A 461373-nucleotide genomic window follows, 5' to 3' on the forward strand; every position below is an offset into this window, starting at 1 on the left:
ACGGCGCGCTGCCTTACGAGCTGCGCCAGATCGCCAACCGCTTTCCGGTCACCCTCTACACCGGCAACGACTGCCCGCCCTGCACCTCTGCGCGCAATCTGCTCACGTCGCGGGGAGTTCCGTTCACCGAACGTACGGTGTCGAGCAATGAAGACATTGCAGCCTTGCAAAGGCTGAGCGGCGGCACGGGCCTGCCGTTTGGCACCATTGGCGGGCAACAGCTTGCGGGTTTTTCCGAGGGAGAGTGGGTGCAGTATCTGGACGCTGCCGGCTACCCCAAGCAATCTGCATTGCCGAGAAATTACCGCCAGCCAGCGCCCACACCACTCGTGGCCGTCAAGGCGGCGGAGCCCGCAGCCGCGGCTTCGTCGGCACCCCCAGCGCCCCCAGCACCATCGCGGGCCCGCCCCCCTGCACCCATCAACGACGGACCATCGCCCAGCAACCCTGCAGGCATCAGGTTCTAGACGGCACGCGGGCGCATTCATTGCGCCGCTGCGTCGCCCCACCGCAATCGGTAACCTATGGCGCCCCATCGCCACACGCGCTCCGGGGCTTTACGTACAAAAATAGGGGCAAAAGAAAAAGCACCTATGGCAGCTCTGCCATAGGTGCTTTACTCATTTCATGGGGTGGTAGGACGTACAAGATTCGAACTTGTGACCAACGGATTAAAAGTCCTCAAAATATAGTGTTTGCTCATGTTGAGCTGCGTAGATACAATCTATAAAAATCAACAGCTTATTGCATGAATTCCTCTCAATACTGTTGATTTTTACATGGCGATATTTCTGCGATACGCCTACAGATTGCCTACAAATTTTCGGAGGCGCTATGAGTGGACAGAAAAGCCGAGTACGTCTTACCGCTGGCCGAGTGGCTGACTTCGTATGCCCGGCAGGTAAGTCACAGGCGTTTCTGTGGGATACCGACACCCCCGCCCTCATGCTGCGCGCCACACCCACCGGGCGCAAAACCTACGCCTTTGAGTCCCGCTTAAACGGAAACACTATCCGCGTGACCATCGGCACGGCCGCCGAATGGAGCCTCGAAGCCGCCCGCACCAAAGCCAAATCGCTAAAGATGATGGTTGACGGTGGCACCGACCCGCGAGAAGTTGAGCGGCAGCAGCAAGCCACACAGGCCGCACAGAAGGCCGCCGCCGCTGTAAAGGCAGTTACGGTGGGCGAGGCATGGGCGGCATATCTGTCAGACCGCCGTGCGCACTGGGGCGAACGCCACTACCAGGACCACGAGAAGCTGGCACGGGCTGGTGGGGTGAAGGCAGTACGCGGAACGCGCGGGCGCGGCGTGACCATTGCCGGACCGCTTCACCCGCTTATGGGGATGCCCCTAAAAGACCTGACGGCACCGGTTATTGAGGGATGGGCCGCCACTCAGGCGAAGACGCGCCCTACCCCTGCCCGTCTTTCATGGCGCCTTCTGCGCGCCTTCATGGCATGGTGCGCAGAGCATCCGCAGTTTTCCGCCGTGGTTCCAACACAAAACCCAGCCAAGACCCGACGCACACGCGACGCACTGGGCAAAGCTGGAGTCAAGCAAGACGCCCTACTGCGCGAACAACTGCCCGCTTGGTTCACCGCCGTGCGCAACATCGGCAACCCCACCATTGCGGCATACCTTCAAGTTCTCCTGCTGACAGGTGCACGCCCGGGCGAAGTGTTGGCGCTCCGCTGGGAGGACTTGAACACCAAATGGCGAGGCTTGACCATCCGCGACAAGGTGGAAGGCGAGCGAGTCATTCCATTGACGCCATATGTTCACCAACTGCTGGCTGCCCTGCCCCGCCGTGGCGAATGGGTCTTTTCTGGCGCGGCGCGCGAAGCAGGGAAATCCGCGCAACCCATCGCGAAGCCTCACCGCGCCCACGCAATGGCCTGCCAAGTGGCGAGCATTGACGGGCTGACCTTCCATGGCCTGCGCCGCAGTTTCAAGAGCCTCACTGAGTGGCTTGAAATACCTGCCGGAGTGGTGGCACAGATTCAAGGTCACAAGCCGAGCGCGACAGCCGAAAAGCACTACACCGTTCGCCCGCTTGACCTATTGCGCCTGCACCACGAGCGCATCGAGGCATGGATTCTGGAACAGGCGGGAATTTCTTTTGACGCCGAAATGGAACCAGGCGCACTCCGGGTCGTGGCAAGTTAAACGCGAAGCCCTGGCGCGTTCCATCCAGGGCAAAGACGGGCCGCAAAGGTGGTGGAACACCGATGTAGCCCTAACCAAGTTCAAAACGGAGCTTTGAAAATGGCTGAGCTAAATATATCGCACAAGGAATTAAGCAACCCGGACACTGATTTGGGGTTACAGGCGTTCAGCGATTGGCGCGTGTTCGCCGTCTCCGATGAGTACGAGGGCCGAAACAGTGCCCGTGTCTATGGTCCTGGTGATTTCGATGTGCATCAGTGCGAAGACGGGCCGACATTTATTGTTGTAGGCGCACAGGTTGCGGATGAGAGATTGCGACGCCACGAGCCATCACTGTATGCGCGATACGGGGTCACTCTAGGCCAGCTAGAACGGGCACGCGGAGGGGCCTTGGTTTCAATAAGAACTCAAAAACCATCAACCTGGGGTGCGCTTATTGCCCGCCAATAAGGGCGCAGCACGACTAGAAAACAGGCGAGCGACAAAGGTGGTGACACACCGAGGTCGCTCTAACCAAGCCAACCTATTTCGGAGGTCAACATGGCTAATTCGATTGTCACCCAAGGCGCCCTGCCAATTTCGCCTCGTAGCGGTGTGGTGCGCACGGAGGGGCACTACTTTGACGCCTTTGAGGGCACCGTGACTGCCCTGGTCAACGCTGGATTCATTGCATCCGCTCAGCTTGAGCCCCAAGCGAGAAGAGCACATGGCTACACGGCTTTTCTTCCTAGCGGTGAGCCTTGCCCGCCTGGCAAGAAGGCATGGCGCATCCCGGGGTATCGAGCGATTCGCCAGCGTGAGGACGGCACGATTCGCCTTGAAATCACTGTCTCAAAAGAAGTGCAGGCGGAACGCAGAGCCGCCAAGCGCGCCCAAGAATACGAAGCTGAACAGGCTCGAATCAATGACGACATAGAGCAGCGGGGCCATCTGTTCCGAGGCTGGGAGTTAGCCCAATTCGTTGGCAGCCGGGGGGAAAGCTGGGAGGGCACCAAGACGCAATTGCAGGCCGCTGGGTTGGGGGTTGGTATGCAGTACCCCGGCGAGCCAGGGGCAAAGAAACAGGCGCTGTTCCGTTGTCCTCTTGGCTTTGAATTTCGTGTCTCACTACCACTAGACCGGGCAAAGGCTGCAGCGGGTATCTATTTGGCATTGAGTGATTTCGCGCCAGGGGAAACACAAGAGCAGAGGCGCGAGGTTCGTCAGGCCATGAAGAAATCGAGCAAATCGAACGCTGAGTTCAGGGCGGGGCGTGCCGATTTTGCCGAGCTGGCACTCAAGCTAATTTGGCGTGAAGTGTTCTGTAAGGCGGATGGCTCTATTCGGTTTGACCTACCAGAAGAAGGGACGATATATGCCAGCCTTGGCGAAGCCTTCCAGGCGGTGCGCGATGCAATCAAGCAAGCGCCCATCGTCTCGGATGCACAGCTTGAGGCAGCTCTAAGGGCCAAGGTTGGGGCAGCAGCGGCTAGAAACGACTCTGTGCTGCAGGCAGTGCTTCGCGAAGCCATGAAGCCAAGCATTCCAGCGCCTTTATCGGATGCAGGCTGAGGTGTGCCATGTCAGCCGAAAAGTTACTCCAGCGGCCAATTTATGGCGGCGCTTTTGGTGACGATGGCCGCTATGCCTTAGCTAGCGTTCCCTGCGTTTCTAGGGGCCTGGCGCCGCATAGACTAGGTTTGCCCCAGCTAGGCCCGCGAACCGAAGAGCGGGACTCCCTGCCCGCCTGCTGGGGCTCTTTAACAGGGTTGCACTTAGGGAGTGCATCGCGTGATTTCCGTCGAAATTCCCGCTCCATATCTATCTCTGGAGCACTTGGTTTCTGCCATCGCGCAAGCTGTGGCCCGGGCCAGCAGAAGCTCTGCCGAGCTGGTCAACATCGAAGAGGCTGAGGCATTCGCAGCGGTTACATGGGAGTCGAAGCTGCGCGCTCTGGCGGAGTCTCGCGCAATCAAAGGACACCATCGTGAAAGCCTCTCTGCTGATGAGTGGGTGTTTCTCGATGTGGAGCGCGATGCCTTCTTTGTGGATGACCTAAACGCCTGCAAGCAATTGTCCGAGGCGGGTTTGCGATTTGTTGTTGCGGAAGACCAGAGGGAGCGCGCTGAATTCACCGCGTTTTTTATCGAGGCGACAAACAATGATGCCGAAATCAATTGGCAATACTGGATTGACCAGATGCCGACAATCTCGGCGGGCGAGGCCGCGCGCTTAATGGCTGGTCTAGACCCTGACCTTTACGCGGACCTCCGTAGCCGCCCAGTCCCAAAGAACAACGTTGATGCGGCTTGCAAGAGGGCCACCAACCTTGAGAGGTTAGCTACAGCGGAGAGCAGAACCCGGGCAACACCCGATGAGTGGCTGGAGTGGGCACGGGAGCGGCAATTCCAGGTGCATTGCGGATTCGAAATGGCGGTTGAAGACAAGCGCGCAAGGGAAGCACTTGAAGCAGCGTTCAATGCGTTGCCTAAAAAGGAGGCCGACTACTGGAGGAGCGCGCACCCGGTCGATGATGGACGCCGCCTAGTGACATTCAAACTCGCGGGACTGGAATCAGCCCAACACTTCTCGTTGGCTTCTTTCGTAGAAGACGTGTCCAGCCGAATAGCACGCTGGAAGGATGGCACCTATGCAATTGCGGAAGCCGCTCAATTGATGGCGGACGCAGGGAGCAACATCGATGCTGAGGCGCTCTGCGAACAGATGGAGGCCGCAGTGCATGCTGGCCCGCTTAAGTTCAGAAAGAATGGGATTCCGCTGTCGAAAGGTGACATTCCCAAGGGACGCCTTTGGAATCGGTTTGTGGAAGAAGCCGACGTAAACGAATGGCTCGCGTCCATTGGTGCGCGATACCGGCTGCACTACCCATACGCCCCCCGTGTCCAGTACCAACACCTTCTGTTTCCTCGTTTGCTTCCGGTCAGCGAATGGCGCGGCGGCATGCTTGCCGATGTGGATTTGGTGACACTGGAAGAGGCCGCACAGTTTGCAAGTAAGCACGCAGGTGTTGAGGTCTCGACCGGTGACATTCTTAGGGCCTCTGCCAGAGGACAAATACCGCTTCGTGCGGTCGTGCATCGCCAAGCGAAAGTGCAAAAATTCGATGGCGGCGTTTACTGCAACAGAGGGCAGGACAATGAGAACGTCATCTCCAAAGGCAGCATTCCCACCTTGCCGCTGTCAGCGTGCCAGCAATTGGCAAACACCCAACGAGCATCTTGGCGCACCTTCGACGGGTTTGATGAGATAGATGGCGAGTTGATGAGGTTCACCAAGGGGCTTCTGACAAGCGATGAACCGGACTTTGAAACCAGCCTCGATGACTGCCGGGTGCTGGGCGCTGACGTGCATGCATTAGCTGATGCATTTGTCGATTCTGAGAAGGAAGAATCACCCCAACCTGAGCCTAGCGCGCCAGTGATGGCGGCCAAAGAGCGCCAGGCCCAACGTTGGCAACTTTGTATCGAGGCAGGGTTAAAGATGCCCCAGGATACGTACTCGCATCTGCCTCGCGGAATTGGCGAAATTGCGAAACGGTTGGGGGTCAAACGCCAGTCACTGTCAGACGATTTGAACGCCCATAGAGAGCGAATTTTCGGCAGGTAATAGGCAGGCATCCGGCAGGCGCCTGCCTGCCGAAGTGTGAGAAGAATAGGCATCCATGTTCAACAAACCCGAGGGGTTTTGAAGTGGCTGCAAAGACTATTCAACTAACGCCATTGGCTCAGGAGGCTCGCTCAGCGTTGCCAACCCCTGAAGCCGCTGTGCATCTGAACCGCGCACAACAAACGCTGCGCCTCTGGGCGATGCGCGAGGATGGGCCAGTACGACCACTGCGCATCAATGGCCGCCTGGCCTGGCCTGTTGACGAGCTTCGGCGCGTGCTGGGGGTGACGCAATGATGGCCGCCCTGCTCTATCTCGCCATGCGTTTGCGTACATGGAGGGCCGCCAAATGAAAACGCCCGACCCCACCAAAGCAGAATCGAGCGCCCCGAGCAGCGCAAAGTTTACAGGCACTGACAACCCGCGTCACCTGCGCGCAATCGACGCCCTCCTGCGCCGTCCAATCCCCCGTGAAGCACTGGACCGCGTTGCAGGTGCCAGCAACTCGCCAGAGCTTGTTGCAGAGCTGCGGCGCCGTGGTCTGGAGATTCCATGTGAGCGCATCAGCTTCACCGACCGCGACGGCAAAGAGTGCCGCCCAGGTGTCTACAGCCTGACCAAAGCTGACCGCCGAAAAATCTACCAGTGGATGGCACGCCGCATCCGTGGAGCTGGCGGACATGGCAAACGGGCGCTCTAAAAGCAGCAAGGGCGATTCAGGACGGGATTCCGGGGGCTTCATAGCTCTCCCGTGGTCCGTCCTGGATTGCCCCGCCTACAACCGTCTATCCATGCACGCACGCGCCTTACTCCTGGAGGTGGCCCGGCAATTCGTCCGCGACAACAACGGGCGGTTGCTGCTCTCACGGGCTCACATGCAAACCAGGGGCTGGAAGTCGGCAGACATGCTGAGCAAGGCTAAACGCGAGCTGCTGGAGGCGGGATTCATCTACGAGACGGTCAAAGGCCAGCGCCCCAACAAGGCGAGCTGGTACGCCGTCACATGGCGAATGCTGGACAGACACCCCGGCTACGACATGGGCGCGGTTGAGGGCTTTGTGCGTGGTGCGTATCGCAATGCGAGCGCATCCAAAAACACAACCCTTAGTCCGCCCCACGGTACAGGGAGGCTTTCCATAGTACCGCCCCACGGTACAGGCGAGCCCCTCTCTGTACCGCCCCACGGACCTATGAGGGCCAGTTTTGATGCCCTCTCTGTACCGCCACACGGACACCATCTAGATATGCCATCTGCAGTTGCAAGTTAGGCAGCAAAGGAACAAGCATGCAACCCAAATTGACCCACCACCACCTGACCGCCGAAGAGGTGAACGACGAGCACGGCCAAGCCATCTTGTTAACGCAGCAGGACGGAATCGAAGAGCCGCACTCCGTACTGGTGCACCCCTGGCAACTGCGGGCGGTCTGCGAAGAGTTCGGAATCGTCGCCAGCGATGAGCAGGCCGCAAAGACTATCCGCACCCTGCAGCGGCGCATGACGAGCCTCCTAGGCCGTATTGAGCACCTTGCCGGGTGGATGACGAACCACAGCGACCAGCGACATGCGGACCTCACCTACGAGATAACGCTTTTGCAGGCGCTCCAAGACCTCGCCAGCGAATGGTGCGGAGACTTTGCGGACAACGTGCGGACACATTGCGGACAGGATGCGCAGGCCTCTTTGCGGGGTGGAGCCGCGCCGCAGCAACCCGGTTTGCCAGGTCTATAAGGAGTGCGCCATGAATGACCATGCACAGCAAGTAGAGCGGGCCTTCCGGTTTGGCTTCACCTCTGGCATAGCGGCTGCAGCTTCAAGGCTGACGCTGACGCAGCAGCAACTTAAAGCGATGGAGGTGTGGCACTCGCGGCTGCAGGGGTGGCGAGATGAGCCTGTCGAGTACCCCGAAAAGCGCTGGCCGGATATTGATGAAGGGGCCGGACGATGACCAATAGACCACCACCGCCTGAGTGCCTAGCCTTTGGACGATATGCCGCCGCGCCGATGGAAAAGTCCCAGCGACCACGAGGCCGCCCAAAGACCAGGACGGACGAGCACTACGCAACCCTACATGCGGATTACCAGCGCATCAGCGAGTGGTTTACAGCCTATGTCGGCAGACCAGCGAAGTCGGATGCCGAACTGCTGGAGACGTACTTTGGAGAGCACTACGAGCGCGAGGGCCTCAGGCGCAGTCGAGCATCTGCCAACGACTTCACGGGCAGGATGAAGACGCTACGCAACGAACTTTCTCGCGCCCGTACGTGGTGGCGTACGTCTCCGCAAAGTTCGCGCGCCATTCGAGACGACTCGGTGCGGGTGCCGTTTCGCCTCTAGCTGAAGCTGCAGTTAGTTGTCTACCAATATTCCCAAGAACTCGGGTTTTTGTGGGATGAGCAGCGCTCCAAACTTGCGTGCAAGCAAGACCAAAGAAGGGCCTAGTAATGCACGCAAGTACAGCTATGGAAGCATGTGGCACCCGTATTCTCCGGTTGCCTGACACTGTCAAAAAGACTGGGCTATCGAAGTCCGGCATTTACCAACGCATCCGCGCCCGCACTTTCCCTCAGCCCGTGAGGTTGGGTGCGCGCGCGGTCGGTTTCGTGGAACGCGAGGTTGATGCATTCCTGTCTGAGCTGATGGCGAACAGAACCAATGCCGAGGGGGCTCAACGATGAGCGACGAAGCGCAGGAAGTGCAAACCGTCTGTTCGGCACGCGAGCGTGTTGAACGACTGGAGGCGGCAATGATGGGAATACCCCAAACCGATTGCCCAGTCCGGCACCACTTCGCCCCCGGTGTTTATGCCCGCGAAATCACTATCCCGAAAGACACTGTGCTGGTGGGCGTGGTTCACAAGCGCGACAACCTCGTGGTGCTGTCTGCTGGTCGGCTTCGACTCGTCACAGATGACGGCGCGGTGGAAATCTCTGCTCCGCATACGCACCTGTGCAAGGCAGGCACCAAGAACGCCGCAGTGGCACTGGAGGATTCGGTATGGACCAACTTCTTTGCCACCGATGAGACCGACACCGACAAGCTCGTGGAGCTGCTGACGGAGTCCACGGCCGCCGAATTGCTTGGCGGGTCCAAAAACAAACAGTTGGCCGCCAACCGCGCAGCCGCAATTTCGCAGGAGTAACCCATGTCATTTGCAGCAATCGCAGGGCCCGTTGCGGGCGCAGTCGTTGGCGGTCTCATGTCTGATGGCGGAGGGAGCTCGCAAACCGCGTCCAAGACCCCTTGGGAACCGGCTATCAAGCCCCTGACCAACTCGCTTGAGACGGGCCGGGCCCTGGAGCGCTACTACCAGCAAAACCCGTTCAACCAGATGCAGCGCACTGGGTATCAAAACCTGTATGCGGACCTAGACCAGTTCCGCAACCAGATTCAGCCTGGGTTGGTGCAGTTTGCGAACGGGATGATGCAGTCCGACTACCAGCGCGGCCCCCGCCAGTCGCAGATGGAGGCGATGCGCGGCGGTGGCGGGATGGGCGGTGGTATGCAGATGGGCAACACCCGCCCGCAGATGATGAGCCAAGGCCAGGACGGCAGCTATGCACCGCAAGGTGGCATGGCTGGTGCGATGGGGGGTATCCCGCAGGGGCAAGGCGACTGGCGCACAGGTAGCGGCGTATCGGCTGCCTATAACGGCATGCCTCAGTCTGGCGGGCAAGGCTCGCCCGGTGGTCTGCTGTCCGCGCTGGGTGGCATCAACCAAACGGGCATGGGCAATTTCCGCGACGGCCCCGGAATGGCACAGGCGCAAGGCGCAATGCCGCAGGGCCTGCTTGGCGCAGCGCAAGGCGTGTTCCAGGCTCCACCACAAGGTAATTACGGCCCGCTCAACTTCACCGAACTGAACCCCTTCACATCGGCCAACGGCATCCCACCGGCCCCGGTGGAAGTCGCCAAGCCCAAGCCCACGGCGGATGAAGAAGAGCTTGAGCGCCAGCGCCGCCTGATTGAAATGAACAACCGCTTCGGGGGTTAAACATGGCCGGACTACTCGATTCAGGCGGTCAGGGTGGGACTATGGCGTATCAGGGCTCCAATTCCTCAAGGCCTGCTGGCAAACATCCCACAAGGCCCATTCCAAGCCCCGACACCCGGCAGCTACGGCCTGTTGGATTGGGTGCAAAACAACCCATTCACCGCAACCAACGGCATCCCTGCGACCCGTGTAGCGGAGAAGCCGACCGACAAATCCCCCGAAGACCTAGCCCGTGAAGAGTGGGAACGACGCCGCATGTCGGGAGAGGGCTACCGAGGCGAAGGGGCCTAAATCGAGCCCCTCGGCCTTGCTAAAACAATGAATATCAATGCGCGGCCTGTCCCGCTGGGGGTTTGATGAAAACGGAGAAGTTGGCAAAGCAAGCGCCGGTAAGCGGGAAAGACGTTCTCCAAGTCGCGGGCCGTGCAGGGGTATCGCAAGAGAGGCAGCTGGCAGACCTAGGGGCTGATGGCATCGTCTCCAATGCGATGACCGCCAGGGCTTTCCTGACCCCCTCACAGCCCAACCTTTCTATTACCGAGCTGGTAGCAAGCGTGCAGGCCCACGGCGAGAGGGTGAACAGCAACGACCTAGCCGCAGCAGAGCAGATGCTGGTGGCTCAGGCTATCGCTCTGAATTCCATCTTTGCCGAGATGGCGCGAAGGTCAGCCCTCAACATGGGCGACTATTTGGACGCCACGGACCGCTATATGCGGCTAGCTCTCAAGGCCCAAGGCCAGTGCCGCGCCACGTTGGAGACCCTGGCCGCCATCAAGAACCCGCCTGTAGTGTTTGCCCGTCAAGCCAACATCGCCCACGGTCCGCAGCAGGTGAACAACGGAGTAGCCCCCGGGCGGACGCAAGGGGCCCCGGCACACGCATACGAGCAAACGGGAATCAAGTCAAACGAACTTTTGGAGATAGAAGATGGCAAACGGCTGGACGCAGGAGCGCAGGGAACGGCAGGCCTTGCTAATCCGAAGTTGGCAGCCGTGGGCACAGTCAACAGGTCCAAGGTCGGCCGAGGGACGCGCCAGAGCAGCGCAAAACAGCTTTAAGCACGGCGCCAGGTCAGCAGAGGCGCGGGCGCTTTTTAAGGCCTTGGAAGGGTTGAGGGCCTAGGCTGGCTGGTTGGGGTGGAACGTTCCGCGCGCGTGCGCGAGGCTGAGCGCTTTGAGTGAGTGATTGGCTCATCTGCAAGTGCCCCGTTTTTGGGGGAGTTGCATGGGAAAAACGGGGGAGTTATCGGGCAAAGCTGGTGAGGTGGGCGGAGCAGCCGTGTATGGCGGAGTTTCTACACTTTGCAGCCGAGAGATGGGCGCGTAACATGAAAAAGTCGAACCAGAAAACCGGAGGGAAAGTGGCTATCAACATGTTCGCAGGAGCGCGGCGTATTGCACTCGCATTCGCCGGGCTATGGGTGCTGGGCTGCGTAGCCTATGCAATCTTCTCCGAGCCCTACGTTTCCCTCAAGTACTCCGTTGAGACTTACGGAGCAACGCCGACCCCCGCTGAATCATGTAATTCCAAGGACGCTCGCAAGTTCACAACTGTGGATGCGCCCAACGATGCGCGCGTTGATGTCACGTTTTGCTTCGTTTCCAGCCCTGCAGATGATGGCAGCCCCCTCATACCCTTCCGGCAAGTTGTATCAAGCTCAAATCCTGAAGCGGCACGCGTGTACGAAGCTCGAAAGGAAGCTCTACGGCGTGGCGCGCACGATGATGCAGCGCGACTGACGCAATATCTCCTGAGCATGCCAATATCCCCATGGGAGCCTCAAACGGTGTGGATGGCAAACGAGTATGACAAAGATGTGCGCGCATACATGGATGGCATAGCGGGCGCCTTTCGCCTTCAGCAAAGCGACCTTGAACGGGTACAGCAGGTTAAGCGTCAAAAGCTCCTAGACCAATGGATGCAAGCCCTTCAAATACTCTTCGGCGGCCTCGCAGTTGGTTGGGCTCTCACCGCTCTCATAGGCTGGATTGCCCGTGGCTTTCTGGGCATACCGCGCGGCAAAGACCATCGCCCTGCATAAAGCGACCTTCGAAAGGAATTCGACATGATGAGAAAGGCTGCGCTTCTTCTTGCGGTAACGTACTCGTTGACCGCCTGCGGCTTGGGGGGGAATTACGCGAGCGAGGTGGGCTGGCGTGAGGGTGGCAAGGAGCGTTGGAACATCTCCGGGGATTTCTCGTCCCTCGATGAATGCCGCACAGCCGCTATCTCTGAATACAACAGCATCAATGCTCGGAACCCCGGACAGGCTTTTTCGTGGGCCTGTTTGAAGAAAAATTCAGACGGCAGCTACGCGAGTCGCCATCGTTAAAAAGGCAGTCGCTCGGACCGGCAGCGCGCCGCCAATTTCAAGCAATTGCCTACAGATTGCCTACAAGCAACACTAAAAGAAAAACCCCGCTACCTTATCGATAGCGGGGTTTCTTTATAGGGCTTGGTAGGACGTACAAGATTCGAACTTGTGACCAACGGATTAAAAGTCCGCTGCTCTACCAACTGAGCTAACGTCCCAACCTGTTGCGAACCATCGTATCGATCGCTGCAAAGCCTTGAATTATAGCGTCGTTTTCAGACCGTTTTTGAAACCGATGCAAGTTTGTCGAGGACCCAGCCGGCTGCACACTGCCCAAACGTTGCGGTCACAGACACTACTGAGCCGTACCCATGACAGTTCAGAGAACCGTCGCCGCCAATATTGCAGGAGGCGTCGGGTGGGGCAACGGGTTCCCGGCTGAAAACGCAGGGAATACCCATTCGCTTGCCGTCACGCGGCGCCCTGTGGTGCTTGCGAAGCTGGTAGCGCACTTGCGCCAGCAGCGGGTCATGGGTGGCGTTGGCAAGATCATCTATGTCCACCTTGTGCGCATGCCGCTTTCCGCCCGCTGCCCCCACCGCGATGTGAGCCACGCCTTCCGATTTCGACCATGCCGCCATGGCGACTTTGGCCTTGACCTGATCGCATGCATCAATGAGTGCATCCACCGGCGCTGACATCAATCCAGGCCAGTTATCAGGCTCCACAAATTCTTCAATGCAGTGAACGACGCAACCCGGATGGATTTGCGCAATGCGCTCGCGCATGGCGTGGACCTTGGCCTGGCCCACGGTTTCAGATACTGCGTGGATCTGGCGATTGATGTTGGATTCGGCGACGTGGTCGAGATCGATCAGCGTGATCTGGGCCACGCCGCTGCGCGCCAAAGCCTCGGCAGCCCAGGAGCCCACGCCGCCGATGCCCACCACCGCCACATGCGCGGCGCGAATACGAGCGGCACCACTGACACCATACAACCGCTGAAGCCCGCCGAATCGCCGTTCCAGTACCTCATGCACCCCAGGCGCATCGCCAGCCACAAGAGACATACCGTGCTTTACTTGAGGCGAGAAAGGCGCTCTTTGGCAGCCACTGCAGCTTCGGATTGGGGATAGGCACGCACAAGGTCTTCGAGGGTCTTTCGCGCAGTTCGTGTCTCTTTGAGTTCAATCTGGCAATTGGCAATAGACAACGCAGCCTCTGGCGCACGGGCGTGATCGGGCGCATCGCTCAACATTTGCCGGAAGTTACCGATGGCGCCCTTGTAATCCCTGGTGGCGTACTGCGCATTCCCAAGCCAGAAGCGGGCGGAAGGCGCAAAGCCACTGCGTGGATACTGTCTCAGAAAGGCGGAAAACGCATTTCCCGATTCCGCGAACTTGCCGGAGCGAAAAACCGCCAGAGCGGAATCGAAATCACGTTTTTCGGACGGGTCGGCCTGGAACTCGCGCCCATCCACCGTCACGGTCACAGGCTCAAATTGCCGCAGCCGCTCATCGACGCCCTGCGCTATGTCCTTTTGTCGCCGCTGTAACTCACCTACGTCGCGCAACAGCTGCTCGTTTTGCCCATGGAGCCTGGCCTTGTCCGCGCGCAGGGATTCAATCTGCGTCTGCAGATCGAGCAGACCGCGCCGCAGCTGTGCGTTTTCTTCAGCAAGCTTGCGAAGCTCATCAGAAGAACGCTGCTGAGAAGCCTGCAACCCATCCACGCGTTGCCGCATCTCCAGGATGGCCCGCCGGGCCTCGCCATCTTCAAATATGGCGGCATGCGCCGACGACAATGTCGCCGCCAGCAATGCCGCCATCGCCAGCGTCTTCACGGGAAAGCCGACCACTGCGGAGCGCATCAACGGTACGACAGTTCAGCGCGACGGTTCTGGGCGTGCACATCTTCCCCTGTGCCCTGTGCTGCAGGTTTTTCTTTGCCAAAGCTCACCGCTTCGACCTGACCATCCGGCACCCCAAGCAGCGCCAAAGAGCGGCGCACGGCCTCAGCGCGTTTTTGGCCCAAGGCAAGGTTGTACTCGCGCCCCCCGCGGTCATCGGTATGGCCCTCGATCATCACCTTGCGGTTGGGTGCCGCCTTGATGAACCGGGAGTGGGCCTCGATCAGCGACTGAAACTCGGGCTTGATGACGTAGCTGTCGTAGTCGAAGTACACGATGCGAGCCACACCCACGGGGCCGGCGCCATCACGACCGGATTGCCCCAGGTCCACACCTGCCACACCGCTTTGCGCCGTGTTGCCGGAATTGGCTCCGCCACTGGCACCGCCCATCGTGGACGTTGCGTTCTTGTCTTCCACCGGCACATCGTCCAGCTTCACGCCGGAGCTGCAGCCCGCCAAAAAGGCCGCAACGGTAAGGGCAAGGGTAATGCGTTTGATCATCCAAAATTCTCCTGAAAGCTTGATAACTGAAATTGCCGAAAAGTTCATTGCTTCTGAAACGGGCCCCAATCCGGTTCACGGATATCGCCTGCCTGGCCTGCAAGGCGGGCCTTGATCTTGCCGTCCAGCGTGGTCGTCATGAGTGCTTCGCGCCCCTGCTGCTGAGTGGCATAAACAATGAGGCGGCTGTTGGGTGCAAAGCTGGGGTTCTCGTCGGCCGTCGTGTCTGTCAAAGCCGTCACGTTTCCGGAGGACAGCTCCATCACATGCAGCTTGAAGGCTCCACCCACGCGGGAGATATACGCCAGCCACCGTCCATCCGGGCTGATGCTGGGCGAAATGTTGTAGGTGCCAGTGAACGTGACACGTTCTGCATTGCCACCGGATGCCCCCACCCGGTAGATTTGGGGAGCACCGCCACGGTCGCTCACAAAAAAGATGCTTCGACCATCACTCGAGAACACAGGCTCGGTGTCGATACCGGGGCTCTGCATGAGCCTGCGGGGTTCCCCGCCGTTGGCATCGATCGTGTACAACTGCGAGCCGCCGTCCCGGCTCAGGGTGACTGCAAGGGACCGGCCATCTGGAGCCCACGATGGAGCACTGTTGGATCCGCGGAAGTTCGCTATGAGGCGACGGCGCCCAGTTGCGACGTCATGCACGTACACCACGGGCTTGCGGGACTCGAACGACACGTATGCCAACTGTCCCCCGGTAGGCGACCACGCCGGTGAGATGATGGGTTCGGGGCTCGACAGCGCCGACTGTGCATTTTCTCCATCGGCATCTGCCACCCACAGGCTGTAGCGAGGGCCGATCTTCGTCACGTAGGCAATGCGGGTGGAAAATATTCCCCGCTCACCGGTGAGTTTTTCGTAGATGAAGTCGGCGATTCGATGCGACACCAGACGCAAGTCGCCCTGTGTCACGACGAAGCTTTGTCCGCCCAGGTCCTGGCCCTTGACGACATCCCACAGCCGGAACCGCACATCAAAACGTCCGTCGGCCAGGCGGGTAACACTTCCGGTTGCCAGCGAATCAGCATTCCTTTGCCTCCACAACGCCACATCCGGTCTGGACGTTTCGTCCAGCACCGCACCTGCCGCATCAATGGCGCGAAACTGCCCGCTGCGCTCAAGGTCGGCCTGAACGATGGAACCGATTTTTTGAGGAGATTGAGCCTCGCCCCGGAATGGCGCGATAGCAATGGGCAACTGGGTCAAGCCGACCCCAGTCACTTCCACCCGGAATTGTGCGAAGGCTGGTATGGCAGGGGAAGCGATGATCGCTGCTATCAACTGGCGGCGCGAAGGCAAAAGCCCAGCGGCAGGGAAAGTTTTTGAAGGGTTTCGATCTATGGTCATTGGCATCCAGCAGTGGCCGAACAAGTGCCGAAGGGCAAACCCGAATGTTACACACACGCGCAGTGTCCCTGTGACAAACTGTGCCGACCCAAATGGATTCAAGAGCTGGTGGCCGGTGGCCACTTCTTGCTGCACCAACCCTACAATCCGGGCCACATGCAAGCCACCGATCAGGGCGCCAGCGCCCCACCTGCCCCCCCTACCAATCTCAGCCTGACAGCACGGTTAAAGCGGCTGTCCATCTACTTTGGCAACCAGCGACTTGCATGGACCGTGGCCATCGTCGCGACACTGGTGGGCGCTATTACCGAGCCTTTGATACCCGCGTTGCTGCAACCTCTGCTGGACAAGGGCTTTACCCAGGGCACGCTGCAACTCTGGGTGGTGCCGGTCGCAATTCTGGGGGTTTTTCTGGTGAGGGGGATCGCCCAGTTTGTCGGGCAGTATGCGCTGGCGCGCATTGCCAATGAGGGCATGCTGACGCTGCGCCAGGCACTGTTTGATCGGGTTTTGGCTGCGGAAATGGGGTTGTTTGCACGCCAGTCGGCCAGTGCGCTGTCCAACACGGTGGTCTATGAGGTTCAGACCGGCGCCACGCTGCTGGTTCAAGCCCTCCTGGGGCTCTCGCGCGACGGATTCACCCTGATCGCCCTGCTCGCTTATCTGCTTTACCTCAACTGGCAGCTCACGTTGATCGTAGCGGTCGTCGTACCCGGGGTGGCCTGGATCATGAAAACCCTGTCACGCCGGCTGTATCACCTGACCAAAAGCAGCCAGCAGGCCACGGACGAACTGGCCTATGTTGTGGAAGAAAACGTGCTCGCGCACCGGATGGTGCGGCTGCATGGTGCACAGGCGGGCCAGGCTCAGCGATTTGCCCATCTGAGCCGCAGCCTGCGGCGCCTGGCGATCAAATCCACCATTGCCTCGGCAGCCATGACCCCGTTGACCCAGTTGCTTGCCGCGGCTGCGCTCTCCGTGGTGATCTGCATTGCACTGTGGCAAAGCCGTGGAGCGGTGGACACCAAAGACGTGACGGTGGGTGGGTTCGTCTCGTTCATTACTGCCATGCTCATGCTCATCGCGCCAATACGGCGGCTGGCGGATGTGGCAAGCCCCGTGACCCGGGGCGTGGCTGCACTGGAACGGGGACTGGGCCTGCTGGGCAGTACCGGGGCAGAAACTGGCGGTACCTACCGCACACCCAGGGTGCAGGGAGAACTTACCCTTCGCAACGTGTCCGTGTCGTTTGGCCCGGATCACGCGCCTGCCCTGGACGGGGTGAGCCTTCGGGTAGCCCCGGGTGAAATCGTGGCACTGGTCGGCCCGTCTGGCGCAGGCAAAACCACGCTGGTCAACCTGCTTCCTCGCTTCGTCATGCCCGCGTCCGGCACGGTGGAGGTGGACGGTCGTGTCCTGACCGACTGGGACCTCGGATCGCTGCGGTCACAGTTCGCGATGGTGAGCCAGGACGTTGTAATGTTTAACGACACAATCGCAATCAATGTTGCACTTGGAAATGTGGTTGACGAGCGTCGCGTTCTTGAATGCCTTGCTGCGGCCAATCTGGCAGAGCATGTGGCGGCTCTGCCTCGGGGCATCCATACCGTTGTAGGGCACAACGCCACCCAGCTTTCAGGGGGGCAGCGCCAGCGTTTGGCGATAGCACGGGCGCTCTATAAAGACGCGCCCATCCTCATCCTGGATGAAGCGACCTCTGCGCTCGACACCGAATCTGAACGCCTGGTGCAGGAAGCCCTGCAGCGCCTCATGCAAGGGCGCACGACCCTGGTCATTGCGCACCGCCTGTCCACCATAGAGCACGCGAACCGCGTGGTTGTAATGGAGAGAGGTCGCATTGTCGAGCAAGGGACGCATGGCGAGCTGATGGCGCAAAGTGGGCTGTATGCGCGCCTGCAGACGCGTACGTCCTCGGCACCATCCATCGCTGCCGACTGAATCGCATGACGGCAGGCCCCTGCGTTGGCGCCTCGCCTACCACCTGCCCCGGTTGGGCTGGCGTCGCCGGATGGCCGCAGCAATTTTTTCGGCTGATTCGGTCCGGCTCACGCGCGTGGCAAAGTCCACTGCGGTCAGCCCCAGCTGGTTTTTGAGCGTGGGATCCGCCCCTTCGTCCAGCAGAAACTGAACTGCCTCGTTGGAGCCGTAGTGCGCTGCCATCATCAGCGGTGTGGTGCCATTGGGAGAGGCGGCGTCAATGTAGGCATGGTTTTCCAGCAGCAACGCGATGATGGTGGTGTGCTGCGGCGTGCCCGCTGAGGCGGCGTAGTGCAGCGGCGCCCAGCCGGTCTTGTTGACATCTGCACCGCGAGCGATGAGGGCCTTCACTGCTTCCACATTCCCCTTGATCGCAGCCATCATCAGCGGGCTCTCATCCTGGGCATTGCGGGCTTCCACATTGATCGTTCGGGATGCCATCAACGCTGCGAAGGCCTTGGTCGAACCTTGCTGCAGTGCAATCACAAGACCCACCTGTCCTTTGGGGTCGCGCGTGTTGGGGTCGAAGCCCCGGCGCAGCAGTGCGTTGATCGTGCTGGCGTCATCACGCAGGATCGCCACAAAAAAATCCTCATAGGCACCTGCCAACGCACGCGTTGCCAGCACGCCCACCGCCACGGCCGCCAGGGCAGAACGTCGGTGCAAAGTCATGACATCACCCCCTTGAACAAGGTGTTGAAATTGTGACTGGTAGCCTCGGCCACAGCCTCCAGTGAAAGGCCCTTGGTCTGCGCCACTTGCCGGGCTACATGGGGCACATAGGAAGGGTTGTTTGTCTTGCCACGATATGGCACAGGCGCCAGATAGGGGCTGTCGGTTTCGATCAGTGTGCGATCGAGCGGCACAAAGGCCACCACGTCGCGCAGCTCCTGCGCGCTTTTGAAGGTGACGATGCCCGAAAACGAAATGTAGTACCCCAGATCCAGCGCCGCGCGCGCGACTTGCATGGATTCCGTAAAGCAGTGAAAGACGCCACCCGCCCGGTTACCGGGGCCGTCCTCACCCTCCTCGCGCAGGATGGCGAGCGTATCGTCCGATGCACTGCGGGTGTGGATGACCAAAGGTTTTTCGCATATTCGCGCTGCACGGATGTGGTTGCGGAAACGTTCCCGCTGCCACTCCAGATCGGCAATGCTCCGCCCGCCTTTGCGGTCTTCCATGCCGTAGTAGTCGAGGCCCGTTTCGCCAATGGCCACCACGCGCGGCAGGGCGGCACGGTCCAGCAGGTCCTGCACCGAGGGTTCGGCGATGCCTTCGTTGTCAGGGTGCACACCCACCGTGCTCCAGAAATTGTCGTGCGCCATTGCCAGCGCATGCACGCCCTCGAACTCTTCCAGCGTGGTGCAGATGCACAGGGCACGGTCGACGAGCGCTTCGGCCATGGCCCGGCGGATGGCGGGCAACTGGCTCACCAGCTCCGGAAAATTCAGATGACAGTGCGAATCAGTGAACATGCAGTTTCAAGTTAATCGATTGTGAGTGCTGCGGCGTATCGTCAGTTCCGGCGCAAGGCCCGGGTGAAGATACGCCATTCGCCCGATCGTCCGGGCCACCCATGAAAAATGCCGACCCGCCTGCGCGGGTCGGCACCGATGCGGAGCCGGGCTCAGATGGTCTGGGTTGGCCGGTCAGACCCGAGCGATGTCCCCAGCAGCTCCTCGATCTTGGCCTTGAGCTGGCGCGACTTTTCGTCCTTGGGAAACTGGATGCCCACACCCTGCGTGCGATTGCCCGCAGCACGCGCCGGAGTCACCCAGGCCACACGGCCGGCGACCGGATAGCGTTGCGTGTCGTCCGGCAGAGTCAGCAATACATAAACATCATCGCCCAGCTTGTAGTCCCGCTGGGTAGGCACAAAAATGCCCCCTTCAGAGAAAAAGGGAATGTAGGCTGCGTACAAGGCCCCCTTTTCCTTGATGGCCAGCTGCATGACGCTGGGGCGGGGGGCGGTGGATGGACTGCTCATGAATAAATGGTACGGCTCAGTGCCTTGAGTGTAGGGTGTTTCGCGCCTGGGCGACAAGGGCTTCGAGCATGAGACCCGCATTGAAAGGATGGTCTGCGGTACGTGCTTCCCTGGCCAGCGCGCGCGACCAGCGTGTCAAGGCACCCAACGACGGCAAGACCTTGGGCAGATCTGCAGCCGCGAAGTAGCGCGGCGCTGCGCCCACGCTGGCCGCAAGAAGGTCATGGCAAAGTTTCTGCAGCGCATCGATCACCTGCGCGGGCGACCAGTCTCCCAGCGCCGTCACGTCACCCCTGGCTACCGCCTGCGGCAGGGACGACCAGGCTTGCGGGCTGCGACCTGAGCGCGCCAGGGCCAGTGCATCTTCAGGCCGCCCGCCTGCGGCACGCAGGAAGGCCGCCGCAGGCTCCGCTTCAATGCCCTGCCCTTGCAGCCACTGCAGCATCTGGTCGGTGGCGGGCCAGACCATGGTATGGCCCAGACAGCGGCTGCGGATGGTGGGCAGCAGCTGGTGCGCCGCCTCGCTCGCCAGCACAAAGCGCACGTCGCCCGGCGGCTCTTCCAGGGTCTTGAGCAGCGCGTTCGCCGTGACATGGTTCATCTGCTCGGCCGGGTACACCAGCACTGCCTTGCCCTTGCCACGCGCTGAGGTGCGCTGCGAGAACTCCACCGCATCGCGCATCGCCTCCACCCGGATCTCGCGGCTGGGCTTGCGCTTCTTGTCGTCGATGTCCGCCTGGGCTTTTTCTGACAGGGGCCAGCCCAGGGCCATCATCTGCACCTCCGGCATCAGTACACACAGGTCGGCGTGGGTGCGCACATCCATGGCGTGACAACCTGTGCACTTGCCGCACGCGCCCTGCGCTGTGGGTGCATCGCACAACCAGGCGCGCACCAGCTCCAGCCCCAGGGCGTACTGCCCCAGGCCCGACGGGCCCTGCAGCAGCCAGGCATGGCCCCGCTGGGCGAGCAGGCTGGTGCGCTGCGCGGCAATCCAGGGGGCCAATGCAACGGCCGGCTCGCTCATCGCGGGCCTCCTTGTGCAGCCACCATGATCGCCAGCCAGCCTTTGCGTACGAACACGCTGGTGAGCTGCTGCCACACGCGGTGGCGGTCTTGTGCAGCATCAAGCCGCGCAAACCGCTGCGGCGCAGCAGCGGCCCGGTCGGCATAGCCTTGGGCCACGCGGCGAAAGAACTCCACCGGCTGGGCTTCGAAACGGTCAGGCACGCGCGCGCCGGCCAGGCGCCCGGCCGCCACCTCGGGGGCCAGGTCAAACCACACCGTCAAATCCGGTTCACGCATCATATTGGCCTGTGGCGCAAGCCCAGTCTGCGCAAGACGCTCCAGTATTGATAGCACTTCAAGATCAAAACCACGCCCCGCACCCTGGTAGGCAAACGTGGCATCGGTGAAGCGGTCGCACAGTACGACATCGCCCCGCGCCAGAGCGGGCTCGATCACGTTGCGCAGGTGGTCACGGCGGGCCGCGAAGATCAGCAAGGACTCGGTGAGCGCATCCATCGGGTCGTTGAGGACCATCTCGCGCAGCTTTTCCGCCAGCGGCGTACCGCCCGGCTCACGGCTGACGGTGACAGATCGGCCCTGCGTCCGAAAAGCTGCAGCCAGCCCCTCGATGTGCGAGGACTTGCCTGCGCCGTCGATACCTTCAAAGGTGATGAACAGACCGGGTCGTGACATGGATGTCCTGCTTGAATCTACTGCTGCCCGCGCTGGTAGCGGTTCACCGCACGGTTGTGCTCGTCCAGTGACTCGCTGAAATGGCTGGTGCCGTCGCCCCTGGCCACAAAATAGAGAGCGCGGGTGGCTTGCGGCTGCACCGCAGCCAGCAGCGAAGCCTTGCCGGGCATGGATATCGGGGTGGGGGGCAGGCCAGCACGGGTGTAGGTGTTCCATGGCGTGTCGGTCTGCAGGTCGCGGCGGCGCAGGTTGCCGTCAAACTTCTCGCCCAGGCCGTAGATCACCGTGGGGTCGGTCTGCAGCAGCATGCCAATGCGCAGGCGGTTGGCAAACACGCCCGCGATCTGGCCCCGGTCGCTGGCCTTGCCCGTTTCCTTTTCGACGATGCTGGCCAGAATCAGCGCGTCGTCGGCCGACTTCAGGGGGGAATCCGCAGCGCGCTGTGCCCAGGCGGCTTCGAGACGTCGGTCCATGGCATGCATGGCACGGCGCAACAGGGCGATGTCGCTGGAACCCTTCGCGAAGGTGTAGGTATCGGGAAAAAACCGCCCTTCCGGGTGCACACCGGGGCGGCCGAGCTGCGCCATCAGGGCTTCATCGCTCAGGTTGGCCAGTTCGCGCTTGAGCTGATCTTCGCGGGCCAGCGCCTGGCGCACCTGCCGCCAGTTCCAGCCCTCTACCAGCGTGATGGCGCGCAGGCTCTCTTCGCCGCGCACCAGCTTTTGTAGCAGGCTGCGGGGGGTGGTGCCGGGGGGGATTTCGTAGTTGCCGGCCTTGATGGCGCGGTCCTGGCCCGAGAAGCGGAACCACGCATAAAGCATGCGCGAATCCACCCGCGCGCCGGACGCCACCACGTCGCGCGCAACACCGCGCGGCGTCGTGCCGGGCTCAATGGCGAGCTCCAGCGGCTCGCCCGCTGCAACGATGGGCTGGTGCAGCCACCAGAAGGCAGCGCCGCCGGAGCCGATGACCAACAATGCGATCAGAACCAGAAAACGTCTCACAACCCTGCTGCCTGTATGAATGGGACCGGGCATCATAATTCAGCGATGACCTACTCCCTGAACGGCATTGCCCCCCTCTCTCACCTGGGCGTCATTCGCGTGGAAGGCGAAGACGCTGCCAAGTTTCTGCACGGCCAGCTCACGCAGGATTTCGCCCTGCTGGGCATGGACGAGGCCCGCCTGGCGGCCTTTCTGTCGGCCAAAGGCCGCATGCAGGCCAGCTTCATCGGCTTCAAGCGCAGCGCCACCGAGGTACTGCTGGTCTGCAGCCGCGACCTTCTGCCCGCTGTGCTCAAACGGCTGTCCATGTTTGTGCTGCGTGCCAAGGCCAGGCTGACCGATGCCACGGCGGACTATTCGCTGTACGGCGTTGCCGGAGATGCCATCAACGCCGTGGCGGGCGGCGCACACGCTGCCTGGCACAAGGCCGATGCAGGCCGTGCGAGTGTGGTGCACCTGTACCCGGCAGATGGCCAACCGCGCGCGCTCTGGGTGGCACCCACGTCCGAACCAGCGCCCGCGGGCCCAGCGCTGGATGCATCGTTGTGGCTCTGGAGCGAAGTGCGAAGCGGCGTGGCCACCCTGACGACGCCGGTGGTCGAAGCATTTGTCCCACAGATGCTCAACTACGAATCGGTGGGCGGTGTGAATTTCAAGAAGGGCTGCTACCCCGGCCAGGAGGTGGTGGCGCGCAGCCAGTTCCGGGGTACGCTCAAGCGCCGCGCCTACGTGGCCCACACTGCGGCGGCCGTGGAGGTGGGGGCCGAGGTGTTCAGCACCTCAGACCCTGACCAGCCCTGCGGCACCGTGGTGCAGGCGGCACCTGCACCGGACGGCGGCTTTGATGCCATTGTCTCGCTCCAGATCGCTGCGGCCCAGGAGCAGAGCCTACAAGTGGGCGCCCCCGCCGGTGTCCCCCTTGCCCTGCTGCCCCTGCCCTATCCGTTGCTGGAAGATATTTAAGCCAAAATGGTCTTCAGCGCTTACTGGTAAAGCGCGAGCAGCTATGTTTTCAGGAGCAATACTACAGCTGTCGCGACATCGCGATGTGCGCAATACCAGCCTCTTCCCACGGGTCGCCCGCTGCGGCAAACCCGGCGCGGCGGTAGAAGCCCTCGGCGCTGCGCTGGGCGTGCAGCTGCACCTCGGTATCGCCCCGGGCACGCGCGGCGGCGACCAGGGCCTCCAGCAGTTCCCGCCCCCACTGGGCACCGCGCACTGAACGGTCTACAGCCATCCGGCCGATGCGCGCCACACCGGGCGCCTGCTGCAGCAGACGCCCTGTGGCCACGGGCATGCCCAGGCGGTTGTAGACGACCGCGTGTCTGGCGGTCGCATCCAGCGCATCGGCCTCGATGTCGGGCGCAATGCCCTGTTCACGCACGAACACCTCTGTGCGCAACCGGCTCGCATCCCGGCCCAGGGCGTTCCAGTCGCCCGTCTTGACTTCAGCCATCTCGGCGCCCGCTTCGAAGCTCTCAAAAATGGCCCGCAGCGCGGGGGGCACGGGGCGCGAGGTTTGCGTGGCCGGGTCGGCAAACACGTAGATCAGCTCGCCGGACACCAGCAACTGATCGCCCGCGAAGATACCCGCCTGGAACAGGCTGGACGAAGTGCCCACCCGGGCGCAGCGCAGCCCTACGTCCAGGGTATCGTCCAGCCGCGCCGAGGCGTGGTATTCCACGGTGGCTTTCTTGACGTACATCTCGCCGCCCAGGGTCTGCATCCCCGCTTCATAGGGCAATGCCAGCGCACGCCAGTAATCGCTCATGGCCGTGTCGATGTACATGAGGTAGTGGGCATTGAAGACGATCTTTTGCATGTCCACTTCGGCCCAGCGCACGCGTAGGCGGTGGAAACAGCGGAAATCAGTGCGTTGCATGGTTTTCTTTCTCACTCCATTTGAAATGCCTGGCGCAGCGCACGGGCGGCGTCTGCGTGGGCCTTGCGCGCTTCGGGAATGGCGCGCCCCATCTTGATGAACTCGTGGGTGACACCGCGGTAAATATCGAGATCAACGGGCACACCCGCCAGCCGCAGCTTGTCGGCGTAATCGATGCCCTCATCCACCAGGGGGTCGCATTCGGCCAGGCCGATCCAGGCCGGCGCAACGCCCTCCACGTCCGGCGCCAGTAGAGGCGCAAAACGCCAGTCTTCGCGTTCCTCTCGCGTGGTCACATAATTCCCGAAGAACCAGCTGATGGCGGGCTCCTCCAGCACCAGCCCCCGCGCGAAGGTGGCGTGGGAAGGCGTGTCCTGGTGCGCTGCGCACCCGGGGTAAATCAGCAGCTGCAGTGCCAGGGGCAGGTTCGCATCGCGTGCCAGGATGGCATTGACGGCAGCCAGCGTGCCGCCCGCGCTGTCGCCCCCTACGGCAAGGCGCTGCGGGTCTGCACCCAGGCTTGCGGCGTTGGCGGCAAGCCATAGCAGCGCATCCCACGCATCGTTGCTGGCCGTGGGAAAGCGGTGCTCCGGCGCCAGCCGGTAGTCCAGCGACACCACCATGCAGTGGCCCAATCGCGCCAGTTCACGGCACAGGATGTCATGTGTGGCAATGCTGCCAATGGTGAATCCCCCGCCGTGGGTGTAGAGCAGTAACGGCAGCCCCGTGTCGGTGGTGGGGGCATACAACCTCGCAGGCAGTGCGTGGCCGTCGCGGGCAGGAATGTGGAAGTCTTGCACGCGCGCCAGAGGCGCCTTGGGCACTTCGAGCACGTCGGCGCCCGCCTGGTAAGCGATACGCGCATCGTGCGGGCTGCGGGTGTGCAGCGGGGGATGCCCCGCACGCGCCATGCGTTCGAGCACGCTGCGCATCTGGGGGGTGAGACGGGTGTGGTGGATGTGCAGGTCGGTCAAGGGTCAAAGTCTCGGCAATTGAAAGGCTTTGGCCCGCAGGGCGCGGGCCGGCACGCACAGCGCTACGTGAAAGAAAGGGGCTCGATCGCCTTGCCCGGCAGGAGCGGCGAGAAGGTCTCCAAAAGGCCTGCGGCCGTCGCATCTTTCAGGCAATGCGCCTGCGCCTTTGTCGCAAATGCGACGACTAACAGGGCCGCCGTCAGGGTTTGCTTCGTTTTCACCCGTGTCTCCTGCTTATAAAGTGGGCTGTCGACATGTTCTCTTCTGTACGCCCGCGGGCTATCGTAAACGCTGGCACTTTCATTCACACATCCTGTTGCACCATGGCTTTCATCTACTACGTCACCCAGATCCAGTTTGAATTCGGCGCGGTCAAGCTGCTCAAGCAGGAATGCGAACGCGTAGGCATCACGCGCCCGCTGGTGGTGACGGACCCTGGCGTGAAAGCCGCTGGCGTGTTACAGAAGGCGCTGGATGCACTGCCCGGCCTGACCGTAGCGGTGTTCGACCAGACCCCGTCCAACCCCACCGAAGCCGCCGTGCGCGCCGCGGTAGAGATGTACAAAACCCAGGGCTGCGACGGACTGATAGCCGTGGGCGGCGGCTCGGCCATCGACTGCGCAAAGGGCATTGCCATTGCCGCAACGCACGAGGGCCCGCTCACCCACTACGCCACCATTGAAGGCGGCTCGCCGCGCATCACCGAGCGCGCCGCACCGCTGATCGCCGTGCCCACCACCAGCGGCACGGGCAGCGAGGTGGCACGCGGCGCCATCATCATCGTGGATGACCACCGCAAGCTCGGCTTTCATTCGTGGAACCTGGTGCCCAAGACGGCGATCTGCGACCCGGAACTCACGCTGGGCCTGCCGCCCATGCTGACGGCAGCCACCGGCATGGATGCAATTGCGCACTGCATGGAAACCTTCATGTCGGCCGCGTTCAACCCGCCAGCCGACGGCATTGCACTGGACGGCCTCACGCGCGGCTGGGCCCACATCGCACAAGCCACCCAGAACGGCAGCGACCGCGACGCACGCCTGCACATGATGAGTGCCAGCATGCAGGGCGCCATGGCCTTCCAGAAGGGCCTGGGCGCGGTGCATTCGCTGAGCCACAGCCTGGGCGGCGTGAACCCGCGCCTGCACCATGGCACTCTCAACGCGATGTTCCTGCCCGCTGTCATCCGCTTCAATGCAGCGGCCGAATCCGTGCAAAAGGAAAAGCGCATGGAGCGCATGGCGCACGCCATGGGGCTGGGCAGTGCGGGCGACATCCCCGAAGCCATCCGGGACATGAATGCGCGCCTGGGCCTGCCCACCGGTCTGGCCGCCATGGGCGTGACTGAAGCGATGTTCGACGACATCATCAAGGGCGCCATGGCCGATCATTGCCACAAGACCAATCCCCGCGTCGCCACGCCGCAGGAATACCGGGACATCCTCAGCCAGTCGCTGTAGTGCCCCCCCACTCGTAGCCGACGCCAACGACCCTGCGTGTGGTTGGGGTCGGCTGCGCGCAAACCTGGCGCGCATTCCAGCGCCGCCCATACCGTCGGTGGCCGACCGGGCCGCAAAAAAGCCCCACCCGGCTCAAGGCCGTGGCGCGCAACGCGCTAGACTCCGCCACACAATAATTAATTAATTAAACAAATTCTTACCCTGGGGTGGGGGGGGGAAGGGCGGCCGTTCATGCGCATCGGAAAACTCAGCACGTGGCTCCTGCGGGGTACCTATCCCCGGCTCTATGGCGCCATCGTGCTCATCATCCTTTTGGTCAGTGCTGTGCGCTATCACTACCTGGTCGCCACGGAGACCGACGAAGTCCGTCGCCACGCCAGCAGCGAACTGCGCCGTGTGGGCGATGCCCTAATGCCATCGCTGGCAGACCTTCCACCTTCAGACAACGCAGCACGAGATCGGCTTCTGAACGACGCACTGGTGCGGTTTGGCCCGGTTGTTGAATCGCTGTCCTGGCAGCTGCCGGGCGCACCCGCCAGCGTGGCTACGGTGCCGCGATCACTCCCGGCAGCACCCGACTGGTTCACCGGCTGGGTAGACATCGATCCGCCCACCCAGCAGTTCGGGCACGGCCTGCCCGGCGGTCAATCGGCGCGCCTCACCGTGACGTTGCAGGCCGCGCCACTGATCAACCAGGTGTGGAAAACCGTGGTGGTCCAGGGGCGCATCTCCGCGATCAATATCTTCACCATCCTGTTTCTGCTCACGCTGCTGCTGCGCGCCAATGCGCGCACATTGCGCCGCCTGACCGAGGCGACCGACGCTTTCCGCCAGGGCCGCCTGGACACGCGTATGCAAATGACCGGCACGCTGGAGTCGCGGGCGATGGCCGCCGCGTTCAACGACATGGCGGGCAAAATCCAGTCTCTGGTCCTGTCGCTGCGTGAAACCCAGCAGCAGCAAAGCGAGCAACTGCACTTCACCCGCCAACTGATTGATGCCCTGCCGCTGCCGGTATTTGTGCGCGATGCCGATGGCGCCTACCTGGACGTCAACCGCGCCTGGAAGCAGCTGTTCCATGTGCCCGCGGGTCCGGGCAATGCGCAATCGTCCAGCATGGCCTATCCGCCGGAGCTCTCGCCTGAACGCTCTTCGCAGATCGCCCAGGCGCAGGACAACGAAATCCGCATCTACCCGCCGCACCAGCAGGCCCCCAGGGACATGGCGTATTTCGAGGCGCCGTTTACCACCACGCGGGGCAAGCTGGGCGGCACGATCGGCACCCTGGTCGACGTGACCGACCGCAAGCGGGCCCAGGAGGCCCTGCGCGCCGAAAAGGAACGGGCTGAAGTCACCCTGGCTTCCATCGGCGACGGCGTCATCACCACCGACCTCCATGGGCGTATCGAAACCATCAACGAGGCCGCCCAGCTCATGACCGGTTTCACCGCCGACCAGGCCCTGGGACGGCAGCTCGACGATGTCTTTCGCCTCCACGAAGACCAGGGCAGCCTGAGCGCCAGCGCCATGGCGGGGCGCGACACCGTGACCGGCGCCCTGCAGCCGACCACCCACGAAGTGCTGATCCACCGGTCCGGCGAGCGCTATGCGATCGAATACACGGCATCAGCGATCCGCAAGGGCACCAGCGAAGCCGTGGGCTGTGTGCTGGTTTTCCGCGACGTCACCGAAACCCGCAACCTGCGCCACCAGATCTCGTGGCACGCCCGGCATGACGCGCTCACAGGCCTCTATAACCGGGCCGCACTGGCCGAGCGCCTGACCCATGCCATTTTCGTGGCGCGTCAACAGGGTTCGCTGCTGGCGGTTTGCATGCTGGACATCGACCACTTCCAGGTGGTCAATGACACCCACGGCAACCGCGTGGGAGACCGCCTGCTCAAGGAAACCGCGCGACGACTGGAGGCCTTCCTCTCGCCGCCGGATGTGACCGCCCGGATGGGGGGCGACGAATTCGTGCTGCTGCTCGGCGCACTGCCCGACGTGGCCGCCGTCGAGGCGCGCGTGGCCATGCTGATGGAACAGCTCGCCGCCCCCTATGCCATCGACGACCGACTTCTGCACACCACGGTGAGCGTGGGCATTGCCGTGTTTCCGCAGGACGACGCCAACCCCGACACCCTGCTGCGCCACGCCGACCAGGCCATGTGCCAGGCCAAGAGCTTTGGCCGCAATCAGCTGCACGTGTTCGATGTGCAGCACGACCACGCCGTACAAACCCAGCACACCCGCCAGACGGGCGTGGCGCGCGCACTGCACGCCGGCGAGCTGGTGCTGCACTACCAACCCAAAGTCAACCTGCGCACCGGCGAGATCCTGGGCCTTGAAGCCCTGCTGCGCTGGCAGCACCCCGAGCATGGTCTGGTGGGGCCGCAGCACGTATTGCCGCTGATCGAGGACGTAGAACTCCAGGTGGAGCTGGGCGAATGGGTTCTGCGCCAAGCCCTTGCCCAGATGCGGCAGTGGACCGATGCAGGCATGCTCTGGGAGGTCAGCGTGAACATCGCCGCCACGCACTTTCACAAGGTCAACTTTGTGGAACGGCTCAAGGACATCCTGCAGACCTGCCCCGAAGTCTCGCCGTCCCGGCTGGAACTGGAAATCCTGGAATCCGCCGCCCTGCAGGACATGCAGTACATGCGCCACATGATGCAAAGCTGCCAGGCGCTTGGAGTCCGGTTTGCCCTGGATGACTTCGGCACCGGCTATTCATCGCTTTCTTACCTCAAGCGCCTGCGGGCGGACACGATCAAGATCGACCAGACTTTCGTGCAGGGCATTCTGGAAGACGGGGACGATCTCACGCTGGTCAGCGCCATCATCGCGCTGGCGGGAGCCTTCGGGCGGCATGTGGTGGCTGAGGGCGTGGAGACACCCCAGCAAGCCGCGAAACTGCTGGATCTCGGCTGCGAGCGCGCGCAGGGGTTCGGGATTGCCCGACCCATGCCAGCGCACGAGGTGCTGGCGTGGGCGCGCGAGCACAGCGCCCGCCACGCCTCCAAGGTCATTCAGACGGCAGCCAAGCGGCCTGCTTCACTCTGACGCCGGCAATTACAGCGGGTCAACAGCCTTCATATCCGGCCGCTCCAGCCACTCCGCCCATTCCTGTGCCAACTGCTGGCTGGCCCGTGTCGCCGCCCGCCATGCCTTGGCGCGGGACGCGCTATCGGCGCCGTAGTGGGTGAAATCGTTGCGGTCGGGAAGTTTGCCATTAGGCAGGGTGCGTACCCAGTCAGGACATGGGGACAACACCACCATGCTGTCGAGTGCAGCGGTGGATTTGTGGCGCCACTTGAGGCTTTTGTCGAGCCAGCCGGGCACCACGCGGTGCTGGAAGTGGGGGTACAGCACGAGGCTGCCCATTGCGCTTGCGGCTCCCAATTTCAGGTCATTTTTGCCTTCAGCGCTTGATGGATAAGCGCTTGCAGCTATCATTTTTGCACTTTCACCATGCTGCTTTCCGTAGGCCAGGTGCAGGTGATAGTCGGTAATGCCCCCGTCCCAGTACGCGCCGGGCGGCGCTCCCGGGATGTTGTGTACGGCCTGCAGCACAAACGGAATGGAGCAGCTCGCTTGCAGGGCCTGCATGAAGTTGTCCGCCGTGAGCCCGACCTGACGGGTGCGGTAGTCGGTGGTGGCAAATGGCAAGGCCGCACCGGCGGAGGAAAACACCACGCGCTCCAGCCAGGCGCCCATGGCCTTGCGGTGCACGGTGTTGGTGAGAAAAGCGCCCAGATAGCCCAGGGGCGTGGCGACACGGTGTTCGCGGCCCAGCAAATGCCGCCCGCGCGACGTGACGATGTGCAGGTGGTAACGGGAGTGGTTCAGCACCTCGCCGACACGCCCGCCATAGAACGCCTCCAGGTTCTGCCCGAATCGCTCGCTGACATGGGCCGCCGTGGGGCGCGTCTTGCCGGGAGGAAGCTCGTAGTCCTGGTGGATGTAGTCGTGCTCCAGGCGCTCAAACGCCGCCACGGACGCATCCAGGCACGCCGTGGCCATGCGCCATGCGCCAATCGAAGCGCCCACCAGATGAACCGGCTGTTGCGAGCGCGGCAGCCAGTCGCCAAAGATGAACCGGTCGAGCGGTCCGAGGATGAGGCCTTTGGGCCCGCCGGCGGCGGCAGGGATGACCGCCACATCAGACGGCTGCAGGCCGCGTTGTTCAAGGTGCTGGCGGGCGACGGGGCCGGCATGGATGCGCAGGGCTTTCATGGGCGGCATTGTCGCAGTGCACGGCGCCGTGCTGTGCTGTGGCATGGCCCAGGCAGGGCTGCACTCGCACCCCCTGCCCGGCTCACACCACGTAGTCTGCGACTTCCGGTTTGGCCGTCCAGTCAATCGGGTCTTGCTGAAGCACCATGTCGATGTCCAGGCCCAGAGGCAGCCCCACCTCTGCCGGGAAGGAAACCGCCAGCTCCTTCTCGCCCAGCTCGGCCTCACGGGCGCGGGCGCGCCAGGCGGCGAGGTGGATGACACCCGCCAGGGGCTCGTAGGCATTGTTGTCAAACGGTGCCCCCTGGTGCTGCATGGCGTCCACCAGCACTTCCGGCAGGCGCCAGCGGCGGGCCAGGCCGGCGGTGACATGGCCGAAGCTGTAGCCAAAGATGCGTTGTTCGATCTTGCCCCGCCGCATGTCGAACGGGGCCACCAGCGTGTTGACCGACTGGGCTTTTTCCGGATCGGCCAGGTGGATCACCAGCTCACCCAGCGCGTGCAGCAGCCCCGCCGTGTAGGCAGTCGTCTGGTTTTGCAGCGTCAGCCCTGCCAGGGACCGCGCGAGCTTGGCCGTGTTGAGGCTGTAGCGCCAGAACTGCTGCATGTTGACCCCGGGCACCGAACGCGAGGTGGTACCCAGCGGCGCCGTGGTGACCAGCGAACGCACCTGGGCCGTCCCCAGCAAGGCCAGCGCCTCGGGGATGTTGGCAATCTGCCGGGGCACCTGGAACGTGTGGGAGTTGGCCAGCTCCAGCAGCCGCCCGGCGAGTGCCGGATCCGAGCCAAAGAGCTTGTTCAGGCGGCGCAGGCTGGGCTCTTCATGGGCCAGCTCGCTCATCAGCAGCGCCACGGCGCGCGGAAGGCTGGGCAGGGCCACGGGTTCGGCCAGCAGTGCGTTCAACTCCATGGGGTGTGGGCGCGGGGGTTAAGGTGCGGCGATTATGGCCCCCACACCCCACCGTCACTATCGGTTCTTCGCCTGTTGCAACTTCGCAAAAGCCGACGCCATGGCCGACTGCTGCACAGGCTCGGGCCCCCGGCGCTGGGGTTGCGCATAGCCTCTGCCTGCGCCTTCAAACCGGTTATCGCGCAGCGCGCCCCGTTCACCGCCCTGGCGTGGTGGTGCATCCCCCAGCTTCATCGACAGGCCGATGCGCTTCCTCTCCACGTCCACCTCCATGACCTTGACCTTGACGATGTCGCCGGTCTTGACCACTTCGCGCGCATCGTTCACAAACTTGTGCGCCAGCTGGCTCACATGCACCAGGCCATCCTGGTGCACGCCCAGGTCGATGAAGGCGCCGAACTGGGCCACGTTGCTCACCGTGCCCTCCAGGATCATGCCTTCCTTCAGGTCCTTGATGTCCTCCACGCCGTCGTTGAAGCGCGCCACCTTGAAGTCCGGGCGCGGGTCGCGGCCGGGCTTTTCCAGCTCGGCCAGGATGTCCCTGACGGTGATGACGCCGAATTTTTCGTTCGCAAACAGCTCGGGCTTCAGGGTCTTGAGCATGTCGGCGCGGCCCATGAGCTCGGCCACGGGCTTGCCGGTCTTTTCCATGATCTGCTCGACCACAGGGTAGGTCTCGGGGTGCACGCCGGTCATGTCGAGCGGGTTCTCGCCATCGCGAATGCGCAAGAAGCCCGCGCTTTGCTCAAAGGTCTTGGCGCCCAGGCCCGCCACGTCCATCAGCTGCTTGCGGCTCTTGAACGCGCCATTGGCCTCGCGCCAGCGCACCACGGCCTTGGCCACGCTGCCCGACAGACCCGATACGCGGCTCAAAAGCGGCACGCTGGCCGTATTCAGGTCCACGCCCACCGAGTTCACGCAGTCTTCCACCACCGTGCCAAGGGTGCGCGCCAGCTCGCTCTGGTTCACGTCGTGCTGGTACTGGCCCACGCCGATGCTCTTGGGGTCGATCTTGACCAGCTCGGCCAGCGGGTCCTGCAGGCGGCGGGCGATGGAGGCGGCGCCGCGCAGGCTCACGTCCACATCGGGCATCTCTTGCGAGGCGTATTCGCTGGCGGAGTACACCGAGGCACCGGCCTCGCTCACCACCACCTTCTCAATGGCGTGGCCCACCTTGGCGGCCATCTTGATGAGGTCAGCGGCCAGCTTGTCGGTCTCGCGGCTGGCTGTGCCGTTGCCAATTGCAATCAGGTTCACACCGTGCTTTTCCACCAGCTTGGCCAGGGTGAACAGCGAGCCGTCCCAGTCGCGCTTGGGCTCGTGCGGGTACACCGTAGCGGTCTCCACCAGTTTGCCCGTGGTGTCCACCACGGCCACCTTCACGCCCGTGCGGATGCCCGGGTCCAAGCCCATCACCACACGCGGGCCAGCGGGCGCGGCCAGCAGCAGGTCGCGAAGGTTGTCGGCAAACACCTTGATCGCCACCTTTTCTGCGTCGTCGCGCAGGCGGGCAAACAGGTCGCGCTCGGTCGAAAGGCTCAGCTTGACGCGCCAGGTCCAGGCCACGCATTTACGGATGAGGTCATCGGCCTTGCGGCCCTGGTGGCTCCAGCCCAGGTGCAGGGCGATCTTGCCTTCGGCGAGGCTGGGCTTGCCGGGCTCCGGCTCGACGGGAAGCACCAGCTTGGCTTCCAGGATCTCCAGCCCGCGCCCGCGGAACACAGCCAAGGCACGGTGGGATGGCACGCGGCCAATGGGCTCGTCGTAGTCGAAGTAGTCGCGGAACTTGGAGACCTCGGGGTCGTTCTCGTTCTTGGATTCGACCTTCTTGCTGCGCAGCAGCCCCTCGGCCCACAGCCATTCGCGCAGGTTTTGCACCAGTGCCGGGTCTTCGGCCCAGCGCTCGCTGAGGATGTCGCGCACGCCATCGAGCACAGCGGGCACGGTGGAGAAGTCTGCACCCGGCTTGCCATCGTCCAGCACTTCGGGCGGCTTGGTGAACGCGGCGGCCTCTACAGCAGGGTCCAGCGCAGGATCGGCAAACAGCTTGTCGGCCAGCGGCTCGATACCGAACTCGCGCGCGATCTGTCCCTTGGTTCGGCGCTTTTGTTTGAAGGGCAGGTAAATGTCTTCCAGCTCCTGCTTCGTTGGAGCAGCGGCGATGGAGGCGCGCAGCGCGTCGGTCAGTTTGCCTTGCTCGTCAATGGCCTTGAGCACGGCCACGCGGCGGTCGTCCAGCTCGCGCAGGTACGACAGGCGCGCCTCCAGCTCGCGCAGCTGGATGTCGTCCAGTCCACCCGTCACTTCCTTGCGATAGCGGGCGATGAACGGCACCGTAGCGCCGCCATCCAGCAGCTCCACGGCTGCGCGCACCTGTTGTTCACTAACCCTGATTTCTGCGGCCAACTGCCGGATGATCTGCTGCATGTGTGGGCAAACTCTCTGAGACTCAGTCAAAACGAACAAAAACGCGAAGCGCGGGAGTTTGCCACAGCGCTTGCGACCATCGCCGCCCCGCCCCGAAAGCAGGCCGCGCTGTCTAGAATGCACAGCCCAAGCCTTCAGGACCCACCCGCTTGTACCCCTCCATGCAGCCCCTGCCTTTCCCCATCCGCACGGAATGCCCGCCGGGCGCCTGTGTCTGCGACCGGGATGCGCTGCTGCAATCCCCGAACGCCGACGTTGATGCCCGCATCCTGCAGCTCACCCAGGCCGAGGAGAAAAAGCTGCTGCAGCGGCTGGAGAACATCACCAGCCTTGCCGACCTGCGGCGCCTGCAAGACCGCATGGAGCAGCAACTGGGCTTGCGCCTGACCATTGCACCCAGCCCGAATGAGGTGCGCACGCTGCGCGGCATCACCATCCTGGTCCATGAGCAGCGGGGCCTGTGCCGCAAGACACGCCAGGCCATCCCGGCCGCCATCAAGAAGGGCATGGACCAGCGGCCGGAGATCACGTACGAGCTGTTGAACGAAGGCGGGCTGTTCTCCGGGCTGTAACGCTGCGCTGCCCCGCCCCCTGACCTATCGCAACGCACCGCATGCAAGACGACCTGTTCGGCACCGATGTCCCGAGGCCCCCTGCACCCGAGCGGCGGCCCATCCTGCCCGCCCAGGCCGATGCCGCTGAGGCTGAAGCTGAAGCTGCTGATCTGGCCAAAGCGCCTGCCCGGCGCAAACGCTCTGGCCAGGTCACCGCCATCACGCCCGACGATGCACTTCGTGCGCTGGCAGCCGCCCTGCCCCCACGGCTGCGCCTGGGCACGTCCAGCTGGAGCTACCCGGGCTGGCAAGGGCTGGTGTGGGAGGGCGAGCATTCCGAGACGCAGCTGTCCAAACAGGGCCTGGCGGTGTATGCCCAGCACCCGTTGATGCGCACGGTGAGCATCGACCGCAGCTTTTACCGCCCGCTCACCGTCAGCGAGTACGAACGCTATGCCTCGCAGGTGCCCGACGACTTCCGGTTTGTGGTGAAGGCACCCAGTGTGGTCACGGACGCCCTGGTGCGCAGCGAAGTCGGCCGGGGCCGCCAGGCCAACCCGGTATTTTTGAGCCCCGAACTGGCGCGCAGCGAGTTCGTGGAGCCCGCGCTGCAAGGCCTGGGGCACAAGCTGGGCGCGCTGGTGTTTCAGCTCAGCCCCCTGCCGCTGGCGCAGCTGGACCGCATGCCCCTGCTGCTGGATCGCCTGCGCGCCATGCTGCTCGTACAGCCCGCACTGACGCGGCTGGCACCCGATGGCGTGATCGCTGTGGAGGTGCGCGACCCCGAATGGCTGACCCCCGACTTTGCGGCGGTGCTGCGCGAGACCGGCGCCACCTACTGCCTGGGCCTGCATGCCAAGATGCCCCCGCTGCCGCAACAGCTGCCCCTGCTGCGCGCGCTGTGGCCCGGCCCGCTCGTGTGCCGCTGGAACCTCAACCCCGTGCATGGCCCGTATGGATATGAAGAGGCCGAGCGCCTGTACACCCCCTATGACCGCCTGCAACACCCTGACCTGCCCACCCGCGCCGAGCTGGCCAGCGTGGTTGCGGGCGTCACCCGGCGGGGGCAGAACGCGTATGTGGCGATCAGCAACCACGCCGAGGGTTGCGCGCCGCGCACGGTGCGTGCCCTGGCCGAGGCCGTTGCGGCCGCCACTGCAGCGGGGCGCTGAACTCCGCGTGTAGGACGCGGATCACGCTCGCCGAAACGGCGCGCCGACATCGCCGGCAAGCGCGTCCCGGCACCATGGCAACAGATTCACTTGGGTGTATTGCCATGAACCTGCCTCAAAAAATTCAAGATATCAAACAGTGGGACGACGCACGCCCCGGTTTCGTCGGTGAGCACTGGTTGGTGCTGGGCGCCGGTGTACTGCTAATGCGCCGGGCCGGCCGCAGCCGGGGCCTGGTGGGGCGCTTGCTCGGCCGCGCAGTCGGTGGCGCATTGATTGCCCGTGCCGCGTCGGGGCGCGACGGGGTCGCAAGCAAGCTTGCGCGCGTGGCGTCGGCAGCGGGTGGTTTGCCCCGTCCTGCGGGGCGCGCCGGCAAATCTGGCAGCTGATCCGACGCCATGGAAACCCGCTGGCCCGACATGCTGTGGGTGGTGCGCCACGGCCAAAGCGCAGGCAATGTGGCGCGCGATGCAGCCGAGCTTGCACGGCATCACACCATTGACATCGCATGGCGCGACATCGATGTGCCGCTGTCAGAACTGGGGGAGCAGCAGTCGGCTGCACTGGGCGAATGGTTTGGCCAGGCGCTGGTGCACGAACAGCCGCAGGTGATTTTGTGTTCGCCGTACGTGCGCGCCGTGCAGACAGCGAGGCTGGTGGCGCAGCACAGCCGCCTGGAGCACGTAACGCTGCGCCTGGACGAGCGGCTGCGCGAAAAGGAGTTCGGCATTCTGGACCGGCTCACCAAGTGGGGCATCGAACAACACCATGCCCAGCTGGCCGAACAGCGGGCCCATGTGGGCAAGTTTTACTTCAGGCCACCCGGTGGCGAGAGCTGGTGCGACGTGATCCTGCGCCTGCGCAGCCTGCAGGAAATGGTGACGCGCGAATACGCAGGGCAGCGCGTACTCATCGTGGCGCACCAGGTCATCGTCAACTGTGTGCGCTACTTGATCGAGCAGATGGACGAGCAGCAGATTCTGGACATCGACCGCCAGGGCGACGTACCCAACTGCGCCGTCACCACTTACCGCGCCCTCCGCACTGCCGAGGGGCGCGCCGATGCAGGCATGCAGCTGGTGCAGGCAAACTTTCTGGCGCCGCTGCGCAATACCCGCACCCCCGTGACGCGCGAGCCCGACGCCGCGGCTGCTCCCAAGCCTTGACGCATGGCCTCCCCCGCCCCACGCACACCCCGCCCCCGGGCCTTGACCGAGGCCTTGCTGCGCCGCTGGCCATTGCCGGCGCCCGGCGACGATGCCGACAAGGAGCAGCGCGGCCATGTGCTGGTGGTGGCCGGCAGCCACGAGATGCCCGGCGCAGCGCTGTTGGCTGCCGTTGCGGCCCTGCGCGCCGGCGCTGGCAAGCTGACGGTGGCGGCGCCCGAGCGGGTGGCGCAAGGCCTGGCACTGGCCATACCGGAAGCGCGCGTGATGGGCCTGGCCGAAACCCGCGCTGGCGGGTTTGCTGCGCGCGACTGCGAGCGTCTGGGCCCTCTGGCCGATCGCGTGAGCGCCGTGGTGCTGGGCCCGGGCATGCTGGACGAGGCCCGCAGCGTGGCGTTCGTGCGCGCAATGCTGCCGCTGTTTCGGCAGAGCACGGTGGTGCTTGATGCACTTGCGATGTCGGTGGTGCGCGACGCCCTGCCGCTCACACAACCCGTGGTGATGACGCCGCACGCCGGCGAAATGGCCCACCTGACCGGCGACACCAAAGAGGCCGTACTGGCGCAACCGCTTCAGGCCGCGTTGGCTGGCGCCCGGCGCTGGGGCGCTTGTGTTGCCCTCAAGGGCAGCACCACCTTCATTGCGCAGCCCGATGGAACCGCTCTGCGTTTTGCAGGCGGAACACCCGGCCTGGCCACCTCGGGCTCCGGCGACACGCTGGCCGGGCTGATCGGTGGACTGGCCGCGCGCGGCGCCGCCCCCCTGCACGCATGCGCCTGGGGCGTTTGGCTGCATGCACGGGCCGGCATTGCGCTGGCGCAGGACCAGGGCAGCCTTGGGTACCTGGCACGGGAGCTTTCGGCCCAGGTGCCGGCCCTGATCCACGCGCTGGCACCCCGCCCCGGCGGCGGGTTACGCAGGGGTTGATGCGGCCAACACCGTACCAAACAAGTGCCAAAAAGGCCTCCGACGCTTGATGGATAAGCGCCAGCAGCTATCAAATAAATAGTGAAGGCATCAAGATGCCTTGTGCGTCGCGACCGTGCGCCGGGCCGGGTCGCGTGCGAGGGTGATCCAGCACAGCACCACCCCCAACAACGCGCCAGTGGCCATGCCCACCACCATGGGCAGCGGTTTGCCATTGGCAAACAGGCCGACAACGCCCATGGCGGCTGCGCCGGTCAGCATCTGCAGGGTGCCCAGCAGGGCGGATGCCGTGCCGGCGATCGCGCCATGCTTTTCCAGCGCCAGCACCGAGGTGGTGGGTATCACCAGCCCCATGAGCGCGCTGGCACCAAAGTACAAGCCGATCAGCACCGCCAAATCATCACCGCCCGCCAGGTAGTACAGCAGCAACGACGCCATCACCGCGCCCGAGGCCGTGGCCGCCGCCTTTACCACCCGCACCATGCCAAAGCGCCCACCCAGCGTGGCGGTGAACTGGGAGGCGCCGATGAACGCCGCCGCGTTAACCCCAAAAGCCAGGCTGTACTGCGTGGGCGTAAGCCCATAGTGGTTGATGAGCACAAAGGGCGAGCCCGCCAGATACACAAAAAAACCGGCCATGGCGCAGCCGCCTATGAACACCAGGCCCAAATAGTGCCCGTCGCGCAGTAGCAATGCATAGGCGCGCAGGGCTCCACCCAGGCTGCTTTCCACGCGGTCGGCCGCAGGGCGCGTCTCCCGCAGGCTCCCCCACACCAGCGCCAGCCCCGCCACGGCGGCCACGGCCACCACCCAGAACACACCGCGCCAGCCGGTCAGCGCAATCACCCCGCTGCCTGCGAGCGGCGCCAGGATGGGTGACACGCTGAACACCAGCATCAGCAGCGACATCAGGCGCGCCGCTTCGGTGCCCGTGTGCAGGTCGCGCACCACCGCGCGCGGTATGGCCATGCCCGCCGCCGCCCCCAGCCCCTGTACGAAACGCAGGGCCACCAGCGTTTCGATGTCTGTCGCCAGCGCGCAGCCCACACTGGCCAGCGTGAACACGCCCAGGCCAAAGTACAGCGGCGGCTTGCGCCCCACCATGTCGGAAATGGGGCCATAAAACAGCTGGCCGACACCGAGCGCCAGGAAAAACGCCGTCAGGCTCCACTGCACGGCGCCCACAGATGCCCCCAGACTGGCGCCAATGTCGGGCAGAGCGGGCAGGTACATGTCGATGGCAAACGGCCCGATGGCCGAGAGCAGGCCCAGGATGAGGGCCATTTTGAGAAAACGGGAAAATTGCATAGCCGTCCATTGTCGCCACTTCGGCGCGTTTCATTCGGGTAAACCCTGAATGAACAGCCGCTGCGGCTGGCGCAGCGCGGATGCCCGCAGGCTTCAGTCAGGCGCCACCACAATGCAGTTGCGGCCAGACTGCTTTGCCTGGTACATCGCACGGTCGGCGCGGCGCACGAGTTCTTCGGGGGCCTGATCACGCTCCGGCACCACAGTGGCCACGCCAAAGCTCACCGTCACTATGCCAAACGGGGCGCCATAGTGCGGCAGGGCCAGCGACTGCATGGCGTGCTGGATCTTGCGCGCCACTTCCAGGGCCGCCGGCGCGTCGGAGGCGGGGAGCAGCGCCACAAACTCCTCGCCGCCAAAGCGCGCCACCAGGTCGCCATCGCGGCGCCCGCCCGTTTGCGCCAGGGTCAGGGCCAGGGTCTGCAGGCATTTGTCTCCGGCCAGGTGGCCGTAGTGGTCATTGAAGTGCTTGAACACGTCCACGTCCAGCATGATGAGCGAGAGCGGCGTGCGCGCCCGTTGGGCCCGCGCCCATTCATGCGCCAGGGTCTGGTCAAAATGCCGACGGTTGGCAATGCCGGTGAGCCCGTCGGTGTTGCTGATCAACTGCAGGCGCTGGTTCGCCTCGGCCAGGGCCTGGGTGCGCTCCTCCACCAGGGCCTCTAGCTCCAGGTTGCGCTGCTGCAGGCGGCCTACCGGAAACACCTCGCCTTCACGCGCCAGGCCGTAGGGGATGGAAAAGCTGCTGTGCGCAATCTTCCAGTCGCCGCCCTCATGGCGAAACACCAGCACCAGCCGCACGGTCTCGCGGGCAAACACTACGTCAGGCATGGGCAGGTGGATGTGGAAAAACGCGGTGCCAGCCACCACGTCATCGCTCAGCTCCTGGGGGAAGAGGTCCACCACGTCAATGCCGATGCGCCCGGGCACCTGGGCAAAGTCCTGCAAGGTGACGTCCACCCAGTCGCTACGGCTCTTGATCAGCTGGTCGCTGCTGCCCGCAAAGCCGCTGAAGTTGTCGCTGAAGCGGGTGACCAGCCTCGCATCCCGTGCGGCATACATCTCGATGTATTCGTCGAACAGCAGGCGGACCAGCCGTTGGCGTTCTGGGGACATGGGAGGACTCCTGGCCAGAGGCTCAAACAGGTGCTTTCAGGAGACTGTCGGACTTGAAGCGTCGATAGCTCCATAGCCAGCTATGAGGCAAAAGGACGGTGAAAAACGGACCGCTGCGGCCGATTTGCAGCCGATGACGTCCAAGTCCGACAGCCTCCGAGCGATAAAACTGAATGTAACACCGGCAACAGGACACCACTTCGTTCTGGGTGCAGCCTGCAGCATGCAAAGCCCACAGGTCGCACGCGCCCAGCTATGTGCGTTGCCAGACAGTGGCACGGCTTGCAACCTTCCAGACTCTGCGCAACAGGGCCACGCACCCTGACAACACGCCGCAAGGCGAGCCGCCCCCATGGAAGGGGGAGGCGCAACAGGGCTCGGCATATGGGTAACCACCAAAAACAGTTCCTGTGGGGCAAGGCCCTCACCACCTCCTGGCCATCCACTGCGCAACTGCAGCGCTGGAACCATATCACCCGCGCCGTGCTTGCGCAGTGGGTGCGCCCCTGGGCAACTCAGGCTCCAACGCATGTGCCTTACCCGGCGCACGCCCTGCATTCAAGGCCCGGCGCCGGCTTCACAATGCCAGACTGTGTCGCCGCGCTGGAGGATATGCACCAGGCCCTCCAACGGGAGACCGCCCAGCGGCAGGAGCTGGAGCGTGCCATCCATGGAACCCGCAAGGCCCTCGCCCAGGCCGAAGCCGACCTGGCCTGTGTGCGCGGTGGTGAGCGCCAGGCGCGCCACCTGGCCATGCACGATGAGCTGACCTCCCTGCCCAACCGCCGCCACCTGCTGCAGCAACTGGGACACGCCCTGGCGCAACGCGGGCCCGACCACCCAGGGCCTGCGGTGATCTATATCGACCTGGACCACTTCAAGGCTGTGAACGACACCCATGGACACGGTGTGGGCGACGAGGTGCTGCGCATCACCGCCGCACGGCTGAGTGCAGCGGTGCGGCAAGGTGACCTGGTGGTGCGTCTGGGTGGCGACGAATTCGCATGCCTGCTGCATGGTGTGGCCGACGCCGTACCGCTGCGCCAGCTGTGCACCAAGTTGCTGGGCGCCGTCTCCCGTCCCATGAAGGTCGCCGACCTGCAATTGCTGGTGCGCCCCAGCATCGGCGTAGCCATGTGCCCCCAGCACGGCACGGTGGCCAAGGACCTGCTGGCCTGCGCGGATGCAGCCATGTACGCGGCCAAGCGCGAGCGGCGCGGGTTTGCGTTTTACGGCGAAACCGCATGACCCCGAAGCCCGCTGCTCCAAAGTAAAAACGCCACATGGGTGCGGTTACGAACAGACCACCGCCGCGCGCCGTGGAACAGTACAAGCACCGGCCACCACCAGGGTGACCGCCTTCCAAAGGACTGTTTCATGCGCCATCCCACACCCCGCCAACTTTCAGGCGCCCTGTTGGGGGCGCTTGCTGTGATGTCGCCGCAGGGATGCAAGCGCATCGAGATGGCCACACCGAAGGTACCGGCAAAGCCCTCCCCGACGGCCTACGTGGACGACAGTGTGCTGACATCCCGCGTCCGTGCCGCACTCCTGCGCTCGCCAGTGGTGAACAGCTTCAACATCGGCATTGAAACGCACGAGGGGGTGGTTTTGCTCAGCGGCATGGCGGTGAACACCACGCAGATCGATCTGGCCGTGTTTGTGGCGCAAACCGTTCCAGGGGTGAATTCTGTGGACAGCTTCATGTTCTCCTCGGGCTTGGCCGCCGCTGAAACCACCGAGAAGGCCTACAGCGTCGACCCGGGCGGCCTGACGGCCACACGCCCCCCGGGCCAAATTCCGCCCGTTGAGCGATCGGGCCGAGGGGGGCAGCCTTCAAACACCCCCACCCCGGTGATCTCGGTGAGTCATCCGCTCTCCGCAGACAACTCGGTCACCCCAGAGAAGGCGCACCGCCCGTCCCGCTGGGTTGGAATGGCACACCGAGTGCTGGGCATTCGCAGCATTCAGGATGAGCTGTTGATCAAGCCATAGACTGCTTCGGGGCCATCGACCACCGGGTGCACCGTGCGTCAGCGCTTGGCCGTCATCAACCGCTGGTAGATCTGCTTGTCAGCTGCGTAGCAGCTGCAGGCCTGGGCCTCCAGCGCCTGACGGTCACGCACCGTCAACTCGCCACGGTGGTAGGTAATCAGCCCGCTGTCCTGAAAATGGCTGGCCGCCTCCGTAACGCCCACCCTGCGCACGCCCAGCATCAGCGCCATGAACTCCTGGGTCACGTGAAAACACTCCGAACGCGATCGGTCCTGGCTCATCAACAGCCAGCGCGCCAGGCGCGGCGCAATCGGGTGGTAGCGCTGGCACGCTGCCGCCAGCGTCTGCTGGTGCAGGCGCGCCAGCAGACAGGCCTGGAGCAAGGCTTCCAGCTCGGGAATCGCTTGAACCTGTACCCGCAGCTGCCGGGCGCCGATGCGCCAGCTTGATCCAGCCCCCTGCACCAGCGCCCGCCAGGGTGTGGGAGCCAAGCCCAGGATCAGCTCCGAGCCCAGCATGGCCTCGGCTCCCACCATGCCGACTTCAAGCGGGGGGTGGCTGTCCACATCGATCACCAGAGACAGGAAGCCTTCCACGGGAAAGTGGGCATGTTCCAGCGGCTGGCCCCGCACGCTCAACTCTGCGGAAAGCACCAGCTCGAACGGCTCGCAATGGTCCAGCAGCTGCTGGCGCGCAGCAGGAGACAACTGTTGAAGAAGGATGTTTTCGGGGCGGTGCATCAGGGAGTTCCAGGGGTCGGCCAGCGCCGCACTGAAAAGCGGGGGCGTCATGACAACCTCGCAGGGGCTCGCCCAGCACAGGTCTGGGCGCAGTGTGGGCGCCCCTTTGCACCGTGACTGTCTGCCAGCGCACACAGCGCGCCGCGCGCGGCAGGCTAACTTGCAACGCCCTCGGGCAGCAACCGGTCGTACTCCTTCTTGACGACGTCGTAGCACTCGCAGGTGCGCCCTTCCAGGCCCGGTCGATCCAGCACATTGATGTGGCCGCGGGCATAGCTGATGAGCCCCGCGCGCTGCAGTTTGAGGGCCGCTTCGGTCACGCCCTCGCGCCGCACGCCCAGCATGTTGGCAATCAGCTCCTGCGTCATCACCAGCTGGTTGCTTTGCAGGCGGTCCAGACTCAGCAGCAGCCAGCGGCACAGCTGCTGGTCCAGCGAGTGGTGGCGGTTGCACACGGCGGTTTGTGCCATCTGGGTAATGAGCGCCTGGGTGTAGCGCAGCAGCAGGTGCATCACCGGCCCGGAGCGCTCGAACTCGTGCTTGATCACCTCGGCACGCAGGCGGTAGCCCGACCCGGCACTTTGCACCACCGCACGGCTGGGCGTGGTGCCACCGCCCATGAAGATCGAGATACCCACCAGGCCCTCAAAGCCCACCACCGCAATCTCGGCCGAGGCACCGTCCTCCAGCACGTACAGCAACGACACGATGGCGTTGGTAGGGAAATACACATACGGCATGGTTGCGCCGGATTCGTACAGCACCTGCCCCAGTGCCAGTTCCACCGCCTCCAGCTGAGGCAGCCAGCGCTGCAGGTCCGCCTGTGGCAAAGCGGCCAGCAGCTGATTCTGAAGGGGAGAGTTGGATCGTTTGATGGTGGCACCTTGTGGAACGCGGGGCGCACCACCATCGCGGTGGTGCCTGCGCCGCTGGGCAAGCAGCCAATGTGTGATGCCGCGCCCCTCGGGTCTGTACGGTATTGCACATACACACATTTACCAAATGACTTCTTCCCAATCGTGCTCCACGACGCATGCAACAGCGTCTGCCTGCGCACGGACAGGAATCACACCAGCATGAACCGCAGCATGCCCCCACCGCACCAGCGTGAGCTCTGCGCCCGGCCAGTGCGATGGCAGGCAGGAGCACAGAGCAGCTCCTGCGCACCCATCGTTTTCAAGGCGGCGGCAACAGGCCAGTTAAACAGGTAGTTACCAATCAAACAGCGATGGTGTTCCACCCGGGCACGCGCCTTCAATCTGCAGCATGCGCAGCTTGGTCAGCGCGCCGCCTCCGGCCGAAAAGCCGCCCGGCCGGTCACCCGCAGCCAGCACCCGGTGGCACGGCACTACGGGCGCAAACGGGTTCAGGCCCAGCGCCTGCCCCACGGCGCGCGACAGGCCCTTAGAACCTGTTCAAAGTCTTTTTGGAGATTGCATTGGAGTGCAATCGGGATGAGTGGACGCTTCGGTTGCGCCGCATGGGCTCGTGCCCATGCAAGCAGCAGGGGCGTCCAATCACCCGATTTCACTCCAACCCTTCGGGCAAGTGCCGTGCCGGGCGGTCTGCGGCGTTGCGGCGCTTGCCGATAGCACGGGCTATCGGCGGCGCCCCGCGCCTAGCAACCCATCCCGGCAAGGCGCTTGTGCAACTCCAAAAAGACTTTGAACAGGTTCTTACTGCCGATCTGTTGGGCCACCTCGCCATAGGTGCGCGTGCGGCCCGGCGGTATGGCCCGGGCAATGGCATACACCTGCTGGTGAAACGGCGAAATGCCGGACATGTCGAGCGGCACCTCGCACAGGTCGCGGGGGTGCCCCGCCAGCAGCGCCTGGATGCCTTCGATGGCACTGCGCACGGTGGCGGGGGGCTCCCCAGACTGCGCGCAGTGTGAATGGCTGCGCAGCAAACGCGCCCGGGTCGCCTCGGCATCCGCCTCGGGCAATTGCACGGCCACGATGCCGCCAGGGCCCCAGGCAATGCCGCAGGTGCCGATGGCAGTGTCGAACAGCGCATGGCCGTGGCCAGGGGCGGCATCAGGCACAGTGCGGGCCCCTCCTTGCAAGCTTGGTGTTGACTACTTTTTTTATAGCTGCCAGCGCTTACCGGATAAGCGCTAGAGGCCAATTTTTCTCATATTTTCGGCACCAAAGCCTGCGCGTGCGCCATCAATCGGCCCGCAGCGCCGCGCGCAGTTGCGCGCCCAGCTCGGGCTTGGCGGCAAACGGGTCGGTGGGGTTGCGGCCCATCATCACGTCTTCCATGCGCGTCTGCACCGAGGCCAGCGCTTTTGGGTGGCTGTAGATGTAGAACTGGCCTTGGGCCGCTGCGTCGAACACTTTTTGCGCCACCTCGGCGGCAGTTACCTTGCCGCTGCCCACGGCCTTGTCGCTCATGGCCTGGCCGATGAGCTGGCTCTTGGTGGGCTTTTCGACCGCCATGTCCTGTGGCCGGTTGCGGTGGCTCTGGCTGATACCGGTGGGCACAAAGAAGGGGCACAGCACGCTGGCGCCGATCTGGTCAGTGACCAGCGACAAATCCTGGTACAGCGTCTCCGACAGACTGACCACTGCGTGCTTGCTCACGTTATAGATGCCCATGTTGGGCGCCGCCAGCAGGCCCGCCATGCTGGCGGTGTTGATGATGTGGCCGCGCCAGGCCGGGTCGGCCTTGGCCGCTGCCAGCATCATGGGCGTGAACAGGCGCACACCGTGCACCACGCCCCACAGGTTCACGCCCAGCACCCATTCCCAGTCCTTGACGGAGTTCTCCCACACCAGCCCGCCCGCGCCCACACCCGCGTTGTTGAACACCAGGTGCGGCGCGCCAAAGCGCTGCTGCACATCGGCGGCCAGCTGCTCCATCTGCGCGGCGTTCGATACGTCCACCTTACGGGCCAGCACCTGGCTGCCTGCGGCCTGCATCTCGGCAGCGGCGGCGTCCAGCGCGTCCTGCTGCACGTCCACCAGCACCAGGTTCATGCCCATGCGGGCGCCTATGCGGGCACATTCCAGGCCAAAACCCGAGCCTGCGCCGGTGAGGACGGCTGTTTTGCCAGCAAAGTTTTCAATCATGTTTTTGTCTCCTTGAATTAACTGGGGGTTTAATTGATTTTTTCAGGGCGCGCCAAGAGCGTCTCTTTGGCCGTTCGCCCTGAGCCTGTCGAAGGGCTGGCTCCCGAGGAGTGCCCCGGCTTCGACAAGCTCAGCCCGAACGGCCGGGGGGACGGATGCGGCGCTATCTCTTGCGAAGCGCAAGCGATGCGAAGTGGGCCCGTCAGGCCACAACCGCCCGCAGCACATAGCCGATGCGCGGAAAGTGCACATGCACCGTCCCCGCGCGCGGGTCGGTACGGCGCAGCGTGTAGCGGGTGCGGGTGGCAGCAATCAGCTCGCCCTCGGTGGGCTCCGTGCCAAAGCTCTCGGCGGAAATCGTGACCTGGCTGCCCAGCGGGATGCCGTGTTCGTCCTGGAACACGTCGTCCATCAGGGGCAAAGGGTCCATGCCTGCAGCCACCGTGATGGCGTCCTGAGCGCTGAACTTTTCCATGCGGCCATGGCCCAGCGCTGCGATGCGGTCCATCCACTCCAGCACGGCGGGGGTGGCGGCAAAGATGTCGGCCATCACCGGCACACACTGGCGCGTGAACCACAGCGGGTGGTAGGCGGCAAAGTCGGCCAGGCAGGGCTCGGCACCAAACAAAAAGTCGTGCTCCTCGGCCATGTGGGCGATGCGGCGCAGGTACGAGCGGTAGGCAGCCGTCGCGTCGGCCGGTCGCAGGCGCTGCATGCCCGCACTCATCTCGCGGCGGTCTTCGCCAAACACTTGCGCGGCGGCTGGCGGCAAGTTGGCAAACAGCACCGCAGCGCCTTTGGGCTGCAGGTTGTAGGCCATGGCGGCCCAGAACAGCGTGCTATCCGCCCACTGTGCAAACACACGCGCCACGCCTTTCAGGTGCGGCGGGTACAGCACGGGCTCGGGCTGTTCATGCTCCAGCACGTCGCAGATCAGGGCCGAGTCGCAATAGATGTCGGCACCGATCTGCAAGAACGGCGTCTTGCGGTAACCCCCCGTGAGCGCCACCACATCGGGCTTGGGCATGACGCTGGGGATGATCACGGACTTCCACGCCAGCTGCTTGAAGCCGAGCACCGCGCGGATCTTTTCGGAGAACGGCGACGAGGGGTAGTGGTGCAGGATGAGGTGGGACATGGGTTACTCCTCGGAAGATTTACGAAGTGCCCGCTGGAGCTGACACTGGTGACAACGTGTGATCCTGGCGCAGCCAAAGCCAGCGCCCCCGCGCAAGGGCCGCCAAGCTGCGTGTGCGGCGCTTCGCTTGTGTGCGCTGGGGGCGTCCCCCTCCCGACTCACGCAGTGAGTCGAGAGAGGGGGAAGGCGCGAAGCGACTCAGGGGGAGCTTCATGTCGGGAGCGCGCGGGCCAGGATGGCGTCAAGGTTGACACCCGCGCCCAGGGTGCCAAAGCTGTAGCCCCAGTCGCCGGAGAGGCGCGAGTCGCAAAACGCGCGGAACACGGCGCCGGGCGCACTGCGCAGCAGCAGGGCCGCCTGTACGGCCAGCGCCACATCCTGCGCGAGGCGCCGGGCCTCGGCTTCGGTGGTCATGGCGTCCACGCGCAGGGGCAGTGCGCCGGCCAGGCGGTCCAGCGCCGGGTGGGCGCCGCGTGCGGGTGCCAGTTCGGCCGCCAGCGCGGCAGCGGTGTCGGCGCGGCGCACGGCGCGCATCAAATCCAGCGCCATGATGTTTCCCGCGCCTTCCCAGATGGAGTTGAGCGGTATCTCGCGGTAGATGCGGGCCATCACGCCTTCGCCGCCCTCTTCCACATAGCCGTTGCCGCCCAGGCATTCCATGGCCTCCTGCGCAAACACGCTGCCGCGCTTGCACACCCAGAACTTGGCAACGGGCGTGAGCAGGCGGGCCATCAGCGCCTCGTGTTCGCTTTTGTCTTTGTGGTCAAAAGCGCTTGCAAGCCTTATGGATAAAGCGGTGGCCGCTTCACTTTCAAGAGCAAGGTCTGCCAGCACATTGCGCATCAGCGGCTGGTCGATGAGCTTCTTGCCAAAGGCCGATCGCTGGCGCGTGTGGTGCAGCACAATGCTGAGCGCCTGCCGCATGAGGCCGCTGGTGCCCAGGGCGCAATCGAGCCGCGTCATGGTGCCCATCTCCAGGATCTGCGCTACGCCCCGGCCTTCCTCGCCCACGCGCCATGCCACGGCGTTGATAAATTCAACCTCGGAGCTGGCATTGGCGTGGTTGCCCAGCTTGTCTTTCAGGCGCTGGATGCGGATCGCGTTCACGGTGTCGTCCGGCAGCACGCGCGGCAGGAAGAAGCAGGTGAGCCCGCCGGGTGCCTGCGCCAGGATCAGGAACGCATCGCACATGGGGGCCGAGAAGAACCATTTGTGGCCGGTGATGCGATAGCGCGCGCCCCAGGCATCGTCGCCATCGTGCACAGCCTGTGTGGTGTTGGCGCGCACGTCCGATCCACCCTGCTTCTCGGTCATGCCCATGCCCATGGTGAGCGCGGATTTCTGCGAGAACAGCGCCAGGCGCGGGTCGTACTGCGTGCTCGCCAAACCCTTGCTCCAGTCCGCCCAGATCGCTGAATTGCCTCGCAATGCCGGGGTCACGGCGTAGCTCATCGACACGGGGCACAACACCGAGGGCTCGGCCTCGGTGAACAGCATGAAGCCTGCGGCCCGCTCGGTATGCGCGTAGCCCGTGTCCTGGCGCGACCACGGCGTGGCGTGCAGACCGTGGCGCAGTGCGGCACCGATCAGCGCGTGGTAGCTGGGGTGGAACTCCACCACGTCGGTGCGATGGCCGAAGCGGTCGTGCGTGCGCAGCTGGGGCTTGTGGGTGTTGGCAAGGCGCGCATGGGCCTGCATGTCTGCCGATCCCATCTCTGCGCCCAGCGCCGTCAGGCCCGCCAGCGGCAGGCCGGGGGCATGCAGGCGCAAGGCATCCTGCAGAGGCTGGTTGGTAGTGAACAGGTTTACATCGGCCCAGGGCGTGCTCTGGTTGAACACCTCGTGGGTGCGGGCGAGGGAGGCAACAGGCGTCGGCGTCATGGCAGCTCCTTGCGGCGTGTACCGGGTCACGCGCTTTTCAGCATCTCGATATGGGGGATGTCGTCTTCCAGGTATTCGTCAGAGACAGCCACGAAGCCGAGGCTGCCGTAAAAAGCCTGCAGATGCGCCTGCGCGCTGATGCGGATGCCCCGCCCCGGCCACGCCTGGCTGCAGCGGGCAATGCCCTCGGCCATCAACGCCCGGCCGGTTCCGTTGCCGCGGGCCTCCCTGGCGATAACCACGCGGCCAATCGAAGGTTCGGGATAGTTCACCCCGGGGTCCACCACCCGCAGGCAGGCTTGCAGCACGCCCGACTCGTCGTACCCCAGCAGGTGGTACGACTGCTTGTCGGCCGCGTCCGGGTCCTGGTAGGGGCCCTGCTCCAGGATGAAGACCTTGCAGCGCAGGGCCAGGGCGTCATGCAGCGCATGCACGCCCAGGTCATCAAAGCGGGCCCACACCCAGCGGAGTGTCATCAGATCAGCTTCACCAGTTGCTTGCCAAAGTTCTTGCCCTTGAGCAGGCCCAGGAAGGCTTCAGGCGCGGCGGCAATGCCCTCGGCCACCGTCTCGCGCGGGCGCAGCTTGCCGGTGCCCACCAGCGTGCCCAGTTCCTTCAAGGCCTCGGGCCAGACTTCCATGTGCTCGCTCACGATGAAGCCTTCGACCTTCATGCGGTTGATGAGGATGAGCGCCGGGTTCTGCAGCGGCAGCGGCTGGCCGTCGTAGCCGGCAATCATTCCGCACACGGCCACGCGGGCAAAGGCGTTGGCGCGCAGCAGCACGGCGTCGAGGATGTAGCCGCCCACGTTTTCAAAGTAGCCGTCGATGCCGCTGGGGCACGCTTCCTTCAGGGCCCTTGACATGGACTTGAGGTCGCCGTGTTCGCGGTGGTCAATGCACGCGTCAAAGCCCAGTTCTTCCACAGCGTACTTGCACTTGTCCGGCCCGCCCGCAATACCCACCACGCGGCAGCCGCGCGCCTTGGCCAGGGCGGCAAAGGCGCTGCCCACGGCGCCGGTGGCGGCGCTCACCACCACGGTTTCGCCCGCCTTGGGCGCAATGATCTTGACTAGGCCGTACCAGGCTGTCACGCCGGGCATGCCCACGGCACCCAGGTAGTGCGACAGCGGCACATGGGTGGTATCTACCTTGCGCAGCGCGCCCACGGCATTGCCGTCGACCACGCTGTATTCCTGCCAGCCGCCCATGCCCACCACCTTGTCGCCCACGGCGTATTTGGGGTTCCTGCTCTCGACCACCTCGCCCACGGTGCCGCCGATCATGACCTCGCCCAGGCCCTGCGATGCCGCGTAGCTCTTGCTCTCGTTCATGCGGCCGCGCATGTAGGGGTCCAGGCTCAGGTAGTGGTGGCGCACCAGCACCTCGCCGTCCTTGAGCGCGGGCGTGTCCACGGCCACCAGCCTGAAGTTGCTGGCCACGGCTTCGCCCTGGGGGCGGTTGTCGAGAACGATTTGTTGGTTGCGGGGCATGAAAGGCTCCTTCAATGATGTATTTTGCTATTGATTACATAGCTGCTCGCGCTTATGGATAAAGCGCCAGAGGCCAATTTGACTTGATAAATCCGGGTCAGTCGGTGGAAATCACCTTGAGTCCGTTGGCGCTGCGGCCATCCACCGGCAGACGCCGCACGTACTTGAACGTGCCGGTGGCATGGCAGCACACCTTGCCTTGTGCGTCGTACACCGTGCCCTCGGTAAACGCCATGGTGGCCGTGCGGTGAATGAGCCGTCCCTTGGCCACCAGCGGCCCGCGTGCAGGCTGCATGAAGCTGGTCTTCATCTCGATGGTGACCACGCCCATGTCGGGCGTCTCGCTGCGCGCTGCCGTGGCCATGGTCACATCCAGCAGCGTCATCGACGCGCCGCCGTGGGTCACATCAAAAGAATTGAGGTGCTCGGGCCTGGCCTCGTAATGCAGCTCGGACTCACCGCCCTCCATGCGGTGCAGGGTGAAGCCGAGGTGGCTGACAAAGGGGATTTCGACACCGAAACTTTTCAAGGGATTTCCTCAGTGCACATACTCAAAACGGGCGCGCCCCAGGCGAGGGACGCAGAGCAAGGGCCGCCCCGCAGCGATTGCGTCGTCCCCCTTCCCGGCGAAGCCGAGAGAAGGGGGAAGGCGCGAAGCGCCTCAGGGGGATGTACCCTGCCTACCCTCCCGTGACGATACTCACCCCGCCATCCACCGCCAGCCACTGGCCGGTGATGTGCTTGCCTGCATCCGACGCGTAGAGCGCGCACAGGCCCTTCAGATCCTCATCATCGCCCAGGCGGCCCAGCGGGGCGTGCGCAGCCAGCGCCTCTTCGCCCATGGCCTTGAGCGTACCCACCGTCATCTTGCTGGGGAAGAAGCCCGGGCAGATGGCGTTGACGCGGATGTTGTACTTGCCCCATTCGGCCGCCAGTGCACGGGTGAAGTTGATCACCGCGCCCTTGGAGGTGTTGTAAGCAATGGTATTCATGCCCTTGGGGTTGCCACCCAGCCCGGCGATGGACGCCACGTTGATGATGCTGCCGGTGCGGCGCGCGATCATGCTGTGCTTGGCAATGTGCTGACTCAGGATGAAATAGCCGCGCACGTTCAGGTTCATCACCTTGTCCCAGGCGTCCACCGGGTGGTCTTCTGCCGGGGCGCCCCATGCCGCGCCCGCGTTGTTGACCAGGATGTCCACATTCCCCATGCGCTCCAAGGTTTCATCGGCCAAACGGCGAATGTCTTCTTCCTTGGCGCAGTCGGCTGCAATCCAGCGTGCATCGATGCCCGCGGCCTGCAGGTCGGCTGCGGCCTCCTCCAGGTCGGAGGCCTTGCGCGAGCTGAGCATGATCTTTGCGCCCGCCTCGCCGAGCGCGTGCGCCAGCTGCAGGCCCAGGCCGCGCGAGCCGCCGGTGACCAGCGCGGTCTTGCCGGTGAGGTCAAACAGTTGTTGGATGGTGCGGGTCATGGTGAAAGTCTCCTTCGGTTCTTGGGGTCGAATTGATGGCGGGGGCTGCCCCCCGCGCTGGATGATTGTGCGGTGCGATGCGGCGCTTTGTGTGGCCGGGGTGTCCGGCAGGCGACTACGGTCGGGCGTCGGTGTGCAACCGGGCCCGCACCGCAATCAGCACCACACCCAGTGCGGCCACCAGCCCGCCGCCCACGATGAGGACCCAGCCCAGCGCATCGTCGGTGCGCGCCGTGGCAATGCCCAGAATCAGCGTAAGCAGGCCGCCGTAGATCAGTACCCAGATCAGCCGATGCAGGCGCTGCAGCGTTTGAAGCGCAGCCATCAGAACGCCTCTTCCGGGAAGGCCGCGCAAGTGGCGTCGCGCGTGCTCACCACCTGCAGCCAGGCGCCGATCTTGGGCAGCTCGTAGTTAAAGAAAAACTGCATGGCGCCCATGCGGCCCACGCTGGCAGGCTGCGCCAGTGCGGCATCGGCCTGAAGGGTGGAAAGCGCCACGTCGAGCCACACCCAGGCCAGCACCGTGTGGCCAAAGGCCTGCATGTACGGCACGGCGTTGGCCAACGCGTCGGCGGGCTGGCCCGTGGCCCAGGCGGCCTTGGTGGCCGCACCCACTTGCTGCAGCGCCTGGCCCAGCGCGTTGGCATGGGCGGCCAGCGCGGGCACCTGGATGGCGCGCTCGATGGTGGCGTTGATGCGCCCGGCCAGCAGCGTGAGGCCGCGCCCGCCTTCCATCAGCACCTTGCGGCCCAGCAGGTCCATGGCCTGGATGCCGTGCGTGCCCTCGTGGATCATGTTCAGGCGGTTGTCGCGCCAGTACTGTTCCACCGGGAAGTCGCGCGTGTAGCCGTAGCCGCCGTGGATCTGGATGGCCAGGCTGTTGGCCTCCAGGCACCACTCGCTGGGCCAGCTCTTGGCAATGGGCGTGAGCACCTCCAGCAGCAGCCGGGCTTCGTCGGCCGTGGCGGCGTCACCCGTGGCCTGCTCGTCCACCAGGCGGGCGCAGAACAGATTGAGCGCCAGGGCACCCTCGCCGTACGACTTTTGCGCCAGCAGCATGCGCTTGACGTCGGCGTGTTCGATGATGCGCACCTGGGGCTGGGCGGCGTCCTTGACCACGGCGGCAGCGCCATCCTTGGGGCCCTGCACCGGGCGACCCTGGGGGCGGTTTCTGGCGTAGTCCAGGCTGGCGTAGTAGCCCGCCAGGCCCAGCATGGTGGCCGCCATGCCGATGCCAATGCGCGCCTCGTTCATCATGTGGAACATGCAGTGCAGGCCCTTGCCGGGCTGGCCCACGAGGTAACCCACGGCGCCCGCCTCACCATCGACCGGGTACTTGCCCTCGCCAAAGTTGAGCAGCGTGTTGGTGGTGCCGCGCCAGCCCAGCTTGTGGTTCAGGCCTGCCAGCGCCACGTCGTTGCGCACGCCGGTCAGGTTGCCGTCGGTGTCCACCAGCTTCTTGGGCACGATGAACAGCGAGATGCCTTTGGTGCCGGGCACCAGCTTGCCGTCGGGGCCCGGGATCTTGGCGAGCACCAGGTGGATGATGTTCTCGGTCAGCTCGTGTTCGCCGGCCGAGATCCACATCTTGTTGCCCTTGAGGCGGTAGCGCGGGCCCAGCGGGTCATTCTCAAAGCCCTCGCCATCGGGCACAGCGCGCGTGGCCACATCGCTGAGCGACGAGCCTGCCTGCGGCTCCGACAGGCACATGGTGCCCGAGAAGCGGCCGGAGAACTCGTTGAGCGCAAACACCCTCTGCTGCGCCTCGGTGCCGTGCACCATGAGCAGATTGGCATTGCCCACCGTGAGCAGGCCCGAGCCCATGCTGATGGACGCCACGGCAAAAAAGCTGTTGGCCGCCGCCTCTACCGTATAGGGCAGCTGCATGCCGCCAATTTCGTAGTCCTGCGCGGCGCTGAGCATGCCCGAGGCGGCATAGGCCTTTTGTGCATCGTGCGTGCACTGCGGCAGCGTGACCTTCTCGCCATCAAAGTGCGGCTCCTGTGTGTCCACCGTGCGGTTGAAGGGGGCGTATTTCTCGCGCGCAATGCGCTCGCAGGTGTCGAGCACGGCGTCAAACGTGTCGCGCGAGTGGTCGGCAAAGCGGCTGCGTTCCTGCAGCTTTTCGGCCTGCAGCCAGCCATACAGAAGGAATTCGAGGGTGGAGCGTAGGGTGGTCATGCGGCAAATTATGGGTGGGAGTCACCGCAATGGCATGTCCGCTGCGTGACGCCCCGCCCGCTCCTAGGAACTGAGCTGCGCCCACAGCTTGTCCAGCCGCTTCACGCTTACCGGCTGGGGCGTGCGCAGCTCCTGCGCAAAGAAGCTCACGCGCAGCTCTTCCAGCAGCCAGCGCAGCTCCTGCATGCGCGCATCCACGGCGCCCTTGCGCTCGGCCACCAGGCGCCAGTAGCGCTGCTCTTGTGGGCGCAGTTCGGCTAGTTTGGCGGCGTCGCGGGCGGGGTCGGCGCGGTATTTATCCAGCCGCAGGGTGATGGCCTTGAGGTAGCGGGCGTAGTGGGCCAGTTGCGCCCACGGGGCCACGGCAATGAAATTCTTGGGCACCAGGCGTTGTAGCTGCTGCTGCGCGTCGGCCGTGGCTTCGGGCGCGTTCTTGGTGTCCTTGATCTTGCGGGCGGCGGCTGCGTATTCGGTGAGGATGGTGGCGGCCAGGCGGGCCACCTCGTTGGCGATCAGCGTGAGGCGGCCCCGGCCCTCTTCCACGCGGCGCTTGAAGGCGAACTCGTCGGTGGGCAGCGGGTCGAGCAAGAAGGCGCGGTCCAGCGCCACGTCGATGATCTGGGTGCGCAGCTCTTCCTGGGTGCCACCGCCTGTCCCGTCAGGCGACCGCCCGACTTGCATGTAAGCCACGGCCATCTTCTGCAGGTCGGGGATGTTCTTTTCGAGGTATTTGAGCGCGTCCTTGATCTGCAGCGCAAACAGGCGGCGCAGGCCCGCGCGGTGTTTGGCGGCGGCGACTTCGGGCTCGTCAAAAACCTCGATGGTCACGGCGTCGCCCCCGTCGATGAGCGCCGGGAAGCCGATCAGCGTCTGCCCGGCCTTTTTGATCTCCATCAGCTCGGGCAGCTCGCCAAACGTCCAGGTGGTGTAGCGCTGGCCTGCGGGGGTCGAGGGGGGGACGCTCGCAGGTGTCGCGGTGGCGGACGCTGCCCCCTTTACTCCTGATTTGGTAGCTGCTTGCGCTTTACCATCAAGCGCTGGAGGCATTTTTGACTCATTTTTTTCACCCTCTGCCGCCCCGCCACCGAGCTTGAGCCCTGCCAGCGCCTGGAATGCACCGCGCGCCTTGGCGCCCCATTCGGCCTTGAGCGCGCCCAGGTTGCGGCCATGGCCCAGCTGGCGGCCGTGCTCGTCCACCACGCGGAAGTTCATGAACAGGTGCGGGCTGAGCATGTCGAGCTTGAAGTCCGCCCGCTTCACGTCGAGCGAGGTCTCGTCGCGCACCTGCTTGAGCAGCACATCGGTGAGGCTGCCGGTGCCAAAACGTTCGGGCGCGCCCAGCAGCGCGGCCAGGCGGGTGGCGGACTCGGGCAGCGGCACAAAACGGCTGCGCGGGCGCTGGGGCAGGCTCTTGAGCAGCGCCTGGATCTTGTCCTTGAGCATGCCGGGCACCAGCCATTCGCAGCGCTCGTCGCTCACCTGGTTGAGCACGAAAAGCGGGATTGTCACAGTGATGCCGTCGCGCGCATCGCCGGGCTCGTGCAGGTAGCTGGCGGCGCAGTCCACACCACCCAAGCGCACCGTGCGTGGGAAGGCGTTGGTGGTGATGCCCGCGGCCTCGTGGCGCATCAGTTCTTCGCGGGTGAGCTTGAGCAGATCGGGCTGCTTTTTACTTTCGTCGCGGTACCAAGCCTCAAAGCTGTGGCCGCTGCATACCTCGGGCGGCAGCTGCTGGTCGTAGAAGGCGTAGATGAGTTCGTCGTCCACCAGCACGTCCTGGCGGCGGGACTTGTGCTCCAGCTCTTCGACCTTGGCGATCATCTTCTGGTTGGCGGCCAGAAACGGCAGCTTGGTCTCCCAGTTGCCACCCACCAGCGCTTCTCGGATGAACACCTCGCGCGCGGCGTGCGGGTCTACCTTGCCAAAGTTCACGCGGCGGTTGTTGTAGACCACGATGCCGTAGAGCGTGGCGCGCTCCAGAGCCACCACTTCGGCAGACTTTTTCTCCCAGTGCGGGTCGAGCAGCTGCTTCTTGAGCACATGCCCGCCAATCTGCTCCAGCCACTGCGGCTCGATGGCGGCAATGCCCCGGCCGAACAGGCGCGTGGTTTCCACCAGTTCCGACGCCACGATCCAGCGGCCGGGTTTCTTGTTCAGGTGGGCGCCGGGGTGTTTGTAGAACTTGATGCCGCGCGCGCCCAGGTACCAGTCTTCCTCGTCGCTCTTGGCGCCCACGTTGCCCAGCAGCCCGGCCAGCATCGACAGGTGCAGCTGCTCGTAGCTGGCGGGCTGGGTGTTGATCTGCCACTTGTGCTCGGTGACCACCGTAAGCAGCTGGGTGTGGATGTCGCGCCACTCGCGCAGGCGGCGGATGCTGATGAAGTTCTGGCGCAACAGCTGCTCGTACTGGCGGTTGCTGAGTTTGTGGGTCGCAGCGGGGACGGCGGCGGGTACAGCAGCAGGCGCTGCGGCAGGACTGCCCCCGCCACTGCGCTGCGCCACCGGCAAGTAGGCCTGCGAAGGCGCTTTCTGCGCGGCCATCGCCTTCTGGGCACGGGCCGATGGCAGGCTGGGCGCCCCGCCCCGGGCCTCGTTGATCCACTTCCACAGCTTCAGATAGCCGCTGAACTCGCTCTTGTCGTCGTCAAACTTGGCGTGCGCCTGGTCGGCCTGCTGCTGCGCCTCCATGGGGCGGTCACGCACGTCCTGCACGCTCAGTGCGCTGGCGATGATGAGCACCTCGTCCAGCGCCTTACGGTCGCGCGCCTCGATGATCATGCGGCCCACGCGCGGGTCCAGCGGCAGGCGCGACAGCTCCACGCCCATGGGGGTCAGCTCGTTGGCGTCATCCACGGCCCCCAGCTCGGCCAGCAGCTGGTAGCCGTCGGCAATCGCGCGGCCCGAGGGTGCCTCGATGAAGGGGAACTGCGTCACATCGCCCAGGTGCAGCGACTTCATGCGCAGGATGACGCCTGCCAGCGATGAACGCAGGATTTCGGGGTCGGTAAAACGGGGGCGGCTGTTGAAGCCGGCCTCGTCATACAGGCGAATGCAGATGCCGTTGGCCACGCGCCCGCAGCGGCCGGCGCGCTGGTTGGCGGCGGCCTGGCTGACGGGCTCGACCAGCAGCTGCTCCACCTTGCTACGGAAAGAGTAGCGCTTGACGCGCGCCGTACCTGCGTCAATCACATAACGAATGCCGGGCACGGTGAGCGAGGTCTCGGCCACGTTGGTCGCCAGCACGATGCGGCGGCCCGTGTGGCCGTCAAAAATGCGGTCCTGCTCGGCCTGACTCAGCCGGGCGAACAGCGGCAGCACCTCGGCATTGCGCATCACGGGCTGGTGCGACAGGTGCTTGCGCAGGTGGTCGGCGGCCTCGCGGATCTCGCGCTCGCCGGGCAAAAACACCAGGATGTCACCCGCCGCATTACCCTGCCAAAGCTCGTCCACACCATCGGCAATGGCTTCGTTCAGGCCGTAGTCGCGGCTTTCTTCAAACGGGCGGTAGCGCTGCTCCACCGGAAAGGTGCGGCCCGACACATAAATGATGGGCGCCGGACCTTTGGCGGATTCGAAATGCTTGGCAAACCGGTCGGCATCGATGGTGGCCGACGTGACGATGACCTTGAGGTCCCGCCGGCGCGGCAGGATCTGGCGGATGTAGCCCAGCAGAAAGTCGATATTCAGGCTGCGTTCGTGCGCCTCGTCGATGATGATGGTGTCGTAGGCCTTGAGCAGCGGGTCGGTCTGCGTCTCGGCCAGCAGGATGCCGTCGGTCATCAGCTTGACGGAGGCATCGCGGCTCAAGCGGTCCTGGAAGCGCACCTTGAAGCCCACCACGTCACCCAGCGGGGTCTTCAATTCTTCGGCAATGCGCTTGGCCACGCTGCTGGCGGCAATGCGGCGCGGCTGGGTGTGGCCGATGAGCTGGCCTTTTTGACCCGGCTTCGCGTTGCACTTGCCCCGGCCCAGCGCCAGCGCAATCTTGGGCAGCTGCGTGGTTTTGCCCGAGCCGGTTTCGCCGCACACGATGACAACCTGGTGCCGGGCAATGGCCTCCATGATCTCGTCGCGCCGTGCAGAGACGGGCAGGGATTCCGGGAACTCGATGTGCAGGGGGGTGGGAACTGTGGACGCAGTCAAGGCAGCAACTTCATAGACAATCGCGGATTATCCCAGTCCTGCTGCCTACCGTTTCCCGACCGCCACCCCCCACCATGTCTGCCGTTTTCAACTTTACCTTCGTCCCCTGGTTCCGGTCGGTCGCGCCCTATATCCACAAGTTCCGCAACCAGACCTTTGTGATCGGGCTCACGGGCGAAGGCATTGCGGCGGGCAAGCTGCACAACATTGCGCAGGATCTGGCGCTGATCCAGGCCATGGGGGTGCGCATCGTGCTCGTGCACGGTTTTCGCCCGCAGGTGAACGAGCAGCTGGCGGCCAAGGGCCATGCTGCCAAGTATTCGCACGGCATCCGCATCACCGACTCGGTGGCGCTCGATTGCGCCCAGGAGGCGGCTGGCCAGTTGCGCTACGAGATCGAGGCTGCCTTCAGCCAGGGCCTGCCCAACACGCCCATGGCGGGCGCCACGGTGCGGGTGATCTCGGGCAACTTCCTCACGGCCCGGCCCGTGGGCATTGTCGATGGCGTGGATTTTCAGCACTCGGGCGTGGTGCGCAAGGTGGATGTGGGGGGCATCCAGCGCACGCTCGACATGGGCGCGCTCGTGCTGCTGTCGCCGTTTGGTTTTTCGCCCACCGGCGAGGCGTTCAACCTGGCCATGGAAGAAGTGGCCACCAGCGTGGCCATCGAGCTGCGCGCCGACAAGCTGATTTTCATGACCGAGGTGCCCGGTATCCGCATGCAGCCCGGCGAACCGGCGAGTGAAGACAACCCCATTGACACCGAACTACCGCTGGCCGCTGCCCAGGCCCTGCTGGCCAAGCTGCCCATTGCGCAGCATCCCACCGACACGGGTTTTTACCTGCAGCACTGCGTGAAGGCCTGCAAGGCCGGCGTGGAGCGCAGCCACATCATCCCCTTCGCGCTCGACGGATCGCTGCTGCTGGAGGTGTATGTGCACGACGGCATCGGCACCATGGTGATCGACGAAAAGCTTGAAGAGCTGCGCGAGGCCACGATTGACGACGTGGGCGGCATCTTGCAGCTCATCGAGCCGTTTGAGAAAGACGGCACCCTGGTCAAGCGCGACCGCACCGAGATCGAACGCGACATCGCCAGCTACACCATCATCGAACACGACGGCGTGATCTTTGGCTGCGCGGCGCTCTACCCCTACCCCGAGGCCAAGACGGCCGAGATGGCCGCCGTGACGGTGTCACCGCAAAGTCAGGGCACGGGCGACGGCGAAAAGCTGCTCAAGCGCATCGAGCAGCGCGCGCGCCTGCAGGGGCTGGACAGCATCTTCGTACTCACCACCCGCACCATGCACTGGTTCATCAAGCGCGGCTTTCAGCCCGTGGACCCGGACTGGCTGCCCGATGCGCGCAAGCGCAAGTACAACTGGGACCGGCGCAGCCAGGTGCTGGTGAAAAAGCTCTGAGCCTCTTGTTCCGCCCCCCAACCGCTCACGCTGAGCCTGTCGAAGCGCTGTGGAAGGCTTCGACGAGCTCAGCCCGAACGGTTCTCGGCGCGCGGCGAATCAGGTCCCACCCTCGGTGAGCCCGCTGCTACCCCTGCCGGGCCGCAACAATAGCCCTCGCCACCTGTGCAATCGCCGCATCGCGCTGCTCCGGCTTGGCGGTGGACCGCGTGAGGTAACAGGTCACCAGCACTGGGGCGCCTCCGCCGGGAGGCCACATGACCCCGATGTCGTTGGCCGTGCCGCTGTCTCCCGCCGTTCCCGTCTTGTCCCCCACCTTCCAGCCCGGCACACCCGCGCGCAGGCGCTTGTCGCCCGTGCTCGTCTCTACCAGCCAGCGCTGCAGCCAGGCGCGCGACGGTGGCGTAAGCACATCGCCCAGCACCAGTTTTTGCAGGGTCTGCAACATGGCCAGCGGCGTGGTCGTGTCGCGCGGGTCGCCCACAGCCGCCTCGTTCAGCGTGGGCTCGGTGCGGTCCAGCCGCGTGATGCTGTCGCCCAGTGATCTCACAAAGGCCGTGAACCCAGCCGGCCCGCCATGGCGCGCCAGCAAGACATTGGCGGCGGTGTTGTCGCTCAGGCTCACGGTGGCGGCGCACAGCTCGCCCACCGTCAACCCGCCCCCATCGCCCGCGCGGGGGCCGCTGACGGGCGAATACGCCACCACATCGGCCACCGCGTAGTGCACGCGGGCATCCAGCCGCTCTCTGCCCTGGTCCACCAGCGCCAACATCCAGCCCGCCAGCACCGCCTTGAAGGTGCTGGCCATGGCAAAACGCTCGTCCTGGCGCCAGCCCAACTGCAGGCCCGAGCCCATGTCCAGCATGGCCACGCCCAAACGGCCCTGGGCGGTGCGTTCGATGTTGGCGAGCGTCTCGTTCCATTCGCGGGTGGTCTTGTTGCGGCCCGCTGCGTTGCTGGTAGCCGCGCAACCCCAAAGAGGCATGGTGGTAGCGGCCATCAAACCCAAGGAAAACTGTCGTCTTTGCATAAGAAACTGGAGGTGAGTTGAGACAAGGTCCGAACGATACGGAGATCAAGCCCCCAGCACCATCGACAATAATTGCCGCCAGCCCCCTGAAAAACTTATGCATCTCCCGCTCAATGCCCTGCGCGCGTTCGAAGCCTCGGCGCGCCACCTCAACCTCACGCGGGCTGCCCAGGAGTTGCACGTCACGCAGACAGCGGTCAGCCAGCACATCCGCAAGCTCGAAGACCGCCTGGGCAAGCCGCTGTTTCGCCGCCTGCCGCGCGGGCTGGCGTTGACGGACGAGGGCCAGGCGTTGCTGCCTGCGGTGACCGAGTCGTTCGCCAGCCTTGAGCGCGCCCTGGAAAAACTGGGCGACACCCGCCCGCGCGAGGTGCTGACCGTGGGCGCCGTGGGCACCTTTGCCGTGGGCTGGCTGCTGCCCCGGCTGCGCGACTTTCAAGAGGCCTGCCCGTTTGTGGACCTGCGCTTGCTCACGCACAACAACCGGGTGGACATGGCGGGCGAAGGGCTGGACTACGCGATCCGCTTTGGCGACGGCGCCTGGCACGGCACACATGCCGAACGCATCATGGACGCGCCGATGTCCGTGATGTGCACCCCGGCCCTGGCCCACAGCCTGCGCACCGCCGCCGACCTGGCACGGCAACCGCTGCTGCGCAGCTACCGCACGGATGAATGGGCTGCATGGTTCGAGGCCGCAGGCGCGCCCTGCCCGGTGCTGCGTGGCGCGGTGTTCGACTCGTCCCTCACGCTGGCCGAGGCGGCGGCGCAAGGCGCGGGCATGGCGCTGCTGCCGGTGGCGATGTTCACACGCGAGCTGCAGCAAGGTCGGCTGGTGCAGCCCTTTGCACTGGAGCTGCACCGCGGTGCCTACTGGCTCACGCACCTGCAGTCGCGCCCCGTCACGGGGGCCATGGCAGCGTTCAGTGCGTGGCTGCAAGCGCAGCAGGCGAAAACAGCCGCAAAAATACCATAGAAATTGGCCTTTCACGCTTGTTGGTAAAGCGCAAGCAGCTATTAATTCAATAGCAAATCAATGGCAATCGGGTTTCAGCCTCGCACCGCCAGCGCCAGCGCCAGGGTATCCGGCGGCACCTCGTCCACCTGGGCAGGCTCCAGGAACTCGCGCCCGTACCGTTCGTACACACGCTCCCGCACGAACACTTCGAACAGGTCCGGGTCGATATGCCCGTTGTCACGCATCCGGCACATGATGGCGATGGCCTGCGACAGGGTCATGCCGCTCTTGTACGGCCGGTCTGCGGCCGTGAGGGCCTCAAAGATGTCGGCAATGCCCATCATCCGGGCCTGCAGCGACATCTGGTCGCGGGTGAGGCCGCGCGGGTAGCCCTTTCCGTCCATGCGTTCGTGGTGGCCGCCTGCGTATTCGGGAACGTTTTTCAGATGCCGCGGCCAGGGGAGCGTCTCCAGCATCTTGATGGTGGCGACGATGTGGTAATTGATGGTGTCGCGCTCGGCCTGGTTCAGCGTGCCCGAGCGGATGGTGAGGTTCTCCACCTCCTCGGCAGAGAGGAAACTGGTCTGCACGCCCTGCGGGTTGCGCCAGTGGCGCATGGCGGCAATGTCGCGCACGCGCTGCTGGTCTTCGGGGCGCATGGCCTCGGTGCCCGCGTTGCTGCGGCGCAGAAATTCGCGGTCTTCCTCCAGCGCATGGATCTCGTGCTGCAGGGCCTGCAGCTCCTGCCCCTCGGCACGGGCATCCACCACCGGGCGCAGCGCCAGCTGGCGGCGCAGGGCGGCCAGTTCGGCGTCGCGCTTCAAGACTTCAAAGCGCGTGTCCACCAGGCCGATGCGGTCGTACAGTGTTTGCAGCTTGGTCGCCTTGTCCACCACATGCACCGGCGTGGTGATCTTGCCGCAGTCGTGCAGCAGGCCGGCCATCTTGAGCTCGTAGCGGTCCCGGTCACTCATGCGAAAGCCCGCCAGCGGCCCCTGGTTGGTGGCATTCACCGCCTCGGCCAGCATCATGGTGAGGGCGGGCACACGCTGGCAATGGCCACCGGTGTAGGGCGACTTTTCGTCAATGGCCAGGTTGATCAGGTTCACAAACGACTCGAACAGGCGTTCGAGCTGCGTGATGAGCAGCCGGTTGGTGAGCGCAATCGCAGCCTGCGAGGCCAGCGACTCGGCCAGGCCCTGGTCGGCCTCGGAGAACGTGGTGACCTCGCCGGTCTCCCAGTGCCGCGCGTTGATGAGCTGCAGCACGCCGATCAGTTCGTGGTCGTGGTTCTTCATCGGCACGGTCAGAAACGATTGCGAGCGGTACCCCGTGCGCGCATCGAAACTGCGCGTGCCTGAAAAATCAAAGCCCTCGGCGCAGTAGGCGTCGGCAATGTTCACCGTGCGGTCGTGGATGGCGGCATATGCGGCCACCAGCGAATCGTTGGGGCTGCCATCGGCGTTGCGCAGCGGCAGGTGCGGAAAATCAATCGGCTTGCCCGTGGTGCCGCCCAGGCGAATGTCCAGCGAATCGGTGCGCAGTATCTCGAACTTGAGCGACTGGCCGTCCTCCGTCACGCTGTAGAGCGTGCCGCCATCCGCGCCGGTGATGGCCCTGGCAGCCTCCAGAATGTTCTCCAGCAGGCGGTCGATGTTGCGCTCGCGCGAGAGCGCGGCCCCGATGCCATTGAGCTGCTCCAGGCGGCGAAACAGGTTGAGGGAGGGTTCCTGGGCCATAAGACACCTTGGGTGCGTGTTGGGGACTCCGGCATCGTAACGAAAGTGACCGCTATCATCACCCTTCTTTGCTGCTCTTCGCCCCCATTTCGTGGACTCGGTCACACCCCGCTACCTCACTGTTGCGCTTTACCTGTTTGTCGACCTGCCCGACTGCGCCACGCTGCGTGCGCCGCTGCAGACCCTGTGCGACGAGCGCGGCGTGCGCGGCATGCTGCTGCTGGCGCCCGAGGGCATCAACGGCACCATTGCGGGCGCACCCGATGATGTATTGGCCGTGCTGGCCTGGCTGCGCAGCGATACCCGCTTTGCGAAGCTGCAGCACAAGGAGGCCCCCACCGACCGCCAGCCGTTCTACCGCATGCGCGTGCGGCTCAAGCGCGAGATCGTGACCCTGGGCGTGCCGGGCCTGAACCCCGCGCGCAACGCCGGCACCTATGTGAAGCCTGAAGACTGGAATGCGCTCATCGACGACCCCGGCGTGGTGGTGGTGGACACGCGCAACGACTACGAGGTGGGCATCGGCACGTTCGCGCGCGCCATCAACCCGCACACCAAGAGCTTCGCGGAGTTTCCGGCCTGGGTGGAACGCGAGAAACAACCCGGCGGCGTGCTGGCGGGCAAACCGCGGGTCGCCATGTTCTGCACTGGCGGCATCCGCTGCGAGAAATCCACCGCGCTGCTCAGGTCGCAGGGGTTCGACGATGTGTTCCACCTGGAAGGCGGCATCCTGAAATACCTGGAAACGGTGCCGGAAGAAAACAGTCGCTGGCAGGGCGACTGTTTTGTGTTTGACGAGCGCGTGTCCGTGGGCCACGGCCTGGCGCCGGGGCACCACCAGTTGTGCCGGTCCTGTCGCATGCCGCTGGGCGAAGCCGAGCTCGCATCACCCCACTACGTGCGCGGCGTAAGCTGCCCCTACTGCCACGGCACCCGCACGCCCGAACAGGAACGCGCACTGGCCGAACGCCAGCGCCAGATGGACCTGGCGGAGCAACGCGGGCAAGCGCACCTGGGCGCACGGCAACCCGGCGCACCCGCGCGGGCCGCCGCCTGCGATGTGGGCGGGTGTGAGGGCGAGCCCGCGTGAACGCTGCCCTGCCCGTTCTGTACTCCTTTCGCCGCTGCCCGTATGCCATGCGCGCCCGGCTGGCGCTGGCTGTCAGCGGGCAGGCCTGCGAGCTGCGCGAGGTGGTGTTGCGCAACAAACCCCAGGGCTTGCTGCAGGCATCGCCCAAGGCCACCGTGCCCGTACTGGTGCTGGCAGATGGCAGGGTGCTGGACCAGAGCCTGGACATCATGCAATGGGCGCTGGCGCAGCGCGATCCTGCGCACTGGCTGGCCCCCAGCGAAGGCACCGAGGCCGACATGCTGGCGCTGATTGAAGAATGCGACAGCCGGTTCAAGCAGGCGCTTGACCGCTGCAAGTACCCTGCCCGCTATCCCGCATCAGATGCTGCTGTTGCGCGAGTACAGGCTGTGGAGTGGCTGCAGGGCCTGCAGGCGCGGCTGGTTCGGCACAACTTCCTGTTTGGCCGCCATGCGGCGCTGGCGGACATGGCGATTGCACCTTTCGTGCGGCAGTTTGCCGGCATCGATGCCAGCTGGTGGCAGGCACAGCCCTGGCCGCACCTGCAGGCCTGGCTGGCACAGTGGCAGTCCAGCCACCTCTTTGAGAGCGTGATGCACAAACTGCCCGCCTGGATCGATGGCACCGCAGGTGTGCCATTTCCGCACCCGCCGACCACGGACTGACCCACAATGAAAACCATCGACGAGATGCTGAACCTGGATCTGCTCACCCCCGATCAGCACCTGCAGATCAGCGCATGGATTGCCCGCTCTTCATCGCCCGAAGAGATATTGCAGATGCCGGCGCCCCTGTGGCAGGCCGTGGAGCGGGCCAGCCAGACCATGGGCATCCACGAAGACCTGATGCGCCCGCCCTCGCTGGACGCAGGCGACCTGGTATTGGGCTGACCGCAACCGGTCGGGCAAAACAAAAGGCGCTCGGGTGAGCGCCTCGTTCAGCACGTTCGTGGCAACCGTGGCACCAGTGAAATCAGGCCACCGAATACCCAGAACCGCCTGGGCGCCCGCCCCTGACGCCGCGCACCACAAGCGCCAGCAGCACCACGGCAAACGCCACAAAACACAGGAACGACCAGTTGGCTATCGAGCCGCCCAGAAAGGTCCAGTCAATCGCAGCGCAGTCGCCAGAACCTCGGAAGATCATGGGAATGGCGCGGCTGATGGGGTAGTTTTCAATCATTCCGTAGAAGTCACGACCGCAGGTGGCGATTTCGGGCGGGTACCACTGCAGCCAGCTCTGGCGGGCCGCCACAAAGGCGCCGAAGCCGGAAGACAGCAGCGCCAGCGCAGCCATGGTTATCCACCAGCCTTTTTGGCCTCTGGCGCTTGCCAGGGCTGTAAAGATTGCTACACCGATGAGAGCATAACGCTGCACGATGCACATCGGGCAGGGCTCCAAGCCCACCACGTGCTGCAAATACATGCCAAACGCCAGCATGGCCACGCAGGCCACACTGATCAGCGCCAGCACGCGGCGCGGGGCCTGATCGATCCAGTTCAACACCATCATTCCTCTCCCTCATCCAACAGTAGCCGCGCAGGGCATTGCCTCTGAAACCGTCACAGCCCAAACGCGCGGACGGCCAGCAAGGGCCGCCCCGCAGCAAAGGCCGTCGTCGCCCTCAGGGGGAAGACGCAAAGCAGCTCAGGGGGAGTCAAATCCCAGCGGCGTGATCCAAGAACACTCGGGCGCGGCGCGGTGTGACCACCAGCGTTTCACCCTCTTTGAAACCCATTTCCTTGAACTGCTGCGCAGGGATCTGCGCTTCGATCAAGTGTTCAGGGGACGCATTGTCCGCTGGTTTGTGGTCGCCTTCGGGAATAAGTTCCAGCCGTGCAATCGGGCCCACCACGATAGCGCGGCTCAGTTGCGCAACGATGCCGCGCGGACGGCCTTCGGCGTCGAGCCCGGCGCCGGGTGAGTAGCGCTCCACGTCCAGATCGTGCGGGCGCACATAGGCAAACGCCTTGGTGTCCTGCGTGGTGGCATGCTCGGGCGAGTCGATCTGCATGCCATCCAGATGCACCAGCCCCTCATGCGCGCGGCCATGGAACAGGTTCACGTCGCCCAGAAAGCCGTACACAAACGGGCTGGCGGGCTGGTCCCACACCTGCTGGGGCGAGCCGCTTTGCTCGATACGCCCCTGGTTGATCACCACCACGCGGTCGGCCACTTCCAGCGCTTCTTCCTGGTCGTGCGTCACGAAGATGGAGGTGACATGCAGCTCGTCGTGCAGGCGGCGCAGCCAGCGGCGCAGTTCTTTGCGCACCTTGGCATCGAGCGCACCAAAAGGCTCATCGAGCAGCAGCACCTTGGGCTCCACGGCCAGCGCGCGGGCCAGGGCAATGCGCTGGCGCTGGCCGCCAGACAGTTGCGACGGGAACCGCTCGGCCAGCCAGTCCAGCTGCACGAGCTTGAGCAGGTCCATCACCTTCTGCTTGATCTGCGCCTCGCTCGGCCGCTCCTTGCGGGGTTTCACGCGCAGACCAAAGGCCACGTTCTCGAACACGGTCATGTGGCGGAACAGCGCGTAGTGCTGGAACACAAAGCCCACGTTGCGCTCGCGCACATGCACGTCGGTGGTGTCTTCGCCGCTGAAGTGGATGGTGCCCACGTCGGCCGTCTCCAGCCCCGCGATGATGCGCAAGAGCGTGGTCTTGCCGCAGCCCGAAGGACCGAGCAACGCGATGAGTTCGCCCGACGCAATGTCCAGGCTCACGTCCCGCAGCGCATGAAAGTCGCCAAACTGCTTGCTGACGTTACGGATTTCAATGCTCATGGTGTTCTTCTTCCTTCAAACGCCAGCGGGCGCGGGGCGCTCGGGGGGCAATTCGGCAGCGGCTTTCAGTGCCTGCTCGTTGCGGTGTTCGGCAATGGTCTTGATGACCAGCGTGACCAGGGCCAGCAAGGCCAGCAGCGAGGCTGCGGCGAACGCGGCGACCGACTGGTATTCGTTGTACAGAATTTCAACGTGCAGCGGGATGGTGTTGGTCTGGCCCCGGATGTGGCCCGACACCACCGACACCGCACCAAACTCGCCCATGGCGCGGGCGTTACACAGAATCACGCCGTACAGCAGGCCCCATTTGATGTTGGGTAGCGTGACGTACCAGAAGGTCTGCCAGCCGGTTGCGCCCAGCACGATGGCCGCCTGCTCCTCGTCGTTGCCCTGCGCCTGCATCAACGGGATCAGCTCGCGCGCGATGAAGGGGAAGGTCACAAACACGGTGGCCAGCACGATGCCGGGAACGGCAAAGATGATCTTGATGTCATGCGCCTGCAGCCAGGGGCCAAACCAGCCCTGCGCGCCGAACATCAGCACGTAGACAAGGCCAGCAACCACCGGCGACACCGAAAACGGCAAGTCCACCAGCGTGGTCAAAAACGCCTTGCCCCGGAACTCATATTTGGCAATGCACCAGGCCGCTGCCACGCCGAACACCAGGTTCAGCGGCACGGCTATGGCGGCAGTGATCAGCGTGAGCTTGATGGCCGACCAGGCATCGGGCTCGCGCAGACCTTCGAGGTACGCGCCAAAACCCTTGCGCAGCGCTTCGGCAAACACCGCGGCGAGCGGCAACACCAGAAACAGCAGCATGAAGGCCAGCGCGATCCCGATCAGGGTGTAGCGCACCCATGGCGACTCGGTCGTTCCCGCCTGTGTGCGGCGCACGGTTCTTGTAGCAGCCCCGCTCATGCTGGTGCCCCCGCGTGGCGGCGCTGCCAGGCCTGCAGTGCGTTGATGATGAGCAGCAAGACAAACGAGATGACCAGCATCACCGTGGCCACCGCAGTGGCGCCCGCGTAGTCGTACTGCTCCAGCTTGCCGATGATGATGAGCGGCGTGATTTCAGACACCATGGGAACGTTGCCCGCGATAAAAATGACCGAGCCGTATTCACCCACCGCCCGCGCAAACGCCATGGCAAAGCCGGTCAGCAGCGCAGGCGTGATGGACGGAAGGATGACTTTGGTGAAAGTTTGCAAGCGCGTGGCGCCCAGGCAGGTGGCGGCCTCTTCCAGCTCTTTCTCGGCGTCTTCGAGCACGGGTTGCACCGTACGAACCACAAACGGCAGGCCGATAAAGATGAGCGCAATCACGATACCGGCGGGCTTGAACGCCAGCTGAATGCCCATGGGCTCCAGAATCTGGCCGATCCAGCCATTGCCAGCCAGCAGCGCGGTCAGCGAGATGCCGGCCACCGCGGTGGGCAATGCAAAAGGCAGGTCCACCAGGGCATCCACGATCTTCTTGCCCGGAAACTTGTAGCGCACCAGCACCCACGCGATCAGCAGGCCAAACACCAGGTTGACCAGCGCAGCAATGAACGAAGCGCCAAATGTGAGCTTGTACGACGCCACCACCCGGGGTGAGCTGACGGCCGCCCAGAACTCGTCCCACGTGAGCGTAAAGGTCTTGAAGATCAGCGCCGACAGCGGGATCAGCACAATGATGCTGAGATAGAAAAGTGTGTAGCCCAGCGTGATGCCAAAGCCTGGCAGCACGCGCTTGGGCGCACGCCGGCCGACCTGGGCAGAGGCCCGCAAGGCCCCCTGCCCGGCCGCAGAGGTCGCAGCAGTCATGTCGGCTTACTTGGTGCTGTAGATCTTGTCGAACTGGCCGCCGTCATTGAAGTGCACCTTCTGCGCTTCGGTCAGCGAACCAAAATATTTGGACACCGTGAACTGCTTGAGCGGCTTGAACGTGGCGGCGTGCTTCTTGAGCACGGCTTCCGAACGCGGGCGGATGGCGTGCTTGGCGGCGATCTCCTGGGCTTCGTCGGAATACAGGTAGTCAAGATAAGCCTTGGCCAGCGCGCCGGAGTTCTTCTTTGCCGTGGTGCGTTCAACAATCGCCACGGGGTTCTCGGCCACCACGCTCACCGAGGGGTACACGGAGTCCACCTTGCCCGCGCCGAATTCGCGGTCGATCGACACCACCTCGGATTCAAACGTGATGAGCACGTCGCCAATGTTGCGCTGCAAGAAGGTGGCGGTGGCGTCGCGCCCGCCCTTGGCCAGCACCGGCACGTTCTTGTACAGCTTGGCCACGAACTCGGCGGCCTGCTCGTCGGTGCCGCCCTTTTCGCGCACGGCGCCCCAGGCGGCCAGATAGGCATAGCGGCCGTTGCCGCCAGTCTTGGGGTTCACCACGATCACCTGCACGCCGGGCTTGATGAGGTCGTCCCAGTCCTTGATGCCCTTGGGGTTGCCGTTGCGCACCAGAAAGAGCATGGTGGAGGTGGTGGGCGATGCGTCGTGCGGAAACTTCTTGGCCCAGTCCTTGGCGACCACGCCGCTGTCGGCCAGAAACTGCACGTCGGTGGTGGTGTTCATGGTGACCACATCGGCGTCCAGCCCGTCACGCACGGCGCGTGCCTGCGCGCTGGAGCCTGCGTGAGACTGGTCAATCTTCACATCCTGGCCCGTGGTCTTCTTGTAGTGCGCCGCGAAAGCAGCGTTGTAGTCCTTGTAGAACTCGCGCGCCACGTCGTACGACACATTGAGCAGCGTGTTCTGCGCCGCAGCCAAACCACTGGTGGCCAGGGCCACGGTGGCCAGAAGGGTCTTGAGTTTGAGGGAAGTCGTCATGGTGCGTCGCCTGATGAAAAGCTGGAGATGGCGGATTGTGCAGAGCGCTTCTTAAAACTCAAAAGAATATATTCTTGTTAATTAATCGAAATTTCGAATATAGACCGTACACCAGACGCATTCACCACCGCCCCGGAGGATCTGCGGCGCTCGATATTTCCAAGCAAAAATGGCCTCTAGCGCTTATCTGTATTGCGCTAGCAGCTATCAATTTAGGATCAATCCAGGTGCAACCGGGCTACAACGCCACTGGCGATGCGTGTACGGCAGAGGGCGACACGGCCGCTGCGCCTGCAGGCTGCTCGCCCTCCAGCGACTGCAGCAATGCCCAGCCCAGCGGCCATTCGCCATGGCCGGAGTCGATGTTGATATGCCCGGCGTTCTGCATGCGCACGAACTCGCTGCCCCAGGCGCGGGCATAGGCGCCTGCCAGGCGAATGGGGCAGTACGGGTCGTTGCTGCTGGCCACCACGATGCTGCGGTACGGCAGCGGCGCATAGGGCACCGATGCAAAGTCGCTCAGGATGGCCCGGCGCTCCGGGTCGGCCGGGGCCACCAGCAGTGCACCGCACACCCGGGCTGCCGCTGCAGGCCCGAGGTGGGTGGTGGTGATGCAGCCCAGGCTGTGGGCCACGATCACCACGGGGTGCGGCGCAGCGAGCACGGTTTTTTCAAGTTGCCCCACCCAGGCGGTGCGCTTGGGGGTGATCCAGTCATCCTGCACCACGCGTGTTGCGCGGGGCAGCCGTTCGGCCCACAGGCTTTGCCAGTGTCCGGGGCCCGAGTCGCGCCAGCCGGGGACGATGATGATGGATGCGGTAGTCACAGGCTCAGCATTCTGGGAGCCCGCCTTTAAAACCCAAACGACTTAATTCTTTTTATTTAATCGCCAAATCATCTAAACATGCCCCGCCAAGCCGTCTGTGGAAAAAATGCGACTCTTCAATGAACAAAAAAACTTTGTTGTCGATTTTGCGACCAAACAGTACAATCTCGTAACCAAATGCAAACATTCGTGGTGAGCAATGGGCTCTCTGGCGCGGTGTCTGCAAGCGACTTCTGTTCGAGACATCTATTCAAGGCACACCTATGAACACCTGGAAAATCAGCCATCGCCTCATGGCGGCCTTCGGCCTGGTCATCGTGGCTTTGCTCGGCATGTCGATCTACAGCATGCTCATAGCACGGGGGATCGACCGGGCACTCACGGCCAACGCCACGCAAAACGCCGTCATCCAGCGCGCAGCCATCAACTTCCGCGGCTCTGCACACGACCGGTCCATCGCGGTGCGCGACGTGGTGCTGGCGCCCAGCGAAGACGCACGCCGGGCCGAAGTCGAAGACATCGCCAGGCTGGCGGACTTTTACGCCAAGTCGGCCACGCAGCTTGAAGCGGTGCTGCAAACCGCCAAAGACGTCCCGCCCGAAGTGGGCCCGATGGTGCAGGCCCTCAAAGACATCGAAACGCGCACGGTGGCCACCACCAACAAGGTCGTGGCCCTGATGCAGGCAGGCGACCGGACGGGCGCCGAAGCCCTGCTCTGGTCTGAAGCCAAGCCCCAGTACGAACAATGGCTGGCCGCCGCCAACAAGCTGATCGACTATGAAGAAGGCCGCATCATCAAGAACAGCCAGACGGCCAACCAGGACGCTAACCAGTTCACCGGCGTGATGCTGGCCATCACCTTGCTGGCCGTGCTGATCAGCGTGGGCGCCACGGTGATGGTTTCGCGCAGCATCGGCCGCGAACTGGGCGCAGAGCCCAGCGAGGTGCGCGCCGTGGTGCAGGCCATTGAGCAGGGTGACCTCACGGTGCCTGTGCAGGTCAAGGCGGGCGACACCGGCAGCGTGATGGTGGCGGTGCGCGACATGCAGCAGCGTTTTCATGAACTGGTCTCCGCCGTGCGGGACAACATTGGGCAGCTGCGCGCTACCAGCGACGACATCAGCAGCGGCAACCAGAACCTGGGCCACCGCACCGAACAGGCCGCCAGCAGCCTGGAGCAGACCGCCGCCAGCATGGAAGAGCTGACCGCCACCGTGCGCCAGAGTGCCGACTCCGCCCGCCAGGCCAACCAGCTGGCCACCACGGCAGCGGGCACCGCCGCCAAGGGTGGCGAGGTGATGCAACAGGTCGTGACGACCATGCAGGACATCCACCACAGCAGCCAGAAAATTGCGGACATCATTGGCGTGATCGATGGTATTGCTTTCCAGACCAATATCCTGGCCCTCAACGCGGCGGTGGAGGCTGCCCGCGCGGGCGAGCAGGGGCGCGGCTTTGCCGTGGTGGCCACCGAAGTGCGCAGCCTGGCGCAGCGCAGTGCCGAGGCCGCCAAGGAGATCAAGGCGCTCATCCAGTCCAGCGTGGAGAAGGTGGACTCTGGCACCCAGCTGGTGGCCGATGCCGGTGTGACGATGAACGAGATCGTGCAGGGCGTTCAGCGGGTGACGGGCATCATTGGCGAGATCAGCACTGCAGCAGCCGAGCAAAGTGACGGCATCTCGCAGGTCAACGTCGCCGTCACGCAGCTGGACCAGATGACGCAGCAAAACGGCGCGCTGGTGGGCGAAAGCTCGATGGCCGCCGAAAACCTGCGCCAGCAGGCGCAAAGCCTGGCAGACCTGGTGGCGGTGTTCCATGTCGCCGGCGGTACGGCTGCAGGCCAGGCCCAAACGGCACCGCGTGCTGCACGCCAGGGCACAGGCACTGCCCTGCCGGTGCCGCGCACCCGGCGCCTGGCGCACTGAATGTGAATGCCCGGGCCCGGGCGCGATGAGCCCGCCCGCAGCGCAATGTTCAGGTGTGCGACCCGGCAGGCCCATCACCCGGTGCGTCTTGCAGCAGTTGCTCCAGCCGCCGGGGGTAGTTGTTCAGAAAGTCCCGGGTCACCGCAAAGTGCTCGGTGTCTTCAAACGCCACTTGCGCCAACCCCGTGCTGCCAAACCGGATGATCCGGGCGTGGGGATAGGACAGCAGGATGGGCGAATGCGTGGCGATGATGAACTGCGACTTGTCCTGCACCAGCTGGTGGATGGCCGAGAGCGCGGCCAGCTGCCGTTGGGGCGAGAGAGCCGCCTCCGGCTCGTCCAGAAGGTACAGGCCCTGGCCCCTGAACCTGTGGATGAGCAGCGCCATAAAGGCTTCGCCGTGCGAACGCGCATGCAGTGACCTGCCTCCATAGCTCTCCAGGTAGCCCACCTCGTCCATGAACGTCGCCACATTGAAAAAGCTCTCGGCCCGCAGAAAGTAGCCATCGCGCGGTTTGCGGAAGCTGCGCGCCAGCCGCAGCACCTCATGCAGCGGCGACACCGATTGCGTCGTCGCCAGCTGGAAGTTGCGGGTACCACCTTCAGGGCTGTAGCCCAGCGCCAGGGCAATGCCTTCGAGCAGGGTGGATTTGCCAGAGCCGTTTTCTCCCACAAAGAACGTTACATCCGGATGGAACTCCAGCAGCCCCAGCTCCCGCACGGCGGGGATGCTGTAGGGATAGGCGTCGTAGTCCACCTCGGCATCAGGGCGGATGCGAACGCTCTGCAGATAGGGTTTGGCGGCAAGCATGGACTGCATGCTAACGGGCGCCAAAGGATCAGCTCCCGGCGTTCAGCTCCGGCACCGGCAACTTTTTTCGCGGCCTTTTAACCCCGTTGGCCGGCCCCGTTCGTTTCACCCAGCACCAACACCCATTGCCTGACTGGAGCCGCCATGAAACACCGTTTGCTCACCATCACCGTCCAGACATCCATCACAGGGCTGGCCGCGTTGCTGGCACTGGCCTGCCTGCCCGCCCACGCCGTGGGCCACCTGGCGGATGTCACCATTGTTGACCGCGACACCGGGGCCACGCTGCCGGTGCACTATGCCCGTGGCGAGTACTGGGTGGCAGGCCGCCCGGGCGCGCGCTACGCCATTACCGTGCGCAACCGGCTGGGTGAGCGCGTGCTGGCGGTGCCTTCGGTGGATGGTGTGAACGTTCTCAGTGGCGAAACCGCCGCGTGGGACCAGCGCGGCTATGTGTTTGCGCCCCATGAGCGCTACCAGATCACGGGCTGGCGCAAAAGCGCCAGCGAGGTGGCAGCGTTTGAGTTTGCCCCCATTGCCCACTCGTACGCAGCGCGCACGGGACGCCCTGCGCACGTGGGGGTGATCGGGGTCGCGCTGTTCCGTGAACAGCCGCCGCTGCCACCGCCGTCCGTCGCGCCTGCACCGTACAGCCAGCGGGGGCGCGGTGACAGCGGCGCGGACGGGGACGATGGCGCCAATGCACTGGACCGCCTGCGCGAGGAACCCGCGCAGGCAGCGCCCGCCCCGTTGTCCCGGGCCGAATCTTCAGCGCGATCGCACTCTGCCGAGAGCGCAGCCAATGCAGCGCCCCTGCCATCCGCCCGGCTGGGCACGGCACACGGCCAGCGTGAGACATCCGTGGTCACGCACACCACCTTTGCGCGGCTGCACAGCCACCCCAATGAAGTGATCAGCATCCGTTACGACAGCCGCGAAAACCTGATTGCCAGCGGCGTGATCCGCGAACCCGCCGCCCGGCTGCATGTGCCCCGCGCGTTTCCGCTGTCGGACCCGTTTTCGTATGTTCCCGACCCGAGGTAGCCCGTGCAAGCGCCTGCAACACCTGCGCCTGCCGGTGCATGAGGGCCTCGCATAATGCGCGGGTGCCGCCCCCCAGCTCCACCGCACCCGCAGACGATGGCGACGAAACGCTGATGCTGCGCTACGCCCGGGGAGACATGGCTGCGTTTGACACGCTGTACGCCCGGCACGAACTGGCGGTATGGCGGTTTGTGTACCGCAGCGTGAAAGTGCAGGCGGTGGCGGACGACCTGCTTCAGGATGTGTGGTTTGCGGTGGCGCGCCATGCGCGAACCTATGAAGCCAAGGCGAAGTTCCGCACCTGGCTGTTCACGTTGGCCCACCACCGGCTGGTAGACCACCTGCGCACCGCCAGGCACCACACCAGCCTGGACGCAAGTGGCGACGACGACTTGCACAGCCTGGCGGACACGCTGATGGCCGACTCGGGCTTCGGCCCCGTGCGACAGTTGCAGTCGCGCGAACAGGCGGTGGCGTTGATCACGGCAGTGGAGAACCTGCCTCTGGAACAGCGCGAAGCCTTTTTGCTGCAGGCGGAAGGCGATCTGAGCGTGCAGGAGATTGCCGAGGCCACCGGCGTCCAGTTCGAAACCGCCAAGAGCCGCCTGCGCTACGCGCGGGCCAGCTTGCGGCTCCAGCTCAAGGAATTTGCACCATGAGTGCGCCAGGCGACGAACTGTTACGCCGCTACCACGAGGCCAGTGCAACCGAAGCCGCCCGCCCGGGTGCGCATGTGCGCGATGCCGTGCGCGCGCACGCGCAGATGCTGTCAGCCGCCACTGCCGCCGCCGCCCCGCCCCCGGCCCCTGGACGCGCCGCCGCCAACCAGTCGCGCTGGAAGCTCTCGGCCCTGGCCACGGTGGCCGTGCTGGGCCTCGCCGGGCTGCTGATGCTCCAGTTCGAGCGCGGAACGCCCGAAGAAAAAGAAATCACCCACGGCCCGCGCCGGGCTGAGATGCCGGCGCCTGTGCGCGTGCCACCCCCCTCCCCCGCGCCGACGACCGACACGGCGGCGAAGCGGGGCGCCGAACCGCCAGCCGCGAGTGCGCAGCCGGGCACAGCCCCCGCACCCGCCAAGCCTTCGGCCCCAGCCATGGCCGCCAGGCCGGCTCCTGCGCCTTCTCCAGCGCCAGCTGGTGCGCCAGCCACCGCTCCAGAGCCTTTCGCCCAGTCGCACAGGCGTTCGACCGGTGAAGAGGGCCCTGCCGAGAGGCGGGCCCCGCCGTCCAAGGAATCGGCGGCACCGGCTGCGGACGCTGCCCTGGCCGAATCCGCCCGTGCAGCGGCGCCTGCGCCCACCGCCAACATGGCATCCCGCGCACCGCTGTCGCGCGGTTTGCACGACGCGGCGCGCGCGGGCAACGCCCCCCAGGTGCGCAACCTGGTGCGCCAGGGCGCGGCGGTGGATACGCGCGACAGCGCGGGCAGAACACCGCTGATGCTGGCAGCTATGCATGGCCAGACCACCACCGTTCGGCAACTCCTGGCGCTCGGCGCCAACCCCGCGCTGGTGGATGCGGAAGGCCTGAACGCGGCCGAGCAAGCCCGGCTGCGGGGCCACGCAGCCATTGCCGAACTGCTGGACGGGGCGCGGTGATCGGGTGAAGTCTTAGAACCGCACAGCCTCGAATGCGGGGTGCAACGCGTCGATCCAGTGGTCCAGCTCGTCCTGCGTCACATCCAGGTGGTCCATGCAGGCATGGCCGTGTTCCTGCCATTCGCGCGTGGGCGGCAGGTTGTCGTGGTGGTTGACCAGGAACTCGGCCAGCAGGCCCACGGCCACCAGGTGGCGCACTGCGGGCGCAAAGCGCTCATCGGTGAGGCACGCAAAATCGTGGTGCAGCCAGATGGCCTGGGCCACGTCGCCCGGCAGATGCCAGGTGCGGGCCACGATGGCGCCCATTACTGCGTGGTCGGTGCGGTGGCTGGCGTTCTCGGTCTGGGTGAAGGTGCGGTCCTTGCGGGCCAGGGCCTCGGTCACCGTACCCGCATAGCCGCGCACGGCCTTCACCAGCACCGGCATACCCACGTGGCAGAACAGCCCGAAGCTGTAGCCCAGGCCGGGGTCAAAGCTGTAGAGCTGGTGACCGATGTGTTCGCACGCAATGGCCCTGCGTTGCGAGCTCTCCCAGAAATGCTCGAGCAGCGGCGACCGCACCTGCAATGCGTTGCGCGTGATGAAGGCCGACAGCAGCTCCACCGACGGCTGCAGCCCCAGCACCGTGAGCGCCATGCCCACCGTCTGCACGGGCTGGGTGAGGCCATAGAGCGGGCTGTTGGCCAGCCGTATCACCGCGGCGGCCAGCGCCACGTCCGAAGAGGCCAGCTGCTCCAGCGCGGCCGCATCCAGCTCGGGTGCCGCCACGATCTGCTGCAGACGCAGCAGCGACTCGGGGCACGGCGGGACCACGATCGCCCGCACGGCGGGGTGGATGCGGGCTTGACGGATATCGGCGTCAACGGGGTGTGGAGCGGTCACAAGGAATTTCCGGACGACCCGCTGTGGTGAACACCCGGACTGCCCGCACAGTTGCAATTGGTTGCATTGTGGCGGCAAAAAGCGCGGGGCTGGTGGTACCCGCGCCCGGCAGCGGACTTTGCACGTGCGGGCGCGAGAGCTCTTGCTACCCGGTAAGCCGCAAACGGCCGCTCAGTCCACCGTCCACCGCCGCTCAGATGTCCGCGCCGTCCAGCCCTTGCAGGGCCTGGCGCGTGCTGAGGCTGCTGCGCCCCGGCGTTGCCTCGCCCAGAAAGTCCAGAAAACGCCGCACGGCGGGCGACAGCCCCCGGCGCGACGGAAACACCGCGTGCACGATGGCGGTGGCAGGGCCCCAGTCGGGCAACACGCGCACCAGCTTGCGCGCGCGCATTTCTTCATGGCACATGTAGTCGGGCATCCAGCACACGCCCGTGCCCGCCACGGCGGCGAACTTGAGCGTGAGCAGGTCGTCGGCCACATAGCGCGGCGTGTGGTGCACCACCTGTTGCACGCCGCCCGGGCCTATCAAGTGCCAGGTGGAGCGGCCGTCGGGGGCCGACATGGCGATGCTGTCGAGCTTGGCCAGGTCGTCCAGAGTCTCTGGAGTGCCCTGGCGGATGAGCAGCTCGGGGCTTGCCACCAGGATCTGGGTGGTGGTGTCCAGCCGCTTGACCACCATGCTGCCGCTGTCGTCCACCGAGGCGCGCACTCGCAGCGCAACATCGATGCCCTCCTCCACCAGGTTCACGGCACGGTTGCTCACCAGCATGTCGATGCGCACCTCGGGGTACTGGGCCAGAAACCGGGGTATCAGCTCGGCCACTACGGTCTGCGCCAGTGTGACCGGGCAACTCACGCGGATGGTGCCGCGCGGCTTGGTCTGCACCTGGGCCACCGTGTCCGCCGCGGCCTGGGCCGACTCGCGCATGGCCTGGCAGTGGCGCAAGTAGGCCTCGCCCACTTCGGTCAGCGAGAGCTTGCGGGTGGTGCGCTGCAGCAGGCGCACGCCCAGCTGGGTCTCCAGATCGGACACCCGGCGGGACAGCCGGGACTTGGGGATGCCCAGGGCGCGTCCGGCAGCGGCAAAACCGCCCCGCTCCACCACTTCGGCGAAATACAGCATGTCGTTGAGGTCTTGCATGGCGATCACTGTTCTATGGGTAGAACAATCTATCGCAATTTTGCCGGCTTATCAACAAAACCATGCCTTAGCACAATCAACCCATCGCCACATACGGTGGCCTTACACAGACCTCGGAGAACTTCATGCAACTGCTTCACATCGACTCTGCCATCACCGGTGACCAATCCGTTTCCCGCCAGCTCACGGCCCAGATCGTGGCCGCCTACAAGGCCAGCCACCCCGACACCCAGGTGAGCTACCTTGATCTTGTAGCCAATGCGCCTGCCCACTTCACCATGGACGCCATGGCGCCCCGCACGGGCCAGACCGACGGCCTGAGCGACGCGCAAAAGCGTGAGAACGCCGTGTCTGAACAGCTGGTCAGCCAGTTCCTGGTGGCTGACGTGGTGGTGATCGGCGCGCCGTTCTACAACTTCAGCATCCCCTCGCAGCTCAAGGCCTGGATCGACCGCCTCGCCCAGCCTGGCCGCACGTTCCAGTACACCGCCAACGGCCCGGAAGGGCTGGCCAAGGGCAAGACGGTCATCGTCGCCTCCACCCGGGGCGGTGTGTATTCGACCAGCGAAGGCGGCCAGGCCATGGAGCACCAGGAGAGCTACCTGAAGGTGGTGTTCGGTTTCTTCGGCATCACCGACGTGCGTTTTGTGCGCGCCGAGGGCGTAGCCATGGGCCCCGATGCCAAGGCCGCCGCCCTGGCCTCGGCCCATGTGGACATCACCACCCACACCAGCGTGGCCGCCAACCAGGCCAGCGTGTCGCAGGCCGCCTGATCTCTGGCCAAGCCTGACGACGGCGCGCTCGCGCGCCATCACCCGACCCGGCCCTGCGCCGGGTTTTGCTTTTGAACGACGAAAATTCAGGTAAAAACAGCCTCCAGCGCTTATCCATAAAGCGCCAGCAGCTATTACAAGCATAGCAACTGCAGACACCATCCCCGACTGCAGCGCGGGGCTGCAACGGCAGACGCCAGTGTTGATGGGGGATGATGCCGTGGTCATCATCCACGGAGAACCCCGCCATGACGCCTGCATCCCAGGCTCTCAGCGTGGACGAGCGCATCAGCGCCGCCATCGCTCCCTATGCCGATGTCGTGTCGGGCGCCATTTTTTATGCCGTGCCGGTGGGCGGCACCGAGTTTCCGCTCATCGTGGGCTGGCTCATCGTGGCCGCCGGGGTGTTCACCCTGGCGTTTCGCTTCATCCAGTTGCGCGGTTTTGGCCACGCCATTGCCGTGGTGCGCGGGCGCTATTCCAACCCGGCCATGGCGGGCGAGGTGACGCCCTTCCAGGCGCTGACCACCGCCGTCTCAGGCACCGTGGGGCTGGGCAACATTGCGGGCGTGGCCGTGGCGGTCAGCCTGGGCGGCGCGGGCGCCACGTTCTGGATGATCGTGGCCGGGCTGCTGGGCATGGCCTCCAAGTTCACCGAGGTGACGCTGGGGGTGAAGTACCGCAGCGTAGACCCCACCACCGGCGCCGTTTCGGGCGGGCCCATGCGCTACCTCTCCAAAGGCCTGGCCGAACGCGGGCGCCCGGTGCTGGGCAGGGTGCTGGCCGTGTTCTTTGCCGTGTGCTGCGTGGGCGGCGCCCTGGGCGGGGGCAACATGTTCCAGGCCAACCAGAGTTTTCAGCAGGTGCTGGGCGTGACGGGGGGCGCAGACAGCGTGCTGGCCGGCCGCGGCTGGGTGTTCGGGCTGGGGCTGGCGGCTCTGGTGGGGCTGGTGATTCTGGGCGGCATCCGCTCCATTGCACGGGTGACCGAGGCGGTGGTGCCCTTCATGGCGCTCACCTATATGGGCGCGGGGCTGGTGGTGCTGGCGCTGCATGCCGATCAGCTGGCGTGGGCGGCGGCGCAAATTCTGCAGGGCGCGTTTTCAGCCGAAGGCGTGGCCGGTGGCGTGCTGGGTGCCATGGTGCAGGGCTTCAAGCGCGCGGCGTTCTCCAACGAAGCGGGGGTGGGCTCGGCGGCCATCGCACATTCGGCGGTGCAGACCGACCAGCCGGTATCCCAGGGGTACGCCGCACTGCTTGAGCCCTTCATCGACACGGTGGTGATCTGCACCGTGACGGCGCTTGTGGTGATTGTCACGGGCCATGTGGACGCCGGAGGGCTGACGGTGGCGGCGGGCGATGCGCGGGGCGTGGCCCTGACATCCGCTGCGTTTGCCAGCGCCGTTTGGTGGTTTCCATATGTGCTGGCGCTGGCCGTGGTGCTGTTTGCGTTCTCCACCATGGTCACCTGGTCGTACTACGGCCTGCAGGCCTGGGCCTACCTGCTGGGCGACCATGCCGTCACGGGGCTGGTGTTCAAGCTGCTTTTTCTGGCCTGCGTGGTGGCCGGGGCCAGCATGGGCCTGGGCCCGGTGATCGATTTTTCGGATGCCATGATTTTTGCCATGGCGCTGGCCAATGTGGTGGGGCTGTACTTCCTGCTGCCCGTGGTGCGCGACGAGGTGCGGCGCTACGAGGCCGGGGTGGCGTCAGGCGCCATCCGGCGCCACTGAACTGGCCGTTGCGGCCTCGCCTGCCTCGACCCGCTGCAGCCAGCGTTCGGCCAGCAATGCCGGCGTGAGCGCAGGGGCAAACAGCCAGCCCTGAAACCGCTGGCAGCCCATCCTGACCAGCAGGTCGAACTGCTCCTGGGTTTCCACCCCTTCTGCCACCACCTCCAGGCCCAAGGTGCGGGCCAGCGCGTTGACGGTGGCGCAAATCTCGCGGTCGTTCACGTCGTGAACGATGTCACGCACGAAGATCTTGTCGATCTTGAGCTCGCCCACGGGCAGGCGGCGCAGCTTGATGAGGGACGAGTGGCCGGTGCCAAAGTCGTCAATCGACAAGCCAAACCCCGCGTTTTTGAGGTCAAGCGCAATGCCGTAGAGCGATTCGTCGAGCAACTGCGATTCGGTGATCTCCAGCACCAGGCCGGCGGGTGGCACGCCGTGGCGTGCGGTCAGCGCGAGCAGCGCCTGCGCAAACCCGGGCTCGCGCATCTGGATCGTGGACACGTTGACCGAAATCACCGGCACCTGCCAGCCCCCGGCGCGCCACTGCGCCACCTGCTGGCAGGCGGCCTCGAACACCCACAGGCCGATGGGCACGATGAGCCCCCCTTCTTCGGCCAGCGGGATGAACTCGTCGGGTGGCACCGCCTTGCCGTCCACCGACCAGCGCAGCAGCGCCTCGGCGCCCACCGTGTGGCGCTGCTGGTCAAGCTGGGGCTGGTACACCAGCGTGAACTCGCCCCGCTCCAGCGCGCTGTGCAGGCGGCGGCGCAGCTCCAGCCGGCTGCGCGTGACCTCCGTGAACTCCTCGATGTAAAAGCGGTACGAGCCCCGCGCTGCGCTCTTGGCGGCATGCAGTGCCGAATGCGCATGGCGCACCAGCTCCACGCTGTTGGCCGAATCATCCGGGAACAGGCTGATGCCCAGGCTCGCGCCCATGTACTGCGCGCCCACTTCCGACAGCTCCCAGGGCTGCGCCAGGCCTTCCAGCAGCGTGGCCGCCAGCTGCGCCAGATCGGTGCGCGACGCAGGGCGCAGCAGCATCACGGTGAACTGGTCATTGGCCAGCCGCGACACCAGGCCCTGCCCCGCCAGCAGCTGGGTAATGCGCTGGCCCACCTCGCTGAGCAGCGCGTCGCCCACCCGGTGGCCGTAGGTTTCGTTCACGCTCTTGAAGTGGTCCAGGTCGATCAGCATCAGCGCCACGCGGCGGTTGGCGCCCTGCGTATGGCGCGCGGCCTCGGCCACGGCGCGCTCCAGCGCATCTTCAAAGTAGCGGCGGTTGGGCAGCCCGGTGAGGGCATCAAAATGCGCCACGCGGTACAGCTCTTCCTCGTTGCGCAGCACGGCGGCCTCGGCCGTGCGCAGGCGGTTGAGCAGGCTCACCACAATGGTCTGGCGCAGTGCAGCCAGCAGCAGCACCAGCAGGCAACAGGCAAGGATCAGCGCCTGGACCCCGGCCCGCCCCTCGGGCGCCAGAAACAGCAGCACCAGCGTGATGGCCGCCAGGGTCATGGACACCAGCGGCACGTAGTTCATGACCCGGTCACAGCGGCGGCGGAAGTCCGCATCTTCGGCGGTGTCAAAACCCAGCCAGCGCGCGCCCCAGCCCAGCGCCACGGCCGACAGGCTGAAGCTGGCGTTGAACCACATCCCGGACTGCAGCTGGCCGCCGATCACCATGAGGTTCCAGTGCATCCAGCTCAGGCCGTAGCCCAGCAGGCCCGCCAGCACCAGCAGGTGCGAGCGCGTGACGCGCACCCCCACGGTGGGTATGGCCAGCGCCGTGACACCGGCGGCGGTGAGGAACCCGGCCGGATACAGCACCAGCACAGCACCCACCGCCAGCGACCGCACGCCCTCGGCCGGCAGGTAGACCACCAGCGTGAAGGCCAGCGCCGCCAGCACCGCGCCGCCAAAGTCCAGCGCCGCAGGGTAGGCGCGGTCGCGGGACAGGCGGGTGAACGTGGCGCGGATCACGGTGGCCGCCAGCAGGGGCCCGCCAAGCAGGAAGAATGCGTCCGCAGGGGTTGGAAACGGATTCCAGTCCAGGGCCACCTGCAGGTTCCACACCATTTGCCCCACCGCCACCAGCAGGGCAAACACCAGCAGGCCGGTGTGCACCGTGCGCTGGCCAGGGGGCGCCTGCACCCAGCCGCGCCAGGCCCAGTAGGCCGACAGCCAGAACGCCAGGCTCCACGAGGCGTTGTCCAGAAACACCCGCACGCTGGCATCCGGCATTCCCAGCGACGCGGCAAACATCAGCGTGGCTGCGCCCAGCCAGACCACTGAGAGGATTCGTTCCGCAAGGGACATGGGGCGCCGTGGGGTGGGATGTACTGTGCGAAATGCTACAGAACGTTAACACTCCCATTGTGTCTGCAAGCGCAGCCCGCTGCATCACCCGGCCCCGGCACGGGGCACTGCGTTACCCCATCGCTATAAAATTAATAGCTATTGGCGCTTATTGCATAAGCGCCAGGGGCCGATTTGTTTAAAACTGCCTTTATTGGCGGCACTGTTCAGGCTTGCGCCCTTGCAGGGTGCGCCTGCCCGCAGGCTCAGAACCCCGGCAGCACCGAGCCCTTGAACTCGGTCTGGATGAACTTCTTCACCTCTTCCGACTGGTAGGCCTTGAGCAGCTTGGCCACCCAGGGCTTGTCCTTGTCGGCCTCGCGCACGGCGATCAGGTTGACATACGGCCCCTTGGCGTTTTCCTGCGCAATCGCGTCCTTGCCGGGGTTCAGGCCGGCCGACAGCGCGAAGTTGGTGTTGATGGCCGAGGCGTCCAGGTCATCGAGCGAACGCGGGAGCTGCGCGGCATCCAGCTCCACAAACTTGAGTTTCTTGGGGTTGCTCACCACATCGAGCGGCGTGGCTTTCAGGCCCGCGCCGTCGCGCAGCTTGATCAGGCCCTGGTCCTGCAGCACCAGCAGCACGCGGCCGCCGTTGGTGGGGTCGTTGGGGATGCCGAACTTGGCGCCTTCCTTCAGGTCTTCGAGCTTCTTGACCTTCTTCGAATACAGGCCGATAGGGAAGTTGACGGTGTAACCCACCGACACCAGCTTGTAGCCACGGTCCTTGACCTGTGCGTCGAGGTAGGGCTTGTGTTGGTAGCTGTTGGCGTCCAGGTCGCCCGCGGCCAGCGCGGCGTTGGGCTGCACGTAGTCGCTGAACTCGATGACCTGGATCTTGAGGCCGTCTTTCTCGGCCACCTTTTTCACCTGCTCGAAGATCTGCGCGTGGGGGCCGCCCGTCACGCCCACCTTGATGGGCTTGTCCTGGGCCATGGCGCCAGTGGAGACAGCGGCAGCAGCGGCCAGGGCCAGGGCGGATTGCAGGAGAAGGCGCTTGTTGTTGTTCACAGGGAAAACCTTTCGTTGAGAGATGGCTCGCATCCTAGGGTTTTCCCGATAGAACCGGAACAACTAAGTTTTCATTTCATTACAACTCATTCGAATAAGAAGACAAGACCCGTGCACCTCACCCCCCAGCTCATGAGACTGGCGCGCGCCCGGCGAGGGCAGCCGAGCAAGGGCCGCCCCGCAGCGAGGGCTGCGCCCCCCTTCCCGAATCGCGCAGCGATTCGAGAGAAGGGGGAAGTGGCGCAGCCACTCAGGGGGATGTTCCAAGTCACCCCCGCAGCGCCACGTTGTTGAGCTTGTCCAGCCGCTCGGGCCAGGTGCCCTCCACCGTCGCGCCCTGCAGCAGGATGCGCGTCCAGGCGACCCAGGCGTCCCACTGCACGCGCTTGTCCCACGCATTGCCCCAGGCGCTGAACAGGTGCAGCGCGCTCTCGGCGGCGGCCCCGGCGTCGTCCTTGCGGCCGGCGGACAGATACAGCTGGGCCAGCACCATCTGCGGCTCGCCCACCCAGGGGTTGTGGCGCACGGCGCTTTCCAGCACGCCGGTGGCCACGTCCAGGTCCACCAGGGGCTGGTCCTGCTGGATGACGGACCAGTACAGCGACGTGGCCGCCGCCTCGTTGGCGGCAGACAGGTGCTGCGTGCAGTTGTCAAACACGGGCGGCATGGGCAGCAGCCCCTTCAGCCCCGGGTGCTGCAGCGCCTTGGCCAGCCCGTTGATCTGGTGCACCATGCGCCCCGACGGCCGCATGGGCCCGGGCCAGAGCGATGCGGCCCAGTGCGCCTTCTGGTGGCGGTGCTGTACCTCGGGGAAACGCGAGAAGATGTCGTCCTGCCAGCTGAACCACTGCTCGATGGTGTCGGCCATGCTCACGATGATGAAAGCCGCCACCTCGCAGGGCGTGAGCACGTGGTTCGCGCCGTCTTTTTGCAGCACCAGGCTGCCATCAGCCTCCAGCGCGTGGGCCAGCACCTTCTGCACAAACTGCGTGCGCGACTGGGTGCAGAACAGGTAGACCAGGTGCTCGGCCGACTCGCCCGCAATCTCGCGCACCCGGGCGCGTTCCTTGGCGGGGTCGAACTTCACCAGGTCCACAAACGCATTGCCGTATACGCTGTGCAGCAGGCCCAGCAGGCGCACATCACGCGGTTGCTGCCACACCGTCAGGGTGCGTGTTACGCCCACCAGGTGGTGGCGAAACGTGCCCGCCTTGTGCCAGTCCTGGCCCACATTGCGCGCCAGCACCATGGGCAGCACGGGGGCCAGTTCAGCGTCGCGGGCGAGCCAATCGTCGTCCAGCAGCGGCATTGCGCGGGCAAACAGTTCGGTATCCAGGGGGTGCAGGGGCAGGCTCATGAAAATCGTCTCCGGTTTTGCTATGGGGTGCGCGGGCCGGAGCGTGTGCAGAGGCCCGCATGCGTGCAAGTATCGTGGCTTGCCCCCTTCCGCTGCTGCGGGTGTGGTATCGGCATTCCAGAATCTGAATGAAAATCGACTCCAGGACATAACCATCTTGCGCAGATAGCTATACTTTTAGTAGCATTTTCTGCCATGTGGCATCTCAGCCCATGGGCCGTGTCACCACGGAGCGCCACCAACATCAGGCGCTTCCCACCCGCTTCTGCGCGCCCATTGCCTATATTTCTACATTCGTTGTAATATCGAACCATGAATGAAACCGACGTCATCCGCGCCCTCGCCGCCCTGGCGCATGAACTGCGCCTGCGTGTCTTCCGCGCCCTCGTGGTCGCAGGCGAGGCGGGCCTCACACCTGGGGCCCTGTCCGAACAACTGGGCATTGCCTCCAACACCCTGTCTTTTCACCTCAAGGAACTGGCCAACGCCGATCTGGTGACCCAGGAGCGCCAGGGCCGCAACCTGGTCTACCGCGCCGCCTACCCCGCCATGAACGGTCTGCTGGCCTACCTGACCGAGAACTGCTGCCAGGGCACCACCGCATGCCTGGCGGACGACGACGCATCCTGCAGCTGCTGAACACCCCTCCCCCCACCGAAAGGAAGAAGCCACCATGAAGCGATTCCATGTCCATATGCACGTGAGCGATCTCAGCCAGAGCATCGCGTTCTACTCCCGCCTGTTCGCCGCCCCGCCCACCCGCGTCGAAACCGATTACGCCAAGTGGATGCTGAACGACCCCCGCGTGAACTTCGCCATCTCCACCCGGGGCGCAAAGACCGGGCTCGACCACCTCGGCTTTCAGGTGGACGACGCCGATGAACTGGCCGAACTCCGGGCCCGCGCCCAGTCGGCCGACATGGCTCTGCTGGACGAAGGCGCCACCACCTGCTGCTACGCGCGAAGCGAAAAACACTGGGTGACCGACCCCGAAGGCGTGGCCTGGGAGCACTTTCACACGCTGGGAGACATCCCCTTGTTCAATGAGGCTGCAGCACCCAAGGATGCGGCAGCCGCCTGCTGCGCTACCGGCGCAGCTACCACCAACATTGAAGCCACCCCCGCTCACAAGGCCGCATGCTGCGCCCCTGAGGCCACCCCTTCCACCCGCTGCTGCTGACGGGCGCCGCAAAACTTGCAGAGACACGGATCTCCAGGGGTGCACTTCCCTGCAGGTCCGTGCTGCATCGGCCTTGGGGCGAGGGTGTGCGGCTGTGTCACCGAACCGTCACGCAATACATCAATAATTCAACGATCATCGAATCAATTCATCCCTCAGCCCTCAGGAACACCCCAATGAAAGTAGGCATCAACGGCATGGGCGGCATTGGCCGCCTGGCGCTGCGCGCCGCCCTGGGCGCAGCCCACCGCCCCGGCAGCGACCCACGGATCGACAACCGTCTGCAGGTGGTGCACCTGAACGAAATCAAGGGCGGTGCGGGTGCCACGGCCCATCTACTGGCATTTGACACGGTGCAAGGCCCCTGGCGCGCAGCCATTGGCACAACGGGCGACGACATCATCCGCATCGACGAACAACAGCTGTCCTTCAGCAGCTACGCCACCCCGGGCGACATCCCCTGGGGCGAACTGGGCGTGGACGTTGTACTGGAATGCACGGGCAAATTCCTCGCCCCCGAAACCCTGCAAGGCCACCTCGACCGCGGCGCCAAGCGTGTGATCGTGGCAGCGCCCGTGAAGACCGGGAACGTGCTCAACATCGTGGTGGGCGTCAACCACCACCTCTACAACCCGGCCCGCGACCACATCGTGACGGCCGCATCGTGCACCACCAACTGCCTGGCGCCGGTGGTGAAGGTGGTGCATGAAAACCTGGGCATCCGCCACGGGCAGATCACCACCATCCACAACCCCACCAACACCAACCTGGTGGTGGACGCACCCCACAAAGACCTGCGCCGCGCCCGCAGCGCCATGATGAGCCTGGCCCCCACCACCACGGGCAGCGCCACGGCCATTGCACTCATCTACCCGGAACTCAAGGGCAAGCTCAACGGCCACGCCGTGCGGGCACCGGTGCTCAACGCGTCGCTCACCGACTGCGTTTTCGAGCTGAGCCAACCCACCACCGCCGAGGCCGTAAACGCCCTGTTTGCAGCTGCGGCAGCGCAAGGCCCACTGGCAGGCATCCTGGGCTATGACGAGCGCCCCCTGGTCAGCGCCGATTACGCGGGCGACACGCGCAGCTCCATCGTCGATGCGCTGTCCACCATGGTCACCGATGGCACGCTGCTGAAGGTGTACGCCTGGTACGACAACGAAATGGGCTACGCCTGCCGCATGGTGGACCTGGCCTGCCACATGCAGGACGTGGGCATCTGACTACCATGACCAGCACCTTGACGCCCGGCCCGCAAGCCCCCGCGCCCGCAGGCAACGCCGCCGCCCGCAACTACGCCATCGTCACGGCCGCGTACTGGGGCTTTACGCTCACCGACGGCGCGCTGCGCATGCTGGTGTTGCTGCACTTTTACCGCCTGGGCTATTCGTCGTTCACGCTGGCGTTTCTGTTCTTGCTGTACGAGGCCGCAGGCATTGCCGCCAACCTGATCGGTGGCTGGCTGGCCACGCGCTACGGCATTGCCCGCATGCTGGCCGTGGGCCTGACCACGCAGATCATCGGTTTTGCGCTGCTGTCCGCGCTCAACCCCGAGTGGACTGCCGCGATGTCGGTGGCGTGGGTGGTAGTGGCGCAGGGCATCTGCGGCGTGGCCAAGGACCTGACCAAAACGGCCAGCAAGTCGGCCATCAAGATCACGGCCAGTCAGGCCAAGGACCAGGGATCTGGCCAGCTCTTCCAATGGGTGGCATGGTTTACGGGCAGCAAGAACGCCATGAAGGGCGTGGGCTTTTTCCTGGGCGGGCTGCTGCTGGACCTGCTGGGTTTTCGCGGCGCACTATGGGCCATGGCTGTGCTGTTGGCGCTGGTGCTGGTGGGCGTGGTGCTCTTTGTGCCGCCCCTCATGGGCAAGGCCAAGGCCTCCAGATCCGCCAGGGAGCTGTTTGCCAAAAGCCCCGCCATCGACCTGCTGGCAGCCGCGCGCGTGGCGCTGTTTGGCGCGCGGGATGTGTGGTTTGTGGTGGGCGTGCCTGTGTTTTTGTACGCCTCGGGCTGGACTTTCACCATGGTGGGCGGCTTTCTGGCCGCGTGGACCATCGGCTACGGCCTGGTGCAGGCCCTGGCGCCCCACATCGTCAAGCGCAGCCCCGATGGCCTGAGCGCCGAGGTGCCCGCCGCACGCTGGTGGTCTGCCGCGCTGGCCATGGTGCCGGTGGCGCTGGCCATCGTCGTCTACCTGCAAGTGCCCCACCTGCAATGGGCGGTGGTGGCAGGGCTCGCGGTGTTCGGCGTTGCGTTTGCCGTCAACTCGTCGGTGCACTCGTACCTCATCCTGGCCTATGCGGGCAGCGAGAAAGCGGCCGAAGACGTGGGCTTTTACTATGCGGCCAATGCGGCCGGCCGGTTCATGGGCACGTTGCTTTCAGGGTTGCTGTACCAATGGGGGGGCCTGCTCTACGCGCTGATCGGGTCTGCGGTGATGCTGATCATCTGTTGGCTGGTGACCCTGGCGCTACCCTGCACGCTGGTGCGCCCTGCAGCAGCCCCGGCTTCACTTCAAGGAGACACCGCATGACCGACCTGGAAGCCGTCAAAGCCCTGGCCGCACTGGCGCAGGAGTCCCGCCTGCGGGCGTTTCGCATGCTGGTGGTGGCAGGCCCGCAGGGCGCCACACCCGGCCAGATGGCCCAGGGGCTGTGCATATCGCCCACCTCGCTGTCGTTTCACCTCAAAGAGCTCACACACGCCGGGCTGATCACGCAAGAACGCGACGGCCGCAACCTCGTCTACCGCCCCCGCATCGACGCAATGAACCAGCTGCTGGGTTTTCTGACCGCCAACTGCTGCCAGGGTGAGCCCTGCCTGGACGACCCAACCACAGCAGTGCAGTGCACCGCCTGCTGACCTGCCCACCACCGACCACCTATTCCAGGAGAGACCTTCCATGTCGTATCGCGTCTTCAATGTTCTCTTCATCTGCACGGCCAACTCGGCGCGCAGCATCATGGCCGAGGCCATCCTGAACCAGCTGGGCGCCGGGCGCTACCGTGCCTACAGCGCGGGCAGCCAGCCTGCCGGGCAGGTGAACCCCTACGCTGTGGAACTGCTGCAGCGCAACCGCTTTCACACCGACGGCCTGCGCAGCAAGCACTGGGACGAGTTCGCCCGGCCGGGCGCACCTGCCATGGACTTTGTGCTCACGGTGTGCGACAACGCCGCCGGTGAGGTCTGCCCCGTGTGGCCCGGCCAGCCCTTGTCTGCCCACTGGGGCGTGCCCGACCCCGCCGCCGTACAGGGCAGCGAAGAAAACAGGCAGCGCGCCTTCAGCGAAGCCTTCATCACGCTCAACCGCCGCATCACCATCTTTCTGAGCCTGCCGTTTGACAAGCTCGACAGGTTGTCGCTGCAAAGTGAGCTGCGCCGCATCGGTACCGAAAAGGGCTGACAGGCCCGGCGCGATGGCGCAACCTCCGGGGCCTGGCTGCGTCATGCTGCCGGGCCTTCTGACCTTTCAGACCCGCCCCACCCATCAACCACACAACAACAAGGATTCACCATGGGATTGTTTGAACGTTTTCTGAGCCTCTGGGTGGCCCTGGGCATAGGCGCCGGGGTGGGCCTGGGCCTGGCGGCGCCGGGCCTGTTCCAGGCCGTGGCCGCGGTGGAAGTTGCGCACGTCAACCTGGTGGTGGCTGTGTTCATCTGGGTGATGATCTACCCGATGATGATCCAGATCGACTGGACCGCCATCAGGGACGTGGGCAAGAAGCCCCAGGGGCTCATGTTGACGCTGGTGGTCAACTGGCTGATCAAGCCCTTCACCATGGCGGCGCTGGGTGTGTTGTTCTTTCAGCACCTGTTTGCGCCCTGGGTGGATGCGCAATCGGCCAGCGAGTACATCGCGGGCATGATCCTGCTGGGTGTGGCGCCCTGCACCGCCATGGTTTTTGTGTGGAGCCAGCTCGTCAAAGGCGACGCCAACTACACGCTGGTGCAGGTGTCGGTCAACGACATCATCATGGTGTTTGCGTTTGCGCCCATAGCCGCGTTTTTATTGGGCGTGACCAACGTCACCGTGCCGTGGCAGACGCTGCTGCTGTCCACCGTGCTCTACGTGGTGCTGCCCCTGCTGGCCGGCATGGCCACCCGCCACCTGCTGCTTGGGCGATCACGCGAATCCCTGGCGCAGTTCGTTGCGGCGCTCAAACCGTGGTCCATCGTCGGGCTCATCGCCACGGTGGTGCTGCTGTTCGGCTTTCAGGCGGGCACCATTGTGGACAAGCCCCTGGTGATCGGGCTCATTGCCATCCCGCTCATCCTGCAGAGCTACGGCATCTTCTTCATCACCTGGGTGGGCGCGCGCTGGCTCAAGCTGCCGCACAACGTGGCCGGGCCCGCGTGCCTGATCGGCACGTCCAACTTCTTCGAGCTGGCGGTGGCCGTGGCGATATCGCTGTTTGGCCTGAACTCCGGCGCTGCGCTGGCCACGGTGGTGGGCGTGCTGGTGGAGGTGCCGGTGATGCTGTCGCTGGTGGCCATCGTGAACGCATGGCGGCCCCGCACCCAGGGCTGATGATGCGCCCCGCCTACCGCGCGGGCTCCATCTGCGGGCGCACCAGCCGCACGGGCAGCTTGCTGGCGCGCGCCACGTCGCCCCGCGCCTCGCCGGTGGCCATGTTGACGGCCCAGCCATTGAGCAGGGCCATCTGGCCGGCGCTGTCACCCTCACGGCTCTGGCGAATGGTGTTGTAGTTGTACTGGTTGCCGCGCACGCCGCTGACGTTGGCGGTGGATGACCAGTACCACAGGTCAGGCGCCGCCGCGAACAGCCGGGCGTCTGCGCCCGCCGCGTTGTGGGCCGCCTTGCCCACCAGCCGCTGCAGCTCTGCAGCGCGCGGCAACCGCCAGGCCACGCCCTCGGCCTGCCAGCGGGCGGTGGCCAGCGCCGTGGCTTCGGCACGGTCCAGCAAAAGGGGTTTGCCGGTGCAGGTGGTGCCGTTCCACTGCATGCCTTCCACACAGCGTGGCCACGCCAGTTGTGCCCGCACGTCGATCACATAGGCGCCATCGTCCGACACACGCCAGTCGGCGCTGCCTTGCTGCTGTGGTGAGGCAACCGCCGACAAAACCCACAGGCCGCCCACGACCGCAGCCAGAGAACGCGCCGGGCGAAGCCGGGGCCGGTATTTCAAAAGGAAAGAGCGGGCGAGCGGTACGGAAATAGGGAATGCAGAGGCCATCGTGGTGCGCAGGTGTGAATTGCCGAGTACAACCCCAAAGCCTAAACCCGTCTTGCGCAACGCGCCACCACGGCAGATCAAGCCCGGGGCCCGGCGGCGGTTGGTATAACCCCCGCATGAGCACCCCCGCCGCACCCATCTCGCTGGTCCGCGCCCTGGAAGAGCGCGCCTTCAACGCCTGGCCCGCGCGGCAGAACGTGTTTCACCGGGGGTGGCTGCTGCGCATGTCAGGGGGTTACACCAAGCGCGCCAACTCGGTGAATGCGCTGGTGCCCGGCGCGCCGTTTGACGGGGTGCGCGAAGCAGCTGCGGCGCTGTATGCGCGGCACGGGCTGCCCACCGTGTTTCGCCTGTCGCCCCTGGCCCCGCCCGAGGCTGACGAGGAACTGGCCGGCGCTGGGTACCGGCACTTCGACCCCTCGCTGGTGCTGCACCGCCCCCTGGCCCTTGCGCAACTGGGCAGGCCCGACGACGGCGTGGTGGTGACCACCACGCCCCCCGATGCGTGGCTGAACGGCTTTGCGGCCGCCAATGGCGTGGCGCCCCACCACCGGGCGCTGCAACGCAGCATGCTGGACGCCATTGCCCACCCCACCGCGTTTGCGCTGCTGCACGCACAGGGCCTGGCCGTGGGCTTTGGGCTGGCCGTGCTGGAACGCGGCGCTGTGGGCCTGTATGACCTGGCGGTGGCGCCCGAGCACCGTGGCTGTGGCCGCGGCCAGGCCCTGGTGCAGGCCCTGCTGCACTGGGCCGCCCAGGCAGGCGCCACATCGGCCTACCTGCAGGTGCGCACGCAAAATGCGCCGGCGCTGCGGCTGTACGAGGGGCTGGGATTCAAGGAGGCGTACGGCTACCACTACCGGGTGCCAATTTGATTCAAATCGGCCTCAAGCGCTTATGCATCATGCGCCATAAGCTATCAAAACAATAGCAAACGCAGTACCATTCACCGGTGGCTCAGCCTGCGCACCGCCCAGTCGCCCAGGCTCTGCACGGCCTGCACAAAGAAGATCAGCACCAGCACCACGGCCAGCATGATTTCGGGCAAAAAACGCTGGTAGCCGTAGCGGATGCCCAGGTCACCCAGGCCGCCGCCGCCAATGGCACCGGCCATGGCCGAGTAGCCGGTCAGGCTCACGAACGTGATGGTCAGCCCCGCCACGATGCCGGGCAGCGCCTCGGGCAGCAGCACCTTCCACACGATCTGGCCGGTGGTGGCGCCCATGGCCTGGGCGGCTTCGATCAGGCCCTGGTCCACCTCGCGCAATGCCGATTCAACCAGCCGCGCCACAAACGGTGCGGCGGCAATCGTCAGGGGCACCACGGCAGCGGCCGTGCCGATGGAGGAGCCCGTGATGAAGCGCGTGAACGGGATGATGGCCACCAGCAGGATGATGAAAGGCGTGGAGCGCACGGCATTCACCAGCCAGCCCACCAGCTTGTTGAGGGGGCCGTTTTCCAGCACCCCGCCGTGGTCGGTGAGCCGCAGAAAGACGCCCAGCGGCACGCCGATGAGGCCACCCACGATGCCCGAAATGCCAACCATGACCAGCGTTTCCCACAGCGACGAGGCAAACAGATCCAGCATGGCTGGCGTGAAGTTGTCCAACATGATTGAAGTCTTCCTTTCAGCCTGCCACGGCCACTTCTTGCACCTCGACACCCCCGGCACGCAGGTGCGCCACGGCACCCCGCACGCTCTGGGCCTCACCGCTGGCATACACCGCCAGCGAGCCAAAGGTTTCGTCCTGGATCTCGTCCACCTGGCCGTGCAGGATGCTCATGTCCACACCAAACTCGCGGATCAGCTGCGACAGGATGGGCTGGTAGGCGCTGTCACCCGCGTACGACAGGCGCAGCAGCTGGCCGGTGCGGCCTGTGCTCAGTTGGCCTGCGAGCTTGCGCACATGGCCGAGCACGCTGGCGGGCAGCTCCTGCGGCAGGATCTCGTCGATCAGGCTTTTGGTGATGGCCTGCTGCGGGCGGGTGAACACGTCCAGCACACGGCCCTGCTCCACGATGCGGCCCGCTTCAATCACGGCCACGCGGTCGGCCACCTGCTTGATGACCTGCATCTGGTGCGTGATGAGCACCACCGTCAACCCCAGCTCGCGGTTGACCTGGCGCAGCAGGTCGAGGATGGAGCGCGTGGTCTCCGGGTCCAGCGCCGAGGTGGCTTCGTCGCTCAGCAGCACCTTGGGGCGGCTGGCCAGCGCACGCGCAATGCCCACACGCTGCTTTTGCCCACCGCTGATCTGCGCCGGATAGCGGTCGGCCAGGGCAGACAGGCCCACCAGCTCCAGCAGCGGGTTCACCCGCGCACGGATGGCGGCCTTGTCCATGCCCGCCAGCTCCAGCGGCAGCGCGGCGTTGTCAAACACGGTGCGCGACGACAGCAGGTTGAAGTGCTGGAAGACCATGCCGATCTCGCGGCGCGCCTCGCGCAGTTGGGCGTCGTTCAGCTGGGTCAGGTCCTGCCCACCCACGATCACCTGGCCCGTGGTGGGCCGGTTGAGCAGGTTGATCACCCGCACCAGCGAGCTCTTGCCCGCGCCGCTCTTGCCGATGATGCCGAACACTTCGCCTGGCTGGATGTTGAGGTCGATGCCGCGCAGGGCCTCGACCGGGCCTTGTGCGCCCCGGTAGGTTTGGGTGATACCCCGTAAGTCGATCATGAAAATGCCACAGCGCCGCCCAGGGCAGGAGCCTGGCTGCGGCGCGCAGTGTCTGTGGATTGGGATGCCGGACTGTATCGGCGATTAATAAGAACACAAACGATCAAAAAATCGGGTGTTTAGACATCGAAGTTATTTGAAACGTGATAGCTACGCCAAATAACTTGCAAATCAATAGCTGCCAACGCTTGTCCATCAAGCGCTGGAGGCCGATTTGGCTTGTATTTATGCGGTCATCAAGCTGCGCCCGTTCCGCGGGCGAAAGGTACAGCCCCCGGGAGCGTCAGCGTCCCTGCCCCATCGCTGCATGCACCTTGGCCACCAGCGCCTGCGCATCAAAAGGCTTCACCAGCAGTTCCATCTGCACCCCCAGAAACTGCGGGGTCATCGCGGCCTGCTCGGCATACCCGGTCATCAGGATGATCTTGATGGCGGGAAACTTCTCACGCGCGTAGTCGGCCACCTGGCGCCCGTTGGGGCCGGGCAGGCCCACGTCGGACACCAGCAGGTCAAAGTGCACGGCGCACGACAGCAGGGCCATCGCGGCGCTGCCATGGGCAGCCTCCATCACCTGGAACCCCATGTCGCGCAGCAATTCAACAGTCAACGCGCGCACCGTGTCATCGTCCTCCACCACCAGGATCGAATCGGGGCGGCGCGCACCCGAGAGCGGTGTGATCGGCTGCGCAGGCGCGGGCTCGGCCTCCTGCACCTGCGACCGCACGAAGTACAGCGCCACCGCGGTGCCCTTGCCCTCCGCGCTGTCCAGGACTGCAATGCCGCCCGACTGGCGCATGAAGCCGTAAATCATCGACAGCCCGAGCCCTGTGCCCTGCCCCAGCGGCTTGGTGGTGAAAAACGGGTCGAACGCCCGCGCGATCACGTCGCCTGTCATGCCGATGCCGGAGTCGCGCACCGTGATGCGCACATAGTCACCCGGGTCCAGCCCGGGGATGGCCGCCACCAGTGCGGCGTCAGCCTGCACGTTGTCGGCGCTGATGTGCAGCGCGCCACCACCGGGCATGGCATCGCGGGCGTTGATGGCCAGGTTGACTACAGCGCTCTCGAACTGGCCGGCATCCGTCAGGGCAGGCCACAGTGATTGCGGCAGTGACAGATGCAGGGCGATGTTCTCGCCGCAGGTGGACTTGAGCATGGACTCCAGACCGCGCAGCGATGCACCGAGATCCACCGGTCTGGAGTCCAGCGGTTGCCTGCGCGAAAACGCCAGCAGCCGCTGCGTGAGCCCCGCCGCCCGCTTGGCCGCGGCAAGCCCCGAGTCGATATAGCGCCCCACTTCGTCGTGCCGCCCCTGGGCCATGCGCTGGCGGATGATCTGCAGCGGCAGCACGATGCCCTGCAGCATGTTGTTGAAATCATGGGCAATGCCACCGGTGAGCTGGCCCACAGCCTCCATCTTCTGGCTCTGGCGCAGGCGCTCTTCGGCGTTGCGCAAGGCCTCCTCGCGCAGGTGTTCCTCGGTGGTGTCCCGGCCCACGGCCTGGATGAAGCCTTCGCTGGGCACGGCCGTCCAGGCGATCCATCGCTCGCCCCCGTCGCGGTGACGGTAGCGCGCCACCATCTGTCGGCGTTCGGGCTCGCCGGCCAGCCGGGCCATGGCGCCGGCCACCATGTGCATGTCGTCGGCGCAGGCGAACGCGGCCAGGGGATGGCCTACCGTCTCTTCCTCCGACCAGCCCAGGGTCGCCGTCCAGGCGGGGTTGACTGCGGTGATGGCGCCATCGAACCGGGCCACGAGCAAAACATCTTCGGACAACTGCCACAGCCGGTTGCGGTCGGCGGTGCGCAGCGCCACCTGTTCTTCCAGCGATGCCGCCACGTCCCGCCACTGGCGCAGCGCGTGGAACTTGCTGGTGGTCTCGACCACCGTGTCCAGCATACCCACGACCACGCCAGTGTCGTCACGCACGGGGCTGTAGCAAAAGGTGAAGTAGGCGATTTCCGGTTGGCCGAAGCGGTTGATTTCCAGCTCAAAATCTTCAATGAACGTGGCCTCGCCAGCGAAAGCCTTGTCCACCAGAGGCTGGATGGACGGCCATGCCTCGCTCCACACTTCGGAGATCGGGCGGCCCAGCCCTTCGGGTTTGCTGCCCACGATCGGGAGGTAGGCGTCGTTGTAGAACAGGGTGCGCTCTGGCCCCCACGCCAGACAGGCCGGGAAACGCGAGGACAGCATGGTCTCCACCGCAAACCTCAGCACGAAGGGCCACTGCGCAATGGGCCCCAGCGGGGTGCTCGACCAGTCGAAGGCCCGCACCCTTGCACTCATGGCGCTTTGAACATGGGGAAACGCCAGCACGGCGGGCGATGGGTCGGTCATGGCAGTGGGTCCCGCAAGGTGAACGCCGAGTCTACAGGCGCAGGCAGCAAGGCCCCGGGCGGCGCCCCACGCCGTGGCGCGGCCAGCATGCGGGCCGATCAGCCCGCCACGGGGGCCCGCGCATGCACCTTGCGCGAAACCATGTAGCCCAGCACCAGCATGCCCAGCGCGGCCGCGGAAAACACCGGGGGCAGCCAGCCACGGTCCACGCTGAAGGCCACCACCAGTACGCCCGTGGACTGCCCCAGAAAGAGCAGGCTTGCAAACAGCGTGACGGCCGTGCCCCGTGCCTGCGGCGCCATCTGCGTGGCCTGCACCTGCAGCGTGTTGTGCAGCATGTAAAAGCCCAGCCCCGCCAGAAAACTGCCGAGCACCGCCCACGCCACGTCGGGCGCCCAGGCGAGCAGCAGCAAACCCAGCGCAATCTGCGAAGCCCCTGCCAGCGCCAGGCCCCGCTCGCCCAGCAGCGCCAGCCAGCGCCGTGCAAACACGCTGTACACCAGGCCACCCACGCCATACAGCACCATCACGCCGCCCGCCGCCGAAGCCGACAGCCCGAAGCCATCGACCATGCGGGCCGGCACAAAGGCCAGGGTGCCAAAGGCCAGCGCCCCTTCCAGGGCCACCACCGTGAGCACCCAGCGCACGCGCGGCATGCGCAGCAGCGCCGCAGTGCTGGCCATGTAGGCCGCCATGGAAAACGCAGCGGCAGCGGCGGTACTGGGCGAGGGGCCGTCGCGGTGCGTGTCGCCCGTTCGGGCATGGCGCAGCAGCAGCGCTGCGGCGGCAAAGAACATCACCGCCAGCACCCCGAACGCAGTGCGCCAGCCCAGCGTCTCGGTGGCGAAGCCCCCGAACCACTGGCCCGCCATCATGCCCGTCACCGTCGCGCCCATCAGGCGGGCCAGCGTCTCCTGCCGCTGCTCATATGCCACCTGGTCACCGATCCAGGCCATCGACAGCGGAATGATCCCGGCAGCCGCCGCCCCCATGGCCGCGCGTGACACCACCAGCACCGTGAAAGTGGGGGCCAGTGCCGTCAGCGCACTGAACAAGGCACAGGCTGCGGTGGCTGCAATGATGACGCGCACCTTGCCCAGCATATCGCCCAAGGGGCCATACACCAGTTGCAGCACGCCATAGGCTACGGCAAAGGCCGCGATGACAGCCGAGGCATCCCCCGTGGTGACCTGGAACTCCCGCGACAGCTCCACCAGCATCGGGTCGCACACCCGCATCGACGCCATGCTGCAAAAAGCAGCCAGGCCGACGAGGCGCAGCATCATGGAATGAGCGGGGGTCATGGCGGGCACCAGGGCGCCAGGGGGTGACGGAGCGGACGCAGCGCTGCGCGCCGTGTCGCCCTGATGGCTATCGCCGCACCTGCAGCGCGCCAGGGTTGACGATATTGGACGGCGTGCCCTTGATGAAATTCACCACGTTGTCAAACGCGGCCCCGAAATACAGCTCGTAGCTGTCTTGCTCCACATACCCGATGTGCGGCGTGCAGATGCAGTTCTCCAGCCGCAGCAGGGCGTGGCCCTGAAGAATGGGCTCGCTCTCGAAAACGTCAACCGCCGCCATGCCCGGCCGACCCCGGTTGAGCGCCGCAATCAGGGCGTCGGGCTCAATCAGCTCTGCCCGCGACGTATTGACGAGCAAGGCGGTGGGCTTCATGCACGAGAGGTCCTCCAGGGACACGACGCCACGCGTTTCCTCGGTCAGGCGCAGGTGCAGCGAAATCACGTCGCACTGCGAGAAAAACTCTTCCCGGGTGGTGGCCGCCTGGAAACCATCGGTGAGCGCCTGCGCCCGCGAGGCTTCGCGGCCCCACACGCGCACGTTCATGCCGAAAGCGCGCCCGTATCCGGCCACCAGCTGGCCGATCCGGCCATAGCCCCAGATGCCCAGTGTCTTGCCACGCAATACCGTGCCCAGACCGAAATTGGGGGGCATGGACGCCGTCTTGAGGCCCGACTGCTGCCACGCGCCGTGCTTGAGGTTGGAGATGTACTGGGGCAGCCTGCGCATCGCCGCCATGACCAGCGCCCACGTCAATTCGGCAGGCGCCACGGGCGATCCAACGCCTTCCGCCACCGCGATGCCGCGCTCTGTGCAGGCAGCCACGTCAATGTGGCTTCCCACTTTTCCGGTCTGCGCAATGAGCTTCAGGCGGGGCAGCTTTTCTACCAGCTGGCGGGTGATGTGGGTGCGTTCACGCACCAGCACGATGATGTCGGCGTCCTTCAGACGCACTGAAAGCTGGCCCAGCCCCTTGACCGTGTTGGTGTACACCTTGGCCGTGTAGGCATCGAGCCTGGAGGCGCAGTGAAGCTTGCGCACTGCATCCTGGTAGTCATCGAGAATCACGATATTCATGGCGGTATTGTGCCTTGGCAGGTTCTGCCCTCCCGGAGAGCAAGGCCTGTGCCACCATTTCAGAAAGCAGCGCCGCCTGCGCCCCCGGATGCCCCGTGGCCAGCGCGGGCCGGGCCCGGCTGGGTAAACTTCGCCCCCGGGCCGCGCACGCCACTGCGGCGTACCCGATGGAGTGCACACCTGGCCCGCTCACCCGCAGGCCGGGTTGCCGAGACAGGCAGCGGCGACCTCGCTGAACCGGATTTTTACCTTGGACACTACCCTTTCGCAGCAACCGTACAGCCCCTGGCGCATGTCCGTTGCGCCGATGATGGACTGGACGGACCGGCACTGCCGCTACTTTCACCGGCTGCTGACCCGCCAGACCCTGCTGTACACCGAGATGGTGAACGCGGGCGCCATCATCCACGGCGGCACCGAGCGCCACCTGCGCTTCAACGCTGAAGAGCACCCCGTGGCGCTGCAGCTGGGCGGCAATGAGCCCGACAAGCTGGCCGAAGCCGCGCGCCTGGGCGCGCAGTGGGGCTATGGCGAAATCAACCTCAATTGCGGCTGCCCCAGTGACCGCGTGCAGCGCGGCGCGTTCGGCGCCAGCCTGATGAAGTCGCCCCAGCTGGTGGCCGACTGCGTAAAGGCCATGAAGGACGTGGTGGATGTGCCCGTCACCGTCAAGCACCGCATTGGCATCGACAAGGTGGAGGACTATGGTTTTGTGCGCGACTTCATCGGCACCGTGGCCGACGCCGGGTGCTCCGTGTTCATCGTGCATGCGCGCAACGCCTGGCTGCAGGGTCTCTCGCCCAAGGAGAACCGCGACGTGCCGCCTCTGCGCTACGAGGTGGTGCACCGCCTGAAGGCCGAGTTTCCCCAGTTCACCATTGCGATCAACGGCGGCATCACCACGGATGCAGTGGTGCAGGAACAGCTCACACACCTGGACGGCGTGATGATTGGCCGCGAGGCCTACCACAACCCCTGGTGGCTGGCCCGCTGGGACCAGCTCTACTACGGCGGCGCCCCCTGCCCCCTGACCCGCGAAGAGGTGGAGGTGGCCATGGTCGAATACATGGAACGCGAAGCCGCCCAGTACGGCACGCCCTGGCCCCATATTGCCCGCCACATGCTGGGCCTGCGCCACAGCCTGCCCGGCGCCCGCATCTGGCGTCAGGTGTGGAGCAACCATCTGCTCAAGGACCGCCCCGCGCGGGAGGTGCATGCGCTGGCAGTGCAGTCGTATGCCCGCGACGTACCCGAACTGCAGGCCGGGCCCAGCCCCCAGGCTGCAGCGGTTAGCTGAGCCGGTCCAGCCACGCGGCCAGCGGCTCTGGCCGACCGAAGAGATAGCCCTGCAGGCAGTCGCACTGGCTGTTGATCAGGAAATCCGCCTGCGCGCGGGTCTCGACCCCCTCAGCCACCACCCGCAGTTTCAGGTGACGGGCCACCGACAGGATGGATTGCACGATGGCGGTGTCGTTGGGATCGTCCGGGGTGTCGTTCACAAAGCTCTTGTCGATCTTGAGCTCGTACAGCGGCAGCCGCTTGAGATAGGCCAGGCTGGAATAGCCCGTGCCAAAGTCGTCAATGGAAAACCGCACGCCCAGATTCACGATCTCGGTCATTCGGGCGATGGTGTCGTCCAGATTCTCGATGAGCAGGCTTTCCGTCACCTCCAGGATCAGGTGGGCGGGGTTGGCGCCGGTGTGGGCCAGGATGTGCCGAACGCGGTCCACAAAGTCGTCCTGGCGGAACTGCCGCTCGCTCACGTTGACAGACAGCGACAGCGTGCGCCCGCTGGCCTGCAGGCGGGCCAGGGTTTCGCAGGCCTGCTGGATCATCCAGTCGCCCATGCGCAGGATGAGCCCCGAGGCCTCGGCGATGGGAATAAACCGGTTGGGCGGTACATTGCCCCGCACCGGGTGGTTCCACCGCATCAGCAATTCGCCGCCCACCACGTTTGCGGCTGCGTCCACCTGGTTTTGCACGAACACCGCCAGCTGGCCTTCGGCGTGCGCATTTTTCAGGTCCTGCTCCAGGGCCAGCCGCTCCTGCACGTCGGCCTGCATGGCCGCTTCGTAAAAGCGGATACGGTTGCGGCCCAGGTCCTTGGCGCGGTACATGGCGGTGTCGGCCTCACGCAGCAGATCCTCGGCGTTTTCGCCCCGCTCGGGAAACAGCGTGATGCCGATACTGCCCGTGGTGCTGTACACGTGCGTGTCAATGGTGTACGGAGCCTCCAGCGACACGCGAATTTCCTCTGCCACCAGCAGCGCCGCGCGCCCTGCCGATTCCATATCGGATGCCACGTTGTTCACCAGGACCACAAACTCGTCGCCGCCCAGGCGTGCCACCGTGTCGCCGGGGCGCACCTGGCGCTTCAGGCGCTGCGCCACCTGCATCAGCAGCGCATCGCCCAAGGTATGCCCGCGGGCGTCGTTGATCTGCTTGAAGTTGTCGAGGTCGATGTACAGCACCGCACCCACATGGGCGGCCTTCAGCGCGCTCTGGAGCGCGTGCTCCATGCGGTCGAGCAGCATGCGCCGGTTGGGCAGCCCGGTAAGGGCGTCGAAGTACGCCAGCTGGTGCGTGCGCGCCTCGGCCTGCTTGCGTTCGGTAATGTCGCGCGAGAGCGCAATGAACCGGGGTTCACCATCCGGCTGGGCGCTTTGCTTGCGGGCAATGGACAACTCAAACCAGTGCGCCACGCCACCGACCTCCAGCCGGTACTGGTGACCTGCCGAGTAGCCCGTGTGGTGGGCAGCCTCCAGCGCCGCATGGCAACCCGCTGCCGCTTCCGGGGGCACCACCTCGGTGATCAAACGGCCCAGAAACATCTCGGGGGGCATGGTGAGCATGTCCATGCGTGCCGTACGGCAGTGGTGTATGCGTCCATGCACGTCCAGCTCGAAGAGCAGGTCGGGGATGGCGTTGAGCGTACTTTCCAGGTCGTCGCGCGTGGCCCGCAGCTCTGCCGTCATGCTGCGGGCAAGCGCCACCGCCCGCTCGCGCCCGGTCGCCAGCAGCCAGGCAAACCAGGCAAGAACCAGGCTCAATACGGTGCCCGCCAAGGCAACGGGGTGGTGGCCCACTACCTGGTAGCGCAGCGAAAAAGCGGGCAGGGGCGCCATCTGCAGCGTCCAGCGGCGCCCGCCGATATCGAGAACGCGCGTTGCCTGCAGCCCTCCTGATTCCAGCCCGGCAGCGTTGGGGGCGGTTTTGCTGAAGATGGGGGTATCGGATGCGCTGCGATCGGGCGTGCTGTCCAGAATCTGCAGGCCGATGTCCGCGTCGAACTCGCCGGACATGCCGCCCAACACATCGGCCATGCTGAACGGGGCGGACACCCACCCCGCAATGCCCGATCGCCTGCCCTCCAGGGTCTGGGTGTTGGCCGCAGGGTCATACATCGGGAGGTACATGACCAGCCCCGGACTGCCGTCCTGCATGAGGGTGATTGGCCCCGAAAGGGCCAGCTGCCCGGTATCGCGCGCGCGGTCCAGGGCCTCTTTGGCCACGGGAATGGTCAGCACGTCGAACCCCAGGGTCTTGAGGTTGTCGTCCTCCAGCGGCTCGATGTGGGTGATGGGGGCATACACCGCCCGCTCGCCTGCAGGCCGCACCGTGTAGCCCGCAAAGCCGCGTTGCTGCATGTCTTCAGTGTGCGCTGCAAGGGCAGATGCCGGCAGCCGCAGGATGAGCGACACGCCTCGCAGGCCCGGCCGTGTTTCACGCAGCTGCAGGGCCTCTACATAGGCCTGGAACTCCTCCCGGTCAATGCGCTCGGAGCCCTCGAAGTACCCCTTGACGCCCCGCAGCACCACCTGGTAGGTGGTCATCCGGTCCTTGAGGTTGTATGCAATCTGGTCGGCCGCCGTCTGGAAGTTCTGATCACGCTGGGCGAGCGCGTTGCGCTCCTCGCTTTGCCAGTACAGGAACGTCAGCCCCAGGGTCAACACGGCAATCAGCGGCGGAAGCACGCGGGCAAGCCAGCGGTGGCGCCCGGCATCCGGAACGGCGGCCGGGGGCACGGTAGCTTGGGCTGTCGCGCCGGAGTGCTCGGCGCCCTCGCGGGAGTAGGGTGTCATCGTTTGCTGGGTGCTGTCGCGCTCGCGGCTGCGAGGTCAAACTCTGGCAGTGGAAATACCGGGCCATTATGAGCACGATCCTGCCCTTCCCCGAAGAAGAACTTGCCCGCACCCCAGCAGTCTGAATGCGAAGGGTACTTTTTGCGCCCGCCGTTGGCTTGTATATGCTCTGGACTGCAACGGCGCCGAACTCTGACCCGCAACCCACCCTCCGCACCACACGACAAGACCCGGCATGGCATCGCTTGACTTTGACCTGGAAGCCACCCACTTTCGCACTTTCTATGGGCAGCACGCTGCATCGCTGGAGGCCGCCTGCACAGCCATCACGGCCATGGTGGCCGCGGCCGTGTCCGAGGTGGGGGGCGTCGATGTGGCAAAGGTCGAGGGTCGCGTGAAGGATGTGGACGAGTGCATCCGCAAGTTTGTGCGCAAGTACCGCCCGGCGCTGGAAGAAAGCAACACGCCCTACGACATCCAGAGCTACATCACCGACCTGATCGGCGTGCGGGTGGTGTGCCTGTATGAGGACGAACTGGAAAAAGTAGCCCAGATCGTGCGCGCGCGCTTTGCGGTGATCGATGTCACCGACAAGGTGACCGCCGTGGAGAGCACGGAGGCATCGTTTGGCTACAAGGGCCTGCACCTGGACCTCAAGCTCAGTGCAGCAGAACGGGACCTGCCCCAGCACGCCGCCTATGCGCATTGGCCGTTCGAGCTGCAGGTGCGCACCATCATCCAGGATTCATGGAGCGTTCTGGACCACAAGATCAAATACAAGAAGTCCATTCCAGGGCAGCTCAAGCGGCGCATCAACGTGCTTTCGGCCCTGTTTGAACTGGCCGACCGCGAATTTCGCCAGATCCGCGACGCCACGGCGGCCGAGCTGCTGCAGGCTCCGGATGAAACCGCAGAGCCGCTGCCGGATGCAGCGGTGGATATTCACCCCCATAGCCGGGCGACTTCGGGCAGCAGCGAGCTCAACGCCTTCACGTTCCTCAAGATCGCCACGCATTTCTTCAAGGATTTCGAGTTCGAGCCCAGCAAGGTGGACGGTTTTGTGGACGATATCCAGGTCTGGTCGCCCGGCATGACGCGCGCGCGCTTCAACAGCCTGATGCGCGAAACCATCGGCGTCGTCAAGCGCTACAAGCAGCATTTCGAGGAACTGAACCCTCTGGGCAGCTTCAACCCGTACACCGTGATCCGGCACTGCCTGTACCTCAGTAACAAGTCAGCCTTCCGTCCGGCCCTGAGAAACTCGGCACGCGAATCGTTTGAGGCCTGGCTGCAGGAACAGGGCGAACACAGATCGCAATAAATGGTCAAAAACGGTTCTGGCGCTTACCCAACAAGCGCCAACAGCTATATTACTTATAGCAAATTTCGAAGATGAACCGGTAGGCAACTCCTCAGGCTCGCGCATGGAACCTGTCGCCCATGCGACTTGCCATTGGTGGTTGTACTCCATGCGCTTGTTACCAAGTGCTGCTATATTGCACTGCAACATAACGGAGTTTCGCCCATGCTGTATCACATCTACGAAACCCAGCGCTCCCTGATGGAGCCCTTCACCGATTTCGCCCAGGCTGCTGCCAAGCTGTTCAGCAACCCGCTGTCCCCTTTCAGCGAGACGCCGCTCGCACAGCGCATGTCCGCCGGCTACGAGCTGCTGTACCGGCTCGGCAAGGACTATGAAAAGCCCGCTTTTGGCATCCACTCGGTGGATGTGGATGGTGTCGGCGTGGCAGTGCATGAGCGCATCGAAGTGGACAAACCATTTTGCGAATTGCGCCGCTTCAAGCGCTTTTCGGACGACCCCGCAACCCTGGGCAAGCTCAAGGTGCAGCCCGTGGTGCTGATCGTTGCCCCCTTGTCGGGCCACTACGCCACCCTGCTGCGCGACACTGTGCGCACCATGCTCAAGGACCACAAGGTCTACATCACCGACTGGAAGAACGCACGCCTGGTACCCTTGAGCGAAGGCGAGTTCCATCTGGACGACTATGTGAACTACGTGCAGGAGTTCATCCGCCACCTGCAGGGCACCTATGGCAACTGCCACGTCATCAGCGTGTGCCAGCCCACCGTGCCGGTGCTGGCGGCCGTATCGCTGATGGCCAGCCGGGGCGAGACCACACCCCTGAGCATGACCATGATGGGCGGCCCCATTGATGCACGCCGCTCCCCCACCGCCGTGAACAACCTGGCCACCAACCGCAGCTACGAGTGGTTCGAGAACAACGTCATCTACCGCGTGCCCGAGAACTTCCCCGGCGCGGGGCGGCGCGTGTACCCCGGCTTCCTGCAGTACACCGGCTTCGTGGCGATGAACCCCGACCGCCACGCCACCAGCCACTACGACTACTTCAAGGACCTCATCAAGGGCGACGATGCCAGCGCCGAGGCCCACCGCAAGTTCTACGACGAGTACAACGCCGTGCTCGACATGGACGCGGACTACTACCTGGAAACCATCCAGACCGTGTTCCAGGACTACAAACTGGTGAACGGAACCTGGGACGTGCGTTCCCCCGACGGCAAGCTGGAGCGCGTGCGGCCCCAGGACATCAGCACCACCGCCGTATTCACGGTAGAGGGCGAGCTCGATGACATCTCTGGCTCCGGCCAGACCCATGCAGCGCACGGCCTGTGCAGCGGCCTGGCAGACAGCGAGCAACGCCACCTGGAGGTCAAGGGCGCGGGCCACTATGGCATTTTCAGTGGCCGCCGTTGGCGCGAAGTTGTCTATCCCCAGGTGCGCAGTTTCATCCTCGAACACGACAAGCCGCAATCCAGAGCCGCCCTGCCCGTCGCCGAAACACCCGATGACAGCCCGCCCCGTCGTGCTGTGGCCCCCAGCGCGCGCCTGCAGGGCGCCAAGGCGGCCGCAAAACCGGCCGCAAAACCGGCCGCAAAACCGGCCGCAAAACCTGCTGCCAAACCGGTCGCGAAAAACACCGCCAAGGCAGACACAAAGCTTGCAGCCAAACCGGCAGCTGGCGTAGCCACACGCTGGGTGACGCCTGTGCCCGCCAGCAACGGGGCGGTCGATTCGGCTGCGCCCGCCGCTGCGGATCCGGCGCCAACGCCCAAAGGCTCGCCCTCCGCGGCAGCGCCCACCGCCAGCCGCCGCGCTGCGGCCCGCAAGGCTTGACCCCCCCCGACCCGACCATGGCTGCGCGCGCAGCCCTCTCGGAGCTGGCAGCACGGATTGACGCGGCCCTGCCGCAAACACAGTGCACGCGGTGTGGCTACCCCGACTGCGCGGCATACGCCCACGCGATTGCCGACGAGGGAGCGCCCATCAACCTGTGCCCACCGGGTGGCGCCGAGGGCATCGCCCGCCTGGCATCGATCACGGGGCAGGCGCCCCTGCCACTGAGCGCTGAACACGGAACAGAAGGCCCCAGGGCGGTCGCCTGGATCGATGAAGCGTGGTGTATTGGCTGCACGCTGTGCATCAAGGCCTGCCCCACCGATGCGATCGTGGGCTCAAACAAACAAATGCACACTGTCATCGAGCCCTATTGCACCGGGTGCGAGCTGTGCATCCCGGTCTGCCCCGTGGACTGCATCCAGCTCGACAACGTCAGCGGCTCGGCCACGGGGTGGACGGCATGGTCCAGCCCCCTGGCGCTGCAGGCCCGCCAGCGCTATCAGGCCCACCGGGAACGCGTACCGCTAACGCTGGTGGAGGAATCCGATGACGACCTGCCAGCCCCAGAAGGGGTACAGCAGGAGGCCGCCAGCGGCGCCGCTGCCCGGCAGGCCGTCATCGCTGCGGCCCTGGAACGCGCCCGCCAACGGCGGGCCGAAGGGCCGCGCTAAAAAAAGCTGGCGGCGTGGCCTGCCTGCACGCCCCGATCAGTTCCTGAACGCCAACGCTGCTCCACCCGGGAGCCCCAGCGAGTCCCGCTTACTTTGCGGCGAGCTTCTTATACACACCGCAGCCTGCGTAGAGGTCACCCACGCGGTGAACGTACGACATCTTGGTCTGCACCGCCCCCGTCGCGGGGTTCGTGATGTCGTATTCCACCCAGCCCGGCTCACGGTCTGCCTGGGCGACGATGTCGCTCACCAGCCGGTCGCCGGCAATGCCGGGAATATCCTGAACGCGGGTGCCCACCTTGGCGGGGTTGCCGCCGAACGCCAGGTAAGTGCCTGCCGTGTCGAGCACAAACACGTACATGTCGCGGTCGTGGTACGGCTGGTTTTTGTCCGTGATGCTTCTCAGGAACTGATCGCGCGATGTGCTCTTCGAGAGCGCTACGGCCCGGCCCACCAATGCCACGGCCTCCTCGGCCGTGCCTTGCTGCAGGCGGAAGGCAGACACCGCGTGCGACAGTGTGGAGGCACGGCTTTCGAGGGCCTCGGCCTGTTGCACCGCATGCCCCACCATCTGGGCGTTGTGCTGGGTGATCTGGTCCAGCTGCTGCACGGCGGCGCTGATCTCGCGCAGCCCGGTGCTCTGCTCTGCACTCGAGCCCGAGATCTCGCTCATGCTGGCAGCAACGCTCCGGATGCCTCCCGCCATGTCGGTGATCCCCTGGCCGGCCGAGCGGATGAGGCCGGCGCTGGTTTCCACCTGACTCACCGACGCTCCGATCAGTTCGCGGATTTCGTGCGCCGCATCACTGGACCTTTTCGCCAATGTACGCACTTCGGCAGCCACCACGGCAAACCCGCGGCCTTGCTCGCCCGCCCGGGCAGCCTCGACGGCGGCATTCAGGGCCAGGATATTGGTCTGGAAGGCAATGCTGTCGATCACACCGATGATTTCACTCATCCGGCGTGCGCCCTGCTGAATAGCCTCCACCGACTGCACCGCACGGGCCATGGCCTGTGCGCCCACCTCGGCGGCATCGCGCACCTGCGCGGCCCGGGCATCCGCACCCTGGGCGGTCTGCGCGTTGTTCTCCACGGCCGACGACAGCTGCTCCACGCTCGCTGCGGTCTGCTCCAGATTGGCAGCCTGCTGCTCGGTACGGTCGGCCAGGGAGCGGTTGCCCTCGGCAAGGCTTTGCCCGGCATGGGCCACCAAAGCCGCATTGCTGCGGATGTCGGCCACCATCGCGGAAAGCGTGATGACCATGCGGTCCAGCGACCGCGCCATATCGGCCACCTCGTCGTGCCCGAGGTCGCTGCGCGGTTGCGCGCGCAGGTCTCCTCCCTGGGTCATCACGATGGTGCGCGCCAACCCGGCCAGATCCGCCGAAAGACTCAGATGCAGCACCAGCAGCGCGTAAGCCACTGCCAACGCGCACAATGCGACGCCCCACCAGGGAGCGCCCAGGACAGCCGCAGCGAGGGCTGCAACCATGGCAAGGCCCAGCGAAATCAGCTTTCCGGGCAGATGCAGCCTGCGCATCCACCACAATCCCGGACGCAACGGTAGGAATCCTGACATCGTGTCTCCTCTTATCGTTTTACCAAATAACCAAATGTAAGCAACTGCACTTACGGCGGATTGACAGAAAACCGCAGCCAATGGCTGGCAAATGTCCCGCTCTGTCCCCACCGGAGCGCGCAGCCCCTCGCCCCACCCTGCCCCACCCTCTGCAGCGGGGCCATCACCCATAATGGCGCCCCATGAATCCCCTGCTTTCCCAACTCCAGCCTTACCCGTTCGAGCGCCTGCGGCAGCTGTTTGCAGGCATTACCCCGCCAGCGGCGTACAGCCCCGTCAGCCTGGGCATGGGCGAGCCCCGCCATCCTACCCCGCAGTTCATCAAGGATGCACTTTGTAACAACCTCGGCGGATTGGCAAGTTATCCCGCTACAGCCGGCGAACCCCGGCTGCGCGAGGCCTTCAGCGGCTGGCTCCACCGTCGCTACGCCGTGGCCGTGGACCCGGCAACGCAGGTGCTTCCCGTGAATGGGTCGCGGGAAGCGCTCTTTGCGTTTGCCCAGACCGTCATCGACGCATCGGGGGGCCAGCCACTGGTGGTGTGCCCCAATCCGTTCTATCAGATCTACGAAGGCGCGGCGCTGCTGTCAGGCGCCGCGCCCTACTACGCGCCCAGCGACCCGGCACGCAACTTCGCCGTGAACTGGGACACGGTGCCCGATACGGTGTGGCAACGCACACAGCTGCTGTTTGTGTGTTCGCCCGGCAACCCCACGGGTGCGGTGATGCCGCTGGTCGAATGGGAGAAGCTGTTCGAACTGAGCGATCGCCATGGTTTCGTGATCGCTTCGGACGAGTGCTACAGCGAAATCTACTTCCGCGACGAACCACCGCTGGGTGGCCTGCAGGCCGCCCGCCAGCTCGGCCGCAGCGACTACAAGAACCTCATCTCCTTCACCAGCCTCTCCAAGCGCAGCAACGTGCCGGGCATGCGCAGCGGCTTTGTCGCCGGGGACGCGGCCTTGATCAAGGCCTTCCTGCTGTACCGCACCTACCACGGCAGCGCCATGAGCCCCATCGTGCAGGCCGCCAGCATTGCCGCATGGAACGATGAGCAGCATGTGGTGGAAAACCGCGCGCTGTACCGCAAGAAGTTTGCCCAGGTCACGCCGCTGCTGGCGGGCGTGATGGATGTAGCGCTGCCGGATGCCGGTTTTTACCTCTGGGCCAAGGTTCCAGAGCAGCTCGCCATGGACGACGCCGAGTTCGCGCGTGCGCTGCTGGCTCAATACAATGTCACGGTGCTCCCTGGCAGCTACCTGGCGCGCGAGGCCCAGGGCAGCAACCCCGGCGCCCAGCGCGTGCGCATGGCCCTAGTGGCCGAAACCGAAGAGTGCGTGGAGGCTGCCTTGCGCATCGTGCAATTCATCCAGTCCCGTACGCCCTGATTTCCGATTCCTGATCCACAGACTGACAGACAACAACATGACCCAACAACTGCAAACCCTCATCGACAACGCCTGGGACAACCGCGCCAGCCTCTCGCCCGCCGCCGCACCCAAAGAGATACTGGACGCTGTCGAGCACGTGATCGCCGAGTTGAACAACGGCACGCTGCGCGTGGCCACGCGCGAAGGCGTGGGCCAGTGGACCGTGCACCAGTGGATCAAGAAGGCCGTGCTGCTGTCGTTCCGCCTCAAGGACAACGAAGTCGTCAAGGCCGGTGACCTGGGCTTTTACGACAAGGTGCAAACCAAGTTTGCCCACCTGACGGAAGAAGAAATGAAGGCCACCGGCGTGCGCGTGGTGCCCCCCGCCGTGGCCCGCCGTGGCAGTTTCATCGCCAAGGGCGCGATCCTGATGCCGTCGTACGTGAACATTGGCGCCTATGTGGGCGAAGGCACCATGGTGGACACCTGGGCCACCGTGGGCTCATGCGCGCAGATCGGGGCCAACGTGCACCTCTCTGGTGGCGTGGGCATCGGCGGCGTGCTGGAGCCCCTCCAGGCCGGCCCCACCATCATTGAAGACAACTGCTTTATCGGTGCCCGCTCCGAAGTGGTGGAAGGCGTGGTCGTCGAAGAAAACTCCGTGCTGGGCATGGGCGTGTACCTGGGCCAGAGCACCCCCATCTTCAACCGCGCCACGGGCGAGATTAGCTATGGCCGCGTACCCTCGGGCTCGGTGGTGGTCAGCGGCAACCTGCCCAAGACAGCCGCCAATGGCGCGCCCTACAGCATGTACGCTGCCATCATCGTCAAGCAGGTGGACGCGCAGACGCGCTCGAAGACCAGCATCAACGACCTGCTGCGCGACTGACCGTTTGCAGGCAGGGGGCGGGCGGCCGCGCCTGCCCGCCGAGACACCGACGACAGATACCGACACCAAGAGGGAAACACCATGAGCACGATGGAGCGGATTCTTCGCCTGATGAGCGAAAAGAAGGCATCAGACGTCTACCTGTCGGCCAATGCCCCGGCGCTGATCAAGATCAACGGCGAATGCATCCCGATCAACAACCAGATACTGCCACCCGACGCGCCGCGCAACCTGCTCTCCGAAGTGGTCCCCCCGGACCGCATCGAAGAACTGGAGGAGACCGGCGAGCTCAACATGGGCGTGCCGCTCAGTGGTGTGGGGCGTTTCCGTATCAGTGCCATGCGCCAGCGCGGCAGCTATGCGGTGGTGATCCGTTTCATCTCGCAGCAGATTCCCGAATTTGACTCGCTGGGCCTGCCCCCGGTCATGCGTGATCTGATCATGGAGAAACGCGGGCTGATCCTGATGGTGGGCGCCACCGGTTCAGGCAAGAGCACCTCGCTGGCGTCGATGATCGACACCCGCAACGAAGCGCTCACGGGCCACATCCTCACCATTGAAGACCCGGTCGAGTACCAGTTCAAGAACAAGAAGTCCATCGTCAACCAGCGCGAGATCGGCAGCGACACCCAGTCGCTGCAAACCGCCCTGAAAAACGCGCTGCGCCAAGCGCCAGACGTGATTCTGATCGGCGAAATCCGCGACCGCGAAACCATGTCGGCTGCCATTGCCTACGCCCAGTCGGGCCACCTGTGCCTGGCCACGCTGCACGGCAACAACAGCTACCACGCGCTCAATCGCATCTTGTCGTTCTATCCCGTCGAAGTGCGTCCGACCATGCTGGGCGACCTGGCATCCGCCATGAAGGCCATCATCTCGCAACGCCTGGTGCGCACCGTGGACGGCAGCCGAGCCCCGGCGGTGGAGGTCATGCTCAACACCAAGCTGGTGTCCGACCTGATCGAAAAAGGCGATTTCTCCGGCGTGAAGGAGTCGATGGAGAAATCCATGGCCGAAGGTTCTCAGACCTTTGAGGAAGCGCTGGCCAAGCTGATCATGGACTCCAGGATAGACCGCAAGGAAGGCATGGCTTACGCCGACTCGCCCACCAACTTGATGTGGCGCCTGCAGAACGACTTCTCCCTGGCCGCCAACGCAGCCAAGGCCCAGAAGGAAGCGCGCGACACCCCAGATGACGCGCCTTCATTTACCGAAATCGTGCTGGATGTTAAACCCGCGGCTTGAAATGCCCCTGAGCCGCCTCCTGCGGCGCCGCCCCCCTGGGTGCGACGCCCACGCTGCGGGGCGGCCCTTGCCAGGCGTCTCTCGCTCAGGCCGCGCTGGTACTGACGCATCACCCGATGATCACAGCTGATTGCTCACCCCCCATTCCCCCGAATCCCCATGTCCCGCACCCTGCACCTGGCTGAACAGCTCATCTCTCTGCCTTCCATCACCCCCGAAGATGCAGGCTGTCTGGATCTGCTGGCCGCGCGGCTGGCTCCACTCGGGTTTGTGTGCGAACGCCTGGACAGCGGGCCTGCGGATTTCCGGGTGAGCAATTTATGGGCAAAAAGGCCTGCAGCGCTTGCTGGTAAAGCGCAATCAGCTATCAAAACCATAGTATTCGCAGGCCACACCGATGTTGTGCCTACGGGCCCGTTGAACCAATGGAGCAGCGACCCGTTTGTACCCACCCACAAGGACGGCAAGCTTTATGGCCGTGGCGCCAGCGACATGAAAACCTCCATCGCCGCTTTCGTGGTGGCGGTGGAGGAGTTCCTGGCGGCCACGCCCGATCCACAGATGGAGCTGGCGTTTCTGCTGACCAGCGACGAGGAAGGCCCTTCGGTAGATGGCACCAAGGTCGTGGTCGAGCAACTCAAGGCCCGCGGCGAAAGGCTGGACTACTGCATCGTCGGTGAGCCCACGTCGGTGGAGAAAACCGGCGACATGATCAAGAACGGGCGGCGCGGCACTCTGAGCGGCAAGCTCACCGTGCGCGGCATCCAGGGGCACATTGCCTATCCGCAACTGGCCCGCAACCCCATTCACCAGGCCCTGCCAGCCCTCGCCGAATTGGCTGCCACCGTGTGGGACCAGGGCAATGCGTTTTTCCCACCCACCAGCTGGCAAATCAGCAACGTGCACGGCGGCACGGGTGCCACCAATGTGATCCCGGGCGAGGTCGTGATCGACTTCAACTTCCGCTTCTCGACGGAATCCACGGCCGAACGCCTGCAGCAGCGTGTGCATGCCGTGCTGGACCGCCATGGCCTGGAATACGACCTGCGCTGGACGCTGGGCGGCCAGCCGTTTTTGACAACCCCCGGCGAACTGGTGGACGCCGTGCAGCAGGCCATTGCCGCAGAGACCGGGCTGACCACCGAACTCTCCACCACGGGCGGCACGAGCGACGGCCGTTTCATCGCCCAGGTGTGCCCCCAGGTCATAGAACTCGGCCCCCCCAACGCCAGCATCCACAAGATCGACGAGCACATCGTCGTGGCCGACATCGAACCCCTCAAGAACATTTACCGCCGCACTCTGGAAAACCTGCATGCACAGGCTCTGGCGGCACGCGGGGTACCGGCATGAACGCACCCCAACACCCCCCCACGCTCGCGGGCGATACCGTGGGTGCCTTGGTCGAATCGGGTGCGCAGTGCCTTGCGGCGGCCGGTGTGTCGTTCGGCCATGGCACCACCAATGCCCACGACGAAGCCGCCTGGCTGGTGCTCTGGCGCCTGGGGCTACCGCTGGACAGCGATCTGTCAGATGCTCCAAATTCCATACAAAAACAGCCTGTAGAGCTCGCCGATCAAGCGCGAGTAGCTACACTTTTTGAAGAGCGCATCCGCACCCGCAAACCTGCCGCCTACCTCACCCAGGAGGCCTGGCTCCAGGGCGTGCCGTTCTACGTGGATGAACGCGCCATCGTGCCGCGCAGCTTCATTGCCGAGCTGCTGGTGGATGGCGGGGCCGACGAGTACCTGAGCGACCACACCCACCGGGTGCTGGACCTGTGCACCGGCAACGGCAGCCTGGCCGTGCTGGCCGCCATGGCCTGGCCCGAAGTGCAAGTGACCGGCGCTGACATCTCGCCCGACGCCCTGGCCGTGGCCCGTATCAACGTGGACAGACACGGCCTGCAAGACCGCATCGAGCTCCAGATCTCTGACGGGCTGAGTGCCCTGCCCGGCCCCTGGGACCTGATCCTGTGCAATCCGCCCTATGTGAACGCGGCCAGCATGGCCGTTTTGCCCGCAGAGTACCGTGCCGAACCCGAGCTGGCCCTGGCCGGAGGCAACGATGGCATGGACTTTGTGCGCCAGCTGTTTGCCGCTGCGCCGGCCTGCATGAGCGAGGACGCCGTGATCATTCTGGAGATCGGCAACGAGCGCGCGCACTTTGAAGCTGCCTTCCCCCAACTGCCGGTTTTCTGGCTGTATACCAGCGCGGGGGAAGACCAGGTTTTGCTGGTGACCCGGCAGGCGCTGGCCGCTCAAACCCGGCTCACGGCACAATAGAGGGTTGCGCGCCACTGCGTTGCTGCATCCGTGGCACGGATTGCGGCAGCCCTGGCCCCTGCTTTTTCTCACGCCACCCGCCCAGTGCGGGTGCGCTTTTTTCTGAGTTCCGGATGATCACCCTCAAGAACGTTACCCTGCGACGCGGCGCCAAAGTCGTGCTCGACAGCGTGTCCACCACCATCAACCCCGGCGAAAGCGTCGGCCTGGTGGGGCGCAATGGCGCGGGCAAGTCGAGCCTGTTTGCCTTGCTCAGCGGCAAGCTGCACGAAGACGGGGGAGATTTTTACATCCCCACCAGCTGGCGCATGGCGGAAGTCGCGCAGAACATGCCCGAGACCGACCAGTCGGCCACCGATTTCGTGCTGGAGGGCGACACCCGCCTGGCCGAAGTGCAGCAACAGCTGGTGGACGCCGAGGCCAGCGATGACGGCATGGCCATCGCCCATGCCTATTCGGACCTGCACGACGCTGGCGCACACGACGCCGTGGCACGCGCGCAGGCACTCATTCTGGGCCTGGGCTTTCGCGTGAGCGAGCTCGACCAGCCCGTCAACAGCTTCTCGGGCGGCTGGCGCATGCGCCTGCAACTGGCGCGCGCGCTGATGTGCCCCAGCGATTTGCTGCTGCTGGACGAGCCCACCAACCACTTGGACCTGGACGCCCTGGTCTGGCTCGAAGCCTGGCTCAAGCGCTACGCGGGCACCATGATCGTGATCAGCCATGACCGCGAGTTTCTGGACGCCATCACCAACGTCACCCTGCAAATCCAGCAAGGCGAGTTGAACCGTTACGGTGGCAACTACAGCAAGTTCGAAGAACTGCGTGCCCAGCAGCTTGAACTGCAACAGGCCAGCTTCTCCAAGCAGCAGGAGAAGATGGCCCATCTGCAAAAGTTCATTGACCGCTTCAAGGCCAAGGCCAGCAAGGCCAAGCAGGCGCAAAGCCGCGTCAAGCAGCTCGAACGCATGGAAAAGATTGGCCCCGTGCTGGCCGAGGCGGACTTCACCTTCGAGTTCAAGGAACCCGCCAACCTGCCCAACCCGATGCTGGCCATCAGCGATGCCTCGTTCGGCTATGTGGACGACGAGGGCGTGCCCACGACCATTCTCTCGGGCGTCAACCGCTCGGTGCTGGCGGGCCAGCGCATCGGCATTCTGGGTGCCAACGGCCAGGGCAAGTCCACGCTGGTCAAAACCATTGCCCGCACCATGAAGCCCCTGGGCGGCAGCGTGACCGAAGGCAAGGGCCTGAACATCGGCTACTTTGCCCAGCAGGAACTCGACGTGCTGCGCCCCAGCGAGAACCCGCTGGAGCACATGATCCGCCTGGCCAAGGAACTGGGCCCCGACGCCAAGCAACCCAGCCGCGAACAAGACCTGCGCAGCTATCTGGGCACGTTCAACTTCACGGGCGACATGGTCAAACAGGCCGTGGGCACCATGAGCGGCGGCGAGAAGGCGCGCCTGGTGCTGGCCATGATCGTGTGGCAGCGCCCCAACCTGCTGCTGCTCGACGAGCCCACCAACCACCTCGACTTGGCGACCCGCGAGGCCCTGGCCATGGCGCTCAACGACTTCGACGGCACCGTCATGCTGGTCAGCCACGACCGCTCGCTGCTGCGCTCGGTCTGCGAAGACTTCTGGATGGTGGGCCGGGGTGTGGTGGGCCCGTTCGATGGCGATCTGGACGACTACCAGCGCTATCTGCTCGAAGAGTCCAAACGCCTTCGCGAAGAGGCACGTTTGGCAGAGCAAACCCAGCCCCCGGTGACAGCCGGGGCCTCTGCCAAGGCAGTTGCAGCGGCTGCACCCGCTGCTGTCGCCGCGCCCGGCCCTGCGCAGACATCCACCCCGCCGGCACCGCGGGATGGCCGTGAACAGCGCAAGCTGGACGCCCAAGCGCGGCAGCAGCAGGCCGAAAAAACACGGCCGCTCAAGAAAGAGCTGGAACAGATCGACAAGCGCCTGGCTTTGCTGGCCACCGAGAGGGCAGCGCTGGAGCACAAACTCACGCAGACCCTGCCCCCAGCCGAGATCGCCGAATGCGGTCGCGCCCTGAAGGCGGGCCACGAAGAGACGGCGCAACTGGAAGACCGTTGGCTTGAAATTTCGACCGCGCTGGAAGAAATTTCGACAGCAGCGGTCAGCTAGAAATGTAATCGCATGTAATTGACTACATGATTTTTTGGGCTCTTTCGCTTATGCAGCAATGGTTTTTAGCTGCAATATTCATAGCGATTGCCGCCATGAATACCCGGGCACTTACGGTTGCATTTTTTTGCGAAACGCTGTCAACGGACCATTGATGGACCGCGTTGTTGGTACATCACAGGAGTTTTCCAGCATGAATACCACCGCAATCTTGTCCGCTTGGCCCGAAGACGAACGCGACCGCAAGCGCGCTCCCGCCCGCTTCTGAAGGCGTGGCTGCCCAGAGCAGCCCCTTGCGCCAAATCACGGATCCTCTCAACAAAAAACCCCGCATCGCGGGGTTTTTTGTCGTCCGGGAAAAGAGGTTGCAAAACCCGCTTCCCGATCCGCGGACCGTCAGCCCATGTGGAGGCCGCCGTTGACCGAGAAATCCGCCCCGGTGGCGTAACCGCCCTCCTCCGAAGCCAGCCAGGCGATGATGGAGGCGATTTCACTGGGTTCACCCAGGCGTTTCACCGGCACGGTGGCAACGATCTTTTCCAGGACGTCGGGACGGATGGCCTTGACCATGTCCGTGCCGATGTAGCCCGGGCTCACGGTATTGACCGTCACACCCTTGGTGGCCAGTTCCTGAGCCAGAGCCATCGAAAAGCCGTGCATGCCGGCCTTGGCAGCAGAGTAGTTGGTCTGGCCCGCCTGACCTTTTTCGCCGTTCACCGAGCTGATGTTGACAATGCGGCCCCAGCCTTTTTCCACCATGTCGGCCACCACCTGCTTGGTGACGTTGAACATGCTGTTCAGGTTGGTTTCGATCACAGCATCCCAGTCTTCGCGGGACATCTTGAGGAACATGCGGTCACGGGTGATACCGGCATTGTTCACCAGCACGTCAATCGTGCCGTGTTCGGCCTTGGTCTTGCTGAACGCCTCCACGGTCGAGTCCCAGTCGCCCACGTTGCCCACCGACGCATAGAAGGTGTAGCCGAGCGCCTTTTGTTCTGCCAGCCACTTGGCATGGTCACGGGTGGGGCCACATCCGGCAATGACCTTGAAGCCCTCCTTGTGCAGGCGTTGGCAAATGGCGGTGCCAATGCCACCCATCCCGCCGGTGACGTACGCAATTTTCTGGCTCATGTGATTTCTCCTTGTAAGTGGCTTGCTCGGCTACCACTTTAACGAAGAAACGCCGCGTTGCCGTGAAGGTAAACACTGAACCCTGCGCTTTTTGACGCAACATGCTGTGTCACGAGCCTGACACCCGGCGACGCTAAACGCGTGCACATCACCCGTGTTGGGGCGACAACGGCAGGGTCTCCCATCCGGGCTTGGCAAACAGATAACCCTGCTGATAGCGGATGCCCGTCGAGCGCAGGTAAGAAGACTCGGCCGCTGTCTCGATGCCCTCGGCGACGATATCAATCGACAGTCGCTGGCACACCAGAGCAATGCCACACACGATGGCCTGGCGCACCGGGTCCTGGTCGATATTGCGGATGAGCTCCATGTCGATCTTGAGCACATGGGGCTGGAACTGCACCAGCATGTTCAGGCCGGCGTAGCCCGCGCCAAAATCGTCAATGGCAGTCATCAGCCCCTGGCGGCGGTACTCGTTGAAGATGGATTTCAGATGGGGGCCATTGGTGACCTGTTCGCCTTCAGTCACCTCGAACATGATGCGGTCGTGCGGAAACCGGAACTCCTTGGCGGCCTCCATCGTGGCCCGGATGCAGGTCTCGGCGCGGTACACGGCATTCGGCAGGAAGTTGATGCTCAGACGGCAGCCCGGCATCGCGGCCAGCCCCAGACGGGAAGCCAGTTCAATGGCCTTCACACGGCAGGCCTGGTCAAACCGGTAACGATTGCCGTCATCCACCCACGACAGCACGGTGCCAGCGGATTCGCCATTGACGCCCCGCACCAGCGCCTCGTAGGCAAATGGACGATCCAGTTCCAGGTCCATGATGGGCTGAAAGGCCATCGTGAACTCGAACGGGAGCTGCGTCTTGTCACGACAAGATTGGCAGCCCACGGGTTCGAAGGGTTGGGCAAAGATGGTCGCTGTCATGGAGAAACATGGTAACGCATCATTACAAGGCAGCGGCCTCGCATTGCTACGCAGACCATATCCCCGGATGCGGCTCCTGCGACTACAGCACAAAGACCGCCACCGCCCCGGCCAGCCGGTCAGCCTGACCCTTGAGTGTTGCGGCAGCTGCAGCCGACTCCTCAACAAGTGCGGCATTTTGCTGCGTCATCTGGTCAAGCAGGCCGATGGACTGGTTGACCTGCGCTATGCCCGAAGACTGGTCTCGGGCTGCGGTGTGAATCTCACCCATCCTCGCGCTCACACGTTCGACCGATCCCACAATTTCGGCCATGGTCCGTCCGGCGTCATCAGCCAATTGCCCTCCCTGTGACGCCTTTTGCACTGAAGCGCTGATCAAGCCCGAGATCTCGCGCGCTGCTTGCGCTGAGCGCTGGGCCAGCCCGCGCACTTCCGTGGCCACCACCGCAAATCCGCGCCCCTGCTCGCCAGCACGCGCAGCCTCCACAGCCGCATTGAGGGCAAGGATGTTGGTCTGAAACGCAATGGAATCAATCACGCCCGTGATGTCGGCAATGCGGGCTGAGCCTTCGTTGATATCGCGCATGGTACGCACCACCTCGCCCACCACATCCCCACCGCGCCGGGCTACACCTGCCGCCGACACCGCCAGCGTATTGGCCTCAGCGGACGCAGCGGCTGTCTGGCCCACGGTGCCTGTCAACTGTTCCATGCTGGCAGAGGTGGCTTGCAAACTGCCGGCTGCATGTTCGGTGCGTACAGACAGGTCTTGCGCTCCGCTTGCGATTTCTTCGCACGCCACGGCCATACCGGCTGCGGCCTGCTGTACGGTGACAACCGTCTCGTGCATGCGCTCCAGGGCCTCTTTGAGGGCTCGCCCGCCGGGTGTGCGGACTACCAAGTGCGACATATCCAGGCGGATGCGATCGCCCTGCGCCAGCGAAGAGGTCAGGCGTCGCAGCTCAGTGGATTCCTGCACCGTGCGGCCCATCTTCACGGCCAGGACAACCTCCAGCACCGTCTGGATCACCACATACAGTGCGTGCAACATGACCTGTGCCAGGTTGGGGGAAGTGACGCAATACAGGCCAAACCCGGCCGCCTGAAGACGATCAAACACCACGTGGTGCACAGCAAACAACCCTGCCGCCCAGACGATGGGGCGCCAATCGAGGTACACCAGCAACAGCGCCAGCGTCACGAACACACCGAAATGGAACTCCAGCATCCCCCGGGCCAGCTGGATATGCAGGGCCACCAGGCTGACCTGCACAAACGACAACACCAGACGCGACGCCAGCGTGCCACGAGCCACCGCATACGCCACAGCAGCGATCGCCCCCAGCACCAGCACTGAGGTCAGCGCCAGCATCGATTCCACAAACTGCACGCCCAGCGCGATGGCTGCGAGCGAACTCAGTGCAATCGCAGCCAGGATGACACGGTCACCCAGCAAGGCGCCAGGGTCCGGACCACCAGACGGTTCCGAGAAATCCGCTGGGTGGGCAGAAAAAATAGACATTTAGAATCAATTTGTTACCAATATGGTTGAATCATAAACCATACGGTAATTTTTTGACTGCCTATTTATTTTTCTGACAGCGGGCAATAAAAAAGCTGCATGTCACTGCAGCTTCTTCGGTGCAACCGGTGCCGCTGGATCACCAACGCGGCACAGGCGTCACCCAGGCAAACCCCGTACGGGGGCCTTTGACTCAGCGTTCCACCGCCAGCGAGACGCCCATGCCGCCACCGATACACAGCGCGGCCAGGCCCTTCGTGGCATCGCGGCGCTGCATTTCGTGCAGCAGCGTGACGAGAATGCGGCAACCGGATGCGCCGATGGGATGGCCAATGGCAATGGCGCCACCATTCACGTTGACCTTGGCGGGGTCAATCGCCAACTCCTTGTTCACGGCGCAGGCCTGGGCCGCGAAGGCTTCGTTCAGCTCGAAAAGGTCCACATCGGCGGCGTTCCAGCCAGCACGCTGCAAGGCCTTGCGCGAAGCAGGCACGGGGCCCATGCCCATGGTGGCAGGGTCCAGGCCGCTGGTGCCAAAAGCGGCGATACGGGCCAGGGGCTTGAGGCCCAGGGCCGCCGCTTTTTTTGCGGTCATGACCACCACGGCCGCAGCACCGTCGTTCAGCCCCGAGGCGTTGCCGGCCGTCACGCTGCCCGCCTTGTCAAACGCCGGGCGCAGGCCCGCCAGGGCTTCGGCGTTGGTCTTGCGGTTGAGGTATTCGTCGGTATTGAAGAGGATGGGGTCGCCCTTCTTCTGGGCCAGGCTCACGCCCACGATTTCATCCACAAACCTGCCGGCATCCTGTGCAGCGGCAGCCTTTTGCTGGCTGGCCAGCGCCAGTGCGTCCTGCATGTCGCGGGTGATGCCGTACTGCTTGGCCACGTTTTCAGCGGTAATGCCCATGTGGTACTGGTTGTACACGTCCCACAGGCCATCCACGATCATGGTGTCCACCAGCTTCCAGTCGCCCATGCGCTGGCCGTCGCGCGAGCCCGGCAGCACGTGGGGTGCCAGGCTCATGCTTTCCTGGCCGCCGGCCACCACGATCTCGCTGTCGCCCCAGGCCACGGCCTGTGCCGCGAGCATCACAGCCTTCAGGCCCGAGCCGCACACGGCATTGATGGTGAGGGCCGGAGTTTCCTTGGCCACACCGGCTTTCATGGCCGCCTGGCGCGCCGCGTTCTGGCCCACACCGGCTGTCAGCACCTGGCCCATGATCACTTCGCCGATCTGGTCAGCCTGCAGCCCGGCACGTGCGATGGCTTCGCGGATCACGATGGCACCCAGCTCGGTCGCGGGGGTCTTGGCCAGTGCGCCGCCAAATTTGCCCACCGCGGTGCGGGTGGCTGAAACGATGACGATGTCTTCCATGGAAAGTCCTTTCGGGGTGGTTCAGTGCGGAGCGGCTTCGCGCCCCGGCGGGATGCGAGCTGATTCTCGCAGCCCTTGTGGAGACTTATAAGTCAGGACTTTTGCTTAACGTAGCGACCGGGCGCAGGTTCGATGGCCTTGAACTTGGTGCCCTTGCCGTAGGTTTTGGGCGCTGCAACCTGCTTGCCGGCATGGCTCTTGAGCCAGCCTGACCAGTCCGGCCACCAGCTGCCGGGGTGTTCTGTCGCACCGCCTAGCCATTGGTCGAGTGTGGCGGGCAGCTTGCCGTCCGCACGGATCCAGTGGCTGCGTTTGCCCTTGGCGGGCGGGTTGATCACGCCCGCAATGTGGCCCGAAGCCCCCATGACGAATCGCTTCTTGCCCGGCAGCACCTGCGTGGACGCATAGGCAGCGTTGATGGGCACGATGTGGTCCTCGCGCGAGCCGTAGATATACACCGGCAGGGTCAGGCTGGACAGGTCCATCTTCTCACCGCACACGGTGAGCTTGCCCGGCTTCACCAGCTTGTTTTCGAGGTAGAAATTGCGCAGATACCAGGCGTAGAACGGCCCGGGCAGGTTGGTGCTGTCGCTGTTCCAGTAGAGCAGGTCGAACGGCGGTGGCGTCTCGCCCTTGAGGTAGTTGCCCACCACGTAGTTCCACACCAGGTCGTTGGGGCGCAAGAAGCTGAAGGTGGACGCCAGGTCCTGCCCCTTCATCAGGCCGCCATTGCCCATCTGCATCTCGCGGAACTTGACGAAGGCCTCATCGATGAACACGTCCAGAATGCCCGTGTCGGTGAAGTCAATCAGCGTGGTGAGGAAGGTGACACTGGCCACGGGCTCGTCGCCGCGCGCTGCCAGCACGGCCAGCGCGTTCGACAGGATGGTGCCGCCCACACAAAAGCCCAGCGCATTGATCTGCTCGGCGCCGGTGATGTTCTGCACCACGTCGATGGCGGCCATGGCGCCGTCTTCCACGTAATCGTCCCAGGTCGTGTGGGCCAGGCTGTCGTCGGGGTTGCGCCAGCTCACCACAAAGGTGCGGTGGCCTTGCTCCACGGCGTAACGGATCAGCGAGTTCTCGGGCTGCAGGTCCAGGATGTAGAACTTGTTGATGCAGGGCGGCACGAGCAGGAAGGGCCGCTCATACACCTTGGCGGTGAGCGGCTTGTATTCGAGCAACTGGAAAAGCTCGTTCTCGTACACCACCGCGCCTTCGGTGGTGGCCACGTTGCGGCCCACCTCGAACAGGCTTTCGTCGGTCATCGACACATGGCCCTGCGTGATGTCGTGCAGCAGGTTCTGCATTCCCTTGGCAATGCTCTCGCCCTTGGTCTCGATGGCTTTTTTCTGCGCTTCGGCATTGAAGGCGAGAAAGTTGCTGGGCGCCATGGCGGCCATCCATTGCTCCACGCCGAACCGGATGCGCGCCTTGGTCTTTTCGTCGGCCTCCACGGCGTCGGCCAGGCCCATCAGGGTGCGGGCGTTGAGCAGGTAAGCGGCGGCAGAAAACGCAGCCACAGGGTTGCTGGCCCAGCCCTCGCCCGCAAAGCGCTTGTCCTTGACCTCGGGGATGCCCTGCAGGCCCTGCGCCCAAAGCTCCTGGGCATCCTTGAGGTATTGCTGCTGCAAGGCCTGCAATTTGTTCTGTGAGAGTTTCAGCGGAGCCGCGGCAGGTACTTGCGTGCCCAAGTCCAGTTTCTGAAACGATTGCAGGGCCTGCGCCCAGCTTTGCCCGAAAATCTTCTGGAACTGCTGAGCGCTCTCGGCCCACGGTGATTCAGAATTCATTCTCTTACCTCGATGGTTGATCGCTTGCAGCGGCAGGGGCTCGGCCCGCTGGTTTTTCCGGTCCATTGTTGCCGACGCCACCGCGCGTGGCAACGGATTCCCACGCTTGCACTGAACACGACAAACCAATGTACCTCATCGTTATTACCTGGGCTTACGTGACGCTCATGATGGCCGTGGCCGAAGCCACCAGCCCGCAGGGCACCCTGCTGGGCGCGCTGGTCACGTTTGCGCTTTACGGGCTGCTGCCCATGGGCATTCTGGTGTACATCCTGGGTACGCCCGGCCGCAAACGCAAGATCAAGGCGCGCGAGGCGGCCGAGCAGGCGGCCCACGACGCAGAACAGGCGGCGCTCGCGGCCCAGCAGGCTGCCGGCCCGGACTCAGCCGAGCCAGATACTGGCGGCCAGGCGCCCGCTGCCCCCCAGGGCCACGCTGTCGCGCCGGTGCGAAAAGAACCGTGACGCGTTGGCCACGGTGCACCATGGGGGCGTGCTGTCGTTGCCATATACACCCTGGATCCCCAGTGCCCGCAGGCGCAGGCGGGCCAGGGCCGGCAGATCGCACAGGAATTTGCCCGGTGCGCCCGCGCGGTGCACAAAGCAGTGCTGCGCGGCCGGGTCGGTGTCGCAAAAGGCGGCGCGCACCTCGGCCCCCACTTCAAACGCCTGCGGGCCGATGCAGGGCCCCAGCCAGGCCAGGGTGTCCTGCGCGACTGGCGTGGCAAGGCTTGACTCCGGGATACCGGGTTTTGCTTCGTATTTGATAGCTGTTGGCGCTTTACCATCAAGCGCCAGAGTACTAAAACGTTCAAAAACCGCCTCCAGAACGCCCCGGCCGTGCGCACCCGCCAGTCCACGCCAGCCCGCGTGCGCGGCGCCTACAACAAGTCCCGAGCGGTGGGCCAGCAACACGGGCAGGCAGTCGGCCACCATGATGGTGCAGACCACTCCCCGGGTGCTCGCGACGCACGCGTCGGCCTCGGTACCGTCGGGTGTGGAAGGCTCCAGGCAGACCACGCCATTGCCATGCACCTGGCTCAGGAAGACCGCGCGCGCACCGGGCGTGTGCGCCTGCAGCGCCGACTGCAGGATGCCGCGATTGGTCTGCACGGCCTGCGCGTCGTCGCCGACGTGGCTGCCCAGGTTCAGGCTGTCGAACGGGGGCAGGCTTGCGCCCCCATGGCGGGTGGTGCACACAGCGTGCACACCGGTGGGGGCTGGCCAGTCGGGCACCAGCCAGTCGTGCAAGGCAATCTGCCCAGGCCGGGCCATCAGGCCTCGCTGTCGGGGCAGGCCGAGGGCTGTGCTTGCTGGAAGGCAGGCAGCGCCATGCACGCGTTGAACGCACCCAGGGTCAGCGGCAGTCCGTCCAGGGGCACGTTGAAGCGCTGGGCATTGAAGATTTGCGGCACCAGGCAGCAGTCGGCCAGCGTGGGCGTGTCGCCCCAGCACAGCACCGAGGGCGGCAGGCCCAGGGCCGCGCGCTCTTGCGCGAGCAGTGCCAGCTGGCGCTCGAAAGCCTCCAGCCCGCTGCGCACCCAGTGGTGGTACCAGGCGTTCTTGGCGTCTTCCGGCACTTTCAGCTCCCGCACCAGGTACCTGAGCACGCGCAGGTTGTTCAGCGGGTGAATCTCGCACGCCACCATCTGTGCCAGGGCCCGCACGCGCGCGCGGGCCAGGGCGTCGGCCGGCAGCAGCGCAGGCGTGGGGTGGGTTTCGTCCAGGTATTCGATGATGGCCATCGACTGCGCGAGGGCCGCCCCGTCGTCCGTGACCAGCGTGGGCACCAGGGCATCCCCAATGCGGCTGGCATAGTCAGCGGCCTGGTGTTCGCCTTTGACGAGATGCACCGGCACGTAGTCATACCCCAGTCCCTTGATCTGCAGCGCGATGCGCACACGGAACGAGGCGGAGGAGCGGAAGTAGTTGTAGAGCTGCATGCAGGGATCTGTGGTGAATGGAAGGAAGGTGCCTGGGCGCTCGACCCCGACTGCGCAACGGAGGCAGCAGGAGGGGCGCCGCTGGCGCGGCCATCAGGCGCCGGATGTGCCCGCCGGGTCCTGGTGGTTGTAGACGATTCTGGACAAAAGCTCCATCAGGACCGCACTCTCCTGTGGGGTCAGCGGTGCCGTCAGGCGCTCCTGCACTCGCTGGGCCGCGTCGCGCATCTGAAGGGCAGCCACTTCGCCTTCCGGCGTGATCCACAGCAGCTTGCGGCGGCGGTCGCGGGTGTCGGGCTCGCGCCGGATCCAGCCGCGCTTTTCCAGTCGCCCGATCACCGACCCCGAGGTGGCCGCATCAAAGGCGACGCGCGATGCCAGCGTGACCTGGTCTTCCCCCGGACGGGCCAACAACTCGTGCAGGATGGCGAACTGCACCGGTGTCACATCAAACCCTGCGGTCTCTTCCATGAACAGCGCCACGGTACGCTGGTGCGCACGGCGAACCAGATGGCCGGGCGTGTTGTGGAAATCGAAGCTCTTTGCCATGGGCGCGAGTGTAGCGCCCGCAGCAGGCCGCCCCTGCCCATGGCACACTGCCACGCAGTGCTTGACCAATCACCCATGAAAGGCTGACATGAGCTACGTTTTTCCTCCCGCACCCGTGGCCAGCGTGCCGGTTACGGGCAGCAACGACCGCTTTCCCGTGCACCGCATTTACTGCGTGGGGCGCAACTATGAAGAGCACGCCAAAGAGATGGGCTTCACCGGGCGCGAGCCCCCCTTCTTCTTCATGAAACCGGCCGACGCACTGGTGGTGGTAAATGCCGGAGACACCGGCCAGCTGCCCTACCCCAGCCTGACCGCCAACCTGCACCATGAGATCGAACTGGTGGTCGCCATTGGCAAGGGGGGCAAAAACATCCAGGCCGCCGATGCGCTGAGCCACATCTTCGGCTATGCCGTGGGCCTGGACATGACACGCCGCGACCTGCAGAACGACATGAAAAAGCAGGGCCGCCCCTGGTGCATCGGCAAGGGCTTTGACGCCAGCGCCCCCATCGGCCCCATCACCCCGGCAGCCCAGGCGGGTGACGTGGCCAAGGCCGACATCTGGCTGCAGGTCAATGGCACAGACAAGCAGCGCAGCACCGTGGCCCAGCTCATCTGGAACATCGCCGAAACCATCGAACACCTGTCGGCCGCGTGGGAGCTGCAGCCCGGCGACCTGATCTACACCGGCACCCCTGAAGGCGTGGGCGCGGTCGTGCGCGGGGATGTGCTGGAAGGCGGCGTATCGGGCCTGGGCACGCTGCGCCTGAGCGTGGTGTAGCGCCGGGCACGCTCAGGCGCGCCGCCATATACTCACTTTTTAATAGCTGCTAGCGCTTACGCCATAAGCGCTAGCGCTCTATTTCATTCAAAACCCTGCATGACCCACCGCAGCCCCATCAAACACTGCCGCGAATGTGGCACCGCCGTGGTGTACCGCCTGCCAGACGACGGGGACACCAAGCCGCGCGCCGTCTGCCCCGAGTGCAACACGGTGCATTACGAAAACCCGCTGAACGTGGTGGGCACCGTGCCTGAGCTGGCCGACGGGCGAATCCTGCTGTGCAAACGCAACATCGAGCCGCGCTGGGGCAAATGGACGCTGCCCGCAGGTTTCATGGAACTGGACGAAACCACCGCCCAGGGTGCCGCCCGCGAGACCGACGAAGAGGCCGGCGCGCAGATTGAGATGGGCCCGCTGTTCAGCTTGCTCAACGTGCGCCGCGTGGGTCAAGTGCACCTGTTCTACCGCGCGGCCTTGCTCAGTGACCAGTTCAATCCCGGCTACGAAACCATCGAAGCGCGCCTGTTCACAGAAGAAGAAATACCGTGGGACGAGCTGGCTTTTCGTACAGTGAAGCAAACGCTTGAGGCGTATTTCGCCGACCGCAGGGCCGGCCAGTTCGGGCTGCACTGCATCGACGTGGAATAACGCGCCGCCACAGCCTGCGGCCGGCGGCGGCCATACGCACTGGCCCGTGTTCGCTCAGTGCGACAAAGGCAAAGGAATGGCTTTCCATCCTGAGTGGTTGAAATGACTGCCATAGGTGTTGAGTGCCTGGGCCACCTTCACCACCCCTTCCGCGCGCGCCTTGTCGCCTTCCTTGCCTTGCGCGGCATCCACGCCGCCCAGAATCTCGCCGATCACGATGTGCAACTGGGCATCGGCCTGGGGTTCGAGCTTGCAGTTCTCCACGATGTACGCGACCTGTTTGGAGACTTCCGCGCCAAAGGCGTCGTAGTCGGCTGCCTGGGCCTTGCCCGCGTGGGCCAGCGCCAGCGTGCGGTTCACGGCCTTGTGCATGGCATTCATGCCCTGGCGCAGCGGGGCATCGATGTGCCATTTCTTGCCCGCATTGAGTTCGATTTTCTGGGGCGCGGTCGCACCGTGGTCATGGGCACTCGGGCTGGCAGCCAGCGTGGCAAACGGCAGGGTCAAGGCGGCGGCGAGCACAAGGTACAGAGGGGATTTCATGAGAAGACTCCGGTAGGTTGAACAAAAAGGGCCGGCAATTGCCGGGCCTTGTTGCTTCAAACGAAGAGTGATCAAAAATGTTCCAAGTATTTGCATCTTTTATTGATAAAACCTTTGGCTGCCACGCCCCTCAGCGGCTACGCCCAGGCATCAATCGCGGTGCAGAAGTTCCTCTTCAGTGGATTCCTGGGCATAGCGGCTGAGCAGCAGGGTCATCAGGCGGGCACGCTGCCCCTCGTCGAGCAGCGCGCGCTCCGCCAGCAGTTGCGCAATCACGCGTTGCTGCTGCACGTCCTGCAAGGCGGCAATGCGGGCCTGCTCTGCGTCGATGGCGCCGCGCTGCGGCGGGTCGGCAAAAATGTGACGCACCAGCGCCTCGCGGTGGCGCCGGATCTCGGCCCAGTTCGCGGTCAGATCGCGCAGGAAGTCGGGTTCGAGCTGTTGCCAGCGCAGGCGCTGCTCGGCACTCAGTTCCAGGTAATCTGGCAGGTTCACGGGACTTTTCCGCACGGCATCCACACTCGACTGCGGTTGCAACAGGTGCATGGCAACGGCTACAAGGATGCCCGCGTTCAGGGCCAGCGACACGGCCAGAAGCCATGCGGGTACGCTGCGGCGGTTCATGGCATTCCTTTCGAAAGACGACAGAGTTCTGCGGCGGCGCACAGGCCACCCGGCGGCACCGGATCGAACACCCGCACCAGACCGGCACCCGGTGCAATGGCAGCACCGCCGCCCAGCAGCAGGCCGCCCAGCCAGATGCCCGACGCCAGCGCCAGTCCGCCAGCCAGCCCTGCCGGCATCCAGCCCAACCAGCCGGCCCAGGTAGGCCCTGGACGCGACGCGCGCTGGCGGTCACGCAAGCGTTGGTTGAGTCGATCATTCAGTTGAGCAGTCAGATCAAAGCCCAGCTGGGGCGACGGCATGGCGCGCAGGCTCTGCCCCAGGGCGGTAATTTCATCAAGCCGGTGCTGGCACACCGGGCAGCCCGCCACGTGCTGGCTGAAGCGGGCGCGTTCGGCGGGTTGCATCATGTCGTCCGCATAGGCAGACAAGTCGGCGTGTCGTGGGCAGGTCATGGCGAGGTCTCCATTCAGCGCGGCATTTTTTCCAGCAGTCCAGCGCGCGCCCGTGCAATGCGCGACTTGACGGTGCCGGTGTTCAGGTTGAGCACGGCGGCAATGTCGTCATAGGACATTTCTTCGATTTCCCGCAGCAGCAGGATCTCGCGGTGTTCGGGGGGCAGGCGCGCCAGGGCTTTTTCCAGTCCCTGGTAGCGCTGCGCCGTCTCCAGCACGGCATCGGGTGGCGGTGCGGGGTTGGGGTGGCTGGCGGCTTCGTCTTCGTCCCAGGGCACAAAGTCCACGCGCTTGCCCCGCCGCAGCCAGTCAAAAGCCAGGTTGCGGGCAATGCGAAACAGCCAGGTGCTCAGCCGGGCATCGGGTGTCCAACGCGGCAGTGCCTGGTAGGAATTCAGGAACGTTTCCTGCGTCAGCTCCAGTGCGTCGTCAGGCGACCGAGTAAGCCGTACCAGAAAGCGGTAGATACGATCCTGAAACCGCACCACCAGCTCGGAAAACGCCGCGCGGTCGCCCCGCTGTGCGTGCGCGGCGCATTCTTCGTCATCGAGGTGGCTGAAGATTCGCATGGTTGAACAACTGCTTCAACGCGCAGCGCACCAGAATGTTCCCTCTATTTTTTTCATTCTGGACCTGGCGCCGCTCGCGCCCGCATCTTGGCATGTACCCGAGCACGGAGGCAGGCCCAGCGACCGGTCGAGAGCGGCTCATGAAACCCTAGAACCGCAACACCGCGAGAGCCCACCTTTTTGCCGAAAGCAGGGTATGGGGCCGACTTTCGAGTGTGGTGGTTCACCTGTCGGATGCCACGCGTGGCAAGAACTCTGCGGCCCCTGTCAACGACTGCATCGCGCCCTCTGGGGAGACACGGCGTCGGCATCGAACACCATGCAGCGGCAGTGTCTTCTACGCCGATCAACGGTTCAACCGCCCACTCGCCAACCCGTTATTGCGTTGGCACGGCGGGCGCCAGGGGCGCAAGAGGGGTGACGACGACCGGCGCGGGGGGCGCAGTGGGCTGCCGCGGCACATACGGTGCATCGTCCGTAGTCACCGGGGGCAAGGTGCCTGGCGGGGGCATTGGTGGTGCAGAGGGGGTATCACCACTACTGAACAGCCCACGAATCCATTCGCGCATGCTGCCCAGCGACGTGTCCGCTGGGGGCGGCACGTCGAATTCATCCACAAACCGCTCGCTGGCATTTATCACCTTGGCGCGCAGCCCCTGCTGCATGAATTCGCCCACCATGGGCAGTGCGCTGCGTGCGCCCTGCCCCCAGTAGTCGCTGCGCAGCGTGATGCGGCCATCATTGAAGCCCGCCCAAGCGCCCGCCACCACGCGCGCGTGCATCAGGATGAACCAGCCATCGGTGTTGTCCTGCGTGGTGCCGGTCTTGCCCGCCACGTCGGCCTGGATGCCGTAGCGCGTGCGGATGGCCGTGGCCGTGCCTTTGTCCACCGCGCCACGCATGGTGTTGCGCAGGGTTTGCGCCGCACGCGCGTCAAACACCGGCGCGGGCGCGGAGCTGGCGAAGGTCTCCAGCACCTTGCCATGGCGGTCCTCGATGCGGGTGATGAGCACGGGCTCCACATAGCGGCCCAGGTTCACGATGGAGCTGTAGGCCGTCACCATTTCCTTCAGGGTGACCGGGCTCGTGCCCAGGGCCAGGGACGGCACCTCCTCCAGCGGCGACTGGCGCACGCCCAAAGCCCGTGCCACCTCGGCCACACGGGCCGGTCCCACCTGCTGCATCACCTGGGCGGTGATGGTGTTCTTGGAAAGCGCCAGGCCATCCGCCAGCGTCATGGGCTCATCGCTGGGGGCGCGGCCATCGGTGGGGCGCCACACGCGGCCGCCGCCCAGCGGGATCTCCACGGCCGAGTCCATCAGCGTGTCGTTGGGTGATGCCCCGTTGGCAAACGCCGCGCCATACACAAACGGCTTGAACGTGGAGCCCGGCTGGCGCCGCGCCGCCTGCACATGGTCAAACGGGTCTTGCGCAAAGTCGCGGCTGCCCACCCAGGCGAGCACATGGCCGGTCACCGGGTCCTGCGCAAGAAAACCCGCCTGCACACGCGTCTTCTCGGTGCGCAGCCTGCGCAGGAAGGCCTCGTCGGCCAGGAGGGTCTGCAGCGCGTCTTCAGGCGCCTCGCCCTTGTCCAGCGCCGCACGGTACTCCGCGCTCTCGCGCACCAGCGTCTGCACCAGCTCGTTGCCCGGGCCCCAGCCATTGCGCTGCGACCAGGCGGTGTCGGCCACGCCCTGCAGCTGCTGGCCGTGGCGTGCCACAGCACGGTTGGCGATGGCCTGCAGGCGCGAATCAATGGTGGTGCGGATGATGAGACCATCCGCATACAGGTTGTAGCCCCGGCTGTCGGCCCAGTCCAGCAGCTGCTTGCGCAGTTGCATCGCAAAGTGCGATGCCGGGCCCATGACCTCGGTCTGCCGCTCGAAGTTGACCCCCAGCGGGCGCACCTTGAGCCGCTCGAACTGGTCAGCCCCGAGCTGGCCGCGCTTGACCATCTGCGACAGCACCGTGTTGCGCCGCGCCAGCGCCCGCTCGGGGTTGAGCACCGGGTTGTAGTAGGCCGTGCCCTTGAGCATGCCGATCAGCGTGGCGCTTTCCAGCACGTTGAGCTTGTCGGCCGACTTGTCGAAATACGTGCGGGCGGCCATCTCGATGCCGTAGGCGTTGTACAGAAACGGTACGGTGTTGAGGTAGGTCTCCAGGATCTCGTCCTTGGTGTACGAGGCCTCGATCTTGACGGCCGTGATCGCCTCCTTGAGCTTGCGCGTGAGCGCCTGCGGGAACACGCGCGAGCGCCCGATCTCCTCGGGAAACAGATTGCGCGCCAGCTGCTGCGTGAGGGTGGAGCCGCCCTGCGGATCGCCCCGCAGCGTATGCACCACCGACGATGCCGTGCGCTTCCAGTCCAGCCCGAAGTGGTCGTAAAAGCGGTGGTCTTCGGTGGCGATGAGGGCTTTGACCACGTTGGGGGATATCTGGTGGAGCTCCACCCATTCGCGGTTGGCCCAGCGGTATTCGGCCAGCAGCTTGCCGTCCACCGACACGAGCTGCGCGGGTAGTTCGCTCTTGGCCTTGCGGATGTCGCTGATGCCGGGCGTGAAGGGCACCAGCGCCAGCGCGTACACCAGCAGCGCCACGGGCACCATGGCCAGCAGCCAGCAGCCGCTGCGCAGCGACAGCAGGCGCTGCGGCCGGCGGAAAACGAAGGCCAGTGCGCCGCGCACCCGGGCCCACAGTGCCTGCGCTGAAGAAGTAGATGTCATCAGAAATTGAATAAAAAATGCCGCTGACGCTTATCAGTAAAGCGCAAGCAGCTATCAAAATAATAGTTCATCAGCCCATGAACCTCTGAAGCTGCGGCAGGCTGGCCTGGGCGGCCCGGCGGCCTTCGGCAATGGCCTCGCTTGAGCGGTGGAAGTCGAGCAGCCCCAGGTTTGCCAGCGCGGGCGCAACGATGACTTCCGGCGGGTCGCCCGCCATGCGGCTGCGGGTGATGCGCATCTGCATGATGTTGACACTGGTCATCACCACATCCAGCACGGAGGGCACCGGCACCGGCCGGGCCACGGGCGCCGCCGCGCCGGCATCGGGCGTCCAGAACTTCAGGCGCCGCACCCAGTCGACATTGCGGGTCGGCTCGGGCACGGGCTCCGGGGCAGCGGCACCGGCAGCGTCTGCCTCCAGCGCCTCGGGGGCGGGCGCCTCGCGCACCACGGCCAGCGGCCGCATGTGGCGGTGCAGGATGTCGGAGTTCAGGTCCACCGCAATCACGATGTCGGCCCCCATGGCCCGGGCCAGCGATGCGGGCACCGGGTTGACCAGGCCACCATCCACCAGCAGCCGCCCGTCGTCGCGCACCACGGGCGTGAAAAGCCCCGGCAGCGCGATGGAGGCCCGCACCGCATCGGCGATGGAACCGTGGCGCAGCCAGACTTCGGCGCCCGAGTGCAGGTCGGTGGCCACGGCGCCAAACGGCATGGGCGAGCGGTCAATGTCGAAGTCCGCAAAGTTGCGGCGCCAGAAGGCAATGAGCTTTTCGCCCTTGAGCATGCCCCCGGTGATGTTGAAGTCCATGAACCCGAACACGTCGCGCATGCCCAGGCCCTGCACCCATTCGGTGAACCGCTGCAGCTCGCCGGCCGCGTAGGCGGCCCCCACCAGCGCGCCAATCGACGAACCACAGACGATGTCGGGCCGGATGCCCTCCTCGTCCAGCACCTGCAGCACGCCGATGTGCGCCCACCCACGCGCGGAGCCGCTGCCCAGGGCCAGGCCCAGCCGGGGAGCGCGCCGGGCCAGCGCCATCACTGCGCCCCTTGGGGAGTTGCCAGGTCCGCGTGACCCGCCAGCAGCGCGAGCATGCCGGCTTCGTCCAGCACCGGCACGCCCAGCTCCTGCGCCTTGGCCAGCTTGCTGCCGGCCTCTTCGCCCGCCACGACATAGCTGGTCTTCTTGCTGACCGAACCGGCCACTTTGGCGCCAGCGGCTTCCAGCATGTCCTTGGCGGCGTCGCGGCTCAGGGTGGGCAAGGTGCCGGTCAGTACCACGGTCTTGCCCGCCAGGGTCTGCGGAGCGCGCTCGGCCACCGGGCCTTCGGGCCACGTCACGCCGCAGGCGCGCAGTTGTTCGACCACTTCGCGGTTGTGCGGCTGCTGGAAGAAGGTGTGCAGGCTCTGTGCCACCACGGGGCCCACATCGTTCACCTCCAGCAACTGCTCCACGCTCGCATCCATGATGGCGTCGAGCGTGCCGAAATGCCGCGCCAGGTCCTTGGCCGTGGCCTCGCCCACATGGCGCAGCCCCAGGCCAAACAGAAAACGCGGCAAGGTGGTCTGCTTGGATTTTTCGAGCGCGGCCAGCACGTTCTGGGCCGATTTTTCGGCCATGCGCTCCAGCGCGATGAGGGATGTAAGGCCCAGCCGGTACAGGTCGGGCAGCGTGCGGATCACGTTGGCATCCACCAGCTGGTCCACCAGCTTGTCGCCCAGGCCCTCGATATCCATGGCGCGGCGCGCGGCGAAGTGCAGGATGGCTTCCTTGCGCTGCGCGGCGCAGAACAGGCCGCCCGTGCAGCGGTGGTTGGCTTCGCCCTTTTCGCGGACCACATCGCTACCGCACACGGGGCAGGCTGTGGGCATGCGGAAGTTGGGCACATAGCCCGTGCGCTTGCCCGGCATCACGCCCACCACCTCGGGAATCACATCGCCCGCGCGGCGCACGATGACGGTGTCGCCCACGCGCACACCCTTCTTGCGGATCTCGAACAGGTTGTGCAACGTAGCATTGGTAACGGTGACGCCCCCTACAAACACGGGTGCGAGGCGCGCGACAGGCGTGATCTTGCCGGTGCGGCCCACCTGCACATCGATGCCTTCGATCTTGGTGGCCATCTCCTGTGCTGGGTACTTGTGCGCCACAGCCCAGCGTGGCTCGCGGGTCTTGAAACCCAAGTCGCGCTGCAGCTGCAGCGAATTGACCTTGTAGACCACCCCGTCAATGTCGTAGGGCAACGCATCGCGGCTGGCGCCCACCTGCTGGTGAAACGCTACCAATTCCGTAGCACCTACCGCAATCTGCACCTGCGCTGCAACTGGAAAACCCCAGGACTTCAGCGTCTGCAGCATCTCGTAGTGCGTGCGGAACACCGGCCCGCCATCGCCGGGCGGCGTGATGGCGCCCAGGCCATAGGCAAAAAAGCTCAAGGGGCGCTGGGCGGTGATGCCGGAGTCCATCTGGCGCACCGCACCCGCAGCGGCATTGCGCGGGTTCACAAAGGTCTTGCCGCCCTGCTCCCGCTGGCGCTCGTTCAGCGCGTCGAAGTCGGCGCGGCGCATGTAGACCTCACCACGTACCTCCAGCAGCGGCGGCACGCCGTCAGGCAAAGTCAGCGGAATCTGGCGGATGGTGCGGATGTTGTGCGTCACATCCTCGCCCACCTCGCCATCACCGCGCGTGGCGGCCTGCACCAGGCGGGCGTTTTCGTAGCGCAGGCTCATGGCCAGGCCGTCGAACTTGGGCTCGGCCACATATTCGATGGCAGGGTCCGATTCCGACAGGCCCAGCTCGCGCCGCACGCGGGCATCAAACGCCTGCGCGCCAGTGGCTTCGGTGTCGGTTTCGGTGTGGATGCTGAGCATGGGCACCGTGTGGCGCACAGGGGCCAGGCCCTCCATCACCGCACCAATCACGCGCTGCGTGGGCGAATCGGGGGTGATGAGGTCGGGGTGCGCGGCCTCCAGCGCCTGCAGTTCGCGGAACGCGCGGTCGTATTCGGCATCGGGCACCGTGGGTTCGTCCAGCACGTAGTACTGGTGCGCCCACTGGTTGAGCTGGTCGCGCAGTGCTTTTATTTTGATAGCTGGTGGCGCAATATCCACGGGCGCTGGAGCCGAAAAAAGATCCAGATTGTCGGTCATGGCCGCACCGGCGCTCAGCTGAAAAGGCGCCGCGCCAACACCGACCCCGCCGACAGATCGCGTCCATCCAGCTGGTCGTACAGCAGCTCCAGGTCTGCAGCGATCGGGTCCATGGCCATGGCGGGCAGCGGCGTGCCGTTCTGGTCGCACAGCACGCCGTCCATGGTTTCGCACAATGCGGCCCCCACGTCGCGCAGGCGGGAAAAGGGCTGCTCGGTGCGGTGGACCTGGGCGACGTCCAGGCTCAGCGTGATGTCGCGGATGGCGGACTGGTCGGGGTCGTCGGCCAACGCGGCTTGCGTGTCGTAACCCAGCGTGAGCAAGGGCGGCAGGCCCTGGGTGCCGGCAGGCAGCACCAGGCGGCCGGGCATGGCGCCGGGCACAAAACCCAGGCGGGCAGCGTTCTGCTGCACGTAGCCGGGGCTCCAGGCAGCCTGGCGGGCGCGCAGCATGAACATGAGCTGGGCATCGTGGTCGCTGGCGAACTGGTCGAGCTCACGGGCGCGGGCCACTTCCTGCAGCATGTCGGGGAAGTCGGGGGCGGCATTGATCGCGTCGGCAAAGGCCTGGGCCTTGACCACGAACTCGGAGAACTCGATCTCGTTGAGTGCGCCCATGCGGTTGGCCAGCTGCACCCCCGCCTGGAACGACTGGTAGCGCTGGCCGGGGGCCGGGGTTTCCCACTGCTGGGTGGCTTCGTTCAGGCCTTCGATGGCAAAGGGCTTGCTGCCCGCGCGGCGCGTGGGGGGCAGCGCGGCCAGGGCGGCGTCGCCCGACACCACGTGCTCGGGCTGCAGTGAGGCGATCACGTCGATGAGCGGGTCCAGCCCCGGGCGGCGCTCGGGCGAAAACGGGGGCACGGGCAGTTGCAGGGCATCGGCCGCGTCCACATTGTGTTCGGACGGCTCCGGCCCCCGGTCCAGGCCATGGAACTCGCCGGACGGCATGGACCCGGCCGCGCCTGCGTCAAAGCCGGGCTCCAGGCGCTGGGCGGGCTCCGCCGCCGGGTCGTGCTCTGCGGGCAGGGCACGCTTGGGCGCGTTGCGGCGCGAGGTCCAGGTGTTGTAGGCCACGATGAGGGCCAGCACCAGGCCGCCGATGATGGCCAGACTCAGTTGCAATGTGCTCATAAAGAAAGATTTTCAGCTATGCGTTGCGCTGTGCACGCCCGCTGCCGTCGCAACTGGCGCAACCCATGCCAGGGACGCCTAGCAAGGGCCGCCCCGCAGCGAGGGCGTCGTCCCCTCGGGGGGAAGGCGCGAAGCGACTCAGGGGGGCTCTCATAGTTCCGCCATGGAGAGGGCCGATTCCATATCCACGGCCACGATGCGCGACACGCCCTGCTCCTGCATGGTCACGCCGATCAGTTGTTCGGCCATTTCCATCGCGATCTTGTTGTGGCTGATGAACAAAAACTGCGTGCCCTTGCTCATGCTGGACACCAGCTTGGCATAACGCTCGGTGTTGGCGTCGTCCAGCGGCGCGTCCACCTCGTCCAGCAAACAGAACGGCGCGGGGTTGAGCTGGAAGATGGCAAACACCAGCGCGATGGCCGTGAGGGCTTTTTCGCCCCCCGACAGCAGGTGGATGGTCTGGTTCTTCTTGCCGGGTGGCTGGGCCATCACCTGCACGCCGGAGTCGAGGATTTCGTCGCCCGTGATGATGAGCTTGGCCTGGCCGCCACCGAACAGCTCGGGGAACATGCGGCCAAAGTGCGCGTTCACGGTGTCGAACGTGCCCGAGAGCAGCTGGCGCGTTTCGCCGTCGATCTTGCGGATCGCGTCTTCCAGCGTGTTCATGGCCTCGGTCAGGTCGGCGGTCTGCGCATCAAGGAACACCTTGCGCTCGCTGGCGAGCTTCAATTCATCCAGTGCGGCCAGGTTGACGGCGCCCAACGCAGCAATCTCGCGGTGCAGGCGGTCGATTTCGCTCTGCAGGCCGCCGATGCGCACATTGCCTTCCTCGATGGAGCGGGCCACGGCTTCCAGATCGGCCTGGGCGTCTTGCAGCAAGGTGGTGTACTGCTCCAGGCCCAGGCGCGCGGCCTGTTCCTTGAGCTGGAATTCGGTGATGCGCTGGCGCAGTGGGTCGAGCGCGCGCTCCAGCTGCATGCGGCGCTCGTCGCTGGCGCGCAGCTTGGTGGTGAGGTCGTCGTATTCGCTGCGCTGGGCGGCCAGTGCCTTTTCGCGCTCCATCTTCACTTCGAGCGCGGCCTGCAGGCCGCCCTGCGCGGCGGCGTCGGACAGGCGGGCGAGTTCGTCGCGCGCACGCTGCTCCTCGTCGGCCAGGGCCTTGGCCTGCTGCGTGGCGGTTTCGATGGAGCGGTTGAGTTCACCCCGGCGCGCCTCCAGGCTGCGTTGCGAGAACGTGGCCTCCTGCGCCTGGCGCTCCAGCGTGCGCTGCTGTTCGCGGCAAGCGGTGAGCTTGCGCTCGGCTTCGATGACCTTGTCGCCCAGCTGGGCCTCGCGCTCCTGGCTGTCGGCCAGTTGCATGTCCAGCTCTTCAAAGCGCGCCTCGGCGGCCACGCGGCGTTCCTGCAAGTCGGCCAGCTGGGCTTCCACCTCGGCCAGGTCGCCGTCGATTTGCTGGCTGCGCGCGCGGGTCTGCTCGGCCAGCTGCGTGAGGCGCAGGGTTTCGACCTGCAGCTCGTGGGCGCGGCTCTGGGTTTCGGTGGCTTCGCGGCGTGCGGCCACGAGGCGCTGGGAGGCGTCAGCATAGGCCGCCTCCGCGCGGACCAGGGCCGTGCGCGATTCTTCGGCGATCAGCGCCTGCGCGCGCAGCTCTTTTTCGAGGTGCTCGATCTCCTGCGCGCGGGCCAGCATGCCGGACTGCTCGGAGTCCTGTGCATAAAAGCTCACGCTGTGGGCGCTGACCGCATGGCCCGTGGGCACAAACACCACTTCGCCGGGCTGCAGCGAGCTGCGGCGGGCCAGAGCGTCGTCCAGCGTGGGCGCGGTGTAGCAGCCCTGCAACCAGTCCACCAACACGGCACGCAGGCCCGCGTCGTTCAGGCGCAGCAGGTCCGACAGGCGGGCGTGGGGTGACGATGTTTCGGGGTGGCCCGCAGCCGGGGCGCTGTAGAAGGCCAGGCGGGCGGGCGGCGCATCGTTACCGCCGGACCCTAAAAAGCCGCGGACCATGTCCAGGCGCCCTACTTCCAGCGCGGCCAGGCGCTCGCGCAGGGCCGCTTCGAGCGCGTTTTCCCAACCGGGCTCGATGTGGATGCGGCTCCACAGGCCTTGCAGGCCGTCGAGGCCATGCTTGGCGAGCCAGGGGCGCAGCTTGCCGTCGGTCTTGACCTTTTCCTGCAGCGCCTTCAAGGCCTCCATGCGGGCAGACAGGTCGGCCTGGCGGGCGCTTTCGGCATTCACAGCCTGCTGGCGGGCGCGGCGGTCGTCGTCCAGCTGGGGCACGGACTCCTGCAGTTCGTGCAGTCGGGCTGCGGTGGTTTCGGCGATCTCTTGCGCTTCTTCGAGCTGCTCGCGCAGGTTGGTCAGGCGGGCTTCGTCGGGCGCGGCCAGCGCGTTGCGGTCGGTGCGCAGGCGCTCAAAGCGGGCGTCGAGCTGGCGGCTTTGCTCGTCAAAGCTGCGCTGCTCGGCAGCGAGCACGCCAATCTGCTGCTGCACCTGCACCACGGCAGTCCGTTGCTCGGCCGTGCGGCTTTGCGCCTGGCGGAGGGCCTCTTCCAGGTCGGGCAGCTGCATGGCCTGCTCTTCCACCTGGGCGGCCAGCATCTCGGCGCGTTCTTCGGCGTCCACACCGGCACCGGCCAGGTTTTCGAGCTCAATATCGGCCTCTTCCTTGCGGGCCTGCCACTGGGCGATCTGCTCGGCCAGCGTGACCAGGCGCTGCTCCACGCGCTGGCGGCCTTCTATCACGTAGCGGATCTCGGCTTCGAGCTTGCCGACCTCGGCCGTGGCTTCATAAAGCTTGCCCTGGGCCTGGTTCACCTGGTCGCCAGCGGCGTAGTGGGCCTGGCGGATGGTTTCGAGATCAGACTCCACCGCGCGCAGATCGGCCATGCGCGATTCCAGGTCGTTCACGGCCTGCAGGCCGTCGAGGCGCACCTTGTTCTGCTGCTCCTCGGCCTCGGCCCGCTTCAAAAACCACAGCTGGTGCTGCTTGAGCGTTGCGTCGGCCTGCAGGGTGTTGTACTTGGCGGCGACCTCGGCCTGCTTTTCGAGCTTTTCGAGGTTGGCGTTCAGCTCGCGCAGGATGTCTTCAACCCGCGTGAGGTTCTCGCGCGTGTCCGACAGGCGGTTTTCGGTCTCGCGGCGGCGCTCTTTGTACTTGGAGACACCGGCCGCTTCTTCGAGGAACAGGCGCAGTTCCTCAGGGCGGCTTTCGATGATGCGGCTGATGGTGCCCTGGCCGATGATGGCGTAGGCACGGGGCCCCAGGCCCGTACCCAGGAACACGTCCTGCACGTCACGGCGGCGCACGGGCTGGTTGTTGAGGTAGTAGCTGCTGGTGCCGTCGCGCGTGAGCACCCGGCGCACGGCCACCTCCCCGTACTGGCCCCATTGGCCGCCCGCTCGGTGGTCGGAGTTGTCGAACACCAGCTCCACACTGGCGCGGCTGGCCTGCTTGCGGGTGGTGGTGCCGCTGAAGATCACGTCCTGCATGCTCTCGCCACGCAGCTCGCTGGCCTTGCTCTCGCCCAGCACCCAGCGCACGGCATCCATGATGTTGGACTTGCCGCAGCCGTTGGGCCCCACCACGCCGACCAGTTGCCCGGGCAGCATGAAGTTGGTGGGTTCAGCGAACGACTTGAAACCGGAAAGCTTGATCGAGGTAAGACGCACGGGTCAGATGGCGGATAAAAGCAGGTGGGACGCAGGGGTCATACCGGGCGCCGGTGCGCAGTCCCGGCGCTAAACACTCCGGCTGGGCCGGGTGTGGACAAGGCCGGAATGATACCGCGCCGCCTGCCCGATCCCAGGCCCCGGGCGTGGTGGAAGGCCTCTACCGCCGTTCATCACTCAAAAAACCAGCAAAAACAGCTTTTAGCGCTTATCCAATAACAATTGGATGCTATCAATTTTGGGTATATACCGCACCCAAATTCAGGGCAGTACACACACCTGGTTACGCCCGCCGGACTTGGCCTGGAACAGGGCCTCGTCTGCGCGGGCGACCGCCTGGGGAAGGTGCTGCAGCGCAGAGATCTCGCACGCGCCAATGGAAACGGTGAGCTGCTCGGGATCGGTGATGCCCTCTACCGCCCGGCGCAGTTTTTCGGCAACCTTCAGCGCGTCGGGCAGCGCGGTTTGTGGCAGGCACACCAGAAACTCCTCGCCGCCCCAGCGGATGATTTCGTCGCCGCGCCGCAGGGCGTCGGTCAGCACCCGGGCCACCGCCTGCAGGGCCTTGTCGCCGGCATCGTGGCCAAAACGGTCATTGATGCTCTTGAAACGGTCCAGATCCATGAGCAGGATGGACGAGGCGGGCTCGAACAACGAGGCGCGGTACACGCGCCGGTCGATCAGGTCGACCGCGTGGCGGTTGAGCAGCCCGGTGAGCGCGTCGTGGTAGGCGGCGCGCTGCAGTTCCTGGCGCTCGGCGGCCACGGTCATGAGCGAGCCGAACAGCTCGGCCAACCCCGCAAACAGGCTCACGCCGACTTCGTCAAAGTAGCCGTCGCGGTCGGCATACAGCACAAAGATGCCGCTGTAACCATTGAAGGTGGAGGCAATGGGCAAGGCCAGCACGTGGTGGATTCCATGGTGGCGCGCGGCCTCGCGCCAGGGCCCGAACAGCGAGAACTGTGACACCGTGAACGGGCCCGCCGCCTTGCCGTCCAGCGTCGAGAAGGCCGGGCCCATGCGGGTAAGCAGGTTGCGCTCGATGGTCAATGACTCGGCATAGGCCGCAGCCTGGCCGGCGTACACCTGCGGGCGAAGGGTCTGCGTGTCGGTAGGGCCAAACCAGGTCCAGGCCAGACGGATGTGGCTGGTGACATCCACGATGGCCTGGCACACCCCCCGAATGATCTCCAGCTCGCTGCGCCCCAGGATCAGCTTGGCCGAACGCCTGAGCAGCATCTCGGCAATCACCGACCGCTCGCGCTGGGCGTCAAAGGCCTGCGTGGATGACGCCGGGGGAACCGTCACGGGCTGGGGAGGATTCTTGAAAAACATGGCAGGGGCAGCGGGGCAGCGAACGCATCATAGGTGGCACTGCCAGGCTGCGGGTCTGAAGGGTTTCCAGCGGCGCGTTGCCACTCACGCGCCACTTGCGGCGAAGCGCAAGTGCTTCAGGCTCCAGCCTGCACAGGGCTGCCATCTACTGCGCCATTGGTACGGCGCACCAGCGCCTCAAAATCGGCCACCGGCACAGGGGGGCTGAGCAGGTAGCCTTGCCAGGCGTGGCAATGGTGGCGCTCCAGAAACTCGCGCTGGGCCTCGGTCTCCACACCCTCCGCAATCACGCGCAGGCCCAGGCTGGTGCCCAACGCCACCACCGTGCGCGCAATCGCTGCATCGTTGGGGTCGGTGAGCACGTCGCGCACAAAGCTCTGGTCGATCTTGAGCTGGTCCAGCGGCAGGCGCTTGAGGTAGCTCAGCGACGAGTAGCCCGTGCCAAAGTCGTCAAGCGAAAAGCCCACGCCGTAGCCCTTCAGCTGGCCCATCTTGTCGATGGTGTCTTCCACGTCCTGCAGCAGCAGGCTTTCGGTCATCTCCAGCTTGAGCTTCTGGCCCTGCGCGCCCGAGCTGGCCAGTGCGGCCAGCACCTGGGCTACAAAGCCGCTCTGATGGAACTGGCGCGGGCTCACGTTCACCGCCAGGCCCAGCCCTGCCAGGTCAGGCTGCGCGGCCCACTGCGCCAGCCGTGCGCAGGCAGCCTGCAGCACCCACTCCCCCAGCGGCAAGATCAGCCCGGTCTCTTCGGCCAGCGGAATGAAGTGCGCCGGGGAAACAAACCCGTCACGCGGATGGCGCCACCGCAGCAGCGCCTCGGCACCCGTGATCCGGCCGCGGTCGATCTGCGGCTGGTAATACAACTCGAACTGGCCCTGCGCCAGCCCGATGCGCATGTCCAGCTCCAGCGCGGCGCGGGCGCTCACGGCAGCCTGCATCCTGGGGTCGTAGAACCTCAGGGTGTCACGGCCTGCATCCTTGGCCTGGTACAGGGCGAGGTCAGCGCGTTTGAGCAGTTCGTCCACAGTCTCGCGCATGTCGCTGAAGATGGTGACGCCCATGCTCAGCGAGCTGTGGTGCGCGACACCGTTGATGATGTAGGGTTCTCGCAGGGCGGCCAGAATGCGCTGGCCCACCTCTTCCGCACGGGCGGCTGCTTCCTCCGGGTTGTCGCCCAGGTCTTCGAGCACCACCACGAACTCGTCCCCCCCCTGGCGCGCCACGGTGTCGTCCTCGTGAACGCAGCTGCGCAGCCGGTGCGCCACCTGCTGCAGCAGGGTGTCGCCACTGTCGTGGCCGCGGGTTTCGTTCAAGGTCTTGAAATTGTCGAGATCGAGCAACAGCACGGCACCACTGCGGTGGTGACGGGCACTGGTGGCCAGCGCCTGCTGCAGCCGGTCCATCAACAGCCTGCGGTTGGGCAGGCTGGTGAGGGGGTCGTAGTAGGCCAGGTGCTTGATTTCCTCCTCGGCCGCCTTGCGCTCGCTCAGATCCTGCAAGGTGAGGAGGTAGCCGCCCACCTGCTGCACGGCCGAAATCTCCACAGCCCGCTTGATGCCGTCTGCGCACCAGATGGCGTATTCCGCCGCAGGCACCACGCCGTCAGACGCCGCCGCTTTGTGGGTTGCGGCCTCCCACAGCGCACGCATGGTTTCGCGCTCGCCCACGTTGGGGAAGGCGCGCTGCCACCAGATCTCCACATCGGGCACGGCAGCCTCGGTGTAGCCGCAGATCTCCACATAACGCCGGTTGCGAAAACTGATGTTCCCGTCGTCCTGCACCAGGCAGACCCCCATGGGCAGGCGCTCAAGAATCGCGCGCAGCCGCAGTTCGTTGGTGCGCAGATGGTCTTCCATGCGCTTGCGGGAGGTGATGTCCTGCACCACCGCGATGTGGTGGTCAGGTGCCGCCCCTGGCACCCACATGGGAGATACGGTCAGATCCGCCCAGACCTCATGCCCTTGCCGGTGAATCAGGCGTTGCTCCACCCGGTACTGGGGTGTCTCGCCTTTTCTCAGCAAGGCCAGCTGGCGGGCGTCGGTGGCTTCGTCAGCGGGGTGAGTGATCGAATGACTGCTCAATGCCAGCATCTCGTCGGGGGTGTAACCAAGGATGTCTGCAAAGCACTGGTTGACACGCAGAAAGCGTCCGGTTGCGGTGTCGAGCAACGCCACGCCCACGCTGGCCTGGTGGAACAGGGCGTGAAAACGTTCCTCGCTTTGCTGGCGCGCTTCGTCCGAGGCATGCGCACGCGCCAGCGCCAGCGTGCGCTGGCGCACCAGCAGCGCCGCCGTAGTGCCCAGCAGGATCGACACCAGCGCACCGGCCAGGCCGATGAGCGCGGGCAGGCGGGCCTCTGTGGCCGAAAGGAAGGACTGGGCAGGGTGAAACGTCAGGCGCCAGAGCCGGTCGTGGACCTTGACGTCCCGCACATACGGTTCGGCGCCCGGCAGCGGCTGTGCGGACTGTGCCAGCAGGGGCCGCATGGTGGTATCGGTGGTCCCGGCCCGCACGGACCCATGGTCGGCAATGGACACGGCAATCCCGCGCAGCAACCCCTGCCCGCCCAGCACCTGCACGAGGTCGTACACACGGATGGTGCTCGCCACCGCCCCCAGAAAGCGCGGCTCCGGGGTGCCCGCCGTTGGGTCGAACACCGGCACGCGGATCACAAAACCTGCTCTGTGCGTTTCCTCCTGGATCAGATCGAACGGTGCCGAAGCGACAGTGCGCCCGCTGTCCCGGCTGTATTGCATGGCTGCCAGATTGGTGGGCTGCGCGCTGATATCCAGGCCGAGCACGCTTTCATTGCCCACCATGGGCCACAGGTACTCGGCAACGAAATACTCGGTACGTTCGCCGGGCGGGCGGATGGAAAAATCCGGAAACCCTTGTGCCGACAACGAGGTATCGGCCCGCACCCGCGCCTCATATGCGGCCCGCTCTGCGCCCGGCACCCACCGCGTGAATGACAGGTTGCGCACAGCCGGAAACCGTGTACCCACGTCCAGGTTGCTGGCCACACGGTCGAACTCGGCACGTGTGAGGTTCGGATTGACGGTAAAAAGGCCTCGCAACCCGTAGACAACTTCGGTGTTGCCCTCGATGCGCTGGCTCAACGCATCGGAAAAGGCACGCGCCTCCTGGATGAAGCGCGTGCGCTCGACGCCGGCCACGGACTGGTACTGCTCCCACGCCAGCCAGGAACTCACCGAAACCCCGAGCGCAGCTACCCCCAGCCCGACAAGCCAGTGCCGGTATCGACCGTTGTGCGTCAGTGGGGCCATGGCGTTTGGCGGGTTGGCAAAGACATGCGGTATCAGAACGGCCTTGGCAGAAATGCAGGAGCAATGGGCGGCGGCGGCCGACACGCGATCCGTCGCAGCGCGAACGCGCAGGATAGCGGCATTCCAACATGCTTTGAAACCAGCGCCGGTACAACAACCGGTTACCAATGAGTTATTTGGTGGAAAGTGCATTCAGCGCCACACGGTCGACATTGCGAGGGCAGTGCCCTGCAAAGCCCTGACTGTGCAGTGCGCCACCTGAGTTCCCATAAAAACCGCTTGCAGCGCTTTTCCAGCAAGCGCGACATGCTATCAATACAGAAGCATAAATCTCTGAGGACAGAAACCCCTTGGCCTGCGAGCTGCGCCCGGGCCGCACAGACAGGGGGGCACACGGCACAATGGCCGCTTCATGCACGTTGTGCGCGCCCCCATGCAAAGCATTCTTCCCCAGAACCTCGTAGACATCCTGCTCGACGCTGTGTGCGTGGTTCGGCCCGACAGTTCCATCGTGTACGTCAGTCCGGCTTTTGAACGCATCTTTGGTTACGCCCCGGAGGAGGTCATCGGCAAGCGCATGCTGGACATGGTGCACCCGCACGATCTTGCGGCCACGCAGCGCCAGGCCAAGAGCGTGACCGAGGGCCAGATTCAGCTGCAGTTTGAAAACCGCTACGTTCGCAAGGACGGATCGATTGCCCACATCCGCTGGACGGCGCGGTGGCTGCCCGAGCACCAGGTGCGTGTGGCAGTGGCACACGACTTCACCGAACGCAAGTTCACCGAGTCCATGCACGAGGTGATCTACGCGATCTCTGAAGCCGCCCACACCACGCAGAACCTGCAGGCCCTGTTCGAGCACATCCACCAAATCATTGGACGGCTGTTGCCGGCAAGCAATTTTGCGGTGGCTCTCTACGATGCGGGCAGTGGAGCGCTCAGTTTCCCGTACCACGTGAGCGATCACGGCCCGAACCCTGCCCCGCTGCGCAGCGTGCAGGACGCGTTGTGCGCCGAGGTGATCCGCAGCGCCAACACGCTGTTTCTGACACCCCACGCGCGTGAATTGCGCGATGCGCTGCGCGGGCACCTACCCCCAGACCAAGCGCCCCTGTACTGGCTGGGCGTTCCGCTGCACACGCAAAAGGGCCCCATTGGTGCCCTGGTTCTGCAAAGCTTTACAGAACAGGCGCGCTACACCGAGAAAGACAAGGAGCTGCTGCAGTTCGTATCCACCCAGGTCGCGGCCGCGATTGAGCGCAAGCAGATGCTGGAACGCCTGGAGCACATGGCGCAGTACGACCAGCTCACGCACCTGCCCAACCGCCAGCTGTTTCTGGACCGCCTCAAGACCGCACTGGCCCGCGCCCGGCGCGACAAGAGCCTGCTGTCGCTGCTCTTCCTGGACCTGGACGATTTCAAGCAGGTGAACGACACCCTGGGCCATGCCATGGGAGACCTGCTCCTGCAGCGTGTGGCCCAGCGGCTGCTGGAATGTGTGCGCGGCTCCGACACGGTGGCACGGCTGGGGGGCGACGAGTTTGTGGTGCTGCTGGAAAGCGGCCATGCCCGCGAGCACGCCGCCGCTGCGGCCGAGAAGATCCTGGCGGCCTTTGGTCAACCGTTTGACCTGGAGGGCATCCGTCTCAGCATCCGGCCCAGCATTGGCGTGGCCATCTATCCCGACCATGGTGGTGAAGAGCACCACCTGCTGGGGCATGCCGACGAGGCGATGTACCTTTCCAAGAAAAGCGGCGGCAACCAGGTGCGCGTGGCGCCGCCGCCGGCCTGAGAAGCGGTAACGAAGCCGCAATGCCCCCAGTGGGCCGAGTGATACACAGGCAGCACGGGGATTGCGCCTCATGGACAATCCGGGGCTTCCACACCTGCCCCACCGCCATGCTCTACAACGCCCTTCAGCTCGTCCATGTCCTTTCCATCATCGTATGGATTGGCGGCATGGTTTTTGCCCATTTCTTCCTGCGCCCCGCAGCGCAGTCGCTGGAGCCGCCACAGCGCGTGCGGCTCATGCACGATGTGCTGGGCCGCTTCTTTGCGGCCGTGAGCGTGGCTGTGGTGGTGGTGCTGGGCAGCGGCCTGTGGATGATCGGCCGCGTGGCCAAGCAGACAGTGCAGGCTGGCGGCAGCTTTGCAATGCCGCTGGACTGGACCATCATGGCCGCGCTGGGCATTGTGATGATGGCGCTTTTTGGCCACATCCGTTTTGCGCTGTTCCGCCGACTGCAGCGTGCGGTGGCGGCCTCGGACTGGGCCGCCGGTGGCAAGGCACTGGGCAGCATCCGCACGCTGGTGGGTATCAATCTGGCACTGGGCGTGGTGATTGTGGTGGTCACGTTGCTGATGTAGGCCCGCGGGGGGCCGTGCCGGCCCTGCTGCAGTTGCGGACAAGCGACTGCTGACACACCGTGTCCGCAGGCCTCCTCTACCATCGCAGCGCTGAGGAGCCCTGCCACGTGTTCACGTATTTCGAGAGTCGCTTACCCCCCTACCCCCCCGCCGAACCCACCCTGCCGCCCAAGGCCTTCATGGCCTTCGTGTGGGACGGCACCCGTGGCCTGCGCGGCTACGTGGCCGCCATGGCGGGCCTGTCTGCCGCCATTGCCATCTATGAAGCGCTGCTGTTTGCGGTGCTGGGCCATGTGGTGGACTGGATTGCCACCACGGCCCCGGGCGCCCTGTGGGCCGAACGCCGGGGCGCGCTGATAGGCATCACCGCGCTGCTGCTAGCCTCGGTGGTGCTGGTGGCTGTACAGACCAGCGTCAAGCACCAAGTGCTGGCCATCAACTTCCCACTGCGCTTGCGCTGGAACTTTCATCGCCTGATGCTGGGCCAGAGCATGGCGTTCTACGCGGACGAGTTTGCGGGCCGCATCACCACCAAGATCATGCAGACGGCCCTCGCCGTGCGCGACATGATCTTCACCACCACCGACGTGGTAATCGGCATGGGCATCTACCTCGTCACCATCCTGGTATTGCTGGCAGGGTTCGACGCGCGGCTGCTGGTGCCCTTTGCCGCGTGGATGGTGGCCTATGGCCTGGCCTGCTGGTACTTTGTGCCGCGCCTGGGCAAGGTGGGCAAGGCGCAGGCCGATGCGCGCTCGGTGATGACCGGGCGTATCACCGACGCGTACACCAACATCGCCACCGTCAAGCTGTTCTCGCACACGCGGCGCGAATCCGAATTTGCGCGTGCCGCCATGGACGCGTTCAAGCTCACCGGCTATGCGCAGATGCGGCTGGTGAGCCGGTTCGAGATCGTGAACCACATCCTCGTGGTGGCGATGATTCTGGGCGCCTGTGGCACTGCGCTGTGGCTGTGGTCTGCGGGCAAGGTCGGTGCCGGGGCCGTGGCGGCCGTCACCGCCATGACGCTGCGCGTCTCGGGCCACGCCCATTGGGTGATGTGGGAGATGACCACGCTGTTCGAGAGCGTCGGCACCATCCAGGACGGCATCAACACGCTGACCCGGCCGCGCACGGTGGTGGATGCGCCCGATGCCCAACCACTCGTTGTGACCCAGGGTGAGGTCCGCTTTGAGGACATGAGCTTTGCCTACGGCAGCGGCCCCGGCGCCCGCCCGGTCATTGACCAGCTCAATCTGACCATCCGCCCCGGCGAAAAGATCGGACTCATCGGCCGCTCGGGCGCGGGCAAGTCCACGCTGGTCAACCTGTTGCTGCGCTTTCATGACGTGCAGTCGGGCCGCATCCTTATCGACGGGCAGGACATCGCCCACGTCACGCAGGACAGCCTGCGCCGCAATATCGGCATGGTCACGCAGGACACCTCGCTGCTGCACCGCTCCATGCGCGACAACATCCTGTACGGCCGCCCCGACGCGAGCGAGGCCGACCTGCACAAGGCCGCCGAGCGCGCCGAGGCAGCAGATTTCATCGCCTCGCTGACCGACCTGCAGGGCCGCACGGGCTACGACGCCCATGTGGGCGAGCGCGGTGTGAAGCTCTCGGGCGGCCAGCGCCAGCGCGTGGCCATTGCGCGCGTGATGCTCAAGGACGCGCCCATCCTGCTGCTGGACGAGGCCACCAGTGCGCTCGACTCCGAGGTCGAAGCCGCCATCCAGCAAAGCCTGCACAGCCTGATGCAGGGCAAGACCGTGATCGCCATTGCCCACCGCCTGTCCACCATCGCCGCCATGGACCGCCTGATCGTAATGGACGCGGGCCGCATTGTGGAAGAAGGCACGCACGCACAGCTGCTGGGCCAGGGTGGCGTGTATGCGCGGCTGTGGGGACACCAGAGCGGCGGGTTCCTGGGCGAATCGGAAGAGGACTGACGTCGCAGGAAGGGGACTTGAGCCGCGTGGGCGACTCACTGTCGCGCAAGCGGCTGTGCAGCTGGTGAGTTATCCCTACGGTGGCGGTTTTCAACTACCGGATGGAAAGGCCTCGATGATCAAAGTCACCGCCCTGTACCGCTGGCGCGAGGGCGCCACCTTCAACCACGACTACTACCACGGCGAACACATGCGCATTGCCCGCGCGGCACTGGAGCCGCTGGGCCTGGTGCGGCTGGAGAGCGACCGCGTGCTCTACCCCGGTGAGCCCCGCCCCGGCCAGGTGGTGGCGCTGACCAATGCGTTTTTTGGCAACCTGACGCAGGCGCAGACCGCTGCCAAACAGACAGCGGCGGTGCTGATGGCCGACGTGCCCAACTACACCAACATTGCGCCAGAGTCGTACATCGCGCAGCTGAACGAACACAGCTTGACCACGGCGGCATAGAAACCCGTGCAATGTAATGGCGGCAGTAGAATTTCGAGCAAAATTAGCCTCCAGCGCTTACCCATAAAGCGCCAATAGCTACAAATACAATAGCATTTTTTGCGAATCTGCAGCCCGATAAAACCCGCCCGCCATGACGCCTGAAACGCCCTTGTTCCCCACACCACTGCTCATGCTCACCCCCACCGGCGACCAGCTCAAGGCCGCGCGCACCGCTGCGGGCCTCAGCCAGGCGCAGGCGGCCCAGCTGATGGGCTACCCGCTGCAAACGGGCAGCCGGGGCGGCGTGCAGTCGCGCACCTGGCAGGCGCTGGAGAGCACGTCCGACGAGCGCAACATGCAGGGGCCGGTGTTTGCCATGTTTCTGCTGCTCACCGGGCAACACCCGGAGTTCGTGCTGGCCCCGCGTGCACCTGTGGCCAATGCGGCCGCGGCCGATGGTTGAACGCAGGCCGGGCGAGGCACCGTCCGGGCAGTCTCGCGCCCTGCGCACCCGCACCCGCTCCCGCCCCACACCAGGGGCGCCATGCTGGCGTGTCCAGCCCTTTCTTTATGGCCTTCTCTGCCCCTTCTGACATGACCACCACTTCCCAGCCCTGCATCCTTCAAATCGGCCGCGCGCCCCTGCCTGCGCTGGAGGCCGAACTGGCCGCGCACTACCAGGTCACGTGCCTGGCCGACCAGCCCGACGCGGCGGCCTTTCTGGCCGCGCACGGCGCGCAGTTCACCGGCGTGGTGACAACAGCCGCCATCGGGCTGCGGGGCGATGTCATGGCCGCGCTGCCCAACCTGCAGGTGATCAGCAGCTTTGGCGTGGGATTTGATGCGCTGGATATCGACACCGCCAGGGCCCGCGGCGTGCAGGTGGGCTACACGCCCGGTGTGCTCAACGACTGCGTGGCCGACATGGCGTTTGCGCTGATGCTGGACGTCTCGCGCAACATTGCCGCCAGCGACCGTTTCGTGCGCCAGGGCGCATGGCCGCAGGCGCGTTTTGGCATGGGCTCCCGGGTATCGGGCAAGCGCCTGGGCATTGTGGGCATGGGCCGGATCGGCCAGGCCGTGGCCGAGCGTGCGAGCGGTTTCCGCATGGAGGTGGGTTACCACAACCGCCGTCCGGTCGAGGGCTGCCCGCTGCCCTGTTTCGATGCGGTGACGGCGCTGGCGCAGTGGGCCGACTACCTGGTGCTGACCGTGGCCGGGGGCGCCGGCACGCGCCACCTGGTGAACGCCGATGTGCTCAACGCCCTGGGCCCCAAGGGCTACCTGATCAACGTGGCGCGGGGCAGCGTGGTGGATGAGGCAGCCCTGGTCGATGCCCTGACCGAGCGGCGCATTGCCGGTGCCGGGCTGGATGTGTTTGAAAACGAACCCACCGTGCCCGCCGCGCTGATGGCGCTGGACAACGTGGTGCTGACCCCGCACACCGCCAGCGCCACACACGAAACCCGCCGCGCCATGGCAGACCTCGTGCTGGAGAATCTGCACGCCTTCTACGCCACCGGGGCGGTGCGGGTGCCGGTGCCAGGCACAGGTCGCCCGACCTGACGCTTGCTGCGACGGTCGGTCAGGCAGGGGCTCGTCCGGTCACTCACATCGACAGCGGACTGCTTCTCTCTCCGTAGCCTCTGCGGCAACAACCGATAGGCCTCAACACCGCGCTGGCGAGTGCAAGGGTTTCAGAATTCCGCCTCAGCCGGCGGTGCGTTTCATCTCTGCCAGCTTGACCAGCACCTGCAGCGCATGGTTCAGCGGCGTCGGCACGCCCAGGGCCGCGCCGCGCTGGACCACATAGCCGTTCAGGTGGTCGATCTCCGTGGGTTTGCCCCGCGCCAGATCCTGCGCGGTGGACGAATACTGCCCGGGCATGGTGCTGGCAATGCCGCGCACCGCCGCCTGCACATCGCCCGGAATCGTCACCCCGTCGGCCGCCGCCACCGCCAGGCATTCGGCCACGATGTCGGCAATTACCTGCGTTACGCCGGGCACCTGCACCAGCGGGCCATAGGGTTGCTGCGACAGGGCCGACAGCGCGTTGTAGGCGCTGTTGAGCACCAGCTTGACCCAGAGCGCACCGCGCACGTTGTCGGACACCTGTGTGGGGATACCCGCCGCCGTGAGCTGGCGGGCCACCTCGTCGCTGCGCGGCGAAGGCGCAATCACCAGCTCACCCCGGCCATGGTGCACCACATGCCCCGGGCCGCCCATGGCGGTGGCCACGTACACCACGGCGGCCGCCACGGGGTTGCTGGCGTCCAGCACGGCGCGCACGCGCTCGTCGTTGTCCACGCCGTTCTGCAAGGTCAGCACCAGCGCGCCGGGGGCCAGGTGCGGGCGTATCTGCTGCGAGGCGTTTTCAGAGTCGGATGACTTCACGCAGAACAGCACCACGTCTGCGCCGTGCACCGCGCTGGCCTCGGTACTGGCCGCCAGGGGCACCTGCACATCCATCGCCGCCGTCTGCAACCGCAGGCCGTGCTGGCGCACCGCCTCCATATGTGCGGGCCGACCGATGAGGGTGACAGCATGGCCCGCACGGGCCAGCAAGGCACCAAAGTAGCAGCCCACCGCCCCGGCGCCCATCACGGCGATGCGCAGCGGAGGGTGGGCGGAGCTGGTGGCGGCAGGCAACGAGGATTCAGGCATGGTGCAGTGCAACGAAGAGATGGACGTGGATGGATGGTATTGCCCCGGCCAACGGGCCCGGGCATGCAACCCTGCGGATCCCTTGCAACCCCGGCCTGACCGCTGGCAGCCGTGGCCCGCCAAACGACAGCGCGCGGCAAGATTTTAAAAACCATCAAACACGGCCTCAGCGCTTTACCACCATGCGCCATTAGCTATGTTTTATATAGCATTTTGGAGGTCGCAGACCCACTGCCTGCTTCCATCCCACAACGCGTGTCGGAAAACCCTGACCATCCCGCAAGCGCGGCGCCTGCGGTTTTTGCAAAAGGCCCGCCCAACAATGCATTCACCTCAACCCACAACAAGGAAATGCCATGTCACTCTCCCTGATTCTGCTGATTGTCCTGATCCTCATCCTGGTCGGCGTGCTGCCCACCTGGGGCCACAGCCGCTCCTGGGGCTATGGGCCCAGTGGCGGTATCGGGCTGGTGGTGCTGATCCTGGTGATTCTGCTGCTCATGGGCCGGATATGACCGGCAACCCGGGGCTCCTGCAAGTCAGGAGCTGACCGTTCACAGCAGCCACTGACAGCAAGATGCCAAAAGCACAAAAGCGACCATTCCGGTCGCTTTTGTGCTTTGTGGGCGCCGGCGTAGCAGCGCGGTAATCATGCTTGCCGTGGGCCGCTCTGTGCCGAGCCAAATGCGGTCGTCAAGGCTGCGAACTCCTGCCGTGCCACGGTGCCGTCTGCGTTTCCGGCGTTGTCCATGAGCTGGAGCACGGTCTGCGCAAAATCGCTGCCGGCCTGCGCGCCCCGGGTTTTCGACAGACCCTGAAGGAACTCGTCCTGGCCAATCCTGCCATCGTTGTTGGTGTCAAACCCCGCTACCAGTTGATCTTTTTGCGCCTGAGTGGCGCCAAAACGCTCGAGCAGCGTCTGGAAGTCCTCGCGGGACACTGAACGCCCGTGCATGCTGCCCACCCCCATGCCTGAAGGCAGTGCGCTGTTGCCTGTGCCTACCGCCACGCCTTTGCCCGCCATGCCGGCCAGCGACGCTGCCTCGGGACTCAAGTGCAGGAACGAGGATGGCCCCGGGGTCTCCTCGCCATTGCGGCGCGCGGCCTGCGCCTTGCCCGGGCCCGCGGTAGCTGCGTTGAAGATCATGGACGCAACCGAGCTGACCAGACCGGAAATAAGAGGTGACATCGCTTTGCTCTCCCGAGGGGCGACAGCGCCACAGCAACACGTGAACGCAAGCGTTTCACGGGTGGCGGCTTCGCCCCATATGCGCAGGTTACCCGGCGCTTGCTGCGGTGGCGGCCGGATAACAGGGCGCTTTGCGCCCTATTTCAGACCGCCGGGGGCGCAGTGGGGGCGCCAGATGGCGGTGCTCCATTCGATCAAACGCCGCCGCCCGTGGGCAGGATCACCCGCACTCGCGTGCCTCCTGCCTCCCGTTGCAGGATCTGAAGCTCACCCCCCGCCAGTCCGGCCCGGGTGTGCATCCCTTTCAGGCCGAAACCCGTCCCTCGGGTGCTTTCGGGGTCAGCATCTGCAGCAGGCATCCCCAGGCCGTTGTCACACACCTCCCAGAGCCAGAGTCCGGCGTGCGCGATGTACCGGGCGGACACAGACACCTCGGTCGCACTGGCATGCTGCAGGATGTTGCTCAGGGCTTCCTGCGTGATGGCGACCAGCTGGTCCGCGCTGCCTGCGTGCGGCAAACGGGGACCCGGGGGTATGTCAACGTCCCACAACATGCCGATTCCCCGCTGGTCCAGCACTGGCTGTATGCGGTGGCGCAGGCGGGCCATGCGGTCGGCCAGCGTGTCCTGCGCTCCATCCATCGAGTCAACGACGAGGCGCAGGTCCAGCAGGCATGTTTCAAGCACTGCACGGATGTCACGCGCACGCGGCTGATCCCTGTCGAGAAGGCCCATGGCATTGACAAGCTGCGAACCCAGGTGGTCATGCAGATCCCTGGCAATGCGGCGGCGCTCGGCCATCAGCTCGGCGCTGGGGCGAACGTTCAGGCGGGGGCGCCATTGCATGGCCCTGGGGAGCTGTACCAGCAGCAATGCCCCAAGCCCCATCGAGACCCCCACCACCGCAAGCTCCCACCACCGCTGCCCTGATGTGCCCACCGCCCCTATCCAGTGAAAGGCAATCGCAATCAACGCAAGCTGCAAAACCCAGATGCCGACGCACACCATGGCAAACCAGGGAGGACGGGTGCGAAACATGGCTCGGATTTATGCGCTGGACAACGGCTGCGCGTGGACGGCCAGTACGGCCAGGCCTGGGTTCAGAAGAGCCCCCGCAACGAGGCAAAGCGTACGGCCTGGGCGCGGGTGCGCACCTGCAGCTTGCGGTAGATGTTTCGCAGGTGGGTATTGACCGTCATGCAGCTGATAAGCAGGCGCGAGCCCACTTCCGCGCTGGTGTAGCCGCTGGCCACCAGGCGCAGGATTTCTTTTTCCCGCGCGGACAAACGGTCTGCCTCATCGGGCTGTCTGCGCTTGTTTTCTGCGGAGTTGGTGCGGTCAAACCGCTGGAGCAGCCGGCGCGCAAGGTTGGGCGTGATGGAGGCACCGCCGTTGGCGACTTGCAAAACAGATTGCGCGTAGTTGCCAAACCACGAGTTCTTGCCCACATAGCCACAAGCGCCGAGCTCGAAGGCGCGGATCACCTCATCGTCGTTTTCCATGACCGATATCACCACCGCCTGCGCCGAGGGGCGGGCGGGTTTGAGGTATTCCAGCAGATCGAAGGCGTTGCCGTCGCCCAGATTCAGGTCCACCAGCAGCACATCGAAGTCGTATTGCTTGATCGCACGGCGCCCTTCGCGCACGCTGCCCGCTTGCCCCACCAACAGGGTGCGGGCGTCTGCCATGAGCTCCTGCGCAATCACCAGGCGGATGTGGGGGTCGTCATCCACCAGCAGCACGCGCACCGGGCTGGTCTCCTGTCCGGTGAGAAATGCAGGCCACACAGACGGGGGATTGCTGAAGGTTCCAAACTGACCCGAAGGCAACGCTGATTCGTCGTACCCCATGGAAGTCAGCGCCTCCGAACGGTGGGGCATACCGGTGGTGCCAACGGTCTGGGAAGGCATGTTGCTGTTCACGTTGATCGCTCCTTGAAACCCGTCACATCGCAGAAAAGGGGCCCACAGAGGACGCTTTCACATGCAAATTTTCATGCATCTTTCCGTGAGGTGAGCTTGTCCTCTGTGCGCTAACGAACACAGTGCGACAAAAAATTACCTCCGTCGCGCTAAAAATGACACTGTTGCAATAGAAGCATTTTGTTACTACCAAGGTTTAGGCAGGACTTCCTGGCAGCAAATGTCCAGGAAACCCTTTCACCACAACGCTCGCGCGCCACGGCTACCACCGGCGCGTTGCTGTGATTGAGGTAGCCCTCACAGCGTATTCGCGGCAAACACATCCGGGAACACACTGCAACCCGACAGCGCCAAACGGCCGCCGTCCACGCAAGTGGCAAGGCCCGGCGGCACCGTCCAACAGCACTGCACCACAGGTTTTTCTGCGGTTGCAGACAGTGTCGAAGTTCCACCATTGAAGGATCTGCCATGAAAACCCTTGCTTTCATCACGCTCAGCGTCATCGCCTCCGCCGCAATGGCCACCGGTCCCGTAGCTTCCAGCCCTGACATCACCATTACCGGCAACTCCACGCAGTCGGTTTCCTTGACCTCTGTGTCGGTCAACAACAACTCGACGGGTTCGAAGAGTGAAGCGTTCCAGAACCTGGGGTCCAACACCGGCAATGTTTCCATCAGCGGCAACTCGACACAGTCGGTGACGGGCTCCGGCGGCAACGTGACCAACACCGCCAGCGGCAGCGATGCCTACGCCAGCCAAAACCTGTCGTCCAACGTGGGTGAGGTCACTATCGTCGGCAACTCCAGCCAGTACACGGCCATGGTGGGGGCATCGGTCAACAACCTGTCCAGCGGCAGCAACAGCAAGGCTGTGCAGAACATCGCCACCAACAACGCCTGCTTCACCTGCCAGCCCACCAAGACCGTCGGCTGGCCCTTCTGATGCCACAGTGAACGCTGCCGCCGCGGTGGCAGCGCACAGGCCGGCAACGGCCAGGTTCCCGGCGTAGGACTACCGCCGGGACGTGTTGGCGAAGGGGCACGGGTGTGCGGCTGTCACTGGCAGCCCCATGTGCCCCGCTTTAATTTCAGGAGGTGTTCCATGAACACACAACGCTTTGCACGGTGGGCGCCGGTTCTGGCCACAGGCCTCTCACTGTGGTGGGCCGCTCCCGCATGGTCGCAGGCACCGGGCGAAGACCCCGTCGTCCTCACCAAGAAACTCTCGGTCCAGATGCTGCCCATGGGTGCTGCAGCGCCGTCCACAGGGCTTGACAACAACAACGCCATGCCGTCCTGGCTTCGCGCCCGCATTGCGCGGTATGAAGCCAAGGCGTTCTCTGACGACACCAGCGGTGTGCTGACCAACAACGATGTGGTCACCACCGCCACCGCCGAGGGCATGCAGAAAACCTGCGTACAGGAAGTTGGCAGCAATACGGTATCGGGCGGCACTGCCGGCACGGGCCGGTATGGCCCGAACCAGGGCCCCCAGGTCGTGGTCTTGCGCGGTGACCTCGTGAACATCTGCAGGTAACCACATTGCCAGCGCCACCCTCGCCGCACGGAGACACAACATGGCCCCCACAACCCTGAGCCCGCCCAGCCCTTGCGGCCACCACATGGCAGCCGGCCCGCTGAAGCGGCCTGCACTGTGGGTGCTGCTGCTGATGGTGGCGGCTTTGCTGATGGCCGGTTGCGCCACCCCGCGCGACCCGCGCAAGGACCAGGAGTTTCAAAGCCTCGCGTCCATCACCGACCGGCCTGTGGTGCGCCCTACCCGGTCGATTTCGAGCTTCTCCGATTCGCTGATGTGCATGGACCACATGCTGCGTGAGGCCCAGTTGCCCACCACCCTGATCACCAGCAAGCAGATTCCCGACTACTCGACCCGCGTGACTGTGGCCACCAAGGACATGATCATCACGGCGCTGTCGCAGATGTCGCGCCTGAGCAATGCCTTCCGCTTTGTGGACTATGAGGTCGATATCGCACGCCAGGACACGGTGCAGAACCTCACCACCATCCTGCTCAACAACAACCAGATGCAGCTGCAGCGCCCGGCGCTGTACCTGTCGGGCGCGATCTCGTTCGTTGACCAGAACGTGATCAACAACCGGTTTGATACGGGGCTCTCGGGCCCCCGCATCGACATGGGCTACAGCCAGAGCCGCAACGCCACCATCATCGGGCTGGAGATGCACCTGGGCGACTTTCGCACCCGCACGCTGATCCCCGGCCTGGATTCGGCCAACGAAGTCATCATCGGCAACGGCGGCCAGGGCATCGACCTGGCAGGGCGCATTGGCACCTACGGCGTGCAGTTCAATGTAGGGCGCGACTACACGCAGGGCTCGGGCGGTGCGGTGCGTACCCTGGTGGACCTGGCCACCATCGAGCTCATTGGCAAGTGGGCCCGTGTGCCCTACTGGCAGTGCCTGACGCTGGAGCAGAACCATCCCGACTTTCAGCGCCAGCTGCGCGACTGGTTCGACGAAGGCACCCCTGCCGTACGCACCCAGCTCATCACGCGCTCCCTGGTGAGCCGGGGCTATCTGGCACCGTTCACATCCCCCCTGCCAGACAACGACCCGGCGCTGCGCAAGGCACTTGCACGCTTCCAGGCCGACAACGGCATGGTGGTCACCGGCGTGGTGGACTTTCCCACCTACGAACGCGCCCTGCGCCATTTTGTCGGGCTTTCTGCAGAAGGCACCTTGACCCGCATCGGCTGGGCCGCCACGCATGCGCAGCCCGTGCAGTCCGCTGCCGCCAGCCCGGCAACGCCAGGGACGACGGGGGTGGATGGGGTCAGCAACGATCCTGATGCGCCCCGGTACGGTGCTGCGGCGCCTGCGCGCACGATCAACCTGCAGATCGAGAACGTTTTGCTGGAGCGCACCGCCTTTGAGGTGGGTGAGCAGGTCTTCCTGTCGGCCACGGTGTCGCGGACTTCCTACCTGCAGTGCTACCTGGCCGACGCCACCGGAACCATCATCCGTCTGCTGCCCAACCAGGCCAACAGCACAGGCTGGGTGTCTGCCAATCAGGCCATACGCATTCCCGACTGGATGAGCCCGAATCCCGGTTTCATCATGGATGCGGCCAGCCCTGGCACCGAAGGCGTGGCCTGCTTTGCCACCGACGAGGACAGCATGGCCCGCCTGCCCGAAGACCTGCGCGGCCCGCCACTCAAACCGCTCAAAAACTACCGCACGCTCGAAGGCTTGAACCTGGCCTTTGCAGCGGCCTGGGGCAGCGAGGGGTACACCGGCAACGCGGTGTACTGGCAGGTCGTCCCGCGCCGGGTGATGCCGGTTGCACCGGCCCAGCCCGCTCCACGCAAGTGATGCATGGCGGTTCAACCGGCACCCACCATGTCGCCAGTCAATTACCGGACAGCCCTTGTACTCACCGCCCTGGCACAGGCCTGGGGCGCTGCGTGGCTGCTGCTCGCGGCCGCTGCCACGCCGGCGCAGGCATCGGTGCGCGCGCTCCCAACGCCCGGAGATTCGGACATCGAGCGCTCCACGGTGAACGCGGCTTCCCCCCGGGCCCAGGGGCCCGACAACCCGCTCCAGGAGCAGATGTTGCAGAAATTACGCAGCGCCGCACAGCGCGAGGCCGCCCCTTCGCGCAAACCGCGCACCGGGCCAGGTGCCGCACCGCGAACGTCGGCCGACCTGGCGCCCGCCGACGCAGCATGGTTGCTGGGCCTGCTGTCGCTGCATGGGCTGGCCATGCCCGCAGACCCGCCACAAGCCCAGCACTGGTTTGAGCGCGCACAGATGCTGGGCCACCCGCTGGCCCCGGCGGGCCTTGCCTGGTGCCAGATCAGCGGCTGCGTGTCCGCACCCAACCCTTCCACGGCCATGCACTGGATTGCGTTGGTCAGTCGCACCGACCCGGGTCTCGCCAAGTACCTCGAATGGCATGCCGCCAAGGCACTGGCCCCGCTGGCAGACCCCACAGCAGCATCTGCGCGGCCAGACGCCGCGCCCAGCCAGGGTGTTGCCGCTGGCCAGCATCTGCAAAAGCTGCTGGCAGACGCCGCGCGCGCAGGCAATGCCCAGGCGGGCAACGAGCTCGGGCTGGAGTGGCTGGCCAAAGGCGAGCTGGACAAAGCACTTGGGCAATTCCAGTCGGTGGCAGAGAGGTCCGAAGCCGCGGCCGCCAATGCGGGGCTGCTGGCCAGCCGCATTCGCAGTGGCCCGGCAGGCCGGACCCGGCCTGCCCGCTACAGCCCGGCCGACTGGTTTGCCCAGGCGCAGCGCTACCACCAGGGCGATGGCGTGCCCGCCAACTACACCGAAGCCGTGCGCCTGTACCAGATCGCCGCCAGCGGCGGCGACCCCCAGGCGCGCAAGATGCTGGAGCTGATTTTTTCGAGACCGCTGCAAGGGGGCGCCATCGATATCGCGTGGATGCAGCAACTGGCCAACATCCCGATGGGCAGCAGCATCACGCCCGGCGCAGCCAAATCCTTTGCGCCCCACGGCTGGCAGCGCGACCCCAGCCCCCTGTACGCGCTGGTGCCATTGCAGTGGCGCACACCCGAAGCGCTACCGCGGCGTTAAAAAATCAAGCAAAAAATGACTCCAGCGCTTACCCATAAAGCGCGAGCAGCTATTATTTAAATAGCACCCGGTGCTGGAAGCAACAGCCCCTGCTGCGCCGCGACTGCCTCGCGCAAAAACGCCCAGGTGGCCTGCATGCGTGCCACGTGCTTGTTGTCCCCGGGCATGGACATCCAGAACGTCCGTTGAAACCGCGCCACGCCCGGCAGCACGGGCACCAGGGACGTGTCCTGCGCCGCCACAAACGCCGGCAGCACCGCCAGGCCCGCGCCCACCCGCGCGGCTTCGTACTGGGCCAGGATGCTGGTGCTGCGCAGGGCGAAATGTTCCGGGCGGTGCAGTTCGTCCAGTATCTGCAGCTCTTTGCTGAACAGCAGGTCGTCCACATAGCTGATGAAGGTGTGGCCGCGCAGATCGTCCGGGGCATGGATGGGCGGGTGGCGCTGCAGGTAGCTGCGCGCACCGTACAGCTGCAGCACATAGTCGGTGAGCTTGACCACCACCACGGCGCCCCGCGCAGGACGCTCCAGCGAAATCACGATGTCGGCCTCGCGCCGCGACAGGTGCACCAGGCGAGGCAAGGCCAGCAGGTCCACCACCAGCCCGGGGTGGTCCAGTGCGAAACGCGCCAGCTGCGGCGCCAGGATGAGATTGCCAAACCCCTCGGTGGTGCCAATGCGCACGAGACCGTGCAGCCCTTGACGCACGCCCGGAGCGGCGCTTTCCACCGCCAGAAAGGCCGTCTCCATGGCCTCGACCTGGGGCAGCAACGCCCTGCCCGCTTCGGTCAACCGGTGGCCGCCCGCCTCGCGGGCAAACAGGGCGGAGCCCACCTGTTTTTCAAGCGCCTGAAGGCGGCGCGCCACGGTGGTGTGGTCTACAGCAAGCCGCCGCGCAGCACCCACCAGGGTGCCAGCGCGGGCCAACTCCAGAAAGTAGCGCAGGTTGTCCCAGTCCATGGTTGCTTCCGGTTGATGTCATCAGGTCATGGGTATACCTGAATCCCAACCCCCACCGGGCTCCAGCCTGCTGGCAGATCAAAACACCTCGAAAATACCCGCTGCGCCCATGCCACCGCCGATGCACATCGTCACGCACACCTTCTTGGCGCCACGGCGCTTGCCTTCAATGAGTGCGTGGCCCGTGAGGCGCTGGCCCGAGACCCCGTAGGGGTGGCCCAGGGCAATGGCGCCGCCGTTCACGTTCAGGCGGTCGGCCGGAATGCCCAGCTTGTCGCGGCAGTACAGCACCTGCACCGCAAAAGCTTCGTTCAGCTCCCACAGGTCGATGTCCTGCACCGTGAGGCCCAGCTTCTTGAGCACCTTGGGCACGGCAAACACGGGGCCGATGCCCATTTCGTCGGGCTCGCAACCGGCCACCGCAAAGCCGAGGAAACGGCCCAGGGGCTTGAGGCCCTTCTTGCTGGCGTACTCTTCGCTGGTCACCACGCAGGCACCCGCGCCGTCAGAGAACTGGCTGGCATTGCCGGCCGAGATCAGGCCACCAGGCAGCGCCGAGCGCAGGCCGCTGATGGCTTCTACCGTCGTTCCTTCACGCGTGCCTTCATCCTTGCTCACGGTGACCTGCTTCGTGATCAGGCCCAGCGTTTTGTCGGCCACACCGGCCGTCACCGTAATGGGCGCGATTTCGGCATCGAACAGGCCTGCCGCCTGCGCCGCACAAGCCTTTTGCTGGCTGGCTGCGCCGTACTCGTCCATGACATCGCGGCCGATGTTGTAGCGCTTGGCCACCTGCTCGGCAGTCTGCAGCATGCTCCAGTAGATCTCGGGCTTTTGCTTGGCCAAGGCCAGGTCCTGGATCATGTGCAGGTTCATCTCCTGCTGCACGCAGGAGATGCTTTCAACGCCACCAGCCACGAATACATCGGCTTCGCCAGCGATCACCCGCTGTGCTGCCAGGGCAATGGTCTGCAGGCCCGAGGAGCAAAAGCGGTTCACCGTCATGCCCGAGGCGGTGATGGGCAGGCCGGCCTTCAGCGCAATCTGGCGGGCGATATTCATGCCCGTGGCGCCCTCGGGGTTGGCACAACCCATGATGACGTCGTCCACGTCGGCGGCATCAATACCCGCGCGCTGCACGGCGTGCTGTACGGCATGGCCGCCCAGGGTGGCGCCATGCGTCATGTTGAACGAACCCTTCCAGCTCTTGGCGAGCGGTGTGCGGGCGGTGGAAACAATCACTGCGGAGGTCATGTGAAATCCTTTGTTCGGTAAGAAGGTGCGCGCTTACTGGAAGGCCTTGCCTTCGGCGGCCAGCTTGGCCAGCAGCGGAGCGGGCTTCCAGAACGCTGCGTCATCCAGCGGGTTCTTGGCAAAGCGGTCCATGGCCTGCACCACGTTGAACAGACCCACCTCGCTCGCGTAGTGCATGGGGCCGCCACGGTGGATGGGGAAGCCGTAGCCGGTCAGGTACACCATGTCGATGTCGCCGGACTTGCTGGCAATGCCGTCTTCCAGGATGTGCGCGCCTTCATTGACCAGGGCGTACACCAGGCGCTGCACGATTTCTTCGTCCGAAATCTTGCGCGGCGTGATGCCCAGCTCCTTGCGGTGGTCTTCAATCATCTTGTTGACCAGCTCGCTCGGGATCGCGTCACGCTTGCCGGCCTGGTAGTCGTACCAGCCTGCGCCGGTCTTCTGGCCGAAGCGGCCCAGTTCGCACAGCTTGTCGGCCGTGCGGCTGTACTTCATGTCAGCGCGCTCTACGGCGCGGCGCTTGCGGATGGCCCAGCCAATGTCGTTGCCCGCCAGGTCGCCCATGCGGAACGGGCCCATGGCAAAGCCGAACTTCTCGATGGCCTTGTCCACCTGCTGGGGCGTGCAGCCTTCGTCCAGCAGGAAACCCGCCTGGCGGCTGTACTGCTCGATCATGCGGTTGCCGATGAAGCCATCGCACACGCCCGAGACCACCGAGGTCTTCTTGATTTTCTTGCCAATGGCCATCACGGTGGCCAGCACGTCCTTGGCGGTCTCCTTGCCACGCACCACTTCCAGCAGCTTCATCACGTTGGCAGGGCTGAAGAAGTGCATGCCCACCACGTCCTGCGGACGCTTGGTAAACGCCGCGATCTTGTCCACGTCGAGCGTGGAAGTGTTGGAGGCCAGGATGGCGCCAGGCTTGGCCACAGCATCCAGCTGCTTGAACACGGCTTCCTTGACGCCCATCTCTTCGAACACGGCTTCGATGATGAGGTCGCAGTCCTTGAGATCGTCGTAGCTCAGCGTGGTGCTCAGCAGGGCCATGCGCTGGTCGTACTTATCTTGCTTGAGCTTGCCCTTCTTGACCTGGGCTTCGTAGTTCTTCTTGATCGTGGCCACGCCACGGTCCAGGGCTTCCTGCTTCATTTCCAGGATCTTGACGGGGATGCCGGCGTTCAGGAAGTTCATGGAAATGCCGCCACCCATGGTGCCCGCGCCAATCACGCCCACCAGCTTGATGTCGCGCTTGGGGGTGTCGGAGGCCACATCAGGGATCTTGCTCGCCGCACGCTCGGCCATGAACAGGTGGCGCAATGCGCGCGACTCGGGAGTCCACATCAGGTTGATGAAAACTTCACGCTCGACCAGCATGCCTTCGGCAAACTTCTTCTTCGTGGCGGCTTCGACCGCGTCCACGCACTTGGCGGGCGCTGGGAAGTTCTTGGCCATGCCCTTGACCATATTGCGCGCGAACTGGAAGTACGCATCGCCTTCGGGGTGCTTGCAGGGGAAGTTGCGCACCAGGGGCAGCGGGCGGGCATCGGCCACGCTCTGCGCGAATGCCAGGGCTTCAGCGGCCAGCGATTCGGCCGACGCAGCCATCTTGTCGAACAGCTTCTGGCCGGGCACGGCGCCGATCATTTCGCTCTTGACGGGCTCGCCGCTCACGATGAGGTTGAGCGCGGCTTCGACACCAATCACGCGGGGCAGGCGCTGCGTGCCGCCCGCGCCGGGGATCAGGCCCAGCTTGACTTCAGGCAGTGCAATCGAGCAGCCAGGCGCCGCAATGCGGTAGTGGCAACCCAGGGCCAGCTCCAGCCCGCCGCCCATGGCGACGCTGTGCATGGCGGCCACAACGGGCTTGGCCGAATTTTCGATGGCGGCAATCACCGACAGCAGGTTGGGCTCCTGCAGCGACTTGTCGGTGCCGAACTCCTTGATGTCGGCGCCGCCAGAGAACGCACCACCGGCACCGGTGATCACGATGGACGTGACCGCCGCATCGGCATTGGCACGGCCAAGGCCTTCGACGATGCCCTGGCGGGTCGACAACCCAAGTCCGTTGACGGGAGGGTTGGCCAGGGTGATCACGGCAACGGAGCCGTGGACTTTGTATTCAGCGGTCATGGTGCTGTTGTTCCTTGGTAAGTGAAAAAGAACGATCGTGCGTTTTTATTGTAGAGACTTCAACCCCGTTTGGCGTGTCAATTTGTCCCGGGCGGGACAAGAGGTTTGGACATACCCGCATTACGCGGCCTGTGCAGGCAAAAAACGCTGCCGGAAGTCCCGGCTCGTGCAAGTCGCAGCGAGCGGCAATTCTTACGAGCCGGCGCCCTGGTGCAACGGCCATAAAAACTGGCGCGCACCCCAAGCCAGCGCCCCCGCGCAAGGGCCGCCCCGCCCCGCTGGGGGCGTCCCCCTGGGGGAAGGCGCCGCAGGCGACTCAGGGGGGCTTCAAACCTCCAGCCACTCCTTGCGGATGTAGTTGTCGGCGCGCAGGCTGTCTGGCGTGCCCTGGAACACGATGGCGCCATGCCCCATCACCAGCGCGCGGTCCGAGATCTTCATGGCAATGGTGAGCTTCTGCTCAATAAGCAACACCGATATGCCGCGCGCCTTGATGGTCTGCAGATAATCGCCCACCAGCTCGACGATCTTGGGTGCAAGACCCTCGGTGGGCTCGTCGATGATGATGAGGTCCGGATCGCCCATGAGCGTGCGACACAGGGTCAGCATCTGCTGTTCGCCACCCGACATCACACCGGCTTCGGTGTGCTGGCGCTCCTTGAGGCGGGGGAACAGCTCATACATGTCATCAAACGACCAGCGGCTGTTTTTGCCGCTGCCCTTTTGCCCCAGCAACAGGTTTTGGTGCACCGTGAGGTTGGGAAACACGTCTCGGCTTTCCGGCACATAGCCGATCCCCAGGTGCGCGATTTCATAGGCTTTCTTGCCCTTGAGATCGGTACCCTTCCACTGCACGGTGCCCTCCCAGTCCACCAGGCCCATGATGGCCTTGGCGGTGGTGGAACGACCGGACCCGTTTCGGCCGAGCAAGGCCACGATTTCACCCGGCTGGATGTCGAAATTCACGCCATGCAGCACATGGCTTTTCCCGTAGTACGCGTGGAGATTCTCAATATGCAGCATGTCTAGTGTCCTCCCGCCTGCTCATCTGCCACAGCGGATCCGAGGTAGGCCTCCTGGACGCGCGCGTTGGCGCGTACCTTTTCCGGGGTGTCGAAGGCGATGACTTCGCCATACACCACCACCGCAATCTTGTCGGCCAGGCCGAACACCACGCCCATGTCATGCTCCACGGTGAGCAGGGTGCGCCCTTCGGTCACCTCCTTGATAAGGTGAATGAACCGCGTAGTTTCGGTCTTGCTCATCCCGGCCGTGGGCTCATCGAGCAGGATCACGTTGGCGCCGCCTGCGATGGTGATGCCGATTTCCAGGGCGCGCTGCTCTGCATAGGTGAGGTTCATCGCCAGGGTGTCGCGCTTCTTGTCCAGCTTGATCATCTCCATGAGCTCTTTGGCGCGCTCATTGGCATCATGCAGGTTGGAGAGAAACCGCAAAAACGTGTACTTGTAGCCCATGCTCCAGAGCACGCCGCAGCGAAGGTTCTCGAACACCGACAGCTTCGGAAAGATGTTGGTGATCTGGAAGCTTCGCGACAGGCCCTTGCGGTTGATCTCATATGGAGGCAAGCCGTTGATGCGCTGCCCGTTCAGGATCACGTCGCCACTGGTGGGCGCAAAACGGCCGCTGATCAGGTTGAACAGCGTGGACTTGCCGGCTCCGTTGGGCCCGATGATGGCCACCCGTTCGCCCGGTGCCACCGCGAGGTTGGCGCCGCGAATGATTTCTGTCTTGCCAAAGCTCTTGCGCAGGTCGCGCAGTTCCAGTGCATAGGCGTTGGTTGCGTTGTCAGCCGCCATGTTTACAGCGCCTCCCCACGCTTGATTTCATGTTCAATTTCTTCCTGGATCGTGCTCCACTGGCGCACAAACTGCCGGCGGCACAGTTCAAAGAGCCCGAACCCCGTCACCATCACAAAGATGGATCCGAACCAGCTCGTGAAGCTTGTTGCATTGAGCGTGGCACCCATGAACTTCAACTCAGCTCCGAGGGCTGCATTGAGCTGCAGGTGATAGGTCATCTCGATCATGCAGGCTGCACCCATCACGCCCACCAGCGCAGTGCCGCCAAGCGCCAGGTACGAGCTCCACAGCGGGCGCAGCTTGCCGTATTTGGCCAGGCGCAGGTTCATCATGATCAGGCTGGCAATGCCGCCGGGGGCATACATCACCATGAACAGGAACACGAGCCCCAGGTACAGCAACCAGGCCATGGAAAGCTCTGACAGCAGTACGGAGGCCAGCACCAGCAGCACTGCGCCGATGATGGGACCAAAGAAGAACGTGGCCCCACCAAGGAAGGTGAACAGCAGATAGCCGCCCGAACGGATGACGCTCAGACTGTCTGCACCGGTAATGATTTCGAAGTTGATCGTGGCCAGACCACCGCCAATGCCAGCAAAAAAGCCCGCAATGATGAAGGCGAAGTAGCGCACCCGCTGCGTGTTGTACCCGATGAACTCCACGCGCTCCGGGTTGTCGCGCACTGCGTTCAGGATGCGGCCCAGCGGCGTTCCGGTGAACGCAAACATCGCTGCGGTGCAGACGAAGCAATAGGCGGCGATCAGGTAGTAAACCTGAATCGCGGGACCAAAGCTGATGCCGAAGAAGGGCTTGCCGTACACACGGTCGGTGGTGATGCCACCTTCCCCACCAAAGAACTCAGGGAACATCAGTGCCATGGAGGCCACCAGTTCCCCGATACCCAGCGTGATCATGGCAAACGTGGTGCCTGATTTCTTGGTCGTGACGAAGCCGAGGATGATGGCGAAAAAGGCCCCGGCAAGTCCGCCCACCAGCGGAATGAGCACCAGAGGAATGTGGACCGTGCCTTTGGTCGCCATGTTCATCGCATGGATCGCGATGAAAGAGCCCAGGCCTGTGTACACCGCATGCCCGAAACTCAGCATCCCGCCCTGCCCCAGCAGGATGTTGTAAGACAGGCAGATGATGATGAGATAGCCAATCTGGGAAAGCATGGTCAACGCCAGGCTGCTGCGAAACAGCATGGGCGCAACGATCAGCATGACCGCAAACAATGTCCAGATGACAAACCGCCCCACATTGAAGGGCTTGAACCGGTAGTGCGAAGTGGCTGTTGAAGCAGCGGAGTTGGATGTCGTAGTGGAATTCATGGCATCAGTCCTCCCGCTTGCCCAAAAGGCCCTTGGGGCGGAAGATCAGGATCAGCACGAGGAACAGGTACGGCAATATCGGTGCGACCTGGGAAATCGTGAGCTTGAGCAAGGGGTAGCCGAAGGTCTGCTCGGTCACCGCCACACCCACGGCCTGAAAGACGTGGATCAGCGAATAGTCCAGCGCAACCGCAAAGGTCTGCACCAGGCCGATGAGCAGCGATGCGAGGAACGCACCTGCCAGCGAGCCCATGCCGCCGACCACCACCACCACGAAGATGATGGACCCCACCGAGGCCGCCATCGCGGGTTCCGTGACATAGGTGTTGCCACCGATCACACCTGCCAGGCCCGCCAGCGCAGCGCCACCACCAAACACCAGCATGAAGACCCGTGGCACGTTGTGCCCCAGCGCCTCGACCATCTCGGGGTACTTGAGTGCAGCCTGAATCACCAGGCCAATGCGTGTACGGGTGAGAAGCAGCCACACCGACACCAGCATCACCAGCGCCACGAGCATCACAAACGAGCGCGACCTGGGAAACTGCGTTCCGTACAGCGAGAACAGCGGGCCCTGCAGTTGCTCGGGCAGGCCATAGGGCACCGTGGAGCGCCCCCACACCAGCTGCACCACTTCCAGGATAAGGTAAGACAGGCCGAAGGTCACCAGCAGCTCGGGCACATGGCCGAACTTGTGCACCCGGCGCAAACAGTAGCGCTCAAACGCCGCCCCGAGCGCAAACACCGCCAGGGGTGCCAGCACGAGCGCAGGCCAGAAGCCCACCACCCCGGAGATGGTGAACGCGAAATAGGCACCCAGCATGTAAAAGCTGGTGTGTGCAAAATTGAGCACGCCCATCATGCTGAAAATCAGCGTGAGACCCGAGCTCAGCATGAACAGCAGGAGCCCGTAGCTCACGCCGTTCAGCATAGAGATCACGAAAAACTCAGGATTCATTGGAATTTTTCATTACTAGGTGAAAAAAAGGCCCGATTCGATCGGGCCTGGAAGCTCTCTGACCGAAGTTACGGGCGCTTCATCTGGCACGACGTGGGCGTGCTGGCCACATAGGGCTCGTAATACTTCACGGGCACGAAGGTGTGACCCGTGTTCTCAGCGTCGAGCGGGTGCTTGGCGTCAACCTTGGACCACTTCGAGATGTACAGGCCCTGCTGCAACTGGTGATCGGTCTTGCGCATTTCGACCTCGCCGTTGTAGCTCTTGAACTTCATGCCCTCCATCGCAGCGGCCACTTTGACGGGATCCGTGGACTTGGCTTTTACAAAGGCCTCGGAGAGCATTGCGTACGCGTGATAAACAGCTCCGGTGTAGAAGTCATCGTTGAACTTCTTCTTGTACTCTGAGACGAGCCGGCTGTATTCGCCCCCCATGTTGGAGTGGGCGTAGGACACCATGTACACGCGACCTGCAGCAGTCGCGCCCATCGCAGTGGGGCTGCCTGTTACAGCGCCGTAATACGTGTAGAAATTGACATTGTTCAGACCCGCATCGTTGGCCGCCTTGATCAACAGGGCCAAGTCTGAGCCCCAGTTACCGGTGATGACGGTGTCAGCGCCTGACTGCTTGATTTTGGCGATATAGGGCGAGAAGTCGCGCACCTGAGCCAAGGGCGAGAGGTCGTCACCCACGATCTGCACGTCGGGGCGCTTGCGCTGCAGCATTTCCTTGGCGTACTTGGACACCTGGTGGCCGTGCGCGTAGTTCTGATTGATCAGATAGACCTTCTTGACCTCGGGCACGTCCTTCATGTAGGTCGTCAGCGCTTCCATCTTCATGGAGGTGTCCGCGTCCAGACGGAAGTGCCAGTAGCTGCACTTGCTGTTGGTGAGATCCGGGTCGACGGCGGCGTAGTTCAGGAACAGGACTTCCTTGCCGGGATTGCGCGCGTTGTGCTTTTCCAGCGCATCCATGATGGCGAGCGCAGGGCCGGAGCCGTTGCCCTGCACCACATAACGCGCGCCCTGGTCCATCGCCGAGCGCAGGGCACTGGTGGTCTCCTGAGGGCTCAGCTTGTTGTCGATGCCGATGATTTCAAATTTGACACCCGCAGCGTTCTTTTTATTGAACTCTTCAGCGAGGAACTGGAAACTCTTGAGCTGGTTGGTTCCAACCGCAGCCATCAGGCCTGAAAGCGGATCGAGCCAGGCAATCTTGACGGTCTCGCCCTTTTGAGCGAATGCACCGCCAGCGCTTGCCAGGATTAGCGAGGCTGCTACAGCCTTAATAGCGAACTTCATGGTCTTGTCTCCTTGTAAATCGACACAACGCAGCGTACCGCGTTGCAACAAAGCGATGCTCAGGGATTGCCCCTAGCAGCGTCGCACACGTGACTGGACCCACGCTCCCCCGAGCGCGCCCCAGCCTGGGGCAGAGCACAGAAACGGCCGTGAAATGCAATCCATCACCTGCTGTGCTCCACCGTGATCACAAGCCCGGAAGCTTGTAGCCCTTGAGCTGCTCGCGCAGTTTGGTCTTGAGCATCTTGCCGGTCGCCCCCAGCGGAATGGCTTCCACAAACACCACGTCATCGGGGAACTGCCACTTGGCGGTTTTGCCCTCGTAAAACGCCAGCAGTTCGTCGCGCGTGACTTCCGTACCGGGGCGCTTGACCACCGCAACAATCGGGCGCTCATCCCACTTTGGGTGGGGCATGCCGACGCAGGCGGCCATTGCAATGGAAGGATGCGCCATGGCAATGTTTTCGATATCGATGGAGCTGATCCATTCGCCGCCGGACTTGATCACGTCCTTGCTGCGGTCGGTGATCTGCATGAAACCGTCGGCGTCAATCGTGGCCACATCGCCCGTGGGGAACCAGCCACGGCCCTGCGCATCCTTGACGAGCGGATTGCCGCCCTCGCCCTTGAAATAGCTGTCCACAATCCACGGCCCCCTGACGAGCAGGTCGCCATAGGTCTTGCCGTCCCAGGGCAGCTCGTTGCCGTCACCACCCACAATCTTCATGTCCACGCCATAGATGGCGCGCCCCTGCTTTTGCAGGATCTTCATCTGATCGTCCTTGGACATGGCCAGATGCTTGTTCTTCAGGGTGCACAGCGTTCCCAGCGGGCTCATCTCGGTCATGCCCCACGCATGCAGAACCTCCACGCCGTAGTCTTCCTTGAAGGCGTGGATCATGGCGGGCGGGCAGGCCGAGCCACCGATGACGGTACGGCGCAGCGTGGAGAACTTCAGGCCCGCCGGCTTCATGTGCCCCAGCATCATCTGCCACACGGTGGGCACGCCAGCGGCGTAGGTGACCTTCTCGGATTCGATCAGTTCGTAGATGGATTTGCCGTCCATCGCCGGGCCGGGGAACACCAGCTTGCAGCCCGTGAGCGCGGCGGAGTATGGGATGCCCCAGGCGTTGACGTGAAACATGGGCACCACGGGCAGCACGGCGTCGCGGGCTGAAAGGCACATCACGTCAGGCAGTGCGGCGGCGTAAGCATGCAGCGTGGTGGAGCGGTGGCTGTACAGCGCGGCCTTGGGGTTGCCCGTGGTGCCGCTGGTGTAGCACATGCTGGATGCAGAGTTCTCGTCGAAATCGGGCCAGGCGTAGTCCGGCGACTGCGCGCCGATCCAGGCTTCGTAGCTCGTGAGGCCAGGGATGCCGGAATCCGCAGGCAGCTTGTCGGCATCGCACAGAGCGACCCACTTCTTCACCGTGGGGCACCGGGAATGTACGGCCTGCACCAGGGGCAGGAACGTCATGTCAAAACACAGCACCTGGTCTTCAGCATGGTTCATGATCCATGCGATCTGGTCCGGGTGCAGGCGCGGGTTCACGGTGTGCAGCACCCGGCCCGACCCGCTCACGCCAAAGTACATCTCCATGTGGCGGTAGCCGTTCCAGGCCAGTGTGGCCACACGGTCACTGAACTGCAGCTTGAGCTCGTCCAGGGCATTGGCCAGCCGCCGAGCACGCGCCCCCAGATCGCGGTACGTGTAGCGATGGATGTCGCCCTCGACACGTCGGGAAACGATTTCAGCGTCGCCATGGTGGCGCTCTGCGAACTCGATCAGCGACGAAATCAGCAACGGTTGGCTCTGCATCAGGCCCAGCATGGGTGCTCCTTGAATGTTGTAGTGGATGGAACAGTCATCGTAGCGCTGTGTGCCGTTCCGTGGTGTCTCCCGGGACACGCGGCCCTACCGCATCTGCGCCCATGACAGGGTTCAGTGTGCGCGTGTGCGGCTTGGCTGCCAACACCTGTCGTCCCGTTGACAAAGGGCAAGGGAATACCCTGAACGTACCAAGCCCAGGAGCGACAATCACGCCCATGCTCAGCCCCGCCCCGCCCCCACTGCGTTTCATCGAAGCCCAGCCCTGGTTTGCAGGGGTTTCCGTGGCCCTGCAGGAGAGGCTGCGCAGCGAGGTGTCCACACAGCACGCCGACAAGGGCTCGGTCATGCTGCCGGCAGGCAGCGCCGTGCAAGGCTGGCACGCAGTGCTCTCGGGCCTGGTGATGCTGCAAAGCCCTGCCAGCCAGGGCCGCGCCTCAGCGTTCATCGGCGTACCTGATGGCGAATGGTTTGGCGAGGGCTCGGCCATGAAACCAGAGCCGCGTCGATACCACGTGATCGCGCTGCGCCCCACCACGCTGCTGTGCCTGCCGCTGCCCCTGTTTGCCACGCTGCGCGAGACCAGCCTGGGCTTCAACCAGTTTCTGGTGCAGCACCTGAACATGCGGCTGGGCCAGGCCATGACGATCATCGAGGCCGGGCGCACGCAATCCCCCGAGCACCGTGTGGCGCTGTACCTGAGCCGCCTGTTCTGGCGCAGCACGCGGCGGCTGAACCTCACGCAGGAGGAACTCGGCCAGCTCGTGGGCCTGTCACGCCAGACGGTGAACAAGGTGCTGCGCGTGCTGGAAAGCAGGGGCATCGTGTCGCTGGACTTCGGCCGCGTGGCCATCGTGGACGACGAAGCGCTGAACGCGCACCTCGCCGCCACGGCGGCACGCTGACACACAGCAGAGTGCACAAGCACGTTCACCCTCATCCCTCTCACTGCACGCTCAGGCGCACGGCCTTCTGGTCGGCGTCGAACACGAGCTGACTGGGCCATGGCGTCCAGTTTTGGTTGACCGTTGCGTTGTTCGGGTTGCCCGTGTGGACGAACGCCCGCAGGCTGTCCATCATCGCGCGCGACAGCGCCAGTCGGCCAGGCTGATTGGCCGTGCTGTTGGTGGCCTTGGCAAAGACCGAAGGCCCAAAGTTGCCGAACAGGAACGGCAGGTCAAACGCATGCGCCGCGCCGTGCACATCGTTCCAGGGCGCCGGTTGCTGGGCCCAGTTGAACTGGTAGCTCCATACCGTGGATTGCTGACTGCGAAGGGTATTGAGCAGGTTGTCGCGGCTCGGATCGATGAACACACTGCCCAGCAGCCGGGTGCGCGCGTTGTAGCCCGTGCCGGGCGCCGTGACCGGCAGGTAAGAGGCATCCAGGATGTCGCCGGCCGTGAGTATGGTGGGGCCATCGGGGTTGAAGTTCTGCATCATCACAAAGCGCTCGGCGTCGGAGATCTTCATGCCCGGCTTGCCGCCCAGCAGCGCCAGGAAAGGCGCAAAAAGCTTGCCCTCCTCGCCCGTGTAGCCAGACAGCACGGGCACCTTGTGGAAGCGGCCAGCGCCTATTTCTGCGATCGGGTCTGCGGGCACCACCACGCCATCAGGGATGGGGCCCGAGCCCGTGAGACCGTTCTTGAGCACCGTCTGCAGCACTACCCGCGCGTCCTTGCCACGCAGGTAGCTGGCTACCTGCGCGGGGGTCCATCCCGCAACGAGCGCCTGTGCATCGGCAAGCGCAGGCGCCAGGCCATCGGCCAGCGCCAGATGCGCCAGCAGCATGCCCGCCTGCGCGGTGTACCGGGAGGCCGGGTTGAGCGTGGGAATCGAACCGGGCGGCAGGTTCGTCGCCAGCGAGATTCCGCCACTGACCGGTAAGAGCTTGTGGAACAACCCCGCAGCCTGGGGCGCGACCAGCAGCGCCAGCGCGTTGATGGCGCCTGCGGACTGCCCCATCAGCGTGACATTGCCAGCATTGCCGCCAAAGCTGGCAATGTTGTTCTGGATGAAGCGAAGTGCCTGCACGTTGTCGAGCAGCGCGTAGTTGCCGGTATAGGGCTGCGTGCCGGTGTGCAGTGGCGGCATCTGGAAGTAGCCCAGAACGTCGAGCCGGTAGTTGGCCGTGACCACGACGGCGTTGGCAGACCGTGCCAGCGCAGCGCCGTCGTAGACGGGATCGGCCGTATAGCCCGAGATGGCACTACCGCCATGCAGGAACAGCAGCACAGGCAGCTTGTCTTGCGAGGTGGCTGGGCGCCAGATATTGAGGGTCAGGCAGTCTTCGCTGCCTACCGGCGTGCCCAGGGTCTCGCCAATCGTGTTGTCAAACCGGTTGTTGGCACCGGGGCCGTAGATGCGGCCCATTTGCAGGCAGGCACTGCCAAAACGCGTGGCGTCACGCTCTCCGGACCAGGCGGCCGGGGCTGCGGGCGGTTGCCAGCGCAGCTCGCCCACGGGTGGCTTGGCAAACGGAACACCTTTCCATGCGTAGGTGCCAGTCACCGCACTGTCGTCCACGCCGCGCAAGGTGCCGTACACCGTCTCGCGCACCTCGGGCGCAGAGCCGGAACCACCGCCGCAGCCCACCATTGCTGCGGCCGAAAACACCGCTCCCAACCATTGCAAACGCCAGCGCGAATCGACCATGTCTTGTCTCCTTGGGGGTTTTCAGGAATGGGTCGGGCCTCTGTCTGCAGTCACACTACGGGCAGGGCACAACCTCGGAGGCGATTGTGGGAACCGGGTGGCGTTTGACTACTATCGCAACTTTGCCAAAACACTGACTTCAGGCCACCACCGCGCGTAAACCCTGATCCGCCATTTCTCCCATTCGCCACTCCATGACTCCCCGCACAAGCTCTGCCGCCTGGGTGCGCGGCATCACCGACATGATGGCCGCCGAAGGCTTGCCTGCTGCCGAGTTATGCGCCGAAGCGGGCATCGATCTGGCATCACTGCAACTGCCACAAACCCGTGTGGACGTGGACAAGATCAGCCGCCTATGGGAGCTGGCGGTGGCACGTTCGGGCAAGGTGGCGCTGGGGCTGTGCCCGCAGCTCACGGCGCGCTACGGCAATGTGGATGTGGTGGGCTACGCGCTGGCGTCCGGCCCCAACCTGTTGGTGGGTTTTCAGCACCTCATACGCCACATGGCGGTGATTTCGGACTGCACCACCTTCGCGCTGGAGCGCGATGTGCGCGGCTACTGGATATCCATCGCGCACATCGGTGCCACCCGCCCCATTCCGCGCCAGCGTGTCGAATACGCGCTGCTAACGCTGTTCACGCTGTGTTGCTGGCTCACGCGCCGCGAGCTTCGGCCTCTGGCGGTGGAGCTGATCACGCCGCAGCCCGCAGCCACCAACGAGTCGCCCTACCACGTAGCGTTTGGCATGCTGCCCCGCTTTGGGCAGGCAACCAACCGGTTTCTGCTGGCCGAGGCTGATCTGTTGGCCGACATACCCACCCACAACCCCAGTCTGTGGGCCCTGCACGAGCGGCTGGTAGAGACCGAACTGGACCACCTGGGCCAGTCTCTCACCAGCACGCGCGTGCGCACCGAGGTAGCCCGCGTCCTGCACCGGGGCGAGCCCCGCCGCGAAGACGTGGCCGCGCGCCTGCACCTGACGGACCGCACGCTGCAGCGGCGCCTGCAGGCCGAATCCGTCAGCTACCAGCAGCTGCTGGACGACACCCGCTGTGAACTGGCACGCCAGTACCTCTGCGACGAGCGCCGAAGCCTGGCCGAGGTGGCCGACCTGCTGGGCTTTGCCGACCAGAGCAACCTGTTTCGGGCCTGCAAGCGCTGGTTTGGCCTCCCGCCGGGCCAGTACCGCGCGCAGGTGCTGTACCCTGAGGCCGAAGGCCAAGGCTCTACCCAGGCCGCATAGGCCGGGCCGTGGTCCAAGGCCCTGCAAGCGCCGGGGCATCCGGGGTGCGAGACAATCCACCCATGAACCTGCCCGCCGAAAGCGTGACCCCCATCGCCGATATCGGCCTGGCCTGGAAGCACGGATTTGCCGCCCTGGGACCGGACTTTTTCACCGAACTGCGCCCCACTCCGCTGCCCGCCCCCCACTGGGTGGGCACCAGCACTGCCGTTGCACAGCTGATCGGCCTGGACGCTGACTGGCTGCAGCGGGACGAAGCCCTGCAAGCCTTCACCGGCAATACGCTGCTTGCAGGCTCTCGGCCCCTGGCCAGCGTCTACAGCGGCCACCAGTTCGGCGTGTGGGCCGGCCAACTGGGTGACGGCCGCGCCATCTTGCTGGGCGAGACCGCTGCGGGCCTCGAAATCCAGCTCAAGGGCGCTGGCCGCACCCCCTACTCCCGCATGGGCGACGGGCGCGCTGTGCTGCGCTCCAGCATCCGTGAATTTTTGTGCAGCGAGGCCATGCATGGCCTGGGCATTCCGACATCGCGCGCACTGTGCATCACCGGTTCGCCCGCACCCGTGCGCCGCGAAGAGGTGGAGACGGCATCCGTAGTGACGCGGGTGGCCCCCAGCTTTGTGCGTTTTGGCCATTTCGAGCACTTTGCAGCCAACGACCTGCAAGCACAGCTCAAGACCCTGGCCGACTACGTTATCAACCGCTATTACCCCGAATGCCGGGACACCCGCGACTTCGGCGGCAACGCGTATGCCGCCCTGCTACAGGCCGTGAGCGAACGCACCGCACACCTGATGGCACAGTGGCAGGCCGTGGGCTTTTGCCATGGGGTGATGAACACCGACAACATGAGCATCCTGGGCCTGACGATCGACTACGGCCCTTTCCAGTTTCTGGACGCCTTTATGCCCGGCCATGTGTGCAACCACAGCGACCACCAGGGCCGCTATGCCTACAACCGCCAGCCCAATGTGGCGTACTGGAACCTGTTCTGCCTGGCGCAGGCCTTGTTGCCGCTGATCGGCGACCCGGAGCTGGCAAAAGCTGCCCTGGAGTCCTACAAAACCGTCTTCCCGGAAGCGTTCATGGCCCGCATGCGCAGCAAACTCGGGCTGGCCCAGGCGCGCGAGCAAGACGCAGAACTGATCGACGGCATCCTGGTGCTGCTGGCCCAGAACGGGGTGGACTACACCATCTTCTGGCGCCGCCTGTCGCACGCGGTGCAGACAAGTGACTTCGAGCTGGTGCGCGACCTGTTCGCCGACCGTTCCGCATTTGACGACTGGATGCTATCATATTCAGAGCTGTTGGCGCTTGATGGTAAAGCGCTGGCGGCCAATTTGATGCTCAATACCAATCCCAAGTTTGTATTGCGCAACCACCTGGGCGAGCAGGCCATCCGCGCCGCGAAACTTGGCGATTTCAGTGAACTCCAAACCCTGCAGCGGCTGCTGGAGCGCCCTTTTGAAGAGCACCCCGGGCACGACGCCTACGCAGCCTTCCCGCCCGACTGGGCCTCCTCCATCGAGATCAGCTGCTCATCATGACCTACCCCGTTCAGAAATCCGATGCCGAATGGCAAGCCATCCTCAAGGACAAGGGCGCCGAGCCCGCCGCCCTGCAGGTGACACGCCACGCCGCCACCGAACGCCCTTTCACCGGCAAATTCGAAGCCCACTGGGCCGATGGCAGCTACCACTGCATTTGCTGCGGTGCGAAATTGTTCGATTCGGTGACCAAGTTTGACGCCGGCTGCGGCTGGCCCAGTTTCTCCGAAGCCATCCCCGGTGCCATCACCGAGATCGTGGACCGCAGCCATGGCATGGTCCGCACCGAGACGGTGTGTGCACAATGCGGGGCCCACCTGGGCCATGTCTTTGACGATGGCCCCGCGCCCACCGGCCTTCGCTACTGCATGAACTCGGCCTCGCTGGATTTCGAGTCCGGCAAGGACTGAGCCCCGAGACCCGCCCCTGAACCCATGAAAATCCTGATCGACTTCTTTCCCATCCTGCTGTTCTTCGGGGCCTACAAGTTCTACGGCATCTATGTGGGCACGGCGGTGCTCATGGCGGCCACCGTGGTACAGATGGGCCTCATTTACGCGATCGACCGGCGTCTGCAGACCATGCACAAGGTCACCCTGGTGCTGATCCTGCTGTTTGGCACCCTCACGCTGGTGCTGCAGGACGACCGCTTCATCAAATGGAAACCCACCGTGCTGTACGGCGCCATGGCCCTGGCGCTGGCTGTGGCCGTGTGGGTCATGAAGAAGAACTTCCTGAAGATGCTTCTGGGCAGCCAGCTGACGCTGCCGGAGGGCGTGTGGCACCGGCTGAACGTCGCCTGGATCGTGTATTGCGCGTTCATGTCGGCCATCAACGCCTATGTGGTCGTCAACTTCAGCACCGAGGCCTGGGTCGATTTCAAGCTCTGGGGCTACGCCTTCCCGCTGGTCTTCCTGGTGGGCCAGGGCATCTATGTGGCGCCCCATATCAAGGGCGACGAGCCTGCAGCCTGAAGGACCACATCACATGAACACCCTCGCCCAGCAAATGCACCAGACCCTGGCGGACCGTCTTGCACCCACCGCCCTGGAGGTGCTTGACGAAAGCGCCGCCCACGCAGGCCATGCCGGGGCCAATGGCACCGGTTTTGGCACCCATTTCCGGGTCCGCATTTCGTCACCTTTGTTTACAGGCAAGCCCCGCGTCGCGCAGCACCGCCTTGTGTATGATGCGCTGCAAGAATTTATTGACCAAGGCGTTCACGCCCTCGCCATTGAAGTTCTCTGAACCGGCCCCAACTCCACAGCTGCCGGATCTCAGCTGGCATACAACCCCTCTTTTTTTGGATTTCGCATGAAGAAACAGCTCCTGTCCGGCCTCGTGGCCGCTGCCGTGCTGGGCACGTTGGCCCTGCCCGTTTCCGCCCAGAATGTCGCCATCGTCAATGGCAAGGCCGTTCCCAAGGAACGTGTCGAAGCGCTCAAGCAGCAAGTGGAGCGTTCGGGCCGCCCTGTGACGCCGGACATCGAAGGTCAGATCAAGGAAGAAGTCATCGCCCGCGAGATCTTCATGCAGGAAGCGCAAAAGCGTGGCCTGGAAGCATCGGCCGATTACAAGGCGCAAATGGAGCTGGCCCGCCAGACCATCCTCATCCGCGAGCTGTTTGCTGACTACCAGAAGACAAACCCGGTGACCGATGCCGAAATCCAGGCCGAGTACGACAAATTCGTTGCCGCCAACAGTGGCAAGGAATACAAGGCCAGCCACATCCTGGTGGAAAAGGAAGCCGACGCAAAAGCGATCATCGCGTCCATCAAGAAGGGCGCCAAGTTTGAAGACATCGCCAAGAAGCAATCCAAGGACCCGGGCTCCGGCGCCAAGGGTGGCGATCTGGACTGGGCCAATCCCGCCAGCTACGTGAGCGAGTTCACGGAAGCGCTCGTCAAGCTCGAAAAGGGCAAGATGACCGAGGCGCCTGTGAAGAGCCAGTTTGGCTGGCACGTGATTCGCCTGGACGATGTGCGCCAGGCCGAACTGCCCAAGCTGGAAGAAGTGAAGCCCCAGGTGGCCCAGCAATTGCAGCAGCAAAAACTGGCCAAATTCCAGGAAGACCTGCGCGCCAAGGCCAAGGTCGAGTAATCTGCACAGAGCATCTGCACAGAGCATCTGCACCGCAGATGCAATGCCACAAAAAAACGCGGCCCAGGCCGCGTTTTTTTGTGGGCGCGCCAGACAGCGCCGGCGAGCCACGGTTGGTCCCAACCTACCCCTGCACGCCCCTGGACATCCAGGCCACCACCATCAGCACCCCGATCATGACCGGCTGGTGCAACATGTAGTAGCTCAAACTCCATTGTCCCAGCGTCGCGAGCGGCCGCAGGCCACCCGGCAGCTTCCATGGAAGCCAATGCTGCCTGCCCCTGGCCATGGCCCACTGGCCAGACGCCAGCCCCCACCACAGCACGCCCAGCCATGGAAACACGGGAACATAGTCCTCTGTGAAAGGCTTGCGAGACACCAGACCCAACCAGTTGAAAGCGCGCCCATTGAACCAGGGTGCAGCCTCGACCCAGGGCCCCGAGAGCAACAGGTGCGCGACAGACGGCAGCGCCAGCGCAACCAGCCCCGCCAGCCACAACCAGCGCCCCCAGCCTGCCGTGCACCGTGCGACAAGCAGCATCACCGCCATGCCATGCAGCACCCCAAAATGGATGAAGCTCTGAGGAAACATCACGAAAGAGCCCGCAGACACCAGCAATGCGCAGCCAGCGATCTGCAACCACCGCCGACCAAAACGAAGCCACCCCTGCCCCTGGTGCAGCGCGATCGCCTGCCCCAGCCCGGCACAGAACAGGAACAGGCTCACGATCACCGTCCGCTGGGACGTCCAGAACGGATCGGCGCGAAAATTCTGGGGCCAGAACCCCAGGTGGCTCAGGTCAAAGCAGAAGTGGAAAACCGTCATCCACACCATGGCCAACCCGCGCAGGGCATCCACGCCCTCGTAGCGCGGTGAGCGCTGCGACGTGGCAAATGAGTCGGTCAACAAAGAGGGCGCACGGTGCATGGCAATACCGTCAAAAGCTGGGCGCGGGCCAGTACCCGCCAGAGGAGCCAATGGTACGCATTTACACGGTCCCGGCTGGCACCAAAGGCCAAACCGATGAACTCGATACAGAGTGGTTGGGGTGCCAAAGAAAAAAGGCCTTGCAGCGTGTGCTGCAAGGCCTTCAGACATTGGTCGGAGCGGCGGGATTCGAACTCGCGACCCTCTGCTCCCAAAGCAGATGCGCTACCAGGCTGCGCTACGCTCCGACAGCTAGTATTCTAACCCGGCAATCACCCTTATTTTGAAGTTCACAAATGCTTTTTGTGATTTTTTAGCACTGCCAGCAAAAAATTCAACGGTTGCTGCTGGAAGGGCCAGGGCCGCGGCCAGCGAGGTGGCGGAATGTGATGCGCCCTTTGGAAAGGTCGTACGGAGACATCTCCAGCGAAACCTTGTCACCCGCCAAAATACGAATGTGGTGCTTGCGCATCTTGCCGCCCGTATAGGCAATGAGCTGGTGACCATTGTCCAGCGTGACGCGAAAGCGCGAGTCAGGCAAGACTTCCGTCACGGAGCCTTGCATTTCAATAAGTTCTTCTTTAGCCATGTTCTGAATCTCTTCCAACAAATATTCTGTGATCGGCGCCTGAACGCTGGATGCACCCACCACGGCACCTACGACGCGGTCGATGGTCGACACGCGGTGCATTGCGGGGCGGTGGGAGTCGCTGCACCCGGGGCGCAGATCAGGCAGAGGGCCGGGGAGACGGCTTCAATGGACAGCATGGGCGCTGTGCAAAGCCTTTCAATTGTACCGCGATGTACTGCGCGTTGCCTATGGCCTTGGTTCAAACCACCGTTACCCGCCCTCTCTGGCGTTGCGAAGGGCGTCAATCACGACCCCGGACCGCCGAGGCAAGGGTACGCACGAGATCCGTCTGTGTGATGACACCTGCGAGGCGCTCTTGCGAATCCACGATCGGGATATGGTGATGTCCGCCCTGGGAGAACAAGGGGACCAGATCCATGGCGTGCTGCGACGTGAGTGCCACCTGAACCGGATGGGTCATGATTTCGCCCACGTCTTTGGGCTGGCTTCCCCGTCCCATCACCAGCGACCGCAAGCGCTGCCCCAGACCTTCGTGCGTGTCCAGATTCGCCAGCCGCATAAAATCCGCGACCGTCACGATGCCGATCACCTGATTCTGCCCGTCCACTACGGGCAGCGCCTTGATTTGCTTGGACCGCATCAATTCCCAGGCTTGTTTCAATGAAACACCGGCCTCCACCGCAAACGGCGGCCGCGACATGATGTCAGCGCAACGCACCTCACCCAAGGTTCGCTGGAACGCGGCACGCCCTGCAAGATGCAAAAGGCCCTCGAGGTCAGCGCGACTGACGTCCAGCACCTGGTTGTAGTGGGCCAGCGCTGCATCCACATCCGAGGCTGTAAAAGCCCCATTCGCCACATCGCCGTCCGCTTCAACGCGCTGGGGGTGCGGATATCTGCGTCCAGTGAGGTTGTTGTACACCACGGCCGTACCCACCAGCACCACAACGTTGAACAGGATGGGAAACGCCGCCAGGTGCCATCCATCCCCCGCGGTCAACACCACATACAGCGCCATGGCCCCGCCCGGCGGATGCAGGCAGCGCAAGGGCACCATCAGGGCAACCGAAAGTCCGACCGCCACGGCACCTGCGAGCGCCATATCGGGAATCGCAGACGAGCAGATGGCTCCAACCAGCGCTGACAAGGTGCTCCCTCCCAGCACCGGCCACGGCTGCGCCAGCGGGCTGGAAGGCATCCCGAAAACCAGCACCGCGCTGGCTCCGAGGGATGCCACCATCCACGGACCTGACCCCGCAGCACCTGCCCACCACCGGCTGAGCACAGCCGTCAAAAGAACGCCGAAGACCGCGCCAGCGATGAAACGTAGCCTTTCACGGCCGTCAATGCCAAGGGGAGCAGGCCAGAAATGCCCCAACCATCTGACTAGGCGCATACGCACTGGAGGCTGGGGTGGGGATGATGTGGAGGGTTGAAAACCGGACATGAAGACAAAATAGAAATAGCGCTGACGTCCTGGGATAGACAGTCTGGGGACAGGCGACGTCCCCGGTGAATAACTGAACGAGCTTTCGCAACCGCAAGTGTCGCCGATGCCTGTCCGCACTCCCACGTCTCGCCCTGATCACCCACACGGCCATCTGCAACCCGCTGCGGGCGATTCGAATTTTTTGCAAGCCTCGACCCGGAGTGGAAACGAGGTTCAATGGATTTTTATGACTTACATTGCATATCACCACTAAAAATGCAGTTGAATTCATAGACACGGAGCAGGTCGAGACACGCAAGGCCACCCTTTGCGCGGGGTGCTCAATGAACAGATGAGGCACTGCTCGAAGCGACGCACCAGATAGGCCGCCAGGCACCGTTGAACCTTGTGAAGACGGGTCCGCCGGTACGGGTAACCCATAGGTATTCACCACAGATTGCTTGGAGTAAATTACTTTAAGCCTAAACAAAGGAGACAGATCCATGACCACCCGCCGCCTCGTTCTCAGCCGCAGCGCCACCCTTGTCGGCGCAGCATCCACAGGGCTGCTGCTGCCCTCCATCGTGCGCGCTCAGAGTGGCAAAGTGCGTGTGGGATTCATGCTGCCCTACACAGGCACCTTTGCCCAGTTGGGGGTGGCGATCGAGAACGGTGTCCGGCTTGCCATCGACCAGCAAGGCGGCAAGCTCGGTGGGCGTGATATTGAATGGTTCAAGGTGGACGATGAATCCGAACCCAGCAAAGGCGTCGAGAACGCCAGCAAGCTGGTCCAGCGTGACAAGGTCGACGTGCTGATAGGCACCGTTCATTCCGGCGTGCAGATGGGCATCCAGAAAGTGGCGCGCGACACCGGCGTGCTCAACCTGATCCCCAATGCGGGCGTTCACGCAGCCACCCGTGCCCTGTGTGCACCCAACGTATTCCGTACGTCGTTCAGCAATTCCCAGCCCACGCTGGCCCTGGGCAAGGCCATGGTGCAAAGGGGCCACAAGAAGGCCGTCTGGATCACCTGGAAGTACGCTGCGGGCGACGAAGCTTTCGAGGGCTTCAAGGACAGCTATACCAAGGCAGGCGGTACGATCGTCAAAGAGCTCGGATTGCCGTTCCCCAATGTGGAGTTCCAGGCGCTGCTCACCGAGATAGCCGCACTCAAGCCCGATGCGGTTGCGTGCTTCTTCGCCGGGGGTGGTGCGGCCAAGTTCATTCGTGACTATGCAGCTGCCGGGCTCAAGGACAAGATTCCGCTGTATGGATCGGGCTTTCTGACCGAAGGGGTGCTGGAGGCTGCAGGCCCGGCGGCCGAAGGCATCATCACCACGATGCACTACAGCGACTCGCTGGACACCCCGCGCAACAAGCAGTTCCGCCTGGAATACGCCAAGGCCTTCCGCAGCCAGCCCGATGTGTACGCCGTGCAAGGCTATGACACCGGTCTGCTGCTGGTGCAGGGTGCCAACGCCGTCAAGGGCGACCTGTCTGCCAAGCCAGCCATCATCAAGGCCATGGAGAGCGCCACCATCGACAGCCCGCGCGGCAAGTGGACGATGAGCAAGGCACACAACCCGGTGCAGGACATCTACCTGCGCCGCGTCGAAAACAAGGAAAACAAGGTGATCGGCATTGCCGCCAAGGCCCTGGCCGACAGCGGTGCCGGCTGCCGCATGGGCTGAGGCGCTCACCCACGGCCCGGGACACGGCGCGTGCTGGACCTCGGGTCCGGCTCGCCCCCAGCTTTGACACAATGCATTGATGGACTGCCGCCAGGGCAGGACTGTCTGCTGTGCGCCCGGACCTTGCGGCCACCTGCCTTCCACCCGATCCTATGTCGCTCAGTACCTACCTGCTCTACTTCGCCGCAGTGGCCCTGCTGGTTCTTTCGCCCGGCCCGACGATGCTCATGTGCATGACCAATTCTCTGCAGTACGGCCCGCGCAAGGCCCTCGCCGCTGCTGCAGGCAGCGTGACGGCAGTGCTGGGCACCATGCTGCTTTCGGCCCTGGGCCTGGGCGCATTGCTGGCGGCATCGGAGACTGCCTTCTGGGTGCTCAAGGCTGCGGGCGCGGCATATCTGATCTGGCTTGGCATCAAGACGTTTCGCGGCCCGACCACGGTGTTTGACAAGATGCCCGCCAGCGGCACACAGGCCAAGGCCGTTGTGCCCGCGCGCAAGCTCTACATCCAGGGTCTGATCGTGGGCGGCAGCAACCCCAAGGCCCTGCTGTTCTTCACGGCGTTTTTCCCCCAGTTTCTGGACCCGACCGCCGCCTTTGCGCCGCAGTTTGCCGTGCTGGCAAGCACCTTTGCAGCTTTTGAATGCACAGTGCTCACGCTTTGTGCACTGGGTGTAGCAAGGCTGGCACCCGTTTTGCGTTCTGGCGCACGCATGCGCTGGTTCAACCGCATCTCGGGCGGCCTGTTCACACTGATGGGCACCCTTTTGCTGGCCACACGCCGCGCCACCTGATCTCCAGTCTGTTTGCCCACCATGGATTTCGCCACCTTTCTGATCCAGCTGCTCAACAGCGTGCAGTACGGGTTGCTGCTGTTCATGCTGGCCGCCGGGCTCACGCTCATATTCGGCATCATGGGCGTGGTGAACCTGGCACACGGAAGCTTTTACATGCTGGGTGCCTACCTTGCGTATTCACTCTCGGGCTACTTTGGCAGCCTCACGCTGGCAATTGTGGGTGGCGCGGCTCTGGCCGTGGTGTTCGGTCTCGCGCTCGAATGGCTGCTGATTCGGCATTTCTATCACCGCGACCACCTCGATCAGGTGCTGCTGACTTTCGGCCTCATCTACATCTTTGAGGAGCTGCGGTCCATCTTGTGGGGTGATGACGTGCACGGTGTCGCCATCCCGGCAGTGCTGGACTGGTCCATACCACTCACCGACACCCTCTCGTACCCGATATACCGCCTGTTCATCTCGGGCGTCTGCATTGCACTGGCGATTGGTTTGTATCTGCTGATCTCCAGAACCCGCCTGGGCATGAAGATTCGCGCTGGAGCTTTCAACCGCGACATGGCCGAATCACTGGGGGTGAACATCAAGCTCATCCACGCCATCGTTTTCGCGCTCGGTGTGGGCCTGGCAGCGGTGGCGGGCATGGTGGCCGCACCCGTCTCCAGCGTCTACCCGAACATGGGTTCGTCGGTGCTCATCATGTGTTTCGTGGTGGTGGTCATCGGCGGCATCGGATCGGTGCGGGGCGCGCTGATCTCCGCCCTGCTTGTGGGGCTGGTCGATACCTTCGGCAAGGTACTGCTCCCCTCCATGGCCGGGATGCTGGTCTACATGCTGATGGCCGCCGTGCTGCTGTGGAAACCCGAAGGCCTTTTCAAACAATGACAGCACACCCCCCGCTTTTTGTTACGCAAACGTTACCCGTTTCTCGACCAGGTTCACCCGCATGAGCACGCCCCGCGCCAATATTGAAGCGCTGCCGCGCAGCGTGCAGTTCGCCCTGGGGCTCGGCCTGGCTGCGCTGCTGTTGTTCCCTGTGGTCGGCACCGACTTCTACGTTCAGATGGTCACGCGCATGATGATCATGGCCATTTTTGCCATGAGCCTGGATCTGCTCCAGGGTGTGACTGGCCTGGTGTCGCTCGGTCACGCCGCCTACTTTGGCGTGGCGGGCTACGCCCTCGCCTTTCTTACCCCTGCGGACATGCCGGTCAGCCTGTGGTGGTCGCTGCCGCTCGCAGTGGCTGTGTCCGGCCTCGTGGCGCTGGTGATCGGGTTCTTTGTGGTGCGCACCCATGGCATCTACTTCATCATGGTCACCATGGCGTTCGCGCAGATGGTCTTCTACCTGTTCTTCGACAACAAGGTGCTGGGGGGATCAGACGGGCTGTACATCAACTTCCGGCCTGATGCGTCCATCCTGGGCTGGCTGCCGTTCGACCTGGAAGGTCGCAAGACGTTTTACTACTTCACCCTGGCGCTGGTCGTGCTGGTCTATGTGCTGCTGCGGCGCCTGTTGTGGAGCCCGCTGGGCCGTGCGCTGGCGGGCATCCGCATCAATGAGCACCGTATGCGCGCGATGGGCTTTGGCACCCGCGGCTACAAGCTCACCGCGTTCACCGTGGCGGGCGCACTGGCGGGCCTGGCTGGATATCTGTGGGGTGCCCAGACAGGCTACGTGAACCCCGAGTTGATGGGCTTTCACATGAGCGCCCACGCCATCATGATGGTCATCCTGGGCGGCATGGGCAACTTTGCGGGCGCCATCGTCGGTGCTTTTGCATTCGAATACCTGTTGCATGTGTTCAAGGACATCACCAAGCACTGGCAGTTGCTGATGGGCGGGTTCATTGTGCTGGTGGTGGTGGCGGCGCCCCGCGGCTTGCTGGGCATGCTGGGGCAGCGCCGGGCCACCCAGGCGACGGAGGACGAGCGCCATGGCTGAGGTATTGCTCTCGGCGCGCCAGCTCACCAAACGATTTGGCGGTCTCGCCGCCGTGAATGGCGTGTCGGTCGAGCTGTGGCGCGGCCGGATCCATGCGGTGATCGGCCCGAACGGCGCGGGCAAATCCACGCTGACCAACCTTCTCTCGGGCGACCTTGTGCCCACGTCGGGCCAGGTGCACCTGGGTGCTACCGAAGTCACTGGCTGGGCGCCCGAGCGCATCTCGCGCCAGGGTTTAGGCCGCAGTTATCAGAAGACCAACATCTTTCTACCGCTCACCGTGCACGAAAACGTGCGCCTGGCCGCCCAGTCGCGCGATGCACAACAGCCCTGGAACCCGTTGCGCTGGTGGCAGGACACCCGCTCAGACACTATAAAAAACAGAGCTACCAACGCACGCCTGGAAAGCGCTATCGAGCTTTCTGGCTTGAAAAACCGGCGCATGGCCATCGCCGGGGCCATGAGCCATGGCGAACAGCGCCAGCTCGAAATCGCAATGACCCTGGCCACCGAGCCCCAGGTGCTGCTGCTTGACGAACCCCTGGCCGGCATGGGCGTGGCCGAGGCCGAGCGCATGGTCGAGCTGCTTCAGCGCCTCAAGCCCGCCCACGCCATCATGCTGGTAGAGCACGACATGGATGCCGTGTTTGCACTGGCCGACCACCTCACCGTGATGGTCAACGGCGAAGTGATTGCGAATGGCACACCGCCCGAGGTGCGCGCCGATGCCATGGTGCAGGCTGCCTACCTGGGTGAGGACCACTGAGATGAGCACTCCATGGATCGATGCCAAGGGCATCCACACGTTCTACGGCAGCAGCCACATCCTGCACGGCATTGACTTCACGGTAGGCCAGGGCGAGACGATCGGCCTCATGGGCCGCAACGGCATGGGCAAGAGCACCTTGCTCAAATCGCTTATGGGCCTGGTCAAGCCCCGCTCGGGCAGCGTGGCCGTGGCGGGCCGCGATGTGACGGGCAAGCCGCCCTACGAAGTGGCCCGGCTGGGCATTGCCTACGTGCCCGAGGGCCGGGGTATCTTCGGCAACCTGAGCGTGGTCGAAAACCTGCAGATGGCCGCGCGCGCCGGCACACGCGGCCAGCGCGACTGGACCTACGAGCGTGTACTGGAGACCTTCCCGCGCCTGAAGGAGCGCCTGGGCCACGGTGGCCAGCAGCTCAGCGGGGGCGAGCAACAGATGCTGACCATTGGCCGCGCGCTGATGACCAACCCGGATGTGCTCATCCTCGACGAAGCCACCGAAGGCCTCGCACCGCTGATTGCGCGCGAGATCTGGCGCATCTGCAGCCTCATCAAGGACAGCGGCATCAGCAGCGTGATCGTGGACAAGAACTGGAAGCACGTCACGCAGATCACCGACCGCAATGTCATCCTTGTCAAGGGCCAGGTGGTGTTTGAGGGCAGCTCAGACGCGCTGCTTGCCGAGCCCCAGCTGCTGGAGCAGTACCTCGGTGTATGAATCGGCGGCGGCCCTGCGCGCGCCGATAGAATCGTCCGCTTTCGTCTTCGAGGGGTTCGCCCGTGTCTGATCGCCTGGCAGTTCTGCCGCAATACCTTATGCCCAAGCAGGCACTGACCACCCTGGCGGGCAAGTTTGCGTCGGCCCGCCTCGGGGGCCTCACCACGTCGGTGATCCGCAGGTTTGTCGCTCGCTACAACGTCAACATGGCCGAAGCGGCGAATCCCGACATTGCCAGCTACACGTCGTTCAACGACTTCTTCACGCGGGCGCTCAAGCCAGGCGCCCGCCCGCTGGCCCAGGCCGACCTGATCTGCCCTGTGGACGGCGCCATCAGCCAGTTCGGCCCCATTGCCAAGGACCAGGTCTTCCAGGCCAAGGGGCACACCTACTCCACCACCGCCCTGGTGGGTGGCGATGCGGCCGCCGCAGCCCGTTTTGACAACGGCCACTTCGCCACGCTGTACCTGAGCCCGCGCGACTACCACCGCATCCACATGCCTTGCACAGGCGAGCTCACGCGCATGGTGTATGTGCCGGGCGACCTGTTTTCGGTGAACCCCACCACGGCCCGTGGTGTGCCCGGCCTGTTCGCACGCAATGAGCGCGTGGTGTGCTTTTTTGAATCGGCCCAGGGGCCGTTTGTGCTGGTGCTGGTGGGTGCCACCATTGTGGGCAGCATGGCGACCGTGTGGCATGGGCAGGTGAATCCGCCGCGCACCGGCGTGCTGCGGCAGTGGGACTACGCCAAGGGCCAGGTGAGCCTTCAGCAGGGGCAAGAAATGGGCCGCTTCCTGCTCGGCTCCACCGTGGTGATGCTGTTCCCGCAGGGGCCGCTGCAATTCAACCCGCAATGGGCGCCCACGCGCCCCATCCAGCTGGGTGAAGCCATGGCGCAGCGCGCTGGCGTCTAAAGCTCACGCCTTCAGCGGGGCTGCCCGCCTTCAAAGCCGGTCGGGCGCGCGTGTGAGCTGAAAGGCTGTGGGCGCCACGTGCAGTGCGTCTGGGTGCACGGGGGAATCGTGGCCCACCAGGTACACCATCAGTGCATTGCGGCGCACCACCACATGGCTCACGGTTTCGCGCTGGTGATTCCATTGCACAAAAGCGCCGGGCTTGAACAGGGGCATGTAGTAATAAGCGGTGGGGTCCATGGGGCGCGGCTCCTCCCGCTACAACGGGCCCTTGCGTAAATGCAGGCCCAGACGGCGGTCCATGGTGGACCGACCAAGCCATACTAGCACCGATCCCTCCCGCCGCAGGGTGCCCAACTCAAACTGATTGCGCTGCCGCAAAGGCCATCGCAGCCTCCAACATGCGGCGCAGGTGTGGCTGCACGCCCGCTGCCACCTCGGGCAGGTAGTCAAACGGCAGGGCCTCCTGCATGTAGCTGCACTGCGTCATCTCCAGCTGCACCGCGTGTATGTTCTGCGCGGGGTTCCCATACTGGCGCGTGATGTGCCCGCCCTTGAAGCGGCCGTTGAGCACGGCGGTGTAGCCCCGGGCCTCTTTGGCGATGGTCAGCAGTTCCTGCGCCAGCGCCGGGTCGCAGCTCTCGCCGTTGGCCGTGCCCAGGTTCAGGTCGGGCAGCTTGCCTTCAAAGAAGCGCGGCAGCACCGAGCGGATGGAGTGCGCATCCCACAGCACCGCCACACCATGCTGCGCACGGATGCGGTCCAGCTCTGCACGCAGTTGCGCGTGGTACGGCGCCCAGACGGCATCGCGGCGCGCGGCCACCTCGCCATCATCGGGCACATCGCCCCGGGCATAGATGGGCGTGTCGTCAAACGTATCGACCGGGCACAGGCCGGTGACGCTTTGGCCAGGGTAGAGGCTGGCCCCATCGGGCGGGCGGTTCAGATCGACCACATACCGCGAGTACGTGGCCACGAGGATGGACGCGCCCATGTCCTTGGCAAACGCATAGAGGCGCTCCATGTGCCAGTCGGTGTCAGGTACCTGGCGTGCCTCGTCGGTGAAGCGCGCGGCCAGCGGATGCGGCACATAGGTACCCGCATGGGGCATGGACACCAGCAGCGGCGCGGTACCGGGGTAAAAGACAAAAGGAGGTGGAGAGGTATCGGTCATCACAAGCTCACGGATATGAATTCAATCGGATGCAATGGTGGCCGAGCGCGCCGCTACAAACGCATGGGCCGCCGCATCGTGCAGCGTGTGTCGGCCGCCCGTGATGCGCCGCTGCCCCGCCACCCACACGCTGTCGATGGCCGAGGTGCGGTGGCTGCCAAACACATGGGCCGACAGCATGCTATGCGCAGGCAAATCGCGCAGCGCCACGTGCCGCGCATCCAGCGCCACCAGGTCGGCCTGCTGGCCGACCACCAGGCCTGCCAGCCCACCCATGGCGCGGCCTGCGGCCTGCGCCCCGCCCTGCACGGCCTGCAAGGTCATGGCGGTGGCCACCTCGGGTTGCGCTGCGGCGGCCAGCACATTGCGCTGGCGCAGCGACAGGCGCTGGCCGTACTCGAGCATCAGCAATTCCTCTGCCGCATTCACGCAGGCATGGCTGTCCGAGCCCACGCCCCAGCGCCCGCCGTGCTGCAGCCACAGCGGCATGTCGAAGATGCCGTCACCCAGGTTGGCCTCGGTAGTGGGGCAGATGCCCGCCACGGCGCCCGTGCGCGCTGCGTCCTGGTACTCCTGCGGGGTCATGTGCGTGGCGTGCACCAGGCACCAGCGCTCGTCCACGGGTGCGTGCTCCAGCAGCCACTGCACCGGGCGCTGGCCGCTCCAGGCCACACAATCCTGAACCTCCTGCGTCTGCTCGGCAATGTGGATGTGGATGGGCGCCTGCGCGTTGAGCGCCGTGAGGCCCTGCACGGCAGCCGCCAGGCTGCCGGGCGGCACCGCGCGCAATGAGTGCGGTGCGAGGCCCAAAACGGCCCCTTGCGCTTGAGCAGCGGGCGCAAGGCGCTCCAATAATGAGAGCACGTTGTCGGTGCTGCGAATGAAGCGTGCCTGGTCCGCACGCGGTGGCTTGGCGCCAAAGCCGCTCGTCTGGTACAGCACCGGCAGCAGCGTGATGCCAATGCCCGCACGTTGCGCTGCACGCAGCAGGGCCAGCGACAGCGTGGCGTCATCGGCATAGGGCGTGCCATCCTGGTCATGGTGCACGTAGTGGAACTCGCACACGCTGGTGTAGCCCGCCTCCAGCATCTCCACGTACAGCCAGGTGGCAATGGCCTCCAGCGACTCGGGCGTGATGCGCGCGGCAAAGCGGTACATCAGGTTGCGCCAGCTCCAGAAGCTGTCCTGGCTTTCACCCCGGTATTCGGTCAGGCCCGCAAACGCGCGCTGAAAGGCGTGCGAGTGCAGGTTGGGCATGCCGGGCAGCACGGGGCCCGGGGCCACGGCGGCACCGGCGGGCTGAGCGTTAGGCGTGACGGCAGTGATGCGCCCTGCCCCATCCCAGGTGATCAGCACATTGCGCGCCCAGCCCGTGGGCAGCAAAGCATCTGTGGCGAACAGCTGTTGCGTCATGGCATGACTCCGTGAATGCGCCCTTGCCGCACGATGGTGCAGGTGGGCTTATGGCCCAGCCAGTAGGCCAGCTCGGCCGCCTCGCCCACCGGCCACAGCACAAAGTTGGCGGGCCTCCCGGATGCGAGAAGGCCGTGGGTGCTTTGCAGGCCCAGCGCGCGCGCAGCGTGGGTGGTAATGCCTGCCAGCGCCTCGGGCACCGTCAGGCGGAACAGCGTGCAGGCCATGTTGACCATGAGCAGCAGGCTGAGTGCGGGCGAGGTGCCGGGGTTGTGGTCGGTAGAGACGGCCATGGGCACGCCCGCTGCGCGCAGTGCCGCGATGGGCGGCAGGTGCGTATCGCGCAGCGTGTAGTAGGCGCCGGGCAGCAGCACGGCCACGGTGCCTGAAGCCTTCATCGCAGCGATGCCGTCGGCCGACAGGTGCTCGATGTGGTCGCACGACAGCGCGCCATAGCGCGCGGCCAGCGCCGCCCCCCCCATGTCGGACAGCTGCTCCGCATGCAGTTTGACGGGGATGCCCAGCTTTTGTGCAGCCTGGAACACCTGCTCGGTCTCCGCCAGCGTGAAGGCAATGCGTTCGCAGAACACGTCCACGGCATCGACCAGGCCTTCGGCCGCCAGCGCAGGCAGCATGTCGTTGCAGACGAGGTCGGTGTAGTCCTGACTACCGCCAGGTTTGCCCACGTATTCGGGCGGCAGCGCATGCGCGCCGAGGAAGGTGGTGCGCACCGTCACGCCAAAGGCCTCGCCCAGGCGGCGGGCCACGCGCAGCTGCTTGCGTTCGTGCTCCAGCGCCAGGCCGTAACCCGACTTGATCTCGATGGCGCACACGCCTTCGTCCAGCAGCGCCTGCAGGCGCGGCGCAGCCAGCGCGAAGAGTTCGTCTTCACTGGCCTCGCGCGTGGCGCGCACCGACGACACGATGCCCCCGCCCGCCTTGGCCACCTCTTCATACGTGGCGCCTGCGAGTCGCATCGCAAATTCGTTGGCGCGTTGCCCGCCATAGACCAGGTGCGTGTGGCAATCGACCAGGCCGGGGGTGACCAGGGTACCGCGGCCATCGTGGCGCGGCAGGCCGGCATAGGCGGCTGGCAGAGAGGATTCGGGCCCTGTCCATTGCACGGCTCCGCCCTGCACCACGATGCAGGCGGCATCGCCATCGGCCAGGGGCTGGTCAGGCACCGAGAGTTCGGGCACGAGCCGCACGTCGTACCAGAGGCCGTCGGCGCTGGGGGCTGTGAATGTTGTCATAATCGCTACATAATTGATAGCTGCTAGCGCTTTACAGATAAGCGCTAGAGGCCAATTTCATTCGAATATTCAGGGTGCCCCACGCTCCAGTGCAACAAAGGCCAGCACGGGGTCTGCGCGGCCCGGATCGCGCACAGGCTGCAGGCGTTGCGGCGCGGCGCCCATCCACCAGGCGCCCTGCCCCGCAGTCAACACGCGCGCGGCCGCCTCCGCTTGCACCACCTTCCACTGCCCCTGGAGCACCATGCACAACCCGGCCCACGCCGGCGGCGGCTCATTGCGCAGCACCTGCAATGTGCCCTTGCAGACTCCACGGCGCAGCATGAGGTTGAAATCGGTAGACGTGCCACCCAGCATGGCGCAGTCCACGACCTCATCGCCCGAAAAGGCAAGCGGCTGCCAGCGCTCGGCCAGCGTGTGCTGCCAGCCGCTGCCGGCCAGATGCACACCATCGCCGTCGAGCAACATGATCTGCCGGTCAACGCCCGCAAACGCCGAGAACGGCCCCGGCGCCGCAATGGTGGCAACGCTCACACGCCAGCCAAAGCTGTCCATGCCACCGGCTGCAGCAGACGCGGGCGGCCAGCTGGCCAGCTCGCGGGTACTGCCTCCGCCGTTTCTCCACGGCGTGGCGGGCACAGTGGCGAGGTCGAAAAACTCCAGGGTCATACCAGCACGGGAAAGAGCGGGTGATTCATTTCGGCCCCCGCCGGCAGCTCGTCGGCCAGGCCTGGAAACTCCGGCGAAGTCTTCCACTGCCGGGGCGCGTGGCGAATATCGTCGCCCAGAAAGCGCACCGAGAACACGCGTCGGCGGTTCGGCCCCTCCACCCCGCCCGCCGCGTGCAGCGTGAGCATGTGGAAACACACCACGTCACCGGGCTCGATCTCCCAGCCCACGATGGGGAAGGCGTCGCGGTCGGCCTCGACGTTGGGCAGGTCCTGCAGGCTGCCTTCGGGAAACCACTTGGCCTGGTTGTCCATGAAGGTGCGTGGCATCAGCCACGGCCCTTTGTGCGAACCGGCCACGAATTCGAGCGTGGCGGCACGGGAGACAGGGTCCACCGGAATCCACATGCTCACGTTCTGTTTGCCGTCGATGTTGTAGTACGGCTGGTCCTGATGCCAGGGCGTGCGCTGGCGCGTGCCAGGCTCTTTGACCAGCACATGGTCGTGGTACAGCCGCACGGTGCGGGACTGCATGAGCCGCTGCGCGGCCAGGGCCAGCGGCGTCTCTTGCACAAAGCGGCCAAACTGCGGGATGTCCTGCCAGTTGCAGAAGTCCTCGAAAAATCGGCCGGGGTCGTCCGGGCGGCTGGCTACCTTGGCGCGCGGGCTGGGCGCGGCCAGGTTGGCGTCGATGCCTGCGCGCAGCAGCGCCACTTCATCGGGTGTGAGCAGCTGTTTGATGCAGAGTGCGCCATCGCGGTCAAAGCGGGCGATATCGTCCGCCGTCAGGCGCTGCGCAACCCTTTGCTGCAGGGCTTCTGGTGTGGGAAGCGTCGTCATGGTGGGCTCCACTCAACAAGGTCTCTTCAATACAGGTCAGCGCTGATCACTTCACCATCGGCAGCTTCAGCCCCTGCTTCTTCGCAGTTTCCACGGCCAGTTCATAGCCCGCGTCTGCATGGCGCATCACACCGCTGCCGCAGTCGTTAACCAGCACATTGGCAAGGCGTTGAGCCGCAGCATCGGTGCCGTCAGCCACGATGACCATGCCCGAGTGCTGCGAGTAGCCCATGCCCACGCCGCCGCCGTGGTGCAGGCTGACCCAGGTGGCGCCGCCTGCGGTGTTGAGCAGCGCGTTGAGCAGCGGCCAGTCGCTCACGGCGTCGGTGCCGTCCTTCATGCCTTCGGTCTCACGGTTGGGGCTGGCCACGCTGCCGGTGTCCAGGTGGTCACGGCCGATCACGATGGGGGCCTTCAGTTCGCCGTTTTTCACCATCTCGTTGAAGGCCAGGCCCGCAATGTGGCGCTCGCCCAGGCCCAGCCAGCAGATGCGCGCGGGCAGGCCCTGGAAGGCAATGCGCTCGCCGGCCATGTCGAGCCAGCGGTGCACGTGCTTGTTCTCGGGGAACAGCTCCTTGATCTTGGCGTCGGTCTTGCGGATGTCTTCCGGGTCACCCGACAGCGCCACCCAGCGGAACGGGCCCTTGCCTTCGCAGAACAGCGGGCGGATGTAGGCGGGCACGAAGCCGGGGAAGTCGAACGCGTCCTTCACGCCTTCGTCAAACGCCACCTGGCGGATGTTGTTGCCGTAGTCCACCACCGGGATGCCCATGTGCTGGAAGTCGAGCATGGCCTGCACATGCACGGCGCACGACTTGGCTGCAGCCTTCTTCAGCACTTCGTGCTGCGTCACGTCCTGCTGGGCGGCACGCCATTGCTCCACTGTCCAGCCGCTGGGCAGGTAGCCGTTGACGAGGTCATGCGCGGAGGTCTGGTCGGTCACCAGGTCGGGCTGGACGCCACCTGCCCTGGCGCGCTTGACCAGCTCGGGCAGTACATCGGCCGCATTGCCTAGCAGCGCGATGGAGATGGCCTCCTTGGCCGCCGTGTGCTGCTGGATGAGTTCAATCGCGTGGTCAATGTCGCGCGCCTGCTTGTCGACGTAGCGTGTGCGCAGGCGGAAGTCGATGCTGCTTTGCTGGCATTCGATGTTGAGCGACACCGCGCCCGCAAAGGTAGCGGCCAGCGGCTGCGCGCCGCCCATGCCGCCCAGGCCTGCGGTCAGTATCCACTTGCCTTCCAGCGAGCCGCCGTAGTGTTTGCGCCCGGCTTCTGCAAAGGTTTCATACGTGCCCTGCACGATGCCTTGCGTGCCGATGTAGATCCAGCTGCCCGCCGTCATCTGGCCGTACATGAACAGGCCCTTCTGGTCCAGTTCGCTGAAGTGCTCCCAGTTGGCCCACTTGGGCACCAGGTTGCTGTTGGCCAGCAGCACGCGCGGCGCGTTGGCGTGGGTCTTGAACACGCCCACGGGCTTGCCGGACTGGATGAGCAGGGTCTCGTCGTCGTTCAGGTCCTTGAGCGAGGCGAGGATCTGGTCATAGCATTCCCAGTTGCGCGCGGCACGGCCAATGCCGCCGTACACCACCAGGTCTTGCGGGCGCTCGGCCACCTCGGCGTCCAGGTTGTTCTGGATCATGCGGTAGGCCGCTTCGGTGAGCCAGCTCTTGCAGGTGAGCTCTGTGCCGCGTGGTGCGCGGATCACGCGGCTGGCGTCGTGGCGGGGGTCGGTGTTGGCGGAAGCTGCGGCAGCAATGATGGCGTCGTTGGCGTTCATGGTGGGCTCCTGTGAATAGTGGGTGTGCGTGGAAAAAATCAGGCGAAGCTGGGCAGGCATTGCGTGAGCGCTGCGGGCCATGTGGACTGCTGGGCCCAGGCGCGCATGGCTTCGATGTCGGTGGCAAGGTAACGGTCTTGCTCCAGGTAGGCCACGCGTTGGCGGATGGCAGCGAACTGGTCTTCCACCAAAGGCGATGACTTCAACGCGCGGTCAAATTCCATGCCTTGGGCAGCCGCCATGGCCTCGATGCCCACCATCACGGCCGCATTGCGCACCATGTCACCCAGGCGGCGCGCGCCGTAGGTGGCCATGGAGACATGGTCTTCCTGGTTGGCCGATGTGGGCAGACTGGTCACGCTGCTGGGGTTCGCCAGGCACTGGTTCTCGGCCGCCAGCGCGGCGGCCGTCACCTGCGCGATCATGAAGCCGGAGTTCACGCCGCTGTCGCGGATCAGGAATGCGGGCAGGCCCGACAGGCCCGGGTCCAGCAACAGCGACAGGCGGCGCTCGGAAATGGCGCCGATCTCGGCGACGGCCAACGCAATGATGTCGGCCACAAAGGCCACGGGCTCAGCGTGGAAGTTGCCGCCGGAAATCACGTCGCCGTTGTCGAAAACGAGCGGGTTGTCAGAAGCCGCATTCGCCTCGATGGTCAGCACGCGCGCCGCGTGGTGCAGATTGTCCAGGCACGCACCCATCACCTGCGGCACGCAGCGGATCGAATAAGGGTCTTGCACGCGGCCGCAGTTGGGGTGCGAGGGGTCGATGGCGCTGCCGTCCAGCAGCGCACGCACGGCGGCGGCCACGGCGATCTGCCCGGCCTGGCCGCGTGCTTCGTGGATGCGTGCGTCAAACGGCTTGACCGAACCCTTGATGGCTTCCAGCGACAGGCAACCCGCGACCAGTGCGGCAGCAAACACGCTCTCGGCGCCAAACAAACCGGCCAGCGCGAGCGAGGTGGACACCTGCGTGCCGTTGAGCAGCGCCAGCCCTTCCTTGGGGCCCAGCACAAAGGGCTGCAGGCCAATGGAGCGCATGGCCTCGGCACCCGACACCACCTTGCCGTCCACCTTGGCCTGCCCTTCGCCGATCAGCACACAGGCCAGGTGCGCCAAGGGCGCCAGGTCGCCCGATGCACCCACCGAGCCTTTGGCCGGGATGACAGGAAGCACGTTGGCGTTGGCCAGCGCCAGCAACGCATCCACCAGCTCGGGCCGCACGCCCGAGTGGCCGCGCGCCAGGCTCACGGCCTTGGTCGCGAGGATGAGGCGCACCACATCGTCGGGCAGCGCATCGCCCGTGCCCACGCTGTGCGACAGCACCAAGTTGCGCTGCAGCTCGGCCAGGCGCTCATGGGCGATCTTGGTGCTGGCCAGCTTGCCGAAGCCGGTGTTGATGCCGTAAACCACCTGGTCTTCGTCCACGATGCGCTGCACCGTGGCCAGGGACTTCTGCAAACCCGCGCGGGCCGCCGCGTCCAGCACCAGTTGCACGGGGCCAGCGTGGATGTGGCGCAGCTCGGCCAGCGTGACGCGGCCGGGGTGCAGGGTGATGGGAGATGCGTTCTGTGTCATGGCGTTGATCCTGTATATACAAGTAGGTACAAGCGAAAAATAAACAGCGTTACTTTGTTCTTCAAATCCTGTCAGCCAATCCCGATGCGGGTAGAACTGCCACGGCACCCGCGAGAGACACCGAGCAAGGGCCGCCCCGCAGTGAGGGTGTCGTCCCCCTTGAGGGGGAAGGCGCGAAGCGACTCAGGGGGTGCTTCATATTCAACCGGCGACGGGGTTACCGTCGGCTCGGAAGCGGCTGCCCAGGCGGTAACGGGTGGCGGGGTGCAGGCAGCGCACCACGGTGATCGGTACGCCGCGCGACCAGGTGCGGCGGGTCAGCAGCAGGCAGGGCTCCTGCGGAGACATCTCCAGCAGCGCGGCCTGCTCGGCGGTGGGCATGACGGCGTCGACCACATGCTCGATCTGGTCGAACGGCACGTTGCGCACCAGGTATTCGGAGGGCTGCAGCTGCGTGAAGTCCTGCGCGGCAAACTGGGGCACTTGGCGTGGGTTCACGTGGCGGTCTTCCAGCTGCACGGGCAGGCCGTCTTCGCGGTGGATGCACAGCGAGTGGAACACCGACTCACCCGTGCGCAGGTCCAGCGCGGCGGCCACCTCCAGCGTGGCGGAGGTGCGCTCCACCGTCAGCACGTCGCAGCGGTAGTCGTGCCCGCGCTGGCGGATTTCGCTGGCCAAATTGGCTATCTGCAGCAGCGTGGACTGCGGCTTGTCCTCGGCCACGAAGCTGCCCACACCGGCCACGCGCACGATGCGGCCCTGCTCCACCAGCTCGCGCAGCGCGCGGTTCACCGTCATGCGCGAGATGCCGAACTGGGTGACCAGCTCGTTCTCGGAGGGCAGGCGGTCACCCGCGCGCCAGATGCCTTCCTGGATCTTGCGCGAGATATGGTCCTTGACCTGCTCGTATAGCGCCATGGCCTGCGCAGGCGCCGCCACGGCCGCCACGGCCTTGGCAGGCGTGGCACTGCGGGGTGCAGTGGCGGCGGTGCGGCGGGAAGGACGGGCGCTCATGGTAGGAAGCAGTCAGTCAGGCTCAATGCAGATCCGCAGCCATGGATTCGGCGCGGATCTCCTCCGTCAGGCGCGCCTTGAGGTCCATGAACTCGGGGCTGGTCTTGATCGTGTAATGGCGCGGGTGCGGCAAGTCCACCGCCAGCTCGGTCTTGATGCGGCCCGGCCGGGCGCTGAACACGGCCACGCGGTTGGCCATGAAGATGGCTTCGTCGATGTCGTGGGTCACGAACAGCACCGTCTTGCGCTCGGCCTCCCAGATGCCCAGCAGCAGCTCTTGCATGAGCACGCGGGTCTGGTTGTCGAGCGCGCCGAAGGGCTCGTCCATCAGCAAGATCTTGGGGTCGTTGGCCAGTGCGCGCGCAATGGCGGTGCGCTGCTGCATGCCACCCGACAGCTGCTTGGGAAAGTGCTGCTCAAAGCCACGCAGGCCCACCTTGGCGATGAAGTACGCGGCGCGTTCCTTTTGCTGCGCTTCGGGCATGCCGCGCTCGCGCAGGCCGAAGCGGATGTTCTGCTCGATGGTGAGCCAGGGGAACAGCGTGTAGCTTTGGAACACCATGCCGCGATCGGCACCGGGGCCTTCCACGGGCACCCCATCCAGCAACACGCGGCCGCTGGTGGCGTGGTCCAGCCCCGCGACGATGCGCAGCAGCGTGGACTTGCCGCAGCCCGAGGGGCCGAGGATGGTGACAAAGTCGTTGTCACGCACTTCAAAATCGACGGGCAGCAGGGCCTGCGTGCGCTGGCCCTTGTGCCCCTCAAAGGTGCGCGAGACGGCTTGGATGGATACGCTGCTCATCGCACAAAACTCCAGGCAAACAGACGGTGGTTGAGCGCCTTGAAGGCGAAGTCGGACACCAGCCCGATGAGGCCGATGATGATGATGCCGAAGATGATCTGGCCTGTGTTGAGCAGCGCCTGGCTGTCGGTGATCATGTGGCCAATGCCGGATGACGCGCCGATCAACTCGGCCACGATGATGTACGTCCATGCCCAGCCCAGCACCAGACGCAGGGTTTCCGCAATGTCGGGCGCGGCACCCGGTATGAGCACGCGGCGCACGATGCCGGTGGGTGTCGCGCCCAGCGTGTAGGCGGCCTCCACGAGGTCGCGGCGAGCGTTGCCCACCGTGACGGCCACCATCAGGATGATCTGGAACACCGACCCAATGAAGATGACCAGCAGCTTCTGGAGCTCTCCCAGCCCCGCCCACAGGATCAGCAGCGGAATGAAGGCCGACGCCGGCAGGTAGCGGCAAAACGAGACAAAGGGCTCCAGAAAAGCCTCGACGCCCTTGTGCGCCCCCATGGCAATGCCCAGCGGCACCGCCACGATGGCGGCCATGGTGAACCCGCCCACAACGCGCCACACCGTCATGCCGATGTCGTGGAGAAAGCCAAACTCGGTGAAGAGAAGCCAGCCTTCCTGGACCATGGTGACCGGGCTGGCCAGGAAGGTGGGCGACACAAACCCGCCCAGCGTGAACACGGCCCACGCGGCCACGAACAGCACAAAGAACGCCACTCCGAGCACCCATCTTGTGCGCGTGCTCACAGGCTCCAGCGGCCGCAGCCGGCGCCGCGGTAGCGGCACCGACTCGACCAACGGGGACTGAGCCCCCAGGGTGCGGTTCATACGAAGGATCCTCGAAGTGGCGGGTTGGTGAGAGTGGGGCTCCGGCGGTCAGCCGGTCACTTGATGAAGCTGTCGTCGTACATGGCGGTGTAGTTGTCGGGCAGCTTGCGGATCACGCCAGCTTCCAGCAGGATCGCCGCGGCGTCTTTCATGAACTGCTGCAGTTCGCCCGCAAAGAATTTCTGATTGGCGGCCTTGTCTTGCCAGCGCAGGAAGCTCGATGACTTGGCGAACGCCTCACCCGTCTGCTTGACCGCAGCGCCCATGATCTCGTTGGACTTGGCGGTGTCGGCGCTGATCATTTCGAGGGCCTGGAAGTACGAATCCGCCAGGGCCTTTGCCGCCTTGGGATTGGCCTTGAGCCAATCGGGTGCGCAGCCTACGGTGTCCATGATGTGCGGGAACTCCAGCGTGGTGGCCAAAATCTTGCCGGCGCCGGGGTTGGCACGCACGGTGGAGAGGTAGGGTTCGTACGTGACGGCGGCATCGTTCTGCCCGGCCACAAACGACTGGGCGGCAGGCTGTGGCGCCAGCGTCAGCGTCTTCACATCTTTCACGGTCATGCCATTTTTGGACAGCAGCCACGCCAGCGTGAAATACGAAGCGGTGCCGGGGGCATCCACCGCCACCGTCTTGCCCTTGAGGTCTGCAAACGTCTTGATGTCGTTGCGCACGGCAATACCGTCGGCGCCGTAGGACTTGTCGAGCTGGAAGATCTGGACGATGGGGACACCGTTGGTGTTCCATGCCACGTGTGTCTCGACCGTGGTGGCAGCGCACTGGATGGCTTTGGATGCCAGCGCAAGGTGGCGGTCCTTCTGCGGGATCATCTTGATCTCCACATCCAGGCCGTTCTTCTTGAAGATGCCCGCCTTGTCGGCCAGCGTGAGTGGCGCAAAGCCTGTCCAGCCGGACATGCCCAGCACAATCTTGGTGTCCTGCGCCTGCGCCGGTGTGGCCAAGGCCACCATGCATGCTGTTGCCGCTGCCAGCGAAGTCCATTTCGCAACCGATCGAGTCATCATCTGCTCCTGTGTATGAAGAAAGTACGTTGGCCCACCCATCCGGGGACGCGCCCGCGTCCGGTTGCGATGATGACAGGCGGAGCATACCTGTATATACAGGGTAAACACCAGACCTGCATCCCCTTTGGTGGTGGTTCCCATCTTCAGCAAGATCGGGGCCAGCGGCTCCAAAACGCAGCTGTGCGAGAGGGTTCAGAGGTCGAAAATACTATACAAACAATAGCTGTCAGCGCTTTACAGCAAAGCGCTGGAAGGCAATTTGACCAACATTCTGAATAACCGATGGATTCTGGCCAACCCACCGCAACGTTGCGCTCCATCCCCGCCGCCGCAACTGTCCGGGCCTATCTGCGCACCAACCGGGTGCTACGCCGCGCTCAGCGTGCGCCGTCAAGGGCTGGTTGCTGTACCGCCTCCGAGCACGGCAGGCGCGCAGTAACACACAAGCCCGGCTCCGCATTGCGCACCAGCAAAGTGCCGCCGTGGGCTTGTGCAACCAGGCGACACAGGTACAGACCCAGCCCCACCCCGCCCGTGGTGCGCTGGCGCGATGTATCAGGGCGGTAGAACGCCTCCGCCAGATGCACCAGATGCTCGGGGGGTACGCCAGGGCCGTGGTCCCGCACCTCGATTTCAACCACGCCTTGACTCACCCGCAGTTCAATCTGTGGCGCAGCGGCCGTCGGGTCGCTGTGGCGCAGGCTGTTGTCCAGCAGATTGCGCATCAGCAGTCGCACGCGGGATCGGTCGAGCATGCAGGCGGGCAATGGCGCTGGTACCCGCAATGCGACCGCCGCGGCCCCGGGGTGACGCACCTGCAGGTCTGCCACCACCTCACGCGCCAGTTCGGTCAGATCGGTGGGCTCGCGGTAGAGCGCGGCATGGCGCCCTGCAAGGCGCTCGCTTTCCAGCAGGTCGGTGATAAGCCGGGCCATTTCTCCCAGGTCGCGCATCAGGGCCGAACGCTGGGCCTGCACATCAGCCGACTCGGGCAGCAGTTCGGCGTTGAGGCGCGCGCGTGTGAGAGGGCTGCGCAGCTCGTGGCTCATGGCCAGCAACAGCGCGCGCTTGGCATCCAGCATCTGGTGAATGTCCTCGCCCATGGTGTTGATAGTGCGCGCCAGCTGGCCAAGCTCATCGGGCCTGTGCCCATGGCGCACCGGAATCGGCTCGCCAAAATCCCCATTGCCGAAACGCCGCGCGCCGCGCCGGATGTCATCCAGCGGACGCAGCAGGTGGCGCACGTACACAAAGGCCAGCGCCGTGAGCAAGAGCAGGACTGTGAGCGTGCCCCAGGCGATGCGCGGGCGCTTGTCCCATGAGAGCGCATTGAGCCCGAACTCGATGCGGTGGCCATCGGGCGTGGTGCGCTCCAGCAGTCGATAGCCGGTGTCATCGCGGCTCCAGTGGTCCTGGCGCTGGACCTTGTCGCTCATCCAGTGCGGGCGCGGCTGGCCGGGGTGCGAATCCCATTGGATCTGCGGCCCCTCAATGCGCAGTGTGACGGGCAGCCGATCGGCAATGGCGCGGGCGCGCTCGATGCTGGGCGGGCTGCCGATCTCGGCGGTGAGGCGGTCCACATAGTCCATGAGCAGCGGGCGCGCAGCCTCTTTCCACCCCAGTGCCACCACCTTCTGCATTCCACCCATGAAGGCCACAGCCACCGTCACGGCCAGTGCCATGAACACCAGCACCAGGCGGATGCGCAGCGAATATCCGACAGCGTCGCGCGCCCGCCGGTGCCAGGGGCAGTGCGCATCGCCGCCGGGCGCGGAACCCGAGGACTTCATGGCAAGGCTGCTGCAGAGGGCCCGCCTGCCGCACTGGCAGCCCTGCGCAACGCCAGGGAATAGCCCGCGTTGCGCAGGGTCTTGATGCAGTCCAGCGGCTCGAGCTTTTTGCGCAGGCGGCTGACCACGATGTCCACCGCACGCGTGTACAGCTCGGCATCGTGCCCACGCAGCTGGTTAAGGATGTCATCACGGCTGAACACCCTGCCCGGCTCCCGGGCCAGAAGGTGCAGCAAATCGAACTCGGTACCGGTTAGGTCGAGTACTGCGCCCAGGCGCGTCACACTGCGGCGGGCTGCATCAATGCTCAAGCCATCGAACTCCAGGAGCGCGTCACCCGCACTGGCTGGCGAGCTGGCCCGGCGTCGGCGCAGCACGGTCTGCAACCGGGCCACCAGTTCACGCGGCTCAAACGGCTTGGGCAGGTAGTCATCGGCCCCCAGCTCCAGCCCCACCACGCGGTCCATCACTTCGCCCCGCGCCGTCAGCATCACGACGGGCAGATCGCCCTGTCTGCGTATCGTGCGGCACAGTTCAAACCCGTCCATTTCAGGCAGCATGACATCCAGGATGGCGGCATCAAATCCGCCTGCCGCCAGCTGGGCGAGACCGTCACTCGGTTTAAGGGCATGGACCAATTCCAGCTCGAAACGTCGGAAATAGAGGGCCAGTGGCGGCCCCAGCTGGGCGTCGTCGTCAATAAGCAGGATGCGGTGCATGCGCAATTTTCACACCATCAGATGCCTGCTCCATGCGCCTGGATCCCGCTCCCGCGTGCCCACCCAACAATCGGTGGCGCACGATCAATCGGCGCAGCCGGCCCTGCACCACAGGATGAAGCGCGTCAAAGTGGTCGGCAGCGGCCAGTAGTGCGGGCAACGCCTGTGCAGCGGCCTGCGGCTGCTGCGCGATCAGGCCCAGTGCATGCTCCCGGTCAAAACGCGGCCCCCACACCAGCGACATCAGCTCATCGTGGGGATCAGTTGCCCCGGCCAGCAGCGCAGAACCATGTTGGCGCACGCCCTGCGCGAGGCGATACAGGGGCTCCTGTGAAGGTGACATTGCGCGCATCCGCTTTCAGCCGCGCGCCATCCAGCCCTTGCGCCGCTGCAGAAGCTCTCGCACCTTCTGTTGCTGCTCAGGGTTCAGGCTGTCGTAGAAATCGGCCAGCGCATTGATGAATTCAGGACTATTGGCCTGGACGGCGCGGGTCTTCTCCTCAATCAAGGTCTGTGCCCGTGCGCGATCAAAAGTTGCGCCCGCCATGATCGACTGGATCTCTGTGCGTGGGTTTGCCACTTCGCCGATGAAGGCAGCGCGCTGGGCCTCCAGCTTGTCTGCGAGCGCATGGAGCTTGATGTTTTGCATTTCATTGAGGTCGAGCTTGCTGCTGACGCGGCTCAAGACCTTGCCACGCATCTCCGCCATCTTTTCGGCGCCCATCGGGCCACGGTGATGGTGGCTGCTGGAACACGCGGTCAGGCCGCCAAGGGCGATGGAGGCACCAAAAATGCCGATCAGGGTTTTGTGGATCCAGGGTTTCATGTTGCAGTCCTTTTCATGGATGCTGTGGAACATGAACCTGATGGTGCCAAGACGCACCACAGATGAGGTCTCGGTGCGGTATCGGTTTATTTCGGTTTGTTTCTTACAGGCACAAGATCACAACACATGCCAAAGGCGCAGCAACCGAATCAGCGAACTACGGCAGATAAAACCAACAGACGTTTTGCCAGGTCGGTCGACTCGGTTCGCATCCGGGCAAGGGGGATGGCGCCCACGCTCCAGCCACCGTACCAGATGTTAAAAGCGCTCACTCCCTGTATGCCGCCACCGCTGCCGTACGCTTCGATTGCACCATGGATCTGCGCGTGCACGGTGGGAACGCCCACGAGCAGTTTTCCATCAAAAACTCTGGCCAGATATTGCTGCGCGCCTTCCGGTCGGATATGTAAGGTCAATACCGACATAACCCCGCTATTTGGCAAATGGATTTGTCAAAGGCTGGGCCATCAGCCCATCGCCTGCACGTCCTTATGGTCCAGATCGGTAAACTGAAGTTCCCGCTCTAGCCCGTGGCTGTCATTGCGCCATGCCCGCAGGTCATCAGTTTGCTGGCGTTGCGACGCAATTCCTGCGGGCTGGCCCATCTGTAGAAATGGCGCCCCATTGCCATCTTCGAGATGGTGAGAAATAGGCGGCTGGTAGGAAAACATGTGCAGTCCTCTTAAGGCCAACGTCGAACAATGCGTTCATTGGGGCATGGTGCGAGTCGGTGCGCTGTCGGAACCACGACCACAAGTTTGCAGGAGCCGACCTACACAATTGCGGCAATAGCAAACCTAATTTGCATAAACCCTTGTCGCATTGAACTCATGCCGCCTTCTTCAGTAAGGGGAATTCGACCGAACCGCCCAGAGCATCTCCCTCCCCTGCCAGCAGTCCGATGCACTCCAATGCAGTCGGCGGTTCACACGGCTTTGCGTACACCCGCAACGCAATGTCCTCCGCTGCGGGGGAGAAGTACAACCAGAGGTTGTCGTGCTGCTTGTCATAGCAAGAAAAAAGTGCCCTTCCAGAACCGGGAGGACACATCAGGAATTTCGACATGAACATCTGCTGGATTCGCAGGGCTGGCTCAAAGGCCTCATCGTCGTTGCCAAGCGCCAATTTGTACCAACTGCTCATACGGCCCTTTCATCTGGCGGTGCCAGCTATACAGATGATTCATCGTATTTTTGGAACGCCGCTGGCTCAAGGCTTGTGAGTCGCATCAATTTGTAGGACGATTTCCTACGCGTCAAGGCCGTAACGTGCCCCGGAACGGCAATATCCGAGCACCGCAGCAACGGCATCCGGTTGCAAAGCCATCGACGCGACCCATATTGCCGTGGCTCAATCCCTGTACTGGCACCGGCAACCCTCCCGGAACCCTGGTCCTGAGATTGTGGTAATGAAACGCTGGCTGTTAGTTGCCAATGAAAAAAGCGTTAGCTGCTGGGGAGCGAGCTCCGGTCTGGCACACTTTTTTTACGCCACGTTCGTTACAACGAGACTGACTTCCTCGAGTTCGAACCCAGCAGCGCGCAGCATCTGATGACACTGCTCGGCATAAATCTGGACTTCAAGCCGAACAAACCAGAGAAAACGGAGAACAGAGAGGCGTCGGCGGGGGCAAAAACGCCGCCCTCGCAGGGTGGCGCTCTCAAGGCGATGCCAGGACACGGTCCCAACACTGGGCGAAAGGGCGAAAAAAAACCAACCGAGAAAGGTTGGTTTTTCAAATAGTGGTGGAGCTGGCGGGAATTGAACCCGCGTCCGCAAGCCTTCTTCGGGCAGATCTACATGTTTAGCGATCTGATTTGAGTCTCACCGCCTGTGTCGCGCAGTCGCACGCTACACAGGCCGCCAGCACCCTATTTTCTCGCTCCAACCCAAGGTACCCGGATCAGAGCCAGCCCATGTAATTATCCTTGCAGCCGGGAGGCACTGATTGCTCAGAACCCCCTTGCCCAGCCCATCGGCCAACTGTTGCAAGGCTCACTGGCAATTAAGCAGCGAGTGCGAAACGTTCGTCGTTTGCAGTTAGTTTGTTAAATCGAGATTTACGAGCGTGACTCAAGCTCGACATGCACCACACCGATTCCGAACCCACGTCGAAACCAGGACAGCCCCAGGCCCTGTATTTTAGGCGCTCCCCAGTAATTGCAAGAGCTCTCCAGGAGATTTAATTTCAGCGTGGGCACCCCAGCGCTTCAGGTCGGTTTTGGCCCCCAGGTAACCATACGCTGCCGCCACAGTGCCCATGCCGGCCGCGTGTCCTGCAACGATGTCGCGCTCATCGTCACCTACATAAATGCACTGGGCAGGCTCTAGCTTCAAGCGTGCTGCCGCTTCAAGCAGAGGGGCGGGATGGGGTTTTGCATGGGGTGTGGTGTCGCCGCTAATAACCGTTCCGGCTGTCGCGAACAATGGAATGGAGCGGGTGAGCGGATCGGTGAAGCGGGCAGACTTGTTGGTCACCACCCCCCAAGCGAGATTGCGGCGAAGGATCTCTGCGACCAGCTCATGCACCCCATCAAAGACGCTGGTGCGCTCGGTCATGCATAACTCGTAGTTCATAAAGAACTCTTCGCGCAACGCCACAAACTCAGGATGGTCAGGTTTCATGCCGAATGCCTCGCCCAGCATGCCACGAGCGCCGGCACCCGCCATTGGACGGTAGCGCTCCAGGGGCAAGGAAGGCAAACCCCTGTCGGTGCGCATCTTGTCGGCGGCAGCACCCAGATCTGGGGCACTGTCAATCAGGGTTCCATCCAGATCAAACAATACAGCGCGAACGGCGGAAAACATGGTGTTCATCAAGCGCCACGGCAGGTGGAAAACAGATAGTTGACGCCGGTGTCTCCACTGAGCCAGTAGCGCTGCGTGATGGGGTTGTATTCCAGGCCCCGTGTTTGCTGGACATGCAGGCCAGCACTGCGGCAATGTGCAGCAAGTTCGCTGGGGCGAATCATCTTGGCGTACTCATGGGTTCCGCGCGGCAACATGTTCAGAACGTACTCGGCCCCCACGATCGCAAGCAAAAATGCCTTGGCATTGCGATGGATGGTGGAAAAAAACACCCAACCTCCTGGCTTTACAAGTTCAGAGCACGCACGAACGACCGACGCCGGATCGGGAACGTGCTCCAGCATCTCCATGCATGTCACGGCGTCAAAACTGGCCGGCTGCTCCTTGGCGAGCGCCTCGACACTGATTTCGCGGTACTCGACATTAGCGGTCTGGGCCTCCAGCGCATGTAGCTGGGCTACTCGAAGGGCCTTGGACGCGAGATCGATGCCCAGCACATCCGCTCCCTTGCGAGCCATGGAATCGGCCAGTATTCCGCCTCCGCAGCCCACATCAAGCACACGCTTACCCGCCAAAGAGCACTGAGAGTTGATCCAGTCAAGTCTTAACGGATTGATTTGATGCAGCGGGCGAAACTCGCTTTCGGGATCCCACCAACGGTGCGCCAGCTCTGAAAACTTGGCCAGCTCGGCCGGATCTGCATTGAGGGTGTCAGTCATTCTTCCGATTCTCCATCACGGGACCCTATCGAACAGACGCAGACGCAAAAAAGCCCCGTTACCGGGGCTTTTTTGTGAAGCAATCCGAGGATTACTTGGAAGCGCGGGTACCGACCACTTCGATTTCCACGCGACGGTTCTTCGCACGGCCTTCGGCGGTCTTATTGTCAGCCACAGGTTGCTTTTCGCCCTTGCCTTCGGTGTAGACGCGGTTCTTTTCGATACCCTTGGACACCAGGTAAGCCTTCACAGCTTCGGAACGACGCACCGACAGCTTCTGGTTGTAAGCATCAGAACCCACGGAGTCAGTGTGACCCACGGCGATGATCACTTCCAGGTTGATGTCCTTGACCTTGGAAACCAGGTCATCCAGCTTGGCTTTGCCTTCGGGCTTCAGAACAGACTTGTCGAAGTCAAAGAATGCGTCAGCAGCGTAGGTCACCTTGGTGGCCACAGCGGGCGCTGGTGCAGCTGCGGGCGCAGGAGCAGCAGCCGGAGCTGGAGCTGGAGCAGCAGCGGGTGCAGGAGCGGCAGCAGGAGCTGGTGCAGCAGCGACGATAGCGCCATCACAGCCAGGAGCAGCCGTTGCAGGCGTCCAGTTGGCATTGCGCCAGCAGTATTCATTGGTGCCGTTCTTCCAGACCAGTTGGCCAGAAGCATCTCTCCAGTTGTCAACGGTTTGTGCGCCAGCGGCGGTTGCGAGCGCTGCAGAGGCAAACAACATCGCCACTTTGTTCAGTTTCTTCATGGTTCTCCTCTTGGGGAAAAAGCCGCAGCCGCGCTGCGAATCAGGACGCTTGGGGTGACCATCACCCGAAACGTTCAAACGATTGTGCCATACGTAACAGACCAAAAGCGGCGCAGGGCGCTCCGGCTCCGTAGGACAAATTCGGAATTGCGTCGATATGTTGCGCGGTCGCTACACGGTCTTCGCTCTAAAATGACTGTCCTTCGCCGCCACCGCAGTCCCCCATGACCCAGTTTGCCAAAGAAACCCTGCCGATCAGCCTTGAAGAGGAGATGCGGCGCAGTTACCTCGATTACGCAATGAGCGTGATCGTAGGCCGGGCCCTGCCCGACGCGCGCGACGGTTTGAAGCCGGTGCACCGCCGGGTGCTGTTCGCGATGCACGAGCTCAACAACGACTGGAACCGGCCATACAAGAAATCGGCTCGTATCGTGGGCGACGTGATCGGTAAATACCACCCTCACGGTGACTCGGCCGTATATGACACCATTGTTCGCATGGCCCAGGATTTCTCGCTGCGGCACATGCTGGTGGATGGCCAGGGTAATTTTGGCTCTGTGGATGGTGACAATGCAGCGGCCATGCGATATACGGAAATCCGCCTGGCCAAAATCGCCCACGAAATGCTGGGGGATATTGACAAGGAAACCGTTGATTTCGGCCCCAACTACGACGGGAGTGAAAAAGAACCGCTGGTATTGCCCAGCAAACTCCCGAATCTGCTGGTCAATGGTTCCGCCGGTATCGCCGTGGGCATGGCCACCAATATTCCGCCGCACAACCTCAACGAAGTCGTCGACGGCTGCCTGCACATGCTGCGCAACCCTGAGGCCACGGTCGATGAGCTGATGGAAATCATTCCAGCGCCCGACTTCCCTACGGCTGGCATCATCTACGGCATCAATGGCGTGAAGGACGGCTACCGCACCGGCCGCGGCAAGGTGGTGATGCGCGCCAAGTGCCATTTCGAGGACATCGACCGGGGTCAGCGCCAGGCGATCATCGTGGACGAGCTGCCCTACCAGGTCAACAAGAAGACCCTGCAGGAGCGCATGGCCGAGCTGGTGCACGAGAAGAAGATCGAAGGCATCAGCCACATCCAGGACGAGTCTGACAAGTCGGGTATGCGCCTGGTGATCGAGCTCAAGCGTGGCGAAGTGCCCGAGGTGGTGCTCAACAACCTGTACAAGCAGACGCAGCTGCAAGACACCTTTGGCATGAACATGGTGGCGCTGATAGACGGCCAGCCACGCCTGTGCAATCTGCGCGACCTGATCAGCGTCTTTTTGCAGCACCGCCGCGAGGTGGTGACACGCCGCACGGTGTTCGAGCTGCGCAAGGCACGCGACCGCGGCCACGTGCTCGAAGGCCTGGCCGTGGCCCTGGCCAACATTGACGACTTCATTGCCATCATCCGCAACGCTCCCACCCCGCCCGTGGCCAAGGCCGAGCTGATGACCCGCGCCTGGGACAGCAAGCTGGTGCGCGAGATGCTCACCCGCACGCGTGCCGACGGTGGCGTGATCGACGCCGACGACTATCGCCCCGACGGTCTGGAAAAGGAATTCGGCATGGGCCAGGACGGCCTGTACCGCCTGTCTGAAACCCAGGCGCAAGAAATCCTGCAAATGCGCCTACAGCGCCTGACCGGCCTGGAGCAGGACAAGATCGTCGCCGAGTACAAGGAGGTCATGGCGGTCATCGAAGACCTGCTGGACATCCTGGCAAAGCCCGAGCGCGTCTCCACCATCATTGGCGACGAACTCACCTCCATCAAGCAGGAATTCGGCCAGCACAAGCTAGGCGCTCGCCGCAGCATCGTCGAGTACAGCGCGCAAGACCTGTCCACCGAAGACCTGATCACCCCCACCGACATGGTGGTGACGCTCAGCCACACCGGCTACATCAAGAGCCAGCCCCTGTCCGAATACCGTGCCCAAAAGCGTGGCGGACGCGGCAAGCAGGCCACGGCGACCAAGGAAGACGACTGGATCGACCAGCTCTTCATCGCCAACACGCACGACTACATCCTGTGCTTCTCCAACCGCGGCCGCCTGTACTGGCTCAAGGTTTGGGAAGTGCCGGCCGGCTCGCGCGGATCGCGCGGCCGCCCCATCGTCAACATGTTCCCGTTGCAGGACGGCGAGAAGATCAACGTGGTGCTGCCGCTGACCGGCGACATGCGCACCTTCCCGGCCGACCACTACGTGTTCATGGCCACTAGCATGGGCACCGTGAAGAAGACGGCGCTGGACGAGTTCAGCAACCCGCGCAAGGGCGGCATCATTGCCGTCAACCTGGATGATGGCGATTACCTGATCGGCGCAGCGCTCACGGACGGCAAGCACGACGTAATGCTGTTCAGCGATGGTGGCAAGGCCGTGCGCTTCGACGAAAACGACGTGCGCCCGCTGGGGCGTGCGGCGCGTGGTGTGCGCGGCATGATGCTGGAAGACGGCCAGAGCGTGATCGCGATGCTGGTCGCCGAAGATGAAACGCAAAGTGTGCTCACCGCGACTGAAAACGGCTACGGCAAGCGCACCAGCATCACCGAATACACCCGCCACGGCCGTGGCACCAAGGGGATGATTGCCATCCAGCAGAGCGAGCGCAACGGCAAGGTAGTCGCGGCCACCCTGGTGCATGCCGACGACGAGATCATGCTGATCACCGACAAGGGCGTGCTGGTTCGCACCCGCGTCTCCGAGATCCGTGAACTGGGCCGTGCCACGCAGGGTGTCACGCTGATCGCGCTGGACGAGGGATCCCAGCTGAGCGGCTTGCAGCGCATTGTCGAAAACGATGCCAATGCGGCCGAGGCGGACGGCGAAGACACCAGCGATGGTGGCGTACCGCCTGCGGCAGATGCCACGGACACCCCCGACGCCTGAGCCAAATCCGCGTGTTGCAGCACCGAACGCGCAACACCATGAAATGCTATTAAAAGTGGAGCTGTTAGCGCTTACCCAGTAAGCGCTGGCAGCCTTTTTTGCGAAGAATATGAAGCGCCCATACAACTTCTCGGCCGGCCCGGCCGCCATTCCTACCGAAGTCCTGGAGCAGGCCGCCGCCGAGATGCTGGACTGGCACGGTAGCGGCATGGGTGTGATGGAAATGAGCCATCGGGGCAAAGAGTTCCTGTCGATCTACGAACAGGCGGAAGCCGATCTGCGCGAGCTTCTGGCCGTGCCAGCCAACTTCAAGATCCTGTTCATGCAAGGCGGCGGCCTTGCCGAGAACGCGATCGTCCCGCTCAACCTCTCACGCGCCGGCGCGGTCGATTTTGTCGTGACCGGCAGCTGGAGCCAGAAATCGCAGAAGGAAGCACGCAAATACGCATCCGAAGTGAACATCGTGGCTTCTTCCGAAGACACGGGCTTCACCACCGTGCCCGATCCGACGTCGTGGACGGTCAGCCGGGGCGCGAGTTACCTGCACATCTGCAGCAACGAGACCATCAACGGCACCGAGTTCCACGAGCTCCCCGACCTGAAGGCCCTGGGCAGTGATGCCCCTTTGGTGATTGATTTTTCCTCCCACGTTGCGTCCCGGCCTGTGGACTGGTCGCGTGTCGGCCTGGCCTTCGGGGGCGCGCAGAAGAACCTCGGGCCCGCCGGACTCACGCTGGTGATCGTGCGCGACGACCTGCTGGGGCATGCCCTGCCCGCCTGTCCGAGCGCTTTCGACTACAAGACGGTGGCGGACAACCAGTCGATGTACAACACGCCGCCCACATGGGGCATCTATGTTGCGGGGCTGACGTTCCAATGGCTCAAGCGTCAGACCGAAGGCGCCCTCAGCGGGGTGGCCGCCATGGAGCAACGCAACATCGCCAAGGCCGCGCTGCTGTACAACGCCATCGACCAGTCCCAGTTGTACGTCAACAAAGTGGCGGCCAACTACCGCTCGCGCATGAACATCCCGTTCTTTTTGCGTGACGAAAGTCGCAACGATGCGTTTCTGGCGGGCGCCAAGGAGCGCGGCCTTCTTCAGCTCAAGGGCCACAAGTCCGTGGGCGGGATGCGTGCCAGCATCTACAACGCCATGCCGCTGGAGGGCGTGCAGGCACTGGTGGACTACATGCGAGAATTTGAACAAAAACACGCCTGACAAGGCGTGCGCGCCAGTGGCTCACCCACCCAACAACAGCCCCGCACCGATCTCCCATTCATGAACAATCCGCAAGCCTCACCCGACCTCGCCAGCCTGCGCGTGCAGATCGACAGCATCGACCAGCAACTGCTCACGCTGCTGAACCAGAGGGCGCTGGTGGCCGAACAGGTGGGTGAAGTCAAAAAGCGCGAGGGCACGCCCTTTTTCCGACCCGACCGTGTAGCCCAGGTCATCGACAAGATCACCAACGCCAACCCCGGGCCGCTCAGGGGCGCGCACGTCGCTGCCATCTGGCGCGAGATCATGTCCGCCTGCCTGGCGCTCGAATCACCCCAGCGTGTGGCCGTGCTGGGCCCCGAGGGCACGTTCTGCGAACAGGCTGCGATCGAGTTCTTTGGCGGCGCGGCCGACCTGATGTACTGCGCCAACTTCGACGAAGTGTTCCACGCCACAGCCGCTGGCAGCGCGCAATACGGGGTGGTGGGCGTGGAAAACTCCACCGAAGGCGTGGTCACCCGCTCGCTCGACCTCTTCCTGCACACCCCCACGCACGTGGTGGGCGAAGTCAGCCTGCTCGTGCGCCACAACCTGCTGCGCACCAGCAATTCGCTCGATGGCATCGAGGCCGTGCTGGCGCACCCGCAGGCCTTGGCCCAGTGCCAGGCGTGGCTGTCCAAGCACCTGCCGCACGCCGAGCGCCGTCCGGTGTCTAGCAACGCCGAGGGGGCGCGCCTGGCCACCACCAATCCGGCCTGGGCCGCCCTGTCCAGCGAGCGTGCCGCGCAGCAGTTCGGCCTGCACATCGTGGCCCACGCGATCCAGGATGATGCATACAACCGCACGCGCTTTGCCATCATCTGCCTGCCGCACACGCTGCAGACGCCGCCGCCTTCGGGCAAGGACTGCACCAGTCTCGTGGTGTCGGTGCCCAACCGCCCTGGTGCCGTGCACGATCTGCTCGTGCCGCTCAAAACCCATGGCGTGTCCATGACGCGCTTTGAGTCGCGCCCCGCGCGCACCGGGCAGTGGGAGTACTACTTCTACATCGACCTCGACGGCCATCCCGCGCAACCCCACGTGGCCCGGGCCCTGGAAGAACTGCGCAGTCTTTGCGCGTTCTACAAGGTCCTGGGTACCTATCCGGTTGGGTCGTAAGGAGCCGCCGCCATGTTTGAACAATTGGGACTGATCGGCTGCGGGCTCATGGGCGGCTCCTTCGCCCTCGCCATGAAAAAGGCCGGCCTGGTCAAACGCGTGGTGGGCTACAGCAAGTCGCCGTCCACCACCGACCGCGCGCGCCAGCTAGGGGTGATCGATGTCGAGGCGCCGTCCGCCCTGCTGGCCGTGGCGGGCGCTGACATTGTGCTGGTGGCCGTGCCGGTGGCTGCAACCGAGGCCACGCTCAAGGCCATCAAGCACCTGGTTACGCCCCAGATGCTGATCATGGATGTGGGCTCCACCAAGGCCGACGTGGTTCAGGCGGCCCGCCGCGCACTGCGCGACCAGGTGGGCTCTTTTGTGCCCGCGCACCCGATCACAGGGCGCGAGGTCTCGGGCGTGGAACATGCCGAGGCCGACCTTTACAGTGGGCGCCAGGTCATCCTCACGCCCACCGAGCGCACCTTCACCGCTCAGCTGCAAAAGGCCCAGGACATCTGGACCGCGCTGGGCAGCCGCGTGACCAGCATGTCGCCCGAGTCGCACGATGCCGCCTTTGCGGCCGTCAGCCACCTGCCCCATTTGCTGGCGTTTGCCATGATGAACAGCATCACTGGCCAAGCCCATGGGGACGACTTCCTGTCGCTGGCGGGCCCGGGGTTTCGGGACTTCACGCGCATCGCGGCCAGCGACCCCAAGGTGTGGCGCGACATCCTGCTGTCCAACCGCGAGGAGCTGATCGCACAGTCCAAACTGTTCCAGCAGGCGCTGCGTACCATCGAGCAGGCCATGGAAAAAGGCGATGCCCAGGCGCTGGAAGACATGCTGACGCTGGCCAGCGAGACCCGGGCGCATTGGCGCATGGGGGCAAAGCGGAAATGACCCGCTGAGTCGCTTTCGGCGCCTTCCCCCAAGGGGGACGCACCCGGTGGCCTGGCAGAGCCAGCGCCACGGGTGCACTGGGATTGGGCTATGCCAGTTGCTCAGGCTCTGGCTGCAAAAAAAGCTCTTTGAGCTGCAATGGACACACCACCACGATGTACAGCACCGCATTCCTCGATCTGCCGCCCTTGCAAGCCGCCGCAGGTGAAGTCCACCTGCCAGGCTCCAAGAGCATCTCCAACCGGGTGCTGCTGCTCGCCGCGCTGAGCAATGGCACGACCACCGTGAACGACCTGCTGGCGTCAGACGACACACGCGTGATGCTGGACGCGCTGCGCCAGATCGGCTGCACGGTGGATGAAGCAGGCAACACCGTGCGCATCACCGGCCTGGGTGGCCGCCTGCCCCAGTCACCCGCCAAGCTCTTCATGGGCAATGCCGGCACCGCCATGCGCCCCCTCACGGCCGCGCTGGCGCTGCTGGGTGGTGAATTTGAGCTGTCGGGCGTTCCGCGCATGCACGAACGCCCTATTGGCGACCTGGTGGATGCACTGCGCCAGCTTGGCTGCCAGATCGACTACCTGGGCAACGACGGCTACCCGCCGTTGCGCATCGCCCACGCCAATGGCGTCCCGGCGCTGGCACTGGCTGCTCCCATCCGCGTGCGCGGCGATGTGTCCAGCCAGTTCCTGACCGCCCTGCTCATGGCATTGCCACTGGCGGCAGGCACGCAAAGCATCGTGATCGAGGTGGTGGGGGAGCTGATCTCCAAGCCGTACATCGCCATCACCCTCCAGCTTCTGGCACGCTTCGGCATCGTGGTCGAGCACCAGGACTGGCAGCGGTTCACGATTGCAGCGGGCAGCCGCTACCAGTCGCCCGGCACCATCCATGTTGAGGCGGATGCCTCATCTGCTAGTTATTTCATAGCGCTTGGCGCAATCACATCAAGCGCTGACGGCCAAAATGGCATCAAGATTCAGGGCGTGGGCCTCGATTCGATCCAGGGCGACATCCGTTTTGTCGATGCCGCCCGCGCCATGGGTGCGGTGGTCACCGGTGGTCCCAACTGGCTGCACATCCAGCGGGGTGAACCGGGCCAGGGCTGGCCACTCAAGGCCATCGACCTGGACTGCAACCACATCCCCGATGCCGCGATGACGCTGGCCGTGATGGCGCTGTATGCCGAGGGCACTACCACGCTGCGCAACATTGCCAGCTGGCGCGTGAAGGAAACCGACCGCATCGCCGCCATGGCCACCGAGCTGCGCAAGCTCGGAGCCACGGTGGAAGAAGGGGCGGATTTCATCCGCGTCACGCCACCCGCCGAAGCCCAAGACTGGAAAGCGGCCAGCATCCACACCTACGACGACCACCGAGTGGCCATGTGCTTCTCGCTGGCGGCGTTCAACCCGGCGGGCGTGCCCGTGCGCATCGAAGACCCCAAGTGCGTGGCCAAGACCTTTCCCGACTACTTCGAGACGCTGTTCTCCGTGTCGCACGCGGCCACCGACCGGGTGCCGGTGATCTGCATTGACGGCCCCACGGCCTCGGGCAAGGGCACGGTGGCCGCCGCCGTGGCACAACGGCTGGGTTATCGTTTTCTGGACTCGGGCGCCATGTACCGCATCACCGCACTGGCCGCCCTTCGTGCCGGTCTGAAGATCGACGCAGGGCATGAGGCCCGCATTGCCCAGATGGCCGAAACCCTGCCCGTGCGCTTCGAGGCCGGCCGGGTGTGGCTGGGAAGCGACGACGTCACGGAGGCCATCCGCACCGAAGAGGCCGGCATGAACGCCTCGCGCGTGTCCGCCCTGCCCGCCGTGCGGCAGGCGTTGGTGGCGCTGCAGCACAGCTTCCGGCGCCTGCCGGGGCTGGTGGCTGACGGTCGTGACATGGGCACCGTGATCTTCCCCGAGGCCCCTTTGAAGGTCTACCTGACGGCCAGCGCCGCCTGCCGCGCAGAGCGGCGTTATAAACAGTTGATTTCAAAGGGTTTTTCGGCTAGTATCGACGACCTTCGCGCGGACCTTGAAGCGCGTGACCTGCGAGATAGCTCTCGCCCGGTTGCACCCCTCAAGCCCGCGCAGGACGCTCTGGTCCTGGACAACTCCCATTTGACGATTGATGAAGCCGTCGAACAGGTGCTGACCTGGTGGCAAGAGCGCCAGCCCTTTTCTGCAGCTGTGGCAAAGGGCTGACACCGTGGAGCCCTCGGGCTCCAGGCAGGTCTGCAAGGCCCTGCCACAGGCCCACGCCACCCCTCTCGCGCGCCAGCGCACCGGTGGTGTGGATCGATAACCTAACCCGCGGCCCAGCCGCAAAAAACCACCGCAAACAGCTATAAAAACGACAGCAATGGTGCTGCCGGAATCCTGTTTGTGGCAAGGAAACACATGTCCGAATCTTTTGCCGCCCTTTTTGAAGAATCCTTGACGCGCACGGAAATGCGCCCAGGCGAAGTCATCACCGCTGAAGTCGTGCGCGTCGAGCACAACTTCGTGGTCGTGAACGCTGGCCTCAAGTCTGAAGCCTACGTGCCGCTGGAAGAGTTCAAGAACGACAAGGGCGAAGTCGAAGTCCAAGTGGGTGACTTCGTGTCGGTGGCCATTGGCTCCATCGAAAACGGCTACGGCGACACCATCCTGTCGCGCGACACCGCCAAGCGTCTGGCTTCGTGGATGAGCCTGGAAAAGGCCCTGGAATCCGGCGAATTCGTCACTGGCACGACCAGCGGCAAGGTCAAGGGCGGTCTGACCGTTCTGGTCAACGGCATCCGCGCATTCCTGCCCGGTTCGCTGATCGATACCCGTCCGATCAAGGATCTGACGCCGTACGAAAACAAGACCATGGAATTCAAGGTCATCAAGCTGGACCGCAAGCGCAACAACGTGGTGCTGAGCCGCCGCGCTGTGGTGGAAGCCTCCATGGGCGAAGAGCGCGCCAAGCTGATGGAAACCCTGAAGGAAGGCTCCATCGTTCAGGGCGTGGTCAAGAACATCACCGAATACGGTGCGTTCGTGGACCTGGGCGGCATCGACGGCCTGCTGCACATCACCGACATGGCATGGCGCCGCGTGCGTCACCCTTCCGAAGTGGTGACCGCTGGCCAGGAAATCACGGCCAAGATCCTGAAGTTCGATACCGAGAAGAACCGTGTCTCGCTGGGTCTGAAGCAGATGGGCGACGACCCATGGATGGGCGTGAACCGCCGCTACCCCCAAGGCACCCGCCTGTTCGGCAAGATCACGAACATTGCCGACTACGGCGCGTTCGTCGAACTCGAACCCGGCATCGAAGGCCTGGTGCACGTGTCTGAAATGGACTGGACCAACAAGAACATCGCTCCCGCCAAGCTGGTTTCGCTGGGCGACGAAGTCGAAGTCATGGTCCTCGAAATCGACGAAGACAAGCGCCGCATCAGCCTGGGCATGAAGCAGTGCAAGGCCAACCCATGGCAAGAATTCGCACAGGACACGAAGCGCGGCGACCGCGTGAAGGGTCCTATCAAGTCGATCACCGACTTCGGCGTGTTCGTGGGCCTGGCTGCCGGCATCGACGGCCTGGTGCACCTGTCTGACCTCTCGTGGAACGAAGCTGGCGAAGCCGCAGTTCGTAACTACAAGAAGGGCCAGGAAGTGGAAGCGATCGTGCTGGCCGTGGACGTGGACCGCGAACGCATCTCGCTGGGCATCAAGCAGCTCGACGGCGACCCATTCACGACCTTCGTGACCGTGAACGACAAGGGCCAGACGGTGACCGGCAAGGTCAAGACCGTGGATGCCCGTGGCGCTGAAATCGACCTCGGCGAAGACATCGTGGGTTACCTGCGCGCTTCGGAAATCTCCCGCGACCGCGTGGAAGATGCCCGCAACGTGCTCAAGGAAGGCGACGAAGTCACGGCCGTGGTGGTGAACGTGGATCGCAAGACCCGCAACATCCAGCTGTCGATCAAGCAAAAGGACATGGCCGACGAACAAGGCGCCATGGCCAACCTGAGCCAGCAATCGAGCCGCGAAAGCGCCGGTACGACCAGCCTGGGCGCCCTGCTGCGCGCCAAGCTGGACAACTCGGAAAAGTAAAGCGCTGACCCGTCAAGAAGTCTCTGCGCGATGACTCGTGCAAAGGCTCCTCATACGGTCAGACAGCGGGCGCCTTGGCGCCCGCTCTTTTTATGAAAGACCTGCCCAGCGCAGCCCGCCCATGCCCCAAGATTCCATGACCCGCTCAGACCTCGTCGAAGAACTGGCCGCCCGTTTCGGCCAGCTCACCCACCGCGATGCCGAATACGCCGTCAAGACCATTCTGGACGCCGTGGGTGAGGCCCTGGTGCGTGGGCACCGCATCGAAATCCGGGGCTTTGGCAGTTTCTCGGTCAACCACCGACCGCCCCGCATGGGTCGCAACCCGCGCAGCGGTGAAGCGGTTGCCATTCCGGAAAAGCGTGTGCCCCATTTCAAGCCCGGCAAGGCCCTGCGGGAAGCCGTGGACAAGCGCACCGCTGAAATGGAAGAAAGCTCCGCGCCATCCGGGAGCACACTCATTCAAAAATAATAGCTGCTGGCGCTTTATGGATAAGCGCTGGAGCCATTTTTTACCTTTATTTTTGCGTGCGACTACCGGGCCGCGCTTCAGGCCCCAAGCTCTTAGAATCGCCCCACCACTGGGGAGACCGATGAAATACCTCCTGTGGCTGCTCAAGGCAGCCATTTTTTTTACGCTGTTTGCCTTCGCGCTGAACAACCAGCAGGACGCCACCGTGCACTTCTTTTTTGGCACGCAATGGCGCGCACCACTGGTGCTGGTGGTGCTGACCGCCTTCTCTGCAGGCCTGGTAGTGGGTGTGCTGGGCATGGTGCCGCGCTGGTGGCGGCACCGCGCCGCTGCACGGCGTGCCCATGCAGCGGCGCCAGCGCCCACGCCAGGCGCATCTCCCGCAGCAGCCAGCCCCACGCCCCCCGCCCCGCCACCACCGCCAGACCTGCCTTCCGTCCATGGAATTTGACCTGACCTGGATCCTGCTGGGTCTGCCCCTGGCCTTTGTGCTGGGCTGGCTGGCTTCGCGCTTTGACCTGCGCCAGCTGCGCGCCGAAAACCGCCGCGCGCCCAAGGCCTATTTCAAAGGCCTGAACTTCCTGCTCAACGAGCAGCAGGATCAGGCCATCGACGCCTTCATCGAGGCCGTGCAGAACGACCCCGACACGTCGGAGCTGCACTTTGCCCTGGGCAACCTCTTCCGCCGTCGGGGCGAATACGACCGCGCCGTGCGCGTGCACGAGCACCTGCTCTCGCGCGGCGACCTCTCCCGCACCGACCGTGAACGCGCCCAGCACGCGCTGGCGCTTGACTTTCTCAAGGCCGGCTTGCTCGACCGCGCGGAAGAAGCCCTGCACCGCCTGGAAGGCACGCCCTTCGAGGCACAGGCCCGCCTGGCGCTGCTGGCCATTTATGAACGCTCACGCGACTGGCCCCATGCAGCCACCATCGCCCGCAAGATGCACGACGCCGACCAGGGCGACTTCAGCACCCGCCAGGCCCACTACCTGTGCGAGCAGGCGCTGGCGCTGAGCGCCCAGGGCGACCTGCCCGGCGCACAGGCCTTGCTGGAACAGGCCGTGGCAGCCGCCCCGGAAGCCGCACGCGCACGCATTGAGCTGGCGCGCCTGCAGCGCCTCATGGGCCAACCGGCGGCAGTGCTGGCCACACTCAAGGCCCTGGGCGAGCGCAACCCCTCCGCGCTGCCCCTGGCGGCGCCGCTGATGGTCGAGGCAGCCACGTCCACAGGCCGCACCGACGAGGTCCACGCGCTGCTGCAGGCCCACTATGCGCAGGCCCCTTCGCTGGATGTGCTGGAGAGCATCGTGACCATGGAAGCCGCCGATGAGGCTACCCGCCCCTCCGCCCGGCAGCGTTACGTGGAGCACCTGGACAAGGAACGCTCGCTGGTCGCCGCGGCGAAATGGCTGGCCACCGAGAAGCTGGAGCACGAAGAATTCCACCCGCAGATCCAGCGCGCGCTGGAGCACGCGGTCAAGCCCCTGACGCGCTACCGCTGCGCGGCCTGCGGGTTCGAGGCCCGCCAGCATTTCTGGCAATGCCCCGGTTGCCAGACCTGGGACAGCTATCCGGCACGCCGCGTGGAAGAGCTCTGAGCCCCTGAAACAACTGGCAACATGGCCTTGCCAGCCGTGGATAAGATGGCGCCGCGGCAACTCGATGCCGCGACAAAAACCATCACACCACACTCTCGGGGGAGCTTTATCGTGTTCAAGAAAATCCTGCTCATCATCACCATGCTGTACGCCGCTGCCGCTTTCGCAGCGGTGGACGTGAACAAAGCCACTGCGGCCGAACTGGACGGCATCAAGGGCATTGGCCCAGGCATCTCCACCCGTATCCTGGACGAACGCAAGAACGGCAATTTCAAGGACTGGAGTGACTTCATCGCCCGCATAGGCGGCGTAGGCGAGAAAACGGCGGCCAAATTCTCTGCCGAAGGTCTCACGGTCAATGGCAAGAAATTCAGCCAGACCGCCGCAGCCCGGTCCGATGCAAAAAATGCAAAGGGCGACAAGGAGGAAAAAGCCACCGGGAAAAAAGCTGGCAAGGATGACAAGACCGCCACTGCCGCTGCGACCACGCCGGCAAGCGCACCGGCCGCTGCGGCCAGTGCTACCAAAAAATAAGCACGTACCGCAGGCCCACAGCCCGCTTCGGCGGGCTTTTTATTTGGTGCCTACACCCGCAAAACATGGAATGAAGGACTGTTTTGCCAAAAGGCTATTGGCGCCAACCCCTAAAATAGCCCGCGCATGTCCTTGATCACCCTAATCCTTCTGCCCTTCGTCGGCAGCCTGCTGGCGGCGGTGTTGCCCGCCAATGCGCGCAATACCGAGTCCACGCTGGCGGGGCTGATTGCCTTGTTCTGCGCAGTGCAGACGGCGCTGTATTTCCCGGACATCGCCGATGGTGGCGTGCTGCGACAGGACCTGGCGTGGCTGCCCGCACTGGGGCTGAACCTGGTCCTGCGCATGGATGGCTTTGCATGGATGTTCTGCATGCTGGTGCTGGGCGTGGGCAGCCTGGTGGTGCTGTATGCGCGCTACTACATGTCGCCTGCAGACCCGGTGCCGCGCTTCTTCGCGTTCTTCCTGGCGTTCATGGGGGCCATGGTGGGGGTCGTGCTGTCGGGCAACATCATCCAGATCGCGTTTTTCTGGGAGCTGACCAGCCTGTTTTCGTTTCTGCTGATCGGCTACTGGCACCACCGGAAGGACGCGCGCCGCGGCGCACGCATGGCCTTGACTGTGACGGGCACGGGCGGCCTGTGCATGTTTGCGGGCATGCTGGTGCTGGGCCATATCGTCGGCAGCTATGACCTGGACCACGTGCTCGTGGCCGGCCAGCTCATCAAGGACCATCCGCTGTACCTGACCGCGCTGGTGTTGATTCTTCTGGGCGCCCTCACCAAAAGCGCGCAGTTCCCGTTCCATTTCTGGCTGCCCCACGCCATGGCCGCGCCCACGCCGGTATCGGCGTACCTGCACTCGGCCACCATGGTCAAGGCGGGTGTTTTTTTGCTGGCGCGGCTGTGGCCCGCCCTTGCAGGCACAGAGGAATGGTTCTGGCTGGTAGGCGGCGCGGGTCTGGCCACGCTGCTGGTGGGCGGTTATGCGGCCATGTTCCAGAACGACCTCAAGGGGTTGCTCGCGTATTCCACCATCTCGCACCTGGGGCTCATCACGCTGCTGCTGGGTCTGAACAGCCCGCTGGCCGCCGTGGCGGCCGTGTTCCACATCATGAACCACGCGACCTTCAAGGCGTCGCTGTTCATGGCCGTAGGCATTGTGGACCACGAAAGTGGCACCCGCGACATCCGCCGCCTGTCGGGGCTACGCAAGATGATGCCCATTACCGCCACGCTCTCCATCGTGGCGAGCGCGGCCATGGCGGGTGTGCCGCTGCTCAACGGTTTCCTGTCGAAGGAAATGTTCTTTGCCGAGACGGTGTATGTCAACACCACCCCCCTGCTCGAGTGGCTGCTGCCCGTGGCCGCCACGGTGGCCGGCATGTTCAGCGTGGCGTACTCGCTGCGCTTCACGGTAGATGTTTTCTGGGGCCCGCCTGCCACCGACCTGCCCCTGCAGCCCCACGAGCCCCCGCACTGGATGCGCGTGCCGGTCGAATTGCTGGTGCTGGCCTGTCTGGTGGTGGGTGTGCTGCCCGCCTGGTCTGTGGGCGCCTATCTCGCTGCTGCGGCGCAGCCTGTGGTGGGCGGCGAACTGCCCACCTACAGCCTGGCCGTGTGGCATGGCTTCAATACACCGTTCGTGATGAGCCTGGTGGCGCTGGGCGGGGGCATCGCGCTGTATGCGGTGTTGCGCTGGCAACGTGCGAAGGGGGCCCTGGACGCGCCACCCGTCATGCATCGCCTCAGCGGTCAGCGGCTGTTCGAGGGCCTGCTCACCATCGTCACCCAGGGCGGCCGGCACGGGCGCAGGCTGCTGGGCACAGGCCGCCTGCAGTGGCAGATGCTGTGGCTGGTCACCGCGGCGCTGGTGGCCGGTGTGCTGCCGCTGTGGGCGCGTGGCCTGCCCATCGGAGACCGCACGCCGCTGGCGCTGTCGCCCGCCTTTGCACTGATCTGGCTGCTGGGCGCGCTGTGCGCGATAGGCGCAGCCTGGCAAGCCAAATACCACCGCCTTGCGGCGCTCGCGCTGCTCGGAGGGGCGGGCCTGTGTGTGTGCCTGACCTTCCTGTGGTTTTCTGCACCCGACCTGGCGCTCACGCAGATCGTGGTGGAAGTGGTCACCACCATCCTCATCCTGCTGGGCTTGCGCTGGCTGCCCCGCCGGGACGAGGCCCTGCGCAAACCCACGCTGGCCGAGGAGCGCCGCACCCAGCTGCGCCGCTACCGCGACATGGCGCTGGCCCTGATCACGGGTGCCGGCATGGCCTTGTTGTCCTTTGCCATGATGAGCCGCCCGTTCCCGGACAGCACGTCCACCTTCTTCCTGGAGAACGCACTCACCGGCGGCGGCGGCACCAACGTGGTCAATGTGATGCTGGTGGACTTCCGCGGTTTCGACACCTTTGGCGAGATCGTGGTGCTGGGCATTGTGGCGCTGACGGTGTATGCGCTGCTGCGGCGCTTTCGCCCGGCGCGGGAGGTCATGGATCTGCCGCCCCAGCAGCGCGCACTGCCCGCCGACGTGGACACCGACCTGGCCAACCCGCGCCAGACGGCCGACACTGCCGTGGGCTACCTCATGGTACCGGCCGTGCTGGTGCGCCTGATGCTGCCCTTTGCAACCCTGGTGGCGGTGTACCTGTTTTTGCGCGGGCACAACGAGCCTGGCGGCGGCTTTGTGGCGGGGCTGGTGTTCTCTGTGGCTTTGCTGCTGCAGTACATCGTGTCGGGCACCTCATGGGTGGAGGCCCACCTTCCGCTCTACCCGCGCCGCTGGATCGGCATCGGGCTGCTGGCCGCCTTGTGCACTGGCTTGGGTGCAATCGCCTGGGGCTACCCGTTTTTGACCAGCCACACGGCGCACTTTGTCCTGCCGGTAGTGGGCGAGCTTCATATTGCCAGCGCCCTGTTCTTCGACATCGGCGTGTTCACGCTGGTCGTGGGCTCGACCATGCTGATCCTCACAGGCATTGCCCACCAGTCGGTGCGCAGCCACCGCTATAACAATGCGCGCGCGGCTGAAGAGGCGCAAGCCGCTGCCGCCACACAGGGAGAAGGCCCATGGAACTGATCCTGGCCCTGGCCATCGGCGTGCTCACGGGTTCGGGCGTGTGGCTGCTGCTGCGCCCGCGCACCTACCAGATCATCATGGGGCTCTCGCTGCTGTCGTATGCCGTCAACCTCTTCATCTTCAGCATGGGCCGGCTGGGTCTGGCGATTGACAAGGAGCCGGTGCTGCGCGCTGGCATTCCGCAGGATCTGACCCACTACGCCGACCCCATGCCCCAGGCGCTCACGCTCACGGCCATCGTGATCGGCTTTGCGATGACCGCACTGTTTCTGGTGGTGCTGCTGGCATCCCGGGGCATGGCGGGGAATGACCACGTGGATGGAACCCGCGCCAAGGATGCGCAGGAGATGCCATGATGGAAGCAGTCATCCCCCTGAGCGGCTTCGCCGCTCCCCCCTTCTCTCGCCCCGCTACGCGGTGCGGGAAGGGGGACACAGCCTTCGCTGCGGGGCGGCCCTTGCCCGGCTGCCCTCGCCCGGAGCGCGCCGGTTTTATGCGCAGCGTCCGGAACAAATGACATGACATCTACTGGATTTCTGCTGGAGCGGCTCATGCCGCACCTGATCCTTGCACCCATCGTGTTGCCCATGCTCACGGCGGGGCTCATGCTGCTGCTGCGCGAAGACCGCCAGCGCACCAAGGTGACGCTCAACATCGTCTCCACCTTCCTCGGCCTGGTGGTGGCCGTGCTGCTGCTGGTGCAGGCCAAAGACCCCGCCATGCCGGGCAGCCTGGGGGTGTACCTGTCGGGCAACTGGCCGGCTCCGTTCGGCATCGTGCTGGCGGTGGACCGTCTCTCGGCCATGATGCTCGTGCTGGCCAGCACCGTGGCATTGGCCACCGTGCTGTACTCGGCGGCGCGCTGGCACCGGGCGGGGGTGCACTTTCATCCACTGTTCCAGTTCCAGCTCATGGGCCTGGCGGGGGCGTTCCTCACGGCCGACCTGTTCAACCTGTTCGTGTTCTTCGAGATCATGCTCGCTGCGTCCTATGGGTTGCTGCTGCACGGATCAGGCCGCCCGCGCGTGTCGGCGGGGCTGCACTACATCGCCATCAACCTGGCCGCGTCGTCGCTGTTCCTGATCGGCGTGTCCATGTTGTACGGCATCACGGGCACGCTGAACATGGCAGACCTGGCGCAGAACGTGGCGGCCATTGCGCCTGCAGACCGCGGTTTGCTGCACGCGGCCGCGGCCATTCTGGCGGTGGCGTTTCTCATCAAGGCGGCGGTGTGGCCACTGAACTTCTGGCTGGTTCCGGCCTACAGTGCCGCCACCGCGCCGGTGGGGGCGCTCTTTGCGCTGATGACCAAGGTGGGTGTGTACAGCGTGCTGCGGCTGTGGTCGCTGCTTTTCGGACCCGAAGCCGGAGAGTCGGCCCAGTTCGGCAGCCAGTGGCTGATCGGTGGCGGCATGCTCACGATGGCGTTTGGTGCCATCGGCATGCTCGGCTCGCAGCGGCTGGGGCACCTGGCCGGCTTCAGCGCCATCCTTTCGTCGGGCACGCTGCTGGCAGCTGTGGGCTTCGGGCAAAACCTGCTGACCGCCGGGCTTCTTTATTACCTGCTCAGCTCCACGCTGGCCGTGAGCGCGCTGTTCCTGCTGGCCGACCTCATCGACCGCTGGCGCAACGACGGATCCAACCTCGCCCCCTACGAGCAGACCGACGACGCGCCCTTCCTTTCTGCCGACCTCGTGCCCACCGAAGGCATCAACCTGGACGACAAGGAAGAAGCCCTGATCGGCGAGGTGATCCCTGCAGCTGCCGCATTTCTGGGGCTGGCCTTCATTGCCTGCACGCTGATCATCGCGGGCCTGCCCCCCCTGCCCGGCTTTGTGGGCAAATTCGCCATGGTCCACGCGCTGTTCAACCCGCTGGGCCTGGGGTCCTCCTACGGCTTTGAGCTCGGGCCTGCGGGGTGGATGCTGGTGGCGCTGCTGGTGAGCTCCGGCCTGCTGGCGCTGCTGGCCCTGACCCGCGCCGGCATACGGCACTTCTGGGCCGCGCACGACCGGTCTGCGCCCCAGTTGCTCGTGCTCGAAGGCCTGCCGGTCGCGCTGCTGCTGGTGGCAAGCGCAGCCCTGGTGTGGCAGGCCGGCCCCGTGATGCGCTATACCCAGGCCACGGCCGATGCGCTGCACGCCCCTGCCACTTATGTGCGCGGTGTGATGACCGCGGCCCCCAAGCCCAGCGCCGTTCCTGTAGCTGTACCACCCCTTGAAGGAGCCACGCCCCGATGAAACCCCGCAACGACCCCCTGCAGCGGCCCCTCAAGCGCGTGATGCCCGCGCCCATGCTGTCGCTTGCATTGCTGGTGCTGTGGCTGTTGCTCAACCGCAGCCTGAGTGCCGGCCACATCGTGCTCGGCACCCTGCTGGGTCTGGCGATTCCACTGCTTACCGCCGGGCTGCGTCCGCTGCCGGTGCGCATCCGCAGGCCCGGCACGATACTGCGGCTGGCGCTGACGGTCGTGGCGGACACCACCCGTTCCAACATCGCCGTGGCACGGCTGCTGCTCGCGCCCGGGCGCAGGCGGCACCCCGCGGGTTTTGTGCACATCCCGCTGGACGTGCGCGACCCCAACGCGCTGGCCGTGCTGGCAATGATCGTCTGCATCACCCCGGGCACTGCCTGGGCCGAGTTGTCGCTCGATCGCAGCATGCTGCTGCTGCATGTGCTGGAGGTGGACGACCCCCAGGCCATCGCGGCCGACGTCAAGCAGCGCTACGAACGCCCCTTGATGGAGATTTTTGAATGACCCCTGTCCTTGACTGGGCCCTCCCCATGGCCCTGTTCATGCTGGCCCTTGCGATGGGCTGCGCGCTGATCCGCCTGCTCAAAGGCCCTTCCGCACAAGACCGCGTGCTGGCGCTGGACTGCATGTACCTGAGCGGCATGCTCGTGATGCTGGTGCTGGGCCTGCTTTATGGCAGCAAAAACTACTTTGAAGCCGCGCTGCTGCTGGCGCTGTTCAGCTTTGTCGGCTCCATGGCCATGGCCAAATTTTTGCTGCGCGGCGAGGTGATCGAATGACCGAAACCGTCGCCGCGGCCGCACTGCCCCTGTGGCTGGAAATCATCGTGGCCACGCTGGTGCTGGCCGGCGCAGGCCTGGCGCTGCTGGGCTCCACCGGCCTGCTGCGCCTGCCCACGTATTTTGAGCGCGTGCACGCGCCCTCCATCATCGCCACGCTGGGCTGCTGGCTGATCATGCATGGCACCGTGCTGTACTTTTCGGTGGCCGACCACAGCCTGGCGCTGCATGCGCTGCTCATCGCCGTGTTCGTGGCGATCACGGTGCCCATCATGTCGATCTTCTTGATGCGCGCGGCGCTGTTCCGCGCCCGGCAGATGGGGCTCGACGTGCCGCCCAGCCTCAGCCAGCCCAAGGCCCCCGCAGAAGGCAAAGACTCCTGATTTGATAGCTGCTTGCGCTTGATGGACGAGCGCAAGCAGCCATTTTGAGCACTACTCTTGACCTGAAGACCCGAAACCGCCGCCGCCCGGCGTGTGGATTTCAAACACGTCGCCCGGCAGCATCTCGGCCTGCCCGATGTGGTCCAGCAGCTCCACCCGGCCATCGCTGCGCACCACCTTGTTGATGCCCACCGCGCCCGGCTGGCCGCCCGCCATGCCAAAGGCGCCATGGTGGCGGCCGTTCGACAAGATGCTGGCCGTCATCGGCTCCAGAAAGCGCACACGGCGGATGCCGCCATCACCACCCTTCCACTGGCCGGCGCCGCCCGAGCCCTTGCGGATCTCGTAGCCCTCCAGCCGCACCGGAAAGCGGAACTCCAGCACCTCGGGGTCCGTCAGGCGCGAGTTGGTCATGTGGCATTGCACGACGCTGGTGCCGTCAAAACCACCCGCCAGTTGCCCATCGGCATCCCACACACCACCCGCACCACTGCCGCCCGAGATGGTCTCGTAGTACTGGTAGCGCGTGCTGCCAAAGGTGAAGTTGTTCATGGTGCACTGCCCCGCCGCCATCAGACCCAAGGCGCCATACAGCGCGTTGGTGATGCAGGTGGACGTTTCCACATTGCCAGCCACCACCGAGGCCGGCGGGTTGGGGTTGAGCATGCTGCCGGGCGGGATGATGACGTTGAGCGGCTTGAGGCACCCCGCGTTCAGCGGAATGTCGTCATCCACCAGGGTGCGGAACACATACAGCACCGCCGCCATGCACACCGCCGTGGGCGCGTTGAAGTTGTTGGTCTGCTGCGGGCTGGTGCCGGTGAAGTCGATGGTGGCGCTGCGGCTCGCCGCATCCACCTTCACGCTCACACTGATCTGTGCGCCGTTGTCCAGAGGCAGCGTGAACGCGCCGTCCTTGAGCCGTGTGATGACGCGGCGCACGGACTCTTCGGCGTTGTCCTGCACGTGGCGCATGTAGGCTTGAACCACCTCGAGACCGAACTCGCCCACCATGCGGCGCAGCTCCTGCTGACCTTTCTCATTGGCGGCGATCTGCGCGCGCAGGTCGGCCATGTTCTGCTGGGGGTTGCGGCTGGGGTATTCGCCGCTTTCCAGCAGCGCAATCATCTCTGCCTCGCGCAGCACACCGCGCTCCACAAGCTTCACGTTGTTGATCTGCACGCCCTCTTCCTCGATGCGCGTGGAGAACGGCGGCATCGACCCCGGCGTGGTGCCGCCTACATCGGCGTGGTGGCCGCGGCTGCCCACATAGAACGTGGGCGTGGCCTCATCGGCGATGTAGACCGGCGTGATGACCGTGATGTCCGGCAAATGCGTGCCGCCGTGGTACGGGTCGTTGAGCACGAACACGTCGCCGGGCTGCATCTTGCCCGCGTTCTCGCGGATCACGGTCTTGATGCTTTCGCCCATGGAACCCAGATGCACGGGCATGTGCGGCGCGTTGGCGATCAGGTTGCCTGCGGTATCAAACAGCGCGCAGCTGAAGTCCAGCCGCTCCTTGATGTTGACCGAGTAGGCCGTGTTCTGCAGCTGCAGCCCCATCTGCTCGGCGATGTTCATGAACAGGTTGTTGAACACCTCCAGCAGCACCGGGTCCACCGTGGTTCCCACAGCATGCTGCACGGCACGCGCCACGCGGCGGTTGAGCAGCAGGTGGTCCAGCTCGGTCAGCTCGGCCTCCCAGCCGGGCTCGACGATGGTGGTGGCGTTCTTCTCGGCAACGATGGCGGGGCCAGGGATCACGTCACCCGGGCGCAGGTCCTCGCGTACCACCAGCGCAGCGTCGTGCCAGGCGGCCACGCCGTCCACGCCGCCGGTGTACATGCGCACGGTGCTGCGGCGCGGCACCTCGCGCGCGGGCTGCAGCGCGTGGCGTGGCTCCACGGGCGCGTCGCCGGGCACCACCGCCTCGACGGACACGGCCTCCACCACCAGGCCCTTGCCCTGCATGAGGAAGGCAAAACGCTGGCGGTAGGCGTTCTCGAACGCAGCGCTAATCTCGGCCATCGAACCAAACGGCACGATGAGCGCGGAGTCGCTGCCTTCGTAGCGCACGTGCACGCGGCGGTGCACCACCGCAGTGCCCGCGCCCGACTGCTGGCGCTCCAGCTCGGTGCGTGCGGTGGTGGCGAGTTGGTCCAGCGTGGCTTCGATGCCTGCCAGCGCTTCTGGCGCGAGCCTGGTTTCCACCGCCTGTTCGCGGATCACGTTCTGGTCGGCCAGACCCATGCCATACGCGCTGAGCACGCCTGCCAGCGGGTGCACAAACACGCGCGTCATGCCCAATGCATCGGCCACCAGACACGCATGCTGGCCGCCTGCGCCGCCAAAACACTGCAGCGTGTAGCGTGTCACGTCATAGCCGCGCGCCACGCTGATCTTCTTGATGGCGTTGGCCATCTGCTGCACCGCGATCTGAATGAAGCCGTGGGCCACATCCTCGGCCTTGCGTCCGGTCTGTGTGGCGAGGCCTTCAAACTTCTGCGCCACCGCGTCGCCATCCAGCGCCTCGTTGGCCGCGTGGCCAAACACCTTGGGGAAGTGTGCAGGCTGGATCTTGCCCACCATCACGTTCGCATCCGTCACGGCCAGCGGGCCGCCACGGCGGTAGCTGGCGGGGCCAGGGTTGGCGCCTGCGCTTTCGGGACCCACGCGGAAGCGTGCGCCGTCAAAACCGAGGATGGAGCCGCCACCGGCCGCGACGGTGTGGATGCTCATCATCGGGGCGCGCATGCGCACGCCCGCCACCTGGGTTTCAAACTCGCGCTCAAACTCGCCCGCGTAGTGGCTCACGTCGGTGCTGGTGCCGCCCATGTCAAAGCCGATGACCTTGTCGTGGCCCGCAAGGCCTGCCGGGTCACTGCGAAAGGCCAGCTCCGCTGTCCGTGCCATGCCGACAATGCCGCCTGCGGGTCCGCTCAGAATCGCGTCCTTGCCCTGGAACACCTGCGCATCGGTGAGCCCGCCCGACGACTGCATGAAAAACAGCTTCACACCCGGCATCTCGCTCGCCACCTGATCCACATAGCGGCGCAGGATGGGCGAGAGGTACGCATCCACCACCGTGGTGTCGCCCCGGCTCACCAGCTTCATCATGGGGCTGGTGGCGTGCGAGGCGCTCACCTGCGTAAAGCCGATCTCGCGCGCAATGCGGGCTGCCGCCTCTTCATGCGCGGTGTAGCGGTAGCCGTGCATGAACACGATGGCCGCGCTGCGCAGGCCCGCGTCGTAGGCCGCCCACAGGCGTTCTTTCAGGTGGGCTTCGTCCAGCGCTTCGATCACATCGCCGTGTGCGCCCACGCGCTCCTGCGCCTCGATCACGCGCTCGTACAGCAGCTCGGGCAGCACGATGCGCCGGTCAAACAGGCGGGGGCGGTTCTGGTAGGCGATGCGCAGCGCATCCTTGAAGCCCTTGGTGGTGATGAGCAGCGTGGGCTCGCCCTTGCGCTCCAGCAGCGCGTTGGTGGCCACCGTGGTGCCCATCTTCACGCATTCCACCAACTCGGGCGTCACCGCCTCGCCGGGCTTGAGCCCCAGCAGGTGGCGAATGCCGGCCACGGCTGCGTCCTTGTACTGCTCGGGGTTTTCGGACAGCAGCTTGTGCGTGACCAGGGTGCCGTCCGGGCGCTTGCCGACCACGTCGGTAAAGGTGCCTCCACGGTCGATCCAGAACTGCCAGCGGGACAAGGAAGAAGGGTGGTTGGACATATCAATGCTATCCTAGTTATAGCTATTAGCGCTTGATGGATAAGCGCTAGCGCCACTTTTGATTCGTTTTATTCAGGAAACCGGTTCGGTCACAGGGATGCGGCCGAGCGCGCCGCCTGGTCGTACATGCCCGAGAGCACACGCAGCAAACGCGCCAGCTCGCCAATGTCGCGGTTGAGCGCATCGTCGGCGTTCAAGGCGTCGATGAGGCAGCTCTCGCGAATCTCGCGGTAGCGCTGCACGTAGGCGCGGCCCACAGCGGTGGCAGCGTAGGTCACTTCCTTGCCGTTCTTCTGCGAGGCGACCACACCCAAGGTCTGCAGTTTCTTGAGCGAGTAATTCACCAGGTGCGTGTCTTCCACGTTCATGATGAAGCAGATGTCGGCCAGTCGCTTGTCGCGCGCGCGGTGCGTGACGTGGTGCAGCACCACCACATCCAGCGGCGTGAGGTCCTTGAGGCCTGCCGCTGCCATGCAATGCACCACCCAACGGTGAAAGGCATTGCCCGCCACGATGAGGCCGAACTCGAACTCGCTCATCTCGGCGCTCTGCGCCGACACCAGGTGCGCAGACGACACGATGGGCCCGGATTCGCCGGGGGTCCTGGCGGGCGTCTTGGCTGCAGATTTCATGGGCAGAGCCTTTATGGATGACAAGGTGCACTCGCCGTTGGCACGGGTTGTGCGTGTGACGATTGTAGGCAAGTCGATGGTAATTTGTTGGCAATTTGTCAGCGTTTAGGCAAAACACCTATGCCAATTCGGCCGGCTTCCGATACAGTGATTTTTCATATCCAACCTTGCGGAGTTCACCCATGAAGCGTCGAATCTTCCCCGTCACCGCACTCAGCCTGGCCCTGGCTGCGGGCCTGTCCGTCACCTCGGCATTCGCCCAGACCAAGTGGGACCTGGCCGCCGCCTACCCCGCCACCAACTTCCACACCGAAAACATGGCGCAGCTGGCCAGTGATGTGGACAAGGCTACCGGCGGCAAGCTCAAGATCACGGTGCACGCCAACGCCGCGCTGTTCAAGGCCCCCGAGATCAAGCGCGCCGTGCAGGGCGGGCAGGCGCAGATGGGCGAGATCCTGCTGGCCAACTTCCAGAACGAATGGCAACTCTTCGGCGTGGATGGCCTGCCCTTCCTGGCCGACAGCTACGACGCCTCCAAGAAGCTCTACGCCGCGCAAAAGCCTTTCCTTGAAAAGAAGCTGGCTGAGCAAGGCATGGTGTTGCTGTATGCCGTGGCGTGGCCTCCCCAAGGCATCTACACCAAGAAGCCGCTGGCATCTGCGGCCGACCTCAAGGGGATCAAGTGGCGCGCCTACAGCCCTGCCACCGCCCGCATTGCCGAGCTGGTGGGCGCGCAGCCCGTCACGGTGCAGGCCGCAGAGTTCTCGCAGGCCTTGGCCACGGGCGTGGTCGAATCGACCATGACCTCGGGCGCCACCGGTGTGGACAGCAAGCTGTACGAACACCTCAAGTTCTACTACGACACCCAGGCCTGGCTGCCCAAGAACGCCGTGCTGGTGAACAAGAAGGCGTTTGACGCGCTCGACAAGGCGAGCCAGGACGCGCTGCTGAAGGCCGGAGCCGACGCCGAAGCACGCGGCTGGGCCAACAGCGCCAAGGTCAACACCGACACCGTGGCCAAGCTCAAGGCCAATGGCATGGCGGTCGAGGCGCCGCCTGCGCAGCTGAAGGCCGACATGGCCAAGGTAGGCGACACCATGCTCAAGGAATGGCTCGACAAGGCCGGTCCCGAAGGCAAGGCACTGATCGACGCATACCGCAAGTAAGAAGCCCGCCTGCCCTATGCGTCGATTGCTCGATTTTGTGTATGACGGTGCGGCTGCGGTGGCAGCGCTTTTCATGGTATGCCTCCTGGGCATGGTGCTGCTGTCCATCATCAGCCGCCAGCTGCACTTTCATGTGCCGGGCACCGACGCGTATGCAGGCTACCTGATGGCCGCCGCCGGGTTTCTGGCGCTGGCACATACCCTGAAGCGCGGCGAGCACATCCGTGTGACGCTGCTGCTCAACTTCCTCAAAGGTGGCGCCCGCAAAGGGTTTGAGCTCTGGGCGTTGGCCATCGCCACCCTGCTGGCCGTGCTGTTTGCGGTGTACAGCTGCAAGCTGGCCTGGCAGTCGCACGCGTTCCACGACATCTCCACCGGCAGCGATGCCACGCCACTGTGGATTCCCCAGATCGCCATGGCGGCAGGCACGGTGATTCTGGCCATTGCCTTCATCGACGAGCTGGTGCTGGAGCTGATGGGCAAACGCGCTGACGCCCACGCGGGCGACGCACTGCGCAACGAATAGACCCGGACATCCCCCACCATGAGCGATCTCGCCATCACCGGCCTGCTGATCCTGTCCCTGTTCCTCATCCTGGGCAGCGGGGTCTGGATCGGACTCACCCTTTCCGGCGTTGCCTGGATCGGCATGCAGTTGTTCTCATCGCGCCCGGCAGGCGATGCGATGGCCGTGACCATCTGGGGGTCGGCCTCCAGCTGGACGCTCACGGCCCTGCCCCTTTTCATCTGGATGGGTGAAATCCTGTTTCGCACGCGGCTGTCGCAAGACATGTTCAAGGGGCTGGCGCCCTGGGTGCAGGCCCTGCCCGGCCGCCTGCTGCACACCAACGTGGTGGGCTGCACGATTTTTGCCGCGGTTTCGGGCTCCAGCGCGGCCACCTGCGCCACCATCGGCAAGATGACGCTGCCCGAACTGCGGCGGCGCGGCTATCCCGACAACATGATCGTGGGCACGCTCGGCGGCGCCAGCACGCTGGGCCTGCTGATTCCGCCGTCCATCATCATGATCGTGTACGGCGTATCGGCCGAAGTCTCCATCTCCCAGCTTTTCATTGCCGGGGTTCTGCCCGGCCTGCTGCTGGGTTGCCTGTTCTCGGGCTACATCATGCTGTGGGCGCTGCGCAACCCCGACCAGGTGCCCGCCGCCGATGTGCGCATGACCTTCATGCAGAAGCTGTCGGAGTCGCGCAGCCTGATCCCGGTGGTCCTGCTGATTGCGGCAGTGCTGGGCTCCATCTACTCCGGCTTCGCCACGGCCACCGAGGCCGCCGCCGTGGGCGTGGTGGGCTCGCTGGTGCTGTCTGCGGTGCAGGGCTCGATGAACTGGGCAACATTCAAGGCCTCGCTGATGGGGGCCACGCGGCTGTACTGCATGATCGCGCTGATCCTGGCGGGCGCCGCCTTCCTCACGCTCTCGATGGGTTACATCGGCCTGCCGCGGCACCTGGCCGAATGGATTGCCTCGCTGGGCCTCAACCAGGCGCAGCTGATTGCGGCGCTGGCAGTGTTCTTCATCATTCTCGGCTGCTTCCTCGATGGCATATCGATGGTGGTGCTCACCATGGGCGTGCTCATGCCGACGGTGCAGGCTGCGGGCATTGACCCGATCTGGTTCGGCATCTTCATCGTGTTGGTGGTCGAGATGGCGCAGATCACGCCGCCCGTGGGTTTCAACCTCTTCGTGCTGCAGGGCATGACGGGGCGCCAGTTGCCCTGGATCGCCAAGGTCACGATGCCCATGTTCTTTCTGATGTGCGCGGCCGTGGCACTGATCTATTTGTTCCCGGGCATCGTCACCTGGCTGCCCACGCAGATGGCCGCCCGCTGAGCCGCATCTGCGCCATCGCCCGGCCCGGCAGGCCCGGGGCCTGAGAGACAATGCCGCCATGCTGCATGTACTTGCCATTTGCCTTGGAGCCAGTGCCGGCGCCCTGTTGCGCTGGCGCCTGGGCCTGTGGCTGAGCCCCGGGGGGCTGCTGCCCTGGGGCACGCTGGCCGCCAACCTGATGGGCGGCTATCTGGTGGGGCTGTGCGTGGCGTTCTTTCATGCCATGCCGCAACTCGATCCGGTCTGGCGCCTGGCACTGATCACCGGGTTTCTGGGTGCGCTCACCACGTTCTCCAGCTTCTCCGCCGAAGTGGTCGACATGCTGATGGCGCAGCGCTATGCCCTGGCGCTGGGCACTGTGGGCCTGCACCTGGCGGGCTCGCTCTCGCTCACCATGCTGGGCATTGCAACCACTTCATTTTTCATAGCATCTCGCGCAGGCTAGATAAGCGCCAGAGGCACTTTTTACGTATATTTTCGCCCATGGATGCCAACACCCAACTGAACGAACGCCGTCTGGCCGATGCCTGGGCCGAGCTGCAAAACCATTCGGCCAGCGGCAACCCGCTGCATGCCGACGCCTACCGCCTGGCGTTCGCCGACCCCGAATTTCTCTTCCGCCGCGAGACGCGGGGCATCCGCTTCCAGCTGGAAATGCTCAAACCCGACCTGGGCCAGGCAGAGCAAGGCATCGAGAACACCGTGGTGGTCTACGGCAGCGCACGCTTTGTCGCGCCCGATGAGGCCGCCGCCCAGCTGGCAGACGCCGAAGCCAGTGGCGACGACGTGCGCCTGCAGCGCGCCCGTCAGGCGGTACGCAACGCCCGCTATTACGACCAGGCCCGCCAGTTCGCGCGCCTGGTGGCCGAGCACAGCGAACGCCAGCAGCCCGCAGACCGCATCTACATCTGCACGGGCGGTGGCCCCGGCATCATGGAAGCCGCCAACCGCGGCGCGCACGATGTGGGCGCGCTCAACGTGGGCCTGAACATCGCCCTGCCCCACGAGCAAAGCGGCAACCGCTTCATATCGCCCACGCTGAGCTACAAGTTCCACTACTTCGCGCTGCGCAAGATGCATTTCATGATGCGCGCCAAGGCGCTGGTGGCCTTCCCCGGAGGCTTTGGCACGCTGGACGAACTGTTCGAGGTGCTGACCCTGGTGCAGACCAAAAAGGCCAAGCCCGTGCCCATCGTGCTTTTTGGCACCGACTACTGGAAGCGCCTCATCAACTTTGAGGTGCTGGTGGAAGAAGGCACCATCTCAGCGCAGGACCTCAAGCTCTTTCACTACACCGATGACCCCAAAGAAGCCTGGGGGCTGATCAAGTCGTTCTACCAGCTCTGAGTGCGCGCGCTCCGCAGCACGGGCCCGGTCAGCGGATGACCGGCGGTGGTGGCGGCGGAATGGCGATGGGCGGCAACACGATCACAGGCCGCACGATGGGCGGTAGCACAAAGATGGGGGGCCGCGTGGTCGGCGGTGTGGTCGGGGCCGGTGGGGCGGTAGTGGTCGGCGGACTTGTGGGCGACGGCGGTGCCGTGGGCCGCCCGCCCGGCGGCTGTGTGGGTGTTCCCGTCGCAGGCGGTGGCGGCAAGGTCGGGTCGATAGGTGCTGGCGGGACGCCAGGCACCGGGGCCTGCGGCGTGGGCGCAGGGCCCGCCGGGGGCGGCACCCCGGGCACCGGCGCGGGCGCCGGCCCTGGCAATGTCGGCCCCGGCGTCACCCGCTGCCCGCCGCCCAGTTGCTCGCCCACGGCGTAGGGGATGGGCGCAGGCGGCAGCGGCAGTACGGCGCGGGTGTGCGTGTACAGCGGCAACTGGTGGCTGGCCACCACCCGCACGGATTCGCCGGCTTTCACCCCCACGCAACCGGCCTCGGTGCACACCTCGATCTCGTCCTGCTCTCCCGACACCAGCAGGTCACCCTGCACATCGAACGTCACCAGAAAAGCGGACCCCCGGATGCCTACCACCGCCGTGGGGGTGGTCACCTTGTAGTTTTGCGCGTTGCGCTTGCCGATCAGGCCGGTCACCGCGCGCAGCCCGCCTTGCAGCAGGCTCACGGCAAAGCTCTCTTGCGCAGGGTTGCCCGTGTCTGCATACCGCGTGATGGTGAACTGGGAATTCGGGTACAGCGCCACCAGCCCGCCGTCTGAAAACCTTATCTGCGCCCGCCCTGCGGCGCCGGTCACGATCACGTCGCCGCTCTCCACCACGGCGCCCTGGGTGGCGGCCGACACGTCAGCGCCCCTGCGCAATTGCACATCGCCCGCTGCGAACTGCACCAGGCCCGCACCAGCGATGCCCTGCACGGGCCACGCGGCGACCATGGCCATCCAGACGGCGAGCCGGGAAGAAGGAAAACCGGACTGCTGCATTGCCAACTCCTTCAGAACTCACGCCGCACGGTGACGGAAACGATTCGCCGGTCGTAGTCGGTGATGGGCAAGGTGGAGTCATTGCGCGTCCACGCCCACTGCGGCGTGATCCGCCACCCCGGCGCAGGCACCCACGACAAGCCGACTGCCCAGTGCACCTGCCGGTCTCGCCGGGTAACCCCGAAAAACGGGTCTGCTGCGCCGTATCGGCGCCGCTCATAGTTCAGGTGGGTGAACGCCGCCCAGTCGGCAGAGATGGCCCACTGCACACCGCCGCGCACACCCACCAGCTCGTGCCCCAGGCTCTCAACACCGCTCGTCCGGGGCGCCTCCCGCCCGGCATAGACCCCGGCGTAGGTGAGACTGCCGTTGCGCAGCACATGGACGTAAGAGGTACCCGCCACGGTACGCAGCACATCGCGTACCGACTGGTTCGGATACCGCAACCCCTGCACCTGCAGGAAAGTACCCCATTGGCGAAAGCCGTCGATCCGGTAGATCCACTCCCCCAGAAGCCCGCCGCCATTGCGCAGCGTGTCACCATCGAGCCGATAGGTGGCGCCCTGTGCGCTCAGCATCCACTCATGGCGTTCCACACGATAGGAAAGGCCTGCGCCCATCTCCAGCTGGTCACTGTCATAAGGCCGGCCAGCGGCTGAATGCCCGCGCACCTCGGCCGTGGCCGCACCGATGAGCGACCAGCGCGCATCCAGCACATGCCGGCCCCGCACGTTGCCCAGCAGGGCGGCGTAAGACGCACGCTGGCTTTGCGCACCGGGCTGCAGGGTCCAGGGCGGGGTGCCGGGGGGCGAGAGCGCGGGCGCGTTCACATCGGGCCCCGCATTGACGTTGCTGTCGCGCGCCAGTGTCACGTCGACATGGCCCTTCAACGTGGAGCGCCCTTCGTGGCCCGCCCGATCGTATGACACCAGAAACTGGTCAATGCTGAGTGCGGAATCCACAGGAATGGCGCGGGCGCGTGCCTGTTCCGACAGGGCCAGAACGCCCTTGCGGTCGCCCACAGCGTGCAGCGCCCGCGCCAGCTCCAGCTGCGCGGCGGCGTTGTCCGGCTGGGTGGCCACCAGCCGCTCCCAGGCCATCACCGCCCGCGTGTACTGCCCCGCTGCAAAGGCGGCGCGGCCCATCGCCTCGTCAAATGCAGGATCGCCCGCGCGCGATGCTTCGGCGGCGTCCAGCATTTCAAAGGCCCTGAGCGGGTGACCGCCTTCCACCCAAGTCTGCGCCTGGCCCAGCAACGCATCTGCATGGGCCGAAATCCAGGGAGACACGGCCAGCAGGGGCACCAACACCCAGTGGCGGGTTCGACGAAACCACAAATGAACGCGCATGGCAGCCCCCTGTGTCGATCAGGCGGAATCTACTCCTTTTCGCCCCGTTTGCTCACCCCCCTCCCCGCCCCGCCACGCGTAGGAAGGCAGCCCGGTGCATCACGGGTGCGCATGCCCCTTGCCAGTCGGCCCCATGCGCCACGCCATGCGCGCGCCAGCGCCCACGGCCGCACCCACCACCCAGAACAGGCCACCCACCCCGACAACGGCCCCGGCCGTTCCGAACAGCATGGGCATGAGCACGCTGGACGCGTTGATGGCCATCAGGCGCAGGCCCAGGGCCTCGCCATGGCGGTGGGAGGGCGTTATCTGGTGCAGCAGGCTCATCACCATGGGCTGTACGGAGCCCAGTGCAAAACCCAGCAGCACCGAACACACCCCCATGGCCAGTGCGCTGCCAAGCAGGGGGTACACGCCAAACAGCACGGCCGTCATCACCATGGCGCCTGCCACCACCACCCGCTCGCGCAGGCGTTCGGCCACCAGGGGCATCAACACCCGGATCACGGCGGCGGCAATGGCAAAAGCACCCAGGATCGAGCCGATGGCCGAGGCCGACAAACCCCGCTCATGCCCCAGCAGCGGCACCACGAAGGTGTGCACATCCCAACATGACGACAGCAGCCAGTTCACGATCAGCAGGCGCCGAAACGGCGGCTCGTTCATCAGATCCCAGGCGCGCTGGGGCGGGCCACCGGCGGCGGCAATCACGGGGGGCAGCTCCACCGTGCTGCGCACCCAGAACCAGGTGAGCAGCGGCAGCACCGCCATCAGGGCAAACGCCGCACGGTAGCCCTCGGTGCTGCCCGCTGCGCTGCCGGCATGGTCAATGAGCAGCCCCGCGCAGAACGGCCCGATGAAGTTGGACACCGCCGGCCCGATGGCCAGCCAGCTGAACACCTGCTTGAGCTGCGTCGAATCGTGCGCTGCACGCCCCACATGCCGCTGCAGCGCGATGGTGGCGGCGCCCGTGGCGCCACCGGTCATGAGTGCGGCCAGGCACAGCACGGGAAACACCGGCATGGCCAGCGCCAGCGCAGCCCCTGCCGCCGCCACGGCCACCGAAAGACCCACCGGCCGCTTCAGGCCGTGGCGGTCGGCATAGCGGCCTGCGGGCAGGGCGAGGAACACCTGGGTCAGGGCAAACAGTGCCAGCAGCACGCCCACGGCGGCCGCGCTGTAGCCCTCGCGCAGCGCCAGCAGGGGCGCCGCCATGCGCATCCCGGCCATGCAGGCGTGGATACAAACCTGACCGGCGATCAACCGGGCCAAGGCCCAGTTCACGGCAGGTCGTCCTCGGTATCGAGCCCCGGCAGCACGTCGGTGCGCCTGCCCGCCACGGGCATGGCGGTGTCGGGCGCGGGCAGGTCCTGCACATCGCGCAGCCTGCGCTGGATGGCGCGGGTGCGCATGCCCACCTCGTCAAACTTCTTGGCAGCGGCGTCGATGGATTTTTTGGTGGCCTCCACCACGTCGCCAAACTTGGCGAACTCGGTTTTCACACTGCCCAGCAGGCTCCACACCTCGGACGAGCGCTTTTCGATCGCCAGCGTCTTGAAACCCATCTGCAGGCTGTTGAGCATGGCCGCCAGGTTGGCCGGGCCGGTGATCATCACGCGGCAATCGTTTTGCACCGCCTCGACCAAGCCGGGGCGTCGCATCACCTCGGCAAACAGGCCTTCGGTGGGCAGGTAGAGCACGGCAAAGTCGGTGGTGTGCGGGGGCGAGACGTATTTGGCAAAAATCTTCTTCGCTTCGAGCTTGATGGACGTCTCGAACGCGTTGCCTGCAGAGGCCACAAGCAGCTTGTCCGCCGCGTCCTGCGCGTCCATGAGGCGCTGGTACTGCTCTACCGGGTATTTGGAATCGATGGGCAACCACACCGGGTGCTCGTCGCTCTTGCCCGGAAGGCGGATCGCAAACTCCACCAGCTCGTCGCTGCCCGGCACGGTCTTGACGTTGCGCGCGAACTGGTCGGGCGTGAGCACGTTGTCGATGATGGCGCCCAGCTGCATCTCGCCCCAGGTGCCGCGCGACTTCACGTTGGTCATCACGCGCTTCAAATCGCCCACGCTGCCCGCCAGGGTCTGCATCTCGCCCAGGCCTTTGTGCACCTGTTCGAGCCGGTCGCTGACCAGCTTGAACGATTCGCCCAGGCGCTGCTCCAGCGTGGCGTGCAGCTTTTCGTCCACGGTGCGGCGCATTTCTTCGAGCTTGGTGGCGTTGTCGGCCTGGATGGCGCCCAGGCGCTCGTTGAGCGCGGTGCGCAGCTGCTCGGCATTGTGCTGGCTGCCCTGCACCAGGCCGGTGAGCTGCTGCGACACCGCGTCTTGCAGCACCGCAAACTGGTTCCTGATCTGAAAGCTGTTGGCCTCGAGCTGGTCTTTGAGCGCTTGCGACATCACCCCCAGCTGCGACTGGGTGTCGCTCTTGAGCGAATCGAGCGTAAGGCGCGTTGCCGCGTCCAGGGCCGTAAGGCGCTGCTCCAGCCGCGCCTCAAACACGCCAAAGGCCGCCAGCAGCTCGGCACGGCCGTTGCGCGATTCGGCCACCGCTTGCGTCAAACGCTCATCGACGGCGTGGCGCAGCCCCTCCAGCGTGGTCTGCGTGGTTTGGGTGAAGCCGCGCAGCTGCTGGCCCATGCCATCCAGTGCGCCATCGTTCTTGGCCACGGCCAGCTGGGTGGCCTGCGCGGTGTGCTCCAGCGCCTGCAGGCGCGCCAGCCACTCGGGCGGCAAGTCCACCTGGGGGCGGCGTACCAGCAGCAGCACCAGCAAAACCACCACCAGGGCCAGCAGCGCCAGGGCCGCCAGCAGTGCAAGGGTCTCAGTCGTCAAGGTCGTTTACTATTATTTTTATAGCTGCTTGCGCTTGATGGAAAAGCGCCAGAGGCCAATTTGATTAAAACTTTGCCGTCAACCCGCCCGCGCTGCTCCGGCCACCGGCGTGTTCACGGGGGTGAGTGCTCCGCGCCCCTCGAAGAAGGCAATCAGGTTGTCTGCGGCCAGGTCGGCCATGGCGCGCCGCGTGGGCACGGTGGCACTGGCGATGTGGGGCGTGAGCACCACATTGGGCACGTTGAGCAGGCCGGGGTGCACCTGCGGCTCGCCTTCAAACACGTCCAGGCCCGCTGCGGCAATGCGCCGCTCGCGCAGCGCCACGGCCACTGCCTCATCATGAACAATGCCGCCGCGCGCGATGTTGACGAGCGTGGCCGTGGGCTTCATCAGCGCCAGCTCTGCCGCGCCGATGGTGTGGTGCGAGGAGGGTGTGTAGGGCACCACCAGCACCACATGGTCTGCGGTGCGCAGCAGCGCCTCCTTGCCGACATAGGTGGCCTTGCATTCGGCCTCCAGCGCGGCCGACAGGCGCGAGCGGTTGTGATAGATGACCTTCATGCCAAACCCGTGCGCGCCGCGCCGGGCAATGCCCTGGCCGATGCGGCCCATGCCGATGATGCCGAGCGTGCTGCCGTGGATGTCACTGCCCGCGAACATGTCGTAGCTCCACTTCGTCCACTTCCCGGCGCGCAGGAAATGCTCGCTCTCGGCCATGCGGCGGGCCGTGGCCATGAGCAGCGCAAAGCCGAAGTCGGCCGTGGTTTCGGTGAGCACATCGGGCGTGTTGGTGCCCTGCACGCCTGCGGCGGTCATGGCGTCCACGTCGAAGTTGTTGTAGCCCACCGCCATGTTGGCCACGATTTTCAGGCGCGGGGCGGCCGCCAGCAGGTTGGCGTCAATGCGCTCGCTGCCGGTGGTGAAGGCGCCATCCTTGTCGGCCATCCGGGCTGCCAGCTGTGCGGGGGTCAGGATGGTGTCCTCGGGGTTGTCATCCACCTCGAAGTGCGCGCGCAGGCGCTCGACGATGTCGGGAAAGATGGCGCGGGCTACCAGGATGCGGGGCTTGGTCATGGCGTTTTGTCTCGGCTGCAAAAAATGGATCGGATCGGGTCGGGGCCAGCGGGCCACCACCGGCTCTGGCTCAAGCGGTGCCCGGGATATCAAACACCTGGCGCAGATAGGCCAGGTACTTTTCGTCATCGCACATGCCCTTGCCCGGTGTGTCCGACAGCTTGGCCACGGGCTGGTCGTTGCAGCGCGTCATCTTGATCACCACCTGCAGCGGCTCGTGCACGGGCGGGCTGCCCAGGTCATTGGTCAGGTTGGTGCCGATGCCGAACGCCAGCTGGCAGCGGCCGCGGAACTGCTGGTAGAGCTCGATGGTGCGCGGGATGGTGAGCGCGTCGCTGAAGATCAGCGTCTTGGTCAGCGGGTCTACCCGGTTCTTGCGGTAGTGCTCCAGGAGGCGCTCGCCCCAGGCAAAAGGGTCGCCGCTGTCATGCCGTGCGCCGTCGAACAGCTTGCAGAAATACAGATCGAAGTCGCGCAGGAAGGCGCTCATGCCGTACACGTCCGACAGCGCAATTCCGAGGTCGCCCCGGTATTCCTTGGCCCACATCTCAAAGCCGAACACCTGGCTGTCGCGCAGGCGCGGGCCCAGCGCCTGGCAGGCCTGCAGGTATTCGTGCGCCATGGTGCCCAGGGGCGTCACGCCCAGCTTCATCGCATACAGCACGTTGCTGGTGCCGGCAAACTGGCCCGGGCCTGCGGGGGCACCGGGGCGGCGGTCGCCGGTGCCCAGGCGCGCCACCAGCACGCGCAGCACCTCTTCGTGCCAGGCGCGGGAAAAGCGGCGGCGCGTGCCGTAGTCGGCGATCTTGAGGTCGGACAGACCCTCGCCCTGCAGCAGTGCAATCTTGGCGTCGAGCCGGCGGCGGCCTTCGAGGAAGTCGGGCACCTTCTGGGTGTTGCGGAAGTACACCTCGTTGATGATGGCCAGCACCGGAATCTCGAACAGGATGGTGTGCAGCCAGGGCCCGCGGATGGTGATGTCGATCTCGCCGTTGTGCTGGGGCGTGACGGTGATGTATTTCTCGTTGAGCTTGAACAGCCCGAGAAAATCCACGAAGTCGCTCTTGATGAAGCGCAGCGACCGCAGGTAGGCCAGCTCGGCATCCTGAAAATGCAGGCTGCACAGTGAGCGGATCTCGTCGCGGATCTCGCCCACAAACGGTGCCAGCTGCACGCCGGGGTTGCGGCACTTGAACTTGTACTCCACCTGCGCCCCCGGAAACTGGTGCAGCACCACCTGCATCATGGTGAACTTGTACAGGTCGGTGTCGAGCAGGCTGGTGATGATCATGGGCGGGGCAGGCAGCAAGACTTCAGAGTGTAGGCCATCGCTCCACCCCGTGCCGGGCAGCCACTATTGAAGCAAAACTGGCCGCCAAGGCATACCCATCAAGCGCAAGCAGCTATCAATTTGATTGCACCACCAGCGCCTGCAGCACAGCGCGCAGGGGCTCGGGCACCGGCACGGGTCGGCGCGTCTCGCGATCGACATACACATGGATGAAATGCCCCGCGGCAGCCGACAGCGGCTCGCCCTGCGCGAACAGGCCCACTTCGTAACGCACGCTGGAGCCACCCAGCCGCGCCACGCGAATGCCCGCTTCCACCGTTTGCGGAAAAGCCAGCGGCGCAAAGTAGTTGCACTGGGTTTCAATGACGAGGCCAATGGTCTCGCCCGCGTGGATGTCGAGCACGCCCTGGTCGATGAGGTGCGCGTTCACGGCCGTGTCAAACCAGCTGTAGTACACAACGTTGTTCACGTGCCCGTAAACATCGTTGTCGGCCCAGCGCGTGGTGATGGGGCGGAATACGCGGTAGGCGCTGCGGGGCTGCGGGGCCGGGCGGGCAGGCGTGGATTGGGTGGAAGGCCCGGTGGACGGGGTGCTGGCGGCAGAGTTCATGGCCGCACATTCTGCCAGCGCTGGTGGTATTGCCACGCCACACGCCAGGTAGTGAGCTGGGCCTTCACGGTGTCCTCCAGATTGCGCCCATAGCCCCCGGCCATCGCAAAGGCAACCGGAATGCGCCGCTGCCACGCCCAGTCAAACACCCGCCGGTCGCGCGCCTCCAGCCCGTCGTGTGTCACTGCAAGGCGCCCCAGGCGGTCGCCTTCGTGCGGATCAGCCCCGGCCAGATAAAAGACAAACCGGGGCGCAAACCGCTGCTCCAGCGTTTGCAGCGCGAGCTCCAGGGCCTGCAGGTAGTCATCGTCGGTGCAGCCGTCGGGCAGCTCCACATCCAGGTCGCTGGGCTCCTTGCGAAACGGAAAATTGCGGGCCCCGTGCAACGACACCGTGAACACGCTGTAGTCGCCCTGAAAGATGTGCGCCGTGCCGTTGCCCTGGTGCACGTCCAGGTCAATCACGGCCACCTGCAGCGGCCGGCTGCCGCGCCCTCCCGCAGCGCCCTGTGCCCATTGCGCCTGCAACAGCCGCGTGGCCACCGCCACATCGTTGAAAACGCAAAAGCCACTGCCCTTGTGGGCGTAGGCATGGTGGGTGCCGCCCGCCAGGTTGCCGGCAACCCCTTCGAGCAACGCCACCTTGCTGGCGGCCACGGTAGCGCCCACCGAGCGCCGCGCGCGTTCGACCATGGCCTCGCTCCAGGGGAAGCCGATTTCGCGCTGGGCGGGCGCAGCCAGGGTGCCATTGGCAATGGCGTCTATGTAGTGTGATGTATGGACCAGCGCGAGCTCACGGTCCGTTGCCGGCGCGGCCACCTGGAGCGACACCCCCGGCAGGTGCTGCGCAATACGGTCGCGTAACAGGCGGTACTTGGCCATCGGGAAACGATGGCCTTCCGGCAAGGGCAGCACAAAATGGTCTGCGTAGTAAGCGTGCATGACACGATTGTGGCAAGCGTCGCAATTCTTGGTGTTCGCCCCTAATATGTTGCACTGCAACAAAAAGCGCTTGCAATCCTTTTTCAAGTGTCTAGAATTCGCTCCATGCTGCACTGCAACATGACTTACCGAGTCAGGGCCAGCGCAGATGTCTTGTGAACCACCCTGGCCTTCAAGGCCCCCATTCTTAGGAGATATGACATGACGCTGACCGCTGAACAAATCCTGGCCTCGCACAAAGCCAACATCGAAACCCTGTTTGGTCTGACTACCAAGGCCTTTGAAGGCGTGGAAAAGCTGGTCGAACTGAACGTGACAGCTTCGCGCGCTGCCCTGTCGGAAGCCGCCAACCACACGCAAGCCGTGCTGGGCGTGAAGGACGCACAAGAACTGCTGGCACTGCAAGCCGGCCTGTTCCAGCCCCTGGCTGAAAAGACTGCTGCCTACAGCCGCCACCTGTACGACATCGCTTCGGGTACCGGCGCCGAATTCGGCAAGGCTTTCGAATCGCAGGCCACCGACGCGCAGAAGGCTTTCACCAACCTGGTGGACAGCGCCGCCAAGAACGCCCCCGCCGGCTCCGAAACCGCCGTGGCCGTGATGAAGAGCGCCGTTTCTGCCGCCAACAACGCGTTTGAATCGGTGCAAAAGGCTGTAAAGCAGGCGTCTGACGTGGCCGAAGCCAACTTCAACGCTGTGGCCAATACTGCCGCCAACGCTGCCAAGACCGCGGCTCCCCGCAAGCGTTAAGCAAACGCCCTGCGGTCTGGAGTACAAACTCTAGGTCGCCCTCAGGGATTACCCTGATAATTCAACCCATGCGCTGCTGACCTGTCTACAGCGCCTTCAGTTGTCTCCTTGGATCCTCTCGAAACCCCCGTTTCAGGGATCCTTTTAAAGCCCGGTCCACGACCGGGCTTTTTTTTGCCTGCTGGGTCCCAGCGACACCGACCAAGCACCATGGGCGAGGTGCGTTCTCAGGCGCGTAGTGGTTCCCTGTTGCGCTGCATCAATCACAAGGCCCTCATCCCCATTTCCATCGAGGAAATTAGTAAGAATAATTCGCGTTTGCTTTATCATTGCTGCAACCCGAAACCCTGAAAGAAGCATCCATGTCAAAAACAGTGAAAGCCGTGCTGAGCGTTTGTGCCCTGGTCGCCGCCGCAGGCGCCGCCCAAGCCCAGGAACAGGTGGTGAACCTCTACTCGGCCCGCCACTACTCGACCGACGAAGCCCTGTACACCGGCTTCACCAAGGCCACGGGCATCAAGATCAACCGCGTGGATGCCGACGACGCCGGCATCCTGGCGCGGCTGAAGGCCGAAGGCTCAGCCTCGCCCGCTGACGTAATCCTGCTGGTGGACGCAGCCCGCCTGTACAAGGGTGAGGTCGATGGCCTGTTCCAGCCCATCCAGTCCAAGGTGCTGAATGACGCCATCCCCGCCAACCTGCGCAGCAAACCCGCTGCGGACGGCGGGATCGCCTGGTACGGGCTGTCCACCCGCGCGCGCGTGATCGTTTACAACAAGGTCCGCATGCAGAAAGCGGATGTGGACACCTATGAAGAGCTCGCCGATCCCAAGAACAAAGGCAAGCTGTGCATCCGTTCTGGGTCGCACCCTTACAACCTGAGCCTGTTTGGCGCCGTGACCGAGCACCTGGGCGAACAAAAGGCCGAGGCCTGGCTCAAGGGCATGGTGGCCAACCTGGCGCGTCCTCCCAAGGGCGGCGATACAGACCAGATCAAGGCGGTAGCTGCCGGTGAGTGCGATATCGCCGTGACCAACAGCTATTACCTGGCCCGCCTGATGCGTTCCACCAAGCCCGAAGACGTGGCGGTGGTGAACAAGGTGGGCGTCGTCTTCCCCAACCAGGAATCCTGGGGCACCCACCTGAACATCGCTGGTGGCGCAGTGGCCAGGCACGCCAAGAACCAGGCCAATGCGGTCAAATTTCTTGAGTATCTGGCCAGCCCAGAGGCGCAGAACTACTTTGCCAATGGCAACAACGAATGGCCTGCCGCCAAAGGCGTAGCGCTCGACAACCCCGCGCTCAAGGCCATGACGGGTGGACAGCCTTTCAAGAGCGAGACCATTCCCATCAGCGCCGTGGGCGCCAACACCACCAAGGTGCAGCAGATGCTGGACCGCGTAGGCTTCCAGTAAGCCCGCCCTGCACCACACGCCCGGCCTGGCCGGGCTTTTTTTCGCGCGCAGAAAGCCCGCCCTGATGCGCCATAATTGACATTTACGTTTACGTTAACGTCACACACAGGAGACAGCACATGGAAATCAAAGGCAGGGTATTCATCGTCACCGGCGGTGCATCGGGTCTGGGCGAAGGCACGGCGCGCGCGCTGGCCGCGCTTGGCGGCAAGGTGGTCATCGCGGACATGCAGGCCGAAAAAGGTGAAGCCGTGGCCCAGGAAATTGGCGGCGCCTTTGTGAAGTGTGATGTGAGCAACGAGGCCGATGGCCAGGCCGTGGTGGCCAAGGCGGTGTCGTTGGGCAAGCTCATGGGCCTGGTCAACTGCGCCGGTATTGCACCCGCCGAGAAGACGGTGGGCAAGAACGGCGCCCATGCCCTCGCGGTGTTCAGCAAAACCATCACGGTGAACCTGATCGGCAGCTTCAACATGATCCGCCTGGCTGCGGAAGCCATGAGCAAGAATGAACCCGAGTCCACTGGGGAACGCGGTGTCCTGATTTCCACCGCCAGCGTGGCCGCCTACGACGGCCAGATCGGCCAGGCCGCCTATGCCGCCTCCAAGGGCGGTGTGGTCGGCATGACCCTGCCCATTGCCCGCGACCTGGCGCGCAACGGCATCCGCAACATGACGATCGCTCCGGGCATTTTCGGCACCCCCATGCTGTTTGGCATGCCGCAGGAAGTGCAGGACGCGCTGGCCGCTGGCGTGCCCTTCCCCAGCCGCCTGGGCACGCCGCAGGACTACGCCAAGCTGGTGCAGCACATCTTCGAGAACGACATGCTCAATGGCGAAGTGATCCGCCTGGACGGCGCCATCCGCCTCGCCCCACGGTAAAAGTCAGCGCCAGTGCCCCGGTCAAACCGTTGACCGGACCGCTACATATTTAATAGCTGTTGGCGCAATCTGGTCAAGCGCTGAAGCACGAAATGATCCAAAATTTCGTGCCTTGGGGCAATGGTGGCTTTACAAGCGTTAGGTTGTGCCCTGATGCTGCCCGCGCAGGAAGCTTTCCAGCTGCGCGGGAGGCACCGGCCGGCTGAAGTGATAGCCCTGTCCGGTATCGCAACCCAGCGTTTGCAGCACCTTCTGCTGTTCGGCTGTCTCCACCCCTTCGGCAATGGTCTCCAGGGCCAGGCTCTGCGCCAGGCCGATGATGGCCCGCACAATATGTTGCGCGCTCCCGGCTTCCGCCAGATCCCGGACAAACGACTGGTCGATCTTGAGCTTGTGCACGCGCAGGCGCTGGATGTAGCTGAACGACGAGTAACCCGTGCCGAAGTCGTCGATGGACAGACGCACCCCCAGATCGCACAGCCGCCCGACGATGGCAATGACCTTCTCCGGGTCGTCCATCGCGATGCTTTCCGTCAACTCCAGCTCCAGCATGCGGGGCGGCACGCCACTCTCGGCCAATGCCTGCTCAACCATTTCCACCAGCCCGGCATGCCGGAACTGGACCATGGACAGGTTCACCGCAACGGTGATGTCGCGGTGGCCTGCCGCAGCCCAGTCACGTGCCTGCGTCAGTGCGGTGCGCAGCACCCACTCCCCGATACCCAGTATTTGCCCACTGCTCTCCGCAACCGGGATGAACTCTGCCGGGTTAATCGTGCCCAGCTCGGGGTGCTGCCAGCGCAGCAAAGCCTCAACACCCACCAGTTTGCCATCGCGCAGACTGATCTGCGGCTGGTAGTGCAATGCCAGCTGGTTCAGCACCACCGCGCTGCGCAGGGCGTTTTCGATGTGCAGCACGCGCAAGGAACGGGCCTGCATGTCGCTCGAAAAAAACCGGTAGCTGTCGCGCCCGGTCTCCTTGGCGCGAAACATGGCAGCATCGGCACACTGCGCCAGGACTTCAAACTCGCGGCCATCCTCGGGATATACAGCGATACCAATCGAGGACGTCACCACCAGCTCATGGTGCCCCAGTTTGCACACGCGGCGCACCGCCACCTGGAGCTTCTCGGCCACGTGGGCCGCCTGCTGCGCATCGGTCAGCGGCAGCACGATGATGAATTCATCGCCCCCCTGGCGCGAGACCGTGTCTTCTTCCCGCAGCACCGCCTGCAGTCGGCGCGCAATCTCCATCAGCAACTCATCCCCCACCTGGTGGCCGAGAGAGTCGTTGACGTTCTTGAAGTGGTCCAGATCAAGATACAGCAGCGCCAGGTGCTGGCCGCTGCGCTGGGTCAACCCCAGGGCCTGGCTGAACCGCGATGCGAACATCGTGCGATTGGGCAAGCCCGTCAACGCGTCGAAATTCACCAGCCTGCGAATGCGCTCCTCGTCGCGCTTGCGCTCGGTGACATCCTCCTGCACGGCCAGATAGTGGGTAATGTCCCCCTGCTCATCGAGCAAGGGGGAAATGATGGCCGACTCATGGTATTCCCTGCCATCCTTGCGGCGGTTGAGGAATTCCCCCCGCCATGGGCGTCCGCAAGCCAGGTGCGCCCAGAGCTCCTGATACACCGATGGCGGCGTGGAGCCAGCACTGAGCAAGCGCGGGTTGCGCCCCAGTACCTCCTCGGGTGCATACCCGGTTGTCGCCGAAAACGCCGGGTTCACATATTCAATGTTGCCGTCCGCATTGGCAATGAGGATGGAATTGGGCGCCTGCTCCACCGCATGGCGAAGTTTGCGCAGGGTATCGAGCGTCTCGACCCGCTGGGTGATCGCGCGACAACACCACGAAGTGGGTCTCGGCGTCTTCATCGAGAACCTTGCGTGCCACGGAAAATTCGAACCAGCGCTTGCCACCGGGCATGTCCAGCGAATACTGAAAATCGCGGGCCACGCCCTGCGCTGATGCCGCATTGATCGCCGCCTGGGCGACCGCAGCCGCCTCGTGTGGCAGCACATCGTGAAATGGAGCGTCCCAGGACCTGGTCCGCAGGCATCAGCAACAACTCCGGCTGGCGGGTGTGGAGCTGCACACACCGGCCGTCCTGGGTCACTTCGAACATCAGATCCGGTACCGCATCCAGCACGGCCCTCAATGATCTGTCCGACTTTTCCAGGGCACGATAGGGAGCCTCGACGGTGCCTACAAAAATGGCGCGGTACAGGTAGTAATAGCCCACGACCTTGTACACATGGCCCAGCAGATTGAAAACATCGGTGGCTGTCACATACAGCGTGAAGAAAAACTCGCTCAGCGCCATCACCCATACGGCGGCGAACAACCGCGGCACATCAAAGGACGAACGCTCTCCAGCGCGACGCAGCAGCAAAGCCATGGCCACCACACACAGGCCCACCACGCCGTATTCGGCCGCGATCTTGAAGGTTGTGAGGCCCTCCTGATCGTAAGTTTGCGGGTAGAGATCCGGGTACCAGAACACCAGCACATGCACCGCGGCGACCACTGCCATGACGAGCGTCAGAACCGCAGCCGGGGCCAAGCCTGCGGGTTTCGCACCCCCCTCCCCTAACCGTTTCGGGGTCAACGCCCACAGCAGACTCAGCACCGCCAGATAGCGCGCAGGCAACCAGAAGTTGATGCCCTTGTCGACAGAGTTGGCGGTGATGTAATCCGGCATGCCGACATAGGACAGCATGTGCGAGAAGTCCAACATCGCCACGCCCAGGAACCCGCAGGCGAGGATGAACACACTTCGCTGCGGGTTGATGCCGTGCGTCCTCCATCCCATGGCAAAAATGAGCGCTGAGACAACAATCGAGAGTGTTTCCAGGCCTTGGTGAAGTGCCAGAAAGTGGCGGACAGGGGGATAACTCGCCACAGAAAAATATCCCAAGGCCAGCACCATACACACCGTCAATGCCAGTAGCACCGGCAGCACTTCGCGAAATCCTGCGCGGTGCTGGGGGTGGATCTCCCATCGGGATAAATTCATGCGCACTGTGCCTTCGAAGTGGTGACCCGTTTCGCAGTCGGTCAAGCTGCAGGATTCTTGCACACCTTCATTTTTTGTAACGTATTGCTGCAGCGCCAGCGCGGCAAAAAAAAAACCGCCACAGCCTTGCGACTGCAGCGGTTTGTGACTGGCGGAGTGGACGGGACTCGAACCCGCGACCCCCGGCGTGACAGGCCGGTATTCTAACCAACTGAACTACCACTCCTGGCAGGCAGCTTTCGCTTGCATCTTTTCAACACAAGCCAAGCGCTACAACTTGGCGACCCTACGGGGATTCGAACCCCGGTACTCACCGTGAAAGGGTGATGTCCTAGGCCTCTAGACGATAGGGTCAAAACCTTGGAACTAACCATCAACAAACTTTGGTGGAGGTAAACGGGATCGAACCGATGACCTCTTGCATGCCATGCAAGCGCTCTCCCAGCTGAGCTATACCCCCAAACTTCTCTGGCTTACACCAAAGAAAAACCCTTGCATATCAAAGACCTGCAAGGGTTTTGACTGGCGGAGTGGACGGGACTCGAACCCGCGACCCCCGGCGTGACAGGCCGGTATTCTAACCAACTGAACTACCACTCCTGGCAGGCAGCTTTTGCTTGCATCTTTTCAACACAAGCCAAGCGCTACAACTTGGCGACCCTACGGGGATTCGAACCCCGGTACTCACCGTGAAAGGGTGATGTCCTAGGCCTCTAGACGATAGGGTCAAAACCTTGGAACTAACCATCAACAAACTTTGGTGGAGGTAAACGGGATCGAACCGATGACCTCTTGCATGCCATGCAAGCGCTCTCCCAGCTGAGCTATACCCCCACTGAATGACTCCAAACACACCGTGCTTGTCATCATCATCTGAGCCTTGAATTATAGACAGATTTTCAGCGGTTTCGCAAACGCGCTACAACTTTTTCACGGCCGACCAATTCCAGCACGGCATCCACCGATGGCGTGTGGGCCGTGCCCACCGTCAACACCCGCGTCGGCATCGCCAGTTGGGGCATCTTCAGGCCCTGCGCCGTCAGCACCTGTTTGAAGGCGACGCTGATGGAGGCCTTGTCCCACTCGCACGTTGACAGCGCATCGGCCAGTGCATCCAGCGCGGGCGCAATGGCCTCGGTAACATGCTGTGCACGCTCGGCGTCCACCGGTGTGACGTCCCCGTAGAAGACCTGGGCCCAGTTGGCGAGGGCCACTGTGGTGTCGCAGCGGTCCTTGAACAACGCGCAAATTCGCACAAGCCGACCATCTACCAGCGCTTCGGCAGATACACCCCGCTTGTGCAACTGAGGCGCCACGAGCGCGGCCAGTGCATCGTCGGCCATGGCCTTCAAGTGCTGGGCATTGACCCAACGCAGCTTCGCTTCGTCGAACTGCGCCGCACTGCGGCCCAGGTGGTCGAGGTTGAACCACTGCAGGAACTGCTCGCGGCTGAAGATCTCGTCGTCGCCGTGGCTCCAGCCCAGGCGCGCCAGGTAGTTCACCATGGCGTCGGGCAGGTAGCCTTCGTCACGGTACTGCGTGACAGGCTTGGCGCCGTTGCGCTTGCTCATCTTCTCGCCCTGCTCGTTGAGCACGGTGGGCAGGTGGGCATACACCGGCGGCTCCTTGCCCAGAGCGCGGAAGATGTTGATCTGGCGCGGCGTGTTGTTCACATGGTCATCGCCCCGGATCACATGGGTGATGGCCATGTCGATATCGTCCACCACCACGCAGAAGTTGTAGGTGGGAGTGCCGTCCGGCCGCGCAATCACCAGGTCGTCGAGTTCGTCGTTGCTGATCTCGATGCGGCCCTTGACCTTGTCATCCCAGGCCACCACGCCACCTTGCGGGTTCTTGAAACGCAGCACGGGCTGCACTCCGGCAGGAACGGGCGGCAGGGTTTTGCCGGGCTCGGGGCGCCAGGTGCCGTCATACCGGGGCTTTTCCTTGGCGGCCATCTGCTTGTCGCGCAGCGCGTCGAGCTCGGCCACGCTCATGTAGCAGGGGTACACGTGACCCGCGGCCTGCAGCTCGGCCAGCACGGCCTTGTAGCGGTCCATGCGCTGCATCTGGTAATAAGGGCCTTCATCGTGGTCCAGGCCCAGCCAGGCCATGCCTTCGATGATCACGTCCACGGCGGCCTGGGTGGAGCGCTCGAGATCGGTGTCTTCGATCCGCAGGATGAAGTCGCCGCCCGTGGCGCGGGCGAAGGCCCACGGATACAACGCCGAGCGGATGTTGCCCAGGTGAATGAAGCCCGTGGGCGAAGGGGCAAAGCGGGTGCGTGTTTTCTGCGTCGTCATGTAGTTTGCTTCAAAATCAGGAGCTGCCAGCGCTTGCCAGTTATCGGTTTCAGAAAGATTGGATATCGAAACCGTTGACCAGCAAGCGCCAGGCGCTCACTTTTTAGTTTTCCTGGGCGTTGGGCAGCGCCAGGCGCGAGGTGTCTTCCTCGCCCTCTTCCACGCCCACGCGACCTTCGTTAAGGCTGGCGATGCCTTCTGCGGTGATGTCGCCCGTCACGTAGACGCCGTCAAAACACGACGCATCAAAGCCCGCGATGGCGCCGTTGAGCGAGCCCACCGCCTTCTTCATGCCGTCCACGTCCTGGTAGATCAGCGCATCGCAGCCTATCGCCTGGCGGATTTCATCGACCGTGCGGCCATGCGCCACCAGCTCGCTGCTGGTGGGCATGTCGATGCCGTACACGTTGGGATAGCGCACCGGCGGCGCTGCGCTGGCCAGGTATACCTTGCGGGCACCGGCGTCGCGCGCCATCTGCACGATCTCGCGGCTGGTGGTACCGCGCACGATGGAGTCGTCCACCAGCAGCACGTTGCGGCCCTTGAACTCGCTGCCGATCACATTGAGCTTCTGGCGCACCGACTTCTTGCGCACACCCTGGCCCGGCATGATGAAGGTGCGGCCCACGTAGCGGTTCTTCACGAACCCCTCGCGGTACGGGATACCCAGCAGGTGCGCAAGCTGTGTGGCGCTGGGGCGGCTGGATTCAGGGATGGGAATGATCACGTCGATTTCGTTGGGCGGCACCGTGGAGATAACCCGTTTTGCCAGGGCCTCCCCCAGATTCAGGCGCGCCTGGTAGACGGAAATACCATCCAGCACCGAGTCAGGGCGAGCGAGATAAACGAACTCGAAAATGCAGGGGTTCAGCTGAGGCTTTTCGGCGCACTGCTGCGCATGGAGCTTGCCGTCGAGCGTGACGAAAATCGCTTCGCCAGGGTCGATGTTGCGCTCGAACACGTGCGAGGTGCCCTCCAGCGCCACCGATTCGCTGCCCACCATGACGGTTCCGTCCTGGCTGCGCCCCATGGCCAGCGGGCGAATGCCATGCGGATCACGGAAAGCCAGCAGGCCGTGTCCCGCAATCAGCGCGATCACTGCATAAGAGCCTTTGATGCGCTTGTGCACAGCGCGTACGGCAGTAAAGACATCCTCGGGCTGCAGCGGCACGCCACGCGTGGAGCGCTCCAGTTCGTGCGCAAAAACATTGAGCAGCACTTCCGAGTCGCTGTCGGTGTTCGTGTGGCGGTGATCCGTCTGGAACAGCTCGGTGCGCAGCTCACGCGCATTGGTCAGGTTCCCGTTGTGCACCAGAACAATGCCGAAAGGGGCATTGACGTAAAACGGCTGCGCTTCTTCTTCGCTGTAGGCATTGCCCGCTGTGGGATACCGCACCTGGCCCAGGCCCACGTTACCCGGCAATGCGCGCATGTTGCGGGTGCGGAACACGTCGCGCACCATGCCCTTGGCCTTGTGCATGAAGAACTTGCGGCCCTGCTGGGTCACGATGCCCGCGGCATCCTGACCACGGTGCTGCAACAGCAGCAAGGCGTCATAGATCAGCTGATTGACGGGCGCTGGACTGACGACGCCGACGATTCCACACATAGTTGTATTCCATCCGTTTGCGGGAACAGCCCCGCGGCAACCCAGCGACAGCAGCTTCTGACCGCCGTCGCATCGTTATCAGGAAGGCAGATGCCTTCCAAATTCTTCCGGCAATGCCGGCTTCAGCCCCCGCAGCATATCGACCAACAGCGGCGCCCCCCGGGATTCCTGCCACCACAGGGCTTCGTGCATGGGCGTGAGGCCTGCCACCACCGCCACGGCAAGCAGCAACACCAGCCCGCGCAGAACACCGAACGCAGCGCCCAGCGTGCGATCAACCGGCCGCAATCCAATGGACTCGACCAGTTTTTTGGCCAGCCAGGTGATAAACCCGCACGCAAACACCGACGCCACGAACACTGCCAGGAATCCAGCGGCGTACCGCAATGAATCCGAGGCATCACCCATGGGCAGCATTGCGGCCACGTCGTGCGCGAACCACTGCGCCACAAAAAAAGACACCACCCAACCCAGCAGTGACAACACCTCAAACACCAACCCGCGCCATGCGCCCATCAGCATGGAGGCGAGGAGCACCACCACAAAAATCCAGTCCAGCGCAGCCATGGACACGGGCAGCTCTTGCACCTGGCTAGAGCGTCAGCACCGAAGCCGACAGATCCAGCGCCTTGATGCGGGCAGCAGCCTTGTCGGCGTCTGCGCGGTTGGCAAAGGGCCCCACACGGACCCGCGTTCGCTTTCCGTCCTTGGTATCAACCACCTGCGTATACGTCTTCAGGCCCGCGCGTTCCACCTTGGTACGCGCCTCCCGGGCTTTCTCGGCGTCGGCAAACGCCCCCACCTGAACAATGAACCGGCCCTCTTCCGCTGCCGCCGCTCCGGCAGGCTCTGCCGACCGGCCTTCCAGCAGTGCGCGGGCCCTGGCGGCTTCGTCAGGGCGCTGCACAGGCGGTTTGGGAGGCTCTGGTTTCGGCTCTGGTTTGGCAGGGACTGCGGGAGCGGGTCTTGCGGGTGCTGGGCGCGCCCCTTGCACCAGCTCTTCGCCATCGGCAAGCCCGTTGCCGGACGCACTGCCACCGCCCTGCGCGGCAGGCCGCGGCGCAGAGGCCGCCGCGGGTGGAGCCGAAGGACTGGCCGCAGCGGGGGCCTGGGCAACCGGTGCGGGCACCACCAGGGGGGCCACCTTGTTGCGGTCGGGGATCTCGATCGGGATGTCCACGGGAATCGGCCGGGGCTGGGTGTCAAACAGCATGGGAAACCCGACCACCCCGATGAGCACCAGCACGGCCGCGCCGATCAGCCGGTGGCGCGCACGTCGCCGCATCACTTCAATGCTCTCGGCCTGCGGTGCGCGCGGGCGTTTGGACGGCTTTTCGGCCTGAGCTTGTTCACCCTGACCGGGCCACCGAAACTTGAAAAATGCCATGGAGTAACGACTCGTTCGGACCGCAGAACCGGCCTACTGGCCCAAATGTTTGGCGTGCAGGCGCGGTGTTCCGTTGATCAGCACACCACCCACCGTGTAAAACGAGCCAAAGACCACGATTCTATCAGCGGGGTCTGCCGCAGCCACCGCCGCCTGCAGCGCCTGCGTGGGGTCCGCGTGCAGGCTGGAGGTCACATCGCGGCGCCCGCCCGCCACCATCTGCAGGGCATTCCATTTCTGCTGCAGGACAGCAGCTGTCTCGGCGCGTGGGGTTGGCAGATCAGTGAAGTACCAGCGGTCCACCAGCGGGCCCACCTTGGCCAGCATGGGGGCCAGGTCCTTGTCGGCCATGGCGCCGAACACCGCATGCGTCGTGGGAAAGAACCCCATCGCATCCAGATTGGCCGTGAGCGCGGCCACCGAATGCGGGTTGTGCGCCACGTCCAGCACCAGCGTGGGCTGCCCGGGCACGATCTGGAAGCGCCCCGGCAGCTCCACCATGGCCAGGCCGTTGCGCACCGCCTGGGCTGTGACCGGAATGCGCTCGCGCAGGGCCTCCAGGGCCGCCAGTGCCCCCGAGGCGTTGATCAGCTGGTTGGCGCCACGCAGCGACGGGTACGCCAGCCCCGCATAGCGACGGCCCCGGCCGGCCCAGCTCCACTGCTGCTTGTCGCCCGAGAAGTTGAAATCCTTGCCGAAGCGCCACAGGTCGGCACCGATCTCCAGCGCATGGTCAATGACGCTCTGCGGCGCCATCGGGTCGCCCACGATCACCGGGCGGCCGGTGCGCATGATGCCGGCCTTTTCCCGGCCGATGCTTTCGCGGTCAGGCCCCAGGAACTCGGTGTGGTCAATGTCGATGCTGGTGATGATGGCGCAGTCGGCATCGATGACGTTGGTGGCATCCAGGCGCCCGCCAAGGCCCACTTCGAGAATGGCCACGTCCAGCCGTGCATGGCTCATGAGCCGCAGGATGGCCAGTGTGGTGAATTCGAAGTAGGTCAGCGATATTTCATTGCCGTTTTGGGTTCTGGCGCTTTCCACTGCTTCAAAGTGCGCTATCAGATCCGAAGCATGCACGATATCGCCGTGAACGCGGCACCGCTCCTCGAAGTGCACCAGGTGGGGCGAGGTGTAGACGCCCGTGCGGTAACCCGCCTGCAGCGCCACGGCCTCCAGCATGGCGCAGGTGGAGCCCTTCCCGTTGGTGCCCGCCACCGTGATCACGGGGCAGTCAAACCGCAGCACCATGCGGCGGGCCACTTCGCGGACACGGTCCAGGCCCATGTCGATATTGCGGGGATGAAGCTGCTCGCAATGGCGGAGCCAGCCTTCCAGTGTGTGGATTTTGGTTTGCATACAGGGCGGGATTGTCGCCCAGCCACAAGTTCGGGGATGATGCGCGGCATGACAACCTCACACATCACCGTCTACGGCATTCCGAACTGCGACACCGTCAAGAAATCCCGCACGTGGTGGTCCGAACGTGGTGTGGACTTTCAGTTTCACGACTTCAAGAAACAAGGGGTGCCCGCCCACCGCCTACCTGACTGGATGACAGCGGCGGGTTGGCAAAAGCTGGTCAACCGGCAGGGAACCACCTGGCGCAAACTGGATGCATCCACCCAGGCATCGGTCACCGACGAGCACAGCGCCAGCGTGCTGATGCAAGCCCAGCCCAGCGTGATCAAACGGCCGGTGGTGGAATGGCAGCAGGGTGACCAGCTGCACATCTCCGTGGGCTTTGTGCCCGACCAGTGGCAACAATGGCTGGACGAAGCTGCAGCCAAGTGATCCCATCGCCGCTGACCGGAAAAATTGCACAAATCTTTACGCAGATTTACGGCTGGCAAGCGCCGAATTGACCCTGGGGGCCTAAACTTTTCTCCAGTCTGGTGCGTTATGTACCGACCCGAAAGGAGTTTCTCCATGAATAAGATCGTCGTTTTTTCTGCCATGGCGGCCATTGCCACCGTGGCCAGCGCCCAGGAACAAGGCCGCGTGCTCTCGGCAACCCCCATCGTGCAGCAGGTTGCCACACCGCAGCAGGTGTGCGGCAACGAAACCGTCTACAACGGCAACCGCACGACCGGTGCGGGCGCGGTGATCGGTGCCATTGCGGGCGGTGCTGCCGGCAACGCCATCGGCAAGGGCAGCGGGCGCACAGCCGCCACCGCCATTGGTTTGATCGGGGGTGCGGTTCTGGGCAACCAGATCGAAGGCGGGCAGCCCCAATACCAGAACGTGCAGCGCTGCACCACCGAAACCTATTATGAAAATCGCACCGTCGGCTACGACGTGGTGTATGAATACGCAGGGCGCCAGTACACCACCCGCACGCAGAGCGACCCGGGCCGCTGGATCCCCGTGACGGTGCAACCCGCAGGGCAGACCTATTCCACGCAGCCCGATCCCTATGCATCGCAAGGCGTGTACAGCCAGCCTGGCGTGGTCACCTCCACCTACCCTGCGCCACCGGTGTACCAGCAGCCCACCTATGTGACTCCGCCCGTGACGGTGATCGAGTACGGCTACGACAGCCGTCCTTATTACCCCCACCACCGCAACCCTTACTGGCGCTGAGCCCCTGCCGGCCCCGCCAGGCAGCACCACCAGGAGCCCTTCGGGGCTCTTTTTTTTGGCTCCAGATGACAGATGGGGATTGTTCAGACGCGCGGTGCGGCAAGGCTGCCCGCCCCCTGCCCTAAAATCGCGGGTTTCCTCCAACCCCTGCAGCGCATTCCATGACCACCGAAAAAATCGACGGCGTGTCCGTCACCACCCAGGCCAATGTGTACTTTGACGGCAAGTGCGTGAGCCACGGCATCACCTTCCCGGACGGCACGAAGAAGTCGGTGGGCGTGGTGCTGCCTGCAACGCTGACCTTCAACACCGGCGCGCCCGAGATCATGGAATGCGTGGCGGGCTCGTGCGAGTACAAGCTGGACGGTTCCGATATCTGGATGAAGTCGTCGGCGGGCGACAAGTTCAACGTGCCCGGCAATTCCAGGTTCGACATCCGGGTGACCGAGGCCTACCACTACATTTGCCATTTCGGTTGATCGTTCTGGCTGAAATTTGACTGTTTTTGGCCTCTGGCGCTTATCCATCAAGCGCTACCAGCTATCATTTTTGAAAAGCATTCCATGGCAACCATCCTCCAGAACCTCCCCCTCGGCCAGAAGGTCGGCATCGCATTCTCCGGCGGCCTCGATACCAGCGCCGCACTGCACTGGATGAAGCTCAAGGGCGCCATGCCCTACGCCTACACCGCCAACCTGGGCCAACCTGACGAGCCCGACTACGACGAGATCCCGCGCAAGGCCATGGAATACGGCGCCGAGAAGGCCCGCCTGGTGGACTGCCGCACCCAGCTGGCCCACGAAGGCATTGCCGCCCTGCAGGCGGGCGCCTTCCACATTTCTACCGGCGGCCTCACCTACTTCAACACCACCCCCCTGGGCCGCGCCGTGACCGGCACCATGCTGGTGGCGGCGATGAAGGAAGACGACGTCAACATCTGGGGCGACGGCTCGACCTTCAAGGGCAACGACATCGAGCGCTTTTACCGCTACGGCCTGCTGACCAACCCATCCCTCAAGATCTACAAGCCTTGGCTGGACCAGCTGTTCATCGACGAGCTGGGCGGCCGGGCCGAGATGTCGGCCTTCATGACCAAGGCCGGCTTTGGCTACAAGATGAGCGCCGAGAAGGCTTACAGCACCGACAGCAACATGCTGGGCGCCACGCACGAGGCCAAGGACCTGGAGTTCCTGTCCAGCGGCATCCGCATCGTCAACCCCATCATGGGCGTGGCGTTCTGGAAGCCCGAGGTCGAAGTGAAGGCCGAGGAAGTCTCGGTGCGCTTCGAAGAAGGCCAGCCCGTTGCCCTGAACGGGGTGGAGTTCAACGACCCGGTGGAGCTGATCCTGGAAGCCAACCGCATCGGCGGCCGCCATGGCCTGGGCATGAGCGACCAGATCGAGAACCGCATCATCGAAGCCAAGAGCCGCGGTATCTACGAAGCCCCGGGCCTGGCGCTGCTGCACATCGCCTACGAGCGCCTGGTGACCGGCATCCACAACGAAGACACCATCGAGCAGTACCGCATGAATGGCCTGAAGCTCGGCCGCCTGCTGTACCAGGGCCGCTGGTTTGACCCGCAGGCCATCATGCTGCGCGAAACCGCCCAGCGCTGGGTGGCCCGCGCCGTGACCGGCACCGTGACGCTGGAACTGCGCCGTGGCAACGACTATTCGCTGCTGAACACCGAGTCGCCCAACCTGACCTACGCGCCCGAGCGCCTGTCGATGGAGAAGGTGGAAGACGCACCTTTCAGCCCGCTGGACCGCATTGGCCAGCTGACCATGCGCAACCTGGACATCTCGGACACGCGCGACAAGCTGGGCGTGTATTCGCGCGCTGGCCTGCTGTCGCTGGGGGGCAATGCCGCCCTGGCGCAGCTGGAAAACGACCGCAAATAAACCTTGGGCCCAGAATATGGGTCAAAAATGGCTCCAGCGCTTACCCATCAAGCGCTAGCAGCTACATATATATGAGCAAAGCCACCGGAAACGGTGGCTTTTTTCTTTGCGGGGAAGGTTGGCTGCTGGTCTAAACCACCACCGGCTCGGGCTCCAGCCGGATGCCAAAGCGCTCGTACACGCTGGTCTGGATGGCCTTGGCCAGGGTCATCACCTCGCCGCCCGTCACGCTGTCGGCGCCCTGCCCCCGGTTGACCAGCACCAGGGCCTGCTTTTCGTACACCCCGGCCTTGCCGATGGACTTGCCCTTCCAGCCGCAGGCATCAATCAGCCAGCCCGCCGCCAGCTTGATGCTGCCGTCGGGCATGGGGTAATGCACGATCCTGGGCTCGCGCGCGATGATGTCGGCGCACTGGTCGGGCGACACCGTGGGGTTCTTGAAGAAGCTGCCCGCGTTGCCCACCACCGCCGGGTCGGGCAGCTTGGCGCGGCGGATGTCGCAGATCCAGTCAAAAATTTGCTGGGCACTGGGGTGTTCCACGCCCGCCTCGGCGCGGCGGCGCTCCAGGTCGAGGTAGCCCAGCACGGGCTTCCAGGGCTTGGGCAGCCGAAACCGCACATGGGTGATGACCGCGCGGCCCGCTAGCCCCATGCCGCGCGGCATCCCGCTGCCGTCGGGTGCTTCAGACGGCGCATGCTTGAAGACGGAGTCGCGGTAGCCAAAGCCGCACTGCGCGGCATCCAGGCTGAACGACTGGCCGGTGGACAGGTCAATGGCATCGAGCGATTCAAAGCGGTCCTGCAACTCCACGCCGTAGGCACCGATGTTCTGCACGGGCGAAGCGCCCACGGTGCCGGGAATCAGCGCCAGATTTTCCAGCCCTGGGAACCCGTGCGCCAGCGTCCAGGCCACCGCGTCGTGCCAGACCTCACCCGCGCCGGCCTCCACGATCCAGGCCCTGGGGGTTTCCTCCACCAAGCGCAGCCCCTTGATTTCCATCTTGAGCACCACGGGCTTCACGTCGCCCGTCAGGATGATGTTGCTGCCACCGCCCAGCACAAACTTGGGTGCAGGGGCTAGGTCCGTATCGGCCAGAACGGCCTTCAGATCCGACACGGAGCGCACACGCACCAGGGTTTGGGCACGCGCAGCAATGCCAAAGGTGTTGCAGGGCTGCAAAGGGGCGTTTTTCTCGACTACCATTGGCCCGATTGTCGCACCCGCCCCTGCCTCCACGCTTTGGGGCGCCTGCGACCCGTAGCTGTTTTCCCCTGAGATTGAGAGCCACCCATGCCATCTTTTGACACCGTCTGTGAAGCCAACCTGGTTGAAGTGAAAAACGCCGTGGAGAACACCGCCAAGGAGATCGGCACCCGTTTCGACTTCAAGGGCACATCGGCCAGCATCGAGATCAAGGACAAGGACATCACCCTGATCGGCGACGCCGACTTCCAGCTCACCCAGATCGAGGACGTGCTGCGCAACAAGCTCACCAAGCGCAATGTGGACGTGCGTTTTCTGGACATGGGCGATGTGCAGAAGATGGGCGGCGACAAGGTCAAGCAGGTCATCAAGGTGCGCAACGGCATCGAGAGCGAACTGGCCAAGAAGATCCAGAAGCTGATGAAGGAAAGCAAGCTCAAGGTGCAAGCCGCCATCCAGGAGGACAAGGTACGCATTACCGGCGCCAAGCGCGACGACCTGCAGGCTGCCATGGCGCTGATCCGCAAGGATGTGACCGACGTGCCGCTGTCGTTCGACAACTTCCGTGACTGAGATGGAGCACCCCCTGCGTCGCTTCGCGCCTTCCCCCTCCAGGGGGATGCCGCCCTCGCTGCGGGGCGGCCCTTGCTTGGCGTCCCTCGCCTGGGCCGCGCCTGTTCCGGGGTACGGTGGAGGCGCACAGCGCCATCAACGAATGACGATCCACTCCTTTGCCCTGGTAGCGCTGGTTGCTCTGTGCTTGGCTCCGTCCTGGGCGCATGCGCAGGCGGTGGCCCTGGCGGGCATGTTGGGCAGCAAGGCCTTGCTGGTTGTGGATGCCAACCCGCCCAAGGCCGTGGGTGCGGGGGACGAGTTCCAGGGCGTCAAGGTCATCGCTGTCACCAAAGAAGAGGCAACGATCGAAATCAGCGGCGCCCGGCGCACGCTGCGCCTGGGCGAGGCCCCCGTGAGCGTCGGCGCGCGCAGCGGCAGTGGCAAGCGCATCGTGCTCATGGCCGACAGCCGGGGCCACTTTGTCAACACCGGCACCATCAACGGGCGCGTGATGCAGTACATGGTGGATACGGGTGCATCGACCATCGCCATCGGCCGCACCGACGCTGATCGCATGGTGCTGAACTACAAAAACGGCGAGCCCGTGCGCATGAACACCGCCAATGGCGTGGCCCAGGGCTGGCGCATACGGCTGGACTCCGTGCGGCTGGGCGACGTCGAGGTGCTGGGCGTCGAAGCCATTGTCACCCCCGAACCCATGCCCTATGTTCTGTTGGGCAATAGTTTTCTGACGCAGTTCCAGATGACCCGCATCAACGACCAGATGGTGCTGGAAAAGCGCAACTGAGCCCTGTCATGTCTGCCCACCCCAGTACCGCCAACCACAGCACCGAAGGGGAGTACGAGGATCTTCTGAGCCTGTGGTCAGACCTGGAGTCGGCCCTGTCCATGCTGCTCTCCCGGCCGCTGCAGGTGCAGGACTTCGCGGCCAAGGTGCGGCAGTTTGACCACTGGCTGCAGGATCTGGTGGCGCACGATATCGATGCGGCGCTGTACCTGATGTTTCAGCTGGCCTCGACATCCACCGTGGGCTACAGCGCGTCCCACGCGCTGGTGTGCGGCACGCTGTGCCACATCATGGCGCAGGAGCTGCAGCTGCCGCCCCGTGAACGGGACAGCCTGGTGCGTGCGGCCCTCACCATGAACATTGGCATGACACGCCTGCAGGACGAACTGGCCGAGCAGCGGGAGCGCCCCACCGCCGCCCAGCAAGAGGCCATCCGCAGCCACCCGGAAGAGAGCCTGATACTGCTGCAGCGCCTTCACATCACCGACACGCTGTGGCTGGATGTGGTGGGCCAGCACCACGCCACCATGACCGACCGCATACCGCTGGCCACCCAGGCCCCCGAGGATCGCCTGACGCGCATCCTGGGCACCATCGACCGCTATGCCGCCATGATCAGCCCGCGCAAGTCGCGCGCGGGCCGAAGCGCCACCGACTCGGTGCGCGCCATTGTGGGCCAGGAGATCGAGCAGCACGATGAGGTGAGCTACACGCTGGTGCGCTCGATAGGCCTGTGCCCGCCAGGCACTTTTGTGAAGCTCGACAACGGCGACACCGCCATCGTGCTGCGCCGCAGTGAAAAGGCCAACCACCCCCTGGTCGCCAGCCTGCTCGACCGCGCAGGCCACCACCATGCACAGCCCAGTCTGTACCAGACAGCCACCGGCAAGCCGCGCATCCAGTCGGCCCTGGCCCGCTCCGCCGTGAGCCTGGAGCTCAACCACCGCACCATGATGCGGCTTGGTCTTTATGCCGCACAGCACAGCGCGGGGCTGCGGGGGCTGGTGTCAGGACGCGGCGCGCTGTAGGCGCACACTGTGTGCCCGCCGCCGCGGCACCTTGCGCTACTTTTTCGCCGGGTGTGCCGTACCCTCGGCGGCAGACGCAGCCTTCTTGCTGCCCAGCCGCGACTCCTTGCCTTCAATCAGCCGCTGGATGTTCTCCTTGTGGCGCCAGGCCAGCAGCATGGCCATTACCACGATGGAGCCGGCAATCGTGCCTTCGGCATACCACACCACGCCATCGACCAGCAGGTAGTACACAGGTGCGAAGGCCGCTGCCACCAGCGACGCCAGCGACGAGTAGCGAAAGAAAAACGCAATGATGAGCCAGGTGGCAGCGGTGGCCAGCCCCAGCCAGACACTGATGCCCAGCAGAACGCCGAGCGCAGTGGCGACACCTTTGCCGCCCTCGAAGCGGAAGAACACCGGCCATAGATGGCCCAGAAACGCTGCCAGCCCCACCAGCGCCACCGTGCCATCTTCCAGGCCATACGGTTTGCCAAATGCGACGACCAGCGCCACGGGCAGCCACCCCTTCACGGCATCCAGCACCAGCGTGATGATCGCAGCCGCCTTGCTGCCCGAGCGAAGAACGTTGGTGGCGCCAGGGTTCTTGCTGCCGTAGGTCCGCGGATCGTTCAGGCCCATGACACGGGTCACGATGACGGCGAACGAAAGCGAACCCAGCAGGTAGGCGGCGACAGTCGCCAGGGCGCAATAGGCAAGGGACACGGAGTGACTTTCTTGAAAGGCTGCAATGGAATGGAGCACTGGGAGTGCTCGCGCAACCACCAGCAACCCCAGCGCGACATTTTGCCACCCGCAACCCGCGCGGATGGCGCGTCAACCCGGCCGGAGGGCTCCGTCGATGGCATCTGCGGCCAGAACTTTACTGCCCGGCCGCCCCGGCTCGACGCGGTTGCGCCCCGCCTTCTTGCCACGATAAAGCGCCGCGTCGGCCTCCTGCAATGCCACATCCAGCCCGTCCACACCGTTGAAAGGCAGCGAGACGCCGATGGTGACGGTACAGCGCAGCGGCCCGTCCGGCCCCGGCGTGGGCACCGACTGCCGTTCAATGACTTCGCGCAGACGTTCGGCCAGGTGCATCACGCCCTCGTGGTCGGCATCCAGGCAGACGACCACAAACTCTTCGCCCCCCAGGCGGCTGGCCAGGTCACCGCGCCGCAGCGTCTGGCGAAGCGCGTCGGCCACATGGCACAGCACCACATCCCCGGCCTTGTGCCCATGGGAATCGTTGATTCGTTTGAAATGGTCGATGTCCAGCAGCAGCAGGCGTGCAGGGCTGGCGGTGCGCGAACGGAAATAGGTTTCGAGCCCCGCATGCAGGCCGCGACGGTTCAGCAACTGCGTGAGGGGATCGCGCGCTGCTGCGGCCTGCAGCTCATCGGTGAGACGGCGCAGCACCAGCCAGATCATCGCGGGGGCCAGCACTGTGGCCAGGAACGACATGTAGATATAGAACCCGATCTGAAAACGGTTGCCCATGTCCAGGGCCTGCAGACCGTCCTGGGCCACCAGCACGCATTTGATGGCATTGAGCACGCCCAGCCCGCCAATCAGCGCGGCAAAGAGCGTCATCTCCACACGCAGCTCTTTGGCCACGTTGCGCATGGCATAGACCACAGCCGCGGTCATGGCGAAAAACATCACCGCGGAGGCGAACGAGAGCATTGCATAGCGTGCCACCGGGCCCGCCACCCACTGCACCAGCACCTGGGCCACCGTGTAGCCCAACGCCAGCGCAAGCACGGGCTGCAGCAAGGGCGCATCGCGGCCGAAAAACCGCACAGCGCCCACCGCGAAAACCAGCGGCACGCACAGGGTGAGTGTGTGGTTGACCACACTCAGCGCATTCCAGTCGGGCGGGCCGCCCAGCAGCTGGAGCATGTAGGCGGTGCCCAGCATCGCGTTGCCGAGGGCAAAAGCATTCATGCCCAGCCTGTGGCCCTGCAGGCGTGTGCTGATCAGCCAGAACATGATGGCAAAGCACAGCAGGTGCACGCAGAGCATGCCGACGATAAGGTTAGCAACCATGAATGGATTCGCCATCGTGTGCGGTCAGGGCCAGCGCAGACCCGTCAGCGCGGGGGCATGGCAGGCCACGCATCCTGGGCGATAGCGGGATGGTGTGCCTGCGGCCCGCCGCGCGGCCTGCGCGGTGCCGAAGCTCACCCGGCAACTTCGGCGCCCAGCGCGCATTGCACCGGCTGCGCCGCCAGCAACTGCACGCACACCTGCGGATCGATCTGCACCAGAAAGCCCCGCCGCCCGCCGTTGATGGCGATGCGGGGCAGCGCCAGAATGCTGTGCTCGATGTACACACGCATCTCCTTGCGTGTGGCGAACGGTGATGTGCCCCCCACCAGATAACCCGTGTGCCGGTTGGCCACCTCGGGCTTGCATGGCTCCACGCTCTTCACACCGATCTGGCGCGCGAGGTTCTTGGTGGACACCTTGCGGTCGCCATGCATCAGCACGATCAGCGGTTTTGCGTCCTGGTCCTGCATGACCAGCGTCTTGACCACCATGTGCTCGTCCAGCCCCAGTTGCCGCGCCGACTCCTCGGTGCCGCCGTGCTCCATGTAGTCGTAAGGGTGCTCGGTGAACGCCACGCCCCGCGCACGCAACATCTGCGTGGCGGGCGTCTCGCTCACATGTGCGGATTTGTCTTTCTTCGCCATGGTGCCTGCCTGCATAAACAATTCGGTGGCCCCGCCAACGCGCCAACACCACCCTCAAAGCGCCGGGTCGCGCAGCTCCCAGCGGATCGCGTCGATGGCTTTCAGGATGTCGGGCGACAGCGTGGTGCCCCACGCGTTGAGGTCTTCGTCCAGCTGCGCCACCGACGTCACGCCGATGATGGTGCTGGCCACCTGCCATTTGGTGTAGCAGAACGCCAGCGCCATCTGCGTGGGCGTCATGCCATGGTCACGCGCCAGCTGGTTGTAGCGGCGCGATGCCTCCAGCGCCTCGGGGCGGCCCCAGCGCTGCTTGCGCACGGATTCATACGATGCAATGCGCGCACCTTGGGGGGCGGCGGGGCCAGTGATGCCGCTCTCGTCGTACTTGCCGGTCAGCAGGCCAAAGCCCAGGGGTGAATACGCCAGCAGCGACACGTTGAGGCGGTGGCAGGTTTCGTCCAGCCCGTTTTCCCAGGTGCGGTTGATGAGGCAGTACGGGTTCTGCACCGTGGCCACACGCGGCAGGCCGTGCTGCTCGGCCAGGCGCACGAATTCGTGCACGCCGTAGGGGGTTTCATTCGACAGGCCGATATAGCGCACCTTGCCCGTCTTCACCAGCCCGGCCAGTGCTTCGAGCTGCTCGCGGATGGGGGTTTGCGACGTTTCCTTGGCGGGGTCGTAATACAGGTTGCCAAACGCTGGCACATGGCGCTCGGGCCAGTGGATCTGGTAGAGGTCGATCACATCCGTCTGCAGGCGGCGCAGGCTGGCCTCGCACGAAGCCACGATGTCGGCGGCCGTCATGCCCTTGCCCTCGCGCACCCAGGGCATGCCGCGCGATGGGCCAGCCACCTTGGTCGCCACCACCAGCTTCTGGCGCGCGCCGGGGTTCTTTGCAATCCAGTTGCCGATGATGGTCTCGGTGGCACCGAAGGTCTCGGCCCTGGCGGGCACGGCATACATCTCGGCCGTGTCGATGAAGTTCACACCGCGCGCGAGCGACTGGCTCAGGATGGCATGCGAATCGGCCTCATGGACCTGCTCGCCGAAGGTCATGGTGCCCAGACAGATGGGGGTGACAAGCAGGTCACTCTGACCCAGGGGGACTTTGTTCATGCGGTGAAGACTCCGGATGGTGAAGACAGAAACAGGCCCGCCGCGGGGCCAAACACGCTGGCAGGCGATGGTACAAGCGAACGCCCATGCCTGCAGGGCGCCGGACTCCTTGGCGACAGCCATGGGGGCATGCGGGCCCGGCCCTCGGCTTAACATTGCTGCAGCATGTACCAAGCCATCAAACCCTCGCGCAGCAGCACGCTGGCCCTGCGCCATCTCAAATACCACGTCCGCCACTGGGGCCCCGAAAACAGCCACCTGCCCACGCTGGTGCTGGTGCACGGATGGATGGACGTGAGTGCCTCCTACCAGTTCACGGTGGACGCGCTGCAGCAGGAACGCCGCATCATCGCCCCCGACTGGCGCGGCTTCGGGCTCACCACCGGGGCGCCGGTGGACCACTATGTGTTTGCCGACTACCTGGCCGACCTCGACCTGCTGCTGGACCACTACGCCCCCGGTGAGGCCATCGACCTGGTGGGCCACAGCATGGGCGGCAACGTGGCCATGATGTACGCCGGCGTGCGACCGGAGCGCGTGCGCAGGCTGGTCAACCTGGAAGGCTTTGGCCTGCCTGCCACACGCCCCGCGCAGGCGCCCACGCGCTATGCGCAGTGGATCGACGAAATCAAGCAGCTGCACCAGGGCACCAAGGACCTGAAAACCTACGACAGCGCAGACGGCGTGGCCCGCCGCCTGATGAAGACCAACCCCCGCCTGTCCGAAGACAAGGCCCAATGGCTGGCCCGGCACTGGGCGCGACCCAATGCGCAGGGCCTGTGGGAGATCCTGGGCGACCCGGCGCACAAGATCACCAGCGCTCAGCTGTACCGCGTGGACGAGGCCCTGGCCATCTACGAGCGCATTACCGCCCCCGTGCTGGCCATCGAGGCCAGCGGCGACAGCCTGGGCCAGTGGTGGAACGGCCGCTACACGCTGGACGAATACCACCAGCGCCTGACCCATGTGCGCAACTGCCGCACGGCCGCGGTGGCGGACGCCGGCCACATGCTGCACCACGACCAGCCCGAGCAGGTGGCGCAGCTGATCGAACAGTTCCTCAACGAAACGTAACCGGGATTCTTAATGAAATGGGCCGCCAGCGCTTATCCAACAAGCGCTGACAGCTATCATTTTTGCATAGCAGTCTGGCGGCTCCGCCGCTTTACCCTGCGCTGTGGCGGGCTCGCGGGCCCTTCAAGGGGCATTGGAGGGGCCGACGCCCTTCCCATGAGAAAATCGTGGGTTATTTCACAGAACACCCAGGACCCGCACCATGGACGCAGAACGCATCAACCTCATTGGCACCACCCTCGACGACCTGGCTCTGCGCACGCAAGAGTTACGGAGGTATCTTTGACTTCGATGCCAAATTTGAACGCCTGCGCACGGTAAACGCATCGCTGGAAGACCCGGCGGTCTGGAACGACCCCAAGAAGGCCCAGGAACTGGGCAAGGAACAGAAGTCACTGTCCGGCGTGGTCGTCACGCTGGACAAGCTCACCCGCGAGCTGGCCGACAACACCGAGCTGTATGAGATGAGCAAGGAGGAAGGCGACGAGCCGGGCCTCATGACCATCGAGGCCGAAACCGCCAAGCTGCGTCCGCTGATCGAGGAACTGGAGTTCCGCCGCATGTTCAGCAACGAGGCCGACCCGCTCAACTGCTTTGTCGACATTCAGGCCGGTGCAGGTGGCACCGAGGCCTGCGATTGGGCCAGCATGCTGCTGCGCCAGTACCTCAAGTACGCCGAACGCAAGGGCTTCAAGGCCACGGTCGAAGAAGAAACCCCCGGCGACGTGGCCGGCATCAAAAGCGCCACGATCAAGATCGAAGGCGAGTACGCCTACGGCCTGCTGCGCACCGAAACCGGCGTGCACCGCCTGGTGCGCAAAAGCCCGTTCGACAGCTCGGGCGGGCGCCACACCTCGTTTGCGTCGCTGTTTGTCTACCCCGAGATCGACGACTCCATCGAGATCAATATCAACCCCGCCGACGTGCGCACCGACACCTACCGCGCGTCCGGCGCGGGCGGCCAGCACATCAACAAGACCGACTCGGCCGTGCGCCTGACGCACATCCCCACCGGTATCGTGGTGCAGTGCCAGGACGGGCGCAGCCAGCACAGCAACCGCGACGTGGCCTGGCAACGCCTGCGCAGCCGCCTGTACGACTACGAGATGCGCAAACGCCAGGAAGAGCAGCAAAAGCTGGAAGACACCAAGACCGACGTGGGCTGGGGCCACCAGATTCGCAGCTACGTGCTGGACAACAGCCGCATCAAGGACCTGCGCACCAACGTGGAAATCTCGGCAACGCAAAAGGTGCTGGATGGCGATCTGGACGCGTTCATCGAAGCTTCGCTGAAGCAAGGCGTCTAAGCGATGCGAATGCGCACCGACGCCATCATCTTCGACATGGACGGCACCATGATCGACTCCATGCCCTGGCACGCCCAGGCGTGGGTCGAGTTTGCACGCCGCCGTGGCATGGACGTCGATGTGCCCGCTCTCATGGCGCGCACCACGGGCAAGAACGGTACCGAGTGCATCGTGGAGCTGCTGGGCCGGGCCGTGTCGCAGGACGAGGCGGACGCGCTCACGCACGAGAAAGAAACCATCTACCGCGAGCTGTTTGCACCCCGCTTTTCTGAAGTGGCGGGTTTCCGCCAGTTTGCCGCCCAGGTGCGTGCATGCGGCCTGAAGGTGGCCGTGGGTACGGCGGGCGACAGCGGCAATGTGGAATTCGCCCTGGGCCACCTGGGCCTGGAACCCGCCCCGCAGGCCATCGTGCGCGGAGACGAGGGCCTGCCTGGCAAGCCCCAGCCCGCCATCTTTCTGGAGGCGGCACGCCGCATTGCGGCAGCCCCCGAGCACTGCATCGTTTTTGAAGACGCGCCTTTTGGCATTGAGGCCGCACGCCGCGCCGGCATGCGCGCCGTGGCCATCTGCAGCACCCACACGCCCGAGCAACTGGCCGGGCCGCATGTGCTGGCTGCCGTGCGCGACTACACCGAACTCATGAACACCGACTTTCTGGAGAGCATCCATGTTGCAACTGCATAGCGCAGACGGAAGTGGAGACGGAGCAGGCCAGACCATCGCCATCCGCCGCGAGGACTACACCGCCCCCGCCTACTGGATCGACAGCGTCGAACTCACCTTCGACCTGGACCCGAACAAGACCCGTGTGCTCAACCGCATGGTGCTGCGCCGCAACCCGGACGTGGCGGCCGAGCCACTGAAGCTGGACGGCGACGAGCTGAACCTGGCGCGTGTGCTGGTCAACGGCCAGGGCACCTCGTTCAAGATGGAAGGCGCCCGCCTGGTGCTGGAGAACCTGCCCGAAGGCAATGAACCCTTCGCGCTGGAGATCTTCACCACCTGCTGCCCCGCCAAGAACACCCAGCTCATGGGCCTGTACGTGAGCCAGGGCACGTTTTTCACGCAGTGCGAGGCCGAGGGCTTTCGCCGCATCACCTACTTCCTGGACCGACCCGATGTGATGGCCAGCTACACCGTCACGCTGCGCGCCGACAAGGCCCAGTATCCGGTGCTGCTCAGCAACGGCAATCTGGTGGACAGCGGCGCGCTGGAAGACGGCCCCAACGGCGCCCGGCATTTCGCCAAGTGGGTAGACCCGCACAAGAAGCCCTGCTACCTGTTCGCCCTGGTGGCGGGCAAGCTGGTGGCGCGCGAGCAACTCATCAAGAGCCGCTCGGGCTCCAACCACCTGCTGCAGGTGTATGTGCGCCCCGGCGACCTGGGCAAGACCGAACACGCCATGAACTCGCTGATGTACAGCGTGGCCTGGGACGAAGCCCGCTTCGGCCTGCCGCTGGACCTGGAGCGCTTCATGATCGTCGCCACCAGCGACTTCAACATGGGCGCCATGGAGAACAAGGGCCTGAACATCTTCAACACGAAGTACGTTCTGGCCAGCGAATCCACGGCCACCGACACCGACTTCGCCAACATCGAAAGCGTGGTCGGCCATGAGTACTTCCACAACTGGACCGGCAACCGCGTGACCTGCCGCGACTGGTTCCAGCTGAGCCTGAAGGAAGGCCTCACCGTCTTCCGCGACCAGGAGTTCAGCATGGACCTCGCGGGCAGCCCATCGGCCCGCGCCGTCAAGCGCATCGAAGACGTGCGCGTGCTGCGCACCGCGCAGTTCCCCGAAGACGCAGGCCCCATGGCCCACCCGGTGCGGCCCGACAGCTACGTCGAGATCAACAACTTCTACACCGTCACCATCTACGAAAAAGGTGCTGAAGTCGTGCGCATGCAGCACAACCTGGTGGGCCGCGAAGGCTTTGCCAAGGGCATGAAGCTGTACTTCGAACGGCACGACGGCCAGGCCGTGACCTGCGACGACTTCGTGCAGGCCATCGCCGATGCCAACCCCGCCAGCCCGCTCACACAGCACCTTGCGCAGTTCAAGCGCTGGTACAGCCAGGCCGGCACGCCGCGCGTGCGCGCCACGGGCCGCTACGACGCTGCCACGCGCTGCTACGCCCTCACACTGTCGCAAAGCTGCGCCCCCACGCCCGGCCAAAGCGAGAAGCTGCCCTTTGTCATCCCGGTGGACCTGGGCCTGATCGATGGCACCACCGGTGCCGCCCTGCCCTTGCACCTTGCGGGCGAAGGGGCTGCAGAAGGCGCAGCCCCCACCACCTCGCGCGTGGTGGTGCTCACCGAGGCATCGCAGACCCTGACCTTCACCAACCTGGACGCCGAGCCCGTGCCATCGCTGTTGCGCGGTTTCAGCGCCCCGGTGGTGCTGGACATCGACTACACCGATGCGCAGTTGCTCACCTTGCTGGCGCACGACGCCGACGCCTTCAACCGTTGGGAAGCAGGGCAACGCCTTGCGCTTCGGACCGCTATCAATGCAATAGCTGATAGCGCAATGGGGACAAGCGCCAGCGGCCAATTCGACCATCAGATTCTCTCTGCAGAGTTTGTGGACGCCATGCGCAGCGTGCTACGCAACCCGGCACTCGATGCAGCCTTCAAAGAGCTGGTGCTCACGCTGCCATCCGAAACCTACATTGCAGAGCAGCTTGCGGTGGTGGACCCACAGCGCATCCATGCCATGCGCGAAGCCATGCGCGAGCAGTTGGCCCTGTCGCTTCAGGCCGACTGGGAAGCGGCCTGGGAGCAGAACCAGGACACCGGTGGCTACAGCCCTGACCCCGTATCGTCGGGCCGCCGCGCCCTCAGCGGCCTGGCGCTGCACATGCTGTGTATCGCCGCGCAAAAAACGGGCGATGTGGTCTGGCCTGGCAAGGCCTACCAGCGCTTCAAGGTGGCCACCAACATGACCGACCGCTTCAACGCCCTGACTGCCCTGGTGGCCAGCGGCAGCGAGCTGGCCGCTCCTGCGCTGGCCCGCTTCCATGCGCTGTTCAAGGACGAGCCCCTGGTCATCGACAAGTGGTTTGCACTGCAGGCTGGTGCGCCCGACCGTGGCGGCAACGTGCTGCCCGCAGTGCGCCAGCTCATGGCGCATCCAGACTTCAGCCTGAAGAACCCCAACCGTGCGCGCAGCGTGATCTTCAGCTACTGCAGCGCCAACCCCGGCGCCTTCCACCGGGCCGACGCGGCGGGCTACGTGTTCTGGAGCGACCGTGTGATCGAGCTCGATGCCATCAACCCGCAGGTCGCCGCCCGCCTCGCGCGCGCGCTGGACCGGTGGAAGAAGTTGGCGGATCCTTGGCGCAGCGCCGCACGCGAAGCGATCGCCCGCGTAGCCGCCAAGCCCGACCTCTCCAACGATGTGCGCGAGGTGGTGACCCGCGCGCTGGCCGACTGATTTTCACGAAAGAGACCGACTCATGACCAAGCGCATCAGCCTGACCCGCTACCTTGTTGAGCAGCAACGGGTGGATGGCCACATTCCCGGACAACTGCGCCTGCTTCTGGAGGTCGTGGCGCGCGCCTGCAAGAGCATCAGCCACGCTGTCAACAAAGGCGCTCTGGGCGGCGTGCTGGGCAGCGCCAGCAGCGAGAACATACAAGGCGAAATCCAGAAAAAGCTGGACATCATCGCCAACGAAGTGCTTATCGAAGCCAATGAATGGGGCGGCCATCTGGCTGGGATGGCCTCGGAGGAAATGGATGGGATCTATGTTGTGCCCAACCGCTACCCCAAGGGCGAATACCTGCTCCTGTTCGACCCCCTGGACGGCTCCAGCAATATCGACGTCAACGTGAGCATAGGCACCATCTTCAGTGTGCTGAAAATGCCCGAAGACGACCGCGGAGTGGATGAAGGCGACTTCCTGCAGCCCGGCAACCAGCAAGTAGCCGCCGGCTACTGCATTTACGGCCCTCAAACCACCCTCGTGCTCACGGTGGGCGACGGCGTGGCCATGTTCACCCTCGACCGGGAGCAGGGCTCCTTTGTTCTGACCGAAGAAAACGTTCGCATCCCCGAGGACACCAAAGAGTTCGCGATCAACATGAGCAACATGCGCCACTGGGACGAACCCGTGAAGCGCTACATCGACGAATGCCTGCAAGGCAAGGAAGGCCCGCGCGGCAAGGACTTCAACATGCGCTGGATTGCCAGCATGGTGGCCGATGTGCACCGCATCCTGACCCGTGGCGGCGTGTTCATGTACCCCTGGGACAAGCGCGAGCCCAACAAGCCCGGCAAGCTGCGCCTCATGTACGAAGCCAACCCCATGGGCTGGCTGGTCGAACAGGCGGGCGGCGCGGCCACCAATGGCAAGCAGCGCATCCTCGACATACAGCCTACCCAGTTGCATGAGCGCGTCAGCGTGATCCTCGGGTCAAAAAATGAGGTCGAGCGGGTGACGAACTACCATTCCACGCTATAATGCGAGGCTAAGCCGGTGTAGCTCAGTCGGTAGAGCAGCTCATTCGTAATGAGAAGGTCGGGTGTTCGATTCATCTCTCCGGCACCAAATGAAGGCCCCTGATTCGCAAGAGTCAGGGGCTTTTTTGTTGCGACGGCACCTCGTGCTGTCGCGTCGCACTGAAACGCCCGGCAGGATTGCTCGCGAGTCTGGCCCGCCACAAGGGGCCGGGTCAACTATCGATTCGGCTGCGGAACAGCGGCATAGTTCATCGCAATGGCCTGCACCACCGCACCGACAATCGCGCCGTCACCAGCGCTCTGGGGCAGCACTTCCCGCACGATCTGGACCGCATATTCGAGTTGCTCCTTTGCAAGGGCAGCTGCCATGGCATTGCCACGCTTTTCACTGGGCGACGCATCGCGGATCACATGACTCATAAAACTTCCTGAGAGAGTTGAATGCGCAGTATGCGCTTCACCGTCGATCCCCAACGCAAATCCATGGAGCCAATCAGCAAAGAAACACCATGATGGGGATGGACACAACGCAGTGCCAGAACTGCCGGCAAGCCAAACAAAAAGGCGCTGCAACCAGAGTTGCAGCGCCTTTTGATTATTTGGGGTGGCTGATGGGGCTCGAACCCACGACAACAGGAATCACAATCCTGGACTCTACCAACTGAGCTACAGCCACCGTAGCTTTATATTATAGCTCGAAATTCGTACCTTGGCCGATAGTTGCTCAGTTTTCTGCTGAGGCCAGCGGATTGGAGGAGGGTCGCGGCGCCTTGATATCGGCCTTGAAACGCCTCTTGAGGAATTCGTAGTACGCCTGTCCTTCAGCTGTTGCCCACCATTGCATGTACTGCTGGCGCTCTTGCTGCGCACGCTGGGTGTCTGGAGCTGCGCGAGGAATCACACGGTTCACCTTGACCACCGCATAGCCTTCGTTTCCAAGATCCACACCGACCCAGGCAGGAAGCGCATTATCCGTCGGTGCATACAGGGCACCGTCAATAAGCTGGCGTGGCAGATTCTGGTTCTGCTCCCTCGAAACCTGGAGCGCTGTGCCAAGACCGGAGGCGCTGGAAGGTGACGCCTTCCATGCTGCAAGCTTCGCCTCGCCTTCCTTGCGCGACAACTCGGAGGCTTTCTGCGCAACGTAGAGTTCGCGAACCCGGGCACGCACCTCGTCAAGCGGAAGCGTTTTGGCAGGGGTGTACTGAACCACACGCCCTGCTACAAGCTGGCTGGGGCCCACTTCAACAGCTTCGGTGTTTCGCTTGTTCTGAAGCGAGTCTGAAGAGAACAATGCTTCAAGGAACTTGGCGTTGGCCAGCGGGCCGGCTGCACCCGGGGCGGCCGTGCGTGTGACACCGGAAGCCGTTTGCACCTTAAGCTGGAGCTTGTCCGCGACTGGCTTGAGGCTGTCCGCCTGCTCGTACACGCTGTTTGTGAACGTCTCTGCCACTTCGGCGAATTTGCGCTGAGCCTGTTGCTGCTTGAGTTCGCTTTCCAGCGTTGGGCGCAACTCTTCGAATGTGGGCAGGCGCGGGGCCTTGATGTCAGTCAGCTGGATGATGTGGTACCCAAAATCGGTTTCCACCACATCACTGACCTCACCTTTCTTGAGCGCAAAGGCAGCGTCTTCAAACGGCTTGACCATGGCGCCACGACCAAAGAAGTTGAGGTCGCCTCCTGCCGTGGCAGAGCCCTTGTCGTCCGACGCCTTGCTTGCCACGTCGGCAAACGTAGCTGGCGCCTTGCGTACCTGGTCAAGCAGCTCCGTCGCGCGGGACTTGGCTTTCTCGCGGTCCGCAGCAGGCGCGTCTTTTGGCGCGTTGATCAAAATGTGGCTGGCCCGGCGCTCTTCCTTTCCGGCCATACGCTCCACATTCTCCTTGTAGTAACTGCGCAGGTCCTCTTCGTTGAGGGTGATGCCGACACGCACGCTTTCGAGGTCGAGCACCACGTATTCCACTGCTGCCTGCTCAAGTTGCTGGAACTGTGCGGGATTGGCCTGATAGTAAGCTTGGAGATCCTCATCGGTGACGGCCACCTTGCTGACGAAATCCGTTGCCTTAAAGCGGGCCACCTGAATTTCCCGCTGCTCATACAGAGGATCGAGCGACAGCTTGACCTGGGCATCGGTGCCGAAGGCAGTGCCCAACACGCCAGCCATCACCTGGTTCACAGAAAGGTCGCGGCGAACACTGGCCTCAAAGCCTTCCGGTGTCAGGCCCTGAGCCCCCACCAAAGCACGGTACGCCTCGGCATCCAGGGTGCCATCGGGACGCTTGAGACCGGCGATGGCGGGAATTTCCTGCAGGCTCCGGGCCAAACGGGAGTCGCTCGTCACCAAATGCATGTCCTTGGCTGCAGCGGCCAGCACCCTGTCACGCACCAGACGTTCCAGCGTCGCGTAACGCGCCTGAGGAGAGTCCAGAAGCTTGGGATCGATCGAGGGAGACTGCGCGCGCATGCGATCGGTCTCCATGCGATGCGCATTGTCCCAGTCCGACTGGTTGATCTTCTCGCCATCGACACGCGCGACCACCGGGCTCTTTTCAGAGAAGTAGTTGCTGTCAATGCCCACCAGCACAAACGATGGAATGATCAGCAAGAACAATAAGACCATGACGATCTTGGAGTGCTTGCGGATGGATTCAAACATGGTCGATCTTTCAGAAGGCAAAAAACAAAAGGCGAACTTGCGTTCGCCTTTGTTCGGTGGTGGTGGGTCCTGACGGTCTCGAACCGCCGACCTACTCCGTGTAAAGGAGCCGCTCTACCAACTGAGCTAAGGACCCCACCTGAAACTGATCATCAGTTCAAGGCATCTTTCAATGCCTTGCCTGGACGAAACTTCGGAACTTTAGCAGCTTTGATTTTAATCGTGGCGCCGGTGCGGGGATTACGGCCTGTGCGAGCAGCACGCTTGCCTACAGCGAAAGTACCGAAACCGACGAGCGAAACGGTGCCACCCTTTTTCAGGGTCTTCTTGACGGCCTCGATCGTGGATTCCAGGGCACGCGCAGCGGCGGCCTTGGAGATGTCGGCGTTGGTAGCGATGTGCTCAATCAGTTCGGTTTTGTTCACAAGAAGCCTCTCGGGAAAAGAGTTGATGGAATGTCTCGTGGATATCTGGTCTTCACACGTCCGAAAGCGCAGCCAGTGGCTGGTTGAGAGTCAGACGGGGAATGACTGGCATACACAGCATGGGCTGCTGCATCAGATTAAAGCCATCGAGTTTCCGGGTGTCAATACAACACGCCGATTTGGCGCAGCGTCGTACTGAATTCTAGTCGCATTTCACGCGGCGTCAGGGGTTGCGGGAGGTTTTGTCTCAAACACGCCGTATGGGCAGCATTCCGTATTGACACGCGATTTACCGCGACCCTGCGGCGCGCCGCCGAGCATGCAGACGCCTTCGAAAGATGGCGAAATCGGGCACGCAAGCCCCGTTCATTTCACGCGCGCACGGATTTCCGGCAGCGCTTTTTGCAGGTAATACACCATGGACCACACGGTGAGCACCGCCGATGCCCAGATGAGCCAGGTACCCCACACGCCGGTATCGATCACGCCAAACAGGCGCCCGTCGTACAGCAGAAAGGGGATGGCCAGCATCTGCACCGTGGTCTTGACCTTACCGATCATGTGCACGGCCACGCTCTTGCTCGCGCCTATCTGCGCCATCCATTCACGCAGGGCCGAGATCGCGATCTCGCGGCCAATGATGATGAGGGCCACAAACACGTCGGCACGCTGCAGGTGCACCAGCACCAGGAGCGAGGCACACACCAGAAACTTGTCGGCCACCGGATCAAGGAAGGCGCCGAAGGACGAAGTCTGGTTAAGCTTGCGGGCCAAATATCCGTCCAGCCAGTCGGTGGCGGCGAACACCACGAACATCACGGTGGCAATCAGATTGCGCGTGGCCGGGTCCAGCGGTGCGTAGAACACCCCCACGATCAAAGGTATCGCGACGATGCGCGTCCAGGTCATCAAGGTGGGGATAGTCCAGAACATGGCGGCGATTGTGTCACGGCGCAGCCGTGGAACGGCACACGGGGCTTATCTCAGTGCCTTGTAAATTTCTTCTGCCAACTCGCGCGAGATGCCATCCACGGTGACCAGGTCTTCCACGCTCGCTGAGGCCACCCCACGCACCCCACCAAAACGTTGCAACAACCGCGCGCGCTTCTTGGGGCCCACCCCCGCAATTTCTTCCAGTTGCCCGCCCCCCACCCGCACCTTGGCCCGTGCCGCGCGCATGCCGGTGATGGCAAAGCGGTGGGCCTCATCGCGGATCTGCGCCACCAGCATCAGCGCCGCCGAGTCCTTGCCCAGGTAGACCTTCTCGCGCCCGTCGGCAAACACCAGCTCTTCCAGGCCCACCTTGCGGCCCTCGCCCTTTTCCACGCCCACGATGCGGGTCAGATCGAGCCCCAGCGCGGTGAACACCTCGCGCGCCACGCCCACCTGGCCCTTGCCACCGTCGATGAGCACCAGATCGGGCAGGCGCGCCGCCCCTTTGCGGGTGGGCGCGCCGGCCTCGGCGTCCGGGGCGGCAAAGTCGATACCGCCTTCCTCGCGCTGCGCCTCCACCACCTTGCTGTAGCGGCGCGTGAGCACCTGACGCATGGCAGCGTAATCGTCACCGCCGGTGATGCCTTCGATCTTGTAGCGGCGGTATTCGCTGCTCTGCATCTTGTGGTGGTGGAACACAACACACGACGCCTGGGTGGATTCGCCCGCCGTGTGCGAGATGTCGAAACACTCGATGGTGAGCTGGTCGAGGTCTTCGGGTGGCAGGTCCAGCGCCTCGGCCAGGGCGCGGGTGCGGGCCTGCTGCGAGCCCTCTTCGGCCAGCAGACGGGCCAGTTGCAGGTCTGCATTCTTTTGCGCCATGTCCAGCCAGGCACGGCGCTGTTCACGCGGCTGATGGATGGCCGACACGCGCACGCCCGTCTGCGCAGAGAGCGCCTCCATCAGCGCCTTGTCCACCGGCACGCTGGTGACAAGCACCGGGGGCAAAGGTACACCGATGTAGTGCTGGGCAATGAAGGCCTCCAGCACCTGCGCTTCGACAGGGCGGGCAGGCGCAGCCCGCGTACTGGGCTCTGCACCAGCACCCTCAGGTTGCGCCTCCTCCTCTTCTTCAAACACGGCCGCGGCATCTTCCACATGGACCGGGAAATACGGCCGATCTCCCAGATGCCGCCCGCCGCGCACCATGGCCAGGTTCACGCAGGCGCGGCCACCCTGCACCCGCACGGCCAGAATGTCCACGTCCTTGTCATCCGCGATCTCGATGGATTGCTGGTGCAGCACGCGTGACAGCGCCTGGATCTGGTTGCGCACTTCAGCGGCCTGTTCAAATTCCAGCTTGCCGGAATGCTCCATCATCCGCGCCTCCATGGCCTGCAGAACCTCCTGCGTTTCGCCGCGCAGCAGGGCCTCTGCATGCTGCACGTCGGCGGCGTACGCCTCGGGCGAGATGAGATCAACACAGGGGCCGGTGCAGCGCTTGATCTGGAACAGCAGGCAAGGCCGCGTGCGGTTCGCAAAAACCGTGTCTTCACACGTACGCAGGCGAAACACCTTCTGCAGTAGCTGGATGGTTTCCTTGACCGCCCAGGCGCTCGGGTAAGGCCCGAAATAGCGATGGCGCTTGTCCACAGCCCCCCGGTAATAGGCCATGCGCGGAAACTTCTGACCCGGTGCGTCACCCGCTCCGGCAGCGGTGCCGGTGATCTTGAGGTACGGGTAGCTCTTGTCGTCGCGGAACAGGATGTTGAACCGGGGGTTCAACGTCTTGATCAGGTTGTTTTCCAGCAGCAGCGCTTCGGCCTCGGAGCGCACCACCGTGGTCTCCATCCGCTCGATCTTGCTGACCATGTGGCCTATGCGTGTGCCACCATGATTCTTGGTGAAGTAGCTCGACACGCGCCGCTTCAGATGCCTCGCCTTGCCTACATACAGCAGCGCGCCCTGGGCGTCGAAATAGCGGTAAACACCGGGCAACGCGGGCAGCGCAGCCACCTGCGCCAGCAGTTCTTCGGAATGGGACATGGCGCGTATTGTGGCCCGGCCCACGGTCCGGTTCCAGTACTATCAAAAATATAGCTGCCAGCGCTTATCCATCAAGCGCTAGCGGCCATTTTTACCATTATTCTGCTTCGATCTTCGAGCTTTTCACCACCTGCGCCCAGTTGGCCAGGTCGGCCTTGACCTTGTCGCCCAACTGCGCCGGAGTCTGGTAGTCGGCCGTGGCGCCCTGCTCCAGCGCCTTTTGCTTGAAGGCCGCGCTTTGCACCACCGTACGGATGTCGGCCGTGAGCTTGTCCACCACCGGCTTGGGCACCGCAGCGGGCACAAACACCGCAAACCACGACGTGGCATCGACCTTGGGGTAACCCGCCTCGGCCGTGGTGGGCACGTCAGGCAGGCTGGGCAGGCGCTCTTTGCCGGTCACGGCCAGCACGCGCAGCTTGCCGCTGGCGATGTGCGGCATGAACGGCGGCGCGGTGCCAAAGGTCAGGTCCACCTGGCCGCCCAGCAGATCCTGCAGCGCAGGGCCTGTGCCTTTGTAGGGCACGTGCACCATCTTGATGGCGCCTTGCTGCTCCAGCATGGCGCCGGTCACGTGCTGCAGCGAGCCGTTGCCCGACGATGCGTAGTTGAGTTTGCCCGGGTTGGCCTTGGCGTAGGCGATCAGCTCGGGCAGCGTCTTCACGGGCAGATCAGCCCGCACCACGATGATCTGCGGCGCCGAGATCACATTGGCCACGGGCTGGAAGTCCTTTTGCTCCCACTGCGGCGCTTTGGTGAGGTGGGGCGAAATGACGTGGTAGCCCGAGTACTGCATGAAGATCGTGTAGCCATCGGGCTCGGCGCGCTTGACGATGCTGGCGGCAATGTTGCCGTTGCCCCCGCCCTTGTTGTCCACCACGACCGACTGTCCCAGCACAGGCGACAGCGCCTGGGCCAGCATGCGGGCCGAGAGATCGGTGGTGCCGCCAGCGGCAGTCGGTACCACCATGACCAGGGTTTTGGCCGGGTACCCACCGCCTTGCGCCCACGCTCCGAAACTCAGCGCGGATGCCAGGGCCCCAAGGGCAATGGTCGTAAATCGTTTGCGATTGAGGTTCATGTTTTATGTCTCCTTGTGGTTGCCAAAAATAGAAATTCAGGAACGCGCGAGCGCCCTCTCACGGATCGCCTCGAAATCGGCAGGCACCGGGTGCAGCGCCAGGCGCGGGCCTGCCTTGGCGATCTGGCTCGGAATGTCGTGGCCGATGAGTGCCGGCAGCTGCTGCGCCACGACCACTAGTTGCCCCAGGTCCACGCCCGTTTCGTAGCCCATCAGCGCCAGCGCATGCACGATCTCTTCGCTGCACACATTGCCACTGGCGCCCGGCGCATAAGGGCAGCCGCCCAGGCCGCCCAGCGAGGCATCGAACCGGTCCGCACCCGCGTCGATGGCGGCCAACACATTGGCCAGCCCCATGCCGCGCGTGTTGTGGAAATGCAAGGTGAACTCCACCGCCGGCCAGAGCGCGCGCGCCGCCGCCGTGAGCTTGTGCACCTGCGTGGGGTAGGCCATGCCGGTGGTGTCGCACAGCGTGATGCCGCGCACGCCCAAGTCCACAAAACGCTGCACCCAGCCGAACACGTCGGCCTGGGCCACATCGCCTTCCATGGGGCAGCCGAACACACACGACAGCGACACATTCACCGCCACGTTGGCGTCCTGCGCCAGGGCAACCACCTGGGCCAGCGCAGCAAACGATTGTTCCTGCGTCATGCGCAGGTTGGCCAGGTTGTGCGTGGCACTGACCGACATCACCAGGTTCAGCTCGTCCGTGCGCGACTCGATGGCGCGCTCGGCGCCGCGCAGGTTGGGCACCAGCGCGGTGTAGACGGTGCCCGGGCTTCGCGTGATCTCGCGCATCACGACCTCGGCATCTTTCAGCGCGGGAATCGCGGTGGGCGATGTGAACGAAGTCACCTCGATCTTGGACAGGCCCGCTGCCGACAGCACATTGCACAGCGCGATCTTGTCGGCCGTGGGCACAAAGGCCTTCTCCATCTGCAGGCCGTCGCGCAGGCCGACCTCCTGCATGTGGATGCGGCGGCCTGCGCCCTGCCACACCATGTTGGATGCACTCATTGAATCACCCCCTTGCTGCGCAGCAGCGCGATCTGTTCGGCCGTCAAACCCGCCTCGGCCAGCACCGCATCGGTGTCGTCGCCCAGGTGCGGCGCACTGCTGCGGATGGTTCCGGGCGTGCCCGAGAGCTTGGGCACGATGCCGGGCACTTCCACGCTGTAGCCGTCGCGCGTCTGCTGCGTCAGCAGCATGTCGCGTGCACGGTAGTGCGGGTCTTCGGCGATGTCCTTGGCGGTATAGACCTTGCCCGCGGGCACGCGGGCAGCGCCCAGCGCGTCCAGCACCTGCTGCACCGTGCGCTGCGCGCTCCAGGCGCCGATGGCGGCATCAATCTCTTCCACGCGGGCCACGCGGCCAGTGTTGTTGGCCAGGTCCGGCGCCGCGCCCAGGTCGGGCCGGCCGATGGCGTCCATCAACCGCTTGAAAATGCTGTCGCCATTGCCCGCCACCAGCACCCAGCCGTCGGTGCAGGGGTAGGCGTTGCTTGGCGCAATGCCGGGCAGCGCGCTGCCCGCGGCCTCGCGCACAGCGCCAAAGGCGCTGTATTCGGGGATCAGGCTTTCCATCACGTTGAACACCGCCTCGTGCAGCGCAACGTCGATCACCTGGCCTTTGCCCCCGTTGACCTTGCGGTGGTACAGCGCCGTGAGCACGCCGATGGTGCCGTGCAGCGCCGCCAGCGTGTCACCAATCGAGACACCGACGCGCACCGGTACGCGGCCGGGCTCACCGGTCAGGTGGCGCAGGCCGCCCATGGCCTCGCCGATGGCACCAAAGCCCGGCAGGTCGCGGTACGGGCCCGTCTGGCCGTAGCCTGAGATGCGCAGCATCACGAGGCCGGGGTTGATCGCGTGCAGTTCTTCGGGCGACATGCCCCAGCCTTCCAGCGTGCCGGGGCGGAAGTTCTCGACCAGCACATCGGCTTCTGCAATCAGCTGGCGAGCGATGTCCTGGCCTTCCTTCTGGCGCAGGTCCAGCGCCACCGAGCGCTTGTTGCGCGACTGCACCTGCCACCAGACGGAGGTGCCTTCCTTGATCAGGCGCCAGTTGCGCAGCGGGTCGCCGGTCTCAGGCGCTTCGATCTTGATCACGTCGGCGCCAAACTCGCCCAGCGTCTTGCCGCAGAACGGCCCGGCAATCAGCTGGCCCATTTCGATGACACGCACGCCTTGCAGTGCGGCGGGGGAAGCGATGGAATCCATGGAAATATGTGTCTCCTGCGGGGTCGATCACCAAGCAGTCCCATGCATCCCAACCCGATCATGCTGAGCTTGTCGAAGCGCAGCGCAGGGCTTCGACAAGCTCAGCCCGAACGGTGTTGGGGTGATTCCAAAGAACCATGAACCCCTGGCTTGTTGGCGCGAATGATGCGCACAGTCCACACGACTGCAAAACGCTGATGCAAGAAGCCGCCATCGCAAACCGGCATGGCATTTGGCAAACGGCTTACCATCACGCCCTCATGAAACTCGACCCCGTCTCCCTGCGCCTGTTCGTTGCCGTGATGGAAGAAAACACCATCGCCGCTGCCGCAGCCCGCGAGCACCTGGCCGCATCGGCCGTGAGCCGCCGCCTGGCCGACTTGGAAGACGCGCTGCAGGTGGCCTTGTTCACCCGCAGCAACAAAGGCACCGAGCCCACCGCCGCCGCGTTTGCGCTGCTGAACCTGGCGCGCGGTGTGCTGAACGATCTGGACGGCATCGCCACGCAGATGCGCGACTACGGCACGGGCGTGCGCGGCCATGTGCGTGTGGTGGCCAATATTTCGGCCATCACGCAGTTTTTACCCGCCGAGTTGCAGAGCTTTTTGGAGCAACACCCGCAGGTGGATGTGCGGCTGCAGGAGCAGATCAGCAGCGCGATTGCCCAGTCCGTGGCCGAGAACGCCGCCGACGTGGGCATCCTCAACGAAGGCAGCTACGGCGAACGCGTGACGCTGCTGCCCTACCGCACCGACGAACTGGTGCTGGTGGTGCCCACCGGCCACGCGTTGGTGCGGCGCAAGTCCGTGCGCCTGGCAGACGCCCTGCCTTTTGACTTTGTGGGCGCTCACCCGGGCAGCGCCATCAACAACCAGCTGACCCGCGCGGCCGCCGAGGCGGGCCTGCCACTGCGCCTGCGCATGCAGGTGACGAGCTACGACGCGCTGTGCCTCATGGTCAACGCGGGCCTGGGTGTGGGCGTGATGCCCCGTGGCAGCGCCGCGCTGTACCGGGGCACGCTGGCCATCCGCACCGTCACGCTGAACGAGCCCTGGGCGCAGCGGCGGCTGGCGCTGTGTGTGCGGTCTGAAGAATCGCTCTCCAGCGTTGCCCGGCTGCTGGTGGAGCACCTGCGCGCGCAGCCAACGGGGCCATCACCATGAGCCGCCCCCTGCCCCCGCTCCAGTGGGATGTGTTTTGCCGCGTGGTCGACAACTTTGGCGACATCGGCGTGTGCTGGCGCCTCGTGGCGCAGCTGGCTGATCGGGGCCACCGGGTGCGGCTGTGGGTGGACGATGCGTCTGCCCTCGTCTGGATGGCACCCCAGGGTTGCCCCGGCGTGGAGGTGCGCGCCTGGGGTTCGCCCCCTCCGGGCCCTGAAGAGCCCGCGCCCGACGTGATGGTGGAGGCCTTCGGATGCGATATTGCTCCTGAATTCATAGCTTATAGCGCACAACCATCAAGCGCTGGAGGCCAAAAACACTCAAAACCGGTCTGGATCAACCTGGAATACCTGTCGGCAGAAGCTTACGTGGAGCGCAACCACAGGCTGCCGTCGCCCATCCTGTCCGGCCCCGCCGCAGGGTGGACGCGCTGGTTCTTCTACCCCGGCTTCACGCCCGCCACCGGCGGCTTGCTGCGCGAGCCTGACCTGATGGCACGGCGCGAGGCGTTTGACCGCAGCGCCTGGCGTGCACAGCACGCCGCCGCCTTCGGGCTGGGCGATGCTTGCGCCGAGCAGCGCTGGGTTTCGCTGTTCTGCTACGAACCCGCCGCCTTGCCGCAGCTGCTGCAGCACAGCCAGACACGGCCCACGCAGTTGCTGGTGACACCGGGCCGCCCCACGGCCGCCGTGCGGGCTGCATTGGCTGAGGGCTGTGATCAAAATATCGGTCAAAAGGGTCTCCAGCGCTTATCTGACAAGCGCGAGCAGCTATCAATTTCATACCTACCCCACCGCCCACAGCCTGCGTTTGACGAGATGCTCTGGGCCTGCGACTTCAACGCCGTTCGGGGCGAGGACTCGCTGGTGCGGGCCCTGTGGGCGGGCCAGGCGTTTGTCTGGCACATCTATCCGCAGCACGACAACGCCCACCACGACAAACTCTGGGCATTTCTGGACTGGCTGCAGGCGCCTGCGTCGCTGCGGCAGTTTCACGCCACCTGGAACGGGCTGGACACCGCACCGCTGCAATGGCCGGACGACAACACCCTGGCCGAGTGGGCGGCATGCACCCAGGCCGCCCGGGCACGCCTGCTGATGCAGGACAACCTCGTCGCACAACTATTGGGCTTTGTCGCCGAAAAACGGTAAAATCCGAGGCTTTGCGCAAATAAGGCGCGGCATGTCAATGCCCCCGCCCTGCGCAGTTTCGCCGCAGAACATGCACCGGCGCGCAAACCAGGCGGTTTGCCAGCCCGCGCGTTGAGCGGCCCCAACCCAAGCAACTTGCTATGAAAATCGCTCAAGAAATCCGCGCCGGCAACGTCATCATGCACGGCAAGGACCCCATGGTGGTCCTGAAGACCGAATACGCCCGCGGCGGCCGCGGTGCAGCCACCGTGCGCATGAAGCTCAAGAGCCTGATCGGCAACTTCGGCACCGAAGTCGTGTTCAAGGCCGACGACAAGATCGACAACGTGATCCTGGACAAGAAGGAGTGCACCTACTCCTACTTCGCCGACCCCATGTACGTGTGCATGGACACCGAGTACAACCAGTACGAAGTGGAAGCCGAAAACATGGGCGACTCGCTGAACTACCTGGAAGACGGCATGACGGTGGAAGTGGTGTTCTACGACGGCAAGGCCATCTCGGTCGAACTGCCCACCAGCGTCGAGCGCGAAATCACCTGGACGGAACCCGCCGTCAAGGGCGACACCTCCGGCAAGGTCATGAAGCCTGCCAAGATCGCCACCGGCTTTGAAGTGCCCGTGCCCCTGTTCGTGAGCCAAGGCGACAAGATCGAAATCGACACCCGCACCGGCGAATACCGCAAGCGCGTGTGAGGGCTTTTCGCCCTGTGTTCGCCGTTACGGCAGAACATCCGAAAACAAGGCTTCCCCCGGGAAGCCTTTTTTCATGGGCCGGGCCGGCGGGCGCTGCCAACCGGCAGGGCATCGGCGCGAGGCCCCTCAGTGCTGCGCGGCGGCCGTCACCGCCGGCAACGTGAGCAGCGCACGCAAGCCCCCGAGGCCCGCAGGCTCCAGATCGAGCCGCCCCCCATACAGCGCTGCCAGGTCCTGCACGATGGCCAGGCCCAGCCCCGTGCCGGGCACGGTTTCGTCCAGACGCACCCCGCGCTGCAGCGCCTGTGCACGTTGGGCGGAACCAATGCCGGGGCCATCGTCCTCCACGCTGACAAGCAACAGGCGCTGCGCGGCATCCAATCCGGTAGGCAACAGCTGCGCCTGCACCCGCACCACAGACCGGGCCCACTTGCAGGCGTTGTCCAGCAGATTGCCCAGCATTTCCTGCAGGTCCTGCGCCTCGCCCGCAAAGAAAAGAGGCACCGGGGGCGACTCGACGCTTATATCCAGCGCCCGGTCCGAATGCACCTTGCTCATCACACGCACGAGCCCGTCCACCACCGGCTGCAGCGCGGTGCGCTGCCCGGGCAGGTGTGCAGACGCGGCCACCCGCGACCGTGCCAGGTGCCAGTCGATGTGCTTGCGCGCCACCACCACCTGCTCGCGCACCAGCGCCGCCAGCTCCTGGCCGTCGGTGGGCGGTTGCGCACGGGCCGCGTTTTCCAGCACCGTGAGGGGCGTCTTGAGCGCATGCGCCAGGTTGCCGGCCTGGGTGCGCGCGCGTTCCACCACCTCGCCATGGCGGCGCAGCACGGCGTTGAAGTCATCAGCCAGCGGCAGCACTTCGGCAGGGAAGCTGCCTTGCAATTGCGGCGCCCGGGCCTCTTGCACATCCTGCACCGCGCGTTGCAGCGCCTGCAGGGGCCTGAGCCCTACCGCCACCTGCGCCCAGGCGGCCATGGCCAGCAGCACCAGCAGCACCGCCAGCGACAGCGCCAGCACGCCCGTGAACCGGGCCGTGGCCGCCTGCGTGGCATGCAGGTCGGCGGCCACAATCAGCCGCCAGCGCGCTGCATGCACGCCCTCGGCGCGCACCGTGCGCTCCAGCACCAGCAACGGCGCGCCCTGCGGGCCTGCCATCTCATGCACATGCACGGCGCCATCGGCCAACGCATCCACCTGCAGCGCCAGGCTGGTGTCCCACAACGAGCGCGAGCGCAACACCCCTGCCCGCTCCCGCCCGTCGGGCGCCATGGCGTCCACCTGCCAATACAGGCCCGAATACGGCTTGAGCCAGCGCGGGTCCGACAGCGCCTCGGCAGCAATTGCCGGCTGCCCCTGGGCATCAAACTCGAGCCGCGCCGTGATCTGGTCCAGCTGCAGCTGAAGCGCCGCCTGAAACTGCTGCTGCACATGCTCGCGGAACAATCCGCTCAGCACCAGACCAGCCAGCACCATGGCTACGGCCACCCCCGCCAGCGTGACAGCCAGCAGCCGCACCCGCAGCGACCGGGACCAATGCATGGCTGCGGCAGCCGGCATGCCTTGCCGGTTCATGGAGGCACCAGGCGGTAACCCATGCCGCGCACGGTTTCGATGCGGGCCGAAGCCGCCGAGGACGACGAAGGGGCCGACAGCTTCTTGCGCAGGCGCCCCACAAACACTTCGATGGTGTTGGAGTCCCGGTCAAAGTCCTGCGCGTAGATGTGTTCGGTCAGCTCTGCGCGCGACACCAGAACGCCCGGCCGGTGCATGAGGTAGTCGAGCACCTTGTACTCATGGGCCGTCAGTGTCACCGGCTGGCCCGCGCAGGTCACGCGGGCGCTGCGGGTGTCCAGCGACCAGTCTCCGCACTGCAGCACGGCCGACGCCTGTCCGCTGGCGCGGCGGATCAGTGCGCGGACGCGCGCCAGCAATTCTTCAAGGTGAAAGGGCTTGGTCAGATAGTCATCGGCACCCGCGTCGATGCCCGCGACTTTTTCGTGCCAGTTGTCGCGCGCGGTGAGGATCAGCACCGGCATGTTGCGCGCCCCGGCCCGCCAGCGCTTGAGCACCGTGAGCCCGTCGACCACTGGCAGACCCAGGTCCAGCACGACGGCGTCCATCGCCTCGGTCTCACCCAGAAACTGCGCATCGCGGCCGTTATCGGCCTCGTCCACGGTGTAGCCCGCGCCTTGCAGCGCTGTGCGCAGCTGGGCGCGCAGCAGCGAGTCATCTTCTACCAGCAGGATGCGCATGGATCGGTGGAGGGTGGCAGATGTGTCAGAGGTCGGTCCGGCGTCACCGTCGATCTTCGCGCGATTCACGCGGCTTTACACGCAGCACCTCGGCCGTGCGTGCATCGAGCTTGACTTTGGTCAACTGCCCGGCAGGCGTCAAGAGCTTGATCTCGTAAATCCAGCGATCGCGCTCCTGCTCCAGCTCCACTTCCAGCACCTGCCCGGGCACCTCACGCTGCAGGCGCTCCAGCACCGTGGGCAGCGGCAGCACCTGGCCCGCCTGCACCGCCTGCCGGGCGCGGTCATGGTCGTCTCTGCCGCTGGCCCCAGCGGGTGCCACGGCCATCGCGGCAGCGCACAGCACACACCCCACCAAGTACATGCGCCGAACCTGGCGGTCCGCAAAAGCAGCGTGGAAGGAGAAAAGCATGGGCGCATTGTCCTGCGCGAAATCTGAACGGCCGATGAACAGCCCTTTCACGCGCCGTTCAGACAGGGATTTCAACAATCGCCACACAAAACGAAACCCACAAGGACCACGGCATGACTTCCCTTCGCAAACTGACTCTGGCGGCGTTCAGCACACTGGCAGCCACCGGCATCAGCCACGCTGCAGACACCACAGCCGCCCAGCAGCTCGCCCACTGGAGCACGCAGGCAGGCAGCCCGGGCAACGTCGACAAGGGCAAGGTGTTTTTCACCACGCGCCATGGCGGCGAGTGGTCTTGCGCATCCTGTCACGGCACACCGCCCACGGCCCAGGGCAAACACGCCAGCACCGGCAAGTCGATAGCGCCCCTGGCCCCGGCCTTCAACCCCAAGGCCTTCACCGATACCGCCAAGGTGGACAAGTGGTTCCGCCGCAACTGCAACGACGTGTTGAGCCGTGAATGCACCGCAGTGGAAAAAGCCGATGTGCTGGCCTACCTCAATGCCCTCAAGCCCTGAGACCCAGCCCATGAAACAACCTGCCCCCCTGCGCCCCGCGGCCCTGGCCGCTACTGTGTGCGCACTGACCCTGCTGTCACTCTCCAGCGCCCATGCAGACAGCGGGCGCACCATGCCCCGCAACGTGCCCAGTGCCTACACGCAGGAATGCGCCGCTTGCCACACCGCCTACCCGCCCGGCCTGCTGCCCGCAGCGTCGTGGAACCGCGTGATGACGGGCCTGGACAAGCACTACGGTACCGACGCATCCCTGGACGCCGCCACCGTACGCCAGCTCAACCAGTGGCTGCAAGCCCACGCTGGCACCTACAAGCGCGTGAACGAAGAGCCGCCAGAGGACCGCATTACCCGCTCGGCCTGGTTTGAACGCAAGCACCGAAAGATCGAGCCCACCACCTGGAAGCTCGCCAGCGTAAAAAGCGCCGCCAACTGCGCGGCCTGCCACACGGGCGCAGACCAGGGGCAGTTTGACGAACACGACCTGCGCATGCCGGCAGGACTGGATGCCCGCTCACGCCGCGCCTGGAACGACTGAGAGCGGTGAACAGAACTCTTCTGGCGTCGTTGCTGTGTCTTGTCGTACTGACCGTACTGCCTGCGACACAGCGCCTAGCCAGAACCGCTTCGCTGAGCCCTGTTCGCCGCTCTCGATCTGCATTGAATCTGACCTGTATCCGATCAAGGAAAACACCATGCAAACCACCCCCTCCTTCGACCCGGTCAGCGCCACAGCGCAGCCAGCGACTGCCAAAACGCCCAGTCGCCGGGTCACCGATGCGCCCACGCGCATGTTCCACTGGCTGTTTGCGCTCTGCTTTGTGGGGGCCTACGCCACCGCCGATGGCGAGCACTGGCGGCTGGTGCACGTCACGCTGGGCTACACCATGGCGGGCCTGCTGGGTTTTCGCGTGCTGTACGGCGTCTTCGGGCCGCGCACCTCGGGCCTGGGCCTGCTGTGGCGCAAGCTGGCCGGGGCGCCCGCTTGGCTGCGCACCCTGTTCCAAGCGCGCTCCATCAGCCAGGTGAGCCAGCTGAACTGGCGCCAGGGCCAAAACCTGCTGATGGCGCTGGCGGTGGTGCTGCTGCTGGTGCTGGTCGTTCCCATCACCTTGAGCGGCTATGCCACCTACAACGACTGGGGTGACATGTTGGGTGGCGACTGGATCGAAGAAGTGCACGAGTTCTTCGGAGAAGCCATGCTGTTTGTCGTGCTGGCCCATCTCGCCTTGATTGCTGGCATGAGCGTGCTGCGGCGCAAGAACCAGGCGCTGCCCATGCTGACCGGGCGCGTGGAAGGCCCCGGGCCGAACCTGGTGCAGAAAAACCGCACCTGGCTGGCGGCAGCGCTGCTGCTGGCGGTGCTGGCGTTTGGTGCCTGGGAATGGCAGCAATCGCCAAGCGGGTTGATGGACGCCGGCACAGCGATCGAACGCAGCCGAGACCACGATGACGACTGAACACCAGCCACAAACCACTTTCGAAATCAAGCCATGAAAATCTACATGTGTGTGGTCTGCGGCTGGATCTACGACGAGGCTGCGGGCCTGCCGGAGGACGGCATAGCCCCAGGAACCTTGTGGGCCAACGTGCCCGACGACTGGCGCTGCCCCGAGTGCAATGTCGGCAAGGCCGACTTTGTAATGTGCGAGGTGTGAGGCAGGGACACTGGGTGCAGCGCACTGCGCTGCGTCAGGGTTGCAGACATCGGCGCGCGGTATAACCGTCAAGGCCTGATGACGATCTCGCAAGGGCTCTTCAACAGGCTCTTTCACCATTGCATCCCCTGTGCAACGCAGCCTCACGCTCTACATGCCCACTACCGACTCCCCCACCGGCCTTGACCCGGCCCTGGCCGCCCAGCGCCTGCGCGAAGAAGGCCCCAACGAACTGGGCATCAGCCAGCGCCGCACGCTGCGCGACATGGCCTGGGACGTGGTCACCGAGCCCATGTTCCTGCTGCTGCTGGGTGCAGGCGCCATCTACCTCGCCATGGGCGACGCACACGAGGCGCTGATCCTGCTGGGCTTTGTGGTCATCATCATGGCGATCACGGTGCTGCAGGAGCGCCGCACCGACAACGCGCTGAATGTGCTGCGCGACCTCTCCAGCCCCCGCGCGCTGGCGGTGCGAGGCGGCACGATGGTGCGCATAGCGGGCCGCGACGTGGTGCGCGAAGACCTCTTGATGATTGCCGAGGGCGACCGCATCCCGGCCGACGGCACGCTGCTGCAGGCGCACGAGCTGGCCACCAACGAGTCGATGCTGACGGGTGAATCCGAGCCTGTGGCCAAGCAGATTGCCGACAAGGTATTTGCAGGCACGCTGGTGGTCAGCGGCCAGGGCCTGCTGGAGGTGACGGCCGTGGGGCGGCATACCGAGCTGGGCCGCATCGGCCAGTCGCTGGACACCATTGCCCTGCAGGCCTCGCCGCTGCGCGAAGAAATGGCGCGGCTCACGCGCAAGCTGGTGGCCATCGGCCTTACGCTGTGTGCGCTGCTGGTGGCCCTGTTCTGGGCGCTGCGGGGCGACTGGCTGCAGGCCGTGCTGGCAGGCATCACGCTGGCCATGGGGGTGCTACCGCAAGAGTTGCCCGTGATCATGATCATCTTCCTGGCCCTGGCCGCGCGGCGGCTGGCGGCGCAGCAGGTGCTGACGCGGCGGCTCAACGCCATCGAGACGCTGGGCCAGACCACCGTGTTGTGTGTGGACAAGACCGGCACCCTCACGCAAAACCGCATGGCAGTGGCGGCGCTCTGCATTGCAGGGCATGAGCTGGATGTGCAGAACCTGCCCGCCGCAGCGGATGGCAGCGCGCTGCCCGATGCCTTCCACGAGCTGCTCGAATACGCCGTGCTGGCCAGCGAGATCGAGCCCCACGACCCCATGGAGCAGGCCTTTCATCGCATGGCGGCGGACCACCTGGTGGACACCGAACACCTGCACCCCGCCTGGTCGCTGGCGCGCGAATATGAGCTGTCGCCCCAGCTGCTGGCCATGAGCCACCTGTGGCGCGATGGCACCTCGGCACACGACACAGTAGCCACCAAGGGCGCGCCCGAAGCCGTGGCCGACCTGTGCCACCTGCCCGACGCCGAGCGCGCTGCCGTCAGCGCCCAGGCCGCGCGCCTGGCCGACCGGGGTCTGCGGGTGCTGGGCGTGGCCAAGGCCCGGCACCATACGCAAGACACCTGGCCCGACGCCCAGCACGACTTTGACTTTGAATGGCTGGGCCTGGTGGCCCTCGCCGACCCGCTGCGCCCCGAGGTGCCAGAGGCCATTGCACAGTGCCGCCAGGCGGGCATTCGCGTGGTGATGATCACCGGTGACCACCCCCGCACCGCGCGCGCCATTGCAGCCCAGGCGGGAATCGCCCACGACCAGGTCGTGACCGGCGATGAAATGGCCTCGATGTCCCCCGACATGCTCACCAGCAAAGCCCGGCAGGTCAGCGTGTTTGCACGCATCAAGCCACACCAGAAGCTGGCGCTGGTGGAAGCCCTCAAGGCCCAGGGCGAGGTGGTGGCCATGACCGGTGACGGCGTGAACGACGCCCCTGCCCTCAAGGCGGCACACATCGGCATCGCCATGGGCCAGCGCGGCACCGACGTGGCGCGCGAGGCCGCTGCCCTGGTGCTGCTGCACGACGACTTTGCAGCCATCGTGCTGGCGATTCACCGGGGACGGCAGACCTTTGCCAACCTGCGCCAGGCCATGGTCTACACGCTGGCGGTGCATGTACCCATCATTGGGCTGGCGCTGCTGCCGGTGCTGTTCGGGCTGCCGCTGGTGCTGGCACCGCTGCACATCGCGTTTCTGGAGCTGGTCATCGACCCGGCCTGCTCCATCGTGTTCGAGGCCGAAGAAGGTGCTGCCGACCTCATGCAGCAACCGCCACGCGGGGCTGACGAGCCCTTGCTGACCGCCCGCCACATTCTGCTGAGCGTGCTCCAGGGCAGCGTGGTGACGGCCGCCGTGGTGGGCCTGTACGCCTGGCTGCTGAGCCAGCCCGCGCAGGCCGCCACCGCCAGCACGGCCGCGTTTGTGGTGCTGGTGGCAGCCAACGCCGCGCTCATCCTGCCCAGCCGCAGCAGCCAGACCCGCTTGCGCAGCTTGTGGGCCGGGCTCACACCCGTCAGCCTGTGGGTGATGGGTGGCACGCTGGCGGCGCTGACGGCCATCACCACCGTGCCATGGCTGGCCAGTGCATTCAAGTTTGCGCCGCTGTCGCCCCTGCACTGGCTCATGGCGGTGCTGGCCGGGCTGGCGCTGGTGGTGGTGTTTGCAGCCAACACACAGTGGCTTCGGCCCACCGCGCCGGCACGCACCCCTTCGCCTGTCTGACCCTTTCGGCAGCAGCGGCAGAACGCCTTAGAACTCTGCCGAAATCGCCGCCCGCAGCAAGGTTGCTGCGGGCTCCACCAGCTCATGCAGCTGCCCGGCACGCTCCTGCTCGATGGATTGCAGCACCATCTCGTTGATGCCCCCCACCACCGCCATGGCCATCATGGGCTGCAGCGGTGCCTTGCGCTTGCGCTCGCCGGGACGGTTGTTCACGACATCCAGCATCAAATCGGCCAGCTGTTTGTTGGCGCGGCGGCGCGCTGCCAAGCCTGCGCTGCCCAGTCCCAGTATCTCGATGAACAAGGTGCGCAGCAGCACGGGGTTGCGGGCCAGCACGCCGAAGTAGGCGCCCATGGCCTGCTCCACCTGGGTCTGCCAGTCGCTGTGCGGGTCGATGGCAGCGCGCAGCACCGCGATGGCGTTGCCGCTGGCGGCCTCGTACAGGGCGATCAGACACTCGGCCTTGTCGGCAAAGTTTTCGTAGAAGGTGCGGCGTGACACGCTGGCTTCGCGCACGATGTCGGCAATGGTGGTGTCGGCATAGCCCTTGGCAGCCACCGCGCGGGCCATGCCCTCCAGCAGCCGGGCGCGGTGGACGTTGTCTGCTGCGGGGGAAAGGGCTTCGGTCATGGCGGGTCAGAGGGTGGTGAATTTGCATTAGGTACTTGACAGTACCACATTTGACCTGCATCATACAAACCACTGGTACCATCAAGTACCAACCCGTTCTTCCCCCGCAGCCCGATCCCGGAGATTGCCCCATGACCGAACTCGTCGTCCGCCGCCTGCTGATAGACTTGGAAACCCCTTTCGAGCGCCAATGGTGTGGCGGCGATGCGTTTCGTACGGCGCTGTTCAACGCGCTGTCGATGAGCTTTCCGGTGGGCGAGCAGTTCTTCATCGACGCGGTCCGAGACGGTCACAAGGCCTTGCCCGTCGACAAGCAAGCGCAATTTGCAGACGAAGTGCGGGGCTTCATCGGGCAAGAGGCCACCCACCGCCGCATCCACGCGCTGTTCAACGGCCACCTCGACCGGCAGGGCCTCGTCAACGCATGGGCCCCGCGTGCGCAGGAGCGCATGAAACTGTTTGCGGGTGCCGACCCGCGCCACCCGCTGGCCGTGACGGCCGCCAACGAACACTTCACCGCCCTGCTGGCCGAATGGCTGCTGGCCCACCCCGAGGCGCTGCAGGGTGCCGAGCCGCGCCTGGCCACAATGTGGCAATGGCACTGCGCCGAAGAGTCTGAGCACAAGAACACTGCCTTTGACATCTACCAGGCCCTGGGCGGAAACCACGAGTGGCGCATCACATGGTTTCGCCGCATCACCGTGGTGTTCCTGGGCGACGTGCTGCGCCAGACGGTGCTGAACCTGCACAAAAGCGGAACGCTGTGGAAGTGGAGCACCTTGACGAGCGCGGCGCGCACGCTGTTTGGCAAGGGCGGCCTGGTTCGCGAAACCTGGCGCCCGTGGCGCGAATACCTGCGGCGCGACTTTCACCCCAGCCAGCACGGCACCGATCTGTCACAGCGGTGGCTGGCGGACCACAGCGACGCCTACACACCCGTGGGCGCGCGCTGACCACAACAACCTGAAACCATGACTTCAAAGAAAACGCCCCGGCACACCGGCCGGGTAGGCGAAGCTTTGCTTTGCCTGATCGCATCGGCTCCACTGGCGCTGATGCCAGTGCAGACCCAGGCTGCGCCCATGGCTTTTGACGCCGCGCTGCAGCAGCTGCAGCAGCGCTCCGACCAGCTGGCTGCGTCGCGCAACGCCGTCGAAGGCGCCCAGCTGCGCCGCGACGCCCTGCAGCGCCTGGGTGGCCCGGTGGTCAATCTGACCGGCGCTGCCTACCGCTACAACGCCAACCTGGATGTGGACCTGAACCCGCTGAACCAGGCCCTGCCCGGTGTGCTGTCGCAACTGCCGCCGCAGCTTGCGGGCCCGCTGGCGCAGATGCCCCACCTGCCGCCGGGCTACACGCTCCACCGCAGCAAGAGTGATACCACCGCGTCGGTCTCCGCCATCTGGCCCCTGTACATGGGCGGCGCCAGCAACGCAGCCCGTGGCCTGCTGGATGCCCAAGCCCAAGAAGCCCAGGCCGACGCCGCCAAAACCGGCCATGAGGCCACCACCCTGCTGGTGCAGCGCTACTTTGGCGCCCAGCTGGCCGAGCGCGCTGCCCTGCTGCGCGAATCGGCCCTTGCCACCATCGAACAGCACGACGCCGCCGCGCAGAAGATGCTGGACGCCGGCGTGATCGCCCGGGTGGATCGGCTGCAGGCCCGCTCGGCCCTGGAAGACGCCCGCCGCAACGCCCGCAAAGCCCGCGACGACGCGGAGCTGGCCGCCACGGCCCTGACGCGCACCCTCAAGGCGACCGACCCTGTCACGCCCACCAGCCCCCTGTTTGTGCTGAGCCAGCCGGTCGAGCCCCTGCCCCACTTCATCGACACCGCCTTGGCCCGCCACCCCGGGCTGGACAAGGTGGCCGCCAAAAAAGAGCAAGCCACGCAACTGCATGCCGCGCAGGAGGCCTTGCGCAAGCCGCAGGTGTTTGCGTTCGGCCAGCGCCAGCTCAAGACCGGCCGCGACGCAGACTGGGTGGTCGGGGTGGGCGTGCGCTGGACGCTGTTCGATTCCATCGACCGCAACGCGCTCGCTGAATCGTCCAGCCGCCAGATCGAGCAGGCCGAGCGCACCGGCGCGCAGGCGCAGAACGACATCGCCCTGCTGGTGGAAAAGCGCTGGCTGGCCCTGGAGCAGGCGCGCCGCGCCTACTTTGCGCTGCAACCGGGGCTGGATCTGGCCGACGAAGTGCTGCGCCTGCGCACCTCCGGCCTGAAGGCTGGCACCAGCACCACGCTGGACCTGATCGACGCCCAGGTCAACCAGGCCAAGGCGCATACCGAACGCGCCCAGGCCGCGCACGACTACGTAAGGGCGCTGGCCGACTTGCTGGAGGCCTGTGGCCTGTCGGAAGACTTTGGCAAATACATGGCGCGCGCTGATGCGCTGAAAGTGGAGTGAAGAGCATGAGCAAGAAAACAGCAGCCGTCGGCGCAGTGGCCTTTGTGGCCGTGGCAGGCTTTGTGGGCGTTGGCCTGTGGAAGGCCTCGCAGCCCGCGCCCGAGGTGTTCCAGGGCCAGATCGAAGCGCAAGAGGCCGACATCGCCCCCAAGGTCACCGCGCGCATCGCGCAGATCCTGGTGAAGGAAGGCGACCAGATCACCGTGGGCGCCCCGCTGATCCGCATGGACAGCCCCGAGGTGCAAGCCAAGCTGGCCCAGGCCACGGCGGCGCAAGAGGCTGCCCAGGCGGTGGCCGACAAGGCCCAGCACGGCGCACGCCCGCAAGAAATTGAGATGGCCCGACTGAACTGGCAGCGCGCCGTGGCCGCCGCCGATCTGGCCGATTCGTCCTTCAAACGCGTGGATGGCCTGGCCCGCGAGGGCCTGGTGGCCGCGCAAAAACGCGACGAGGCCGAGGCCAACTTCAAGGCCGCGCGCGACCAGGCGCTGGCCGCCAAGGCTCAGTACGACCTGGCCCGCGCCGGGGCCCGCACCGAAGACCGCTCTGCCGCCAGCGCCCAGGCGCGCCAGGTGGCGGGCGTGGTGGCGGAGGTGCGGGCGGCACAGGCCGAGACCGAGCTCAAGAGCCCCGTGGCCGGCGAAGTGGCCAAGGTGCTGGCCCGAACGGGCGAGCTGTCGCCCCAGGGCGTGGCCGTGGTCACGGTGGTGGACCTGAAGGACCAGTGGATGGTGCTGAACGTGCGCGAGGACCGCCTGCAACGCTTTGCCATCGGCAGCGAGTTTGACGCCACATTGCCCGCGCTGGGCAGCAAGCCGGTGAGGTTCAAGGTCTATCACACGGCCGCGCTGCCGGACTTTGCCACCTGGCGCGCCACGCGCGCAGGCCATGGCTTTGACGCCCGCACCTTTGAAGTGCGAGCGCGCCCGGCCGCGCCCATCGAAGGCGCGCGCCCCGGCATGACGGTGCTGGTACTTTAAAAATTAGAGTCAAAAAGGCCTCTGGCGCTTATCCATCAAGCGCCAAAAGCTATGAATTCAATAGTAAAAAGCCTCACCCGCGAATCCCGCCGCCTGGGCGCCAGCCCGTGGGACCTGGCCATGGTCACCTGGGTGCCGCTGCTCGCCGTGGCGCTGATGTGGTGGGTGTTCTCGGCCGGACTGCCTCGCCACCTTCCCGTGGGCGTGGTGGATGCCGACCAGTCGAGCCTGTCGCGCCAGCTGGTGCGCATGCTGGACGCCACGCCGGGCCTGCGCGTCACCCGGCACCATGCCAACCACGCCGAGGCCGAACGCGCCTTGCGCAACGTGCAGGTGTATGCCGTCATCACCGTGCCGCGCGACTTTGCGCGCACGGTCAAGGAGGGGCGTGCCACACAGGTCACGCTGCTGCACAACGCGCAGCTGGGCACGCATTCAGGCGTGTTGCAACGCGATGTGCGCGCGGTGGTGGGCACGCTGTCGGCCGGCATCGAAATGGCCGCGCGCAACCGGCGCGGCGAAAGCGCCCAGGCCGTGCACGTGAGCATGGAGCCCATCCACACACAGATGGTGGCGCTGTTCAATGTGTCGAGCAACTACGAGCAGTTTCTGGGGGCGGCGCTGATCCCTGCGCTGCTGCACATCCTGGCCATGACGGCCGGTGCCTGGGCTGTCGGGCGCGAGCTGCGTGACCGCACCGTGGGCGAGTGGCTGGGGTCGGGCGGGCTGCCGAACATAGCTGGTGCGCTGATCGGCAAGCTGGCCTTGCCTTGGGCTTCCCTCACGCTGGTGGGCCTGCTGGCGCTGGTGGGAATTACCTGGGGGCGCGGCTGGCACCCGCCGGGCAACCTCGGGTGGGTGGCTGAGGCGCTGGCTTTGCTGATGGCCGTGTCGCTGATGGCGGGCGCTGCGCTGGCGGGCATCACACGGTCTTTGCGCACCGCCTTGTCGGGGACGGGATTTTTTGCGGCACCGGCGTTTGCGTTCAGCGGCGTTGCGTTTCCGCTGGCAGGCATGCCAGGCAGCGCCCGCGCCTGGGCCGAGGCCATGCCGTTCACCCACTACATCCGCCTGCAGATCGAGCAGCTGCAGATGGGCGCGCCGCTGGCAACCAGCGTGTCGACCATGGTGGCGCTGATGATCGCCACGGCCGTGCTGTGGCTGGTGGGCGCCATCGCCCTCAGCGTGGCCCACCGCAGCCCTCACACCTGGGGAAGCCGCTGATGAATGCCACGATCAAACCCATGCCGGTGGTGACACCACCACCCCAGGGCCTTCTGCGGGCCTGGCTGCAAGCGCTGGCCGCCGTGGTGCGCGACAAGGGCGTTCTGCTGCTGCTCATCGGTGCACCCGTGCTCTACGGCTTTTTCTACCCCTGGTTCTACGCCGATGAGGTGCTCACCCGCGTGCAGGTGGCCGTGGTGGACATGGACCGCACCAGCCTGTCGCGCCAGATCGCCCGCTTTGCCGATGCCGACCCGCGCATTGACGTGCGCCTGTTAACGGGCAACGAGCGCGAGGCGCAGGAGGCGCTGTGGCGTGGCGAGATAGAAGGCTACGTGCTGATCCCTGCGCATCTCAAGCGCAGTGTGGTGCGCGGTGAAAGTGCCGTGGTCAGCATCGAGGCCAACGGTGCCTATGCACTGCTCAACAAGGCTGTGCAGTACGGCTTTGCCGAAGCGGTGGGCGCCGTGTCGGCAGGCGTCGAAATCCGCCAGCTGCAGGCCAGCGGCCAGAGCGCCCAGCAGGCCCGTGCCAGCCGCGCGCCAGTGCAGTTGCAAATGGTGGCGCTGTTCAACCCCACCGAGGGCTACGGCAGCTTTGTGGTGCCCGCCGTGGCACTGCTCATCCTGCAGCAGACCCTGCTGATGGGCGCTGCCATGCTCACCGGCACATGGGTGGAAAGTGGCCAGCACCGCGCCCACGCCACCACCTGGCTGGGCCGCCTGCTGGCCCTGAGCACGCTGGGCTGGGCCAGTGGCCTCTTCTACTTTGGCTGGATCTTTCTGCTGCACGACTACCCCGTGGCGGCAACCCGCTGGGCGCACTGGCGCTGCTGGCCTGCTACATCCCGGCCATCGCGGCGCTGGGGGCGCTGCTGGGCCTGTGGTTTGGCAACCGCGAACGCGCGCTGCAGGTGCTGCTGTGGACCACACTGCCCATCGCCTTCGTGGCCGGGTTCTCGTGGCCGACAGAGGCGCTGCCCGAGCCGCTGCAGTGGCTGCGCTGGCTGCTGCCCAGCACGTCCGGGGTGCAGGCGTCGCTGCGGCTCAATCAGCTGGGGGCGCCGCTGTCTGCGGCCCTGCCCTACCTGTGTGCGCTGGTGGCGCTGGGTGCGGTGTGCACGGCCGCCGTGCTGGTCAAGGCCGGCCCTGCGCGCGCAGCCTTGCCCCAACCTGCCGCGCACTGATCAGTCAGCGATCACTACTCACTGGGGGTGGGCAGCAGCCTGGGGCCCTGTCCGCAGGCGCACGGGGCCACTGCGCTCTTCCATTGCCTTTTGCACCTCTTTGCGCAGGCCCACCAAGAACCCGAGTTCGGCCACCACAAACAGCGGCCCCACGATGAGGCCCATCAGGTCGTCCACAAACGCCGGTTTGCGCCCCTCGTAGTAGTGGCCCACAAACTGGATCACCCAACCCACCACAAACAGCCCGATACCCGAGGCCAGCCACAGCGCGGTGGTCTGCACCGCCAGCCACTGGCCGCCCACCAGCATGGCCGACAGCAGCGCAGCCATGGTCACGCCGTAGCGAAAGTCGAGCCGGAAGTAAAAGAAGCAACTCGCCAGGGCCGCCAGCAGCGCGGGGCTCATGGGCAGGTCGCCCATCTGCCAGGTGGGGCGTGACAGCAGGATGACCACGGCAAACATGATCATGGGCACGCCCACAAAATGGGTGTGGATGTTGCGCGGATCGCGGTGGTAGGCGGCGTACTGGGCCAGGTGGTCGATCAGGGTTTTCATGGGTGTCTCCCGGTAGTGTTTTGAGCAGCATCAATACTCGCTCTGCCACGGCGCCAACGTCTGTCGTGCACACGACAAATCACGCTGCCACTGCCCCACACTTGGCCGCTGGCGCCTGCCACCCTCTTCCACCCCCTTTCCTGCATGACCGAACCCGCTGCCTTTCTGCCCGTTCTCCAGTCCGGCCGCTGGTTTGCCCACCTGCCGCCCGACTTTGGCCAGCCGCTTCTGGCCATGGCGCAGGTGCGGCATCTGCACACCGGGGAGGTGCTGTTTCTGCGCGGCGATGCGCCTTGCGGGCTGTATGCGGTGGTGCGCGGCGCGGTCAGCATCTCGGGCACCGGCGGGCGGGCCGACGAAGCCCGCGCGGCACTGCTGATACGGCTGGAGCCACCGCACTGGTTTGGCGAGATCTCGGTGTTCGACAACTCGGCCCGCACCCACGACGCCCACGCCAGTGAGCCCACCACGCTGCTGCAGGTACCGCACGAGAGGCTGCAGCAATGGCTGCAGGCCCACCCCGAGCACTGGCACGCGCTGGCGTTGTTGCTGACAGACAAGCTCCGCTCGGCCTTTGTGGCGGTGGAAGAGCTGGCGCTGCTGCCCGCGCCGCAGCGCCTGGCGCGCCGCCTGGTGATGATGGCCGAGGGTTACGGGCAATGGACGGCCGAGGGCCAGTCGCGTCGGGTGATCGGCATCTCGCAGGAGCAGCTCTCGCTGATGCTGGCCATCTCGCGCCAGACCACCAACCAGATCCTCAAAGACCTCGAAGCACGCCACCTGGTGCGCGTGCAGCGGGGCGAGGTGGAGATTCTGGACCTGGCAGCCCTGCGCGCGTCATGCTATTGAATAAATAGCTGTTTGCGCTTTATACACAAGCGCTGCAGGCAGTTTTTACATAAATACTAAGCACACATTTCATTTACGGGCAAAATGACGGCCATGCAACTGAACTACATCGCCAACGCCTCGGTGCCGTCCGCTTCGGGCCGCACGATTGCCGTGATCGACCCGTCCGACGGCCAGCCCTTCGACGAGATCCAGCGCAGCAATGCCGACGACATCGACACGGCGGTGCATGCGGCGCGCCAGTGCTACCACGCGGTGTGGCAAAAGCTGGCCCCGGTCGAACGCGGCCGGTTGCTGCAAAATCTCTCGGCCAAGATCCTGGAGCATGCGGACGAGTTGACGGCGCTGGAGCAGCGCGACTGCGGCAAGCCCACCAAGCAGGCGCGCGCCGATGCGGTTGCCCTGGCGCGCTACTTCGAGTTCTACGCCGGTGCGTGCGACAAGTTCCACGGCGAGACGATCCCCTACCCCGACGGCTACAGCGTGCTGACCTGGCGCGAGCCGCATGGCGTCACAGGCCATGTGATCCCCTGGAACTACCCCATGCAGATCTTTGGCCGCAGCGTGGGCGGCGCCCTGGCTGCGGGCAATGTGTGCGTGGTCAAACCGGCGGAAGACGCGTGCCTGTCGCTGATCCGCGTGGCGCAGCTGGCGGCCGAGGTGGGGTTTCCTGCCGGTGCGCTCAACATCGTCACCGGCTACGGCCACGAGGTGGGCGACGCATTGGCGCGCCACCCCGGCATCGACCACATCAGCTTCACCGGCAGCCCCAAGATCGGCACGCTGATCCAGCAGGTGGCGGCAGAGCGCCACTGCCCCGTGACGCTGGAGCTGGGCGGCAAAAGCCCGCAGATCATCTTTGCGGATGCGGACCTCGATGCCGCGATCCCCGTGGTCATCAACGCCATCGTGCAGAACGCCGGGCAGACATGCTCGGCAGGATCGCGCGTGCTGATCGACTCGCTGATTTACGAACCGCTGCTGGAGCGCCTGGGCAAGGCGTTTGAAAAGCTGCGCGTCGGCCCCGCGGCCATGGACCTGGACGTTGGCCCGCTGATCCGCCAGACGCAACAGCAGCGCGTGTGGGATTTCCTGTCGGACGCGCAGGTCGCTGGCATCCCCATGGTGGCGCAGGGCGTGGTGGTGGACGAAGCGCCCGAGACCGGCTACTACCAGGCCCCGACCCTGCTGCGCGATGTACCGGTAGGCCACCGCCTTGCGCAGGAAGAAGTGTTCGGACCCGTGCTGTCGGCCATGGCCTTCCAAGACGAAGACCACGCCGTGGAGCTGGCCAACGCCACGCAGTTCGGCCTGGTCGCGGGCATCTGGACACGCGACGGCGCCCGCCAGTTCCGCATGGCCAAGCGCGTGCACAGCGGGCAGGTGTTCATCAACAACTATGGCGCTGCGGGCGGTGTGGAGCTGCCGTTTGGCGGCGTCAAATCCAGCGGCTACGGGCGCGAAAAAGGTTTTGAAGCGCTGTACGGCTTCACCACTCTGAAGACCGTTGCCATCAAATATGGGTAACCCCCTGAGCCGCTTCGCGTCTTCCCCCTGCAGGGGGACGCCGCCAGCGCACGCAAGCCAGGCGCCGCATGCGCGGCTTGGCGGCCCCTGCGCGGCGGCACTCGCTTAGACCGCGCCAGTTTCAATACCTCGCTACCAACCACGATAGAAGCGAATGCCCCTGAGCCCCCCCGCCCCCCGCACCCTGAAGCATGTCCGCCGGGTGAACTACCAGGGCTTTGAACGCGACGATGGCCTGTGGGACATCGAAGGCGAGCTGCACGACAGCAAGGCGTTTGATGCCCCCTCGCACCGCGACCCGACGCGCACGCGCCTGGCGGGTGAGGCCATCCACCACATGTGGCTGCGCGTGACCGTGAACCGCCAGCTGGTGGTGCAGGCGGTGGATGTGGCCATGGACTCGCACCCGCTCAAAGGCTGCACCGAGGCCCAAGCTGCGCTGCAGCGCATGGTGGGCTGCAGCATGGCGCGCGGCTGGCGCCAGGCCATCCAGAAACACCTGGGCGGCGTGGAAAGCTGCACGCACCTGCGCGAGCTGCTGTTCAACCTGGCCACAGCGGCGTTCCAGTCGGTGCCTGCGGTGTTTGCCGCCAGCCACCCCGACGAGCCACCGCGCCATCTGGGCCAGTGCACGGGGTGGGACTTCAACGGCCAGGGCGTGAAAGAGTTTTTCCCCCAGTTCTACGGCCGTGCGCCCCAGGCCGCCCGGGCCGTGGAACCGCCTGCAGGCGAAGAAATACCAGTCAAATCAGCCTCTAGCGCTTGATGATCAAGCGCCACCAGCTATCAATTTTGAACAGTCCAAGGAGCCATTCCATGCGCGTTTCGAACAAGTCCATCATCGTCACCGGCGCCGGCAACGGCATTGGCGAAGGCATCGCCAAGCGCCTGGCGGCCGAGGGCGGCAATGTGATCGTGAACGACATCAACGAGGCGGGCGGCCAGCGCGTGGTGGACGAGATCACGGCGGCCGGTGGCACGGCGGCCTTCTTCAAGGCCGACGTAACGAAGTCCGCCGAGGTCAAGGCGATGGTGGATGAAGCCGTGCGCCTGTACGGCCGCCTGGACGTGGTGGTCAACAACGCAGGCTGGACACACCGCAACCGCCCCATGCTGGAGGTGAGCGAGGAAGAGTTCGACAAGGTCTATGCCATCAACATGAAGAGCATCTACCTGAGCGCCATCCACGCCGTGCCCGCGCTGCGCCAGGCGGGGGGCGGCAGCATCATCAACATCGCCTCCACAGCAGGGCTGCGGCCCCGCCCGGGCCTGACCTGGTACAACGGCTCCAAGGGCGCGGTCATCATCACCAGCAAGTCCATGGCGGCAGAACTGGGCCCGGACAACATTCGCGTCAACTGCATCAACCCCGTGTTCAACCCCGACACCGGCCTGGCCGCCGAGTTTGCCGGTGGCCCGGTGGACGAGGCGCGCCGCGCCAAGTTTCTGGCCACCATTCCGCTGGGGCGCTTTTCCACCGCGCTGGATGTGGCCAATGCGGCGCTGTACCTGGCCAGCGACGAGGCCGCGTTTGTGAGCGGCGTGTGCATTGAAGTGGACGGCGGGCGCTGCGTGTAGCGCTGCTGCGCCGCCCGTCGCCCGCCAAGGGGCATTGCCGCGCCCACCGGCCGCGGGGGGCCAAACCTGACACACTCCGCGTTTCAGGAGGCAAACATGTTGATACAACTTACCTACGCGAGCCGCACCTCGCGCGTGCTGGGCCCCGCCGATGTCAAGGACATCCTGGGCGCATCCCAGCGTAACAACGCCCGCGCGGGCATCACGGGCGCGCTGTGCCTGAACCACGGCATCTTCCTGCAGCAGCTCGAAGGCGACCGCACTGCGGTGAACGCGCTGTACCACCGGCTTCTCAAGGATTCGCGCCACAAGGACACGGCAGTGCTGGACTTTTGCGAGATCCCGCACCGGCGGTTTGCCAGCTGGTCCATGGGGCTTTTGGGGTCGGTGGATGCCAACCGCCAGCTGTTCCTCAAGTACTCCAGCAGCAACGAGTTTGACCCGTTCAGCATGAGCACCTTGACGCTGCGCAGCTTCTTTGACGAAATCCTGCAGAACGTGCGCTGGCTGGAGTGAGAAAATGCGGCGCATGCACCCACCCTCTGCACCGCCGCTCTACGAGTCCGCCCATGGCTGAACGCGTCATTCCGCTCGTCGATGAACGTCTGGCCGCCCGTGTGGCCCAGGTGCCTGATCGCCTGGTAGCGCCCACAGGCCTGCTCACCGACACCCGGGGCCGCCCGCTGCGCGACCTGCGCATCAGCGTGACGGACCGCTGCAACTTCCGCTGCAACTACTGCATGCCCAAGGAAGTGTTCGACAAGGACTACCCCTACCTGCCGCACAGCGCCCTGCTGAGCTTTGAAGAGATCACGCGGCTGGCGCGGCTCTTTCTGGCGCATGGCGTGCGCAAGATACGCCTGACCGGCGGCGAGCCCCTACTGCGCAAGAACCTCGAAGACCTCGTCGCCCAACTGGCCCGGCTGCGCACGGTGGACGGGCTGGCGCCCGACCTCACGCTCACCACCAACGGATCCCTGCTGGCGCGCAAGGCCAAAGCGCTGAAAGACGCCGGCCTGAACCGCGTGACCGTGAGCCTGGACGGCCTGGACGACACGGTCTTTCGCCGCATGAACGATGTGGACTTTCCGGTGGCGGATGTGCTGGCGGGCATCGAGGCCGCGCACGCTGCGGGCCTGTCGCACATCAAGGTCAACATGGTGGTCAAGCGCGGCACCAACGACGACGAGATATTGCCCATGGCGCGCCACTTTCGCGGCACGGGCACCACGCTGCGCTTCATCGAATACATGGACGTGGGCGCCACCAACGGCTGGCGCATGGACGAAGTGCTGCCCTCGGCCGAACTGATCGAGCGCCTGCGCGCCGAGCTGCCGCTGGTACAGCTGGATCCAAGCAGCCCCGGCGAAACTGCCGAGCGCTGGGGCTACGCCAATGCTGCAGGCCAATATGACCCCGCCCTGGGCGAGGTGGGCGTGATCAGCAGCGTGACCCAGGCCTTTTGCCACGACTGCAACCGCGCCCGCCTGTCCACCGAAGGCAAGCTCTACCTGTGCCTGTTTGCGTCCGAGGGCTACGACCTGCGCACCCTGCTGCGCGGCGGCGCCAGCGACGAGGCCATTGCCTCGGCCATCGCCCCCATCTGGCAGCGACGCAACGACCGCTATTCGGAGCTGCGCAGCAGCCTGCCTGCGGATACATCCCAAGGCGCCCGCCGTGTGGAAATGAGTTACATCGGCGGATAGCACGTGACACCTCCCCCTCAGTCCCCTTCGGCACCTTCCCCCTCCTCTCGCGCTGCGCGCGGGAAGGGGGACGCAGCTCTCGCTGCGGGGCGGCCCTTGCCCGGCTGCCCGGGCCTGGGCGGCGCTCACTGCATGAGCACTCACCTTTCAAAACATGATTGACACCCAAGACATCACCGGCCTGGTCCTGGCCGGAGGCCGCGGCTCCCGCATGGGCGGGGTCGATAAAGGCCTGCAGAACTTTCGCGGCCTGCCGCTGGCGCTGCACACGCTGATGCGGCTGCAGATGCAGACCGGCAATGTGATGGTGAACGCCAACCGCAACCTGGCCGCCTACGAGGCCTTTGGCGCGCCCGTGTGGCCGGATGTACTGGCCGACTACGCGGGGCCGCTGGCCGGTTTCCTCACCGGGCTGGAGCGTTGCGAGACGCCCTGGCTGCTGACGGTGCCGTGCGATACCCCGCTGTTCCCGCTGGACCTCGCCGCGCGCCTGGCCGCTGCGGCAGATGGCGAGGGCGCCGACATCGCCATGGCTGCCGCGCCCGAGGATGATGGCACGGGCCACAACACCGTGCGCACCCAGCCGGTGTTCTGCCTGCTGCGCGTGGACCTGCTCGAAAGCCTGGTCGCTTTCACCCAGGCCGGTGGCCGCAAGATCGACGCGTGGACAGGCCAGCACCGCTGCGCCATCGTGCCTTTTGACCAGCCCGGCGATGACCCCAAGGCCTTTTTCAACGCCAACACGCTGGCCGAGCTGCACGCGCTGGAAAGCGCCGGCACGCCCTCGCCCTGACGCCAGGCGCCGCGCACCCGCGTGCCTGCGCCACCTGCCGCCCCCACTTGGATTGCCATGAAAACCATTGCCCAGATTGCCGCCGAGCTGCAAGGCTACGACCCGCAGGCCCTGAGCGCCGCCGATGTCAGCGCGTTCCTCGAGCGGCTGGTCGAGCCCGTCACCGCCACCGAATCCCTGCCCCTCTTCAACGCCCTGGGCCGCGTGCTGGCGCAGGATGTGATTTCGCCCATCAGCGTGCCCCCGCACGACAACTCGGCCATGGACGGCTATGCGTTTGCAGGCGCGCAGCTGGTGGCCGGGCAACCGCTCACGCTGCACGTGGTGGGCACGGCGCTGGCGGGCAAGGCCTGGGCGGGCACCGTGGCGGCGGGCGAGTGCGTGAAGATCATGACCGGCGCCATCATGCCCGCAGGGCTCGACACCGTGGTGCCGCAGGAGTTCACCACGGCCGCTGCCGACGGCCGCATCACCATCGCGGCCGATGTGCTCAAGACCGGCGACAACCGCCGATTCAAGGGAGAAGACCTGATGGAGGGTAGTGTGGCGCTGGCCCGTGGCGCGCTGCTGACGCCCGCTGCCCTGGGCCTGGTGGCCAGCCTGGGCCTGCCCACGGTGACGGTGTTCCGCCGCCTGCGCGTGGCCTACTTTTCCACCGGCGACGAGATCCTGAGCCTGGGCGATCCCCCGCGCGAAGGCGCCGTGTACGACAGCAACCGCTACACCGTATTTGGCCTGCTCACCCGCCTGGGCGTGGAGGTGATTGACATGGGCGTGGTGCGCGACGAACCCGCGCTGCTCGAAGCTGCCTTCCGGCAGGCCGCAGCACAGGCCGACGCCATCATCACCAGCGGCGGCGTGAGTGTGGGCGAGGCCGATCACACCCGCACCATGATGAAGAAGCTGGGCGACGTGGCCTTCTGGCGCATCGCCATGCGGCCCGGCCGCCCCATGGCCGTGGGGCGCATTGCCGCCGCCGAAAATCAAGCAAAATTGGACGCCAGCGCTTATCCATCAAGCGCCGATAGCTATCAAAACAGTAGCATACAGTCTGAGCATGGCGCCGTGCTGTTCGGGTTGCCCGGCAACCCCGTGGCGGTGATGGTGACTTTTCTCGCCTTCGTGCGGCCCGCCCTGCTGCGCATGATGGGCAGCACACACACCGCCCCGCCGCTACTGCGCGCCATCAGCACCGAAGCGATGCGCAAGAAGCCCGGCCGCACCGAATACCAGCGCGGCCTGGTCGCCACCGCGCCGGACGGCACGCTGCAGGTCTGCACCACGGGCAACCAGGGCTCGGGCGTGCTCAGCTCCATGGTGCAGGCCAACGGGCTCATCGTGCTGCACCATGGGCAAGGCAATGTAGCGGTGGGCGACGCCGTGGATGTGATGGTGTTTGACGGCGTGATCTGACACGGCGATGCGCCGCAAGCCGGGCCACGCACTCTGATACCGGGATAAGCTGAATGCAGCTTTTCGCCCCACTCACACACCCGCGTTTCACACCATGCCCTACGCCGCACAACACCTTGCCCAACCCCCGTCCCGCGATGACGTGGACAAACTGCCCGGCGCCACCGTGGTCGAATTTGGCACGCCCTGGTGCGGCCATTGCCAGCGCGCCCAGCCGCTCATCGAGCAGGCATTGAAGAACCGCGCAGAGATCGCGCACGTCAAGGTGGAAGACGGCCCCGGCCAGCGCCTGGGCCGCAGCTTTGGCGTGAAGCTCTGGCCCACGCTGGTGTTCTTGAAAGACGGCCAGGAAGTGGCGCGCGTGGTGCGCCCGCAGGATGCACAGGCCGTGCAGGACGCGCTGCAGGCCACCGGCTCCTGACCGGCACAACCCCAATTCGTCAGCTCACTTGCGCGTCTGCGTGAAGGCGGCCGCAATACGCTGCGCCGTGTCGGGGTCGGCAAAGCAGGCGCGGGCGGCCTCGCTCTCCACGGCCAGCGCCGTCTCGATGCGCGGCCCCAGGCCCGAGGCCAGGGACCGCTTGAAGCGCGCCGTGGCCCCGGCCGAGCGCGTGGCCACCTCGGCCGCCAGCGCCATGGCGGCAGGCAGCATGTCCGCCTGCGGTACCACGCGGTTGACCAGGCCCAGCGCTTTCAGGTCGGCCGCGCTCTGGCGCTCGCCCAGCACGATGAGTTCCATGGTGCGCTGGTGGCCCACGGCCTGCGGCAGCAGGTGCGTGATGCCGCCCGTGACAAAGTGGCCCAGCGCCATCTCGGGAAAGAAGCACACCAGGCTGTCCGCCGCCACCACCATGTCGCAGTTGAGCAGCCACTCGAAGCCGCCACCCACGGCATAGCCGTGCACCGCGCCGATGACGAGCTTGGGGCCGAACATCATGGCGCGCGTCACATCCTGGATGCGCGCGCAGTGCTCGGCAATCGTTTCGGGGCTTTCGGCCTGCTCGCCAAATTCCTTGAGGTCGTCGCCCGCGCAGAACGCCCGGCCCGCGCCGGTGAACACGATGGCGCGCGTGGCGGGCTCGCTCTGCGCGGCCTGCAGCGCGGCGATCAGGTCCACCAGCAGCGCGCCGCTGATGGCGTTGAGCCGCTCGGGGCGCTGCAGGGTGACGACGCTCACGGCGCCCAGGGTGGTGTGGGTGGCAAAACGCATGGGGTCTCCTTCGTTCGTAGATGTCAAAAGTTCAGGTTCAGTGGCCGGGCGCCGCTTCGCGGTCCCACGTATCGGGAGTAATGCCTTCGGCCTGCAGGCGGAATTTCTCGACCTTGTCGGTCGGCGTCTTGGGCAGTGCGTCGAGCTGCCGCAGGTAGCGCGGCACCATGAAGCGGGCCATGCGTTCGGCGCAGTGCGCGGCCAGTTCGGGTAGCGTGAGCGTGCTGCAAGGGCGCAGCACCACGCAGGCCATGACCTCCTCCTCGCTCAAGTCGCTGGGCACGCCGAACACGGCGCATTCGAGCACGCCGGGGTGGGATTCGATGCCCATCTCCACCTCGGCGCAGGCAATGTTCTCGCCGCGCCGGCGCACCATGTCCTTGCGCCGGCCGACAAAGTAGTAGTAACCGTCCGCGTCCTCGCGCAGCACGTCGCCGGTGTGGAACCACAGGTCCTTGAAGGCCTGCAGCGTCGCTTCGGGCATGCCGTAGTAGCCCTGTGTGAGCAATGCGGGCTCTTCAGGGCGCACCAGTAGTTCGCCGGGCTCGCCCACGGATACCTCAAAGCCCTGCGCGTCCACCAGGCGCACGCTGAACGCGGCGGCGGGTTGGCCGCACGAGCCCATGCGCCGGGGCGCGTGCAGCGGGGTGAACATGACGCCACCCGCCTCGGTGGAGCCGTACAGCTCCACCAGCCGGCAGCCAAAGCGCTCCTCGAACTGCGGCGCAAACGCGGGCAGCGGCACGCCCCAGCCCAGGCGGGCGCGGTGGTCGCGGTCGCGGGGCGAAGGGGGCTGCTTCCAGAGCATGGTGATGGTGGCGCCCATGAAGTCGAACACCGTGGCCTGCAGCGCGCGCGCCTCGTCCCAGTAGCGCGAGACGCTGAACCGCTCCCCCAGCGCTGCCACGCCACGCAGCAGCAGCGCGGGGGCGATGGTCATCACCGTGGCGTCGAGGTGGAACATGGGGTACGGGCAGTACAGCACGTCGTCGCTGCGCAGCTCCAGCCCGTCGATGAAGAGCTGTGCCTGGCGCAGCACAAAGCGGTGCGGGATCATCGCCGCCTTGGAGCGGCCCGTGGTGCCAGAGGTGTAGAGCAGCAGGCACAGGGCGTCGAACGCCACCTCGGGCCGGGGCAGGTTCGCAGCAGAGGGCTCCACGCCGCGCAAAAGCGCATAGGGTGCACAGCCATCGGGCAGCGGGCCGCCACTGCCCAGCACAAACACGCTGCGGGCCGTCTCGAGCTCGCCCTGCACCTGCGCCCAGGATGCGTGCAGGGTGGCATGGACGATGGCCAGCCGGCTTTCCACCAGGTTGACCGCGCTCGCAAGCGCCGCCCCGCGGAACAGCGTGTTCACGGGCGCGGCCACCGCGCCCAGCTTGGCCAGCGCAAACCACAGCAGCGCCAGCTCGATGCAGTTGGGCAGCATCAGCGTGACGCGGTCGCCCGGCTGCACGTCCTGGGCATGCAGCCCGGCCGCCAGGCGGTCGCTTTCCTCGTCGAACTGGCGGTAAGTCCATTCGCCCGCCGCCATGCGGATGAAGGGGCGGTCCGGCACCTCGGCCGCCGCGCGGCGCAGCTCGTCCCCGAGCGAAGCACAGAAAGAATCGGCCATGGCACTCCTGAAAAGATGTGGACGCACTGGCCAGTGCAAACCACATGCCAGCGCAAACTCAGGGAAGGTGCCTGATAAAACGTCAGAATACGCAACGACCGTTCTAATTTTGAACGTTCAATTTGCTAACACCATGACCAGCAGACAACCGCCCCGAAACGACGAACCCGCACTGCTGGAGCGCCAGCGGCAGCTCATCGAGGAGCTGCAGACCCTGGTCAACCACGTGCCCTACGGCCTGATGGTGCTGGAGCCCGGCGGCGTGGTGCGCCATCTCAACGCGGAGGCCGCGCGCCAGCTGCGCCTGCCGCGCCACCTGGCCCAGGGGCGCACGCTGGGTTCACTGCTGGACTTCGACACCATGGTGGAGCAGGTCTTTCTGACCGGCGAGGGCTACACCGACCGCGAGCGCATCATCTCCACGCCGCGCTTTCAGCTGCATGTGCTGGACAGCGCCGTGCCGGTCAAGGCGGCGGACGGGCGCGTGCTGTCGGTGGTGAACACCTTCCGCGAGATCCAGGGTGCGCACCGGCTGGCCGGGCGGCTGGCGGGCAGCCATGCGCGCCACACCTTTGATTCGGTGCTGGGCAACAGCCCCGCGCTGCGCGCCGCCGTGGCCACGGCGCGCAAGGCCGCGCACGGCACCGCCAACATCCTGCTCAGCGGCGAAAGCGGCACCGGCAAGGAGGTCTTCGCCCAGGCCATCCACAACGAGAGCACCCGCCGCGACGGCCCCTTCATCGCCGTCAACTGCGCTGCCCTGCCCCGCGACCTGATCGAGAGCGAGCTGTTTGGCTACGCGCCCGGCGCCTTCACCGGCGCGCACCGCGAGGGCCGGCCCGGCAAGTTCGAGGCGGCGCAGGGCGGCACGATCTTTCTGGACGAGGTGTCGGAGCTGCCGCTGGACGTGCAGGCCAAGCTGCTGCGCGTGCTGCAGGAGCGCGAGGTGGTGCGCCTGGGCAGCACGCGCGCCGTTGCCATCGATGCGCGGGTCATCACCGCCAGCAACCGCGACCTGCAGGCCCTGGTGGCGCGGCAGGAGTTCCGCGCCGACCTGTACTACCGCTGCCATGTCATCGGCGTCACGCTGCCGCCGCTGCGCGAGCGGCCGGGCGACATCGCCCTGCTGGCCCAGCATTTCCTGGCGCGCTACGCGGCGGCCCTGGGCAAGCCCGCCCGCGAGATTCCGCCCGAGGTGCTGGCGCAGCTGCTGCGCCACCCCTGGCCCGGCAATGTGCGCGAGCTGGAGAACACGCTGGAGCGGCTGGTCAACCTGAGCGACGGTGCGACGCTGGACGCCAGCCTGCTGGCCTGGGGCACACCCGAGGGCGCCGCGCCCGACGCTACCGCCAGCACCGTGGCGCCACCGGCCCCGCGCAGCCTGCGCGAAGCGGAGCGCCAGGCCATTGTGGAGGCGCTGCGCACCCACCGCTTCAACGTGACGCGTGCCGCACAGGCCCTGGGCATCGCCAAGCCCACGCTCTACGCCAAGCTGCGGCTGCACGGCATCGCGCTGGAGAGGCCGCTGGGTGGAACGGGAGCGGTATCAGTTTGATAGCTGGTCGCGCTTTACCACGAATGGCTTCACCTAGTTTCGGCAATGAAATCCATTGGTAGCAAGCGCTGGCAGCTACAAATGCAATAGCAAACGCTATTTCGCCACGTAGTCGTGCCCGTGCGGGTGCAGCGGATGCGCCGGCTCATCCGCCGCCACCGCCGTGTTGGCCCCCGGCACCACCTTGCGCGCAAACAGCGTGTACATGGTGGGCACGACAAAAATGGTGAGCAGCGTGCCCAGCGACATGCCGCCCACGATCACCCAGCCAATCTGCATGCGCGTTTCGGCGCCCGCGCCGGAGGCCAGTGCCAGCGGGATGGCGCCCAGCACCATGGCGCCCGTGGTCATCAGAATGGGGCGCAGGCGCTGGGCCGAGGCCTTGACGAGCGCATCCACCATCTCCATGCCCTGCTCGCGCAGCTGGTTGGTGAACTCCACGATCAGGATGCCGTGCTTGGTGATCAGCCCCACCAGCGTGATCAGCCCGATCTGCGAATACACGTTGATCGAACCCCCGCTCCATTTGAGCGCCAGCAGCGCGCCAATCATGGACATGGGCACCGACACCATGATGACCAGCGGATCAATGAAGCTCTCGAACTGGGCGGCCAGCACCAGGAAGATGAACACCAGCGCCAGCACAAACACGATGCCCAGTGCGCCCTGCGAGCTCTTGAATTCGCGCGAGATGCCGTTCAGGTCGGTGGTGTAGCCCGGCTTGAGCACCTTGGCGGCGGTGGTGTCCATGAAGTTGAGCGCCTCGCCCAGCGAATAGTCGGGCGAAAGGTTGGCGGTGATGGTGGCCGAGCGGCGCTGGCCGAAATGGTTGAGCTCGCGGGGGCTCACGCTTTCGCGCACGTTGACCAGGCTGGACAGCGGGATCATCGCGTCGTTGCGCCCCCGCACGTAGATGGAGTCGATGTTCTCGGGCGTGCTGCGGCCACTGGCGGCGGTCTGCACGATCACGTCGTACTGTTCGGCGTCGCGCTTGTAGCGTGTCACGGTGCGGCCGCCCAGCATGGTTTCAATCGCCTTGGCGACCACGTCCACGCCCACGCCCAGGTCGGCGGCGCGCTCACGGTTGACCTCGATGCGCAGCTCGGGCTTGTTCAGGCGCAGGTCCACGTCGGGCCCGACAATGCCAGGGTTGCGTGCCATCTCGGCAAGAAATGCCGTGGCCACCTGGCTCAGGTTCTCGTAGCTGTCCGATGTCTGGATCACATACGTGAGCGGCCGTGAGCGAAAGCCCTGGCCCAGCGACGGCGGGGTGATGAGAAAGGCGTTGACCCCCGGCAGGCTGGAGACCTTGGGTTGCAATTCGCGGGCGAGTTCCAGCGTGGTGCGGTCGCGCTGCTCCCAGTCCACGGTGCGGTAGATCACGCTGCCCTGCGCCACCGTGGGGTTGCCGATGTTGGCGAACACCCGGTCGAACTCGGGGTAGTCGCGGCCGATTTTCTCCAGCTCCAGCGCATAGCGGTTGGTGTAGTCCAGGGTGGCCCCGTCGGGCGCCGTGACGCTGGCCAGAATGGTGCCCCGGTCTTCGAGCGGAGACAGCTCCTGCCGGATGCTGGGGTACACCAGGACCAGCGCAGCGCCACTGAAGGCCATCACCGCCACCACAATCCAGCGCGCTTGAAAGATCATGCCGCGCACACCTGCGCGCTCGCCACCGGGGCTGCGCCAGCGCGCCGTCACCAGCCAGCGCAGCAGGCGGCCGTAAGCATCTGACAGATTGGTGAGCCAGCGCTCCATCGAACGGTCAAACCAGTTCGGCTTGGGGTTGTGCTTGAGCAGCAGCGAACACATCATGGGTGACAGCGTCAGCGCCACAAAGCCGGACACCACCACCGCCCCGGCCAGCGCCAGCGCAAACTCCATGAACAGCCGCCCCGTGCGCCCTGGCGTGAACGCCAGGGGCGCGTACACGGCCACCAGGGTCAGCGTCATGGCCACAATCGCAAAGCCGATCTCGCGCGCCCCCTTGATGGCCGCCGAGAACGGGTCGAGCCCCTCTTCGATGTGGCGGTAGATGTTCTCCAGCATCACGATGGCGTCGTCCACCACGAGGCCAATGGCCAGCACCAGGGCCAGCAGCGTGAGCGTGTTGATCGAAAACCCTGCCAACGACATCAGCGCAAAGCTGCCCACCAGGCTGACCGGGATGGTGATGATGGGGATGATGGACGCGCGGAAGGTGCGCAGGAACACGAAAATCACCAGCGCCACCAGCACCACGGCCTCGGCAATGGTGGTGTACACGCTCTTGATCGAGCGGTCGATGAAGAGCGAGTTGTCGTTGGCAATGTCGATGCCGATGTCCGGCGGCAGGTCGGCCTGCAGCGTGGGAAGCATCTCGCGCACACCCTTGGAAAGATCCAGCGGGTTGGCCGTGGCCTGGCGGATCACACCCACCGAGATGGCATCGCGTCCGTTGAGCCGCACGCGGCTGCGGTCGCTGGCGGGCCCTTCTTCCACACGCGCCACATCCTTCAGGCGCACCGGAAACCCGTTGACGGTGCGTATCACCACGTTGGAGAACTGTGCGGGCGTGCTCAAATCGGTCTGCGAGGTGACGCTGAACTCGCGCTGCTCGGATTCGATGCGCCCGGCAGGCAGCTCCAGATTGTTGCGGCGGATGGCGTCTTCCACGTCCTGCGTGGTCAGGCGATAGGCCGCCAGGCGCTCCGGGTCAAGCCACACGCGCATGGCGTACTTGCGTTCGCCATAAATCGGCACGTCGGCCACGCCCGTCACGGTCTGCAGGCGGGGCTTGACGATGCGGTTGACGAGGTCGTTGATCTCCAGCGGGCTGCGGGTCTCGCTGCTGAAGGCCAGCCACATCACGGGCGATGCGTCGGCCTCCACCTTGGCGATGACGGGCTCGTCCACCGCGTCGGGCAGGCGGTTGCGCACGCGCGCCGTGCGGTCGCGCACCTCGGCGGCAGCGTTGTCGGCATCCTTTTCAAGGCGAAAGCGCACGCTGATCTGGCTTTGCTCGGCGCGGCTGATCGAGGTGATGACGTCCACGGCGTCGATACCCGCGATGGAGTCCTCCAGCGGCTTGGTGACCTGCGATTCGATCACCTCGGCCGACGCACCCGCGTAGCGCACGCTGACCGTGACCACGGGCTCATCGATCTTGGGGTATTCGCGAACCGACAAACCCGTGAAGCTCACGGCGCCGATGAGCAGGACGAGCAGCGACAGCACGGTCGCAAAAACGGGCCGGCGGATCGAAATTTCAGCGAGTTGCATGGCTGTCCTGAAACGTGTTCATCATGCTGGCTGGCGCTGCGATGCCGGCGCCTTGCCGGCCGGACCGCACGGATTGGGGCCCGGCAGCGGTGCGATCTCGGCCACGGACGATGCCGGCGCCGAGGCCACCTTGCTACGCCCGAGGGGCGCAGGCACGTCGGGCACCGATGCCGCGCCATTGGGGGCGCTGGAGGCAGCGCCTTGCGGGGCCGGGCTGCCCAGCTCCACCACCCGCACAGCCGTGCCATCCCGCTGCACACGTTGCTGCCCCGCAGTCACCACCAAGTCACCTACAGCCAGGCCTTCCACCACTTCCACCAGCCCAGGAACCCGGGTGCCCAGCGTGACCGGCGTGCGCTGTGTGATGCGCGTGCCGGGCTCTTTGCCATCGACGATCTTGAGCACGTAAGGGCTGGCGCCATCCGGCACGATGGCCTCTTCAGGAATCACGCGGGCATCACTGCGCTCTGAAAACACCGCCGTGACGCGCGCGAACATGCCAGGGCGCAGCTGCAGGCGCCGGTTGTCAATGCAACCGCGCACCGCCACGGAACGGCCGTCGGCATCGATCTGGGGGTTGATGGCCTGCACCACGGCGCTGTAGCGCACGCCGGGCAAGGCGTCAAAAGCCACTTGGGCGCTCTGGCCGGTGCGGACCTTGCCCTGCAGCCGCTCGGGCAGGCGGAAATCGACGTACACCGCGTCCAGGTCTTCGACATTGACGATGTCCGCGCCGTCCTTGAGGTAGTCGCCCACGTTCACGCCCCTGATGCCGGCAATGCCATCAAACGGCGCCACGATCTTCAGGCGCGAGGCGGTAGCCTGCGCGAGCGACAGCTTGGCACGCGCCACCTGCAGGTTGGCGGCACTTTCATCCACCGAACGCTGGCTGATGAAGCCCTGGGCCACCAGCTCCTCATTGCGCTTGTGGTTGGCCTGGGCAATGGACAGTTCGGCCTGGCTTTGCTGGACCTGCGCGCGGGGCAACTGGTCGTCAAACTGCACCAGCACCTGGCCGCGCCGCACACGCTCGCCATCGCGGAAGTTCAGCGCCGTGATGCGCCCACTCACCTCGGGGCGCAAAACCACACTCTGGCGCGACCGCAGGCTGCCCACGGCCTCGGCATCATCGCGCAGGGCCATCTGGCGCACGGCCACGGCCTCCACCGCCACGGGGCGGCCCGCCCCACCCGCCCTGGCCGCACCATTTGCGGGCGCATTGCCTGCGGCGGCCGCCTCGGTGCGCTGCTCAGGCCGTTGGAGCCACCACGCGACACCAGAAGCGGCAGCGATGCCGATGACCGCGAAAACGATGTATTTGTTCTTGGACGCCATGGATCAGTGAAAGCGGGTGATGGGAGAAGCACGACCGAACAATGTATCAGTGCGTGTCTTGCGCCGCAGCAAACCCGAACAAGACCCCAAGGACAATCGCGGAAGATTTACGCAGGCTTTACATGCCCCGGGCACAAAAAAAGCCCCGAGGGGCCTTTTGAAGCAACGCACATGCTCCGTGGAAGCGGTGAGCGCAGCCCTACGCGCGCCCCTGGGCCTTTTCAACCCCCCGGTTGGCCAAGGCATCGGCGCGCTCGTTGCCAGGATCGCCGGAATGTCCTTTAACCCATCGCCATTCAATGCGATGGCCACCCGTGCTGACCAGCGCGTCCAGCCGCTGCCACAGCTCCACGTTCTTGACCGGCTGCCGCGAGGCCGTGCGCCAGCCCTTGGCCTTCCAGCCGTGAATCCACTCGGTGATGCCCTTGCGCACGTACTCGCTGTCAAGGTACAGCGTCACCGCGCAAGGCCGCTTCAGCGCTGACAGCGCTTCGATCACGGCCATCAGCTCCATGCGGTTGTTGGTGGTGCCCAGCTCGCCGCCAAACAGCTCTTTCTCCGTCGACCCGGAGCGCAACCAAGCGCCCCAACCGCCAGGACCGGGGTTGCCTTTGCAGGCGCCATCTGTATATATCTCTACCTGGTTCAAACTATGTCCTATCTATTTTGTCAGTACCTGTGGCCGCCCTGGAAATCTGCGCAGGAGCCACGCGGTTGGCTACGGGCACCGTCGCCGCAGACCGCTGCCGGCCCGACCGCCATGCAGGCTCCAGCAGCCGCATGCCGTGCACCCGTTTCACTGCCACCAGAAAATATGCGGCTCCCAGAATAGGCCACCAGCGCTCGCCCCATGGGTCCATGAAGTCAAAACGTTCCAGCCACTGGGTGCTGCGCACCGCGGGACGATAGCAGCCAAACCGGGCCGATTCGACCTCGAAACTCAAAAGCCTGAGCCAGTCTCGCAGGCGCCGGTAACCAATGAACTCGCCCACGTCCGGCAGGTACAAGGTTCCCTTGCCCCCGCTCACGCGCTGGACCATGCGCGCACGCCACTGGCGCAGCCCCCAGAGGCTGGTGGGATTCAGGCCGCTGATGACGACCCGGCCCTCGGGCACCAGCACGCGCTCCACTTCGCGCAGGGCCGCGTGGGGGTCGATGCTCAGCTCCAGGGTATGGGGCAGTACAAGCAGGTCCAGGCTCGCTGCAGCGAACGGCAGGGCCACGGGCTCTGCCAGCAGATTCACCGGGCGGCGCTGCAGGGCGTCATCGCCAGCCCCGTTCTCCACACAGGCGATGGAACCGTGCACTGCCTCCTGCCCCAGGCCCAGCCATTGGTGGGGCATGCGGTTGGCCCGCAGGCCATCGAGCAGCGGCATTCCAAGCTGCAGGCTGTGGTAGCCAAAGATATCCGCCACCGCTTCATCGAAACGCGCCTGCTCCCAGGCGAGCAGGTAGCGGCCCGGCGGGGAGTCGAACCAGTGGTGCAAACCTATAATTTGATCGCTCATGAACTTGCTGCCGCTACCCGCCTTTACCGACAACTACATCTGGATGCTGCACGACGGCCGCCAGGCGATCGTTGTGGACCCGGGAGATTCCGCGCCTGTGCTGCAGGCCCTGCAGCACCTTGGCGTGCAGTTGAAGGCCATTCTAGTCACGCACCACCATGCCGATCATGTCGGCGGTGTGGATGCCCTGCGCAGCGCCACCGGCGCCGTGGTCTACGGCCCCGCACGCGAAAAAATCCCCGAGCCGCTGCACCGCTTGGCGCACGGTGATGCCGTGGAAACCATGGGACTTCGGTTCGCAGTCATTGATGTGCCTGGCCATACCGCTGGCCACATTGCCTACTACTGCCCCGACATCGACGGGGAGCCTCTGCTGTTCTGCGGCGACACGCTTTTTTCGGGGGGCTGTGGTCGGCTTTTTGAAGGCACCCCTGCCCAGATGCTGGACTCCCTGGACGCGCTGGCCGCTTTGCCCGGCAACACGCGGGTATGCTGCACCCACGAGTACACGCTCTCCAACCTGAAATTTGCGCGGGCGGTGGAACCCGGCAATGCGGCATTGCTCCACTACAGCAGCCATTGCGAGGCACTGCGGTCCAAAGACCAGCCCACGCTGCCCTCGCGCATGGCGCTCGAGCGTGACATCAACCCCTTCCTGCGCGTGCGTCAGCCTGCGGTGGCCCTTGCCGCCCACAGCCACGACGCGCAGGTGAACAAAGACGATGCCGTGGCGGTACTGGCCGCCCTGCGTCAATGGAAAAACGAGTTCCGATGAAAATTCTGCACATCGCCTGCCTGGCCTGCACGCTCTGGCTCACAGGCTGCGCCACCACCGGGCCCTCGCAGGACAGCGCGGCGGGTACCACCCCCGCCTCCCCCACCGGCACGCCGGCCGCAGCGCCACATACCCCTGTCATCCCCAACGGCCCGCTCCGGCCCATCACGGCTGCGCAGGCTGCCAGCGGCGAAGTGGCGTCGCTCTCCACCCCTGCCGACCTCTGGGACCGTATCCGGCGCGGCTTTGCGATGCCGGACCTGCAGCACGAGCTGGTGCAGGACCGCGAGCAGTGGTACGCCACACGCCCCGACTACATGCAACGCATGACCGAGCGCTCCAGCAAATACCTGTTCCACATCGTCGAAGAACTGGAGCGGCGCGGCATGCCCACCGAGCTGGCGCTGCTGCCCTACATCGAAAGCGCGTTCAACCCGCAGGCCGTGTCCCACGCCAAGGCTGCGGGCATGTGGCAGTTCATGCCCGCCACGGGCAGTTATTTCGACCTCAAGCAGAACGCGTTCCGCGACGACCGCCGCGACGTTCTGGCATCCACCCGCGCAGCGCTCGACTACCTGCAAAAGCTCCATGGCATGTTTGGCGATTGGCACCTGGCGCTGGCCGCCTACAACTGGGGCGAAGGCAGTGTGGGCCGGGCCATTGCCCGCAACCAGAAGCAGGGGCTGGGCACCAGCTACACGGACCTGAGCATGCCGGCCGAGACGCGCATGTATGTGCCCAAGCTGCAGGCCGTCAAGAACATTGTGGCCAACCCCGAAGCCTTTCGCACCGAGCTGCCGCTGATCGAGAACCACCCCTACTTCCAGACGGTGGACATCACCCACGACATTGATGTGGCCCTGGTGGCCACGCTGGCAGGCATACGCCAGGAAGATTTCCGCGCCCTGAACCCTTCCTTCCACCGGCCGGTCATTCTGGCTGCCGGCACGCCGCAGATCCTGCTGCCCTGGGACAATGCCAAGGTGTTCCAGCGCAATCTGGAGGCGCGCAGGGAAGGCCAGTACGCCAGCTGGACGGTGTGGTCGGTGCCCTCCACCATGACGGTGGCCGAGGCCGCGCAGCGGGCAGGCATGAGCGAGCACGATCTTCGCAGCGTCAACAACATCCCGCCGCGCATGCTGATCAAGGCGGGCTCCGCACTCATGGTGCCGCGCTCTTCCGCCGTGCGCCAGGATGTGTCGCCGCAGCTGGCGGACAACGGGCAGATCGCATTTGCGCCCGAGATCGTCACCCGGCGCACCACGGTGCGGGCCCGCAAGGGCGAAACCGTTGCCAGCATTGCACGCCGTTACAAGCTCAGCGCTGCCAGCGTGGCCGACTGGAACGATGTGCGCGCCAACGCAGCGTTCAAACTGGGGCAGGAGGTGGTGATGTACCTGCCGGTACGCCAGGCCACCCAGGCGCGCGGAACGGTTGCGCGCGCCGCACCGGCCAAGCGTTCAGCACCACCTGCGCGTCGCGGTGGCACGCCCTCAAAAAAGCGCCGCTGACGCCGCCGCTCAGAATTTGAGCGAGTGCATGCCCAGCAACCCCAGAATCCCCATGATGATGAGGTACAGCGCCACAATGGTGCTGAGCAGGCGGGGCATCACAAGAATCAGAATGCCGGCGATCAGGGATACCAGCGGGCCGATGCTGAGGGTGAAGGTCATGGTGAAGCAATCCTTGAGATGTGAATGACGGGTACACCGAGGCTACGGCACACCGAACGCCGACGAATGTAAGCCATCTTCCCGTTCCAGCCCGAACACCAGGCTGGCGGCAGCCGCCACCCCGCCATAACATCACCATCCCATCACCATCACCTCGCCATCGGCCACGCAGCCGCCCGACGAACCGGGCGCACCACCTCGTCAGACATTGAATTTCTGGCGCGCCTTGCGGACGAAATCGTTGGTATAGGTGCGCGACAGGTCCACCCTGGCGTCCCCGAGTTCGGGGTGCGCCCTTGACAGCGCGCGCAACGCGGTGGCCGCACCATCATCGGGCATCATGCCGTTGGTCGAATAGGTTTCACGCACCCGCCCAAAAGCTGCCAGATACAGGCCACGGTCGCCCATGAGGTAGGCCGGCGGCACCGCTTTCACAAGGTCCGCAGGGGCAGCCGTTTGCAGCCACTTGAGGGCATGCACGATACCGTTCGCCAATGCCTGGGCCTGGGCGGGCTGCTTGTGCACAAAGGCCTGTGGTGCATAGATGCAGCCAGCCGGCATGGCGCCACCCAACATGTCCTGCGCGGTCTTGAGCGACCGCATGTCGCCTGCAATGCGGGTGTCGGCCTTTTGCTCCAGCAGCGTCATGAGCGGATCTGCGTGGCACAGCGCATGGACCTGGCCTGCGCGCAGCGCGTTCATGGCAGCCACGCCCGAACCCACACCCACATACGCCACGTCGCCCTGGCCCATGCCGGCACGCGCCAGCAGCAGCGTGGCCGCCAGGTGCGTGGATGAGCCGACCGAAGACACGCCAATGCGCCTCCCGCGCAGATCAGACAAATCCTTGTAAGACGGCAGCGCGCGGAGCGACACCCCCAACGCCAGCTGCGGGGCACGCCCGAGCAGCACCAGCGAACGATAGGCCTGGCCGCGCACCTGCTGGCGGAGGGTGTGCTCGAACGCCCCGGCACAGACATCGGCCGTGCCCTCTTGTACGGCCTGCAGCGCCATCGCCCCGGCAGAGAAATCGCGCACCCGCACGTCCAGGCCCTCTGCCCGGAAGTAACCCAGCTGGTCAGCCAGTGCCAGAGGGAGGTGGTACAGCACCCCCTGGCCACCCACTGCAATGGTCACCGCGCCCAGCGCCGGGACTTCGGGTTGTGCCGCGCGCACCACGGCGGGCAGGCACACCGCTGCCGCCGACAGGGCGGAAAGGGCACCAAAGGCGCGACGGGTCAGCGGAGATCGGTTCATGAACTGGGAAGAATGGGCTAATGCTGCACTGCAACAATCGTGCCGCAACGCGAGCGATCCCGCATCAGGGTGAATCCCACCGGGTTTCTACGTACCAGGCCCTCCGGCCTCGGGATCACCGGTATCCCAGAAACAGGATGGCGATGTTGACCAGAAACGCCGCGGCCCACACCGCGCTGCGCACGGTCGGCATGTCGGAGACATACATCAGGATGTAGAAGATGCGAAGCATCACGTACAGCAGCGCCAGCATGTCCAGCAGCGTCTGCCCTGCACCCAGCAGGTGCGCAATGATGACCGCACCGATGAAAAACGGCAAAGCCTCGAAACTGTTGGCCTGCGCGGCATTGGCACGGGCGCGCCAGTCGGCCTGCCGCGCCATCCATGCGCGGGGATCATGGTTGTCGTACCCGCCGTCCTTGAGCGACTTGCCAAAGCTGCCGCTCTTGGCCAGCCAGGCGCAACCGATGGGCAAAAGGGCCGCGATCAGCACGCACCAGTAAGCCACTGTGAACCGTGCGACATGCATGGTGGTATTCATTTTTAAGCCTTTTTGGGCTCCAGCGCTTGATAGTCAAGCGCCAGCAGCTATTAAATTGTGAGTATTCTAGCTGCGGCGGAGCCCGATTGTGCGAGCCCGCTGGCTACCGCCGGTCCACCAGCGCATGCGCAATCGTGCCCAGGTCCACGTACTCGAGCTCGCTGCCCACGGGCACACCGCGCGCCAGCCGGGTGACATGCACCCCCCGGCTCCTGAGAGCCTCGCTGACTACATGGGCCGTGGCCTCGCCTTCAGCATTGAAATTGGTGGCCAGAATGACCTCCTGCACCGTACCGTCCGTGGCGCGGTCCATGAGCTTCTGGATCCCGATTTCCTTGGGCCCGATGCCATCGAGCGGGCTCAAGCGGCCCATCAGCACGAAGTACAGACCCTTGAACGCGCCCGTACGCTCCAGCGCCGCCTGGTCGGCCGGCGTCTCCACCACACACAGCCGCGTGGCATCGCGCTCAGGATCGAGACAGGTGCTGCACACCTCGGCCTCGGTGAACGTGTGGCACCGCGCACAGTGGTGCACCGTGTCCACCGCCTCCGAGAGCGCCCGCGACAGGGCCAGCGCCCCTTCGCGGTCATGCTGCAGCAGATGAAACGCCATGCGCTGCGCAGACTTCACCCCCACCCCCGGCAAGCGGCGCAGCGCCTGGATCAGAACGTCGAGGGAGTTGGTGGTGGACATGGTTAGCAGGCGATGCGGATGAGCGGGCAGACAAGAGCGGTGCCAAGCTTCGACAGGCTCAGCCCGAACGGTGGTTGGGGCATTAAGCAAACTCTCACGAAGGCTTTCACACCCCGCCCTCAAGGGCGTAGCGAGCGCCTGCCAGGCTAGGCGGACGGAGCACAGCAACCGGAACGTACTTGCCTAGTACCTGAGGATTGCGAGCACCGCCCAACGACGCATGGCTGGCGCGCAGTAGCCAACCCTTAGAAAGGGAATTTCATGCCGCCGGGGAGGCCTGGCATGCCTTGGGTCAGCTTGCCCATCTTCTCCGCCGAAGTCTCTTCCGCCTTGCGCACCGCAGCATTGAACGCCGCCGCAACCAGATCTTCCAGCATGTCCTTGTCTTCGGCCAGCAGGCTCGGGTCGATGGTGATGCGCTTGACGTCGTGTTTGCAGGTCATCACCACCTTCACCAGGCCCGCGCCCGATTCACCCTCCACTTCGATGAAGGCCAGTTCGTCCTGGGCCTTCTTGAGGTTGTCCTGCATCGCCTGGGCCTGCTTCATGAGGCCAGCAAGTTGTCCTTTGTTGAACATGGTGTGATTTCCTTTGCTTTCTTTCTGGTTGATCGATTCCCACGAAGGGAGAGAGATTCGGTATCCGAGATGCACGGTATTGTGCTGTGCAATGTCAGCGGCCGTCGAAACTGGCTCACGCCAATCCGGTGCACTCGTGGAGCTGGCTTTGCCAGGCCACCGAGTGCGTCCCCCTCCCGCGAAGCGAGAGAGGGGGAAGGCGCCGCAGGCGACTCAGGGGGCGCTTCATCTCACGCAGGCTTGATGCTGCCCGGCACGATTCTCGCGCCAAGGTCGCGCACCAGCGACTGCACATAGGGGTCGTTGTTCACAATCTCCTCAGCACGGCGCTGGCGCTCGGCAGCGGCAGCGGCATTGCGGCGGGCGGGGCTGTCAATGACGTGGCCCACCTCCACACTGATCTGGGTGGCGTGGCCCGCAGCCTCCAGCGCGGCGCGCAGGCGCTCGCGTGCAGTAGGCTGGTTCAGCGACTCACGCTCCACGCGCAACAGCCAGTGGCCACCGTCGCGCGCCACCAGCTGCGATTGCAGGGCCAGCTCGCGCACCAGGGCGGTAATCGATTCTGCCGCCACCATCTGCTGCACAGTGGCATGCCAGACATCGCCCTCCTCGGTGGGCGTGTAGCGCGCCGAGACAGGCGTGGGCGCAGAAAGCGGCAACGGTTGCAGACGCTCCCCTGGTTCGGGCGATTCACGCACCGGGATTGCTACATATTCAGGAGCGCCTTGCGCTTGCTGAGGTTGCGCTGGACGCTGATTTTGTCCAAATCTCTCGGGCGTACGCACCGGCAGTGCCGTGGCGGCGGAGTTTGCAGGTGATGCGGCACCCGGCTCTTCAGAACCTGGCCAGGGTGGTGGTTCCGAAGAGTCCACGGATTCGCCGGGTTCTGCAGAAATCTCCGGGGGCAATGCTGGCGAAGCACCTGCTGCAGGCGCTGCGGGAGGCACCGCTGGTGGCACCTGGGGAGCAGGCGCGGGCGTCGGCGCCATTCGCGCCACGGGGGCTGGCACCGCCACGGCAGCCGCTGCGAGAGCGGCAGAAACCGCAACTGCTGGGCTGGAAGACGCCGCTTCAGCCCGCGTCAGAGTTTTTTTTTCAGCCGATTCGCCAACGCCGCCAACACCGCTTACAGGCTTGAACGCCAGCAAGCGCAGCAGCACCATGGTCAGTGCCGCGTACTCATCGGGCGCCAGGCCCAGTTCACCGCGCCCGTGCAGGCACAGGCTGTAGAGCAGCTGGGTTTCGTCAGCAGGCATCAGCGCGGCCAGGCGGGCCGTTTCTGCGGCCTCGGGGTCGTCGGCATCCACGGCGCCTGCCATCTGGGGCACGGCCTGGAACACCGCCATGCGCTGCAGCACGGCGCTCATTTCTTCGAGCGTGGAGGCGGCCGACAGGCCATTGAGACGCAGCATGTCCGAAGTTTCCACCACGGTCTTGCCGTCGCCCTCGGCCAACGCGCCGATGAGGCGGAACACATAGGAGCGGTCCACCGCGCCCAGCATCTGGCGCACGGCGGCTTCCTGCAACTGGCCGCTGCCAAAAGCGATGGCCTGGTCGGTGAGCGACAGCGCATCGCGCATGGAGCCCCGCGCAGCGCGCGAGAGCAGGCGCAGCGCCTGGGGCTCGGACGATACGTTTTCCGATGCCAGCACCTGCGTGAGGTGCGAGAGCACGGTTTCGGGCGCCATCGGGCGCAGGTTGAACTGCAGACAGCGGCTCAGCACGGTCACCGGCACCTTCTGCGGGTCGGTTGTGGCCAGCACAAACTTGAGGTACTCGGGAGGCTCTTCCAGCGTCTTGAGCATGGCGTTGAACGCCGTGTTCGTGAGCATGTGCACTTCGTCAATCATGAAGACCTTGAAGCGGCCCTGCACTGGCTTGTAGACCGCCTGCTCCAGCAGGCTCTGCACTTCGTCCACACCCCGATTGGATGCGGCATCGAGCTCGGTGTAATCGGGAAAGCGGCCACTATCGATGTCCGTGCACGCCGAGCACACGCCGCAGGGTGTGGCGGTGATGCCGCCCTGACCGTCGGGCCCCTGGCAGTTGAGCGATTTGGCCAGAATGCGCGACACCGTCGTCTTGCCCACACCCCGCGTGCCTGTGAACAGGTAGGCATGGTGCAGGCGCTGTGTGTTGAGCGCATTGGTGAGGGCCTGCACCACATGCTCCTGCCCCACCATTTCGGTGAAATTGCGGGGGCGGTACTTGCGGGCGAGCACGAGGTAGGACATCAGGCAGATTCTACGGGCTGTGCCGAGTGTCCTTCCAGCGCCCACGGCAGCGGGGCTGTTCAGAAAAGTGCATCCGCATCCGTCGTACAATCGACGGTGACGGGCCTCCTCGCATGGTGAAGCGGCCAACCGGGTCAGGTGGGGAACCAAGCAGCCCTAACTGTGGAGTCAGTGCCGGGGGTAAGGCTCGTCAACTTCTTTTTTTGCGCTGTCGCGCAGCCCCCTCCCAGCGGCGACATCCTTCGCGATGTCCCCTTGCCTGGCAAGGCCAGGCCCTTCGCCCCAGGCGCAAGCCCCTTTCGTTCAGCGAGCTCAAGCTCCGGCTGCTTGGCGCAGCCAGTGCAGCGCGCCCAACCCCGCCACACGGCCACTGGCCAAGCTGGCCGTGAGCAGATAGCCCCCGGTGGGCGCCTCCCAATCGAGCATTTCGCCCGCACAGAACACGCCCGGTAAGGCATGGGCCATGAGGTGCGCGTCCAGCGCCTCAAAAGCCACACCACCGGCGGTGCTGATGGCTTCGTCGATGGGCCGTGTGGCCACGACCGTGATGGGCAGTGCCTTGATGGCGTGTGCCAGAGCCACCGGGTCGTTCATGCCGTCCTTGCCCAGGTGTTCATACAGGATGCCCGCCTTGATGCCATCGAGCCCCAGACGGCTCTTGAGGTGGCTGGACAATGAACGTGATCCGCGTGGATGGCGCACTTCCACCAGCACGCGTTCCGGCGTGTGGTCGGGCAGCAAATCCAGATGAAAAGTGGCATGGCCGTGGGCCTCGATCTCATCGCGCAGCAGGTGCGACGCGGCGTAGACCAGGCTGCCCTCGACGCCTGTCGCTGTGGCCACGAATTCACCTCTGCGGCTGAACGTGCGGCCCTGGCTGTCGGTGAAAGCCAGCGCCACCGTCTTGAAGGGCTGGCCGGCAAAACGCTCGACAAAATGGGGCGTCCAGCCCACAGCGGGAGCGGGGGTGCGGCCGATCAGCTCCTGCAAGAACGCGCGGCGCGTCTCACCCGCCGGCGCATCGGCGCGCAGCACGTCAAAACCACAGTTGGAGGGCCGCAGCGGCGCCACGGCCACACCGCGCTGCGCCAGCAGCGGCACCCAGGCACCATCCGACCCCAGGCGTGCCCAGCTGCCACCGCCCAGCGCCAACACCACCGACCTGGCGACCACTGGCACCTCGCCCGCAGGGGCTGCAAAACGCAGGGCACCATCGTCCGACCAGCCCAGCCAGCGGTGTCGCATGTGGAACACCACGCCCTGCCCGCGCAGGCGCTGCAACCAGGCGCGCAGCAAGGGCGCGGCCTTCATGTCGGCGGGGAACACGCGGCCGGAGGTGCCCACGAAGGTCTCTACACCCAGGCCTTGCGCCCAGGCCCGGACCTCGGGCCCGCCAAATTCCTGCAGCAAAGGTTCGAGCTGAGGCTGGCGCTCTGCATAGCGGCTGACAAACGGAGCATGGGGCTCGGAATGTGTGAGGTTGAGCCCGCCCTTGCCCGCCAGCAGAAATTTGCGCCCCACCGAAGGCATGGCGTCAAACAGATGAACGGCCACCCCCGCCTGGGCCAGCACCTCGGCCGCCATCAGGCCCGCCGGGCCACCGCCGACGATGGCCACATCGCACCGCAAAGTCCCCGCAGGCAGGGCTGGTGCGACGGGTGAATCGGAAGGAGAAAGGGTGTGAGACACGGGAGAACCTTGCTAAAAGTGGGGGCGTTGCGCGGGTTGGAAGCCCTGGGTGCGGGTCAAAACAAAGAGCCTTGCGCAGAATCTGAAGGCCCCGGCGCGGGGCGCGGACGCTCGGGCTTTGCTAAGGCATCCGGCGCAGCGGGGGCGAGAGTATGCCCGACGGCGGCAAGGGTGGGCCCGCCCCCTGCCCGCACCAAACGCCCATCGCCTGTGAGAAAGGCCGCGTGCACGGCCTCGCCCGGCATCAGGGCCTGTACGGCTTCTTGGTAGCGCTGCAGTTGCGCCACCAGCGCTTGCTGGCGCTGAGGCTGGGCGGCGCTTTTGTAGTCGAGCACCCACCAGCCTGCCATGGCGTCATCTGCAGACAGGGCACGGCGCAGCACCAGCCGGTCGATGCGCAGGCTTTGGCCCTGGTAATGCAGCGGGGCTTCGTTGATGGCGGTCTGCACCTGCTCCGGGTCCCACGCCCAGGCGCCCTCCCCGGCCAGGATGCCCTGTGCCATGCGGGCTGCCAACTCGGCCGCTGCAGGGGCAATGTCGTGGTCGCTGACCAGCCGGGCGATGCGCGCAGCAGGCCAGCCGTGGGCGCGCAGGTCGGCCAGCGGGGCACCGGCCACACCGGCCTGCTCCAGCAGCTGGTGCATGGCGTCACCCTGGCGTGACAGGGGGGTGGACTCGGCGTCGCCAGGCATGGCAACGGGCGTAGCACTGGTGGGGTCGGCGGCTGCAGCACCCGGTTTAGTGCGGGCGCTTTGCAGGGCTTCGGGCAGGGGGTGCAGCGCGGCGATGGTGAAAGTGTCGGGGGTCGCACCGGCTCCAGCGGAAGGCGCTGGGGCCGCGCCCGCGTCCACCTCGGTCACCAGTGGTGCCAGTCGGTTCCACCAGCTGCCCGGCGCCGAATTGCCGGGTTGCACGGACGACAGCGCCAGGCAATGTTTGGCGCGCGTCATGGCCACGTAGAGCATGTTCAACTCCTCGCGGCTGCGGGCCTGCTGCTCGGCGGCCAGCGCGGCCTCTGCACTGGGCGGCGGGTTCGATTCGCTGGCCAGAAAGACGAAGGCCGAGGGCACGGTCTGCTCGCCAGGCCAGTCCACCAGCACGCCCATGGTCTCGGCCTTTTGCGGGCGGGTGTCGGTGTCGAGCAGCAGCACGCAGTCGGCCTCCAGCCCCTTGGCGCCGTGCACCGTCAGCAGGCGAACGGCCTGCGCATCCGCCCGGCCGGGCGCGCGCACGCCGCCCTTCTTCATGGCCCGCACAAACGCATAGGGCGTGAGGTAGCGGCCGCCGTCGTGCTGCAGCGATGCCGCCAGCAGCGCGCGCAGGTTGGCCTGCACTGCCTGGCGCTGGGTGACCGGGGCAGCAGCGGCGAAGCGGGCCAGCACGTCGCCGTGCTCGTAGATGGCATGCAGCGCATCGTGCGGCGGCAGGCCACTCACCCAGCCTTGGTATTGAGTCAAAACAGGTCCCAGCGCTTTCAAATCAAGCGCAAGCAGCTCACTTTTTAATAGCAACTCAAACCAACTGCAGCCCGCATGTTCCGGCTGGCGGCGCAGCACGGCCAGGGCCACCAGGGCGTCGTCGCCCAGGCTGAAAAGGGGCGACTTGAGCGCGCGGGCCAAAGACAAGTCGTGTGTGGGCGAAACCAGCACGTCGAGCAGCGCCACCATGTCCTGCACCTCGGGTGCGTCGAACAGGTCAGCCTTTTCGGGCTGCACGCAGGGCAGGTGCAGAGCGCGCAGGGCGTCTTGCATGCTGGCGAGGCGGTCGCGCTTGCGGGCCAGCACCAACACCTCTTTGGGCGGGGTGCCGCTGGCGATCTGCGCGGCCACCCAGGCGGCGGCCTGGGTGCACTCGCGCATGCGCTGGGTTTCTTCGGCCTCGTGGCGGGGTTCGGTCAGGCTATCGCGCCAGGCCAGGGGGTCGCGGCCTGCGCCTTGGCTGTCGTCGTCCGCGTCGGTGATGGCGGGCAGGCGCAGCAGCTGGCCCGCGTGTTTGGATTCGGTGGTGTGGTCGCGGAAGCCGCTGGTCTCTTGCTGCGCCTGGGCCTGGCCCATGACGGCGTTGACCGCGGCAATCACGCCCTGTGCGTTGCGGCGCGTGTGGTCGCAGCTGAGCAGGTCGCCGCGCAGCCCATCGCGCACAAACGCCTGCGCAGCGATGAACACCTGTGGTTCGGCGCGGCGAAAGCGGTAGATGCTCTGCTTGGGGTCGCCCACGATGAACACGCTGGGCGCGGCCGAACCACCGCCCGAGCCCGCATAGCCGGACAGCCACGCGTGCAGCGCCTGCCACTGCAGCGGGTTGGTGTCCTGGAACTCATCGACCAGCAAGTGGCGGATGCGCGCGTCCAGCCGCTCCTGCACCCAGCCACTGAGCACCGGGTCGGCCAGCATGACCAGGGCGGTGCGCTCCACATCGTTCATGTCCACCCAGCCATGCTGCTGCTTGACGGCCACAAACTGCGCAATCAGGCAACGCGCCAGCCGGGCCATACGCTGCTGGTGTTGCCAGGCCTCGTGCTGGCGGCGCGCCACAAGCAGTCGCTGAAGCTCAGGCTCGGCCTCTTGCGCTGCAGGGAATTTCTCCAGGTTTTTGGAAAGGCGGTCTTCCTTGGCGACGAACATGGCTTTGCGCAGCATGTCCAGGCGCTGGTTCAGGTCGGCACAGGCCAGCGCGTCGATGATGGCGTCCGCCGCCTTCTGTGGGGTCTTGTTGGCCTCGGCGCCCAGGGCGCTGGCGCGGCTGCGCCAGCGTTGCAGGGCGGCTTCGGTCTGCAGGGCCTCGGCGGGCTCGGCCAACGCGGCCAGATCGGGGTAGGCCTGCTGGAACGGCGGCACGGATGCATCCACCACGCCCGCCTCGTCGGCCAGATCAAACTCCACCCGCTTGGCCAACGCCGCTGCCAGGGCCTTGTGGGTTTGCGAGCGGCCGTGGCGGGCCACCACGGCCTCGTAGTCGGCGCGCAGGCTGGCGCTCTCGGCCACGGTCTGCAGGAACGGCGGCCAGACTTCGCGCACGGCCTCTGCATCGTCTTCGAGCAGCTCAAAGTGCGCGGGCAGGCCCTGTTGCTGCAGCAGCGCCAGCGGGGCTGTGCCCAGCAGCGCGGCAAACCAGCTGTGGAAAGTGCGGATTTGCACCGGGCGGCCCGCTTCGAGCAGCTGGCGGTATAGATTTTGTAGCGCCTCGCGCTTTTCCAGCGCGCCTTGGGGGCTGATTCCGCGTGCAATCAGCTCGGCCGTAAGCTCTTCCAGCGGCTTGTGGCTGAACTGCTCCAACCATTCTTGCAGGCGCTGGCGCATTTCGCCCGCCGCCTTTTTGGTGAAGGTGATGGCCAGGATCTCGTGCGGCGCGCAGCCATCGAGCAGCGCCCGCAGCATGCGCGAGACCAGCATCCAGGTCTTGCCCGCACCCGCGCAGGCCTCCACCGCCACGCTGCGTGCGGGGTCGCAGGCAATGGCATAGAAGGCCTCGCGCGAGACGGGGCGGCCGTTGTGTTCGTAGGCGGCCTGGGTGGGTTGTGAAATGCTGACGGTCATGGCGTCTCTTGCACGGGCAACGCCTGTTCAGCGTCCGCCCAGTAGTCTTTGCGGCACAGGCCGCGCACGGCGCAGAACTCGCACACCGAGCCCTCGCCCAGCGCGGGCAGCGGCGCACCGGCGGCGATGCGGGCGATGTCGTGCTGGATGCCTTCGATGAGCACATCGCGCAGGTGCACCACTTCGTCCTGTTCGTGCATTTGCGTCTCGCCGCGCTCGCCCACGTTGACGTAGGCAGCGCGCAGGGTGTCGTGGCTCAGCAGGGCGGCGTAGAAGGCCAGTTGCGTGTCCTCCGCTCCGCTCTTGATGCGCTGGCGGGTCACGCTGTCGCTTTCGGTTTTGTAGTCGATCACCAGCACCGTGGGCTCGCCGGTGGACGAGACGCCGTCAATGCGGTCGATGGTGCCGACCAGTTCCAGATCGCCCAGCGGCTGGCGGGCTTTGACCTCGGCCTGGCGGAACATCGCGCCCTGCTGCTCATGCCCTGCCAGCCATTGCAGGTAGCCGTCGCGCAGTTGCGCCCAGCCTGCGGCAAAGGGCAGAAAGTCTCCGTCTTGCAGCCGTTGCTCGCGGGTGACAGCCTCGGCGGCGGCGTCCATGCGGTTGCGGCGCTCATCCAGGTGGTCGGTGGGCTCAGCCAGCAACGCCTCGTGAAAGTGTTGCAGCACGGCGTGCAGCCAGTTGCCAAAGTCGCGCTTGTCCACTTCGGCATCCAGTTCGTCGGCCTCGCGCAGACCCAGCTGGCGCTGGGCAAAGAAGCGGTACGGACAATGGCGCAGGTCGGAATACGCGGTGGACGACAGGTGCGCCACCGGCAGTGCCTGGCCCACGGGCTGGGGACGCAGCGTTGGGGTGGCGGCCACGGCACGGGCCGCACGGTCGTCCGTGCCGGGTGTAGCGGCGCCATCCAGTTGCAGGGCCAGCACCAGGGCGCTGGCCAGCAGGGGCTCGCCGCCCTCATCGCCGGTGCGCCACAGCACGTCCACCACGGGTGTGCGCAGGGCGTGGGCCCAGGCGGCTCGCTGGGCGGCCTCCAGCGACTGGCGTGTGGGCAGGCCCCAGGCCTCGCGCTGGGACTGCGACCAGTCGCCCGCAGGCTCCGGTGCGGCTTGCAAACGCTTTTCATCGCAGCCCGGCAGCACGGCGGCGGCAAAGGGACGGGCCAGCAGTTGCGGCAGGGGCACCACCACCACGGGAGCATCGGCGGCCTGCGCGGCCACGTAGCGCCCGGCTTCGAGCACGTCCTTGGCCCAGCGGGTGAATTCGGCCAGCGTCATGCGCCGGCCCGCGCTGTCGCCCCAGGCGTCCAACTCGGCCTGCTGGCCGTCTTGCAGGCGCAAGGCGGCCAGCACGCGCATGCCAGCGGGGTCGGCCTGCAGGCCTTGCCACTGGCCGGCCTGCTCCAACACGACACGCAGGGCGGGCAGCCACTGCGCCAGGGGGCGCGCAGTGCGCAGGGTGTCGCGCCAGGCCTCCACGGTGGCCACGGTGCGGGCCAGGTGGGGCTGCGCACTCAGATCCCGCGCGGCGGCGGCGCTCCAGTGCTGCACCACGCCCTTGCGCAGCCATTGCTCGAGGCGATTCACATCGCCCGGCATCAGCGCAGGGGTGTGTTTGACCCAGTCCAGCACCGCGTTGGATGAGGCGTTCCACGCCGCAGCCTGCAGCGCGGCCATGACCCGCGAAGCGGCGCGTGTGGTCGAGAGTATCCAGCCACTTTCATCGCGCACCAGCACGCCGCTGCTGTCCAGGTGAGCGAGCACGCGGCGGATCAGTGCGCGGTCGGTGGCGGCCAGCGCGACGGGCACCCGGCCATCTCGCACGTGGGCCAGCACGCAGGCAGCGGCGCGGTGGGCTTCGTCTTCGGCATCGGTGGCGGCATGCAGAGAGCGTTTTGGCGGCGCGGGAGCTTCATCGACCAATGCTGGCAGCGCAACACAAGCCCCCTGCTCGCACCAATGGGCCAGCAGGGCCTGGGGCAGCGCGTCGGACTGAAAACCTTCGAGCACCACCAGCGCATCCACCGCCGCGCGCACACCGGGCTCGAACAGCACATCGGTGGCGTGGCGTGAGGCCAGCACCCATTCCAGCGCCAGGCGCGCCACCAGGGCCTCGTAATGCAGACTGCTGCCTTCATCGGCGGTGGCCAGCAGTTTACGGGCCTCGTCGCCCCAGGCCGCGCGCTGCGCCGGGGGCACAGCGGCCACGGCGGGGGCCAGTTGGGCGGCGGCTTCTTGCAGGGGCGTGGCCAGCATCTCGCGCTGGGCGCCCTGCCCCACACGATCGAGCAAGGCGCGCGCCGTGAGGGTGTCGCGCGCCACGTCGCCCGCAAAGTCGTCGGCCGAAGGCTCAAACACCTGCAACTGGCGAGCCCAGTTGCGGGTGGTTTCAAAGCGCGGCGCAAAGCCTTGCGGAAACTGCAGCGCCCAGTGGCGCTGGGCCCAGGGCATGAGCTGGGCGTAGGGCACCAACACCACTGTGCGCGCCAAATGGGCGCCATGGGCCTGGGCATGTGCGGCCACCTGGGCCAGAGCACGTTGCCACAAGGCGGTGCTGGCGACAGCAAACCCACTGGTTTGATCGCTTTTCGCTATGACTGTCATAGCGTCGCAAGGCCCGGCCACACCGGTGAACGTGGGATTGGTTTCTGTCACAATGCCCAGACTTTAAACGTACACCGGTCACAACCCGCTCAAAATCAAGGAATCCGCCATGGCCAGCGAACTCATCAAACATGTCTCTGACGCCAGCTTTGAAGCCGACGTGCTGCAACCCGGCTCCGCCGTGCTGGTGGACTACTGGGCCGAATGGTGCGGCCCCTGCAAAATGATTGCCCCCATCCTGGACGAAGTGGCTGGCACCTACCAGGGCAAGCTGCAGATCGCCAAGATGAATGTGGACGAAAACCGCGAGATCCCCGCCAAGTTCGGCATTCGCGGCATTCCCACACTGATGCTGTTCAAGGACGGCCAGCTGGCCGCCACCAAGGTCGGCGCCATGAGCAAGGCGCAACTGACCGCCTTCATTGATCAACAACTCGCCTGATCCGCACCCACAACCCCGCGCCTGCCCCCATGCACGCGGGGTTGTCTGTTTTCACGACACCTATTGCAGCGCCAGACACAGACCGAATTCGGATCCCGTGAATCTCCCGCTTTTTTTCCTGTCATAATTCCTTCAGATCACCGGCCTGCACGCATTGGCAGCCGGACCGAGATCCCCGGCGCGCCGGATCTGCAAACAGCAGTCCATCCGGCACCAGCCCTCCTCCCCCAGATTCATACCCGCTCCGCCAAGGAGTCATTCCATGCACTTAAACGAACTCAAGGCACTGCACGTGTCTGAAGTCCTGAAGCAGGCCGAAGAACTCGAAATCGAGAACACCGGCCGGATGCGCAAGCAGGAGCTGATGTTTGCCATCATCAAGAAGCGCGCCAAGGCGGGCGAGCAGGTATTTGCCGATGGGGTTCTGGAAATCCTGCCCGACGGATTCGGCTTTCTGCGCAGCCCCGACACCAGCTTCACGGCCAGCACGGACGACATCTACATCTCGCCCAGCCAGGTGCGCCGGTTCAATCTGCACACGGGTGACATGATTGAAGGCGAAGTGCGCACGCCCAAGGATGGCGAGCGCTACTTTGCCCTCACCAAGCTCGACAAGGTCAACGACGGCCCGCCCGAGCAGAACAAGCACAAGGTGATGTTCGAAAACCTCACGCCGCTGTTCCCCAAGGAGCACATGCGGCTGGAGCGCGACATCAAGAGCGAAGAGAACATCACCGGCCGCATCATCGACATCATCGCGCCCATCGGCCGCGGCCAGCGCGCGCTGATCGTCGCACCGCCCAAGAGCGGCAAGACGGTGATGATGCAGCACATCGCCCACGCCATCACGGCCAACAATCCTGACGTGCACCTGATGGTGCTGCTGGTGGACGAACGCCCTGAAGAAGTGACCGAAATGCAGCGCACCGTCAAGGGCGAAATCATTGCCTCGACCTTCGACGAGCCCGCCGCCCGCCACGTGCACGTGGCCGAGATGGTGATCGAGCGTGCCAAGCGCTTGGTCGAACTGAAAAAGGATGTGGTGATCCTGCTGGACTCCATCACCCGCCTGGCCCGCGCCTACAACAACGTCGTGCCCTCCAGCGGCAAGGTGCTGTCGGGCGGTGTGGACGCCGCCGCACTGCAGCGCCCCAAGCGGTTCTTTGGCGCCGCACGCAAGGTCGAGGAAGGCGGCTCGCTCACCATCATCGCCACGGCACTGGTCGATACCGGCAGTCGCATGGACGAAGTGATCTTTGAAGAATTCAAGGGCACGGGCAACTGCGAAATCCACCTGAACCGCCGCCTGTATGAAAAGCGCGTGTTCCCCGCCATCGAACTCAACAAGAGCGGCACGCGCCGCGAGGAACTGCTGCTGGCGCCCGAGATCCTGCAAAAGACCCGCATCCTGCGCCAGTTCATGTACAACATGGACGAAATCGAATCGATGGAGCTCATGATCAAGAACATGAAGGCCACCAAGACCAATGTGGACTTCTTCGACATGATGCGACGCGGAGGGTGACAACCCCCTGAGGCGCTTTCGCGCCTTCCCCCTTCTCTCGAATTGCTACGCAGTTCGGGAAGGGGGATACCGCCAGCGCGGCGGGGCGGACCTTGCGCGGCGGTTCTGGCCAAGGCATTGCCAGTTTCAGCCGTTGCGGGCCGTCGCGAAAATGCCATCAAACCGCCTGTGCAATAATAGAGGGCTTTTTCTGCGGAAAGTACGTTGGATGTTCCACGGCGCAAAGGTTGCTCCGGGTTCAGCGCGGCTCCCGCACTTGACAAGGATTGATCATGAAAGAAGGCATTCACCCCAACTACCGCGAAGTCCTGTTCTCGGACCTGTCCAACGGCTTCAAGTTCGTGACCCGCTCGTGCGTGAACACGAAGGAAATGGAAACCTTCGAAGGCAAGGAATACCCGCTGTTCAAGCTGGACACCTCCTCTGAATCGCACCCCTTCTACACCGGCACGCAAAAGTCGGTGGACAACATGGGTGGCCGCGTCGAGCGCTTCCGCAACCGTTTCGGCAAGACCGCCGCGAAGTAATTCGCGCTTGCGTTCCCGCCATAAAGGCAGCCCGGGCAACCGGGCTGCCTTTTTGTTTGGTTTTGCCCTTATTCTCGGTGGCTTCGCTTGTGCCACCGCCTGACGCGTGAATCTACCCACTCCCGCCATCGTTACCCAGAACGCTGTCAGCCCCCTGCCGCGCTGGGCGTTGATTCTGCTGTGCATTGCCTACGTCGTTCCCGGCTTTGTGGGGCGTGACCCCTGGAAGAGTGCGGATGTCACGGCGTTCGGATACATGCTGGAGCTGGCCCAGGGCCGCACTCCCTGGCTGAACCCGCTGCTCGGCGGCATGCCCCCCGACACCGAAGGGCTTTTGCCGTACTGGCTGGGCGCTTGGGCAATCAAGCTGGCGCCCACGTGGGTTACCGCCGACATGGCCGTTCGCCTGCCGTTTGCGTTCCTGCTGGTCATCACCCTTGCGGCCACCTGGTATGGCGTTTACTACCTCGCTCGCAGCCCTGGCGCCCAGCCTGTGGCTTTCGCGTTCGGGGGTGAAGCCACTCCCGCCGACTATGCCCGCGCTATTGCTGACGGAGGCTTGCTGGCGCTGATTGCCTGCCTGGGCCTCGCGCAGCTATCGCATGAAACCACGGGTTATGTGGTGCAGCTGAGCTGCACAGCAATGGTGTTCTTCTCTGTGGCGGCCATGCCCCACCGCACCGTTGCGCCCGCCCTCGCGCTGGTCACGGGGATAGTCGGTCTGACATTGGCGGGGGGGCCGGCGCTGGCGGCGCTGCTGGGCTTGGGCAGTATGGCGGTGGTGGTGTGGGCGCCCGGCAGTGACACCGACCATCGCTGGCGCTGGGCACTGGCCGTGGCTTCGGTGACCTTTGTGGCCGCCCTGATCGCATGGGGGCTGGATCTTTGGGGGTGGCGAATTGTCGATTCCGGCTCCGGCGGCAAGGAATGGCAGAGCCTGGCGCGGCTTCTGCTGTGGTTTGGATGGCCGGCCTGGCCCCTGGCGCTGTGGACGCTCTGGCGCTGGCGCAAGCAGATCATCAGCGCCCAGGGGCACCGTCACCTGCTGCTCCCGCTGTGGTTCTCGGCGGTGTCCATCGCAGCCACCCTCACCACGCGCCCGGCAGACAGGGCCTTGCTGCTGGGCTTACCGGCGTTGGCGGCACTGGCAGCGTTTGCGCTGCCCACCCTGAAGCGCAGCGTGGGGGCGCTGATCGACTGGTTCACGCTGCTGTTCTTCACCATTTCTGCGCTGGCGATCTGGGTGATCTGGATTGCCATGCAGACCGGCGTGCCCGCCAAGCCTGCGGCCAATGTGGCCAAGCTGGCCCCGGGTTTTGTGCCGCAGTTTTCGGCCCTGGCCCTGGTGGTGGCCCTGGCCGCTACGGTGGGCTGGTTCACTCTGGTGTGGTGGCGCGCGTCACGCAACCGGGCGCCCATCTGGAAGAGCCTGGTGCTGCCCGCCAGCGGCGCTGCGCTGGGCTGGCTGCTGCTGATGACCCTTTGGCTCCCGCTGCTGGATTACGCCCGCAGTTACCGCGCCCAGATCAGCGGCGTGACGGCGGCGCTGGGCACATCGCCAGGGTGTGTGCAGACCGTGGGACTGAGCCGCTCGCAGGTGGCAGCGTTGCAATACCATGGCGACCTCGTCCTGCAGCGCGCGGGCCTGCAGGACGAGTGTGACTGGCTGGTGGCCGATATCGCCTCCTGGCCTGCTTCAGAGCGCATGGTGAATGCAGCGCATTGGGAGGTCCGCGCCAAGATCGCCCGACCGACCGACAAGAACGAGCATCTTCTGGTGTTCCGCCGTGTGGCATCTGCACGCTGATGCCCGCATGACATCGGCGTAATGTCAGAGCTGTCGACCATTTCGCGCCATGCCATCACGGTGCTGGCGGGGCAGCTGGCGGTAATGGCGTTTGGCGTGACGGACACCATCGTCGCCGGGCGCCACGGAGAGGCCTCGCTTGCCGCTTTGTCGGTGGGCAGCGCGATTTTCATCAGCGTGTATGTGGCGCTGATTGGCGTTTTGCAGGCGCTGCTGCCCGTGTGGGCCGAGCTGCGCGGTGCCCGGCAGACCGATGGCGTGGGACGGTCGCTGCGGCAGTCGCTGTATCTGTGCGCAGCAGCCTCGCTGGTGGGCATGGCCATCCTGTTGTCCCCGGGGCCCCTGTTGCGCTGGACCGAGGTACCGCCAGCCCTGCGCACCGAGGTGGAAAATTACCTCGCCGTGCTCGCCCTGGCGCTGCCACCGGCCCTGCTCTTTCGCATCTACAGCACCCTGAACCAGGCGCTGGGCAGGCCCCAGCTCGTCACCTGGCTGCAGGTGGGCTCACTGTTCATCAAGCTGCCGCTCTCGGTCTGGTTCACCTTTGGTGGCGCAGGCCTGCCCGCGCAGGGCGTGGTCGGCTGCGCCTGGGCGACCCTCGTGGTCAACTGCAGCATGCTTGCGCTGGCCTTCTGGCTGCTGCGCACGCAAGACATCTATGAGCCCCTGCGCATATGGCGCCGCATGGAGCCCCCGCACTGGCCCACGATTGCGGGATTTGCCCGCCTGGGCATTCCGGCCGGGCTGGCGGTGATGGTGGAAGTGACCTCGTTCACGCTGATGGCGCTGTTCATCGCGCGCCAGGGCACCACCTCGGCGGCGGCCCACCAGATCGCCGCCAACGTGGCGGCGGTGCTGTACATGGTGCCGCTGTCACTGGCCATTGCCACCAGCGCCCGCGTCAGCTACTGGCTGGGTGCGGGCAATCCGGCACAGGCCCGCAGGGTGGTTTTTATAGGTTTCAGGCTCGCAGCGCTTATGGGTATTGCGCTGGCAGCTATTTTATTAATAGCAAAAAATCACATCGGCAGCATCTACTCTGCCAACCCCGCGGTGGTGGCCCTGACGGGCGGGGTCCTGGTGTGGGTGGCGGCCTATCACGCAGCCGATGCACTGCAGACGCTGTGTGTATTTGTGCTGCGCTGCTACCGCATCACCGTGGCGCCACTGGTGGTGTACTGTGTGCTGCTGTGGGGTGCGGGCCTGGGGGGCGGCTACCTGCTGGCCTACGAAGGACTGGGCCCCTGGGCCGCAGCACCATCGCCCACCCCCTTCTGGGCAGCAAGCGCTGCGGCGCTGTGGGTCACGGCAGCGCTGTTCCTGGCGATGCTGTGGCGTGCCATCAGCCCGGCAGGGCAAAGCCACGCAAACGGTTGGCCGGGAAGGTGACCGAGAACACCGAGCCCTTGCCCAAGGTGCTGGTGATGTCCAGCGTGGCACCGTGGCGCTGCACCACATGCTTGACGATGGCAAGCCCGAGGCCCGTGCCCCCGGTCTCGCGCGAACGGCTGCGGTCGACCCGGTAGAAGCGCTCTGTCAACCGTGGCAGGTGTTCGGGCGCAATGCCCGGCCCCGTGTCCTGCACGGAAAAGACCGCGCTGCCATCTTCCTTGCGGGTCCACGCCACCGTGATCATCCCGCCCGCAGGGGTGTAGCGCACGGCGTTGTTGATGAGGTTCGACAGGGCGCTCTGCAATTCGGCGGGCACACCAGCAATGTCCCCCTCGGCATGCAAGGCGTCCGTCGACGGGAACACCATGGCATGGGGGCGCTGCTGGGTCTGGGTCACCAGCGCGGACAACGCGCGGCCCTCCTCCTCGCAGCGCTGCAGCAGCGCCTGCACTGGCGTCCACTCGGCCATGCCGGGCGGCGGGCTGCCCTCCAGGCGCGACAGCGTCAACAGGTCCTGCACCACACTTTGCATGCGCAGCGCCTGCTGGGCCATCATGCCCAGGTAGCGGGAACGTTCGTCGGCACTCAGGGGCAGGGTTTGCAGCGTTTCCACAAAACCGGTCAGCACCGTCAGGGGCGTGCGGATCTCGTGGGACACATTGGCCACAAAATCGCGCCGCATGGCCTCGGCCTGCTCCAGTGCCGTGACATCGCGTGACAGCAGCAAGGTGCGCCCATCGCCATAAGGGTGCAGGTGGACCGAGATGCGCACCGGTCGCGACGGCGTGCTGAAGCGCCCCTCCAGCACCACGTCGTGGGAGAAGTCCTGGGCGGCATAGTAGGCCGTGAACTCGGGGTCGCGCACCAGGTTGCCAATCGACTGCATCACATCGCGCTGCGCATCAAACCCGAACTGGCTCGCGGCGATCTGGTTGCACCATTCGATGCGGCCCTGCCCATCGAGCAGCACCACGCCATTGGGCGTGGCCTGCAGCGCGGCCAGGATTTCCTGCAGGCGGTCCTGGCTGTCGCGAATCTGTGCTTCCTGCCTGCGCAGCAGGCGCCGTGCGCGGTCTGCCGCCTCGCCCCAGATGCCACGCATGGCCGGGACTTCAGTCAGGTCGCCCGTGCGCAGCCAGCGCAGCACACGTGCGCCGCGCAGCAGATCCCAGACAAACCACGCCCACGCCGCCAGGGCGGCGCCCAGAGCCGCGCCCCAGGGACCACCCTGCCACCACCAACCCAGCCCTCCACCGGCTATCTGCCAGAGCAGGAAATACGAAATACGCCACAGCATGCCGTCAGCAACGCCTTCTCATAAAAGCAGGGGCGCACCCTTGTGCGCCCCATCCAGGACATCCGGCCCGCGCCCTCAAAACAGATTTACCCCGTTGCCAGAACCCTGCACGCTCAGGCCTGCAACTGAACCTGGGGCTGGGCGGTAAGCCGGTAGCCTGCGCCCCGCACGGTTTCCACCATCACAGAGGCGCTGCCCAGGGCCTCACGCAGCCGCTTGACGTGCACGTCCACGGTGCGCTCCTCGATGAACACGTGGTCACCCCAGACCTTGTCGAGCAGCTGGGAACGGCTGTGCACACGCTCGGCATGCTTCATGAGGAAGTGCAGCAGCTTGAACTCGGTGGGGCCCACCTTGAGCGGCTGCCCCTGGAACGTCACGCGGTAGGTGCCGGCATCAAGCACCAGCTCGCCAATGGTGACGCTGTCGCTGACCTGCTCGGGCGCCCGGCGGCGCAGCACGGCGCGGATGCGGGCCAGCAGCTCCTGCGTGGAGAAAGGCTTGGTGATGTAGTCGTCCGCGCCCGCATCCAGCCCGGCGATCTTGTCAGGCTCGTCGCCCCGCGCCGTGAGCATCAGGATCGGGATCGGCTTGGTACGGCTGTCAGCACGCCACTTGCGCGCCAGCGACAGGCCGCTTTGCCCCGGCAGCATCCAGTCGAGCAGGATGACATCCGGCAGCACGGCATCGAGCTCGCGCTGGGCAGAGTCACCGTCTTCCGCCCAGAACGGCTGGAATCCGTTGTGCCGGAGATTGACCGCAATCAGCTCGGCAATGGCAGGTTCATCCTCGACGATGAGGACGCGTGGGAGTTTTCTCATAACGGTGCCAACGCCCTTTCTTACAAGACGGCCGACTCGATCTCGTCGAGGGCAGTGTGGCGCACATCCTTGCCCTTGACCAGATAGATGATCAGCTCGGCCACGTTCTTGGAATGGTCTCCGATGCGCTCGATGGCCTTGGCCAGGAACAGCAGGTCCAGGCTGGGCGAGATGGTGCGCGGGTCTTCCATCATGTAGGTGATGAGCTTGCGCACGAAGCCGTCGAACTCCTTGTCGATGAGGTCATCCTCTTTCAGGATGGCCACCGCCGCCTTGACGTCCAGGCGCGCAAACGCATCCAGCGTCTTGCGCAGCTGGCCAGAGGCCAGATCGGCTGCCGTGCGCAGGTCGCTCGAGGGCAGCGAGCGCGGTGCCCCGCCTTCTATGATGGAGCGCACCATGCGGGCCATCTTGTTGGCCTCATCACCCATGCGCTCCAGATTGGCCGTGGCCTTGGAGAAGGCCAGCAGCAGGCGCAGGTCGCGCGCTGTGGGCTGGCGGCGGGCGATGATGGAAGACAGCTCCTGGTCGATCTCGATTTCCATCGCATTGATGCGGGTTTCCATCGAAGCGACGGTTTCCACCGCCTCCAGGCTGAACTGCGACAGCGCATAAACCGCCTGGCGGATCTGCGACTCCACGAGGCCGCCCATCTCCATGACACGGGCGGAGACACTGTTGAGTTCGCTGTCGAACTGGGAGGAAAGGTGTTTGTCTGGCATTGGGTGTACAACCTCACGGTTATGAATCAAATATGGCTCCAGCACTTATCCATCAAGCGCCAGTAGCTATAAATATAGTAGCAAACATCCATCAGCCGAAACGGCCTGTGATGTAGTCCTCGGTTTCCTTGCGCTCGGGCTTGAAGAAGATCTGCTCGGTGGCGCCGAACTCGATCATTTCGCCCAGGTACATGTAGGCCGTGTAGTCACTGCAGCGCGCGGCCTGCTGCATGTTGTGCGTCACGATGGCGATGGTGTAATCGTGCTTGAGCTCGTCGATCAGCTCTTCGATCTTGGCAGTGGACAGCGGGTCCAGCGCCGAGGTGGGCTCGTCCAGCAGCAGCACCGAAGGCTTGACGGCCACGCTGCGCGCGATGCACAGGCGCTGCTGCTGGCCGCCCGACAGCGACAGGCCACTCTGGTGCAGCTTGTCCTTCACTTCATTCCACAAGGCGGCCTTGGACAGCGCCCACTCCACGCGGTCGTCCATTTCGCTTTTGCTCAGGCTCTCGTAGAGCTTCACGCCGAAGGCAATGTTGTCGTAGATGGACATGGGAAACGGCGTGGGCTTCTGGAACACCATGCCGATGCGCGCGCGCAGCAGGTTGATGTCCTGCTTGGGGTCCAGAATGTCCTGGCCGTAGAAGTTGATGGTGCCTTCTGCACGCTGGCCGGGGTACAGGCTGTACATGCGGTTGAGCGTGCGCAGCAGCGTGGACTTGCCGCAGCCCGAGGGCCCGATGAAAGCGGTGACCTTGTGCTCGGCAATGTTGAGGCTCACGTTGCGCAGGCCCTGAAACTTGCCGTAGAAAAAGCTCAGGTTGCGCAGTTCCAGCGCGTTCTTGCTGGGGGTGAGGGTAGCGGTGGCGTTCATTGTCAATTCCTGAAAATGGAGGCTGTCTGGGTGTGTCTGCTGGGTGGGCCGCCCACTCAGGCGCGGCTCTTTTCGCGCAGGAACACCCGCGCAACGATGTTGAGCACCAGCACCGACAACGTGATGAGCAACGCCCCGCCCCAGGCCAGGCGCACCCAGTTTTCGTAGGGGCTCAGCGCAAACTGGAAGATCACCACCGGCAGGTTGGCCATGGGGGCGTTCATGTTGGTGCTGAAGAACTGGTTGTTGAGCGCCGTGAACAACAGCGGCGCCGTCTCGCCACTGATGCGGGCCACGGCCAGCAGCAGGCCGGTCATCACGCCACTGCGCGCAGCCCGCAGCGTGACCATGGTGGACACCTTCCAGCGCGGCGCGCCCAGGGCAAAGGCCGCTTCACGCAGGCTGCCGGGCACCAAGCGCAGCATGTTCTCGGTGGTACGCACCACCACCGGCACGGCAATCAGCGACAGGGCCAGGCTACCGGCCCAGCCCGAAAAATTGCCCACCGTAGCCACCGCAATGGCATAGACAAACAGGCCCAGCACGATGGAAGGCGCTGACAGCATGATGTCGGTCACGAAGCGGGTGAGCTCGGCCGTCTTGCTCTGGTCACCGTATTCCGCCAGGTACACGCCGGCCAGCACACCGATCGGTGTGGACACCAGCACGGTAAAGCCCACCATCATCAGGCTGCCCACAATGGCGTTGGCCAGGCCGCCGCCTTCGGAGCCTGGTGCGGGCGTGGACTGGGTGAACATGTTCCAGTCCAGAGCGGCAAAGCCGTTGGACAGCAAAACGCTCAGGATCCAGAGCAGCACGAACAGGCCCAGCACCATCGCCCCCAGGGAGAGGGTGAGGCCAATGGCGTTGGAGCGCTGGCGTTTTTTGTAGAGTTCTTGGTTGAATTCCATGGAGCTGGTCTCAAAAGAGGTTCATGGTCGGCCGCGCGGGCTTACAGGCCCTTGGCCTTTTCGGCGCGCAGCATCAAGATCTTGGCCGCTGACAGCACCACGAAAGTGATCACGAACAGCAGGAAGCCCAGCGCGAACAGCGTGGAGAGGTGAAAGTCGGCGGCTTCGCCAAACTCGTTGGCCAGCGTCGAGGCGATCGAGGTTCCGGGCGAGAAGAGCGATGTCGGCATGCGGTTGGCGTTGCCGATCACAAAGGTCACAGCCATGGTCTCGCCCAAAGCGCGGCCCAGGCCCAGCATGATTCCGCCGATCACGCCTTTTTGCGTGTAGGGCAGCACCACGCGGCGCACCACCTCCCAGGTCGTGCAGCCCAGCCCGTAGGCCGACTCGCGCAGGATGGGCGGGACGATTTCAAACACGTCCCGCATCACAGCCGCCACAAACGGCAGCACCATGAATGCGAGCACCACGCCCGCCGCGAGGATGCCGAACCCGTTCGTGCTGCCGCCAAACATAAAACCCACCAGCGGCATCGAGCCCAGCAGCTTCTGCACAGGCATCTGGAAATAGTCGGCAAACAGCGGCGCGAACACAAAAAGGCCAAACATGCCGTAGATGATCGAAGGGACGGCCGCCAGCAGCTCCACCGCCGTACCCAGGGGCCGACGCAACCAGACCGGGCAGGTTTCTGTCAGAAACAGGGCAATGCCAAATGCCAGCGGCACCGCAATCAGCAGCGCAATGCCGGCACTGGCCAAGGTGCCGACGATGGCAATCGCGGCACCGAATTCTTCATTGAGGATGTCCCATTCAACGCGCCAGATGAACTGGACACCGAACTTGTGGAAGGTCGGCCAGGCGTAGATGAACAGCGAGACGATGATTCCCAGAAGCGCCGCAAGGACCAGCAGCGAGAGACTTTGGGTGAGCCGATGAAAAAAGATGTCCTGCAGGCGCTGCCGCCTTGCAATCGATACCATCGACTCGGTAGGGGCGTCTGTCTTCTTGACGGACCCGGTTTGCGAACTCATGGTGGTTCCCACGCTCATGTTGACTCCCATCTGGCTTCTGGAGACCCCCACAAACCAGCACCCATCGGCCAGACCAGCCGGCCGATGGGGGGTATTCTGGGGCAGACTGCTTACTTCTTGATCTGCGACCAGACTTTGGAGCGGATCTCGGCGGTCAGGGTGTCAGGCAGCGGCACATAGTCGAGCTCGGCGGCCATGGCCTTGCCGTTCTTGAATGCCCAGTCAAAGAACTTCAGCACTTCGGCCGACTGGGCCTTGTCCGCAGGGTCCTTGTACATGAGGATGAACGAAGCCGTGCTCACAGGCCAGCTCTCTGCGCCCTTGGCATTGACCATCGAGATGCCCATGCCGGGAACGCTGAACCAGTCGGCACCCGCTGCTGCTGCCGCGAAAGACTTGTCGTCAGGGCTGACATACTTGCCGTCTGCGTTTTGCAGCTGCAGGAAGTTCATGTTGTTCTTCTTGACGTAGGCGTACTCGACATACCCGATGGCGCCCTTCACCCGCGTCACGTTGGCGGCCACACCTTCGTTACCCTTACCACCCACCGAGGAGGCGGCAGGCCACTTCACGGCAGCACCCTTGCCCACGGTGTCCGCCCATTCCTTGCTCACGGCGGACAGATAGTCCGTCCAGTTGAAGGTGGTGCCCGAGCCGTCGGCGCGGTGCACCACGGTGATGTTCTGGTCGGGCAGTGTCTTGCCGGGGTTCAAAGCCGCGAGCTTGGGATCATTCCATTTGCTGATCTTCCCCATGAACATTTCGGCCAGCACAGGGCCGGTTACACGCAGTTCGCCGGGCTTGAAACCGTCGACGTTGATCACAGGCACCGTACCGCCGATGATGGCGGGAAACTGCACCATGCCATCCTTGTCCAGATCTGCACCGGACACGGGAGCATCGGTGGCGCCGAAGGCCACAGTCTTGGCACGGATCTGGCGAATGCCGCCGGAAGAGCCGATGGACTGGTAATTCAGGCCGGTGCCGGTTTCCTTCTTGTACGCTTCCGCCCACTTGGCATACATCGGGAAGGGGAAGGTGGCGCCAGCGCCCGTGATGTCTGCCGCAAAGGCAGCGCTACCGACCGCCATCGTGGCCAGCGTTACAGCGACGGTTTTGAGAAATGTGCGTTTCATTCGATACCTTTCGGCTAGGGTTAACAGGAACAGGGGGAACTGTAGAGACCCAAAATGACAATTCAGTGACAACCACATTTCTGGGCAACCGCAACAAAACTGGCGTCTTGTACCCCGGTGACACCGTCACTGCGCTGTCATGAAAGCTTTGGAAACTCGCAGGATTTCAGGAAGTTGGTGGCCTGCACGCGGTGCAGCCGTGTGCGCCGGGGCGCAGCACCCTCGGCCGCGTTACCATGCCCCACAAGCTATCACCCCCTGACACATGCACAACGGCACCCGTCTCGCCGCAGTCGACCTCGGCTCCAACAGTTTTCGCCTGGAAATCGGGCGCTATGAATTCGGACACATCCAGCGGGTTGAGTACCTCAAGGAGACCGTTCGCCAAGGCAGTGGACTGGATGAAGAGCGCAATCTGACCCAGGAAGCCATGGAGCGCGGCTGGGCGTGCCTGGCCCGGTTTGGCGAACGTCTGGCAGGCTTTCCCCGCGCACAGGTGCGCGCAGTGGCCACCCAGACTCTGCGTGAAGCGCGCAACCGGGAGGAGTTCCTGTCACGTGGCAGCGAAGTTCTGGGCTACCCCATTGACGTGGTTTCCGGCCCCGAAGAGGCTCGGCTGATTTACCAGGGAGTCGCACGACTGCTTCCCCAGTCCGACGAGCGCAGGCTGGTGGTAGACATCGGCGGACGTTCTACCGAGCTCATCCTGGGTCACCAATTCACGCCCCACGCAGTGGCGTCGTACCGGGTGGGCAGCGTCGCATGGTCACAGCGCTACTTTGCCAGGGGTGAGTTCACTCCGCAGGCGTTTGCCACGGCAGAAATCGCTGCAAAGGCGGTACTGGATGAAGCACTGGGGACCTTCCGCCGGGACGCCTGGGAAATCGCCTATGGCTCCTCCGGCACTGCAGGAGCTGTTGGTGACATTTTGCAAGCGGCAGGCGGAGCGCCCGGCGTCATCACCCGTGAAGGGCTGCACTGGCTGCAGGATCGCCTGCTGCGCGCCCAAACTGCGGATCGTGTGCGTCTGGAAGGGCTCAAGGAAGAAAGGCGGCCAGTGATCGGCGGCGGCATCAGCGTGTTGCGCGCCGTGTTTGATCTGCTCGATATCCAGCAAATGCATGTGGCTCAAGGTGCCCTTCGCCAGGGCGCCCTCTACGACCTGCTCGATCGTGAACAACCTGGAACCGACCTGCGAACGGCTACCGTCAACGGCCTCATGCACCGGTTTGCGGTCGATATGGAACACGCCGAGCGGGTCGCACACACAGCTTGCGCCCTTTTCTCCCAGGCAGCGCCGGCAGGCAGCGAGCGCGCTGCGCGAAAGCTGGAATGGGCGGCAAGGCTTCATGAAATCGGCTGCCGGATCTCCCACAGCGACTACCACCGCCATGGCGCCTACATCCTCGACAACACGGATGCAGCGGGCTTTGCCGTTCCCGAACTTCATCGCCTGGGGGTGCTGGTGCAGGGACAACGTGGCAAGGTGCGAAAAATTGACGCTGACCTGCAGGACTCCATTTTCGCGCTGCAACTGGTTTGCATGCGGATCGCCGTGGCCCTGTGCCACGCCCGCCGGGATCCGGACACGGCGGGACTGTCTCTGCGCACCGATCGCAACCGGTTCCTACTTGCTGCCCGCCCCGGATGGTCCGCAGCATTCCCACAGTCGGCCCACCTCCTCCACGAAGAAGTGCAAGCCTGGCAAAAGACTCCCTGGGAGCTGATGGTTGATCTTCCTTGAAGTAAAACAATAAACTATATAAACTGTTTACACCGTTTATTCATCACCCTTCACGCCATGACACCCACCACCACCCCGTCTGCAGGCAACTCGCCGCTTTCCGATGTCGCTGCAGCAGCGAAGGCTGCCAAAGCAGCACCCGCAGATTCCGGCAAGCGGCCCAGCAAAGCAGACTCCAAACCGCGGACAGTTGCGAAAACCAGCCCAAAGCCCGCCGCGGCCAAGCCCCCGGCCCCCACGGCCAAACCGCGTGAGCCAGAAGAAACCCGAGATAGCAAGTTCAAGAAACCGAAGCTGGTGCGCGACAGTTTCACCATCCCCAAAGACGAATACGCAGTTGTTGAAACGCTGAAGCAGCGCTCGGCGGCGCTCGCACATCCGGTGAAGAAAAGCGAACTGTTGCGCGCAGGTCTCAAGGTACTTGCCGCAATGTCCGATGCCGCGCTGCGCAGTGCGGTCCAGGCAGTGCCCTCCATCAAGACGGGGCGCCCCAAGGCGGTAGCAGTCAGCGCTGCTCCGGCGGCTCCGGCGAAGAGCAGGACAAAAGCGTCCCGCAAGTAATCCTGCCCTGGCTGAACCGGCTTTTGCCAGCAACAGGCGTCACAGCAGCTCTGGCGACTGGACCGTCACAAGCACGGTCTGGCTTTGATCCAGGCGTTGCCTTTGCCTCAGCCACCAGACAGCCCCCTTGCGCACGGCGCAGTCAGACGCCTGCAACCCCATCAGCTGAGCAATCGTTTGACCCAGCATTGGCTGGTGTCCCACAACGAGCACGGCCCCTTTGGCGCGCGGCCACTGCGCAAGTTCGAGAAGGTCCTGCGGCGAGCCCCCGGGCAACAGCTCGGCGCGCATCTTGAATTTGCGCCCCAAGGCGCGTGCGGTCTGCTCGGTGCGCCGGGAGGGGCTTGCAAGCACACGCAACCCTTCCGGCAGCTGTCTGTCCAGCCAGGCAGCCATGCGTGCGGCTTGCTTTTCACCCCTTGGTGTCAACGCACGCGCAAGATCCTCGCTTCCGTCCTCGACATCCTCTGCCTCTGCGTGCCGCCACAGGATGAGATCCATCACGCCACAACCTCGCTGCCATGGACCGCAGACGGCAGGGGCCCATATCGCACCATGAGGGCATTCTGGGCACCCAACCCATCCTTCGGCCGGGGGGCGCGTGTGTAGGAGCCGTCCGCGCCGAGCGTCCATGCATCCCGGTCGTCATGCAGATACGCGACCAGACACTCATCCACAATCTGCTGCCGCAGCAGCGGGTCGGTCACCGGCCAGGCCAGTTCGACACGCCGCATCATGTTGCGGTTCATCCAGTCGGCACTGGACAGATAAAGGTCTTCCTCCGAGCCGCTGCGGAAATAGAAAACCCGCGTGTGTTCCAGAAACCGGCCTATCACCGAGCGCACGCTGATGTTGTCGGTCATGCCCGGAACGTTGGCTGGCAGCATGCAGGCACCGCGCACAATGAGGTCAATACGCGCACCGCGCTTGCCGGCCATCACCAGGGCACGCATGAGACCCTCATCGGTCAGGGCGTTCATCTTGGCAACAATCCTCGCGTCCTCGCCCCGGCTCGCTGCCAGACCGACCTGTTCAATCTTCTCCAGCATGCGCCGATGCAGGTGGAAAGGGGCCAGCATCAGTTTGCGCAGCTTGGGTGGACGGTTCTGGCTTGCCAGGTGATTGAACACGCCGTCCATATCGGCAGTGGTTTCCGCATCCGCCGTGAGGTAGCTCAGGTCGGTATAGAGCCTTGCGGTGCGCACGTTGTAGTTGCCGGTCGACAGGTGCCCATAACGCCGCAGCTTTCGCCCCTCGCGGCGCGTCACCAGCAGCATCTTGGCATGGGTCTTGAGACCCACAACGCCATAGACCACCTGGGCTCCGATCGACTCCAGCGCTTCAGCCCAGTTGATGTTGGCTTCTTCATCAAAGCGTGCCTTGAGTTCAACAACCGCCATCACCTCCTTGCCACGGCGCACGGCTTCGGACAGCAGATCCATGAGTTCTGAATCGGCACCGGTCCGGTAGATGGTCTGCTTGATCACGAGCACATCCGGATCATTGACGGCTTCCCGCAGGAAAGCGAGCAAGCCGTCGAAGCTCTCAAATGGCTGGTGAATGACCACGTCGCGCCTGCGCAGCTGCTCCATGATGGAAACGCCCGACTGCAATTGCCGCGGCCATGCTGAACTCCACGGAGGAAACAGCAGCTCGGGCGCATCCACCAGATCCACCAGCTGCGTCAGGCGCACCAGGTTCACCGGCCCCTGCACGCGGTACAGCGCAGCGGCCGGCAGTCCGAACTGGGCCAGCAGAAAATCCGAAAGAAACTGTGAACACCCCGAGGACACCTCCAACCGCACTGCCTGCCCGTAGTGCCGGTGCTGCAGGCCTTGCCGCAGTGCGGTGCGCAGATTGCGAACATCTTCTTCGTCCAGCGCAAGATCGGAATGGCGGGTTACGCGGAATTGCGAAAACTCGGTCACCTCGCGCCCCGGGAAGAGGTCTTCCAGATGCGCCCGGACTATGCTTGAAAGGCTTACGAACAATGCCTCGCCCGGCGCCACACGCGCCGGCATGCGGACGAGCCTCGGCAATGCGCGAGGCACTTTGACAATGGCAATCTCGTTCTCGCGGCCAAAAGCATCGTGGCCCTTCAACCGCACAATGAAGTTGAGCGACTTGTTGGCTACCTGGGGAAACGGGTGCGCCGGGTCCAGCCCCACCGGAATCAGCAGCGGCCGAACCTCGTTGACAAAGTAATCATGGACCCAGCGGGTCTGGGCAGCGGAGCGCTCCCCGTACCCCACGATCCGGATTCCGTGCGCAGCGAACGCCGGCACCAGCGATTCGTTGTAAAGCGTGTATTGCCGCGCAACCAGGCTGTGCACCTTGGCAGCTACCGCCTCGAAGGAAGCGGTGGAATACACCCCTTTGGTTTCACCTTTTTGTGCCGCAGTAATGTGAGGTGCTGCGCGGACTTCAAAAAACTCGTCGAGGTTCGACGACACGATGCACAAGAAGCGTAACCGCTCGAGCAAGGGGACATCCTCGCGAACGGCCCAGTCAAACACCCGTTCATTGAAGGCCAGAATGCTGTGATCCCTGTCAAGAAACTGCAGCGCCCCGCCTGAACTCCGGGCCTCTACGGCGCTCGCGTCACCCTCTTCCAACGGAACGGAGCTGGCAGAACCATCAATATGCAAGGACGACATGGATCTCAAACAGGGCTGGTGCAGGACGGCTCCCAGTATTTAACGCTCAGATGACAAAGTTGTGACAGTCTTTGTGACTGTCACAGGGACATCAACGGGTGGTCGTGCGGGTACCAGATACTGTTCGAACAACCGTGCGGCCTGTGCCCATGTGAAATCCAGAGCGCGCGCCCTGGCTTGCGACCGCGGTATCGCCAGCGCAGCTTGCGTCGCCGTGAGCAGGTCGCTGGCCAGTGCCCCGCCCTTTGGTGGTGCGCCGCTGTCTGCACCCAGCACCTGCAAAGGCCCGTCAACCGGAAACGCCGCCACAGGGGTACCGCACGCCATGGCCTCAAGCATCACCAGACCGAAGGTCTCGGAGCGGCTCGGAAACACAAATACATCCGCCGCTGCATACACCTGCGCCAGTTCGGCCCTGTCCAGAATCCCCAGCCAGCGTACCTGTGGGAACCGCGCTTTTAGGCGCGCTTCCAGCGGCCCCACGCCGCACACCACCTTCGACCCCGGCATCTCGAGTTCCAGAAAAGCCTCGATGTTTTTTTCGTAGGAAACCCGCCCGACATACAGGCAAACGGGATGCGCCAGCGCACCGGTCATTGCATTCGGCGTCGGAGCTCCGTGGAAAGCAAAGGCGCGTGTGTCGACACCATGGCTCCACAGGCGAAGATTGCGAAATCCGCGCCGCTCCAGCATCTCCAGAACACCCCGGGTGGGCACCATGACCCCGGAAGACGGGCGATGGAAATGCCTGAAAAGCGCGTATCCCCATCCAAGCGGCATGCGCAGGGCGGCGTTCAGAATTTCAGGGAATCTTGTATGGAAAGCGGTAGTAAACGCCAGCCCCCTGCGCAGGCAGTGGCGGCGCGCAGCCCAGCCGAGCGGTCCTTCGGTGGCCAGGTGAATGGCGTCCGGCTCCATCGCTGTGAGCATTTTTGCGACACGTGCTGAAGGTCGCACCGCCAGGTCGATATCGGGATAGCCAGGACACGGCCGAGTGTCAAACAGGCCAGGGTGCAGCACCTGCACGTCATGGCCCGCATTCTCCAGCTCCTGCACCAGCTCCACGAGGGTGGTGACGACACCATTGACCTGCGGGTGCCATGCATCGGTGACCAGCGCGATTCTCATGGCGATTCGACCGTGAGTGCACGCGCGGCCTCGGCACGGGCAGATCCTCGCCATTGCAGCAGTTCTAGCCTGCCGTCCAGATGTTCGACCAACGCCGTGTGGCTTTCCACCCAGTCGCCGTCGTTGCAATACAGCGTCCCTGCGATGTCTCGCATCTCTGCGCGGTGTATGTGGCCGCATACAACGCCGTCATGCCCTCTGCGTCGCGCCTCGGCGGCCACAGCTACCTCAAAGTCGGTCACATAGTTGAGGGCCGTCTTCACCTTGCCCTTCAGGTACGCTGACAGCGACCAGTAGGGCAACCCGATGCGGGCACGCAGGGTATTGAGATGCCGGTTGAGCTTGAGCGTGAACTCATAGAGGTTGTCCCCCACGTACGCCAGCCACTTTGCACACTGGATGACACCGTCAAAATGATCTCCATGGGTCACCCAAAGGTTGCGACCATCGGCGGTGGTGTGGACTGCATCCTGCCGCACCTCTATCCCCCCAAAGGAATGGCCCACAAAGGCCCTCGCAAACTCATCGTGGTTGCCGGGTACAAAAACCACCCGGCATCCCTTGCGCGCACGTCGCAGCAGTTTTTGAACCACATCGTTGTGGGCTTGTGGCCAAAACCACCTGCGGCGCAGCTGCCAGCCATCGACGATGTCCCCGACCAGGTAGAGGTACTCGCTCGGGTGGTGCCTGAGAAAGTCCAGCAAAGCATTGGCCTGGCACCCTGGAGTGCCAAGGTGCAGGTCCGAGATGAATACGGCCCGGTATCGCTGCCGACCGAGTTCAAAGGCAGCTGCGTCCTCGCCCCCGTCTGTGGTGCCCCTGGAATGATCCATCCAGGGGCCCAGAGCGTCGAACGCGGTTCGCATCAGGCACCCAGAAAGTGGCGACGATAGCGCGGATGCAGATCAGCCAGCCGCATCAGCATGGGCAGGTCGGCCGTGTTGAAATCGGGGTCCCAGGCCGGAGCGCCCAGCACCCGCGCGCCCAGGCGCAGGTAGCCTTTGATCAGGGCAGGAGGTTCCACCAGGATGGAGCCGTCAAGCTGGTCTATCGGCAGTGGCAGACGGGGCAGCACATGGTGTTCGATGGGTGCCAGGTGCGTTTTGCGCACCTGATGCCAGATGCTGGCAGCAGCGTTGCCACTGACAACACCGTTGTGCAACATCGGGATGCTTGCGCAGCCGATCATGGTGTCCAGCTGGTTGCGAACCATGAAATCGGCCAGCGCACTCCACAGCGCCATGATCACGCCGCCATGGCGATGGTCCGGATGCACGCAGCTGCGGCCCAGCTCCACCATGCGCGGACGCAGGGAACGCAGGCGCGTGAGGTCAAACTCCGTATCGCTATAGGTGCCGCCAACGCGCCGAGCCTGTGCTGGGGTGAGCACCCGGTAAGTCCCAATGACTTGCTGGCTCACGGCGTCGCGTACAAGCAGGTGTTCGCAGTAGTCGTCAAACAGATCCACGTCGTGACCTGGGATGGGGGTCGTCAATCGAGCACCCATTTCCCCCGCGAAAACGTCGTACCGCAGCTTTTGGGCCTGGCGTACCTCATCCTCATGGCGAGCCCAGCCCACCGCAATGGCGCCACGTTCCGGGACCGGATGCGCAGCTCCAGCCAGCCCGCCTGCACCATGGACTGCCCTTGGGGCAGCAACTTCAGCCGTCAGGGGTAGCGTCAACGTGGGCAGTTCATTCATGGTGCAACGTCTCCTTGTGTGAGGACAGGTTCATCGGTTGGCCCCTCGGAGAGCCGCAGACCGCTTGACCTGTTCGGCAGTGTGAAATTGGCGCGTGACCGCACCATGTCGGTCTGGTGTCAATCCAGTGACATCCCGCCCCCCTGTACAAGCCCCAATGCAGCAAAGCGGGTGGTCTGCATAATCGGCACAGGAAGTACACCGTGCAAACACACTCCACAGCCCACCCTCGAAGCTCCCTGGCGGGACCACTGGTGGTTTTTGTGCTGGCGGCGCTGTGTGCAGGCCTTGTGGTGTGGGCCCTGGAGCGCCAGGAGCGTGCCCAGCAGCGCACGCAGGTGGCAGATCTGGCAGGCGACCATGTGCAGGCGCTCCAGCGGGCCATCGAGCTGTCTCTGTCGGCCAACAACGCCCTGGTGGCCCTGGTTCGGCAAGGCAACGGCCAGGTCTCCCAGTTTGAAGAAATCGGCACCCAGATGCTGCCGTTCTATCCTGGCATTGCTGCCATGGGGCTGTCTCCCGACGGGGTGGTGCGGCAGGTGATCCCCCGCCAGGGCAATGAAAGCCTGATTGGTTTCGACCAACTCAATGACCCGCGCCAGGGCCCTGAATCAGCCCGCGCCCGGGAGTCGGGGCGATTGACCCTGGCCGGCCCGGTGGAGCTGGTACAAGGCGGCCTGGGGGTGGTGGGTCGGCAGCCCGTGTATCTAGAAGACAGCCAGGGGCAAACCAGTTTCTGGGGTTTTACCTATGTGACGATCCGGCTGGCGGAAGCGCTGGATGCGGCCCGCCTGCCCCAGCTGATGCAGCGGGGATACCACTACCGGCTGTGGAGAATCCGGCCAGACACCGGTGAGGAACAGACCATCTCCGCTTCTGCCCCGTCACCGGGCCTGGACGCGGTGGGCCGGTCGCTTACCTTGCCCAACGGCCAATGGACCCTGAGCCTGGCTCCCGCCAAAGGCTGGGGTGACCCGGCGGTGTTGGCTCTGCGCAGCGCAGTGGCGCTCATGTTCGCGTTGATGATGACGTACCTGGCCAGGCTGTTGTTCGAGCTGAAGGCGCATGAACGGGGACTGGCGTTCCAGGTGGCGCAGAGGACGTCGGAAATCCAGGCCACCCAGCAGCAGCTGCGTGCCACCATTGATGCCATTCCGGACCCCCTGTTCGAACTCGACCAGGACGGCAACTACTGCAGCTTGCACAGCCAGCGCCCCGAATTGCTCCTGGCGCCCGCTGAAACACTGGTGGGGCGCAACGTCGCGGACGTGATGCCCGCGCTCGCTGCGATGTCCGTCATGGACGTGCTCAACGAGGCCCGGACACTGGGCTGGTCCACGGGACGGCAGATCATGCTGGACCTGCCCAGCCAGGGTGCCACATGGTTTGAACTGTCTGCAGCGCGCAAGGCGACCTCGCCCGGAGCCAAACCAAGGTTCATCGTGCTGTCGCGCGACATCACGGAGCGCAAGCGCGCGCAGGAGCAGCTGCTGCTCACCGCCCAGGTATTTGACCAGAGCAGTGAGGCCATCGTGATTGCCGATGCAGGCCACTGCATCGTGCGCATCAACCGTGCCTTCACACGCATCACGGGCTACACCGACAGCGAGGCCATGGGGCAATCCGTGCGCCTGCTGACGGTGGCAGACGCGGGGCACGATGTGAACCTCGATACCGTGTACACCCGGCTCCCGCAAGGCGTGGACTGGGAGGGCGAAGCATGGGGCCGCCGCAAGGATGGATCCACCTATGCCCAGTGGCTGTCGGTCAGCGGCGTCCGCGATGGCAACGGTACCGTGACCCACTCCATCACGCTGTTCCGCGACATCACCGTGCAGCGTGAGGCGCAGGACCGCATCCAGCGCCTGGCGCATTTTGACCCACTCACCAATCTGCCCAACCGTGCGCTTCTGGCCGAGCGTGCGCACCGCCACATTGCCGAAGAGCAGGCCCGCGGTGGGACCCTGGCCATGCTGTTTCTGGATCTGGACCATTTCAAGAACGTCAACGACTCGCTCGGCCACCGCACCGGCGACATCCTGCTCGTGGCCGTGGCGCAGCGGCTCCAGGCTCTGTTGCGGCCGCAGGACACGGTCTCGCGGCTGGGCGGCGACGAGTTTCTGCTGCTCCTTCCCGCCACCACCCCGGCAGTGGCTGCCGACATGGCCACGCGGCTGCTGGCCGCCGTGGCCCAGCCGTTTCAGGTGGAGCCCTATGAACTCACGACCACGCTGTCGGTGGGCATTGCCATGTATCCGGCAGACGGCGACTCGTTCGACACGCTGTACCAGCGGGCAGATGCCGCCATGTATCGCGCCAAACAGAACGGGCGCAACCGCCACGGTTTTTTCACGGCCGACCTGGAGGCCCGCACGGCGCGCGCGCTGCTGATCGAGAACGCGCTGCGCCGCGCCCTGGAGCGCAACCAGTTCGAAGTGCACTACCAGCCGCAGGTGTCGCTGACCACGCGCCAGGTGGTGGGTGCGGAGGCACTGCTGCGCTGGCGCCACCCCGAGCTGGGGGTGGTGTCACCAGCGGAGTTCATTCCTGTGGCCGAGAGCAGCGGGATGATTGTGGCCATCGGCGAGTGGGTCATCCACACGGCCGTGAACGACGCCAAGCGCTGGCTGGACCAGCAGCTGCCCCTGCGCGCAGTCTCTGTCAACCTGTCGGCAGTGCAGTTCAGGCACCCGCAGCTGCCCGAAATGGTGACCCGCTGCCTTGCACAGGCAGGGCTTCCTGCCCGCAGGCTGGAGCTGGAACTGACCGAAGGGGCTGCCGTGGATGACCCCGCAGCCGCTTTGGCGATGATGGACGATCTGCACGACCGGGGCGTGCGCCTGTCGATGGATGACTTCGGCACCGGGTATTCGTCACTCAGCTACCTCAAGCGGTTTCAGATCTACAAGCTCAAGATCGATCAATCGTTTGTGCGGGACCTGGACGACGACGCCAACGACCGCGCCATCGTGAGCGCCATCATCCGCATGGCCCAGGCGCTGGGCATGCAGACCACGGCCGAAGGGGTTGAAACCGACGGGCAACTGGCCTTCCTGCGCGAACAGGGTTGCGACGAGGGGCAAGGCTACCTGTTCAGCCGCCCCCTGCCCCCCGCCGAATTCGAGGCGTACCTGCGAACCCACCTGGCACGCTGAGTGCCATCGCCTGGCGTGGCCCGGTGCGAAGCACCGGGCTGAATCTGCCTGCTGCTACAATTTGCAACAAACATCAGGCCGCCTGGCCCCATTGCCGCAACGGTCTCCATGTCTCCGCCGTACAGCACTCCGCAATTGCAGCGCCCGGCTGTTGCCCCCGATACACCCCTGCAACGCACCCTGCGTGAACAGCAAATCCTGCTCGACAGCGCGGGCGTGGGCATTGTTTTCTTGCGCCAGCGCAGCGTGGTGCGCTGCAACCAGCGGTATGCAGAAATTTTTGGCTATGCCGCTGCCGAGCGGATGATCGGCCTCAGCACCGAGGCGTTCTATCCGAACCGCGAGGCTTTTCGTGAACTGGCGCGCTCCGCCTACCCGGTGTTGGCCCAGGGGCAGTCCTTTCGCGTAGAGCGCCAGCTGCGGCGCCGCGATGGCAGCGCGTTCTGGGGCAGCCTCACCGGGCGGCTCATCAACCCCCACGACACCACCGAGGGTTCGATCTGGATCGTTGACGATATCGACGAGCAAAAACGTGCCCAGGCCGCACTGAGCGCGGCAGTGCGTGAAAAGCAGTTGCTGTTTGACAGCGCCATGGTGGGCATCGTTTTCCTGCGCGACCGGCATCTGACCCGCTGCAACGACCATTTCGAGCAGATGCTGGGCTACGAACCGGGCGAGCTGATGGGCTCCCCATCGCGCCGCTGGTATGCCAGCGATGCAGCATGGGAAGAGGTTGGCCAGCGGTGCTACCCCGCTCTGGCGGCCGGGCACTCGTACGAAGGCGAGGTGGAGCTGTGCCGCAAGGACGGCTCGCCCGTCATCTGCGAGGTGCGCAGCAAACCCATAGACCCCGTCGACCCGGCGCAAGGCTCCATCTGGATCACGATGGACATCACCGAGCGCAAGCAGGCCCAGGCCGCGCTGGCCCGTGCCCATGAGAACCTTGAGCGGCAGGTGCAAGACCGCACCCGCGAGCTGCGTGAAACTGTGGACAACCTGCACCAGGAGATCCGCGACCGCAAGGCTGACCAGGAGCGCATCTACTGGCTGGCGCACTACGACGCGCTGACCGGCCTGCCCAACCGCACACTGCTGTCCGAGCGCGCGCAGCAGGCCATCCGCGTGGCGCAAGCGGGCGGAACCCCCCTGGCGGTGATCTTCCTGGACCTGGACCACTTCAAACATGTCAACGACTCACTGGGCCACCGCGTGGGCGACGCGCTGCTGGTCGAGATCGCCAAGCGGCTGCGGGCGGTGGTGCGCGACAAGGACACCGTCTCACGCCTGGGTGGTGACGAGTTCATCCTGCTGCTGCCCGGTGCCAACGCCCACGGCGCTGCGCGCGTAGCTGGCAAGCTGCAGGAGGCTTCGCGCCAGCACTACCAGATCGACCACCACGAACTCACCATGGCGCCGTCCATGGGCATTGCGCTGTTCCCGCAGGACGGTGCCGACTTCGACACCCTGACCCAGTCGGCCGACGTGGCGATGTACCACGCCAAGCTGGACGGCCGCAACACGTTCCGCTTCTTCACGCCCGAGATGCAGGCCCAGTCGGTGCGCGCACTGCAGTTGGAGAACGCCTTGCGCCGCGCGCTGGAGCGCGACCAGTTTCACCTGCACTACCAGCCACAGATGTGCCTTGCAACGGGCTCGGTGCACAGCGTGGAGGCGCTGTTGCGCTGGCACCACCCGCAACTGGGCCCTGTGTCTCCCGCCGAATTCATCCCCATCGCGGAAGACAGCGGCCAGATACTGCAGATCGGCGAATGGGTGCTGCGCACGGCGCTGGCCCAGCTCAAGACCTGGCGATGCGGCGGGTTCCCGGGGCTCGCGATGGCGGTCAACCTGTCGGCGATCCAGTTCCGCCAGCCCCAGCTGCCCGAGCTGGTCAGCCGCATGCTGGCCGAGTTTGACCTGCCGCCGGATTCGCTGGAGCTGGAGCTGACCGAAGGCGTGGCCGTGGACGACCCGCATGCTGCTGTGGCCACCATGGACCAGCTGCACGCGCGCGGCGTGCGCATGTCGATGGACGACTTTGGTACCGGTTATTCATCGCTCAGCCAGCTCAAGCGGTTCCAGATCTTCAAGCTCAAGATCGATCAATCGTTTGTGCGCGACCTGGGCAACGACATCAACGACCGTGCCATCGTCAGCGCCATCATCCGCATGGCACAGGCCCTTGGCATGCGCACCACGGCCGAAGGCGTGGAGACGGAGGGCCAGCTGACCTTCCTGCGGGAACAGGGCTGCGACGAAGCGCAAGGCTATCACTTCAGCACGCCGCTACCTGCGCCGGAGCTGGAGGCTTTCATGCGACGCATCGTGCACTAGAAATTCAATCAAAAACGGTCTCCAGCGCTTATCCAGCAAGCGCTAACAGCTACTAATTTAATAGCACCAAGACATTGAAATCCGCACTGCCAACCCTCAGTGACCGAGGATCTTGGACAGGAAATCGCGGCTGCGCTCGTTCTGTGGGTTGTTGAAGAACTCGGTCGGGGTGTTCTGCTCCACGATCTGTCCCTGGTCCATGAAGATCACGCGGTCGGCCACCGCCTTGGCAAAGCCCATTTCGTGCGTGACGCAGATCATGGTGATGCCCTGGTTTGCCAGCTCGATCATCACGTCCAGCACTTCCTTGATCATCTCCGGGTCCAGGGCCGACGTCGGCTCGTCAAACAGCATGATCTTGGGCGTGAGGCACAAGGCCCGGGCAATTGCCACGCGCTGCTGCTGCCCGCCCGAGAGCTGCAGCGGGTACTTGCCCGCCTGCTCGGCAATGCGCACGCGTTCGAGCTGCTGCATGGCACGCGCCTCGGCCTCCTTCTTGGGGAGCTTGCCCACCCACATGGGCGAGAGTGTCAGGTTCTCCAGCACCGTCAGGTGCGGAAACAGGTTGAACTGCTGGAACACCATGCCCACCTGCTTGCGGATGGTGTCAATGGCCTTGATGTCGTCGGACAGCTCTACGCCATCCACAATCAGGCGCCCTTCCTGGTGCTCTTCCAGCCGGTTGATGCAGCGGATCAGCGTGGATTTGCCCGAGCCCGAGGGGCCGCACACCACAATGCGCTCGCCCTTGGCAACCTGCAGGTCGATATCGCGCAGTACATGAAAGTTATTGCCGTACCACTTGTTGACTTTGTCAAAGGTAATGATGGGTTCAGACATGGCGGAATGGATTTCGGGTGGCATTAGCGCTGGCGTCCTTTGTTGGCCTGCTTCTCCACCCACAGGCTGTAGCGCGACATGGAGAAACAGAACGCAAAGTAGATGAGCGCGATGAACAGGTAGCCCTCGATCTTGTAGGGCCGCCAGTCGGCATCGGAGTTGAGGGCCAGCCCCAGCGAGCCGGTCAGCTCGTACAGGCTCACGATGGTGACCAGCGAGGTGTCCTTGAAGATCGCGATGAAGCTGTTCATGATGCCGGGCACCACAATGGCCAGCGCCTGCGGCAGCACGATCTTGCGCTGCGTCTGCCAGTACGACAGGCCCAGCGTGGCAGCCGCCTCCACCTGCCCCTTGGGAATGGCCTGCAAGCCACCCCGGATCACCTCGGCCATATAGGCCGCAGCAAAGAGCGTGATGCCCGCCAGCACGCGGATGAGCACATCAATCGTCATGCCTTGGGGCATGAACAGCGGGAACATGAACGATGCCATGAACAGCACCGAGATCAGCGGAACCCCGCGCACCAGCTCCACATAGATGGTGCAGAACGTGCGGATGGCCGGCAGCGACGACCGCCGGCCCAGCGCCACCACCAAGGCCAGTGGGAACGCCATCACGATGGACAGCGAGGCCAGCAATATGGTGAGCGGCAACCCGCCCCAGCGGTCGGTTTCCACCTTGGTCAGGCCCAGCACGTTGCCGTACATCAGGCCAAAAAAACTGGCCAGCACCACCGCCCACAGCAACACCAGCCACGGGCGCCAGAACGCACGGGTGCAACTGGCCACCAGCATCGACACCATCAGCACCGTGGCCACCAGGGGGCGCCACTGTTCGTCAAACGGATAGCGCCCGAAGATGATGAGGCGGTATTTCTCGGCGATAACGCCCCAGCAGGCGCCGACCCCGTCCACCCGGCAGGCGTCAGAATCTGGCCGCCAGATGGCCTGGAACACACCCCAATTGAGGAACTGCGGCACATACCAGAGCAGCAACCCACCCAGGATGACGGTGGAGAGCGAGGTTTTCCAGTCGGCAAACAGGTTGCTGCGCAGCCATCCTGCGAGGCCGCGGTTTTGCACCGGCGCGGGGCGCGGGGCAATGGGTTCAAAGGTTTTGGCCACCATGGTGTCAGCGCTCCTTGATCGCGGCGCGCGCGTTGTACCAGTTCATCAGCAGCGAGGTGATGAGGGACGTGCTGAGGTACACCAGCATGACGATGGAAATGCATTCCACCGCACGTCCGGTCTGATTCAGCGCGGTGTTGGAGATCGACACGACATCGGGGTAGCCAATGGCCACCGCCAACGAGGAGTTTTTGGTGAGATTCAGGTACTGGCTGGTCAGCGGCGGAATGATGACGCGCAAGGCCTGCGGCAGCATCACCAGGCGCATCTGCTGGCTGCGGTTGAGCCCCAGCGCCGCTGCCGCCTCGCCCTGCCCGCTGGAGACCGACTGGATACCGGCGCGCACCACTTCGGCCACAAAAGCCGATGTGTAGAACGTGAGGCCCAGCAACACGGCCAGAAACTCGGGCGTCAGCGCGCCGCCATTCTCGATGGCGAACTCCCCCTTGATGGGCGAGTTCATTTGCGCGGGCGCACCGCCGGCCACCCAGCCCAGCAGCCCCCCGGCCACCACCACGGCCACGGGCACCCAGAACGTGCTGCGAATCCGGCCCGTGGCTTCAAACTGCCGCATGGCCCAACGCCGGTAAGCCCACGCCGCCACGCACCCCAGCAGCAGCCCGACAGCGGCGACTCCGTGGCCCGTGGCCCATACGGGGATCGGAAAGTTGAGCCCGCCCTTGCTCAGGAAGAACGGACCCACTTTCCAGGGCTCGTAACTGGCGGGCAGGGTTTCGGTCAGCACCAGGTACCAGGTCAGCAACTGCAGCAGGATCGGCACGTTGCGAAACAGCTCCACATAGGCCGAACAAAGACCACGCACCAATGCGTTGCGTGAAAAGCGCCCCACGCCCAGCAAGGTACCGAGCACAGTGGTCAGCACGATGCCAATCACCGCAACCCGCAGCGTATTGACCACGCCCATCAGGAATGCGCGCCAGTAGGGCTCGCCGGAGTCGAACGGGTACAGGCCTTCGCCAATGTCAAAACCGGCGGGCTGGGTCAAAAAATCAAACCCGCTCTGGATGCCGCGCACCTGCATGTTGTGCATGGTGTTCTTGGCCAGAAACCACACCACGAGCCCAATCAGGCCAGCAGCCAGCAGCTGGTAGATGAGGCCCCGGAAAGCCTGGCTGCGCCAGGACCACGAGCGTTTTTTGGGAGGAAGGCGAGAGGGTGGCATGCCTGCTCAATCAAAGACGATGGGAACGCGCAACCTCCGGGATGGCAGAGGTCACGACAGGGCGAGGTCGCACGCACGGTAGTGCGTGGCGCCTCGGTATCCATCAGGAAATGGGGTACCGCTTGCCAGCGCAGGGCCAGCCGGCGGCATCCGGCACAACGGCTGTGGCGTGCGCTAGCACACCACAGGGTTGCCAGGATCAGCGAATCGGGAAGGCGTACATCAGGCCTTCCTTGTTCCACTGGTTGTTCAGACCACGCGGCAGGGCCAGGGCCGACTTGGGCCCCACGTTGCGCTCAAAGATCTCGCCATAGTTGCCCGTCGTCTTGATGGCGCGGGCCATCCAGTCGCGCTCCAGCCCCAGCAGCTTGCCGGTGTCTTCCGTGGTACCCAGAATGCGCTGCACCACGGGATCGGTGCTGGTCTTCATCTGATCAAGATTGGCCTGGGTGATGCCATATTCCTCCGCCTCGATCAGCCCATACACCACCCACTTGACGATGGCAAACCACTCGTCGTCACCCCGGCGCACCATGGGGCCGAGCGGCTCCTTGGAGATGAGCTCGGGCAGGATCACATGCTCGGTGGGGTCCTTGGCTTCCTTGTTGCGCACCGAGGCCAGGCCCGAGGCGTCGGTGGTGTAGGCGATGCAGCGGCCAGCGAAGTAGGCACCCGTGGCAGCTTCCACCTTCTCGAACACCACCGGCTTGATCGCGAGGTTGTTCGCCTTGGAATAGTCGGTCAGGTTCTTCTCGGTGGTGGTGCCGGATTGCACGCACACCGTCTGACCCTTGAGCTGTTTGGCGCTCTTGATGTTGCTCTTGGCGGGCACCATGAAGCCCTGGCCGTCGTAGTAGGTCACTGCTGTCTGGTGCAGGCCCAGAGATGCATCACGTGTGAGCGAGAACGTGGTGTTGCGCGAGAGCACATCCACCTCGCCCGACTGCAGGGCCGTAAAGCGCTGCTGTGCGTTCAAGGGCACGTACTTGACCTTCTCACCATCGCCCAGCACGGCCGCAGCCACGGCGCGGCAGATGTCCACGTCCAGACCGGACCATTTGCCGTTGGAGTCTGCCGCAGAGAACCCGGCCAGTCCGGTGTTGACACCGCAAACCACCTGGCCACGGGACTTGATACCGTCCAGGGTCTTGCCGGCGTGCGCCGGGGCAGTCGCAAACGCGGCTGCGGTGGCAAGGCAGGCGGCGGCAATGCGCAATGGGGATTTGTTCATAACGGGTTCTCTCCAAAACAAGATGGAATGTGGATGACCTTGAACCGCTGCAGTGCGCGTTCTTGGTGCCGAACCCGGACCTTAACGATACGTCCCCCCGACGGGCATCGGGGTTTACGCGGTCGAGGCAAACCCTTGGTGCGCCTCACCGCGACGGATTTCCGCGCGACGGGCAAGGATTTGGATGGTGCAAGCAGCCAGTTCAATCCAGCATTTTTTGCAAGAACTGTGCCTGCCCCATTTCGGGGTCGAGGGTGTAGGCGGCAAAGCCTTCGCGGGCGTAGGCGCGCAAGGCGCTCTCGTTGCCAGAGAGCACTTCCATCGTGAGTGTGCAGGCGCCGCGTTCACGGGCAATGGCCTCGACCAGGTGCAGCATCCGCTGGGCAATGCGCTGCCCCCGCCACGCCGGTAGCACCACGACGTCGTGCACGTTCACCAGCGGCTGGCAGGCAAAGGTCGAAAACCCTTCAAAGCAATTCACAAGGCCCACGGGTACCCGGCCTCCGGCGGCCTCTGGCCGCGTGGCCCAGGCGAGCACGCTGAAGGCCTGGGGGCGCTGGCCCAGTGCTTCAACCAAGCCTTGTTTGACATCGTCGCGCAAGGGGACGCCGCCGCCCGCGGGCTCCCGCGCATAGCTGTCGAGCAGTGAAACCAGTGCCGCGGCGTCGTGTGCGTTGCCGTAGTCCGCGCGGCAGATGGTGATGGAGCCAGAGGCTTCAGAAGCGGAAGGGTTCATGAAACGCCCGTTTCTCCAGCCCATCAGCCCGCGCGGGCTGCATCTGCCAGTCGCTGTGCACACGCGCTGGCCACCTGCGCCTCGCGCGCCTCCACCATCACCCGCAGCAACGGCTCGGTGCCGCTCGCGCGGATCAGTACGCGACCGGTGTCGCCAAGCTCCTGTTCCACGGCCCGGGTGGTGTCTGCCAGCAACCGGTTCGACTTCCAGTCCAGTCCGGGGGGCAGGCGGACGTTGAGCAGCACCTGCGGGTACAGCGTGATGTCGGCCAGCAGCTGCGCGAGGGTGCTACCGCTGCGCACACAGGCCTGCAGCACCTGCAGCGCACTGACAAGGCCGTCGCCGGTGGTGTGGCGGTCCAGCGCCAGCAGGTGGCCCGAACCCTCGCCGCCCAGCACCCATTGGTGGCGCGACAGTTCTTCCAGCACGTAGCGGTCGCCCACCTTGGCCCGCACAAACTTCACGCCCCGTTGCTGCAGTGCCACCTCGACGGCCATGTTGGTCATCAACGTGCCCACCACGCCCGGCACATGCTCGTCGCGGCCCATGCGGTCGGACGCCATCAGGTACAAGAGCTCGTCACCGTTGTACAGGCGCCCCGTGGCATCCACCACCTGCAGGCGGTCGGCATCGCCGTCCAGCGCGATGCCGTAATCCGCATGGTTGGCACGCACCGCACGCACCAGGGCGTCGGGGTGTGTGGCGCCAACTTCGTGATTGATGTTGAGGCCATCCGGTGCACAACCTATCGGTATCACGTCTGCGCCCAGCTCGTGGAACACCTTGGGGGCCACCTGGTAGGCTGCACCATGCGCCGCATCCACCACAACCCGGAGCCCTTTCAAGGTCAGGTCGTGGGGGAAGGTGCTTTTGCAGAACTCGATGTAACGCCCCGCCGCATCATCCAGCCGCCGCGCCTTGCCCAGGCTGGCCGAGTCGGCCCACACAGGGGCCTCAGCGAGAGCCGTTTCCACTGCAAGCTCCCACTCGTCAGAAAGCTTGGTGCCTTGCGCACTGAAGAATTTGATGCCGTTGTCGGGATAGGGGTTATGGCTGGCGCTGATCACCACCCCCAGGCTCGCGCGCTGGGCGCGTGTGAGGTACGCCACGCCGGGCGTGGGCAAGGGACCGAGCAACACCACATCCACGCCCGCCGAGTTGAACCCCGACTCCAGGGCGCTCTCGAGCATGTAGCCGGATATGCGCGTGTCCTTGCCAATGAGCACGGTGGGCCGCTCTTCCGTGCGACGCAACACACGCCCCACCGCATGGGCCAGGCGCAAAACAAAATCGGGGGTGATGGGCGGCTCCCCCACCGTGCCGCGAATGCCGTCGGTTCCAAAATACTGGCGCGTCATGCTGTAGCGTCTCCTCGTGAGATTTTCGTTGTTTTGTGAATCGCCGGACCCTCGCCGGCATGGACATCCAGTGTGGCCGTACCAGCCTTCCTGCTTTACCGGCCTCAGACCGCCCTTTGCATGGCCGCCCACACGGCCAGTGCCGCCACCGTTTCGCGCACGTCATGCACCCGCACTACCGATGCGCCCCGGTCCACCGCCAACACGGCCGCCACAACGCTGGGTGCCAGGCGATCCTGTACGTCGAGCCCGGTGACCGAACCCAGCGAGGATTTGCGTGACCACCCCGCCAGAACCGGATAGCCCGCCGCCTGCAAGACCGACTGCCTTGCGAGCAGCGCGAAATTCTGCTCCACCGTTTTTCCGAAACCTATGCCCGGGTCCAGCACTATCCGGTTCTTTTCGACCCCTAGCGCTTGCAGGTCAAGCGCCGATTGCTTCAAAAACGATAGCACATCGGGCACTACATCGCCCGCCATGGGCGCCACCTGCATGGTCTGCGGATCGCGATGCATATGCATCAGGCACACGCCGCAGCGCGGATGCGCGGCCACCACCGCTGCTGCCCCTGCCTGACGCAGGGCCCAGATGTCATTGATGATGTCGGCCCCCAAGTCCAGCACGGCCTGCATCACCTCGGGCTTGTAGGTGTCCACGGATATCGGCACACCCAGCGTGGCCGCGTCGCGCACCACGGGCACCACACGTGCCAGCTCTTCTGCCAGAGAGACCGGGGGGCTGCCGGGCCGCGTGGACTCTCCACCGATATCCAAAATGTGCGCGCCATCCTTGATGAGCTGTTCGCAGTGGCGCAGCGCACTGGCAGTCGAGGCATTGCGCCCCCCATCGGAGAATGAGTCAGGGGTGACGTTGACAATACCCATCACGCAGGGCTGCGTGAGGTCAACAGAAAACCGTGAAGTAAGCCAGGTCATGGGTTCATCCGAAAACGGCGCGAGGGCCTGCACCGAAGCATTTCATCCAACAGGCGCCGCCACAGCGGCCATGAAAAACGGGGCGCGTGGCCCCGTTGGATGGCTGACTCAAACCACACTCACGCAGCAGAGGGCGCGGTATCGGTCGTCACGGCAGGCGTTCCGCCACTGGAGTTGTCTCCACCCGAAGAGGGAGGCGTGCGAGGCGTCCAGTCCTTCGGTGGCCGGGGCTCTTTGCCAGCCATGATGTCATCAAGCTGCTCGGTGTCGATGGTTTCCCATTCGAGCAGGGCCTTGGCCATGGCGTGCATCTTGTCGCTGTTTTCCTCGATCAGGCGGCGGGCCAGGTTGTACTGCTCGTCGATGATGCGACGCACCTCCATGTCCACCTTTTCCATGGTCTGCTCGCTCATGGTGGTGGTCTTGGTGACCGAGCGGCCGAGGAACACTTCGCCTTCGTTCTCCGCGTAGACCATGGGGCCCAGGGCATCGGTCATTCCGTAGCGCGTCACCATGTCACGGGCGATGTGCGTGGCGCGCTCGAAGTCGTTGCTGGCACCGGTGGTCATCTGGTTCATGAACACTTCTTCGGCAATACGGCCACCGAACAGCATGCTGATCTGGTTGAGCATGTATTCGCGGTCGTAGCTGTAGCGGTCTTGCGCGGGCAGGCTCATTGTCACGCCCAGGGCGCGGCCACGGGGGATGATGGTGACCTTGTGAACAGGGTCGCACTTGGGCAGGAGCTTGCCGATCAGCGCGTGGCCAGACTCGTGGTAGGCCGTATTGCGGCGCTCTTCCTCGGGCATGACCATGCTCTTGCGCTCGGGGCCCATGAGGATCTTGTCCTTGGCCTTTTCAAAGTCCTGCATTTCCACGGTGCGGGCGTTGCGGCGGGCAGCCATCAGCGCCGCCTCGTTGCACAGATTGGCCAGGTCGGCACCGCTCATGCCGGGCGTGCCACGGGCGATGATGCCGGGGTTCACATCCTGGCCCACCGGAATCTTGCGCATGTGCACGTTCAGGATCTGCTCGCGGCCGCGGATGTCGGGCAGCGTCACGTACACCTGCCGGTCGAAACGGCCGGGGCGCAGCAAGGCGGCGTCCAGGATGTCGGGGCGGTTGGTGGCTGCCACCACGATCACGCCCAGGTTGGTCTCGAAGCCGTCCATCTCCACCAGCATCTGGTTCAGGGTCTGTTCGCGCTCGTCATTGCCGCCGCCCAGGCCCGCACCACGCTGGCGTCCGACGGCGTCGATTTCATCGATGAAGATGATGCAGGGCGCGTTCTTCTTGGCGTTGTCGAACATGTCGCGCACGCGCGCCGCGCCCACACCCACAAACATCTCCACAAAGTCAGAGCCGGAGATGCTGAAGAAAGGCACCTTGGCTTCGCCTGCAATGGACTTGGCCAGCAGCGTCTTGCCGGTTCCGGGAGGACCCACGAGGAGCAGGCCCCGTGGAATGCGGCCACCCAGCTTCTGGAATTTTTGCGGGTCTTTCAGGAAGTCCACAACTTCCTTCACTTCTTCCTTGGCCTCGTCACAACCGGCCACATCCGCGAACGTGACCTGGTTGTTGTTCTCATCGAGCATGCGCGCCTTGCTCTTGCCAAAGCTGAAGGCACCGCCCTTGCCACCGCCCTGCATCTGGCGCATGAAGTAAACCCACACGCCGATCAGCAGCAGCATGGGGCCCCAGCTGACCAGCAGGGTCATGAGGAGAGACCCTTCTTCGCGTGGCTTGACGTCGAACTTGACGTTGTTGTTGATCAGGTCGCCCACGAGGCCACGGTCGAGGTAGGTGGCGGTCGTGCGGATCTTGCGGTCGTCATTGGTGACGGCCACGATCTCGGTGCCGCCTTGGCCTTCCTGGATGGTGGCGCTCTTGATGCGGTTGCTGCGGACTTCCTCCAGGAACTCCGAGTAGCCGACGTGGCCTGCGCTGGCTCCGGCACGGGTGTCAAACTGTTTGAACACCGTGAACAGCACCATGGCGATAACCAGCCACACGGCAATTTTTGAAAACCACTGATTGTTCAAGCGGAGCTCCAGTTACAGGAAACAGAAAACGGACACGATGCCGTCATGGCACGCATGTGCGGACCATTTTAGGACTTTCAAGTCGGGCGGCCATCCCTAATCCCCCTAGCGCCCATGGAAACAGCGCGGGCTTTTCAACCCTGTTCGGCGAAGTCTTGATGTGCGGCAAGCCCGCTCAGGCTGTTTTCCGGAGCCCCATGCCCACCAGGAAGGTTTCGGAAGACTTGTCCCGCGAGGCCTTGGGTTTAAGGGGCTTGACGACCTTGAAGGTCTGTTTGAAGAGGGTCACGAGATCACTGTAGCCGCTGCCGTGGAACAGCTTGACCACCAAAGCGCCCTCCGGTTTCAAATGGTTGCCAGCAAAATCCACCGCCAGCTCGACCAGATGCGCAATGCGCGCGGCGTCAGCCGATTCGATCCCGGACAGATTGGGCGCCATGTCCGACACGACGACATCCACCACCCTTCCCTCCAGTGCCTGCTCCAGGCGTTCCAGCACCTCCGGCTCACGAAAATCACCGTTGAGGTAAGTAACCCCCTCGATCGGCTCCATGGGCAGAATGTCCAGCGCGATGATCACCCCGTTCAGCTGCCCCGACGCAGCGCCGGCTGGCGACATGCGCCTGCGCAGGTACTGGCTCCAGGCGCCTGGTGTGGAACCCAGATCCACCACGGTGTAACCCGGCTTGATGAGCCCCAGTTGTTCGTCGATTTCCTTGAGCTTGTAGGCAGCGCGGGCCCGGTAACCCTCTTTCTGGGCCAATTTGACGTAGGTGTCGTTGACATGGTCGTTCAACCACGCCTTGTTGACCTTCTTGCTTTGGGTTTTGACTTTCATACCGTGCCATTGTCTCTCGACAATCAGCACCGCCGATAATACGGCCCATGCCCCAAATTCAACTGACTCCCGCCGAGCGCCGGGAACAACGCGCCAATGCCCATCACCTGGACCCCGTCGTCCTGGTCGGTGGCGATGGACTTACCCCTGCGGTCAAGAAGGAAATCGACGCCGCCCTGAACGCCCATGGCCTGATCAAGGTGCGCGTTTTCAACGATGACCGCGTGGCGCGCGAGCTGATGTACCAGGAGCTCGCCGCCGAACTCAACGCAGCCCCGATCCAGCACATCGGCAAGCTGCTGGTGCTGTGGCGCCCCCAACCCGTCAAGGAACGTACGGTCGATGAGGACCGCATGCCCGGCCCGCGCGACGTCAAGGTACTCAAGTACAGCAAGCGCGGCGGCCAGCGCCCCGAGATCAAGCAGCTGCGCGTGCTGGGCAACCAGCGACTCACCCCGGGTGGCCAGATCAAGCGCGCCAAACCCAAGCAAAAATCCATCAAGAAGCGCCAGGCCGACTGATGAGCCACGATGCAGGCTCGGCAGGCCCGGCAGGCCCGGCAGCCTTTGCTGCCCCTGCCGGCTCGGCCCCCGCTCGCCACATTCTCTGCATGAAATGGGGCACGAAATACGGCCCCGAATACGTCAACCGGCTGTATGCGATGGTGCGCAGGCACCTGAGCGGCGACTTCCGCTTTGTCTGCCTGACCGATGACAGCACCGGCATTCGCAGCGAAGTGCAATGCCTGCCCATCCCTGCGCTCGACCTGCCGCCCGGCATCCCCGAACGGGGCTGGACCAAGCTGGCCACCTTCAGCAAAGACCTGCACGGGCTGCGCGGCACCGCCTTGTTCCTGGATGTGGACGTGGTCATCACCGGCAGCCTGGACGACTTTTTCACCCAGCCGGGCGAATTTCTGATCATCCACGACTACAAGCGGCCGTGGCGCGTCACGGGCAACTCGTCGGTCTATCGCTTTGAGCTCGGCGCACACCCTGACGTGCTGGAGCACTTTCGCACGCATTTCCCGGAAATCCGCGCGCAGTTCCGCAATGAGCAGGCCTATTTGTCGGACTTTCTGCACCGGCAGGGCAAGTTGCAATACTGGCCCGCTGCGTGGTGCCCGAGTTTCAAATACCACGGCATACCTCCCTGGCCGACCAACTACTGGCGCCCGCCGTTTGTGCCAGCGGGCGCACGCATCGTGATATTTCATGGGGAATGCAATCCCCCCGATGCTTTGGCCGGGCGGCGCAACCGGCGGTTTCGCTTCATTCGGCCTGCCACGTGGGTGGCCGAGCACTGGCGCGAATAGGCTGCTTCTGCAGCGGCCCTGGCTGCTGCGCCGGACGCCCTTCAGGCAACTGGCGTTCAGGTGTCGGCAGACCCGCCGGGCGAGGACGGCGGTACCGGGTCCTGTCGCAGTGTTTGCCACAACACAGCCAGTGCGCAGCACCACTGCAGCGCATACATCACCGTCCCCACGCTGTGCCACAGGCGAAGATCCTGCCGCGCCACGATCCGGGGGGCCACGCCAAACTGCGTGAGCAGTGCCAGCAGCAACCCGCCAAGCATAAAAACCATAGCAGCTTGCGCCCATGGATACTGCGCTACAGCCTGTTTTGGCCTTGAAATCAGCAGCAACACCAGACAGCAGGCCACCGCCACCCAGGTCTGTGCGGCAAAAAGCTTCGCCGCCATGTTGCCCGCCGCCATAGGCGACGGAAGGTGGGCAAACAGCATCGGCACCACCAGAAACCCGATGGTGGTCAGGCTGCCCCACCAGAGCGCAGCGACCAGGGCAGGAAGGCGGTGGAACATGCCGTGCCCGCTCACTGGTAGCTGACCGCCACCACTTCGTAGCGGCGAATCCCGCCGGGAGCCTGCACTTCGGCGGTATCGCCCTCTTCCTTGCCGATCAAGGCACGGGCGATGGGGCTCGAGATATTGATGAGCCCCTGCTTCAAATCCGCCTCGTCCTCGCCCACGATCTGGTACTTCACGAGGTCGCCAGACTCTTCGTCTTCGAGCTCCACCGTGGCGCCAAAGACCACCTTGCCGCCGCCATCCACGGCGCTGGGGTCGATCACCTGCGCCACCGACAGCTTGCCCTCGATCTCCTGGATGCGGCCTTCGATGAAGCCCTGACGGTCTTTGGCGGCGTCGTAGTCGGCGTTTTCACTGAGGTCACCTTGCGCACGCGCCTCTGCAATGGCCGTGATCACGGCGGGGCGTTCAATGGTTTTGAGGCGATGCAGCTCCTCCTTGAGCTTTTCAGCGCCGCGCTTGGTGATCGGAATGGTGGCCATCGTGTTGTGTCTCCATAAGTCAAAACGGTGAAAGCGCCAAAAGCACTTCCACCGGTCAGTCGCCATGCATGCCCGCGCGGGGCGGGACACTACGATGGACGAGTCTACAAAAGGAAACCGCCGCACGTTGCCGCGCGGCGGTCTCTGTTCAGGCGGCAATTATGCCGCTTTTGCCGATGCTCAAGCAGCCAGTTGGGCGTGCAGCTCCTGTACCGAGTACACGTCGAGCTTGTCCAGGTACTTCATGCCCTCCACGGCGGCCTCGGCACCGAAGATGGTCGTGAAGGTGGTCACGCGGGCCAGCAGCGACGAGGTGCGGATTGCACGCGAGTCAGCAATCGCATTGCGGCGCTCTTCGACGGTGTTGATGACCATGACAATCTCGTTGTTCTTGATCATGTCCACGATGTGCGGGCGGCCTTCGGTGACCTTGTTGACCACTACCACCGGGACACCCGCCTCGGCAATCGCTGCAGCGGTGCCTTTGGTGGCCACCAGATCAAAGCCCAGCGCCACCAATTGACGCGCGATATCCACTGCGCGGGGCTTGTCGTTGTTCTTCACGGTGAGGAACACCTTGCCCGAGGTGGGCAGCTTGGTGCCCGCACCCAGCTGGCTCTTCACAAAGGCTTCGCCAAAGGTCTTGCCCACGCCCATAACCTCGCCCGTGGACTTCATCTCGGGGCCGAGGATGGTGTCCACGCCCGGGAACTTGACGAAGGGGAACACGGCTTCCTTCACGCTGAAGTAAGGCGGGGTGACTTCCTTGGTGATGCCCTGCGAAGCCAGCGTCTGGCCGGCCATGCAACGCGCCGCGACCTTGGCCAGCTGGATACCGGTGGCCTTGGAAACGAACGGCACCGTGCGCGAGGCGCGGGGGTTCACTTCCAGCACATAGATCACGTCCTGGCCGTCCACTTCCTGGATGGCGAACTGCACGTTCATCAGGCCCACCACATTCAGGCCTTCCGCCATGGCGGCAGACTGGCGCTTGAGCTCATCCACCGTGGCCTGCTTGAGGTAGTAAGGGGGCAGCGAGCAGGCCGAGTCACCCGAGTGCACGCCCGCTTGCTCGATGTGCTCCATCACGCCACCGATGAAGGTCTTGCCTTCGGGGTCGCGCAGGCAGTCCACATCGCACTCGATGGCGTCGTTCAGGAAGCGGTCCAGCAGCACGGGCGAGTCGTTGCTCACCTTGACGGCCTCGCGCATGTAGCGCTCCAGGTCGCGCTGCTCGTGCACGATTTCCATCGCACGGCCACCCAGCACGTAGCTGGGGCGCACCACCAGGGGGTAGCCCAGGGCGGCGGCTTTTTCCAGTGCTTCGGCTTCAGTGCGTGCGGTAGCGTTGGGCGGCTGGCGCAGGCCCAGGTCACCCAGCAGCTTCTGGAAACGCTCGCGGTCTTCCGCAGCATCGATCATGTCCGGGCTGGTGCCGATGATCGGTACGCCTTCGGCTTCCAGGCCCAGTGCGAGCTTGAGCGGCGTCTGGCCCCCGTACTGCACGATCACGCCAACCGGCTTTTCCTTGTCCACGATCTCGAGCACGTCTTCGAGAGTGAGCGGCTCGAAGTACAGGCGGTCCGACGTGTCGTAGTCGGTGGACACCGTTTCAGGGTTGCAGTTGACCATGATGGTTTCGTAGCCATCCTCGCGCATGGCGAGTGCGGCGTGCACGCAGCAATAGTCAAACTCGATACCCTGGCCGATGCGGTTCGGGCCACCGCCCAGCACCATGATCTTCTTGTTGTTCGTGGGCTCCGCTTCGCACTCGTCCTCGTAGGTCGAGTACATGTAGGCGGTGTTGGTGGCGAACTCGGCCGCGCAGGTGTCCACGCGCTTGTACACGGGGCGCACGTTGAGCGCGCGGCGTGCTTCGCGCACCGACTTTTCAGTGGTCTTGAGCAGCTTGGCCAGGCGGCGGTCCGAGAAGCCCTTCTTCTTGAGCGCGCGCAGCGTGTCAGCATCCAGCGATGCCAGTGCGCCCTCACCCTTCTCAGCGGCGAGCTGGTCCAGTTCGAGTTCGATCTTCACGATCTCCTCGATCTGCACCAGGAACCATTTGTCGATCTTGGTGAGGTCGTACACCTCGTCCACCGACAGGCCCATGGCAAAGGCGTCACCCACATACCAGATGCGCTCGGGGCCCGGCTCGCCCAGTTCTTTTTCGAGCGTCTCGCGGTCCTGGGTTTTCTCGTTCATGCCGTCCACGCCAACTTCCAGGCCGCGCAGGGCTTTCTGGAAGGATTCCTGGAAGGTGCGGCCCATGGCCATGACCTCGCCCACCGACTTCATCTGCGTGGTCAGGCGGCTGTCGGCCGTGGGGAATTTTTCGAACGCAAAACGTGGGATCTTGGTGACCACGTAGTCGATCGAAGGCTCGAACGATGCAGGCGTGGCACCGCCCGTGATTTCGTTCTTGAGCTCGTCGAGCGTATAGCCCACGGCCAGCTTGGCGGCGACCTTGGCAATCGGGAAGCCCGTGGCCTTGGAGGCCAGCGCCGACGAACGCGACACGCGCGGGTTCATCTCGATGACGATCATGCGGCCGTCCTTCGGGTTGACCGAGAACTGCACGTTGGAACCGCCCGTGTCCACGCCGATCTCGCGCAGCACCGCGAGCGAGGCGTTGCGCATGATCTGGTATTCCTTGTCGGTCAGCGTCTGCGCGGGGGCCACGGTGATCGAGTCGCCCGTGTGCACACCCATCGGGTCCAGGTTTTCGATGGAGCAGATGATGATGCAGTTGTCCGCCTTGTCGCGGACCACTTCCATCTCGTACTCTTTCCAGCCGAGCAGCGACTCTTCGATCAGCAGCTCGTTGGTGGGCGAGGCTTCGAGGCCGCGCTTGCAGATGGTCTCGAACTCTTCGGGGTTGTAGGCAATGCCGCCGCCCGTACCGCCCAGCGTGAAGCTGGGGCGGATCACGGTGGGGAAACCCACGGTCTTTTGCACGGCCCAGGCTTCGTCCATGCTGTGGGCGATGCCGGAGCGAGCGGAGCCCAGACCGATCTTGGTCATGGCGTCCTTGAACTTCAAGCGGTCTTCGGCCTTGTCGATGGCTTCGGGTGTGGCGCCGATGAGCTCCACCTTGTATTTGTCGAGCACGCCGTTGTGCCACAGGTCCAGCGCGCAGTTGAGCGCTGTCTGGCCACCCATGGTGGGCAGGATGGCGTCGGGACGCTCCTTGGCGATGATCTTCTCGACCGTCTGCCAGGTGATGGGCTCGATGTAGGTCACATCGGCGGTGGCCGGGTCGGTCATGATCGTCGCAGGGTTGCTGTTGATCAGGATGACCTTGTAACCTTCTTCGCGCAGGGCCTTGCAGGCCTGCACGCCGGAGTAGTCGAACTCGCAGGCCTGGCCGATGATGATCGGGCCAGCGCCGATGATGAGAATGCTTTTGATGTCTGTGCGTTTTGGCATGGTGCGTCGATCAGTCGATCGTGGGTTCGGCTGCCTGGGGGCTGGGGGTGGGGGCTGAGGCTGCTGCTGCATCTGCGGGCAAACGCCGCTGGGTCAACTTGGCAAGCAGCGCCTCGGCGCGTGCGGGAGGAAGGTTCTTCTGCATCAGCTGCAGCAGGCCGTCGCCCTGGATCAGTGGGCGCAAGACTTCTTCTTCCGCGTCATAAAACGTCACTTCCCACTCCTGCAGCAGCTCTGCAAAGGCAGCATCGTCCAGCGTCTTGCCCTTGGCCACGAGCGTGACGAGCGGCATGGCCTTGTTCTCGACAAACGCTTTCTTGTAGGGCTTTTGCGCCCAACGTTCCGTGAACCACTCACGGTGGGGCGAAGGCAGGGTCAGGACACGCTTGTGGATCGCCTTTTCCAGCGATGCAAGGGGGAAGCTGAACAGTTTCATGGTGCTGTTTCCTTCCGCGCTTAACCGGCTTTTGCCGCGCGCATGGCGTCGGTGAAGCGGTCAAACAGGTATGCGATGTCGTGCGGACCGGGGGATGCCTCAGGATGCCCCTGGAAACAGAAAGCGGGCTTGTCCTTGTGGACCAGCCCTTGCAGCGTGCCATCAAACAGGCTCACATGCGTGGCGCGCAGATTGGCGGGCAGCGAGTCCATGTCCACCGCAAAACCGTGGTTCTGGCTCGTGATGCTCACGCGGCCCGTGTCCAGGTCCTTCACCGGGTGGTTGGCACCGTGGTGGCTGTGGGTCATCTTGAAGGTCTTGGCGCCTGCGGCCAGGGCCATGATCTGGTGCCCCAGGCAGATGCCGAAGGTAGGCATGCCGCTGTCCACAATGGTGCGGGTCGCTGCAATCGCGTAGTCGCAAGGCTCTGGGTCGCCAGGGCCGTTGGACAGGAAAACACCATCCGGCTTCATGGCAAGCACCTCAGCGGCAGGCGTCTTCGCGGGCACGACGGTGACCTTGCAGCCGCGCTCGGCCAGCATGCGCAGGATGTTCTTCTTGACGCCAAAGTCGTACGCCACTACGTGAAACTGCGGTACCGACAGCTCGCCGTAACCGGTGCCCAGCTTCCACTCAGTCTGGGTCCACTCATAACGCGCTGCCGTGGTCACCACCTGGGCCAGATCCAGCCCGGCCATGTTGGGGGCCGCCTTGGCCTTGGCGATGGCTTCGTCGATGAGCGCCTGCGTGACAGCCTGCCCTGCGGCAAGGCCGATGATGGCGCCGTTTTGCGCACCCTTGCTGCGCAGCAGCCGAGTGAGCTTTCGGGTATCGATGTTGGCGATGGCCACCGTCTTCTCACGCACAAGGTACTGAGAGAGCGTTTCCGTCGAGCGGAAGTTGCTTGCCAGCAAGGGCAGGTCTTTGATGATCAGGCCTGCGGCGTGGACCTTGTCGGCTTCGATGTCCTCCACATTGACGCCGTAGTTGCCGATGTGCGGATACGTGAGGGTCACGATCTGCTGGCAGTAGCTCGGGTCGGTAAGGATTTCCTGGTAGCCGGTGATGGCGGTGTTGAACACCACCTCGCCGACGGTGGTGCCGGTGGCACCAATCGAATTGCCGATAAAGACCGTGCCGTCTGCGAGCGCCAGGATGGCGGGCGGGAAGTTTCCCTGTAGAGACAAAAGCACTGGGTTCTCCGGATGGTTACGGTCGCCCGGCGCCTGCAGTCCACTCGTGCACGCAAAGGTACGCAAGTGCTGGTGGCTGCTCTCAGATGGGTTGTTGCTTTGGGTGCGGTCGGGCGACGCTGTTGCGAGAAAAGCTCCCGATTATATCTCTCGGTGCAGGTTTGCCGGAAAATGCATGCCTTGCATAACCTTGTTGCCACAGCCAGTGTTCTTGGGTATTGGCGGGGACAAGGGCCCGCCCCCGCGGGTCCGTCCGCAGGCTTGGCTACCGGCGGCGTCAGCGCCCGGCGCCGCTGGCATGCAGGCAGATTGCCGCCGCTGCCGCGACGTTGAGGGACTCTTCCCCGCCGGGTTGCGCGATGCGGATGCGCATCGCAGCGCGTTCCTCCAGAGCAGACGATACGCCCTGCCCTTCGTGGCCCAACACCCAGGCACACGGCCAGGGCAAGGCGGCACGGTGCAGCCAGTCGCCCGTGTGCGAGCTGGTGACGAGCATGGGCACCTGCAGCGATTGAAGTTCGCCGTGCTCCACACCCTCAATCAGGTCCAGCGCAAAATGCGCCCCCATGCCGGCGCGCAGCACCTTGGGCGACCACAGGGCCGCACTGCCCTTGATGGCCACCACCTGCCGGAACCCGAACGCTGACGCACTGCGCAGGATGGAGCCCACGTTGCCCGCGTCCTGAACACGGTCCAGCACGACGGTGGCTGTATCCGGCTGCAGCGCAGCGGGCGCGGGCAGATCCATGATGAAACCCATGCGGGCGGGGGACTCCAGCCCGCTGATGTCGGCAAAGAGCGCATCAGCAATTACTATGAATTTAATAGCTGCTTGCGCCCATTCCACCTGCGCCAGAGGCCAAAAAGACTCTGAAAACACCGCAATGGATGCGCGCTGGCCACGCTCCAGGGCCGCACGGCAAAGGTGGTCGCCCTCCAGCCAGACCCGGCCCTGCTTGCGGTAGGCCGTGGTGTCCTGCGCAAGACGGCGCAGGTCTTTCACGAAGGTGTTGTCCCGCGAATGGATGGTGGTGATCAACGACGAAGTCATGGGCAGACAGGTTCAGAAAAGCAGATTCTGCGCGACGGGCGCAAACGAGCGCCGGTGGTGAACGCAGGCGCCGTGCTCGCGCAGCGCTGCCATGTGCACCGCCGTGCCATAGCCTTTGTGACCGTCGAACCCATACTGCGGAAATTCTTCATGGATCTGCGCGCACCAGCGGTCGCGGTGCACCTTGGCCAGGATGGACGCGGCCGAGATGGCCGGCACCAGTGCATCGCCCTTGACGATGGCCTCGGCCTGGATGTCGAGCGTGGGAAGCCGATTGCCATCGACCAGCACCATGACCGGCTTCAGGCGCAGCCCCATCACGGCCCGCCGCATGGCCAGCATCGTGGCCTGCAGGATATTGAGCCGGTCAATCTCTTCCACGCTGGCCTCGGCAATGCTGCAGCACAGCGCCTTGGCGCGGATTTCGTCGTAGAGCTTTTCGCGCCGGGCCGGCGTGAGCTTTTTGGAGTCTGCCAGGCCTGCGATGGGATGCAGGTCATCCAGGATGACTGCAGCCGCCACCACAGGCCCTGCCAGCGGGCCACGGCCCGCTTCGTCCACGCCAGCCACCAGGCCTGGCGGGTGCCAGGGCAGGCAGGCCTGTTCAGGCAGCGGGATGGAGGATTTTCTGGATCGCATCGGCAGCGAGTTGGGGAGTGTTGCGGTGCAAGCTTTCGTGCAGTGCGGTAAAGCGCTGCTCCAGGGCCGCGATTTTTTCGGGGTCGTGCTGGCGTGCCTCCAGCCACTGCAGCGTTGCCGCGCACAGCGCCTGGGGTGTCGCGGCATCCTGGATCAGCTCGGGCACCACGAATTCGCCACACAGAATGTTGGGCAACCCCACCCAGGGCTGCAGTTGTTTGCGGCGCATGAGCCACCAGCTCCACGGGTGCATGTGGTAGCCAATGACCATGGGGCGCTTGAACAGCGCAGCCTCCAGCGTGGCGGTACCACTGGCAATCAGCGTGGCATCACACGCAGCCAGCACGGCATGGGACTGCCCGGACACAATCTGCACCGCACCGCCCAGCCCGGCGGCTTGAACGGCCTGCACGATGCGATCGTGCTGCGCCGGCACGGCAGGCACTACCAATTTGATAGCTGGTCGCGCTTTACGGACAAGCGCTGCAGCCTCAAAAAAGGGTTGAGCAATGTAGGTGACCTCTGAAGAGCGGCTGCCCGGCAAAATGGCCAGCACCTCATCCGAGTCCTGCAGCCCGAGCTGGGCGCGGGCCGCAGCGCGGTCGGGCACCATGGGAATCACACCCGCCAGCGGGTGACCCACGTAGGTGGCGGCAATGCCATGGCGCGCCAGCAGTTCAGGCTCGAACGGAAAAATGCACAACACGTGATCAGCGCTGCGGCGAATCTTCTCGACGCGTTCCGCACGCCAGGCCCAGATGGAAGGGCACACGAAGTGAACGGTCTTGACGCCTGCAGCGCGCAGGTCGGCCTCCAGCCCCAGGTTGAAATCGGGGGCGTCCACGCCCACGAAGACGTCCGGACGGTCCCGGAGCAACCGGGTGCGCAGCTGTTTGCGGATACCCAGCAACTCGCGCAGCCGGCGCAACACCTCCATGCTGTAGCCATGCACGGCAAGCTTCTCGCTGGGCCACCAGGCAGCAAACCCCCGGCGCTGCATCTGTGGGCCACCGATGCCGCTGGCCTGCAGATCTGGCCAATGGGCCTGCAGGCCGTCGAGGAGCAAACCCGCCAGCAGGTCACCCGATGTCTCGCCCGCCACCATGGCGACGCGGGGGGAGGCCTCCATCACCGGGTCCTCAGCGCGCAATTCCGCGCGTGGAGACATCCAGGAAGCCCAGCATCATGGCGATGTCGGCCTCAGATTCAGGATGGTCCACCGTCAGCCCGGAGATACCAGAGCGCGCGGCCTCCAGCGTCAGCCCCTGGCGGTACAGCAACCGGTGCATCTGCTTGATGCCCGCAATGCGCGCCGGCGAAAAACCTCGGCGGCGAAGCCCTTCCAGGTTCAGGCCGCGCACGGCCAGCGGGTTGCCATCCACCATCATGAAAGGCGGGACGTCCTGCGAAATATGGCTGGCAAAGCCGGCCATCACATGGGCACCCACCTTCACAAACTGATGGACACCCGTCAGGCCGCCGATGATGGCCTGGTCAGCCACGTGCACGTGGCCTGCCAGGGTGGCGTTGTTGGCGAGAATGGTCTGGTTGCCGACCACGCAATCGTGCGCGATGTGCACGTAGGCCATGATCCAGTTGTCGTTTCCGATCGTGGTCACACCCTGGTCCTGCGTGGTTCCCAGGTTGAAGGTGCAGAACTCGCGAATGGTGTTGCGGTCGCCAATGACGAGCCGGGTAGGCTCGCCCGCGTATTTCTTGTCCTGCGGGGCAGCACCAAGGGATGCGAACTGAAAGATGCGGTTGTCTGCACCAATCGTCGTGCGACCCTCAATGACGCAATGCGCGCCAACCGTCGTGCCCGCGCCAATGGACACATGCTCGCCAATGACCGCATAGGGCCCCACGGTCACCGACGGGTCCAGGCGGGCGCCGTCCGCAACAATGGCAGTGGGATGGATGTTGCTCACGATCCAGCAGGCCCGGGCGGGTCAACCCACATTGCGCATGGTGCACATGAGCTCGGCCTCGCAGGCCACCTCTTCGCCCACGCTGGCCACGCCCTTGAACTTCCAGATGCCACCGCGCACGCGGTCGATGGTGATGGCCAGGATCAGCTGATCGCCGGGCTCCACAGGGCGCTTGAACCGCGCACCATCAATGCCCACAAAGTAGTAGATATTGTTCTCATCGGGCACCTTGCCCATGGCATCAAACGCCAGCAACCCCGCCGCCTGGGCCAGCGCTTCCAGAATCAGAACACCCGGCATCACCGGGCGGCCAGGAAAATGCCCCATGAAATAGGGCTCGTTGAACGTGACGTTCTTGATGGCCTTGATGCGGGTGTTGCTCTCCAACTCGATCACTTTGTCCACCAGCAGAAACGGGTAGCGGTGGGGCAGTTGCTTGAGAATTGCGTGAATATCCATCATCGAGTTGTTCTTCCGTTCATGCTGCCTTGAGAGCCTGCTCCAGCGCCTTGATGCGCTCGCGCAAGCTGTGCAGTTGTTTGAGTGTTGCAGCGTTTTTTTCCCAGCGCGCATTGTCGTCGATAGGAAACATGCCGGTGTATTGGCCAGGTCGGGTCAGAGAGCGTGTGACCACCGTAGCAGCCGAGATATGCACGTTGTCGGCCAGTTCCAGGTGGCCCAGCACAATCGCCCCGCCGCCCACGGTGCAGTGCGCGCCAATGGTCGCGCTGCCCGCCACCCCCACACACCCGGCCATGGCCGAGTGCTTGCCGATGCGCACGTTGTGGCCGATCTGGATCAGGTTGTCGAGCTTGACCCCGTCTTCGATGACGGTGTCCAGCAGTGCGCCCCGGTCGATGCAGGTGTTGGCGCCGATCTCGACGTCGTCTCCGATGCGCACGGCGCCGAGCTGCTCGATCTTGACCCACTGCCCCCGCTCGGGCGCAAAGCCAAAACCATCCGCGCCAATCACCACACCGGCGTGCACGATGCAACGCTCGCCGATGGTGCAGCCTTCGCCCACGGTCACACGCGACTTGAGCACGGAGCCCGCACCCACCTGAGCGCCGCGCTCCACCACACACAGCGGTCCTATCGTCGCGGTGGGATGCACCAGCGCCGTGGGATGCACCACTGCACTGGGGTGAATCCCCACTTCCTGGGCCGGCGCATTGTGTTGCCGCCACAACTGGGTGGCACGTGCGAAATACACGTAGGGGTTGTCCGCCACGATGCAGGCACCCCGCGCCAGTGCGGCATCGCGCATGGCAGGCGCCACAATGACACAGGCCGCCCGGGAGGCGGCCAGTTGTTGCTGGTAGCGGGGGTTGCTCAGGAAACTGAGGTCTCCCGGTCCCGCAACCTCCAGGGGCGCGATGCGGGAGATGACGGCATCCCGTGCCCCACCTCCTTCCAGCGAGCCCCCGAGCGCATCAACGATCTGCCCAAGAAGCAAGCTCACGCGTCACCTGCAAAGGGCTGGCGCTCACTTGCCAGAAGAGGCATTCAACGCCTTGATCACCTTGTCGGTGATGTCATGCTTGGGGTTGATGTAGACGGCCTCCTGGAGGATCACGTCGTACTTCTCGGCTTCCGCCACTTGCTTGACGACCTTGTTCGCACGTTCGAGCACCTGGGACAGCTCCTCGTTCTTGCGGGCGCTCAGGTCTTCCTGGAATTCGCGGCGCTTGCGCTGGAATTCACGGTCCTGGTCCACGATCTGGCGCTGGCGGGTGGTCCGCTGGCTTTCCGCCATCGTCGGGGCTTCACGCTCGAACTTTTCGGTGGCATTTTTCAGCGAATTGCCCATCTCCACGAGTTCTTTTTCGCGGCGGGAAAACTCCTGCTCCAGCTTGGTCTGCGCAGCCTTGGCCGTGTTGGCTTCGCGGAAGATGCGGTCTGTGTTTACAAACCCGGCTTTGAACTCCTGAGCATGCGCGGGAGCTGCGGCAACCATCGAGCCAAGCAGCAGGGCCAAAGAGATATGGCGAGAAAAGGATTTCATTAGAAGGACGTTCCAATCTGGAATTGCAGTTTCTGGATTCTATCGCCGGCAAACTTGCGCACCGGTTGCGCAAACGCCAGGCGCAAGGGCCCGAGTGGAGAAATCCAGCTCAAGCCCACGCCAACGGAAGAGCGCATGCCACTGAACGTGATCTTCTCGTCTTCCCCATACACATTGCCGATGTCGAAGAAAGTGAACACGCGCAGGGTGCGGTCATTTCCGGCGCCGGGGAACGGCGCAATCAGTTCGGCATTCAGGGTCAGCTTCTTCGGCCCACCCAGTGATGCCCCGGTGACATCACGCGGCCCCAGGGTACCCTGATCGAAACCACGAACAGAGCCCAGACCGCCAGAGTAGAAATTCTTGAACACCGGGAAAGGCCGGCCATTCAAGCCTTTGCCGATACCGACCTCGCCGTTGAAGGCGACAGTAAAGCGCTTGTTCAACGGCACGTACTGCTGGTACTGGTAGTTGGCACGAACGTAACGGGAATCACCTGCGACTGACCACTCCGAATTGAGCCGCTGATAACGACCGGAGTTGGGGGCCAATGCACTGTCGCGGTCATCCCGCGACCAGCCAATGGTCAAAGGAACGGACGTGCTGCTGTACCCAAAGCGCTCGGCATAGGACAGGTAAGTCGCCGGAATGTTGGTGCCCGCCTTGATCTTGGTCTGTTCAAGCCCACCGCCGAAATACACCGTGTCGGTCTCACTGAATGGCACACCGAATTTCACGGATGTCCCCGTGGTGATCAGCTCGTAATTGCCGCCCTGATCCTCGTACGGCTTGTCGGTACGGTAATACACATCCAGCGTGCGCGAGATACCTTCAGGAGTGAAGTACGGATCAATGGTGCTGAATACAAAAGTTCGGCGGTACTTGCTGGTATTGACATCAATACCCAGGTAATTGCCAGAGCCGAAGATGTTCTCCTGCTTGATACCAAAGGAAAGCGATACTTTCTCTGCACTGGAGAAACCCACGCCCATCTGGAGCGATCCGGTGGGCTTTTCGGCAACTGTAATCACCAGATCCACCTGGTCGGGCGAGCCTGGTACCTCCTGGGTTTCCACATTGACCTCGGTGAAGAAACCCAGGCGATCGACGCGGTCGCGTGACAAGCGGATTTTTTCACCGTCGTACCAGGAAGCTTCGTATTGCCGGAATTCGCGGCGGATCACCTCATCACGCGTCCGGTTGTTGCCGCTCACATTGATACGGCGCACGTAAGCCCGTCGCGAGGGTTCCGCCTGCAGAACGAATGCCACACGGCTGTTTTCGCGGTCAACCTCTGGCACAGCCTGTATGCGCGCGAACGCAAAACCAAATCGAGCGAAATACTCTGAAAATGCCTTCGTCGTTTCAGCAACCTGGTCAGCGTTGTACGGCTCGCCCGCACGAATGGTGACCAATGACTTGAACTCATCGTCGCGATCGAGGTAATTGCCTTCCAGCTTCACGCCAGAAACGACAAAGCGTTCGCCTTCCGTCACATTGACAGTGATCGAGATATCCTGCTTGTCCGGCGATATGGCAACCTGGGTGGAATCAACGCGGAACTCCAGGTATCCCCGTTGCAGGTAATACGAGCGCAGGGTCTCCAGATCGGCGTTGAGCTTCGCGCGTGAATAGCGGTCCGATTTCGTGTACCAGCTGAGCCAGCCGCCCGTATCCTGATCAAACAGCCCCTTGAGCGTGGATTCGCTGAACGCCTTGTTACCAACAATGCGGATTTCGTTGATGCGGGCTGGCTCACCCTCCACCACGGTGAACGTCAGATTGACGCGGTTGCGCTCGATCGGGGTCACAGTGGTGACCACTTCTGCGCCATACAAACTCTTGTTGATGTACTGGCGTTTGAGTTCCTGCTCAGCCCGGTCAGTCAGCGCCTTGTCATAAGGGCGGCCTTCGGTCAGCCCGACATCGCGCATCGCATTTTTGAGCACATCCTTGTCAAATTCGCGGGAACCGACGAAATCCACGTCGGCCACTGTGGGGCGCTCTTCCACCACCACGACCAGCACATCGCCCACCGCTTCAAGGCGCACATCCTTGAACAGTCCCAGACCAAAGAGCGCACGGATCGCCGCAGCACCTTTTTCATCGTTGTAGTCATCGCCCACCCGCAACGGCATGGACGCAAACACTGTACCCGGCTCCACGCGCTGCAGGCCCTCGACACGGATGTCCTGCACCTTGAATGGCTCCAGAGCCCAAGCCGCGTTGGCGACAAAAACCATGGCTGCAACGGCCGATGCAGTGCGCACGCCCAGGCGATTGATGTGTTTTTTCATGAATGAAGCTGGCGCCGCACTTGCATGGCAAGGACGGCAAAAGTGTTAGCCAAAGAGCCGGGTGACATCGTTGAACAGGGCAATGGACATCATGAGGAGCAACACTGCAACGCCTCCACGCTGCAGGCGCTCCATCCATGCGTCAGACACACCCTTGCCCGTGAGTCCCTCCCAAAGATAATACATCAGGTGCCCACCGTCCAAGACCGGTAACGGCAGCAGGTTCAGCACACCAAGACTCACGCTGATGAGCGCCAGAAAAACAAGATACTGTGTCAGGCCCAAGCTGGCTGACCGGCCTGCATAGTCGGCAATGGTCAGCGGCCCACTGAGGTTCTTGAGCGAGGCCTCCCCGATGAGCATGCGGCCCATCATGCGAAGCGTCAGAACAGACACATCCCAGGTCTTGACCACCCCGGCCCAGGCGCCTTCGAAGACGCCGTAGTCGACCGTCACGAACTCCGGAGCTGCCCCCACGTAAGCGCCAATCCGGCCTACGGTAGCCTCTGCCTCGGCCTTGGCCTCCGGAAGCACGTCCAGGGTCAATACCCGCCCCGAACGATCAATGCGCCAGGGTTGCTCCAGTGGCTCGCTGCCTCGCACGGACTGGCGGATCAGCTCACGCAACTGTTGCCCATCCACCACGTCGCTGCTGCCGATCCTGAGCACGACATCGCCTTGTTGAAGCCCGGCGCGGGCGGCAGCTCCGTCGGGCATGACCTCGCCAAGCACCGGGCGCGTCCATGGCCCCAGAATGCCAATCTTGCGAAACAGCTGGGCGTCAGCCTCGCGGCTGTCAATCTCAGACATGTCCAGCAGGATTTCACGGTGCACAGCACCTGACTGGGGTTGCACGTCCAGACGTACCGTCACACCCTCCAGGGCCCCCCGCGTGAGCAGCCAGCGCAAGTCTTCAAACGATCGCACCGGCTCCATGTCGTCCGACCCCAGCGCTGCCTGCGAAACCAGTTCGCCACCACGCAAGCCTGCGCTTTGGGCGACAGAACCGGCCACCGGGCTGGCAAGGACGGCCTTGGGCTCCTGTACACCATTCCAGTTCACGATGGAGTAAAGCAACACCGCCAGCAGCAGGTTCGCGAGGGGGCCGGCAGCAACAATGGACGCGCGGGACCTGAGCGGCTGGGTGTTAAAGGCCAAATGGCGCTCTTCGGGCGCGACAGGCGCCTCACGCTCGTCCAGCATGCGTACATACCCACCCAACGGGAAGGCGCCGAGCACGAACTCCGTGGGCGAGCCCTTGGGTTGCCAGCGCAACAGCGGCTTGCCAAAGCCCACAGAGAACCGCAACACTTTGACCCCGCAAGCGACGGCGACCCGGTAATGACCGTATTCGTGCACGGCAATCAGCAGACCGAGTGCAACGATAAAGGCAACGATCGTGAGAAGCATGGGTTGCGGTTCCGTGTAGCGGTGAAAACTCAGGCCGCCAGGCGGACTGCAGCTTGCTCGGCAGCACTGCGCGCCTGGGTATCCAGGTCCAGCAATGCTTCGAGCGAATCCGGCTTGGAGGGGTAAACCGCATCCAAAGTTGCAAGATTCACGGCGTGAATGTGGTCAAAACGAAGCCGCCCGGACAAAAAGGCCCCCACTGCCACCTCGTTGGCAGCATTGAGCACGGCGGTCGTCCCTTCGGCCGCTTTCAGTGCCTGCCAGGACAGATGCAACCCCGGGAAGCGGCGGGCATCAGCGTCTTCAAAGGCCAGGGCGGACAGGGTCGAAAAATCCAGCTTGCTCGCACCACTCGCAATGCGCTCCGGCCACGCCAGGCCGCACGCAATGGGCACGCGCATGTCGGGCGTACCCAACTGCGCCAGGATCGAGGCATCGTTGAACTGCACCATGGAATGGATGATCTGCTGCGGATGGATCACCACCTTGATCTGGTCGGGGTGCAGATCAAACAGCCAGCGGGCCTCGATCACTTCGAGCGCCTTGTTCATCATCGTGGCCGAATCCACCGAAATCTTGCGCCCCATCGAGAAATTGGGGTGGGCGCAGGCCTGGGCGGGTGTGATCTCGGCCAGTGTCGCCGGATCCCGTTGCCGAAACGGCCCCCCGGACGCTGTGAGCAAGATGCTGTCCACACGCTCTGCCCAGGTGGCAGGGTTTTCAGGCAGGCACTGGAAGATGGCAGAGTGTTCGCTGTCGATGGGCAGCAGCGTCGCCCGGCCCTCGCGCACCGTCTGCATGAACAACCCGCCGCCAACCACCAAGGCTTCCTTGTTCGCCAGCAGCAATCTCTTGCCTGCGCGCGCAGCCGCCAAGCAGGGCGCCAGACCCGCAGCGCCCACAATCGCCGCCATCACAGCATCCACCTCGGGGTGTGAAGCTATCAATTCAAGAGCATCTTGCGCTTGAAGGACCTGCGTTGGAAGACTATTTGACGCTAATTTATCAGCGAGAAGCGCCGCATGGGGCGCGCTTGCCATCACCGCGAAGCGCGGGCGGAACTGCGCGCACTGCGCCAGCATGAGATCCACCTGGGTGGCGGCGCTGAGCGCAAACACGTCGAACCGGTCCGGGTGGCGGGCCACCACATCCAGCGTGCTGGTCCCGATGGAACCCGTGGAACCCAAAACGGTGATCTGTTGCTTCTTCATCGTGTTGTCAGGCTCGTGAGCATCATGGCCAGGGGGAGCGTGGGCAGCAAGGCATCCACGCGGTCAAGCACACCGCCGTGCCCGGGCAGCAGGCCGCTGCTGTCCTTGACACCGGCGCTGCGCTTGATGAGAGACTCCACGAGATCCCCCGACACACTCATGGCCACCATGAACAGTGCCGCAATCACCAGCATCCACCAGCCGGGCTGTGCCATGCGGCTGTAGAAACTGGGCACAACCGCCTGCCAGTGGGCATCGGCCGCGACCCAGACGAAGGCCATCACCATCACACCCGCCAGGCCGCCCCACACGCCTTCCCAGCTTTTGCCGGGACTGATGGAGGGGGCCAGCTTGCCCTTGGTAAAGCGCAGGCCAAAAGCACGGCCGGCAAAGTAGGCAAAGATGTCGGCCACCCACACCAGCAGCAGCACCGACAGCAGAAAATTGATACCCACATTGCGCGCCTGCACCACGGCCAGCCATGCAAGCCACAGCGCCAATACCCCCGCCACCAGCCGCACGCCACCCGGAATGCGAGGCCAACCGGGCACCCCGGCCTTGAGCAGCCAGGCAGCCGCCAACACCCACAGCCCCCCGCCCACCACCCACAGGGCGGTCAACGGACGATCAACCCAGCCCAGGGCCCAAGAACCCGCGCACAGTGCAACACACGCAGCGCCCACGGCCAACGAGCCGGCCTGGCCAAAACCGCTCAGGCGCCCCCATTCCCACGCCCCGGCGGCCATGAGCACCAGAACCACCAGCATGAACGGCCCGGTCGACGGGTAAAAAAGTGCGGGCAGCAAAACCGCCAGCAGGACAAGTGCAGTGATGACGCGCTGTTTGAGCATGGGGCCTTTCAGAACCTGTACAGGTTCTCAGCCCGGCATCGGATCGGGATGCGCGGACAGTATTTGTTCGGAGGTTTTGCCGAAACGGCGTTCACGCCGCCCGTAGGCGGCAATGGCCTCGTCCAGCGCCGAGTCATCGAAGTCGGGCCACAACCGGTCACTGAAGAAGAACTCGGAGTATGCCGATTGCCACAGCAAGAAGTTGCTGATGCGCATTTCGCCACCGGTGCGGATCACCAGGTCCGGGTCTGGCACGTGGGCCAGTCCCATCGCGCTGTGCAGACTGGCCTCGGTGATTGGCTCACCACGCGCGGCCAGCGACGCGGCCGCCTGAGCGATGTCCCAACGGCCTCCGTAGTTGAAGCAGACATTGAGCACCAGGCGTGTGTTGTCCGCCGTGGCCGCTTCGGCCTGACCCAGACCGTCTCGCACCTTGGGCGAAAGGCTGTCCCTCTCGCCCACAAAATGAAGGCGCACACCGTCCTTCTTGAGCTGGGGCACCTCGCGCGCCAGGGCCATCGCCAGCAGCTCCATGAGGCCAGAGACCTCATCCGCAGGACGATTCCAGTTTTCGGAGGAAAAAGCGAAGACGGTCAGCACACCCACGCCGCGCTGCGCGCAGGCGCGTGCGCAGCGGCGCAATGCATCAACCCCTTGCTTGTGGCCTGCCAGGCGCGGCAGGAAGCGGCGCGTGGCCCAGCGACCGTTGCCATCCATGACGATGGCAATGTGGTGTGGCACCACCGATGAAACAGACATGAATAACGATCAGCGCCGGTACGCCGGGGCTCAGACCGCCAGGATTTCCTGCTCTTTGGCAGCCACCAGCGCATCGATTTCGGCGATGTGCCTGTCGGTGAACTTCTGAACGTCAGCCTCGGCGCGCTTCTGGTCGTCTTCGGACGCGAGCTTGTCCTTGACCAGTTTCTTGACGGATTCATTGGCATCGCGGCGCAGGTTGCGCACGGCGATCTTTGCGCTCTCGCCTTCGTTGCGCGCGAGCTTGGTCATTTCCTTGCGGCGCTCTTCGCTCATGGGAGGCATGGGCACGCGAATCAGGTCGCCCATGGATGCGGGGTTCAGACCCAGGTCGCTCTCTCGGATGGCTTTCTCAATCTTGGCGCCCATGCCCTTTTCCCAAGGCTGCACGCTGATGGTGCGCGAATCGATCAGGGCGACGTTGGCCACTTGGGAGAGGGGCACCATGGAGCCGTAGTACTCCACCTGGACCGAGTCCAGCAAGGCCGGGTTGGCACGGCCTGTACGGATTTTTTGCAGGTTGTTCTTGAACGCTGCGATGGATTGATCCATCTTGGTTTCGGCAGTTTTCTTGATGTCGGCAATCGTCATGTTTTCTCCTCGGGGCGGCCTGCATCCGGTGCAGGCCCATCCATCGTGATCAGGCGTAAACCAGCGTACCTTCGTCTTCACCCATCACCACGCGCTTCAAGGCGCCGTGTTTGATGATGGAAAACACCTTTACCGGCAGCTTCTGGTCGCGGCACAGGGCGAAGGCGGTCGCATCCATGATGCCCAGATTGCGGGACATGGCCTCGTCAAAGCTGAGCTTGGTATATCGCGTCGCCGTGGGGTCCTTCTGGGGGTCGGCAGTATAAACGCCGTCCACCTTGGTAGCCTTGAGCACCAGTTCCGCGCCAATTTCGGCACCCCGCAGGGCGGCGGCTGTGTCGGTGGTGAAAAACGGATTTCCCGTACCGGCCGCGAAGACCACGACCTTGCCCTCTTCAAGATACTGCAGCGCCTTGGGGCGCACATAGGGCTCGACCACCTGCTCGATGGCAATGGCGGACATCACACGGGCCACCAGGCCCTGCTTGTCCATGGCATCGGCCAGGGCCAGGGCGTTCATCACGGTGGCCAGCATGCCCATGTAGTCGGCAGTGGCACGGTCCATACCGACCGAGCCCCCGGCGACGCCACGGAAAATATTGCCCCCACCGATCACCACGGCCACCTGGACACCCAGGCGGGTCACTTCGGCGATCTCCTCGACCATGCGCACGATGGTGGCGCGGTTGATACCGAAGGCATCATCGCCCATCAGCGCCTCACCAGACAGCTTGAGCAAAATGCGCTTGTGGGCTGGTGCGGCGTTGGACATGGGAAATTTCTCCGGTAAGTGGTGCGAGGCTTGGGTGGGGTTGTACGGAACGATCAGGCAGCAGCCTTGGCAGCAGCCACCTGGGCAGCCACTTCGGCGGCAAAGTCGTCCACCTTCTTCTCGATGCCTTCGCCCACCACGTACAGGGTGAAACCCTTCACGTTGGTGTTGGCAGCCTTGAGCATCTGGGCCACGGTCTGCTTGCCGTCAGCGGCCTTCACGAAGACCTGGTCGGCCAGCGAGACTTCCTTGAGGTACTTCTGCACAGCGCCGTCGATGCGCTTGGCCGTGATTTCGGCGCTTTGTGCGGGCTTGCCAGCGGCCACGAGTTCCTTGTTGGCTTCGTCAGCCTTGCCTTCGGCCACCGAACGCTCCTTGGCGATCAGTTCGGCAGGCACGTCAGCACTGGTCAGGGCCACGGGCTTCATGGCAGCCACGTGCATGGCAACGTCCTTGGCCGCAGCGGCGTCACCGTCGAACTCGACGACCACACCAATGCGCGAACCGTGCAGGTAAGCAGCCAGGTTGGAGCCGCTGAAGCGCTTGAAGCGGCGGAACGACATGTTTTCGCCGATCTTGCCGATCAGGCCCTTGCGCACGTCTTCCAGCGTGGGACCGAAGCTGTCCTGCTCGTAGGCCAGAGCGCCGAGGGCTTCCACATCAGCCGGGTTGTGCAGGGCGACCAGCTTGGCAGCAGCGTTGGCCATGGCGATGAAGCTGTCGTTCTTGGAGACGAAGTCGGTTTCGCTGTTGACTTCGACCAGAGCACCCGTGGTGCCGTCGATGTAGCTGGCGACGACGCCTTCAGCCGTGATGCGCGATGCAGCCTTGCCAGCCTTGGTGCCCAGCTTGACGCGCAGCAGCTCTTCCGCCTTGGCCATGTCGCCGTCGGCTTCGGTCAGCGCCTTCTTGCATTCCATCATGGGGGCATCGGTCTTGCCACGCAGTTCAGCCACCATGCTTGCGGTAATTGCAGCCATCTTTGTTCCTTCAGTGTTCAGTTCAGTCAGTTCAGATTCGGGCTAAAAAAAAGGGGGCTCACCAGGGGCCCCGCTTTTGTTCGCGACGGATCGCGCAGCCGGGCTATCAGGCAGCGGCTTCTTGCACTTCCACGAATTCGTCGGTGCTCTCTGCAGTAGCAGCCTTCACGACTTCATTCACGGCGTTGGCACGGCCTTCGATGATCGCGTCAGCGATGCCACGGGCGTACAGCATCACGGCCTTGGCCGAGTCGTCGTTACCAGGGATCACGTAGTCGATGCCTTCGGGCGAGTGGTTGGTATCAACCACACCGATCAGCGGAATGCCCAGCTTCTTGGCTTCGGCCACGGCGATCTTGTGGAAGCCCACGTCGATGATGAAGATGGCATCGGGCAGAGCAGCCATGTCCTGGATGCCGCCGATGTCCTTTTCGAGCTTTTCGATTTCGCGGGAGAACGTCAGTTGCTCCTTCTTGCTCAGGCTGTCCAGGCCAGCTTCTTGCTGGGCTTTCATGTCCTTGAGGCGCTTGATCGAGGTCTTCACGGTCTTGAAGTTCGTCAGCATGCCGCCCAGCCAGCGCTGGTCCACGAAAGGCACGCCAGCGCGTTGTGCTTCGGTGGACAGGATTTCACGGGCCTGGCGCTTCGTGCCGACCATCAGGATCGTGCCGCGGTTGGCAGCCAGTTGCTTGGCGAATTTTTGGGCTTCCTGGAACAGTGGCAGCGACTTTTCCAGGTTGATGATGTGAATCTTGTTGCGATGGCCGAAGATGTAGGGGGCCATCTTGGGGTTCCAGAAGCGGGTTTGGTGACCGAAGTGGACACCGGCTTCCAGCATTTCGCGCATGGTAACGGACATAAAAATACTCCAAAGGTTAAGTCTAAAATCAGCCCCAATAATTGCAGTGCCGTGATCATCACGAACACTGCAACACCTTGACAGGGCTGCTTTGCGATTGGTCTTGCCGCAGCGGCCACGCCGGTTGTGCAAACCTTGCACCACTGCGCTACTGCTCCCAGCAAAACCCAAAGATTCTAGCACACCCATGCTCCCTGACCTGATCGCCACCCGTGAGCAACTGCGGGACGGCGCCACCACCGCGCCCGCCGAGCTGGAGCGCTGCATCGACGCTGCCCAGGCCGCATCCAACACCCACAGCTTTGTGCGCACGCTGTTTGACGAAGCACGCACCACGGCGGTGCAGCCGTTTGTGGCCCAGTTGCCCCTGGCCGGACTGGCCGTTTCTGTGAAGGACTTGTTTGACATCGCCGGGCAACCTACCCCGGCGGGCTCTACCGCGCTCGCAGACGCTCCCGCAGCATCCGAGGACTGCCCAGCCGTCGCCCGGCTGCGCGCAGCAGGTGCCAGCCTGATCGGCCGCACCAACATGGTGGAGTTCGCTTTCTCGGGCGTGGGCGTCAACCCCCACTACGGCACGCCTGCAGCCTGGGATGCCCGATTTGGCGCCCTGCCCGGCGCGCCCCGCGTGCCCGGCGGGTCTTCGTCTGGCGCCGGGGTGTCGGTAGCCACTGGCGCCGCATTCATCGGGCTGGGGTCGGACACCGGTGGCTCCATCCGCATTCCTGCGGCGCTCAACGGCATCGTGGGCTTCAAGAACACTGCCCGGCTGGTGCCCACCGCTGGCGCCGTGCCGCTGTCCACCACCCTGGACACTGCCTGCGCCATGACGCGCACCGTGCGCGATGCCATCGTGGCGCACGAGGTACTGGCCGCACGGCGCGTGACGCGCAGCCTTGCGCCGCTGTCGCAATACCGGCTGGCCGTGCCGTCCACCTTGTTCCTCGACGGACTTGACGCCACTGTGGCCCAGGCCTTTGAGCGCAGTGTGGAAGCATTGCGCCAGGCAGGCGCCCAGATTGACATCATCGCCCTGCCCGCCGTGCTGGAGCAGCCCGCGTACGGTTTTGCCGCCCCCGAAGCCTACGCCTGGCACCGCGAGCTGCTGCAGCGCGCAGGCGACCGCTACGACCCCCGGGTGCGCATGCGCATCGAAAAAGGCGCCACGCTGATGGCCTGGGAATACATCGACCTGCTACAGGCGCGCCAGCAATGGATTGCACGCATGATCGCCGACATGGAGCCGTACGACGCCCTGCTGTCCCCCACCGTGCCCATCCTGGCGCCACTGCTGGCCGATGTCGCCCCCGCAGATGGCGTGGACAAGGCCCGGGACGCCGCCCGCGACGCCGAGTTCTTCCGCGTGAACAACCTGCTGCTGCGCAACACCAGCGTGGTCAACCTGCTGGACGGCTGCGCGCTGTCGCTGCCCTGCCATGTGCAAGGGGAACTCCCGGTCGGGCTCATGGTCTGGCACGGGGCGCTCAGGGATGACACGGTGCTCAACATCGGCCTGCAGATCGAGCAAACACTACAAAAACAATAGCTGTTAGCGCTTTATGCATAAGCGCCAGAGCCAAAAAACACCAAAAACTCATGAAGATTGCCATCGTGGGCGCCGGCATCATCGGCGTCACCACTGCGTATGAGCTGGCCAGCGACGGCCACGAAGTCACGGTGTTTGAACAACGCAGTGCGGCCGCCGAAGAGGCCAGCTTTGCCACCGCCGGGCTGCTGGCGCCCCACCTGCTCAGCCCCTGGGCGCTACCGGGCTTCGGCCAGCCGCTGCGACTGATGGGGACACAGGCCACCCTGCGGCTGGCTGGCGGGCTGACCCGCGCCAACTGGGCCTGGCTGCGGCGCTGGCGCAGCATGGCGCGCAGCCACAGCGCCCCGGCAGCCGCGGTCGAACGCCTGGCGCAATACAGCCAAGCTCGACTGCAGGCCATTGCGAGCCAGCATGAGCTGGACTTTGAAGCCAGCGACGGCCGCCTGGTGCTGCTGCGCACCGAAGAAGACCGCACCCGACTGCAACCCGCGCTGCAAGTGCTGCGCGACAGCGGTGTGGCCCTGCGCGAGATCGGCGCCGATGTGGCGCGCCAGATCGAGCCTGGCCTCTCGCCCGAAGCCCCGCTGGCAGGCGCGATCCACCTGCCCGATGCGCGCGCTGGCAACTGCCGCCTGTTCGCCCAGCTGCTGCGCCAGGGCATCCAGGGCGCGGGTGCGCAGTTTGTGTTCAACACCCGGGTGGACCGCCTGGGCACCAGCCCCACCGGCGTGGTGCTGCAAGGCGAAGCGGACCTGCGCCGCTTTGATGCCGTGGTGCTGTGCGCCGGCATGGCTTCGGCCACGCTGCTGCCCGAACTGGGCCTGGGCCTGCCCATGGCGGCCGTGTATGGCTACTCTGTCAGTGCCCCGCTGCGCGAATCCACTCACGCCCCCCGCGCCAGCGTGGTGGATGCGGGCCAGCAAATCTCCATCACCCGCCTGGGCCAGCGCGTGCGCATTGCCGGTGGCGCTGAACTGGCCGGGGCCGATGCCGAGCACCACACCCCCACACTGCAACGCCTGTACCGCACGCTGAACGACTGGTTCCCTGGCGGCGCGCAGCTGTCATCCAACCTGCAGATCTGGCGCGGCGCCCGCACCATGCTGCCCGACGGAGCACCGGTGGTGGGCGCCAGCGGCGTGCCGGGCATGTGGCTCAACACCGGCCATGGCGCTGGCGGCTGGGCCTTGGCCTGCGGCAGCGCGCGGGCACTGGCCGACCTGATCGCGCAACGGGACCCCGAGGTGTCGCTGGACGGGCTGGGCATGCGGCGGTTCTAAACCTTCCTGCGCTTTGCCCCCACGGGGCATCGGCGCACAATGGCAGGCGCGCTGCCGCTGGCAGCAGCCCTTGCCCCCTGCAGCCCATGCACCGCATCACCGCCCACCAGCCGCACCCCTTGTTCAACACCGCCGCCACCCGCCGCCTGGAAAAAGCGGCAGCGGCCGCCCTGCCCCCGCACACCCTGATGCGGCGCGCCGGCCTGGCCGTGGCGCAATTGGCCCAGGCGCTGGCACCCCACGCACGCACCGTGTGGATTGCCTGCGGCCCCGGCAACAACGGCGGTGACGGGCTGGAAGCTGCCATGCACCTGCAGCGCAGTGGCCGCAGAGTGATCGTGACCTGGCTGGGCCAGCCCGATACGGCCCCGGCGGATGCCAGGGCCTCGTGGCAGCGCGCACGGGATGCGGGCGTGTCCTCGGCAGACACTGCGCCCAACGATCTGGGGGCCGACGACCTGTGCATTGATGCGCTGCTGGGCCTTGGCGTCTCTTCTTTACCCCACAGCCCCGCACGCACGCCCGACGCAAGGCTCCAGGCCTGTCTGCGAGCCCTGCACCGCAGCCAGGCCCCCGTGCTGGCCGTGGACCTGCCCAGCGGGCTAGACGCAGACACCGGCCAGTTTGCGGCAGGCCTCGCGCCCGACACCCCAACCCAACTGCATTACCACCTGCACCACCAAACGCCCCCGCCACGCCACACGCTGAGTCTGCTCACCCTCAAGCCCGGCCTGTTCACCGCCGCCGGGCGGGACGCAGCAGGCCAGGTCTGGCTGGATGATCTGGGCGTAGAACCCGGGCACGAGCCGCCCAACGCCTGGCTCTCCGGCCCCGCCCTGCCCGCCCCCCGCGCCCACGCCAGCCACAAGGGCAGCTATGGCGACGTGGCAGTGGTGGGCGGCGAAGGACTGGCAGCGCGGGGCATGGGCATGGCGGGCGCCGCACTGCTGGCCGCTTCGGCCGCTCTGCACAGCGGCGCGGGCCGGGTGCTGGTGGCCCTGCTCGACAACGGCCAGCAGCAACTCGACCCACAGCAGCCCGAGTTGATGTTCCGCAGCTTTGAAGCGCTGGCACTGGAACAGCACACCGTGGTCTGCGGCTGTGGCGGCGGGCAGGCCATCGCTCGCGTTCTGCCCGAGGTCATCACCCGCGCAGCCCGACTGGTGCTGGATGCCGACGCGCTCAACACCATCGCCACCCAGGCCGCACTGCACGCGCTGGTGGTGGCACGCGGACAGCACGGGCAACCCACGGTGCTCACACCGCACCCGCTGGAGGCTGCTCGCCTGCTGGGCCTGACCACCGCCGAGGTCCAGGCCCACCGGCTGGATGCCGCGCAGCAACTGGCCAACCAGTTCAACTGCGTGGCCGTGCTCAAGGGTTCGGGCACCGTGGTCGCTGCACCCGACCGCGTCCCGGCCATCAACCCTACGGGCAATGCGCGGCTGGCCACGGCGGGTACAGGCGATGTGCTGGCAGGCATGGTGGGCGCCCACCTGGCCGCCGGTGCGAGCGCCTTGCGCGCTGCGAGTGAAGCGGTTTACCAGCATGGCCAGGCGGCTGATGATTGGCCAGCGCGCCAGGCGCTGACGGCCAGTGCGCTGGCGCGGCGCGTGGGCGGAAGCTGAGCCTCAAGCCAGCAAGGTCACCTTCTTGAGCGGCTTGAGCACGCTCGACGGTGTCATGCCAAAGGTCTGCCGGAACATGCGGCTGAAGTGGGCCGAATCAGAAAACTCGCCATGTAGCGCCGCGTCGGTCAGGCGCGGGCTGACCGCCAGCCCCGCCATCGCCAGCCGCACCTGGGACCAGACCCGATAGGTACGCAAGCTCACCCCCATCTCGGCGCGAAACAGGTGATTGAAACGCGACGCCGAAAGCTGGACGCCCGAGGCCAGGTCATCCCGTGCCACCCGCCCCGCCTGCGGATGGCGCAGCGCATGCAGACTGCGCACCACGCGTAGGTCCAGCGGCGTCACCTCGCTATCGAACGGGCAGCGCAGCAAGGCGGGCAGGTCGAAGTGATGCAGATAACCCTCCATGGCACTGCGCGCACCCACTGGAGCTGCTACATCCAGCACCACGCCACCCTCTTGCTGGAGAAGACCGCGCAACGCCCGTGCTTCGTGCGAATCCGGCTCCAGGTACACCAGCGCCACCACTTCACCACAAGGGTCGAACAGGTGCGCCACCCCGGCATCGACCAACGCGCTGTGGCAGGTCTCCTCATGCCCTGCCCCCCAGTGCACCGCAAACCGGCCCGAGAGCCCCATCAGCAGCACCGGCGACGCATGGCAGTGCCAGCCGGTAGCCGGGATCTCTCCGACGTAGAGCGCCCGGTCAGTGCCCAGGGTCAGTGTGTTGCGTGCTGGCATAGCCCAAACCTACAAGTTTTTTTACCGAGATCTCCGTAGCCTTGCCTCTCCCGCCAGGGGCCGGGCAGGTGTTGACGCTTGAAGCTGCAGTCCCTGGCACGCACGCAGCCATATCCTTGGAGAACGCTTCTTGAAACGCATCGTTATTTCTGTCGCAGCGGCACTGGTACTGGGCATGGTCGGCCTCTATTACGGGGAACCTTCGCTGTTCAAAGAGCCTCTGCTCAGGGCCAATCGCCATCTGTCCGGCCTGGAAGAAAAAACCGCCGATGCGGCCATGCACACCGTCCACTACTTGGACAGCGGCACGCCCCCAAACCCCGCGCCGGGCCACGGCAGTGGCACACCCATCGTTCTGCTGCACGGCATTTTTGCGGAGAAGGACCATTGGGTGGATTTTGCGCGACCGCTCACCGGCCAGTACCGGGTGATTGCCCCTGATATCCCGGGCTTTGGCGAGAGCACACGGCGGGACGACCAGCCCTACGACTACGCCGCCCACGTCACGCGGCTGGCCGCGTTTCTGGAAGCCCTCGGCCTTGGGCGCGTGCATCTGGCGGGCAACTCGATGGGCGGCACCATCGCCGCTCTCTTTGCTTTGCAGCATCCCGAGCGCGTGGCCAGCGTGGCCTTCATCGGCGCGCCCCACGGCATTCGCTCGCCCCAGCCCAGCACCATGGACCGCCTCATCGACACCGGACAACGCCCGCTGGTGGCCCACGATGCCGCCGCCTTCAACGCGATGATGGAGTTGGTGTTTGAAAAGCGCCCCTTTTTGCCCTATCCCATCCTGCATGCGTCTGAACAAGAAGCGCTGCGCAACGCCACCTCCAACACCCGCCTGTGGGACGCGCAGCTCAAAGACCGCTACCTGCTGGAACAACACCTGGGCCGCCTGCAGCAGCATCCCACCCTGGTCCTGTGGGGCGACAGCGACCGCGTGTTCGACCGAAGCGGCCTCAAGACCTTGCAAACGCTGCTTCCGCACGCGCAGATTGCCGCGCTGCCTGGCATCGGCCACCTGCCCATGATGGAAGCGCCCAAAGACACAGCGCAGCGGTACGCAAACTTTCTGGCCGTTGCGGTCAGCCCCAAGAGCAGTGCCGCCGTGAAATATCCATAAAAATAGCCTCCAGCGCTTATCCATAAAGCGCCAGCAGCTATAAATTTATGAGTAAACGAACAAGAGGTGCGTTGTGCGCCGTCTGGCTTGAATCACCCGCGGCGCGGCTTGCGCGCCTTGCTCTTGCTCGACTTGCCCGCAACCGCCTTCTTGACGGAGGCCTTCAGCGACTGAATCGGTGAACGCGCTGCCCGCTCGCGCGAGAGCCCGGCTTGCTCGGTCGCTGACGGGATTGCACCCTTGTCAGACTTTCGCCCGCCCGAGCGGCCGCCTGTCTTTCGGGCAGCACCACCGGTGCCCTCGGTGCCTACGCCCTTGTCCTTGAGCGCGCGGCCCAGCAGCTCTTCGCCCTCGCGCACCAGGCGGAAGTCGATCTTGCGGCCGTCCAGATCGACGCGGCTCACCTGCACCCGAACGCGGGCACCGATGGCATAACGGATGCCGGTGCGCTCACCGCGCAGTTCCTGGCGCGCTTCGTCGAACTTGAAGTATTCGCCACCGAGCTCGGTGATGTGCACCAGGCCTTCAACATACATGGCATCGAGCGTGACGAAGATGCCGAAGCTGGTTGCTGCGCTCACTACCCCGCTGTATTCCTCGCCCAGGTGCTCGCGCATGTACTTGCACTTGAGCCAGGCTTCCACGTCGCGGCTGGCTTCGTCGGCGCGACGCTCGTTGGCACTGCAGTGCAGGCCGGCGGCCTCCCAGGCCTGCGTGTCGCGGCTGGGCGGTGCCACATCCTTGCGGGGCTTGGTGCCGGGCGCCGCCACGCGGGCAGCCAGCCGCTTGGCCAGTTTGGCATGGGCTTCACCGGGTATGGGCAAGGTCGGCAACGCGTACTTCGTCTTGCTCAGAATGGCCTTGATGACGCGGTGCACCAGCAGGTCGGGGTAGCGCCGGATCGGGCTGGTGAAATGCGTGTAGGCATCGAACGCCAGGCCAAAGTGCCCACTGTTGACGGGCGTGTAGATGGCCTGCTGCATGGACCTCAGCAGCATGGTGTGGATCTGCTGCGCGTCGGGCCGCTCTTTGGTCGCCGTGGCAATCGCCTGGAAGTCGCCCGGCTTCGGGTCGTCGCCAATCGTCATGCCCACGGCCATGGCCTTGAGATAGTTGCGCAGGATCTCCTGCTTCTCGGGCGTAGGGCCTTCGTGCACACGGAACAGGCCCGGCTGGCCACCCTGCGCGATGAAGTCCGCACTGCACACGTTGGCGGCCAGCATGGCTTCCTCGATGAGCTTGTGCGCATCGTTGCGCGTGCGTGGCACGATCTTCTCGATGCGGCCGTTTTCGTCGCAGACGATCTGTGTTTCGGTGGTCTCGAAGTCCACCGCGCCGCGCGCCTGGCGTGCGATGAGCAGCGCGCGGTACACGTCGTGCAGGTTGAGCAAGTCCTTGACCCGGTCCTTGCGCTTGCTGGCCTCGGGGCCGCGCGTGTTGGCCAGGATCGCCGCCACCTCGGTGTAGGTGAAGCGTGCGTGGCTGAACATCACGGCCGGGTAGAACTGGTAGGCATGCACCTCGCCCTTGGCAGTGACCAGCATGTCGCAGACCATGCACAGGCGCTCCACCTCGGGGTTCAGAGAACAAAGCCCGTTGCTGAGCTTCTCGGGCAGCATGGGGATCACGCGGCGCGGAAAATACACGCTGGTGGCGCGGTCGTAAGCATCGATGTCGATGGCGCTGCCCGTTTCCACATAGTGGCTCACATCGGCAATCGCCACCAGCAGGCGCCAGCCCTTGCTGCGGCCGACCTTGGCGGGCTCACAGTACACGGCATCGTCGAAGTCGCGGGCGTCTTCGCCGTCGATGGTGACCAGGGGCACGTCGGTCAGATCCACGCGACGCTTCTTGTCCTGTGCGCGCACCTTGTCGGGCAGCTCCTTGGCCTGCGCCAGGCACTCGGCAGAGAACTCGTGCGGCACACCGTACTTGCGCACGGCGATTTCGATCTCCATGCCGGGGTCATCGACCTCGCCCAGCACTTCGGTGATACGCCCCACAGGCTGGCCAAACAAGGCCGGCGGCTCGGTCAGCTCGACTACAACGACCTGCCCAGGTTTCGCGGCGCCCGTAGCACCCTTGGGGATCAGTACATCCTGACCGTAGCGCTTGTCTTCGGGGGCCACGAGCCAGACGCCGCTTTCCTGCAGCAGCCGGCCGATGATGGGCTGGGGCGGACGCTCAATGATTTCAACGACGCGCCCCTCGGGGCGGCCACGGCGGTCCTGGCGGACGATGCGCACGCGCACACGGTCCTTGTGCAGGACTGCGCGCATTTCGTTCGGGGGGATATAGATGTCGCCTTCGCCATCGTCACGGATGACAAAACCGTGTCCATCACGGTGCCCTTGCACGCTGCCTTCAATCTCGTCCGACAAATGCGCGGACTGCGCGCCGGGGGTGGTTTTTTTGTTATACAATCTTAGTCTTTCCTGAAATGCCCAGGTGGCGGAATTGGTAGACGCACTAGTTTCAGGTACTAGCGAGTAACATCGTGGAGGTTCGAGTCCTCTCCTGGGCACCAAGTTTAACGAGAACCTGAGAAGGTTTTCAAAATATCAAAGCCGCTGCTAACACAGCGGCTTTTTTGTTGTGCGTGCCAAGAAAATCCGCTCCCGAATCTGGCGTCTACGTGACAGATGCGGGCAGGAACTCAACCCAAAGCTCCGCTGACCGCGTTGCAACCGCCCCTGAGCCGCACCAACCACTTGCCCTTCGATTGATGCACGGTGCCTACCACGGGCCCTCGCCCTTCTCCACCGGCCTTTTCAGCATATTCTTTGGAAGTTGGTCAGCGCTGCGAATTATTTGTTCTATAATTCGAGGCTGATCTGAAAGCCCAGGTGGCGGAATTGGTAGACGCACTAGTTTCAGGTACTAGCGAGTAACATCGTGGAGGTTCGAGTCCTCTCCTGGGCACCAAATACACAAAAAGCCGTTGCAACTGCAACGGCTTTTTTGCTTTCTGACCTCCAAAAAAACGAGACCGCCAGAGCGATCTCGTTTTCGTTTTGGGTGCAGTGTTACGGGCATACGCATTGCAGGGCGCGTACCCCGACTCGTGAGTTACTTGCGCAACAGCGTCTTCAGAACATTCTGTAAACGGCGTGCGTTGGCGCCATCGCTGGCACTGCCCAGAACCCGTGCAACATCCTGGCCCCAGGTCTGCGCCGGGGCAGGGTCATTGCGGCGCGTCAGCAATTGCAGCTGCAGCATGCGCCGCGCCGCAATGTGTTCTGCGGGTGTCGGCGCTTCAGCGGCAATTTCCAGGCGCAGCAGGGCTTCGCCGGCCTCTCCCTTGGGTGGGGCCGCCAGCGCTTGCGTCCAGGCACTGCGCACCGATGCACTCACACCAGCGCCCAGATCGTGTGAGCCCGGCACAAGCGCTGCGTCGCGCTTCTCCCAAGCCGTCAACAGCTGGGTCAGGGCTTCGCCATGGGCCTGCGCCGCCAGCTTCTTCAAAGCCAGCTGTGCGTGTTCCATGGCTTCGCGCTGGGCGCGGAACGCAGTGTCACCCAGACGGGGGCCCCGGTCTTCAAAGGCCGGGCGGTCACCGAAGCGGCCGCCCCGGTCACCGCGGTCCGCCATGCGGCCATCACCGCGCGGGCCACGGCCGCCGTCGCGGTCACCCGCACGACCCTCGCGACGGTCGCCAGGGCGAGCACCACGGCCAGGGGCTACAGGCGCGTCCTTCTTCATGCCGGGGCGGTCATCACCGCGCACGGCCACCACAGGCCGGACTGGAGGCTTGGGCGCTGCGGGCGCCGGGGCTGCAGCTTCGGCGGTTTCACTGCCGGGGGTTGTTCCATCCGATGCGCTGGAACTTGCTTCTGCAGCAACGGCGGGGGAGCCCGCCTGCGCCTCCGATTGCGCCTGGGCATCCTTGTGCGCTGTGGCCACAGCTTCTGCAGCCTGGGCCTGGCCGCGCAGTGCCGCTTCCAGCGCCTGCATGGCTGCACGGATCCGCTGCGCGTCGCCGCTGGCATTGGCAGCCTCCAGGGCCTTGGAAGCCTCCAGCACCACGCGGTCGCGCGCACTCAACTCGGTCACTGCGCGCTCGCGGTCTGCCGACTTGCGGTTAAAGGCTTCATCAATGGGCTTGCGGAACGCATCCCACAGCTTTTGTTCATGCTTGCGGTCCAAGGGCACTGTTTGCGCCTCGGCTTGCCAGCGTTGCTGCAGCGCCTTGACGGCATCAATACGCAAGCTGGGCGCAGCACCGAGGGCCATGGCCTCATCGATCATGGCATGGCGGCGGGCCAGGCTTTCCTTTTGTGCACCTTCGAGCGGAGCCGCCGCCAGGGCGATAGCCTGCTTCCACAGCGGTTGCAATTCCGCGAAAAGCTTCTCGCCCACGTGGCCGCCTTCGCGCCAGCGATCCCCAAACTGGTGGAGGGCACGGTTGATCGCCTTCCAGTCGCCAGATTTTGCGTGTTCCTGGGCCCACGCCTTGACCTCTTCGATCAGCGCCAGCCGTTGCGCCTTGTGCTCAGCGGCCTCGGTGCGGATCTTGTCGAGCCAGGCTTCGACCACCTTGTGCGCTGCATTGCAGGCTTCGTCAAACTTCTTCCACAGGCCATGGTTGGGAGCCCCCCCCTGATCGGCCTGCTTCCACTGCTCGCGCAGGCTGCGCAGGGTTTCCTGCATCTTGCGGCCACCCAGAGCCTGACCTTCGGGTCGATTCAGAAGGGCTTCTGCCTTGGCCACCAGGTCTTCGCGCACCTGATCTGCACTCCAGCGCTGCCAGCCTTCAAGTTCCCCGGCTGCCACGAGGGCCGTGTGCACCTGTTGCTCGAGGGCACCGTCGATATGCTTGCCATGCACCTTGAGCACGGCGCGCAGCGCAGCTGCCGCCCCGGCGCTCGCCTTGCCATGGCCCTCGGCAGTTTCCTTTTCGAGGACTGCCAGCGCATCGCGCACGCTCTGCACCGCCTTCTCAACCACCTCGGGTGCAGCTTTGGGCTTTGCCACGCGCGCAGGCTTGGCGGCTGCAGCAGCCTCCGTGGGCAATCCACGCGCGACCCGCAATTCGTCGGCCCACACGGGGACCGGGGGGAGAGGTGCATTCGCGTCTTCCGACGCAGCCACTGCCTGGGCAATCGCAGGCTGGAAGGCATCCCACACCACCAGCAACTGGGTACGAGATGCGTCCAGCAGCGGCGGAAAACGCGCTTCGACGCTGTTCCAGCTGGCGTCACCCGTCAACTCCAGCGCCTGCTCCTGCCAACGGGCGACATCCACGCGCAGCAGTTCCAGCGCCGCTTGTGCATCCCGCCAGGATTTCGTGGACAGCACCTCGATGCGCTGGGCCAGCAACACTGCCGCCTCGCGCTGCACTTGCACGCGGTGCTGCAGATCCTCGATCACCTTGATGCGGTCGGCAACCTGAACCTTGAGCAGCGACAGGGGCTCGCGCGAGAGCGGCGCCCCGGCTTTGGCGGCATCACGTTGCCAGGCCAACGCATCGGCAATGTTGAGTTTGGGGGCTGCGAGCAGCGCTTGTGCTTTCTCTGCCCACTCTGCGGCAATGGCTTCCTGGCCCTTCGCGCGGCGGATTTCGTCAAGGCGCTCGCGCACAGCACGTGCAGCGCCTTTGTCCCGCCCACTCAATTCCTTGAACACCTCTTGCAACTGCTCAGTGGGAGGCTGGCTGGCAAGCCAGTCGCGAATGCGGGAGGACCGCTCACCGGACGTGGCAGCCGAAAAAGCGCCGCCGGTCAAAGCATCCAGCGGATGCGGCTCATGGGGTTTGGCCGGGGCCGGATTCACTTCAGGTGCGTCGGACATTTTGTTGCGGGAAAAAAATGGAAACATGGATCCAATGGATAACAGAGGTGCCCCGGCGTACCGCCTCGGGGCGCGCCCTGGCGACCGCGCCATGCGCGCACCAGAACTACAAGGAAGCTATTTTCACCGGGTTTGGCAAACAGTCCGCATCGAGGCGGTACGCCCACCCGTGAGGGTGATCTGGCACAAAGCTTTGCCAGACTGACTGACATGGTGCATCCCCTGGAGCGCCGCACTCAAACTCATGCGACAAGGCGTCTGCCCCAAGGCACGGCCTCCATTATCTATATATGCAAGCGCAACCCAAGTCCACCGACGGCAACACTTGATGGTGCAAAGAAGAAAGCCCGGCGGACAGGGCCTCAAGGCCTGCCCGCCGGGCTTGACGGCTGACACAACGGTCTTTGCCATCGATCGCAATGCGGAGATGAAAGTCCACATGGCGCGGAGGCAAGGTATTGCCTCCAAGGGTTGCCTTGAAAGCCGCATCTGCTGCACCTGGGCACTGAATGCCTCCGGAGGGAGAGTTGGCTTTGTCTGGCGATGCCTGTTATCTACAGGCAGCGCAACCTTACCAAACCCGCAGCTTCAACTCAAACCGGATTCTCAATGGCACCCAAACCCGCGATTGAAAATGCCATTCAGGTAGGCCAGCCATTCACCCAGAGGTACAGGCAAAGGTCAGCTAAATACCCAAAAAACTGTGGTTTTTCACATATTTTTCATAACTTTAATGTCTGAAAAAGCAATTTTTTAGTATTGACTAAGCATTTAGTGAACTTCTAGAATCCGCCAGCCCCAAACCGGGCTAGTAAAAACCCCAATCTCGCTGCCGACCCCGGCTAAGTCAAGGCAGGCCCCAAGCACACCCCAGACGTGCGGCCTCCGTTGATGGCGTACCAATCCAGGCGATATCCGCACCGGGCCAGTCCCTCCAAGGACTGGATCCAACACTGCGGCGCCTCAGAAAGGAAGAGCTATGACAGCGTCAGGAAAATTGGTCTCCGGCGTACGGACCTTCGTGGCCGACGTGACCGAAGGTTTTCTTGAAATCACCCACAACAGCTTTGCCCTCATCGGCCTGGCCGTTGCATTCGTCGTGATCACCCTCACGGCCCGCCCGGACCTGCGCCAGGCGGGCGAAGCGCAACTGATGAACTGGTTACAGGCCCGGCAGGTTGAAGTGCTGGGCATGCCCGTCGAGCCCGAGGCCAACGAGCGCGCAACTGCGGCCAACCCCCGCGACCTTCCCAAAGAGCAGGCGGCTGTCGCCTTCTGGCTCAGCAAGAAGTACCGCGTGGCGCCCGAGCCGCTGAGCGTCCTTGTGGCCGAGGCCTACGACATCGGCGCGCGCGCCAAGATTGATCCCACGCTGATCCTTGCCATCATGGCGATCGAGTCGAGCTTCAACCCGTTTGCCCAAAGCTCCGTTGGCGCGCAAGGCCTGATGCAGGTGATGACCAAAGTGCATACCGACAAGTATGAAAACTTCGGCGGCCACTTTGCCGCCTTCGACCCGGTCACCAACCTGCGTGTGGGTGTGAAGGTGCTCCAGGAATGCATTGCACGGGCCGGGTCGGTCGAGGGTGGACTGCGCTACTACGTCGGCGCAGCAAACCTGCCGGATGATGGTGGCTATGCGGCCAAGGTGATGGCCGAGCACTTCCGGCTGCGCCAGGTGGCTGGTGGCCGGTCGTCGATGCCCACATCGCCACCGCCGACTTTGTCGACCCAGGCGCCTGCGCAGGTCATCCCCGTGGTCGCGCCGCCTGCGCCGGCCCCGGCCAGCAACGACAAGGTCGCCCTGCTCTCGGGCCTTTGAGCCGGTCAGGTGGCCTTGCGGTGCGCACTCTTTCTGCTGCCGTGTGACGGCCCTCAGCTACACTAGCGGGGTACGCGACTGGCGATAGGCGCGACCCCCGCAACGGGTGTCGCCGCTGACGTGGAAACCAGCAAGAGCCTGCCTCTTGTGAACCACTGGGGAGCGTGCCGCAAAGGTCTTTATCTGCGCGTTCAGCCGTTCGCCTGGGCAGCCCTTGTTTCAAGGGACACAAGTTCATAGGACTGCCAACCATGTACGACCGCAAAATTCTTGTCGAACAAACCGACCCCGAACTCTTTGCCGCCATCCAGGCTGAAAACGCCCGGCAAGAACACCACATCGAGCTGATCGCCAGCGAGAACTACGCCTCCCCCGCCGTGATGTGGGCGCAGGGCACGCAACTGACCAACAAATACGCCGAAGGCTACCCCGGCAAGCGCTACTACGGTGGCTGCGAGCATGTGGACGTGGCCGAGCAGCTGGCCATCGACCGCGTCAAGCAGATCTTTGGCGCCGAAGCCGCCAACGTGCAGCCGCACTGCGGCGCTTCCGCCAACGAGGCGGTGTTTCTGGCCTTCCTGAAGCCGGGCGACACCATCATGGGCATGAGCCTGGCCGAAGGCGGCCACCTCACGCACGGCATGCCGCTGAACATGAGCGGCAAGTGGTTCAACGTGGTCTCCTACGGCCTCGACGCCAACGAAGCCATCGACTACGACGCGATGGAAAAAAAGGCCCACGAAACCAGGCCCAAGCTCATCATCGCCGGTGCCTCGGCCTACAGCCTGCACATCGACTTTGAGCGCTTCGCCAAGGTGGCCAAGGATGTGGGCGCGATCTTCATGGTGGACATGGCCCACTACGCCGGCCTGATTGCCGCTGGCGTGTACCCCAACCCTGTGCCCCATGCCGACGTGGTCACATCCACTACGCACAAGAGCCTGCGCGGCCCCCGTGGCGGCATCATCCTGATGAAGGCCCAGCACGAGAAGGCCATCAACAGTGCCATCTTCCCCGGCCTGCAAGGCGGCCCGCTGATGCACGTCATCGCGGCCAAGGCCGTGGCCTTCAAGGAAGCGCTGCAGCCCGAGTTCAAGACCTACCAGGAACAGGTGGCCAAGAACGCCAAGGTGGTGGCCGAGACGCTGACCGCACGCGGCCTGCGCATCGTGAGCGGCGGAACGCAAAGCCACGTGATGCTGGTCGATCTGCGCGCCAAGGGCATTACCGGCAAGGAAGCCGAGGCCGTGCTGGGCGCTGCCCACATGACCATCAACAAGAACGCGATCCCCAACGACCCTGAAAAGCCGATGGTGACCAGTGGCGTGCGCATTGGCACCCCCGCCATGACCACGCGCGGCTTCAAGGAAGAAGAAGCCCGCATCACGGCCAACCTGATCGCGGACGTGCTGGACAACCCGCGCGACGAAGCCAACATCGCCGCGGTGCGTGCCAAGGTCAACGCACTGACCGCCCGCTTCCCCGTCTACGGCTAAATCCACCGCCGAAAACCATGAAGTGCCCCTTCTGCAGCAACCTCGAAACGCAAGTCGTTGAAACGCGGGTGTCTGAGGATGGGGTCTTCATTCGCCGCCGCCGCCAGTGCGGCGCGTGCGACAAGCGCTTTACCACCTACGAGCGGCCGGAGGTGAACTTCCCGGCCATCGTCAAAAAGGACGGGCGCCGCATTGAATACGACCGGGGCAAGCTGCTCGCTTCGTTCAATCTGGCGCTGCGCAAGCGTCCCGTCAGCACCGACCAGATCGACAGCGCCATCGAGCGTATCGAGGAAAAACTGCTCAATCTGGGCCAGCGCGAAGTGGTCTCCAGCCGCATTGGCGAGCTGGTGATGCGCGAGCTCAAGAAGCTCGACAAGGTGGCCTACATCCGCTTTGCCAGCGTGTACCGAAGCTTTGAAGACATCGACGACTTCCGCGCCATGGTCGATGAAGTGCGCAAATAACCGACACATCGTCGCGTATGCACCTGAAGCGTGCTGCGTGATAGGTTGAAGGTGTTTTTGGCCTCTAGCGCTTTACCAGAAAGCGCCTGCAGCTATTGATTGCATAGCCAATCGCAGAACATCGTGTAGCGGATACCAACACGGGTGGGGCCGGCTGTCACCTGTGCAACACCCACAGCAACTCCTTAATTGATAGCTACCAGCGCTTGATGGATAAGCGCTAACGGCATTTTTCATCCAAAATTTGGTGTGCAACGCGCCAGCGCATGAACCGCCCGTACCCCACAATGCGCCCGGTGAAAACCCGCCACTTCCTGCAGCTGGTGCTGCTGTCTGCCCTGTGGGGCGCCTCGTTTCTCTTTATCCGCATTGCCAGCCCTGTGCTCGGGCCGAACGTGATGGCTGCGCTGCGCATTGGCCTGGCCACGGTCACCCTGATCGGCATCATGCGTTTCGCCCACGAAGCCTGGCCCTGGCGCCACTGGCGCGAGCTGGTCGGATTGGGCACGCTGACCGTGGCCCTGCCCTTTCTGCTGTATGCCTGGGCGGCCTTGCACCTGCCCGCAGGCTACAGCTCATTGCTCAACACCATGGCCGTGCCCTTCGGCGTGATTGCCGCCGCCTGGATGAAGGAGGACTCGCTGAGCACGCGCAAGTGGCTGGGCTGCATCTGCGGCTTTGCGGGGGTTGCGCTGATTGTGCAACTGGGGCCGGTGGAGCCCACACCGGCCTTGCTCTGGGCCGCCGCTGCGTGCGTGGCGGCGTCCGCGTGCTACGGGATTTCGACGACCTGGATGAAGCGTGCCACCAAGCGCATGTCTCCGCTGTCGATCGCTGCGGGCATCCACGCCGCTGCACTGGTATTGCTGATCCCGGGCGCGGGCTGGAGCCTGCCGCAGGCCCAGTTCACGCCCGGTGCCCTGGCAGCGGTGGCGGTGATGGGTATCGTGACCTCGGGCCTGGCGTACTGGCTCAACCTGCGGGTGCTGACCCATGTGTCCCCGGTGGCGGCAATGAGCTCCGCCTTCATGATTCCGCTGTTTGGCGTGGCCTGGGGCCACATCTTTCTGGGCGAGGCCCTCGGGCCCGCCATGGTGTGGGGCGGCACCCTGGTGCTGGTGGCTACGGGCCTGGTCACGGGGTTCAACCCGCTGCGGTGGCTTGTTGCGCTGCGCTCGCGCAGGAGTTAGCCGCCCGGCCAGTCAAAGAAACGACGCCTGGATGGGCGGCACGGGGGAGGCCACGTCGCCACACTGCGCACGGTGACGCAGGGCGTGGTCCATCACCACCAACGCGAGCAGCGCCTCGGCAATGGGCGCTGCGCGAATGCCCACGCAGGGGTCGTGGCGGCCCTTGGTGATGACTTCGGTGCTGTTGCCGTGCACGTCAATCGACTCGCGCGGGCTGATGATGGAGCTGGTGGGCTTGATGGCGATGCTCACCTCCAGGTCCTGCCCGGTGCTGATGCCACCCAGCACACCGCCGGCGTTGTTGGTGCGAAAGCCCTGGGGCGTCATCGAATCGCCGTGCATGGTGCCCCGGTGCGCCACGCTGGCAAAGCCCGCGCCAATCTCCACGCCCTTCACGGCATTCAAGCCCATCATGGCGTGGGCGATATCAGCGTCGAGCTTGTCATACAGCGGCTCGCCCAGGCCCACCGGCACGCCCGTGGCCTGCACACGGATGCGGGCGCCACACGAATCACCGGCCTTGCGCAGGGCGTCCATGTAGTCCTCGTACTGCTGCACGTCGGCCACCGGGGCAAAGAAGGGGTTGGCGCGTACGTGATCCCAGCTCTCGAACGGGATGGGCAGCTCGCCCAGCTGCGTCATGCAGGCGCGGAACTGGGCGCCATACTGTTGTGCCAGCCACTTCTTGGCCACGGCGCCCGCAGCCACCGTGGGCGCCGTCAGGCGGGCCGACGAGCGGCCGCCACCGCGCGGGTCGCGGATGCCGTATTTGTGCCAGTAGGTGTAGTCCGCGTGGCCGGGGCGAAAACTCTCGGCAATATTGCTGTAGTCCTTGCTGCGCTGGTCGGTGTTGCGGATCAGCAGGGCGATGGGGGTACCGGTGGTCTTGCCTTCGTATACGCCAGAGAGGATCTCTACCGCATCGGGCTCGCTCCTCTGCGTGACGTGGCGGCTGGTGCCGGGGCGGCGCCGGTCGAGGTCGGCCTGGATGTCAGCCTCGGCGAGCGGCATGCCAGGCGGGCAGCCGTCAATCACGCAGCCAATGGCCGGGCCGTGGGATTCACCAAAGTTGGTGACTGCGAATAAGGTGCCGATGGTGTTGCCGCTCATGGGGCGGGATTATCCCAGAGCATGACGGCCCCGGCGCACCATGAAGCCTGGTGGCGCTCCCCCACCCTGACGCGGACCCGCGGGCACCACCAGTGGGGCCAGTTCCTGCTTGGCATCGCACTGCGCGCTTGCTAGCATGCGGCATCCACCTTCGGGACACCATGCCCTCCTTCGCGCCACCCAGACAGGGCTCTCCATTGCCGATCCACCCTCCCCAGCCCGCTCCACTGGCAGACGCGCAACTTCGGCGAGCCCTTGACGCCAGCGATAACGCCATAGTGCTGACCAACAGCGCCAAACGCGTGGTGTACGTGAACGAAGGTTTCAGGCGCATGTTTGGCTACGGGCCCGATGAAGTACTGGGCAGGCGTCTGAACGAGGTGCTCCTGGGGCCCCATTCCGACAGGGACCTGATCGACAGCATCCGGGCGAACGTGGAAGCGCACGGGCATTTCCATGGCGACACGCTCCTGTATGGAAAGTCCGGGCAACCACGCTGGGCCTCGTTGGTCATCAACCCTGCCGGTGACGACGCGGACGGCCCGGGCGGCAGCATCTCGATCCTGACCGACATCACGCTCACCAAGATGCATGAGGTGCTGCAGACCCGGGTGCTGGAAGGCATGGTAAAGGAACTGCCGCTGCCCGAGCTGATGGCGCTGGTCTGCCGCGAGGTCGAACGCATAGCCCCCGAGGTCACCGCCACCATCCTCGCGGTCGATGCACAGGGCCTGCTGAGGCCACTGGCGGCGCCGGGGCTGCCGGCCGCCATCAGCCGGGCCCTGGATGGGGTGCCGATTGGGCCCAGGGCGGGTTCGTGCGGCACGGCTGCATTTCGCAATGAGCCCGTGGTGGTGACCGACATTGCCTCCGACCCACTGTGGGACGACTACCGCGCCCTGTTTGTCGACAGCGGGATGCGCGCCTGCTGGTCCAGCCCCATCCGCGACCACCGGGGGCAGCCGATCGGCACGTTTGCGTTTTACTACCGCGAACCGCGCATGCCCGATGCCCTGCACCGGCGGCTTGTGGACGTGTGCCTGCACCTGTGTGCGGTGGCGATTGAGCGCGACAGCACGCACCAGCGCATCCACCAGCTGGCGTTTTTTGACGTACTGACCGGTCTGCCCAACCGAGCCCTGTTTCGCAGCAGTGCGCAGCGTGCCCTGGTCGAGCTTCACCGGGAAGGTAGGCCGGGCGCGTTGCTGTTCCTGGACCTGGACCGGTTCAAGCAGGTGAACGAAACGCAAGGTCACGCGGCTGGCGATGCGCTGCTCTGCGAAGTGGCCAAGCGCCTCACACAGGGCCTGCGCGCCCGCGACCTGATCGCCCGCCTGTCGAGCGACGAGTTTGTGCTGCTGCTGTCCGAATGCAGCACCGAGCAGGCGGTGCAACGCGCACATCGGGTGCTGCACGCCATCGCCCAGCCGCTGAACATTCTGGGACAGACCCATGTACCGCACGCAAGCATCGGCATCGCCATGTTTCCGAGCGATGGCGACACCATTGACACCCTGCTGCGCCATGCAGACCAGGCCATGCACCAGGCCAAGAGCGATCACCGCCACAGCCTGCAGCTGTTCAGCGCCGAGATGAACCGCCGCGCGCAGGAGCGCGCCGCGCTGGAGCGTGCACTGCAGCAGGCGCTGTCCGACCGCAGCCTCACGCTGCACTACCAGCCGCAGGTCCTCAGCAGCGCCCCCGGCACCTTGCACGGTGTGGAGGCCCTGGCGCGCTGGAACCACCCGCAGTGGGGCATGGTGCCGCCGTCACAGTTCATCCCCGTGGCCGAAGACGCCGGGCTGATCCATGAGCTCACCCTGTGGCTGCTGGACGAAGCCTGCCGCCAGCTGGCGGCCTGGCGCGCTGCGGGCCACGATGTACCGTGCGTGGCCGTCAACCTCTCGGGCCGCAGCTTTCACCGGCCGGAGTTTGCGCAGGAGATCAGCGATGCGCTGCAGCGCCATGGCCTGCGTGCCAGCGACGTGCTGCTGGAGATCACGGAGAGCGTGATGATGGATGCACGGCCCGTCACGCTGCAGAACATCGAGTCCCTGCACCACCAGGGCTTCAAGCTGTCGCTGGATGACTTTGGAACGGGCTATTCCAGCCTGAGCTATCTGCACCGCCTGCCCATCAGTGAACTGAAACTCGACATGGCTTTTGTGCAGGACCTCACCACCAGCGCCACGGCGCGCGCCCTCACGGTGTCGGTGCTGAGCATTGCGCACAGCCTGGGCATGGTGGTGGTGGCCGAGGGGGTGGAGACCACCGGTCAGCAGCAGTGGTTGCAGGCCCACGGCTGCCCGGTGTTGCAGGGGTACCTGTTCGGAAAACCCATGCCAGCGCAAGATTTGGAAACCTGGCTGATTGACAAGACTCCGCTGGCGGCGTTCGGCCACCGCTGACGTAGATGCACGCTTGCGAAACACGGCATGAACATCCCAAGTATGTAGCGCGTGGCGATCCAGCATCACTTTTGGGGTACCTCGTCCATGTCGGTTTGCAGAGCGCAGGCCATAGGGGCATCGTCCATCGTCGTAAGCACCGGCGTTGTGCCTAGCCGCCGCCGCTTTTCATGAGGCCCGGATATCAGCCTCAGCCATTGGCATGCCGGTCAAAGTACTGTGAATAGGCCAAAAATTGTTGCCCATCCTGCCGGCAGTTCGCTCCCAACCATCGATTGCACACACCGTAAAAGCGCATGCGGTCATCGGCAATCAACCCATGGCCGCGGCCAATCATTTGGGTTAATCTGCGTGCGCTGTGTGTGACTGTGTATGGCTGCTTTATGACTATCTGCACAAGAATGACTATGCGTACAAAGTATTCGCTCGCTACCGCTGCCTTGCTTGTTGCAGCAAGCAGTCTCCCCGCATCGGCGGCTGCGCAATCGACATCGCCCCTCACACCGCTGATGATGCAGCAATGGACGTTGGGCCAGGAACTGGGCAGATATGGCCTCGCGCAGAATGATCCACAGGCACTGCTGGTGGCGGCAAAGCTCCAGCGCCTTTCCGGACTGCAACCATCCCGGGCAGTCATCGAAGGTGATCGCAAAGGTGTGATCGATCAGACAGATGCCGCCACCTTGCTTGCTCGCGCCAAAGAGTTGGCGAAGGATCGGCCCGAATTACGGACACTTATCGACGAAGCATCGGCTGCACGTCGCAGCAGGGGAACACTTATTGGCCCGCAGGTTCAACCCTTGGTAATCGGTGCACGTGGTGTGAAGCCCATCCAGCTTTCGGTGAAACCTCAGCAAAAGGCGTTTTTCGGCATTGCGAGCGATCACATGCAGGACATTGCACTGTCAGTTCAAGGGCCGAAAAGCGAACCATTGTGTGAACCCGCGCACTCCGGGGGCGAACTGATGTGTGAGTGGATGTCGGGAGACGTGCCAGATGTGCGTGTCGTAGTCACCAACCGCAGCGCCAATGCCGTTCTGCTGACTTTCTTCCATGATTGATGGTCTGAGCCATCGTGGCTGGCGCGCCACCAGCAGCGTGGTGCTGGCAGTTGCTTGCCTGGCCGGGTGCACGGTCGTAGGCAGCCGCCCTGGTTTGAGCTATCGCAACGAACCTGATACCGGGCGGTCGTTTGTGCAGCCGCTCGTGCCGGTCCCTAGAGCAGCAACGGAATGGATTGCTGATCGGCCCCAGTTCATCGGTGTTGCCATCAGTGGAGGCGGCAGTCGATCCGCCAATTTCGGCATGGCAGCTCTTCTGGAACTGGACAATTTGGGGATCTTATCGGAGGTGGATGCCATCTCTGCAGTCAGCGGGGGGGCAATCCCTGCCGCGTACTTCGCTGTGAATGGTGCTGCCCCTGACTGGGCGGACCAAGGTCGACGTGTGGCAGCAACCGATTTCGCCATGCCCCTCATCGGGAAATTGCTCAATCCCGTCAATTTGCTGTCGACCACTTTTACGGACCTGGATCGCAGCGACCATCTCGCTCATTTGTTCGAGGAAAAGCTGTTCGCAGGCAAGCAGGTGACCTTTGGCGAACTGGGACCGAGAGGACCGCGTCGCCCGGCGGTATATTTCAACGCAACGGATACCACCAACGGAGGCACGCCCTTCGTGTTCAGTGACCAGCAGTTTCTGCGCTCCACGGGCTCCGACCTCAGCCGGTTTCCGCTGGCCTGGGCCATGGCGTCCTCCGGCGCGTTTCCAGGTGTTTTCAATTCCGTGACATTGCGCCGGTACAGCCTCGATCCTGCAAAGCGGCGCGAAGATGCGGATGCCCCGGATGACCGACGCTTCGTACATCTGATTGACGGTGGCCCGAGTGACAACCTGGGCGTGGAGTCGTTGATCCGTCTGGCGCGCGAACACCATGTCAAGCGCCTCAACGCGGGGCAGCCATCTCAGGGATGCATGATCATGGTGGTGGATTCGCATGTTCCCAGCGCGGGTGTATCAGAAATGCGGCAGTCGGACCGCCGCAATTTTGGATCTGTGCTGATTGACCTGAACTTCCTTGACGCCATAGATGCGATGCTGTCCAACCGCCGCGAGCAAACGCTGGCAAAAATGGGGATCCGACGGGACGTTCCACTCGGGCAATACAACGTGGAACTATCGCCTGGACTCTGGGACTACAAGATCCGCCCATACCGCCGAACCAGTCAGTTCGCCATCGAGTATTACCACTTCCATGGGCGCGCATTTACCGAGGCCCAGTACTTCGCGCCGGGCAACGTGCTGAACCTTGCCGCCCAGCAGATGCCCGAGCGAAGGCAGTTCGAATGCCATGTGTGGCATATCGCGTTGGACGAGATCCAGGCGGTCGTGCCCTGGCGGGATCGCGATGGAGTGCAGCAGCCGCTGGATCTCCATACGGAACGGGACAAGGCGATCTTTGCCTATCGCTCCCGGCTCGGTCGTCTTGTCAGCCAGGTGGCCACCAGCTATCGCCTCAGCGGCGCCCCCAACTGCAGTCAGAAGCAGTTACAAGATCTGCTCTACGATGCCGCGCGCATCGCAGTTCGACAAGACCGGATGTCACTCGCGGCGGTCTGCGGATGGTTCGCACAGCGCGGCCTTAGCAGTGAAGGTCGTTGTGCTCTTGAGCAGGAAATTCTGTTCCGTCCGGAGCTGGAGGTTGCGCCCATACGCAAACCTTTGAACTTGACAGAATCTGAACAAAATACCGACAGGTTTGTGAAGTGCGTAGCCGAACAAACACCGGGCGGGAGCACGCCTGCAATGCTCCCTGAGCCCCTCCTGCTGCGTTGAGGGTACGGGTTGGGCCGCGGCTGCCCCGATCGGGTACCAAATTTTTGAGGGGACCAGCGATGATGCGATTCACGGCCAGAACAATGGACACCAAACGTTTGCTCACACGCGCGTTGTTGGCGGTAGCCCTGTTGACAACATCGGCGCAGGCAAACGCCCCACTCGACGTACGCATCGCCCTGGTCATCGGAAACTCTGCCTACCCAGGCAACGCGGCGCTCACAAACCCGGCCAATGATGCCAAGGCAATGGCGGAGCAGCTGCGCAAGCTGGGCTTCCAGGTGCTGGAGTTGCGCGATGGATCGCGCGATCAGATGACCCAGGCCATTGATGCTGCGCGCAAGCAGCTCCAGGGCAAAAACGGGGTTGGCATGCTGTACTACGCTGGACATGGTATGCAGATCGACTGGCGCAACTACATGGTGCCGGTGGATGCGCGCCCCAGAAGCGAACAGGATGTCGTGACGCAGTCAGTTGACCTGGATGCCGTGGTGAGCGCCTTCAAGCAGGCGGGCAATCGCGTCAACATTCTGGTGCTTGACGCTTGTCGGAACAACCCGTTTGAGGGCACAGCTCCGGCCAAAGGACTTGCTCAAATTGACGCTGTGCCTGGCACCTTCCTCGCGTACGCTACGGCGCCAGGCAATACTGCCGACGATGGAGAAGGCAGCAATGGTCTGTACACCGGCTACCTGTTGCAAGAGCTGGCCAAACCTACGGCGCGTATTGAGGACGTGTTCAAGCGGGTGCGACTACAGGTACGGCAAAAGAGTCGGGGCAGCCAGATTCCTTGGGAAAGTACCAGCCTGGAGGAGGACTTCGTCTTCAACGATGGACGAAGCTCCGGCACGATTGTTTCCACCACGCCCGTGCCCAAGCCCAAGCCGGAGGAACGCGATCAGTTGTTCCTTCGCGAAAAGGCCGACTGGGATCGCATCAAACAGTCACGGAACCCGGACGATTTTTACGCATTTCTGCAAACCCATCCGAATGGAATGATCAGTGAAGCGGCGCAGAGCCAGCTGGATCAACTCTCGAAACCCCAGATCACAGCCACCCCAGTGCAGGGCCGTCACACAGTCCAGCGGGACGTCCGTGTAGGCGACGAAATTGAACAGGTTTATCGCGACTACCTGACCAAACTTGAGACACGGAGGGAAACCCTGCGCGTTACGGCCATCAAGGATGGCGTTGTTGAAATCAACAACGGCCAACAGATAGTGAACCTCACAGGCGGCACGATCCGCAACGATTTCGGTGCAGTTTTCGACCCTCCCCTTCAGGTGCTGCCTGCAGACGATTTCCAGATCGGCAAGAAATGGATCACGCGCTCGCAAATGGCCTTGCCCTCAACATCGGAAACCCCGGGCGGTCTGACCGGATGGGTAGAGCAAGAGATGAAAGTAGTGGCGTACGAGCAAATCACCGTAGTGGCAGGGACTATGTCGGCGTACCGCGTTGAGGGCATCCTGAGCACGCAAAGCGGCGCGTCCGGGAAGATAACCTACTGGATCACCAGCAACGGGTCTATTGTGAAACTTGTCCGTGAGGTCAAGATCCGTCGCCGTGATGGAGGAACCAGGGACGACAGCTGGACACGCGAAGTGTTGCGTATTCACAAACCACGCTGAATTCGTGCACGCACCCAAGCCATGGGAGCAACACCAAACCTCGTCGGCGGCTGGCAGGTGGCGCCTCGCGGCTCGTTGACATCCCCCTTTACGCACCCTCTTCCGGCCAGTCGCGGATATAGGCCTTGAGCATCTTGTTCTCAAAGTTCTGGCTGTCCACCACGGCCTTGGCCACGTCATAGAAGCTGATCACGCCCATCAGCATGCGGCGGTCCATCACGGGCATGTAGCGCGCGTGGCGGTCCAGCATCATGCGGCGCACTTCGTCCATGTCGGTTTCGAGCGTGCAGGTCAGGGGTGCATCGTCCATGGCGGTGCGCACCAGCATCGTGCCCACGCCGCCCCCGTTTTTGACCAAGGCCTGGATCACCTCGCGAAACGTGAGCATGCCCACCAGGTCGCCATGCTCCATCACCACCAGCGAGCCAATGTCGCGCTCGGCCATCAGGCTCACGGCACCTGCCAGCGGCTCGTCCGGCGATGCGGTGTACAGGGTGTTGCCTTTGACGCGAAGGATGTCGCTGACTTTCATGGTGCGGAGTCTCCGGGGGATCGGAAAGAATCGGAAAGAGTGTGTGTGGGCCCGCAGAGACCAGCAAATCCATTGGGGTTGCCCAGGGGCTGCAGGCGGTGTGTCGGCAAATATAGCCCACAATGCCCGCCTGCATTGACAACATGGGAGACATACAGATGCCCGGTTACTCCGACCCCGGCTTTGACACGCTGGCGCTGCACGCAGGCGCAAGCCCCGACCCCGCCACCGGCGCGCGCGCCACGCCCATCCACCTGACCACTTCGTTCGTCTTCGAATCGAGCGACCACGCAGCGTCGCTCTTCAATCTGGAGCGCGGCGGCCATGTGTACAGCCGCATCAGCAACCCCACCAATGCGGTGCTGGAACAACGCGTGGCAGCACTGGAAGGTGGCGTAGGCGCGATTGCCACCGCCAGCGGCCAGGCCGCGCTGCACCTGGCGATTGCCACGCTGATGGGCGCAGGCAGCCACATCGTCGCCAGCACGGCGCTGTATGGCGGGTCGCAGAACCTTCTGCACTACACGCTGTCGCGTTTCGGCATCGAGACCACGTTTGTGAAGCCCGGCGACATCGAGGGCTGGCGCGCTGCCGTGCGGCCCAACACCAAGCTGTTCTTTGGCGAGACTGTGGGCAACCCTGGCCTGGATGTGCTGGACATCCCCACCGTGAGTGCTATCGCGCATGAGGCCGGTGTGCCGCTGCTGGTGGACTCCACCCTGACCTCGCCCTGGCTCATCAAGCCCTTCGAGCATGGCGCCGACCTGGTCTATCACTCGGCCACCAAGTTCCTCTCGGGGCACGGCACGGTGGTGGGCGGCATCGTGGTGGATGGCGGCAGCTTTGACTGGGACGGCCCGAAGTCGGCCGGCAAATTTGCCGAGCTGACGCAGCCCTACGACGGCTTTCACAACATGGTGTTTACCGAAGAAAGCACCGTGGGCGCTTTTTTGCTGCGCGCGCGGCGCGAGGGCCTGCGCGACTTTGGCGCCTGCATGAGCCCGCACACCGCCTGGCTCATCCTGCAAGGCATCGAGACCCTGCCGCTGCGCATGGCGCAGCACATGCGCAACACCGAGAAGGTGGTGGAGTTTCTGGCAGCGCAGCCCTTTGTGTCACGCGTGGGCCACCCGTTGCTGGAGTCTCACCCCAGCCATGCCTTGGCGCAAAAGCTGCTGCCGCGCGGCGCTGGGTCGGTGTTCAGCTTCGACCTCAAGGGCAACCGCGAGCAGGGCAAGAAGTTCATCGAAACCCTCAAGGTCTTCAGCCACCTGGCCAACGTGGGCGACTGCCGCAGCCTGGTGATCCACCCGGCCAGCACCACGCATTTCCGCATGAGCGACGAAGCGCTGGCGGGCGCAGGCATCAGCCAGGGCACGATCCGCCTGTCCATCGGCCTCGAAGATGCCGACGACCTCATTGACGACCTGAAACGCGCGCTCAAAGCCGCAGAAAAGGCAGGGGCCTGACCATGCACATCCAAGTCAACGGCGCCGCCATCTACTGCTACACCGGCGGCAAGGCATTTGATGCCGCCAAACCGACCGTGGTGTTCATCCACGGCGTGCTCAACGACCACAGCGTGTGGGCCCTGCAAAGCCGCTACATGGCCAACCACGGCTGGAACGTGCTGGCCATCGACCTGCCGGGCCACTGCCGCAGTGGTGGCGATGCGCCCGCCACGGTGGAGCAAGGCGCGGACTTTATCGGCGCTCTCCTGGATGCTGCGGGCGTGCAGCGCGCAGCGCTGGTGGGCCACAGCTGGGGTTCACTCATTGCCATGGAGGCGGCCGCGCGGCTCAAGGACCGCATCAGCCACCTGGTGCTGGTGGGCACGGCGTTCCCGATGAAGGTGTCGCCCGCACTCATCGAAGCGTCACAGACCGACCCCGAGAAGGCGATGCGCATGGTCAACGTGTTCTCGCGCAGCACCCTGTCTGCGCCGCCGTCGGCCCTGGGCCCGGGCACCTGGGTGTTTGGCGCGGGCATGGCGCTGGGGCGCAAGGTGCTGCGCAGCAATACGGCGGTCAACGTGTTCCACCGGGGGTTTGTGGCCTGTGACAGCTACGCCGGCGGCGAAGCGGCCATGGCGCAACTGACCTGCCCCGTGCTGTTTGCGCTGGGCAGCCAGGACCAGATGACGGCGCCCAAGGCCGCACAGGGTCTCGTCAAGGCCGCTCAGGCTGCTGGCAAGCAGGTGCAGATTGCCCACCTGCCCGTGGGCCACAACCAGATGACCGAGGCGCCAGAGGAAACACTCGCCGCCATCCGGGACTTCCTGGCGCGCTGACTCCCCGGCACGCTGGCAGACCCGCCGGGGCTTTCCAAACCTATTCAAGGTGGCAGACCCGTTGGCGACAGCGCACCCGCACTGCCCCGCTGGTGCGCGCCGGGGTCACGGCGTATAACGCGTGCAGAGCCCCAACGCCGCCCGGAGACAACGCCATGACCACCCAGACTGCCACCCCGCAACCCGCGCCCAGCACGGACCCTCGGGCCTTCAAGCGCTTCGCGGACTTCTACCCGTTCTACCTGAGCGAGCACGGCAACCGCACGTGCCGCCGCCTGCACTTTGTGGGCTCCACGCTCACCCTGGTCTGCCTGGCCATGCTGGTGGCCACGGGCAAGCCGCAGTACCTGCTGTATGGCCTGCTCTGCGGCTATGGCTTTGCGTGGGTGGGGCACTTCGGCTTTGAGAAGAACAAGCCCGCCAGCTTCAAGCGCCCGCTGTACAGCTTCATGGGCGACTGGGTGATGTACAAGGACATCTGGACGGGGAAGGTGCGGCTGTAGCACGTTCAGGCACAAAACGGGCTCCAGCGCTTTGCAGATAAGCGCCACAAGCTATACATTTAATAGCAATCAGAATTCCGTATCGGCCCCAGGTGCCGGCACCACGGCGCTCGGCGGCACGACGAACGCAGGGCTCACCCCGGCTGCAGCACGTCGGCCAGGTGCAGGGCCTCCAGCCGTGCATGGGTCCACAAGGGCGTCAGGCTGTCCACCCGCTGCAGCAGCAGTTTCTGCAGCAACGGGGCCAGCAAGGTGGTGTCGGGGTCGGCCAGCAACACATAGCGGGACTCCGGCACATCGGTAGCGTTGGCGGCAGCATCGTTGACCTGGCCTACCCAGTCCAGGCCGGTCAGCGCATCCAGCACTGGCCCCAGTTGCAGCACGTCCACGCGCAAGAGCTGCGCAAGCTGCGTGGGGCGCAGGCCTTTGATGCTGTGACGCCGGGCGCGGTGCAGCTCCTGCAGCACCTCCACCGCAAGCTGAAACGTCCAGCCCGCCACCGTGCCGCGCCGCGCCACCCCGGCCAGCAGGCTGGGCAGATACGCCGTCACCACCGCCCCCAGCAGCACAATCACCCAGGCCACGTAGATCCACACCAGCAGGATGGGCAAGGTGGCAAAGGCACCATAGACGACGGAATAGGTGGGCACCTTGCCCAGATAGAGCGCCAGCACCTTCTTGGCCAGCTCGATGCCCACCGCCACAAAGAATCCCCCTGTCCACGCATGGCGCCATTTCACGGGCGTGTTGGGCACATAGTGGTACAGCGACGCCATCCCGCCCGCCAGCAACACAAACTGGATCGAGTCGAACAGCAGCTGCACGCCATCCGGCAGCCGCTTGACCAGCCCGCCGGACGCGGACATCACATACGAGGTGACTGCGAGGCTTGCGCCCATCAGCAGCGGCCCCAGAGTGATGGCGGCCCAGTAGATCAGCACCCGCTGCCCCAGAGGGCGCAAACGCGGCACACGCCAGATGTCGTTGAGCGTTCGGTCAATGGTCAGGATCAGGGCCAGCGCAGTGGCCAGCAGGATGCTGAATCCCGCCACCCCCAGACTGCTGGCCTTGGCCGCAAATTGCGTGAGGTAACCCAGCACCTGGCGCGAGATGCTGTCGGGCACCAGGCTGCTCACCAGCCAGCCCTGCAGCGCATCCTGCAGCTTGCTGAAGATGGGGAACGCGGTGAACACCGCCAGTGCCACCGTGAAGAACGGCACCAGCGCGAGCACGGTGGTAAACGTGAGGCTGCTGGCCGTGAGCCCCAGGTGGTCCTCACGAAACCTCTCGCGCAAAGTCTGGGCGGTGGTTTTCCAGGGGAAGTGCGACAGCTCGGCCAGCAGCAGCTCCAGGCGCTGGGCCACTGCCTGTAAGGACAAGGACATGGCCGATATGATGCCACCCCAATGACCCCATCCCCTCAAGCCCCTTCCCCTGCGCTCTCCGTGCCCGACAACGGCGTTGCCGCTACCCGCTGGACGGCCACCGCAAGCCTGCTGGGCCTCATTGTTTTGTGTCTGGCCTGGGAGCTGGTGCTGGCGCCGCTGCGCCCCGGGGGCTCGTGGCTCGCTCTCAAGGCGCTGCCGCTGTGCATTCCCCTGGCCGGCATCCTCAAGAACCGCATGTACACCTACCGCTGGGTCAGCCTGGTGATCTGGCTGTATTTCACCGAGGGGGTGGTGCGCGGCTGGAGTGACCAGCCGCCGTCGCAGTGGCTGGCCTGGGTCGAAATAGCACTGTGCCTGGTGCTGTTCACCGCCTGCACGCTGCATGTGCGCCTGCGCCAGCGCAACGCCCGGGCAGCGGCCGCCGCCGCCCAACCCTGACCCCGGCCACCCCCTGTTTGATGGAAGTCCCCAGCCCATGACCACCTTGCTCGACACCCTGCGCACCATCGTTGGCACCGCCCATGTAATCACCGAAGGCGACCTCTCTGCCTGGGAGCAGGACTGGCGCCGCCGTGTGCGCGGCAAGGCACTGGCCGTGGTGCGCCCCGCCAGCACACAAGAGGTGGCCGCCGTGGTCAAGGCCTGCGCAACAGCAGGCACCGCCATCGTTCCGCAAGGCGGCAACACCGGCCTGGCCGTGGGCTCCACGCCCGATGACAGCGGCACGCAGATTGTGCTGAGCCTCACGCGCATGAACGCCGTGCGCAGCGTGGACACCGACAACCTCACCATGACGGTGGAGGCCGGCTGCATCCTGCAGAACCTGCAGGACGTGGCGCAGAACGCGGGCGTGCTGTTCCCCCTGAGCCTCGCGGCGGAAGGCAGCTGCACCATTGGCGGCAACCTGGGCACCAACGCGGGCGGCACACAGGTGGTGCGCTACGGCAATGCACGCGACCTGTGCCTGGGCCTCGAAGTGGTCACAGCCCAGGGCGAGGTGTGGGATGGCCTGAAGGGCCTGCGCAAGGACAACACCGGCTACGACCTGCGCGACCTGTTCATCGGCAGCGAAGGCACGCTGGGCATCATCACCGCCGCGACGATGAAGCTCTACCCCCAGCCTGCCGCACGCCTCACCGCCTGGGCCGCCGTGCCATCCATGGAACACGCGGTGGCGCTGCTGGGCCTGGCGCACAAGCAGCTGGGCGCGGGCCTCACGGGCTTTGAAGTGATGGGCCAGTTTGCGCTGAGCCTGGTGGGCAAACACATGCCGCAGCTGCGTGTGCCCTTCCTGGGCGACGACAACGCGCCCTGGTGCGTGCTGCTCGAAAACTCCGACAGCGAATCCGAGGAACACGCGCGTGCAAGGTTTGAGTCACTGCTGGAGACGGCGTTTGAAATGGGCTGCGTGACCGATGCCGTCGTGGCCGAGAACCTCACGCAGGCGCACCAGCTCTGGCACATCCGCGAGAACATTCCGCTCGCCCAGGCCGAAGAGGGCCTGAACATCAAGCACGACATCTCGGTGCAGATCTCGCGCATCCCCGCCTTCGTGGCCCACACCGACGCAGTGCTGCAGCGCGAGATCCCCGGCGTGCGCCTGGTCAACTTTGGCCACCTGGGCGATGGCAACCTGCACTACAACGTGCAGGCACCGGCCGATGGCGATGCCAAGGCCTTCCTGCGCGAGCATGAACAGCACGTGCACCATCTGGTGTACGAAGCCGTGGCGGAGTTTGGCGGCTCGTTCTCGGCCGAGCACGGCATTGGCGAGCTCAAGGCCGACAAGCTCGCCAAGTACCAGTCACCTGTGGCGCTATCGATGATGCGCGCCATCAAGCAGGCGCTGGACCCGCAGGGCATCATGAACCCCGGGCGGGTGCTGCAACTGCCTGGCTAAGCGGTGAAGCAGCGGCGCCAACCGTTGTCTACCACTATCAAAAAAATAGCTGCAAGCGCTTTATCATCAAGCGCCAGCGGCCATTTTTTGCAAATTTCAGTGGGCAATGCAACGAGCCCCATCGGCTGTGAATGAGCAGGGCCCGCCACCCCCTCGTCAAAGCACCTGCGCCTGGGCTGCGCCTACACACCCGACCAAGCCCCCGTACCGGGCTGTCCCCTAGAATCCTGCGACGCACGCTCCCGGCACCGTCGGCGCCTTGCGGTGGCGAGCCTCGCACCCAATCACCCGTGATGAGCACCCCAGCAGTTCCATGAACCAGCCCCTTTCCACCCCCTCTTCCGCCCGCCCCGTGCGCTCCCAGTACGAAGACTTCATGCGCCACGTGTTCACGCAAGGCGTGGAAAAGTCGGATCGCACAGGTACGGGCACCCGGAGTGTGTTCGGCTACCAGATGCGGTTTGACCTGAAGGAAGGATTTCCGCTGGTCACCACCAAGAAGGTGCACCTCAAATCCATCATCCAGGAACTGCTGTGGTTCCTGACGGGGTCGAGCAACAACAACTGGCTCAAGGAGCGCGGCGTCACCATCTGGGACGAGTGGGCGCGCGAGGACGGCGACCTCGGCCCTGTGTACGGCGTGCAATGGCGCAGCTGGCCCGCGCCCACCCCGGACAATCCCCGCGGGCACATCGACCAGATCAGCGACGTCATCCAGACACTCAAGACCAACCCCGACTCGCGCCGCATCATCGTCAGCGCCTGGAACGTGGCCGAGCTTTCCAAGATGGCGCTGATGCCCTGCCACGCGTTCTTCCAGTTCTACGTGGCGCCAGCGCAAGAGCCCGATGGGCGCGGCACGCTGAGCTGCCAGCTGTACCAGCGCAGCGCCGACATCTTCCTGGGCGTGCCCTTCAACATCGCCAGCTATGCGCTGCTGACGCACATGGTGGCGCAACAGTGCGACCTGGACGTGGGCGACTTCATCTGGACGGGCGGCGACTGCCACATCTACAGCAACCATCACGAGCAGGTGCAGACGCAGCTGGCGCGCACGCCCTACCCGTACCCTACGCTGCACATCAAGCGCCGTCCCGAGAGCATCTTCGACTACGAATACGAGGACTTTGAGGTGCTGGACTACCAGTGCCACCCGGCCATCAAAGCCCCTGTGGCCGTCTAAAGCCATGGACATCGCCCTCATCTACGCCCGCGCTGCCAATGGCGTCATCGGCAAGGACAACGCCATTCCCTGGCACATCCCCGAGGACATGGCGCACTTCAAACAGCTCACCCAGGGCTGCCCGGTCATCATGGGCCGCAAGACCTGGGACTCGCTGCCCCCGCGGTTCCGGCCACTGCCCGGGCGCACCAACATCGTGTTGACGCGCCAAGCCCACTGGCAGGCCGAGGGCGCGCGCCGCGCCGACAGCCTGGCCGATGCGCTGGCGCAGTGCCCGGCCGACGGCACGGTGTGGGTGATTGGCGGCGCGCAGATCTACGCCGAGGCCCTGCCCCTGGCCCAGCGCGTGGAGGTGACCGAGATTGCGCGGGACTTTGACGGCGACGCTTACGCACCCGCTCTGGGGCCGGAATGGGTGGCGACCGGGCAGAGCGCACACATCAGCGCCAGCAACGGCTTGCCCTTCCGTTTTGTGCGTTACGAACGGCGCTGAGCGGTCGGCGACCCCTGCCGTGCAACGATGCGATCACTTCTAAATTCATAGCATTTGGCGCTTACCCATAAAGCGCTGGAGGCCAAAAACATGCAAATCGCCACCTGGAACGTCAACTCCCTCACCGTCCGTCTGCCCCAGGTGCTGGCCTGGCTTGCAGCCAACCCGGTCGATGCGCTGTGCCTGCAGGAACTCAAGCTCACCGACGACAAGTTCCCGCACGACGCGTTCAAGGAAGCAGGCTATGAGGCCGTGACCTTCGGCCAAAAGACGTACAACGGCGTGGCCATCCTGAGCCGCCACCCGCTGCGCGACGTGGTGCGCAACATTCCCGGACACACGGACGAGCAGGCGCGCGTCATCGCCGCCACGATGGACACGCCCGCTGGTGAACTGCGGCTGGTGAACTGCTACTTCGTGAACGGCCAAGCCCCAGGCACCGAGAAGTTTGCCTACAAGATGCTGTGGCTCACCGCCCTGCACCGCTGGCTGCGCGAAGAGCTGCTGGCCCACCCGCACCTGGCGCTGCTGGGCGACTTCAACGTGGCGCCCGAAGACCGCGATTCATTCGACCCGGTGGGCCTCAAGGACACCATCCACCACACGGTCGAGGAGCGCCAGCATTTTCAGGACCTGATTGCTCTGGGCCTGACCGACACCTTCCGGATGTTCGAGCAGCCCGAGAAAAGCTACTCGTGGTGGGACTACCGCATGCTCGGGTTTCAGAAAAACCGGGGGCTGCGCATCGACCACATTCTGGTCAGCGAGGCGCTGCGCGCCAGCGTGACCGCCTGCACCGTAGACCGCGCCCCACGCAAGAACCCCCAGCCCAGCGACCATGCGCCCGTGGTACTCACCATGGCGTGATGTGGGGCGCCAAGCTGATCATCGGGTGCGAGTGGGCATGACAGATAACGCATTGCGTAAAGGAAGCAAAAAAGCTGCAAGGGGTAAACCTTGCAGCTTTTTTTATGTACCCGATCCACTACCGCATCCGTGTGCGGCGATCGGGTTAACCCGGCACGTTACGCCTTGGCAAAGGTGTCGCGCAGGGCGCGCACTTCGTCGTGGTTGCGCTGGGCGCCCTGGGCCTGGCGTTCCACCATCGCACGCACATCCGCAGGCATGGGGGTCTTGAGCGCCTTGCGGTAGCGCGCCACGGCAGCGTCTTCGCCACGCTCGCACTCTTCCAGCACAGCCTTGTCGTCACGCACCGACAGCGCCGACTTCACCGAGACCCAGCCGCGGTGCAACGCACCGGCCACCGTGCCGCCCGACGCAGGCTCGCCACCCAGGCGTCGCACTTCGTGCTCCAGCTCGCTGGCGGCGGAGGCGCATTCCTGGGCGTGGCGCTGGAAAATGCCCTTGAGCTGCACCGAATCGGCGTGCTCTGCGCAAGAAGTAAAACCGTATTCGCCGTCGCGCGCAGATTCGAGCAAGTCGTTCAGCGCATCGACCACATCCGCGTTGTCGATAACGCCCAGTGCGCGCTCGTTGTCGACGATGCGATTCTGGGCGCGGTCCCAGGCGGCACGGGCTGCGGGGCGCGCATCCGTCCAGGGCAGACCGGCGGCGTGGCGGGCGCGCCAGTCGTCGGCCAGGCGAGGCTCGACGTCGTCAAACTCGCCCTCATAGCGGCCCACCGACGACCAGCCCAGTTCATAAGCCGGACGGTATTCGTCATAGGTGCGGCCGCCGACGTAGTAGGGTTCACGCTGGTAGCTTTCGCGCCAGTACGCATCTTCTTCGGTGGGGTTCACAGCCTCGGCCGCCGCCTTACCCGCCAGGCCGCCTGCCACCGCGCCGACCACGCCACCGATGGCAGCGCCCACCGGCCCGCCAACGGCACCTGCTGCAGCGCCGGCAGCGGCTCCGCCCAGTGCCGCACCCATGCCGGTACCGACGGGGTGGGCACCAGGTTCATTGGTCAAAGGGTCACGGTTGGCATCGTTGAAATCCGACATATTGCTCTCCGGTTGGTTGAAAGTGCCTTCATTGTTGAAGTCACAACCAGACCGGGAGGTCGGTGCAGGGAGGCCGTGGGCGTAGGACACGAGCCAGCGCCGAGCATCGCGAAACAGGAACCACACCGCCGCACACGCGACGTGCCTGGCAGATCCAAACGCTACAAATTAAATAGCAAGAGGCGCTTATTCCACAAGCGCAAACGCTGTTTTACACATCATCAGGCGCATCCAGGCCCAGCTCCTGAATCTTGCGCGTGATGGTGTTGCGCCCGATGCCCAGCCGCTGCGCAGCCTCCATGCGCCGCCCATGTGTTGCCGACAGGGCCGTGCGAATGAGGCGTGACTCGAACCGCCGCGTCAACGCGTCCCACACCTCCGGCTGCCCCCCTGCGAGCAGCTTTTGCGCCTCGGATTCCAGCGCGTGCTCCCAGCTCTGCACCACCGCTGAGCCCGCGGGGGCCGCGGCACTGCCTGCCTCCGCCCCGGTCCAGGCCATTGCTGCCGTGACGGGCGAAGCGGTAGGGCCAGCCTCTGAAACCGCTGCCCCAACAGGCGCCGGGGAATGGACGCCGCCCACCCATTCCGGCGCCTTGGGCGTGGCGGCGGCGGGCACGGCCGACGCGGGCGCAGCTGGCTCCGCATGCCCCACCCGTGCGGGCGGCTGGTAAACCGGGGCTTCCAGCACTTCCGGCGGCAGGTCCTGCAGCGAAATGACCTGGGCCGGTGCCATCACCGTGAGCCAGTGGCAAATGTTCTCCAGCTGGCGCACGTTGCCCGGGAAAGCAAACTGCTCCAGCCGCGCCAGCGCCGAGTCCGCAATGCGCTTGGGCTCCACGCCCAGCTGCCGGGCGCTTTGCTGCAGGAAATAGCGGGTGAGCACCGGCACGTCTTCGTGGCGCTCGCGCAATGCAGGCAGGCGCAGGCGGATGACGTTGAGGCGGTGAAACAAGTCCTCGCGGAACCCGCCCTCCTTCACGCGCTTTTCCAGGTCCTGGTGGGTGGCTGCGATCACGCGCACATGGGCCTTCACCGCCGCGTGGCCGCCCACCCGGTAAAACTGGCCGTCCGACAGCACGCGCAAGAGGCGCGTCTGCAAGTCAAACGGCATGTCGCCGATTTCATCGAGGAACAGCGTGCCGCCCTCGGCCTGCTCGAAGCGGCCTCGCCGCTGCGTCTGCGCGCCGGTGAAGGCGCCGCGCTCGTGGCCGAAAAGTTCGCTCTCCAGCAGATCCTTGGGGATGGCCGCCGTGTTGATGGCAACAAAGGGGCCATCTGCCACCGGCGAGTGCTTGTGCAGCGCGCGCGCCACCAGTTCCTTGCCCGAGCCCGACTCGCCGGTGATGAGCACGGTGACCTGGCTCTGGCTCAGGCGGCCGATGGCACGGAACACGTCCTGCATGGCGGGGGCCTGGCCCAACATCTCGGGGGTCTCGGTCTGGCGCTCTTCCGTGACTTCCTCGCGCTGGCTTTCTTCCACCGCACGGCGGATGAGCTCCACCGCCTTGGGCAGGTCAAACGGCTTGGGAAGGTATTCGAAAGCGCCGCGCTGAAAGGCCGACACGGCGCTGTCGAGGTCGGAGTACGCCGTCATGATGATGACGGGCAGGCCGGGCTGCAATTCGCGGACTTTTTCCAGCAGTTGCAGGCCCGAGCCCCCGGGCATGCGAATGTCGCTCACCAGCACCTGGGGGCCTTGGCGGGCCGGGTCGCCCGGGGCGAGGTCGACGAGCGCGTCGAGCACCTCGCGGGGGTGCGTGAAACTGCGGGTGGGCAGGTTCTCGCGGGCCAGCGCCTTTTCAAGGACGAAGCGGATCGAGGGGTCGTCGTCTACTAACCAGATCGGCTTCATGTGTTTTCTTACCTTCCCTGTGGTTGCTTGTCAGGGACCATGTGCGCGTGTTTAAGGCAGCGGGATCAGGATGCGGAAATCGGTGCGACCCGGTACGCTGTCGCATTCGATCAACCCATGATGGCGCTGCACGAAGGTTTGTGCCAACGTGAGCCCCAGCCCTGACCCGCCGTCCCGACCCGATACCAAGGGGTAAAAAATACGCTCCTTGATCGCGTCGGGCACGCCCGGTCCGTTGTCGATGACATGCAATTCCAGTGCCAGCCGATAGCGCTGGCGACCAAACGTTACCTGTCTCGCCACACGGGTGCGCAGCGTGATCGTCGCATCGCCCTCTGCGATGCGCTCGGTCAGCGCCTGGGCTGCGTTCTGCACAATGTTCAGCAGCGCCTGGATGAGCTGGGCGCGGTCGCCACGGAACTCGGGGATCGAGGTGTCGTAGTCGCGCAGCACCTTCAGGCCCTGCGGGTATTCCACCAGCACCAGGGAGCGAACACGCTCGCACACTTCATGGATATTGACATCACCCACCAGGTGGGGGTGGCGGTGCGGTGCGAGCAGCCGGTCCACCAGGCTTTGCAGGCGGTCGGCTTCGTGAATGATGACCTGGGTGTACTCGGTCAGCTCGCGGCTTTCAAGCTCCATCTCCAGCAGCTGCGCGGCGCCGCGAATTCCACCCAGCGGGTTCTTGATCTCGTGGGCCAGGTTGCGGATCAGCTCCTTGTTGGCCTGGGCCTGGTCGAGCAGGCGCTCCTCGCGGTCCTGCCGGGCCTGCTGCTCCAGCGGCCACAGCTCCACCAGGATTTCTCCCACCTGTTCGGCATCCGCCACGCTCACATGCACGGGCACCGGGTCCTGGTGCAGGCGCTTCAGGCTGGCTTCATAGCGCAATGCGGCAAAGTCCTTGCCGCGCGCACCCGCCAGCGCTGTCTGCAACAGCGCGGGATCGGTGAAGAAGGTAGAGAAGTCCACGCCCTCCAGCGTGCGCCGCGAAAGGCCCAGGGCGTTCTCGAGGGCGGCGTTGGCAAACTGCACGGCGCCGTCAGCGCGCAATACCGCCACTAGCGTGGACATGAGGTCGAGGGAGTTGAAGCGGCCAGCGCCGCTGGCAGGAGCTTCCGGGGTGGGAGAGGATGTCAAAAGCGCGCCAGCCAGGAGGGGTATCTGTATCAGTTCGCCGGCAGGCGCGCGATTTCCCGCTTGATGCCGGCGATGTCGCTCTCGCTGCGGGCTACGCTGGCCTTGAGCTCGGCCGTGCGCTCCAGGTAGCGCTGCGGATTGCGCAGATCCAGTGCGTTGCGCTCCGGGGCACCGTTGTTGTATTCCTTGACCAGCTCGGCGTGGCGCGTCTCGGCCTTGCGCAACTCGGATTCAAGAATGGCGCGCGCATCCGCATCGCGGGCCTTCTGGTCGTTGGTGTTGACACGGGGTGCGGATGGCGGCGACGCGGGTGCCGCTGTGCCACCACCCGCTGCTGGCGCAGCGGCCGCAGCCGGGCGGCTGCCCTGGACCACCGTGACGTTGCCGCCCTCCACCAGCTTGCAGCCGCGCTCCCTGGCCTGCTGGGCGTTGTTGGTGTATTCGTTGCCACAACGGTAGATGCGGTCTTGCGCCCATGCGGCGGGGGCCGTCGCGGCAATCATTAACAAAGTGGTGATGAGCGTTTTCTTCATTCGGTTTCCTGGCACTGCCCTGCAGGGGTTCAGGGGAGTATCCCCCAATCGTCACACATCGCCAATGCAACACCAGCGCCCCCCGGCAGGGCTTTGTAGACGGATGCGACAACGGTCCCATTGGTTCCACCTCGACGACAGCGCGTGCTGCGCACCATGAAAAAAGGCGGCCAAGGCCGCCTTTTGGAGGGCAAGCGCCTGCGGACAGGCGATTACAGCGAGTAATACATGTCGTATTCCACAGGGTGCACCGACATGCGAAAGCGCGTCACTTCACCCATCTTCAGGTCAATGTAGGCGTCGATCATGCTGTCGGAGAACACACCCCCCTTGGTCAGGAAGCCGCGGTCCTTGTCCAGTGCCTCCAGGGCCTGGTCCAGGCTGTGGCACACGGTAGGCACCAGCTTGTCTTCTTCGGGGGGCAGATGGTACAGATCCTTGGTGGCGGCTTCGCCAGGATGGATCTTGTTTTCCACGCCGTCCAGACCGGCCATCAGCAGTGCCGCAAAGCCCAGGTAGGGGTTCATCAGCGGATCGGGGAAGCGGGCTTCCACGCGGCGGCCCTTGGGGTTGGCCACGTAAGGGATGCGGATCGAGGCAGAACGGTTCTTGGCCGAGTAGGCCAGCTTCACCGGGGCTTCGAAGTGGGGCACCAGGCGCTTGTAGCTGTTGGTACCGGGGTTGGTGATGGCATTGAGGGCACGGGCGTGCTTGATGATGCCGCCGATGTAGTACAGGGCGAAGTCGCTCAGGCCGGCATAGCCGTCGCCAGCGAACAGGTTCTTGCCATCCTTCCATACCGACTGGTGCACGTGCATGCCCGAACCGTTGTCGCCGTGGTAGGGCTTGGGCATGAACGTTGCCGTCTTGCCGTAGGCGTTGGCCACGTTATGGATGACGTACTTTTGCAGCATGGTCCAGTCTGCGCGCTCTACCAGCGTGCTGAACTTGGTACCGATTTCGTTCTGGCCAGCGCCCGCCACTTCGTGGTGGAACACTTCGACCGGAATGCCCAGGGATTCGAGGATCAGCGACATCTCAGCGCGCATGTCCTGCGTGCTGTCCACAGGTGGCACGGGGAAATAACCACCCTTGACCGTGGGACGGTGCCCACGGTTGCCACCTTCGAGCTTGGCGCCTGTGTTCCAGGGTGCTTCGTACTCTTCAATTTCGTAGAAGGTGTTGTTGGGCTCCGTGCTCCAGCGCACACCGTCAAAGATGAAGAATTCTGGCTCGGGGCCGAAGAAGGCGGTATCACCCAGACCGGAAGCCTTCAGGTACGCTTCGGCGCGCTTGGCCACCGAGCGCGGATCACGGTCATACGCCTTGCCATCGCTGGGTTCGATCACGTCGCAGGTCAGGATCAGCGTGGTTTCTTCAAAGAACGGATCGATGTTGGCGGAGCTTGGATCGGGGATCAGTTGCATGTCGGAGGCTTCAATACCCTTCCAGCCAGCGATCGACGAGCCGTCGAACGCATGGCCCGAAATGAACTTGTCTTCGTCAAAGTGCGAGACGGGCACCGTGGTGTGGTGCTGCTTGCCACGGGTATCGGTAAAGCGGAAGTCCACGAACTTGACTTCGTTTTCCTTCACCATCTTCATCACGTCTGCAACGGTCTTGGCCATCAGGTTCTCCTGGGTAAAGCGCTTGTTGAAAAAAGAGTTTGTAGAGACAAAAGCAGTTTGCGTGCCAGCTGGGTGCAAGAGCCGCACTATGTAGGAGCACAGTGGAGTTCAGGTTAGCTGCGCGCACCACACATCGCACCAATAGAGTGCATGGGGTGAGGAAAAACTGAGTCTCACATTTCCCGCACCAATTCCGGGCCCAAGTTTGCACCAAACTCGTGCAGCCCGGTTTTCAGCGCCGTCCACGCCGCCGGCACCAACGCTGCAGGCCCCTTGACGCCCAACTCAATGTGCCGCCCATGTTGCGGGTGATCCACACTGGGCAGGCTGAAAACCCGGATGCCGGGATGGGACAGCTCAATACGCTCCATGAGGGGTGTCAATGCAGCCTCCATGGCAGCATATACCACCACCGAATGCTCGGTTTGGGGCGTGCGGTTGAAGAAAGACGCGTAGTGATGGTCCAGCACCCATTCCACCATCGGCCAGGCCATGACGGGAAAGCCGGGCAGGAAATGCACGGACCCACCCCCACTCCCTTGGGAACTGAAGCCCGGAATCTTGTTGTACGGGTTGGGAATGATTTGCGCGCCTTCCGGAAACATCCCCATGTTGAGCCGGTGGACGTTGTCCGGCCGGTCGGGTTCATACGCCACACCCTGCTCGCGCGCAACGTCCTGCATGCGTTCACGGATCAGGGATTCAGCCTCGGGGTGCAATGCCAGCCCCCGACCCAGTGCGCGCGCTGCGCATTGGCGGGTGTGGTCATCAGGGGTGGCGCCAATGCCGCCGCACGAGAACACCACATCGCCCGACGCGAACGCGCGCTCCAGCGTGGCGGTAATGCGATCCGGGTTGTCTCCCACATAGTCGGCATAGTCCAGCGAAAGGCCGCGCGCAGACAGCAGTTCGATGACTTTGGGCATGTGTTTGTCAGAGCGCTTGCCCGAGAGGATCTCGTCGCCCACGATGATCAGGCCGAAGGAGGGGTTCATGGTGCAGAGGCAGGGGTGGAGGAAGCTTCGGGGGCCGCAAGCGCTGCAGGGGGCGTGAGCCCGGTCATAGCCACGGGTTCGGCCTGTGACGCGCGCGGGGCAGGCTCCGCAGTGGTTGACGTTGCGTTGGGCCCGGTACCGGTTTCTTCACGCAAACGTTGAAGGGCGGCAAGGCAATAGTGGCTGAACCACAGCGACGAGAATGCAAAAACCAGGGTGTAAATCCAGATCGCAAGAGGCACCAGCACGAAGAACGCGGCTGCAAACACCACGCCAGAAGCCCAGACGATGCTGGGCGCGGCCCCCAAGTAGCCACTCAGAATCCCAATCCCCAGCAAGCTGCTGCGGTGGCGGCGGAAAATCTCCTGCCGCTCGTCCTTGCTTGCGTGCTCGGCCAGCGCATCAAACACCATCACACGGTAGGTCAGCCAACCCCAGATCAGGGGAGGCAGGATGAGCACCAGCGGGGGCACCAGCCAAAGGGGTACCGACACCACCAGGGCAATCAGTGCGAGCACGGTGGAACTGAGCGACCAGGCCACGCTGGCAACGAAAGAACCACCCTTCTTGCGCTCGAGCGTCGGGAACCGCCGGTCCGCCACCAGCGCCACCAGGGCGGGTGTCATAAGCACCGCAACCACCAGCAGCGAGACCACGACCAACGCCGGAGCCACCGCCAACACCACCATCAGGGGCGCAACCACCGAGGTGACATCACCAAGCCCCCACCCCTGAAGCCAGCTCCAGAAACTGGCGAGGAACGGCGATGCATCCAGCAGCGTGCGCATGCCCTGCACCGCGCCGTCCCAATACAAATAGCCCAGGCCCAGCGCCAGCCCCACCATCAGCAGCAATGGCAAAACGGACAGCGCCATGACGCGCGGGCGCATGCAGTAGGCAGCGGCACGCCAGAAAGAATCAAGCAGGAGTCCCATGCCGACAAGCATACCTGCTTGACTGCGCGGAGGGTCTTTCAGGCCCTGCCCACCAGCCGCAGCACGCCCCGCCACTGCTGCGACCAAAACCCCCGGCCATAGTCGCGCAAACGCCCGTCGGGCCCCGGTTCCACCTGATCGCGCACGCCCGTGGGATCAAAACGCAGTTCGAAGTTGGCGGTGCGCATCAGCATGTCCCACCAGGGGAGCAATACGCCGAAGTTGTGCCCGCCCAGCACCACGCGGTGTCTGGCGTCTTGCGCAGGGGCCGCCCTCTCCGACAAGGGTTTCATGGTCTCGTGGCCAATGCCGATGCTGTGGTGCAGGCGGTGAAAACGCGGGCTGATCCACAACCGCTCACCCCAGCGCCCAAACCACAGGCGCACATTGGCGTGCTGGAAGCTCTCGCTGAGCTGCGTGATGGCCACGATGGCAATGAACTGCCCCGGTGCCACGCCAATGAGCTGCGCCACCACCACCAGGATGGTGTCGCGCAGCACATCGTCCAGCAGATGATTGCGGTTGTCACTCCACATGGTCATCTGGCGCTGCGCATGGTGCAAGGAATGCAGGCGCCACCACCATGCAAAATGGTGCTGCCCCCGGTGAATCCAGTAATCCACGAAGTCAAACACCACCAGGTACAGCAGCAGGCTCACCCAGGGCACATCGGTCACCCCGGGCCAGAGGCCGTCCAGCTGGAAGGTGCTGATTCCAGCCACCCGCAGCGTACCGAAGAGGGAATCCATCAACGGATCCACGGCCAGGAAGAGGCCAAGGCGAAACAGACCCAGCCGATGGATCAGCGTGTACAGGATGTCCGTGCGAATCGTTGCACGGTCAGTCACCGGCTCCACCGGCCTCCAACGCTGCAAGGGGCCAATCACAGCCACGATCACCAGCAGCTGCAACAGGCCCACCAGCACCCACCCAGCGGCCTTGTAGCCGTTTTCGAGCTGGCTGCCCAGGCCAACGGCGAACATCACCGGCTGCAATACGCTCTCGAAAAGCCATTGCTGCGCCACATCGAACCCGTCACCCAGCCAACCCATTGCTTCATGCTCCGTCTGAATGCCCATCACACACGCCCATCACGCACACCCATGCTCCGGGCGACCTGCACATCCTGGTGTCGTTCAACACCCCGTCAGCGGGCCACCCAAGCCGCGTAATCGGGATGCTCTCGCAGCGTGCGAAAGCAGAATCCGCGCTCCTTCAATCCGGCGATCAGGGGCTCCAGCACTGCAGGTGCCCACGGGTCTTTGCGGGACCAGATCCCCAGGTGCGCGAGCAGGATGTCCCCACTGCGCACATCCCGCAAAGCCTTGTTCAGCAGCGCCGTGTTGCTGGCCTTCTCGCTGGGCAATTCATCGCCCAGGAATCCCGCGGATGACCACCCCACATGCGCGTACCCGCATGCACGGGCGCTCGCCAGCAGCTGCGTGGAGGTCTTTCCGCCTGGTGCGCGAAACAGCGGCAGGGGATCTTTGCCCGTCACCTGCTTCAAGCGGTCGGAGGCCCGAGCGATCTCGGCGCAGTACCTGGCGGCGGTCAGCACAAATTCCTGCCCCGCACGCGGCCCGGCAGAAGGCCGTACGCGAAAGGACGGCGCATGAACCTCCCCAACGTCCGCGCGCCAGTAGGTGTGGTTCCAGGTGTGGGATGCAAATTCGTGCCCTTCTGCGGCCCGGGCCCGCCACCAGGACGCCCAGTGCTCCCCCAAACTGCCATCGCCTTCCTGGGTCCGCTCGTTGGCAGCAAAAAAAGTCACGCGTACCTGCTGACGCGCCAGCACATCGGCCACCAGCGGCGCGACAGCCATGTGGCCGGTGTCGAACGTCAGATAGAGCGGTTTTTTACAGTCATTTTCAGCCTCAGCGCTTGATACAAAAGCGCCGACAGCTATAAATATGATAGCAAAAGAGATTACCCGCCCCGGCTCCCGGCCATGCGCAGCCGCCCGCACACCAGGACCCGTCAGCGGGGCGCGTGCTGCAGCGTCCATACGCCATGGGGGGATTTGCCGACCGTCACCTGTCGCACGACCTTCCTGGCCACCGTATCCACCACAGAAAGCTTGCGCGCCCAGCGGGAACTCACATAGATGAAGCGACCATCCGCCGAAACCTCCATGCAGTCAGGCCCGCCGGGTACCGGGTATGCATCGACCACATCCTGAGTGGTCATATCGATCTTGCTGATGGTGTTGGCCACCCGGTTGCTCACATACAGGTGGCGTCCATCCCCCGCTGCGCGAAAGGCATGTGCACCGTTTCCCGTCTTGATTTTCTTGATGCTCACGGGCTCTCGCCCCGATACATCGAACACTTCCACGCTGTCGCCACCGGTCAGGCCGACAAAAAGACGCTTGTCATCGGCGCTGCCATACAAGTCCGCCGGCATCGCACCAGTCCGGGTACGCCATTTAATCTTCTGCGTCGCGATATCGATGGCCACAAGCTCATCGCTGTCCTGCATGGTGGAATACACCGTGGTACTGCGGCTGTCGATCCACAAGTGGCTAGGCGTTCGCGAGGTGGCCACCCGCTGGACGAGCGTCAGCTCGCTGCCATCCCAGCGGTAGAAGTCCACGTGATTGAGACGGTTGGCTGCGGTGATGAACCATTTCATGTCCGGAGAAAACCGCAGGTGGTAAGGGTCCACAATCCCCCGCATGGTCCGCTGGACCTGGGCGGTACGCGGGTCGAGAAATGTCAGCGTATCGGCCAAAGCATTGGCCACGATGATGGATTTCTCGTCCGGGGTAAGGTACAGGTGGTGAGGCTCTTTGCCGGTCGGAATGCGCGCAGTTTCCGTCCAGGTCGCCGGGTCGATGACACTGACGCTGGCCTCCAGGGAGTTCAACACAAACAGTGGAGGCGCGGCTGCAGTTACCCACCCTATCGAGACCCACAGCCAAGCCACGACAGCGCACATGCGCGCAAACCGGAAAATCTTCACAGAGCCACTTTCAGTACAGGCTGAGAGTGTAGCTGTGCGGCAGGCAGTTACGTCGGCGTAACAGTGCGGGCGCCAAACACGCGGGTCTGGCTCCTCACGCTGTGCGGGTCAGCAAACCGAGCTCATCCTGATCCAGCCATTTCCACCCTCCGGGCGCGAGAGTGGCAGGTAACTCCAAGGCACCTATCCGGGATCGGTGCAGGCGTTCTACGCGATTCCCAACCGCAGCAAGCATGCGCTTGACCTGGTGATACTTGCCTTCGGTGAGGGTGAGGTCCACTTGATGGCTCGCAGTCTGCTCGCATGCCGCCGCCTTCACCGGCTGCGGATCGTCGTCCAGCACCACCCCCGCCAACAAGCGAGATATTTGCTCCTCGTCCACCGGATGCTTGGTGGTGACCTGGTACACCTTCGGCACGTGTTTTTTGGGAGAACTCATTCGGTGAATGAACTGCCCGTCATCGCTCAACAACAGGAGTCCGGTGGTGTCCTGGTCCAGTCGCCCCACGGCCTGAACTCCTTGTACGGCACTTTTGGACGGCCGCTGACGCAATGGAGGCGGCAGGAGGGTGTAGATGCTCGGGTACGTGGACGGCTTCTGCGAGCATTCCGTGCCGGCCGGCTTGTGAAGCAATATGTAAGCTTTGGAGTGATATGGCCATTCAACACCCTGCACGCGGAGCAGCAATCCCTCGGGTTCAAAATCAGCCGCAGCATTCGTACAAACCGCATGTTCGGCGTCCCCAGGGGCCGTACCGTTGCGCACAGAGACCCAGCCTTGCTGAATCAGCCCCGCGCAGACACGACGGGTGCCAAAACCTTGGGAATACAAGATGTCTTGCAATTGCATGAGCAGTACTCGCTGTAGTGTGCGAAGGAATTAATTCTCACCCCCAAAGCAAAAAACCCCAGTCTTTCGTAGACTGGGGTTTTTTGGGCTGTAAGAGCCTGACGATGACCTACTTTCACACGGGAACCCGCACTATCATCGGCGCAAAGTCGTTTCACTGTCCTGTTCGGGATGGGAAGGAGTGGTACCAACTTGCTATGGTCATCAGGCATAAAGGGTTGCTGATCTGCTGTTTGAGGCAGATCGGCGAATTCATAGAGTCTGGAATCAGATTTTGTGTATTTTGACTGCGTCTAACTTGGCATAACAGACTTTGAGCTTCACGCTGAGAGCGTGTCGGCTATCAAAGTTATAGGGTCAAGCCGCACGAGCAATTAGTACTGGTTAGCTTAACGCATTACTGCGCTTCCACACCCAGCCTATCAACGTCCTGGTCTTGAACGACTCTTTAGGGGGCTCAAGGCCCCGGCAGATCTCATCTTGAAACGAGTTTCCCGCTTAGATGCTTTCAGCGGTTATCTCTTCCACACTTAGCTACTCGGCAATGCCACTGGCGTGACAACCGATACACCAGAGGTGTGTCCACTCCGGTCCTCTCGTACTAGGAGCAGGCTTCCTCAAATCTGCAGCGCCCACGGAAGATAGGGACCAAACTGTCTCACGACGTTTTAAACCCAGCTCACGTACCTCTTTAAATGGCGAACAGCCATACCCTTGGGACCGGCTACAGCCCCAGGATGAGATGAGCCGACATCGAGGTGCCAAACACCGCCGTCGATATGAACTCTTGGGCGGTATCAGCCTGTTATCCCCAGAGTACCTTTTATCCGTTGAGCGATGGCCCTTCCATACAGAACCACCGGATCACTATGTCCTGCTTTCGCATCTGCTCGACTTGTCAGTCTCGCAGTTAAGCACGCTTATGCCATTGCACTATCGTCACGATGTCCGACCGTAACTAGCGTACCTTCGAACTCCTCCGTTACGCTTTGGGAGGAGACCGCCCCAGTCAAACTGCCTACCATGCACTGTCCCCGATCCAGATAATGGACCTAGGTTAGAACCTCAAACACACCAGGGTGGTATTTCAACGTTGGCTCCATGAGAACTAGCGTCCTCACTTCAAAGCCTCCCACCTATCCTACACAGATCTGTTCAAAGTCCAATACAAAGCTACAGTAAAGGTTCATGGGGTCTTTCCGTCTTTCCGCGGGGAGATTGCATCATCACAAACATTTCAACTTCGCTGAGTCTCAGGAGGAGACAGTGTGGCCATCGTTACGCCATTCGTGCAGGTCGGAACTTACCCGACAAGGAATTTCGCTACCTTAGGACCGTTATAGTTACGGCCGCCGTTTACTGGGACTTCAATCAAGAGCTTGCACCCCATCATTTAATCTTCCAGCACCGGGCAGGCGTCACACCCTATACGTCCACTTTCGTGTTTGCAGAGTGCTGTGTTTTTATTAAACAGTCGCAGCCACCGATTTTTTGCAACCCCTTTGGGCTTCCTCTGTACGAGTTCACCTACTTGGGGCATACCTTCTCCCGAAGTTACGGTATCAATTTGCCGAGTTCCTTCTCCTGAGTTCTCTCAAGCGCCTTAGAATACTCATCTCGCGCACCAGTGTCGGTTTGCGGTACGGTCGTCAATAGCTGAAGCTTAGTGGCTTTTCCTGGAAGCAGGGTATCACTCACTTCGTCTGCAAGCAGACTCGTTATCACCCCTCATCTAAGCCCGGCGGATTTGCCTACCAGGCACGACTACAGGCTTGAACCAACATATCCAACAGTTGGCTGAGCTAACCTTCTCCGTCCCCACATCGCACTATTGATCGGTACAGGAATATTGACCTGTTTCCCATCAGCTACGCATCTCTGCCTCGCCTTAGGGGCCGACTCACTCTACGCCGATGAACGTTGCGTAGAAAACCTTGCGCTTACGGCGAGGGGGCTTTTCACCCCCTTTAACGCTACTCATGTCAGCATTCGCACTTCTGATACCTCCAGCATCCGTTACCAGACACCTTCACAGGCCTACAGAACGCTCTCCTACCACTTGCAATAACTTGCAAATCCGCAGCTTCGGTAACTGGCTTAGCCCCGTTACATCTTCCGCGCAGGACGACTCGATCAGTGAGCTATTACGCTTTCTTTAAATGATGGCTGCTTCTAAGCCAACATCCTGACTGTTTTAGCCTTCCCACTTCGTTTCCCACTTAGCCAATTTTAGGGACCTTAGCTGGCGGTCTGGGTTGTTTCCCTCTTGAGTCCGGACGTTAGCACCCGGTGCTCTGTCTCCCAAGCTGTACTCTGCGGTATTCGGAGTTTGCATAGGTTTGGTAAGTCGCCATGACCCCCTAGCCTAAACAGTGCTCTACCCCCGCAGGTAATACTTGAGGCACTACCTAAATAGTTTTCGGAGAGAACCAGCTATTTCCAAGTTTGTTTAGCCTTTCACCCCTATCCACAGCTCATCCCCTAGTTTTGCAACACTAGTGGGTTCGGACCTCCAGTACCTGTTACGGCACCTTCATCCTGGCCATGGATAGATCACTTGGTTTCGGGTCTACACCCAGCGACTGATTCGCCCTATTCGGACTCGATTTCTCTACGGCTTCCCTATTCGGTTAACCTTGCCACTGAATGTAAGTCGCTGACCCATTATACAAAAGGTACGCAGTCACCCTTGCGGGCTCCTACTTTTTGTAAGCATGCGGTTTCAGGATCTATTTCACTCCCCTCCCGGGGTTCTTTTCGCCTTTCCCTCACGGTACTGGTTCACTATCGGTCGATTACGAGTATTTAGCCTTGGAGGATGGTCCCCCCATATTCAGACAGGATTTCTCGTGTCCCGCCCTACTTTTCTCCAGCTTAGTACCACACGTCTGTTTTCGCATACAGGGCTATCACCTGCTATGGCCGGACTTTCCATTCCGTTTTGCTAACAGTCGTGCTATCACTAGAAGGCTCTTCCGATTTCGCTCGCCACTACTTTCGGAATCTCGGTTGATGTCTTTTCCTCGAGCTACTGAGATGTTTCAGTTCACCCGGTTCGCCTCGCATGACTATGTATTCATCATGCGATACCTCTTGCGAGGTGGGTTTCCCCATTCAGAAATCTCCGGATCAAAGCTTATTTGCCAGCTCCCCGAAGCTTATCGCAGGCTATCACGTCTTTCGTCGCCTGTAATCGCCAAGGCATCCACCACATGCTCTTAGTCACTTGACCCTATAACTTTGACATCTCTTTCAAGATATCGCCATCATCTCAAGGACTTGTCAGGTCTTTCACCTGACGCGTTATGCCGTAATGTGAATAATTCCTCAATATCACTATCAAGAAATATTCGTCATTACTGAGTTCAAATTACTTCGCAATCGCTTTCGCAATCACGTTTGCTCATTGAACATTCGTTTTGACGCAATCAAAAATTCGTCACCAGGGGCACGGTCTGCACTAAACCTTTACGAATGTGCAGTTTCCCCTGGCAACTCTGATTTCGACTCTATGAATTTTTAAAGAACAGCCGATTGATCAATCGATATTGATCAACAACAAAGCAGCCTTTTGCAAAGCAGCTTTGGTGTTGAAGTCCCGAAGTGTTGGGTGTTGGTGGAGGATGACGGGATCGAACCGACGACCCCCTGCTTGCAAAGCAGGTGCTCTCCCAGCTGAGCTAATCCCCCAGTGTCCTCTCACGTATCCGTCCATTGGAATTTGGTGGGTCTAGTTGGGCTCGAACCAACGACCCCCGCCTTATCAAGACGGTGCTCTAACCAGCTGAGCTACAGACCCATTCCACATTCCTGCGAATGTCTTCGCAAGTCTGCGGCTTGTTCCAACAACCGATAAGTGTGGGCGTTCAATTTTGAATGCGGTTTTCCAGAAAGGAGGTGATCCAGCCGCACCTTCCGATACGGCTACCTTGTTACGACTTCACCCCAGTCACGAACCCTGCCGTGGTAATCGCCCTCCTTGCGGTTAGGCTAACTACTTCTGGCAGAACCCGCTCCCATGGTGTGACGGGCGGTGTGTACAAGACCCGGGAACGTATTCACCGCGACATTCTGATCCGCGATTACTAGCGATTCCGACTTCACGCAGTCGAGTTGCAGACTGCGATCCGGACTACGACTGGCTTTATGGGATTGGCTCCCCCTCGCGGGTTGGCAACCCTCTGTACCAGCCATTGTATGACGTGTGTAGCCCCACCTATAAGGGCCATGAGGACTTGACGTCATCCCCACCTTCCTCCGGTTTGTCACCGGCAGTCTCATTAGAGTGCCCAACTAAATGTAGCAACTAATGACAAGGGTTGCGCTCGTTGCGGGACTTAACCCAACATCTCACGACACGAGCTGACGACAGCCATGCAGCACCTGTGTTACGGCTCTCTTTCGAGCACTCCTCTATCTCTAAAGGATTCCGTACATGTCAAAGGTGGGTAAGGTTTTTCGCGTTGCATCGAATTAAACCACATCATCCACCGCTTGTGCGGGTCCCCGTCAATTCCTTTGAGTTTCAACCTTGCGGCCGTACTCCCCAGGCGGTCAACTTCACGCGTTAGCTTCGTTACTGAGTCAGTGAAGACCCAACAACCAGTTGACATCGTTTAGGGCGTGGACTACCAGGGTATCTAATCCTGTTTGCTCCCCACGCTTTCGTGCATGAGCGTCAGTACAGGTCCAGGGGATTGCCTTCGCCATCGGTGTTCCTCCGCATATCTACGCATTTCACTGCTACACGCGGAATTCCATCCCCCTCTACCGTACTCTAGCTATACAGTCACAAATGCAGTTCCCAGGTTGAGCCCGGGGATTTCACATCTGTCTTATATAACCGCCTGCGCACGCTTTACGCCCAGTAATTCCGATTAACGCTTGCACCCTACGTATTACCGCGGCTGCTGGCACGTAGTTAGCCGGTGCTTATTCTTACGGTACCGTCATGGACCTCCTGTATTAGAAGAAGTCTTTTCGTTCCGTACAAAAGCAGTTTACAACCCGAAGGCCTTCATCCTGCACGCGGCATGGCTGGATCAGGCTTTCGCCCATTGTCCAAAATTCCCCACTGCTGCCTCCCGTAGGAGTCTGGGCCGTGTCTCAGTCCCAGTGTGGCTGGTCGTCCTCTCAGACCAGCTACAGATCGTCGGCTTGGTAAGCTTTTATCCCACCAACTACCTAATCTGCCATCGGCCGCTCCGTCCGCGCAAGGCCTTGCGGTCCCCTGCTTTCATCCGTAGATCGTATGCGGTATTAGCAAAGCTTTCGCTCCGTTATCCCCCACGATCGGGCACGTTCCGATGTATTACTCACCCGTTCGCCACTCGTCAGCATCCGAAGACCTGTTACCGTTCGACTTGCATGTGTAAGGCATGCCGCCAGCGTTCAATCTGAGCCAGGATCAAACTCTACAGTTCGATCTTGATTTTTTCGCTCTTTCGAGCAACTCATAATTAAGAATTGAAGTGAACTTCACTTCTCTCTCATGAGCGTTTGTAGTGCTAAGCACTAGTTCCAAAGAACTTGGCACTCGCCATCAAACGCCCACGCTTATCGGCTGTATGTTTTTAATGAACCGGATCACTCACAAGACGTTGCGTCTTCCTTGTTTTCCTGACCTAGCTGCGATCAGCTGAGCCTTGAATTCTAGCACAGTTTTCGAAGAACTGTCAAACTTTTGAAAACTTTTTCAGTCTTCGTCACCTTGCAAAAGCAGCGTCTTGCGACACCAACCTCCACTCAGCGAAGCCTTGAATTATATACCGGCTTTTACACCGCCTGCAATCCAAAACCAAACTTTCTTTCACCCCACCACCCCGGCATCAGCTGCAGCGCAGCACTCGGCCCGTCGCAGATCTGCGCCTTCAGCAACGCCGCGTTTTCTGCAGCATCGCATCGGTAGCGAAGCCCTCGACTATAGCACTGTTTTAGGGGATCTTGAAGAGTTGCGTGGGAAACTCCTCGTTGACTACAGGCAAACGAGCGAGAGATAGTGATCACACCTGCCACTTCTCAAGCAGCTTCTCAGGGCTCAAACTATCGTAGCCCTCAAACGGCTGATGTATCCATGGATTGGTTGGCAGAAACTCCACCGAATAGTCGGGTGTGAAGGTCGACAGGCCCTTGGTCCAGATCACAGCACTGCGCAATTCGGTGATGGGCTCATAGTTGGTTTTCAGCATGTGGATGACAGCGTGCAAAGTATGCCCAGAGTCTGCGAGATCATCCACCAGCAGCACCTTGCCAGCAATTTCGCCTTTGGGAGTAGTAATGAACCGCGCAATATCCAGATGCCCCTGCACTGTTCCGGCCTCTGCGCGGTATGAGCTTGTGGACATGATGGCCAACGGCTTGTCAAAGATCCGACTCAGGATATCGCCAGGTCGCAACCCCCCCCGCGCGAGGCACAAGATGGTGTCGAACTCCCACTCAGACTGATGCACTTTGAGGGCGAGCTTCTCGATCAAGCTGTGGTACTCATCGTAGCTGACGTACAGGTGTTTGCCGTCTTCGGTCAACATGAAACAACTCCTCGATAGAACACTATGTGCGCAAGACTTATGGGCGACAACAAAACATCAACTGGCGACATAAGGATGACGCATCATGATGGTGTGATCCCGGTCGGGACTGGTAGAAATCATGTCAATAGGCACGCCAGTCACTTGCTCAATACGTTCTAGGTAGCGCCGCGCGCTTTGCGGAAGCTTGTCGTAGTCGGTGACCCCCACCGTGGATTCACTCCAACCGGGAAGTGTTTCATAGATAGGCTTGCAACGTGAGATCTCCTCCGCAGCCATCGGCAAAAGATCAATGTGCTGGCCGTCGAGTTCATATCCCGTGCAGAGCAGCAATTCCTCGAGCCCGTCCAGCACATCCAGCTTCGTGATGCACAATCCAGATAAGCCGTTGACCTGCGCACTACGCTTGAGCAGGGCCGCATCAAACCAGCCGCAGCGGCGACTACGCCCCGTGGTCACCCCCTTCTCGGCGCCCACAGTACTCATGTGATAGCCAGGCGTACCGGGTACTTCCCAATCAAGTTCCGTAGGGAAAGGACCGCCGCCAACACGGGTGCAATACGCTTTGGTTATGCCTAATATGTAATGCAACATGCCCGGCCCGACACCCGACCCGGCGGCAGCGTTCCCAGCAACGCAATTGCTCGACGTAACATAGGGATATGTCCCATGATCCACGTCCAGCAGCGTACCTTGCGCGCCTTCAAACAGAAGGTTGGCACCATCCCGGTGGGCGTCGTTTAGCTCACGCGATACATCAGCCATCATGGGCTTGAGCAATTCGGCATGACGCATGGCTTCGGCGTAAACCACATCAAACAGAACTCTGCCACTTTGGATGTACGGCTTGAGTGCGTCGCCAAATACGAAGGCTTCTGAGCCCAGATACGTGGTGAGTATGTGGTTGTGCAGATCCAGCAAATCACGCAGCTTGGCCGCAAAACGCTCGGGATATTTCAAATCTTGCACCCTCAAGGCGCGACGAGCGATCTTGTCTTCGTACGCGGGTCCGATCCCGCGACCTGTAGTCCCGATTTTTTCCGCGCCACCTTGCTCGCGCGCAGCCTCACGCGCCACATCAAGGGCAGCGTGAAACGGAAGGATGAGCGGACAAGCTTCGCTGATGCGCAGGCGAGAACGCACTTCAACCCCCGCTTTTTCAAGCCCTTCGATTTCTTCAAACAGCTTGGCTGCCGACAACACCACGCCGTTGCCGATGTAGCATTTCACACCCGGACGCATGATTCCGCTGGGAATAAGATGTAAAGCAGTCTTAACCCCGTTGATGACCAATGTGTGGCCGGCGTTGTGCCCACCTTGGAAACGGACCACGCCTTGTGCACTTTCGGTCAACCAGTCGACCAGCTTGCCTTTGCCCTCGTCGCCCCACTGGGTTCCGACCACTACCACGTTGCGACCTTTGGTTACTTTCATCTCAAACCCAATTCAATTGTCAAACGCTCAAACAGATTGCACGACCCAGCGGCCCGCAACCTGCACCAGTTCCCGGTCGCAGTGAAATTCGTCCACTTCGCTCTCATGTCCCGGCAATACACAGACTACCGTCTCACCCGAACGCCGTAGTTCGGCAATAGCCGCATTCACATCATCGGATTCTCCCCAAGGAGCACGGATGGCAGCCTTCAAAGCACGCGGAGACACCACGCCCACCACCTGCTTGATATCCAGGCTGAAGCCAGCCGCAGGACGATTGCGACCGAATACAGCACCCACCTCGTCATATCGGCCACCGCGTACGAGCGCATCGCTCCCGCCGGGGGAATAAATTGCGAACCGCGCGCCACTGTAGTACGCATACCCACGCAAATCGGCCAGATCGAACGTAACGGTAGCACCTTCAAGACGGGAAGCAAGCCACTTTAAGTTTGATAGCACTTCAGCAATACCAGGAAAGCGCTGAAGTGCTTTTTCGGCCTCATTCAATACACCCTGGTCGCCATAGAGCTGCAGCAGCGATAACAAACCCTCTCGGGATTCCGCAGGGAAAAGTCGGGTCAATGTCGCAAGTTCAGCTCCATCTTTGGCCGCAAGCGCCGCGTGGATACGACGCAGATCAAGCGCACTTAACGACACACCCGCGAGTAGATTGCGCACTATGCGCACGTCAGCCAAGTCAATCGAGGTGTCTGCCACATTGGCAGTACGCAAGCAGTCTCTGGCCAGCTCTAACGCCTCCAGATCCGCCTCAAGCCCTGCATGTCCGTAGATCTCTGCTCCAAACTGGAGCGGCTCACGCGTGGCGTGCGGCCGATCAGGCCTCGTGTGAAGCACGGGGCCGCAATAGCACAGGCGAGTGACTCCTTTACGATTGAGCAAATGCGCGTCGATTCGTGCCACTTGCGGCGTTGTGTCCGCGCGGAGACCCATGGAGCGCCCGGAGAGCTGGTCCACCAACTTGAATGTCTGGAGATCTAGCGCTTCGCCAGTACCGGTGAGCAATGACTCCAGGTGCTCCATAAGCGGAGGCATGACCAATTCATAGCCGTAACAACGGGCTGTATCAAGCAGCCCGCGACGCAACTCTTCGATGTGCCGCGCTTCGGACGGCAAGACATCGGCAATGTGATCCGGAAGGACCCAAGCAGACATGTAGAAAAGGGGAGGCTGTTAAAACCGTGATTCTACCGGTAGCGACGAGAACATCGGGAGATCCACACCAGCTACCAGTTCGTTCGCTATTCAGACCCAGAGCATCAACACGCCCGCGAGAATGGCAATCAAACCGAAAGCCCGGATTTGACCATCTCGCATCAGGGCAATCTGCGCGACTGCACTCCGCCACCTCGATGGTGAAAGAAATGGCAGCAACCCCTCTATGAGCAGAAACAAGCCAAAGGCCGCCCAGAGGCTATCGGAGTTCACGGCGGCAAGCAGCGCATGGCACGAACACGACTACTTTCGCGGCGCCGCCGACGTGGAAGCAGCGTTACCGCCTCGGAAGGTCTTGAAAAAATCCGATGTCGATGGATCAAGCACCATGACATCGCTCTTCTTGTTGAAGCTGGATTTGTAGGCTTCAAGACTTCTGTAGAACTGCGCAAATTGCGGATCCCGACCGAATGACTCAGCGTAAATGCGGGCGGCCTCGGCATCCCCTTCACCCTTGATCTTCTGTGCATCGCGGTAGGCATTGGCAATCGTGATTTCGCGCTGGCGGTCGGCATCTGCGCGAATTTTCTCACCCTCCGCTGCACCCGTAGAACGGAGTTCGTTGGCCACACGCTTGCGCTCAGCCTCCATGCGCCGATATACCGATTCCGTAATCGCCTCGACGTAATCGACACGTGTTATGCGCACATCCACAACATCCACCCCCCAGGGTTTCGCACCCCGAACGCTCTCCAGCACCTCGCGCTTGACATCGGCCATCAGAGCCTCCCGTTTGAGCGACAGAAGCTCCTTGACGGTTCGCTTGTTGATTTCCTCCTGGAAGGCATTGCGCACTACACGATTGAGCTGCATGGCACCCGCATTTTCGTCCAGACCAACATTGCGGATGTATTCGGTGGGCTCAGAGATCCGCCACCGCACGTACCAGTCAATCACGACACGCTGCTTTTCTGCGGTCAGCATCGGCTCGGTATCACTGCTATCCAGCGTCAAAAGCCGCTTGTCTATGTACGAGACATTCTGAAAAGGCGGTGGCAATTTGAAATTCAACCCCGGCTCGGTGATCACCTCTTTGATCTGACCAAGTGCATACAGCACCCCAAACTGCCGCTGATCCACCACAAAAAGCATCGAGCTCATCAGGGCCAGCACCACCAACAGGGTAGAAGCAATAAATCCGACTCTATTCACAAGTTGCTCCTAGCGAGATTCGCGTTCACGTGTGCGGCTGCTGTCACGCGCACGGGGATCATTCGACAAACTGGATGACGGGCTGGACGGCAGCGTCGGCGGCACCACAGTGCCCGACAGCGGCTCTGCGGCAGCTCCACCCGCAGCGACGCCTTGCATGATCTTGTCCAGCGGCAGGTACAAGAGATTGGAGCCCTGACGCGATTCCACCAGCACCTTGGTCACGTTCCCATAGATTTGCTGCATGGCCTCAAGGTACATGCGATCACGCGTTACCTGGGGTGCCCTTTGGTACTCGGCCAGGATAGATGAAAACCGTTGTGCATCACCTTGTGCCTGAGCAACAATTCTCGCCTTGTAAGCAGCTGCCTCTTCATTCAAACGCGAAGCAGAACCCACTGCCCGGGGAATAACATCATTGGCATAGGCCTGCGCTTCGTTCTTGGCTCGTTCACGCTCTTGACCGGCTTTCAGTACGTCATCGAACGATGCCTGAACCTGCTCGGGAGGGCGTACGCCCCCCTGCTGCAGATTGATGCCAACTACCTCCACCCCCACCTTGTAGCGATCAAGAATGGTCTGCATGAGGGTACGAACGCGTGGCGCAATCTGATCACGCTCTTCCGCCAGGGCGGAATCCATCCGCATCTTTCCAACCACCTCGCGCACTGCAGTCTCGGCTGCCTGAACCACAGCGTCGGACGGATTCCTGCTCTCAAACAGCCACGCACGGGCATCGTTCAGCCGGTATTGAACCGCGAATTTGATTTCCACGATGTTTTCGTCTTCCGTCAGCATCGCCGACTCACGCAACCCAGTACTCTTGATGATGTTGTCGCGGCCCACATCAGCGGAGCGGATTTGCGTCACAAAAACCAGTTCGTGGCGCTCAATAGGGTACGGCAGGCGCCAATTAAAGCCAGCCCCTACCGTGCTCTTGTACTTGCCAAACTGGGTTATGACAGCTTGCTGACCTTCTTGAACAATGAAGAACCCTGTCCCCAGCCAGATGACAAAGGCGATACCCGCGATAAGACCCAGCCCCACACCTGCATTTTTCATGTCAGGCTGGAATCCACCTCCCGGGCTACCACCGCCTGGACCACGACCAGCCCCGCCCTTGGAACCAAAAAAACCTCCAAGTTTCTTGTTCAGGTCGCGCCAGAGCTCATCAAGGTCCGGCGGCTGCCCACTGTTGCTGGGACGCTGATCTCCACCACGACCTCCGGCGGGAGGATTTGCAGGGCGATCGTCCGGACGATTGCTGTCATCGGCTTTGTTGTCGTCACCTCTACCCCAACGTGGGTCATTCAAATTGAACATGCCCCGAATACGTCCTGGGAGTGACGCCCAGCGTAAGGTGCGGTCTTGGAAATTCATGCGGAAATTCTCACGTTCTCAAATTGGCATTTCGAATGCTGGCATTGTGCCCAATCAAGTCGAAATCCCTGGCAATTCAATGGCTGTACCAGGGGTCATGGCAGCCTGCGCCGCGAGTACGGTACTCGCCAATGCCTGCCGCAGCACATCCAGCCCCTCGCCAGATTGAGCGCTCACGAACAGACGGCGGAACACGTGACCATCCAAGTCATAGTGATCGCCTGTTTGCACTGGTCGTTGCTCATTCGGCAGCAAGTCAATCTTGTTGAACACAAGTATCTGAGGTATGTCCGCTGCACCAATTTCACGCAACACCCGCTGGACTTGCTCCGTTTGTTCGGGAAAGCCGGGATTGGATGCATCCACCACATGCAAAAGAAGGTCAGCATCAATGGCCTCCTGTAACGTTGCTTGGAACGCATCCACCAAGCCGTGGGGCAAATCCCGGATGAATCCCACGGTGTCAGACAGGGAGACCGATCTGTCCGCACCACCCAGGTACAGTTGTCGGGTTGTAGTATCCAGGGTCGCGAACAACTGGTCTGCTGCGTACGCCCGCGCTTTTACCAACGCATTGAATAGCGTGGACTTTCCCGCGTTGGTATACCCTACCAATGAAATATTGAAGGTGTCGCGGCGCTCTCTCTGCCTTCTCTGGGTCGATCGCTGACGCTTGACCTTCACCAAACGTTCGCGCGTTCGCTTGACAGCATCACCAATCATGCGACGGTCAAGCTCGATCTGCTTTTCCCCAGGACCACCGCGCGCGCCGATACCACCAGTCTGGCGTTCCAGATGCGACCAACGACGCACAAGTCGCGTGCTAAGGTACTGCAACCTAGCTAGCTCAACTTGCAGCTTACCCTCGTGGCTGCGGGCACGTTGGGCAAATATTTCCAGAATCAGCAAGGTGCGGTCATTGACTGGAAGCTCCAAATGCCGCTCGAGATTACGCTGCTGCGCCGGGCTGAGGACCTGATCGAACAGCACTTCCAAAGCCCCGTGCATCTGCGCTAGCATCCGGATTTCATCCGCCTTGCCACTTCCAACAAATAGAGCAGCGTCTGGAGCTTTGCGCTTGCAGGTCAACCGGGCGACAGGCATCATGCCGGCAGTTTCTGCAAGCAAGCCCAACTCTTCCAGTTCACCATCAAAGTGAGGATGGCCAAAATCCACTCCCACGAGCAACACAGGAGTCTCGCCCCCTGGCAAAGCAGTCATGGAATTCAAAGCCAGTGACCCATTGCCGAGTCTCTGAAATCAAAGAAGGTCAGACACCGCTCTAGCACCTCAGGGGTTGCTGCCGTCTGCATCTGCGGTGTCTGCGGTGGTGAAGTTCACTGCACGGCCAGGAACGATGGTGGAAATCGCGTGCTTGTAGACCATCTGCGTGACCGTGTTGCGCAACAACACGACGTACTGGTCAAAGGACTCGATCTGCCCCTGGAGTTTGATACCGTTGACCAAGTAAATGGAAACCGGCACATGCTCTCGACGCAGCGCGTTGAGAAAGGGGTCTTGCAAAAGCTGGCCTTTATTGCTCACGATATTCTCCGTGTTCAAAACTGTTGTTGTAAACCAGCACCTTACCACAGCAACGGCACTGAACTCCGTTGCTGTGGCATGGCCCTTCGTGTTACCCGCGTTTAAATCACACCTCGTCTTTCCCGGCAAACGGGTTATGTGAGGTTTTCATTTCAATCCGCAGGGGCGTACCAACCAAGTCGAATTCCTTGCGGAAGCGGCCTTCCAGAAACCGTTTGTAGGCGTCCGTCACATGCTCCAGAGAGTTTCCGTGAATGACAATGACCGGCGGATTCATGCCCCCTTGATGCGCATACCGCATCTTTGGTCGGAACATGCCCGCACGCTTCGGACTCTGAAACTGGACGGCTTCCAGCAACAACCGTGTAAGCACCGGCGTAGACATCTTGCATGTGGCCGCCTTGTGCGCCTGGGCAATGGACGCCCACAGCGGGCCCAAACCTTGGCGTTTTTTCGCAGAGATGAAATGCAACGACGCGAATTTCAGGAACGCCAGCCGGGTCTCGATGGAGCGCTCCAACAACTGGCGCTGGTAATCGTCCACAGCGTCCCATTTATTGACAGCAACAACGACCGCCCGGCCACTTTCCAGGATGTAGCCCGCGATGTGCGCATCCTGATCTGTCACACCCTGTGTGGCATCAAGCAAGAGCAAAACCACATTGGCTGACTCAATGGCCTGGAGGGTTTTGACGACCGAGAATTTTTCTATGGCTTCAAAAACTTTGCCCTTGCGTCGCAGCCCCGCCGTATCCACCAGTTCGAAGCGCTGGCCGTTGCGCTCGAAAGGTACCGTGATGGCATCCCGGGTTGTTCCGGGCATGTCAAACGCTACGAGTCGTTCTTCGCCAAGCCAAGTGTTTATCAGTGTCGATTTGCCGACATTCGGCCGGCCAGCGACGGCAAGTTTGATGATGCTCTTGTCAGATTCAACCTCGGAATCATCCGGATCAGGAAGTTGAAGCGGCTCCAGCGCAATCTCCACCAAGCTACGAATGCCTTGCCCATGCGCGGCAGACACTGGGTACACATCGCCGAGACCCAGTTCATAAAACTCGGCCAGTTGCACCCCCTCCAGCATGCCCTCTGCCTTGTTGGCTACCAGTACACAAGGTTTCCCTAGGCGACGCAGGTAATTCGCGATGTCATGGTCTTGCGCAGACACGCCGGCACGCGCATCCACGACAAATATGACCACGTCAGCCTCGGCCACCGCCTGCTGCGTCTGCTTGGCCATCTCTCTGTAAATGCCGGTTGATGCATCAGGTTCGAAGCCACCGGTGTCTATAACGATGTACTCATGCTTACCCTGCTTGCCATTGCCGTAATGCCTGTCACGCGTAAGCCCAGCAAAGTCCGCAACAATGGCGTCACGGGACTTGGTCAGACGGTTGAATAAAGTGGACTTGCCGACATTCGGACGCCCCACGAGGGCGATAACTGGCTTCATTAAATAAGATTCCTCAATCTGGTCGGAATCCGTAGACTCCACCATTGCGTGTAACCACGACCAGCGTATCTGCTGCCACAGCAGGTGCTGCAACAATGCCAGATCCGTCGGTGGAGATGCGGTTAAGAGGAGAACCGTCCGTGCGGGAAAGCAGATGAACGAGGCCTGTTTCGTCACCGACCACCACTGAGCGCCCCAACAGCAAAGGAGCTGTCAACTTGCGATGTTTGAGCCGGTCAGTCGACCACAGACGCGACCCATCGCCGCGACGCCATGCGGTCACCGTACCATTGCTCTCAGCTCCGAACAGTGCCTCTCCGTCACCATGCACCCCCTCAGCACCACTAGCGGGTAGCGTCCAGTTCACCGAACCTCTCGCAGCGTTAACACAACCCACTGCTGCCTGAAAAGCACGCGCACAGATGGATTGTTCCACCCGGCTGGTACGTCCCACCAACTCCACCAATCTCTCGACATCGTTGGTACCCCGAGCGCTAGCCAAGGCAGTCTCCCAACGAACGCTCCCATTGTCGGGATTTAGCCCCACAAGACGGCCGGAGAAGCCTGCAACCAAGGTATCGCCCGCAGCCAGCAGAACGCCAGACTGGCGTAAAACCAAGGGTTCACCGGGTCGCTGCAGGCTCCAAAGTTTGCGCCCCGTCAACGCATCAAAAGCAGACAAGGAACGATCGGCCGAAAGCACAAATACCCGCCCTCCCGCAACGAGAGGGGGGGTGAAAACCTGCGCCCCCAACGACTGGCGCCACCGCTCGCGTCCCCCATCCAGAACGATCAGGGCGTTGCTACGGGCAACAACGGCAGCCGACTTGCCGTCGCTTCCCACACCCGCGGACAACGGCTCCGAAAGAGCTACACGCCACAGGTCTCCGCCGGTGCGGGCATCAATGGCCGCCACAACCCCGTCGGAGGAAGCAACAGTTACCACACTGCCCGCGGAATGGATCTCAAGCGGAAGCCCCGAAACGTTTCCTATGCGCGCAGTCCACGCTTGGCGTACGCCAAGGACAGCAACATTGGCTCCGAGATCCGCCGGCACCGGCTTGGAGCTTCCTCCACCCCACAATGAGCATCCCGCCAACATCGCGACCAAGACCGCAGAACAGACCCCACGCACGCCGAAAACCAGGCCCTTCAGGCCGTCTCCACGAATGAACGTCATCGCTGTTTCACCCCTTCCGCGGATCCGGCAGCGGCGACCGCCGTACCTTGCGGAGAAACCCCCAGAGCTCCGAGTTTGACTTCCACAAGGCGACGGTACTCCACACCCTCCTCGAGGCCCTTCAAGGCTTTCGTATATTCCGCAATAGCGTCGGCACGCTTGTCCAGCAGCAGATAAATATCTCCTTTGCGATCTGCAAAAACGGCTTCAAACTCCACAGGCGCACTGCCAGACAATTCCTTGAGTGCGTCATCGTAGTTTTTCTGATCCATCAGCACACTCGCCAGGCGCACCTTGGCCAATGCCTTGAGACCATCATCTCCCGACTGTGCGGCCACCCAAGCAAGCGGCTCCTTGGCACTGTCGGCATCACCTGCTTCCACCATGGTCTTGGCCAGTGCCAGCCCCGCCTGGCTTGCCTGCGTCGTACTCGCATACTTGGCTTTCAGGTCAGCAAAGGCCTGTGACATGCGCACCGGATCACCCGACCGGGCGGCCACCTCCACAGCGTCATAGAGAGCTGCGGCCTGTCCAGCCTGCCGACTCTGCCAATACTGGTATCCGTTCCAAGCGACCAAGGAGCCTGCTACGAGAATCAGCACAGAGCTGATGAGCGTGCCCCAGGTGTTCCAGAAATGCTTGAGCTGGTCAAGCTGCTCTTGTTCTTCAAGATCAAGGTGATTTGCCATGGAATGTGTTCTGTTTAGCGATTGGATTGTAGGGTTGCAGCCCACTCGGCCACGGAATCTAGCGGACGGTCAGACTGGGCCCCAATGCCATCGCGCAGTGACTTGACGACAACCATCCCCCGGGACAGCTCGTCGTCACCAAAAACGAGCGCGTGCTGTGCACCGCTCGCGTCCGCCCTCTTGAACTGGGACTTCATACTGCCCATACCATCACTCCCCGCAGGGGCAGCATGCATCTGCACACTTATGCCCAAACGCCGCAGACTCTCAATCGCGGCCACTGCCACGGGGAGCGCCGTGACGGACGGAATCACAGCATATACATCTGGCGCCAGGGGGGGGGCTACGCTGGTCTGTTCCTTAAGCAGTTCCAGGACACGTTCTACCCCCAGAGCCCAACCCACCGCCGGAGCCGCCTTTCCACCGATCTGTTCAATCAAATAGTCGTAGCGACCGCCGCCACAAATCGTGCCCTGCGAACCTAGCTGATCAGTGACAAATTCAAAGACCGTCAGGTTGTAATAGTCCATTCCCCGAACGAGCCGGGGATTTACCGTCCAGGCTACATCGTTGGCACTCAGGATAGTCTTTACTGCGTCAAAGTGCGCGAGCGACTTCGGTCCCAAAAAATCGATCAATTGAGGCGCAGCCTCCACGACCGCCTGCATGGCAGGGTTCTTGGTATCCAGGATACGCAACGGATTGCTGTACAAACGTCTTCGCGCCTCATCATCAAGCACCTCAACGTGCTGTTCCAGATACGAGATCAGGGCCGCCCGGTGCGCCTTGCGCTCATGCGGTTCACCCAGGCTGTTCAGCTCCAGGCGCACATTCTGCAGACCGAGTTCGCGCCACAGCGAATGGGCCAGAAGAATCAGTTCTGCATCGACCTCCGCCCCGGGGAAACCCAGCGCCTCCGCCCCTATCTGGTGGAACTGGCGATAGCGCCCGCGCTGCGGGCGCTCATGGCGAAACATGGGGCCCATGTAATAGAGACGCTTACCCCCGTCATACAGCATGGAGTGCTCTGCAACTGCGCGCACAACGCCTGCCGTCGATTCGGGGCGCAAGGTAAGGTGTTCGCCATTGAGACGATCCTCGAACGAGTACATCTCTTTTTCGACGATGTCCGTAACCTCACCCAGCCCCCGCACAAACAGGGCGGTGGGCTCAACAATTGGCGTACGGATATTGCGGTAGGCATACCGAGCCATGAGTGTACGCACCCTGGACTCCAGCCACTCCCATCGGGCAGATTCTGGGGGCAAGATATCGTTCATGCCTTTCACGGCCACCAGCTTTTCCTGCTTGGTCGACGAAGCGCTTTTTTCGTTACTCACAACTGTTCTTTTCTCAATCTGACAAATTCTGGACAGAAGTCGCGCACCATTTCGGGGTGGTGACACACATCAATCACGCCATGGTGTGCGGCACTCAGGACGATGCCGCAGCAGCGACGCCAAAACGCCGCTCGATGTACTGCTCCACGATGTGGTGGAATTCATTGGCAATGTTGTCGCCTCGCAGAGTCATCGCTTTCTCGCCATCGATGAACACGGGCGCTGCAGGAGCCTCCCCGGTACCTGGCAGGCTGATACCGATATCGGCATGTTTGCTCTCGCCGGGGCCGTTGACAATGCAGCCCATCACTGCCACGCGCAGGTTTTCTACGCCGGGATAGCGGACACGCCATACCGGCATCTGGGCACGCAGAAAGTCATCAATCTGCTTGGCAAGATCCTGAAATGTTGTGCTGGTCGTACGGCCACAACCTGGACATGCCGTGACACTCGGGACAAATACGCGCATACCCAAAGCTTGAAGTATCTCGGATGCGACGACCACTTCCTGGGTACGCGCCTCGCCTGGCTGGGGGGTCAGCGAAACGCGGATAGTGTCACCGATGCCTTCCTGCAGCAACACCGACAATGCAGCTGCGGACGCTACTGTGCCTTTGGTTCCCATGCCCGCTTCAGTGAGACCCAAGTGCAACGCATAGTCGCAGCGACGCGCCAGCTCACGGTACACGGATATTAGATCCTGCACACCGCTGACCTTGCAGGACAGGATGATCTGATTACCATCAAGGCCCATTTCCTCAGCGCGTCGAGCCGACTCAATGGCCGAGGTAATCAGGGCCTCATACATAACCTGGCGTGCCTCCCAGGGAGCAGAGCGACGGCTGTTGGCATCCATCAAGTCAGCCAGCAGCTCTTGGTCGAGACTGCCCCAGTTAACACCGATGCGCACAGCTTTGTTCCAAC

404 protein-coding genes, 15 tRNA genes, 3 rRNA genes, 2 other RNA genes, 2 pseudogenes and 1 riboswitch (2 of these 427 running past the window's edge) are annotated in these 461373 nt (G+C 64.1%); of the genes and pseudogenes, 176 read left to right on the top strand and 250 right to left on the bottom strand.

Going from position 1 to position 461373, the window contains the following annotated elements:
- The 12 genes from AAFF19_RS13785 to AAFF19_RS13840 all read left to right on the top strand — a co-directional run.
- Positions 1-467: the 3' portion of a glutaredoxin family protein gene (locus AAFF19_RS13785; protein WP_182120104.1), read on the top strand. It extends 193 nt beyond the left edge of the window; the window shows 467 of its 660 coding nt (coding positions 194-660); the start codon falls outside the window, past its left edge; it ends in the stop codon at positions 465-467.
- 367 nt (positions 468-834) lie between these two features.
- The gene (locus AAFF19_RS13790; protein WP_342720374.1) at positions 835-2169 is read left to right on the top strand and encodes an integrase family protein; all 1335 of its coding nucleotides are present in this window, start codon (positions 835-837) and stop codon (positions 2167-2169) included.
- A 540-nt stretch (positions 2170-2709) separates the two neighbouring features.
- The gene (locus AAFF19_RS13795) at positions 2710-3720 is read left to right on the top strand and encodes a hypothetical protein (protein WP_342720375.1); all 1011 of its coding nucleotides are present in this window, start codon (positions 2710-2712) and stop codon (positions 3718-3720) included.
- A gap of 219 nt (positions 3721-3939) precedes the next feature.
- A complete protein-coding gene (locus tag AAFF19_RS13800; protein ID WP_342720376.1) occupies positions 3940-5775 on the top strand; it encodes a hypothetical protein in 1836 nt (611 codons plus the stop codon).
- 348 nt (positions 5776-6123) lie between these two features.
- Positions 6124-6474: a hypothetical protein gene (locus AAFF19_RS13805; RefSeq protein ID WP_342720377.1), complete on the top strand. Its 351-nt coding sequence runs from the start codon at positions 6124-6126 to the stop codon at positions 6472-6474.
- A 585-nt stretch (positions 6475-7059) separates the two neighbouring features.
- Positions 7060-7503 carry a hypothetical protein gene (locus AAFF19_RS13810; protein WP_342720378.1) on the top strand — a complete coding sequence of 148 codons (444 nt, stop codon included), beginning with the start codon at positions 7060-7062 and terminating at the stop codon, positions 7501-7503.
- Between the two features lie 10 nt (positions 7504-7513).
- On the top strand, positions 7514-7720 hold the full coding sequence (locus tag AAFF19_RS13815; protein ID WP_342720379.1) for a hypothetical protein: 207 nt from the start codon (positions 7514-7516) through the stop codon (positions 7718-7720).
- A 514-nt stretch (positions 7721-8234) separates the two neighbouring features.
- Positions 8235-8450, top strand: coding sequence for an AlpA family transcriptional regulator (locus AAFF19_RS13820; protein ID WP_342721854.1), 216 nt, complete (start codon positions 8235-8237; stop codon positions 8448-8450).
- Positions 8447-8914 (top strand): hypothetical protein, encoded by a 468-nt coding sequence (locus AAFF19_RS13825; RefSeq protein ID WP_342720380.1) that lies wholly within the window; start codon positions 8447-8449, stop codon positions 8912-8914. Before AAFF19_RS13820 ends, AAFF19_RS13825 begins: the two co-directional genes overlap by 4 nt.
- A 3-nt stretch (positions 8915-8917) precedes the next feature.
- Entirely contained in the window at positions 8918-9766 is an 849-nt protein-coding gene (locus tag AAFF19_RS13830; RefSeq protein WP_342720381.1) for a hypothetical protein, read from the top strand.
- Positions 9767-10122: 356 nt separating this feature from the next.
- Entirely contained in the window at positions 10123-10824 is a 702-nt protein-coding gene (locus tag AAFF19_RS13835) for a hypothetical protein (protein ID WP_342720382.1), read from the top strand.
- A 269-nt stretch (positions 10825-11093) separates the two neighbouring features.
- Positions 11094-11807, top strand: a complete 714-nt coding sequence (locus tag AAFF19_RS13840; protein WP_139019436.1) for a hypothetical protein — start codon at positions 11094-11096, stop codon at positions 11805-11807.
- A 415-nt stretch (positions 11808-12222) separates the two neighbouring features.
- Here the strand turns inward: AAFF19_RS13840 and AAFF19_RS13845 are convergent.
- The 5 genes from AAFF19_RS13845 to tolB form a co-directional block, all read right to left on the bottom strand.
- A tRNA-Lys gene (locus tag AAFF19_RS13845) sits at positions 12223-12298 on the bottom strand.
- A gap of 57 nt (positions 12299-12355) precedes the next feature.
- Positions 12356-13150, bottom strand: a complete 795-nt coding sequence (locus AAFF19_RS13850) for a tRNA threonylcarbamoyladenosine dehydratase (RefSeq protein WP_342720383.1) — start codon at positions 13148-13150, stop codon at positions 12356-12358.
- An 8-nt stretch (positions 13151-13158) separates the two neighbouring features.
- Complete coding sequence (gene ybgF, locus AAFF19_RS13855) at positions 13159-13908, bottom strand: tol-pal system protein YbgF (protein ID WP_342721855.1); 750 nt, start codon at positions 13906-13908, stop codon at positions 13159-13161.
- A gap of 41 nt (positions 13909-13949) precedes the next feature.
- The gene (pal, locus tag AAFF19_RS13860) at positions 13950-14492 is read right to left on the bottom strand and encodes a peptidoglycan-associated lipoprotein Pal (RefSeq protein ID WP_008906953.1); all 543 of its coding nucleotides are present in this window, start codon (positions 14490-14492) and stop codon (positions 13950-13952) included.
- A 44-nt stretch (positions 14493-14536) separates the two neighbouring features.
- Positions 14537-15856, bottom strand: a complete 1320-nt coding sequence (gene tolB / locus AAFF19_RS13865; protein ID WP_182120106.1) for a Tol-Pal system beta propeller repeat protein TolB — start codon at positions 15854-15856, stop codon at positions 14537-14539.
- A gap of 156 nt (positions 15857-16012) precedes the next feature.
- Between tolB and msbA the strand changes: the two genes are divergently transcribed.
- Positions 16013-17815, top strand: a complete 1803-nt coding sequence (gene msbA, locus AAFF19_RS13870; RefSeq protein ID WP_182120107.1) for a lipid A export permease/ATP-binding protein MsbA — start codon at positions 16013-16015, stop codon at positions 17813-17815.
- Positions 17816-17851: 36 nt separating this feature from the next.
- Here the strand turns inward: msbA and AAFF19_RS13875 are convergent, their stop codons facing one another.
- The 6 genes from AAFF19_RS13875 to mltG all read right to left on the bottom strand — a co-directional run bounded on the left by AAFF19_RS13875 (position 17852) and on the right by mltG (position 22582).
- Entirely contained in the window at positions 17852-18526 is a 675-nt protein-coding gene (locus AAFF19_RS13875; protein WP_008906956.1) for an ankyrin repeat domain-containing protein, read from the bottom strand.
- Positions 18523-19329 (bottom strand): TatD family hydrolase, encoded by an 807-nt coding sequence (locus tag AAFF19_RS13880; RefSeq protein ID WP_008906957.1) that lies wholly within the window; start codon positions 19327-19329, stop codon positions 18523-18525. Before AAFF19_RS13880 ends, AAFF19_RS13875 begins: the two co-directional genes overlap by 4 nt.
- A 152-nt stretch (positions 19330-19481) precedes the next feature.
- A complete protein-coding gene (locus tag AAFF19_RS13885) occupies positions 19482-19841 on the bottom strand; it encodes a PilZ domain-containing protein (protein ID WP_008906958.1) in 360 nt (119 codons plus the stop codon).
- A gap of 16 nt (positions 19842-19857) precedes the next feature.
- Positions 19858-20868 carry a DNA polymerase III subunit delta' gene (locus AAFF19_RS13890; RefSeq protein WP_182120108.1) on the bottom strand — a complete coding sequence of 337 codons (1011 nt, stop codon included), beginning with the start codon at positions 20866-20868 and terminating at the stop codon, positions 19858-19860.
- Positions 20865-21542 (bottom strand): dTMP kinase, encoded by a 678-nt coding sequence (gene tmk, locus AAFF19_RS13895; RefSeq protein WP_182120109.1) that lies wholly within the window; start codon positions 21540-21542, stop codon positions 20865-20867. Before tmk ends, AAFF19_RS13890 begins: the two co-directional genes overlap by 4 nt.
- Before the next feature lie 17 nt (positions 21543-21559).
- Complete coding sequence (gene mltG / locus AAFF19_RS13900) at positions 21560-22582, bottom strand: endolytic transglycosylase MltG (RefSeq protein ID WP_342720384.1); 1023 nt, start codon at positions 22580-22582, stop codon at positions 21560-21562.
- A gap of 9 nt (positions 22583-22591) precedes the next feature.
- On the opposite strand from mltG, the gene AAFF19_RS13905 reads away from it, so the two are divergent.
- Positions 22592-23509, top strand: a complete 918-nt coding sequence (locus AAFF19_RS13905; protein WP_342720385.1) for a folate-binding protein — start codon at positions 22592-22594, stop codon at positions 23507-23509.
- Between the two features lie 61 nt (positions 23510-23570).
- Here the strand turns inward: AAFF19_RS13905 and AAFF19_RS13910 are convergent, their stop codons facing one another.
- From AAFF19_RS13910 to AAFF19_RS13920, 3 genes are all read right to left on the bottom strand, one after another.
- A complete protein-coding gene (locus tag AAFF19_RS13910; protein ID WP_008906963.1) occupies positions 23571-24428 on the bottom strand; it encodes a YbgC/FadM family acyl-CoA thioesterase in 858 nt (285 codons plus the stop codon).
- Positions 24429-24439: 11 nt separating this feature from the next.
- Entirely contained in the window at positions 24440-25360 is a 921-nt protein-coding gene (locus tag AAFF19_RS13915) for an alpha/beta hydrolase (protein WP_342721856.1), read from the bottom strand.
- 104 nt (positions 25361-25464) lie between these two features.
- Positions 25465-25623: a hypothetical protein gene (locus AAFF19_RS13920; RefSeq protein ID WP_182120113.1), complete on the bottom strand. Its 159-nt coding sequence runs from the start codon at positions 25621-25623 to the stop codon at positions 25465-25467.
- 102 nt (positions 25624-25725) lie between these two features.
- On the opposite strand from AAFF19_RS13920, the gene AAFF19_RS13925 reads away from it, so the two are divergent.
- On the top strand, positions 25726-26862 hold the full coding sequence (locus AAFF19_RS13925; RefSeq protein ID WP_342720386.1) for an iron-containing alcohol dehydrogenase: 1137 nt from the start codon (positions 25726-25728) through the stop codon (positions 26860-26862).
- 231 nt (positions 26863-27093) lie between these two features.
- Entirely contained in the window at positions 27094-29925 is a 2832-nt protein-coding gene (locus AAFF19_RS13930) for an EAL domain-containing protein (protein ID WP_342720387.1), read from the top strand.
- A gap of 9 nt (positions 29926-29934) precedes the next feature.
- On the opposite strand, the gene AAFF19_RS13935 is transcribed toward AAFF19_RS13930, so the two are convergent.
- The 3 genes from AAFF19_RS13935 to AAFF19_RS13945 all read right to left on the bottom strand — a co-directional run bounded on the left by AAFF19_RS13935 (position 29935) and on the right by AAFF19_RS13945 (position 34435).
- Positions 29935-31098 carry a patatin-like phospholipase family protein gene (locus AAFF19_RS13935; RefSeq protein WP_342720388.1) on the bottom strand — a complete coding sequence of 388 codons (1164 nt, stop codon included), beginning with the start codon at positions 31096-31098 and terminating at the stop codon, positions 29935-29937.
- Between the two features lie 82 nt (positions 31099-31180).
- The gene (locus AAFF19_RS13940; protein WP_342720389.1) at positions 31181-32008 is read right to left on the bottom strand and encodes an HDOD domain-containing protein; all 828 of its coding nucleotides are present in this window, start codon (positions 32006-32008) and stop codon (positions 31181-31183) included.
- 57 nt (positions 32009-32065) lie between these two features.
- Entirely contained in the window at positions 32066-34435 is a 2370-nt protein-coding gene (locus AAFF19_RS13945) for a Tex family protein (protein WP_342720390.1), read from the bottom strand.
- Between the two features lie 161 nt (positions 34436-34596).
- Here AAFF19_RS13945 and AAFF19_RS13950 point away from each other — a divergent pair, with 161 nt between their 5' ends.
- The 5 genes from AAFF19_RS13950 (at position 34597) to AAFF19_RS13970 (ending at position 38254) form a co-directional block, all read left to right on the top strand.
- Positions 34597-35007 (top strand): hypothetical protein, encoded by a 411-nt coding sequence (locus tag AAFF19_RS13950; RefSeq protein ID WP_008904362.1) that lies wholly within the window; start codon positions 34597-34599, stop codon positions 35005-35007.
- 41 nt (positions 35008-35048) lie between these two features.
- Positions 35049-36161: a DUF72 domain-containing protein gene (locus tag AAFF19_RS13955; RefSeq protein WP_342720391.1), complete on the top strand. Its 1113-nt coding sequence runs from the start codon at positions 35049-35051 to the stop codon at positions 36159-36161.
- 104 nt (positions 36162-36265) lie between these two features.
- On the top strand, positions 36266-36550 hold the full coding sequence (locus AAFF19_RS13960) for a hypothetical protein (RefSeq protein ID WP_342720392.1): 285 nt from the start codon (positions 36266-36268) through the stop codon (positions 36548-36550).
- A gap of 9 nt (positions 36551-36559) precedes the next feature.
- Entirely contained in the window at positions 36560-37327 is a 768-nt protein-coding gene (locus AAFF19_RS13965; RefSeq protein WP_342720393.1) for a histidine phosphatase family protein, read from the top strand.
- A 3-nt stretch (positions 37328-37330) separates the two neighbouring features.
- On the top strand, positions 37331-38254 hold the full coding sequence (locus AAFF19_RS13970; protein WP_034693702.1) for an NAD(P)H-hydrate dehydratase: 924 nt from the start codon (positions 37331-37333) through the stop codon (positions 38252-38254).
- A 90-nt stretch (positions 38255-38344) separates the two neighbouring features.
- Here the strand turns inward: AAFF19_RS13970 and AAFF19_RS13975 are convergent, their stop codons facing one another.
- Both AAFF19_RS13975 and AAFF19_RS13980 read right to left on the bottom strand, forming a co-directional pair.
- On the bottom strand, positions 38345-39562 hold the full coding sequence (locus AAFF19_RS13975) for a multidrug effflux MFS transporter (protein WP_342720394.1): 1218 nt from the start codon (positions 39560-39562) through the stop codon (positions 38345-38347).
- 93 nt (positions 39563-39655) lie between these two features.
- Positions 39656-40678 carry a diguanylate cyclase gene (locus AAFF19_RS13980; protein ID WP_342720395.1) on the bottom strand — a complete coding sequence of 341 codons (1023 nt, stop codon included), beginning with the start codon at positions 40676-40678 and terminating at the stop codon, positions 39656-39658.
- Positions 40679-41290: 612 nt separating this feature from the next.
- Here AAFF19_RS13980 and AAFF19_RS13985 point away from each other — a divergent pair.
- Together AAFF19_RS13985 and AAFF19_RS13990 are read left to right on the top strand one after the other, a co-directional pair.
- Positions 41291-41926, top strand: coding sequence for a GGDEF domain-containing protein (locus AAFF19_RS13985; RefSeq protein WP_342720396.1), 636 nt, complete (start codon positions 41291-41293; stop codon positions 41924-41926).
- A 129-nt stretch (positions 41927-42055) separates the two neighbouring features.
- Entirely contained in the window at positions 42056-42673 is a 618-nt protein-coding gene (locus AAFF19_RS13990; RefSeq protein ID WP_342720397.1) for a BON domain-containing protein, read from the top strand.
- Between the two features lie 38 nt (positions 42674-42711).
- Here the strand turns inward: AAFF19_RS13990 and AAFF19_RS13995 are convergent, their stop codons facing one another.
- From AAFF19_RS13995 to hrpA, 14 genes and pseudogenes are all read right to left on the bottom strand, one after another.
- A complete protein-coding gene (locus AAFF19_RS13995; RefSeq protein WP_182120130.1) occupies positions 42712-43413 on the bottom strand; it encodes a Crp/Fnr family transcriptional regulator in 702 nt (233 codons plus the stop codon).
- A 155-nt stretch (positions 43414-43568) separates the two neighbouring features.
- Complete coding sequence (locus AAFF19_RS14000) at positions 43569-44243, bottom strand: Crp/Fnr family transcriptional regulator (RefSeq protein WP_342720398.1); 675 nt, start codon at positions 44241-44243, stop codon at positions 43569-43571.
- Positions 44244-44624: 381 nt separating this feature from the next.
- Positions 44625-44819: pseudogene (locus AAFF19_RS14005) on the bottom strand (MGMT family protein); the annotation flags it as partial.
- A gap of 212 nt (positions 44820-45031) precedes the next feature.
- Positions 45032-45457 (bottom strand): MGMT family protein, encoded by a 426-nt coding sequence (locus AAFF19_RS14010; RefSeq protein ID WP_342720399.1) that lies wholly within the window; start codon positions 45455-45457, stop codon positions 45032-45034.
- Between the two features lie 124 nt (positions 45458-45581).
- Entirely contained in the window at positions 45582-46487 is a 906-nt protein-coding gene (locus tag AAFF19_RS14015) for an SDR family oxidoreductase (RefSeq protein WP_342720400.1), read from the bottom strand.
- Between the two features lie 202 nt (positions 46488-46689).
- Complete coding sequence (locus AAFF19_RS14020) at positions 46690-47625, bottom strand: glutathione S-transferase family protein (protein WP_182118634.1); 936 nt, start codon at positions 47623-47625, stop codon at positions 46690-46692.
- A 210-nt stretch (positions 47626-47835) separates the two neighbouring features.
- Positions 47836-49506, bottom strand: a complete 1671-nt coding sequence (locus AAFF19_RS14025; RefSeq protein ID WP_342720401.1) for an isovaleryl-CoA dehydrogenase — start codon at positions 49504-49506, stop codon at positions 47836-47838.
- 26 nt (positions 49507-49532) lie between these two features.
- On the bottom strand, positions 49533-49982 hold the full coding sequence (locus AAFF19_RS14030) for a GNAT family N-acetyltransferase (protein WP_182118632.1): 450 nt from the start codon (positions 49980-49982) through the stop codon (positions 49533-49535).
- Complete coding sequence (locus tag AAFF19_RS14035; RefSeq protein ID WP_342720402.1) at positions 49982-50998, bottom strand: NADP-dependent oxidoreductase; 1017 nt, start codon at positions 50996-50998, stop codon at positions 49982-49984. The genes AAFF19_RS14030 and AAFF19_RS14035 overlap by 1 nt, the downstream gene beginning before the upstream one ends.
- Before the next feature lie 97 nt (positions 50999-51095).
- Entirely contained in the window at positions 51096-51527 is a 432-nt protein-coding gene (locus AAFF19_RS14040) for a PaaI family thioesterase (RefSeq protein ID WP_008904343.1), read from the bottom strand.
- A 151-nt stretch (positions 51528-51678) separates the two neighbouring features.
- Positions 51679-52470 (bottom strand): SDR family oxidoreductase, encoded by a 792-nt coding sequence (locus AAFF19_RS14045; protein WP_008904342.1) that lies wholly within the window; start codon positions 52468-52470, stop codon positions 51679-51681.
- Positions 52471-52585: 115 nt separating this feature from the next.
- Positions 52586-52795 carry a hypothetical protein gene (locus AAFF19_RS14050; RefSeq protein ID WP_008904341.1) on the bottom strand — a complete coding sequence of 70 codons (210 nt, stop codon included), beginning with the start codon at positions 52793-52795 and terminating at the stop codon, positions 52586-52588.
- Positions 52795-54651 (bottom strand): acyl-CoA dehydrogenase, encoded by a 1857-nt coding sequence (locus tag AAFF19_RS14055; protein WP_342720403.1) that lies wholly within the window; start codon positions 54649-54651, stop codon positions 52795-52797. The genes AAFF19_RS14050 and AAFF19_RS14055 overlap by 1 nt, the downstream gene beginning before the upstream one ends.
- Before the next feature lie 63 nt (positions 54652-54714).
- Positions 54715-58794: an ATP-dependent RNA helicase HrpA gene (hrpA, locus tag AAFF19_RS14060; RefSeq protein WP_342720404.1), complete on the bottom strand. Its 4080-nt coding sequence runs from the start codon at positions 58792-58794 to the stop codon at positions 54715-54717.
- Positions 58795-58868: 74 nt separating this feature from the next.
- On the opposite strand from hrpA, the gene argA reads away from it, so the two are divergent.
- Positions 58869-60215 carry an amino-acid N-acetyltransferase gene (gene argA, locus AAFF19_RS14065; protein ID WP_008904338.1) on the top strand — a complete coding sequence of 449 codons (1347 nt, stop codon included), beginning with the start codon at positions 58869-58871 and terminating at the stop codon, positions 60213-60215.
- 127 nt (positions 60216-60342) lie between these two features.
- Here the strand turns inward: argA and bla are convergent, their stop codons facing one another.
- A complete protein-coding gene (gene bla / locus AAFF19_RS14070) occupies positions 60343-61200 on the bottom strand; it encodes a class A beta-lactamase (protein WP_246330735.1) in 858 nt (285 codons plus the stop codon).
- A 142-nt stretch (positions 61201-61342) separates the two neighbouring features.
- Between bla and AAFF19_RS14075 the strand changes: the two genes are divergently transcribed.
- On the top strand, positions 61343-62221 hold the full coding sequence (locus tag AAFF19_RS14075; protein WP_342720405.1) for a LysR family transcriptional regulator: 879 nt from the start codon (positions 61343-61345) through the stop codon (positions 62219-62221).
- A gap of 74 nt (positions 62222-62295) precedes the next feature.
- Here the strand turns inward: AAFF19_RS14075 and AAFF19_RS14080 are convergent, their stop codons facing one another.
- Positions 62296-63942, bottom strand: coding sequence for an HD family phosphohydrolase (locus tag AAFF19_RS14080; RefSeq protein ID WP_182118625.1), 1647 nt, complete (start codon positions 63940-63942; stop codon positions 62296-62298).
- A 91-nt stretch (positions 63943-64033) separates the two neighbouring features.
- Between AAFF19_RS14080 and AAFF19_RS14085 the strand changes: the two genes are divergently transcribed.
- From AAFF19_RS14085 to AAFF19_RS14095, 3 genes are read left to right on the top strand one after another with little or no spacing between them, the layout of a single operon-like run.
- Entirely contained in the window at positions 64034-65032 is a 999-nt protein-coding gene (locus AAFF19_RS14085) for a rhodanese-related sulfurtransferase (RefSeq protein WP_342720406.1), read from the top strand.
- A gap of 47 nt (positions 65033-65079) precedes the next feature.
- Complete coding sequence (locus AAFF19_RS14090; protein WP_182118653.1) at positions 65080-65697, top strand: glutathione S-transferase; 618 nt, start codon at positions 65080-65082, stop codon at positions 65695-65697.
- Between the two features lie 6 nt (positions 65698-65703).
- Positions 65704-65922, top strand: coding sequence for a hypothetical protein (locus AAFF19_RS14095; RefSeq protein WP_182118623.1), 219 nt, complete (start codon positions 65704-65706; stop codon positions 65920-65922).
- A gap of 82 nt (positions 65923-66004) precedes the next feature.
- Here the strand turns inward: AAFF19_RS14095 and AAFF19_RS14100 are convergent, their stop codons facing one another.
- The 6 genes from AAFF19_RS14100 to AAFF19_RS14125 all read right to left on the bottom strand — a co-directional run bounded on the left by AAFF19_RS14100 (position 66005) and on the right by AAFF19_RS14125 (position 71453).
- Complete coding sequence (locus tag AAFF19_RS14100; RefSeq protein ID WP_342720407.1) at positions 66005-66541, bottom strand: disulfide bond formation protein B; 537 nt, start codon at positions 66539-66541, stop codon at positions 66005-66007.
- A gap of 148 nt (positions 66542-66689) precedes the next feature.
- Entirely contained in the window at positions 66690-67814 is a 1125-nt protein-coding gene (locus AAFF19_RS14105; RefSeq protein ID WP_008904330.1) for a sulfate ABC transporter ATP-binding protein, read from the bottom strand.
- 15 nt (positions 67815-67829) lie between these two features.
- Positions 67830-68732 (bottom strand): sulfate ABC transporter permease subunit CysW, encoded by a 903-nt coding sequence (cysW, locus tag AAFF19_RS14110; protein ID WP_182118620.1) that lies wholly within the window; start codon positions 68730-68732, stop codon positions 67830-67832.
- Positions 68729-69619 carry a sulfate ABC transporter permease subunit CysT gene (gene cysT, locus AAFF19_RS14115; RefSeq protein ID WP_182118619.1) on the bottom strand — a complete coding sequence of 297 codons (891 nt, stop codon included), beginning with the start codon at positions 69617-69619 and terminating at the stop codon, positions 68729-68731. The genes cysW and cysT overlap by 4 nt, the downstream gene beginning before the upstream one ends.
- Before the next feature lie 6 nt (positions 69620-69625).
- The gene (locus AAFF19_RS14120) at positions 69626-70627 is read right to left on the bottom strand and encodes a sulfate ABC transporter substrate-binding protein (RefSeq protein WP_008904327.1); all 1002 of its coding nucleotides are present in this window, start codon (positions 70625-70627) and stop codon (positions 69626-69628) included.
- Between the two features lie 238 nt (positions 70628-70865).
- Entirely contained in the window at positions 70866-71453 is a 588-nt protein-coding gene (locus AAFF19_RS14125) for an alpha/beta hydrolase (protein ID WP_182118618.1), read from the bottom strand.
- 263 nt (positions 71454-71716) lie between these two features.
- Here AAFF19_RS14125 and AAFF19_RS14130 point away from each other — a divergent pair, with 263 nt between their 5' ends.
- Positions 71717-73378 (top strand): methyl-accepting chemotaxis protein, encoded by a 1662-nt coding sequence (locus AAFF19_RS14130; protein WP_342720408.1) that lies wholly within the window; start codon positions 71717-71719, stop codon positions 73376-73378.
- Positions 73379-73427: 49 nt separating this feature from the next.
- On the opposite strand, the gene AAFF19_RS14135 is transcribed toward AAFF19_RS14130, so the two are convergent.
- Complete coding sequence (locus tag AAFF19_RS14135; protein WP_342720410.1) at positions 73428-74189, bottom strand: AAA family ATPase; 762 nt, start codon at positions 74187-74189, stop codon at positions 73428-73430.
- Between the two features lie 144 nt (positions 74190-74333).
- On the opposite strand from AAFF19_RS14135, the gene AAFF19_RS14140 reads away from it, so the two are divergent.
- The 3 genes from AAFF19_RS14140 to AAFF19_RS14150 all read left to right on the top strand — a co-directional run bounded on the left by AAFF19_RS14140 (position 74334) and on the right by AAFF19_RS14150 (position 76830).
- Positions 74334-75233, top strand: a complete 900-nt coding sequence (locus AAFF19_RS14140) for a hypothetical protein (RefSeq protein WP_342720411.1) — start codon at positions 74334-74336, stop codon at positions 75231-75233.
- 113 nt (positions 75234-75346) lie between these two features.
- Positions 75347-75892, top strand: a complete 546-nt coding sequence (locus AAFF19_RS14145; protein WP_342721857.1) for a sigma-70 family RNA polymerase sigma factor — start codon at positions 75347-75349, stop codon at positions 75890-75892.
- Positions 75889-76830, top strand: a complete 942-nt coding sequence (locus tag AAFF19_RS14150; protein WP_342720412.1) for an ankyrin repeat domain-containing protein — start codon at positions 75889-75891, stop codon at positions 76828-76830. Before AAFF19_RS14145 ends, AAFF19_RS14150 begins: the two co-directional genes overlap by 4 nt.
- Positions 76831-76842: 12 nt before the next feature.
- On the opposite strand, the gene AAFF19_RS14155 is transcribed toward AAFF19_RS14150, so the two are convergent.
- Together AAFF19_RS14155 and AAFF19_RS14160 are read right to left on the bottom strand one after the other, a co-directional pair.
- Positions 76843-77712: an HDOD domain-containing protein gene (locus tag AAFF19_RS14155; RefSeq protein ID WP_182118614.1), complete on the bottom strand. Its 870-nt coding sequence runs from the start codon at positions 77710-77712 to the stop codon at positions 76843-76845.
- A gap of 193 nt (positions 77713-77905) precedes the next feature.
- Positions 77906-78853 carry a LysR family transcriptional regulator gene (locus AAFF19_RS14160; protein ID WP_008904318.1) on the bottom strand — a complete coding sequence of 316 codons (948 nt, stop codon included), beginning with the start codon at positions 78851-78853 and terminating at the stop codon, positions 77906-77908.
- Positions 78854-78978: 125 nt separating this feature from the next.
- Between AAFF19_RS14160 and AAFF19_RS14165 the strand changes: the two genes are divergently transcribed.
- Together AAFF19_RS14165 and AAFF19_RS14170 are read left to right on the top strand one after the other, a co-directional pair.
- The gene (locus tag AAFF19_RS14165; RefSeq protein ID WP_342720413.1) at positions 78979-79626 is read left to right on the top strand and encodes an FMN-dependent NADH-azoreductase; all 648 of its coding nucleotides are present in this window, start codon (positions 78979-78981) and stop codon (positions 79624-79626) included.
- 248 nt (positions 79627-79874) lie between these two features.
- Complete coding sequence (locus AAFF19_RS14170; RefSeq protein ID WP_342720414.1) at positions 79875-81359, top strand: alanine/glycine:cation symporter family protein; 1485 nt, start codon at positions 79875-79877, stop codon at positions 81357-81359.
- On the opposite strand, the gene AAFF19_RS14175 is transcribed toward AAFF19_RS14170, so the two are convergent.
- The 3 genes from AAFF19_RS14175 to AAFF19_RS14185 all read right to left on the bottom strand — a co-directional run bounded on the left by AAFF19_RS14175 (position 81336) and on the right by AAFF19_RS14185 (position 86078).
- Entirely contained in the window at positions 81336-83672 is a 2337-nt protein-coding gene (locus AAFF19_RS14175) for an EAL domain-containing protein (protein WP_246330731.1), read from the bottom strand. The genes AAFF19_RS14170 and AAFF19_RS14175 overlap by 24 nt on opposite strands.
- A 245-nt stretch (positions 83673-83917) precedes the next feature.
- Positions 83918-84721 (bottom strand): MetQ/NlpA family ABC transporter substrate-binding protein, encoded by an 804-nt coding sequence (locus AAFF19_RS14180; RefSeq protein WP_342720415.1) that lies wholly within the window; start codon positions 84719-84721, stop codon positions 83918-83920.
- Positions 84722-84989: 268 nt separating this feature from the next.
- Positions 84990-86078, bottom strand: coding sequence for a DUF6817 domain-containing protein (locus AAFF19_RS14185; protein ID WP_342720417.1), 1089 nt, complete (start codon positions 86076-86078; stop codon positions 84990-84992).
- Between the two features lie 312 nt (positions 86079-86390).
- Between AAFF19_RS14185 and AAFF19_RS14190 the strand changes: the two genes are divergently transcribed.
- The 7 genes from AAFF19_RS14190 (at position 86391) to arsB (ending at position 91792) form a co-directional block, all read left to right on the top strand.
- Positions 86391-86717 (top strand): metalloregulator ArsR/SmtB family transcription factor, encoded by a 327-nt coding sequence (locus AAFF19_RS14190; RefSeq protein ID WP_008904311.1) that lies wholly within the window; start codon positions 86391-86393, stop codon positions 86715-86717.
- Positions 86718-86751: 34 nt separating this feature from the next.
- Entirely contained in the window at positions 86752-87258 is a 507-nt protein-coding gene (locus tag AAFF19_RS14195) for an ArsI/CadI family heavy metal resistance metalloenzyme (RefSeq protein WP_034693684.1), read from the top strand.
- Positions 87259-87434: 176 nt separating this feature from the next.
- Positions 87435-88481: an ArsJ-associated glyceraldehyde-3-phosphate dehydrogenase gene (locus AAFF19_RS14200; protein WP_342720418.1), complete on the top strand. Its 1047-nt coding sequence runs from the start codon at positions 87435-87437 to the stop codon at positions 88479-88481.
- Between the two features lie 5 nt (positions 88482-88486).
- Positions 88487-89794: an organoarsenical effux MFS transporter ArsJ gene (arsJ, locus tag AAFF19_RS14205; RefSeq protein ID WP_342720419.1), complete on the top strand. Its 1308-nt coding sequence runs from the start codon at positions 88487-88489 to the stop codon at positions 89792-89794.
- Positions 89791-90123: a metalloregulator ArsR/SmtB family transcription factor gene (locus AAFF19_RS14210; protein WP_008904307.1), complete on the top strand. Its 333-nt coding sequence runs from the start codon at positions 89791-89793 to the stop codon at positions 90121-90123. The genes arsJ and AAFF19_RS14210 overlap by 4 nt, the downstream gene beginning before the upstream one ends.
- Before the next feature lie 40 nt (positions 90124-90163).
- On the top strand, positions 90164-90664 hold the full coding sequence (locus AAFF19_RS14215; protein ID WP_342720420.1) for an arsenate reductase ArsC: 501 nt from the start codon (positions 90164-90166) through the stop codon (positions 90662-90664).
- A 111-nt stretch (positions 90665-90775) separates the two neighbouring features.
- Entirely contained in the window at positions 90776-91792 is a 1017-nt protein-coding gene (gene arsB, locus AAFF19_RS14220) for an ACR3 family arsenite efflux transporter (protein WP_342720421.1), read from the top strand.
- A gap of 13 nt (positions 91793-91805) precedes the next feature.
- On the opposite strand, the gene AAFF19_RS14225 is transcribed toward arsB, so the two are convergent.
- Positions 91806-92459: a DUF1566 domain-containing protein gene (locus tag AAFF19_RS14225; RefSeq protein ID WP_342720422.1), complete on the bottom strand. Its 654-nt coding sequence runs from the start codon at positions 92457-92459 to the stop codon at positions 91806-91808.
- Positions 92460-92575: 116 nt separating this feature from the next.
- Here AAFF19_RS14225 and AAFF19_RS14230 point away from each other — a divergent pair, with 116 nt between their 5' ends.
- The gene (locus AAFF19_RS14230; RefSeq protein ID WP_342720423.1) at positions 92576-93334 is read left to right on the top strand and encodes a GNAT family N-acetyltransferase; all 759 of its coding nucleotides are present in this window, start codon (positions 92576-92578) and stop codon (positions 93332-93334) included.
- Between the two features lie 71 nt (positions 93335-93405).
- On the opposite strand, the gene AAFF19_RS14235 is transcribed toward AAFF19_RS14230, so the two are convergent.
- The 5 genes from AAFF19_RS14235 to AAFF19_RS14255 form a co-directional block, all read right to left on the bottom strand.
- On the bottom strand, positions 93406-94071 hold the full coding sequence (locus AAFF19_RS14235) for a methionine ABC transporter permease (protein WP_182118604.1): 666 nt from the start codon (positions 94069-94071) through the stop codon (positions 93406-93408).
- Between the two features lie 16 nt (positions 94072-94087).
- Complete coding sequence (locus tag AAFF19_RS14240) at positions 94088-95134, bottom strand: methionine ABC transporter ATP-binding protein (RefSeq protein ID WP_008904301.1); 1047 nt, start codon at positions 95132-95134, stop codon at positions 94088-94090.
- A gap of 283 nt (positions 95135-95417) precedes the next feature.
- Entirely contained in the window at positions 95418-97475 is a 2058-nt protein-coding gene (locus AAFF19_RS14245; protein WP_342720425.1) for a response regulator, read from the bottom strand.
- Between the two features lie 98 nt (positions 97476-97573).
- Complete coding sequence (locus tag AAFF19_RS14250) at positions 97574-98779, bottom strand: MFS transporter (RefSeq protein ID WP_342720426.1); 1206 nt, start codon at positions 98777-98779, stop codon at positions 97574-97576.
- 67 nt (positions 98780-98846) lie between these two features.
- Positions 98847-99854 carry a D-2-hydroxyacid dehydrogenase family protein gene (locus AAFF19_RS14255; protein ID WP_008904298.1) on the bottom strand — a complete coding sequence of 336 codons (1008 nt, stop codon included), beginning with the start codon at positions 99852-99854 and terminating at the stop codon, positions 98847-98849.
- A gap of 250 nt (positions 99855-100104) precedes the next feature.
- Between AAFF19_RS14255 and dusA the strand changes: the two genes are divergently transcribed.
- Positions 100105-101151 carry a tRNA dihydrouridine(20/20a) synthase DusA gene (gene dusA / locus AAFF19_RS14260; protein ID WP_342720427.1) on the top strand — a complete coding sequence of 349 codons (1047 nt, stop codon included), beginning with the start codon at positions 100105-100107 and terminating at the stop codon, positions 101149-101151.
- Here the strand turns inward: dusA and AAFF19_RS14265 are convergent.
- Positions 101144-103936: an EAL domain-containing protein gene (locus AAFF19_RS14265; protein WP_342720428.1), complete on the bottom strand. Its 2793-nt coding sequence runs from the start codon at positions 103934-103936 to the stop codon at positions 101144-101146. The genes dusA and AAFF19_RS14265 overlap by 8 nt on opposite strands.
- Before the next feature lie 235 nt (positions 103937-104171).
- On the opposite strand from AAFF19_RS14265, the gene AAFF19_RS14270 reads away from it, so the two are divergent.
- From AAFF19_RS14270 to AAFF19_RS14280, 3 genes are all read left to right on the top strand, one after another.
- Positions 104172-105257 (top strand): (p)ppGpp synthetase, encoded by a 1086-nt coding sequence (locus AAFF19_RS14270; protein WP_342720429.1) that lies wholly within the window; start codon positions 104172-104174, stop codon positions 105255-105257.
- A 204-nt stretch (positions 105258-105461) separates the two neighbouring features.
- A complete protein-coding gene (gene phaZ, locus AAFF19_RS14275; RefSeq protein ID WP_182118599.1) occupies positions 105462-107093 on the top strand; it encodes a polyhydroxyalkanoate depolymerase in 1632 nt (543 codons plus the stop codon).
- 17 nt (positions 107094-107110) lie between these two features.
- On the top strand, positions 107111-107767 hold the full coding sequence (locus tag AAFF19_RS14280; RefSeq protein ID WP_008904293.1) for an RnfABCDGE type electron transport complex subunit B: 657 nt from the start codon (positions 107111-107113) through the stop codon (positions 107765-107767).
- 88 nt (positions 107768-107855) lie between these two features.
- Here AAFF19_RS14280 and AAFF19_RS14285 read toward each other — a convergent pair whose 3' ends face one another.
- A complete protein-coding gene (locus tag AAFF19_RS14285) occupies positions 107856-109346 on the bottom strand; it encodes a methyl-accepting chemotaxis protein (RefSeq protein WP_034693678.1) in 1491 nt (496 codons plus the stop codon).
- A 182-nt stretch (positions 109347-109528) separates the two neighbouring features.
- Here AAFF19_RS14285 and dapC point away from each other — a divergent pair, with 182 nt between their 5' ends.
- From dapC to AAFF19_RS14315, 6 genes are all read left to right on the top strand, one after another.
- Complete coding sequence (dapC, locus tag AAFF19_RS14290; protein ID WP_182118598.1) at positions 109529-110734, top strand: succinyldiaminopimelate transaminase; 1206 nt, start codon at positions 109529-109531, stop codon at positions 110732-110734.
- A 37-nt stretch (positions 110735-110771) separates the two neighbouring features.
- The gene (dapD, locus tag AAFF19_RS14295; protein WP_008904290.1) at positions 110772-111605 is read left to right on the top strand and encodes a 2,3,4,5-tetrahydropyridine-2,6-dicarboxylate N-succinyltransferase; all 834 of its coding nucleotides are present in this window, start codon (positions 110772-110774) and stop codon (positions 111603-111605) included.
- An 81-nt stretch (positions 111606-111686) separates the two neighbouring features.
- A complete protein-coding gene (locus AAFF19_RS14300) occupies positions 111687-112850 on the top strand; it encodes a PilT/PilU family type 4a pilus ATPase (RefSeq protein WP_342720430.1) in 1164 nt (387 codons plus the stop codon).
- 159 nt (positions 112851-113009) lie between these two features.
- A complete protein-coding gene (dapE, locus tag AAFF19_RS14305; RefSeq protein WP_182118597.1) occupies positions 113010-114203 on the top strand; it encodes a succinyl-diaminopimelate desuccinylase in 1194 nt (397 codons plus the stop codon).
- Positions 114200-115135, top strand: a complete 936-nt coding sequence (gene prmB / locus AAFF19_RS14310) for a 50S ribosomal protein L3 N(5)-glutamine methyltransferase (protein ID WP_182118596.1) — start codon at positions 114200-114202, stop codon at positions 115133-115135. Before dapE ends, prmB begins: the two co-directional genes overlap by 4 nt.
- Positions 115136-115248: 113 nt before the next feature.
- Complete coding sequence (locus AAFF19_RS14315) at positions 115249-117288, top strand: ATP-binding cassette domain-containing protein (protein ID WP_342720431.1); 2040 nt, start codon at positions 115249-115251, stop codon at positions 117286-117288.
- A gap of 396 nt (positions 117289-117684) precedes the next feature.
- Here AAFF19_RS14315 and phbB read toward each other — a convergent pair whose 3' ends face one another.
- The 5 genes from phbB to phaC all read right to left on the bottom strand — a co-directional run bounded on the left by phbB (position 117685) and on the right by phaC (position 124040).
- Positions 117685-118422, bottom strand: coding sequence for an acetoacetyl-CoA reductase (gene phbB / locus AAFF19_RS14320; protein ID WP_008904285.1), 738 nt, complete (start codon positions 118420-118422; stop codon positions 117685-117687).
- Positions 118423-118570: 148 nt separating this feature from the next.
- Positions 118571-119353 (bottom strand): EAL domain-containing protein, encoded by a 783-nt coding sequence (locus AAFF19_RS14325; protein WP_182118594.1) that lies wholly within the window; start codon positions 119351-119353, stop codon positions 118571-118573.
- An 82-nt stretch (positions 119354-119435) separates the two neighbouring features.
- Positions 119436-120875: a methyl-accepting chemotaxis protein gene (locus AAFF19_RS14330; RefSeq protein ID WP_342720432.1), complete on the bottom strand. Its 1440-nt coding sequence runs from the start codon at positions 120873-120875 to the stop codon at positions 119436-119438.
- A gap of 193 nt (positions 120876-121068) precedes the next feature.
- The gene (locus AAFF19_RS14335) at positions 121069-122247 is read right to left on the bottom strand and encodes an acetyl-CoA C-acetyltransferase (protein ID WP_182118593.1); all 1179 of its coding nucleotides are present in this window, start codon (positions 122245-122247) and stop codon (positions 121069-121071) included.
- A 92-nt stretch (positions 122248-122339) separates the two neighbouring features.
- A complete protein-coding gene (gene phaC / locus AAFF19_RS14340) occupies positions 122340-124040 on the bottom strand; it encodes a class I poly(R)-hydroxyalkanoic acid synthase (protein ID WP_182118592.1) in 1701 nt (566 codons plus the stop codon).
- 128 nt (positions 124041-124168) lie between these two features.
- On the opposite strand from phaC, the gene AAFF19_RS14345 reads away from it, so the two are divergent.
- Positions 124169-124504, top strand: a complete 336-nt coding sequence (locus AAFF19_RS14345; protein ID WP_182118591.1) for a hypothetical protein — start codon at positions 124169-124171, stop codon at positions 124502-124504.
- Here AAFF19_RS14345 and AAFF19_RS14350 read toward each other — a convergent pair.
- The 3 genes from AAFF19_RS14350 to AAFF19_RS14360 all read right to left on the bottom strand — a co-directional run bounded on the left by AAFF19_RS14350 (position 124424) and on the right by AAFF19_RS14360 (position 126531).
- The gene (locus AAFF19_RS14350; RefSeq protein ID WP_342720433.1) at positions 124424-125314 is read right to left on the bottom strand and encodes a laccase domain-containing protein; all 891 of its coding nucleotides are present in this window, start codon (positions 125312-125314) and stop codon (positions 124424-124426) included. The genes AAFF19_RS14345 and AAFF19_RS14350 overlap by 81 nt on opposite strands.
- Positions 125314-125982 (bottom strand): maleylacetoacetate isomerase, encoded by a 669-nt coding sequence (maiA, locus tag AAFF19_RS14355; RefSeq protein WP_342720434.1) that lies wholly within the window; start codon positions 125980-125982, stop codon positions 125314-125316. The genes AAFF19_RS14350 and maiA overlap by 1 nt, the downstream gene beginning before the upstream one ends.
- 93 nt (positions 125983-126075) lie before the next feature.
- A complete protein-coding gene (locus AAFF19_RS14360; RefSeq protein WP_182118589.1) occupies positions 126076-126531 on the bottom strand; it encodes a MarR family transcriptional regulator in 456 nt (151 codons plus the stop codon).
- A gap of 88 nt (positions 126532-126619) precedes the next feature.
- Between AAFF19_RS14360 and AAFF19_RS14365 the strand changes: the two genes are divergently transcribed.
- On the top strand, positions 126620-127315 hold the full coding sequence (locus tag AAFF19_RS14365; protein ID WP_182118588.1) for a fumarylacetoacetate hydrolase family protein: 696 nt from the start codon (positions 126620-126622) through the stop codon (positions 127313-127315).
- 99 nt (positions 127316-127414) lie between these two features.
- On the top strand, positions 127415-127966 hold the full coding sequence (locus AAFF19_RS14370; RefSeq protein ID WP_182118587.1) for an NUDIX hydrolase: 552 nt from the start codon (positions 127415-127417) through the stop codon (positions 127964-127966).
- A gap of 54 nt (positions 127967-128020) precedes the next feature.
- Here the strand turns inward: AAFF19_RS14370 and AAFF19_RS14375 are convergent, their stop codons facing one another.
- From AAFF19_RS14375 to AAFF19_RS14425, 11 genes are all read right to left on the bottom strand, one after another.
- Entirely contained in the window at positions 128021-128509 is a 489-nt protein-coding gene (locus tag AAFF19_RS14375) for a hypothetical protein (protein ID WP_008904274.1), read from the bottom strand.
- A gap of 150 nt (positions 128510-128659) precedes the next feature.
- Positions 128660-129133: a periplasmic heavy metal sensor gene (locus AAFF19_RS14380; protein WP_008904273.1), complete on the bottom strand. Its 474-nt coding sequence runs from the start codon at positions 129131-129133 to the stop codon at positions 128660-128662.
- On the bottom strand, positions 129130-129588 hold the full coding sequence (locus tag AAFF19_RS14385; protein ID WP_008904272.1) for a zf-HC2 domain-containing protein: 459 nt from the start codon (positions 129586-129588) through the stop codon (positions 129130-129132). The genes AAFF19_RS14380 and AAFF19_RS14385 overlap by 4 nt, the downstream gene beginning before the upstream one ends.
- 14 nt (positions 129589-129602) lie before the next feature.
- The gene (locus AAFF19_RS14390) at positions 129603-130157 is read right to left on the bottom strand and encodes a sigma-70 family RNA polymerase sigma factor (RefSeq protein WP_008904271.1); all 555 of its coding nucleotides are present in this window, start codon (positions 130155-130157) and stop codon (positions 129603-129605) included.
- A 377-nt stretch (positions 130158-130534) separates the two neighbouring features.
- Positions 130535-132880, bottom strand: a complete 2346-nt coding sequence (locus AAFF19_RS14395; RefSeq protein WP_342720435.1) for a transglycosylase domain-containing protein — start codon at positions 132878-132880, stop codon at positions 130535-130537.
- Positions 132881-132950: 70 nt separating this feature from the next.
- Complete coding sequence (locus AAFF19_RS14400; RefSeq protein ID WP_342720436.1) at positions 132951-133922, bottom strand: patatin-like phospholipase family protein; 972 nt, start codon at positions 133920-133922, stop codon at positions 132951-132953.
- Positions 133922-136033, bottom strand: coding sequence for an NAD-dependent DNA ligase LigA (ligA, locus tag AAFF19_RS14405; RefSeq protein ID WP_342720437.1), 2112 nt, complete (start codon positions 136031-136033; stop codon positions 133922-133924). The genes AAFF19_RS14400 and ligA overlap by 1 nt, the downstream gene beginning before the upstream one ends.
- A 14-nt stretch (positions 136034-136047) precedes the next feature.
- Positions 136048-137163, bottom strand: coding sequence for a cell division protein FtsZ (locus tag AAFF19_RS14410; protein ID WP_342720438.1), 1116 nt, complete (start codon positions 137161-137163; stop codon positions 136048-136050).
- A 150-nt stretch (positions 137164-137313) separates the two neighbouring features.
- The gene (gene smc, locus AAFF19_RS14415) at positions 137314-140838 is read right to left on the bottom strand and encodes a chromosome segregation protein SMC (RefSeq protein ID WP_342720439.1); all 3525 of its coding nucleotides are present in this window, start codon (positions 140836-140838) and stop codon (positions 137314-137316) included.
- A 261-nt stretch (positions 140839-141099) separates the two neighbouring features.
- A complete protein-coding gene (locus tag AAFF19_RS14420) occupies positions 141100-142173 on the bottom strand; it encodes a sensor domain-containing diguanylate cyclase (RefSeq protein WP_008904265.1) in 1074 nt (357 codons plus the stop codon).
- 116 nt (positions 142174-142289) lie between these two features.
- Positions 142290-145460 (bottom strand): EAL domain-containing protein, encoded by a 3171-nt coding sequence (locus AAFF19_RS14425; RefSeq protein WP_342720440.1) that lies wholly within the window; start codon positions 145458-145460, stop codon positions 142290-142292.
- 433 nt (positions 145461-145893) lie between these two features.
- On the opposite strand from AAFF19_RS14425, the gene AAFF19_RS14430 reads away from it, so the two are divergent.
- The 6 genes from AAFF19_RS14430 to AAFF19_RS14455 all read left to right on the top strand — a co-directional run bounded on the left by AAFF19_RS14430 (position 145894) and on the right by AAFF19_RS14455 (position 151775).
- Positions 145894-147252, top strand: a complete 1359-nt coding sequence (locus AAFF19_RS14430; protein WP_342720441.1) for a diguanylate cyclase — start codon at positions 145894-145896, stop codon at positions 147250-147252.
- Positions 147253-147359: 107 nt separating this feature from the next.
- Positions 147360-147827: a CopD family protein gene (locus tag AAFF19_RS14435; protein ID WP_342720442.1), complete on the top strand. Its 468-nt coding sequence runs from the start codon at positions 147360-147362 to the stop codon at positions 147825-147827.
- A 107-nt stretch (positions 147828-147934) separates the two neighbouring features.
- Positions 147935-149779 carry an ABC transporter ATP-binding protein gene (locus AAFF19_RS14440; protein WP_342721858.1) on the top strand — a complete coding sequence of 615 codons (1845 nt, stop codon included), beginning with the start codon at positions 147935-147937 and terminating at the stop codon, positions 149777-149779.
- 115 nt (positions 149780-149894) lie between these two features.
- Positions 149895-150227, top strand: a complete 333-nt coding sequence (locus tag AAFF19_RS14445) for an EthD family reductase (RefSeq protein WP_342720443.1) — start codon at positions 149895-149897, stop codon at positions 150225-150227.
- A gap of 133 nt (positions 150228-150360) precedes the next feature.
- Positions 150361-150672, top strand: coding sequence for a helix-turn-helix transcriptional regulator (locus tag AAFF19_RS14450; protein ID WP_342720445.1), 312 nt, complete (start codon positions 150361-150363; stop codon positions 150670-150672).
- A gap of 131 nt (positions 150673-150803) precedes the next feature.
- The gene (locus AAFF19_RS14455; RefSeq protein WP_034693659.1) at positions 150804-151775 is read left to right on the top strand and encodes a 2-hydroxyacid dehydrogenase; all 972 of its coding nucleotides are present in this window, start codon (positions 150804-150806) and stop codon (positions 151773-151775) included.
- Between the two features lie 144 nt (positions 151776-151919).
- Here the strand turns inward: AAFF19_RS14455 and AAFF19_RS14460 are convergent, their stop codons facing one another.
- Positions 151920-152873: a ketopantoate reductase family protein gene (locus tag AAFF19_RS14460; RefSeq protein ID WP_342720446.1), complete on the bottom strand. Its 954-nt coding sequence runs from the start codon at positions 152871-152873 to the stop codon at positions 151920-151922.
- Positions 152874-153229: 356 nt separating this feature from the next.
- On the opposite strand from AAFF19_RS14460, the gene AAFF19_RS14465 reads away from it, so the two are divergent.
- Positions 153230-153388, top strand: coding sequence for a DUF3309 family protein (locus tag AAFF19_RS14465; RefSeq protein ID WP_008904256.1), 159 nt, complete (start codon positions 153230-153232; stop codon positions 153386-153388).
- 134 nt (positions 153389-153522) lie between these two features.
- Here the strand turns inward: AAFF19_RS14465 and AAFF19_RS14470 are convergent, their stop codons facing one another.
- The 3 genes from AAFF19_RS14470 to AAFF19_RS14480 form a co-directional block, all read right to left on the bottom strand.
- Positions 153523-154062 carry an EF-hand domain-containing protein gene (locus tag AAFF19_RS14470; protein ID WP_342720447.1) on the bottom strand — a complete coding sequence of 180 codons (540 nt, stop codon included), beginning with the start codon at positions 154060-154062 and terminating at the stop codon, positions 153523-153525.
- 194 nt (positions 154063-154256) lie between these two features.
- Positions 154257-155099, bottom strand: coding sequence for an ATP-binding protein (locus tag AAFF19_RS14475; protein WP_342720448.1), 843 nt, complete (start codon positions 155097-155099; stop codon positions 154257-154259).
- 62 nt (positions 155100-155161) lie between these two features.
- Positions 155162-155911: a response regulator transcription factor gene (locus AAFF19_RS14480; RefSeq protein WP_342721859.1), complete on the bottom strand. Its 750-nt coding sequence runs from the start codon at positions 155909-155911 to the stop codon at positions 155162-155164.
- Between the two features lie 540 nt (positions 155912-156451).
- On the opposite strand from AAFF19_RS14480, the gene AAFF19_RS14485 reads away from it, so the two are divergent.
- The 4 genes from AAFF19_RS14485 (at position 156452) to AAFF19_RS14500 (ending at position 160559) form a co-directional block, all read left to right on the top strand.
- Positions 156452-156925 carry a hypothetical protein gene (locus tag AAFF19_RS14485; protein WP_342720449.1) on the top strand — a complete coding sequence of 158 codons (474 nt, stop codon included), beginning with the start codon at positions 156452-156454 and terminating at the stop codon, positions 156923-156925.
- 159 nt (positions 156926-157084) lie between these two features.
- Positions 157085-157519, top strand: a complete 435-nt coding sequence (locus AAFF19_RS14490) for a hypothetical protein (protein ID WP_008904251.1) — start codon at positions 157085-157087, stop codon at positions 157517-157519.
- An 85-nt stretch (positions 157520-157604) separates the two neighbouring features.
- The gene (locus AAFF19_RS14495) at positions 157605-159332 is read left to right on the top strand and encodes a DUF4384 domain-containing protein (RefSeq protein WP_342721860.1); all 1728 of its coding nucleotides are present in this window, start codon (positions 157605-157607) and stop codon (positions 159330-159332) included.
- A 27-nt stretch (positions 159333-159359) separates the two neighbouring features.
- Positions 159360-160559 carry a hypothetical protein gene (locus AAFF19_RS14500; RefSeq protein WP_342720450.1) on the top strand — a complete coding sequence of 400 codons (1200 nt, stop codon included), beginning with the start codon at positions 159360-159362 and terminating at the stop codon, positions 160557-160559.
- A 56-nt stretch (positions 160560-160615) separates the two neighbouring features.
- Here the strand turns inward: AAFF19_RS14500 and AAFF19_RS14505 are convergent, their stop codons facing one another.
- From AAFF19_RS14505 to AAFF19_RS14545, 9 genes are all read right to left on the bottom strand, one after another.
- Positions 160616-161518 carry a LysR family transcriptional regulator gene (locus AAFF19_RS14505; protein ID WP_182118568.1) on the bottom strand — a complete coding sequence of 301 codons (903 nt, stop codon included), beginning with the start codon at positions 161516-161518 and terminating at the stop codon, positions 160616-160618.
- Between the two features lie 78 nt (positions 161519-161596).
- Positions 161597-162772 (bottom strand): acetyl-CoA C-acyltransferase, encoded by a 1176-nt coding sequence (locus AAFF19_RS14510; protein ID WP_182118567.1) that lies wholly within the window; start codon positions 162770-162772, stop codon positions 161597-161599.
- A gap of 33 nt (positions 162773-162805) precedes the next feature.
- A complete protein-coding gene (locus AAFF19_RS14515; RefSeq protein WP_342720451.1) occupies positions 162806-164905 on the bottom strand; it encodes a 3-hydroxyacyl-CoA dehydrogenase NAD-binding domain-containing protein in 2100 nt (699 codons plus the stop codon).
- A gap of 327 nt (positions 164906-165232) precedes the next feature.
- Positions 165233-165928 (bottom strand): ABC transporter ATP-binding protein, encoded by a 696-nt coding sequence (locus AAFF19_RS14520; RefSeq protein ID WP_342720452.1) that lies wholly within the window; start codon positions 165926-165928, stop codon positions 165233-165235.
- Positions 165929-165930: 2 nt separating this feature from the next.
- Positions 165931-166722 (bottom strand): ABC transporter ATP-binding protein, encoded by a 792-nt coding sequence (locus tag AAFF19_RS14525; RefSeq protein WP_182118564.1) that lies wholly within the window; start codon positions 166720-166722, stop codon positions 165931-165933.
- A gap of 2 nt (positions 166723-166724) precedes the next feature.
- A complete protein-coding gene (locus AAFF19_RS14530) occupies positions 166725-168056 on the bottom strand; it encodes a branched-chain amino acid ABC transporter permease (protein WP_342720453.1) in 1332 nt (443 codons plus the stop codon).
- A 4-nt stretch (positions 168057-168060) separates the two neighbouring features.
- Positions 168061-169014 carry a branched-chain amino acid ABC transporter permease gene (locus tag AAFF19_RS14535; protein WP_008904242.1) on the bottom strand — a complete coding sequence of 318 codons (954 nt, stop codon included), beginning with the start codon at positions 169012-169014 and terminating at the stop codon, positions 168061-168063.
- Between the two features lie 68 nt (positions 169015-169082).
- Entirely contained in the window at positions 169083-170315 is a 1233-nt protein-coding gene (locus AAFF19_RS14540; RefSeq protein ID WP_008904241.1) for a branched-chain amino acid ABC transporter substrate-binding protein, read from the bottom strand.
- 187 nt (positions 170316-170502) lie between these two features.
- Complete coding sequence (locus AAFF19_RS14545; RefSeq protein ID WP_342720454.1) at positions 170503-172146, bottom strand: 3-(methylthio)propionyl-CoA ligase; 1644 nt, start codon at positions 172144-172146, stop codon at positions 170503-170505.
- 215 nt (positions 172147-172361) lie between these two features.
- Here AAFF19_RS14545 and AAFF19_RS14550 point away from each other — a divergent pair, with 215 nt between their 5' ends.
- The gene (locus AAFF19_RS14550) at positions 172362-173048 is read left to right on the top strand and encodes a Crp/Fnr family transcriptional regulator (RefSeq protein WP_342720455.1); all 687 of its coding nucleotides are present in this window, start codon (positions 172362-172364) and stop codon (positions 173046-173048) included.
- A 40-nt stretch (positions 173049-173088) separates the two neighbouring features.
- On the opposite strand, the gene AAFF19_RS14555 is transcribed toward AAFF19_RS14550, so the two are convergent.
- The gene (locus tag AAFF19_RS14555; RefSeq protein WP_342720456.1) at positions 173089-174795 is read right to left on the bottom strand and encodes a carboxylesterase family protein; all 1707 of its coding nucleotides are present in this window, start codon (positions 174793-174795) and stop codon (positions 173089-173091) included.
- Positions 174796-174989: 194 nt separating this feature from the next.
- On the opposite strand from AAFF19_RS14555, the gene AAFF19_RS14560 reads away from it, so the two are divergent.
- The 6 genes from AAFF19_RS14560 to AAFF19_RS14585 all read left to right on the top strand — a co-directional run bounded on the left by AAFF19_RS14560 (position 174990) and on the right by AAFF19_RS14585 (position 179686).
- Positions 174990-176039, top strand: coding sequence for an AraC family transcriptional regulator (locus AAFF19_RS14560; protein ID WP_342720457.1), 1050 nt, complete (start codon positions 174990-174992; stop codon positions 176037-176039).
- A 62-nt stretch (positions 176040-176101) separates the two neighbouring features.
- Positions 176102-177586, top strand: a complete 1485-nt coding sequence (locus AAFF19_RS14565) for a YdiU family protein (protein ID WP_342720458.1) — start codon at positions 176102-176104, stop codon at positions 177584-177586.
- Entirely contained in the window at positions 177583-177996 is a 414-nt protein-coding gene (gene msrB, locus AAFF19_RS14570; RefSeq protein WP_008904236.1) for a peptide-methionine (R)-S-oxide reductase MsrB, read from the top strand. The genes AAFF19_RS14565 and msrB overlap by 4 nt, the downstream gene beginning before the upstream one ends.
- Before the next feature lie 24 nt (positions 177997-178020).
- Positions 178021-178560 carry a septation protein A gene (locus tag AAFF19_RS14575; RefSeq protein ID WP_342720459.1) on the top strand — a complete coding sequence of 180 codons (540 nt, stop codon included), beginning with the start codon at positions 178021-178023 and terminating at the stop codon, positions 178558-178560.
- Positions 178561-178573: 13 nt separating this feature from the next.
- Complete coding sequence (locus AAFF19_RS14580; RefSeq protein WP_008904234.1) at positions 178574-178834, top strand: BolA family protein; 261 nt, start codon at positions 178574-178576, stop codon at positions 178832-178834.
- Between the two features lie 66 nt (positions 178835-178900).
- Complete coding sequence (locus tag AAFF19_RS14585) at positions 178901-179686, top strand: peptidylprolyl isomerase (RefSeq protein ID WP_008904233.1); 786 nt, start codon at positions 178901-178903, stop codon at positions 179684-179686.
- A 124-nt stretch (positions 179687-179810) separates the two neighbouring features.
- On the opposite strand, the gene AAFF19_RS14590 is transcribed toward AAFF19_RS14585, so the two are convergent.
- The 4 genes from AAFF19_RS14590 to AAFF19_RS14605 form a co-directional block, all read right to left on the bottom strand.
- Positions 179811-180614, bottom strand: coding sequence for a heparan-alpha-glucosaminide N-acetyltransferase (locus AAFF19_RS14590; protein WP_342720460.1), 804 nt, complete (start codon positions 180612-180614; stop codon positions 179811-179813).
- 171 nt (positions 180615-180785) lie between these two features.
- A tRNA-Pro gene (locus AAFF19_RS14595) sits at positions 180786-180862 on the bottom strand.
- A gap of 86 nt (positions 180863-180948) precedes the next feature.
- Positions 180949-181203: a translation initiation factor IF-1 gene (gene infA, locus AAFF19_RS14600; protein WP_008905672.1), complete on the bottom strand. Its 255-nt coding sequence runs from the start codon at positions 181201-181203 to the stop codon at positions 180949-180951.
- Between the two features lie 283 nt (positions 181204-181486).
- On the bottom strand, positions 181487-182446 hold the full coding sequence (locus AAFF19_RS14605) for an HPP family protein (RefSeq protein ID WP_342720461.1): 960 nt from the start codon (positions 182444-182446) through the stop codon (positions 181487-181489).
- 692 nt (positions 182447-183138) lie between these two features.
- Here AAFF19_RS14605 and AAFF19_RS14610 point away from each other — a divergent pair.
- The 7 genes from AAFF19_RS14610 to asd all read left to right on the top strand — a co-directional run bounded on the left by AAFF19_RS14610 (position 183139) and on the right by asd (position 189460).
- Positions 183139-184326, top strand: coding sequence for an ABC transporter substrate-binding protein (locus AAFF19_RS14610; protein WP_342720462.1), 1188 nt, complete (start codon positions 183139-183141; stop codon positions 184324-184326).
- A gap of 152 nt (positions 184327-184478) precedes the next feature.
- Positions 184479-185120 carry a LysE family translocator gene (locus AAFF19_RS14615; protein ID WP_008905669.1) on the top strand — a complete coding sequence of 214 codons (642 nt, stop codon included), beginning with the start codon at positions 184479-184481 and terminating at the stop codon, positions 185118-185120.
- 21 nt (positions 185121-185141) lie between these two features.
- Positions 185142-186005 (top strand): branched-chain amino acid ABC transporter permease, encoded by an 864-nt coding sequence (locus AAFF19_RS14620; protein ID WP_008905668.1) that lies wholly within the window; start codon positions 185142-185144, stop codon positions 186003-186005.
- 61 nt (positions 186006-186066) lie between these two features.
- A complete protein-coding gene (locus tag AAFF19_RS14625) occupies positions 186067-187065 on the top strand; it encodes a branched-chain amino acid ABC transporter permease (protein ID WP_008905667.1) in 999 nt (332 codons plus the stop codon).
- Positions 187058-187831, top strand: a complete 774-nt coding sequence (locus AAFF19_RS14630; protein ID WP_342720463.1) for an ABC transporter ATP-binding protein — start codon at positions 187058-187060, stop codon at positions 187829-187831. Before AAFF19_RS14625 ends, AAFF19_RS14630 begins: the two co-directional genes overlap by 8 nt.
- A gap of 1 nt (position 187832) precedes the next feature.
- Complete coding sequence (locus AAFF19_RS14635) at positions 187833-188546, top strand: ABC transporter ATP-binding protein (protein WP_342720464.1); 714 nt, start codon at positions 187833-187835, stop codon at positions 188544-188546.
- Positions 188547-188608: 62 nt separating this feature from the next.
- Positions 188609-189460 (top strand): archaetidylserine decarboxylase, encoded by an 852-nt coding sequence (gene asd / locus AAFF19_RS14640; RefSeq protein ID WP_342720465.1) that lies wholly within the window; start codon positions 188609-188611, stop codon positions 189458-189460.
- A 30-nt stretch (positions 189461-189490) separates the two neighbouring features.
- Here asd and AAFF19_RS14645 read toward each other — a convergent pair whose 3' ends face one another.
- The 23 genes from AAFF19_RS14645 to ompA form a co-directional block, all read right to left on the bottom strand.
- The gene (locus tag AAFF19_RS14645) at positions 189491-189700 is read right to left on the bottom strand and encodes a hypothetical protein (protein ID WP_008905663.1); all 210 of its coding nucleotides are present in this window, start codon (positions 189698-189700) and stop codon (positions 189491-189493) included.
- A 118-nt stretch (positions 189701-189818) separates the two neighbouring features.
- Positions 189819-190634, bottom strand: a complete 816-nt coding sequence (hutG, locus tag AAFF19_RS14650; RefSeq protein ID WP_342720466.1) for an N-formylglutamate deformylase — start codon at positions 190632-190634, stop codon at positions 189819-189821.
- 21 nt (positions 190635-190655) lie between these two features.
- Positions 190656-192047 carry a formimidoylglutamate deiminase gene (locus AAFF19_RS14655; RefSeq protein WP_342720467.1) on the bottom strand — a complete coding sequence of 464 codons (1392 nt, stop codon included), beginning with the start codon at positions 192045-192047 and terminating at the stop codon, positions 190656-190658.
- Positions 192044-193300 (bottom strand): imidazolonepropionase, encoded by a 1257-nt coding sequence (gene hutI, locus AAFF19_RS14660; RefSeq protein WP_342720468.1) that lies wholly within the window; start codon positions 193298-193300, stop codon positions 192044-192046. The genes AAFF19_RS14655 and hutI overlap by 4 nt, the downstream gene beginning before the upstream one ends.
- Positions 193301-193369: 69 nt before the next feature.
- A complete protein-coding gene (locus AAFF19_RS14665) occupies positions 193370-193969 on the bottom strand; it encodes a HutD family protein (RefSeq protein ID WP_342720469.1) in 600 nt (199 codons plus the stop codon).
- Positions 193966-194808, bottom strand: a complete 843-nt coding sequence (locus AAFF19_RS14670) for a phytanoyl-CoA dioxygenase family protein (protein ID WP_342720470.1) — start codon at positions 194806-194808, stop codon at positions 193966-193968. Before AAFF19_RS14670 ends, AAFF19_RS14665 begins: the two co-directional genes overlap by 4 nt.
- 46 nt (positions 194809-194854) lie before the next feature.
- Positions 194855-196585 carry a urocanate hydratase gene (gene hutU / locus AAFF19_RS14675; RefSeq protein WP_342720471.1) on the bottom strand — a complete coding sequence of 577 codons (1731 nt, stop codon included), beginning with the start codon at positions 196583-196585 and terminating at the stop codon, positions 194855-194857.
- A gap of 38 nt (positions 196586-196623) precedes the next feature.
- Positions 196624-198162, bottom strand: coding sequence for a histidine ammonia-lyase (gene hutH / locus AAFF19_RS14680; RefSeq protein WP_342720472.1), 1539 nt, complete (start codon positions 198160-198162; stop codon positions 196624-196626).
- Between the two features lie 201 nt (positions 198163-198363).
- Positions 198364-199176 carry a histidine utilization repressor gene (hutC, locus tag AAFF19_RS14685; protein ID WP_342720473.1) on the bottom strand — a complete coding sequence of 271 codons (813 nt, stop codon included), beginning with the start codon at positions 199174-199176 and terminating at the stop codon, positions 198364-198366.
- Positions 199177-199198: 22 nt separating this feature from the next.
- Complete coding sequence (locus AAFF19_RS14690) at positions 199199-199978, bottom strand: ABC transporter ATP-binding protein (RefSeq protein WP_060986337.1); 780 nt, start codon at positions 199976-199978, stop codon at positions 199199-199201.
- Positions 199975-200814, bottom strand: coding sequence for an ABC transporter permease (locus AAFF19_RS14695; RefSeq protein WP_342720474.1), 840 nt, complete (start codon positions 200812-200814; stop codon positions 199975-199977). Before AAFF19_RS14695 ends, AAFF19_RS14690 begins: the two co-directional genes overlap by 4 nt.
- A gap of 56 nt (positions 200815-200870) precedes the next feature.
- Positions 200871-201836 carry an ABC transporter substrate-binding protein gene (locus AAFF19_RS14700; RefSeq protein ID WP_342720475.1) on the bottom strand — a complete coding sequence of 322 codons (966 nt, stop codon included), beginning with the start codon at positions 201834-201836 and terminating at the stop codon, positions 200871-200873.
- A gap of 380 nt (positions 201837-202216) precedes the next feature.
- Positions 202217-203629, bottom strand: a complete 1413-nt coding sequence (locus tag AAFF19_RS14705; RefSeq protein WP_342720476.1) for a HAMP domain-containing sensor histidine kinase — start codon at positions 203627-203629, stop codon at positions 202217-202219.
- A complete protein-coding gene (locus AAFF19_RS14710) occupies positions 203626-204348 on the bottom strand; it encodes a response regulator transcription factor (protein ID WP_182118542.1) in 723 nt (240 codons plus the stop codon). Before AAFF19_RS14710 ends, AAFF19_RS14705 begins: the two co-directional genes overlap by 4 nt.
- Positions 204326-204691, bottom strand: a complete 366-nt coding sequence (locus AAFF19_RS14715) for a hypothetical protein (RefSeq protein ID WP_246330727.1) — start codon at positions 204689-204691, stop codon at positions 204326-204328. Before AAFF19_RS14715 ends, AAFF19_RS14710 begins: the two co-directional genes overlap by 23 nt.
- A 15-nt stretch (positions 204692-204706) precedes the next feature.
- A complete protein-coding gene (locus tag AAFF19_RS14720; RefSeq protein ID WP_342721861.1) occupies positions 204707-205174 on the bottom strand; it encodes a Spy/CpxP family protein refolding chaperone in 468 nt (155 codons plus the stop codon).
- Positions 205175-205323: 149 nt separating this feature from the next.
- On the bottom strand, positions 205324-205599 hold the full coding sequence (locus tag AAFF19_RS14725; protein ID WP_246330726.1) for a hypothetical protein: 276 nt from the start codon (positions 205597-205599) through the stop codon (positions 205324-205326).
- Positions 205600-205641: 42 nt separating this feature from the next.
- Positions 205642-205845 carry a hypothetical protein gene (locus AAFF19_RS14730; protein WP_182118539.1) on the bottom strand — a complete coding sequence of 68 codons (204 nt, stop codon included), beginning with the start codon at positions 205843-205845 and terminating at the stop codon, positions 205642-205644.
- A gap of 157 nt (positions 205846-206002) precedes the next feature.
- Positions 206003-206317, bottom strand: a complete 315-nt coding sequence (locus AAFF19_RS14735) for a hypothetical protein (protein WP_182118538.1) — start codon at positions 206315-206317, stop codon at positions 206003-206005.
- 600 nt (positions 206318-206917) lie between these two features.
- Positions 206918-207304, bottom strand: a transfer-messenger RNA (tmRNA) gene (gene ssrA / locus AAFF19_RS14740).
- 12 nt (positions 207305-207316) lie between these two features.
- Positions 207317-207982 carry an HAD-IA family hydrolase gene (locus tag AAFF19_RS14745; RefSeq protein WP_182118645.1) on the bottom strand — a complete coding sequence of 222 codons (666 nt, stop codon included), beginning with the start codon at positions 207980-207982 and terminating at the stop codon, positions 207317-207319.
- A gap of 8 nt (positions 207983-207990) precedes the next feature.
- Complete coding sequence (gene ubiG / locus AAFF19_RS14750) at positions 207991-208701, bottom strand: bifunctional 2-polyprenyl-6-hydroxyphenol methylase/3-demethylubiquinol 3-O-methyltransferase UbiG (RefSeq protein WP_182118537.1); 711 nt, start codon at positions 208699-208701, stop codon at positions 207991-207993.
- A 91-nt stretch (positions 208702-208792) separates the two neighbouring features.
- A complete protein-coding gene (gene ompA, locus AAFF19_RS14755) occupies positions 208793-209449 on the bottom strand; it encodes an outer membrane protein OmpA (RefSeq protein ID WP_342720477.1) in 657 nt (218 codons plus the stop codon).
- A 224-nt stretch (positions 209450-209673) separates the two neighbouring features.
- Here ompA and gyrA point away from each other — a divergent pair, with 224 nt between their 5' ends.
- The 16 genes from gyrA (at position 209674) to mnhG (ending at position 228779) form a co-directional block, all read left to right on the top strand.
- Entirely contained in the window at positions 209674-212340 is a 2667-nt protein-coding gene (gyrA, locus tag AAFF19_RS14760; protein ID WP_182118535.1) for a DNA gyrase subunit A, read from the top strand.
- Between the two features lie 109 nt (positions 212341-212449).
- Positions 212450-213559 (top strand): 3-phosphoserine/phosphohydroxythreonine transaminase, encoded by a 1110-nt coding sequence (serC, locus tag AAFF19_RS14765; protein WP_182118534.1) that lies wholly within the window; start codon positions 212450-212452, stop codon positions 213557-213559.
- A 60-nt stretch (positions 213560-213619) separates the two neighbouring features.
- Positions 213620-214717, top strand: coding sequence for a prephenate dehydratase (pheA, locus tag AAFF19_RS14770; RefSeq protein ID WP_182118533.1), 1098 nt, complete (start codon positions 213620-213622; stop codon positions 214715-214717).
- Between the two features lie 12 nt (positions 214718-214729).
- Positions 214730-215602, top strand: a complete 873-nt coding sequence (locus AAFF19_RS14775; RefSeq protein WP_008905638.1) for a prephenate dehydrogenase/arogenate dehydrogenase family protein — start codon at positions 214730-214732, stop codon at positions 215600-215602.
- Positions 215603-215757: 155 nt separating this feature from the next.
- Positions 215758-217803 (top strand): bifunctional 3-phosphoshikimate 1-carboxyvinyltransferase/cytidylate kinase, encoded by a 2046-nt coding sequence (locus tag AAFF19_RS14780; RefSeq protein ID WP_182118532.1) that lies wholly within the window; start codon positions 215758-215760, stop codon positions 217801-217803.
- A 180-nt stretch (positions 217804-217983) separates the two neighbouring features.
- Positions 217984-219684, top strand: coding sequence for a 30S ribosomal protein S1 (gene rpsA / locus AAFF19_RS14785; protein ID WP_255344430.1), 1701 nt, complete (start codon positions 217984-217986; stop codon positions 219682-219684).
- Between the two features lie 121 nt (positions 219685-219805).
- A complete protein-coding gene (locus AAFF19_RS14790) occupies positions 219806-220156 on the top strand; it encodes an integration host factor subunit beta (protein ID WP_182118531.1) in 351 nt (116 codons plus the stop codon).
- Between the two features lie 121 nt (positions 220157-220277).
- Positions 220278-220607 (top strand): LapA family protein, encoded by a 330-nt coding sequence (locus tag AAFF19_RS14795; RefSeq protein ID WP_008905634.1) that lies wholly within the window; start codon positions 220278-220280, stop codon positions 220605-220607.
- A complete protein-coding gene (lapB, locus tag AAFF19_RS14800; RefSeq protein WP_342720479.1) occupies positions 220597-221754 on the top strand; it encodes a lipopolysaccharide assembly protein LapB in 1158 nt (385 codons plus the stop codon). Before AAFF19_RS14795 ends, lapB begins: the two co-directional genes overlap by 11 nt.
- 21 nt (positions 221755-221775) lie before the next feature.
- Complete coding sequence (locus AAFF19_RS14805) at positions 221776-222288, top strand: helix-hairpin-helix domain-containing protein (protein WP_342720480.1); 513 nt, start codon at positions 221776-221778, stop codon at positions 222286-222288.
- Between the two features lie 126 nt (positions 222289-222414).
- Positions 222415-225363 carry a monovalent cation/H+ antiporter subunit A gene (locus tag AAFF19_RS14810; RefSeq protein WP_182118529.1) on the top strand — a complete coding sequence of 983 codons (2949 nt, stop codon included), beginning with the start codon at positions 222415-222417 and terminating at the stop codon, positions 225361-225363.
- Complete coding sequence (locus tag AAFF19_RS14815; RefSeq protein WP_182118528.1) at positions 225354-225719, top strand: Na+/H+ antiporter subunit C; 366 nt, start codon at positions 225354-225356, stop codon at positions 225717-225719. The genes AAFF19_RS14810 and AAFF19_RS14815 overlap by 10 nt, the downstream gene beginning before the upstream one ends.
- A gap of 162 nt (positions 225720-225881) precedes the next feature.
- Complete coding sequence (locus tag AAFF19_RS14820) at positions 225882-227603, top strand: monovalent cation/H+ antiporter subunit D (protein ID WP_246330722.1); 1722 nt, start codon at positions 225882-225884, stop codon at positions 227601-227603.
- Entirely contained in the window at positions 227600-228121 is a 522-nt protein-coding gene (locus tag AAFF19_RS14825) for a Na+/H+ antiporter subunit E (protein WP_182118527.1), read from the top strand. Before AAFF19_RS14820 ends, AAFF19_RS14825 begins: the two co-directional genes overlap by 4 nt.
- Positions 228118-228396, top strand: a complete 279-nt coding sequence (locus tag AAFF19_RS14830) for a K+/H+ antiporter subunit F (RefSeq protein ID WP_182118526.1) — start codon at positions 228118-228120, stop codon at positions 228394-228396. The genes AAFF19_RS14825 and AAFF19_RS14830 overlap by 4 nt, the downstream gene beginning before the upstream one ends.
- A complete protein-coding gene (gene mnhG, locus AAFF19_RS14835) occupies positions 228393-228779 on the top strand; it encodes a monovalent cation/H(+) antiporter subunit G (RefSeq protein ID WP_182118525.1) in 387 nt (128 codons plus the stop codon). Before AAFF19_RS14830 ends, mnhG begins: the two co-directional genes overlap by 4 nt.
- 51 nt (positions 228780-228830) lie before the next feature.
- Here mnhG and AAFF19_RS14840 read toward each other — a convergent pair whose 3' ends face one another.
- Both AAFF19_RS14840 and AAFF19_RS14845 read right to left on the bottom strand, forming a co-directional pair.
- Positions 228831-232508 carry a hydantoinase B/oxoprolinase family protein gene (locus AAFF19_RS14840; RefSeq protein WP_182118524.1) on the bottom strand — a complete coding sequence of 1226 codons (3678 nt, stop codon included), beginning with the start codon at positions 232506-232508 and terminating at the stop codon, positions 228831-228833.
- A gap of 89 nt (positions 232509-232597) precedes the next feature.
- Positions 232598-233140: a winged helix DNA-binding protein gene (locus AAFF19_RS14845; RefSeq protein ID WP_182118523.1), complete on the bottom strand. Its 543-nt coding sequence runs from the start codon at positions 233138-233140 to the stop codon at positions 232598-232600.
- A 182-nt stretch (positions 233141-233322) separates the two neighbouring features.
- Here AAFF19_RS14845 and AAFF19_RS14850 point away from each other — a divergent pair, with 182 nt between their 5' ends.
- Genes AAFF19_RS14850 through AAFF19_RS14870 form a run of 5 tightly spaced genes read left to right on the top strand, consistent with a single transcriptional unit; the run spans position 233323 to position 237502 of the window.
- Entirely contained in the window at positions 233323-234306 is a 984-nt protein-coding gene (locus tag AAFF19_RS14850; RefSeq protein WP_182118522.1) for a TRAP transporter substrate-binding protein, read from the top strand.
- Positions 234307-234322: 16 nt separating this feature from the next.
- The gene (locus AAFF19_RS14855) at positions 234323-234832 is read left to right on the top strand and encodes a TRAP transporter small permease (RefSeq protein WP_182118521.1); all 510 of its coding nucleotides are present in this window, start codon (positions 234323-234325) and stop codon (positions 234830-234832) included.
- An 18-nt stretch (positions 234833-234850) separates the two neighbouring features.
- On the top strand, positions 234851-236155 hold the full coding sequence (locus AAFF19_RS14860) for a TRAP transporter large permease subunit (protein WP_008906625.1): 1305 nt from the start codon (positions 234851-234853) through the stop codon (positions 236153-236155).
- A gap of 58 nt (positions 236156-236213) precedes the next feature.
- Positions 236214-236600: a fluoride efflux transporter CrcB gene (gene crcB / locus AAFF19_RS14865; RefSeq protein WP_182118520.1), complete on the top strand. Its 387-nt coding sequence runs from the start codon at positions 236214-236216 to the stop codon at positions 236598-236600.
- Between the two features lie 38 nt (positions 236601-236638).
- A complete protein-coding gene (locus AAFF19_RS14870) occupies positions 236639-237502 on the top strand; it encodes a TIGR00730 family Rossman fold protein (protein ID WP_182118519.1) in 864 nt (287 codons plus the stop codon).
- A 28-nt stretch (positions 237503-237530) separates the two neighbouring features.
- On the opposite strand, the gene AAFF19_RS14875 is transcribed toward AAFF19_RS14870, so the two are convergent.
- The 8 genes from AAFF19_RS14875 to AAFF19_RS14910 all read right to left on the bottom strand — a co-directional run bounded on the left by AAFF19_RS14875 (position 237531) and on the right by AAFF19_RS14910 (position 246637).
- Entirely contained in the window at positions 237531-238535 is a 1005-nt protein-coding gene (locus AAFF19_RS14875) for a FecR family protein (RefSeq protein ID WP_182118518.1), read from the bottom strand.
- A gap of 11 nt (positions 238536-238546) precedes the next feature.
- On the bottom strand, positions 238547-239884 hold the full coding sequence (locus AAFF19_RS14880; RefSeq protein ID WP_182118517.1) for a surface lipoprotein assembly modifier: 1338 nt from the start codon (positions 239882-239884) through the stop codon (positions 238547-238549).
- 99 nt (positions 239885-239983) lie between these two features.
- Entirely contained in the window at positions 239984-241168 is a 1185-nt protein-coding gene (locus AAFF19_RS14885; protein WP_182118516.1) for an MFS transporter, read from the bottom strand.
- A complete protein-coding gene (gene rmuC, locus AAFF19_RS14890) occupies positions 241165-242721 on the bottom strand; it encodes a DNA recombination protein RmuC (protein WP_182118515.1) in 1557 nt (518 codons plus the stop codon). Before rmuC ends, AAFF19_RS14885 begins: the two co-directional genes overlap by 4 nt.
- Positions 242722-242799: 78 nt before the next feature.
- Positions 242800-243795: a D-glycerate dehydrogenase gene (locus tag AAFF19_RS14895; RefSeq protein WP_342720481.1), complete on the bottom strand. Its 996-nt coding sequence runs from the start codon at positions 243793-243795 to the stop codon at positions 242800-242802.
- A 70-nt stretch (positions 243796-243865) separates the two neighbouring features.
- Complete coding sequence (pncB, locus tag AAFF19_RS14900) at positions 243866-245086, bottom strand: nicotinate phosphoribosyltransferase (RefSeq protein WP_182118513.1); 1221 nt, start codon at positions 245084-245086, stop codon at positions 243866-243868.
- A gap of 115 nt (positions 245087-245201) precedes the next feature.
- Complete coding sequence (locus AAFF19_RS14905) at positions 245202-245696, bottom strand: thioesterase family protein (protein ID WP_008906636.1); 495 nt, start codon at positions 245694-245696, stop codon at positions 245202-245204.
- Entirely contained in the window at positions 245693-246637 is a 945-nt protein-coding gene (locus AAFF19_RS14910; protein WP_182118511.1) for a histone deacetylase, read from the bottom strand. Before AAFF19_RS14910 ends, AAFF19_RS14905 begins: the two co-directional genes overlap by 4 nt.
- 201 nt (positions 246638-246838) lie before the next feature.
- On the opposite strand from AAFF19_RS14910, the gene AAFF19_RS14915 reads away from it, so the two are divergent.
- The 3 genes from AAFF19_RS14915 to AAFF19_RS14925 all read left to right on the top strand — a co-directional run bounded on the left by AAFF19_RS14915 (position 246839) and on the right by AAFF19_RS14925 (position 249680).
- Entirely contained in the window at positions 246839-247387 is a 549-nt protein-coding gene (locus AAFF19_RS14915) for a phasin family protein (protein WP_008906638.1), read from the top strand.
- Positions 247388-247749: 362 nt separating this feature from the next.
- Positions 247750-248802: an extracellular solute-binding protein gene (locus tag AAFF19_RS14920; RefSeq protein ID WP_182118510.1), complete on the top strand. Its 1053-nt coding sequence runs from the start codon at positions 247750-247752 to the stop codon at positions 248800-248802.
- Positions 248803-248921: 119 nt separating this feature from the next.
- A complete protein-coding gene (locus AAFF19_RS14925) occupies positions 248922-249680 on the top strand; it encodes a 3-hydroxyacyl-CoA dehydrogenase (RefSeq protein ID WP_182118509.1) in 759 nt (252 codons plus the stop codon).
- Positions 249681-249818: 138 nt separating this feature from the next.
- Here AAFF19_RS14925 and AAFF19_RS14930 read toward each other — a convergent pair whose 3' ends face one another.
- From AAFF19_RS14930 to folC, 13 genes are all read right to left on the bottom strand, one after another.
- Positions 249819-251558 carry an EAL domain-containing protein gene (locus AAFF19_RS14930; RefSeq protein ID WP_246330720.1) on the bottom strand — a complete coding sequence of 580 codons (1740 nt, stop codon included), beginning with the start codon at positions 251556-251558 and terminating at the stop codon, positions 249819-249821.
- Entirely contained in the window at positions 251555-252745 is a 1191-nt protein-coding gene (locus AAFF19_RS14935) for an MASE3 domain-containing protein (protein WP_342720482.1), read from the bottom strand. The genes AAFF19_RS14930 and AAFF19_RS14935 overlap by 4 nt, the downstream gene beginning before the upstream one ends.
- Before the next feature lie 104 nt (positions 252746-252849).
- A tRNA-Asp gene (locus tag AAFF19_RS14940) sits at positions 252850-252926 on the bottom strand.
- Between the two features lie 52 nt (positions 252927-252978).
- Positions 252979-253054, bottom strand: a tRNA-Glu gene (locus AAFF19_RS14945).
- 30 nt (positions 253055-253084) lie between these two features.
- Positions 253085-253160 (bottom strand) — tRNA-Ala (locus AAFF19_RS14950).
- A 63-nt stretch (positions 253161-253223) separates the two neighbouring features.
- Positions 253224-253300: transfer RNA gene (locus tag AAFF19_RS14955), tRNA-Asp, on the bottom strand.
- 52 nt (positions 253301-253352) lie between these two features.
- Positions 253353-253428, bottom strand: a tRNA-Glu gene (locus AAFF19_RS14960).
- Between the two features lie 30 nt (positions 253429-253458).
- Positions 253459-253534: transfer RNA gene (locus tag AAFF19_RS14965), tRNA-Ala, on the bottom strand.
- Between the two features lie 65 nt (positions 253535-253599).
- Complete coding sequence (gene gltX, locus AAFF19_RS14970; protein ID WP_182118508.1) at positions 253600-255003, bottom strand: glutamate--tRNA ligase; 1404 nt, start codon at positions 255001-255003, stop codon at positions 253600-253602.
- Positions 255004-255106: 103 nt separating this feature from the next.
- Positions 255107-256612, bottom strand: coding sequence for an amidophosphoribosyltransferase (purF, locus tag AAFF19_RS14975; RefSeq protein ID WP_008906643.1), 1506 nt, complete (start codon positions 256610-256612; stop codon positions 255107-255109).
- A 78-nt stretch (positions 256613-256690) separates the two neighbouring features.
- A complete protein-coding gene (locus tag AAFF19_RS14980) occupies positions 256691-257179 on the bottom strand; it encodes a CvpA family protein (protein ID WP_182118642.1) in 489 nt (162 codons plus the stop codon).
- 25 nt (positions 257180-257204) lie between these two features.
- Positions 257205-257999 (bottom strand): SPOR domain-containing protein, encoded by a 795-nt coding sequence (locus AAFF19_RS14985; RefSeq protein ID WP_182118507.1) that lies wholly within the window; start codon positions 257997-257999, stop codon positions 257205-257207.
- 33 nt (positions 258000-258032) lie between these two features.
- Positions 258033-259358 carry a bifunctional tetrahydrofolate synthase/dihydrofolate synthase gene (gene folC, locus AAFF19_RS14990; RefSeq protein ID WP_342720483.1) on the bottom strand — a complete coding sequence of 442 codons (1326 nt, stop codon included), beginning with the start codon at positions 259356-259358 and terminating at the stop codon, positions 258033-258035.
- A gap of 48 nt (positions 259359-259406) precedes the next feature.
- Between folC and AAFF19_RS14995 the strand changes: the two genes are divergently transcribed.
- The 4 genes from AAFF19_RS14995 (at position 259407) to argG (ending at position 262483) form a co-directional block, all read left to right on the top strand.
- Positions 259407-259793 carry an ArsC family reductase gene (locus tag AAFF19_RS14995; protein ID WP_182118505.1) on the top strand — a complete coding sequence of 129 codons (387 nt, stop codon included), beginning with the start codon at positions 259407-259409 and terminating at the stop codon, positions 259791-259793.
- A gap of 135 nt (positions 259794-259928) precedes the next feature.
- Complete coding sequence (locus AAFF19_RS15000) at positions 259929-260582, top strand: glycine zipper 2TM domain-containing protein (protein WP_182118504.1); 654 nt, start codon at positions 259929-259931, stop codon at positions 260580-260582.
- A gap of 161 nt (positions 260583-260743) precedes the next feature.
- Positions 260744-261061, top strand: coding sequence for a pyrimidine/purine nucleoside phosphorylase (locus tag AAFF19_RS15005; RefSeq protein ID WP_182118503.1), 318 nt, complete (start codon positions 260744-260746; stop codon positions 261059-261061).
- A gap of 84 nt (positions 261062-261145) precedes the next feature.
- Positions 261146-262483 (top strand): argininosuccinate synthase, encoded by a 1338-nt coding sequence (argG, locus tag AAFF19_RS15010; protein WP_008906650.1) that lies wholly within the window; start codon positions 261146-261148, stop codon positions 262481-262483.
- A 130-nt stretch (positions 262484-262613) separates the two neighbouring features.
- Here the strand turns inward: argG and murB are convergent, their stop codons facing one another.
- On the bottom strand, positions 262614-263687 hold the full coding sequence (gene murB / locus AAFF19_RS15015; protein WP_342720484.1) for a UDP-N-acetylmuramate dehydrogenase: 1074 nt from the start codon (positions 263685-263687) through the stop codon (positions 262614-262616).
- A gap of 87 nt (positions 263688-263774) precedes the next feature.
- Here murB and AAFF19_RS15020 point away from each other — a divergent pair, with 87 nt between their 5' ends.
- The 3 genes from AAFF19_RS15020 (at position 263775) to AAFF19_RS15030 (ending at position 266078) form a co-directional block, all read left to right on the top strand.
- On the top strand, positions 263775-264260 hold the full coding sequence (locus AAFF19_RS15020) for a YajQ family cyclic di-GMP-binding protein (RefSeq protein WP_008906652.1): 486 nt from the start codon (positions 263775-263777) through the stop codon (positions 264258-264260).
- Between the two features lie 142 nt (positions 264261-264402).
- Positions 264403-265050, top strand: a complete 648-nt coding sequence (locus tag AAFF19_RS15025; protein WP_342720485.1) for a TIGR02281 family clan AA aspartic protease — start codon at positions 264403-264405, stop codon at positions 265048-265050.
- An 8-nt stretch (positions 265051-265058) separates the two neighbouring features.
- Positions 265059-266078 carry an HD domain-containing phosphohydrolase gene (locus tag AAFF19_RS15030; RefSeq protein ID WP_008906654.1) on the top strand — a complete coding sequence of 340 codons (1020 nt, stop codon included), beginning with the start codon at positions 265059-265061 and terminating at the stop codon, positions 266076-266078.
- A 36-nt stretch (positions 266079-266114) separates the two neighbouring features.
- Here the strand turns inward: AAFF19_RS15030 and plsY are convergent, their stop codons facing one another.
- The 4 genes from plsY to AAFF19_RS15050 all read right to left on the bottom strand — a co-directional run bounded on the left by plsY (position 266115) and on the right by AAFF19_RS15050 (position 269869).
- Positions 266115-266783: a glycerol-3-phosphate 1-O-acyltransferase PlsY gene (gene plsY, locus AAFF19_RS15035; protein WP_008906655.1), complete on the bottom strand. Its 669-nt coding sequence runs from the start codon at positions 266781-266783 to the stop codon at positions 266115-266117.
- A gap of 111 nt (positions 266784-266894) precedes the next feature.
- A complete protein-coding gene (locus tag AAFF19_RS15040; protein ID WP_008906656.1) occupies positions 266895-268106 on the bottom strand; it encodes a GGDEF domain-containing protein in 1212 nt (403 codons plus the stop codon).
- A 134-nt stretch (positions 268107-268240) separates the two neighbouring features.
- On the bottom strand, positions 268241-268753 hold the full coding sequence (gene ybaK, locus AAFF19_RS15045; protein ID WP_034695477.1) for a Cys-tRNA(Pro) deacylase: 513 nt from the start codon (positions 268751-268753) through the stop codon (positions 268241-268243).
- A gap of 54 nt (positions 268754-268807) precedes the next feature.
- The gene (locus AAFF19_RS15050) at positions 268808-269869 is read right to left on the bottom strand and encodes an aldo/keto reductase (protein WP_008906658.1); all 1062 of its coding nucleotides are present in this window, start codon (positions 269867-269869) and stop codon (positions 268808-268810) included.
- A 165-nt stretch (positions 269870-270034) separates the two neighbouring features.
- On the opposite strand from AAFF19_RS15050, the gene AAFF19_RS15055 reads away from it, so the two are divergent.
- The 6 genes from AAFF19_RS15055 to AAFF19_RS15080 all read left to right on the top strand — a co-directional run bounded on the left by AAFF19_RS15055 (position 270035) and on the right by AAFF19_RS15080 (position 276803).
- Complete coding sequence (locus tag AAFF19_RS15055; protein WP_008906659.1) at positions 270035-270943, top strand: alpha/beta hydrolase; 909 nt, start codon at positions 270035-270037, stop codon at positions 270941-270943.
- A 202-nt stretch (positions 270944-271145) separates the two neighbouring features.
- A protein-coding gene (gene prfB / locus AAFF19_RS15060) for a peptide chain release factor 2 (RefSeq protein WP_182118495.1) occupies positions 271146-272250 on the top strand; the annotation gives its coding sequence in 2 pieces (ribosomal slippage) (positions 271146-271226 and positions 271228-272250; 1104 coding nt in all).
- A 9-nt stretch (positions 272251-272259) separates the two neighbouring features.
- On the top strand, positions 272260-272934 hold the full coding sequence (locus AAFF19_RS15065; RefSeq protein ID WP_342721862.1) for an HAD family phosphatase: 675 nt from the start codon (positions 272260-272262) through the stop codon (positions 272932-272934).
- Positions 272918-275686, top strand: a complete 2769-nt coding sequence (gene pepN, locus AAFF19_RS15070; RefSeq protein WP_342720486.1) for an aminopeptidase N — start codon at positions 272918-272920, stop codon at positions 275684-275686. The genes AAFF19_RS15065 and pepN overlap by 17 nt, the downstream gene beginning before the upstream one ends.
- A 22-nt stretch (positions 275687-275708) precedes the next feature.
- On the top strand, positions 275709-276716 hold the full coding sequence (locus AAFF19_RS15075; protein ID WP_182118493.1) for a class 1 fructose-bisphosphatase: 1008 nt from the start codon (positions 275709-275711) through the stop codon (positions 276714-276716).
- A gap of 11 nt (positions 276717-276727) precedes the next feature.
- Positions 276728-276803, top strand: a tRNA-Thr gene (locus tag AAFF19_RS15080).
- Between the two features lie 128 nt (positions 276804-276931).
- Here AAFF19_RS15080 and AAFF19_RS15085 read toward each other — a convergent pair.
- The 10 genes from AAFF19_RS15085 to AAFF19_RS15130 form a co-directional block, all read right to left on the bottom strand.
- Positions 276932-277135 (bottom strand): hypothetical protein, encoded by a 204-nt coding sequence (locus AAFF19_RS15085; protein ID WP_008906666.1) that lies wholly within the window; start codon positions 277133-277135, stop codon positions 276932-276934.
- 180 nt (positions 277136-277315) lie between these two features.
- Positions 277316-277391 (bottom strand) — tRNA-His (locus tag AAFF19_RS15090).
- Between the two features lie 48 nt (positions 277392-277439).
- Entirely contained in the window at positions 277440-279371 is a 1932-nt protein-coding gene (locus AAFF19_RS15095; protein WP_182118492.1) for a SurA N-terminal domain-containing protein, read from the bottom strand.
- A 60-nt stretch (positions 279372-279431) separates the two neighbouring features.
- A tRNA-Val gene (locus tag AAFF19_RS15100) sits at positions 279432-279507 on the bottom strand.
- Positions 279508-279523: 16 nt separating this feature from the next.
- The gene (locus AAFF19_RS15105; RefSeq protein ID WP_008906675.1) at positions 279524-279796 is read right to left on the bottom strand and encodes an HU family DNA-binding protein; all 273 of its coding nucleotides are present in this window, start codon (positions 279794-279796) and stop codon (positions 279524-279526) included.
- A 366-nt stretch (positions 279797-280162) separates the two neighbouring features.
- Entirely contained in the window at positions 280163-280729 is a 567-nt protein-coding gene (gene pgsA, locus AAFF19_RS15110) for a CDP-diacylglycerol--glycerol-3-phosphate 3-phosphatidyltransferase (RefSeq protein ID WP_026436902.1), read from the bottom strand.
- 45 nt (positions 280730-280774) lie between these two features.
- Positions 280775-282775, bottom strand: a complete 2001-nt coding sequence (gene uvrC, locus AAFF19_RS15115) for an excinuclease ABC subunit UvrC (RefSeq protein ID WP_182118491.1) — start codon at positions 282773-282775, stop codon at positions 280775-280777.
- 97 nt (positions 282776-282872) lie between these two features.
- Positions 282873-283856, bottom strand: a complete 984-nt coding sequence (locus AAFF19_RS15120; protein ID WP_182118490.1) for a tripartite tricarboxylate transporter substrate binding protein — start codon at positions 283854-283856, stop codon at positions 282873-282875.
- A gap of 36 nt (positions 283857-283892) precedes the next feature.
- The gene (locus AAFF19_RS15125) at positions 283893-284876 is read right to left on the bottom strand and encodes a hydroxymethylglutaryl-CoA lyase (protein ID WP_182118489.1); all 984 of its coding nucleotides are present in this window, start codon (positions 284874-284876) and stop codon (positions 283893-283895) included.
- Complete coding sequence (locus tag AAFF19_RS15130) at positions 284873-286078, bottom strand: CoA transferase (RefSeq protein ID WP_182118488.1); 1206 nt, start codon at positions 286076-286078, stop codon at positions 284873-284875. The genes AAFF19_RS15125 and AAFF19_RS15130 overlap by 4 nt, the downstream gene beginning before the upstream one ends.
- Positions 286079-286338: 260 nt before the next feature.
- Between AAFF19_RS15130 and AAFF19_RS15135 the strand changes: the two genes are divergently transcribed.
- The 3 genes from AAFF19_RS15135 to efp all read left to right on the top strand — a co-directional run bounded on the left by AAFF19_RS15135 (position 286339) and on the right by efp (position 289087).
- Positions 286339-287241 carry a LysR family transcriptional regulator gene (locus AAFF19_RS15135; RefSeq protein WP_182118487.1) on the top strand — a complete coding sequence of 301 codons (903 nt, stop codon included), beginning with the start codon at positions 286339-286341 and terminating at the stop codon, positions 287239-287241.
- Positions 287238-288392 (top strand): elongation factor P maturation arginine rhamnosyltransferase EarP, encoded by a 1155-nt coding sequence (gene earP / locus AAFF19_RS15140; RefSeq protein ID WP_342720487.1) that lies wholly within the window; start codon positions 287238-287240, stop codon positions 288390-288392. Before AAFF19_RS15135 ends, earP begins: the two co-directional genes overlap by 4 nt.
- Before the next feature lie 140 nt (positions 288393-288532).
- Complete coding sequence (efp, locus tag AAFF19_RS15145) at positions 288533-289087, top strand: elongation factor P (RefSeq protein ID WP_008906801.1); 555 nt, start codon at positions 288533-288535, stop codon at positions 289085-289087.
- A gap of 126 nt (positions 289088-289213) precedes the next feature.
- Here the strand turns inward: efp and AAFF19_RS15150 are convergent, their stop codons facing one another.
- The 3 genes from AAFF19_RS15150 to AAFF19_RS15160 are packed head-to-tail and all read right to left on the bottom strand — an operon-like array spanning position 289214 to position 291757.
- The gene (locus AAFF19_RS15150) at positions 289214-290665 is read right to left on the bottom strand and encodes a sensor histidine kinase (protein WP_139019426.1); all 1452 of its coding nucleotides are present in this window, start codon (positions 290663-290665) and stop codon (positions 289214-289216) included.
- On the bottom strand, positions 290662-291345 hold the full coding sequence (locus tag AAFF19_RS15155) for a response regulator transcription factor (RefSeq protein ID WP_342720489.1): 684 nt from the start codon (positions 291343-291345) through the stop codon (positions 290662-290664). Before AAFF19_RS15155 ends, AAFF19_RS15150 begins: the two co-directional genes overlap by 4 nt.
- Positions 291346-291388: 43 nt before the next feature.
- Entirely contained in the window at positions 291389-291757 is a 369-nt protein-coding gene (locus tag AAFF19_RS15160; protein WP_342720490.1) for a PepSY domain-containing protein, read from the bottom strand.
- A gap of 113 nt (positions 291758-291870) precedes the next feature.
- Between AAFF19_RS15160 and AAFF19_RS15165 the strand changes: the two genes are divergently transcribed.
- From AAFF19_RS15165 to AAFF19_RS15185, 5 genes are all read left to right on the top strand, one after another.
- Positions 291871-292275 carry a DUF1924 domain-containing protein gene (locus AAFF19_RS15165; protein WP_342720491.1) on the top strand — a complete coding sequence of 135 codons (405 nt, stop codon included), beginning with the start codon at positions 291871-291873 and terminating at the stop codon, positions 292273-292275.
- A gap of 10 nt (positions 292276-292285) precedes the next feature.
- Entirely contained in the window at positions 292286-292810 is a 525-nt protein-coding gene (locus AAFF19_RS15170; RefSeq protein WP_008906796.1) for a diheme cytochrome c, read from the top strand.
- 157 nt (positions 292811-292967) lie between these two features.
- Positions 292968-293732, top strand: coding sequence for a cytochrome b/b6 domain-containing protein (locus AAFF19_RS15175; protein ID WP_182118482.1), 765 nt, complete (start codon positions 292968-292970; stop codon positions 293730-293732).
- Positions 293733-293765: 33 nt separating this feature from the next.
- Positions 293766-293930, top strand: a complete 165-nt coding sequence (locus tag AAFF19_RS15180) for a rubredoxin (RefSeq protein WP_182118481.1) — start codon at positions 293766-293768, stop codon at positions 293928-293930.
- A gap of 154 nt (positions 293931-294084) precedes the next feature.
- Positions 294085-296616: a cation-translocating P-type ATPase gene (locus AAFF19_RS15185; RefSeq protein ID WP_342721863.1), complete on the top strand. Its 2532-nt coding sequence runs from the start codon at positions 294085-294087 to the stop codon at positions 296614-296616.
- A 27-nt stretch (positions 296617-296643) separates the two neighbouring features.
- On the opposite strand, the gene AAFF19_RS15190 is transcribed toward AAFF19_RS15185, so the two are convergent.
- On the bottom strand, positions 296644-297246 hold the full coding sequence (locus tag AAFF19_RS15190) for a TetR/AcrR family transcriptional regulator (protein WP_342720492.1): 603 nt from the start codon (positions 297244-297246) through the stop codon (positions 296644-296646).
- Between the two features lie 131 nt (positions 297247-297377).
- Here AAFF19_RS15190 and AAFF19_RS15195 point away from each other — a divergent pair, with 131 nt between their 5' ends.
- The 5 genes and pseudogenes from AAFF19_RS15195 to AAFF19_RS15215 all read left to right on the top strand — a co-directional run bounded on the left by AAFF19_RS15195 (position 297378) and on the right by AAFF19_RS15215 (position 303041).
- Entirely contained in the window at positions 297378-298199 is an 822-nt protein-coding gene (locus tag AAFF19_RS15195; RefSeq protein WP_182118479.1) for a metal-dependent hydrolase, read from the top strand.
- A gap of 18 nt (positions 298200-298217) precedes the next feature.
- Positions 298218-299651 carry a TolC family protein gene (locus tag AAFF19_RS15200; protein WP_246330710.1) on the top strand — a complete coding sequence of 478 codons (1434 nt, stop codon included), beginning with the start codon at positions 298218-298220 and terminating at the stop codon, positions 299649-299651.
- Positions 299652-299656: 5 nt separating this feature from the next.
- The gene (locus AAFF19_RS15205) at positions 299657-300631 is read left to right on the top strand and encodes an efflux RND transporter periplasmic adaptor subunit (RefSeq protein ID WP_182118478.1); all 975 of its coding nucleotides are present in this window, start codon (positions 299657-299659) and stop codon (positions 300629-300631) included.
- A gap of 51 nt (positions 300632-300682) precedes the next feature.
- Positions 300683-301855 carry an ABC transporter permease gene (locus tag AAFF19_RS15210; RefSeq protein ID WP_182118477.1) on the top strand — a complete coding sequence of 391 codons (1173 nt, stop codon included), beginning with the start codon at positions 300683-300685 and terminating at the stop codon, positions 301853-301855.
- 20 nt (positions 301856-301875) lie between these two features.
- Positions 301876-303041 (top strand): annotated as a pseudogene (locus AAFF19_RS15215) (ABC transporter permease).
- A gap of 18 nt (positions 303042-303059) precedes the next feature.
- Here the strand turns inward: AAFF19_RS15215 and AAFF19_RS15220 are convergent.
- Positions 303060-303596: an Mpo1-like protein gene (locus AAFF19_RS15220; protein WP_182118476.1), complete on the bottom strand. Its 537-nt coding sequence runs from the start codon at positions 303594-303596 to the stop codon at positions 303060-303062.
- A gap of 144 nt (positions 303597-303740) precedes the next feature.
- Here AAFF19_RS15220 and AAFF19_RS15225 point away from each other — a divergent pair, with 144 nt between their 5' ends.
- From AAFF19_RS15225 to AAFF19_RS15265, 9 genes are all read left to right on the top strand, one after another.
- Positions 303741-304445, top strand: a complete 705-nt coding sequence (locus AAFF19_RS15225; protein WP_182118475.1) for a Crp/Fnr family transcriptional regulator — start codon at positions 303741-303743, stop codon at positions 304443-304445.
- A gap of 93 nt (positions 304446-304538) precedes the next feature.
- The gene (locus AAFF19_RS15230) at positions 304539-305972 is read left to right on the top strand and encodes an aldehyde dehydrogenase family protein (RefSeq protein WP_342720493.1); all 1434 of its coding nucleotides are present in this window, start codon (positions 304539-304541) and stop codon (positions 305970-305972) included.
- 154 nt (positions 305973-306126) lie between these two features.
- Positions 306127-306738: a DUF2889 domain-containing protein gene (locus AAFF19_RS15235; protein WP_182118473.1), complete on the top strand. Its 612-nt coding sequence runs from the start codon at positions 306127-306129 to the stop codon at positions 306736-306738.
- Between the two features lie 50 nt (positions 306739-306788).
- Complete coding sequence (locus tag AAFF19_RS15240; protein ID WP_182118472.1) at positions 306789-307550, top strand: SDR family oxidoreductase; 762 nt, start codon at positions 306789-306791, stop codon at positions 307548-307550.
- 96 nt (positions 307551-307646) lie between these two features.
- The gene (locus AAFF19_RS15245; RefSeq protein ID WP_008906782.1) at positions 307647-308066 is read left to right on the top strand and encodes a BLUF domain-containing protein; all 420 of its coding nucleotides are present in this window, start codon (positions 307647-307649) and stop codon (positions 308064-308066) included.
- Positions 308067-308119: 53 nt separating this feature from the next.
- Complete coding sequence (gene moaA / locus AAFF19_RS15250) at positions 308120-309256, top strand: GTP 3',8-cyclase MoaA (protein ID WP_342720494.1); 1137 nt, start codon at positions 308120-308122, stop codon at positions 309254-309256.
- 154 nt (positions 309257-309410) lie between these two features.
- Complete coding sequence (gene mobA / locus AAFF19_RS15255) at positions 309411-310049, top strand: molybdenum cofactor guanylyltransferase MobA (protein WP_342720495.1); 639 nt, start codon at positions 309411-309413, stop codon at positions 310047-310049.
- Positions 310050-310106: 57 nt separating this feature from the next.
- The gene (glp, locus tag AAFF19_RS15260) at positions 310107-311462 is read left to right on the top strand and encodes a gephyrin-like molybdotransferase Glp (RefSeq protein WP_342720496.1); all 1356 of its coding nucleotides are present in this window, start codon (positions 310107-310109) and stop codon (positions 311460-311462) included.
- Between the two features lie 94 nt (positions 311463-311556).
- Positions 311557-311883, top strand: coding sequence for a thioredoxin family protein (locus AAFF19_RS15265; RefSeq protein WP_342720497.1), 327 nt, complete (start codon positions 311557-311559; stop codon positions 311881-311883).
- A gap of 24 nt (positions 311884-311907) precedes the next feature.
- Here the strand turns inward: AAFF19_RS15265 and AAFF19_RS15270 are convergent, their stop codons facing one another.
- Together AAFF19_RS15270 and AAFF19_RS15275 are read right to left on the bottom strand one after the other, a co-directional pair.
- Positions 311908-312672, bottom strand: coding sequence for an enoyl-CoA hydratase/isomerase family protein (locus AAFF19_RS15270; protein ID WP_342720498.1), 765 nt, complete (start codon positions 312670-312672; stop codon positions 311908-311910).
- A gap of 37 nt (positions 312673-312709) precedes the next feature.
- Positions 312710-314287, bottom strand: a complete 1578-nt coding sequence (locus AAFF19_RS15275; protein ID WP_342720499.1) for an AMP-binding protein — start codon at positions 314285-314287, stop codon at positions 312710-312712.
- Positions 314288-314420: 133 nt separating this feature from the next.
- Between AAFF19_RS15275 and AAFF19_RS15280 the strand changes: the two genes are divergently transcribed.
- Positions 314421-315842, top strand: a complete 1422-nt coding sequence (locus AAFF19_RS15280) for a sigma 54-interacting transcriptional regulator (protein WP_342720500.1) — start codon at positions 314421-314423, stop codon at positions 315840-315842.
- Between the two features lie 96 nt (positions 315843-315938).
- Here AAFF19_RS15280 and AAFF19_RS15285 read toward each other — a convergent pair whose 3' ends face one another.
- From AAFF19_RS15285 to AAFF19_RS15300, 4 genes are all read right to left on the bottom strand, one after another.
- Positions 315939-319100 (bottom strand): efflux RND transporter permease subunit, encoded by a 3162-nt coding sequence (locus AAFF19_RS15285; RefSeq protein WP_008906776.1) that lies wholly within the window; start codon positions 319098-319100, stop codon positions 315939-315941.
- A 21-nt stretch (positions 319101-319121) separates the two neighbouring features.
- Complete coding sequence (locus tag AAFF19_RS15290) at positions 319122-320435, bottom strand: efflux RND transporter periplasmic adaptor subunit (RefSeq protein WP_182118463.1); 1314 nt, start codon at positions 320433-320435, stop codon at positions 319122-319124.
- 199 nt (positions 320436-320634) lie between these two features.
- Positions 320635-321084 carry a ribonuclease HI gene (gene rnhA / locus AAFF19_RS15295; protein ID WP_008906774.1) on the bottom strand — a complete coding sequence of 150 codons (450 nt, stop codon included), beginning with the start codon at positions 321082-321084 and terminating at the stop codon, positions 320635-320637.
- Position 321085: 1 nt separating this feature from the next.
- A complete protein-coding gene (locus tag AAFF19_RS15300) occupies positions 321086-321943 on the bottom strand; it encodes a methyltransferase domain-containing protein (RefSeq protein WP_342720501.1) in 858 nt (285 codons plus the stop codon).
- Here AAFF19_RS15300 and gloB point away from each other — a divergent pair.
- Both gloB and AAFF19_RS15310 read left to right on the top strand, forming a co-directional pair.
- Entirely contained in the window at positions 321942-322718 is a 777-nt protein-coding gene (gloB, locus tag AAFF19_RS15305) for a hydroxyacylglutathione hydrolase (RefSeq protein WP_182118460.1), read from the top strand. The two genes, AAFF19_RS15300 and gloB, sit on opposite strands and share 2 nt — an antisense overlap.
- Positions 322715-324229 (top strand): transglycosylase SLT domain-containing protein, encoded by a 1515-nt coding sequence (locus AAFF19_RS15310; protein ID WP_342720502.1) that lies wholly within the window; start codon positions 322715-322717, stop codon positions 324227-324229. The genes gloB and AAFF19_RS15310 overlap by 4 nt, the downstream gene beginning before the upstream one ends.
- A gap of 9 nt (positions 324230-324238) precedes the next feature.
- Here AAFF19_RS15310 and AAFF19_RS15315 read toward each other — a convergent pair whose 3' ends face one another.
- From AAFF19_RS15315 to dnaX, 6 genes are all read right to left on the bottom strand, one after another.
- Positions 324239-324391: a DUF3096 domain-containing protein gene (locus AAFF19_RS15315; protein ID WP_008906770.1), complete on the bottom strand. Its 153-nt coding sequence runs from the start codon at positions 324389-324391 to the stop codon at positions 324239-324241.
- 201 nt (positions 324392-324592) lie between these two features.
- Positions 324593-325648, bottom strand: coding sequence for an ABC transporter substrate-binding protein (locus tag AAFF19_RS15320; RefSeq protein ID WP_342720503.1), 1056 nt, complete (start codon positions 325646-325648; stop codon positions 324593-324595).
- 115 nt (positions 325649-325763) lie between these two features.
- A complete protein-coding gene (locus AAFF19_RS15325; RefSeq protein ID WP_008906768.1) occupies positions 325764-326189 on the bottom strand; it encodes an MAPEG family protein in 426 nt (141 codons plus the stop codon).
- Between the two features lie 103 nt (positions 326190-326292).
- Entirely contained in the window at positions 326293-326883 is a 591-nt protein-coding gene (gene recR, locus AAFF19_RS15330) for a recombination mediator RecR (RefSeq protein WP_342720504.1), read from the bottom strand.
- Positions 326884-327128: 245 nt separating this feature from the next.
- Positions 327129-327461 (bottom strand): YbaB/EbfC family nucleoid-associated protein, encoded by a 333-nt coding sequence (locus AAFF19_RS15335; protein ID WP_008906766.1) that lies wholly within the window; start codon positions 327459-327461, stop codon positions 327129-327131.
- A 230-nt stretch (positions 327462-327691) separates the two neighbouring features.
- Complete coding sequence (gene dnaX / locus AAFF19_RS15340; RefSeq protein WP_342720505.1) at positions 327692-329695, bottom strand: DNA polymerase III subunit gamma/tau; 2004 nt, start codon at positions 329693-329695, stop codon at positions 327692-327694.
- A gap of 98 nt (positions 329696-329793) precedes the next feature.
- Between dnaX and ffs the strand changes: the two genes are divergently transcribed.
- Positions 329794-329890, top strand: an RNA gene (ffs, locus tag AAFF19_RS15345) — signal recognition particle sRNA small type.
- Between the two features lie 117 nt (positions 329891-330007).
- On the opposite strand, the gene AAFF19_RS15350 is transcribed toward ffs, so the two are convergent.
- The 3 genes from AAFF19_RS15350 to AAFF19_RS15360 form a co-directional block, all read right to left on the bottom strand.
- Positions 330008-331339 (bottom strand): TIGR03862 family flavoprotein, encoded by a 1332-nt coding sequence (locus tag AAFF19_RS15350; RefSeq protein ID WP_342721864.1) that lies wholly within the window; start codon positions 331337-331339, stop codon positions 330008-330010.
- Positions 331340-331440: 101 nt separating this feature from the next.
- The gene (locus AAFF19_RS15355; protein ID WP_342720506.1) at positions 331441-334920 is read right to left on the bottom strand and encodes a UvrD-helicase domain-containing protein; all 3480 of its coding nucleotides are present in this window, start codon (positions 334918-334920) and stop codon (positions 331441-331443) included.
- Positions 334917-337523, bottom strand: coding sequence for a PD-(D/E)XK nuclease family protein (locus AAFF19_RS15360; protein WP_342720507.1), 2607 nt, complete (start codon positions 337521-337523; stop codon positions 334917-334919). Before AAFF19_RS15360 ends, AAFF19_RS15355 begins: the two co-directional genes overlap by 4 nt.
- A 109-nt stretch (positions 337524-337632) precedes the next feature.
- On the opposite strand from AAFF19_RS15360, the gene trxA reads away from it, so the two are divergent.
- The 5 genes from trxA (at position 337633) to AAFF19_RS15385 (ending at position 343213) form a co-directional block, all read left to right on the top strand.
- Complete coding sequence (trxA, locus tag AAFF19_RS15365; protein ID WP_008906761.1) at positions 337633-337965, top strand: thioredoxin TrxA; 333 nt, start codon at positions 337633-337635, stop codon at positions 337963-337965.
- Positions 337966-338227: 262 nt separating this feature from the next.
- Positions 338228-339490, top strand: a complete 1263-nt coding sequence (gene rho, locus AAFF19_RS15370; protein ID WP_008906760.1) for a transcription termination factor Rho — start codon at positions 338228-338230, stop codon at positions 339488-339490.
- A gap of 272 nt (positions 339491-339762) precedes the next feature.
- Positions 339763-340017, top strand: a complete 255-nt coding sequence (locus tag AAFF19_RS15375) for a type B 50S ribosomal protein L31 (protein ID WP_008906759.1) — start codon at positions 339763-339765, stop codon at positions 340015-340017.
- A gap of 106 nt (positions 340018-340123) precedes the next feature.
- Positions 340124-341824 carry a hypothetical protein gene (locus tag AAFF19_RS15380; RefSeq protein ID WP_342720508.1) on the top strand — a complete coding sequence of 567 codons (1701 nt, stop codon included), beginning with the start codon at positions 340124-340126 and terminating at the stop codon, positions 341822-341824.
- 21 nt (positions 341825-341845) lie between these two features.
- Positions 341846-343213, top strand: coding sequence for an MATE family efflux transporter (locus AAFF19_RS15385; RefSeq protein ID WP_008906757.1), 1368 nt, complete (start codon positions 341846-341848; stop codon positions 343211-343213).
- On the opposite strand, the gene phoR is transcribed toward AAFF19_RS15385, so the two are convergent.
- From phoR to pstS, 7 genes are all read right to left on the bottom strand, one after another.
- The gene (gene phoR, locus AAFF19_RS15390) at positions 343167-344513 is read right to left on the bottom strand and encodes a phosphate regulon sensor histidine kinase PhoR (RefSeq protein WP_182118451.1); all 1347 of its coding nucleotides are present in this window, start codon (positions 344511-344513) and stop codon (positions 343167-343169) included. The genes AAFF19_RS15385 and phoR overlap by 47 nt on opposite strands.
- A gap of 113 nt (positions 344514-344626) precedes the next feature.
- A complete protein-coding gene (gene phoB, locus AAFF19_RS15395; RefSeq protein WP_008906755.1) occupies positions 344627-345334 on the bottom strand; it encodes a phosphate regulon transcriptional regulator PhoB in 708 nt (235 codons plus the stop codon).
- Positions 345335-345354: 20 nt separating this feature from the next.
- Complete coding sequence (gene phoU / locus AAFF19_RS15400) at positions 345355-346056, bottom strand: phosphate signaling complex protein PhoU (protein ID WP_008906754.1); 702 nt, start codon at positions 346054-346056, stop codon at positions 345355-345357.
- 91 nt (positions 346057-346147) lie between these two features.
- Positions 346148-346930 (bottom strand): phosphate ABC transporter ATP-binding protein PstB, encoded by a 783-nt coding sequence (gene pstB, locus AAFF19_RS15405; protein WP_008906753.1) that lies wholly within the window; start codon positions 346928-346930, stop codon positions 346148-346150.
- Between the two features lie 56 nt (positions 346931-346986).
- Positions 346987-347841 carry a phosphate ABC transporter permease PstA gene (pstA, locus tag AAFF19_RS15410; protein ID WP_008906752.1) on the bottom strand — a complete coding sequence of 285 codons (855 nt, stop codon included), beginning with the start codon at positions 347839-347841 and terminating at the stop codon, positions 346987-346989.
- Positions 347842-347882: 41 nt separating this feature from the next.
- Entirely contained in the window at positions 347883-348872 is a 990-nt protein-coding gene (gene pstC, locus AAFF19_RS15415; RefSeq protein ID WP_342720509.1) for a phosphate ABC transporter permease subunit PstC, read from the bottom strand.
- Between the two features lie 110 nt (positions 348873-348982).
- Positions 348983-350008: a phosphate ABC transporter substrate-binding protein PstS gene (pstS, locus tag AAFF19_RS15420; RefSeq protein WP_182118447.1), complete on the bottom strand. Its 1026-nt coding sequence runs from the start codon at positions 350006-350008 to the stop codon at positions 348983-348985.
- A gap of 265 nt (positions 350009-350273) precedes the next feature.
- Between pstS and AAFF19_RS15425 the strand changes: the two genes are divergently transcribed.
- Both AAFF19_RS15425 and AAFF19_RS15430 read left to right on the top strand, forming a co-directional pair.
- Complete coding sequence (locus tag AAFF19_RS15425) at positions 350274-351752, top strand: Ppx/GppA phosphatase family protein (protein ID WP_342720510.1); 1479 nt, start codon at positions 350274-350276, stop codon at positions 351750-351752.
- 57 nt (positions 351753-351809) lie between these two features.
- Positions 351810-352313 (top strand): hypothetical protein, encoded by a 504-nt coding sequence (locus AAFF19_RS15430; RefSeq protein WP_342720511.1) that lies wholly within the window; start codon positions 351810-351812, stop codon positions 352311-352313.
- A 39-nt stretch (positions 352314-352352) separates the two neighbouring features.
- On the opposite strand, the gene AAFF19_RS15435 is transcribed toward AAFF19_RS15430, so the two are convergent.
- The 5 genes from AAFF19_RS15435 to AAFF19_RS15455 are packed head-to-tail and all read right to left on the bottom strand — an operon-like array spanning position 352353 to position 357800.
- A complete protein-coding gene (locus AAFF19_RS15435) occupies positions 352353-352814 on the bottom strand; it encodes a histidine phosphatase family protein (RefSeq protein WP_008906747.1) in 462 nt (153 codons plus the stop codon).
- Positions 352814-354970 carry a polyphosphate kinase 1 gene (gene ppk1 / locus AAFF19_RS15440; protein WP_342720512.1) on the bottom strand — a complete coding sequence of 719 codons (2157 nt, stop codon included), beginning with the start codon at positions 354968-354970 and terminating at the stop codon, positions 352814-352816. Before ppk1 ends, AAFF19_RS15435 begins: the two co-directional genes overlap by 1 nt.
- A 39-nt stretch (positions 354971-355009) precedes the next feature.
- On the bottom strand, positions 355010-356098 hold the full coding sequence (locus AAFF19_RS15445; RefSeq protein ID WP_342720513.1) for a glycosyltransferase family 1 protein: 1089 nt from the start codon (positions 356096-356098) through the stop codon (positions 355010-355012).
- Positions 356095-356964, bottom strand: coding sequence for a UDP-2,3-diacylglucosamine diphosphatase (locus AAFF19_RS15450; RefSeq protein ID WP_008906744.1), 870 nt, complete (start codon positions 356962-356964; stop codon positions 356095-356097). The genes AAFF19_RS15445 and AAFF19_RS15450 overlap by 4 nt, the downstream gene beginning before the upstream one ends.
- Positions 356964-357800: a GNAT family N-acyltransferase gene (locus AAFF19_RS15455; RefSeq protein ID WP_182118442.1), complete on the bottom strand. Its 837-nt coding sequence runs from the start codon at positions 357798-357800 to the stop codon at positions 356964-356966. Before AAFF19_RS15455 ends, AAFF19_RS15450 begins: the two co-directional genes overlap by 1 nt.
- 203 nt (positions 357801-358003) lie before the next feature.
- Between AAFF19_RS15455 and AAFF19_RS15460 the strand changes: the two genes are divergently transcribed.
- Positions 358004-360955 carry an EAL domain-containing protein gene (locus AAFF19_RS15460; protein ID WP_342720514.1) on the top strand — a complete coding sequence of 984 codons (2952 nt, stop codon included), beginning with the start codon at positions 358004-358006 and terminating at the stop codon, positions 360953-360955.
- Between the two features lie 108 nt (positions 360956-361063).
- The gene (locus AAFF19_RS15465) at positions 361064-363289 is read left to right on the top strand and encodes an EAL domain-containing protein (protein ID WP_342720515.1); all 2226 of its coding nucleotides are present in this window, start codon (positions 361064-361066) and stop codon (positions 363287-363289) included.
- Between the two features lie 96 nt (positions 363290-363385).
- Here AAFF19_RS15465 and AAFF19_RS15470 read toward each other — a convergent pair whose 3' ends face one another.
- The 9 genes from AAFF19_RS15470 to AAFF19_RS15510 form a co-directional block, all read right to left on the bottom strand.
- Positions 363386-364129, bottom strand: coding sequence for an amino acid ABC transporter ATP-binding protein (locus tag AAFF19_RS15470; protein ID WP_008906740.1), 744 nt, complete (start codon positions 364127-364129; stop codon positions 363386-363388).
- 23 nt (positions 364130-364152) lie between these two features.
- Positions 364153-365256 carry an amino acid ABC transporter permease gene (locus AAFF19_RS15475; protein WP_008906739.1) on the bottom strand — a complete coding sequence of 368 codons (1104 nt, stop codon included), beginning with the start codon at positions 365254-365256 and terminating at the stop codon, positions 364153-364155.
- 4 nt (positions 365257-365260) lie between these two features.
- On the bottom strand, positions 365261-366439 hold the full coding sequence (locus AAFF19_RS15480; protein WP_342720516.1) for an ABC transporter permease subunit: 1179 nt from the start codon (positions 366437-366439) through the stop codon (positions 365261-365263).
- Positions 366440-366638: 199 nt separating this feature from the next.
- A complete protein-coding gene (locus tag AAFF19_RS15485; RefSeq protein WP_342720517.1) occupies positions 366639-367670 on the bottom strand; it encodes an amino acid ABC transporter substrate-binding protein in 1032 nt (343 codons plus the stop codon).
- A gap of 202 nt (positions 367671-367872) precedes the next feature.
- Positions 367873-368406 (bottom strand): GNAT family N-acetyltransferase, encoded by a 534-nt coding sequence (locus AAFF19_RS15490; RefSeq protein ID WP_342720518.1) that lies wholly within the window; start codon positions 368404-368406, stop codon positions 367873-367875.
- A gap of 23 nt (positions 368407-368429) precedes the next feature.
- Positions 368430-369764 (bottom strand): phosphoglucosamine mutase, encoded by a 1335-nt coding sequence (gene glmM / locus AAFF19_RS15495; protein WP_342720519.1) that lies wholly within the window; start codon positions 369762-369764, stop codon positions 368430-368432.
- Between the two features lie 104 nt (positions 369765-369868).
- Entirely contained in the window at positions 369869-370699 is an 831-nt protein-coding gene (folP, locus tag AAFF19_RS15500; protein WP_034695531.1) for a dihydropteroate synthase, read from the bottom strand.
- A 119-nt stretch (positions 370700-370818) separates the two neighbouring features.
- Positions 370819-372741, bottom strand: coding sequence for an ATP-dependent zinc metalloprotease FtsH (gene ftsH, locus AAFF19_RS15505; RefSeq protein ID WP_342720520.1), 1923 nt, complete (start codon positions 372739-372741; stop codon positions 370819-370821).
- Positions 372742-372916: 175 nt separating this feature from the next.
- Positions 372917-373579 (bottom strand): RlmE family RNA methyltransferase, encoded by a 663-nt coding sequence (locus AAFF19_RS15510; RefSeq protein ID WP_342720521.1) that lies wholly within the window; start codon positions 373577-373579, stop codon positions 372917-372919.
- Between the two features lie 47 nt (positions 373580-373626).
- On the opposite strand from AAFF19_RS15510, the gene AAFF19_RS15515 reads away from it, so the two are divergent.
- Positions 373627-374100 (top strand): YhbY family RNA-binding protein, encoded by a 474-nt coding sequence (locus AAFF19_RS15515; RefSeq protein ID WP_182118434.1) that lies wholly within the window; start codon positions 373627-373629, stop codon positions 374098-374100.
- Entirely contained in the window at positions 374100-374894 is a 795-nt protein-coding gene (locus AAFF19_RS15520) for a glycosyltransferase (protein WP_342720522.1), read from the top strand. The genes AAFF19_RS15515 and AAFF19_RS15520 overlap by 1 nt, the downstream gene beginning before the upstream one ends.
- Before the next feature lie 56 nt (positions 374895-374950).
- Here AAFF19_RS15520 and AAFF19_RS15525 read toward each other — a convergent pair whose 3' ends face one another.
- From AAFF19_RS15525 to rpsB, 21 genes are all read right to left on the bottom strand, one after another.
- A complete protein-coding gene (locus AAFF19_RS15525) occupies positions 374951-375400 on the bottom strand; it encodes a DUF4149 domain-containing protein (RefSeq protein WP_182118432.1) in 450 nt (149 codons plus the stop codon).
- Positions 375401-375411: 11 nt separating this feature from the next.
- A complete protein-coding gene (gene greA, locus AAFF19_RS15530; RefSeq protein WP_008906729.1) occupies positions 375412-375888 on the bottom strand; it encodes a transcription elongation factor GreA in 477 nt (158 codons plus the stop codon).
- Positions 375889-376068: 180 nt separating this feature from the next.
- A complete protein-coding gene (gene carB / locus AAFF19_RS15535; protein WP_008906728.1) occupies positions 376069-379314 on the bottom strand; it encodes a carbamoyl-phosphate synthase large subunit in 3246 nt (1081 codons plus the stop codon).
- Positions 379315-379324: 10 nt separating this feature from the next.
- Positions 379325-379750 (bottom strand): hypothetical protein, encoded by a 426-nt coding sequence (locus tag AAFF19_RS15540; protein ID WP_008906727.1) that lies wholly within the window; start codon positions 379748-379750, stop codon positions 379325-379327.
- Between the two features lie 20 nt (positions 379751-379770).
- Positions 379771-380943, bottom strand: coding sequence for a glutamine-hydrolyzing carbamoyl-phosphate synthase small subunit (carA, locus tag AAFF19_RS15545; protein WP_034695527.1), 1173 nt, complete (start codon positions 380941-380943; stop codon positions 379771-379773).
- A 277-nt stretch (positions 380944-381220) separates the two neighbouring features.
- The gene (locus tag AAFF19_RS15550) at positions 381221-381994 is read right to left on the bottom strand and encodes an RNA methyltransferase (protein ID WP_008906725.1); all 774 of its coding nucleotides are present in this window, start codon (positions 381992-381994) and stop codon (positions 381221-381223) included.
- A gap of 12 nt (positions 381995-382006) precedes the next feature.
- Complete coding sequence (gene rnhB, locus AAFF19_RS15555) at positions 382007-382633, bottom strand: ribonuclease HII (RefSeq protein WP_182118428.1); 627 nt, start codon at positions 382631-382633, stop codon at positions 382007-382009.
- Positions 382599-383762 (bottom strand): lipid-A-disaccharide synthase, encoded by a 1164-nt coding sequence (gene lpxB / locus AAFF19_RS15560; protein ID WP_182118427.1) that lies wholly within the window; start codon positions 383760-383762, stop codon positions 382599-382601. The genes rnhB and lpxB overlap by 35 nt, the downstream gene beginning before the upstream one ends.
- 10 nt (positions 383763-383772) lie before the next feature.
- Positions 383773-384561 carry an acyl-ACP--UDP-N-acetylglucosamine O-acyltransferase gene (lpxA, locus tag AAFF19_RS15565; RefSeq protein ID WP_008906722.1) on the bottom strand — a complete coding sequence of 263 codons (789 nt, stop codon included), beginning with the start codon at positions 384559-384561 and terminating at the stop codon, positions 383773-383775.
- 21 nt (positions 384562-384582) lie between these two features.
- A complete protein-coding gene (gene fabZ / locus AAFF19_RS15570; protein WP_008906721.1) occupies positions 384583-385023 on the bottom strand; it encodes a 3-hydroxyacyl-ACP dehydratase FabZ in 441 nt (146 codons plus the stop codon).
- 16 nt (positions 385024-385039) lie between these two features.
- Positions 385040-386023 (bottom strand): UDP-3-O-(3-hydroxymyristoyl)glucosamine N-acyltransferase, encoded by a 984-nt coding sequence (gene lpxD / locus AAFF19_RS15575; protein ID WP_008906720.1) that lies wholly within the window; start codon positions 386021-386023, stop codon positions 385040-385042.
- Positions 386024-386047: 24 nt separating this feature from the next.
- The gene (locus AAFF19_RS15580) at positions 386048-386566 is read right to left on the bottom strand and encodes an OmpH family outer membrane protein (RefSeq protein WP_008906719.1); all 519 of its coding nucleotides are present in this window, start codon (positions 386564-386566) and stop codon (positions 386048-386050) included.
- A complete protein-coding gene (gene bamA / locus AAFF19_RS15585; RefSeq protein ID WP_182118426.1) occupies positions 386566-388863 on the bottom strand; it encodes an outer membrane protein assembly factor BamA in 2298 nt (765 codons plus the stop codon). The genes AAFF19_RS15580 and bamA overlap by 1 nt, the downstream gene beginning before the upstream one ends.
- Positions 388864-388908: 45 nt before the next feature.
- Positions 388909-390273 carry an RIP metalloprotease RseP gene (gene rseP, locus AAFF19_RS15590; protein ID WP_182118425.1) on the bottom strand — a complete coding sequence of 455 codons (1365 nt, stop codon included), beginning with the start codon at positions 390271-390273 and terminating at the stop codon, positions 388909-388911.
- A gap of 29 nt (positions 390274-390302) precedes the next feature.
- On the bottom strand, positions 390303-391484 hold the full coding sequence (gene ispC / locus AAFF19_RS15595) for a 1-deoxy-D-xylulose-5-phosphate reductoisomerase (RefSeq protein ID WP_342720523.1): 1182 nt from the start codon (positions 391482-391484) through the stop codon (positions 390303-390305).
- Positions 391481-392335, bottom strand: coding sequence for a phosphatidate cytidylyltransferase (locus tag AAFF19_RS15600; RefSeq protein ID WP_008906715.1), 855 nt, complete (start codon positions 392333-392335; stop codon positions 391481-391483). Before AAFF19_RS15600 ends, ispC begins: the two co-directional genes overlap by 4 nt.
- Positions 392336-392362: 27 nt before the next feature.
- Positions 392363-393094, bottom strand: a complete 732-nt coding sequence (gene uppS, locus AAFF19_RS15605) for a polyprenyl diphosphate synthase (RefSeq protein WP_182118422.1) — start codon at positions 393092-393094, stop codon at positions 392363-392365.
- A 30-nt stretch (positions 393095-393124) separates the two neighbouring features.
- Positions 393125-393685: a ribosome recycling factor gene (gene frr / locus AAFF19_RS15610; protein WP_008906713.1), complete on the bottom strand. Its 561-nt coding sequence runs from the start codon at positions 393683-393685 to the stop codon at positions 393125-393127.
- Positions 393686-393734: 49 nt separating this feature from the next.
- A complete protein-coding gene (gene pyrH / locus AAFF19_RS15615) occupies positions 393735-394457 on the bottom strand; it encodes a UMP kinase (RefSeq protein WP_008906712.1) in 723 nt (240 codons plus the stop codon).
- A 53-nt stretch (positions 394458-394510) separates the two neighbouring features.
- Entirely contained in the window at positions 394511-395437 is a 927-nt protein-coding gene (gene tsf / locus AAFF19_RS15620) for a translation elongation factor Ts (RefSeq protein WP_008906711.1), read from the bottom strand.
- Between the two features lie 106 nt (positions 395438-395543).
- Positions 395544-396296 carry a 30S ribosomal protein S2 gene (rpsB, locus tag AAFF19_RS15625; protein ID WP_182118421.1) on the bottom strand — a complete coding sequence of 251 codons (753 nt, stop codon included), beginning with the start codon at positions 396294-396296 and terminating at the stop codon, positions 395544-395546.
- 187 nt (positions 396297-396483) lie between these two features.
- Here rpsB and AAFF19_RS15630 point away from each other — a divergent pair, with 187 nt between their 5' ends.
- From AAFF19_RS15630 to AAFF19_RS15640, 3 genes are all read left to right on the top strand, one after another.
- On the top strand, positions 396484-397842 hold the full coding sequence (locus AAFF19_RS15630) for an amidase (protein WP_182118420.1): 1359 nt from the start codon (positions 396484-396486) through the stop codon (positions 397840-397842).
- A 50-nt stretch (positions 397843-397892) separates the two neighbouring features.
- Complete coding sequence (locus AAFF19_RS15635; protein ID WP_008906708.1) at positions 397893-399125, top strand: FAD-dependent oxidoreductase; 1233 nt, start codon at positions 397893-397895, stop codon at positions 399123-399125.
- 86 nt (positions 399126-399211) lie between these two features.
- Complete coding sequence (locus tag AAFF19_RS15640; RefSeq protein ID WP_182118419.1) at positions 399212-400753, top strand: NAD(P)H-hydrate dehydratase; 1542 nt, start codon at positions 399212-399214, stop codon at positions 400751-400753.
- A gap of 3 nt (positions 400754-400756) precedes the next feature.
- Here the strand turns inward: AAFF19_RS15640 and AAFF19_RS15645 are convergent, their stop codons facing one another.
- Positions 400757-401497, bottom strand: coding sequence for an AraC family transcriptional regulator (locus AAFF19_RS15645; protein ID WP_008906706.1), 741 nt, complete (start codon positions 401495-401497; stop codon positions 400757-400759).
- 130 nt (positions 401498-401627) lie between these two features.
- On the opposite strand from AAFF19_RS15645, the gene AAFF19_RS15650 reads away from it, so the two are divergent.
- Positions 401628-402620 (top strand): alpha/beta hydrolase, encoded by a 993-nt coding sequence (locus AAFF19_RS15650; RefSeq protein ID WP_342720524.1) that lies wholly within the window; start codon positions 401628-401630, stop codon positions 402618-402620.
- 92 nt (positions 402621-402712) lie between these two features.
- Here AAFF19_RS15650 and rnr read toward each other — a convergent pair whose 3' ends face one another.
- Positions 402713-405043, bottom strand: coding sequence for a ribonuclease R (gene rnr, locus AAFF19_RS15655; RefSeq protein WP_342720525.1), 2331 nt, complete (start codon positions 405041-405043; stop codon positions 402713-402715).
- A 19-nt stretch (positions 405044-405062) separates the two neighbouring features.
- On the opposite strand from rnr, the gene AAFF19_RS15660 reads away from it, so the two are divergent.
- Positions 405063-405147: transfer RNA gene (locus AAFF19_RS15660), tRNA-Leu, on the top strand.
- Positions 405148-405460: 313 nt separating this feature from the next.
- Positions 405461-405545 (top strand) — tRNA-Leu (locus AAFF19_RS15665).
- A 144-nt stretch (positions 405546-405689) separates the two neighbouring features.
- Here AAFF19_RS15665 and AAFF19_RS15670 read toward each other — a convergent pair.
- The gene (locus AAFF19_RS15670) at positions 405690-408437 is read right to left on the bottom strand and encodes a DUF349 domain-containing protein (protein ID WP_342720526.1); all 2748 of its coding nucleotides are present in this window, start codon (positions 408435-408437) and stop codon (positions 405690-405692) included.
- A gap of 952 nt (positions 408438-409389) precedes the next feature.
- On the opposite strand from AAFF19_RS15670, the gene AAFF19_RS15675 reads away from it, so the two are divergent.
- From AAFF19_RS15675 to AAFF19_RS15690, 4 genes are all read left to right on the top strand, one after another.
- Entirely contained in the window at positions 409390-410232 is an 843-nt protein-coding gene (locus AAFF19_RS15675) for a lytic transglycosylase domain-containing protein (protein ID WP_342720527.1), read from the top strand.
- Positions 410233-410296: 64 nt separating this feature from the next.
- Positions 410297-410448, top strand: a riboswitch (ZMP/ZTP riboswitch).
- A gap of 35 nt (positions 410449-410483) precedes the next feature.
- Positions 410484-411728 (top strand): serine hydroxymethyltransferase, encoded by a 1245-nt coding sequence (gene glyA, locus AAFF19_RS15680; protein ID WP_182118414.1) that lies wholly within the window; start codon positions 410484-410486, stop codon positions 411726-411728.
- Positions 411729-411745: 17 nt separating this feature from the next.
- Complete coding sequence (gene nrdR / locus AAFF19_RS15685; RefSeq protein ID WP_008906699.1) at positions 411746-412195, top strand: transcriptional regulator NrdR; 450 nt, start codon at positions 411746-411748, stop codon at positions 412193-412195.
- Positions 412196-412482: 287 nt separating this feature from the next.
- Entirely contained in the window at positions 412483-413385 is a 903-nt protein-coding gene (locus tag AAFF19_RS15690) for a DMT family transporter (RefSeq protein ID WP_342720528.1), read from the top strand.
- 12 nt (positions 413386-413397) lie between these two features.
- Here AAFF19_RS15690 and aroC read toward each other — a convergent pair whose 3' ends face one another.
- Positions 413398-414495, bottom strand: coding sequence for a chorismate synthase (gene aroC, locus AAFF19_RS15695; protein WP_182118413.1), 1098 nt, complete (start codon positions 414493-414495; stop codon positions 413398-413400).
- 161 nt (positions 414496-414656) lie between these two features.
- Between aroC and AAFF19_RS15700 the strand changes: the two genes are divergently transcribed.
- The 4 genes from AAFF19_RS15700 to AAFF19_RS15715 all read left to right on the top strand — a co-directional run bounded on the left by AAFF19_RS15700 (position 414657) and on the right by AAFF19_RS15715 (position 421369).
- Entirely contained in the window at positions 414657-416903 is a 2247-nt protein-coding gene (locus tag AAFF19_RS15700) for an EAL domain-containing protein (RefSeq protein WP_342720529.1), read from the top strand.
- 407 nt (positions 416904-417310) lie between these two features.
- On the top strand, positions 417311-417964 hold the full coding sequence (locus AAFF19_RS15705) for a hypothetical protein (protein ID WP_182118412.1): 654 nt from the start codon (positions 417311-417313) through the stop codon (positions 417962-417964).
- Positions 417957-419738 (top strand): patatin-like phospholipase family protein, encoded by a 1782-nt coding sequence (locus tag AAFF19_RS15710; protein ID WP_182118411.1) that lies wholly within the window; start codon positions 417957-417959, stop codon positions 419736-419738. Before AAFF19_RS15705 ends, AAFF19_RS15710 begins: the two co-directional genes overlap by 8 nt.
- An 83-nt stretch (positions 419739-419821) precedes the next feature.
- On the top strand, positions 419822-421369 hold the full coding sequence (locus AAFF19_RS15715) for a caspase family protein (protein WP_182118410.1): 1548 nt from the start codon (positions 419822-419824) through the stop codon (positions 421367-421369).
- A gap of 88 nt (positions 421370-421457) precedes the next feature.
- Here the strand turns inward: AAFF19_RS15715 and AAFF19_RS15720 are convergent, their stop codons facing one another.
- Positions 421458-421901, bottom strand: a complete 444-nt coding sequence (locus tag AAFF19_RS15720) for a CBS domain-containing protein (protein ID WP_182118409.1) — start codon at positions 421899-421901, stop codon at positions 421458-421460.
- Positions 421902-422059: 158 nt separating this feature from the next.
- Here AAFF19_RS15720 and AAFF19_RS15725 point away from each other — a divergent pair, with 158 nt between their 5' ends.
- From AAFF19_RS15725 to AAFF19_RS15735, 3 genes are all read left to right on the top strand, one after another.
- Positions 422060-423370, top strand: coding sequence for an O-acetylhomoserine aminocarboxypropyltransferase (locus tag AAFF19_RS15725; RefSeq protein ID WP_008906694.1), 1311 nt, complete (start codon positions 422060-422062; stop codon positions 423368-423370).
- A 2-nt stretch (positions 423371-423372) separates the two neighbouring features.
- Positions 423373-424191 (top strand): alpha/beta hydrolase, encoded by an 819-nt coding sequence (locus AAFF19_RS15730; RefSeq protein WP_008906693.1) that lies wholly within the window; start codon positions 423373-423375, stop codon positions 424189-424191.
- A 155-nt stretch (positions 424192-424346) separates the two neighbouring features.
- Positions 424347-424694 (top strand): Mpo1-like protein, encoded by a 348-nt coding sequence (locus tag AAFF19_RS15735; RefSeq protein ID WP_342720530.1) that lies wholly within the window; start codon positions 424347-424349, stop codon positions 424692-424694.
- 134 nt (positions 424695-424828) lie between these two features.
- Here the strand turns inward: AAFF19_RS15735 and AAFF19_RS15740 are convergent, their stop codons facing one another.
- Positions 424829-426079 carry a YhjD/YihY/BrkB family envelope integrity protein gene (locus AAFF19_RS15740; RefSeq protein WP_008906691.1) on the bottom strand — a complete coding sequence of 417 codons (1251 nt, stop codon included), beginning with the start codon at positions 426077-426079 and terminating at the stop codon, positions 424829-424831.
- Between the two features lie 21 nt (positions 426080-426100).
- Between AAFF19_RS15740 and AAFF19_RS15745 the strand changes: the two genes are divergently transcribed.
- The 5 genes from AAFF19_RS15745 to AAFF19_RS15765 all read left to right on the top strand — a co-directional run bounded on the left by AAFF19_RS15745 (position 426101) and on the right by AAFF19_RS15765 (position 430525).
- Positions 426101-426520, top strand: coding sequence for a DUF2069 domain-containing protein (locus AAFF19_RS15745; RefSeq protein WP_034695513.1), 420 nt, complete (start codon positions 426101-426103; stop codon positions 426518-426520).
- Positions 426521-426557: 37 nt separating this feature from the next.
- Positions 426558-427982: an FAD-binding oxidoreductase gene (locus AAFF19_RS15750; RefSeq protein ID WP_342720531.1), complete on the top strand. Its 1425-nt coding sequence runs from the start codon at positions 426558-426560 to the stop codon at positions 427980-427982.
- A 313-nt stretch (positions 427983-428295) separates the two neighbouring features.
- Entirely contained in the window at positions 428296-429165 is an 870-nt protein-coding gene (locus AAFF19_RS15755; protein WP_008903619.1) for a thymidylate synthase, read from the top strand.
- A gap of 4 nt (positions 429166-429169) precedes the next feature.
- A complete protein-coding gene (locus AAFF19_RS15760) occupies positions 429170-429658 on the top strand; it encodes a dihydrofolate reductase (protein WP_008903620.1) in 489 nt (162 codons plus the stop codon).
- A gap of 90 nt (positions 429659-429748) precedes the next feature.
- Positions 429749-430525, top strand: coding sequence for an exodeoxyribonuclease III (locus AAFF19_RS15765; RefSeq protein WP_182118403.1), 777 nt, complete (start codon positions 429749-429751; stop codon positions 430523-430525).
- Positions 430526-430683: 158 nt separating this feature from the next.
- Here the strand turns inward: AAFF19_RS15765 and AAFF19_RS15770 are convergent, their stop codons facing one another.
- The 29 genes from AAFF19_RS15770 to ispG form a co-directional block, all read right to left on the bottom strand.
- Positions 430684-431622: a PA2169 family four-helix-bundle protein gene (locus tag AAFF19_RS15770; RefSeq protein WP_182118402.1), complete on the bottom strand. Its 939-nt coding sequence runs from the start codon at positions 431620-431622 to the stop codon at positions 430684-430686.
- Positions 431623-431833: 211 nt separating this feature from the next.
- Entirely contained in the window at positions 431834-433474 is a 1641-nt protein-coding gene (gene ntrC, locus AAFF19_RS15775; protein ID WP_182118401.1) for a nitrogen regulation protein NR(I), read from the bottom strand.
- Between the two features lie 51 nt (positions 433475-433525).
- Positions 433526-434548, bottom strand: coding sequence for a nitrogen regulation protein NR(II) (gene glnL, locus AAFF19_RS15780; protein WP_008903624.1), 1023 nt, complete (start codon positions 434546-434548; stop codon positions 433526-433528).
- Positions 434549-434643: 95 nt separating this feature from the next.
- The gene (locus AAFF19_RS15785) at positions 434644-435147 is read right to left on the bottom strand and encodes a hypothetical protein (RefSeq protein WP_008903625.1); all 504 of its coding nucleotides are present in this window, start codon (positions 435145-435147) and stop codon (positions 434644-434646) included.
- Between the two features lie 212 nt (positions 435148-435359).
- On the bottom strand, positions 435360-436775 hold the full coding sequence (gene glnA / locus AAFF19_RS15790) for a type I glutamate--ammonia ligase (RefSeq protein WP_008903626.1): 1416 nt from the start codon (positions 436773-436775) through the stop codon (positions 435360-435362).
- Positions 436776-436948: 173 nt separating this feature from the next.
- Entirely contained in the window at positions 436949-437770 is an 822-nt protein-coding gene (locus AAFF19_RS15795; protein ID WP_342720532.1) for a molybdopterin-binding protein, read from the bottom strand.
- Positions 437767-438705: an EI24 domain-containing protein gene (locus AAFF19_RS15800; RefSeq protein WP_342720533.1), complete on the bottom strand. Its 939-nt coding sequence runs from the start codon at positions 438703-438705 to the stop codon at positions 437767-437769. The genes AAFF19_RS15795 and AAFF19_RS15800 overlap by 4 nt, the downstream gene beginning before the upstream one ends.
- A gap of 38 nt (positions 438706-438743) precedes the next feature.
- Entirely contained in the window at positions 438744-439757 is a 1014-nt protein-coding gene (locus AAFF19_RS15805; RefSeq protein ID WP_342720534.1) for a sterol desaturase family protein, read from the bottom strand.
- A gap of 95 nt (positions 439758-439852) precedes the next feature.
- A complete protein-coding gene (locus AAFF19_RS15810; RefSeq protein ID WP_246330737.1) occupies positions 439853-440620 on the bottom strand; it encodes a polysaccharide deacetylase family protein in 768 nt (255 codons plus the stop codon).
- Positions 440621-440682: 62 nt separating this feature from the next.
- Positions 440683-441642, bottom strand: a complete 960-nt coding sequence (locus tag AAFF19_RS15815) for a beta-propeller fold lactonase family protein (protein WP_342721865.1) — start codon at positions 441640-441642, stop codon at positions 440683-440685.
- Between the two features lie 118 nt (positions 441643-441760).
- Positions 441761-442516: a 16S rRNA pseudouridine(516) synthase gene (locus tag AAFF19_RS15820; RefSeq protein WP_342720535.1), complete on the bottom strand. Its 756-nt coding sequence runs from the start codon at positions 442514-442516 to the stop codon at positions 441761-441763.
- 96 nt (positions 442517-442612) lie between these two features.
- Positions 442613-442725 (bottom strand): 5S ribosomal RNA (gene rrf, locus AAFF19_RS15825).
- A 144-nt stretch (positions 442726-442869) separates the two neighbouring features.
- Positions 442870-445748, bottom strand: a 23S ribosomal RNA gene (locus tag AAFF19_RS15830).
- Between the two features lie 382 nt (positions 445749-446130).
- Positions 446131-446206: transfer RNA gene (locus AAFF19_RS15835), tRNA-Ala, on the bottom strand.
- 32 nt (positions 446207-446238) lie between these two features.
- Positions 446239-446315: transfer RNA gene (locus tag AAFF19_RS15840), tRNA-Ile, on the bottom strand.
- 91 nt (positions 446316-446406) lie between these two features.
- Positions 446407-447939: ribosomal RNA gene (locus AAFF19_RS15845) — 16S ribosomal RNA — on the bottom strand.
- The 16S, 23S and 5S rRNA genes sit together here with 2 tRNA genes alongside, the layout of an rRNA operon.
- A gap of 579 nt (positions 447940-448518) precedes the next feature.
- Positions 448519-449043: a phosphoribosyltransferase gene (locus AAFF19_RS15850; RefSeq protein WP_008905941.1), complete on the bottom strand. Its 525-nt coding sequence runs from the start codon at positions 449041-449043 to the stop codon at positions 448519-448521.
- A 57-nt stretch (positions 449044-449100) separates the two neighbouring features.
- Positions 449101-450477 carry an adenylosuccinate synthase gene (locus AAFF19_RS15855; RefSeq protein WP_182119747.1) on the bottom strand — a complete coding sequence of 459 codons (1377 nt, stop codon included), beginning with the start codon at positions 450475-450477 and terminating at the stop codon, positions 449101-449103.
- 27 nt (positions 450478-450504) lie between these two features.
- Positions 450505-451653 carry an ATP phosphoribosyltransferase regulatory subunit gene (locus AAFF19_RS15860; protein ID WP_182119748.1) on the bottom strand — a complete coding sequence of 383 codons (1149 nt, stop codon included), beginning with the start codon at positions 451651-451653 and terminating at the stop codon, positions 450505-450507.
- Positions 451654-451743: 90 nt separating this feature from the next.
- Positions 451744-451926 carry a DUF2065 domain-containing protein gene (locus AAFF19_RS15865; RefSeq protein WP_182119749.1) on the bottom strand — a complete coding sequence of 61 codons (183 nt, stop codon included), beginning with the start codon at positions 451924-451926 and terminating at the stop codon, positions 451744-451746.
- A gap of 30 nt (positions 451927-451956) precedes the next feature.
- On the bottom strand, positions 451957-452865 hold the full coding sequence (gene hflC / locus AAFF19_RS15870; protein ID WP_034694976.1) for a protease modulator HflC: 909 nt from the start codon (positions 452863-452865) through the stop codon (positions 451957-451959).
- A gap of 9 nt (positions 452866-452874) precedes the next feature.
- A complete protein-coding gene (hflK, locus tag AAFF19_RS15875) occupies positions 452875-454245 on the bottom strand; it encodes an FtsH protease activity modulator HflK (RefSeq protein ID WP_182119750.1) in 1371 nt (456 codons plus the stop codon).
- A 54-nt stretch (positions 454246-454299) separates the two neighbouring features.
- Entirely contained in the window at positions 454300-455466 is a 1167-nt protein-coding gene (gene hflX, locus AAFF19_RS15880; RefSeq protein ID WP_182119751.1) for a GTPase HflX, read from the bottom strand.
- A gap of 69 nt (positions 455467-455535) precedes the next feature.
- Positions 455536-455790 (bottom strand): RNA chaperone Hfq, encoded by a 255-nt coding sequence (gene hfq / locus AAFF19_RS15885; protein ID WP_008905947.1) that lies wholly within the window; start codon positions 455788-455790, stop codon positions 455536-455538.
- Between the two features lie 106 nt (positions 455791-455896).
- Positions 455897-457240: a ribosome biogenesis GTPase Der gene (gene der / locus AAFF19_RS15890; RefSeq protein WP_182119752.1), complete on the bottom strand. Its 1344-nt coding sequence runs from the start codon at positions 457238-457240 to the stop codon at positions 455897-455899.
- 13 nt (positions 457241-457253) lie between these two features.
- Positions 457254-458420 (bottom strand): outer membrane protein assembly factor BamB, encoded by a 1167-nt coding sequence (gene bamB, locus AAFF19_RS15895; protein ID WP_182119753.1) that lies wholly within the window; start codon positions 458418-458420, stop codon positions 457254-457256.
- Positions 458417-459109 carry a tetratricopeptide repeat protein gene (locus tag AAFF19_RS15900; protein WP_182119754.1) on the bottom strand — a complete coding sequence of 231 codons (693 nt, stop codon included), beginning with the start codon at positions 459107-459109 and terminating at the stop codon, positions 458417-458419. The genes bamB and AAFF19_RS15900 overlap by 4 nt, the downstream gene beginning before the upstream one ends.
- Positions 459110-459123: 14 nt before the next feature.
- On the bottom strand, positions 459124-460389 hold the full coding sequence (gene hisS / locus AAFF19_RS15905) for a histidine--tRNA ligase (protein WP_220459076.1): 1266 nt from the start codon (positions 460387-460389) through the stop codon (positions 459124-459126).
- A gap of 154 nt (positions 460390-460543) precedes the next feature.
- Positions 460544-461373, bottom strand: the 3' portion of a protein-coding gene (gene ispG, locus AAFF19_RS15910; RefSeq protein ID WP_008905951.1) for a flavodoxin-dependent (E)-4-hydroxy-3-methylbut-2-enyl-diphosphate synthase. 433 nt of this gene lie beyond the right edge of the window; only the last 830 of its 1263 coding nucleotides appear in the window; its start codon lies beyond the right edge, outside the window; its stop codon occupies positions 460544-460546.

Source organism: Acidovorax sp. FHTAMBA (assembly GCF_038958875.1).
Classification (GTDB): Bacteria; Pseudomonadota; Gammaproteobacteria; order Burkholderiales; family Burkholderiaceae_C; genus Acidovorax.

Bases quoted from the DNA above. Each gene is read 5' to 3' on its own strand.
- AAFF19_RS14510 (WP_182118567.1), bottom strand. From the start codon at position 162,772: ATGACCTCCGCAGTGATTGTTTCCACCGCCCGCACACCGCTCGCCAAG.
- AAFF19_RS15300 (WP_342720501.1), bottom strand. From the start codon at position 321,943: ATGAGCGATCAAATTATAGGTTTGCACCACTGGTTCGACTCCCCGCCG.
- AAFF19_RS14315 (WP_342720431.1), top strand. From the start codon at position 115,249: ATGATCACCCTCAAGAACGTTACCCTGCGACGCGGCGCCAAAGTCGTG.
- AAFF19_RS15285 (WP_008906776.1), bottom strand. From the start codon at position 319,100: ATGCAACTCGCTGAAATTTCGATCCGCCGGCCCGTTTTTGCGACCGTG.
- AAFF19_RS14195 (WP_034693684.1), top strand. From the start codon at position 86,752: ATGAAGCGATTCCATGTCCATATGCACGTGAGCGATCTCAGCCAGAGC.
- AAFF19_RS14460 (WP_342720446.1), bottom strand. From the start codon at position 152,873: ATGCCTGAATCCTCGTTGCCTGCCGCCACCAGCTCCGCCCACCCTCCG.
- AAFF19_RS13840 (WP_139019436.1), top strand. From the start codon at position 11,094: ATGAAAAAGTCGAACCAGAAAACCGGAGGGAAAGTGGCTATCAACATG.
- folC (WP_342720483.1), bottom strand. From the start codon at position 259,358: ATGCAAACCAAAATCCACACACTGGAAGGCTGGCTCCGCCATTGCGAG.
- AAFF19_RS15445 (WP_342720513.1), bottom strand. From the start codon at position 356,098: ATGAGAATCGCGCTGGTCACCGATGCATGGCACCCGCAGGTCAATGGT.
- pstA (WP_008906752.1), bottom strand. From the start codon at position 347,841: ATGGAATTCAACCAAGAACTCTACAAAAAACGCCAGCGCTCCAACGCC.
- AAFF19_RS14375 (WP_008904274.1), bottom strand. From the start codon at position 128,509: ATGAAATCCCCTCTGTACCTTGTGCTCGCCGCCGCCTTGACCCTGCCG.
- AAFF19_RS15600 (WP_008906715.1), bottom strand. From the start codon at position 392,335: ATGCTCAAACAGCGCGTCATCACTGCACTTGTCCTGCTGGCGGTTTTG.
- AAFF19_RS14365 (WP_182118588.1), top strand. From the start codon at position 126,620: ATGAGCTACGTTTTTCCTCCCGCACCCGTGGCCAGCGTGCCGGTTACG.
- AAFF19_RS14715 (WP_246330727.1), bottom strand. From the start codon at position 204,691: ATGTCACCTTCACAGGAGCCCCTGTATCGCCTCGCGCAGGGCGTGCGC.
- AAFF19_RS14530 (WP_342720453.1), bottom strand. From the start codon at position 168,056: ATGAATTCCACTACGACATCCAACTCCGCTGCTTCAACAGCCACTTCG.
- AAFF19_RS14880 (WP_182118517.1), bottom strand. From the start codon at position 239,884: ATGCGCGTTCATTTGTGGTTTCGTCGAACCCGCCACTGGGTGTTGGTG.
- AAFF19_RS15540 (WP_008906727.1), bottom strand. From the start codon at position 379,750: ATGAAACTGTTCAGCTTCCCCCTTGCATCGCTGGAAAAGGCGATCCAC.
- AAFF19_RS15325 (WP_008906768.1), bottom strand. From the start codon at position 326,189: ATGAATACCACCATGCATGTCGCACGGTTCACAGTGGCTTACTGGTGC.
- rpsB (WP_182118421.1), bottom strand. From the start codon at position 396,296: ATGTCCGTTACCATGCGCGAAATGCTGGAAGCCGGTGTCCACTTCGGT.
- AAFF19_RS14500 (WP_342720450.1), top strand. From the start codon at position 159,360: ATGTCGCCAGTCAATTACCGGACAGCCCTTGTACTCACCGCCCTGGCA.
- AAFF19_RS14895 (WP_342720481.1), bottom strand. From the start codon at position 243,795: ATGACCAAGCCCCGCATCCTGGTAGCCCGCGCCATCTTTCCCGACATC.
- AAFF19_RS15125 (WP_182118489.1), bottom strand. From the start codon at position 284,876: ATGAGTGCATCCAACATGGTGTGGCAGGGCGCAGGCCGCCGCATCCAC.
- AAFF19_RS15765 (WP_182118403.1), top strand. From the start codon at position 429,749: ATGCAAATCGCCACCTGGAACGTCAACTCCCTCACCGTCCGTCTGCCC.
- AAFF19_RS15190 (WP_342720492.1), bottom strand. From the start codon at position 297,246: ATGACCGAAGCCCTTTCCCCCGCAGCAGACAACGTCCACCGCGCCCGG.
- AAFF19_RS13820 (WP_342721854.1), top strand. From the start codon at position 8,235: ATGGAAGCATGTGGCACCCGTATTCTCCGGTTGCCTGACACTGTCAAA.
- bamA (WP_182118426.1), bottom strand. From the start codon at position 388,863: ATGAAAAAACACATCAATCGCCTGGGCGTGCGCACTGCATCGGCCGTT.
- AAFF19_RS14805 (WP_342720480.1), top strand. From the start codon at position 221,776: ATGGCCTTGCCAGCCGTGGATAAGATGGCGCCGCGGCAACTCGATGCC.
- AAFF19_RS14515 (WP_342720451.1), bottom strand. From the start codon at position 164,905: ATGACCGCTGAATACAAAGTCCACGGCTCCGTTGCCGTGATCACCCTG.
- AAFF19_RS14385 (WP_008904272.1), bottom strand. From the start codon at position 129,588: ATGACCTGCCCACGACACGCCGACTTGTCTGCCTATGCGGACGACATG.
- AAFF19_RS13850 (WP_342720383.1), bottom strand. From the start codon at position 13,150: ATGTCTCTTGTGGCTGGCGATGCGCCTGGGGTGCATGAGGTACTGGAA.
- AAFF19_RS14160 (WP_008904318.1), bottom strand. From the start codon at position 78,853: ATGCAAGACCTCAACGACATGCTGTATTTCGCCGAAGTGGTGGAGCGG.
- AAFF19_RS15275 (WP_342720499.1), bottom strand. From the start codon at position 314,287: ATGGCCGATTCTTTCTGTGCTTCGCTCGGGGACGAGCTGCGCCGCGCG.
- AAFF19_RS13950 (WP_008904362.1), top strand. From the start codon at position 34,597: ATGCAGCCCCTGCCTTTCCCCATCCGCACGGAATGCCCGCCGGGCGCC.
- AAFF19_RS14565 (WP_342720458.1), top strand. From the start codon at position 176,102: ATGAACCTGCCCGCCGAAAGCGTGACCCCCATCGCCGATATCGGCCTG.
- AAFF19_RS15520 (WP_342720522.1), top strand. From the start codon at position 374,100: ATGAGCCACGATGCAGGCTCGGCAGGCCCGGCAGGCCCGGCAGCCTTT.
- AAFF19_RS14095 (WP_182118623.1), top strand. From the start codon at position 65,704: ATGAAAACCATCGACGAGATGCTGAACCTGGATCTGCTCACCCCCGAT.
- glyA (WP_182118414.1), top strand. From the start codon at position 410,484: ATGTACGACCGCAAAATTCTTGTCGAACAAACCGACCCCGAACTCTTT.
- AAFF19_RS14485 (WP_342720449.1), top strand. From the start codon at position 156,452: ATGAAAACCCTTGCTTTCATCACGCTCAGCGTCATCGCCTCCGCCGCA.
- lpxB (WP_182118427.1), bottom strand. From the start codon at position 383,762: ATGGAGGCCTCCCCCCGCGTCGCCATGGTGGCGGGCGAGACATCGGGT.
- AAFF19_RS15040 (WP_008906656.1), bottom strand. From the start codon at position 268,106: ATGGTTGCTAACCTTATCGTCGGCATGCTCTGCGTGCACCTGCTGTGC.
- AAFF19_RS14075 (WP_342720405.1), top strand. From the start codon at position 61,343: ATGCATCTCCCGCTCAATGCCCTGCGCGCGTTCGAAGCCTCGGCGCGC.
- AAFF19_RS13965 (WP_342720393.1), top strand. From the start codon at position 36,560: ATGGAAACCCGCTGGCCCGACATGCTGTGGGTGGTGCGCCACGGCCAA.
- AAFF19_RS14140 (WP_342720411.1), top strand. From the start codon at position 74,334: ATGAAACACCGTTTGCTCACCATCACCGTCCAGACATCCATCACAGGG.
- AAFF19_RS14450 (WP_342720445.1), top strand. From the start codon at position 150,361: ATGACGCCTGAAACGCCCTTGTTCCCCACACCACTGCTCATGCTCACC.
- nrdR (WP_008906699.1), top strand. From the start codon at position 411,746: ATGAAGTGCCCCTTCTGCAGCAACCTCGAAACGCAAGTCGTTGAAACG.
- AAFF19_RS14435 (WP_342720442.1), top strand. From the start codon at position 147,360: ATGCTCTACAACGCCCTTCAGCTCGTCCATGTCCTTTCCATCATCGTA.
- AAFF19_RS13980 (WP_342720395.1), bottom strand. From the start codon at position 40,678: ATGTCCCCAGAACGCCAACGGCTGGTCCGCCTGCTGTTCGACGAATAC.
- AAFF19_RS15770 (WP_182118402.1), bottom strand. From the start codon at position 431,622: ATGTCGGATTTCAACGATGCCAACCGTGACCCTTTGACCAATGAACCT.
- AAFF19_RS15310 (WP_342720502.1), top strand. From the start codon at position 322,715: ATGAAAATTCTGCACATCGCCTGCCTGGCCTGCACGCTCTGGCTCACA.
- AAFF19_RS14575 (WP_342720459.1), top strand. From the start codon at position 178,021: ATGAAAATCCTGATCGACTTCTTTCCCATCCTGCTGTTCTTCGGGGCC.
- AAFF19_RS14490 (WP_008904251.1), top strand. From the start codon at position 157,085: ATGAACACACAACGCTTTGCACGGTGGGCGCCGGTTCTGGCCACAGGC.
- mobA (WP_342720495.1), top strand. From the start codon at position 309,411: ATGATTGACACCCAAGACATCACCGGCCTGGTCCTGGCCGGAGGCCGC.
- AAFF19_RS14630 (WP_342720463.1), top strand. From the start codon at position 187,058: ATGGCTGAGGTATTGCTCTCGGCGCGCCAGCTCACCAAACGATTTGGC.
- AAFF19_RS14190 (WP_008904311.1), top strand. From the start codon at position 86,391: ATGAATGAAACCGACGTCATCCGCGCCCTCGCCGCCCTGGCGCATGAA.
- AAFF19_RS14720 (WP_342721861.1), bottom strand. From the start codon at position 205,174: ATGAAACCCTGGATCCACAAAACCCTGATCGGCATTTTTGGTGCCTCC.
- AAFF19_RS15485 (WP_342720517.1), bottom strand. From the start codon at position 367,670: ATGAACAAATCCCCATTGCGCATTGCCGCCGCCTGCCTTGCCACCGCA.
- glp (WP_342720496.1), top strand. From the start codon at position 310,107: ATGAAAACCATTGCCCAGATTGCCGCCGAGCTGCAAGGCTACGACCCG.
- AAFF19_RS14635 (WP_342720464.1), top strand. From the start codon at position 187,833: ATGAGCACTCCATGGATCGATGCCAAGGGCATCCACACGTTCTACGGC.
- AAFF19_RS14590 (WP_342720460.1), bottom strand. From the start codon at position 180,614: ATGCACCGTGCGCCCTCTTTGTTGACCGACTCATTTGCCACGTCGCAG.
- AAFF19_RS14930 (WP_246330720.1), bottom strand. From the start codon at position 251,558: ATGAAGACGCCGAGACCCACTTCGTGGTGTTGTCGCGCGATCACCCAG.
- AAFF19_RS14910 (WP_182118511.1), bottom strand. From the start codon at position 246,637: ATGCACGCTTACTACGCAGACCATTTTGTGCTGCCCTTGCCGGAAGGC.
- AAFF19_RS15850 (WP_008905941.1), bottom strand. From the start codon at position 449,043: ATGTTGACCGAAGACGGCAAACACCTGTACGTCAGCTACGATGAGTAC.
- AAFF19_RS15715 (WP_182118410.1), top strand. From the start codon at position 419,822: ATGGACACCAAACGTTTGCTCACACGCGCGTTGTTGGCGGTAGCCCTG.
- AAFF19_RS15150 (WP_139019426.1), bottom strand. From the start codon at position 290,665: ATGAACCGGCAAGGCATGCCGGCTGCCGCAGCCATGCATTGGTCCCGG.
- AAFF19_RS14825 (WP_182118527.1), top strand. From the start codon at position 227,600: ATGAAACCCCGCAACGACCCCCTGCAGCGGCCCCTCAAGCGCGTGATG.
- AAFF19_RS13935 (WP_342720388.1), bottom strand. From the start codon at position 31,098: ATGAAAGCCCTGCGCATCCATGCCGGCCCCGTCGCCCGCCAGCACCTT.
- AAFF19_RS15335 (WP_008906766.1), bottom strand. From the start codon at position 327,461: ATGTTCAACAAAGGACAACTTGCTGGCCTCATGAAGCAGGCCCAGGCG.
- phaZ (WP_182118599.1), top strand. From the start codon at position 105,462: ATGCTGTATCACATCTACGAAACCCAGCGCTCCCTGATGGAGCCCTTC.
- AAFF19_RS14255 (WP_008904298.1), bottom strand. From the start codon at position 99,854: ATGAATATCGTGATTCTCGATGACTACCAGGATGCAGTGCGCAAGCTT.
- AAFF19_RS14495 (WP_342721860.1), top strand. From the start codon at position 157,605: ATGGCAGCCGGCCCGCTGAAGCGGCCTGCACTGTGGGTGCTGCTGCTG.
- AAFF19_RS14655 (WP_342720467.1), bottom strand. From the start codon at position 192,047: ATGACGCAACAGCTGTTCGCCACAGATGCTTTGCTGCCCACGGGCTGG.
- AAFF19_RS14550 (WP_342720455.1), top strand. From the start codon at position 172,362: ATGCTCAGCCCCGCCCCGCCCCCACTGCGTTTCATCGAAGCCCAGCCC.
- AAFF19_RS14870 (WP_182118519.1), top strand. From the start codon at position 236,639: ATGGATGCCAACACCCAACTGAACGAACGCCGTCTGGCCGATGCCTGG.
- AAFF19_RS14540 (WP_008904241.1), bottom strand. From the start codon at position 170,315: ATGAAGTTCGCTATTAAGGCTGTAGCAGCCTCGCTAATCCTGGCAAGC.
- rnhB (WP_182118428.1), bottom strand. From the start codon at position 382,633: ATGCGATCCAGAAAATCCTCCATCCCGCTGCCTGAACAGGCCTGCCTG.
- AAFF19_RS14795 (WP_008905634.1), top strand. From the start codon at position 220,278: ATGAAATACCTCCTGTGGCTGCTCAAGGCAGCCATTTTTTTTACGCTG.
- pstC (WP_342720509.1), bottom strand. From the start codon at position 348,872: ATGAGTTCGCAAACCGGGTCCGTCAAGAAGACAGACGCCCCTACCGAG.
- AAFF19_RS15375 (WP_008906759.1), top strand. From the start codon at position 339,763: ATGAAAGAAGGCATTCACCCCAACTACCGCGAAGTCCTGTTCTCGGAC.
- AAFF19_RS14235 (WP_182118604.1), bottom strand. From the start codon at position 94,071: ATGTTGGACAACTTCACGCCAGCCATGCTGGATCTGTTTGCCTCGTCG.
- AAFF19_RS15805 (WP_342720534.1), bottom strand. From the start codon at position 439,757: ATGGGTTGGCTGGGTGACGGGTTCGATGTGGCGCAGCAATGGCTTTTC.
- pal (WP_008906953.1), bottom strand. From the start codon at position 14,492: ATGATCAAACGCATTACCCTTGCCCTTACCGTTGCGGCCTTTTTGGCG.
- AAFF19_RS14470 (WP_342720447.1), bottom strand. From the start codon at position 154,062: ATGTCACCTCTTATTTCCGGTCTGGTCAGCTCGGTTGCGTCCATGATC.
- pgsA (WP_026436902.1), bottom strand. From the start codon at position 280,729: ATGTTCTGGACTATCCCCACCTTGATGACCTGGACGCGCATCGTCGCG.
- AAFF19_RS14730 (WP_182118539.1), bottom strand. From the start codon at position 205,845: ATGTTTTCCTACCAGCCGCCTATTTCTCACCATCTCGAAGATGGCAAT.
- AAFF19_RS14330 (WP_342720432.1), bottom strand. From the start codon at position 120,875: ATGTCTATTTTTTCTGCCCACCCAGCGGATTTCTCGGAACCGTCTGGT.
- AAFF19_RS13815 (WP_342720379.1), top strand. From the start codon at position 7,514: ATGAATGACCATGCACAGCAAGTAGAGCGGGCCTTCCGGTTTGGCTTC.
- hflX (WP_182119751.1), bottom strand. From the start codon at position 455,466: ATGACTGCTTTGCCAGGGGGCGAGACTCCTGTGTTGCTCGTGGGAGTG.
- AAFF19_RS15225 (WP_182118475.1), top strand. From the start codon at position 303,741: ATGACCGAACCCGCTGCCTTTCTGCCCGTTCTCCAGTCCGGCCGCTGG.
- dapC (WP_182118598.1), top strand. From the start codon at position 109,529: ATGAATCCCCTGCTTTCCCAACTCCAGCCTTACCCGTTCGAGCGCCTG.
- mltG (WP_342720384.1), bottom strand. From the start codon at position 22,582: ATGATGCCCGGTCCCATTCATACAGGCAGCAGGGTTGTGAGACGTTTT.
- AAFF19_RS15690 (WP_342720528.1), top strand. From the start codon at position 412,483: ATGCGCCCGGTGAAAACCCGCCACTTCCTGCAGCTGGTGCTGCTGTCT.
- AAFF19_RS13890 (WP_182120108.1), bottom strand. From the start codon at position 20,868: ATGAGCGAGCCGGCCGTTGCATTGGCCCCCTGGATTGCCGCGCAGCGC.
- AAFF19_RS13830 (WP_342720381.1), top strand. From the start codon at position 8,918: ATGTCATTTGCAGCAATCGCAGGGCCCGTTGCGGGCGCAGTCGTTGGC.
- trxA (WP_008906761.1), top strand. From the start codon at position 337,633: ATGGCCAGCGAACTCATCAAACATGTCTCTGACGCCAGCTTTGAAGCC.
- AAFF19_RS14705 (WP_342720476.1), bottom strand. From the start codon at position 203,629: ATGAAGTCCTCGGGTTCCGCGCCCGGCGGCGATGCGCACTGCCCCTGG.
- AAFF19_RS14985 (WP_182118507.1), bottom strand. From the start codon at position 257,999: ATGGCATTTTTCAAGTTTCGGTGGCCCGGTCAGGGTGAACAAGCTCAG.
- AAFF19_RS14455 (WP_034693659.1), top strand. From the start codon at position 150,804: ATGACCACCACTTCCCAGCCCTGCATCCTTCAAATCGGCCGCGCGCCC.
- AAFF19_RS14840 (WP_182118524.1), bottom strand. From the start codon at position 232,508: ATGTCCAACCACCCTTCTTCCTTGTCCCGCTGGCAGTTCTGGATCGAC.
- AAFF19_RS14745 (WP_182118645.1), bottom strand. From the start codon at position 207,982: ATGTTTTCCGCCGTTCGCGCTGTATTGTTTGATCTGGATGGAACCCTG.
- AAFF19_RS14665 (WP_342720469.1), bottom strand. From the start codon at position 193,969: ATGACCCTGGAGTTTTTCGACCTCGCCACTGTGCCCGCCACGCCGTGG.
- ybaK (WP_034695477.1), bottom strand. From the start codon at position 268,753: ATGGCGAAGAAAGACAAATCCGCACATGTGAGCGAGACGCCCGCCACG.
- bamB (WP_182119753.1), bottom strand. From the start codon at position 458,420: ATGACGTTCATTCGTGGAGACGGCCTGAAGGGCCTGGTTTTCGGCGTG.
- fabZ (WP_008906721.1), bottom strand. From the start codon at position 385,023: ATGATGGATATTCACGCAATTCTCAAGCAACTGCCCCACCGCTACCCG.
- AAFF19_RS14480 (WP_342721859.1), bottom strand. From the start codon at position 155,911: ATGGGGTACGACGAATCAGCGTTGCCTTCGGGTCAGTTTGGAACCTTC.
- msbA (WP_182120107.1), top strand. From the start codon at position 16,013: ATGCAAGCCACCGATCAGGGCGCCAGCGCCCCACCTGCCCCCCCTACC.
- rseP (WP_182118425.1), bottom strand. From the start codon at position 390,273: ATGCTTCTCACGATCGTTGCCTTTATCGTTGCACTCGGTCTGCTGATT.
- greA (WP_008906729.1), bottom strand. From the start codon at position 375,888: ATGGCCACCATTCCGATCACCAAGCGCGGCGCTGAAAAGCTCAAGGAG.
- ligA (WP_342720437.1), bottom strand. From the start codon at position 136,033: ATGACCGACAATCTGGATCTTTTTTCGGCTCCAGCGCCCGTGGATATT.
- tolB (WP_182120106.1), bottom strand. From the start codon at position 15,856: ATGACCATAGATCGAAACCCTTCAAAAACTTTCCCTGCCGCTGGGCTT.
- murB (WP_342720484.1), bottom strand. From the start codon at position 263,687: ATGGTAGTCGAGAAAAACGCCCCTTTGCAGCCCTGCAACACCTTTGGC.
- cysW (WP_182118620.1), bottom strand. From the start codon at position 68,732: ATGAGCGGGGCTGCTACAAGAACCGTGCGCCGCACACAGGCGGGAACG.
- phoR (WP_182118451.1), bottom strand. From the start codon at position 344,513: ATGCTGTGGCGTATTTCGTATTTCCTGCTCTGGCAGATAGCCGGTGGA.
- AAFF19_RS14360 (WP_182118589.1), bottom strand. From the start codon at position 126,531: ATGGCAAAGAGCTTCGATTTCCACAACACGCCCGGCCATCTGGTTCGC.
- AAFF19_RS15005 (WP_182118503.1), top strand. From the start codon at position 260,744: ATGACCACCGAAAAAATCGACGGCGTGTCCGTCACCACCCAGGCCAAT.
- AAFF19_RS14445 (WP_342720443.1), top strand. From the start codon at position 149,895: ATGATCAAAGTCACCGCCCTGTACCGCTGGCGCGAGGGCGCCACCTTC.
- AAFF19_RS14345 (WP_182118591.1), top strand. From the start codon at position 124,169: ATGTACCTCATCGTTATTACCTGGGCTTACGTGACGCTCATGATGGCC.
- AAFF19_RS14625 (WP_008905667.1), top strand. From the start codon at position 186,067: ATGAGCACGCCCCGCGCCAATATTGAAGCGCTGCCGCGCAGCGTGCAG.
- AAFF19_RS14875 (WP_182118518.1), bottom strand. From the start codon at position 238,535: ATGCAGCAGTCCGGTTTTCCTTCTTCCCGGCTCGCCGTCTGGATGGCC.
- AAFF19_RS15205 (WP_182118478.1), top strand. From the start codon at position 299,657: ATGAGCAAGAAAACAGCAGCCGTCGGCGCAGTGGCCTTTGTGGCCGTG.
- AAFF19_RS14030 (WP_182118632.1), bottom strand. From the start codon at position 49,982: ATGACACTCCGCTGGGTGTGGGCCCGCTTTGATGACCTGGGCGTGCAT.
- AAFF19_RS15270 (WP_342720498.1), bottom strand. From the start codon at position 312,672: ATGCGTTTTGCCACCCACACCACCCTGGGCGCCGTGAGCGTCGTCACC.
- AAFF19_RS14820 (WP_246330722.1), top strand. From the start codon at position 225,882: ATGACATCTACTGGATTTCTGCTGGAGCGGCTCATGCCGCACCTGATC.
- ntrC (WP_182118401.1), bottom strand. From the start codon at position 433,474: ATGAAGCCGATCTGGTTAGTAGACGACGACCCCTCGATCCGCTTCGTC.
- AAFF19_RS13835 (WP_342720382.1), top strand. From the start codon at position 10,123: ATGAAAACGGAGAAGTTGGCAAAGCAAGCGCCGGTAAGCGGGAAAGAC.
- AAFF19_RS14850 (WP_182118522.1), top strand. From the start codon at position 233,323: ATGAAGCGTCGAATCTTCCCCGTCACCGCACTCAGCCTGGCCCTGGCT.
- AAFF19_RS15075 (WP_182118493.1), top strand. From the start codon at position 275,709: ATGACCAAGCGCATCAGCCTGACCCGCTACCTTGTTGAGCAGCAACGG.
- bla (WP_246330735.1), bottom strand. From the start codon at position 61,200: ATGCCTCTTTGGGGTTGCGCGGCTACCAGCAACGCAGCGGGCCGCAAC.
- AAFF19_RS14055 (WP_342720403.1), bottom strand. From the start codon at position 54,651: ATGACCACCCTACGCTCCACCCTCGAATTCCTTCTGTATGGCTGGCTG.
- AAFF19_RS15725 (WP_008906694.1), top strand. From the start codon at position 422,060: ATGCCCGGTTACTCCGACCCCGGCTTTGACACGCTGGCGCTGCACGCA.
- AAFF19_RS15165 (WP_342720491.1), top strand. From the start codon at position 291,871: ATGACTTCCCTTCGCAAACTGACTCTGGCGGCGTTCAGCACACTGGCA.
- AAFF19_RS14710 (WP_182118542.1), bottom strand. From the start codon at position 204,348: ATGCACCGCATCCTGCTTATTGACGACGACGCCCAGCTGGGGCCGCCA.
- AAFF19_RS14830 (WP_182118526.1), top strand. From the start codon at position 228,118: ATGACCCCTGTCCTTGACTGGGCCCTCCCCATGGCCCTGTTCATGCTG.
- AAFF19_RS14200 (WP_342720418.1), top strand. From the start codon at position 87,435: ATGAAAGTAGGCATCAACGGCATGGGCGGCATTGGCCGCCTGGCGCTG.
- argA (WP_008904338.1), top strand. From the start codon at position 58,869: ATGTCTGCCGTTTTCAACTTTACCTTCGTCCCCTGGTTCCGGTCGGTC.
- AAFF19_RS14165 (WP_342720413.1), top strand. From the start codon at position 78,979: ATGCAACTGCTTCACATCGACTCTGCCATCACCGGTGACCAATCCGTT.
- AAFF19_RS15635 (WP_008906708.1), top strand. From the start codon at position 397,893: ATGAAGATTGCCATCGTGGGCGCCGGCATCATCGGCGTCACCACTGCG.
- AAFF19_RS15355 (WP_342720506.1), bottom strand. From the start codon at position 334,920: ATGACCGTCAGCATTTCACAACCCACCCAGGCCGCCTACGAACACAAC.
- AAFF19_RS14300 (WP_342720430.1), top strand. From the start codon at position 111,687: ATGAGCACGATGGAGCGGATTCTTCGCCTGATGAGCGAAAAGAAGGCA.
- AAFF19_RS14465 (WP_008904256.1), top strand. From the start codon at position 153,230: ATGTCACTCTCCCTGATTCTGCTGATTGTCCTGATCCTCATCCTGGTC.
- AAFF19_RS14185 (WP_342720417.1), bottom strand. From the start codon at position 86,078: ATGAGCCTGCCCCTGCACCCCCTGGATACCGAACTGTTTGCCCGCGCA.
- AAFF19_RS14645 (WP_008905663.1), bottom strand. From the start codon at position 189,700: ATGGACCCCACCGCTTATTACTACATGCCCCTGTTCAAGCCCGGCGCT.
- AAFF19_RS15710 (WP_182118411.1), top strand. From the start codon at position 417,957: ATGATTGATGGTCTGAGCCATCGTGGCTGGCGCGCCACCAGCAGCGTG.
- tmk (WP_182120109.1), bottom strand. From the start codon at position 21,542: ATGTCACGACCCGGTCTGTTCATCACCTTTGAAGGTATCGACGGCGCA.
- AAFF19_RS13970 (WP_034693702.1), top strand. From the start codon at position 37,331: ATGGCCTCCCCCGCCCCACGCACACCCCGCCCCCGGGCCTTGACCGAG.
- AAFF19_RS15735 (WP_342720530.1), top strand. From the start codon at position 424,347: ATGACCACCCAGACTGCCACCCCGCAACCCGCGCCCAGCACGGACCCT.
- glnL (WP_008903624.1), bottom strand. From the start codon at position 434,548: ATGTCCACGCTAGTGGCGGTATTGCGCGCTGACGGCGCCGTGCAGTTT.
- pepN (WP_342720486.1), top strand. From the start codon at position 272,918: ATGTTGCAACTGCATAGCGCAGACGGAAGTGGAGACGGAGCAGGCCAG.
- AAFF19_RS15230 (WP_342720493.1), top strand. From the start codon at position 304,539: ATGCAACTGAACTACATCGCCAACGCCTCGGTGCCGTCCGCTTCGGGC.
- AAFF19_RS15240 (WP_182118472.1), top strand. From the start codon at position 306,789: ATGCGCGTTTCGAACAAGTCCATCATCGTCACCGGCGCCGGCAACGGC.
- argG (WP_008906650.1), top strand. From the start codon at position 261,146: ATGGCAACCATCCTCCAGAACCTCCCCCTCGGCCAGAAGGTCGGCATC.
- AAFF19_RS15360 (WP_342720507.1), bottom strand. From the start codon at position 337,523: ATGACAGTCATAGCGAAAAGCGATCAAACCAGTGGGTTTGCTGTCGCC.
- AAFF19_RS14250 (WP_342720426.1), bottom strand. From the start codon at position 98,779: ATGACCCCCGCTCATTCCATGATGCTGCGCCTCGTCGGCCTGGCTGCT.
- AAFF19_RS14265 (WP_342720428.1), bottom strand. From the start codon at position 103,936: ATGACACCCTACTCCCGCGAGGGCGCCGAGCACTCCGGCGCGACAGCC.
- AAFF19_RS15315 (WP_008906770.1), bottom strand. From the start codon at position 324,391: ATGACCTTCACCCTCAGCATCGGCCCGCTGGTATCCCTGATCGCCGGC.
- pheA (WP_182118533.1), top strand. From the start codon at position 213,620: ATGAACAATCCGCAAGCCTCACCCGACCTCGCCAGCCTGCGCGTGCAG.
- AAFF19_RS15180 (WP_182118481.1), top strand. From the start codon at position 293,766: ATGAAAATCTACATGTGTGTGGTCTGCGGCTGGATCTACGACGAGGCT.
- AAFF19_RS14380 (WP_008904273.1), bottom strand. From the start codon at position 129,133: ATGAACCGCCGCAGCGTACCCGCATGGCTTCTGGCCGTGTCGCTGGCC.
- purF (WP_008906643.1), bottom strand. From the start codon at position 256,612: ATGTGTGGAATCGTCGGCGTCGTCAGTCCAGCGCCCGTCAATCAGCTG.
- earP (WP_342720487.1), top strand. From the start codon at position 287,238: ATGAGCCGCCCCCTGCCCCCGCTCCAGTGGGATGTGTTTTGCCGCGTG.
- phaC (WP_182118592.1), bottom strand. From the start codon at position 124,040: ATGAATTCTGAATCACCGTGGGCCGAGAGCGCTCAGCAGTTCCAGAAG.
- AAFF19_RS15095 (WP_182118492.1), bottom strand. From the start codon at position 279,371: ATGTTTGAATCCATCCGCAAGCACTCCAAGATCGTCATGGTCTTATTG.
- AAFF19_RS15430 (WP_342720511.1), top strand. From the start codon at position 351,810: ATGACACCCACCACCACCCCGTCTGCAGGCAACTCGCCGCTTTCCGAT.
- ppk1 (WP_342720512.1), bottom strand. From the start codon at position 354,970: ATGTCGTCCTTGCATATTGATGGTTCTGCCAGCTCCGTTCCGTTGGAA.
- AAFF19_RS15450 (WP_008906744.1), bottom strand. From the start codon at position 356,964: ATGCGAACCGCGTTCGACGCTCTGGGCCCCTGGATGGATCATTCCAGG.
- lapB (WP_342720479.1), top strand. From the start codon at position 220,597: ATGGAATTTGACCTGACCTGGATCCTGCTGGGTCTGCCCCTGGCCTTT.
- AAFF19_RS15455 (WP_182118442.1), bottom strand. From the start codon at position 357,800: ATGAATGAACTGCCCACGTTGACGCTACCCCTGACGGCTGAAGTTGCT.
- gltX (WP_182118508.1), bottom strand. From the start codon at position 255,003: ATGACGACGCAGAAAACACGCACCCGCTTTGCCCCTTCGCCCACGGGC.
- AAFF19_RS13995 (WP_182120130.1), bottom strand. From the start codon at position 43,413: ATGCACCGCCCCGAAAACATCCTTCTTCAACAGTTGTCTCCTGCTGCG.
- AAFF19_RS14610 (WP_342720462.1), top strand. From the start codon at position 183,139: ATGACCACCCGCCGCCTCGTTCTCAGCCGCAGCGCCACCCTTGTCGGC.
- AAFF19_RS14325 (WP_182118594.1), bottom strand. From the start codon at position 119,353: ATGACAGCGACCATCTTTGCCCAACCCTTCGAACCCGTGGGCTGCCAA.
- AAFF19_RS14615 (WP_008905669.1), top strand. From the start codon at position 184,479: ATGTCGCTCAGTACCTACCTGCTCTACTTCGCCGCAGTGGCCCTGCTG.
- glmM (WP_342720519.1), bottom strand. From the start codon at position 369,764: ATGACGCGCCAGTATTTTGGAACCGACGGCATTCGCGGCACGGTGGGG.
- phoB (WP_008906755.1), bottom strand. From the start codon at position 345,334: ATGAGAAAACTCCCACGCGTCCTCATCGTCGAGGATGAACCTGCCATT.
- AAFF19_RS14670 (WP_342720470.1), bottom strand. From the start codon at position 194,808: ATGACGACGCTTCCCACACCAGAAGCCCTGCAGCAAAGGGTTGCGCAG.
- AAFF19_RS15160 (WP_342720490.1), bottom strand. From the start codon at position 291,757: ATGCTTTTCTCCTTCCACGCTGCTTTTGCGGACCGCCAGGTTCGGCGC.
- gyrA (WP_182118535.1), top strand. From the start codon at position 209,674: ATGACCCAGTTTGCCAAAGAAACCCTGCCGATCAGCCTTGAAGAGGAG.
- tsf (WP_008906711.1), bottom strand. From the start codon at position 395,437: ATGGCTGCAATTACCGCAAGCATGGTGGCTGAACTGCGTGGCAAGACC.
- ispC (WP_342720523.1), bottom strand. From the start codon at position 391,484: ATGAAGAAGCAACAGATCACCGTTTTGGGTTCCACGGGTTCCATCGGG.
- AAFF19_RS13985 (WP_342720396.1), top strand. From the start codon at position 41,291: ATGCACCAGGCCCTCCAACGGGAGACCGCCCAGCGGCAGGAGCTGGAG.
- AAFF19_RS13960 (WP_342720392.1), top strand. From the start codon at position 36,266: ATGAACCTGCCTCAAAAAATTCAAGATATCAAACAGTGGGACGACGCA.
- AAFF19_RS13790 (WP_342720374.1), top strand. From the start codon at position 835: ATGAGTGGACAGAAAAGCCGAGTACGTCTTACCGCTGGCCGAGTGGCT.
- AAFF19_RS15645 (WP_008906706.1), bottom strand. From the start codon at position 401,497: ATGCCAGCACGCAACACACTGACCCTGGGCACTGACCGGGCGCTCTAC.
- AAFF19_RS14390 (WP_008904271.1), bottom strand. From the start codon at position 130,157: ATGCGAATCTTCAGCCACCTCGATGACGAAGAATGCGCCGCGCACGCA.
- AAFF19_RS15855 (WP_182119747.1), bottom strand. From the start codon at position 450,477: ATGAAAGTAACCAAAGGTCGCAACGTGGTAGTGGTCGGAACCCAGTGG.
- folP (WP_034695531.1), bottom strand. From the start codon at position 370,699: ATGACCTGGCTTACTTCACGGTTTTCTGTTGACCTCACGCAGCCCTGC.
- AAFF19_RS15720 (WP_182118409.1), bottom strand. From the start codon at position 421,901: ATGAAAGTCAGCGACATCCTTCGCGTCAAAGGCAACACCCTGTACACC.
- aroC (WP_182118413.1), bottom strand. From the start codon at position 414,495: ATGAGCGGCAACACCATCGGCACCTTATTCGCAGTCACCAACTTTGGT.
- AAFF19_RS14855 (WP_182118521.1), top strand. From the start codon at position 234,323: ATGCGTCGATTGCTCGATTTTGTGTATGACGGTGCGGCTGCGGTGGCA.
- AAFF19_RS14150 (WP_342720412.1), top strand. From the start codon at position 75,889: ATGAGTGCGCCAGGCGACGAACTGTTACGCCGCTACCACGAGGCCAGT.
- AAFF19_RS15185 (WP_342721863.1), top strand. From the start codon at position 294,085: ATGCCCACTACCGACTCCCCCACCGGCCTTGACCCGGCCCTGGCCGCC.
- AAFF19_RS15550 (WP_008906725.1), bottom strand. From the start codon at position 381,994: ATGACTTCGTCGTTGATCACCACCATCCATTCGCGGGACAACACCTTC.
- AAFF19_RS15170 (WP_008906796.1), top strand. From the start codon at position 292,286: ATGAAACAACCTGCCCCCCTGCGCCCCGCGGCCCTGGCCGCTACTGTG.
- AAFF19_RS14215 (WP_342720420.1), top strand. From the start codon at position 90,164: ATGTCGTATCGCGTCTTCAATGTTCTCTTCATCTGCACGGCCAACTCG.
- AAFF19_RS14695 (WP_342720474.1), bottom strand. From the start codon at position 200,814: ATGAACCGCACCCTGGGGGCTCAGTCCCCGTTGGTCGAGTCGGTGCCG.
- AAFF19_RS14555 (WP_342720456.1), bottom strand. From the start codon at position 174,795: ATGGTCGATTCGCGCTGGCGTTTGCAATGGTTGGGAGCGGTGTTTTCG.
- AAFF19_RS15760 (WP_008903620.1), top strand. From the start codon at position 429,170: ATGGACATCGCCCTCATCTACGCCCGCGCTGCCAATGGCGTCATCGGC.
- AAFF19_RS14520 (WP_342720452.1), bottom strand. From the start codon at position 165,928: ATGCTGCATATTGAGAATCTCCACGCGTACTACGGGAAAAGCCATGTG.
- AAFF19_RS15020 (WP_008906652.1), top strand. From the start codon at position 263,775: ATGCCATCTTTTGACACCGTCTGTGAAGCCAACCTGGTTGAAGTGAAA.
- AAFF19_RS14245 (WP_342720425.1), bottom strand. From the start codon at position 97,475: ATGACCGACCCATCGCCCGCCGTGCTGGCGTTTCCCCATGTTCAAAGC.
- hutH (WP_342720472.1), bottom strand. From the start codon at position 198,162: ATGACACAGAACGCATCTCCCATCACCCTGCACCCCGGCCGCGTCACG.
- AAFF19_RS14130 (WP_342720408.1), top strand. From the start codon at position 71,717: ATGAACACCTGGAAAATCAGCCATCGCCTCATGGCGGCCTTCGGCCTG.
- mnhG (WP_182118525.1), top strand. From the start codon at position 228,393: ATGACCGAAACCGTCGCCGCGGCCGCACTGCCCCTGTGGCTGGAAATC.
- AAFF19_RS14410 (WP_342720438.1), bottom strand. From the start codon at position 137,163: ATGAGCACATTGCAACTGAGTCTGGCCATCATCGGCGGCCTGGTGCTG.
- AAFF19_RS15200 (WP_246330710.1), top strand. From the start codon at position 298,218: ATGACTTCAAAGAAAACGCCCCGGCACACCGGCCGGGTAGGCGAAGCT.
- AAFF19_RS15630 (WP_182118420.1), top strand. From the start codon at position 396,484: ATGCTCCCTGACCTGATCGCCACCCGTGAGCAACTGCGGGACGGCGCC.
- AAFF19_RS13810 (WP_342720378.1), top strand. From the start codon at position 7,060: ATGCAACCCAAATTGACCCACCACCACCTGACCGCCGAAGAGGTGAAC.
- AAFF19_RS15475 (WP_008906739.1), bottom strand. From the start codon at position 365,256: ATGGTGGCCAAAACCTTTGAACCCATTGCCCCGCGCCCCGCGCCGGTG.
- AAFF19_RS14025 (WP_342720401.1), bottom strand. From the start codon at position 49,506: ATGACGCCGACGCCTGTTGCCTCCCTCGCCCGCACCCACGAGGTGTTC.
- pncB (WP_182118513.1), bottom strand. From the start codon at position 245,086: ATGATCATCACCAGCCTGCTCGACACCGACCTGTACAAGTTCACCATG.
- AAFF19_RS13885 (WP_008906958.1), bottom strand. From the start codon at position 19,841: ATGAGCAGTCCATCCACCGCCCCCCGCCCCAGCGTCATGCAGCTGGCC.
- maiA (WP_342720434.1), bottom strand. From the start codon at position 125,982: ATGCAGCTCTACAACTACTTCCGCTCCTCCGCCTCGTTCCGTGTGCGC.
- moaA (WP_342720494.1), top strand. From the start codon at position 308,120: ATGGCTGAACGCGTCATTCCGCTCGTCGATGAACGTCTGGCCGCCCGT.
- AAFF19_RS15175 (WP_182118482.1), top strand. From the start codon at position 292,968: ATGCAAACCACCCCCTCCTTCGACCCGGTCAGCGCCACAGCGCAGCCA.
- AAFF19_RS15195 (WP_182118479.1), top strand. From the start codon at position 297,378: ATGACCGAACTCGTCGTCCGCCGCCTGCTGATAGACTTGGAAACCCCT.
- AAFF19_RS14905 (WP_008906636.1), bottom strand. From the start codon at position 245,696: ATGAACTCTGCCGCCAGCACCCCGTCCACCGGGCCTTCCACCCAATCC.
- AAFF19_RS13925 (WP_342720386.1), top strand. From the start codon at position 25,726: ATGGCTTTCATCTACTACGTCACCCAGATCCAGTTTGAATTCGGCGCG.
- AAFF19_RS14995 (WP_182118505.1), top strand. From the start codon at position 259,407: ATGACAACCTCACACATCACCGTCTACGGCATTCCGAACTGCGACACC.
- prmB (WP_182118596.1), top strand. From the start codon at position 114,200: ATGAACGCACCCCAACACCCCCCCACGCTCGCGGGCGATACCGTGGGT.
- AAFF19_RS15515 (WP_182118434.1), top strand. From the start codon at position 373,627: ATGCCCCAAATTCAACTGACTCCCGCCGAGCGCCGGGAACAACGCGCC.
- AAFF19_RS14545 (WP_342720454.1), bottom strand. From the start codon at position 172,146: ATGCTGGGCCTGATGCAGAGCCAACCGTTGCTGATTTCGTCGCTGATC.
- AAFF19_RS13905 (WP_342720385.1), top strand. From the start codon at position 22,592: ATGACCTACTCCCTGAACGGCATTGCCCCCCTCTCTCACCTGGGCGTC.
- hutC (WP_342720473.1), bottom strand. From the start codon at position 199,176: ATGAGCGCCCGTCCTTCCCGCCGCACCGCCGCCACTGCACCCCGCAGT.
- AAFF19_RS15030 (WP_008906654.1), top strand. From the start codon at position 265,059: ATGTCTGCCCACCCCAGTACCGCCAACCACAGCACCGAAGGGGAGTAC.
- AAFF19_RS14015 (WP_342720400.1), bottom strand. From the start codon at position 46,487: ATGATTGAAAACTTTGCTGGCAAAACAGCCGTCCTCACCGGCGCAGGC.
- AAFF19_RS15785 (WP_008903625.1), bottom strand. From the start codon at position 435,147: ATGAAGAAAACGCTCATCACCACTTTGTTAATGATTGCCGCGACGGCC.
- AAFF19_RS14525 (WP_182118564.1), bottom strand. From the start codon at position 166,722: ATGGCGGCTGACAACGCAACCAACGCCTATGCACTGGAACTGCGCGAC.
- AAFF19_RS14090 (WP_182118653.1), top strand. From the start codon at position 65,080: ATGCGCGCCCGGCTGGCGCTGGCTGTCAGCGGGCAGGCCTGCGAGCTG.
- AAFF19_RS15525 (WP_182118432.1), bottom strand. From the start codon at position 375,400: ATGTTCCACCGCCTTCCTGCCCTGGTCGCTGCGCTCTGGTGGGGCAGC.
- rho (WP_008906760.1), top strand. From the start codon at position 338,228: ATGCACTTAAACGAACTCAAGGCACTGCACGTGTCTGAAGTCCTGAAG.
- serC (WP_182118534.1), top strand. From the start codon at position 212,450: ATGAAGCGCCCATACAACTTCTCGGCCGGCCCGGCCGCCATTCCTACC.
- AAFF19_RS14425 (WP_342720440.1), bottom strand. From the start codon at position 145,460: ATGGCCCCACTGACGCACAACGGTCGATACCGGCACTGGCTTGTCGGG.
- AAFF19_RS13805 (WP_342720377.1), top strand. From the start codon at position 6,124: ATGAAAACGCCCGACCCCACCAAAGCAGAATCGAGCGCCCCGAGCAGC.
- AAFF19_RS13910 (WP_008906963.1), bottom strand. From the start codon at position 24,428: ATGCAACGCACTGATTTCCGCTGTTTCCACCGCCTACGCGTGCGCTGG.
- phoU (WP_008906754.1), bottom strand. From the start codon at position 346,056: ATGCCAGACAAACACCTTTCCTCCCAGTTCGACAGCGAACTCAACAGT.
- AAFF19_RS14430 (WP_342720441.1), top strand. From the start codon at position 145,894: ATGCAAAGCATTCTTCCCCAGAACCTCGTAGACATCCTGCTCGACGCT.
- AAFF19_RS14620 (WP_008905668.1), top strand. From the start codon at position 185,142: ATGGATTTCGCCACCTTTCTGATCCAGCTGCTCAACAGCGTGCAGTAC.
- recR (WP_342720504.1), bottom strand. From the start codon at position 326,883: ATGTCCACCACCAACTCCCTCGACGTTCTGATCCAGGCGCTGCGCCGC.
- AAFF19_RS15640 (WP_182118419.1), top strand. From the start codon at position 399,212: ATGCACCGCATCACCGCCCACCAGCCGCACCCCTTGTTCAACACCGCC.
- AAFF19_RS15795 (WP_342720532.1), bottom strand. From the start codon at position 437,770: ATGAACCCCTCCTTCGGCCTGATCATCGTGGGCGACGAGATCCTCTCG.
- hutU (WP_342720471.1), bottom strand. From the start codon at position 196,585: ATGAACGCCAACGACGCCATCATTGCTGCCGCAGCTTCCGCCAACACC.
- AAFF19_RS14605 (WP_342720461.1), bottom strand. From the start codon at position 182,446: ATGGTGGCATCCCTCGGAGCCAGCGCGGTGCTGGTTTTCGGGATGCCT.
- AAFF19_RS15085 (WP_008906666.1), bottom strand. From the start codon at position 277,135: ATGAGTCATGTGATCCGCGATGCGTCGCCCAGTGAAAAGCGTGGCAAT.
- AAFF19_RS14775 (WP_008905638.1), top strand. From the start codon at position 214,730: ATGTTTGAACAATTGGGACTGATCGGCTGCGGGCTCATGGGCGGCTCC.
- AAFF19_RS14020 (WP_182118634.1), bottom strand. From the start codon at position 47,625: ATGTCCCACCTCATCCTGCACCACTACCCCTCGTCGCCGTTCTCCGAA.
- AAFF19_RS15740 (WP_008906691.1), bottom strand. From the start codon at position 426,079: ATGTCCTTGTCCTTACAGGCAGTGGCCCAGCGCCTGGAGCTGCTGCTG.
- AAFF19_RS14280 (WP_008904293.1), top strand. From the start codon at position 107,111: ATGGCTGCGCGCGCAGCCCTCTCGGAGCTGGCAGCACGGATTGACGCG.
- AAFF19_RS14845 (WP_182118523.1), bottom strand. From the start codon at position 233,140: ATGAAATCTGCAGCCAAGACGCCCGCCAGGACCCCCGGCGAATCCGGG.
- AAFF19_RS15480 (WP_342720516.1), bottom strand. From the start codon at position 366,439: ATGCCACCCTCTCGCCTTCCTCCCAAAAAACGCTCGTGGTCCTGGCGC.
- uvrC (WP_182118491.1), bottom strand. From the start codon at position 282,775: ATGTCCCATTCCGAAGAACTGCTGGCGCAGGTGGCTGCGCTGCCCGCG.
- AAFF19_RS15860 (WP_182119748.1), bottom strand. From the start codon at position 451,653: ATGTCTGCTTGGGTCCTTCCGGATCACATTGCCGATGTCTTGCCGTCC.
- AAFF19_RS15120 (WP_182118490.1), bottom strand. From the start codon at position 283,856: ATGAACCTCAATCGCAAACGATTTACGACCATTGCCCTTGGGGCCCTG.
- AAFF19_RS14790 (WP_182118531.1), top strand. From the start codon at position 219,806: ATGCCCCAAGATTCCATGACCCGCTCAGACCTCGTCGAAGAACTGGCC.
- AAFF19_RS14700 (WP_342720475.1), bottom strand. From the start codon at position 201,836: ATGACTCGATCGGTTGCGAAATGGACTTCGCTGGCAGCGGCAACAGCA.
- AAFF19_RS14580 (WP_008904234.1), top strand. From the start codon at position 178,574: ATGAACACCCTCGCCCAGCAAATGCACCAGACCCTGGCGGACCGTCTT.
- AAFF19_RS13880 (WP_008906957.1), bottom strand. From the start codon at position 19,329: ATGTTCACTGATTCGCACTGTCATCTGAATTTTCCGGAGCTGGTGAGC.
- dnaX (WP_342720505.1), bottom strand. From the start codon at position 329,695: ATGTCCTACCTCGTGCTCGCCCGCAAGTACCGCCCCCGCAATTTCACC.
- AAFF19_RS14395 (WP_342720435.1), bottom strand. From the start codon at position 132,880: ATGACATCTACTTCTTCAGCGCAGGCACTGTGGGCCCGGGTGCGCGGC.
- AAFF19_RS14780 (WP_182118532.1), top strand. From the start codon at position 215,758: ATGTACAGCACCGCATTCCTCGATCTGCCGCCCTTGCAAGCCGCCGCA.
- AAFF19_RS15730 (WP_008906693.1), top strand. From the start codon at position 423,373: ATGCACATCCAAGTCAACGGCGCCGCCATCTACTGCTACACCGGCGGC.
- dapD (WP_008904290.1), top strand. From the start codon at position 110,772: ATGACCCAACAACTGCAAACCCTCATCGACAACGCCTGGGACAACCGC.
- AAFF19_RS14145 (WP_342721857.1), top strand. From the start codon at position 75,347: ATGCTGCGCTACGCCCGGGGAGACATGGCTGCGTTTGACACGCTGTAC.
- AAFF19_RS15670 (WP_342720526.1), bottom strand. From the start codon at position 408,437: ATGTTTCCATTTTTTTCCCGCAACAAAATGTCCGACGCACCTGAAGTG.
- AAFF19_RS13915 (WP_342721856.1), bottom strand. From the start codon at position 25,360: ATGCGCAGCGTGCTCGAACGCATGGCGCGTGCGGGGCATCCCCCGCTG.
- gloB (WP_182118460.1), top strand. From the start codon at position 321,942: ATGAACTTGCTGCCGCTACCCGCCTTTACCGACAACTACATCTGGATG.
- AAFF19_RS13990 (WP_342720397.1), top strand. From the start codon at position 42,056: ATGCGCCATCCCACACCCCGCCAACTTTCAGGCGCCCTGTTGGGGGCG.
- AAFF19_RS14225 (WP_342720422.1), bottom strand. From the start codon at position 92,459: ATGGCCTCTGCATTCCCTATTTCCGTACCGCTCGCCCGCTCTTTCCTT.
- AAFF19_RS13795 (WP_342720375.1), top strand. From the start codon at position 2,710: ATGGCTAATTCGATTGTCACCCAAGGCGCCCTGCCAATTTCGCCTCGT.
- AAFF19_RS14080 (WP_182118625.1), bottom strand. From the start codon at position 63,942: ATGGCCCAGGAACCCTCCCTCAACCTGTTTCGCCGCCTGGAGCAGCTC.
- AAFF19_RS14560 (WP_342720457.1), top strand. From the start codon at position 174,990: ATGACTCCCCGCACAAGCTCTGCCGCCTGGGTGCGCGGCATCACCGAC.
- carB (WP_008906728.1), bottom strand. From the start codon at position 379,314: ATGCCAAAACGCACAGACATCAAAAGCATTCTCATCATCGGCGCTGGC.
- AAFF19_RS14285 (WP_034693678.1), bottom strand. From the start codon at position 109,346: ATGTCAGGATTCCTACCGTTGCGTCCGGGATTGTGGTGGATGCGCAGG.
- AAFF19_RS15435 (WP_008906747.1), bottom strand. From the start codon at position 352,814: ATGGATCTCATCCTGTGGCGGCACGCAGAGGCAGAGGATGTCGAGGAC.
- AAFF19_RS14210 (WP_008904307.1), top strand. From the start codon at position 89,791: ATGACCGACCTGGAAGCCGTCAAAGCCCTGGCCGCACTGGCGCAGGAG.
- uppS (WP_182118422.1), bottom strand. From the start codon at position 393,094: ATGTCTGTTTCATCGGTGGTGCCACACCACATTGCCATCGTCATGGAT.
- AAFF19_RS14420 (WP_008904265.1), bottom strand. From the start codon at position 142,173: ATGTTTTTCAAGAATCCTCCCCAGCCCGTGACGGTTCCCCCGGCGTCA.
- AAFF19_RS15055 (WP_008906659.1), top strand. From the start codon at position 270,035: ATGTACCAAGCCATCAAACCCTCGCGCAGCAGCACGCTGGCCCTGCGC.
- frr (WP_008906713.1), bottom strand. From the start codon at position 393,685: ATGACGATTGCCGACATCAAGAAAACTGCCGAAACCAAGATGGATCAA.
- AAFF19_RS15470 (WP_008906740.1), bottom strand. From the start codon at position 364,129: ATGTCTGAACCCATCATTACCTTTGACAAAGTCAACAAGTGGTACGGC.
- AAFF19_RS15675 (WP_342720527.1), top strand. From the start codon at position 409,390: ATGACAGCGTCAGGAAAATTGGTCTCCGGCGTACGGACCTTCGTGGCC.
- AAFF19_RS14050 (WP_008904341.1), bottom strand. From the start codon at position 52,795: ATGGCTGCGCTTCAAACGCTGCAGCGCCTGCATCGGCTGATCTGGGTA.
- AAFF19_RS15210 (WP_182118477.1), top strand. From the start codon at position 300,683: ATGAATTCAATAGTAAAAAGCCTCACCCGCGAATCCCGCCGCCTGGGC.
- AAFF19_RS14535 (WP_008904242.1), bottom strand. From the start codon at position 169,014: ATGAATCCTGAGTTTTTCGTGATCTCTATGCTGAACGGCGTGAGCTAC.
- AAFF19_RS15580 (WP_008906719.1), bottom strand. From the start codon at position 386,566: ATGAAATCCTTTTCTCGCCATATCTCTTTGGCCCTGCTGCTTGGCTCG.
- AAFF19_RS15265 (WP_342720497.1), top strand. From the start codon at position 311,557: ATGCCCTACGCCGCACAACACCTTGCCCAACCCCCGTCCCGCGATGAC.
- AAFF19_RS14725 (WP_246330726.1), bottom strand. From the start codon at position 205,599: ATGTCGGTATTGACCTTACATATCCGACCGGAAGGCGCGCAGCAATAT.
- AAFF19_RS14120 (WP_008904327.1), bottom strand. From the start codon at position 70,627: ATGACGACTTCCCTCAAACTCAAGACCCTTCTGGCCACCGTGGCCCTG.
- AAFF19_RS14860 (WP_008906625.1), top strand. From the start codon at position 234,851: ATGAGCGATCTCGCCATCACCGGCCTGCTGATCCTGTCCCTGTTCCTC.
- AAFF19_RS14915 (WP_008906638.1), top strand. From the start codon at position 246,839: ATGACGCTGACCGCTGAACAAATCCTGGCCTCGCACAAAGCCAACATC.
- AAFF19_RS14735 (WP_182118538.1), bottom strand. From the start codon at position 206,317: ATGAGCAGTTGGTACAAATTGGCGCTTGGCAACGACGATGAGGCCTTT.
- AAFF19_RS15490 (WP_342720518.1), bottom strand. From the start codon at position 368,406: ATGAACCCTTCCGCTTCTGAAGCCTCTGGCTCCATCACCATCTGCCGC.
- AAFF19_RS15050 (WP_008906658.1), bottom strand. From the start codon at position 269,869: ATGAACAAAGTCCCCCTGGGTCAGAGTGACCTGCTTGTCACCCCCATC.
- crcB (WP_182118520.1), top strand. From the start codon at position 236,214: ATGCTGCATGTACTTGCCATTTGCCTTGGAGCCAGTGCCGGCGCCCTG.
- AAFF19_RS15245 (WP_008906782.1), top strand. From the start codon at position 307,647: ATGTTGATACAACTTACCTACGCGAGCCGCACCTCGCGCGTGCTGGGC.
- AAFF19_RS15425 (WP_342720510.1), top strand. From the start codon at position 350,274: ATGCACAACGGCACCCGTCTCGCCGCAGTCGACCTCGGCTCCAACAGT.
- AAFF19_RS14135 (WP_342720410.1), bottom strand. From the start codon at position 74,189: ATGCTTGCCGCCAAACCCTATCTGCAGAGCGTTCGCATCCGCCCTGAT.
- AAFF19_RS15465 (WP_342720515.1), top strand. From the start codon at position 361,064: ATGTCTCCGCCGTACAGCACTCCGCAATTGCAGCGCCCGGCTGTTGCC.
- AAFF19_RS15900 (WP_182119754.1), bottom strand. From the start codon at position 459,109: ATGGCAAATCACCTTGATCTTGAAGAACAAGAGCAGCTTGACCAGCTC.
- AAFF19_RS13825 (WP_342720380.1), top strand. From the start codon at position 8,447: ATGAGCGACGAAGCGCAGGAAGTGCAAACCGTCTGTTCGGCACGCGAG.
- AAFF19_RS15235 (WP_182118473.1), top strand. From the start codon at position 306,127: ATGCCCCTGAGCCCCCCCGCCCCCCGCACCCTGAAGCATGTCCGCCGG.
- dapE (WP_182118597.1), top strand. From the start codon at position 113,010: ATGTCCCGCACCCTGCACCTGGCTGAACAGCTCATCTCTCTGCCTTCC.
- der (WP_182119752.1), bottom strand. From the start codon at position 457,240: ATGAAGCCAGTTATCGCCCTCGTGGGGCGTCCGAATGTCGGCAAGTCC.
- AAFF19_RS14335 (WP_182118593.1), bottom strand. From the start codon at position 122,247: ATGGAAGACATCGTCATCGTTTCAGCCACCCGCACCGCGGTGGGCAAA.
- AAFF19_RS14400 (WP_342720436.1), bottom strand. From the start codon at position 133,922: ATGGCGCTGGCCCGGCGCGCTCCCCGGCTGGGCCTGGCCCTGGGCAGC.
- AAFF19_RS15065 (WP_342721862.1), top strand. From the start codon at position 272,260: ATGCGCACCGACGCCATCATCTTCGACATGGACGGCACCATGATCGAC.
- AAFF19_RS15755 (WP_008903619.1), top strand. From the start codon at position 428,296: ATGAACCAGCCCCTTTCCACCCCCTCTTCCGCCCGCCCCGTGCGCTCC.
- AAFF19_RS15155 (WP_342720489.1), bottom strand. From the start codon at position 291,345: ATGCGCATCCTGCTGGTAGAAGATGACTCGCTGCTGCGCGCCCAGCTG.
- AAFF19_RS13930 (WP_342720387.1), top strand. From the start codon at position 27,094: ATGCGCATCGGAAAACTCAGCACGTGGCTCCTGCGGGGTACCTATCCC.
- AAFF19_RS14170 (WP_342720414.1), top strand. From the start codon at position 79,875: ATGACGCCTGCATCCCAGGCTCTCAGCGTGGACGAGCGCATCAGCGCC.
- AAFF19_RS14920 (WP_182118510.1), top strand. From the start codon at position 247,750: ATGTCAAAAACAGTGAAAGCCGTGCTGAGCGTTTGTGCCCTGGTCGCC.
- AAFF19_RS15385 (WP_008906757.1), top strand. From the start codon at position 341,846: ATGTCAGAGCTGTCGACCATTTCGCGCCATGCCATCACGGTGCTGGCG.
- AAFF19_RS14690 (WP_060986337.1), bottom strand. From the start codon at position 199,978: ATGAGCAGCGTATCCATCCAAGCCGTCTCGCGCACCTTTGAGGGGCAC.
- AAFF19_RS13955 (WP_342720391.1), top strand. From the start codon at position 35,049: ATGCAAGACGACCTGTTCGGCACCGATGTCCCGAGGCCCCCTGCACCC.
- hutI (WP_342720468.1), bottom strand. From the start codon at position 193,300: ATGACAACATTCACAGCCCCCAGCGCCGACGGCCTCTGGTACGACGTG.
- AAFF19_RS15700 (WP_342720529.1), top strand. From the start codon at position 414,657: ATGCCCTCCTTCGCGCCACCCAGACAGGGCTCTCCATTGCCGATCCAC.
- AAFF19_RS15510 (WP_342720521.1), bottom strand. From the start codon at position 373,579: ATGAAAGTCAAAACCCAAAGCAAGAAGGTCAACAAGGCGTGGTTGAAC.
- ybgF (WP_342721855.1), bottom strand. From the start codon at position 13,908: ATGGCGGCATTGCTGGCGGCGACATTGTCGTCGGCGCATGCCGCCATA.
- AAFF19_RS15820 (WP_342720535.1), bottom strand. From the start codon at position 442,516: ATGCAATTGCAAGACATCTTGTATTCCCAAGGTTTTGGCACCCGTCGT.
- AAFF19_RS14230 (WP_342720423.1), top strand. From the start codon at position 92,576: ATGAGCACCCCCGCCGCACCCATCTCGCTGGTCCGCGCCCTGGAAGAG.
- AAFF19_RS15220 (WP_182118476.1), bottom strand. From the start codon at position 303,596: ATGAAAACCCTGATCGACCACCTGGCCCAGTACGCCGCCTACCACCGC.
- AAFF19_RS14175 (WP_246330731.1), bottom strand. From the start codon at position 83,672: ATGTCCCTTGCGGAACGAATCCTCTCAGTGGTCTGGCTGGGCGCAGCC.
- AAFF19_RS13940 (WP_342720389.1), bottom strand. From the start codon at position 32,008: ATGGAGTTGAACGCACTGCTGGCCGAACCCGTGGCCCTGCCCAGCCTT.
- AAFF19_RS14350 (WP_342720433.1), bottom strand. From the start codon at position 125,314: ATGGCCCGGCCTGGGCAGATTGCCTTGCACGACTGGCTGGTGCCCGAC.
- AAFF19_RS14505 (WP_182118568.1), bottom strand. From the start codon at position 161,518: ATGGACTGGGACAACCTGCGCTACTTTCTGGAGTTGGCCCGCGCTGGC.
- AAFF19_RS15815 (WP_342721865.1), bottom strand. From the start codon at position 441,642: ATGTGCGCTGTCGTGGCTTGGCTGTGGGTCTCGATAGGGTGGGTAACT.
- AAFF19_RS14045 (WP_008904342.1), bottom strand. From the start codon at position 52,470: ATGACCCGCACCATCCAACAACTGTTTGACCTCACCGGCAAGACCGCG.
- phbB (WP_008904285.1), bottom strand. From the start codon at position 118,422: ATGAGCCAGAAAATTGCGTACGTCACCGGCGGGATGGGTGGCATTGGC.
- AAFF19_RS14810 (WP_182118529.1), top strand. From the start codon at position 222,415: ATGTCCTTGATCACCCTAATCCTTCTGCCCTTCGTCGGCAGCCTGCTG.
- infA (WP_008905672.1), bottom strand. From the start codon at position 181,203: ATGGCTAAAGAAGAACTTATTGAAATGCAAGGCTCCGTGACGGAAGTC.
- AAFF19_RS14585 (WP_008904233.1), top strand. From the start codon at position 178,901: ATGAAGAAACAGCTCCTGTCCGGCCTCGTGGCCGCTGCCGTGCTGGGC.
- AAFF19_RS15130 (WP_182118488.1), bottom strand. From the start codon at position 286,078: ATGGATTCCATCGCTTCCCCCGCCGCACTGCAAGGCGTGCGTGTCATC.
- AAFF19_RS15705 (WP_182118412.1), top strand. From the start codon at position 417,311: ATGCGTACAAAGTATTCGCTCGCTACCGCTGCCTTGCTTGTTGCAGCA.
- AAFF19_RS15000 (WP_182118504.1), top strand. From the start codon at position 259,929: ATGAATAAGATCGTCGTTTTTTCTGCCATGGCGGCCATTGCCACCGTG.
- pyrH (WP_008906712.1), bottom strand. From the start codon at position 394,457: ATGTCCAACGCCGCACCAGCCCACAAGCGCATTTTGCTCAAGCTGTCT.
- hflK (WP_182119750.1), bottom strand. From the start codon at position 454,245: ATGAATTTCCAAGACCGCACCTTACGCTGGGCGTCACTCCCAGGACGT.
- AAFF19_RS15750 (WP_342720531.1), top strand. From the start codon at position 426,558: ATGACCACCTTGCTCGACACCCTGCGCACCATCGTTGGCACCGCCCAT.
- AAFF19_RS13875 (WP_008906956.1), bottom strand. From the start codon at position 18,526: ATGACTTTGCACCGACGTTCTGCCCTGGCGGCCGTGGCGGTGGGCGTG.
- pstS (WP_182118447.1), bottom strand. From the start codon at position 350,008: ATGAAACGCACATTTCTCAAAACCGTCGCTGTAACGCTGGCCACGATG.
- AAFF19_RS14980 (WP_182118642.1), bottom strand. From the start codon at position 257,179: ATGGCTGCGCTGGACTGGATTTTTGTGGTGGTGCTCCTCGCCTCCATG.
- AAFF19_RS15745 (WP_034695513.1), top strand. From the start codon at position 426,101: ATGACCCCATCCCCTCAAGCCCCTTCCCCTGCGCTCTCCGTGCCCGAC.
- hutG (WP_342720466.1), bottom strand. From the start codon at position 190,634: ATGACCGATACCTCTCCACCTCCTTTTGTCTTTTACCCCGGTACCGCG.
- AAFF19_RS14270 (WP_342720429.1), top strand. From the start codon at position 104,172: ATGGCATCGCTTGACTTTGACCTGGAAGCCACCCACTTTCGCACTTTC.
- ompA (WP_342720477.1), bottom strand. From the start codon at position 209,449: ATGAAGAAACTGAACAAAGTGGCGATGTTGTTTGCCTCTGCAGCGCTC.
- hisS (WP_220459076.1), bottom strand. From the start codon at position 460,389: ATGAACGATATCTTGCCCCCAGAATCTGCCCGATGGGAGTGGCTGGAG.
- AAFF19_RS15025 (WP_342720485.1), top strand. From the start codon at position 264,403: ATGACGATCCACTCCTTTGCCCTGGTAGCGCTGGTTGCTCTGTGCTTG.
- ubiG (WP_182118537.1), bottom strand. From the start codon at position 208,701: ATGACTGACACCCTCAATGCAGATCCGGCCGAGCTGGCCAAGTTTTCA.
- AAFF19_RS14035 (WP_342720402.1), bottom strand. From the start codon at position 50,998: ATGCCCCGCAACCAACAAATCGTTCTCGACAACCGCCCCCAGGGCGAA.
- AAFF19_RS15800 (WP_342720533.1), bottom strand. From the start codon at position 438,705: ATGGGACTCCTGCTTGATTCTTTCTGGCGTGCCGCTGCCTACTGCATG.
- AAFF19_RS14105 (WP_008904330.1), bottom strand. From the start codon at position 67,814: ATGAGCATTGAAATCCGTAACGTCAGCAAGCAGTTTGGCGACTTTCAT.
- AAFF19_RS14370 (WP_182118587.1), top strand. From the start codon at position 127,415: ATGACCCACCGCAGCCCCATCAAACACTGCCGCGAATGTGGCACCGCC.
- cysT (WP_182118619.1), bottom strand. From the start codon at position 69,619: ATGACTGCTGCGACCTCTGCGGCCGGGCAGGGGGCCTTGCGGGCCTCT.
- pstB (WP_008906753.1), bottom strand. From the start codon at position 346,930: ATGAACGCCACCGCTACCCTCACCCCCAGCAAGAACGCGCTGGAACTG.
- glnA (WP_008903626.1), bottom strand. From the start codon at position 436,775: ATGGCCAAGACCGTTGCAGACGTGATGAAGATGGTGAAGGAAAACGAA.
- AAFF19_RS14925 (WP_182118509.1), top strand. From the start codon at position 248,922: ATGGAAATCAAAGGCAGGGTATTCATCGTCACCGGCGGTGCATCGGGT.
- arsJ (WP_342720419.1), top strand. From the start codon at position 88,487: ATGACCAGCACCTTGACGCCCGGCCCGCAAGCCCCCGCGCCCGCAGGC.
- AAFF19_RS14815 (WP_182118528.1), top strand. From the start codon at position 225,354: ATGGAACTGATCCTGGCCCTGGCCATCGGCGTGCTCACGGGTTCGGGC.
- efp (WP_008906801.1), top strand. From the start codon at position 288,533: ATGAAAATCGCTCAAGAAATCCGCGCCGGCAACGTCATCATGCACGGC.
- AAFF19_RS14475 (WP_342720448.1), bottom strand. From the start codon at position 155,099: ATGTTTCGCACCCGTCCTCCCTGGTTTGCCATGGTGTGCGTCGGCATC.
- msrB (WP_008904236.1), top strand. From the start codon at position 177,583: ATGACCTACCCCGTTCAGAAATCCGATGCCGAATGGCAAGCCATCCTC.
- AAFF19_RS13975 (WP_342720394.1), bottom strand. From the start codon at position 39,562: ATGCAATTTTCCCGTTTTCTCAAAATGGCCCTCATCCTGGGCCTGCTC.
- arsB (WP_342720421.1), top strand. From the start codon at position 90,776: ATGGGATTGTTTGAACGTTTTCTGAGCCTCTGGGTGGCCCTGGGCATA.
- AAFF19_RS15290 (WP_182118463.1), bottom strand. From the start codon at position 320,435: ATGGCGTCCAAGAACAAATACATCGTTTTCGCGGTCATCGGCATCGCT.
- AAFF19_RS14100 (WP_342720407.1), bottom strand. From the start codon at position 66,541: ATGGTGTTGAACTGGATCGATCAGGCCCCGCGCCGCGTGCTGGCGCTG.
- AAFF19_RS15280 (WP_342720500.1), top strand. From the start codon at position 314,421: ATGACCAGCAGACAACCGCCCCGAAACGACGAACCCGCACTGCTGGAG.
- AAFF19_RS15320 (WP_342720503.1), bottom strand. From the start codon at position 325,648: ATGAACCGATCTCCGCTGACCCGTCGCGCCTTTGGTGCCCTTTCCGCC.
- AAFF19_RS14240 (WP_008904301.1), bottom strand. From the start codon at position 95,134: ATGATCGACTTACGGGGTATCACCCAAACCTACCGGGGCGCACAAGGC.
- AAFF19_RS15135 (WP_182118487.1), top strand. From the start codon at position 286,339: ATGAAACTCGACCCCGTCTCCCTGCGCCTGTTCGTTGCCGTGATGGAA.
- AAFF19_RS13945 (WP_342720390.1), bottom strand. From the start codon at position 34,435: ATGCAGCAGATCATCCGGCAGTTGGCCGCAGAAATCAGGGTTAGTGAA.